The following is a 461373-nucleotide window of genomic DNA, read 5'->3' as shown; positions in this document are numbered from 1 at the left end:
ACGGATCTCATCGATCAAGCCTGATACGTGTACAAAGTGTTCTTCGTTTGAACCATCTTCTTTGATGAATCCGAATCCTTTCGATTCATTGAAGAATTTTACTGTTCCTTTACTCATGATAATAATTAATTGAAAATAATAAAGTGTGAAGGTACGCTTAAATAAATGGATACTACCGAATTCTTTGATTTATTTTTAAAATTCTCCGGTAATCGTCCTTTTTGAGGCGTAAAATGCATGTTAGGACGGTGAATCTACACCAATTCAGCCGTAGTTGGATCAATTATCCCTGAAATCTGACTGATTTTATGTGCAGGAATTCCGGAATGCTCCGAATGCTTACGGATCATTTCGGCATTTGGTGCAATGTAAACACAGTAAACCTTGTTATCGGTCACAAAGCTTTGGACCCACTGAACAGAAGGCCCGAGATGTTGCAGTGTATTACAGGATGTTTGCGAAACGGCGCGCATTTCCTCCGCTGAGAGGCTACCGACATTGGGTATATCACGCTCAATTAAAAACTTTGGCATTGCTGGTATTTTTTTGTTCTTTAAAGAGGCTATCGTACTTATAATATAACCGGTATGACCGGTGTAACGGAAGCAAAGAAAGATAATAAAAATTGTCGAATTTTATTTCACTTTCGTTGCCTCCAGGGACGCAATATTTTTTCGCATAACCTCAAGAAAATCTCCTGAATCCGGCAACGCGGCACACGGACTGATTACAATACTGCGCACGCCTATGGAATTAAGGAATTCGACGTTTTCCGCCAGTGGTGTCCCTTCCCAAATCATAATATCAAATGGACCCTCTTCCTCAGCCAGGTGGGCAAAATCATGTTTCATTTCATCTGTAAGTGATTCATCAGGCTCCCAGTGCACACTCGGACCGCCCAGGTTATAGGCATTCGTAAAATACTGATATACGGGGTGGGAAAATACTACCTTAAGTTCAGTATCTGCAGCAGTTTTAAATTCCTGATGCAGCTGGTTTAGGTCATTGCGCAACGATTCGAAATTTGATTCAATCTCCGCAGCATGTTCAGGGGCAATCCTTATCAGCGCATCCCTGATCGAAGCCGCCTGTGCTGTTGCAAGTTCCATATCCATCCAGGTTGTGAAGGCAGTTTTGCTATGGGCATGTTCACCTTCCTCCCCGTGGCTGTGAACAACAGATTCATCCGTGGTAATAAATTTATCGACAATTGATTCTGATGTATTCACAAGGGTCGATGTGGACAATGACACCGATATTAACCATTGCTCATAGGAGGCGCCATTGATGAAGATCAAATCCGCCGATTGCATTTGATTAACCGTATCGGGAATTATTTCCCAATACGCCGGATCGGAGGTATTGGTAAAAGGAAAGCGCACTTCCACGTTGGAGGGGGCAACCCTGCTTGTGAAATAATACAGCGGATAGTTCGACGTGTAAACAGTGAATGATGCAGGTTCTGCATCTGTGGTTTCCGCATCCTTCTTCGACTCACAGGAAAAAACGCAAAGTGCCGACAGGATTAGTGCGAAGCTGATTTTACCTAAGTTATTCATATCCATTTTTCAATAATCTCATTACTAAAAGTACTCACGAACAGGGTAATTATCCAGGCGGTACCAATACTCAGGGTTAAAACGATGACGATTTCCAGGCCAAGAACCTGTTGTATCCATCGACCCGAGCCGCCCATCTTGCGGATAGTGTTAAGTTCATTTTTCCGAAGTCTGACAGAAAGTATGAACACCAGTGTTGCAATGCATAGTGTTGCGATGCCAATGAAGACCCCGGCTTTGAAGACCAAATCCCGAATTGTGAAAACCGTAGCCACCAGTTCATTCACGACATCTGCAGGTACAATCATTTGAATATTGTCGGTCCGTGACTCATATCGCCCGCGCAACTGAATGCGTTCCCTGTCATTGCGTGGCTCAACAATGATAGCATGTATCGGGTAATTAGCCTCCTGGCCATGGAAATGGAATGATGTCCTGTTTTCTTCTGTGATCTCGGTGTAGGAAAGAACCGCCGGACCGGCGATGATCAGGCTATCGGTTTTCAGGAGCATTTGATTTTCTGAATTTTCGACATTCTCATGCCCGTGTGCCAGTCCTTCAATAACCCAGGTTGTCTTGATGTCGGTAAATACCGCTTCGTCATCGGGTGAATTTACCGGGTTAAGAACCCCTGCGACCTTCATTTTTAACGGAAAACTCCCGGCTACGTCGAAAGCGCCAGCCGGACTTGAAATGACTGCGTCGCCAACACCTGCCTGAAGTGCCTCGGCGGCCTTCGCCCCCAGGATACATTCGCCCAGCATAACGAAGTTCCGGCCTTCACTGAAGGTCATGTTTCGAAACGTCACATATTCTGGAGAAGTACCCACAATCGGTTGTTCACCAGCCCTGAATTTCAGATGCATCGGATAAACCTTGCCATCAACCTCAAACCGTAAACTGTCAAATTCACGGTATTGCATGGGGCGGTATGCCGCCTCCTTGAAATACAGGGCACTTAGTGTCAGCTCCGTCTGACTTCCCAAAGTGCCCACCAAAAGGGGAGTGGATTCAGCACGTCCGGTCAACCGGCCAGCGCCCTCATTTACAAGTTTGTTTAACCCTAGTGGTATGAAAAGTATTAGCCCGATCGATAACACAAGTACAAGGGTTTTGTACTTATGAAACCGGATGTATCGCCACGCTATGTATACTACAGTTTTGATAGGCTGTAATCATTTATGTTTACAATGCGACTGAATTTTGACAGGATCTCATGATCATGAGTGACCATGACCAGGGGTTTCTTATTTTGAATGCTGTAGTTCAGGAGTGTATTCAATACAATGTCCCTGTTTGCAGGGTCGAGATTGCCTGTTGGTTCATCGCAAAGCAATACGTCTGGCTGGGTGACCAGTGCCCGGCAGGCAGCAACACGTTGCCGTTCTCCCTGTGATAATTGACCCGGAAGCCGTTGTTTTTTCGTGCTCAGACCCACACTGTCTGCGAGTTCCCCGGCCAACTTCCGCGAAGTTTCCGATAGCCGAAGTACCGGGTTCACCATGAATGGGAGCAGGATATTGTCAAGTACAGAAAGATATTCAAGTAATTCGAACTCCTGGAAGACCAGTCCGATTCTGACTATCCTGAAGTCCTGTCGGTCCTCCTTGCCATAACGTGTAAGATCGATGTTATCGATTTCTATGGAGCCTTCTGCCGGCTCCAGAATACCGGCAATCAAATGCAGCAGCGTTGTTTTCCCTGTGCCGCTGGAACCGATAACAGCCACCTGCTCGTGATCGTAAACCGTTAAGTCGGGTATCTTCAGTTCAAAATACTGGTCAGGATACCGAAATAATATGTTCTGGCATTTGATCATGACGCCGACGCAGGTACAATCGACCTGTCTTCAGATTTTAATTCAATATTTGAAATCTTCCATTGATTTTCCACCTGGTGCATTTGAATGGTTCCCAGGTATTTATTTCTTCTGAAGTGAATGTGCTGAAGATGTTTTACACGGGCGATGACCACCCACTCCGCATCGTATTCATAGGAATTAATCGATCTCTGATGGATATTTTCTATGCTTAGAACTTCAACATTACGGATCCGGACCTCAGCACCCAGACGAACTCCTGCGTTCAATCGTCGTCTGCTGTCCAGGTATACCTCGTCGATCAGCTCTTCATCCACACTGGCCGACAGTTGTTCGAATAACTGATCTTCATCTGAAATATTAAATGACTCATACGTATTACTGAGGATGCCTTGCAGGATCTGGCGGGCACTACCTGAATCGGTTAACCCGCTATCGCTAATAGGATTTTGCATACGTAAATTTAGAAAAGGAAGGCATACCAGTGCCATAGCAATAAGTATGACTGAGGTAAGCGGTGTACGCTGGGCCATATTCATTTTCTCATGGATCCGTCTTTTGCGCGGCCAGAAATACAGGGCTGCAATGATTAATAAGATACTTACGAAAGGCACCGGTATTTTTCCCATGGCGATCAATTCACGGAGGTCTTCCGAATATGAATCCCGAATAAATAATATGAAAAGTCCGCTTGCTGCTGCCGTCAGCAATATCCCGGATATTCCTGAACCCTGCTTTACGTTGCCGGATGCGGTGAACAGTGTAACAGTCAAGATGAACACAGCGGTACTGTAAAGCCAGTATGCAATCCCGTGGCCGATCGCATAGGACTGGTTTAATTCAGTAAAGTATCCTGTAGCCCAGCCTCCCCCGATACCGATCAGCAATACCATCAATGTCCAGATTAGCGGGCGTATGGTAGTTTTATACAGTACCAGCGTGATAAGTATAAACACGATTCCCATAATGGCGGGAATCACAATGATGGGAAGATTTACAAAAAGTCCCCAAACCAGTCCGGCAATGGATGAACTGCTGAAGAGCAACAGGGTCCGCTCAGCCGATCGATCCGACAGGTTCACCATCAATCCTAATAGAATGGGTAAAATGAGACTGTAAAGTATCATCTTGGGGAGCAATGCAGGTGCAATAAGGAACAGGCTTGATTCGTAGATGAGCCATCCCACAGATCCTATGCCTACAGCATAGACCAGCCAGCGTTCTTTATCAAGAAGAAAGTATCTGAATAAATGCAGGCCTTCCCGAATGAGTAGATATGCAAGAATCAGACCTGCGAAAATTCCAACCCATCTGAAAAGAACCGTTAGCATCATCTCACTTTCTGTGAGCCCAAGGGATGATCCTAAAACGGGCATTGATGCGCCCATGATCATTCCGATGGAAACGATGGCAAACCAGTGTGTGATTACAGATGGCAGAGCCCGGTTGTGCAGGTAGTGTATGGAGCAAAGTGCCGCAAGGATCAATGGAATTAACAAACCCATATAGCCCGGTATAATCAGGAGTTGATCTGTGGCCAGAAAATTTCCAACAGCAATTGCAGTTGATAACAGGAACAAATTCAGCCAGTTGAAGCTCCGGGCCTTCATCATGAAAAGAATCAGCAAGAGAAAATACAATCCGCCTGTTGAAAGAAGTATGTTCAGTCCATCCCTGATCGCGGGGCCTGCAATGTTGAAAAATGACGGTGGTTCAGGCACAAGATAAAAGGCGTTTACCGGGCTCAGGGAGGTCTCATAAACCCTTCCATTTATCATGCTTATTTTTAAAATGATGCTGATCTGGCTTCCCTGGAGCCCTTCAATGCCTATCTTTTTGCCATGAAGGGATTCAGTGCAGCGGATGGTCCATCGTTCCCATTTAATGAAGGCGTCACCGCCAATTTTTCTGTCGGTTATCAGTTGGCATAATTCAGGAAGGATCGCTTCTGCTTTCAGAACCTTACCCTGAACCACGGGCAGTACGTAGTAGACTTCATAAACACCCGGTGAGATTTCCGTTATTTCAAGACGGGCCGGATATACAATGTCTGCCGATGCCGTTTTTGGTATCAGAAATAAAATTATGCTGAATAAGCAGCTGAAAACCAGATGTTTATTCATCATCTTTCATCACTTCTTTGGCAGTTCCTTCATAGACGATGTCATATTGTCTGATCAGTTCAGTGAAAAACTGTTCCCTGGCCGCTTCCTTCTCTTCATATTCAATTTCACGCATTATTTCATTACGCACAAGATCGATAGGAGCGGGTGCTTCCGCTGTTACCTCCTGTACTTTCACCAGATGCAGCCCGTAAGCAGAAGCAATGGGGCCTGTCCATTCGCCGGGATTAATGGTAAACACTTCTTCGGCGAAATTCTCACCAAATATTTTCAACAGATCATTTGCTGCATAATCCTTGTATTCGGAATTGAGCATGGTAGGATCACCAAGCTCGTGGATATCTTGAATTTCCTCCTGACTTATGCGGGTGAGGACTTCATTTACATGACTTTCTAGCGCCGGGTGTTTATCCGGACTGAAATAAAGCTGTGCGAAACTAATTCGAGCCGGAAGCACAAACTGGTCCTTTCGCAAGGCATAATAGGCCTGTATGCTCTCTTCAGTTATTTTATCGCCTGAACCTTGTGTTTCTGCGAGCATATTCATCTGAACAATCAATGCTTGCCGAACCATCGCGTTGTTATAGTCAAGATTCCGGTTGATGGCTTCCTGGTACAGAATTTCATCCTGCACATACCCGTTTAGTGCACCGCGCAGTTCTTCCCGGGTAGGGGGACGTTGCCAGGTTTTTTGCCACATAACCAGCAAGTGAGCGACGTCGTCATCTGCAATTAAAACCTGCTTATCCTTTGATGAAGGAAGTTTGGGTCCAACAGTCACAATGAGAACGATGGCCAGTAGCGCACCAAAAGCAAGGATGTGGAAGATCGGCGAAGAAAAAAGTTGTTTCATGCAGACCTTAAATTACAAAAGTTGATTACCAATGCAATTTAATTCAAGCTCAAACATGAGGTGGTTTACCTGGGATCATACCAGATAGGTGAGGACCATGCCCGTTCCTGTTGTACCAATGGGACATCTTCGGGAAATTCTGTAAGTCCGTACTTTACAATATCATATAATTGCCAGGTGGGGGACGGGATTTCCAGTACCCTGACGTAGTAGAATGCCGGGACAGAAGGGTCAAAATCAGGATCTTCCCATATCGTTTTTAGTTCGGCAGCACCAATTTCATTCGTATAGGTGGCATCTTCAATCCGAACGGTATTACCAACAGGGGGTATGTTTCCGCCGGCATCTGTTTGGCGATCCCCGGACCATGCGACATTGTAGATCTTTTCATAGGATTTTCCATCTTTAACCCAACCTTTGATCACCTGGATCCGGTCAAGATTCGCCCATTCAGGGTCTTTCATGGCATGGATGAGAAATTTAGGGGCAATCTGACTGGCCTGAAGATCACCGCCCATCGGCAAACCATTATCGTACGCATAACGGATATAATTATCCCGATTCATATCACTTTCTGTAAATTGATACCCGGCAAAAACCCGCAGTTTAATCCGCGTACCAGTAGTGCCGTAGGCTTCCTTGCTTGCCAGGCCATCCCAGATCGATTCACGTGTATTGGATTCCGCCCAGACAGCGGTATGACCGCCGGCCAGATAGCCATAGCCGTATCGCGTTGCTCCATTCAATTCCTTTACATTTTCCATCAATCGTTTTGGGGATTTTTCTGAGCTGACGTGCTTACCCCACCAGTTATCATCATCCACGCTGGGAATGCCCGTATGCGTATCGGTAGCTCCAACAAAACCGAATTTATAAGGATTAATACCCAGTTCCTTCTCCAACTGCAAGCCGTCAATCAATGCCTTTCGGGCATATTGATATTTGCGTTGTTCCGGAGTTTCCAAAATATCCAGGGTAAGATTTCCATTATCCCATCCGGCGATACCAAAATTCGCAAATTCGTCCGTAGGTGACAGCATCGGATGGGTTTCACCTGTTCCCTTGATCTGGGTAATTTCATACATTGGCTCCCATTTCTGCCTTTTTTGCGCGTATTCAGCAGTTATAGGATTGCCCGAGGCATCAAGTGTATTGAACATTAAACCTCCGGAAATATTCCCGTTATGTGGAATCGCAAAAACCCGGCCACCGGTCTTTTCCTCGTAGGAAGAAAGAAATTCCCAGAGTTTTTCAGGATCCTCACTTTGCAGGGCGGAGAATGGAAGTATTTGATTCACTTTTTCCTTATCGTCCCTGAAGAAGATATTCCGGTGTAAGTTGTTTCCGGTGGGGACAGATGTCCACTCGTAACCAATGATGGTTGTGAATTTTCCGGGTTGATTGTATCTGTCGATCAGGGATGTAAAGTTCTGCCATGCCGACCTGAGAATTGGAATGGCGGTTTCGGGATTGGTAACAGGTTCCGGAAGTTTATTATTGGCCAGTGCATACGGAATTTCAACTGCCAGCTGTTTCGCTTCCTCCTCGCCGCCCTGAAGCAGGTTGAACCATCTTTTTGCCGTGGAATCAGCCATAAGAATATCATTGCCGGCTGCTATCTCATCGAATACTCCGAACCCCTCTGCATGATCGGTGATTACAAGAAAATCATAGGGTCTTCTGATTTGAAAGTCCTGCCCAGTACTTGTTTTCATCGGTTCCCCCATCGCCATGCGCAATGCTTGTTCAGCAGTAATCCGGGTACCGCCACCAAATGCGTCACCTGATAAAGTGGTATGGTAGTGCGTATCCCCGAAATAAACGTCTTTATCGGGATTGTTCACGACCTCAGGCAAAGGAGAGGTTGCCGTGTTTTGTTCTGTATTGTTTTGTTTGGTTGAAGTTTCGCAGCTTGTGAAGACTATAATGGCCAGCAGACCAGGCAAAAATTTGAAAGTCATGGATTTAAAGTTTAGCTAAATCTAACCGTTCAGATCGGTTATTGAAAATCAGAGTAATCCTGTACCCTTTCTAATTTGCCTGTTTTTATAATTTCAAACAAAAGGATCAGTTATTGATCTTTTTTTCGAGTTTGCCTTTTAACAACAGGTTGTATTCCTCGCAGGTGAGCAGGCCATGTTCGTCACTGTACGGACATTCCCTGTAGTTCTGACCAAAAGATGTTTTGGTAATGATCACGCCACGTCCCTGACATACCGGGCAGATCACCATGCCTGTTGGTCCGCAATCGATATCATAGTCGGCGGCCAGTATGGCTTCGGTCGCTTTGGCTTCTTGCTGCCGCATGAGGCGTACAGCGGCATTTGATTTATTCAGAAGATCGGTGGCTTCTTCGAAATACCTTCCCTGGGTTCCCTTAAGCTGGATATACTTGTTCAGCCAATCTATGCTTTGCTCATATTTTTCCAGATAGAACGAATTCTTTCCGAAATAAAAAGTCATCTCGGTAGGTACCACCTGCGCATTTTTAAGTACATCCTTAAATATCACATTGGCGCCTTCGAAATCCCCGGCATCCATTTTTTCAACGCCGTTTTCAATCAGCCTGTCCAGAGCGGTCTGATACTGGGCCTGGCGCTGGGCAATATCTTCCCGGATTTTTTCCTGTTCCGTTTGGGCGGAAAGAGTGAAGGAGGTCAGCAGAACACCGATAAACAAAATCAACCTATACATAATCTTCTTTATTCAAATCCAGCCATTCCATGGTTGCATTGCAGAAAATATCTTCAACCACACCCTGATCTAAATTCATATCTTCAATAAACTTGCCAATTTCCAGATCCCCCAGGGGAAACGGATAATCAGTACCTAATGTGATGCGTTTTGAACCTTGCAGGTCAAGCACATACTGGAGCATTTTCGGATCATGTGTGATACAATCTACCCAGAATTTGCCCAAATAGCTGCTGGGTGGAACGTTGTTGTCGATTGCCACCAGGTCAGGCCGGCAATTGAATCCATGCTCGACCCTTCCGAGGGTTGATAAAAACGAACCGCCGGCATGCGCAAAGTTAACACGGAGATCCGGCAATCGTTCAAGGGTCCCGGAGAAGATCAGGGAGCAAATAGCCCGTGATGTTTCAGCAGGCATTCCCACAAGCCAGGGCAGCCAGTATTTTGTCATATGCTGCATGCCCATCATTTCCCAGGGATGGACCAGTACGGCCATATTCAGCTGCTCGCAGGCTTCAAAAAACCTGAAGAAGCGCGGTTCACTGAGATTTTCATTATTGATGTTGGACCCGATTTGTACGCCGGGCAATCCCAGTTCCTTGCACCGCTGGAGCTCCTGTATGGCTAAATCCGTGTCCTGCATGGGTACAGTGCCCAGTCCAATGTAATTCCTGGGATAATCGCTGCACAATTGTGCGATATCATCGTTCAGGAACCGGGATAAATCAAGGCAATCATCCGGTTTGGCCCAATAGGAGAACATAACCGGAATGGTGCATACCACCTGTACCTGGGTGTTAAATGCGGCATATTCCTGAATTCTGACTTCAGCATCCCAGCAGTTCTCCTCGATTTCACGAAAGAACTGATTTCCCTTCATCATTTTGGCAAAGCCATCCCTGTGGTGCTGAAGATAGATGAAATCTCCATACCCGAATTTCTCGGTCCAGTTGGGCATCTCTTTCGGGATGATATGGGTGTGCATGTCAATCTTTAGCATGGAATGAAGGGTATTGCCTGAAACAAAAGTATCAAATGCGGAAGAATATTACCTAACCCTGTTTCTTTTTTGGATTCTCCGGGACAGGATCATACCCGTGAGTACCCCAGGGATGACAACGGGCAATCCGCTTCAAGCCCAGCCAGGTACCCTTTACCGGTCCCCATTCGTTGATGGCCTCAATGGTATAGTTCGAACAAGAAGGGGAGTGCCGGCAGTTGGAGCCCAAAAGCGGACTTATCGCATACTGGTATATGCGGATGGGGAAGATTAATATGGACTTTAGTATAGTCAGTAGTCAGTAGTCAGTAGTCAGTGGTCAGTAGTGACGGTTGATAGTTTGAGAGTATGTAGTTGTCGGTTTATTTTCGGTTTTTTTATATAACTCAATTTTGCATTTAAGCGTTCCCAGTCATGTTATGATTTCATAGTAAGTGATACACCAAAAACTATTAACCCGCTACTATTCACTACTATTCACTACACTACTGACTACTGACTACTGACTACTGACTACTGACTACTGACTATGTACTACATAAGTGCTAATCAATAGAGTATTCTGTTCCGTCTTTTCCATCCTTCAGTGTGATGCCGATTCTCTTCAGATCATCCCGGATCTGATCAGCCAGGGCATAATTTTTCTGGCGCTTGGCATCAGTGCGCAGATTGATCAGCACATCCAGGGTTCCGTCAAGCAGGTGACTGTTGCTTTCCTGTTCCGACTTCAGCCCGAGAACATCTGTGATGATACCGGTGTAATGGGTGATGAGCCGTTCGAACGTCGGCTTACTCAATGCGCCCGTTTTTTTGTTTCCCGTCTTCAGGTTATTAATAACGGAAGTCAGATCAAACAAAGAAGCCAGCGCTTTGGCCGTATTAAAGTCATCACTAAGGTTTTTGAAAATCGCATCGATCTGTGCGTTTACCTCGGTATCAAAGGCAGTGTCGACTGCACCCGGTGTATATTCAAGCTGACGGGCCGTTTTAAATCCTTCCATGAGTCTCTTATACCCTCTCTCAGCAGCGCCCAATGCCTCATTGCTGAAATCCAGGGTACTTGAGTAATGGGACTGCAGCATGAAAAAGCGGACGACCATCGGCGGATAGCCACGATCCAGGAGTGGGTGATTACCGGTAAACAATTCATGTGGCAGAAATGAGTTGCCAAGTGACTTGCTCATTTTCTGACCTTCCACCGTAAGCATATTGGTGTGGAGCCAGTATTTGGCCGGGTCATGACCCTTGCATCCAACGGATTGAGCGATTTCGCATTCATGGTGAGGAAATACGAGATCCATTCCGCCTCCGTGAATATCGAAAGTCTCGCCAAGATATTTGGTGCTCATCACTGAACATTCCAGGTGCCATCCCGGGAAGCCATCACCCCAGGGAGACGGCCAGCGCATAATATGAGCAGGGGAGGCATTTTTCCAAATCGCGAAGTCTATCTTGTTACGCTTTTCATCCTGACTGTCCAGCATACGTCCGCTGTCCATGAGTTCCTCGATTTTACGATTGGAGAGTTTGCCGTAATCGTGCGACTCATTGTATTTGGTAACATCGAAATAAACCGAGCCATTTACTTCATAGGCAAGTCCCTTTTCAAGAAGGGTTTTTACCCATTCGATCTGTTCAATGATATGCCCGGTAGCAGTAGGTTCTATGTCGGGGGGGAGCAGGTTGAACTCTTCCAAAACGGAATGAAACCCGTTGGTATATTGCTGCACCACCTGCATGGGCTCGAGCTCTTCAAGGCGGGCTTTCTTCGCGATCTTGTCTTCCCCCTCGTCTGCATCGTTCTCCAGGTGCCCGACATCCGTAATGTTCCGTACGTACCGAACTTTATATCCGAGGTAACGGAAATAGCGGTTGATGACATCAAAACTTAAAAACGTGCGGACGTTCCCCAGGTGTACATCGTTGTATACTGTCGGTCCGCAAACATACATTCCCACATGGCCTTCATGCTGCGGCTCGAATTTTTCTTTGGTTCGGGTTAGGGTGTTGTACAGTTCTATGGGAAATTCCTCGCGTAACGACATGCTTTTTCAATTTCAAAACACGAAGTTAAAATATATCGATGAATAATGAATAGTGAAAGAAGATTCCTCTTCCAACTATTCATTATTCCGATGCCTGATTATTGCCTGCTCAGCTCCATTCCCATGAAGGGATACCACTGTTCTCCGTTAGGGGAGTAGGTGCCGGTTTCCTTCCAGGTGGTATCTGTCAATTCAATTGTATATCGAACGGTTCCACCATTTGGGACATCAAATTGCCAGTAAAACCCCGAATCGGTGAATGTTACATCCGCGGCAGTAAAACGACCATCACTCGTCCACGCATGAATTTGCGTTTTACTGCTGGAAGGATCCTGAAACAGGATTCCTACGGCTTCAAATCCTACTTGCCCTGAATTTTTATCGGTCCCTGTTCCATGGAACATGAGGAGTTTTCCATCCAGCAGTACTGTCACCTCTTCGGTCTGTTTAAATTCCACACGGTCGCCCTGTGGCATTTGCTGGTAGCCTTCACCCACCCAGGTGCTCTCGGTTTTTAAAAGGTCCTCCATAGTTTTCTGTGCATGGATATGATGAAATCCGAAAACAAGAGGAATGATAAAGATTGCTAGATTTTTCATAATAAACTGGTTTATATTATAAACTTAATGGTTAAAAAAAAGACTATGGTTTCAGGTATTTCTCCAGGTCTTTCACGTATTGTCTGAAAGCCTGAATACCTGCTTTGGTAATACGGCATGTGGTAACCGGCTTCTTGCCACGGAAGGATTTATCCACCTGGATGTACCCGGCGGTTGACAGCTTGTCCAGCTGTACACTCAAATTTCCGGCTGTGGCGTTGGTTTGTTCCTTCAGGTACACAAATTCAGCTGATTCCACATTCATGAGAATGGACATTACTGCCAGTCGAAGCTGGGAGTGCAACAGGGGATCCAGATCATTAAACGCGGTCATGATTCCTTTTTGAATTTTAGGAGATAGCCCGGGATGAGATAACCAACTGCGATGGCGAGGGCGGAAACCAACAGGCTGTTTTGCGGCGATACATATAACGCCAGTGCAGCGAAGATCCATAGCGAGCTTCCCCCATAGATAACGGGCTTATAACGGGTGATACAACCGGTAATGAATGTAGCCATACCCGCAAGTATAAGGATTAAAGCAGGAATATAGACGGCGAATTTTCCCGAAAATATGATCACGATGATCGAAAAGGCGAAACCCACCCAGGTCCACATGATCAGGCGGTCGGTAAAATTGACGACCCTTGCACGTGATTCCTGTCTTCTTCCGTACCACATACTGATCAGCCATCCCGGAATACTGATCAGCCAGATAATGTAGGGGTGTGGATAATCAGTATACATTGCAATAAGATAATGGCCGAGGTTACCCAGTACGGCGATCCAGCCCCAAAGAATGAAGTAAAACCCACCGCTGCGCATATTGCCGCGGGTCTGACTGATCATCCGTTGTATGATCGCCAAGCTTTCCTCCGATGATTGAATGGTGTCTGATGTTTTCATTGTATAAAGTAGTTTATATTATAAACCAAAGTAAGATATTAATTTTCAGAATTCCAAATGTGCCCTCAAAAATGTATTTTTGAGGTATACAACGAACACATGTTTACAGGAATAATTGAAGCAACCGGAACAGTAAAAGCCATAGAGACATCAGGCTCCAACCGGCATTTCGATATCGAAAGTCCGATTTCATCTGAACTTAAAGTGGACCAGAGTGTCTCTCATAACGGTGTCTGCCTTACCGTAACGGCGGTAGGGGAGAATAATCACCGTGTAACTGCGGTGGAAGAGACACTTCGAAAGTCATCCCTGGGTCATTTAAAGCCCGGAGCAGCTGTTAACCTCGAGCGATGCATGAAAAGCGACGGACGATTCGACGGCCATATTGTTCAGGGACATGTGGACTCAGTGGGCGAGGTAACTCGGCGGGAGGAGCGTGACGGAAGCTGGCTGTTTACTTTCCGTTTCCCGGCTGAATTCAGCAAGTTCATGGTGGAGAAAGGATCTGTAACCATCAATGGCATTAGCCTTACCTGTTTTAATGTCGGCAGAACGGAATTCACCGTTACCATCATTCCTTATACCTATGAACATACGACAATGAAAAATCTGAATCCCGGAGATCTGGTAAACCTGGAGTTTGATGTCGTAGGCAAGTATGTGCAGCGAATACTTACCCTAAGCGGTCGACTTTAACCATTTGTTGTTTGCCAGCATTGCAAGACGGTAACACAAACTTCCTGCTACGATTCCGATGGCACCCCCTGCAATAACATCAGCTGGATAGTGAACACCCAGATAAATGCGGCTGTAGGCGATGAGCGCCGCCATCACAAAGAGATAGCCTGAGTATCGTACCGAATTTCTTAACAGCAAGTACAGATATGTGGCAACAGCAAACGCGTTGGCAGCATGGGAAGATGCAAAACCGAATTTACCACCCCTGTATCCGTTTACAATATGCACAAGTCCCTCCTCAAAGGATGGATCCCGTGATGGTCTGAAACGCTCAAAGAAAGGTTTCATCAGTCCGGATGTAACCTGATCCGCCAGGGTGATGGCCAGAGCCAATCCTGTAAGCCAGAGGACAGTCCTCCATCCGAAATTTTTGATGAGCAACCACATGAAAAGCAGGTATACCGGCAACCAGGTAAGTGTCTGCGAGATATAATACATCACCGGGTCAAGCCAGGCAGTATGCAGACCATTCAGTATAAAAAATAGATCCTTATCCAGTTCTGCGAGTTGTTCCATTACTCAGACAGCCAGTTGATATCTTTTTTAAGCAACTGGAGCGTCTTATGCTCCCTGCTTCCACTTTCCGGTACAGCATTGTATTCCCAACCGGCAAGTGGAGGAAGACTCATCAGGATCGATTCTGTACGCCCGTTGGTCTCCAGTCCGAATTTTGTTCCCCGATCCCACACCAGGTTGAACTCAACATACCGTCCTCTGCGTAGCCGTTGCCAGTTGACCTCTTTCTCACCGTATTCAATTTCATGGTTCTTCTTCATGAAATGCGCATAGAGTGGTGCAAAGAGATCCCCAAGTGCAATGGTGAAATCGTGGATATGCGTTTTATTGCCATCCAGGCGATCAAAAAATATCCCGCCGATTCCTCGTGTTTCTTCACGATGCTTCAGGTAGAAATAATCATCAGCCCACTTTTTGAATTTTGGATAATAGCCCGAATCATAACGGTCACAAACGTCTTTCAGTGACTGATGGAAGTACCTGGCATCTTCCCGGTTTACATAATGCGGGGTCAGGTCAATTCCACCACCAAACCACCAGTGGCCCGACGTCATTTCAAAATAGCGCACATTCATGTGGATAATCGGTACCATTGGATTTTTGGGATGAAGTACAATGGAAACCCCGGTAGCAAAGAAGTCGGCCTTCGGTAAATCCATAGACCGTAAAATGTTATCCGGTGTTTCCCCGTAAACCTCTGAAAAGTTCACACCTCCTTTTTCAATGATCCTTCCGTTGCGTATCACGCGTGAAATGCCGCCACCACCGCCAGGGCGTTCCCAGGTATCGGTTTCAAAAGAACCCTGACCATCAGCACTTTCCAGTCCGCCAATAATTCTTTTCTGCAGGTCGCGATAGCTTTCGGCAATATTTTCTTTGGTGAGCATCTGGCAAAACTAGTCAAATCCGATCGAATACCCGAGTATAAAGAAGTCGTTAAATTCTAATTCCCAAGGAGGGCAAAAAGCATCAAATTCAGTAACTTCGCAAACGATTGAAACAGAAAAAGACTATGTCGACAACGAAAGCAGCGGTACCGGGAAAAGCATCAACCACCAAAAAAAACAGTTTCCCTGCTGATATACCTGAAGACATATTGCTGAAGGCTTATCAGCTGATGTGCACGGCAAGGCGGATGTCTGATCTTTATGATGAGCATCGCGACATTTGCAGCAAATATGTGCACAGCACATCACGCGGGCATGAAGCGATCCAGCTGGCCATCGGTTTGCAGCTGACAGGCAGGGATTATGCCTCCCTGTACTATCGTGATGAATCAATATTGCTGGGAATCGGTATGCAGCCCTACGAACTCATGCTTCAGCTCCTGGCACGCAAGGATGACCCGTTCTCGGGTGGGCGGACCTATTATGCGCATCCTTCCCTTGACAGGGACGGTTTCCCCAAAATTCCGCATCAGAGCAGTGCTACAGGTATGCAGGGCATCCCGGCCACAGGTATGGCACAGGGCCTCCAGTACCTGGAAGACATGGAACTGATAGAGAAAGAGAAGGGCCTGGTATTCTGTTCCTTTGGGGATGGCTCTATCACCGAGGGAGAAGTAAGTGAAGCCTTCCAGATGGCCGTCCTGAAAAACATGCCCATCCTCTATGTGGTGCAGGACAATGATTGGGGGATTTCTGCTACGGGAAAAGAGATGCGTGCAATGAATGCCTATGAATTTGCAGCAGGGTTTAAGGGTATGAAGCGTTATCAGGTAGACGGCGCTGATTTCATGGCGTCCTACCGTACGATCAAAGAGGCGATGAATTATGTGCGCGACCGAAAGGGTCCGGCAATTGTTCATGCCACCTGTCCTTTGCTGGGGCATCATACTTCCGGGGTTCGTAAGGAATGGTATCGGGGGGATGACGACCTTAAGGCCCATGAAGCCCAGGATCCGATTCCAGTTTATGAGAAAGCATTGCGCCAGATGGGGGTCAGCACAGCCCGTCTCAAGAAATTGCGGGAGGCTGCCGAGAAGGTGGTGGAATCCGATTATCAATATGCTGTAGATGCCCCCGAGCCGGATCCGTCTGAATTTGATACACATATCTTCGCGCCTACCCCTATTGTAGAAGAGAAAGGCAACCGGCACCCTGAGGGTGGGGAGAAGGTGGTGATGGTTGATGCCGCCCTGCATGCAGTCGATGAAATATTAAAAAAGCATCCTGAAGCCTTGTTATATGGCCAGGACGTAGGAGGAACGTTGGGCGGTGTATTCCGTGAGGCGGCCACACTGGCCCAGAAATATGGAGACACACGCGTGTTCAACACACCTATTCAGGAAGCATATATCGTAGGTTCCACGGCGGGAATGTCTGCGGTAGGCACCAAGCCGATCGTCGAGATTCAGTTCGCCGATTACATCTGGCCGGGCATTAACCAATTGGTGGAGGAACTTTCGAAAAGCTGCTATCTGTCGATGGGTAAATTTCCTGTTCAATCCCTCATCCGTGTACCAACCGGTGCCTATGGCGGGGGCGGACCGTACCACAGCGGCAGCGTGGAATCCGCGTTACTGGCCATCCGCGGCATTAAGGTCGTTTATCCGTCGAATGCCGCCGATATGAAGGGATTATTCAAAGCAGCCTTTTACGATCCGAATCCGGTAGTAATGCTGGAGCACAAGGGCCTGTACTGGTCAAAGGTTCCCGGAACGGCGGAAGCAAAAACGATAGAACCTGATTCAGATTACGTTATTCCGCTCGGAAAGGGCAGAATGCATCTTGAAGCAGCTGAAGGTTCACAGAGCCGCGTACTGGTCGTGACGTATGGTATGGGCGTGTACTGGGCCACTGCAGCAGCGAAGAACTTTGAGGGCAGAATATCTGTTTTGGACCTTCGTACGCTCCATCCGGTTGATTGGGATCTGATTGCCGAAAAAGTAAGTACCCATAATCGTGTCCTGGTGCTTACCGAAGAACAGAAAATGAATTCTTTTGCTGAATCACTGGCAGGCCAGATCGGACAGGAATGTTTTGAACATCTGGATGCACCTGTTCGTGTAATGGGTTCAGCAAGCCTGCCTGCCGTGCCGTTGAATGTTCACCTGGAAAGTCAGATGTTACCCAATGCTGAAAAAGTTGCGTCTGAGCTGGAATGGCTGCTTTCGTATTGATCAGAACGGGTATCCAATACCAATATTGAATATGACCGTTTCAGATGCTGAGCGGGTGAAGGGGGCGTCGTAAAAGCCCCTCGATAAAATAAACCTTTTACCGGGCGCACGGGCGGGATCAAATACCTTGATACCTGCATCCAGCCGCAGGACGAGAAAGGAGAAATCAAAACGAAGGCCCACCCCGGAACCCACAGCGATCTGACGGTAGAACCGGTTCAGCTTAAAAACCGCATCGTCCCGTGTATCTTTGAAGTTCCAGATATTTCCGAAGTCAAAGAAGAAGGCATAGTCGATGAATCCGATCAGGTTCTTACGGAATTCTACACTGCCTTCCATCAGAATCGTTCCCGGCTGCTCAAAACTGTAATCCACTTCCGGTGTAATGAGCCCTTCGCTATTGGTGATGGTTGAATCAATTCTTACAAATGACCCCGGGCCGAGTCGTCTTGGCCTCCAGGCCCTGATGCCGTTGCTGCCTCCTGCGAAGAAGTATTTTTCATAGGGGAGGATGTCATTATTCTGACCGTAACTTTTGGCAAAGCCAATATTGAACCGGAAGGCAATGGTCGTATTTTTATTGAGCGGTTTATTATTCCTGTAATCAAAATTCGCCTTGATCCATTGATAAAATTCCAGGTTTTCACGTTCCAGGAAATTCGTATTTACAAAATTCAATGTCGTTCCGCCGCTTTCCACGAATAGCCGGTAGAAAGATGAATTCACATAATTGAGTCCGTAGCTGTTCTTATTCCAGGTAGCACTCAGGATCATCGAAGAAACGAAAGAAGGATTAAACGTATTGATCAGGTTATTTCCTTCCGTACGCAATGAATCCAGCAGTTCCTCAAAGGAATCGGTGAGTGTTGAGCGAATGATACTCGCATCGGTCAGGGTGAACTGGTAGAATGTGTTTTTTTCACTTTGCCAGGTATAAACTGCTGCGAAATTCGTATTCTTTCGAATATATTCAGGACGATCAGTATAACTGTAACCTACGGTTAACCTGGTTTTCGGGTTCACTTTACCCATGCGTTCCTTGACTTCGGCGCTCACGGGCATAATGAATTGCGGGAATGTAAGGCTGGCATTGATCCCTCCTTCAACGCTGGTATATACATCCTGTACCTGGGTTGCCGGAAGCACTCCTTCGTATCCGATCCGCCCCGAGATTTCAAAAATTTCCAGTCCGCCAAAGACATTACGTTTCTTCAGGGACAAATTAACAAATGGCCCGGGAAAGCCCTGTGTCACGTTCATTCCGATCTCGGAAGTAAGCTGATACAGCTTCAACGGACTCGTATAAATATTGGCCACCAGCTTACCGCCAGTGGAATCGTAGTTGATATTGATAAACCGGAATATATCGAGGTTTGCCAATTGGCGTTGTGTCCTGAACGTGTTGGAACGGTTGTAGAGTTCATTTTGGGCGATGAATATCCGTCGGTTCAGGACCTTTGTGTTATATCGGTTCTTGACGAAAATATAATTGATATTCTTGTATTCCTCGGGGGTTGTGGTATTCATTGGAATTACCCCCTGATTTCTATTGGTGATAAAATTTACGGAGTCAACCCGGAACTGCCGGTGACGGTCACGGTTCAGGGGTTTGTTGATCTTTGTGCGAATGGCGACATGCTGCGGTTCCCCATAGGCAGTGTCGACCTCAAATTCAACATACTGGCGGGAAAAGGAGAAATAGCCATTGTTTTTCATCATTTCATCGATGCGCTGACGCTCATCGGTGAGCTTAGACTGGTTATAATTCTCTCCCTTCACCAGCAGGCTTTCTTCATTATTAGCACGCATCAAAGATGTGATTACCGGATCATCGGTCTCCAGCATCAGTGTGTCAATGATATAAGCCGGCCCCTGATTCACCTGGAATTTTACACGTACTTTTCGTCCGCTTACGCGTAAAGCCGTATCTACACGGGCCTGAAAATATCCTTTCGACTGCAGGTATTGCTCAATCCTGTCGGCAGTAGCAGCGGTTTTTGATGTGTCGAAAACGGCGAGCGGTTCACCCCACCGCATGAGCGTATTGCCTTCCTGAATGTTCAGGTCAATCTTGTCGGTTTTCCTTCTCTTTCGGCGTTCGTATTTGTCAACCTTTTTCTTCTTACCCTCAGCCCGGGCTATTTTGCGATTATATTTTTCCTGAATTTCCTCCTTTTTTGCCTCATACTTTGCGATATCATAGCGGTTCAGACCGTAATAATAAAGTCCTACATAGGGTGCAAATGGAATCAGAGGTACCTTTCGGTTGGTCTTTTGGACATAGAGCTGGGAAATGTCTTCGGTATCAATATCCTTGGTGGTTTTGGAAACCTGTTGCTTGACCAATAATTTTTCTCCTTCTTTGAGATGGCGTGTACCCAGACATCCTGTCGTCAGGAGCAGGAGGGTAAAAAATGCTAGATGTCTGAATTTCCTCAAAAGATGACGAATGGTAAAACTCTCAAAGGCCCACACGAAGTTCATTAAATCACTCCAATTAAAAAAATACAGGCAATTGGAGCAAACTTTTCTTGTAGAAGGTGAAAAAAGTGTCCTGGAAGTGATTGATTCCGACTTTGAAATAACCGAGATCATTGCTACTTCAAAATTCAGAAGCCTTCATGGTCATCTCCTGGAGAGCCTTTCTGTACTGGAATCTGAGGATCTTTCAGCGATCGGAACCCTTAAGAGCAATGACGCCGCAATTGCCCTGGTTCGAATGAAACCTGAGCAACCGTTTGCGGTGACCTCCGGCCTTACCTTACTTTCGGATGGCATCAATGATCCGGGAAACTTCGGAACCATCCTCAGGGTGGCCGACTGGTATGGAATTAATCGGATTTGTGCTTCGCCTGATACCTGTGAGCTGTACAATCCGAAGGTGATCAGCTCCTCGAAAGGTTCCTTTACCCGGGTGGAGGTATCTTACGCGGAACTTGATACTGTCATCGCAACCGCTGGCTTGCCTGTATATGCGGCCGATATGTCGGGCCGGAATGTCCATTCTTTCAAATTCCCTGAAGACTGTTTACTGGTGATGGGCAATGAGTCGCACGGTATTTCCGCATCGCTGGAAGCATTGATTACCGAACGACTGACCATTCCTTCCTTTGGGGGTGCTGAATCACTGAATGTAGGTGTTGCCACAGCCATTATGCTGGACAATTACCGAAGACTGCACCACTAGTCGACCAATTCTCTCAGATCCACCGGCACAACCCTGGAAACACCCTGCTCAATCATGGTGATTCCATAGATCACGTCGGTACTGGACATGGTGCGTTTGTTATGGGTTACGATGATGAACTGACTGTCCTTTGAAAACGTCTTGATAATGTTATTGAACTTATCAATATTGGCATCATCAAGAGGGGCATCCACCTCGTCGAAAATACAGAAGGGCGCGGGCTTCAGCAGATAGATCGAAAACAGGAGGGAGGTTGCCGTGAGCGTTTTTTCTCCACCGGATAATTGGTTGATGGTCAGCGGCCTTTTGCCTTTTGGTTTCGCCATGATCTCGATTTTTGATTCAAGCGGATTATCCGGATCGGATAGTTTCAGATCACAGTCATCTTCCTCGGTAAAGAGGCTCCTGAATACTTTGACGAAATTTTCCTTGATCTTTTCATACGCATCCAGAAACGTCTCCTTAGCCACGGCATCAATTTCATCGATGGTGAGAAGGAGGGATTCCTTGGCCTTGATAAGGTCATCCCGTTGTACAGTAATGAAATCATTTCGCTCCTTGATCTCCTGGTATGCCTCCATGGCCATGGGGTTGATGGGCCCCATTCGATCCAGACGGTCCTTAATACGTTGAACAGTGTTGGCGAGGTTTTCTACGGCGGAAGGATCCGGTTGTTCGTCCGGAATATCTTCCATCAGCGAATGCATTTCGATGTTGAACTCAACCGAAAGTCTCTCCTTCACCGCCGAGAGCTCCAGCTTCGTATCGTTGAGTTTGTTTTGTAATTCAATCAGGAGTGTATCAAGCTGTTCCCGGCTTCGCTGAATCTCCCTTTCTTCCTTATCGATCCGGTCGATGAGTCCGCGTGCCGCATAGTAATCCTTTTCTGCTTCATTTACGCCGGTCTCAATCGCTTCCTTTTCTTCGTACATCGCGATCAGCTCATCATCGGTGGCTTCCGACCGGTCGATCAGCTGACGGATTTCTTCCTCCGTTTGCTTAAGTTCTGAAACGTTCTTATCGATGCGTGCGCGTGTCGACTCGAATGTCTCTTCCTTGTATTCCATTTCCTGGATAAGGCTCTTCAGCCGGTTTTCCTGCTGATGGAAATAAATATTTTGTTCATTGAATGCGGCGGATCGCTCATTTAGCCGCTGGTCTTCTTCCGAGAACTCAGCTTCCATCCCGGCAAGTTTTTCTTCAATCTTGACTAACTCCCTGCTGGTTTCATCTGCTTTGGGACGATGATCATCAAGTTCCTCCCGGATCTCTTCAATTTTCGCCTGGATATCTTCTTTTCTCAGATCTGCGGCCGAAAGCATTTGAGCAAACTGCTCTCTTTTGGTATTGATGGAGATATATTCCTCATTGATATGACGAATTTCTTCCTGCATCTCTTCGAGCTCCGACTGGTGGGTATCCCCCCGAAGTTTTTCCAGCTCCTTCTGATTTTGAGACAAGCTTTGCTGAACACTGCTTAGCTTTTTATTCAGGGATTTGATTTCCTTATCAAGCTTCTCAAGGTTTTTCGCTCTTCCGATTCGCTTTCCTTCAAACAGCCCTACTGAGCCACCGGAAATACTGAATCGTCTGCGGGTGACCTTACCGTTCTTTGTGATAAATATGCTGTCATCAGCCGGGATTGAGGTATGATCCCCCTCATATATGTACACGCGGTCCAGAATGTAGGACATCAGCGCCCGGTACTTGTCATCATATTCGATGATTTCGGTGGCAGGAAATGCGCTGTCATAGAGTTGGGTGTCACTCGGTTTGAATCCGTCAAAAGAATCAAGAATAAAAAAGTGTGCCTTCCCTTTTGCCGCATCGCTCAGGATATTGATAGCCTCGTAGGCGTCTGCTTCCTTCTCTACGATGTAGTAATTGAGATATGGTTCCAGGTAATTCTCGATGGTAACCCGGTATTCATCATCACAGGTTAGGATATCCGACAGGAGTGGTGCATTTTTTTTCCATCCGGCCTTTTTCTTGAGAAACTTTATTGCCTCGGGGAATCCTTCCAGGTTTTCAACCAATGATTTGGTGAGGTTATACTCGTTCTGACGGGCATCCAGTGTACGGTTGGTTTGTGCCAGCTCCTCCCGGATCATTTCGATGGTCTTCTGCGTATTCTGGATGCGGCTTTGCAATGCGGATTCCTGGTTCTTTATTTTCTCAAACCGCTGTCGTTTTACCGCCAATTCCTCGGCCAGTGCCTGCGCTTTCTTTTCAAATTCCAGCAGGCTGGCATTTTGCTCACTGGTATTGGAAGCTGTTCGCTCCAATTCCTGCTTTAGCGAACTCAGTTGTAATTCTTTTAGCTCCACGGATTTGCGCAGCTGATATACTTCTTCCTGTGCGTTCTTCTGAACCCGGCGCAATGTTTCCGTCTCTTCCTGCAGCAGGCGTGTTTTCTTTTTCTGTGTTTCGTATTCCGCCTGGAGCTCTTCTTTTTTGACTGTTAGTTCCTGCATCCTGTCTTCGGCCGCCACACGTTCCTGGCGCAGGCTTTCAATGCTGAAGGATGCGCGCTCACTGCTCTTCTTATCCTGCTCTATCTGTTCCTTGAGGTTATCTGACTTGTCATTCAGATACCGCAGGCGTTCATTTTTGATCTTCTTCTCGCTCTCATACTGACGGGTCTTGTGCACATGGTCATTCAGCGCTTTTTGCCGGCTGGCCAGTGTCTTTTCCATGTGAATCAGATCTGTCTTCGCTTTTTCCAGCAGGGCTTCCTTTTCCTTGATCTGCTTGTTGAGGCCGATCTTTTTATCGTTCTCAACTTCGATCTGTTTCTGGAGACCTTTGTACTGCTCAGAAAAACGGCCGATCCGCAGACGTGCCAGTGCCAGGCTGGATGCCTTGTACTCTTCCTTTAACTCATAGTACTTTTCTGTCTGCTTTGCCTGCCTTTCGAGCGATTTCATATTCTTTTCGATCTCGAAAAGCAGGTCTTCAACGCGTTCAAGATCTGCATCGGTATCTTCAAGCTTGCGGAGTGTCTCCTTCTTGCGCTTTTTGAATTTAGAAATGCCCGCTGCCTCCTCGAACAATTCACGGCGGCTGTTGTCCTTATCGTTCAGGAGATCATCCACCATCTTTAATTCTATAATGGCGTAGCTGTTGGAAGCAATACCCGTATCCATGAACAGGCTGGTGATGTCCTTCAGCCGGCAAGTGATGCCATTGAGCAGGTATTCACTGTCTCCGGAGCGATAATATCGTCTGGTGACTGTTAGCTGCGAGTATTCAGTAGGGAGGAGGTTCTTGGTATTATTAAAGGTTAGGCTCACTTCTGCCATTTGCGAAGCCTTTCTTTTCTTGGTTCCGTTAAAGATCACATTCTCCATCTTGTCGGAACGAAGAGTTTTGCTGCTCTGCTCACCCAGCACCCAACGGATGGAATCGACGATATTCGATTTTCCGCACCCGTTAGGTCCTACAATACCTGTAATACCTTTGTCGAAATTGATCGTGACCTTATCACCGAAACTCTTGAATCCCTTGATCTCCAGCTTTGAAAGCTCCATACGCGCGTGAAGTGTTTATTAGAATTTGCCCCACTTTTGGCAAGGAAACAAATTTATTACTTTCTCTTAATAATGCACCGTGGCTGGCGTTAAAATGATCGGTCAGCCGGCAGATTACATCAAGTTTTTTTACTCACCTGATTTAATCTTAAGTGGATAAATCCATTACGGCAGAAATAAACGGAATCCACACCCAGCCGAAAGCCACAATAGCGATGATGAGGGCAATTATTGATGGAACGGACCGGAAACGTGTTCTAATGCTTCTGCGAAGCAATACCAGCATCCAGACGGGAGCCATCATCAACATCATTACAGTTAGCGGGCTGAATACAAAATAAGTGTCGTGCAGTTGTATGTCTGTATCACCGTGAAGGCGGAAACCCAGGTAAACCAGCAGGGTCAGAAATGCCAGAAGCAGCATATTATCACGGAAGCCGTTGTCCTTAATCATTTCTGTTAATTTTACGTCCGAGTATCAGCAGATCGATCACATGAGAAAAAATAACCAGCGGCACCACTGTTGCCGGGAGCAACACGTAGGGAAAGAGTGTAACCGCTTTATTTGGCTGCTCGAAAGCGAATTGCTGAAAGGGAACCTCCGTTGAAAGCACACCATTCACCAGAATGAACAATACCAGTCCCAGGCAAACAACGTTCCAAAGAAACAGCCCAAGATCACTGATTCGGTCGCGGAAATAAAGCAGGGCTACAAACGGCGCAGATATACCTGCAATAATGTCGAAATTCCGGCCAGCAAAAGTCATCAGCTGAGGCACCATTTCATAAGAATACAAATAGAAGAGGACAATCTCTACCGGGAGTCTGACGGAATGTACCCAGGTGCTTCGTACAATATTATGCTGGGATTCGATCCTTCTGAGGCGCTTACCGGTGCTTCCATATATAATCAGAATGAATGGGGGCAACAGGATGGCAAGGAGAGGAGGAGGCATTCTTTTGAGATCACCGTAAAAACCGAGGATCGCCAGAACACATTGCAGTACCGACCATACCAGGATCAAAAGTATCGTAGTTCGAAGGCCGGGATTGGCCCGATAGAAGAGTCCAACCGTTGTCAAACAAATTAAAATAAAAAACAGGTCTAGCCACAGGGGAGTCATACTTCCTGAATTTATCATTTTTAATCCTATATTTGAAAAGGATGGACCGCGAAATAATCATTTACATCATATTTCTGGTGATCGCCCTGCTGGGACGGCTGATGGGTGGTAAAAAAGGACAGAAAAAACCTGCCGCATCCGGCGGACAGCCATCACGACGACCTCAACAGCCTGTGAAATCCTTTGAAGAGCTCCTGCAGGAGTTTACCAGTGGAAGGGAACCATCACCGGAGCCTACCTTTGATGATGAATGGGAGGAAGATGAATTAGTTGACGAGCGCGAAGTAAGGAGGGCCGGCAGGCCCCTTCAGCGTGAAACTGAAAATCCCTTTACTTTCGAGCGTCAGGACAAACTTCGAAGCCTGGATGAAATGGTCAATATCGAAGGAGTAAAAACAAAGTCAACCGTTACCCTTCAGGAAGAGGAAGAAGAGGAGGCTGCCATGGATGAACCAGGCATCAGGGAGATGCTGAAGAACCCGGAAGATGCCCGCAAAGCCATCATCCTTGCCGAAATTCTTCAGCGGAAATATCACTAATAGGGGTTTTTTCTTACATATCTAAATCAGGCCCTTTCGGATTTCCCTTAGAAAATAGTTTGAATAAATTAAATTTAAAACCATATTTACGATATGTTCGGTAGTCTGTAAACTATCGAATCAATATCATTTTTTTAACTATTTTTTGAATAGGCAGATTTTTTATGTCAGTATCCAGCATATTAAAATTATCCATTTTGCTGCTGTTCATAGCGACAGTACCTGCGCTCAGCCAGTCCAAACAGGAAAAGGAAAAATTTTCAAGCAAGTGTTTTGGCGGAAAGATTGAAGCGACCATACGGCACGCATCTCCCGGTCAGAATAACGGGGAAATTGTACTTGATTTACCGCCGGGTGCAGGAAAAGTTCAGATTGTGTGGATTACCGTAGACAAACCCGTAAAGGGAAACAGGGAATTCAAGGGTCTGAAAGCAGGATATTACAGTGTTCATATTACTGATGAAAAAAGATGCCAATCCATCATCGATAATATTCAAATAAAGGAAATTGAATAGTATGAAAGGATATTTTTTACGCTATCCGCAAGTATTGCGATTATTTATAGCCCTATCATTTCTGCTCGCACCGTTGTATTCGGTGCAGGCGCAATGTCCTGTAAATGATATTACGGTAAACCTGACGGATGTTACCTGTAATGGCTTTGATGATGGAACACTTGAAATTGTTCTTAACAATCCGAACGGATACACCGGGCTGTACAATTATATTATAGTCGGAATTCCATTGAGCGGTGATGCAGTGATTCAGAACCAGGTTGCTAATACGCCCAGTATCACATTCACCAATTTGCCGGCGGCCGACTATTCAATTTTTATAACCTTTCCATCTGATCCGAGCTGTACGGGTTTCAGTAATTCCGGCCCTTTTCAAATATTTCAGCCAACCCCGCTTGTAGCAGGACTGGACAACGTAACTCCCGCATGTTCACCCGGAACAGGAGCCATCGACATTTCAGTTTCAGGCGGAAATGGCAATTATTCATACGCGTGGTCTGGCCCTACAAATCCCGGGAATGTTCAGGATCCTGTTAACCTTGATGCTGGGGATTACAGTGTGACAATAACAGATGATAAAGGTTGTACTATTGATATCATCGATATTTTTGTGCCAATTATTACTGCTGCTGATGCCGGTCCGGATCAGGTGGTTTGTGATAATAGTGCTGTCCTGGCAGGTAATGTATACCGGAATCCAGGTGAAATAGGCAGCTGGAGTGTGGTATCAGGAACGGGAACATTTGCAGATCCCAATGATCCGAATTCAGCCGTTAGCGGCTTATCGGAAGGCGATAATATTTTTGAATGGTTCATCACCGACGATGGTGGAATTTGCCCCGGAACAACGGATCAGGTGACCATTACCTGGAATAACCTTCAACTGGTATCTCCCGGAGACATTTTACTGAATTGTAATGCAGTAGCGGATGGTGCCGGAACATTTACGGTAACCGGCGGAAATGGTCCGTTCAATTTTACTGTCGATCAGAATACTGCAGGCGCAACGATTACGCCGAATGCGGCATCACTGGATTTTTCAGCGGCAGGTCCGGGTGTAATAGAAATTAGCGTAACCGATGCGGACGGCTGTGCGCAGTCCCAGCTAATCAATATCACCGAGCCCCCGGCGATTGTTATAGATACTTTTTCCTCAACCGATGCAACCTGTAATGCCGGAAATGACGGTACAATTACCGTTGCAGCTTCAGGGGGGACCGGTGCAATTGTCTATACCCTGCAGCCCGGTGGAATCTCCAATGGCACCGGGGTATTTACTGGTCTTGCCGCAGGGGATTACACGGTAGATGTATCAGATGCCAATGCCTGTGGTCCGTTCGCCACTCCTACGATCACCATCACTGAACCAACAGCCATCACGATTGATAATGTGGCTTCAACGAATGTTACCTGCAACAGCGGAGCAGATGGCTCCATAACTGTGGTGGCTTCCGGGGGTACAGCTCCGTTAAGCTATACATTGCAGCCATTAAATATTACCAATGCTACGGGTATATTTCCAGGTCTTGCCGCTGGCGTATACACAGTAGAAGTGGATGATGCAACGGCCTGCGGACCGGTTACGACAGCTGCAATCAACATTACTGAGCCTGCATTGCCGGTTATTGATAATATTACAGCAACCGACGTTACCTGTGCTACTTCAACGGACGGTACAATCAGCGTTGCCGTTAGCGGTGGAGTAACACCCTATACATTCACATTGAATCCGGGTGCTGTTTCAAACAATACCGGGGTTTTCAATAACCTTGCTCCAGGAACCTATAACATCGATATTACGGAGGCAAATGGTTGTGGTCCGATCAATACTGGTGACATCATAATTTCTGCGCCTCCTGCAATTGTAATTGACAATACCAGCTTTACAGACCCTCTTTGTAACGCCGCTGCTGATGGAAACATTACGGTTGCCGCATCGGGCGGTACGGGTACAATTACCTACACGATACAACCTGCCGGGGTTTCGAATACGACGGGTGTATTCGATAACCTCGTGGCAGGTGATTACACAGTTGAGATAACGGATGATAACGGATGCGGACCTGAGGTAACAGGGACCATAACACTTACTGATCCGGCAGCTATTGTCATTGATAATGTAGTCACAGTGGATGCTACCTGTGGCGGCGGAAATGACGGAAGCATAGCTGTTACAGCTTCAGGTGGTACTGGCGCACTTACCTATACCCTCCAGCCCGGTGCAATTTCGAATGCGACGGGAATATTTGCAGGTCTTGTTTCAGGTACCTACACGGTTGAAATTACGGATGCTAATGCTTGCGGTCCGGTAACAACGGCAGATTTGATCATTGGAGAACCTTCCATTAACCTTCCTGTAACGAATCCTACGATTTGTGATCCTGCACTTTCAGATGTGATAATCACTGTTAGCGGAACTACAGCAGGCCTGACCTATGAATTACAGACCCAGTCAGGAGCTTCTCTTACGCCTCCGGTTACCGCTGTGAGTACAGGTGGAGACCTTGATCTTGTTATCCTTCAGGCAAACGCCCCCGCAGTAACTACCACCTACCGTGTTGTAGCCCAGATAGTAGGGTGTGGTGAGATAATCAACGCAAATGAACCGGTGGTAACGGTTAGTCCACAGCCGGACATTTCACTTGCAGTATCCGATGCTGCATCCTGTAACCCTTCTTCCGATCCGGTTACGATCACCATTTCAGGTTCGGAAAACGGCGTCACGTACGAACTTCAGGATCTGGGAGGAAACCCGCTCACTCCACCGGTAACAGTGGCCGGAAACGGAGGGAATGTAGATCTTATTATTCCTTCTGCACAGGCACCAGCTGTTAATACAACATATCAAATTGCTGCTTTGAATGGAGCAGGGTGTTCGGCAATTCTTACCGATCAGCCCACCGTTAGTGTTTCAGATGCACCAACCGCAATATTCCAGGGTGATATAACAGCTTGTGAAGGTTCACCGGCCGACCTTGGTGTTGACCTAACTGGAGTTGGGCCATGGGATCTCACTTACAGCGATGGTGTAGCTGAGACAACAGTTAATGTTGCTGCATCTCCGTTTATTTTCCAGGTGAATCCAGGGACAACTACTACCTACGATCTTGTCCGCGTTACTGACCTGGGTACAGGATGTACAACCGATCCACTCGGAAGCAGCGCTACTGTAACGGTGCAGCCGATCGTTGGAGACCAGGTGAGTTTTGGCTCTGGAGACTGGATTGGATATGTATATGAAGACGGTCCGACAGGTCCTCCATATCCCGGCCGTGTAGACTTTGATCCCGCGAAATACAAGGGATTCATTAATCAGCCTGAAAATTTTGACTTAAATCTGGGGAATAATCTTACACCCCTTAGCGGACCTGATTTATGCGGGGTGTATGATGATAATTTCAGCATTCGTTTTAAGCTGAGAAAGAATTTTGCGCCAGGAACGTACCAGATCACAGTAGGAGGGGACGATGGTTTCAGACTGTCCCTCGACGGCGGTGCTACTTTTATTATTGATGAATTTATTCTACAAACCTATACTACCCGAACGATCAATATCTGTTTGGATGGATCGACTGATCTTGTGTTAGAATATTTCGAGAATGATGGCGAGGCAAGGGTTTCTTTTAATGCATCTCTGATTTCACCTGCGAATGACGTATCTGTAACTATCGCTGCAGACCAGCTGCCCGCGTGTATTGGTACACCCACTACATTTACTGCAACACCGGTAGATGCAGGAACCAACCCAACTTATCAGTGGCAGGTGAATGGCGTAAGTGTTCCGGGTGCGACTTCACCTAACTTTACGACAACACTGCTGAATGACGGTGATATCGTAAGAGCCATCGTGACGGCAGATCCGACGATTACCTGTGTGATCAACAATCCGGCCACTTCAAACGAGATTACTTATAATTCAACCAATGCATTAACCGCGGATGTTACGATAAGTGCCGATCAGAACCCTGTTTGTATCGGAACAGATGTCACTTTCACGGCGGTAACAACGAATGCAGGGGCACTTCCAACATATCAGTGGCAGGTTAACGGAGTAGATGTGCCAGGTGAAACATCAGAAACCTTCACAACATCGTCTTTGAATGACGGTGATCTGGTGCGTGTTACGATCGGTACAGATCCTGCACTTACCTGTGTGACCAATATTACAGCTCAGTCGAATGAGATAGCCATTAATATTGTGAGTGATCTCACAGCAACAGCAAGCATAATAAGCTCAGCGAACCCCGCATGTATAGGTGAAGATGTTATCTTCCAGTCAACTGTTACGGATGCAGGTGCGAACCCTACGTATCAATGGCAGGTAAATGGTGTTGATGTTGCAGGTGCAATAGCTCCCACGTTTACTTCAAACTCACTCAATGACGGAGATATCGTGCGCCTGGTTGTTTCGGCAGACCCATTAGCTACCTGTGTGAATAACAGTCCCGTAACATCAAATGAGATAACCCAGCAGGTTCAGGCTGGTACACCAATGACTGTCAATGTAACGGCAGATAATACCAGTATCTGTGCCGGCGAAGATGTCACCTTCGATGCTGCGGTTACTGATGGAGGAGCGAATCCTACCTATCAATGGCAATTAAATGGTCTGGATATTTCTGCTGCCACCAGTTCTACATATGTAGCAACCGGCTTGCTGAACGGAGACCAGATTACGGTAGTAGTGACTGCCGATCCTTCTGCAGGTTGCGTTCCCAACAGTCCGTTTACCTCAGCCCCTGTAACCATTCTGGTACAGGATGCGGTTACTCCTGTAGCAGATATTACTGTTGATCAGAACCCTGTGTGTATTGGTGATCTGGCAACATTTACTGTTAACATTTCAGACGCTGGTGCTTCTCCTGCTATTCAATGGCAGGTGAATGGTACTGATGCAGCGGGTGAGACAGGTACAACATTCACTTCCGCCGGTTTGAATGACGGTGATGTGATCAGAGCGGTTGTAACAGCAGATCCTGCGTTAACATGTGCAACTGTTACAACAGTAATCAGTAATGAAATTACCCTTTCTACGGTTTCAGATCTTACTGCTTCGGTATCGATCGATGCTGATCAGGATCCTGTTTGTGTCGGCGATGCTGTAACATTCACTGCTACAGCGCAGAATGCCGGTGCTAATCCAACATTCCAGTGGCAGGTGAATGGTGCTGATGTGGCAGGTGAGACGAATATCACATTCACTTCATCCACACTGGCCGACGGGGATAATGTTACAGTTGTTCTTACAGCAGATCCTGCAGCAACATGTGTGAATAATCCTGTGATTACTTCGTCACCGTATACCATCAATGTTGTTAATTCGCTAAATCCTTCTGTTTCGGTTGTCGCTAACAATACAACCATCTGCTCAGGTAACCCTGTTCAGTTTACCGCTTCGGTAACAGAAGCTGGATTGAACCCGACTTACCAATGGCAGATTAACGGAGCTCCGGTTGCAGGTGCCAATTCAGATGTCTTTACTACGAATACATTGGCGGATGGAGACCAGGTGAATGTTATAGTGAATCCTGATCCTGCAGCATCCTGTGCGCCTGCAGGTCCGGTTTCTTCGAATGTTGTAAATATTTCTGTTCGTCCGCCAACCGACCCGGCTTGTACCGGTGGAGCAGGTTGTGGAGCATTCATAGTACAGGTGACACCTGTAAGGCCTCCGTGTAATCTTCCTGATGAAGGATCCCTGAGTTTCCTCATAACGGGAGGATCTGGAAGCTATACTGTGGTGTTGTCTGGAAGCAACGGATTTAACCAGGGTGAAATTGGAGCATCCGGTATTCCGGTCCTTTTCGAAGATCTTTCGGCAGATGATTACCAGTATACCATTACAGATACCAATGGCAATACCTGTACACTGCCATTCACACTTGAGAATGAGACAATTCTCGAGGCAGCTGTAATTGACGTTGTTGACAGTGAATGTTTTAATGAACCAGACGGACAGGCAACAATAGAGATTCTTAGCGGTGGAAATGCACCATACGAATATTCACTGGATGGAGTCCTCTGGAATCAGGCGCTTACTTCGGTATTTACCGTTACCAATTTATCAGCGGCGGATTCACCAATTGGTATTCTGATCCGTGATGATGCCTCGGATGTTTGTCCGGAAGAGGTATTTGTAACCATCAATAATTTGTACCCGGAAATTGTAACGCCAGTGGCGTCAACACCGGTAACTTCTTGTGACGGCAATGAAGGCACTATTACAGTTACCTTCCCGCCGATGGGTGGTAATTCGCCTAATAACCTTTGGCAGATCTCCGTCGTGCCTGGAAATGGTCCGGCAGGAGACTTTAAGCCATTCACTGCCGAGGAGTTAGTGACTGATCTTACCGCTGGAGCTTATTCGGTGTTCATTCAGGATGAGGGCGGATGTATCAAGCGTATACCTGTCACTGTAGGTTCGCCTAACCAGGTGGATCTTGTGGCCAATGTAATCCAGGCAGATTGTTCAAATGACGGCCGAAGCGGAGGTTTACAGATTCAGGTAAATAATACGATTGATGTACCAGGTCCTTACCGACTAACCATTGAGGCCCTGGATGGAGCACAGGCGGGCCAGGTAATTTACGAGGATCTGACCTACAATGGCGGTTATATTGAATTTGATACGCTGATCTCCGCCGCATATTTGGTGGTTGTGATTCCAACAAATCCAAATTTCTGCCCGGTTGAACTGGAAAGAACGATCAGCGGAGGACCGCAGCCTGTATTCTTTGATTTTGCGCTGACCTGTTCAGGCGGTACGAATTTGAAACAGCTGTTGCTCACCGATATTCAGGGTGATCCGAATACCGCCTATACGTTACGTGTATTTGATAATCTGTCATCGCAGCTGGTAGAGGAAATTACCTTTAATCTGAATATTGGAAACCAATATTTGATCGAGAATTATTTCTTCCTGACAACCAACAAGGAATATAAATTGAGACTTGTTCAAAGTCCGGCAATATGTGCGGGTCAGGAAATCCGCTATGATCATCCCGAGAACCTGCTGATCCCGGCACCATTGATGGCGCAGATCGGAGTAACGACAAAATCGCTTCCCGACAGGGCAACAGGTACCATGCAGATAATCAATTTTATAGGTGGGTATCAGCCGGTTGATAATGACTTCCCTTACCTGATTGCCATAGAGCTTGATTCAGCGGCAGTGCCGGGACAATCGTTCTCTACTGATTTTGATACTGTACGTCTCAATAGCAATCTTGATTTTGAGAAGCTTTATGAGGATATACCTGCCGGGCGTTATCGCGTATTTGTTGCGGATCAGCAGGGCTGTTCCATTGAATTGGTGGCCCGGGTGCCGTTGGATACAGACATCTTTATTCCGAATATTTTTACGCCGAACGGAGATGGTGATAACCAGACATTCTTCATCCGAAATAAGCCGGATAATGATGTGAAGCTGATTATTACGAACCGTTGGGGTAAACGTGTTTTCAGTTCAGACAATTACCAGAATAACTGGGACGGTGGTGATCTGCCGGATGGTGTTTATTTCTACCATATCATGGTAGATGGAGAAGAGTATAAGGGTTGGGTTGAGATTTTACGGAATATAGCCCCTTAAATTTTCGATCCCGGGCTTAAAGGCTCATCAAAAATTCCATCGTATCCACATTATCAGCATAATCCCATAATTCGGGCAGCTGTGCTTTACCAAAAGGCACAGCTCCCGTAATTAAACGGGTCTTTTCAGCCTCTACGATACACTGGATCTTATCACGCTGCTGACCCAGCATTTCTTCGAGTTCCCGGGGTGTTGCATAGGTTTCAAAGAACAGAACCCCAACCGGTGAGACCAGCTGTGAGGTCGACTGCAACAGCAGAAAGCCGTTATCCAGATGCGGTTCGCCGTTTACCAGCAATACAGACTTATTGAAGTCGTAGTTGTTATTGTATTTATGCTGGTGAATTACATTGGCATATTGCTGAATCCCTTCAAAGAAGGGTGTAAAATCAAATTTTTCGGGGACATAAAGCTTTGATACATTTCTGCAACCCAGTCCGAAATATGTAAATATATCCGACCCCAGTCGCTTAAAGTCTTCAGCATCTTCCGATCCTGTGAGAACGGCAACAGACGTTCTGTTTTTCCGGATTATGTTAGGATATTTCCCGAAGTAATATTCAAAGTACCTGGCTGAATTATCACTCCCAGTGGCAATGATCGCGTCCACATCGTTCAGTCTTTCCTGAAGGATAATCCTTTCACCAATTTTCGGACTTACTTCGGATATCTGGCCGATCATGAACTGCATGAGCACATTGTCCTTTGAACTCATTTTAACGACTGCATAATTACCACTCGCAAGAACGCATAACAAGTCGTGAAAGCCGACCAGCGGAATATTGCCAGCCAGGATGAGCCCGATCCTGGATGGTTTGCTTACGGTATCATATCCGGAGAGCCACTGGGTGAGAGAAGGTTCATTCAACATGGAGGTAATGCCTGTAAAAGCAAATTCCACATTCTCCCTGGTAAACCATGGGTTTTCATTGGAGGCCCTCAGGGCAAGGGTATCCATTTCTTCTTCTGATAAATCTTTCAGTTTATGCTGAAGATTCGATATTGCCTGAATGAATTCCTTCTGAAAAATGTTAATTCCCATAGAAAGCGTAACCAATGGATGGTTTATTTTGTTTGAGACCACGAAGATACTTTCTATTTTTGTAACAGTTAAATTTAGATAAGACTTAAGTAGCTGACATATGGCAATAATGATAACAGATGAATGCATCAATTGTGGTGCATGCGAACCGGAATGTCCGAATACCGCCATTTATGAAGGTGGCATGGAATGGACATGGGGTGGTGGAACAGACCTGGACAATGTTGAAATGGAAGACGGAACACTGGTGGCGGCTGATGCGCCTCAGGACCCCGTATCAGATGAATTCTACTACATTGTTCCAAGTAAGTGTACAGAATGCATAGGCTTCCACGAAGAGCCGCAGTGTGCCGCGGTTTGTCCGGTGGATTGCTGTATTCCTGATCCTGATTATGAGGAGACGGAAGAAGAGTTACTGGCAAAAAAGGAGTGGATGCACCTCTAACGCATTTTAGAGCGCTTCACCAGGTACGAATAAAGGACGTCATTGAAATCATTGTGAATATCCATCGGGATAAAATCAATTTTCAACTGTCCGCATTTTAATTTCAATTCTTTATAGAAACGGTCTATCTGTTCACGATAGGCCGTTTTTACATCTGCCGGGTTCAGTTTCATTTTCTCACCCGATTCAAGATCAATAAATTCATAGGGCCGGTCATCAAAGGCAAATTCAAATTCTGTTTTCTTATCGGTGATATGAAATAACAGTACTTCATGCTGGTTGTGCTTGAGATGCTGCAGGCCCTTGAAAATTTCATTTGTATCCTGGCTGTCGAACATGTCACTGAAAAGTATAATCAGGGATCTTCTGGGGTTCATTTCAGCGATTTCATGCAGAATGGTGGCTACAGAAGTTTTTGATTCAACCTTTTCATCATCCGCCAGCTGCTGAAGCTGTATAAACAGCTTATTAAGATGTGTCGAGGTAGAACGAATTTGCGAAGTATATTCTATTTTATCGGAAAATGTAGCCAGACCTACAGCATCGCGCTGTCGCTGGAGCATGAATGCAAGCGCCGCGGCACTCAACAGACTGTACATTAGCTTACCGCGCGTTTCGCTGGGATAATACATGGAGGATGAAACATCAATGACAAGCTGGCATCGCAGGTTCGTTTCTTCTTCATATCGCTTGGTATAAAGCCGTTCGGTCTTGGCATATACTTTCCAGTCGATATGTCGCGTACTTTCTCCGGTATTATACAGCTTATGTTCTGCAAACTCCACGGAAAAGCCGTGATAGGGTGATTTATGCAGGCCGGTAATGAATCCATCGACGAGCTGACGCGCGAGGAAGTCTATATTCCCAAGTTCTTTGATCCTGTCGAGTGGAAGTTTCATGTACGGATGTTACGCGAATGTTATTAAATTGATCTACCCTGAATATTACTGAAATTTATGGATAAATCGCAAAATGCTGTTTGCATCGAATACTTTTATTATACTATATTAGGACTTGATTTGTTCAAAAAATACGATAGTATAAACTAAATAACCTGGATTGTGGAAGAGAACAATACGAATGAAAGAGAAGAAATATTTTCGGAAAGGGTGCGTGCCGGTAAACGGACTTATTTCTTTGATGTTAAGGCGACACGTTCTAATGACTATTATTTAACTATTACCGAAAGCAAGCGCAGATACAAGGATGATGGCTTTACGTATGAGAAGCATAAAATTTTCCTGTACAAGGAAGATTTCAACAAGTTCGTAGAGGCACTGCATAATACTGTAAATCATGTGAAGGATGAACTGTTGCCGGAGGTGGACTTTTCACAGTATGATCGCCTGAGTGATGAGGACGGTGATTATGAGAGCAATAATTCCAATGGCAGCGGGCTCGATAGTGAGCTCAAATGGGATTGATTATACTCATTGTTAACAGAGGTGCCTCGGAGAGATTCGGGGCTTTTTTTTATTAAGAAGATGTGATGAGGAGAAAGCCAATTCTATACCTGGCTGTACTGGTGCTGGCATTGCTTTTCCTGGGCTGGCTCTTTACGGATATATTTATTTATATCCTTATTTCAGTAGTCCTGGCAGCGATATTGCGCCCCCTTACCAACCTAATAACGCGAATTCATGTCTTCAAGCAGCGTATCCCGCGATTTCTGGCGGTGATCATGTCCTTCGCGGCACTTATACTTTTCATTTCAGCATTTGTTGTGCTGTTTATACCCCTGATCTCCGAACAAATCCAGGTGATTGGAAGAATTAATTACGAAGAGCTTTATGAGCGCGCCACGGTTCCCCTGCAGGACCTTGAGGATTTCATGATTGTTAATAACCTCACCGGGGACGAACCTGGTTTTCTGGTGGATGTGCTGAGACAGAAACTTATCAGCTTTATCTCTACGATACGCATCAGCAACATTCTGAATGAGTTACTTTCATTCACGGGTAATTTCTTTGTGGGTGTCCTTGCAGTTTCATTTATCACATTTTTCTTCCTTTATGAGATGGGATATTTGCGTAAACAGCTGATCTCCCTGATCCCCAATAAATATTTTGAAGTGACGATCGCGGCCTTTAACAAGATTGAGAGGTTGCTGTCCAATTACCTCGTCGGACTGCTGATTCAAATGTTTTCTGTTTTTAGCATCGCAGCCATCGGTCTGTCCATCCTCGGGATTAAATATGCACTTACCATCGCGTTGTTTGCGGCCGTGGCAAACCTGATTCCTTATCTGGGTCCGATTTTGGGGGCTACTTTTGGAATCATTGTGGGGGTTTCCACCGGGGCCAATATTGTTACCCAACAGGATTTTCTTTTGCTGGTGATTAAGATCGCCTCGGTCTTTGCAATCGTTCAGCTAATTGATAATATCGTATTGCAGCCGCTCATTTTCTCAAAAAGTGTGAAAGCGCATCCTTTGGAAATTTTTATAATTATATTTGCAGGCGCTTCGCTGGCCGGGATCCCGGGAATGATTGTTGCAATACCCGTTTACACGGTTTTGCGAGTGTCGTTGGGTGAATTATACACCGGCTACCGAAGTTATAAGGTATTTCGAACACAAAGCTTGCAACCATGGCACTCAAATGCGGGATCGTTGGACTTCCGAACGTAGGAAAATCCACACTTTTTAATGCGATTTCTAATAATAAAGCTGAAGCGGCAAATTTTCCGTTTTGTACAATTGAACCGAATGTAGGAGTTATAACGGTTCCGGATGAACGTCTTAATATTCTGAAGGACCTTGTTAGTCCACAGCGGGTAATGCCCACCACCATTGAATTTGTGGATATTGCCGGCCTGGTAAAGGGTGCCAGCAAGGGGGAGGGTCTTGGTAATCAATTCCTTGCCAATATCAGGGAAGTGGATGCGATAGCGCATGTGGTACGTTGTTTCAACGATGATAATATTGTGCATGTTGATGGCAAGGTAGATCCGATTACCGATAAAGAGGTAATAGATACCGAGCTTCAGTTGAAGGATCTGGAATCTGTTGACAAGAAGATTCAGCGTCTCGAAAAGGTTGCAAAGAGTGGTGATGCGGCAGCGAAAAAAGACCTCGCCGTACTCCAAAAATTCAAGGCTCATCTGGAATCCGGGAAAAATGCCCGGTCACTGGTGGTTACCGAAGAGGAGAAAAAGTCCATATATGACATACACCTTCTAACAGTGAAGCCTGTAATTTATGTGGCGAATGTGGAAGAAGGTGCTTTGCCGGAAGGCAATGAGCACAGTGATCGCCTGCGGGAAGCGGTAAAGGATGAGGAAGCAGAGGTGATTGTGATATCAGCATCCATTGAGGCACAAATTGCTGAACTGGAAGATCCTGACGAGCGGAGTTTGTTTTTAGAAGAGTATGGGTTGAAAGAATCCGGACTGAATAAGCTGATCAAGGCGGCATATCATATATTGAACCTTATCACATATTTTACCGCCGGCGAGAAGGAAGTTCGTGCCTGGACCATCAAGAGAGGATGGAAGGCCCCTCAGGCAGCTGGAGTGATCCATACCGATTTTGAAAAGGGCTTCATCCGTGCAGAGGTTATCAAATTGGATGACTACGAAAAATACAGGACTGAAAATGCCTGTAAAGAGGCGGGGAAGATGGCAGTGGAAGGAAAAGATTATATCGTTAAAGACGGGGATATCATGCATTTTCGCTTTAACGTTTAAAATTGAAACATTTTATTACATGAATTTTTACATTTAAGCTTTTAATACTATTTTTAGAAGCTATAATAGCATTTTTTAATCGCTTGGAAGATCCAACGATTTTTGAATAGACCATGAAATTCGTAAGGCATTGAGGCTATACTCTACTATATCCTGTGCCCTGATTTTTTAAAAAAACGAAGACAAATTGAGAGTCAGGATCATTTTTCTACTTAAGAACAGAGGAAGTCATATTCCCTTTCATCATCAATATTTGCTAGCTCAGATGATTAAGGGAGTCCTTATGAAGGGCAGCGACGAGAAGTATATAAACTATTCGTTTTATAATTTTTCGGGGTTGAAGGGACAGACGAAGATCAGCCGTAAGGGGCTGCATTATTATTCATCACGCGTTACGTTGGTGCTTTCTTCACCCAGCAAGGACTTTATCGATTACTTTCTGGCGAACCTTTTCGATTTTCCCAAAGTGGAGCTTGGTGCCCTGGCACTTCAGCCGGAATTTGTTGAATTGGAGGAAGCTGTTGAAATGGGCGAATATGGAAAGTTTATTTGTATTTCCCCGCTTGTTCTCATGAACTCAAGTTTCAACGACAGTACCGCAAAACGCTTTATTCCGCCGGAAACGGATTCGTTTTCCGACCTGCTGTACGAATCCACGATTCAGCGTATGGCCAGTACAGGAGACTTTACCGACGAGCAGATCGCCAGCTTCTATAAATTTCAGCTGATCCCCGATAAAAATTATATCGCCCGGTTAACGGCTCAGCAAAAGAAGTATGCGCGGATTTATCCGGTCTTTGATCAGGATGTGAAATATGAAGTGAGGGGCTATACCTTTCCGTTCACATTATACGCGGCTCCCGAAGTATTGGATTTCGTCTTTAACTGCGGGTTGGGTCAATTCACCCACAAAGGTTTCGGGATGCTGGATGTAGCTAATTCTGATCCCAACAGCCGTGTGCTGAAATACGAATTTAACGCAACCGTTCATTAAGTGTAATGTGGCGATAGCCAACAAGCTGGTCGCCACGCATTTCTAACGGTGTGTAGTACACGAGGATTTCATATTCATTTTCAGTTTCAAAATGATTGCCTTCCAGGTAATTCATCGGGAGTGTGTCATTTTTGATGATATACTGATAATCATACCAGCCTTGTTTTAATATTTGCCTGCCTGTATATATGCCGCGCGACCTGTCGTACTGCATTTTATTCTCAGGGATATAATGATAGTTGTTCATCCTGCCAACCACATAGACGTCTCCCGGCAACGGATCACTTTCCAGGGTAAATACGGTTTCCACATAATCAGATTCTACCACTCCATTGCCTGTATCCATATTTGAGACAATGAAATTGCCATTCAGATCATTGAGCAGCGAATAAACTTCGAATATACGGGGCTTGTCCTTTCCTAAAACAACCTGGGTCGGTCGCTTTGAAAGATCTGTATAAGCAACATTTTGCCCTGGAGATCTCAGGGACCGCATGTCAAAAAAGCGAAATTCATTACCACCGGTGAAGTAATCCTTCTCGGCGAAAAACCGATATTCCAGCATCTTGTCAATTTCTCTAAAAAAAGTAGGCTTGGTGACACGGATAACATTATCCCAGCGCTGATTCTGTCGCAGTACAATCGTTATTTGCTCCATCGGATTTTGGATTGGGAAATCCTGATAGTTGATGGCAAAGTCAAGCTGTTGATTCATCCGGCTCAATGATGTTATATTATTAAGACCGGTGCTCAAAAGGACATTCACCCGGTTCTCAAACACCATGAAACGCTTTGTAAGGATGATATCCTTTGGGTTATTCTCCCGGTAGGCGACAAGGAGATAATTTCCCGGAATTTTTACACGTGGAACCTGAAACCTGTAATGAATGTATGCGAGCTTGGTGTCGATCGAAAATTCATAGGAGTTAACATTGAATTCATTGTAATCAAATAAATAATCAAGCGCCCTGAGTCCGGAAGGTTTCCAGTCGCTGTTGCAATGAATGATCCGCACCATATAGTCTTCCGGCGAGTCAACCAGGTCGTCAAATTCAAGAACCAGGTTCTGTGTGCCCAAAGGGCTTGCAGGAGGCTGTAACATATCCTGGGGCCGGCCCGTAAACGGATATAACATGACAGTTCTTATTTCTGCCTCGTAGGACCAGTCTTCATACCTGAGCGTTTTGTCGTTCTGGAAAAAGGAAACAAGGCCCAATAGAAGGGTAATCGCAGATGCAATGGGATATGTCATAGTCGTTTTGTGGCAAAATTTTTGCCATGTTTCAATAAATACGAATTTATGAAAATATTTTTACCTGGCTTCCAACCAAACTTCCAGGTTCCGGGTCACTAAGAACAGATACATGGAATCTGAAAAAGCGCTAATCAGAGGTTGTCAACAGGGAGACCGCTTATCCCAGCGTGAGCTCTATGATAGATTTGCCGGGCAAATGCTGGCGATCAGTAAGCGCTATTCCAAATCTGAACTGGAGGCAGAGGACATTCTTCAGGAATCATTTATTAAGATATTCAGAAACATCTCAAATTTCAGGGAGGAATCGAGTCTTTATTTCTGGATTAAACGCATCGTCGTTAATACTGCACTGAACAGCCAGCGAAGCAAGTTATACTCTTTCCCTATGTCGGACGTCTATGAACTGCCTTTGCATGTAGGGGAGAAATTCACATTGGCCGATTTCCATTTTGAGGAGTTGCTCCAAATGGTGAGGGAGCTGCCCGATGGTTGTCAGACCATTTTCAACCTGTTCGCCATTGAAGGCTACACGCACAGGGATATCGCCGGGATGCTGGGCATCAGCGAAGGAACCTCAAAGTCGCAGTATGCAAGGGCCAGAAGCCTGTTACAAGAAAAAATATTGAAAGAAAAAGGAGTAACCTATGGAAGCTCAGAATAATAATAATTTTGAAAGAGCCTGGCAACAGGCTATGAAAGGTGCAGAGGTTGAGCCCCGGCCCGAAATTTGGGAAGAGATTGAGGCAAGACTCGATGCAAGTGGCCGGAATGGTAAACGGATGTGGCTCTTGCCAATCGCTATCGCAGCTTCTGTGCTCTTTGCCATGACCACTGCAGGCGTATACTATTCAGCCTTCAGGGATGAGTTGCCATCCTCATCAATAACTGCCAAATTAGGATCACCAGCGGAGAATAGTGTAGAGAAGCAAGCATCCGATATTACCGCAAATTCAATGGAAGGAGGATCAATTGATGCCTCTGAAGCCTATGCCAATTCATATGATTTATTGTCAGGTATTCAACCTGATGCTGCAGGAGATTTACAGGATCAGCCAGAAACAACCGACGTTTTAAAAGACGTGGCACCAGGTGAATGGTTCGTTTTTGAAGCACCGTTGCTGGCAGGTCTGTACCCGTTTAATACTTTATCTATTGATCGGCCTGCTGAGGCTGTATTTCATCGGATTCCGGTACTGCCCGGGCCTAAAGATTTGAAAAGCGATCAACTTTGGGCCGGATTGAATCTGTCGGGCGGGTCGGTTACTTCAACTGCGGGTTCGGTATCATCGCTGCAGGTGGCCGATTTTGAAAATAATTCCGGAAGTATAATGGTGGGTCGTACCGAAACGAATACGACAGGGACATTAATGAACGTCGGACTTGGATTAGGTAAGAGAATCAGCCGCCGATGGGTAATCCAGGGAGGGCTGAATTACAGTCAGCGAACCGCAGGTGGTACTTCCAACCTGGTTTCAGGACCGGAGAACCAGCAATCTGTAGCGCTCGATGTACGACAATATCAGGGAAATGCCCAGCTGAGTGTTACTCAGCCATATGATGTTGAGCATAGGATAGGGTATGTTTCGATACCCGTTCAGGTAGGCTATGTTCTACTCGACAAAAAAGTGGATGTTACCCTCCTGGGAGGAATGTCTAATGATATTCTCATGCAACACCGGGTTTCAGATTCAGAAGGAAACCTTGGATCAACCAACCTTGATGAGGATTCCAATTTTAAGAAATATGCAGTTAGTGCCCTGGTTAGCGCTGAAGTAAGTTATCCTCTCGGAAGGCATTATACGGTGAGTGCCTACCCACAAATTCGCCAGTACCTGTCGGCCGTTCAGAAGGATGTAAACGACAGTCCGCCGGTATCTCTCGAAATGGGATTTCGCCTCAGCTACGTATTTTAGGAGGTTTGTTCCAGCTCATCGATTTTTCCTGCCACGTCTTCCCATTGGTCCTGGAGCGAATTAACCTTTGATTTCAACTTTTCATAGGTTACGGTTGCTTTAGACAACGCATCCGGATCAGCGTAAACTTCAGGCTTTGCCATATGCGTCTCACTCATTTCGATTTCAGACTCAATTTCGGCAATTTCATCTTCAATACCCGACAGCTTTTCCTGCAGTTTTTTCAGTTCCTTCTGATCCTCCGGCTCCCTGTGGCGTTCTTTTTTTACGGGCTCCTTTTTTACGACATTTTCTGCCGGTTCCGTCTGTTCCGACATTTTAATTTCATTGCGCCAGTATAGATATTCCTGATAGGTACCCGGGTATTCCTTAATTTCCTCGTCCTCGATGTACCAGATCTTATTGGCTACCTCAGAAATAAAATGACGGTTGTGACTTACCACGACAAAGGTTCCCTGGTACTGCTGAAGAGCCTGGATCAGGATATTCTCACTAATGAAATCCAGGTGGTTGGTAGGTTCATCCAGCAGTAAAAAATTAGCTTCAGAAATCAGCGTTTTTGCCAGTGCCACACGTGATTTCTCACCTCCGGAGAGCACTTTGATCTTTTTGAAAACATCGTCATCACTGAAAAGGAAACAGCCCAGTATCTGACGCAGTTCCAACTCTGTTTTATCACTCCCGGCCTGTTTCAATTCCTCAAGGATCTCATTATTCACATGAAGCGCTTCGAGCTGGTGCTGGGCATAGAAACCCTCAATAACATTGTAACCTTCCTCACGCTCTCCTTCAATCATTTCCGTACCGGATATGATGCGCAGCAGGGTAGACTTACCTTTTCCGTTCGCTCCGATAAGCGCAATTTTATCTCCACGTTCAATAATCGCCGACGTATTTTTAAGAATAGACAGGTCTCCGTATGCCTTGGATATATTATGCAGCCGCATGACATATCTGCCCGACTTTTGCTTGAACTTGAACTTGAAATTTACCGCCGCAGTATCATCGATCACATCTTCCACACGATCCATTCGTTCCAGTGCCTTCACGCGTGATTGAACCTGACGTGCCTTGGTGGATTTTGCGCGGAATCGCTCAATAAATCGTTCGGTCTGTTTGATCTTCTGCTGCTGATTTTCAAAAGCATTTTTCTGAATTTCAGACCGCAATTCCTTTTCAGACATGTAGAAATCATAATTGCCCTCATAGCTGATCAACTGCTCCTGGGAAACTTCCACAATTCTGCTTACCGTATTGTTGAGAAACTGGCGGTCGTGGGAAACAATGATCACAGCGCCTTCGTAATTGCGGATATAATTCTCAACCCATTCAATAGATGGCAGATCCAGGTGGTTGGTGGGCTCATCGAGCATTAAAAGAGAAGGTTTTTCCAGCAGGAGTTTAGCCAGCATGACACGCATTCTCCAGCCCCCGGAGAATTGCTTCAGCGGACGGTGCAGATCTTCGGTTCTGAAACCGATCCCTTCAAGTATCTCCTCTGCCTTGGCTTGCATTGAATATCCTTCGAGGCGTTCAAACTTTTCCTGAAGCTTTGTGAGCTTGTCAATCAACTCGTCAGAATATTCGGTCTCCAGTTTCTTTAATATCTTTTCTATCCGGCGCTGCGTATCGACTGCTTCTCCAAAAGCGGTCATGGCAACCGTAAGAATACTATCGTCGGTGAGATAGGAGAGAAGATCCTGGTTCAGAAAACCTACGGTACATTCATTACTCTTTGAAATTTCTCCTTCATCCGCCTGATAATCGCCATTGATCAATTTAAGCAGGGTTGATTTTCCCTTCCCGTTCAGACCAATCAGTCCGATCTTGTCCTTGGGCTTAATGTGCAGGGCGGCGTTCTGATACAATGCCCTTCCGCCGATGAAGTAGCTCAGATTATTTATTGCAAGCATGCTGCAAAGGTAGCAATCCATTAGAAATGACCTTACACAGCATGGCAGATCAGTGAAAAAAACTTAGATTCGTACAAATGAAATTTAAAATGAAAAGATATTATATATTCCTTCTCTCAGTCCTTATTGTAGCTTGTAAACCTGAAACCGAAGAAGTGGATGCGCCCGCGCCGCCGTTACCGGAAGAAGCGCTTGCTGCCTTGAATCTTCCTGATGGTTTTGAAATACATACCTACGCCAACGTTGAAAACGCGCGTTCGCTTGCGCTGAGTCCGTCGGGAACAGTTTATGTGGGCAACCGTAGTGGAGACAAAGTATATGCAGTTCAGGATACTGACGGAGATTTTGTAGGTGACATTACTTATGTGATAGACAGCGGGCTTGTACTTCCTAACGGTGTCGCATTCAGGGATGGGGATCTGTATGTAGCAGAGGTGAACAGAATTCTGAAATATTCAGACATTGAAAGTAACCTGGCATCCCCTCCGGATCCGGAAGTGATTTATGATGAATTCCCGACTGAAAAGCATCATGGCTGGAAATACATTGCCTTCGACAACGATGGCAAGCTCTACGTTCCGGTAGGAGCACCCTGTAATATCTGTAATCCGGATGATGAGATCTTTGCATCCATCACACGTATGAATCCTGATGGTACAGGCCTTGAAGTCTTTGCGCATGGCGTTCGAAATTCAGTAGGTTTCGACTGGAACCCTGAAACGGGAGATCTCTGGTTCACCGATAATGGCCGCGATAACCTGGGAGACAGTATTCCCCCTTGTGAAATGAACCGGGTTACAGAAGCAGGCCAGCATTTCGGTTATCCGTTCTGTCATGGCGGATATCTTTCCGATCCTGAATTCGGAGAATTAGGAAATTGCGATGACTTTGTCGCTCCACAGGTTCGTTTTGAGGCACATACCGCACCACTGGGTATGAAATTTTACCGCGGAAATATGTTTCCGGCTGATTTCAAGGGTGATATTATCGTTGCGCAACATGGGTCATGGAACCGCTCCAAGAAGATCGGCTACAGACTGATGCGCGTTTCTGTTGAAAATGGTGAAGCTACAGGCCACAGTGTTTTTATTGACGGATGGCTCAACGACGACACGCAGGAATCCTGGGGCAGACCAGTTGATGTTCTTGAAATGCCGGATGGGTCCCTGCTGGTATCCGATGATCAGGCCGGAAAGATTTACCGGATCACTTACAACGGCTAATCGTTTTTCTGCGGAATATAAAGTCCGTCGAATGAAGAACTCCAGGACTTTCCTTTGTCCAGGGAGGTTTCAATCAGTTGACGGACATTCCCATTTTCCAGCAGAGTGAATGTCATCCTGTTGGTGATCTCCACGCCGCTGGCATTGATCATCTGACCGGTAAATTCAAGTACCCCTTCTGATTTTCCGGTCTCGTAATAGTTGGTTATATCGCCGCCACTGCCAACCCAGTGCTGGTGCCACCGTTTTTCCAGCGGATCATAGAAATTGATGCTTTGCCCGGTATAATCCCGCGGAAAAGTAGTATAGTTTTCGTGGATGGCGCACCCGCCGTTGGCGCGGGTAATCTGGTTTTCCCCAACCTTGGCCCCATTCAGGTGAACATCCCAGGATCCGATCCAGAAATCGAACTGACGAGCTTCAGGTTGACTCAGGCACGGATAGGTATTAAGTTCTACTTTTTCAAGTAACTGTTGCCAGTCCGGGTGAGAATGCAGTGTTGTGAACAAAGGGTCCTGGGTGAGCCGGATATAATTCCTCATGCCGGCAGCAGCTCCTTCATTCAGGGCTTTCATGGCTTCCCGATTATTTTGCTGGTGAAGATAATTTTGAGCTATCTGGAAGGCTGTCGCAGAGACTGGAAAATTATGGGCTGCAGCCTTCTTGTAATACATTTCTGCGTTGCTCCATTGCTGAAGTCCGGAATATGCCCGGCCTAATCTGAACATTGCCATAGAATCCCCCGGGTGGTTTTCCAGATAGGACAAATATAATTTTTCTGCCTTTTCAAATTCATTGTTCCGGAGATATTGGTCGGCTTCAGGAGTTTGATTAAATGCTGCTGTAGTTATCAGGCAAAATATCAGAGTCAGTAATGTTTTCATGGCTGTACACGTTTAGCCACAATTAACATAATTAAGTATTGATCAAAGTCTGAAATTATAAAAATATACTATTTACTGAATGCCACATTCGACCTGCTTCGGAATTGCATGGGAGATTCACCTGTCACCTTCTTGAAATGTTTGTAGAATGACGACTTGTTGTTGAAGCCCGCGGCATATCCGATTTCGGTCGTTGACATATGCGAAGCCTCAAGACTTCGCAATAAACGCCGTGCTTCCTGAACCCGGTATCCGTTGATAAGATCGGCAAAGTTCTTACCGCCGCTGTTAATCAATTCCGAAATCTGGTGTATTGAGAATCCGGTCGCTTCACTCAATGACTGTAATCGTAATTCATTATCCAGGTATAGTTTTTCTTCTTCAATGCGCTCAATAAGGATATTGCGCATTTTAAGCTGAAGGTCATCCCGGATATCTTCCTTCTCCTTTCCGAAGAGAACCAGGTATGCACTTCCGTACATGAATATGGCCCCTGTGAGCGATACAAAATAATCCCGAAGTGGGGTAAGAATATTCGTCCATACCAGGATATAATAGGTGAGGTGTGCCAGGGTAAAACCGAGGAAGAGCCATGAGATCCTTCGGCTAATGTTGGTGCTAGCATTCAAAGTTGCGGCTGTTGCATAGGTAAGCAGGAATACACACTGAATTATGGCCTGAAGCTGAAATGTCCAGGAAGGAAATGACAATAACAGCGTAAGGAGATAAAAGGACATGAATAAAGGAAATATCAATAAATGACGCCAAAGGACGATGGTCCTGATTTGCCGGTACATGAGCGGCGCAATGAGATAGGGAAGTCCCATCATAATTCCCATCCAGCGAGGCATGTTCTGGATGTTGCCAGACCAGAATATGACGTAGTAAAAAAGCAGGAAGGAAAAAAATAATATCGAAAGGGAAAAATATCTGAATTTCGGCTTTTGCTTATAGATCAGTCCGGAGAGTAATAATCCTTGTCCTGCAATAACAAGAAATAAAACTGTCCAGAAGTTCCAGCCGGCATCCATATCTTGGTTTACGGAAAATCCTTCAGGAGGATTTGAATTTTTGTCGGCCAGTTAAGAGTTCAAAGAATAGTTTAAAATCTGAAGCAAGACTGAATAGGGGATATCTGAAGGTAGCGGGCTTATTCTTTTCAAAAAAGAAATGTCCAACCCAGGCAAACCCGTAACCGACGACTGGAATTGCCAGCAGCAACCAGCCGTTACCATAATAGATTGCCATAATCAGTAATACAAATACCAGCAACGTGCCTGTAAAGTGAAGGATGCGCGATGTTGTATGCGTATGTTCTGTAAGGTAATAGGGGTAGAACTCCCGGAAAGAATTGAATCGGTCTTCCATGCAGAATTTAGTGATCAAGAAATTGTATTGGGATGGCTACCATGGTCCGATCCCACATGAGACGCATTTCCGCTTTCTCGTTGTTTTGCTCGAACGCAATTGTAAATGGTTCCCATACGACATTCTCAAGGGCTTGAACCGGAACATTGAATCGAAGCACATCGGAGGCTTCATTATAATTATAACTTCCCCATTGCCCCAGTTCACTGTTCAGAATAATGGTCCATTCCTTTTCACCTGGTATGCTGAATAAAGAATAAGTTCCGGCTTTGAGCCTGTTTCCATTGATTTCAATGTCTTCTGTAACAGTAAGCTCTGTTGCCTCGTTCGCTCCGGTTCTCCAGACTTCTCCGTATGGAACCAGCTCCCCAAATACGGCGCGGTCACGTTTATGAGGCTGACTGTAAGTCACTTTAAGATACGTGTCTTCATATTTTACCGTAACGATGGCGGTAGGGCTGGGGCGGGGCGCTACGGCTTCCTGGCCCAATACCTGTAGGGTTAAAAAAGACAGAATGACAACTAAAGGCACGATTCTCATAGAGCTTTCTATTTTTATTTGTGGCTAAATATACGCAACTTTCCACACAAATATTATACCTGAAAATCCACCTGTATTCATGAATAAACCCGACTTCGATGATATCTATATGGAGCTTGCTGTGAATCTCGCCAAGCGGTCTCATTGCATCAAACGTCATGTTGGGGCTGTCCTCACAAAAGACACGCGTATTATTTCAATCGGGTATAACGGACCTCCCGCAGGCACTCATAACTGTGATGATGAATGGCCGGAAGCCGGATGTCCGCGTGACAGTAAGGGTGGGTGTTCACTGGCGATCCATGCAGAACAAAATGCCCTCCTGTACGCGGTGAAAAATAAGACGGAAGTTCAGGGAGCAACCTTGTATGTGACACTGGCGCCGTGCCTGGCGTGTGCAAGAATCATTTTCACGATGGGTGTGACCAAGGTGGTATACCTGAACTCATATGCCGAGTATAAGGGAATTGGCAGTGATGAGGGCGTTGACTTTCTGGAAAAATTCGGTGTGGAAACGATTCGTTATGCTGGCAACCTGGATAATGTTACCCATATGATCTGATCATATGATGTTTACCTCAGGCTGCAGCTCGATACCAAACCGTTCCCGAACTGATGCCTGAATTTCAAATGCCAGCTTTTCAATGTCGGCCCCTTTCCCTGACCCGTAATTTACAAGTACAAGTGCCTGGTTTTTATGGACGCCAATGCCATCACGAACAAGCCCTTTCCAGCCACATTTCTCAATTAACCAGGCCGCAGGAACTTTGACCTGATGATCATCTGTCTTGTATCCGGGCAATTCATTAAATTCTTCCTTCAGCCGGTTGAACATTTCAGCCGAAATGGTGGGGTTTTTGAAGAAACTGCCTGAGTTTCCGATTTCTGCCGGATCGGGCAGTTTACTTTTCCGGATTTCAATAACAGCGTTACTAACATCCCGTATGGTTGGGTTAGTGATGCCCTTTTGATGCAGTGTGTCGCCGATGGCACCGTAGGATATGTTCAGTGTATGCGGAAACTTGCGTAACCTGAATGCCACATCGCATATGATATATTTCCCCTTTGCTTCTTTTTTGAAAATACTTTCGCGATATCCAAAATCGCATTCCTCCTTGAAAAAAGTGCGAATTTCACCTGTGGTTAGATCCACAGCCCGAAGGTGATCAAATACCTGTTCAATTTCCACCCCATATGCCCCGATATTTTGCATGGGCGCCGCACCAACCGTTCCCGGTATCAGGGATAAGTTCTCGATGCCACCAAGGTTATTATCGATCGCGTACATGACAAATTCGTGCCAGTTCTCGCCGGCACCGGCGCGTACAATTACATCTTCATCGCTTTCATGAAGCACCTCCTTTCCTGAGATATCCATTTTCAGAACAAGTCCTTCAATATCTCTCGTAAGCAGTATATTGCTTCCGCCACCAAGGATGAAAAGCGGATCCGGATGTAATTGTTTTATCACATCCTGTACATCTTCGATGGAATTGCATCGCACAAATTCCTGTGCAACCGATGGTAGCCCGAACGTATTGAAGCCCTGAAGCGGGAAGTTTTTCTGGATTTGCATTCAGCCGGTAAATTAAAAAATGAATGAAGGCTAAATTTCGGATAAAAATGGAATACTTAATAAAAAAGGGCTGCTAAAAAAGCAGCCCTTTGGATCATTACCTTAATTCAGGTTTCTCTTTCGCCCCATATCTGAGGTACTGGCGGCTATCGTAGAACCATATTCCTCCTGTAGTTCACGGGCTTTGTCGGCGCCCCCGGCGAGTTCATTGAGTGCCTTCTGCCATTTAATGCCATCAGGCGATCTGCGCCATTCCAGGTCAGAAATATCGCTTTCCCAGACAACCATCATATCCCATTCCCCGGTCATCATATTGACTGCCATCATGGGTGTGCGGGTTCCGGATTGCACGGAGGCCTTCATGAAATAGTCCCGGACTATTTCCATGGCCCTTCCCATTTTACCCGGATGGAATTTCATGTAGGTGATCTGGATTAATTTTGAGTCCGGAAATTTTTCCGGCTGCATGTCCTGTGAAAACAGGGGAGATAAACAAAAGCACATCAGTGCCGCAAGCATTACTAGTTTTCTCATAGTTGTATTAGGTTGATTATTGGTTTGGTAGCCAGAATATAGTAATTTTTGGACACAAAGCATGATTTTTTATTTATAATTGATTGATATCCAGTAAAAAATGAAACGTTATTTAATATTCTTGTTTAGTCTCGTAAGTCTGTCGGTGAACGGACAGGTTTTTAAATCATCAGAGCCACTGGCGCATACCTTTTCCATAGTCGCGCGTGATTCAGAAACCGGCGAAATGGCGGTTGGAGTTCAAAGTCACTGGTTTTCGGTGGGTACGGCGGTCTCCTGGGCTAAAGCAGGGGTTGGAGCTATTGCTACCCAGTCATTTACCAACATCAGTTTCGGTCCGAGGGGTCTCGAATTACTCGAGGAGGGAAAAACGGCGCAGCAAACGCTCGATATTCTGCTGTCAGATGATGACGGGCGGGACTTCCGTCAGGTGGCGATTGTGGATGCCAACGGAAACGTCGCTGTACATACCGGGGTAAAATGTATATCGGAAGCGGGCATGCGTACCGGGGAGGGCTATTCGGTTCAGGCGAATATGATGCTTACAGACGAAGTATGGGATGCCATGGCTGAAGATTTTGAGAAATCGAAGGGAATGCCGCTGGCTGAGCGCGTTGTTTCGGCGCTGAAGGCTGCCCAGAAGGCGGGAGGTGATATCCGCGGAAAGCAATCTGCGGCATTGCTGGTGGTAAGTGGGGATAAAAACGTAAAGCCATGGGAGGATCCTCAGATTGATCTCCGCGTGGATGATGCTGAGGAACCACTTGTAGAACTCGATCGCCTGTTGCGGGTATACAGGGCCTATGAACATATGTCGGCAGGAGATTTGGCCCTTGAAGTAAACGACATGGACAAAGCACTGAGCGAATACGGGGCCGCCCAGAAAATGTTTCCGGATAACCTGGAAATGAAATACTGGACTGCCGTTGCACTTGCCAACAATGGTGATCTGGAGAAGGCACTGCCAATGTTCAGGGAAGTATTCAAAGGAGACAAAAACTGGAAGGAACTCACCAGGCGCCTGCCGGCATCCGGCCTTTTACAGGTAGGGGAAGATCAACTCAAAGCGATTCTGAAACAATAATTGAAGTAACATTATTGCGTCAGCTGATTCGAATATTTACCGACCAAAAGAGCAATAATTATAGTTAGATAAAGCTGTCCGGTTACTGCGGCAAGCATAGCCAGTGATTTGGCATAGGGCTGGACAGGTAAAACATCACCGTATCCAAGGGTTGTTATTGTTACGAAACTGAAATAAATGAATTCATTATTTCGCACTTCACTTATATTGTTGAAGCTGAAGGAAGTGGGATCAAAACGAAACATCAGTCCGACCATGGCGGCAAACAATACCCCCAGAAGAAGATAGCCATTAATGGCCTCGAAGATCACTGATTCCGTGATGCTTTTAGCGCGGGCGATCCTGTTAATTAACAGTCCGACAATCGCCGAGAAGAAGAAAATATTAACAATCTGCATCGTTACAACGAATTCATTGTAATCAAATAGCTGGGAGAGGATTTGAAGGCCCATGCTTATCCAGACGAGGATAAAGAATTTCTTATTCAGGGTGGAAATGGACATCGCCGAGGTAAAATAAATCAGGATGAACATCAGCGCATTTAGTCCGGTAATTAGTTTCACCGGCATAAACCCGGAAACAAATGCCAGAATGAATATTTCAGCCATTAAAAGTATACTCCAGATCTTCTTGGGTGTTGCCATATATTGGTTCGGGTTCAATGAAGATTTATTTTACAAAAATTTATCAAATTTTCACCTCTCAGATAATCATTCGGAAATCAACCGACGGATTTTATCAATCATAACGGGTTCGTCCCACGCCTGTTCACCTTCCTGCTTCAGAAGAATCTGACCGTCCGGGCTGATAAGGTAGGTGGTCGGCAAATAAAGCAGTTCATATGTTTCTATAGCCGAAGGCATCAGAAAGCTGGAAATCCCAAGTTCGCGGTTATTGATGAAGGATTCGACCTTTTTTCCATCCTCGTTGGAAATAAATATGAGCTTTAATCCCTCACCGGCTAAGTTTTTCTCAAGCTCGAGGAGGGCTGGTATTTCACGGATGCATGGTTTACACCAGGTAGCCCAGAAATTGATCAGATAAAATGTGTTTTCGTCACCCGGCAATTGTGCGGACCAGGCATCCAGGGTTTGTAATTCAAGTTTGTCAAGGAAATCAGATCTCAGCCCGGTATTACAAGCGAATACCATAGCGGCCATTATGATGAATGAACTTGTTCTCATTTATAGGATAAATTTAATTACCATTGCGGTAGCCAGCCAAAGGTAGCACCCCCAGGCTAAATATTTCAGCAATGCTTCTGTTTTACCGCGATCGGCCGCCTGGGCGTGGTTACAAACCCGAATTAAACTGCTAATGAGATATCCCGGTCCAAATGCCCAAAATGCCATCCAAAAGAACCCCAATGACGTGAGTGATGCCTCGGCCCAATTATTTAAAAAGGTTTCACGCATAACGGATTATATGTATTTTTAAACAAATAGAAAAAAGGATGCCTAATAATGTCATAACATGTTACTCTTGCTTCGGGTTAAATAGAAAAACTAGCTAAATGAAATCCTGTTTTACCGTAATTATACTAACTGCATTTTTTTTAAGCCTGCAGGCGCAGGATGAAAAGCGATACAGCTCGGGAAAAATATCTTTTGAACTGCAGCAGGTTGAAGGCCTGAGCGGAGTTCCCTGGGGCGTTGTCTGGCTGGAAGATGGCGCTATGCTGGTTACTGAACGTTCCGGTAAACTGTATCGAATCAAGGGAGGCGACCGAAATGAAGTCGAAGGATTACCTGAAGTCTATGTACGCGGACAGGGCGGTCTGATGGACCTGGAATTGCACCCTGATTATGAGAATAATGGTTGGGTTTACATTACATATTCCGGTGAACAGGACGGCGATGGAGGAAATACAGTGCTGATCCGTGTAAAAATCGATGGAAACCGTATTACAGAACTACAGGAATTATTTCGATCCACGCCCAACAGCACAAGGCGGCAGCATTTTGGGGGGCGGATAGAATTTGATGATAAGGGGTATTTATTTTTATCCCTTGGCGAACGAGGTGATTCAAAGAACGCCCAGGATCTTTCGGTAACTTCCGGAAGTATTGTAAGGTTATTTGATGACGGAAAAATCCCGGAGGACAATCCATTCGTGGGTGAAACATCGGCAAGACCGGAAATCTGGTCATGGGGCCACCGGAATCCGCAGGGTTTAGCCTGGCATAAATCACTTGGAGTTATGCTTGAAACTGAACATGGTCCGATGGGTGGGGATGAACTGAATCTTATAAAAAAAGGAGCTAACTACGGCTGGCCGGAGATTACATATGGGAAAAATTATGACGGCACGATTATAACTGAAGAAACGAAAAGGGAAGGCATGGAGCAACCCCTTACGTACTGGGTACCGTCCATAGCACCAAGCTCATTGATTATCGTGGAGAGTGACCGTTATCCGGAGTGGAAGGGGCATGCATTGGTTGGTTCACTCAAATTTGGTTACCTTGAGCGCGTGGTACTCGATGGGCTCAAGGTTGTTTCGAAGGAAAAGATGCTTGAGGGTATTGGCCGGATCAGGGAGGTGAAAGAAGGGCCGGATGGTTATATTTACATACTTGTAGAGGGAAAAGGAATATTCAGAATTATACCAGAAAAATCATGAGAGTTTTTGCAGTTCTTATCTTGTCGGTAGTCCTTCTTTCGTTCACCTGGCAGGACCAGAAAAAGGTGAAAAGCATGGAGCGGGGAAAGGAAATTTACAACCAGCTGTGTATCGCCTGTCATCAGGCCAACGGAGAAGGAATCCCTGGAGCGTTTCCGCCGCTTGCGAAATCGGATTATCTTCTCGAGGACATCACCAGAGGTATTCATGCGGTTAAATTTGGTCTGCAGGGCGAAATCGTGGTAAATGGTAAAACGTATAATTCGATTATGACCTCACAGCAGCTGACGGACCCCGAAGTGGCCGACGTATTGAATTATGTTCTGAATTCCTGGGGCAACAGCCATGATTATATTTCTCCTGAACAGGTAAAGGCCGTGGATCAGTAATCGGTATGATCAGGAGTCTTCCCATTTTTCTTTTTGTATTATTTTCAGCCGCGCTGTACGGGCAGTCGCGCATTCAGATCCTTGACAATCGTACCAATCTTCCAATTGCAGGAGCGACGATTCAATGTGATAATGGCTTTTCATCAATAGCCGATGAAGAAGGATATATGCAAATTGCCAGTGGTGTATGCGTAATTCGTCATGTCGGTTATGAACCTCTTGAAATTTCTGATATTCAATCAGCTTCATCCAGGCTGTATCTGACTCCACGGCTTGAAGTTTTACCCACAGTTGTGATTCAGGGCTACCAGGAACCTGTGTCGTTAAAGGAAGTGGCCGGCGGGTATTCGTTCCTTCCAGGCAAGGAGATATCAACATTTTCCGCTGTAACTCCCGTTACCGCATTGAACAGCCTGGCAGGAGTACGAATGGAACAACGGTCACCGGCAAGCTACCGCATCAATATTCGTGGCAGTACATTGCGGTCACCGTTTGGCGTGAGGAATGTAAAGGTATACTGGAACAATATTCCTTTGACGGAACCGACAGGGAATACGCCGCTCAACATGCTCGCACTTGAGCAGTTGGGAAATGTGCAGATCATTCGCGGGCCTGCCGGCAGCAGTTACGGAGCCGGAATCGGAGGTGTTATTTTAATGGAAAATGAAGCAGGTTCTGAACCGGGGTTAGCGGCAGAGGCAGCCCTCACTGTTGGAAGCTATCAGATGAGAAGGCTTCAGGCCGGGGTGTCATTCGTAAGTAAAGAACACTCCATTCAGCTGCAAGCCTCTAAACTTACTTCCGAAGGTTATCGTGACCATTCCCGCTCTGAAAGAGGAAATATTGTGCTAAGCGGAACGGTACATATATCAGACCGTCAGAAGTTGGGGTACCACCTGCTTGCGGCAGATCTTTTCTATCAATTGCCGGGAGGGCTAACTGAAGAACAGGCTGAAGAAGATCCTACGATGGCACGAACGGCTGCAGTGTCCCAAAACAGTCTGATTGATCAGCAATATTTGCTGGCAGGGGTGGACCATTCAATTTCCTGGGATAAAGGGTCCAATCAAACACAGGTATTCTTTTCAAGCTCTTCAAAACGAAATCCATTCATTACCAATTATGAGTTTGAGAACCTGGGAGGAGGGGGAATCCGAACCCGTTTTAACCAGGATGCCGGACCAGTGCGATTTACGATCGGTGGAGAATGGCAGTGGGGTACAGCAACCGCGGATAATTTTGGCAATGCACAGGGATTTCCCGATACACTGAGATACGCCGATGAGAACCGACAATTTACAGGTTTTGAATATCTTCAGGTTTCTTATGCCCGGGATAACTGGCACTTTAGCCTGGCCGGGAGTATAAACCATCTTTCGTATAATTTTAACCGCCTCAGAGACGCCGGGCTTGACAGCAGCTATACGCTGGAAAGGCCCTTTGATGTCATTTTTTCTCCGCGTGTGTCAGTAGTTCGAAAGTTGGGGGATTTTTCGATCCATGGGTCGTACGGACAAGGTTTTTCACCTCCCGGACTGGATGAGGTCCGTACCAGTGATGCCAGCATCAATACCGATCTGAAATCCGAGATTGCTCACAATTTTGAAATTGGGTTCCGTGGTAATTTCTTTAATGAACGACTGGCAATAGACCTGAATGCTTTTTACATGCGTCAGCGTAATACGATTGTTAGTCAGATCGATGCAAATGGGACCAGTACCTTTACAAATGCCGGTAAAACCGGGCATGCCGGACTTGAAGTTTTGAGTGGCCTGCGCCTGATTGAAAATAATAGCGCGCTGTTAAACTATCTCTATCTTAAAACTGCTGTCACCTGGTACCGGTTTACTTTCCTGGAATATGTTCGTGTGGCCAATGGTGAAAACACCGATTTCAGCGATAATAGTCTTACCGGAACTCCTGATTTGTCATTGAACGTTTGGCTTACAGCCCGGATATTCAGAAATCTCCAGGCAGATTTGAATTATCAGCATGTTTCCGTAATTCCTTTGAATGATGCCAATACGGTGTTTTCTAAAAAAGTCGACCTTCTCCAGCTAAATCTTCAGTGGACAATGAAATTGAATAACAAGTTGTCACTGGCCATTTTTGGCGGGGTTGACAATCTGCTGAACCGATCCTATTCGCTCGGGAATGATCTTAATGCTTTTGGAAGCCGGTACTTTAACCCTGCGGCAGAACGAAACTACTTTGGTGGGATACGAATATTATTTAATCAACCCGGAAGGGTTCGAAGCGAAAATCAATAAGCCCCCACATTTGATTATCATAGAACTGTGTAGGGTACTCTGTTTGAAATGCTTCTTTCAGTCCAAACCGAACAATTTCCACGTTCCCGATGGTTTGGGGGAAAATCGTTCCAACGGCAGGAGGCTCATAATCATACCAATTAATCGTATTGATGGTGAGCATGTAGGATTTTCCGGCGGTTAGATCAACCGGCTCATCAATAAATACTTCCTGGTAAATGTTTTCAAAATACTGTATTTCCCAGAATTGAATGATTTCTTTCGAAAAGGCATCCCACAGGGTGATCTTATAGGTGGCTGTTTTAGGTAATACGCCGGTGATGGATTGAAACTGACCATCGACCCGGGGTATAAATTCATAGCCCATTTCAAATCTGCCCAATTCGTTTTGTACGGTATCACGGATAGCCAGGGGGCGTGCAACCTCAACAATAGGATATTCACCAGTGAGTTCGGGTAATTCTATTCCGTCATTGCATGATGCAAAAAAACCAGCAGCAACCAGGGCTATCACCCCACAAACCCACTTCAAATTCTTCATTCCTTTCTGCTTCTTCCTAAAAATTTAAATGCATCAACCATCATATAGGTTCCTGTGATGCCGGTAACCCCGCCGGTAATAAGCAATACCTGTCCGAGACTGTCATTTTCCCTTCCCAGCATCAATCCTCCTGCAATGGTCACCGTGTATCCAATTGTCGCAATGAGGATGCCTTTCTGAAATTTTGTCCGGGATTTTTCCAGATTCAGGTTGATATTATCCACTTCTGCCTGTAAGTGTATGATCTCTTGTTTGAGCGAGTCCAGTCGATCCTGGGTTTGAGACATTACTGGCCCAGCCACAAATAATAATATGATCGTTGTAAGCACAAGCTGTATTTTCATATCACCAAATTAAATCATTCCGTGATGTTTGAAAATATTTGAGACACTAATTTATTGTTGATTGAATAACCGAAAGACAATTCACCGGGTGCTACTCAAGCCATGACTTAAAATTGGGCACCCGTGAGCGGCTGACGATCAGGTGATCACCCGTTCCGGTTTTTGTAAAGATTTGAAGACGATTACCGTTGATTTGACGGATCTCGCGAATGGCCTGCAATTGTACAATTGCCGACCGGTTCACTCTGAAAAACATATCGGGATCCAGCAGATCCTCCAGTTGTTCCAGCGTATGATCGATCAGGAATTTTTTACCTTCAAGATCTGTAAGATAGCAAAGCTTGTCATCGGCAAAGAAATGGTCAATTTCCGGGGTTTCCCTGAAATACATACGCTGCCCTGCTTTCACCAGGAAACGTTCTTTGAACTTGCGCTTGGATAGGATAGTTTGAATTAGTTCACGGGAAATAAAAGGGGTCTGACTTTTCTGGACATTAAAAAATTTGTCCAGTGCCTTTTTAAGGTCTTCCGTTGAAATAGGCTTCAACAGATAATCAATGCTATTCAGACGAAACGCGTCAATCGCGTACTCATCGTAAGCTGTTGTGAATATTACCGGGTTATTGAACTGAATTTGATTGAATATCTCGAAGCTTTTACCATCGGCAAGCTGGATATCCAACAGGATCAGGTCGATGGATTCGTGATTTTTCTGAAGAAACCGGACGGCTTCCTTAATGGTATCCAGGGGTCCGTGAATTTCAATAGACGGATCATACGTGTTGACCATTTCCTGCAGGCGTTCTGCAGCCAGTTCCTCATCTTCAACGATTAGAATTTTCATCTTCAACGTCCAAAATAGGTATTTTTACAACGAATTTCCCATCAGATTGAACGATTACCGCATTTTCTCCACATAAAAACTCATAGCGCTGTCGAATATTTCTGAGTCCGGTATTGGTTGACTCCTCAGGGACCGGTTTCAACTGAACGTTATTTTCCACTACATAATATTCTCCATTTCGAAACAATCTGATTTGGAGCGGGTCTGCTTTCGAGACAATATTATGTTTGATTGCGTTTTCAATGAGCATCTGCAGCGTTGCCGGAGCGATATAGTTTTGCCCGACGGTGTTCTCAATCTCATTTTGAATTTGCAGATTTTCACCGAAACGAATTTTTAGAAGAAATATATAGGCATCAAGGAACTCCAGTTCGGATTTGAGTGGAACCACCTTGCTGGTTTGGTTATTGAGCAGGTAGCGATATACCTTGCTTAATTGTTGAATAAACTTTGAAGCAGTGTCAGGATCTTTGTGTACCAGTGTATTGAGTACATTGAAACTATTGAATAGAAAATGTGGATTTACCTGATTACGCAAAGCTTCAAAGCGGGCTTCAGCCGTTTCTTTGAGCAAACCTTCTTTTTCAAGCTGGTTGACACGACTCTGATTCATGAAATAAACAATCGCATTAACACAGTGCAGAAACAGGTTAACCCTGAATGCGAAACCAAGTGATAATTTTAATGTAAGAAAGGCATCTTCTGATAGCTGGTGAGTGATCTGAAGTATTCCGGTGACGGCAAACCCAATCATCAAAACCCAAAAAAGGCTGATCAGATAGAACTTAAGTAATGGATGAACACGGATCGACTGAAGTATTGACAGTCGTTTTTCGATGAGCCGGTTTCCTTCCCATATCAGATATACCATGCCGAGGATTATTCCGAAGAATAACAGCGGACTCGGTCGAAACCCGAATAATTTATCCCCTTCCGTAAACAGTATATTCAGGTAGGAATATACAGCCAGTAGCAGGATAAAAAGATATCTGTATGGATTTGTGAACATAATTGAAATTAAAAATAGGGAAAAGCGCGGATTGACCGCGCTTTTCCCATATTTTCATTTTGATTAAAGTGCAGTGTCGATAGGCAGTAATATGCCATCAATCACATGTATCACACCATTAGTTGACAATACGTCTGTTGATGTAACAGTTGGATCAGCAACATCTGGATCTTTATCAGTAAGTGTCACTGTAGCTCCCACGTTGATCGTGAAATCTCCACCTTGCAGAGTAGAAGGCATTAATCCATCAGAAAGATCTGAAGAGAATACTCTTCCCTGCAATACATGGTATGTAAGTACGGCCGACAATGTACCGTCGCCCAGAAGGGGATCGATGTCTTCCGGACCATCTACACCCAGTGCAGTATACAACGCCTGGAATGCGTCATTGGTAGGAGCAAATACAGTAAAAGGTCCGTTAGGCGATGCTACAGCATCAACTAAACCTGCTTCAGTAAGGGCTGCGGCAAGATCTGAAAAACCAGCTGCTACGGCTACACCTACGATGTCGGCACTTGCAGGTACCAGGGTTCTGTTGATCACATGTACCACACCATTGTCCTGATCGATATCTGTAGCAACCACTTGTGAATTTCCGTTGATGAAAACTCCGTTGGCGTTGTTAGTCAGGTAAAAATCACCGCCAAGTGAAGAAACTGTGGTAGCGAATCCTCCAGCAGTGCTGGGTAGGTCAGCTGCCTTCACTTCTGAACCTAATACGTGATAGGTAAGAATCGGAGTAAGATCATCTGCAGTCAATCCCTCGAGGGAAGTAATGTTGGCAGCAGCGAACGCGTCATTATCGGGCGCGAAAACTGTCAGTTCTGCTTCCGGATCAATCAAAGTTTCAAGTAGTCCGGCAGTTACAACAGCTTCAGTAAGAATTGAGAAGTTTTTGTTGAAATACGCAGGTTCAACAACTGTATTTACAATGCTCAATTCAAGTTCAGGAACCAGAACTGCATCCACGATGTGGATAATACCGTTGCTGGCATCTACATCTGCTGTAGTTACGTTTGCACCGTTTACGGTTACACCACCGCCGGCTACACCGAAGGTAAGGATATCATTTGCCGACAGAGCTGTTGTCGCCGTAAGTCCGTTGGTAATGTCACCTGAAGCAACACGTGCACCTGAAAGAACATGGTTCAAAAGGATTCGACGAACAACTGCGTCAGGAATATCATCTGCGCTTGTTTGTCCAACAACCCCCAACAAGCTTGCAAACGCTGCATTAGTGGGAGCAAATACTGTAAAGTCACCATCGTTGCTTAATAATTGAACGAGGTCTGGGTTTCTTTCAAGAAGGTCAACCAGGATACTTAGATCTGCGTTGCCCTGTGCGATTTCAACGATGCTGTCGTCATTGACATTCATTCCGCCGTCATCATCGTCGCCGCATGCGCTAAGTACAACAATCATTGTACCCATCAGCATCATAGACAAAAGTGATTTAAATTTTTTCATGACTCTGTAATGTTTTAGTTTTTAAAAATTGATTCAGTGCTTTGGATGTTATAACTTCTATTTTGGCAGATGTTCCCGGCTTAAAGGAGTGAGTTGCATATATTCCGGAGTGAATGGGATAAATAGGGGTGTGAACATGTATTTCATGTATATGCACTTTTACCTGTGGAGCAGAATGTTTAGATTGGGATAAAAAAAGAGACTCTATGAAATATTCGAATATACTGTTGTCCGGTCTGATGCTTTTATCTGTTAGCCTTTATGGTCAGACCAAGCCTGAAGAGACTGAAGTCTGGGAGCCGGAACCTCCGGTTGTCAATACCATGGGTGAAATTCCCTCTGATGCGATTGTTTTATTTTCTGAAGAAAAGGGGCTTAGCGCATGGGAATCGACAAAAGGGGGCGAACCTGGATGGATAGTAGAAGGAGATCACTTTACAGTAAAGCCCGGTACAGGTATGATCCGTACCAGGGATAGTTTTGGCAGTATTCAATTGCATATCGAGTGGCGTGCACCGGAAAAAGTGGTTGGGGAAGGCCAGGGCAGGGGAAATAGTGGTGTTTTTCTAATGGGCAGATATGAGGTTCAGGTACTTGATTCCTATAATAACAGAACCTATTCCAACGGACAGGCTGGCAGTGTTTACAAGCAACATATCCCGCTCGCAAACGCAACACGACCACCAGGTGAGTGGCAGGTCTACGATATTGTATTCATCGCACCATCTTTCAATTCCGATGGATCCCTGGATACACCCGCCCGTGTAACGGTGTTTCATAACGGTGTTTTGCTACAGCATGATGTGGAGCTGAAGGGGCCTACAGAGTACATTGGCCAGCCGGTATATAAGCCTCATCCGGATGCATTGCCCCTGGAATTACAGGATCACTCGAATCCTGTAAGTTTCAGAAATATCTGGATCAGAAAACTATAATGAAAAGGGCGTCCTGTCAGGCGCCCTTTAATATTTTATCAATCTCATCCAGTTCATCACTGGTAAATGAAGTGTTCTTCAGTGATTCAAGATTCTGGTCAAGCTGACCAACAGAACTTGCGCCAATCAGTACGGATGTCACAACCGGATCCCTGAGAAGCCATGCAATCGCCATCTGTGACAATTCCTGTCCGCGATTTTTCGCAATCTCATTCAGTGCCCGTATGACCGGGACCATTTTCCCGACTTCATCCTTTTCCAGGTAGGTCATACTTTTACCTGCCCGGGAATCTGCAGGAATTCCGTCGATATATTTGGAAGTGAGCATGCCCTGCGCCAGGGGTGAAAATGCAATAAGCCCGGTGCCGTTTGACCGAAGTGTTTCAAGCAGGCCGTCTTCAACCCATCGATCGAACATGGAATACCTCGCCTGGTGAATCAGGCATGGTGTGCCCAGTTTATTGAGAATATCAAATGCCTTTTGAGCTTCATCAGCCGGATAATTCGAAATGCCGATATATAACGCCTTGCCCTGACGAACAATTTGGTCCAGTGCGCCCATTGTTTCTTCCAGCGGAGTGTCGGGGTCAGGTCTGTGATGGTAGAAAAGGTCGACATAGTCGAGCCCCATACGCTTCAGACTTTGATCCAGGCTTGCAATCAGATATTTGCGCGAACCCAGGTTTCCGTACGGACCAGGCCACATATCAAAACCAGCTTTGCTTGAAATAAACAGCTCGTCGCGATATCCTTTAAAATCATGGCGTAGAATGGTCCCGAAATTCTCTTCCGCCGACCCGAATGGGGGTCCGTAATTATTGGCCAGGTCGAAATGCGTAATACCCCGGTCAAATGCCCGGCGGATGATCATACGTCCTTTGTGCAGGTCATCAATAAATCCGAAGTTATGCCACAGTCCAAGCGAAATATTGGGAAGCAGAATGCCGCTATTTCCACATCGCCTGAATGACTCCTGGTCATACCGGTTGGAAGCAGGCAGATAGGGGGTAATGCCTGATTTGTCGTTTATATGTAACTCCATCTTTTCAATAGTTTGAAAGGTATTGCCTCACTTTTTCACTTACCTGCTTGCCGGTAAAGCCAAATTTCTCGTCGAGGACTCCCGCTGGGGCAGAATATCCGAAGTGATCCAGACCAACTGCTTTGCCTTTTGGTCCGACAAGTGTCAGTAAATTATCCGGCAATCCCGCTGTAAGTCCGAATACAGGCACATTATCAGGAATCACTTCCTTTTGATATGCCTGGGGCTGTGTTCTGAACAGACCTTCAGAAATCGCACTCACGATCTGTACTTTCAACCCATCTGCTTCACGTAAAATTTCTGCGGCATCTACCAGGGTCGAAACCTCAGAACCATTGGCAACCAGAATGATGTCTGGATTTTCATCCCGTGTAACAATATACGCTCCTTTTTTTGCACCCTGTGCGGCCTCATAGCGACTCATGGAGCCATCGACAGGAAGGTCCTTAATATTCTGACGGGAGAAGATCAGGGCGGTAGGGGAGTCTGTATTGGCAAGTGCCATTTCCCATGCCACCGTCGTCTCCACTGCATCCGCTGGACGAAGAGCAAGCAGACTCATTTTATGGGAATGGTTTTTTAACTTTTCAAGCAGCCTGATCTGCGCTTCCTGTTCTACCGGCTGGTGTGTCGGTCCATCTTCCCCGACGCGGAAAGCATCGTGGGTCCAGACGTATTTCACCGGTAACTGCATCAAAGCAGCCAGACGGATGGCAGGTTTCATGAAATCAGAAAATACGAAGAATGTAGCCACCACCGGTATTACACCGCCATGCAATGCCAGTCCGTTCGCGATTGCTGCCATTGTTAACTCGGCAACACCGGCCTGCAGGAAAGCACCCTGGAAATTCCCTTTCGTGAATGAAGTTGTCTTCTTGAGAAAACCGTCGGTCTTATCTGAGTTTGACAAGTCTGCCGACGAGACGATCATATTTCCAACCTTTTCTGCAAACATGGAAAGTACCGTGCTGGATGCGTTCCTTGTGGCAATATTCGGTTTTTGTTCAACCTGGCTGAAATCAAGAACGGGAGCATCACCGCTCAGATACTGGTCAAGCAGACCGGCTTTTTCGGGGTTTGCCGATGCCCAGCCGTTGTATTCCTCATTTTTACGTTTGACATAGGCGCGTTTTTCATCAAGAACGCTGGCATAGTATTCAGCTACATCGTCGAATATTCTGAATGGATCTTCCGGATCACCTCCCAGGTTGGATACAGTTTTCGCAAAGGATGCCCCTGCACCGGTTAATGGCTGTCCGTGCGTATGGTAATTTGCTTCCATACTGCCGCCTTCTTCATCGACTGCGCCTTTACCCATAATGGTCTTTCCGATGATCAGGAATGGTTTTTCTTTTTCATCACCGGCGGCTTTCAGCGCACTTCTGATCTGTGCATGATCATGCCCGTCAATCGTCATTACGCGCCAGCCCCATGCTTCATACTTTGCGGCCGTATCTTCATTTGTTACATCCTCTGTGGCTGATGACAGCTGTAGATCATTTGAATCAAAGAACATAACCAGGTTGGATAACCCCAGGTATCCCGCGATCCGGCCTGCACCCTGGCTGATCTCTTCCTGAATACCACCATCGGATATGTAGGCATATGTCTTGTGCGCCATCCAGTCGCCGAAGCGGGCAACCAGAAAACGTTCTGCAATGGCAGCACCCACAGCCATTGCATGGCCCTGACCCAGTGGTCCTGAAGTATTTTCAATGCCGCGTTCAACATCCACTTCCGGGTGTCCGGGGGTCGGGCTGCCCCATTGCCGGAAGTTTTTCATATCGTCGATGGAATACTTTCCCTGAAATGAAAGAACTGCGTACAACATGGCCGACATATGGCCCGGATCAAGAAAGAAGCGGTCGCGGTAGGGCCACCGCGGATTATCCGGATCAAAGTTCATGAATTCTGAATACAGGATCTGTACAAAATCTGCTCCTCCCATGGGGCCTCCGGGATGACCGGAATTTGCCTTTTCGACCATGGCAGCCGAAAGAATTCGGATGTTATCTGCAGCTCTTAGTTGAATGTCGTTTTGCATGTTTGTTTGCTCTGTCTGGGGATTTAATTATTTCGTTGGTGAAATTACGATTCCTGCTGATGTATCCCAAGGGAGCTGAAATATTTGTAACGATAAATGCGATTACCTGTGGGTTGTATTTGCACTAATTTCGGCTTGTGTGTAACTTGAGCCCATAATCAAATACTATTGTATGTTTACTTCCGAAGATCAGCAACAGATAGACCAACTTGGAATTTCTCATTCAGATATTGAAAAGCAATTGGTGCAGTTCAGGAATGGTTTTCCACCGTTGCCCATTGTAAAGAATGTTTCGGAAGGAGATGGAATTCACAAAATTCAGGAATCCGACCGGGAGGAGTTGATCGGGCTTTATGAAACTGCCTGTGAAAATCTTCAGGTCCAAAAATTCGTACCTGCGTCAGGAGCCGCCTCAAGGATGTTCAAAGCATTGTATGAATTCGTGGCGGATGATAATGCCAGCCTCGGCACCCATAAGGATGTGAAAGCATTTTTCGAAGGTATCAACAAATTTGCGTTCTATTCAGACTTGAGGAAAGTGCTTCAGGAAAATGGCAAAGATCTGGATGCGCTGATTGCAGGCGGTGAATACAAAACAGTTTTAAATTATCTTTTGGATGAGCAGGGCCTTAATTACGGCTTTCTGCCAAAAGGTCTTATAAAATTCCACCAGTACGATTCATATTCAAGAACAGCTGCCGAGGAGCATTTGGTGGAAGCTGCCCAATATGCTGTTTCAAAGGGGCGTCAGGTATACCTTCATTTTACGGTTTCACCCCAACATACAGAATTGTTCAGGGCCCATTTGAACGAAGTTAAAGGGGCATACGAAAATGAATTTAATGTTACCTACCATATTGAATACAGTATTCAGGACCCTGCCACCAATACTATCGCCGTAGGGTTTGATAATGAGCCATTCAGGGATGAGAATGGCAGACTCCTCTTCCGGCCTGCGGGGCATGGGGCGCTGCTATCGAATCTTAATAAACTGGATAGCGATATCGTACTTGTAAAGAATATAGACAATGTGGTGCCCGACAGGCTCAAGGCCGATACCATTACCTATAAGAAACTTTTAGGAGGATTACTCATTCGTTATCAGCGCAAGATTTACAGCTTCATGGAGGCACTGGAGAGTCAGCCCGATCCTGCTGATGATTTTGTGAATGAAGTAGTTAAATTTTTACGTGAAGAAGTCTTTTATCAGGTTGCACCCACGTTTAACAATTTGACCAATAAGGAAAAGCGACAGGTGCTCATCCATATCTTGAACAGGCCTATACGTATTTGCGGGATGGTGGTGAATACGGGAGCTACAGGCGGAGGTCCTTTCTGGGTTCGAAATGAAGACGGAAGTTCATCACTTCAAATTGTGGAGACAGCGCAGATGAACCTGGATGATCCGAAGGTTAAAACACTACTGGAAGACGCGAATTATTTCAATCCGGTAGACGTGGTCTGCGGACTCAGGGATTATAAGGGACAGCCTTTTAATTTAATGAAATACAGGGATGATAATACGGGTATCATCACCGAAAAATCCCAGGGTGGCAAAAGTCTTAAGGCGCTTGAACTGCCCGGCTTATGGAATGGTTCCATGGCCGACTGGTTAACTGTTTTTATGGAAGTACCTGCGGTTACTTTTAATCCCGTTAAGAGCGTGAACGACCTGATGTCTGATGAACATCAGTAAAAGGATCATTTATTTTTAATTTCTCCGTCCCACTCGGAAATGCCTTTTGCCAGGTTATACAAAGGACCTTTAAAGCCCAGTTCCTCCAGGATCCTGCATGCTTTAGCCGAACGTGCACCGCTTCGGCAATAGATCAGGTACGTCTTACTTTTATCCATGGTTTTTGCCTTATCCTCAAATGATTCATTATTGAAGTCAACGAAAATGCTGGCGCCGGGGATATATCCTTCCTGGATCTCCTGTGGTGTTCGAACATCAATGATCACCGCACCGGGTTCTTTCATGATTCTTTTGAATTCATGATTTAAAATATTCTGATACATAGCTTTTTTTGTTTCTATATTACTAGATAAATACCTTTATTTCAAAGCGTTATTATACTTAATCTTACCTGCCTCATTGTGAGGTGTTTTCGTCATAAAATTCTGCCAGTTCTTTTATGAAAATATTCTTTGGATCTTTAAATATTTTACTTCCTATGGTGATTGCCTCATTATGATGCAGGCTGTGCTCACGGGTTAGAATATCCTCTATCAGGTCCTGGTGGGTGTCTTCCAGGTTAAGGTGTGCCAGGGCATTATTTAAAAGATACAGGTCCTGATCATCACCGAGGATGGTCGTAAGTAAGGATATTTCCCTGTTCAGATCCTGAATAAATACCGGGGGTTCGGGGAATAAAAGACACTGATACTGTAAATCCTTACTGCGCTTTCGCCATTCATGGAAATGTTCTGACTCTCCGGTGGTTTTGGTAGCTGAAAAAGCCGCACGTGCAGCACCATAGGTTTTTGAAATACCCTGCAACAAATCCGACGGATCATCTACATAAAATGGTTCATAAGACCTTTGAAATTCCAGTAATCGCGATTCGGTTTTGCTGAGACGCTTAATAGCGGCCCCGGAAAGTATTTCCTTCCTGTTGTTCAGATATTCAACAACGGGCATGAATACAGCCGGGGATAAAAGTGATCCATACTTTTCCCTTACTTTTTGAAGAGCATCCATGGCGGAAGAACTGTCGCGCAGGGCGGAAATCTCTTTCCCGATAGAGGATAGTTGTTGATTGTATTTTTTAGTATTTGGGTGAGAGCCAGCTGCTTTGAGCCATCCTCTTATTTTTTTTAGTGATTTTCGCGTTTCATGAACTACCGGGTGTACAACATTTTCATGACTCGTTTTAAGTAATTGGAGTGAATTGGTAAGTTCGGAAAGTATAAGTTGATCGAAAAAACTGTAGGCCGACTCCATATATTCAGTTTACAAAAAGCCTGACAGTTACCTGCCAGGCTGTTCCCATTGATTGATTTGTTTGCTTCATTCCACCATTACCTTACGGCTGATGTGTTGTACTCCTGTTTTATGAGGCATATAAATAGTAAGTATACCCTTGTCCAGTGAAGCATGAATCCTGTCCTGGTCAATGGCATCGGCAATTTCAAATGATCGCTCACTTAATCTTCCCGGTACTTCCTGATGAATAAGTTCATCCTGTTGAGTTCTTTTTCTTTCAGCTTTTACCTTAATGATATCATTTTTCAACTCAATGGTGATGTCTTCCTTCGAAAATCCCGGCATGGTAAGTTCAATCTTATACTCGTCTTCGGCTTCAATGATATTGGCCATTGGTTTGGTTAACCATCTGTCATCGAAGGCACTCCTCCCCATAAAATGCCCGTAGTCAATAAAATGTCCATAACTATCCCCGATCCGGTGAAACGGGTTATTTCGAATATGCAGCGGTAACATGATAACCTCCTTTTATTTATGAAAATATACAAAGGAACTCAGTCGGATTCGTTGACCTGCATCAAGGATTGCAATGATGCTGGTCATAAGTGTTTACATACTTTACGCTGAACTTAGTGGAAAGAATAAATTATGGAATATTATCACGCCAGGGAATTTGCCGGGTTATCCTATGAGGAGGTATTGGCGCTTGTTCCCGAAGCACTGAAGAAGGAAGGGTTCGGAGTGCTAACTGAAATTGATGTGGCCCGTGTTATGAAGGAAAAGCTTGACAAAGACCTGCGGCCCTACAAAATATTGGGCGCCTGCAATCCCAACTTTGCCTATCAGGCCTTATCGTTGGAGAATAAGATCGGAACGATGTTGCCCTGCAATGTGGTTGTGCAGGAGCTTGAGAATGGTAACACTGAAGTTGCAGTAGTTGATCCGATGGGCTCAATGCAGGCGGTGGAAAATGAAGGCCTTGCAGAAGTGGCGGCAGAAGTTCAGGAGCGGTTAAAGCGCGTATTGGATCACATTTAATTATTTCAGTGAATAATCCCTCAGGATGGTAGAGGTGAGGTACGATGTTTCAGCGCCATCGTTTTTATCTATTTCAATCTGTAAATTATCAAATTGGTATTCGCCAAGACCCTTGCAGAACCACCGGAATTGTTCTATGCGCTCATTCTGATAGTAATAGATGCTTAACGTACGCAAACACCTTCGGTTGCCGAAGCGTGTTTCCATAGAAGGCAGGCCGCCTAAAATATAGTGCTCATAGGGTATTATTCCATCCCGGGAAGAAACCATGAATTGTGCATCCTGTGGTTCATTGATGTATTCGAGGCTGAGGTATTTATATGAACCTGCGGTGTAGATCCATCCATCTTCTGCCGGGTAGAGGTAATCCCGTCCGAGATCTACACTGTCCGGCACCAATTCAAGTTTATCAATGTAGTAACAACAGGTATCCACGCGCCAGTAAACTTCGGTTTCAGCAAAAAGATCCCCTGAAGAATTATAAAAGTATTTGTCAAATTCCCAATAGTTGTCGACCTCCAGCGGAAGGAACTCTGAAAGATCAGTTTCCACGACATCTGCAGAATTGTCATCATCTGAACAAGATAAACAACAGCATATGACAACAAGGAATAGAAAGGTGCCTCTATAGTAACGCATGAATTCCAGGTTCAATACCCGGTAAAAAGTAAAAATGATGCATTCTCTGCAAAAAAATATCTATAAAGTACAATTGTACCAGTTGAATTAGATAAAATTTAAGGTGAAATCCAAATTCATTAAAGCTTATTCATGCCCTTCCATACCAGAAATGCCGGGTACCTGACCGGGCATATCCTCGGTCCATGTACGCACCGGTGCTGATTTTTTGTCCGGAAATACCTGGTCAAGGGTTGTCGCATCATAGAGCCGTCCGTTCATCATTACCTTCTCGATACCCCGTGTATTCCGGATATTTTCCAGCGGATTTTTGGAAAGGATTAAAAGGTCAGCCTGTTTCCCTGGTTCAATGGAACCCACCTCCTGATGCAACCCAATCGATTCAGCGCCCATTATGGTTGCTACTTTGAGTGCTTCATGTGCAGACATTCCGCCGGACTGTATAGACCATAGCTCCCAGTGGTAGCCAAGACCCTGGAGCTGCCCGTGGCTCCCTACTCCCGCACGTCCTCCGGCCTTCACGATCGAATTTACTTCAGCAGCCAGTGGTTTAAATACATGCTCTTCATCCATGAACCATCCGCCAGGTCCGGGACCAGTGCCTGCTCCGCGTCTCCTTGTCTTACTGTCGATTTCAGAATGAGGAGTAAAATAATTCAATTGTTGGTCGTCATGTGGATTTTCACGGGTATAGTAATAGTTTTCCGCCCATGGTCCGCCATAGGCTACCAGAAGTGTTGGGGTGTACGCCGTATTGGAAAAAGCGATTAATTCAATCGCATCATCATACAATGGAAAAATGGGGAAGGAGTGTTCATGTCCGGGGTATCCATCAATGATTTGCGTGAGATTTTGCTTGAAATTCAGGGAGCCTTCTGTGGTTGGCATGATCTCCTGTTCCCGGCAAGCCATGATAATCCATTGACGCTGCTGCCTGTTTCCGGCCACGTACATCTTGATGGTTTTGGTATCATAATAGGACGAATACCTGGAAACAAGTTTTCGGGCGTGATCCAGGTTCTCAATTTGCTCCTGCCAGAACATACCCGGCCCGGTGGAGTAAATCCTCGGCCCAAGCATTTTTCCCGCCTTTACCCTGTCTTCATACGTTAGAATATCTGTAGTGGAAGTCTGAGGATCGCGAACAGTTGTTACACCAAACGCCAGGTTTGCCCAGAATTGCCAGGCTTCCGGTTTGTGTATATCCCAGGCCGGTCTGACGTGAGCATGGGTATCCACAAACCCCGGAATGATCGTTTTTCCTGTTACATTCATTCGTTCAGTGTCCCCTGAAACCTCAAAACTTCCGGAGGGACCGACATTTTTAATGCGGTTATTTTCAACCAGCAGCCACCCATTTTCGATGATCTCATCACCATTCATGGTGATAATCCTCGCGCCTGTTAACAGTAATTTGCCAGCGGGCAAATCCCGTTTCGCCGTTACCCGGATACGGAATTCCTCCGGTGAATATTGAAGGGTGTCCTTGTTTAACTTTTTGTTCTCTTCCTCAAAATTTGTGGCTACCGTTTCACGCATCGATTTCAACTGCATTGCAGAATCGAGGTCATAGATAATGTGCGCATTGCCGATTGACCAGTGCACCTTTGTCATATCCTTTGAGAAAGCCAGAAACTGTCCGCCGATATCGGAGAGCTTTTGAACAGGAAAGGACGCTTTATCCCCCTTGGAAACATTGATGGTTTGCGTTTCGCCTCCCACCATCGGGATAGTGAGCAGATACATATCGTTGTAGACCTGAGCGACGGCTCTTGATTCATCATGGCCAATGATGATGCGGGAGGCCTCGAGTGGGCTTTGGGAGCCGGGTGGGGTTGTGCCAACAACCTTCACATGTTTCTTTTCATCTGAACCATCCCATCGTATGGACAGGAGTGTACCATCATTGTTATTCAGATAAATTCTGTCGGGGTTACGGGAAAAATGTGGAAACTCACGCCGATAGGTGTAATCTATCAGTGTGGCGGTCCCGCCGTCTGCACTGATCCAGATGAGTTCCCGTCCGGTTCCGGGCGCACGCTGGTTGAGGGATTTCTGAAAATTCACAGCCGGTCCGCGAAGTGCAACAATCCGCTTGCCGTCAGGCGACCAGGCCGGAGTTTCGTAGATGGCATTTTCACGGGTCAACTGTACAGGTTGACCAGCCTTTTTACCGCTAATGAGAGTTTTATAAATATGGCCAACCCCATCATTCCAGGTAGTATATGCAATCCAGGTGCCGTCGGGCGACCATACGGGCTGTGCCTGGATAAACTCCTGGTTCGTAAGCCTGCGTGGAATTTTTTCGTTCAGATCCATGACATACAGACGATCCAGGGAAGTGAAAGCCAGTTTCGACCCATCTGGTGATGGAATTGCATCCCTTATTTGCTTTACGATGAATTCACTGCTGTCGGGAATCGGGTATTCAAATTGCAACTCCGGTCCGAGCTCAATGGTTGTATTGATGCTGAAGGGGATTTCTACGGCTTGTCCGCCGGAAACCGGGATTCGCCAGATTTTACCTCCATAGGAGGCAACTAATTCCTTCGAATCAGGGGTGAATGACATTCCCGGTAAGGCATCCCGGGTTCCCCGCGATTCCTGATCATCTCGCTGAACAGGATAGGCGAGCCAACGCTCCACACCGGATTCGAGATCCCGGATGATGAGGCCTGTCTGAGCTTCATAGCGGGTTCCGTATACAAGCCACTTACCGTCCGGTGAAGGTGTGGGACGAATTCCCGACCCTTCCCGGAACGACATCACTTCGTTTTTACCTGTTTGACGATCATATCTTCCGATCTGAAATTGCGGAAAAATGGCATTGTATTGCCAGTCGCCCTCACGTTGGGCATACCAAATAAAGCGGTCTGAATTGCCAAAGGCTGCACCGGTCATTTTTATATTTCCGGGTTCTGACATTAATTCCACGCCTGTTCCGCCATCCACATGATACATCCATAATTTTAGAGTGCCGCTTCTGAATCCTGCTTTGGAGGCAAGGATATATTGGCCGTCGGGTGACCATTCCGGACTTTGATAACGGTTCGTATTACCATTAGTAACCGCCTTATCCTCGCGCGTTTCGAGATCAATGATCCAGATATTTTCGCCGCCGCTTTTATCGGAGGTAAAAACTACCTTCTTGCCGTCGGGGGAAAAGCGTGGCTGACTGTCGAATTGCATTCCTGAGGTGAGTTGCTCAGCAGATCCTCCGGAAAATGGCAACAGATACAGATCCCCAAGGAAGTCGAAAACCACCTGAGTTCCATCGGGGTGAATATCCAGACTTAGCCAGCTTCCCTGGTTTGTGCTTATCGAAAATTCCCGGCCAGGTTCAAGCGGCAGGTCTTCGTTTGATTTCTGGATTGAGTCTGATTTTTCCTGTGAATAGGATATTGATGCACACAGAAAGGTAAGTACGAGTAGTAGTGGTTTCTTCATGGATGTTCAGATGCGTTTCCCTGAAAATAACCAATGACATACGTATTTTTTCGAAAAATGTGATGGACGGAAAAAATAAGGCAGACTTCATAGAGTTTCGAAGTTTTGCCCTGAATGCAGCCCGAATATATTTAAACTCCCTGTGAAACCTAAGTGGTTAAATGCTGCCGGGGTTTTGCCAGCTTTTTATGAATATCATACCCATATTGTTTTTTTCTTTGTCGCCGATTCCCGAAATTTTAGTAAACACAGGAATCGGCTGACCTCGTAAAATCTTGAAATAATTCAACGCCGCAAATTAGGAATTATAATACGATGACAAATTATATAAAAGAAATACACACATCTGAAGGAACACGAAAAATTGCAGACCTGGGTTCGGTCACAGGTATTGACCGGCTTCCGTTCTCTATTCGTATTTTGCTTGAAAATGTAATGCGGAATATCGACGGACTTGGAATTACAGAGGATCATTACACTATTCTGTCAGGTTGGGATTCGCAGGGAACCGACAGTGACATTCCCTATAAACCCGCCCGGGTGTTGATGCAGGACTTTACAGGAGTTCCGGCAATTGTTGATATCGCTTCCATAAGGTCTGAAGTAATCCGAAAAGGTAAAGATGGTTCGAAAATCAATCCACTTATTCCTGTGGATCTGGTTGTGGATCATTCGGTCCAGGTGGATTTTTTCGGAACAGAAGATGCCTATGAAAAGAACGTGGCTAAAGAATATGAGCGTAACCACGAACGCTATTCTTTACTGAAATGGGGGCAGAATTCCTTTGATAATTTTGGTGTGGTACCACCGGGCATGGGTATCTGTCATCAGGTAAACCTGGAATATCTAGCACAGGGGGTGGTGGATCGGGATGGTTGGTTGTTTCCTGATACGCTGGTTGGTACAGACTCACATACGCCCATGGTGAACGGTATTGGTGTACTGGGTTGGGGAGTAGGAGGTATCGAAGCAGAAGCAGCAATGCTGGGTCAACCGATTTATTTTACTTGTCCGCAGGTTATCGGACTTGAATTAACAGGACGTCTGGGTGAAGGCATAACGGCGACCGACATGGTGCTGGCCATTACAGAATTACTTCGAAAATACGGAGTGGTTGGTAAATTCGTCGAGGTTTTTGGGGACGGCCTTGATCACCTGACAGTTCCGGACAGGGCTACAATTTCAAACATGTCTCCGGAATTTGGATGTACGGCCACCTATTTTCCGATTGATGATCAGACTATCGACTACATGCGGCGTACAAACCGGCCGGATGAAGTGATCGAGCGAGTGATCTCCTATACCCGGAAAAACCATCTCTGGAGAACCGGAAATGAAGAAATTGAGTATAGTGACGTGATCTCCATGGATTTGTCAAGCCTTGAGCCAACGGTTTCGGGACCTAAAAGACCTCAGGATAAGATACTGGTTCGAAACCTGAAGGAGAAATTCTACGAGCTTATCAACAAAGAGTACGACCATCGGAAAAAGGCCGCGGAGAGTGCTCCGGAATCCAACTGGCTTGGCGAAGGAGGATCACTTACTGAATTCGTACATGCAGAAAATCAAATCCAAAAAGTACGGTCGGCACGTGTGAAATATAATGGAGAAGAATTTGTTCTGCACGACGGTTCAATTGTCATTGCAGCGATCACCAGTTGTACCAATACCTCAAACCCGAGTGTAATGGTGGGTGCCGGACTGGTGGCGCGGAAAGCCAGGGAAAAGGGACTGAATGTGAAGCCTTGGGTAAAGACCTCCCTGGCGCCCGGTTCTAAGGTCGTTACACGATATCTTGAACGGTCGGGACTGGATAAGGCACTTGAAGAGATGCGGTTCAATACGGTAGGCTACGGATGTACATCCTGTATTGGCAATAGCGGGCCGCTTCCCGAACCCATCGCAAAGGCAGTTACCGAACATGAACTGAATGTTTCTTCTGTACTATCGGGGAACCGGAATTTTGAAGCTCGTGTGCATCCCCAGGTCCGCATGAATTTTCTTGCCTCACCGATGCTGGTGGTGGTTTATGCCATTGCAGGACGTGTTAACATCGATCTGATGACCGAACCCATAGGATATGATATGGACGACGTCCCGGTCTTTATGAAGGATATCTGGCCAACCATGAAGGAGATTCAGGAAGTGATGAAAACTTCAATATCCCGTGAAGATTTCGCGCAAACCTACAGTGTAATCTTTGACGGTGAAGCACAATGGCAGGATCTGCCGGCGCCTTCCGGACTGGACTATCGTTGGAGCGATGATTCAACCTACATCAAGGAAGCCCCATTTTTTAAAAATATTTCAGAATTCCCGTCTAAGTCTTCAGATATTATTGACGCACGGGTACTGCTTAAATTGGCTGATTCCATCACAACAGATCATATTTCACCTGCAGGAGCCTTTTCTCCCAATTCGCCCGCCGGTCAATATTTACTGGAACAGGGCGTAGAATACCGGGATTTCAACTCGTATGGATCCCGCCGTGGAAATCATGAGGTAATGATGCGCGGAACTTTTGCGAATGTCCGCATCAAAAATGAGCTTGGCACCAAAGAGGGAGGATTTACAACATACCTTCCGGGAGATGTGGAAATGAGTGTCTTTGATGCTTCCATGAAGTATCAGTCAGATGGCACAGATTTGATCGTGATTGCCGGTAAGGAATATGGAAGTGGATCTTCCCGTGACTGGGCGGCAAAGGGTACGACATTACTTGGAATTCGGGCGGTAATAGCCGAGAGCTATGAACGTATTCACCGAAGTAACCTGGTAGGTATGGGCGTTTTGCCACTCCAGTTTCTGGAAGGTGAGAGTGCTTCGGTTCTTGGCTTAACAGGAAGGGAAATTTATTCCATACGCGGTATAGAAGAAGGACTGGAGCCGGGGAAAGTACTTAGTGTAGTAGCAACTGGCGACGGGAATGAAAAAACATTTGATATTGTCTGCCGGCTCGACTCCAGAATTGAGATTGAGTATTATAAGAATGGAGGTATTCTCCACTATGTATTAAGGAATTTTCTGGCCGGAAACGTATGATGCAGTTTGAGGAGATATTGCGACTGCCGGAAAAGTCCGAACCATTGAAAAAGTGGCCGGTGGAAATTTGTGCACTTTGGTATGACCGCCAGGGTGAATGGGAAAAAGCGCATGAACTCGTTCAGGATGCGGATTCCGGTAACGGGGCTTGGGTTCATGCCTACCTGCATCGCAAGGAAGGTGACCTATGGAATGCCGACTACTGGTACCACCGGGCCGGACGGCGGCGACCCGACACGTCGATCACGGAGGAGTGGTTCGATATATTGAAAAATATCGCCGGCTGAACGGGCCGGGCTTATTCGTCTAGATGTATATCCGGATCAACCACCGAGAGGCCCTTTGGTGAAAGCATGGGTTTGGGGATATTGGTACGGATACAATCTGCGAGTTGATCGATCAGGATTTGTTTGTTGGTTTTTACACGGGTGATCAGTCCGATTTCCCGTGCAAAGGGTTTATCTGCAATCGGGCGAAGGTTCTCTTCCTGTTCTTCTGACAGGCTCAGCGTGGTAAGTTCCGGCAATATGGTATAGCCTCCCTTTGTGTCAACGATCCGGATTAGTGCATCTATCGAATTGCTTCTGTATACGAATGACTTGTTCTTGCGTATTTCCGACAGGTTGCAGAAATTATTGATCTGATCCCTGAAGCAGTTTCCTTCATTCAGCAACCATAGTTTCTGGTAATCGACACTGGAGAGCCGGATGATTCCATCCTGCGTTTTATCGGACGTGTAAAACATGAACTTCTCATAGAACAATGGGATGGTTGCAATATTGCTTACTTGCAGCGGCGTGGAAATAATCCCGGCATCCAGATCTCCATGCCGTACTCCGTGTACCACCTGATTTGTAATTTGCTCATGGATGTCCAGTGATATGCCGGGATGGTCCAGCTGGAGAGAATCTGCAAACAACGGAACGAGAAAGGGAGCAAGGGTGGGGATGATCCCTATTTTTAGTTTCCCGGAGACCTTTTCAGTGAATCCTGCAGCAAACGCGTGTAATTCTTCCATCTGACCAATAATCTCCCGCGCCCTTAGAAGAAACTGATAACCCTCTGTAGTTGGCTTAATTGGAGAGTGTGAGCGATCAAAAAGTGAAAGTTCGAGGTCCCGTTCCAGTTTGCTGATTTGCAGGCTTAAGGCCGGTTGGGTAATCTCCAGCTTGGAGGCCGCCAGCTTGAAACTCCCGTATCGCTGCAATGCGATAGCATACTGCAATTGAGTGAAGGTCATAATTGAATCTTATTACGGTATAAAATTAATTAAAATTACTTATTGGAGCCTCTAATGGTTTCAGGAATTAGTTAAAAACTATTACTTATTTTCCGTTTGTGTAAGGTTGGTACGAGGGCATTTTATTTTTGTATATTTTAGTTGTTCATTAATGACATTTCAATGAAATTTTTCAACCACATGAAATCATCTGTTTTTGGGTTTTTGGGTATTGTTTTGATTGCGGGATGTGAAACAAAGGCACCAAAGGAAACCCCCTATACCATACGGGAAGACGCCGAGACTGCTGTTCAGCGCGCCCGGGATATTGAGGCAGCTACACCGGTCGAGTTGTACGACGGACTAAACATCAGCCTGTGGGCTTCGGATTCACTTGCACCCGATCCGATAGCGATGTCGATCGACGATGAGGGAAACGTTTATCTGACGAGAACCAACCGACAAAAGAATTCCGAATTTGATATTCGCGGGCATCAGGACTGGATGACAGCATCGATTGCCCTTCAAAGTGTTGCAGACCGCCGGGAATTTTTGCATCAGACATTTGCCCCGGAAAAAAGCAATGAAAATGAGTGGTTGCCAGATTTAAATAATGACGGATCCCATGACTGGAAAGACCTGGCAGTGGAGGAAGAAGAAGTGTGGAAGTTGAGTGATGAAGACGGAGATGGTGTGGCTGAGGTGTCAAAGCGCATTCTGAGTGATTTTCATGATGAAATCACCGATGTTGCTGGTGCACTGCTCGTGCGTGATAAAGATGTTTTTGTTGGAGTTGGTCCCAATATGTGGCGATTGGAAGATACCAATGATGACGAAGTGCTGGATTCAAAAACCCCGATATCCGATGGGTTTGCAGTACATATCGGTTTCGGCGGCCATGGCATGTCAGGTGCTGTGGAAGGTCCGGACGGACGGATATATTACGGTATCGGGGATATTGGTGCTGACATCACCACAGTAGATGGGCGCCATCTTCCGCACCCGAATGAAGGGGTTATCGTGCGATCGGAACCGGATGGAAGCAATTTTGAGGTTTTTGCAAAAGGGTTACGCAATACACATGAATTTGTCTTTGATGCCTACGGAAATATAATCAGTTCAGACAATGATGGGGATCATCCCGGAGAGAGTGAACGACTGGTTCATATTGTAGAGGGCTCAGATGCAGGCTGGCGGTCTAACTGGCAATATGGAAAGTATACCGATCCAAAGAATAATGAATATAAGGTCTGGATGAATGAGCGCCTGTTTCAACCCAGGTGGGAAGGGCAGGCAGCCTACATCATTCCGCCTATTCAGAATTATCATAACGGACCTACGGGGATGATTTTCAACCCGGGAACGGCGCTTGGTAAATCCTGGAAAGATCATTTTTTCCTGGTTGAATTTGTCGGGAATCCCAGCCGGTCGGCCATCTGGGCATTCACGTTAAAGCCCGAAGGTGCCAGCTTTAAGCTGGAGCAGGAAAAGAAGGTCATCTCGGGGATACTGCCTACCGGAATTAAATTCGGGCCTGAAGGTGCGCTGTACGCGGCTGACTGGATTAATGGCTGGAATACAAAAAATTACGGACGGGTATGGAAAATTGACGTGGATGAGTCTGCTAATGATTTAGCCGATGAAAGGGCCGAGACGCTTCGCCTGATGCAGTTGGACTATGAAGATGTTGACGATAATGAATTATCAGATCTCCTGGGTTATGCAGATATGCGCATCAGGCAAAAAGCTCAATTTGAGCTGGTCAGAAGACAGGATTCCAATGCCCTGGAAGAAGCAATTGAGCAAAAAACCGAACAACTGAAGCGGATTCATGGTATTTGGGGCCTTGGTCAGCTGGGCAGGCAGGATGTGAAATATGCCGCGCCTTTGATGGAATACCTGAATGATTCAGACCCTGAAATAATCGCACAAGCGGCCAAGGTATTGGGTGACGTTCGCTACACAGAAGCGGGGCCCGTGCTAACGGGTCTGCTGAAACATGAAAATCCAAGGGTTCGCTTTTACGCGGCTGAAGGGATCGGCCGCATCGGCAACAAAGAAGCCATTCCTGAATTGATTTCCATGCTTCACAGTAATGATGACAAAGATATTTACCTGCGACATGCCGGAGTACTTGCATTAAGCAGGATCGGGGAGGTGGCGCCCGTCGTTGCCCTGAAGGATAGTGACAGCCGTGCGCTTCGCATTGCTGCAGTGCTTGTGCTCAGACGTCTGGCGGATGAGCAGGTGGCATTGTTCCTGGATGACCCGGATGAATATCTTGTAACAGAAGCAGCCCGGGCCATCAATGATGATCTTTCGATTGAGGCGGCACTTCCTGCACTGGCTTCGATTCTTGCAGAAACCCGTTTTACTTCCGAGCCATTATTGAGGCGCAGTATTAACGCTGCGTTACGCGTGGGAGGTGAAAAAGAATTGAATATGCTAATCAGTTTTGCCAGAAGAAGCGATGTTGACCCGGTGATCCGGGCGGAGGCACTTGCCACACTCGGAACCTGGTCGTCACCCTCTGTACTAGATCGTGTAGATGGCCGTTTCAGGGGAGTTATCGAGCGCGATCCGGCGATCATTCAGGCAAAAATTATTCCGGTTGCCGATGAATTTCTTGATGCTGCTGACACGCGGGTTCAGATCGCGGCAATCGATATGCTGCGCGGGTTGAACATTACTGATTTCAATGAACAGCTGGCAATACTGATGAAATCGGGCGCATCACCTGAGGTACGCGCGGCCTCGCTTGAAAGCCTGCATGAACTGAATTATTCGGATATGGAATCACTGATACGCTTAGGCATGAATGATGCCGACAGCAGGGTGCGAACTGCGGCGCTAGGATTGCTAGATGAGATGGATGTTTCTGCAGAAGCACTTCCTTCCATTGTAAGGCCGGTTTTTCAGAAAGGTTCACTGGAAGAACAGCAGCAATTACTGAAGGTGTTAGGTAAAATGCCCTCTGAAAAGAGTTTACCAATTCTGGAAACCATTACAGATCAACTTGTTGCTGGTAAACTTGACCCGAGTTTAACTCTTGATGTGTTCGAAGCAGTTGAGACATCGGAAGATCCTGCATTAATGGCCAAAGTTGAGGGATTGAAATCAACGGATAAGACTTCGGTTGAAGCTTTTCAGGCGGCCTTATATGGCGGAGATGCCGGATTGGGAAGACAGATATTCTTTTATAATGCCACAGCCCAATGTACCCGATGTCATGTAATTCGGGGTGAAGGTTCAGATGTTGGGCCTAAACTCGGTGGAATTGCTTCTAAGCTGACCAGGGAACAGCTGCTTGAGGCACTCATTGAACCCAGCGCACGTCTTGCGCCCGGATTTGGTTCAGTATCGCTCACGCTGAAAGATGGACAGAAGGTTTCCGGTATTCTGATGGAGGAGAATGATACGGAGTTAATACTCAAGACAAATGAGGCTGAACCGCTTCATATTGCCTCTGAAAGAATCAGTGAACGAACTAATCTTCCATCAAGTATGCCTCCAATGGGACTGTTATTATCCCAAAGGGAAATCCGGGATCTCCTGGAATTTCTTAGCCGGCTGGAATAGGAACCAGTCATATTCATGTATAACAAGATCTTATGAGTATATAATTTTAATAAAATTAAATTATCGCATTTTCATATCATCGGGATTTTCAGAACATTGTGATTCTGAGGATGTTTTAACTACAAGAATCAGAGTATGAACTTATTTGAGGCGATTAAGCAAACATCGATAGAAGCTGTTAAACAGGCGGTAACTACCGATCCATCAAGTGTTAATCAGGTGGATGCCAGGGGGTTCAGTCCGTTAATTTTAGCAACATATCTGGGACAACCCGAGATAACTTCCTATCTTATCGATAATGGAGCGGCCGTGAACGCGCAGGATGCATCCGGCAATACCGCATTGATGGGTGTATGTTTCAAGGGGAATGTTGAGCTTGGACAACTGCTGATTGAAAAGGGGGCCGATGTGAATCTTAAGAATGGAAACGGCGCATCGGCATTGTTTTTCGCTGTTAATTTTGGCCAGATAGAAATGGTTAGGTTATTGCTTGATCATAATGCAGATCGGTCTGTCCGGGATGCGAGCGGCATATCGGTTGTGGGACTCGCTGAAAAGCAAGGCAATCAGGAAATAATCAAGTTACTTCAATAAAGAAGATTATTATGTATATGGTTAGTATTCAGGGCACTAATGCCAGCTTGCTGGCAATTCCGCAGAACCGGATTCGTGCGTTTGAATCTGCCGTGAATGCTATCCTGGGTACTGATGCGCTGTTCATTTTCTCGGGATACAGGTCGGATATTATTTATCAGGGATCTGAAGACCATAACCTAAAGATCATTGCCCTCTGGCAGTTGTACGCTAACGTAACGGACGGTTCTTCTTTTCGCAGATCCTTTTTTCAAACCACGACCAAGAAGGACACGCTCGAAGCTTTTTTTGTGCGTCTGATCTATCTGAGTGCGAACAAGCAATGGTTTAATCCCTATGTTGAGAGCCTTCGCAGAACAATTTCAGGAAGGTCAGGACATCGCCTGGCAAAGGCATTAATCAAATGTCAGAAATACATCAAGAACGAAGGCATCCATAAAATTTTCGATCTGGAGGATACAACTCCGAAGTACGCTGACCCGGTACCTCACATTCCTGGCGCTCTTACGAGAAATTACCTGGAAGAATATCCTGTTAATTAGTTCATTCGAATTTAACTGTTCTTATTCATCCCTTCGAACCCGGGTTCAGGGTTATTTTTATCGTATAGCTGATTCATGTCATTGGAACTTCATTCAATGAGGTATAACTTAGGCTTGTCACGGTTAAAGTGTGAAAACCTACCATTAATCCTTTATAAATATGAAATTCATAGCCTCATTATTTCTGTCAACGATGTTTCTGATCACTGTTTGTTATTCACAGATACATCCGTCAAAAGAATCGTTATCCGGTCTGTATCCGGGTAAAACCTATTCACCCTATGCCCAGCGGGGTTATCCCACCCAGGTGTTTTGGGGTGATTCTCACTTGCACACTGCATTATCACCGGATGCCGGTCTATTTGGCAACGTGCTTGGCCTTGAGGAGGCATACCGTTTCAGCAGGGGGGAAGAGGTGATTTCCTCGACCGGACTTCCGGTCCGGTTAGGTAGGCCACTGGATTGGGTAGTTATTGCAGATCATTCCGACATGATGGGTTTTGCGACAGATTTATCGAGGGGTGCTCCAAATATTTTGAGCGACGCAAAAGGTAAGGAGTGGTATGAAGGATTTCAGAAGGGCGGTGAAGAGGCTGCCTCTGCGGCCCTGGATTTGATTACGACGTTTGCACAGGGAAAGATTTCCCAGAAGCTGCTGGCCGATTATTCACCAGGTTCGGCCACTTATTCTTCCGTTTGGGAAGATTGTATTGAAATGGCAGAAAAATACAATGATCCGGGAAAGTTCACGACTCTTATTGGCTTTGAGTGGACTTCTCTGAATAAAGGAAATAATATGCACCGGAATGTTATTCTGAGGGATAATGGCAACCGGGCATCTCAGATCGTCCCGATGGTGACGCAGGCACCCTTTGGAAGTACGGATGTTCTTGAATTGTACAAGTGGCTGGAGAACTATGAAAGCAAAACGGGAGGATCGGCACTTGCTATCGCTCATAACGGAAATTTGTCCAACGGTACAATGTTCCCGTTTGACGCTCAGTTTACAGGAAGGAAACTCGATAAGATGTATGTCGAGAGCAGGCATAAGTGGGAACCACTTTATGAGGTAACTCAGATTAAAGGTGATGGGGAAGCACATCCATTTTTGTCTCCCGAAGATGCCTTTGCGGATTATGAGACATGGGATGCCGGAAACCTTGATTTAAGTGAAGCCAAGACAAATGATATGCTGAAACATGAATATGCCCGTGAGGCATTAAAAATGGGCTTACAACTTGAGTCGAAATTCGGTACCAATCCTTATAAATTTGGCATGGTGGGATCAACCGACTCCCATACATCCTTGTCGGCTATCGAGGAGGATAATTTTTTCGGCAAGGCGGCCAATGCCGAACCTTCAACGAAACGGATGATTCACCCGTTTGCCAAAACGGATAAAGGAGCATATGAAGGGTATGAGCTTACCGCCTCTGGCCGTGCTGCAGTTTGGGCCTCCGAAAATACCCGGGAAGCTATTTGGGATGCGATGGAGCGGAAGGAAGTGTATGCTACCACAGGAACCCGAATGATCGTAAGATTTTTTGGGGGATGGGATTATACAAATGATGATATCAACAGCAGGCAACCGGCGACACGGGGATATGAAAAAGGTGTTCCAATGGGAGGAGACCTCCCTGCATTTTCAGGTTCGAAATCACCAACATTCATGGTCTATGCGTTGAGGGATCCGCTCGGAGCCAACCTGGATCGTATTCAAATCATAAAGGGTTGGATGGATAAAGAAGGCAATACACATGAAAAAGTGTATAATGTTGCCTGGTCCGGAGACCGCAAACTGAATAAGAACGGCGAACTACCTCCTGTTGGTAATACTGTTGATTTAAAATCTGCGAACTGGACTAATACCATAGGTGCTTCAGAATTGGGAACCGTATGGACTGATCCGGATTTCGACCCTGATATGGAAGCATTTTATTATGTGCGGGTTTTGGAAATACCAACCCCCAGATGGGTCGTTTATGATGCATTCCGGTTTGGCATCGACATTCCGGAAGGTGCCAAAACAATCCAGCAGGAAAGGGCTTATACAAGTCCGATTTGGTACAACCCCGAATGAAAGTGCTGAAAAGAAAAAAGGCGAACTGAGATTCGCCTTTTTTTATATATGTAGAATTTTAACGCACCATCATGATCAGTTGGGCGATTTTTCTGTGTCGCAGATCCCTGGTTTGAATTCCACTTGATGCAGCCATCATGCCCATATAATCCGAAGGGTCTACCGGAGATTCAATGTCATTCACCAATTGAGCAAGATCCTCAAACATACTCACAGTTATGTGGGTAGCATAGGTTTCAGATCCGGAAGGAAGGATTACGCGAACGAGTCCCCAATTCATTTTTTCACCTGCATCCACCGCCTGCTGGTGCCAGACTTTGTAGATACTTTCTTCCATTTTCTCATAATTTTCATCCAGTTCTTTCATGAAGTCAAGCGTTGCGTAGATGCCCACTTTCATTTCCGGACCGTTAATGGTAGCTGAGATTTCCTTCATATATAATTGTGTTGCAATGTCTCGGCTTGCCACGGTTTTGTTCATCATGGCATCAAGATCTTTGTCGGAAATATTGTGGGCTTTTTTTGCGTATGCCCGTATCTGACTTTCACTCATTGGTGTCATCATTTTTTCAAGGCTTGAATACAGTGTAACAGTCAGGTATTGTGCTCCCTGATCCGAACCATTCGGGGTTAGGGACCATAAATCCCAGCCGTCAATAGTCCCGTCCGCAACCCGTTGCTGATGAATTTTTGACCAGAATGTCTCTATTTCCATATAATCCCCCCCATTTGTGTCTTCAACCTTCATGAATTCAAAAACGAGATAAGGTAAGTCCTGGGCAAACATGCTGGATGCCATGAAGATGACCAGGCATAAGGTGAATAACTTTTTCATGATTGTTAATAGTTTGATTGGTATTATAAGATAATTAAATCTCTGGATTATCAGAAGATTATTTGTGATTAATAATTTCAACAAATCAATCACACTCACTTCATGAAATGCTGATTGTGAAAATCAAATCCGTTTGCTGTTTGTTCTTAAATAATTCAGGCTATGCTGATGTTATTTAGCTATTGATGTCGGGTGATCCCGGTAATTCTGGCGGATGAAATCAATTACATAATTGCGGTATGGGCTTTCCTCTTCATAAGACATGTTTTTCCACAGCGCAGCATGGGTCAGTGTATTTGCATAGATTACCTGGATGTTGCGAAAATCTGTCTGTTGAATCCTCTCTTCAAAGAGGCGTGTATAGTTCTGCACAGTTATATCGCTTATAAGCAGCATAGGTATTGAGAGGTTATCCAGGTATGTAACAGGCGAGGCACTGATCAGATCTTGTTTGTTTGGTCCGAATACGGCCTGAACATGAAGTTCTGCAAGTTCAGGTCTGTCACTGTTTAACAATGCGTTGTAGTAGTCCACCAGGTCGAAAGCCCCGGAAATTGGGATCACACCCCTGAACAGGTCTGATGGTAATCCTGCGGCCTTTAAATAATCCGGATCCATGGTAATGAGCGCTGCAAGATGTGCGCCGGAAGAAAAGCCGCCGATGAATATATTGCTCTTGTCGATACCGTAGGTTCTTGCATGATCATACAGCCACTTCACGGCAGCTGCGAGGTCCTGCATATGTGCGGGATGCTGTATGCCCGAATTCAGGGAGGGGTCGCGCCATGTGGCCGGACTGAGCCTGTGGCCGATGGAGGCCACGGCAATTCCTTCTTCCGCAATTTTACGGGCCAGGTCCATTTCCACATTTCGGTCGACATAGGACCAGGCGCCGCCTCCGATCCAGATAAGAAGCGGGGCAGGAGATTTCACATTTTGCGGAATTACAAGGTTTAACCGGCGAAGGCTGTCTTCAGCCGGTAGCCCGTTAATGTAGGGGAGGTCGTTAAACTCCCTGCTTTGCGCAAGAAGAAAACAGGGCAGGCTGCAAAAGAATAAGACTAATGTTCGTATGATCATGATGGAAGGGTTTCCTTTTTTTACGTAATAGTTAAACATTTGATGTGATCGGGAAGAATTTATTCAGAAAGAAGGGGCATTACGAATTAATACTGATAAAATTTTCTATTTTCTACTCATGAAAAACAGTGTGTTGGTGATACTTTTTTTGTTCGGAATGATCGCCTGCAGCGATCGGGAAACGGAATCTTCGGTTGAAACGGTTACGGAGGTGGGCCTGGATTGGAAGAAATGGAAGATGAAAAGGGAAGGGAACTATCCTTTTCGGGAAGAAATGTATATGGAGGTCTTATACAGTGATTCGCTTCGAACGCTTTCGAAAACACAGATCCTTGATTTGTTGGGAAAGCCCGACAGGACGAATGGAGAGTATATTTATTATGTTATCGATGAATCAAATCTCGGATTCTGGACCCTCAACAGTAAATCGCTGGTTTTTAAATTTACAACGGCGGATTCTGTTGAGTGGATCAAGCTGCATGAATAGACGGGGCAATGACGAAACTGAAGAAGGATTTTGGTCTGTCCGCATAGGTGACTATTTTACCCCTAAGCAAGGGGGTTTGGGGAGTATGATTAAAAATCCGGAGAGGTTTTGGCTGTAAGAACTAAAAATTATCTCTTTTTATATTTTTAATGAATCTTAAGTCCCACATTTATTTTTACGCACCCATCACTAACATTTAATTTATTAATAATGACAGAGATTCAGGTAATCGCCCATTTGAATATTAAGCCAGGAAAAATTGATGAGTTTAAAACGCTGGCCCATTCCTGTATTGAAATGGTGAAACAAAAGGATAAGGGAACATTACAATACGATTGGTATTTTAATGAAAACAACACCGTATGCATAGTTCATGAGCGTTATATTAATGCAGAAGCGGGCCTCCAGCATATTGCCAATCTGGGAGAACTGGTGGTTGCGTTATTTGAATTGTGTGATATGTCTTTTGATATATTCGGAAGTCCTACCCAGGAACTTAAAAATGCGCTGGAAGGAATGAATATCACATATTATGAATTTGCCGCAGGTATTAATTAAAACGGTGTACCCGGAACCATCCATAATCCTATGAAAAAACATTTTATTCTTCTCCTTCTGATAATTTTCTCAGTTGCTCTTTCCCAGGCCCAGGAGATCGTATTTCCGGCTGTTCAGGGATATGGCGGAGTGAACCCGGTCCCTTTTGAGGCCGAAAAACCGGATCCCGCGGCGCAGTACAAATTTGTGATTGAGCTGGGGCACAGGTATTCCGACAAGACCCAGGTAGCCGATATGCTGGATTACGCTGCCCGGATGTATAATCTCCACATTTACGCAGGAGTACCCAGAGAAAATATTCAACTGGCCATCGTGGTTTATTCCAGTTCTACTGCAATTGCGATGGCTGACGCAACCTACAGTCAACGGTTTGATCAGACAAATCCGAACGCCGCCCTGCTTGAGGAGCTTATAAGAAACGGCATTCAGGTTATCGTCTGCGGTCAGTCCATGATGAAGCAAAACCTGCTTCCCGGCGACATATATCCGGGTATCAAAATGGCCGTATCCAGATTTACGGCCACTACCGATCTGATGGGTAAAGGTTATAAGTTGTTCGTATTGTAACTTTGGGAAGGTTGAAAATTATATAGTCAATGTTATAAGTACGATTGAGTAAAATGGAGAAGTTATTGCATATTTATAAATTGAAGAGCTCCTGGAAGCTGTCGACGGTAATCTGTTTGAGCTTTTGCCCGGCATCAACACAAGTATGGGAGAGTACTTGCCTCGATTTTTTACCTGCTTAATGTAGTACAGTTTATGCAACCATTTTCATTTAACAGCCCCCGTTTTTACAGGTCGCTGTACGAGAGTTACATTCGGGTGATTCTGCGTAGCATGAAGAGGAAGAAAGCGACTACAGCCATGAATGTGTTTGGAATGGCCCTGACTTTTTTAATCTGCATGGCTATTTTTTCTTATGTGTCCCATGAAATGTCTTTCGATAAGTACCATAAAAATGTGGATAGGATTTACCGTGTCACTTATCGGTTTCAAAATGCCAATGGTTATGACATCCAGTGGGCCCGGATGAACCAGACCTGGGTAAATGAATTGCCTAACAGCTTTCCACAGATTGATAAATTAGTTCGTTTTCAGTCTTTCAGAACCAGGGACATTCAGATCGGCAGTAATAATTTCAGAGAAAACTATGCGTATGCCGTGGATAAGGAGGTTTTCGATCTGTTCGATTTTGAGATCGTTAAAGGCAGCCTGGCAGAATCGTTAACACCATATACCGTAGTGCTAACCACCACTTCTGCACAAAAATATTTTGGAAGTGAAGATCCAATTGGTGAGACCATGGAGATTTCCAATGATTTGGGCATCAAAGAAACCTACAAAGTTAGTGCAGTCATAAAGGACCCTCCATCAAATACGCATTTACCCATCACACTACTCACCAGCATTAACAGTGAGAACGAACGGACAGGCTGGGCATATGTTTACATGCTTCTGAAAGATAAAGCCGATATTCAATCCATTCAGGAGAAAATGCCGGATTTCATTGCTGACCATGAAAATTTGGCTGATGAAGATAAATTGACTGTAAATTTTCAACCGCTTACTTCCATTCATCTTCATTCCAACTTGAGCAGGGAGATTGTCGCCAATGGAAATATAAAGTACGTCGTCATCTTCATTTTTGTCGGTTTGTTTTTGCTGATTATTGGAACCGTCAATTTCATAAACCTCAACACCATACAGTCACTTGAACGTATCAAGGAATTCGGACTAAGACAAAGCTTCGGGGCTCCAAAAGGAGAAATGAAAGTTCAGATGGTATTGGAGGCGTTGATTATTGCTCTTTTCAGTGCTGCCATCGCTCTCGTAGTTTTTACAACAGGCCTGAAATATTTTGAGCAATTTGTTGGGCACAGCCTTGTGTTTTCCTATTTGGAAATGGTTTTAGGCCTGATTGCACTGACGGGTCTTATTTCCCTCGTTTCTGCATTAATTACAGGCTTGTCAATGATGCGTATAGATTTTGGGCAGATCGGCAACTGGTTTAAACCATCCGCCAGTTACAAGAGTGTACAAAAGTATATCTTGTTAGGGCTGCAGTTTTCGGCAATGCTTTTATTAATTACCAGCATGGTAATTATACAACGGCAGTTCACGTATATGACACAGAAAAATCTCGGCTATGAAAGTGATCAGATCCTGGTTCTCAGGAATAATAACCGAGAGGTGATGCGTAAATATAAAAGCTTTAAAAATGAATTGAAGAGGATATCCGGGGTGCTCGATCTTACGGCCGTTATGGAGGTGCCTTCTGTGCCGGTAAAAGATCAGGGGCCTGTCACGGTTTTGGGTGATGAGCAAAACACTATCTCTGCCGATATGCAGGTAATGGATCTGAATGCCCCTGAGTTATTAGGAATTGAGTTTATAGCCGGCAGTCAGTTGCCGCAATATTTGCAGCAGTCGACAGATCAGCCGGATTCTGTTTTGTGGGAAAACTTTGCAACCAAGCAACGGGCTTATCTCATTAATGAATCGGCCTGTAAAAAGTTGGGATGGAGTCCTGAGGAGGCTATCGGTCAGCAAATCAACTGGTCCATTGGAGATTTTAGCCTGCAGCATGGACCTGTAACGGGTGTGATTAGAGACTTTCACCAGGAAAGTCTGAATGAGCAAATCAGACCCGTAGTCATCACTTATGAACCGCTCTGGGTTCGCCATATGCTGGTTAAAATAAATTCAGATGATCATTTCGGGTTGTATAGCTCGATTGAAGACTTATGGAAAAATACCTTCCCCGACCAGCCCCTGGAAATCAGCAATCTTGATTACGAGTTGGAGCAACAGTACCTTCAGGAAAAGAAACAGTTAAAACTGATATCATCCTTCACTTTTTTGGCCATACTGATTGCATTTATCGGTCTTTACGGAATGATGGCCTATACCATCAAACTTAGGCTTAAAGAACTGGCGATAAGAAGAGTGCTCGGCTCCAACTGGTTAAATTCGTTACGGTTATTAAGCCGTGAGTATATGATACTTGCGCTGGTATCGATGATCATCGTTTTTCCGTTGGCATATTGGCTTATGAACGGGTGGCTGGCTAACTATGCCTATCATATTTCAATCAATGGTACAGGTTTTTTACTCTCGGGAGGATTGCTATTTATGCTGATATCTTTGACGCTCACGTATCAGATAACAGTCACCACCAATAAGAATCCTTCAACTGTGCTGAGAGGGGAGTGATAGTTGTCTATTGCGATGTTGTAGTATTGTAACTAACTTATCTGTTCAACAAGATTCCTGCAGCAAAGAGAAATATGGAAAACAGACTTCAGAAAATAAGTATCGTCACCGAGGTGGTAGGTGCCGTAGCGATTGTCATCTCACTGATTTTTGTCGGTATTCAGTTTACAGAAAACACCAAGGCGACAAAGTCGGCAACAGCTGCGAGTACGGTCGCTACCATTTCTTCATGGTATACTGAAATGGGGAATAATCAGCAATCAAGCAGTCTGTTCTATAATTTCATGGCAAATCCTGATTCATTAACTTCTGAAGAAAGATTTCAGGTAATCATCAGTTTGCATGGCCTGTTTCTGACATTTCAAAACAGTTTCTATTTAAGTCAGCAAGGAACACTCGATTCACACATAGAAGAATCAATTACAAAGGCTGCCGTAGGCGTAAAGGACCAGCCCGGGTTTAGGCTTTTCTGGAAATTGCGCAGAGAATTGTTCTTCCCTGAATTTCAGAAACATATCGATGACATTGTTAATACAGAGATTGATATATCTGAGGGATTGTACAAGGCGGTCGAAGGTGAAAAATCAACTGATTAAGAATTAATATAAAGTGGAAGGAAATGAAAGATGAAAAGACTGGTCCTGAGCGGCTTAATGCTTTAAGTGATGGCGTAATAGCAATTGCGTTGACACTTCTGGTCCTGGGAATAGATATCCCTGATGATCATGACTTTAATCAGGATGGCTTGTTGGCGTTCTTAATAAAACTGGAACCTGCCTTAATTGCGTATGTCACCAGCTTTCTGATCGTCGCTATTTACTGGATCATCCATCATCGTATTTTCAATGTGGTGAGTTTTGTTAATCGGACAATTATAGTTTTAAATATCATTTTTCTGTTTTCAATTTCCCTGATACCCTTTATTTCCAAATTGAAATCATTGTACCGATATGATTTTTTTGTTGTGGGAATATTTGCAATGGCACATATCATAACGGGTATTACCCTCTTTTTCATATGGAATTATTTAACAGCGAATAACGAATATCTCAAGTTTCCCGTGGACAGGAACATGAAGAGAAACATTGCTTATAAAATTCTGGTAATTCCGATAATTAGCGCAATTGCAATCCCGGTTGCAGCTTTTAACATTCATTTAGGTACCTATATATTTATTTTTATTCCTGTTATTTATGGTATAATTTTTCGGAACAAGAACCAAAGTTAACAGGCACCTGGATTAAGCATCAAAGAGAAGGCTCCGGCAGACAGGCTTCTCGCCCTGGTGAGTATAAATCATTTTCAGACAACCGTATCCTGCTTCGCCCACTGAGGCCAAAGCGAAGGTGGGTATCCTTAAACAAGTTCAGGGTAAACTTCTCGCCCAGGTGGAAATTAATAACGTTCCACTCAAAACTCCTGTATCCTGTTGCTGCATCCTCAAACTAAAAAAGCCACGACTATGTCGCGGCTTTTTTCCCGCCTTCGCTTTGATTCTAAGAAGTGGGCTGCGCCCACCATAGCCCGCCAAAAAGAGCATAAAAATGCCCGCCATAGCAGTATAAAGCTATGGCGGGCGAAGGTGGGCCCACCTGGGCTCGAACCAGGGACCACCTGATTATGAGTCAGGTGCTCTAACCAACTGAGCTATAGGCCCGGAGCAGCTAATGGGTAATAGGGAATAGGGAATAGACCCAAACGCTATTTCCACACTGCCGTGCGGTGATGAGAGCTATGCTCATCTTCACCTTTCACTTGTTAAGTGACTGCAATGTTACATATTTGTATAGTATTTTCAAACAAAACAAAAAGTGGATAATAACAAGCCGACACATATTATTTTCGACCTGGGTGGAGTACTGATCAACCTGGATATGCCCCGGACTTTTAAAGCATTTCAGGAATTGGCGCCACAGTCAGAAGTTAACTGGAAGGAAATGCTGCACCATCCTATACCGCTGCGCTATGAACAGGGCTTTATATCCGACGCTGAATTTCGTGACGGACTGAGGGAGATTCTTAAAGCAAATGTGAGCGATGAACAGATCGACTGGGCCTGGAACCAGATGATTCTTGATTTTCCGGAAGACAGGTTCCCTTTGCTGGAGGAGCTGGCAGAAAAGTATGTAGTTCTCCTTTTGAGTAATACCAATGATATCCACCTGCGCTATGTGCATTCGAAAGTTCAGGAGATGGGTTACGAGGAACTGGATCAGTTCTTTACAAAAGCACATTATTCCCACCGCATGGGACTGCGAAAGCCAGATCAGGCCATTTATCAGGCCGTACTGGCTGAACATGATATCCGGGGTGCCCAGGCATTGTTTATCGATGATAATCCCTTCAATATCCGTGCAGCCGGTGAAATGGGTATCCAGACGCATCATCTCACGGATATCAATACACTTCCCGATTTCATCAGCTCCAGGTTGCTCTAAATCAACGATAAAATCCAGCAGGAAACAAAGCCCGTCAGCCCCAGCACCAATGTAAGCACGCTGAAATACTGGTAACTCTCGCGTACCGACAGGTCTGAAAATTTCGAAACAACCCAGAAGTAGGAATCATTGGCATGGGAGATCGCCATTGCTCCCGACCCGATTGCACTAATCAGCAACGCCGTTTCCCAACCGGATAACCCGCCAGTAAGCGGAAATAAAATTGAGCTGGTAATTACAATTGCCGCAGTACTCGAACCCTGGGCAGTTTTAATGATCAGCGCGCCTGTAAATCCTATCAGCAACAAATGAGCGAATGTTCCGCCGGAGGTGATAAATGTCTCGGACAACGAGGTTGATAATGAACTTTCTTTCAGGACTTGTCCGAAAGCACCCCCCATACCGGTGATCAAAACAATCGGCAGCGCGTCTGCAGTACCTTTCTTCCAAAGCGTAAACTTCCTTTTTTCAACACCGATCTGAAACCATGCGATCATGGTTCCGATGAAAAGGGCAGTGACCGGATGTACTACAATACTCATCCACAGCGGTAATTCACCCTCATGCAGGGCGGAAGCAACGGATCCCAGCGAAATTAAAATCATGGCGGCAAGTACCGGAAGGAGTAATGCGGCATGAGGAACAAGATTTTCAGGATGTCCAATGGTTTGCTGACGATGATTTCTCGATAACCAGGTTGTGCCCATAATCAGTACCAACAGGATCGGGATACTTACCAGCAAGCCGCTTCCGAGAACCAGACCCAGCTCACCGCCCATTCCTAAATTTCCGGCCGCTGCCACAGGTCCCGGTGTAGGCGGGATCAAGGTATGGGCCGTATAGAGTCCGCCTGCCAGTGCCATGGCCGTATAGCGTCGTTTTATCCCGTTCTGATCCGCCATGCCATTCGCAACCCTTGAAAGAATGATAAACCCGGAATCACAGAAGACCGGTATCCCAACCACAAGGCCAAGAACCGAAAGGGAAGTCAGTGGTCTATCCCTTCCAAAAATGCGTAATACATAGGAGATGATCGTGTCCATGGCTCCCGAATGCTCCATCAATGTGCCAAGAACCGCGCCCAGGATAATTACAATACCTACTCCTAAAACCACGTTTCTGAATCCTGAGTACAGGGCATTCATGATGGTTGGGATATCAAAACCCAGTACAAACCCTGTAATAATCGCCGCCAGTCCGAGGGCAATCGCCGGATGCAGCCGGAACACCGATATCGATAAAATAATCCCGGCAACAACACCGGCAAGAAGAAGGAGTATTTCAATAATCGGGCTCATTCGGCAGGGCTAATAGAATTCAAAATAATCAAATCAGCCCATGGAACAATGCTCAGCGCGTTTTATTCCGGACAGATGCGGCGTCTGGCCTCCGCTGCAACGGATAACCCTGTGGCCTTTGTGAGCTCTTTACAGGCCTCATCCAGACGACCAAGATTGTAGAGAGTAATACCTTTATGATAATGCGCAAGAGGATAGTCCTTCTGATACATCAGTGCCACCTCATAGTCGTTCAGGGCATTCCCATATTCCTCAAGCTGATACAATACATTGCCCCGGTTGAGGTAGGCTGAAGCCATATTAGGCCGCAGTTCTATGGCCCTTGAAAAATCGGCAAAGGCTTCCTCGTAAAACCTGAGCCGCATCAGGACTATCCCCCGGTTCAGCCATGTAGTGGGTTCGTCGGGGTCAAGCTCAATAGCTTCATTAAAGTCTTTTAGTGCGGCTTCATTGGCGCCGGTCAGCAGCCGGGCCCTTCCACGGCTTCGGTAAGCATGGGGAGAATTCGGATTGTCAGCGATAGCTTCCGAATAGAATTCAATGGCTTTGCGGGAGTCGCCTTCCTCGTCGATCATCATAGCCAGCGTATTTTTTGCAATCGTATGGCCGGGATCGATGATAAGAACGTTGCGCAATTCCTGTTCCGCTTTTGTGCGCATGCCCATGGCAAGGTAGGTAACAGCACGGTTAGTCAGGTAGTCTGAGTTTTCCGGTTGAACAAACAATGCAGAATCAAAATAGGAGATGGCTTTATCAAGCTGACCGGTTCCGCGGTAGGTGAGGCCAAGGTAATTATCAAGGAAACTCCGGTCATTGGTTTGTGTGGTGAAAATACCCTCGACCCCTTCCTCGTTGGCCTTTTGCCGGTAATAAACCCTGTTGGTGACACCCCCCGGCAGCTTTTTAAGGCGGAGGAATCCATCCCTGGCCTGCTCATAATGCCCCTGCCTGTAGTTTAGCTCACTGTAGGAAAACAGGGCTTCCCGATTTTCGGGGAACCAGTTTAAGTACAGGATATAATCCTGTATAGCGCCCTCATTGTCATTCAGTGCTGCCCTGCAATCCGCGCGGTACAGGTATCCTTCTTCAAGCCTCGGATAAATTCGGATGGCATCATTGAAATATTTCAACGCTTCGCTGTAATCACGCTGCGCCCAGTGGATTAATCCCTCATCAAACTTTTGTTCCGCCAAAAGCAGTTTTTGTGCGGAAACATCTAAAGTGCACAGAAGAAAAAGAACAATAATGAATAAACGCGCCATATGGTGTACAACAAAATCGTGTTTTTGATAGTTGCATCCCCTGAGGGGGGAGATTACCGGAAATTACAAACAAAAACCGGTTTTTGTTGATTAATGAAATGATGGAAACATTGTTTCACGTATTGTTTGCACGTATAATTGAGGTGTTGATATATGAAAGGAATTAAGCGCATCTACATCATTCAGCTGGTATTGTTTCTTACAACCTTCGTTACAGTCACTCTTTCCGGGGAATACTGGATGCGCGGTAAACTCCCGGGATTCACCGAATTTACCTGGAAGGATTTTCAGGAAGGTTTACTTTTTACCCTGCCATTCCTTGGGTTTCTTACAGTTCATGAATTCGGGCACTACTTCACTGCACGTAAGCATAACGTAGATACAACCCTGCCTTACTATATTCCACTGCCCCCATTTTTCCTTGTCGGAACGCTCGGAGCAATTATCCGGATCAGGGAAAAGATTCAGTCGAAAAAGAAATATTTTGATATTGGTATTGCAGGACCGCTGGCCGGATTTGTGATTGCTGTTCTTTCACTCGCATACGGCTTCACACATTTACCTGATCAATCCTATCTGTATGAAATCCATCCGGAATATGCGGAATCAGGCATTCAGGAGGGCGCGGCGATGGCAGACTCCGATTCGGTGATCAATCTGGCTATAGGAAAGAATCTACTGTATCTGGCCATGGAGAAAACTTTGCCAGGAACGGATGACTTCATTCCCCCGGCCAATGAAATTATACATTATCCGTTTCTATTTGCAGGATTCCTCGCCTTGTTCTTTACAGCATTAAATTTACTGCCCATAGGACAGCTCGATGGCGGTCATGTGCTGTACGGACTAATAGGGTGGAAGCCTCATTCGTATGTGGCGAGGATTATTTTCTCGGCATTTCTGTTTTATGCCGGACTTGGATTATTCACTCCGAATGATACGCAGGAAGAGCTCCTCTGGGCGCCGCTGTATGTGGGATTTCTCTATTATGTGTTACGGAGTTTCAAGAAACCTCCGCAGACTACTTTGATGTACGCCCTGATTATGTTTACCGCGCAGTTTCTCATTCCTATGATCTATCCTGAGCTTGTGGGCTACAGCGGTTGGCTGCTGTTTGCATTCATGATCAGTCGCCTGATTGGCATCGAACATCCCCGAGCGACGGATGAAGAACCGCTGAACAGGACTCGTCAGATATTGGGTTGGATTGCCTTGCTCATTTTTGTGATATCCTTCAGCCCTGCACCGTTCATAATTGGCTGAATTATTTTCTGAAGATCTTCAGGGATTGATACTGGCCATTGGAAAGCCTTACCTGCAGAATATACAATCCAGACCGGAAAGTGCTGAGATCCACCAGCACAGGATCACCGAGACCCGGTGTGACATTTCCTGATTTCATCGATTTTCCTGTGATATCCATCACGGTCCATGAGTGCACGTTGCCCCTCAAATAGAAGTTCCCATCAGTGCTGGGATTCGGCCATAGCTGTAATTCTTCCGAGATCAATGGGTCATTACCAACAATTACATCGTCCACCTTTCCAAAGACGGGTCGGAGCATGAGACTTCCCGGTACAAGTGAATTTTCTTCCCACTGGATGTCCAGGTTAAAGAACATTTTTGTGCCCGAGAAGGTGTTTAAATCCAATCCTAAACCCAGTTCACCGTTCGTATTCTGGCGATACCCTACATAATAAGTGCCCTGTACCTTTACAGAACGGTTCAGTTCATACCGAACAAAGTTGTTCAGTCCGCCTTCACGCCGAATGGTTGTTTGTTGACGGTACAAAACATCGCCAGGTACACCTTCATCATCATTCCAGATAATCAGGTCAACCGATTTTCCGGCGGGTTCACTTCCGATAAAGGGGAAGTACATATCAACTGCGGTGATTCTCCCGCTGTCCGGGAGCAATTCAAATTGAACCGCCAGTCTGTCGGCCGCAAAATTAAGCCCTGCTGCTGCCTCCGCTGTACCATCGTCGTACGCATAGAGGTCGGTAAGGAAATAAGTGGACCTGAGCGTATCATTGATCCGGAAATCTATGGGCGCATATTTCGAAGGATCATAATCTCCGGCATCACTGATCGGACGGTTGTCTTCAGCATCGAGGATGATCTCAATGGAAACTCTGGCAGAATCACCGCCATCTATTCCACCAAAGTCAGCCAATGGTTCCCGTATGACAACCTGTTCCGTCTCCCCGATACCGATCGGACTTTCCAGTGGTTCAACAAATTCACTGTCGGAAAACTGAAAAGTATTTCCCAATGTATCTGTCACATCAATTTGATAATTGAAGAAGTATTTATAGGCTTTATTCTGATTGAATACGCCTGTAACAAGGTTTCGGATCCAGAAATAGGGCTCAATATTTTGACTGGCCAAATAGTGATCGTAGGGCACTACGAAATAATTTGACACGAAAGAAGACAACGGTTCATTAATGGCCCGATCGGGATACGACCTATCCGTGGGGTTTCTGTTACGGTTGATGTAAATGTAATCAAGGTTCCAGATATCAAACATTCCTGTCAGGTTTCCAACACTCTGAAACCTGAAACGGAATCCGGAATGAAGGAATTGAGAGGAGCTGATTGGAATAATTTCCTGATGCCAATCACCATCCATAATAGTTTCCCCGGCGACCGGCCATACGGTGATCCAGTTTCCCTGGTTATTGAGGAACTCCAGACGCAGGGAATCGTCACCGTCATTCGGCATGTTCCCTAGTCCGCCCGCCTGATAAAAGAAACTCATGTAAATGTCATCGGCAAATGAATAGCCGCTCAGATTAATTGTAGTAGAGGAGAGGCTGTCAACCAATCCGCTGACAGAACCGCTGCCATAGGGTTGGCCATTGGCATCCAGTCCGTCGAAACTAGCCACATTGAGGCTGGGAGGGGTGAAGGTGAGTCCGTCATTCAACAAGACATTCTCACTGTTTTGCCACTTTAACGGATCCAGTGTGCGTGAGGCAGAGAAATCTTCCCAAAACGGAAGTATCAATGGCTGATTATCTGTTTTAGCCGATATCCCGGATTTGCTTTCTTTGTTTTCGGCCTTTTGATATTGCGCTTGCTGAATCGGAATTAGCTTTATCTGAGCCCGCAATGTCATCATTGGGAGGGTGAGCAGGACGATAAAAGCTATGATTCTTTTCATCAATTATTCAGCATCGCTTGTGGTTCATTTCTAACGGTATCGGCCGGATTTCCCAGCCAAAGGTCAATAGGATCCCCCATTTTGATCTCAGTTCCGGCCTTGGGTGATTGACGGATGATCACGGCCCTTGTCCGTGCGGTGTCAACCTCAAGGGAGACTTGTCCCACCTGAAGGCTGGAGCCCAGAATAATAAATGTGGCATCTTCATAATTCTGTCCGATCAGATCGGGAGTAGGGATGTTGGAACGGGCAAACCCGTTACCCACCACCAGGTCTATCACACTGCCCTTGGGGAGTCTGTCCCCGGCTTTGATGATCTTTCCATCATGGTACATTTCCAGAACCAGGTTGAGGAACGGACTTGGCTTATAGTCAATATTTCCCCTGCGTAATTCATTGCTCTTCAGGACGGCCTCTGCATTTCGCAGTGAGGACTGGTTTACCAGATCCGGCACCGGTACTGAAGGCGGGTTCACACGATTTACAGAAATGAATATTTTTCGTCCTTCCTTAACCTTGGAGCCAGCTTTCGGGTACTGTTTCAAAATGGTCAGAGGAGGGAAATCATCTGAATATGCCGAATCATTGACTTCATAACGAAGGTTCCGTTGTACAACATACTGTTCAACATTATCCATATGAATGCCTTCCAGGTCAGGTACCGTCACGGTCTCGCCGTGGTTGGTTTTATTTGGTAAATAGACAAAGAAGAAAATAAGCAGTGCACCCAGGAGCAGCAAACTCATGATGCCCAGGTTGATCAGTAATGCTTTTATATTATTTGAAAAAATATTCATGATTTGAGAAATAACGCTCTAAATTATGTAATTCTTGCCTTCGTAAAAAATAAACCGTCTGTCACCTTGACTTCACGATCCGTTTCCGTTGTTCGTGCCGTTCCATAGCCAGTTCGATAAGCTGACTGATCAGATCCTGAAATGAAATTCCTCTTTCCTTCCACATCATCGGGAACATACTCGAATTTGTAAATCCGGGAATCGTATTAATTTCATTGATCAGGATGGTTCCGTCCTTTTTCAGGAAAAGGTCTACCCGGGCAAAATCTTCACAATGGAGGGTTTTATATGTTTTAATGGAATGCTGCCGGATCTTTTCAGCGATATCTTCAGGTATGTCTGCCGGAACCACAATTTTCGCAGCTTCCGGATCGAGGTATTTTGCTTCATAGGTATAAAATTCATAATCTGAACTTACCACAACCTCGCCTGGAAGTGAGGCCTTCACGTCCCGGTTCCCCATAACCGCACATTCGAGCTCCCTGCCTTCCACAAACTCTTCGAAAAGCAGCGTATGATCAAATTTAAAGACCTCATCCACTATTGCTTCAAAACCCTTTTTTTCCTTGACCTTAAATACACCAACAGATGAACCCAGGTTGGCGGCCTTGATCATGAATGGTAAACCAAGGTTTTTTTCAATATGATCGAATCGGATTGATGACCGGTCTTCAAAAGAATAGGTAAGGAATTTACTTACCGGAATTCCGGATGCTTCGAGAAGTCTTTTTGTATAAAGCTTGCTCATGCTCATTGCGGAACCAAGAACACCTGTACCAACAAATGTTATCTCGAACGAAGTCAGGAGACCCTGAATGCTTCCGTCCTCACCATCTGTTCCATGCAGAACCGGGAAAACCACATCAATCGGTAGGATTTCATTATTCAGGCGCATAAAACCCTTGCGGGAACCTGACATATTCAGACGCAGCGGTTCCCCGCTCGAAATATCAGCGTTTACTTCCTTCTTCAGATACCATCCGCCTGTACGGGATATGCCGATAAGGGATACTTCAAAACGCGACCGGTCTATAAATTCAAAAATATTTCTGGCTGAGTTGATCGAGATCTCATGTTCAACTGATTTTCCGCCAAAAAGTACGGCTACGTGCAGTTTGCTCATATAAGTAAAAAATAAAATTAACCCTCAAGATAATGCACTTTTCATTAATATATCGCATGAATCAGCCTTTTTGCAAAGGAAAAAGTTTCCCCTTTTACCTGAATAACATAGACCCCCTGTTTTTGCTCTTGCATATCGAATTCATAGGTCTGATTCAGAACCCCGGAAAACTCATATTCACTAACCACGCGACCGCTTAAATCCATCACACGCATGAACACATTTTCTTTTGAAGGCAGATTGAAGGTGAGCTTAAAGCGTCCATTGACTGAAGGGTTGGGAAAAAGAGTCCCGTTTTCAGAAACGACCGGATTGCTCACGAAGAATTCTATGTTATCGACAAATATTGCCCCGGCATTTCCGTTCACTCCCAGAAAGGCGATGTTAAGGTCTTCCTGCCCCAGGTAAGGTGTCAGGTTGATGGTGATTTTCTCCCAATCCTGTGGTAATGCGGGAACTTCCTGTCCGTTGAAATCATTATTGCCGAGCTCCGAACCGGTTCTTGAAAAGAGAACGATGTCATAGCTAATTCCGCAGTCATCAGATAAAAGTACGCTGAAGGAATCGGAGGTGCTATTTACCCGTTTATACGCCAGGTCAAAGGTTATAAAGGCATTATCGGCATCACGTAACGAAAATTTCGGACCGATCAGGTAATCGAAATCCCCGGGATTATTATTATTCTGATTAAAAAGAGCCATGGCAGGGCCGCTTCCGGTAGAGACCAACTCCCATCCTGTAGTTGGTGGCTGGGTTAGTGGAAGCCAGGCAGCAGGATCCTCAGGGTCATAATTGTCAAAACTTTCGCGGACTGGCAATTCAACAGTTTTGTCGCTTACAATGAAACTCCGGCTTAATTCACCGCTTTCACCCAGTCCGACCCCCGAATTATTAATATTACGCACCTGTGCAAAAAGAGAATGGTACCCTCGCGCAAGCTCCGGCATGTCGGTCGTTATCTGTATTTCTTCACCCGAAGCCAGATTGCCGTTGAATACATAAACACCCTGGGGCTGGTTATCGATACGAAGATCAAGCTCAAAGTAATTGATGGTTTCTGTAGTGGTGTTCACCACTCCAAAGGTAAGCGGAACAGTGCGATCAGCGCAATAGGAAGGGCCCGGTGAAAGCAAACGGACTGATGATCCGATGTCCAGACGAACATTATCGATATAGAGGTTATTTCCATATCCGTTAATTCCAACAAATGCAAGTCGCACCTTTGTGCCGAGGTAGGGAGTCAGGTTTACCACATCGGTACGCCAGTCATTTGGTCCGCTGGGCGTGAAAGGTGAAGTCCTTGAACTGGCAGTTCGCAATGTTGATCCCACCTTATAATAGACCGTGTCGCTGGCGAAAATCGGAGAAGCGCAATCGCTGGTGGCGGTGATCATCAGGCCTTCGAAGTTAGCATCTACACTGGGGTATCCGCTATAGGCAACATCGAATATAAGTGAAGCCTGGGAGGCATCGGTAAGATCAATTACCGGTGAAATGAAAAGGTCCAGTTCACCATAATTTTCGTAATCAAAAAGGTTCAGGTAAAGACTCTGGTTCATTGCGTTTCCGTTGTCGGCTTGCTGGAGCTCCCAGGTACTCAGGCCGTCCGGATTTTGTATGATCCAATCATTTGGTAATGTGCTGAAATTCAAATCAATAGAGATTGATGCTTCATCAGATACCTGAATATATTTTGACTTGCTGTCGTTCAAAGGGTTCCCATCAGATCCGCCGTTTACACCTGTGATGGAAAAGGATATTTCACCCTCGCCAGTAAACTCAACGACCGGCATCTCAACGGTTGTTATCTCGCCTGGAGCTAAGGTGACATTCACATTTTTTGTGTCGATTACAGTTCCATTTTTTGCAATATCAACAACAAAAGAATTCACTGTATTCGTGCCATAATTTCGCACTTCGATCATCGGGATAAGGGGACCGGGACATACGAAATCAGACGGACTACCAATGGACCGAACCCCCATATCGTTGGCGACGATAACAGGGGGAACAGCTCCCAGTGAAGACTGAAGGCTCAGTCGGCGCGGACTATTGTCGAGCACAATACGCATCCTGTCTTTTTGGTCCTGAGTGAAAAGGTTGAGGCAGGCATCATTTGAATAATCCATATAATTCTGGAACATATCGGGCAGGTCACCCGGTCCTGTATTGCAGCTATTTGGTCCCGGGAAGGTACATGGTTCGCCGATATTTGAATTTGGGTTGCCCTGACGGGGGGTGTCCTCGCAAAAATCATCGTCGCTGCAATCCCCATCGCCCCAAATGTGTCGAAGCCCCAGGTAGTGGGCGACCTCATGGGTGGTGGTTCGTCCCAGGTTATACTGGTTAATAAGATTGGCCGGCGGGTATTTTTCTTTGGACCCGAAAGCTCTGTAGTCAATAATTACTCCATCCGTGAATGGGTATTCGCTGCCGTTATCGAGCCCGGCAAGGCTGGAAACAGGAAACTGGGCATAACCCAGGTAGTTATCATTCAGATCGGTAACCCAGATATTCAGATAATCTTCTGCCGGCCAGTAACTTAGATTTTTCAGGGCATAGTTGTCGGCGAGCTGCCAGATATTCCGGTCTCCCTGCTTGCGAACAATGCCATTCGTGGGAAGACCTTCGGGGTCCCGGGCGGCGAGTACGAAATTCACTTCGATATCTGCCGCTACCGGTTCAAACACAGACGGGGTATTGACGCGGTCTTCATTCAGGCGTCTGAAATCTTCATTAAGTACCTCAATCTGGGAGAGTATTTGTTCTTCAGCCAAATTGGTCCCATTGCCAATCAGCTCGCCTTCATTGATGATATGAACGACTACCGGGATGGTGATAACCTGTTGAGCTGATTGAGGCTGGTTTTCATTGGCTTCCCTTGATCTTAACTGCCTGAGTTTTTCCCGCATCCACGATTCAAATTGCGCTGGATCCTCGTAGCCGTAGTTTTGATTTTTCTGCAATTCCTGGAAAGACTTGATGGCACACTTTTCCTGGGCGAAAGATGTTGTAGTGCTTATAAATAGCAAAAAGCCTGTTATTAACAGGCTGATTGATAAATTATATGTATTTCGCCGGGATTTTGCCACTGTCAGAGCATATTATCGGGAAGTTTCGCATGCGGGTCTCCCGGTTTGGTGATATTGATGGCTTCCACCGAAATTACTTCAGGTACTGCCTTCTTGATGGCCTCTTCCACACCTGCCTTTAGGGTCATGGTAGACATGGGGCAATTACCGCAGGCGCCCAGCAATTCCAGACGAACGACCATATCATCAGTCAGTTCTAAAATCTGAACATTGCCCCCGTCGGTTTCCAGGTAGGGGCGGATGTTGTCAAGTGCCTGATCAATTCGTTTAACTAACTCGTCTTTTTTCATTTTGCTCAAAGTGGCCATTATTGAACTTCAACTGGTTTGGTTTTATCCTGTGTGGCATTCCTTATAGCAACCTGCTGGGCCAATGACTCGGCAAGGTTTCTGAATGCTTCACTGGAAACTGTATTTTTCAGTGCGATCGGATAACCGGAATCACCGCTTTCACGTACTTCCTGTTCTATCGGCAGCTGACCTAGGAGAGGAACATCGTATTGCTTTGATAAGTTCTCCCCGCCGGATTCGCCAAAAATATAATATTTTTTATCGGGCAACTCAGGCGGAGTAAAGTACGCCATATTTTCAACAATCCCCAGTACAGGAACATTGATCTGAGGCTGCCTGAACATTTGAAGTCCTTTTCTGGCATCCGCAAGCGCCACCTTCTGCGGAGTAGTTACAATGATTGCACCTGTCACAGGAACGGTTTGCACCATGGTCAGGTGGATATCACTGGTTCCGGGAGGCAGATCAATTAAAAGATAGTCGAGGGGGCCCCAAAGCGTATCACTTATGAATTGTTTAAGTGCCGAGCTGGCCATAGGTCCGCGCCACACGACCGCATTGTCGGCAGGCGTGAGGAATCCAATGGAAATGAGCTTAACACCATATTGCTCTAGTGGCATAATCATATTCTTCCCGTTAACGGGCTGAACCCCGGGTTGTTCATGTTCGCAATTGAACATGACTGGCACGCTCGGACCATAGATATCCGCGTCGATAAGCCCTACTGAGGCACCCTGTTGCGCAAGAGAAACTGCCAGATTAGCGGCAACAGTTGATTTTCCTACGCCTCCTTTTCCGGATGCTATAGCGATGATATTTTTAACGTCCGGCAACAAAGGTCCTTTGTCCCGGGTTGTAGTCACATTTGAGGTCATCAGGATCTCCGCCCGGATTTCAGGCGACAAATGCTCATTGATGGCACGTTCACAGTCCTTCCGGATCACTTCTTTCAGGGGGCATGCCGGGGTGGTTAGTACCACAGTGAACTTTACCGCATCACTAAATACCTCGATGTCCTTCACCATATTCAGCGTCACCAGATCCTTTTTTAAATCAGGATCAATTACAGTGGAAAGGGCCTTTTTAACATCTTCAATTCCGTACTTCATATTTCCAGTCTGTCCGTTCTTTGTTGAAGCATCAAAAATACGTCATTTATTCCCTTTACAGCAATGCATGAAGGATTCTTTTACCTTATTTCTTCTTATGGAAGATCAATGTTAGTGAGGCAGGATTATCACCGGCTGTCACCACTTTCTGAGTCATTTTATTTTTTTCAATGGTAATGGTGCCGTCCATCAGTTTATTTCCATTCATGTCCAGGTCGGCATAGATCAGCGAATTTCCTTTGAAACTTCCTTCCGCACGTATAGCACTTTTACCATCGTAAAAGAACATGTGAATTTTGTCTGTGATTTGGTCATATGCCATTAATTCAGATTGCGTAAGCTCAAAACTGCCGGTAGCATTTTTGGAATAGACTATGCAATAAAGACCATTGGTTTCTGTAACCTCGTTGCATGTGATCATTGTCTCGGGTGGTGAAGGCATGTCAACACTCGATGAGAAGTCGGCAGGAGAAAACAGCCATGTTCCGGAAAGCATTTTTAATTTTTCAAGTTGTGAATCCTGGGCGATGACAAAAGAAGAGCTGAAAACAAGCAGGAGTTGAAGGATAATTGGTTTTTTCATGTTGAAAAGGCTTAGATATTCTGAATATACCATATTATTCGAAAAATTAAATCGGATCGAACGACACCATATATTTTAGTAGATTTACAGTATGATTTCAAAGGCCACTATACAGGAAGTGCAGGATCGAATGGATATCGTTGATATCGTTTCTGATTTTGTTACGCTGAAGCGAAAGGGTAGTGGTAAATATTTATGGGCCAACTGTCCGTTCCATGATGAAAAGACACCGTCATTTTCAGTAACACCCGACAGAGGGATTTACAAGTGTTTTGGATGCGGTAAATCAGGTGACTCGATCAATTTCATGATGGAACATGATGGGTTGAGTTATGTGGAGGCAATCCGCTACCTGGCCGGTAAATATGGAATTGAAATTCAGGAGACCACGATGTCTGATAAGGATCAGGAACTTCAGAATGAAAAGGAAAGCCTCTACATTGTTCTTGATTACGCAGCCGATTTTTTTAGAAGAAATCTCAGTGATACTGATGAAGGTCGAAGCATTGCAGGAAGCTATTTCCGTGAGCGGGGCATCAATTCACAATCGATAGAAAAGTTTCAGCTTGGTTACAGTCTTGAGAAGTGGACTGCCTTATTCGAGGATGCCACAGCCAGGGCCTACAAGGAGGAATTGCTTGAAAAGGCAGGCCTTATCGTAAGAAAGTCTGAAGACAAGGTTTATGACCGCTTCAGGGGACGGGTTATTTTTCCTATTCATAACGTTTCAGGCAGGGTGATCGCTTTTGGTGCCAGGACACTGCGAAAAGACGATAAGCCGAAATACCTGAATTCACCCGAGAGTGATGTCTATCACAAGAGCAAGGTTCTTTATGGTATTTTTCAGGCAAAGAACCACATCCGTCAGCAGGATAAGTGCTACCTGGTTGAAGGATATACCGATGTTATCTCGATGCATGAAGCAGATCTGCCCAACGTGGTGGCTTCTTCAGGTACAGCCCTCACCACAGATCAGATCAAACTGATCAGCCGGTTTACCAAGAATATCACCGTTCTCTATGATGGGGATCCGGCGGGGATAAAGGCTTCGCTGCGAGGGATTGACATGATCCTGGAATCGGGAATGAATGTGCGTACGGTGGTCTTTCCGGAAGGCCATGACCCCGACAGTTACTCGCGTGAGTTAGGGACTTCGGGTTTTCAGAAATATCTGGCAGAGCATGAGCAGGATTTCATTTCTTTCAAGGCGGCATTGTATGCCAGTGAGGCGGCTCGTGATCCGATAAAACGGGCAGAATCGATCAAGGAGATTCTTTACAGTATCTCGAAGATACCGGATGGACTGAAGCGGGCGGTGTATGTAAAAGATACTTCCCGGATGCTTGAGATGGAGGAATCAGTGCTTTGGTCTGAACTCAACAAGCTCATGATAAAGGAGCAACGGAGTCAGCGTAAGCCCGATATGCCAGAGCCACCACTGCCCGATTATTCACAGGAACCTGTAACGGAGGAGCAGCCGGCAGCTCATGAAGAACTTATAGCGCTGCACGAACGTGAATTTATACGGTTGCTCATCAAATTTGGATCCCATCCCGACGATGAGGAGCAGCCCATGCATGAAGTAGCCCGACAGGAACTGGAGGATGTTGAATTCATTACCCCCATATATCGCGAAATCTTCACCATGTACACCAAACGGGTTCAGGCGGGTGAAGCCGTGGATGCAGATTATTTTATTCGAAATGGCTCGGAAGAAGTAAAAAAGATCGTGGTGGATCTGATCTCCGATCGTCATGAAGTGAGCAGCCTGTGGTTTGAACGGTTTAAAATTTACGTTCCTTCTGAGGAGGATCTGGTAGGAAGGATGTTTTTTACAAATATGGCCCGCCTGAAACGCAGTATCATTCAGAAGCTGATTGATGAACATAAGGAGAAGTTGAAAAATGCTACTGATCCGGATGAAATTGATGAATTATTGCACATCCAGCAGGAACTTAAAAGAACCGAGAAACAGCTTGCAGACGTGCTGGGGATCGTGATTCCCAAATAAACATTGAAAAGATATGAACGACATCAGGTATTTCATTGTTAACCCTGATGAGTTTTTAAAGCGGTAAAAATGCGGTAAATTCGCCGCAGCTGGAATCTTATGGAGGAAAAAATAAAACTAAATACAATACCTGAGGCTATTGAGGACATACGTAATGGCAAGATCATTATCGTAGTCGATGATGAAGACCGTGAAAATGAGGGTGACTTCATCTGTGCCGCAGAAAGTATTACACCTGAAATTGTAAATTTTATGGCCACTCATGGCCGTGGATTGATTTGCGTTCCGCTGGTAGAAGACCGATGTGTAGAGCTTGAACTGGAATTGATGGTGGGTCGAAATACAGCGGCCTATGAAACCCCATTTACTGTTTCGGTTGATTTGCTGGGGGATGGTTGCACCACAGGTATTTCTGCTCACGACCGTTCTAAAACCATTAAAGCCCTAACCAATCCGGAAACAAGACCGGAAGATCTTGGTAAGCCCGGACATATCTTTCCCTTGAAAGCCAAACGTGGGGGAGTTTTACGCCGCGCAGGGCACACTGAGGCTGCCATTGACTTTGCCAGGTTGGCAGGATTTCAGCCCGCTGGCGTGCTGGTAGAGATTATGAATGAGGATGGTTCGATGGCAAGGCTGCCCGATTTACGTTTAGTGGCTGACCGGTTTGATTTGAAGCTGGTGTCTATTCAGGATCTTATTCAATACCGTATCGAAAAAGAGTCCCTTATCGAAAAGCAGGTTGAGGACGTGGATATGCCTACCGACTGGGGCCATTTTAAGCTAACTTCCTATACACAAACGAATACCGGAGATAATCATATCGCCCTGGTAAAGGGCACATGGGAGAAAGATGAACCAGTACTTGTAAGGGTTCATTCAAGTTGCGTGACCGGTGATATTTTTGGGTCTTGCAGGTGTGATTGCGGCGGTCAGTTGCATGCGGCCATGAAAATGGTTGAAAAAGCTGGTAAAGGTGTAGTTCTTTACATGAACCAGGAAGGTAGGGGTATTGGTCTTGTGAATAAGCTGAAGGCCTATAAACTCCAGGAAGAGGGTCTTGATACAGTTGAGGCTAACCTGAAACTGGGCTTTGATATGGATCAGCGGGACTATGGGGTAGGTGCACAGATTTTGCGCGATCTGGGCGTGAATAAAATCCGCCTTATCTCCAATAACCCTAAAAAGAGAGTTGGCCTTATCGGTTACGGACTTGAAATTATTGATAATGTGCCGGTAGAGATCAAACCAAACAAATTCAATGAGCGTTATCTGACTACGAAGAGAGACAAGATGGGTCATCAGATCTTGCGCGATGCAAAGTAGAATAGTAACGTTGATTTTCTGCGGGTTCCTGGTAACTGCGTTTACGGCGCACGGACAGTCATATTCAACTGACGTATGGCACCGTGGCAACCTTTTCCTGTTTGAGGGGGATACCCTGAGTGGTGAAATAAAGTACAATATGGAAAACCAGTCGGTCCAGTTCACCAGGGATGGATCGACAGTCCAGGCGTTCAGCCCCCGGAAAATCCTGGCCTTTGAAATCTATGACAAGATAATCCAGTCCTACAGGATATTCTATATACTTCCTTATAAAAGTCAGGGAACCTACGAGGCACCTTTTATTTTTGAATTGTCCTATGAAGGTCCGTATGTCTCCCTGCTGCGAACTGAAAAGCTGGAGCTGGTTGTGCGAAGCCTGCCCTACATGTATTCAACCTATACAAATGAGGAGATGGTGTATACTTATTATTTCCTTGACAGGTCTGGTAGGATCAACGAGTTCAATGGTAAAAAGAGCGATTTGAACCGTATTTTCAGAGATCATGCCGCTGAAATCAGAAGATTTGTGAAGGATGAGCGTCTAAAGCTTGATCGTCTGGATCATTTGATTAAGATTTGTTCCCATTATAATTCACTCGTAACTAAATGAAGAAGCCGCTTATACTCGTTTCAAATGATGATGGAATCACATCCAAAGGAATACGGCTGTTGGTAAGTATCATGAGTGAACTTGGCGAAGTGGTGGTTGTGGCTCCCGACGGACCGCAATCCGGGATGGGGCACGCTATCACGATTGGCAATACTCTCCGGCTGGAGGAAAATGATATCTTTCCGGGCGTAGCAGCTTATGAATGTTCCGGGACGCCCGCAGACTGTGTGAAGATAGCCAAGCACTTTGTCCTGAAGGACCGCAAACCGGATCTGGTGGTGAGCGGGATAAATCACGGCAGTAATACATCCATCAGTGTGCTTTACAGCGGAACCATGTCAGCTGCTATTGAAGGTGCCATAGAAGGGATGCCGGCGATTGGATTTTCATTGTGCGATTATGCATCTGATGCTGACTTCAGTCATGTGGCTGATTACGTACGCACCATCACGAAAAAAGTCCTTAAGGACGGTCTGAATGAGGGAGTTGCCCTTAATGTGAATTTTCCACCTAAAAGGAATGAATCCATCAGGGGAATAAAAATTTGCCGGCAGGCCCGAGCACGTTGGCAGGAAGAATTCGATTTAAGGTACGATCCCAACGGCCGCAGATATTTCTGGCTGGCGGGCAATTTCGTCAATCATGATAAGGGTGAGGACAATGATGAATGGGCGATTGCCAATAACTACGTTTCGGTGGTGCCATGTCAGTTCGACCTGACAGCACACCACACGGTAGTATCGCTTAATTCAAACTGGGACGATATTCTTTGATCAGAGCAGCGACAAAAACCCTGTAACCTGCTGATATAAAGCATGTGATTCGGTTACATGCCCCTCTATGGCCTTTTTAAGATAGGGTGGAATTTCCTCGCCAGTGCCCAGGCGCTTGACAACATCATTAATCATGGTGGTTAATTCGTCATCGCCCATTTCTTTGGCTCCCTTCAAAATATCATTTGCCTGTGCCATCACTTCTGTATCAACTGCAACGGTGGTTGTGATTCCTGCAGGACTACCAGCCATTTGATTGGAAGTATTGGATGCGATACAGGCATTATAGGCATCCACAAGTTCTTCCATTTCTTTCCGCTTGTATGTGCCGTCTTCCAGTCCCAAAGTGATCGCATTACATCCGTCCAGGAACTTCGTCATGGTTTTTTTGAATAACATGGTGGGAACTTCGATACCCGTCCCGTCCATCTTATACAGGTAGGTGCCGGCAAAAGCGAAGTTCTTATCGATGCGAAACCTGTAAAGACTCAGGTATCCATCTTTCTCCAGCATCATGATCCGATATTTATCCCCTTGCTTGATGGTTCTGTATTTCTGACCGTCCTTAATGATGCTTTGGAACTCATAGGCTTTCAGACGCTTTTTATCTGATCCGTCATCAAAAATTATTTCCTCATATAATTCCTCAGGGAATAAAATTTCAATAGTCCCTGAAAGTGTATCACCCTGAACGGTAACAAGTTGATCCTGGGCGTATAGCGTATACGACCCAAGCAAAATAAACAGTATTATCAGTCCTCTCATGTTTGCAAAATTACAATTAATCCGATCTTTTCCCATCCCTTTTTAGGCGACCGGCTTTTTTTAGCGCATCATTCAAAATCCATTCGATCTGACCGTTGGTGCTTCTGAATTCATCCGCTGCCCATTTCTCCAATGCATTAAGCAAATTTGGGTCCAAACGTAAGGCAAATGCTTTTTTCTTAGACATAATCTGATTCGTTCTTCATCATTCTCTCCATCGCGTTCTTGATGCCCTCGGGATTTCGTGTCCCCAGGAGGAGGGTCTGTCCACTTTTCAGATGTAGTTTCAGTCCCCTTGTCCCGGAAATAGTAAGGGCTTTACCGTGTTTAAACGAATACCGCACACCCCAACCACCATAGTGACGGATGGGATATTTAACGACTTCATAGCTGTTGATATCTGTGCGCGATATCGATTTTTCCTTGTTGACCAGGGGAGGCATTCTGTAAATGATACGGCCTTCCTCGATGCGCACATCCAGGTACAAGCTATAAAGTAGCCATGTCAGGAAGAATAGGACAACCATGGCAATTCCAGATGATATAATCATTTCCATGGTGTCCCTTTCCTTATTCTCGGTAAGAAAAATGAAGGCCATACCTCCCAGGGTCAGCGCAACGAAGCCTGTCATAATATACATGAATACGGTCTGTCGCATGTACTGAACTTCGTGGTAAATGCGGGACTTCATTTCTAATGATTTAAGGTTCCGGTGTTAACAACAGGGCTCACATCCTTGTCGGCACATAGAACTACCATGAGATTGCTCACCATAGCTGCCTTTCGCTCGTCATCCATATCTATCACATTTCTTTTCGAAAGGTCTTCAAGCGCCATCTCCACCATGCTTACCGCACCTTCCACAATTTTATGGCGGGCCGCTACAATGGCTGTTGCCTGCTGACGTCGCAGCATTGCACCAGCAATTTCAGAGGCGTATGCAAGGTAGCCGATACGTGCTTCGATTACATTAATTCCTGCAATTTCCAGACGGTTACTTAAATTCAGCTCCAGTGCATGGTTTACCTCATCGAGGCCACTTCTGAGAGTGATTTCCGCTTCATCATCTTCAAAATTGTCATAGGGATACAATCCGGCAAGTTTACGTACTGCCGCATCGCTCTGAATTCGAACAAAGTTCTCATAATCATCTACCTCGAAAGCAGCCTTGAATGTATCGCTTACCCTCCATACCAGGATAACTCCAATGAGGATTGGATTACCAACTTTATCATTCACCTTGACACGCTCACTGTCGAAGTTGCGGGCTCTCAGTGAAATGGCCTGCTTTGTGAAGAATGGGTTCACCCAATAGAAACCATTCTTTTTTACTGTGCCCTTGTAATCTCCGAAAAGAACCAGAACACGGGAACTGTTTGGATTCACATAGAAGAATCCGGGTAGCATGATCAGAAAGGCAAGTAAGCTCGCCAGTCCGATTAAATTCCTCATTCCAATAAACAGAAAGAGGGTAACTGCCAGCAGCAGAAAGGTTACAAATAACATGATGTAACCGGACAGGGGATTATTTTCTTTTTCCATTTGTGTGATATTAAATTGATATCATAAATATATTATATTAATGTAATTTACGCAATCTTTTTGAAAAGGTTGCCATCGTGCTGCGCATTCAGCGCCAAAGGCGTCTTTTTCCTGCCGAGGTTCCTTCACAGGGCACAGGTAAGAAGTCTGAACTTCAAATGGAGTGAGAAATAAAAGTCTTATAAAATCATTCCGACCGGAATTACGGATTGCCTTGTCAGTTATGCTTTGAAACTAACCTGATTATCACACTGTCGCGTGCGGATCGCTCAGTCGTTCGCAAATTCCTTTTAGTGACTTTATTTTGCGTACGTGCTCATGGTAGATCAGTTTCCATAAAGCTTCTACAATCAGAGATGAAAATAGCACCACCCCGGCAATGGCAGAAATTTCAATGAAACCCACAGGGGGCATATAAAGTACAGCGTACAGTAACATTAAAAAGCCTGCAAATAAAGGTATGCCATATCTGTAGACATTGCGATAGAGGAGGAGGATGTCCAGATTATTCTTAAGAAGCTGCAGTAACCCTCCGGCTTCGGTGTGTTTCCTGGTGATCAGGGCCAATTTCAGTTGGAAATGAACCCAGAGTAAAATATTGAATCCGATCATCGATGCCAGTATGATCCACTTATATTTAAAAGCAAACATGAAGGATATGCCAATGATTAAAATACTTATAGCGACTGATATGAAGTAATCATATATCAATTTTTTATGTAGGTGAGCAATGGATTTCCTGAGAGAATTGCCCATGAAGGATTCCATTTGGCTAAAGTTATAATGAGTACTGTCCTCAGCCGATTTTTTCCATATTTCCGTGTATTGAATCTCGTCCATGTCCCTAGATCTTTTCAATGATTTCCTTTAGCTTTTTTCGTATTCTGGTGAGTCTTGCTCCTACATTGGAAACGGAAATTCCAACAATCTCAGCGATTTCGTCATAGCTGTAATCCTCCATCTGCAGAATGAGCAATGCCCGTTCTTCCGGCCTGAGCATCTGAATGGCTATTTGAACCAACTCAGCTTCGTCTGAAGATGTCTTATCCATTACAACGGTTTCCGGCAGAGGATCGTAAGACCTCAATTTTTCTTTGCGCTGGTAATTCAAGGCTGTAAACAATGCCACTTTATACATCCAGGTGCTCAGTTTTGATTTATTCTGGAAGCTGTCGATGCTTTGCCAGAGGGTTGTGAGAATCTCCTGAAACAGATCATCCCGTTCAGAAGGGGATGTGTACGCATTACAGATCTTATGGAGAATCCCCTGATTCTCGGTGATCATTTTAATAAATGCATGTTCCTTTGTGTTCAACCTGAATTATTAGTAACCCGACATTAAAAATCCTTACAATAGTTGACGAAAAATGTTTTTTGAAAAAAAAATCTTGAGCTAGTGTAACAAAAAGGCAGCAAAATCAGTCTAATACATAAACAACCAAGGTCATGCTATCTCTTACAAGAAAAATCCGTAATATCTTCGTCGCATTATTCCTGTGTGCCTGGTGTATAAGTGCGGTGCATCTTGGCAAACAGCATCTGAAAGCTTCCAAGGCCAGTAAGACGGAAATAGAAAGTGTAATTCCTTCCTCCACAACAGCCAAATCACTGGAAAATACATCGTTGTTGGTGACAACTTTTGTAGGCGTAATCCATTACTTTTATCAAAAGTAGAGGTTGCCTGTGCGCGTAATCATCCTTCTTTTTTGCATCTTGTGTTTTCATTGCGGAAGTGATTCTGCCTCTGAAATGATTTCTATGAATAATCAAAGTGAGCAAAAAGAAATGCGGCAGTTCCTTGCATTGGGCGATTCTTATACGATTGGTGAATCCGTGGGGGAGGATGACCGCTGGCCTGTTCAACTTGCAGAGGAGATTAATAGTTTAGCTGACTCAGCATTTGCAGCTCCGGTAATCATCGCCAGAACCGGATGGCGAACGGATGAGCTGATCTCTGCAATTGGTGACAGGAAACCTACAGACGATTTTGACCTGGTTAGTCTTCTGATCGGGGTGAATAATCAATATCAGCAGCGTCCGGTTGAGGATTATCGAAAGGAATTCCGTGACCTGGTCGAAATAGCGATTCAAAAAGCCCGGGGTAATCCCGATAGAGTGTTGGTTGTGTCGATCCCTGACTATGGCTATACACCGTTTGGTGCCGCCAACAAGGAGAAGATTTCTGCCGAACTGGATAACTATAACGAGATAAACAGATCCATCGCCCAAGAATATGATGTGATTTATGTTTCCATTACCGATATTTCCCGGAGTACCGATGCGTCACTCGTGGCAGATGATAATCTGCACCCATCGGCAAGGCAATATGAGTTATGGGTGGAGCGGATTCTGGCCAGCGAACGATTTGCCGCAGAATTTCTGAATGATTAAGCGCCTTTGGCTACCCGCAAGGTTCTTGCAAGTAAAAGGGCCAGCAGACTAAAAACGACGGCGATCCATCCTACATTTTCATAACCTACCAGTGCCTTGGCGCCTTCAGTAACTTCCGATGGTCGTTCTGTGATCATCGTACCCGCTATCAGTGTTGCCAATCCGCTACTCATTTGCTGAATGGATGACCGTGCGCTCATGAAGCTTCCGCGGTTCTCAGGCCTTATCACAGAGGTAACCATGGTGGTCGACGGGACCATTCGTCCATTCGCCAGCACAAAAAATAATCCACTCACAACCAACGCCTCCCACAATGGGATTGGCGGCATATGTGTTATAATGATGATTGGTATGAGCACGAGAAATCCGAATATCGTGAATACTTTCAGTCTGCCATTCTTGTCTGCCATTCTGCCTACCCAGGGCGATGAAAATATGGTAAGAGCACCGCCAACCAGGTAGATATAGGTAAGCTCCTGTTCGGTAAAACCTACATTTCCCACCATGTAAGGTGCAATGAACGGGATGATCGTGAAGTGACCAAACATAAGAACTGAAGTGAATAAGAGTCCAAGAAGCGGATTCTTTCGCCCAAAGACATTTTTTATAACTTCCTTAATACCAGCAGGTTTTTGCCCTTCAGCTAAATGAGATTTGAAAGCAGGCACCAGGAACCTGATCATAAAAAGGATGGCCAGGGAAATTCCTGCCAGGAAGAAGAAGGGTGCCTGCCAGCTAAAGAGGCTGGCCAGATACAATCCGAACGGAACACCAAAAACTGAAGCAGCCGAGAACGATGCCATCACAATCCCAATACCTGCTGCCCTGCGTTCAAGCGGAATGGCATCGCTGACAATTGAGAGGATTAGCGCTCCTAAAACACCGCCAAAAGCACCTGCAAGGCAGCGGGACAACAGGAGGATTTGATAATTTGGCGCCAGAGCGCAAGCGATCGTACCGAGTAAAAAGCCGGTATAAATGAAAACGAGACTGCTTTTACGATCGAATCGGTCAATCAGAAATGCAGCAAGGAAACCACTTGCACCCGCTGTGAATGAATAGGAAGATACCAGGAAGCTAAATTGCTGCGGGGTAATATCGAAAAGGCGCATTAGTTGCGGACCTAGCGGCATCATGATCATGAAATCCATAATATGGGTGAACATGGCACTTGCCAGGATCAGCAGGAATAATCGCTCTTTGTTCATTCGGATGTCATCAAATATCGTTTATTGTTCAATCCACTTGCCTTCACATGCCAGCGTGTTTAGCGGCAGCCTTTTGCGGGGTGCGCGTTCGCTTTCTTCCAAATCCTCAGGCAGGACCGATGGATCTCCCCCGTAATAGCCCACTGCTACAGCCGTGGTAATGTGAAAGCCTTCCTGAACATTAAATATTTCCTGGAGTTTCTTCCAGTCCAACCCTGCCATGTGATGTACAGCCAGTCCCATGCTTTGGGCCTGTAAACTCAGATTACCCATGGCTAGTCCGAGGTCGTGCAACGCGTGAAAATTTTCTTTACCCGAGTTAAACTTTTCTTTATATGCGGTCAGAATGATTACAGGGGCATTTTTTACCCACTGTTGATTAAATTCCGCCAGGTGTTTCAGTATTATTTTATAGGCATCTGATTCTCGTTTTGCATAGATGAATCGCCATGGCTGTTCGTTCATTGAGCTGGCAGCCCACCTTGCTGCTTCAAAAAGTGTATAGATGGCCTCGTCGCTTACGGGAGTATCTGCAAAAACGCGTGGACTCCACCGGGATTTAATTAAAGGGTGAATAGGAAAGGTTGTATTTGCTTCTTTTATCATAAGATGGAAAGTTAAATAAACTAACGGAAAACTAACGGAGAAGTCCTGAACGTTGTTCATTAAAATACAGTCATTAATTCGTGGTGAAAGAGGCAACATAATAACGCACGTAAGTAATGGTTGGGAATTCAAATGTTTAGCTAGCAATAAATTGCAATCTTCGAGATACAGAAAATTTCTACCGTTTACCGAAAATTTCTGTTCATTGGTCTTGAAGTTTATGTCAAAATTCAAAATGAACGTACCTTCAATGATTGAATGAGGGGTTTAAATAGTGATTCATAATTGTATGATTAAGAGGGATTTGATATTATTGGTTGAGGATGATGATACGGATGCGTTCATCGCACGTACATTATTGTTGCGGCAGGAGCCCGGGTTAAAGATTGAGAGACTCAACCATGGACTTGAAGCGCAAAAATATCTGGACGAGTTCGATGAGATGCCGTCGCTGATTATTCTTGATCTGAACATGCCTTTCCTGAATGGGCGTGATTTTTTAAAGGAACTCAGAAGTTATCCCGAAGGCAGAGAATGTGAAGTGGTTGTGCTGAGCAGTTCTGAAAATAAAGAGGACCTTCGTCAGTGTAAAGAACTGGGTGTCACCAATTATTTCATTAAGCCTCTTACACTTGATATGGCCAATAAGATTATTTCTCTTTCACGGTCTACTGCAGGTTGATAAACTTTTATCTTTGACGGCCGTCGATATTTACTTATTTTTCTAAAATATTAATCAACCCTTTCACACATGAAAAGATTACTGGTACCCACTGATTTTTCGCCAGCATCCGAAGATGCATTGAAACTTGCTTCCAGCATCGCAGATAAATCAGGCGCAGAAATATATCTGGTCAATTTTACCGAACACCCCTTTGATGAATCCTTTACTACAACAGGGGACATGCGAGCTAAATTTGATGATGAGGAAACACTCTTTACAGTCCAGTTGATACGCAGGAATAATGAGCGTCTTCAGGCACTGGCTACTAAATATACTGAAGGCCGCGTAATCAATATCCAGGTTTACGGACAGGACCTGGTAGACGGAGTTGAAGAATATGTGCATGATAAAAACATTGATCTGATCGTGATGGGAACAACCGGTGAGGAAACTGCACGAGAATTCTTCACAGGAAATCATACCGAGCAAATCATTGAAAAAGCCACCGTTCCCGTGCTTTCGCTTAGAAGCGGACAGGAAAACGTAAACTTTGAAAACGTGGTAGTGGGTATTGAACTGGATTCAGATTCCAAGGATAATTTCCGTGCGGCCACTCAACATCTGAATGCCTTCGCAGCCGCGATGAGCTCCAAACTACATCTGGTCCATATCAGTAAACCTGGTGATAAGAACAGGGATGAGGTAGAAGCCCAGATTCATTCTTTTGCAAAAAAATTCAACATTGAAAATTACACATCCAATCTTCATTATTCCGATGATATTGAAGATGGACTAACACGATTTGCGCGATTGAATGAAGCAGGCATAATCGCTGTTCTGTCACATGCGGAAGGAGGTTTTTTCAGGATATTTTCGTCCAGCGTGTCCGAAGAACTCAGTAAAGAATCTGAAGTGCCTGTCTTAAGCATTAATCTGCACAATGTATAAGGCAGATTAGCCTCAAAAAACATTTTAAAGCCAGTGGAATCACTGGCTTTTTTGTTTCTTTGATGTAATGTTTAACCGGAGTTTATTATTATCAGGGATCATTCTGAGCCTGTTTAGCCTGCTAAGCCTCAGCGCATGCAATACGGTCAAGCCTTATTATGCCAAACAGGAGAAGGAATGGCAGACGCGTCCACTGCCCGAATCTGAGCCCGACCACGTGGTTTATCTTATCGGTGATGCCGGTGATCTTCAGGCAGAAGATCCCATAGGAACAATCCTGACCACACAGCTCGCAACCCATCCTGATGGGGCAAGTTCATTAATATTTTTGGGGGATAATATATATCACTACGGTCTTCCGCTGCCAGACGCGCCCGATAGAAAGGAAAAGGAAGAGATCATCGAAAACCAAATGAAACTGGCTGATGGTTATTCCGGAAACACCTTTTTTATTCCGGGAAATCATGACTGGAATAAGTCAAAGGAGGGAGGTCTCAGTGCGATTCGCAGGGAGGAGAATTATGTAGAAGCCCATTTTGGCGGTCAGAATGTTTTTCGCCCTGACAACGGATGCCCCGGCCCGGTAGAATTGCAATTAACCGATTCCCTGGTTTTAGTTATAATAGATTCAGAATGGTGGCTTCATAAATATGAGACAGGGCTTGGCATTAAGGATGGCTGTTCGGTAGATTCCCGGGAACAGTTTGTTGAGCAGCTTTATGCGGCACTGGAATCTAATTCGGAACGGGAAGTACTCCTGGTTGCACATCATCCGGTAGTTACAAACGGTGTTCACGGAGGTCATTTCGGGTTTTTGGATCACCTTTTTCCTTTGCGTAATGTTCGGAATTACCTGTATGTCCCGCTTCCTGTAATTGGTTCGATTTATCCGGTTGCCCGAATGAGTGGCGTTTCCAGGCAGGATACACCCAATAAGGTTTTTAAATCTTATAAAGCTATCATCGATACAGCTTTCACTAAACATCCCAGGCTGATTTACGCTTCAGGTCACGAGCATAATCTGCAAATGATTGAAAAGGACAACATACGGCAGATCATAAGTGGAGCTGGTTCAAAACTCAATTATGCTGCAAGTGGTCATAAAGCAAACTTTGTGCATCAGAACAGGGGATACAGCCGAATGTTATACTATGCTTCCAGCGAAATTTGGGTAGAATTCGTAGCTGTTGATCCGGAGAATGGAGAAGGAAGGGTGGTGTATCGCAAACAAATTTTTTAGTCTTTTTTCATTGAAAATAAATTCGCTTTTACCGCAAATTCATTTTTTTAATATTTAATGCGGAGATTCGCATTATGAGCAAAATCGTGATTTCATTCCTGATCGCCGCTTTATTATTGATAGCGTTTTTCACGTATCAGGCGTATACTTCTTCAACACAATCCCTGAAGATCCGGTATAATGTGCAAACTACACTCGCTGCGTATGACGATATTACACTTCAGATAAAGGATGCGTATGAGCAGGTATTGATTTTTAATCTTTCTGGCGACCGGAGCCATATCGACCGGTACCTTGGCTCTGAAGAAAATATTTATCGAAAACTCTCGGAAATTGAAGGGATGGTTTCTGAATTGGGACGAAGCGACTTGCCCTCAGATAGCCTTCGAACCCTGATATCGCGCCAGTTTCTGCGGATGGAGAAATTCCGGCTGCGAAACGACGCATCACTTGTTAACGATACGCTTTCATTAAAGCTGCTGAATGAATCCCTGGAAGATCAAAACCGTATTCAGGAAACGATAGATCATGATAAAGACAGTATCGCGGGATTATCGGAAAACCTTGGACAATCAGGGGTTCTAACTCCGGCATTCATCGCATTTCTTGCGCTTTTGGGAATCGGAAGTGTGGTTTATATTAGCCGGCAGGTAGTGAAAATGGAAGGGGAGGTCGCTGGAATCGAGGAAAAATTGCGTAAAAATCAACAGATTCTGAGTGAGGAGATTGAAGATCGGGAGAGGCTTGAATCTTCCAGGAATCTGATCCTGAATATTTCAGATGAGTTTTGGGTGGAAGTTCGTCCGGTTCGTGACCTTGATGAAACTGTTGATTTCCACGTGAACATGATGAATTCGAAGGCTGATGCGATCCTCCGTCCGGATGGGGAAACATCTCTTCAACGGATTCTTTCAAAGACGCTGACTGAGGACACCCGGGACCAGTTTCTGGATGAATTGATTGAAGCTTCAGAATCAGGGGATTTAAGGACAACCCAATTCAGACTCGAGCATGAGAATGTGGCAGGTGAGTACGGTGTGCTGATTCAGCCTCATAAGGATATTCTGTTACTGAAGGGATTATACAAAGGATATGTCTCTGAACTCGAAATGAGAATATCAGAATTAGAGCAGGAAAACAGTTATTGGTTCAATGAGTCCGGAAATTATCTGGCGGTTTTAAATTCCCAGGGAAAAGTTATCCGAATGAATCAGGCCTTCTCTGAATTTGCGGGAGCTGCAGAGTCCGGTCGTGACTACCTCTGGGATATTCCGGTATTTGAGAAATCCGAATCTGACAAGCATGAACTTCGGCAGGCCATCCGTGAATTGTCGGAATCAAACATTATCGTAACCATTAGTAAGATTGTTTCCGGCGGGAAATTGCATGGAATTCTGGATAAAAGGAACCAGATCAATTCAATTTTGGTAATCATACCAGAAACCACTGAAAAAGATTAAATTTTCTCTGAATGAAATCTATCAATCCATATAATCTGAGTGTCATCCGTGAGTATGAACCCATGTCCTGGGCACAGGTGGATGATCTTTTGCATAAAGGTGCCAATGCCTGGGAAACATGGAAGTTCAGCAGTTGGACATTGCGTTCCCATCACATGAAAAAAGCCGCAGCCATTTTACGCGAAAGGAAACATGCCCTGGCAGATTTGATGATGGAGGAGATGGGCAAACGCAGAAAGGACGGTATTGGCGAGATTGAGAAATGTGCCTGGGTTTGTGACTATTATGCTGAGAATGCCGAAAGTTTTCTCAGAAAGGAAGAAATAGAAAGTGATGCATCACAAAGCTTTGTCGCTTTCAGGCCACTTGGGGTCGTGCTGGCAGTTATGCCCTGGAATTTTCCGTTTTGGCAGGTTTTCAGGTTCCTGGCACCAGCCTTAATGGCTGGTAATGCCGCAGTATTGAAACATGCTTCAAATGTTACCGGATGTGCACTGGCCATTCAGGATATTATTTCCAGTGCAGGATTCCCCAGGAACCTGTTCAGCACACTTATCGTTCCTTCCTCGGATGTGGCTGATATTATTGAGCACCCGGTTATCAAGGCGGTGACCCTCACGGGAAGCACGCCAGCAGGGAGGTCCGTAGCAGAATCTGCAGGAAGGGCCATTAAAAAGTCGGTTCTTGAACTTGGAGGGAGTGATCCTTATGTAATCTTGAAAGATGCGCCCCTCGAGGAAACAGTAGAGTCATGTGTTACCAGCCGACTGATTAATGCGGGACAAAGCTGTATTGCAGCGAAACGATTTATTGTTCATGCCGACATATATGATGAGTTTTTGGATCGCATGAAATCTAAGATGTCTGAGGTTTCCATGGGTGACCCTGCCGATGATCATACAGGCATCGGGCCTATGGCGCGTATCGATCTGCGCGATGAGCTGCATAAACAGGTCAAAGATAGTATCAAGGCAGGTGCGGTGTGTATACAGGGAGGAGATATTCCGGATTTGCCTGGAGCCTTTTACCCGCCTACCATTCTTGCTGATGTTATTCCCGGAATGCCGGCATTCGATGAAGAGCTATTCGGACCGGTTGCGGCTGTAATAAGAGCTGAAAGCGAAGAGGAGGCTTTTGATCTTGCCAATCAAACAATATTTGGACTGGGAGCGGCTGTATTTACATCCGATATAAATCATGGTCGTGAAATCGCTGAAAAATACCTGGATGCAGGCTGTTGCTTTGTAAATGATTTTGTGAAATCAGATCCGCGGTTGCCCTTTGGCGGGATAAAGACCTCGGGCTACGGACGGGAATTATCCTCGTTTGGAATTCGCGAATTTGTTAATATCAAGACGGTCTACGTAAAATAAAAAAGGCCCTCCGGGTATTCAGGAAGGCCTTTTTCTCCAAGCTAGGATCTGATTAATTTCTTCACTTCCTTTCGAAGATTATCCAAACTGGATTCCAGTCTTTCAATCCGTTTCGAATCGATTAATCCGGCAGAGGTAAAAGCGGTTGTCACTTTTCCCTTTATGACCCAGATTTCATCGATCTTGTCGTGATGTAAATTAAGATTCTTTACTTTTCGGTTGTCACTTTTCAGAATAAGAACGTGTTTTTCATTGGCATAGAAATGTACCCGCCGGATGATAACCCCGTCTTTATTCACGATTACCGCCAATGTGCCGTTTTCAATGGTTGTATGATCTGAAACAGGTGTACCGATCACATATTCCTTTGGTGATAATGATGGAGCCATAGCATCGTCTGCGACCTCAAACATGCGATAATTACCATCTTCAAAGCCTGGGATCAGAAACATGTCCAGTCCCTTTATAAAATCACCCTGATTGAACTTTTTGGCATATTGTTTTTGCTGACTGGCTTTCACCAGTGGAAGCCCCGGCTTCTTCACCCCGGTCGCTTTTACTACGACTTGTTTTACTTCTTTTTGTTTAGGGTGTTCACTTTCACCATTCATGAAAATGTTTCCCTGCCCGTTTACTACCCAATTGCAGTTTACATTCAGCTCATGGCTGATGTTTCGTAATGTCTCGAGCGAAATTTGCGATTTTCCATTTTCGATTTGCGATAAGGCGCCCTGCGAAATGTGGATTTTCTTTGCAAAATTCACCTGCGACAATTGCAGCATGTTGCGAAGCATAATGATTCGCTCTGGTTTGAATTCGTTGTCAATGTTCATGAAAATAAGGTTACTTTAGTTGAGTTGAATTTTTATATTACTTCATATAGGTTGGTTTTTATTGAGTTAGCAATATACCATTAATTAATAAGTTAAACCAGTTACAAGGTCCAGCAAAGCTACAATTCACTGCCATGATCTGGACTGCTGGTATAGACTTCCGAAACTTGATCAGCGACCCTGTTTAACTGTCCTATACGCTGCTTTAAAATTTCAGCATGCTGCGGTCCAATACGGTTGTAAATTGGTTCCGGGTAGGCCCTGAAAGCGTCTTCAATTACCGATTCAGATAAATTGGTTTGCAGTGAATCAGCGATTCTTATCCATTCTTTTGATGAAATCGATGGCAGTAACACCGAATCTAATTCCTTTCCATTGATCAAATAGCCGGAAATATCATCTATGTCAGCCACAAATGACTGGAATTTAGGGTTTACGCGAATCGCTAATGCATTGATCAGCCCGTCGTGAAACTTGTAAAATGCCATATCCCTGTCCATGGGAAGTGGATGTGCGGTAAATGTCGAATCGACTGACCATTTCCACTGCTTTCCGTGCCGGTCCCAGTCGCCTATTGCAATATCAAATAACCTGCAATAGGCATATTCAGAGACATTAACTTTGATCTTACCTGCTGATAAAAGTTCAAGCATACTGGTGGAAGAGATCACCGTCTGAGGACGACCGGTTAGATCATGGCCTTGCCAGGTTTGATCAGGCTCTATCTCCAGAAGCATTATTCTGTTGGCGAGCAACTTTTTGTATTCTTCCGGAACCATATGGCTGTCTTTGATGAAATACAATTTCGGTTGTGTGGAAAAAATTCCCGCGGATCGTGCCAGCCGATCGACAACAGTGGCAGCAAATGGGTCCAACGCTGAGGCCTGATCCCTGAATAGCGTGCGAATTCCTGTTTTTTGCAACCAAAATGGTAAAGCGTTGGCCTGATCTTTATTTACCGAACGTAACGTATATGATAATCCATTTTCATCTTCCAGAGCAAAACTCGTTGTCTGCTGCCCGCCGCCGAGTTCAGTAATTAACAAACGCGATGAATCATTCATCCATTGAAATACAGGTAGTGTCACCGGGACAGACCAAAGTTCACGATGATGCGTTCCCAGTAACCACGTAATCACTGTTCCACGGTCATAGAAATCAGAAATGCCAGCGGTAGTGTATGTATCGGAGTCCCTTATGATATACCTGCCGGATAAACGGTCGGAACCATCAAAAGCCGCTGTTTCACGGGCGTTGAAAATATTTGGCAAAAGCAGCAGGAATACCCCTGATACAAGTATCATGATGGTTTGAACGCGAATAATACGATGCATCATGCCGAATTCGATTCAATATTACAATCAACTATTTCCAGCTCCCCGGCAGTTCCAGACGATAATGATACACATTCCGGAAAGGACGAAAGAAAACCCATCCCATGCGGTAAAAATCAATAGTCATGGTTACTGAATCATGCTGCCGGATTTCATTCCATGCAGCAGACATTTCAACAGACCAATGAATATCATCCAGTATCACAATGCTTTCCTCATTCACATAATGCAGAATTTTGTTGAAGTAATCAATGGTTGGGGAGAAGCGGTGATTGGCATCGATGTAGGCAAGATCTACATGTCCCATTGTTTTTAGCGCCTGATCAAGCGTGTCATCTATATTTCCACGGATTAGCGAAATATTCTCCCGATTTATTTTTTTAAAATTTTCAAGAGCCAGCCTGATCAGATCAGGATTTGCTTCCATCGTGGTCACCTGTACGTCAGGATTATCAGAAAGATAAAGTGTGGTAAGTCCGAGAGAAGTACCAAGTTCAAGCACATTCCTATATTTTCTTTCTGAAATAAGTCGGTTGATCACACATGCGATCTGTGGTGTTGTACTTCCATCACGGGCAATTTGACGAAGAGACCTGTCGCTCTGATGAGATATAGCACCAAAAGTTGGTAATTTGATATGTTGTTCTGAAGTATAGCCCTGACGAATTTCTTCGATCAGTGGAAAAGATGCAGGACGCTCTTTTCCGCAAATGACACGATCATATAGATCATATATGAATGGTTCATGCAATGAATGACGCCCGGTTGAAAGCAACCAATGGCGCAGAAACATCGTTGCCTGATGGGTGAATGACAATACTAGTTGAGCTTGAAGGGAACAATAAGGCTGAATTCCGGAATCTTCACCTCAAACTGCTTACCGTCAACAATGCGTTCCATAAGGTAAGTACCTGTCATTTTCCCTAAACCTGATTTCAAATTACATCCCGAAACATATTCATGCTTCTGACCGGGTTCGAGCACAGGTTGTTGCCCGACAACACCTTCGCCTTCCACTTCCCGGGTTCGGGCACCGGCATCATAAATGTGCCAATGGCGTCGCAACAGCTGAATTGTGTTTTCACTTTGGTTCTCAATATGTACGCGATAGGTGAAAACAAAATGATACTGACTAGGGCTGGAGTACACTGGTTGATACTCCGTGACCACGCTTACTTTGATCCCCTGTGTGATTTCAGTCACCATATTCAATAATACGATTATTTATAGTATTAACGTCGTTAAAAGATAAGAAGTTATAACTTTAAAAGAGTATTTTTTCTATTGCAAAACATATGGATGTACGAATTGAACCTTCCTGGAAGGAGAAGTTAAATGGGGAGTTTGAGAAACCTTATTTTCTTGATCTGGTGAAATTTGTAAAGGAGGAATACCAGCAATTCACGATTTATCCCCCCGGGCCGAAAATCTTTAACGCTTTTGCACAATGCCCTTATGATCAGGTTCGAATCGTCATACTGGGTCAGGATCCCTATCACGGTGCCGGGCAGGCACACGGCCTCTGTTTTTCGGTTCCTGACGGTATTGCTAAACCACCATCACTTCAGAATATTTTTAAGGAGATTTCGAATGATATAGGAATTCCGGTCTCGGAAAGCGGAAACCTTGAACGTTGGGCGGATCAGGGCGTGTTACTGCTGAATGCGACGCTTACAGTGCGCGCATCCTCGCCGGGCTCCCATCAGAACAAGGGCTGGGAGATTTTCACCGATGCGGTGGTCAGAAAGTTGTCGGAAGATAAGAATGGCCTCGTGTTTCTGTTATGGGGTGCTTATGCACAGCGTAAAGGAGAAATAATCGATACTAACCGACACCTTGTACTCAAAGCCGCTCACCCTTCACCCTTTGCAGCACACAAAGGCTTCTTCGGTTGTCGCCATTTCAGTAAATCAAATGAATTTCTGACCAAAAATGGTCGTAGTCCCGTCTTATGGTAATTTAGTTGAAATGAGGCAGGTAAATTTTATTACATTAGGGGTCTTTATTATGAGAAAGGGTGCCATACTTTTTTTTATGCTGTTCCTGTTCAGCGGATCCTTTGCCCAGGCGCCGGTTCTGAACAGTAATCCCGGATCTGTCCGCTGGGACCAGGTGGTTACACCTTCCTTTCAGGTTATCTTCCCGTCGGGTTACGATCAACAGGCGCTGCGAATTGCTAATACACTCGAACATCTGAAGGGGCAGGAGGCAAAGACCATGTCTGTTACGCCTGTACCCAGAATTCCAATCGTTCTTAATCAGTTTCAATCAATCAGCAATGCATTTGTTACCATGGGCCCATGGCGTTCTGAGTTCAATCTGATGCCATCTCCGCGGCCAGAACTGTTAGGTACCAATACGTGGGACGATCTGATTTCGGCCCACGAATATCGCCACGTTGTTCAGTTTCATCATAGCCGCAGAGGTATAAACAAGATCCTGTATTACATATTCGGACAGCAAACACAGGCTGGAATGGCCTTTGCCGCGGTGCCCCGATGGTTTTGGGAAGGGGATGCCACACTCATTGAAACCCTTTATTCAGGAAGCGGGAGGGGACGCATTCCCGCCTTTGGCCGGGTGTTCCGGGCCAATTTACTTGAAGAAAAAAGATATAATTACAACAAACAGCACCTTCGGAGTTATAAGGATTTTGTGCCGGATCATTACAAGCTTGGTTACTACTTTGTTGCTCATATACGGCGCAGGACAGGAGATCCGCAAATTTGGGAAAAGATTACGGGTGATGCCTTCAGTAAGTCCCTGGTTCCATTTACGTTTTCAAATTCCATGAAGAAGTACACCGGTACTCACCTGGTTCCGAATTATGAAATGATGATGGATGAGTTGTCTGAAATATGGCAGGCAGAAGAGGCGGAAGTCATTTTCGATAACCCCGGTGACGTGAACCGCAGGAAGGAAACAACGTTTACCGACTATTTATATCCCCAGCAGTTGGAGGACGGCCGAATTGTAGCCCTCATGAGCGGCCTGGGTGATTTTTCGCAGTTTGTTACGTTCAATAGTCAGGGGTTCCCTGAAAAGCTCTTTATCCCGGGAGTGATCAACGATGCCGGAATGCTGTCAGCGCGGGGAAGTAAAATTGTATACAATGAATTCCAATTCGATCCGAGGTGGCGAAACCGTACACACAGCGTGTTGAAAATGTATGATATTTCCACGGGACGAATTAAAACTCTTTCAAAAGGCACGAGGTACATAGGTGCAGATCTCGCTCCTGATGAACGGAAGGTGGTGACCTCAGAATCAACCACAGATCAGACGGGCAGGCTGGTTGTCCTTGATGCGCTCACTGGAACCCGGCTGAATACAACATCTAATGCGGCTGGCTCCGTGTATCTCATGCCACGATGGAACGGGGATGAGGTTATCGCGGTCAGGCTGGACGACCAGGGAAAAAAACTCATTGCATATGATTATCTGCGTAATACAGAACAGGTTCTCTGGGATGCAGGGGATGAAAACATCGCCCACCCTGTACCGTATGATTCTGTAATATTTTACAATACACCTCGTACGGGCATCGACAACATTTTTGCATTCGACCGGTCGGCAGGTATCCACTACCAGGTGACCAACAGTCGATATGGCGCCTATAATCCGGAGGTAAGTGAAGATGGTCAGTGGATCATCTACAACGAACATCGTCTCAATGGCATGGATGTGGTGCGCAAAAGGATCCAGCGTGATCTCTGGCAGCAGGTTCCGGATTCTGTGCCGCAACCGGAAATGTATTTCGAACCTTTGCTGGCGCAGGAAGGAGGGGATATACTCGATTCGATTCCGCAGCAGGATTTTGTGGTACAAAAGTACAGCAAGGCGGCCCATATGTTTAATATCCATAGTTGGGGACCGTTGGCTTCCACCGATCTCAATTCCATTGAAGTGGGTGTAGCGAGCAAGGATGTCCTGAGCACCACACAGCTACGAGCCGGTTATATATATGATCTTAGTGAAGAAACTGGTGATATTTACGCAGAAATCAGCTATCAGGGGCTATATCCGATCCTTGATTTTGGTGTGGAACTGGGCAACCGCCGATCCAACCGGGGAGGATTTGACGACGGTCGGGAAGTGGTGTTTGACTGGAAGGAAACCACTATTTATGGTGGAGTTCGATTGCCATTCCTGCTGACCAGATCCAAAATGCTCAGTGAGTTTACAATTTCGGAGAGGGTGGAGTATACGCGCGTTTCTCAATTCACAAATCCAACAGCTCCGCCAAGGGTGGATGATTCGGTGTTTGTGCAGCGACTGGTTCCACTCTTAAGGAGTCCGCGTGACAGCCTTGCATTGTTTTTTGAAGATGAGCTGGCTGATGGGAACCTCATTTCGAACAACCTGTCTGTTACCTATTATGCGCTGTTGAAGCGCAGTGAGCGCGATATCAACAGTCGGTATGGCATTATTTTGAATGGCCGCTGGCTTTCCACGCCATTCGGAGGGGACTTTAGCGCGCATACATATGCGGCAAGGGCAACGGTTTATCTGCCGTCGCCATTGCAGCTGACCGGAATGCCTGCCTTTAAGCATCATTCGCTTTTTTTTACTGGTGCCTGGCAGTCTTCAGACATGGAGTTGACCAAAGATCTGTATGTCTTCAGGAATCAAATACCGCGACCACGGGGATATTCATATCCCTTGTATCCTGAATTCCAATATGCCGGAGTAAATTATACGCTGCCACTATGGTATCCTGATATTTCACTGGGGCCGGTCCTTTTCATCAAACGGTTGAGAGCCAATCTTTTCTATGATTATGGTAAAGGGACAACAAAATTCTTTTTCTATGATTACAAGAATAATGTCGGTTTGGAAACACCGGAGCAGACAGATATTTTCAGGTCTGCAGGCATAGAAGCCTCCCTTGATTTGCATGTGATGCGCTTCCCGCAGGAGTTTGGTGTGGGGGTACGATATTCAAGACTTTTAACAACTGGAGAAAACACTGTTAATATTCTTCTGAATATTGATTTCTGAAACTGACTAAATTAGAAATCATTTATTTTGTCAAAAGTAGATATAACCGCTATTTTTGACGTTCATTTACGTAAAGACAAAAATAATGGCTGAAGTAATTCGAATGCCCAAAATGAGCGACACCATGGAGGAAGGTGTGATTTCCTCCTGGCTGGTAAAGGAAGGCGATAAAGTAAAATCAGGCGATATTCTCGCCGAGGTTGAGACTGATAAGGCCACCATGGAACTCGAGTCATATGAAGACGGGGTATTGTTACATATTGGTGTAAAGGAAAAGGATAGTGTTCCGGTTGATGGCGTGATTGCGATCATCGGTGAAAAGGGTGAAGACATATCAGGTCTTCTGAAAGAAATGAATTCCGAAGGAGGCGAAGCTAAAAGCGATTCTTCTGCACCGAAGGAAGAAAAGAAAGAGGAGGCTCCTGCTGCAGCAGAGATTGATACATCGTCAATCAATGCATCGGTCATCACAATGCCGAAAATGAGTGATACGATGACGGAGGGAACGATTGCTTCCTGGCTGAAGAAGAAGGGTGATGAAGTGAAGTCCGGAGACATACTGGCAGAAGTGGAAACCGACAAAGCGACCATGGAGCTTGAAGCGTATGAAGACGGAACGCTTCTCTACGTTGGGGTTGAAGAAGGGAATGCGGTGCCGGTAGATGATGTAATCGCCATTATCGGGGAAAAAGGGGCCGACTACGAAACACTGCTGAAAGCCCATAAACAAAAGTCAGCCTCCGAAGAAAAAACAGAAAAGGAACCTGCTAAAGAAGAAGCGGTGAGCACTCCTGCAGCCAGCAATGGTGCAGCGAAAGCAACACCCGTTCAGCAACCTGCGGTAGCGCAGTCCGGTGGTGCCAGTAATGGCCGTGTGAAAGCTTCTCCACTGGCTAAAAAGATGGCCGAGGATCTTGGATATAGGCTCGACGAGATTCCTGGCAGCGGGGATAACGGCCGAATTGTGAAGCGTGATGTTGAACAGTTCACACCTGCCCAGGCTCAGCCAGCCGCAACCACGTCCGGCGCTGCAGAAATGGCTATTCCTGCCGTAGTAGGTGAGGAACGGTTTACTGAGGAAGCAGTCTCCCAAATGCGTAAGACAATTGCGAAGAGACTTTCAGAAAGCAAATTTACCGCACCGCATTTCTATCTGACCATGGAGATCAATATGGATAAGGCCGTTGAGGCCCGTAAATCCATGAATGAATATGCTCCGGTGAAGATTAGTTTTAACGACATGGTGATCAAGGCGGTTGCGGCAGCGCTTCGCCAGCATCCGGATGTGAATTCTTCCTGGCTGGGTGATAAAATCAGGTACAACCAGCATATTCATATCGGAGTGGCAGTCGCGGTTGATGAGGGACTCCTGGTTCCGGTGATCCGCTTTGCTGATAATAAATCATTGTCCCATATTTCCGCTGAAGTAAAGCAACTTGCTGAGAAAGCACATAGCAAAAAGCTTCAGCCGAGTGACTGGGAAGGAAATACATTCACCATTTCGAATCTGGGAATGTTTGGCATTGAGGAATTTACGGCCATCATTAATCCGCCTGACGCCTGTATTCTGGCCGTCGGAGGTATCAAGCAAACTGCCGTAGTGAAAGACGGGGCACTCGTACCGGGCAACGTGATGAAGGTGACCCTGTCTTGCGATCACCGCGTGGTGGATGGCGCAAAAGGTGCTGCATTCCTCAAAACCCTGAAGGGTCTGCTTGAAGATCCGGTCAGGATACTGATTTAAGACAATTTTAAATTCGAACCCTGACCGTTACCGGATCAGGGTTTTTTTTACCATAGGAAATAATGACGAGAGTAAGATCAACAACAGTACTGGCGATAGTCCATAACGGTGAGGTGGCGATAGGCGCTGATGGTCAGGCGACCATGGGAAATTATGTGGCCAAGAGCAATGTGCGTAAAATCCGTAAGCTTCAGGAAGGAAAGATTGTTACCGGTTTTGCCGGTTCGACGGCCGATGCCTTTACACTGCTGGAGCGGTTTGACGAAAAGCTCAACAGCTACGGCGGAAATATGAAAAGGGCCGCCATTGAATTGGCAAAGGACTGGAGAACAGATCGTTATCTTCGAAAACTGGAAGCGATGCTTATAACGGCCGACAAGGACGAACTGCTGGTGGTTTCGGGTACAGGTGATGTACTGGAGCCGGATCACCAGATTGCTGCGATCGGGTCGGGTGCGATGTATGCACAGGCAGCCGCACTGGCACTGAAAAAACATGCATCTGGATTAACCGCGGAAGAAATCGTTAAGGAAAGTCTTCATATCGCTGCAGATATCTGTATTTACACGAATCATAATCTGATTATAGAAACGATCAAGTGATGCTTACCATTTACCATAACCCACGATGCCGGAAAAGCCGGGAAACGCTAAAAATTATTGAAGATGCCGGCCAGATGGTGCAGGTGGTTGACTATTTGAAGATGCCTCCATCCAGAGGTGAACTTGAGCATATTGTTGAGAAGCTGGGAATTAAGCCCGCTGAACTGATCCGTAAGGGGGAAGCCATATACAAGGAAAAATACAAAAACCAGTCACTCACCGATGCGGAGTGGCTGGATGTTCTGGCTGAAAACCCCATATTAATGGAGCGTCCTGTAGTAGTTGCCGGAAATAAGGCGGTTATCGGCAGGCCGCCTGAAAATGTAAAGGAGTTATTTTAGGGAATCAAAGCATTCCTGTATTCTTCTGCATGCTTCCCTGATCTCACTGTCGGTAATTGTTAGCGGGGGCGCAATCCTGAAGCTATTGGGGTTGGAAAGAAACCAAAAGCATATAATGCCTTTTTCAATGCCAAGTCTGACGATCTGATATACCTCATCAGGCGTGTTGAATTCAATGGCGAACATAAGTCCCTTTCTTCGTATTTCCTTTACCCGCGGATGTTGTAAAAGCGACTCGAAGAGTTTGCCTTTTTCTTCTGCTTGCGGTAAAACCTGATCCACCACATTGAGAGTTGCTAATGAGGCAGCACAAGAAACGGGATTTCCTCCGAAAGTTGTAATGTGTCCCAGCATGGGGTCGTGCGTCAGCGTTTGCATCATGTCATAGGATGCAATGAATGCGCCCAGTGGGAGTCCGCCACCCAATGCCTTGGCAGTGGTAAGGATGTCTGGAATAATGCCATAATGTTCGAACGCGAATAATTTTCCGGTACGTCCGATGCCTGTCTGAATTTCATCGAATATCAGGATTGCCCCGGTTTCATCACAGCGCTGCCGCAGAGCCTGTAGAAATGTTAAATCTGGAATCCGGACCCCCGCATCACCCTGGATCGTCTCAATGATCACAGCAGCCGTTTTGCGCGTTATTTTATCCAGGTCCTCCACCTTGTTGAAAGTCAAGAACCGGACATCAGGCAGGAGGGGGCGGAAAGCGAATTTCTTGTATTCATTACCGGAAACACTTAGTGACCCATGTGTACTTCCGTGATAGGATCCTCTGAACGCAATTAATTCGGTTCTTCCGGTCACACGCTTTGCCAGTTTGAGGGCCCCTTCATTGGCTTCGGTACCGCTATTTGTAAAATAACAGCAATTCAGGTTTTGGGGAAGGAATGAAATGAGGCGATGAGCGAGCAGGTTGGAGGAAGACTGTACAAATTCACCATAAACCATCACATGAAAGTGTCGGTCAACCTGGTCTTTCACAGCCTTGACAACATCGGGATGACGGTGGCCGATATTGCTTACGGCAATTCCTGAAATCAGATCCATGTATTTCTTCCCGGACGGACTGTACAAATACAACCCTTCTGCTTTTTCAATGTCCAGCAGGAAAGGTGATCCGGTTGTCTGGGCAATATTTTTCAGAAAGACATCGTGACTGAATTCCATGCCTCAAAAGTACAAAGGAAATTGAGACCTGAGGAATACCGATGTTAAAATACTGTGAAATCGATACGAGGTGCCGACGTGTTGCTCGCGAGGGGCTGGTTTCCTGTAATGGATAGCAATGTCTCATCTACACCCATGTTCACCATCAGGCTTTTTACACGTTCCATACGTTCGGCTGAGGCCTCTGCCGAGCCTAAATGTCCGTCGATAATAATGATCCTGCCCTGTCTGCCAAATTCAACAGCCATGAGGAAAGGTCGCATGTTTGTTATTTCAAGCTGACCATTATTGTCTTTAAACAACAGTGGGTCAAGTTTGAGCGGTGCGCCGTCCTTCTTATTAGCAATCATTTCAGTTACCTCACTACGGATGTCTTCCATTTCATCATCAGAAGGCATTTGCATGCTGTTGAAAATGATAACATTGGTTCCGGCAAGACCTGCCTCGGTAGTTGTTGACTTCTGCTGTTTCACCTTCTTTTTAGTAGGTGCAGACACAACGGACGATTCGGTTTCAGCCATTCTAAACGGCTTGGGATCTTTGGATTTCTTAACGCGTGGTCGGCGGGACACAGATCTGTGATATTTTCCCTGACGCTTTTTAATAAGGACTTTACACTGCTTCCCGGGACTTATGTTTTGTGCAGACACAAAAGATCCGGAAACAGAGAAAATCAAACATAATATCGTAAATAACGCTACTCTCATCACTTTCCCTTCCGCCGTATAACGACAGATTCTTACCTTTCATACCCCCTGACAGGGTACAGTAACCTCTTTCTTCGACGACGAACGGCTGGAAACGATGAACGTACAGCCTTTGCCGTTAAAATACAGTGATGTGTAAAGGAGAATTGTCGAAAAGTGCCTGAATCATCGTTTTTAGGCCGTTTTGACGGTTTTTAGATAGATTGAAGGAGAAATAAAGAGGTGAGATTCGGATCATTTAAACGGCTGTAGAGGGAGTTTTTGCCGGTAAATATCTGGGGGTTAGTGCTTTGAGGCAATTGGTCATTGCCGAATTTTGCTGATCAAACATTTTATATCGGATCCAGCTAATCAATCATGCCATACAATTTCAGGTAATCATGAATTTCGTTGCGTACGTCACGTGCATTTCTTCCGTCAAAAGGGGCTGTGGCAATGGCCTTAAAGAAGTCCCCAACCAGCGATGTGTCGATTCCAAGTTCCCGGGCATACAATATTGCAATTTCCAGTTCGATATCTTCCACAACGTCATCCAGATAGATCATATACACGAGATTGTAAAGAGATCTTGCCTTATCTGCGGTATCGGTAAACTCTTTTCTAAGCGCAATACTTTCGTATGCCTTGATATCCTGAACATTCACATTCAGGTGAACACCCCATTTGAGAAGACACGTAATATATTTGGTTTCAACGACTTCCTTGCTCAGGAATAATTTGAGAATTTGTATGTAACTGTCTTTAACTGAACTGATTTCTTCGGGAGTAAGCTGCATGATTCAGAGTTTATGGATGCATGATAGATTGATTTTCCATTTCTTCAAAGTTAAAAACCACAATTTGAACGCCGGAGTGCTTCAGCCTCTTCATTTCCTAATTCAGTGGCTTTCGTCCAATCTGCACAAGCTTTACGAACGTCTTGCTGCCGTAAATGCATTCGGGCACGAAGCATGTAGGGCGCAACCAGGGTTGGCCGAAGAAAGACAGCCCAGTTACAGTCGGTAATGGCTTCTTCAATATTGTTCAGGCGCGAATTCAGATCAGCCCGTTTCATAAAAAGTTCGAAGTAGATATCAGGTGTTTGGTCGACAGGCATGACGAGCTCGAATGCCTCCCCGTAACTGGTTGCCTGGAATTTCTTAAACAGTGCCTTGGCATCGTTGTAATATGCCAGAGCTTCGGTGGGTTCATTGAGGTTATGATCGTATATGCCCGCAATTTCGAGCAACAAGGAGAGGTTATTCCTGTCACGTATAAGAATATAATCAAGGGCATGGACCGCTTTCCGGTATTCACCCATCTTATATTCACACATGGCAATCTGGTACCAGGTATTCAGGTTGAGGGGTTCCTCGAAATCCTTGACAATTACATACGTTTCCACCGACTTGTCATAACTTCCCTCGTTGAAATGATCTGCTGCCTTGCTGCGAAGGAAATTTAGCATTTGGTCCCTGGCCTCGCTGTATCTTTCTTCATTGGGTATACGTACGGCGAGTGTTGAGACCTCCTGAAGAGCTGTTCGGTAATCCCCCCGGGAGAATATTTCCTGTGCTTCATTTAACCTTGAGATGCTTTCTTCACGAATCCTAAGCATTTCGCGATGCGATATATAATCGTTGAGCCAGTAAAAGCCAAGGAAGAAGCCGCTTAGAATGACGAATAAACCCAGTGAAAGAAAGAGGTCCCGGAAATACTTCCTGTCAACCTGATATTCCTTATGCCTGCCGAAATCGGTGCCTCCGTAATCCTTAAACCGTGCATAGCGCGGATAGATCGGTGGTCTTTTACGAACAGGCTCCTGTGCTTTTTCGAACGCGGAATAGGCGATATGGCCGTACTCCAGGATAAAATCATATCGGGAACGTTTCTCAGGGTTCGACAGAACCTGATAGGCTTCATTGATCTGTTTGAATTTTTCCTCTGCGGCAGAATTTCCGTCATTTTTATCGGGATGATGCCGTATTGCAAGCTTTTTATATGCTTTCTTTATTTCATCGTCCGATGCAGTGGAAGAAATCCCAAGCAATTCATAATAATTCTGCATGCATTCCTTTTATGAAGTCTTTGAAGTTTTCCTGACATTAATGTAGTTACGCCGATAAAAGTAAACGGCTGCCGCAATTACAAGCAAAGAAATAAATTGGGAATGTGATAAAATTCCTTCAATCACATAACCGCGGCTTTCATCGCCACGGAATATTTCAACGACCGACCGGCCAATTCCGTATAGGATAAGGTACAATAAAAACACCTGACCCGGAAACATCTTACGCCGTTTTACCATCACCAATGTCAGGCCTATTGCTGCGATCATGAAGGCTGAATAGAGCTGAGTAGGGTGAAGGGGTGTATCCAGGGGACGGGCAAAACAAGCCGGATCGGAAAAAATGACCCCCAGCCATCCATGGGTTTCTTTTCCGTAGCAACATCCCGCCATGAAACAGCCAATACGTCCGAATCCATGCACAATTACAGTTACGATTGCCATGATATCAAGCATAGGTAGTACGGGTAATTTATTTTTACGGAAATACCACAGCATGACAGGAATACAGAAAAGCAGCGAACCATAAAACACAAATCCGCGTCCTGAGAAAAGATCTGCCGGGTTTTCCCTGTAATACGGAGGGTTCTCAAAAAACAGGAATACCTTTCCGCCAATGAAGGCGCTGGCCAGCAAAAGAAGGAAAAGGTTATTAATGGTATCGAAGGGTACGTTAAATTCCTTCCTTGCCTGACGCGCCAGGTAAATAACGGCGAGAATGGCGCCAAGAACAATGAAGAAACCATAGCTGTAAACCGTGAATTCCTTACCGAATACTTCAAAACTAAACAGTATGGGATGCATAGTGTGGCATTTTCCCTGAAGATAGGAAATTTAGCCAAGTTCGGTTGGGGCAAGTCATTTCAAATCGTGTTATTTAGGGCATGATCTCAAGAGGAGTAGGCTTCATGCTGCTGGCGACATTTGTTTTTGCCTTAATGAACGTATTCGTCAAACTATTGCCAGCGATTCCTGCTGTTGAGATAGTGTTTTTTCGCTCACTGATCTCGCTGGTGATCAGTGTGGTTATTCTGCGTTCGCAGGGTGTATCCATTTGGGGTAAAAGCAGGGGTTGGCTTCTCCTGAGGGGAACTGCCGGAGCAATCGCGCTTGTCCTTTATTTTATTACCATACAGCTCATTCCTCTTGCCACTGCAGTTACAATTCAGTTCATCACCCCGATCTTCACCACTATAATTGGCATTTTTATTAACCGTGAACGGGTCGCACCTGTGCAATGGATATTTTTTCTTATTGCCTTTTCAGGGGTGCTGCTGGTACAGGGATTTGATCCGCGCATTACCCCGCAGTTATTACTGATTGGTGTTGTTGCTGCATTTTTTAGCGGATTGGCCTATAATTTTATCCGGAAATTGAAGACTTCCGAACACCCGCTGGTGATTATATTTTATTTTCCCCTGGTCACCATGCCACTTACAGGTGCTTACAGTGCCTTTAAGTGGGTTCAGCCTTCAGGTTGGGAATGGGTTTTCCTGCTTATGGTGGGTGTTCTTACACAAATTGCACAGTATTATATGACCCGTGCCTACCAGGAAGAGGAATTAAATAAGGTGGCAAGCGTGAGCTATATCGGGATATTCTATGCCCTGATTTTCGGGTGGGTGATTTTTGGTGAAAACTTCAATCTTCAAACTTACCTGGGTATGGCCGTTGTTTTACTCGGAGTTGTTCTTAATCTGTGGTACAAGCAATATCGGATGCCAAAAATTAATTAATTTTACAACTGGATCATTTTTATTCAATTTATGGCAGGACATAGTAAATGGGCGAATATAAAACATCGCAAGGGTGCCCAGGATGCGAAAAGAGGTAAAATTTTTACGAAACTGATCAAGGAAATTACCGTTGCTGCAAGGGAAGGTGGCGGGGACCCCGATATGAATCCGCGCCTGCGGCTGGCGATTCAGAATGCCAAGGGGCAAAACATGCCTAAGGATAATATTGACCGGGCGGTCAATAAAGGGTCAGGAAAGGATGCAGTCGACTACCAGGAACTTACCTACGAAGGCTACGGTCCTAATGGCGTCGCAGTATTCGTGGAATGTGCCACCGACAATATAAACCGGACTGTTTCCAATGTGCGTAGTTTGTTCTCGAAATATGGTGGAAGTCTTGGGGTAAATGGATCTGTGGAATATTTGTTTGAGCGTAAGGGCAGTTTTCTCATCAAGGAAAAAGACGGAATGGATCATGATGACATGACCCTGGAACTCATTGATGGCGGTGCCGAAGAAGTGGAATTTGACGAAGGATACATCAGTGTGACCAGCGCGATGGAAGATTTTGGGAGTATGCAGACAAAGCTGGATGAACTTGGGCTTGAAGTTGAGGAGGCGGGTCTTGTGAGGATTCCTACTACCAATGTAAGTCTGGATAATGATGGGTTTGAAAAAGTGATGAAACTGATTGAGGCGTTGGAGGACGATGATGATGTGCAGAAGGTTTATCATAACCTTGATGCCACCGAAGAGCAGCTTGAATCTTTGTAACTGATTTTGAAAAGTTAGAAGGCATGTCCGGGACATGCTTTTTTTATACCTAAAAATGAGTATTTCCCTTCTCAATTGACTGTAGATCATTGATTATCAGCTGAAAAAGTTGTAAATAATAGTAAATGCAACTTGCCATGAAGCTGAAACTATGGTCATGTTTTTTATTGCTTGTCACAGCCATATGCGCAAAGGCTCAATCGCCGCAGGTCTTTATGGAACATTATACTGTGGAGGATGGGTTGCTCAACAACAAAGTGTACCAACTTGCGCAAGATTCCTCAGGTTTTTTGTGGATGGTTACCCAGGAAGGATTGAGCCGTTTTAACGGTACCAGTTTCAGGCATTACCTGAATAACGAGCTTTCAGGCCCCGGATTTCCGGAAACATCCGCCATGCGTATTTACAGGGATCCGCACGGTGGGATTTGGACAGCCACAGCATCTGGTGCCATTTTGTCCTATGACCCCCTGAGGGATTACTTTGAAATACGTAATGACTCAACTACCCGCCTTCCGGCCGTGGCGCTCTCGTTTTATCAGGATTCACTTCAGAATTTCTGGATCGGAACCCTCAACAGCGGATTGTGTTTCTGGAACCGTCAACAAAATACCCTCAGAACATATCGCATGTACAATCACCCGGATAGCTTATCCGATAATCTGATTACCGATATTTCGCCGGGTACAGAGCAGGGCTTTATAACCATCAGTACGACAAAAGGTACTTGCCTGTTGAACATTAAGGAAGAAAAGTTTTACCGCCTCTGGTATAATTCGGAAAACCCAGAAGATAACTATAAGCACAATGTGATCCGTGACTTTCTTGAAACGGAAGACGCATTTTATGCAGGAACATATGGAGGGCTGCATATTACTTCCAAATCAGATTTCTCAGTGCGCCACTATTATTCTACCGGGGAAGCTGGAAAATCATTGAACTATAATTCAGTTTGGGCTCTGGTGGAAGTTGGTAACGGGGACATTTGGATTGCAACCTATGGGGGTGGTATTAATATTTATCATCCTGAAAAGAGAAATTTTTCCTACATAACGCGTGAGAACTCATCCCTGATGGAGGATAATATCACCGGCCTGTTCAGGGACCAGGATGAATCTGTTTGGGTGCTTACCGATAATACCGGGTTATTTAAAATTGATGCCCGTAAAAAGTGGATTCAGCAGTTCACGCATGATCAATTATCTATTGATGGAATCATGTCTGCTGCGTCTCTGTCTGATTCCATTGTTTGGATCGGGGCCAACGGCGGGGGACTGGTAAAATTGAATCTCATCACGAATCAAATAGATCACTTTAAGCATGATGCCTCCAATAAGTCTTCAATTGGCTATAACCATGTGAGCGGTGTGAGTATAGACGGTAAGGGCGACCTCTGGCTCAGTCTGGCTGGGGGAGGTCTTAATCACTTCAATGTTCGGGAGGGGATATTCGATCATTACCTGTTTGAAGCAGGGAGAAACAGTGTCTCTAATAATGCACTTAGTACTGTCCTGGCTACCGACAGTGTTATATGGTATGGGTCATATGGGAGCGGCTACGGGACCTATAATCCTGATACAGGTGTTTTTGGCAATTATAACTTTCCAAAATCCTCATTACAGGAATACGTTGATGTAAACAATATTTACGAGGATTCATCCGGTAATGTATGGATCCTGACAAGTTCGGGAGTTGTCCTCTATGACAAAAAACTACATGAGTTCGTAAGCGTAATCGATAATGCAAAGCCTGAAATGCCGGTCAGTAATTTCAATTTTTACAGTATTGCTGAGTCGCCTTCCGGAAGAATCGTTCTCCTCAATGATGCAAATGATCTCATAGAAGCAACGTACAATGGCATGTCTTCAGTTGATTTCAGGAAGTTCGACCTGCCCCCCGGGATTGTCAAGGATAAGCGGCTGATCGAAATTATGAAAATAACAGATTCGGTCACTTGGTTGGTCAGTCGGCGGGATGTACTTCGGCTCGAATCCGACGGAGGATACAACCAGTTTGACCGTAAAGATGGATTGACAGGTACAGAATTTTATTTACTGCACCGATCAAGGCCTGATATCAGCATGGTCATATCTGATAAGGGGCTTAATATCTTAAATGAAGATGAATTTCAGTCCCCTGTTGATGGGCCTTCCGTGCATTTTGAATCGCTCAGTATTCTGAACCGGCCGGTACGGGTGGGGGTTCGGGATAGCATACATGGTGTTTCGTTGGAGAGGAACCTGGATTATACTGACCAGATCAAACTTAATTACAGGCATAAGGAATTTACCATTGGATATGGCGCGCTGCAGTTTTATTCAAGCGGGTCTTCGGAATATCGCTATCGACTCAAAGGGTTTACCGATGAATGGGTGAGTGGCATTTCTGATTCTAAAGTATCATTTACAAACCTGGATCCCGGAAACTATACGTTTGAGGTTCAGGCTTCTCTCGTGCCAGGAATTTGGGGCCCACCTGCTCAACTTGATATTCTGATCCATCCACCGTTCTGGCAGACCTGGTGGTTCATTTCGCTGGCTATAGTGCTGGTTGCCGGATTGCTTTATTTTCTTCACTATTATCGTTTACAGAAGGCACTCGCCGTGGCAAACCTTCGAAATCAGATTGCCCAGGACCTGCATGATGATATTGGATCATCACTCACCAAGATATCTCTTTATTCGAGTCTTCTTAGTAATAGCGAAGAAGATGACCAATCAAATGGATTTCTGAGAAATATTGGTGAATTAAGCCGTGACGTGATCAGTCAGATGAGCGATATCGTCTGGTCGATCGATCATAAAAATGATACGGCAGGCAACCTCATCATACGTATGAAACAATTTGCCACAGAAACGTTTGAGGCATTCAATATTGATCTCGAATTCACCGTAAAGGGCGTGCAATCCGGTGCATTTATTGATCCGCTTTTCAGACAGAATTTCTATCTGATTTTCAAGGAGTCGGTAAATAATATTTGCAAGCATTCACGGGCAACAAAGGTATTGGTGGAAGTAATGTTTGATCATGGAAAATATTCGTTGCGCGTAACCGATAATGGTAGGGGTATGATGCTGGAAAATGGAACCCGGCAGAACGAATTGAATGTTTCCATTAAGGAACAAAAGGGTAATGGTTTGCAAAATATGCAAAAACGTGCCGATCGGATAGGTATGAGATTCGCCATGGATTCGATGCCGGATCGGGGTACCACCATTGAGGTGGGGTGACCATTTGGCACCACATAATCATGTGGTTTACACGAAACGATGCTTTTGGTATCTTGAAATCACTTTACGGGACAGATATGATCGGAATTGGTATAATTGAGGACGATGCGCAGATCAGGACGGTATTACAAACGTATATAGACCGTCAGTCGGAATTCAATTGCCTGGGTGCGTATGAAAGTGTTGAGAAAGGATTGTCCGGGTTTAGTGAAAACCTCATGCCTGACGTTATGTTGATGGATATAGAGCTGCCGGGTATGTCGGGAATTGAGGGAGTGAAGCTGCTCAAGCAGCGTCATCCCACAATGGAATTCATCATACTTACCATATACCATGATGTCAATAAGATTTTCCCGGCGTTAAGGGCAGGTGCAAGTGGTTATCTGTTGAAGAACACACCGCTCCCCGATATCAAGGAAGGAATTTTACAGGTGCAGTCGGGAGGCTCACCCATGTCGCCCCAGATCGCCCGGCTGGTCATTGAGACCTTTACCGGCAAAAGGGAGAAAGAGGAAAACCATCGGAACGTGCTTACTGATCGTGAACAGGAAATAGTGATTGCGCTGGTGGATGGGTTGAGTTATAAAATGATTGCCGATCGGATGTCTATTTCGATTGAAACGGTACGGTATCATATTCGAAACATTTACAGCAAGCTTCATGTGCACAGCAAAGCTGAGGTGATTGGCAAATCCCTTCGGGGTGAGATATAAAAAAAGGCCTGGTTCACAGGCCTTTTTTTAATAATGCTGATCAGGTATTACAGTCTTGCGATTAAATCTGCAACACGGTTTGAATATCCGGCCTCGTTATCATACCAGGATACTACTTTTACCAAATTTCCATTGGCTGTTGTAACGCCTGAATCGAAGATGGAAGAGTGTGGATCACCAATAATATCTGTTGAAACGATCGGATCTTCCATGTAGCAAAGGATTCCCTTCATTGGTCCATCGGCTGCCGCTTTCATCGCTGCGTTGACTTCCTCGGCAGTTACTTCTTTCTTCAGGATACAAACCAGGTCGGTAAGCGATCCGGTAGGAGTAGGAACGCGTACTGCATTTCCATCCAGTTTCCCTTTCAGTTCCGGAAGTACAAGTCCAACCGCCTTAGCCGCACCGGTAGTAGTAGGAACGATGTTAAGTGCCGCAGCACGTGCACGACGAAGATCTTTATGCGGGGCATCCTGCAGGTTCTGATCTGCCGTATAGGCGTGGATCGTAGTGATAAAACCTTTTTCAATACCGAATGTGTCATTCAACACCTTGGCTACAGGAGCAAGGCAGTTGGTGGTACATGATGCGTTGGACAGGATGTCTTCGTCGCCGGTAAGGGTGTCATCGTTTACGCCGAGTACAACGGTTGTAATGTCTCCTTTGGCAGGGGCAGAGATTACTACTCTTTTGGCTCCGGCTGCAAGGTGTTTTCCGGCACTTTCGCGGTCGGTGAACCGTCCGGTAGACTCAAGTACGACATCTACCTTATTTTCTCCCCAGGGCAGGGCAGCAGGATCGCGTTCTGCGAGGGCAAGGATTTTCTTTCCGTTAACAATGATATGTTCATCGGTTGATTCAACGGTGCCATTAAATCTTCCGTGGATAGAATCGTACTTCAGAAGGTGAGCGAGTGTGGCGTTATCGGTAAGGTCGTTGATGGCAACCACTTCGACATTCTCTTTTTCCAGGAGGATCTTGAATGCCAGTCGGCCAATGCGACCGAAACCATTGATAGCTACTCTAGTCATGGGTATAAGTGTTTAAGTTAGAATTTCTTTCTTTTTTTGAGAGCGGTAAAATTACATTACCTGCAGGCGAAATGCAAAGGAAGCGCCGGAGTAAAAAATGAAGGTATTGTAAATTTTTTTTCGGGGAAGTTTTGCAAATATTTAAGAGCCATCTATATTTGCAACTCCATTTAACAAATGGCCCGTTCGTCTAGGGGTTAGGACGCCAGGTTTTCATCCTGGAAACAGGGGTTCGATTCCCCTACGGGCTACAATGCGAAGGCTACCAGAAGGTAGCCTTTTTGCGTTGTAGCCCTTCGTGGAAGCTTGCGCGACAGGCTGGCCTCTTCGCTAAAAAGCTCTACTGGAGCTTTTCTTATCACCCGGTGCTCCTATTGCATCCGCCGTAGCTTTAGCGAAGGTGGACGGGCTACAAATGCAGAAAGAGAAAGAGAATGAGAAAGAGAATGAGAATGAGAAAGAGAATGAGAAAGAGAATGAGTGATTATTCTACTCAATCTCATTTACCGGTGATTCAGAAGGCATTTCATTAAAATGCTCCATCCAGCTCATAAATCCAGTCATCCTCGATTCGATAACGTTTATTGAAATTTTTGGATCTTACCCCAAGGTAGATCATGGCCGAGCCGGGGATGATCAGTAAAAATCCTGCCGGATTACCGAACGCCCCAATAAGGACTCCTATTCCTGTAACAACCGCCCCGCCATAGATGAGTACTCCGCGGGTAAGTGCCGATTGTAAAATGGGAACACGTTGAATCTCCTGGATATTTACTAATTCTATGGTCTTTCCGTCAATTGATATCTTTCCCCGGTCAGTAACGACAAATCGTCCCGCGAATTCCTGTCCGAATCTATTCTTAACCCGCACTCTTTTTGATTCCTTAATGAAGATCTCCTTGCCCGATTCCCGATTTATGATTCGCAGACCAGGCTCCTGCGCAAAAACGGCTATGGAAAACAGAATGCCAAAGAAAATAAGCGTGATGGTTTTCATGTATCTTAAGGTCTATTTAGCTATTATTCATTTAATAACTGCTTAATAATCAAAATGTTGTAGAGGGATCTGACTTTTTAACTCCACTCACTTCAAACTTTTGATCCATGCGATGTGGATCAGTCATTTCTTATCGGATTTATATTCGTTACCCTTCGTCGAAATTCGCATAAAATACGCGAACCGCAATAGGAAATAGATTTCTACGTTTACCTTTCAATCGCCGGGGTTATGTATAGGCATACCCCTGAGGAATTGTCTAAAGGCTTTATTTATGAACAGAAGTAAATTTTTAACGGCACTGGCTGCCGGTGTTATTCCTCTGTCATTACTACCGGCAGGTTTCATTAACGCCCTTGATAACGACTCAATCGTGGATGCCCGCAGAAATTTCATGCGGATATATAAGGATGAAAAACTGCGGAATGAATTCTTTCTGTTTCTGCAAAATGTATTCAACCTCTATCCCGAAGATGATTTCCACAAACTGATCGGACAGGTGGTAAGCGTGAAAGAGGGTGACCGGGAAGTTTACCTGGAAGTTCAGTCGAAGCTCAAGGAAATCACCCCATTATTTTCAATATTCAAGTATCAGCTGCCTGCTTTATTTCATCAGAAGGATGTGATGGCAGCGCAATCCATGGAGTTGCTCGGGAAGAATAGCAGTTATAATGGCTACCTGGAGATTGGTTCATCGGGCAGATACCTGGATTACCTTGAAGAAAAAGTAAAAATAACCGGGGAACGCTATTATGCCGATGGAAAGAAGCCCGGCTATTCTATTACTGAAATGGTTGATCGGGGTCAAATCCCAATTGGAGCCAGCTATATTCCCTTTACAAATTATGAAACGCAGTATGGATGTGAAATCCCAAGGGGAAGCCTCGACCTCGTGACAGTCTATATCGGCTTTCATCACTGCCCGATTGAATTACGAACATCCTTTATTTCTTCCATTCGCGATACCCTGCGAACAGGTGGTAAACTGGTTTTGAGAGACCACGACTGTGATACAGAGGAACAAAAAACACTTGTGGCCCTGGCCCACGATGTTTTTAATATGGGAACGAAGGAGCCGTGGGAGAATAATGAAAAGGAGATTCGGAATTTTTACTCCCTGGCATTCATTCAAAACTTTGTATCCAACCTGGGTTTCAGGTATGAAGGATGTTCCCTCTACCAGGCGGGTGATCCAACCAAAAATGCGCTGATGCTTTTTACCAAAATTTAGAGACCAACTCATGAGACTGTTGAAAATAATTTTCATTAAGGCGTGGGTTGTACTCGTCTGGATATTTCGGTTCATTGTAAGAACCATTACCTCATTTTTCAGATTCATCAATAAGAAAAAGAGGAGGGCTATTCCGTTTTACCTCGTTTGTGCATACTTCCTCTTTGTCTTCATACTCATCGCCATTTCGGGTGATTCGGAATATCAAAAAGTACTTCCCGATAAACGTGTAAATGACGTTACCGAGCTTAATCCTGTCATGGTGGGTAAGATCGTTCAACCGCATTCGGTTGATGATATCGTAGACGCCATTCGGTCTACCACAGGACCCATATCAATTGGGGGAGGTAGATTCAGCATGGGCGGACAGACTGCGTTTGAAAATAGTCTGCACCTGGATATGCGGCAATTCAATAAAGTGCTGGACCTGGACGTAGAAAAAAAACAGGTTACCCTGCAGGCTGGGATCGTTTGGCGCGACCTTCAGAAGATTATCGACAAGGAAGACCTTTCCGTAAAAATTATGCAAACCTACGCCAACTTTACCGTGGGTGGATCGATATCGGTTAACTGTCACGGACGCTATGTTGGTCATGGTCCGATCATTTCTTCTGTGATTGCATTGAAAATAGTTACGTCCGATGGCGAAGTGGTTAACGCAAGCCGGCAGGAGAATTCCGAACTGTTTCGGGCAGCGATCGGAGGGTACGGCGGTGTCGGGGTTATTGCCGAGGCAACACTCCAGCTGGCAGAAAATGTGAAGGTGGAGCGCAGAACGGAATTGCTCAATGTGGAGGATTATTTGACTTATTTTGATGAAAATGTTAGAAATGACAGCACAGTTATCTTTCAAAACGGTGATCTGTACCCGCCTGATTATGAGGTCATAAATAACGTTTCCTGGCGGACATCAGAAAGGGAACTTACCGATACCACGCGTGTGACCCCTGAAGGGGAAACCTATTGGCTTGAACCCCGGTTGGTGAACGTGGTTTCCTGGGGAGATTTTGGTAAATGGGTTCGGAAAAAAATTATTGACCCCTATGTTTATAAATCTGAATCAGTTGTGTGGAGAAACAAGGAAGCCAGCTATGATGTAGCAGAACTGGAGCCTTCATCCCGGGAAAAGCAAACCTACGTATTACAGGAATATTTCATTCCGGTAAAAAGGATAACTTCCTTTATTCCTAAAATGAGAGACGTTTTTGAGAAATATGATGTGAATGTCATCAATGTCTCACTTCGACATGCCTATCCGGATAAGGAGTCCTTTTTATCATGGGCCGATGAGGAGGTCTTTGCCTTTGTGGTGTATTATAAACAAGGTACGGATGTCAAGTCGCGCGAGAAAGTTAAAGAATGGACGGTAGAAATGACCGATGCCATCCTTAGTGAAAATGGAAAATGGTACCTGCCGTACCAGCCGCACGCAACTCAACAGCAGTTTTATCAGGCTTTCTCATCAGCTCCACGCTATTTTGAAGTGAAACACCAGTTTGATTCTTTGAACAGATTTACCAATAAGCTCCTTGATAAATATGATCCTTCTCAATCCAATTCGATTGAGTTAAAAAAAGGTCAAATCCCGGGATATGTACGTGCCGAGGAGCAGACTATTCTCACTGTGCCGGAGTGGTACCTCGTCTTCAACCCGAAAGAATACGCCGACTGGCTGGAATCCGGGAACAACCCTTCAGATTTTCCGTACTATTCGTCAATTGATGAATATTGGAAACTATATGATCGTTCGATTAAACTGGCCTCGAGTGCATACCCACCTAACGACGAATATATCACCATGTTAAATGTGATCGGCGTTAGCGTTACGATGGAGTATGCTGGTAAAATGATTTATGAGAATACGGTCGGACGAGTTTTTGGTTGGTTCGCCAATGAGGAAATATCAACGCAGGAACGAACAATCATGGAGGCACAGCGAGCCTACAGCAACTTTATTTATCATACAGCCTGGTATGAATTTGAATTTTTGCCCTGGATTGGCAAAGTATGGAGGCAGCGGGATGAATCCTCTGCGAGTTGGTTACGGAAATGGGAGCGGACGCTGTTCTTTACTTTCGAATTTACTTTGAAAGCAGGATATGCTCAATTGATTGAATGGGCTGCCAGGGCCAGTTATGAAGAACCTGTTACAGATATTTATGTAAGCGCTTCCTCAGTAGAGGATATTCAGCCCACCAGTGATCTAAAGATTATTGCGGCAGAGGGAAATGAATATATTCTGGCCATTACCCGTTGGGGAGCATTTACCGAAACTATGCTAACACTCACCAGCAGCAATATGATCATCCGGGACATTGGGGGGAATGATGAGATAGCGGTTTCCGTAATTCTGAATAAGGATCAGGATTTGGAATTCAGCGATGCAGAAATACTGTATACATCGGAACTTGTCACCCAACCGGATCAAAAGCGAATGGTTGTACTAATGAATGTGGATGACTTGCTTCCTTTTATCCGTTCAATGAAACGGTCTTCATCCACAATTGAGCATATCTTCGATTATTGAACAAATTGCTCTCATTTTAACTATGCTGACGCAATTGCATTAGCATTCCACAAAAGATTTCTAAGAACACTTCCTGGTGTGTTAAAAATTTGCATTAATTTCTTTGGTTAATGTTTATATTACCACGGAATTTTTGAATCTGACTAACAACTTTAAACATGAGATTAACTGCAATCTTCCTTATTCTACTCATTTCCTTTGCCGGCTGTAAAGACAAAGTCCTTACCGATGAAGAGCTCCTCGCTTTCGCAGATAAGGTAGAATCCGACCAGTTCAGGTATCATGTAGCCCTGCTGGCTGACGACAGCATGAAGGGCAGACTTCCCGGAACTCCTGAATATGAAAAGGCAATGGGATATGTGGTAGACCAGTTTGAGGCATTCGGACTTGAGCCGGTAGGGGATAACGGAAGTTATTTACAACACCTGACCCTGCGAACGGTACGAGTGAATCCATACCATTCTCATTTGTTGCTTGGAAGTGATACCCTCAAGGCCGGTTCGGATTATTTGTATATGGGAAATGCGAATCAGAAGCAACAGGCCGTTGAGGCCGGCGTTGTATTTGTTGGCTATGGCATTGAAGCCGATACTTTTGGTCATAATGATTATGCAGGAATAGACGTAGCCAATAAAATTGTGCTTGTGCTATTGGGTGCTCCTGAAACACTGCCACCAAGCGAAAGGGCATACTTCAGTAATCTCTCAACAAAGATGCAGACGGCGGATGCCAAAGGTGCCAGTGGAGTTTTACTGATCTATCCGCCAAATGGAAGGGGCAGCTTTGAGGGTGCCAGCCGCCGGTATTCTGAATCGGGAATAACCAATGTGCTGATGCCATCGGGTCTGGCTGATGGAAGGGCAAATTTAGGTGAGAATTTAAAAATTGCCGGTTTCTATAACATGGAATCACTTGACCGATTGATTCCAGGTGCAATGGATTCACTGCTTATCAAGTATGAACAGGGAGAACTCCTCCAGCCTGGTGAAGAACTAATTCTGTCTGGCAGTGTAGTCTCTGACTGGCAGGAATTTGAAAGTGCGAACGTGCTGGGCTTGCTGGAAGGGACAGATTTAAAAGATGAATATATTATCCATACAGCTCATTTAGATCATGTTGGCATTGGCGAGCCTGTAAATGGCGATTCAATTTATAACGGTGCTCACGACAACGCATCGGGCATAAGTGCGATGCTTGAAATTGCCCGACTTTACACCTCCATGGACTCAAAGCCCAGGAGATCTGTAATCTTTGCGGCTGTTACGGCCGAAGAAATGGGATTACTGGGATCAAAATACCTGGCCCGTAATCCGCCGGTTCCAAAAGAACAAGTTATTGCCAATGTAAATACGGATATGCCAACGCTGATCGCCCCTTTGTTGTCGATCGAGCCCTTGGGTGCAGAACACAGCAGCATTATGAAACATGTACAGACCAATGCCCGCTTGTTGAACCTACAGGTGAATGAGGATCACATGCCCGAGGAGGTGAGGTTTGTAAGAAGTGACAACTATAATTTTATCCTTGAAGGAGTTCCGGCGTTGCGCATGAAATACGGACTTAAAACGGAAGACTCCGAAACCGGATTAGATTCCCTGATTAATACATTTACCAGAAATGTCTATCACAAACCTTCGGATGAGGTGGACGGACTTTTTGATTTTGAAGCGGCCAGGACATATGTGAAGCTTCAGTTTATGAACAGTTACAAAATCAGTGTGGATGATGAACGTCCGAAGTGGAATGAAGATTCCTTTTTTAGAAAATTTGAGCGATAAGGAGGAAATCCCCGGGGGCAAAATTCTGCTCTTGATTTAAAGTTGAACGATGGTAGCTGCAATATTGAGTTTCTTCCTTGCATTAACAGATTAAATTGATTTATTAGTAAGAGTATAATTGAAAAGAGAATTACATTTTAAATTATACTTATGAATAAAAATCTTGTTTATGATATCGGAATGTGCGACGGTTCAGATACCCGCAAGTATTTATCCCTGGGCTATGATGTTGTTGCTGTAGAGGCTGATCCCACACTCGTAGAAAAGGCAAAAAGAAAGTTCAGCAATTACATTAAATCGGGCAGACTCAAGATTATAAATGTAGGAATAACCCAGGAACGGGGCACGGATACTTTTTATGTAAACGATGCAATGCCAATCTGGAATTCCTTCGATAAGGAAATAACCGGACGTGACAACATGCCATACCGGGAAATTAAGATTACCTGTGTTCCGTTTGCTGATATCATCGAGGAACACGGCGTTCCGTTTTATCTGAAGATTGATATTGAGGGTAATGATATTTATTGTGTCAGGGATCTGAAGCCTGGGAATTTGCCAAAGTATGTTTCGCTCGAAGCGGATAACAAGGCAGATCTGGAATCCCTTGATGCACTCAGGGATGTTGGATATACCAAGTTTCAATGTATCAATCAGAATACATTCACTCCTGTGAGCGTTCCCTATGAAATGAAATTGAATCCCGGTAAAATGAACTTTAATGACCGGCTTTACTTACAGGTCATGTATAATAAGAATTTCTTTATCAGGGCACTGCGCAAATTTAAAGGAAGGGAAATCTTTAAATTTCTACTGAATCCTTCTTCCAACCTGACATATCAGATCGGTACCTCTGGTCCGTTTGGAGAATTACTCCCCAATGACTGGCTCACCTATGACCAGGTTAAAACGGAGTTCCTGGAATCCTTCAGATCCTTTGATGAAAGACATCCGAATTCCAGTTATGGATTTTGGTGTGACTTTCATGCTACCTATTAGTCGTATAAACCCAATTCTCGTCTAACCCCCTTCACTGTCACCGGGGGTTTCAAATTGGTGCTGGCTTAAAGTTTATCAACTGTATTTTGATGCCATAGTTCATTTTTCAAACTGACAATCCGCATAAAATAAATCCGACAAAGGGATAAAATTTAGGGAACAAAAAAAATCGTGCTGCCATGAATATTAATAACTATTCAAAACCGCAGCTGAATATCCTTATTATCCTAAGAATATTAATCGGCTGGCACTTTCTGTATGAAGGTGTATTAAAAGTATATAATCCTGAATGGACGGCAAAGGGCTTTTTGCTTTCCTCTCAGGGCATTTTTCGTCCGCTTTTCACCTGGATGGCAGGTGACGGGCAAATTGGATTTATTGATTCTGCCAATATCGTGATACTGATGTTTGTGGGCATTGCCCTCATTGCAGGAATTCTGGAAAGACCGGCGGCATTGTCTGGATTCGTATTGCTCATGCTGTATTACCTGGCCCATCCGGCGTTTCCCGGACTGGAGCAGGGTCCTACAGAAGGCAACTACTGGATCGTGAATAAAAACCTGATTGAAGGATTTACCCTTCTTGCCCTGTATTATTTCCCTACAAGTGCTGCATTCGGCTTGAGGAGGATATTTACCGGGGATAAAAAACTCGCTAACACCTAAACCTGTAACGCTATGAAATGGACCAGAAGAGATATGTTAAAGGGCCTCGGAGGCTTACCGGTAGTTGGAACCGTATGGTGGGCAGGAGGAAGATATGCCGTTAAAAAGAACAGGGAACGTGAAGCGATCCTTGAGACCCTGAATATTCAGGCCGCAGCTCCCGCTACGACGGGACCAATGAGTGGTGATCCTGTTCGAATTGGAATCATTGGATTTGGTATACGCGGTCAGCAATTAACCCGGGCACTGGGTTTCGCTACCAAAGAATGGCTCACCAGTATGGAAGAATCAGCCAGGAATAATCCCAGGGATACAAGGCTCGCTGAATTTCTGGATCAGGAAGATTTGAATGTAAAACTCACAGGTATCTGTGATCTGTTTGACGTTCGTGCAGAAATTGCACAGGAATCCTTTGAAGGAATCAGGCGTTACCGGACACATGAGGAAATGATCAATAGCGGTAATGTGGATGCGGTGATCATTGCGACCCCTGACCACTGGCACGCACCCATTTCGATCGCTGCGCTTAACGCCGGGGTTCATGTGTATGTGGAGAAACCAATGACGCATAATATTAAGGAAACCTATGAATTACGCGATGCGGCGCTGAATTCAAGTGCTGTATTTGCAGTTGGGCACCAGCATCGGCAGACTCAAAGCTTCCGTACTGCCCAGGATATTATCGATAAAAAGGTGATTGGTCATGTTTCACTCGTGGAGACCAATACCAACAGGAATGACGACAATGGAGCATGGCAATATGAAATTCATGAGAAGGCGAGTCCGGCCACCATCGACTGGAAACAGTTTCTCGGAAATGCACCGGAAGAGCCCTTTAATAAAGAACATTTCTTCCGATGGAGAAAATGGTGGGCATATGGTTCCGGGTTATCGGGAGACCTGATGACGCACGATTATGATCGCCTCAATTGTGTCCTGAAAATGGGAATCCCCGCATCCGTAATGACATCCGGAGGTATATATACCCATAACGACGGAAGGAACGTGCCTGACGTCATGCAGATCAACATGGAGTTCCCGGATTTTTCAACCGGAAGTAGCCAGGAGCCAGGTAAGGAAAACGGAATGACACTGGTATACAGTGCAACACTGGGCAACCAATTCAACCGACCGACCCTTCTCATGGGACATGATGGAACCATGGAACTCGGTAACCGGCTGACCATCTGGGCAGATCCTCGGTCTACACGTTACCAGCAGGCATTCGAAGAAAAGCGAATGGATCCGAATGTTCCGATTTATCAGTATGACCCTGCGGCAAATGCAGTAGACGGAGTGACTTCAGCCACGTCAAAATACTTTGCAGACAAGGGCTTGTTATGGACCTATGTAGATGGCAAACGCGTGGATTCCACATTCCTCCACCTGCGCGAATGGCTGAGTTGTATTCGTAATGGCGGTAAACCAAGTTGCGGCATTCAGGAAGGGTTCGAGGAAGCAATCACCGCGCACATGGGAGGTTTATCCTATAAATTAGGGCAGCGGATTTACTGGGATAATAACCGCCAGGAAATTTTGCCGGTGGAAGGTTATGACCTCGATGAAGTGCTGTTGTTAAACAAGGAGCAAATCAAACCCCGGGCGGTATACGATCCTGCCTGGTCCTGATCATCGTTCCATATTTTCTAAAGATTTTCCCCCGGATGATGCTGGCTGCTTCTCCGGGGGATGTTTTTTGAAAACGGGGTTACCGTTTAAACTACCGTTCGTCCGTAGTTCCAATGAACTTCGAAATATTTTAAATATTCATTAGATTCATCCGACAGAAACATGAATATGATAAATCCTTTCATAGATGCTCACGTCCATTTGAATTCCCTTTCAGTGGAAAAAATATCGGTCGCCCAGGCTATGGGCGGCAAATTTGTATCGATTAATACCGACGTGCCGGATTTCGTATCCATTGAAGAACAGCAACACATTACCCGTACGCTGGCCTTTGCTTACCCGGAAATGGTGCGCTACATCGCCACCTTTGATTTTAAGGGTTTCCCTTCGCCAGAATGGCTTGACAGAACCATCTATAACATCCAATCCGCTGTCAATGAAGGCGCTGCTGGTATCAAGATTTGGAAGAATCTGGGAATGGATCTGCGTGATGAATCCGGCAATTTTGTGATGATCGATGATGATCGTCTTGATCCGGTGTTTGATTACCTCGAAACCCATCAGATTCTTGTGTTGGGGCATCAGGGTGAACCGCGTAACTGTTGGCTTCCATTAGAGCAAATGACGGTTAATTCCGACCGAAATTATTTTAAGAACCATCCGGAATATCATATGTTCCTGCATCCGGAATTCCCATCATATGAAAAACAGATCGATGCCCGCGATAACCGATTACAGAAAAATCCGAAATTACGCTTTGTAGGACTACACCTGATGAGTCTTGAGTATTCCATTGAAGAAGTAGCCAGGCGCCTGGACCGGTTTCCCAATGCAATGACTGATCTGGCCGAGCGCATCTGTCATCTGCAGCTACAGGCCCGGGAAAACCGGGAGTCAGTAAGGGATTTCATGATCAAATACCAGGATCGTATAATCTATGGAACGGATGTGATTGACGACGGTTCTGACCCCGGTATTGCCGCACGTTTTGGTGATTTATGGAAACGTCATTGGAATTTTTTTGCAAGTTCCGAATGGCAGGATGCTCCTGAATTTGATGGAGATTTTCAGGGGCTTGATCTTCCTGAAAAAGTTCTTTCTAAATTGTTTTATGAAAATGCAGCCCGTGCATACGGGTTTTAACCTTGTATATATGAAATCTACAGATCGAAGGTCATTCCTCAAAAATTCAGGTCTCTTAGGGCTGGGATTGTTTGCTGGCAGTGTGAGCCAGGTAAATGCCCGGACAACTATGTTCCGCACCATAGGTAGAAATGCCGAATTCAACATGAGCGGATATGCGGCACCCCCGCTGGAGACCGTTCGGGTAGGTATAGTCGGACTGGGTATGCGCGGGCCGGGTGCAGTGAACAGACTCAGTTTTATTGAGGGCGTAGAAATCAGGGCTCTTTGCGACCTGATCCCGGAACGTGCGGAAAAAGCGAAAGCCTCCCTGAAGGATACTCCGCATAAGCCTCAATTGTACAGCGGTTCATCTTTTGCATGGAAAGAAATGTGTGAACGTGAAGATCTGGATCTGATATACATTGCTACACCCTGGGAATGGCATACTCCGATGGCTGTATTCGCGATGGAAAGCGGCAAGCATGCCGTTGTTGAAGTTCCTGCCGCAACGACACTTGACGAATGCTGGCAACTGGTGGAAACGTCGGAAAGAACCAGGAAGCACTGCATGATGCTTGAAAACTGCTGCTATGATTTCTTTGAATTAATGACCCTTAATATGGCCCGTCAGGGGTTTTTCGGCGACATTATTCATGGCGAGGGAGCTTACATCCATAATCTTGTTGATCTGAATTTTAACAAGGAAACTGGTTATCAGGGCATGTGGCGGCTTAAACAGAATTTCAGGAATGGTAACCTTTACCCAACTCACGGATTGGGGCCTGTTTGCCAGATCATGAATATTAACCGCGGGGATCAGATGGATCATCTCACTTCAATGAGTACAAATGATTTTACCATGGCTGGTCATGCCAGGGAACTCGCGCAGGAAGATGCCTTCTTTAACGAGTTTGCGGCGCATACCTACCGTGGTAATATGAATACAACACTTGTGCGTACGAAAAATGGAAAAACCATTATGATTCAGCATGATGTTTCTTCACCCAGGCCTTATTCCAGGATTCATTTAATCAGTGGTACCAGGGCTATGGCACGAAAGTGGCCGGAGCCTCATATTTCCAAAGGCCATGGATGGTATAGTACTGAGGAAGTGAAGGAGCTTGAAGAAAAATATACGCCGGGAATCGTGAAAAAAGTGGGCGATCTCGCCAGGAAAGTTGGGGGGCATGGCGGTATGGATTTTATCATGGACTGGCGATTGATCGATTGTTTGAGAAATGGCTTACCGCTCGACCAGGATGTATATGATGCTGCACTGTGGAGTTCGATCAGCCCGTTAAGTGAATGGTCTGTTGCCAACCGGTCGGCATCAGTGGATGTTCCCGATTTTACACGGGGTCATTGGAAAACGAACAAGCCAGTAAGCGTATTGGAGGACTATTCATAGCCGTTCGGCTGAAAAAAGCCTTAATCATATACGTATTTCCAGGAGCCGTCAGACATCCGTTTCCAAACTGTATGGAACGTACCCTGATTGGTGACTGAATTGCCTGCGCTATCGGTTCGGATCAATTCATAAGGCCCGTAGGTATAAGCCATGTCACCTGAGCTGGATACATCGATATAGGATGGGGACCACTTCAGGGTTATCTGATCAAAATTTGGATCGCTGTAATATCGGTCAATCTCATCTTTGCCTTTTATAAGTTCCCCCCGGTTCAATACGGCATCAGGATGGGCATATGCAACGAAAGCGGCTCGCAGACCATCACGCTGGGCCATTTCCGCGAATGCCGTTTCAGCTTCACGGACGGAATTGATCAATTCCTCTGAACCTTCCCCTGTTTGACTGCAGGATGCCAATAAGGCAAGCGATATGGCCGTTATAATCATTAAAACTCTCTTCATATTATTCTGTTAAGTTCAATCGGTGTAATTTTGGTTGGTTAAAGAAGAATTTCAACACCTCATAAGGTTTTTAAACCATTAGTCAATGTGTTACTGGAACACATTAAAAATTCTTTTATCATTGTACCTTCGGGCAATCCGTAATTTAACAAGTAAATACCTCAAGCGATCACCATGTTTAAAGTTAGAAATTTATTTCAGTCTGTCATATTAATGCTATTTGCCGGGTTAATGATTGCAGCTGTTTCCTGCAGCGGTCCGAAAGGGCCTTCAAAAGTCCTGGTATTTTCAAAGACTGCCGGTTTTCGTCACGAATCGATAGCCGCAGGGATCAAGGCAATTGAGAAACTGTCTAAGCAGTACAATTTTGTAATGGATACCACCGAAAGCAGCGATGCTTTTAACGAAGAAAATCTGCAAAATTACAAGGCTGTTATTTTTCTGAATACTACGGGAGATGTGCTGAATAAACAGCAACAGAATGATTTTGAGCGATTTATTCAGGCTGGTGGTGGTTTTGTGGGTGTTCATGCTGCGGCAGACACCGAATATGACTGGCCCTGGTACGGCAGACTGGTGGGAGGGTACTTTAACGGACATCCCAACGGTCCGAATGTGAGAACGGCATCGTTTGATATTGTCGACAATACCCATATCTCAACCGATTCCCTTCCGGCACGTTATGAACGCACTGATGAATTTTACAATTACCGAAATATTCAGGAGGATCTGAATGTACTTATTACGATCGACGAGAGCACCTATGAGGGCGGAACCAATGGAGATTTTCACCCGATGGTCTGGTATCATGACTTTGACGGTGGAAGGGCATTCTACACGGCTATGGGACATACAGATGAATCCTATTCAGAACCTTATTTTCTATATAACCTGGCGGGCGGAATACAGTATGCATTAGGCGGAGAAAAACCGGCCGATCTTGATTATAAAATGGCCAGCACAATTCGGGTGCCGGATGGAAACCGTTTTAGCAAAGTTATACTGGCTGAAAAATTGAATGAGCCCATGGAACTTGCCGTGATGAGTTCAGGAAAGGTCCTTTTCATTGAAAGGCTGGGAAAAGTTCGACTTTTCGACCCTGAGGCTGGAGGTATAAAAGAGGTCGGACAAATCGATGTAAGTCATAAATATATTAACCAGGACGGTAATCAACCTGAGGCTGAGGATGGACTGCTTGGTCTTGCACTTGATCCGGATTACGATAATAATCACTGGATATATCTTTATTATTCACCTGCGGGAAATGAACCTGTGAACGTACTTTCCAGATTTGAATTCAGAAATGATGAATTGAACATGTCTTCAGAAAAGGTGATGCTGAAGGTACCTGTGCAACGAGACCAGTGTTGTCACACAGGAGGCTCCATCGCGTTTGATTCAAAAGGCAACCTATACCTGAGTACGGGCGATAATACCAGTCCGCGTGCAACACCCTATGCGCCGATTGATGACCGTCCGGGGCGTATTCCATGGGATGCGCGTAAGGGATCATCAAACACGAACGATCTGCGGGGTAAAATTCTTCGCATTCACCCGGAAGCTGACGGTAGCTATACCATTCCTGAAGGAAACCTGTTCCCGGTTGGAACAGATAAAACACGTCCGGAAATTTTTGTAATGGGTACACGTAATCCTTTCCGGATATCCGTTGATCAGCGAACCGGTTATGTTTACTGGGGAGATGTAGGACCGGATGCCCGCTCAGATTCCTCCGGTATCGGTCCGATGGCCTATGATGAAATTAATCAGGCCCGAACCCCTGGTTTTTTCGGATGGCCGCTTTTTACCGGAAATGATGCAGCGTATAATGATTATGATTTTGAAACAGGCGTATCCGGACCAAAATTTGATCCGAAGAGGCCTATAAATGATTCAAGAAATAATACGGGATTGACTGAATTGCCGCCAACATCGCCCAATTTCATTTGGTATCCGTATGCAGTATCTGAGGAATTTCCCCTGTTGGGATCCGGGGGCCGCACGGCCATGGCTGGCCCTGTGTATTATTCAGGAGATTTTGAGGGTGCTGCACGCGCGTTTCCCGATTACTACGACGGAAAGCTGTTTATTTATGAGTGGATGAGGGGATGGATTATCGCCGTCACAATGGATGAGGAAGGTAATTATGCCGAAATGGAGCGTTTTATGCCCGACTATAAATTCAGCAACCCTATGGATATGGAGTTCGGCCCTGACGGTGATCTGTATGTGCTTGAATACGGTACCGGTTGGTTTGTGCAAAATGATGATGCCCGTCTTGTTCGAATCGAATACAACGGAGGAAACCGAAAGCCGCTGGTTCAGGTTGCCGCAAGCAAAACAAAAGGTGCAGCTCCTTTAACCGTTGCATTTGATACCAGGGGCACCGAGGATTTTGATCGCGACCCTCTGACCTATGAATGGAAGGTTTTAAATGCAACGGGCACCCAGGTAGCGTCATCTTCAGAAATGAATCCTACCTTTACACTGGATGAACCCGGGGTTTACAATGCCAGACTTTCAGTTACAGATGACAAGGGAGAGCGAGCCATTGCTGAAACGGAATTGATTGCCGGAAATGAACCTCCGTCATTATCGTTTAACATCATCGATCATAATACCAGCTTTTTCTTTGAGGGAATACCGTTCAGTTATGAGGTAGAGGTTTCTGATGCTGAAGATGGTGAATTGGGGAATGGGATCGACGAGGATCAGGTAGCGGTGACTATCGATTATCTGCCTGAAGGATTTGACCGAATTGAAATTGCGCAGGGTCACCTGATGGCCAATGATGCGGTTGCGGCTGCTGGAGGTAAAAAACTAATGGAGGAAAGCGATTGCGCTGCTTGTCACAAGGTTGACAGCAAGTCTATTGGCCCGAACTTTAAAGAGATTGCGGCAAAATACATGGACGATCCCGGTGCGATTGATTACCTGGCCACTAAAATTATTAACGGTGGAAGTGGTGTCTGGGGGGATGTAGCTATGGCAGCACACCCGCAAATGTCCAACGATGATGCTGCAAACATTGTAAAATATATTTTTAGTTTAGGAAGGGAGGCAGAGCCGGTGGTATCATTGCCTGTACGTGGTTCCTATACTACCAGAATTGAAGATGGTCAGTCAAAGGACGGCGTAGTCATTATACGTGCCGCCTACACAGACAGGGGAGCGAATGGGGTTCCGCCCATTACATCTCAGGATATGTTTATTTTGAAAAGCCCCAACATAATTCCCGCAGATGCCGATGAAATGGAAGGTGTAAACGTCTATACAACAAATAATCCCACCCGGAAGCTTGCGATTATTCAGGAATCCGGAGCCTATGCTAAGTTCAGCGCCATAGACCTGACCGGGATTAATGGGGTTCTTTGTGTGGCATCAGTTCCGGTTAATATGTTGAATGCGGCTGGCGGAATCATCGAGATTCACCTTGATAGCCCGGATGGCCCAGTGATTGGTACCTCAGAAATGCTTTCGCCCGTCGAAGGGCCTATCATGAGTGTGGCTCCAAGAACAGCCATGATTTCATTATCGCCAACCTCGGGTAAGCATGACCTTTATTTTGTTTACAAGAATGAGAATGCGCCTGAAGGGCAAAGCCTGATGGTGCATGTGGCAGCAAGCTTTATGCCTGCAGAGGGCAATGCCCTGAGTATGAAAACTAATTAAGGAATATGTGGATTAGTTGGCTTCAAAACAGAAGTCAACTAATCCATTGAACAGCTTGAATAAATCCGGGTCCTTTGGTTCGGGCTTTTCAAGGTCTCCGCGGAAAGTATTGAAGGCATAACTTTCGATTGTCACATCGCCACTGGTTACAGGATAGGAAAAATCCTGTATCGAAAAGAAATATGTTTCCAGTTCTTCAGGTTTTGCTGCAAAATATATTGCTATCAGGTATTCATCCTCTGCAGAAAGAGGAACACCTGTAACTGTATTATAATGCCAGTCGGCATTATTTGCACTTACAGTCGTTTCAGCGAGTACGGTATTATCACTCAGGTCCGACCGGTAGAGCCTAACCTGGTAATTACCATTTTCAGGCACCTGAATTCCAATTTCCTTCAATTCTCCGTCATATGCGATTGTGAAAGTATATCCAAAAACAGTATAGACACCCGTGTGATCTCCAAGGGCTTTAAAATCACCCTGTTCAATGGTGTAGGAACCATCTGTAAGAATATCATGAATGGGATACTGGCAACCTTCGATATCGCTTCCATCATTGCCTCCATCGGTACCGCCAGAATTTCCCCCGTTGTTACCATTATTGGCAACCGGGTCGGGATCTTCAGAATTGTTGCATGAATCTATGGTTAGGAGCAGACCAAAACATAACAGTAAGGCCGGAATTGATTTTATAAGTGAGTTCATCAGTATGGGTTTTATGCAAAATCCAACTAATGGCTTGGTCTGACCATACCGCATTTGGGGTATATTCAGATATTTGTATTATTTTTCATAAGAAAAGAAATCAGTTCAACGGTACTGTGGACATCGGCTTTTTTCAGGATATTTTTACGATGGGTTCGTACAGTTTCATAACTGATATTCAGCGCTTCACTTATTTCCTTGCTGTCTTCCCCCCGGATCAGATGGCGGAGAATTTCTTTTTCCCTCGATGTAAACAAATCTTCTGAGGGTCTGAGCTCCATATGCTTCATGTCCAGATGAAAATGTTCATTTCTTTTTTGGTTAAATAATGTGGCTTGCGGCAGATTGCTGATCTCCAGGTGCGAAATATCCGTGATGATGTTGGCAAAAACGAACGGGACCCTGTTTTCATCAAAAACGAGCGGAATATTCTGATTTTGCGTGGTAATAACTGATCCGTTCTTATGATTTGAACGGTTTTGAAATACTACATATACGCTTTCTTTTTCATCGTCAGGTACTGAGTTTATATACATCATGGCACGTCCAATGATTGACGTGATAAAGGGAAAATCAGGTGGGTAGATGAAGGCCTCCACGAATCGCTCATTATTCTGAAGAATCTCGTGGTGGGAATAACCTATAACCTGTTGACTGTTTCCGGTTACGAGTTCAAGCTTTTTGGTAAAAATATTGGCGATAAAGCAAAACCATGGGCCTACCGACCACAGTCCGCCAACGATGGGGTTCTCAAGAATTTCCGGAATGTAGTTCCTGTCATGCACTACGTAGTCCTGTTTTCCGATGGCCCGGAAGATGTCAAGAAAATTATTATGGTTATTCAATCGATATTTTTAATTATAAAATACTTATTCCGAATTGAATATCAAATACTTATATAAAGAAACAGGCCGTCAAAATCTTTTGACGGCCCGTCTTGTTACCTCGTAAATTCGTGCTTTGCAGTTTCAGGTATTTACTATTTTTGCCTGGTTATTTTTTATTCCGAATTGCCCATTGCAGATTTTCTTTGTTGGCGTATACCAGTTCAAGCCCGTTTTCTTTAACAAATTCATCTACTGCCAGAAGAACACCATGGTGAACATGATTTGGATCTGAATTATAATCATCCCCGGCGATTATACCACCATTTTTCACTTTATGTTTCAATATGTTCAACTCCTGGCGGGTATGCTCATACTGATGACTGGAATCAACGTAGGCCCAATCCAGGTAATCATCAGCAAACGCCTCCAAAACTGGAATATCAAAGTCAACGTGAACGAGAACCTGGCCGGCCTCAATTTCTTTCTTATATGTTTTAAGGATTGTCCGAACCGCGCGAACAGTACTCTTATTTCCATTGGCCCACTCCCAATGTGGCTCCAGGAAATACCAGGGGTCAACAAGATGAAGTTTCTTGGGTTTGGCCACATCCAGCAGAATCTGACTAAAATGTCCATTGAGTACACCTAATTCTGCCCCAACACCATTCTTAGGGAAAATGGAATCGACAAATTCTATACGTCTGTTGTAAATTTCTCTCTTCACATACCTTCTGTAACGGAAATAAACATCGGTCTCCTTTAGTTTTCGGGCGATTATGTTGTTTGAAATAAGGTCTTTCATCAGGTGTTTCTTATGATTCTTATGTGCTTATTTTAACTTCAAATATATTAAGTATATACTGAATAACTATTGGTCAATTAACTATCTGATATGCAATATTGAGAATTTCACGAGTCTGGATTTTTCATTATTGCCAGGTAGGAATACCACTTCTTAATGCCCTTCAAATACATGAGGTAACCCTCTTCGAATCAGTAATTTGTCTTAAAAATTGGAATTCATCCAAAATTCAAATTTAGGATGTGATTTGGGTTTAATTCCACCCTGATGATGTTTTTATAATAAAAGAGCCGCTCCCTGCTGGAAGCGACTCCTTATAAACTCAAAACAACAACCTTAATTACAGTGGTACAATCTTGATGCCAGAAATATTTTATGATAAAAGCAAGTACATATGGCTGAACTCACCAATCATTCTACGGTAATGATTTCGTGGAACAAACATCATTGAAACGTGTTAAAAGAAATAAAAAAATATGGCTCAAATTACACTTGGTGGTTCAGTATGTCATACCAGCGGCGAACTGCCTTCCCACGGAACACACATTAAGAATTATGCATTTTCGCAGAACAATTTGCAACCCTTTCATCTTCAGGATGCCAGGGGCAAACGGGTGATCCTGAATATATTTCCGAGTATTGATACGGCGGTATGCGCAACTTCGGTGCGAACTTTTAACAAGGAGGCAGCGAATCTTGATAACACCCTTGTATTGTGCATTTCGAAGGATCTGCCTTTTGCGCAGGCAAGGTTCTGCGGTGCAGAGGGAATTGAAAATGTTCAGACGCTCTCAGATTTCAAAGACACATCCTTTTCGAAAGATATGGGTGTGCTGATCGAGGACGGACCTTTTGGCGGTCTCGATGCCCGTGCCGTGATTGTTTTGGATGAAGAGATGAAGGTAATTCACACAGAACTGGTAAGCGAAATTGGACATGAGCCTGATTATAAGGCTGCCATGAAGGTTCTGCAGGAATAAAAATTCATCAAATTAACAGGGTAGCAGATTACCCTGGTTCCAAAGCCCGATGAGAAGTATTGCCGTTCATCACCTTCTCATCGGGTTCCTTTTATTTTCTCAAAAAATTCAGCTATTTAAAGTCGGATTACATTTCCAGGCTTATGGACAGAAGAACGGCAATTCGTAATATTGCACTTGCTACAGGGAGTGTCACACTCCTTACAAGATGCGGCTTTGGTGAAGAAAGACTTCCTATCGCATTGAACAACCTTAAAGTTTCCGTCGAACAGGAAGATCTCCTGAAGGAAATTGTTTCAGTCATTATACCTCAAACCGACCTTCCCGGTGCTGAATCTCTCGAAGTACATAATTTTGTCTGGGTCATGGCCGATGATTGTATGGATGTGAAGGATCAGGACCGGTTCATGAATGGAATAGGGGGGGTCAACAAGCTTTTGAAGCATACTCGGGGTCAGTCATTTTCGGAAATTGAACCTGCAGTGCGATCAGAAGTACTCACTGAAATAGTATCCTTTCCGGCAGATTATGCTGTGCCTGAAGACCGGGAGGGGAACCCGGAGTTCAATTTGGCTGATATCCAATATTTCGTCGGACAGACAAAGCGATTTACAATCGAGGGGTTTATGGATTCTGAGTATATAATGACGGAAGTGATGCCTTACAAACTTGTACCAGGACCTGCTTCAGGATGCCTGAAGGTAGATCCAGCTAAACGAATCAATATCAATGGCTAATTTAAATATCAACGCAAAAAAACAGAATACCTTCGACGCCATTGTGATTGGCTCCGGAATGAGTGGAGGATGGGCTGCAAAAGAGCTGACGGAGAAGGGTTTAAAAACGCTTGTCCTCGAACGAGGCAGGGAAGTAAGGCATTTGCGGGATTATCCGACCACAAATACGATGCCCTGGGAATTTCCGCACCGGGGAAGGATTCCCGAGGAAATCCAACGGGAAAATCCTGTTATCAGCCGTTGTTATGCATTCCGTGAAGATGCGGCACATTTTTTTGTTAAGGATAAGGAACATCCATACATTCAGGAGAAACCGTTTGACTGGATTCGGGGTTATCAAACCGGTGGCAAGTCATTGATGTGGGCCCGTCAGACACAACGATGGAGCCAATATGATTTTGAAGGTCCGGACCGGGACGGGTTCGCCGTACCTTGGCCAATAAGCTACGATGACCTGGCACCATGGTATAGCCATGTAGAAAAGTTTGTAGGTATTTCAGGTAATCCGGATAATATAGATGTATTGCCTGATGGTGAGTTTTTGCCTCCGATGGAAATAAACTGTGTGGAGGATCACTTCAGTCAGGTTGTTAAAAAGGAATACGGAGGCAACCGCCACATCATTATAGGAAGGTGCGCCCATATCACAGGAAGCGCCGAGAAATTTGCGGCCCAGGGCAGGACGCTCTGTCAGCATCGCAATATTTGCCAGCGGGGCTGTCCTTTCGGAGGTTATTTCAGCAGCAATTCCAGTACGCTGCCATGGGCAGAAAAAACAGGTAATATGACACTAAGGGCCGATTCTGTAGTGCATTCAATCCTGTATGATGAAAAAGAGAAACGCGCTGTGGGCGTTCGTGTGATTGATGCAAAAACCAAGGAAGAGACTGAGTATTATGCAAAGATCATTTTCCTGAATGCAGGAGCACTTAACACCAACCTGATCCTGTTAAATTCAATTTCAAACCGCTTTCCGGAGGGATTGGGAAATGACAATGGTCTGCTGGGTAAGTATATCGCCTTTCATAATTACCGGGCAGTAATTAGTGCGGAGTATGATGGCTTTCCAGATATGCATACCGTGGGACGCCGCCCGAATGGCATGTACGTTCCTAGGTTCAGAAATGTGAAAACGCAGGAAACAGACTTCTTACGGGGGTATGCAGCTGGATTTGGCGCTGACAGGATGGTACGAACCGATTATGACGGATTTGGAGAAACCTTAAAAAATAATCTTCTCAATCCTTCATATGGCCCCTGGCGTGTCGGGTCTCATATGATGGGTGAAACCATACCTAAGGAGACCAACCGGGTCACGCTCGACAAGGATCAAACTGACGAATGGGGAATGCCTCAGCTGCGGATTGATGTTGACTATGATGAAAATGATGAAAAGATGATAGCCGACTATTTTGAGCAATTCACTGAAATGTTTGAAAAGGCCGGTTTTACCAATATTCGTCCGTATGACAAGAAACAGGCACCCGGGCTTGATATCCACGAGATGGGAGGTGTTCGAATGGGTAAAGACCCGGCTACATCACTTCTTAACAAATGGAATCAATTGCACAACTGCAAGAACGTATATGTAACCGACGGGGCCTGTATGACTTCAACCTCCACGCAGAATCCATCACTTACCTACATGGCATTTGCGGCGAGAGCGGTGGACCATGCTGTTCGTGAGTTCTCCTGATGTTTGTGACATTTTATTACAATCAATATGCAACCCATAGATAAATCTGAACGTCTTTAGGTTAAACGCAATCATACTATGAACAGATTTATCGCAATTACCCTGCTGTTGTCAGCTCCCCTGGTTCTAAATGCCCAGCAATCCTTTGAACGTGAAACAGGTGATTTTAATCGCCTGGTGCTATCGCCACATATAAATCTGGTTTTGGAGACCGGTGATACCCCAGGAGTTCGCATTGAATATGATAATGTTGACAAACACGAGATTAATGTAGAAGTCAATGGCTCAACCTTGCGGATTTACCTCGAACACGCTAAAATGATTGAGAAGACTGAGCAGGTAAATTATCATTACAGCAAAGGCATCTATGACGGAGCAGAGGTGACCGCTTATGTGACATTTACGGAACTTGAAATGCTTGAAATTCGGGGTGATCAATGGGTAAAAGTTCAATCGCCCATCAATGCCAGACAGTTCAAGCTGAAAATCTATGGTGAGAATGATGTTACATTCGATCGTGTAAATGCTGAGTATTTTAAAGTATCTCTGTTTGGAGAAAATGAGCTCACGGTCAAGAATGGAGATGTTGAATACCAGAAATATACACTTTACGGTGATAATTCAGTGGAGGTTTCCGGATTGAAAAGTCAGCATACCAACACTAAAATATATGGTGAAAGCGAGCTGTCTCTGTATGCGAGCCATGAGCTGGAAATAACCTCCTTCGGAGAACCTATCATCACCTATGCCGGGGATCCAATCGTTAATAAAGGAATCATTATCGGCGAGCCAAGGATATTTGGCAGGGATTGAGTATTCGCTATTTAAGAATAAAAAAAGGTCCGCTTAGTTAGCGGACCTTTTTTATGCCTGGTAATTTTTATTTAGTCCAATACATAAACATCCAGATCCTTAAAAATATTGAAGGTCAGGGCGAAGTAAAAGACATGTGCATCGAGGTCTTCATAAGGCCTGAAAGGTGTGCCATCTACAATCGCCTCATAGTCTGTATTCAGAAAACTGTTCAGATAATACTTGAACTTAATATTGGTTCCGTTGACAAACTGGAATCCTACAAACAAGCCATGTGCCAGGGTAGGAGTTCTGTCGCTGAACCATGAATTGAATTTATCTTCTTTCTTCTCGTTTATAAAGGTTTTCTGCTTGAAATTGAAAGGCACTTCAAATTCATATCCGGCGTAGATTCCAACATTCTGACTGAAATCATATTTGAATCCAACAGGAACGCCGATGTTGTAGGTTCTGAATTTTACACGTGTGTTGGTGGAACGATCCTCAGCGATAAATCCGACGTTCCGAATGGCCAGTCCATGAAACAGGCCAAATTCACCCCAGTCATAAACTCGCCAGGACTGGGCGTTAAAGAAGGGTGAAAAACGAATGATATTGTCATAACCTGAACCTACATTGGCAAAAGAAAATATCAGTTCACCACCCGATAGGATGTATTTATCCGGTTTGTCCTGGGCCGTCGAATAAAGGCTCGTGCCTAATATCATTGCCGTAAATAAGATAATTCTCTTCATCTTGATGTGTTTAGTTGGAATGCTAAATTGTAAAAAAATAATCATATACCCCTGATTTTCATCTTCGAATTCACTGATGTGTATCATTGGAATACAACATTGTCTTTTATACATTTTGTAAACAATAAAGCCGTGAAAAAGATACTCTGTCCGACCGATTTTAGCGACATTTCGCTAAACGCCATTGCATACGGGGCTAAATTAGCCCAGGTATCGAATGCCGACCTTGTTCTGTTTCATGAACATTCACTCTGGAGTGCGTCACCGGAAGAAATCATTCTGGGTAAATCATCCCTGACCGAGTCGATAGCCAATGAACTGGAGAGCCAGTGCATACAGATTTCGAAGGCATTTCATATTTCCTGTTATGCGGATGTAATTGCTTCGGGTCGTTCGCTTGTGGGGCTGATCGAGGAGTTTTCAAGTGAGTTTGATATGATTGTCATGGGCATTGATCAGGATTATGATCTGTTCAGCTACGTTTTTGGAAGCAGGGCATTTCAGGTATCTAAACATACTGAATTGCCAATGATTCTGGTTCCGGATGAATTTACATTTGAAAAAATTGATCGTATTGCTTTTGCTTTTGATCCGTCGGAAAAAAGAGAAACGCCGATAGAACAACTGACAATGTGGGCAGAACGATGGAACTCCAAGATCACATTGCTCGAAGGCGTTCAGACAGAGGATCCTGCTCCGATTTCACGTGTTTCCCATCCCGGTATTGGCTCAGAAGCTATTCAGGTACAACATCTGAGTAAAAGTAAAATGATCGATGAAATTGATCAGTTCATGTTGGAGCATAATGCGAACGTTCTTGCATTATTTTCACGCCAGCGGAAATTTTTTGAATCGATGTTCCACAAAAGTGTGATTCGGGAAATGACCCGTAAAGCAACCTATCCGCTTTTTATATTTCACCGCTAAGTTTCCGCGCTGAAATATCTTTTTCCGGAGACTTCAGACTATCAGAATAACCTTTTATTTATTTTTACCGGATGTGGTTGAGAGTTTCGATCGTCTGTTCGCTTTTGTTTGCACGTATAATTACCCTGCCCGCTCAGGTTCTGTATACCGAAAAGACATCAAACCCGGGTTTATTCTCAATTAATGGAGCCCGCGGAGTTGCCGTGGCTGACTTTGATAACGATGGCGATGAAGACTTCTTTGTTACAGGACGGCCATCCCGGTTTTACCGTAATGATGGCAACTGGAATTTTACAGATGTAACCGCCTCCGCTGGAATGGGGGGTACGGAAGCATCAGTAGCGGTCTGGACTGATCTGAACAATGACGGCTGGCTTGATCTTGTTTCCAGTAGCTGGACTTCCTCTGATGTATACATTAATAATACCGATGGAACATTCCGCGAGGGATTTTCTCCTGGAATTGCGCGAAGACAATCTCTATTGGCCGGGGATCTGAATCATGATGGCTGGGTTGATATTTTCTCTGCGAATTTCCGCGATCCGCATGAACTTCTGCTAAATGCCGGTGATGGGCTGCTCATCGATGATGCGAAAGACAGGGGCGTAGCGACGGTTCATACCGGTATGGGAGGCGTGTTGGTCGACCATGATCTTGATGGAGATCTTGATATCTACCTGGTTTATGACACCTATGAGCCAACGGAAATCTTTGAAAATGACGGATCAGGTAATTTCTCGGATGCTTCCGAAAAATGGGGCTTAAAAACGGAAAGCCAGGCCATGGGAATAGATGAGGCGGATATCAATGGCGACGGGAAGCCTGATTATTACATAACAAACCTGTTTGACAACTATCTTTTTGAAAGTAATTCCGGCGATTATAATGAAAGAGCCATGGCATCTGGTTCAAATGATTACGGAATGAGCTGGGGAATTCGCCTATTCGATGCTGACAATGATGCCGATATTGATATTTATGTGCACAATGCGTACGGATTTTCTTCCTACATAAGCCGCTTATTCATTAATCAATCTGATAATACGTTTGAAGATATCGCAGAAGGCACACCTCTTGAAAATAAACTGACCGGCTATGGTATGGCCACTGCCGATTTGAACAATGATGGTCTGCAGGACATCATCCTGGTGAATGGTGAGACCGACAAGGCGGTAAGGATATTTCAAAATGAGACGGTTTCGGCAAACAACTGGCTTCAACTGGATCTGGTTGGTTCAACGGTGAATGCATTTGCGCTTGGGGCCAGAATCTCCGTCTTTTTTGATGGTAAAAGCCAGGTATCACAGGTAAGGGCAGGAACCGGCTGGGCAAGTCAGAATGGATTTCGTCAATATTTCGGACTTGGGCAGGCGGATAAAGTTGATTCGATAATTGTGAATTGGCCCGACGGTACCAATTCCAGACATTATCCGGACCAGGTGAATAAGAGGTATATTTTGTCCCAATCAGAAAGCCTTTTACCATACACCTCCGGAACCTACAATAACCTGATCACGTCCTCGGACCTTGGATCCCTGCCTCTTGTTGCACTTCCGCCGTTGCCCGATGCTTCTAAAAGCATTGCCCGGCAATGGAATGAGGCCTTGCTCTTTGCAATACGCAATGATCTCGCAAGACCTACAGTTCATGCCAGGAATTTATTTCATTTGTCAGTTGCCATGTACGATGCATGGGCCGCTTTCGGGGGGAATACATACCTGTTGGGCAAGGAACGGGGTTCCTATAAAAGTCAGTTCGCAGGTATAGTGATGCCTGAGGATGCTCAGATAAAAGCGATTAGTTATGCTGCGTACAGGCTTCTGGATTACCGGTTTCAAAACTCTCCGGGAAGTGGAGTTTCAAGGGCTTATTTCAGAGCCCTGATGGAGAGGTTGGGGTACGACGTGAACTATACCAGTTCGGCGTATCTTGATGGCGATGCTGCGGGCCTGGGAAATTATATTGGGAGAGAGGTGATCAATTTTGGTAAAACCGATGGCTCGAATGAATCCAATAATTATTCAAATACCTATTACGAGCCTGTAAATGATCCGTTAAACCCTTTCGATCCGGGCAATCCGACTATTTTTAATGCTAACCGGTGGCAACCGCTTCAGCTGGAAAATTTTATTGATCAAAGTGGCAATGCAGATGGTACAACGCCGCCGTTTCTGGGACCTGAATGGGGTAACCTGGTTCCTTTTGCCCTGGATACACTTGCGGCTGTTAAAAGGATCCGGGATGGTCATGAATATCGCATATTCCATGATCCTGGTGCACCGGCATATATCGGGAATGAACCCGGACTTACAGATCCCTATAAATGGACACATACCATGGTGAGTATCTGGGGTTCGCACCTGGATCCGCATGATGGGGTTATGATCGATATATCCCCTGCGTCGTTTGGGAATAACCTGGCGTATCCATCCAGTCCATCCGGTTACAGCAACTTTTATGATTACTTTAATGGCGGGGATGCAGGGACCGGTTATGAAATAAACCCCGTCACTGGAAATCCCTATGATCCACAGATTGTTCCGAGGGGTGATTTTAGCCGGGTTTTGGCAGAATTCTGGGCAGACGGGCCTGATTCTGAAACCCCGCCCGGACATTGGTTTACCTTACTGAATGATGTGACCGACCACCCCGAATTTGAGCCTCGCTGGCTTGGAGAGGGGCATTTTATGAATCCATTGGAATGGGATGTAAAAGCCTACATGGCCATGGGAGGCGCAATGCACGATGCTGCGGTCACGTCCTGGTCTATCAAGGGCTACTACGATTACGTGCGTCCCATCTCAGCCATTCGGTATATGGCGGCAAAAGGTCAGTCTTCTGATCCGGATCTACCGTCCTATGATCCGCATGGATTACCCTTGCTGGAGGGCTTTGTAGAACTCGTATACCCGGGTGATGAGCTTCAGGGAACGAATGGTGAAAATGTACATAAGATTAAACTCTACACGTGGCGGGGACATGAATTCATTGATAACCCTGAGATTGATGAGGCAGGCGTTGGCTGGATACTCGCAGAGAATTGGTTTTCCTATCAGCGCCCCACGTTTGTAACACCTCCTTTTGCCGGGTATATTTCAGGGCATTCAACTTTTTCAAGCGCGGGTGCTGAAGTACTGAGTATTATAACCGGCAGTGAGTATTTTCCAGGTGGTCTGGGGGAATACATCGCCAGAAAGAATGAGTTCCTTGTATTTGAGGAGGGGCCGAGTATGGATATCAAATTACAATGGGCCCGGTATCGGGATGCATCAGATCAAAGCAGTATGTCCAGGATTTGGGGCGGCATTCATCCTCCGGAGGATGATATTCCGGGCCGGCGTATTGGAATAGAAATTGGAAAGCAGGCAGTTGACCTGGCCAATAGTATCTTTAACGGGGAGGTTATTACTTCATTGGAAGAACAGGGCTCGTCGGAAGTAATTATCTTTCCCAATCCTTTGCAGGGAAACAAGAAACTGAGTATCAGGAAACCCTCCGGTTACTCGAAGATGACTTTGCTGGATCTGACGGGCCGGCACATTTTTGAAGAATTTCTGGGCACTGAAAATGAAGTAAAGGTGAATATTCCTGTTATTTCTCCCGGGGTATATCTGATATTGATTTCAGGCAGTTGGGGTTCTGAAACACATCGACTCCTGGTGAGGTGATCAGCCTGGCCTGCCAGAACAGCCTTCATTATTGAAATAGGCGGGGTATATATTGCTTTTATGGCTAAAAGTCATGAACTTTAATAGAACTCAATCTTTTAATTTTTCTAATAAATCTCTCCATTATGGCAAATTATACCTTAAATGTAAATGGTAAGAGTCAGTCTGTCGAGGCTGATCCAACCACTCCGATCCTATGGGTATTGCGCGACAATCTCAGGTTGGTGGGCACAAAATTCGGTTGTGGAATTGCGCAATGCGGAGCATGTACCATTCATTTGGATGGAGCCGCTGTTCGATCTTGCTCACTTCCCATATCTGCTGTGGGAGATAAGAAAATCACGACTATCGAGGGACTGTCTGAAGATGGATCCCATCCATTGCAACAGGCATGGCTCGAACATGACGTGCCGCAATGCGGATACTGCCAGGTCGGACAGATCATGAATGCAGCCGCGCTACTCGAACGAAATCCGACACCCTCCGACACGGAGATTGAGGCGGCAATGGCGGGAAATATCTGCAGATGTGGTACTTACGTCCGAATTAAAGCTGCCATTAAAACCGCTTCCAATTCCTGATTTTTCATACTTCTCACTCAACAAACCTGATCATGATCAAAGAAAAAAATAAACTGGACAGAAGAACCTTTCTGAAAGCGTCGGCGATGGCAGGCGGAGGTATGATGATTACATTCAACTGGTTAACGGCTTGTAAGCCTACCCCGGAACAGGTTGCATCATTGCCAAAGGATTGGTTTGACATTAACGCTTATCTGAAAATAGCTGATAACGGACTTGTAACCATATTCTCTCCGAATCCGGAAATTGGACAGAATGTTAAGACATCCATGCCGATGATTATTGCGGAGGAGCTCGACGTAGACTGGGATGATGTGGTGGTGGAACAGGCTGGGCTGGATGTCTCTAAATTCACCCGGCAGCTCGCAGGAGGAAGTCAGTCAATACGTTTTGGATGGCAAAGTTTGCGGATGGCAGGAGCTACTGCCCGCCGTATGCTTATGGACGCAGCTGCTCAAAAGTGGCAGGTTCCCGTTTCGGAGATCAAGACATCAAAGGGTAAACTCATGCACGGGGAGAAGGAGTTGTCCTATGGTGAAGTTGCGTCGGTGGCAGGAACATTGACGGTTCCCGAGGATGTTAAGCTGAAGGATCCAAAGGATTTCAAAATTATTGGGACTTCGCGTAAAAATGTGGACGCACCAAAGATCGTCACAGGACAGCCATTGTATGGTATTGATACCTACAAGGAGGGTATGCTCATGGCGATGATCATACATCCGCCTGCATTTGGAATGAAGATAAAATCTGTGAATGCTGAAAAAGCAAAGGCTATGCCTGGTATCAGGGATGTATTTACAATTAATGCCCGTCCTGAAGGTGCAGAGTTCCAATGGTCTGACGTAAATGCCTTCCCTGAATTGGTGGTTGTTGCGGGGGATGCTACCTGGCAGGTGATGCAAGCCAAAAAAGCGGTTGAAGTTGAATGGGAGAGGACCTCACCTGCTGAAGATACCTCAGGCCATGAAGAAGGACTGTCGAAATTAGTTTCCAATCCGGCAGACGAACCCCAAAGAAAAGACGGCGATCCGGAGGGTGCCTTTAAACGTGCAGCCAAGGTTATCGAACGTACGTATACTGCTCCGTTCCTTGCTCACAATACCATGGAGCCGATGAATTTCTTCGCGGACGTACGGGATGGTAAAGCTGAATTACTTGGCCCGATACAAACGCCGGAATACCTCAGTAAAACGGTTTCTTCAATTCTCAATATTCCGGAAGATAATATTTCCATTATGATGACCCGTCAGGGAGGTGGCTTTGGCCGCAGACTGTATGGAAACTTCGGTGTTGAAGCGGCAGTAATTTCGCATAAATTACAGGCTCCTGTGAAGTTATTATACACCCGTGAGGATGATATGACACAGGGCACCTATCGTCCTGCTTACAAAATTCTCTACAGGGCTGCTCTTGATGAGAATAATAATCTCATTGGATTTCATGCCCGTGGTGCAGGAGTTCAGGGAGGTCCGCTCTTTCCAAACCGTTATCCGGCTGGTGCTGTTGACAATTATATTTGTGAAAACCTCAACCTGGAATCAAATATTTCAACGGGTGCATGGCGTGCGCCCCAATCAAACTTTGTGGCAGGCGCTGAGCAGTCTTTTCTCGATGAGGTCGCTGAAGCGGCAGGAAAAGACCCGATTGCATTCCGACTGGAACTCTTCGATCGTGCAATCAGCAATCCTGTTGGAGAGAATAATGATTATGACGCCGAACGTTATGCCGGTGTGCTGAAACTTGTTCGGGAGAAGTCGGGATGGGGTAAGGAAACACCCGGGGTGTACAGGGGTGTTGCCGCATATTACTGTCATAATTCCTATGTGGCCCAGGTGCTGGATATTGTGCTTGATAATGGTCAGCCTCGTGTGAAAAAGGTATGGTGTGCAGTTGATTGTGGAATTGTTGTGAATCCCGATGCCGCAAGAAACCAGGTGGAAGGAGGTATCATTGATGGTATCGGTCATGCCATGTACAGCGCCATGACCTTCCAGAACGGTGAACCGAGGTCCAATAACTTTAATAGCTACCGGCTCATCCGTCATAACGAAGCACCGCTTGCGGTTGAAACTTTCTTCGTAGATAATGGAATTGATCCTACCGGCCTTGGTGAACCATCACTGCCTCCAGTTATGGGCGCACTGGCAAATGCCATGGCCAGACTCACAGGTGAGCGATTGTATGATCAGCCGTTTGTAAGTCATACGATGAAAATGGGCTAGCCTAACCTGGATAAACAGATTTAAAAAGAGCTGCAATCGCGGCTCTTTTTTTGTTTAACATCTTTTAACAGGAAAAATTTATAGAGCAGGAACCATTTTTGTATAATTGATAGGTCAAACTCAAAAAACAATGCTCAAACATATCATTAAGATTTCTCTTCGAAACCTTTCCCGAACCAGGTTATATTCATTTATCAATATTCTCGGACTTACCCTGGGAATTGCCTGCGCGATCCTGATCATTTTCTTTGTAAAGGATGAACTCACATTTGATCGGTTTCATAGTAAGAAGGAACGCTTGTTCCGTCTTTTTTATGAAGCCGAAAGAATAGATGGGACCTTGAATAAAAGCCCGATGGTACCTATCATCATGGGTGATGAAATTCTGGCTAATTACCCGGAAGCAGAGGCAAAAACAATTTGGTTTGAATTTAACAGTCAGGTTGAAGAAGGCGGCGATACATTTGAGGAGTCACTTCATATGGTTGACTCATCCTTCCTTTCGATGTTTGATTTTAAAGTGATTTCGGGCACCGCAAAAGGGGCGCTGGATGAGCCTGGTGATCTTGTGATCACAAAATCCATGGCTCTCAAAATTTTTGGAAAAGTGGAGGTGGCCGGAAATTCGTTAGCGATCGTCATCGGTCCGGGTAAAAAAGAGTTTATTGTCTCCGCGGTAGTCGAGGATGCGCCGTCCAACTCCTCATTTCATTTCAATTTCTTACTGAATACCAGTCATGCGAAAGATATTATGCCGGAGGAGATGATGAATTCATGGAATTTTGTAGCCTCGGAGACGTATGTACTGCTTCAATCGGAGGCTGAGATGGAAAGCCTTGCTGCCAAGTTACCCGCCTTGGTGGAACGGGCTATTGGAGATGATCTGGAAGGGCGGACTTTCACCATAGGATTACAGTCCATTGGCGATATGCACCTGGATACCGATATGCCCAGCGGTCTCGCTCCTGTTAGTGACCCCAAGTATACATTGATTTTATCTGCGATATGTTTCCTGATACTGGTGATGGCTTGTATTAATTTCATGAATCTTTCACTCGGAAGATCCTTTGGAAGGGCACGTGAAATCGGAGTGAAGAAAGTAGTGGGTGTGCATCGAAGCCAATTGGTTTCTCAATTTCTGGGAGAGGCTATTATCCTTAGCTTGATTTCTTTGGCGATCGCACTGATTGCCGCTTATTTTGCACTGCCATTCTTTAACCAGCTTTCAGGGAAGGAGCTGTCATTCAATCTGAATATTGATGAAATTTTACTTTTTACAGGGCTTGCCATTTTGGTTGGAATTTTAGCAGGTGCTTATCCGGCTATGGTTGTTTCAGGATTTAAACCTGTTAATATTCTGAAAGGCAATTTAATGGTTGGGCAGGGGCGCCAGAATGTGCGAAAGGGTCTTATAACACTTCAATTGATCCTGTCAGTATTTCTCATCACGACGGTTCTTTTCATGAAGAATCAGCTGAATTATCTGCAGTCAAAAAACCTTGGATTCAATCGTGAGCAAGTTGTTGTTCTACCAATAACCGTTAACGATACACGTGGTTTCATGGATGTGATCAGCAAGGGGTGGGATAAGGCTAAAAGAGGTCAGCGTACATTCAAAGGACTATCCACCGTTGAAAGCGTCGGAATTAGCTGTCAGAATTTCGAGGAAGGCACATGGATGGAAGGCAGCTATGTAGACGCGCAGGAAAGCATGCACAGATTCTTTTTTAATGTTGTGGATCCATCTTTCATCGAGACACTTGAGATGGAAATGGTAGCGGGCAGGAATTTTCGGGAGGAGGATCAGGCTGATGAACGACGATCTGTAATCGTGAACGAGGCTTTTGTGAAGGAGTTCAATCTAACGGACCCTGTGGGTAAGAGAATTCCACATGAAGAATTTCAGGATCATGAAATCATTGGCGTTGTTAAGGATTTTAATTTTGCTTCTCTTCACAATAAGGTAGGGCCGCTGGCCCTGGTGATTAACCCGCAGATTTTGCTTGAGGGGATCCATGGCCTGAGCATTCACTCATCCGTTGCACCAAGATTAATGGTGAGGCTTCGTGCCGGACAGACTGCGGATGGATTAGCCGACATCAGGGAAACGTGGAATGAGCTTTTTCCGGAAGACCCAATAAATCTGACTTTTCTGGATGATACAATCCAGGCCCAGTATGAGCGGGAAGGTAATCTGAATACTATTATAGTTACAGCAACGATTATTTCTGTATTGATCGGCTCACTCGGGCTGTTTGGATTGGCTGTTTTGACAATGAATGCCCGCAGAAAGGAAATAGGTATACGCAAGGTGCTTGGAGCGGGGATCGGAAATATGGTTATCGAACTCAGTAAGTCCTATTTGTTGCTGGTTATTATCGCCACATTACTGTCAATTCCGCTGACCTATTATTTTGTAAGCTCCTGGCTGGACAACTTTGAGTTTAAGATTCCCATTGATGGATTTACCTACCTGGGTGGAGGGCTCATACTGTTTGGCGTGGCCTTCATGATCCTTGTATTTCAATCGGCACGGGTTCTCAGGGATAATCCGATTGAAGCGCTCAGATCAGAATAAAGTTACCTGTAGCGATGGTCGAGCGTGAATTTTTCCGGATGGCGGGGTGATTTATCGGCATAAAAATCCATTATGATCCTCATGTCTTCTTCAATATTGCCTGTTGGCATAAAGCAGAGGCCGATGCCGGCTATTTTATCCCTGTAGTCAAGATAGGACAGGCAGAGAGGTACACCTGCTTTCAATGCTGTATGATAAAATCCTGTTTTCCATTTGGTCACTCTTGAACGTGTTCCTTCTGCGGTGACAAGGACGGCGAGTGGCAGGTTTTCTTCATGGTTAAAAAAATCAGCCATAACCTCTGTCATGCTGGGGCGTTCTTCTCCCGCTTTTCGTGGTGAGCGATCGATCCAGAGGGCACCCATAGAGGAGATCATCGGACCCAACGGAAACCGGTTGAATTCTTTTTTAATTGTGAATCTAACCTTGATTCCAAGCATATCAAGTGCGGCTATTGCATAAATAAAATCCCAGTTGGAGGTATGTGGGGCTGCTAGCATAATGCAATTATGTGCGTCCTTAGGGATGCCCGGGGCCAGCTTCCATCCTTTAATTTTAAACAGGAATCGAAAGAATGCTTTTACCATTGGTTAAGAGGTATTCCGAAAGAAGAATCTATTTATCAGGATTTCAAAATGAATATCATAAAAATTTATAGGCTCGGTATGGTAGCACATCTGGCTTTACAGTTGTATTATAATTGAACCGCAGTCGCTGAGAGACTGACAGGTTGAAGTAAATGGTATTACCATCGGGCGGGGTATTCGTGAAATATTTCACTCCTATTTCGAATGAACTCAGAAAAAGGCCCGGATTGGTAATCCTGAAACCAGTGCCCAGGGCCGGATAAAGTTCTTTATAGGAAGTGGAAACCCTGTCTTCACTTACATAGCCAATATCCAAAGTGAAGAACGGAGCAAACCGGAAGCCATACCAGTACCAGGGGGTGAACCATACGGACTCAAAATTTAAAGCAATTGCCTCATTTCCCTGGGTGTAATAGCCTTTAAGACCACGGATGTAATCCCTGAGACGGGCGGAAACCGGAAGGGAAAGATTGATGCCCCTTATATAGTTAAATCTGGCAAACGACCTGAATGTGGACCGTCGTAATTTAAACAATTGGGTCATGTAGGCGAATTCATTGACCCACATGCCGTCAGAAAATTCTTTGGAGTTGAAGAAAGTCCCCAGTTCACTTCTCAAATATATATATCCAAACTTCAGATAATTGCTCCACTGCCATCGCATGCCTGTATACACCTGGTTTTTGAATTCATCAAAATTCCCTCCCAGGGATGCTCCGATATAGTATCCAACCGGCAGATCTTCTGTGATTCCAATGCTTACCACATTGGTAGTTTTGATGAAATTGGTTTTTCGTATGTCAAATGTTCCAATTAATGTATTCCGATTATAAAAAATTGTATTGCTGTCACTTTCCACCGTGGGTCGATCACTAAAATCTACGTAAACATTCCGCAATGCAATATTGACTGTCTTACGGTCATCACTAAAAGTCTGAAATGCCCGTCCCAAAAATATATCGGCATAATTCAGACTTAAATAATTTTCATAAGTCGAATCTTCGATCGCAAAATTAAAATCCCTCGACAGCGTCGCCAGCTCCAGGGAGCCCGCATATTTTATGACAGGGCTGATGTTGTTCTTTTCTGCTTTTACTGAGTAATATTCACGGATGTAGCTGTTTTCTGCCGTTAATGTCAAATTTGTAAATGTATTCTTGTATGGAGCAGAAACGTATTGAACAACGTAGCCATTTTGTGGCTCGTCATTTTTGTTGCGAATGAATCCTGCCGAGAGTTCATTTCCCGTTCCCAGTATGTTTCGTTGCGAAAGTCCTATTTCAAATTTTGATAAACTCGAAATATCCAGATCCAGTCCCCATGGAAACCGGTCCTGGGTAACGATAATAACATCAACACTACCTTCATTATCGATAGAGGGGAGTACATATATCCGGGCGTCATTGATGTATTCAAATAATCGGAGAATTCGTTCTGAATCGGCCATTCGGAAGGGGTCCAGCAGGTCTCCTTCCGTGAAAAGGACATTGTTTCGCACCAGGCGGGTTCGGGTATCTATATGGGATTCATCGAGCTTGTCAATAAATGAATTCGAGGATTCCCTTAAGGTATCGGTTACACTACCTGTTATGAGCTGCACAGGATAATGACGAATCGAATTAATTCTCATTCCGCGGAAGTCCCTGAAATAGGCCTCCGCGCGCACAGGTTTCGTCTTATCAAGTACATTGTAGGTGGTATCCCTGATGACCAGGTCGTATAATTCACGGGACAGGGCACTTTTCTCCTTGTTATTTCTCAGTTTTTCGTAAAAATTCTGACTTTTAAAGTAGGGGTTAGGCTTGATCCTGTATTTGAAACCTTCTGGAACTATGAAAACCGTATCCCTGTCCGGAATATACACTGAGTCCGGAAGGACCAGGATCTTATTCATGGGTAGTCTGATCGTATCTGCCTGTCCGTAGGAAAAGACAGGAATAAGAGCAAGTGCCCACATCAGTAGGAACAGAATCAGCCTGCACTTCATTTATTCTTATTTCGGATACCGTCCGTATTATTTTACTATCAGTCTGAAAGATGATATTTCACCCCGACTATTACTGACTTGTAAGATATACAATCCCGATGATAAAAATCCCTCAATCGTTAAGGAAGAAACGGGGCTGGGGAACGTTAATTCCCGATGGATTTTGCCTTGTAAATCCATTACTTTTATTTCGGATATGTCGCCGGAGGGGTCAGGCTGAATTCTAACCGGGCTTCCTTCCTTTACCGGATTTGGGAATATTTCAGCGGTTGCGGAAAAAGGTTCGTCCAATGATGTAATGACGGCATTATTGAAAATCTTTTCTGCGGTTTGAAATGCAAGCAAACCTATTTTAATTCCCATTTTCCGCCCTGGAATATCATCCGCAGGTGGATGAATTCCTCCCCATATTCTGGAAAGACTGGTTTGATCGGATGCATCCCTGTAGGTTGCCCATTGAAGAATGACATCTTCACTGGGTCCTTCTTCGAAAACAAGGAATTCATTTTTTCTGGCAATAAATTCACCCATCCCACGAGGGAAATACGGATCCCCTGTAATCATGGTGAGCACTTCGGCTGCAGCCCTTGAATATGTTGAATGGCCTGAAACATAACCCGCAAAAGGCGGGGTAACAAATGTAGGCCGTTGGTAAGGCCACCAGTTTTCAGCCAGAATCCAGTCCACATCTGCGTAATCAACCTCAGGATTTGGAATATAATCTGGCCCCTTCCACGCCATCAACTTGATTTTACCGATATTATTTCCTTGCGGACCAGCCAGCGGATCACCTTCCCGAACAAGTTCGATGTAACCTTCGAGCAATGGAATTCCTGCGGGATGGTAACTGAGGTCACCGGGATCAGTTGATTGGCCTTTATCTGCCATATACCGGATAGCGGAAACCGGACGGATGTAATCATACCAGCCTTTTACACCCCACGCGGCAATGGCACAATCATGCATGGCGCCACCAAGGGTGAAATAGGTTTTTATATCCCATTCCAGGTCATCAAGCAAAGGTCCTTCGCCCTTGAAACGCTTCACCAGTTCTGGCTGATCATTGACATAATTAAGAATCGTGAACCAGTGACCAGGGGGTGTTTCAGAATCCGGTCCATCGGCCCAGAATTCAGCAAGAACACGTGTATAATCTCCACGCTTAACCATCTGAGGCTCATAAGGAGCACCGGTATAAGGATTCACTGCATATCCGGTGCCCGGGTCGCCTCCATTAATCAGGTCGTAATATGCCTGCATTTCTTCCGCGGACGACGGGAGTTGCGTGACATTACCCAGGGACCGCGGAGATATATCCCACATTACCCCATCATTGGGCGTTAAATGAGCCGACCAGATGGCTACAAGCGAAAACCCCCATTGGTATTGTTCGCTGGTTCCTTCACCATCTTCCTGAATGAAAGGCGGAGGCCCGGGATCCATATAGGTCCAATAGGTGTCGCCATCACGCTCATTGAACTTCCTGTCCGAAGTTCCCATGGCAAAGGGTGTTACATTACCCCATTCCGGGCTGAGGAAACTAATTTGTCCTACAGGGATCGGATTTCCGGATTGGTCGATAAAATTATCCAGGAAAAGTGGCTGCCAACGGTTGGGATCAATAATTTGCGGATTTCCGCTGCGTGTTGGGACAAGTGGTGGATTAACAGGTGAGTAGTATTGATTTATGTAGTCAAGCTGTTCATTTGAACCATCCGTCAAGCCGAATGCTATATATTGCGAAGCTATATAATTACCCACCTGTGCCGGGTCGCCCGACCTGTAGTCGGTGCCCGTGACATTCGGATCATAACCCAAATCCATCATGAGTGAGAATGCTTCATTACGGATTTTGATAGACCCGGGTGAGAATTCGAATCTGTGCAGAATTAACCTGTAAACAGCATAACTGATAGCCATTTCCCGATCGTTTTCAATATCTGTGGATACGGGGATTCCCGAATAAACAGAAGTGAAATTACCACGTGTATTCCCAAGAAGCCAGGGCGCCGGCTCGTCGGAATAAACCGTCCAGGCATCATACATAGCGGCAGACACATGGAATAAATTTCTGGCGTGTACGGTTGGGCGTGCGAAGTCATTCCGGATTGCATCCAGCAGAACCTCATTCCATTGACGTGCTATGGAATGTTGTACCTGTGCATTATTCTCAAAGGCGAAGGATACTAAAAATAATATTGTTAGAATTAATGATCTGATCATTGAATTAATTAGTTATCAGGTGCCCCATCCTTAATCCAGCACTCTATTTGGAAAATCTCATCGGGAGTTAAGGGAACATCCGGCGGCATCGATTTATCCAGGATGCTGGCGAGAACTGCCTGTGAATTATCCTGTATGCCCTGCAGCGTTGAGAGATTCGGATTAACCGAACCGTCATGGCAACCGGAAGATGCACAGGATGCACTGGTAATATCATTTATGTCATTGGCGAAGGATATGCCACTCAAAAGATCTACATAAATACCGATGAAGCAATCATTTGCATCGCCTACCCAGATACTGTATGAGCCACTGGCGAGATCATAAAATTCGGGGGAATCCTGGTAGTTGCTGTTTTCTCCAAGTTGGTATTTGTACGGTTCCTTGCCGTTTCTTGCAGTGACGATAATACTTCCATTGGTCTCATTACACCCCGAAGCCGTTGTGAATGCAACAGCACGGATGCCTTCATTGCTTCCAACAAAAGTCTCAACTTCAGCCGTACATCCGTTTTTATCGCGCACGATAATGGTGTAATAATCTGTATTCAGATTTTCAAAGACTCCGGTGGTATTGGATTCTCCAGAATTAATACTGAATGAATATGGTTCAGATCCACCACTTCCAACAACCCGAATTCTTCCGGTTGGTATACCGCAATCGGTGTAATCAACCGCTGTAACCTGGATTTTTAAGCCGGTATCAGCACAGTTCACCTGTACATCGTCACCATCGCCACCACAACGCGTGAATAACAGTAAGGCGACGAATCCAATTGTACAAATACCTTTCATGACCGGGTTACTTTTCTATCACTTACTTCCACGTCTAATTTTCAAAATTACTAAATTCCATGGGCGAATGAAATATGTGCTGGTATTACGATTAGTTTTGGGCAAAAAAAAAGGAACCCTTTCGGGCTCCTCCTTATGAAGAAAGCTATTTTAAATATCTGTTATTCTTTTTCCGGGAATCCGTAAACTGACCCCCACATTGATCAGGTAATCGGCAAAAGCAGCATCACCATTCCTCGGATTTCCCGTTTCATCTTCAATTTCTTTATCGGTAAGGCTTTGCGGACGTTCGCGGCGTACCGCCACTGGTACAGAAAGCATTAAATTCCAGTTTCCGACTGTATAATTAATGCCAGGTTCTACCGACAGGACATTACCGGGTCTTCGGAAACCTTCACTCTTGCCGATTACATCGCTTACAGGAATGCCCTCATATCGAACCCCGGCCTGGAGGCTCATATGTGTTCCTGCCACGAACGATAATCCTGCCTGTACAGAAAACTGATCGGTAACAGACATGATTGCTTCATTTTCAAGCAGCGGACTGAGTGTTTCCCGGAAAGTACGGATACCATTGGTGTTTCTCGGATTGAAAAGGTAAAATCCCGCAGCATAGATGCTAGCCCTGGTATTCAGAACGTAATAGCCCTGACCCTGCAATATTAAACCGAACCCACCGTCACCGGGCTGAATACTTTGATCGACAGGTCGGGTTTCGGGAGAACCGTTCGGACCGACATTATAGAAGATATCCGAAGCATTGTAACTTCCGGTAGGTAATTTAACCCCAAATCCGGCCTGAAGATTAAAACTGCTGTTAATGAACGGATCAATAAGCCAGTAATTTGTATTGATGGTTACATCACCCATACCCCTGGAAAAGGTACTGTAGCGTTCCGATCGGCCATGTTCATATAAAGAAGATCTTGAGTTCAGAACAAGCGGAATGGTTACAGCCACCTGCCAGCGATCTGTGATGCCATAGGAGAGGAAATAATCAAACGAATGTGAATGATTGATCACCTCTGTATTATTCGTTACCCTGTCAGGTTCTTCTTCCGTACCTCTGAAATGCCGGAATGATTTGAAGTATCTGTAATTAAGGCCTGTCTGAAAGTCACCGCGGGTAGACGGATTTGATTGTCCATATGTAGGACTGCAGGTTGAAAAATGTCGTATTGCCACGCACCCCTGAGACCATGATTGGGCAGAGATGAGCACGAGTGAAAGTATAAGAAGGAATAACCTGAGACGCATGGAACGTTATGGATTACGATTATTAGACCAAGTTGAAGAGAATTCTGAAGGCGAAGGGTGAATGATAGGTTAATGTTTCTTAATGAAATGTTAATACCTTGAATAACTCGTGAAATAATTCTTACTTTTCTGTTATGCCGTACAGAATTACACGGGAAAAAAGCTATATCATCATGTTGGTGATCATCCTTTCGTTGGTCGGACTGGGTTTCATCCAGTATTTAATGCTACGCAGCAATCTCACTGTGTCTAAAGAAAAATATGATCAGCGTATAGCGGAAACCCTGGCACTCACGGGTGATGAAATTTACAACAGAACGCCTTTCAGTAATTTATTGTCGGCCATCATACGGCAGGACACGGTTACATTTCCTATTGGGTTGGATTCCCTGAAGTCTGCAGGATCTCAGTTTTACAGAATGTATCTTACTGACAGGCTGACAAGGGCGGGGATCTCCTCAACGTTTGAATTCGCAGTGAAGGATCGAATCAATGGAGATATTTACTTTTCTTCTGAACAATTTGAACAGGGGTTTCAGGAAGAAGGAAATTATAAGATACCTATTGAGGGTATTATCGCCTCAGACTGCCGGTGTGCCCCATATCTGAATATCCGGATCGTTGATTACAACCGGCAATTCTGGAATAACGTTTGGTGGTATGTTATTCCGGCAATAATATTTCTGGTGCTACTCACGGCTGGTTTTGTCTTACTCATTCGTATAGTAAGGGAACAACGATTTTTGAATGAGGTAAAGAACGATTTCATCAATCACCTGACGCACGAAATCAAAACCCCGGTTTTTGCGTCCAGTCTCTCGTTGAAGATACTTGAGCAGAAATCAGGTCCGGATCTGATGCCTTATATCCAAACTGCGCGTACCAAGATAGAATTTGTGAAGATGAATGTCGAAAAAATTCTTGAGTTGGCCTCTCTTGAAAATTCAAACAAGGTGTTGAAGCTGGAAACCATAGAAACAGCAAAGCTCGTCGGGGAATCGGTAAAAAACATTCAGGAGTTAAATCCGGAAAGAGAGTTTATAGTACAAAGTGAATGCGATTGCGAGGTCCTGGCAGATTCATACCATTTGAAGAATGCCGTGATTAATTTGCTTGAGAATGCCATCAAATTTAGTAACGACAGGATTGAAATTGGCTGTGAAGCCGCAGATTCAATGGTCCGGATTTCAATTCGGGATTATGGTGAAGGAATTGATCCTGAATTGCGCGATGATATATTTAAAAAGTTTTTTCGGGCCCGAAATGGAGTTCCGGGATTTGGGATTGGTCTGAGCTACGTAAAACAGGTCGTTTCTATGATGGGAGGGAGCATCAGCATTGAGAGCACGCCAGGCAGAGGAAGTTTATTTACCATTCATATTCCAAAATCCAGATGAATTATCACATTATACTGGTAGAAGATGATAAGGATGTCGGGTATATGTTATCTGAATACCTGAAATTAAAGGATTTTAGTGTGAAATGGGTAAGTCACCCGGATGAGGCGATTGCCTGTATTCGTATGAACCCGGTTCATCTGGCAATTTTGGATGTTACCTTGCCGGTAATGGATGGTTTTGAACTGGCAAAAAGGATACGTGCTGCAAAGCCCGCAATCCCGTTGATTTTTCTGACGGCACGATCGCTGAAGGTGGATGTTTTAAAAGGTTTTAACCAGGGTGCAGATGATTATATTGTAAAGCCGGTCGATGAGGAGGAGCTTGTGGCCAGAATACACGCGGTATTAAAGCGGTATGAAAGGGTTTCAGGAAAAGCGGCAGATCAGATTGAATTCAGGGGTGTATCTCTGAACATAGCACGGCAGGAATTGATGATGGGCAATGAAACCGTAAAGCTCACGGGCCGTGAAGTCCAGCTTCTTGAATTGTTTTTTAAATCCCCCGGAGACCTGGTACTAACCGAAGATATATTACGGTCAATTTGGGGGGAAAATGATTTTTTCAACAGACGCAGTATGGATGTCTTCATTTCCCGTCTTCGAAAAAAACTAAAGCCTGCAAATATCCATATTGAAAACATTCACGGGAAAGGGTTTATCCTGAAGCCTCAGGAGTGATTATTTTCTTGGACATTTCTTGCAGTAGCGCCCCTTTTTCTTGAATTTCTTACAACACTTTTTCATCTCACACTCAGAGGAACACATCAGGTTCTCACGGGAAAAAAAACCTTCAAGGGAAGTATCTTCAGGGAAAAATGTATCGTTCATTTTATTTAGACTAAATCTAAATACAATAATAATTCATATTGCCTGAATCCCGAAATGTTTTTTAAATTATTTCGTTTTATAACCTGCATAGTCTTCCGCTTGCTTTATTTCAGGAAACTTGGCAATATTGGTTTTAATCCAATATAAAAAACTCCCTTGAATATCTCAGATCGAATTGCAGAGGAATACAGGTCCAGGTTTGGCGATTCTTCAATTGTCGTAAGTGCACCAGGACGTATCAATCTGATCGGTGAACACACCGATTACAACAACGGATTTGTATTACCGGCTGCGATACATCAATCCGTTTATATTTGTGCGGGATTTTCTGAAGGAGATGAGTGTACACTCGTTGCGCTCGATCTGGACAAGACATATCAGTTCCGCCTTGGTGAATTCGCTTCTGTGGGCGGATGGCAGGATTATATCCTGGGCGTTCTGCATGAATTTATGCAGAAATTTACCATTGATCGTGGTTTTAGTATGGTGATTTCAGGGGATATTCCGCAGGGGGCTGGATTGTCTTCGTCTGCAGCCCTTGAATGTGCCGGACTGATGGCACTTTCCAATCTTTACCAGGTACAATTAGCACCGCTCACAATGGCCCGGATGGCCCTGAATGCGGAACGTTCCTTCGTTGGGCTTGACTGTGGCATCATGGATCAGTATGCATCCGTTTTCGGGAAAAAGGACCATGTTCTTCTTATCGATTGCATGAATGAAACGCACCGCGAGGTTCCTCTTCAATTACGGGAATACTGCTTGCTTTTGTGTAATTCAAATGTGGCTCATGAGCTGGCTGATTCAGCCTACAATGAACGAAGGAAGCAGTGCAGGAACGGTGTGGACATAGTTCGTAGGGAATTTCCACATGTTACTTCTTTGAGGGAAGTTTCTCTGGAAATGCTTGAACGGACCAAAGGAAATATGGATCCTGTGGTTTACAGGCGGTGCGCGTATGTGATCCGTGAAAATAACCGAGTGCTGCGTGTTGTAGATTACCTGCAGGCCGGAGATCTGCCGGATGTCGGACAGCAAATGTATGAAGCACATGATGATATGAAGGTAAACTATGAAGTCACATGTGATGAAACTGATTTCCTGGTTGAACTGGCTCATTCAAGTGGCAAAGTTTTAGGTGCACGGCAGATGGGAGGTGGTTTTGGCGGATGTACGATCAATATTATTAAGAATGAAGATGTGAATGCCTTTAGCGACCTTGTAATTTCTGAATATGTTAAGAAATTTGGTAAAACGCCCACTTTTATAACCGCAGAGACAACAGATGGCACCCGTGAATTGTAAATTATGAGCCAACTCTTTGAAGAACCCCACCGCAGAAAAAATCCCCTGACTAACGAGTGGGTATTGGTATCACCGCAGCGCATGAAACGCCCGTGGCAAGGACGAACCGAAACAATTGCTGCCCAGGGCCCTGTGGCCTATGACAGCACCTGTTATTTATGTCCCCGAAACACCCGGAACAACGGAGAGATCAATCCCGATTATTCCGGCACCTTTATTTTTGATAATGACTTTCCTGCTCTCCTTAACGGTGGATCGGAGGAGCATTGGTCGGACGGACTTTTAGAAGCCACCGGCAACCCGGGAATATGCCGGGTTATCTGTTTTTCGCCGGACCATAGTAAAACGTTGGCGGATATGTCGGTAAATGAGATCAGGAAGATCGTAACGGCATGGATGACTGAATATAAACAGCTTGCAGCTATTCCTGGCATACGAAATATTCAGATCTTCGAGAATAAAGGTGAAATGCTGGGATGCAGTAATCCACATCCGCACGGTCAAATATGGGCGGAATCTTCGGTGCCCGTTGAAATTGAAAAAAGAATTTTTACCCAGGCGCACTATTATAAGGAGAAGGGGCGCTCCATGCTTTCGGATTATCTTCATACCGAATGGGAGAAGGAAGACCGGATCATAACCAGGAATGAACATTTTACGGCGCTGGTTCCTTTTTGGGCTGTCTGGCCGTACGAGGTAATGATTATTCCCCACAGGCACTTTGCCCGGATCACGGATATGGATGAGGCGGAAGGAGACGCATTTGCCTCAATCCTCCAGGAAACCACTGTGCGCTTTGATAATTTATTCCAGACGTCTTTTCCCTATTCCGCAGGAATGATGAATGCTCCTGTTCGTACTGCAGGCACCGACGGATGGCATTTTCACTTTTCATTTTATCCGCCACTTTTACGTTCCGCAACGGTCAGGAAGTTCATGGTGGGCTATGAAATGTTCGCAAATCCCCAGCGGGATATCACAGCTGAGTATGCCGCACAGGTATTACGGGAGCAATCCACTGTTCATTTTAAAACAAAGTCTGTATAAATAAACAACCACTTGTAAAGCGGCCGGTTTAAATAAGATTAAATATTTATATATTGGGCGAGTTTCATCTTAATATTCACATATGGCATTATCAACGATCGACTGGGTAATTGTAGGAATATTTTTCACAATCGTATTGGGAATCGGATGGGTTGCTTCGCGAAGCGCCGGAAAAAGTACGAGTGAATTCTTTCTGGGAGGCAGGGGCATGCCATGGTGGTTGCTGGGTATTTCGATGGTTGCCTGTACGTTTTCGGCTGATACACCTAACCTTGTGACGGGTATGGTTCGTGAAGATGGTGTAGTTAAGAACTGGGCATGGTGGGCGTTCCTGATCACCGGGATGGTCACGGTATTTATCTATGCCCGTCTCTGGCGGAGATCGAATGTGATGACCGACCTGGAATTCTATGAAATACGCTATGGAGGGAAACTTGCTTCGTTTCTGAGAGGTTTCAGATCCCTTTACCTGGGAATATTATTCAACTGCCTTATTATGGGCTCGGTCACGCTGGCTGCCATTAAGATAGGAGGGGTTATGCTGGGTTTAACGCCTGTAACCGTGGTTGTCGGAGCCTCCATTGTGGTTGTCCTTTATGCGGCCCTGGGAGGAATTAAAGGAGTGATCTGGGCTGATTTCTTTCAGTATGGAATGGCTATGCTGGGTGCGGTGATGGCCGCCGTCGTGGCGATTGAACAGCCGGAGATCGGCAGTCTTGAAGCACTGTTCAATCACCCGAATGTTGCCGGAAAACTCGATATTATGCCTGACTTTTCAGATGCTTCGGTGTATATACCATTATTGATCATTCCAATCGCCGTTCAGTGGTGGGCAGTTTGGTATCCGGGTGCAGAACCAGGCGGAGGTGGCTATATCGCCCAGCGGATGTTGTCGGCTAAGGACGAAAAGAATGCCATCGGAGCCACACTACTATTTAATTTCGCGCATTATGCCTTAAGACCCTGGCCATGGATTATCGTGGCGCTGGCTTCACTGATCATATTTCCTGATCTGGCATCCATTAAGGCTGAATTTCCAAATATCACTGACCAATACCTGGGAAATGACGTAGCCTATCCCGCTATGTTAACAAGACTCGGGCCGGGATGGCTCGGACTGGTGGTGGCTTCTTTAATTGCTGCCTACATGTCAACGATTGGGACTCACCTTAACTGGGGTTCCAGCTATGTGGTGAATGATTTTTATAAAAGATTTGTCAATCCGGAAGCCACTGAAAAGCAAATGGTACGGATGGGAAGGATTTCAACTGTTGTGCTGATGATTATCTCGGCGACATTCTCGCTTACCTTCCTGGAAGATGCGACCCAGGCATTTGATATTCTGCTGCTTTCAGGCGCAGGTACCGGCCTGATCTATATCCTTCGGTGGTTCTGGTGGAGGATAAACGCACTTACAGAAATTGTTGCGATGGTAGTTGCCACACTGATGGCCGTGATCATGGTGCTGGTCGTGGAAGATTCGGCTTTTGAAGGGCAGCTGCTGGATCCGTTTACGATCAAGCTGCTGATCACTGTCGGAGTCGTTACCATCACCTGGCTGCTCACCACGCTCTCTTCTCAACCTGAAAACAAAGAAACCCTTCGGACTTTCTACCGACTTACCCATCCTGGCGGACCGGGCTGGAAGCGTGTAATCGAGGAGGCTAAAGCAGAAGGTATCGAAATCAATCAGGCAGAAGAAGGTAAAGCATGGGAAATGCCCAAGCAGATCCTGTTGGTCTTCCTGGGATGTATCGCCATCTATTCGAGTCTTTTCTGTATTGGAGGCATCATCTACAGTGATTTTTCCAGAGCCGGAATTCTTGGAGTAGTTGCGGCTGTGTCGACGGTCTTCCTCTTTAGAATATTGAGAACGCTGCGACTTTCAAAATAGAGTAGTACAGAAATAGGACCTGCATGCTACAGCATGAAGCTGAACCCGTTCTTGCGGTGGTTTTCATAGATGGTCCTGTCAAAAGAATATAGTTGGGCGGCCCTGTGGGGTACGTCCGACTGTTTTTTTTCTGACTTTACAAGTAGATTCATCCGTTTGATCTTCCGCCTGAAATTGGATTTGTCTAATTGTGTCTGAAGCAGCGCCTCGTAGAGTTTTTGTATATCCAGGAGGGTAAACTCTTCGGGAAGAAGGTTGAAACCGATCGGTTCATGTCGTACTTTCTGCCGGAGATGTTCCTTGGCGGCATTGATGATCTTGCTATGATCATACAGCACACCGGGTAATTGATCTATCGGAAACCAACTCGCTTCCGCAGCGGTAAATCCGGGTATGAGCTCATATTCCTGCGGGTTAACCAATGCGAAATATGCGACGGTGATTACGCGCCTGGCAGGATAGCGGTCTACATCTCCGAAGGCACCCAGCTGTTCGAGGAAAATCTCCCGTATGCCTGTAAGTTCCTTCAATATTCGGTATGCCGCATCATCCAGGCCTTCCGATTCCCAAATCCAGCCTCCCGGAAGCCCCCAGTTACCTTTGCCAATCCCATCGGCATGTTTCACCAGCAACAGCTGTAATTGATCATCCCTGAATCCGAAAATCACACAATCAATGGATACAGTTCCGATAATCGCATGATCAGACATTTTTGAAGATTTCTTTTTAAGATTCACAAATAATACTTAACTTGTAGTCAATATGACCATAAGTTATAGAATTTTCCTAAAGAAAAAAAATGAGTGATCAAAAATACCTTCTTGGCATTGACCTGGGGAGCTCATCAGTAAAGGCATCCCTTGTCGATTTGGCAACAGGGAGTGCAGTCGCCTCCTGTTTCGAGCCTTCTGAAGAGATGCCGATTCATTCACCATCATCGGATTGGGCTGAACAGGACCCTGAGATGTGGTGGCAGAATACGGTTCGGGCTATCAGGAGAGTTACCGCGGGGCATCCGGGCAGTGCAGACCGTATTGAAGGCATTGGTATTTCATATCAGATGCATGGCCTGGTTCTGCTGGATAAAGAGGGCAGGGTTCTTCGTCCGGCCATTATCTGGTGTGACAGCCGGGCAGTAGACGCCGGAGATCAGCTCACAGAACAATTGGAGGAATCCTATTGCTTCGACACTTTGCTCAATGTGCCAGGTAATTTCACTGCATCAAAGCTTAAGTGGGTCATCGAAAATGAACCGGAAATTTTTGATCGTGTACATCGTTTCATGCTTCCGGGAGATTACATTGCGTACCGTCTTACTGGCGAATATTCCACCACATCCACAGGTTTATCGGAGGGCATATTCTGGGACTTTGAATCCTGGCAAATATCAGGACCTGTGCTGGATGTTCTGGGGGTAAAACGCGGGCTTGTGCCGGACCTGGTTCCGGAATTTGGTCTTCAGGGACGCATGGGAGAAAGTGCAGCAAAAGAACTCGGCATGCAGGCCGGTGTTCCCATCGGATATCGTGCAGGTGATCAGCCCAACAACGCGCTTTCATTAAAAGTCTCCGAGGCAGGCCAGGTAGCTGCGACAGCCGGTACTTCCGGGGTTATTTACGCGGTTACAGATATTCCTTCAGGTGACAAGCTTTCAAGGGTAAATACATTTTTACACCCATCCCAGGCAGGCAAAAAATATGGAATCTTATTGTGTGTAAACGGAACCGGGATCGCCTACAACTGGATCAGGCGCATCAGTGCAGATTCTGGCAAACCCTACGACGAACTCAATCAGATGGCGGGAGAAATTAATCCCGGATCCGACGGACTCCAATTCTTTCCATTTGGTAATGGGGCAGAGCGGATGCTATCAAATAGAAAGATGGATGCGGCTCTGCTGGGAATTAATTTTAACCGACATTCAAATGCGCATATTTTCAGGGCAGTTCAGGAGGGTGTTTGTTTCGCAATGTACTACGGTTTTGAGGTCTTGGAGTCACTCGGAAGCAAGCCATCTGTCATTCGAGTTGCAGATGCCAATATGTTCAAGAGCCCGATATTTTGCCAGCTGTTTACCGACCTCACCAATTGTCGTGTGGAGTTGTACGATACTGATGGGGCGCGTGGTGCAGCGTTGGCTGCAGGTGTCGGATTGAAATATTATCCTTCGATGCAGGACATACCTCTAAAACTGAAAAAAACTTATTTACCGAGTGATGCAGGCAGGTCTGAATACCTGAATTTATATCAGGCCTGGAAGAAAATACTTATTGAAAAACTAATAAAAACACTATGAATATTGTAACAGGAGACAAAGAGTACTTCAAAGGTATCGGTAAGATCCAGTTTGAAGGCAAAGATTCAGATAACCCCTTCGCATTTAAGTATTATAATCCATCACAGGTTGTGGCAGGCAAAACGCTCGAGGAGCATTTGCGATTTGCTGTGGCTTACTGGCATACCTTCTGTGGTACGGGAGGGGATCCCTTCGGAGCGCCTACAAAAGACTTTCCCTGGAATGTGGGAAGCGATGCCAATGTGATTGCGCGCCAGAAAATGGATGCTGCTTTCGAATTCATTTCTAAAATTGGCATTCCCTTTTACTGTTTCCATGATTATGACCTGGTGGATGAGGCTTCTACACTGAAGGAGTCAGAAGATCGTCTCGATAAGATCACTGCCTATGCTGCAGAGAAGCAGAAGGAATCCGGTATACGATTGTTGTGGGGAACGGCGAATCTTTTCGGTCATCCGCGATACATGAACGGTGCGGCGAGCAATCCGGATTTTCAGGTTGTTACACACGCCGCCTTCCAGGTACGTAATGCAATAGATGCTACCATCAGGCTGGGTGGCGAGAATTATGTATTCTGGGGTGGACGTGAAGGATATATGAGCCTGCTGAACACAGATATGAAACGGGAAAAGGAGCATATCGCCACTTTCTTTACCAAGGCAAGGGATTACGGACGATCACAGGGATTTAAAGGAACCTTCCTGATTGAGCCAAAACCCATGGAGCCCACCAAGCATCAGTATGATTTTGATGCGGCAACCGTGATCGCATTTTTGCAGGAATTTAATCTGATGGATGACTTCAAACTTAATATTGAAGTGAATCATGCGACCCTGGCCAGCCATACCTTCCAACATGAGTTACAGGTTGCGGCAGATGCAGGGGTACTTGGAAGCATTGATGCAAACCGAGGTGATTATCAGAACGGCTGGGATACCGATCAGTTTCCGGTGAATATATATGAGCTGGTTGAAGCGATGCTGGTTATTTTATCCAGCGGAGGGTTCACCACCGGCGGAATTAATTTTGATGCAAAAACCAGGCGAAATTCCACCGATCTGGAAGATATCTTTCATGCGCATATCGGAGGAATGGATGCATTTGCACGGGCTTTGCTCATTGCAAACCGGATACTGACTGAATCACCCTATCCTTCAATGCTTAAAAATCGGTATGCTTCATTTGATTCCGGTCCGGGAAAGGATTTTGAAAATGGAAACCTCGACCTGAAGCAGCTGGCGAATCTGGCAATGGAAATGGGAGAACCCGCAAAAATCAGCGGTCAGCAGGAGCGCTACGAAAACATTCTGAATCAATATATGTAGGTCAGTTCACCGTACCTCAATTATCAGGTATTTCCATGATGATTGTCACGGCATTTGATACAGGTTTTGGGCAACTTCAACCATACTCAAATGCCCAATTATTATGGAAAAATATGTTTATAAATTCGGAAACGGAACCGCTGACGGTCATTCTGGAATGAAAGACCTGCTGGGCGGCAAGGGAGCAAACCTGGCTGAAATGGCCAGAATTGGAATTCCATTGCCTCCCGGATTTACTATTACCACTGATGTATGCAAGCTCTTCCAGCAAAAAGGGAGGGATGCAATACATGATATGATATTCGATCAGGCCCTTGATGGCCTGCATTTCATCCAGGATGTTATGGGCACTGATTTTGGAAGTAGCGAAAATCCATGTTTGCTATCTGTTAGATCCGGTGCCAAACAATCCATGCCTGGAATGATGGATACGGTTCTTGATATTGGTATGAATGATGAGGCAGTTGAAGGTCTTGCCAAACTCACAGGGAAAGACCACTTCGCATGGGATGCGTACCGACGCCTGATTCAGATGTACGGGGATGTTGTAATGAAGGTGGTAGATGAACACGGTGAAAATCCCTATGAAACCGTTCTTGAGGAACAAAAGCGCAAATACGGAAAGCGTTATGACAAGGATCTCACTGTAGATCAGTTGAAAGAGCTTGTTCAGCTTTACAAGGAGACTACTGAAAAGTATGCCGGCAAACCTTTTCCTCAGAATCCCAAGGATCAGATATGGGGCGCTATAATGGCAGTGTTTGAAAGCTGGAATACACCCCGGGCCATCCATTACCGTGAAATTCATGGTATTTCCAATGAAGGAGGAACCGCGGTGAATGTACAGGCTATGGTGTATGGAAATATGGGTGATGAATCTGCTTCCGGCGTGGCATTTACAAGGAATGCAGCGACGGGAGAAAATGTTTTCAATGGTGAATACCTCATTGATGCCCAGGGTGAAGACGTAGTGGCTGGTATCCGTACCCCGCTTCAGATTACATTGAAAGCCTCAAGGAACTGGGCGAAGTTTGCCCACGTAAGTGAAAAGGAACGCGCCGAAGATTATCCTTCATTGGAAGAATATATGCCTGAAATTTTCCATCAGCTGATGGATATCCGTCAATTGCTGGAAGAGCATTTCAGGGATATGCAGGATGTGGAATTCACCATTCAGGAAGGACGTCTCTGGATGCTTCAGACCAGGACCGGTAAGCGAACCGGCAGTGCCATGCTTAAAATTGCCCGTGACATGCGCGAAGAAGGTCTTATCACCGACGAGGAAGCCTTGTTACGCCTGGATCCTGAAAAACTGAATGAGCTCCTCCACCCGGTATTTGAAGCCGGTGCATTGGATAAGGCTACTGTTATTGCCAATGGTTTGCCTGCATCACCCGGTGCAGCCACAGGAAAGATTGTTTTCTTCCAGGAAGATGTTTTTACCTATGTCGAACGTAAGGAACCCGTGATACTGGTTCGGATCGAGACATCTGCAGATGACCTGAAAGGGATGTACGCAGCGAATGGTATTTTAACAGCACGTGGCGGAATGACAAGCCATGCAGCTGTTGTAGCACGCGGATTGGGTAAATGTTGTATTTCCGGAGCAGGAGCCCTCACGATCGATTACCGAAATAAGACGATGACAGTAGGGGATAAGGTATATAAGGAAGGTGACTATATTTCACTGAATGGTTCTACAGGTAATGTTTATGAAGGTAAAATTGATACCGTTGAACCGGAACTTACAGGCGACTTTGAAGAGTTGATGTCACTTGCCGACAGCCATGCACGTATGAAAGTACGGGCGAATGCTGATACTCCGGATGCCGCTTCAGTTGCACGGCATTTTGGCGCTACTGGAATCGGTCTTTGCAGAACAGAGCATATGTTCTTTGAAGGAGACCGGATTGTAGCGATGCGTGAAATGATACTTGCCAACAATGAAGCGGGACGTGAGAAAGCCCTCAAAAAGCTTCTTCCGATGCAGCGGTTTGATTTTGAGGGTATATTCCGTTCAATGAAAGGGTATCCTGTTACCATTCGTTTATTGGATCCGCCACTCCATGAATTCATTCCATTTGAACTGGAAGAACAGACTGAAGTTGCAAAATCACTGAACGTACCTGTGGAAGAAATCACCCGGAAGGCGGAACAACTTCGTGAAGTGAACCCGATGCTGGGACACCGCGGTTGCCGACTGGGTAATACATTTCCTGAAATAACACGCATGCAGACCCGTGCGATTCTGGAGGCGGCACTGAATATTTCCGCCGAAGGGCTCGAAGTAACTCCGGAGATCATGGTGCCATTGGTAGGTGATTATAAAGAGCTGAAAATGCAGCGGGAAATTATTTTGAATGAAGCCAAAGTTGTTTTTGAAGAAAAACACGCTTCAATCAAATTCTCTATCGGAACAATGATAGAGGTGCCAAGAGCAGCAATTACAGCAGATAAAATCGCGCGTTATGCAGATTTCTTCTCCTTTGGAACGAATGACCTCACTCAGATGACCTTTGGATTCTCCCGTGATGATATGGGAACGTTTGTGCCGGAATATCTGAAGAAGGGATTATTGAAGGAAAGTCCGTTCAATGTGCTTGATAATGAAGGTGTTGGATATTTGGTTAAGACGGCTGTTGACCTGGGTCTGAAGACCAATAAAGAGCTGCATTTGGGTATCTGCGGTGAACACGGAGGTGATCCGTCTTCAATCGAGTTTTGCGACAGGACCGGTTTGGATTATGTGAGTTGTTCTCCATTCCGGGTTCCTATTGCCCGATTAGCCGCAGCACAGGCAAATCTGAAGCATTCTAAAAAAGAACTTCAGGATGCCTGACAAATCAGGGTGAAGTTGGGAAGGGCGCTGAGAGGCGCCCTTTTTTTGTTTCCCCCAGCTGGTGTAAATTCGTGCTTTAAGAAATAACTATGAAGTATTTAATTCTGTCAGTATTCATCCTTTTCAATCATTCAGGCCTTGTCCGTGCCCAACTGACCCGTACGGAAAAAAAGATAGTGCAGGAAGTAAATTCCCTGGCTCCGGAACAGCTGGAACTCCTTAAACGAGTGGTCAACATGAACAGCGGCACGATGAATTTCGATGGCGTGCAGGCGGTTGGCAAGGTGCTAATGGAAGAATTTGAGGCACTTGGATTTGAAACATCCTGGGTTGATGGCCAGGAATTTGGAAGGGCCGGTCATCTTCTTGCAACTCATGAAGGAAAACCGGAAAACCTGAAAGTAATGCTGATAGGTCACCTGGATACAGTTTTTGAGCCGGATCATCCATATCAGTCATATACTATTGACGGAGATTCGGTTATGCGCGGACCGGGTGTGGTGGATATGAAAGGAGGGGATGTAATCATTCTTTATGCCCTGCGGGCGATGCGCGAGGCTGGTGCATTGAAGAATATGAATGTCCGGGTTGTAATGACGGGTGACGAAGAAAAAAGTGGAAGTCCGTTATCGTTGTCGAAGCAGCTCCTGGTTGAGACTGCAGAATGGGCTGATGTCGCTATTGGATTTGAAAACGGGGACAGTAATTTCAAAACGGCAGTTATTTCCAGGAGGGGTTCGATACGATGGAAACTTGAAGTTAATGGAAATGCGGCCCATAGTTCCCAGGTTTTTTCGGAGGAGGTGGGTGCCGGAGCGATCTATGAGGCTTCCCGAATTTTGAAGGCATTTTATGACGAACTTTCCCAGGAGCCCTTATTAACCTTTAATCCTGGTGTAATCCTGGGCGGCACGGCAGTTGAATTTGATAATGGAAAGGACGGTGGTACCGCATACGGTAAATCAAATGTGGTTGCCAGTGAAGTGGTGGTTTCCGGTGATATCCGGGCGGTTTCTCCTGAGCAGCTCGCCATGACCAAAGAAACCATGGAAAGAATCGTTTCATCCCATTTGCCGGGAACGGAGGCTGCGATAACCTTTGAAGAAGGGTATCCGCCATTGCCGCCAACACAGGGAAACAGGGAGTTGCTGGATCTGTACAGTACGGTTTCATCTGATCTTGGTTTGGGGCCGGTTTCGGCTGTAGATCCACTCCGTGCAGGAGCGGCGGATGTTTCATTTACTTCCGGACTTGTGGATGCCGCGATGGATGGGATTGGATTGAGCGGCGGAAATGATCATACCGCCAACGAATATGCCGACCTAAACCGTTTGCCTGATCTAACCAAACGGGCTGCGCTTCTGCTATACCGTTTAAATCAAAAAAAATAAGGCCGGATTACACGGCCTTATCACCTATGCCTTTGCGGGCATGTATTGTTTCAGGATATGCTCAAGTGGGGTTACCTGGACAACCCCTGACTGCCCCCACTTCACTTCTCCCTTCTGAAAGACCATCAATGTGGGTACACCCTGGATTCGGTAGTCCATTGCCAGCTTCCTGTTTTTATCAACATCCACTTTTATAATGACCGCATCTTCCCCGACGCGCGTTTTAAGTTCCTTAAGTATGGGAGCCATCATCTGACACGGTCCGCACCATACGGCCGAAAAATCGACCAGGACAGGTTTTTCAGAGTTGATCAACTCATCAAACGAAGCATTTTTGGTTTCAGCCATTTTAACTTGCCTTTTTTGATAATATATAATTCACATCGGTCCATGAACCGGCATTATAACATTCAATTCCCTGCTGTGAAAGATAATATGCCGCCTGTCCACTCCGGTTGCCGCTTCTGCAGCACAATATTAACGGTTGAGGCATGCTTCTTAGTTCCTCAAGCCGCATGGTTACTTCATTCAAGGGTATATTTATACTGCCCGGTGCGTTTGCGCCATTAAATTCCTGTGGAGTTCTCACGTCAATTACCGGAGCACCATTCAAAATATATTCTTCAATTTTATTCATTTCTATTTCGTTTTTTGAAAACATTTATACAAACTAACGAGGATTTAAGGCACTGGTTTGTAACTCATGTTACACAGTAAGGGCCTGTCTTACCGGAACTTTACATTTAAAATATACTGCTATGAAATCGAAGGTTGTACCCGAAAAAGTCTACGAGGAAATTGCGTCAATGATATCAAGCGAGGAAAGTGTTGTAGGAATTGATGCAAAAAAAACACATATCATAATCATTCATAAACTCCAGGAAATTGAAAAACGACTCGACGCAATCGAAAAAAAGCTATCGTAGTTTACTGATGCCATTGCTGGCCAGCCTGACCCTCGGATTAGCGCCATTTGTGCCTGAACCCCATATTGTGGGCAAAATAAGATGGGTCATGGGCGGGGGAACCGGCATGCAAGCCATGGATTATTTCGATCTTTTACTTCATGGAATGCCCTGGGTTTGGCTGTTTTTAGCCATTGGGATCCGGCTCGGAAAAGTGAAGGGGTAATGAAGTCGGCGTGGTTCACTTCGCCATACCTGAAATGAATTACCTATAGACCGTAATAGAAATAGAAGTACGCGAAGAATAACAGCTGGCAGATGTAAACATGCAAGCTGAAAAGAAAATCACCTTCAATTTTAATGTGCTGGAACACTGTGTGAAGGAAGGCAGCTACTACAAACCATCCAATATAATTACTCAAGGGGGCGATACCTCCTTCAAAAACCCAGAAATCAAATACAGGGGCTGGCACCTCCATGAACAAGTCAAAGAGCACCATTAATCCGGCGCCAATCAGGACCTTTAGCCATTTTGAAACTTTGATCCTGTTGGAAATAACCCCTGTGATCAGTACCAATACTGCCCAGTTAATCCCTATAAAAAACGGGACACCGTCGATTTTCGGGCCGAGATTTTCACCATACTCATAAACGCCGAATAATATTCCATAATGAACCCCGAGCCATTCTGCTATCATTCCTCCGGAAAAAAACATTGTAACGGCGAGAATCTTTTTTCCTGAATCAATAGGGAAGAGCCATGCCAGCAGGCAGAAAATCGCAAAAAGATTTAGAGGCGTTTTTTCAATGAACCAGTTTTGATAACCCAGTGTCACGCCAATCAATGCAGAAATATGAAAAAGATAGACCAGGAAAATACCGATGGTCAGCCTGGGTATTGAAATTAATTCCTGCCGTATTTCGAGTCCCCGGATCATGCGTCTGGTATTAAGTCACTTACAATTTTGGCAGATTGAAGGCACAATGGAATGCCGCCTCCCGGATGAACAGAGCCCCCGCAGAAGTATAAATTTTTCAGTCTTCCTGAAAAGTTCGGATGCCTTAAAAAGGCCGAGAATTTAGAATTGCTTGATGCTCCGTACAGCGATCCCCGATGTGAGCTTGTTCTGCTCTCAATCAGAATCGGATCTAAAATTTCTTCCGTTACCAGGTACTTTTCAATATCCGTTTTTAAAATCCTGTTGATCTTTTGGACAATGCGGTCTCTTGATATCTTTTTGAGTGTTTCCCAATCCTGACCATAATTGGCAGGTGCATTGATCATGACAAACCAATTTTCATTTCCTTCAGGCGCATCATCGGTCTCGTCCTTACTTGTGATATTAATATAAACAGTGGGGTCTTCCGAGAATGTTTTTTCTTTGAACAAGCACCTGAACTCCTCCCGGTAATCTTTACTGAAGAATATATTATGAAGGTCAAGTTCCTTAAATGTTCTGCCGACGCCCCAGTAATAAATCAGGGCAGAGCTGGAGCGTTCCTGCCTGAGAATTTTATCTGAACGTTTCAGATCCTTCAACAAAAGATTGTATGTGGAATAGATGTCCATATTGCAAACCAATAAGTCAGAATAATAACTGCCTTGTTCTGTCTGCACACCATTGGCCACCCCACTTTCATGAAGAATTTTCTTTACAGGTTCATTGAGCCTGAATTGAACTTTTTGATCAATGGCCAGCTGATGCAAGCTTTTGGTAATGGCGTGCATCCCGCCTTTTGGAAGAAAACATCCATAATGCATCTCCAAATGAGGAATCAACGACATAACTCCCGGAGTTTGATACGGTGATGAACCATTGTAGGTGGCGTAGCGATTGAACAGTTGAACCAGCCGGGGGTCGGAAAAATATTTTTTATTGGTCGAGTTTAAAGTTGATGTGATGTCCAGTTTATGACTCTGGATGAGTGACTTTAAGGTGTCGAAGGAGAGGTATGTTGAAGCCTTATGAAGTGATTTTTCGAGAAAAACCGATGTTGTCAGGTCATACTTTTCCTTGGCATTCCTCAGGTAATTCTTTAGCGAAACTTCAGATGTATTAAAAGTTCTTGCTGCTTCGCTGATGAATTTGTTGGTATCAGCATGAACACTGAACGTCGTACCATCTTCCCAGAAATAATTACAGACCACTTCTTTCCTTTTGTAATTAAAAAGGGTTCGGGGATCAATATCATGTAACTCAAACAGTTCGTCAACCAGGTGCGGCATTGTGAAGAGCGAAGGACCGGCGTCCCATCGAAAGCCATCCTTTTCGACTACATGCAGTTTTCCACCGACATATGGATTAGCTTCGAAAACAGTTACATCGTATCCTTTTTTCCTTAATCGCAATGCACTTGCAATTCCCGCTATTCCAGAACCGATGATAATGGCGTTTTTTGACATTTCACATAACCTATATCCTATCAAACATTGACATTGAACTTTTGTTAAACCGGCCGTCGTCTTTCTCAATACCCGGAAAGGATTTTTTGTTTCGAAGCGAATGCTCCTTTATATTGAATTATGAATCGATTCTTGTTGTATTTTCTGCTATGTATTTCGGCCGCGTGTTCCACAAGCCCGTCTGCAAACATCGATTGGACCGTAGCGGGGGGGGATCCCGCACGCACACAGTATAGTGGAGCTATTCAGATCGACACTTCCAATGTAAGCCGCCTGCAGGTAGCGTGGGAATATAAAACGGGCGATGCCAGGGAAGGATCTCAAATACAGTGCAATCCAATTGTACTGGATGGTATTCTGTACGCTACGACACCATCATTGCGTTTGTTTGCGCTGGATGCCTCAAATGGCAAAGAAGTCTGGACGTTCAATCCCAGGGATGTTATTGAAGAATTGCCAGAAGCACTGAATACCAACAGGGGGGTAACCTACTGGACAGACGGAGAAAAGAAACGGCTGTTCTATGCTGTGAGTTCCTATTTACTGTCAGTTGATGCACTCACAGGGTTGCCAGATCGCTCATTTGGCACTGAGGGAAGAATTGATTTGCGCAGTGGGCTTGACCGTGATGCAACATCACTATATGTTACGGCCACTTCTCCCGGGGTTATATATAAGGATCTCTTAATTCTAGGCTCCCGGGTATCTGAGTCGAACCCTGCGGCACCGGGACATATCAGGGCATTTGATGTGCGAACGGGAGAAAGAGTTTGGATTTTTCATACGATTCCCCATCCAGGGGAATATGGTTTTGACACCTGGGACGACAGCACTGCCTATATGCGTGCAGGCGGAGCAAACTCATGGTCGGGCATGAGTCTCGATGAAGGACGGGGAGTGGTTTATGCCTCGACGGGTTCAGCAGCGTTTGACTTTTATGGCGGCGACCGGTTAGGGGACAATTTATTTGCCAATTCTATAATCGCTCTGGATGCAGAAAAAGGCACTTATCGCTGGCATTTTCAGACGATTCACCATGATGTCTGGGATCGCGACCTGCCTGCTCCGCCAGTTCTTGCCACGATACCGGTTGATGGTGTTAACAGGGATGTTGCTATTCAGGCAACAAAGACAGGTTTGATATTTGTTCTCGACAGGGATACCGGAGCGCCCGTATTTCCAGTTGAAGAAATGAAAGTTCCGGTCGATGAACATTTACAGGGGGAGGTACTTTCTGTCACCCAGCCGATCCCACAAAAACCAGAGCCCTTTATGAGGCAACGGATGACTGTTGATGATCTCAACGGCCTTATACCAGATTCCTCATTCAAAGCCCTGAAAGAGCAGTTTATGACGTATAATTCAGGTCACCTGTTTACACCGCCTTCAGAAGAGGGAACTGTTTTTTTTCCGGGTTTGGACGGTGGAGCGGAGTGGGGAGGATCATCTTTTGATGCCGAAAGCAGTATGCTTTTTATTAATGCCAACGAAGTTCCGTGGATTATCACGAATATCAGGAAATCCGGAAATGTTGAAAGTCTTACCAAGGGGCAGGTTATTTACCAGGAGCACTGCCTGTCATGTCATGGTCCTGCGCTGGAAGGGGCTGGGAATTATCCCGGTCTGATTGGATTGAAAAATAAGGCAGATGATCGTACCGTGCGTGAACTGCTGAGAGTAGGCCGCGGCATGATGCCAGCTTTAAGTTTTCTGACTGATGAACAGGTTGATGCAGTAACCGATTATGTGCTGAATTATCGGGAGGGAATTACGGAATTGCCTTCAGATTCTTCCTTTTTCCGGGGATATTCAATCCGGGGCTATGAGAAGCTAACGACTCCAGAAGGGCTTCCTGCCATAAGTCCCCCATGGGGTACGCTCAACGCGATCGATCTGGTCTCTGGAAAAATTCGGTGGAAAGTGCCAATTGGGAAGTACCCGGGGCTTGAAACAGGAGGTATCTTAACCGGAACTGAGAATTACGGAGGACCGGTTGCAACCAAAGGGGGTGTGCTGTTCATTGCGGCTACCCCTGATCAAATGTTTCGGGTTTATCGCAAGAGGGACGGAGCACTATTGTTTGAATCAAAGTTACCTGCAGCGGGTTTTGCCACACCCTCGGTTTATGAAATAAATGGGAAACAGTTTGTGGTAATAGCATGTGGAGGAGGCAAGCTTGGATCTCCATCAGGAGATTACTATGTAGCTTTCGCACTGCCCTAGGACGTTACAGGATTTCTTCGACTTTGTATACAAAATATTTTGTATCACCTAGCCAAAACATCCGAACATACTTTTCTTTATAGTACAATTTAACACGTTTGCCATTTTCGATAGCGCGGTCAATATCTTCACGCACCTGGCTTTGGCCATCACGTACAGTAAATTCCCAGGTTGTGGGTATGACACCATCCCCGGAGCTGGTGAGTCCGCCAATATTCATTTCACCTTCCCAGGTCTTGAAGATGGTTCCTTTCCGGCTCACCTTGATGGGCGTACCCGCACGATATCCATCGCTGTAGTTGGCAAAATAGAGGAAGAGAAATATGAGTAAACCCAGTATTCCAAGAGACACGAAAGTCCATCTGATTATCTTCTTTATTAATTCCATTGGGTGTTCTGAATATTGCCTCCGAAAATACAAAAAATCACGGTATTTATCACTGCAAGTTACCAGACGTACCAAATATTACCGAAATGTCCTCAACAATGGAACGTTTAATCACTACCTTTTGTATCTTAGTCAGTCGGCGGAACGCAGGGTGAGTATTTTTAGCTATGGTCCTCTATTTTCTTCTGCACCTAGTGTGGGCTTAATTTTTTAATAATAGGTAGCCCTGTATTTTATTAAATTTATATGATCGTACGATTCAAAAGATCTGATGAATCTTTTCAGAAAAATCTGCAAAAGGCATTGGACAATCACTTCACATCAACGGGAGTTTCCCGTAAGGGTAATTTTAAGATGTATCTTAAATCATTCCTTTTGCTTACCGCATACATTTTGCCGTTTGTGCTCATACTCACCTTACCAATACCCGTTTTCGTCATGTGGCTGGGATGCGTAATAATGGGTTTTGCCTATGCAGGTCTAGGCATGTCATTGATGCACGATGCCTGCCATGGATCTTTTTCAAAGTACAGGATTGTGAATCAGGTACTTGCGTATTCAATGAATTTCCTCGGGGGTAACCGCTTTAACTGGGTTATTCAGCACAATGTAAAACATCATACATTTACGAATATTCACGGCGCAGATGAAGATCTGGAGAACGGGAATGTAATTAGACTTTCACCGCATGCCAAATGGTATAAATTCCATCGCTTTCAGCACATCTATTCATGGTTCCTCTATACACTTGGTACATTAAGCTGGGTGACGTTCAAGGACTTTAAACAATTGATCAAATTGAATGATGATCCCAGGTATGCGAAAAACCTTAACAGGGAATGGGTCATTCTGATCGTTTCAAAAATTCTCTACTATGCCTACATCATTGGAATACCGGCATTGATCCTGAATATTCCATTCTGGTATCTGATTATCGGATTTGTTACCCTCCATATGGTAGGAGGTTTTGTTTTGAGTGTAACTTTCCAGTTGGCGCACGTGGTTGAAGGTGTTGACCATTCCGAGTCTTCTGAATCTCCCGAGAATTCATGGGCGGAACATCAACTGCGTACCACCTCTAATTTTGCGCGTAAAAATTGGTTTCTTACCTGGTATATGGGAGGCCTGAACTTCCAGGTTGAACATCACCTTTTTCCGCATATCTGTCATATTCACTATCCGGATTTATCGCCGATTGTGGCTGAACAGGCTGGTAAAATGGGAATTCCGTATAATGATCAGCCCGGCTTCAGAAATGCGGTTCGTTCTCATTATTTAACGCTGAAAGAATACGGACGTCGTCCTTCCATGCGTGTCGCCTGAGCTGGTTGATGTCTATCACGTGACCGGCTGACCGTCCTCATAGCTTTCGCCAGACTTTTTGCTGATCTTATAAACAAATCAGCAGGGTCATGGTGATAATTGTATTTGGATTACCAGGAACGGGAAAAGTCAAGTTTGCTCAGCGTCTGGCTCAATACCTACAGTTCGATTTTTTAAACACTGCCGCTATTCGGCGTAAATGGATAGCATCACCTTCGTTCAGTAAAAAAGAAAAGGAGGCAGTCTATTTGAATCTTCTCCAGGAAATGTCTGAACATACCCTTGACAAAAAAAACCTGGTTCTTGAAGGCACCTTTTACCTGAAAAGTATCCGACGGGATTTTCATGACGTGGCAGATATTCTGAATACAGAGGTCTACTGGATTGAAATTGTCTCTGATACGTATAATTCAGGCTGGAACCTGTTCCGGCATGACCCGGCTATTTCAGATAAATTTTCAATTTACCGCACTTTGTTGAGTTCATTTGAACCAATGGATTCAAAACACCTCGTACTGGAATACACCCGCGATAGTCGCCTGAATGATTTGATAAGGCTGACCCTCAAATCTATCCCGGGGCTTATGCAAAATGGAAAATCAAGAATGGCTAATCTCACTATTTAAATTTACGTTGAAATGGACAATACTACGCATCTTAACATGCATCGGGAACATGGAATATGGCAGTCCGATATCAAAATGTGGTCCCACGACCTGAAAATGTGGGAACAGGAAATTGAGTCTCAGGAGCAGGTTTTGCAATTTTTCGAAGAGGCGATTGTACAACATAAAATAGCACTTTTAGATCATGTGAGAGTCCTTGCTGAACACCGGAGTAAGCTGGAAAGACACGAGATTGATATAAGTTTGGTAGGTGAAGGCACAAAACTGGACATCGAACTCGCCCGGGAGCACGAAGATGAATATAAACGACATGAGGAACAGCATAAAGCGCATGAACGCTTAAAAAAGTATCATCATAACCTGATTTCCATCACTAAATCATTAAGAAAGGCACTGGAAAGTCCGGTTTAAACAGGATTTTAATAAGAATACAGTAATAAATGGTTGTTACATGGGTGTTATTTGGTTTAAAAGGCCGGAATTATCCGGCCTTTTTATTTAAATGCCGGAGGAGAAAGGACATGGGGTTTATTTGGTTAAACAATTTAGCAATCAGGAATTTGCGCATAGCTTTGTTTCATTGCCAACTTTAACATAATTCATAATGCCCCGGATGGTAGTTACCTTTTATTCATGAATGGGATATATAGCAGATATAACAAACTATAATGTTATGAAACCACTTTTAACCACATTGATTTTGGTTTTCAGCTTTGTCGCTGGAAACGCTCAAATCAACACTTTTAAGATTCTCGTCCAAAATGGTGAATCGGAGATTCAAATTGGAGAGGTCGTAACTCAATTGAAAAAAGGCATGGTCCTTTCCGGAGATTTCACACTTACCGTAAAAGAAGGCGCCTATCTCGGACTTGTTCATAATAGCGGACATGTGCTGGAAATAAAGGAAAGCGGAAAATATGACGCCAATGATCTGTATGGAAAGATTGAGGTGACTGAGACGAATATGATTGTCACCCGCTATACTGATTTCATTCTAAATCGGGAGATCTCTGAAAAAGCAGCCGGAATAAACTATGAAATCATGCGTGATTTCGAGCCTTTCTCTGACTCAGAGGTGAATCTGTACATCCCCGGAGCCACTGAATTGTATGGGGATAAACTAGCACTGGAATGGGCGAATGAAAGTGAATTTTCGATAATCCGTGTTATGAACATGTTTGAAGAGGTTCTGCTTGAGGAACGTGTGGAAGGACAGCGTACTATGCTGAATCTTGAGAATGAAAACCTCAAAAAAGAAGAAATTTTGCTTGTAAAGGTTTATCAGGATAATGATGTAGAGTCAAAGGCAGTTGCGCTTAAGCGTATTGATCATGAGACCAGGACGCAACATACCCAGAACTTGAATTCTTTAACAAGCAATATTTCAAATAGCGCGCTTCTCGAACTGATCAGTGCTGCTTATTTTGAAGATAATAACTTGTTAGCGGATGCCTTCACCAGTTATGTGAATGCGATGTTACTGGCGCCTAATGTGCCGGATTACCGTTCTGCATACAATGAGTTCCTGATACGTCATAAACTGCTCAAATTAAGGCAGTAGCAGAAGAAAATTGTACACTGATAACCAGCCGGAATAATTCCGGCTGGTATTTTTTGTTTTATGGACCATTCCGTAGTCATACATTTTTTAAAACGGAGCCTGGGAGTTTTTTTGCTTCTCAGTGTAACTCCTTGTTTCGGTCAGGATTGGAAGAAATCCTATACGCTCGCTCATGAAAACTGGGGAGTTTCCTGGGATAACACCATTAAATATCTTGAGGAGGCTGAACAACAGGCAAAAGTCGACCGTGGAATCTTTGATCATGACTATCTTGTCATTCTGAATGATTTAGGAATTGCCTACTATGAGTCGGGTAATTTTAGCAAAGCGCGGACTGTCCTCGAAACATCCGAAGCATTCCGCAGTGAAATCCTTGAACCAACTGATAAGGAAAGGATAATATCACAACTCAATCTCGCTCAACTGTACAGGTATACCGACACGGAAAAGGCGATTATCATCTATGAACGTATTTTAAAAACTGCCGGAGGCTCTTCATCTATAAAAGCGCTTCAGAACCTCTATGACATTTATATTGAGTTGGGCGAACACGATCGGGCACTGACCCTGCTTTCAAATTCAGCTTCGTTAAACAATTCTCAGGAGTTTGACTTTATGATTTTGCTTCTTCAGGCTGACGCCCAAAGAAGAGAAGGGAACTTTCAGGAAACCCTTGACCTTCTGAATTTCGTATCGGTTAGAATGGACAGTATTTCGAATCATTTATTACAGAAATCTGTAGAATCGGCCTACTTCGAACAACTGGGAATGCTCTACATGGAGCGACAGGATTTCACCGAGGCTGAAGCAAGCTTCAAGAAAGTTCTGGAATTAAAGGAATACCTGGGTTTACCAAAGGAAGAGACTGTAAATACCCTGAATAATATCGCCAACCTCTATGAGAAGTTCGGTCTTTATGGTCAGTCATTGTCATATATCGATCTCGCCCTGCAAAACTGTACCCATCATTGTGAACGCCTGCTTCAGAACAAAGCTGCACTGTTTTTAAAAACGGGACAGGTCCTGGAATCGGAGATTATTCTTAATGACCTTTTCAACGACTATTCATTCAAATCACCGAATGAGGAGCTTGTATTTCTTCTGAACTATGCCAATACATTCCGGAATTCTCAGGCTATCGGTTCAAATCCGGCTCTTGACAAAGCTGCTGAGCTGGTGGAAAGAAACGGGGAAGTTTTTTCAGATATGGATCTGGCCAATTTCTATGCGGCAAAAGGGGCCTGGGCGATCTACGAAGGCAACATTGATGAGGCCATCCGATCGCTGGAAATTTCAAAGCAGAAATACGTTACGGTTTATGGCAGTGCTGCACCGCAATTGAGGCAGATTGAAAATAACCTGGGGGTTTGCTATATTCTTTCAGGGAGGTTTGAAGAGGGTTCTGAAAATCTCTTTGCTGCGAGTAATAAGGAAGAACAGCTCATCAGATTCATATTTCCCATGTTGTCACGCTCCGAGCAGACGGTCTTCCTTTCAGAAATGAGGAAAGATTTGGATGTCATTTATTCAGCGATCGCTCCGCTGGCAGGTGAACGAACCGATCTTGCGCATATAATGATCAATAAACAGCTGCTCTATAAGGGCCTCACCCTGGAATCGAAGCGCGGCCTGAAAGAAATCCAAAAATTAGATCAGAATGATAAAACGGCCGGGTTATTAGAAGAATTTCTCGCCATTCGTCAGGAATTGACCAGTTCCTTTACCCGAGGTGGATTCGATGGAGAAATCCAGCAATCAATGATACGTCGTCTTAATGAACTTGAATCTGAGATTGCGAGACATACCGGCCGGCAGCTTTCTGCAACAGCTGATTACAATTCCATACGTTCCGCCCTCGATGATGATGAGGCGGTGGTTGAAATTATCCGATATAAAAATCAGAATTTCAGCCGTTTAAATGGAGAAACAGATAGCATCAATTATGTTGGACTTGTGATAAAACCGTCGTTTGAGGATGGGCCTCAGGTGGTCGAACTGGGATCCGGTGATTATCTGGAAAACCGGCAGCTGAAGTTTTATCTGAATGCCATTAAATATGAGGTCGCAGATACAACTTCCTATACTTATTTCTGGAAGCCATTTGAGTCACTGCTTGAAGGCATAAAGACGGCATACCTTGTTGATGACGGGCTGTATTTTAAGATTAATCCGGAGTCACTTATGAACCCTGAAAACAGTAGTTTTTTGGGCTCAACTATGAGGATTCGCCACTTACATAATGCCGGAGAGATCGTGAAGGTAAAGGCCGGACAAGGGGTATTCAATGGATCGCACCAGGCACTGCTCGTGGGTGATCCCGTTTTAAGTGAATCACAGGGCGATTCGAGATTCGCATCCCTTCCAGGCACACGTGAGGAGATTATACAGATTTCAGGCGCGCTGCAAAAGGAAGGGTGGGGTGTTACCTCTCTCACAGGCACGGAGGCAACGAAAGCCCGACTCTACAGTCAGGAGCCATCTGCATTGATGCATTTCGCGACGCACGGATTCTTTTCGAGAAGGGAAGTTAAACAGCGTCAGGATTTGCCTGACCTGGAATTATTCAGGTCTGGACTGGTTTTAACTGCCACAGATTCCAGGCAGGGAGATCTCCTGACTGCGTTTGAGGTTTCTGATATGGATCTGTCAGCAACAGAGTTGGTGGTATTATCGGCCTGTGAAACCGGTCTGGGAGAGTTGAAAAATGGCGATGGGGTATACGGGTTGCAATACGCATTTTTCGTAGCGGGAGCAGAATCAATGATCATAAGTCTGTGGCAGGTAAGTGATAAGGTCACCAAGGAGTACATGTCAAGTTTTTATGCAAAACTGCTGGCATCTGGAAATAAGAGGATTGCCTATGAATACGCAGTTGATGAAATGAAGAAAAAGTATCAGGCACCAAAATATTGGGCGCCCTTCATATACCTGGGTAATTAATTACAATCGAAAATTTCTGTATTAAGCAGGTTGTTGTCCTTAACAAGGATGGGAATATAGGGTCTGTATCGCTCGCTTTCATCGATACCATTTAATCGGATCAGGGTCTCTTCCTTTAAAGCCCGGGTGAGTTCATCACCATTCATGGCTCTGGTTGTGAAACAGTAATGATAGGTTTCTTCAGGCTTGCTCCCCATACCTGAAATAAGAAATTCCACACGACGATTAAGCTGTCTGCCTTTAGGTGATTCATTGTCGGCAACAGGTTCACGAAACCCCTTCGCCCGGATCATCATGGAAAGAGGGGATACCCCTAACCGGAGAAGGGCATCAAATACAGCCTGTCCGCGTTCTCGTGTAAGCAGCAAATTGTAGGCCTCACTTCCGGTGTTATCTGCATGCGCAACAATTTCCAGTTGAAATCCCGGGTTGTTGTTTAGAAAAACAGCCATCTCCTGTAGTACTCCATAGGATTCATGGCGGATTTCACTTTCAGCCAGATCAAAATAAACCGGAGTGTAGGTATATGACCTGTAATCCGGGATAAATAATGTCTGCACATTCGAGAATTGGATCAGGCCATTGAAGGCAGTATCAATTTCAAGGAGAACGCTTTCATTGCCTGTTAAATGGCTAAAACGGAAATTTCCGGATGAATCGGCAATGGTTAATTGTCGACGTTCGCCACTCAGGTCCGACATATAAATTGTTGGGATGTCATCACAATATTCACAATCCAGTGAGCCCGTTATTTCAAAGTGTCCCTCTTCTTCATGATGGTCGAAGTCAACCTGATAACGTCGGCGGTCCAATGCTGCTAATTCAGCCTTGCGCTCTTTAAGCAATGCATCAACCTGAGCCTGTGACAGATCTTTGAATGTACTGGTGACGCCCGGCTTGCCAAGGGCAATATCATTGATGACCGCCTGCTCTGCAAGAGACAGTTTGCTGAAGTCAACATCACCTGTATTTACGATAGTTGTGATTTCTCCTCCCGGATCAGGTAGAATCACAGATCCACTTAATGCATCGTCACGACTTGCATTATGATTCAATGCAGAAATAAGAGAAGTAAGATATAACCTGGATCGGATTGATGAGCTGTACACATCAAAACCCCCTTCTCCATCTGAACGATTAGATGACCAGAATATATAGGACGATGAGGCATTTGGAAACATATCGTCCCTGCTGGAATTAAAAGGGATTCCCGCATTCACCAATACCGTGTCACCATTGAGTAGTCGACGTGCCATAAATATATCCATTCCGCCGAATCCCTGATGACCATCGGAAGAGAACATCAGAATGTTATTCATTATCGGAAAGGGTGAATTCTCGTTCAGTGAAGTATTAACCTTGTTGCCCAGGTTCATGGCGGGTCCCCAGCCGCTGCCTGATTTAACGGACATCCAGATATCATTGCCGCCCTTACCGCCAGGCCGGTCCGATACGAAGAACAATGTATCCCCTGAAATTGAAATACCCGGCTGTTTACTGTTCCTCCCTGGTAAATTAATATTTTCCGACAATAATTCCGGCTCTGAAAATCTTCCTGATTCCAGATGACTTACGTAAATCTGACAATATGGAGCTTTGTACCCGCAAACGGTAAAGTAGTATGCGCCATCCTCATTACAAAAGCTGCCGCTGCCATCATTAAATTTTGTATTCAGTGCATCGATGAGCTTTGTATCATCAACAATATTGATGGCATTTTCTGACAAAGAGAAATAATAATGATCTGAAAAACCCTCGCCAAATCGCTGATCTCTTGCCTGCCTTTTATGTTCAATCCTTGAACTTGTGATCAGAAGTGCTGAATCGGCTAAGGTCACCGGTGCATAATCATTAAAGGGCGTATTCAGGGGTTCAGCCACTTGGCGGATTTTAAACTTCTCCTTTCCATTATAGGATATGGCCATTTGACTTCCCGCTTTTTCCACCCGGGCCTGTTCAATAAGAGCGGGATAGCGACCGGTTGAATCCCAACGGGCAATAAAGGAATCGAAATATGATATGGATGCGCTGTATTTGCCCGTATATTTCTGCATGAGAGCCAGGTAATATTCGCTAAGCGGGTTGGCATTTTCGTCGAGAAAAAACACCTTCTGATACTGAGCGAGCGCCTTTTCATACTGGAATGTCTGCCGGTAGTTTTCGGCAAGTGAAAATACAGCATCGATGTTGTTCTCATCAAATGTGAGCAATTCGTTCAGGGCATCGATAGCTGCGAAATATTGACCGGAGTTTTCCAATTGCCTGATTTCCTCAAACCGAAGCGCTGTTTGTTGTGCCGCCAGGGTCAGGGGTAATGCAGTTAGCATGCTGATGCATAGAAGTAATCGCGAAAACTTCATATGAGTGGCGTTGAGAAATAAACGGACTGGTGTTTTCGGATAATTCTGTATTGAATGGAAAACTCGTAGCTTCCTGAAGTTCCAAAATACCTTTGGAAAGAGGAAACATTATGATCATAGCTGAAGGCGAGTCGGAAATTCTTGATTTCAGTACCTACATGAACGATGAAAGAATCACTCAGGCGATACCATGCTCCCAGGATTACGGCGGCATTCGAGGCATTGGATGCACTTCCCAGCGAATAGGTCAGGTATCCGCCTGCATTCAGCTGAATGTCTGAAAGCTCATACACCGCCAGAGCACTCGGGGTGAGTTTTGCCTGTGCCGAAATGGGGAAACTAATCCCGCCATGAAAACGAAGGCTGAGTGGCAGATTGTCCTGATCATTGATCAGGGACGTATTCGGTTGATTCAGGTGATAGACTGAAATTCCTGCATAGGACGACCAGGATTTTGTACTATACCGCTGCTGTTGCCGGTAATACCACATCATGCCCGCATTGATTACAGCATAGAACCTTTGGTCCTGCAAATTTCCCGGATCAACCTCAATTGTGGGATCAAACCCGCTGAATGCATTGTACTGCGAACCCCATTGTAAATTTTCAATATTCAATGCATTCCTGTAAACGCCGGCCTGTAATCCAAATGTTAAAATGTTGTTTCCATAGGAGGAGAGGTGATAGTTGAAGGCCCCTGAGAAATTGATTCCGGTATTGGAGAGACTGTTATTTCCTGCCTGATCACTCAGGATTGAAACCCCGATTCCCCCTACATGCTTGCTGCGGCCGCCTGGTTTGATCAATGGGTGCATGTAGGTGATCTGAGCGGTCTGATAGGGGGATTCCAGCTGGTTCCACTGTGCCCTGTAATTCATGCCGATCGTGATATCACTTTCAGATCCCACCAATGCCGGGTTCAGATAGAGCGAGGTGGTATAGTACTGAGAAAATACAGGTGACTGCGCCACTGAGAAATTCAGGGTAAAAAATAAAGGAAACAAAACGATCAGGTATTTCAGCATCAGTTAAGAATTGTTAAAGTCCCTGTTCGTTCTATAACTTCATTGCGGCTGTTCCGCGCCCTTAAGGCATATACATAGGCTCCCTGTGGTAATAAGTCGCCGGTGCGGGCAGATGTTCCGTTCCATCCGTTGAATTGCATTCGGGTGAGGCTTTTGCTTTCGAAAACCTGCATCCCCCGCCGGTCATATACCACGAATGAAAAATCCTCTTCTACAAAGTCGCCGAAAACCTTGATGACCCTGTTATCCTGGTCGGCCGCATTCGGAGAGAGGACGTTGGGAATGTAAAATGCCGTTTCATCGCGTATATTTTCTTCCAGTGTTCCAAGTAGCAGAATATGTTCTGAAACGGGTGCATTAGTAGATATCATTTCGTAGAATGAGCCCGTGAAAAAGTCGAGATCGTCATATAACGTAAAATCACCTGAGTTTCGGTCAAGTCCGATAATAACCGCTGATGATCTGTCCAGCTGATCATCATAAAAAGGCAGGCTTACCTCACTGCCGGCAAATGCATCCCGGTAATTACTTCGCTCCCAGAAAAAGTCCCGGCTAACGCTTGTAACCCCTTGTGGTATGTTACCGGAATAATTAGCCCTGGCCTGCAACACGGTAATGGTATTACCGCCTGTAACATCCAGCAATGATACCGGCAGGTAGGTGCCGGAAATACCCACAGGGAATTCCACCAGGCCACGCCCGCCCCTGTGAAGGGGGCCATTTACAAAACTTCCTGGTGATCCGCCTGAAATCAGGGCATCCGTTTCAGTAAATAACGTGTCGATAGACGAGGTAGTGATTTCCCCATCTGTCAGGAGAAGTTGCCGGCGAACGGGTACTTTGCCGCGAATCAATATACCTGCAGGGTTGCCAACATCCAATATGGAAATGAACTGTCCGTTATGGCGGAATGTCTGCGTTTGAGTGCCATCCAGAACTATGGTGCCCGCCCCTTGATATATGCCGTTGCTGGACCAATTCCGACGCACATGGTAGATTCCCTCATTCTGCAGAAAACCCTCATTTGAAACCGCAGCATCAGCGGTTAATATTCCGTTTTCAGAAATAAATAACACTGAACCGTCCTGTATGGTCTGCGCTGCCGACCGATTGGATTGAATCGTAAAAATGAGTAAAAATAGTGCTGCTCTGAGGTACATAAAAAAATAAATCAATTGCCCGGATTCTCTCCAGTAATCTGAATATTAAATAAATATATTTATTTTTGGTAATAAGACCTTATCATCCGCATGCTTTACGTATGTAATTTTAGATAGTCTATTGCTACAAAAATGTAAGGTCGATTTATCATATTACTGATATTTTTTGGGTGAAATACATTTTTAGAATGCCAACTTAAATGTGGCCATGACATTCAGTACTATTAAAAACTACTTTTTAGCCATTCTCATATTGCTGATCATTCCGTGTGTGATGCCGGAAGTAATGGCGCAGTCTGTCGGTGTCGGAACCACCAATCCCAATTCCAATGCGGCACTGGATGTGGTTGCACCGGGAAACAACCAGGGGGTTTTGCTCCCGAGGCTTACGGGCGGTCAGCGCACGAGCATGAGTTTGGGTTCAACTGAAAGGGGTTTGATTGTGTATGACACTACCGATAACCTTTTCTATTATTGGGATGGCGCACAGTGGATCGCCGGACTAGGGGATTCATCCGGTACATTTCAGAACCTTGCCTTTAATCAGGCAACGGCGCTTCTTTCCATCGAAAACGGTAACAGTGTTGATTTGAGTTCACTGATCAACGACGCGGATTCCGACCCTTCCAATGAATTGATTACAGATGTTCGCCTTAACGGCAACATACTTGAAATAGAAGAAAACGGCCTGATCTATACCCTCGATCTGACGCCCGTAATAAACATTGGCACTGATGACCAGCAGTTAAGCCTGGCTGGAAGTGTGTTAACACTCGAAGACGGTGGGGCTCCGATAGATCTGGCGTCGCTGGGTTATGTCACTACATCGGATGATGCGGATGCCGACCCAACTAATGAAGCGATCACTGATTTTCGCATAACGGCTACCGATATTGAAATCGAGGAAAATGGTGTCCTGGCGGGAAGTATTCCCTTATCAGGATTACCGACGGGCACAGATGATCAGCAGATAAGCCTGGCAGGCAGTGTGTTGACACTCGAAGACGGTGGGGCTCCGATAGATCTGGCGTCGCTGGGTTATGTTACTACATCGGATGATGCGGATGCCGACCCGTCCAATGAGGCGATCACTGATTTTCGCATAACAGCAACTGATATTGAGATCGAGGAAAATGGTGTGCTGGCAGGAAGTATCCCGTTGTCAGGGCTGCCAACCGGAACCGATGATCAGGAGGTAACTGAATTTGTATTAAGCGGCGTAAACAGTTCGATCCTTCAGCTAACCCTTGAGGGGGATGGCACCGGACAGAAAACAGTTGATTTGCACAACATATCATTCCCGGCAGCAAGTGATCTTTCCGGTACTATTGGAACGGCCGTTGTAAAGGACGGGGCGATTAACAGTCAGAAAATTCTGGATGGAAGTATTGAAACTGCAGACATTCAGGACGGTGCGGTTTCCAATGTTAAAATCAGTGATTTGGATCCGTCGAAGCTCAACCAGGCCGGGGCATCCGTTGGAGATCTCCTACGTTGGGATGGTACGCAATGGGCACCTGCCACCACAGCCGTCGTACCCGTAGCAAGCTATTACAGTATTGACCCTTCAGATTTCACAGGCGTTTACAGACAGAATTTTGCCAATTCGGAAAATAATGTGTTGATCTTTGAGAGTGATAATAGTCTTGTCACGATCAAGGATGAGACACTGGGCAGATCCATTTATGCCCCTGTACATTTGCCGCACGGTTCGGTCGTTCAATCCATCACAATGTATTTCATGGATATGCACGGCCCACCCGTTAAATTAGGCCTGTTTGAAAGGTCATTTGGCAGCGGCCAGGTCGATCTTGGCGGCGGTTTAAATGCCAATGAAAATGGGCCTGGAATATTCACTGCCACATTGAACGGACCTTTTGTGATCGACAATCAGAATCATACATATATGATCGGTATCGATTTCAATATAGCAGGAATTACAAATCAGCTAAGTGATGCTGAGCAGGGGATATACGGGATCGTTATCGAATATATTACGCCTTAATTGTTCCAAATTGATCAAATCAAAGGATTTGGTACAAACAAAATTAGCGAAGCTCTGGACATTTGTTCCAATTTTTGTATTATAGGTTGCAATCTACAACCTCTTAATAATGAAATATTTATGTTTGCCGGTAAGCCTGTTCTTCATGATGATACTGGCTTCCTGTTCAGCCGATAATTACCCGCCAATTGTTGATGTTCCTACTTATAATTACCGTTATGGTCAGTTTGTCTGGCATGAACTTGGTACATCCAATGTGGATGCTTCCAGGGAATTTTACGGGCAATTATTCAATTGGGAATTTGAATCAATTCCAACGACCGATGGAAACTATACACTGATCCGGCAGGGAAATAAGTATCTGGGAGGAATGATTGAGACCAAATCTCAACAGAATTTGTGGATAGGAGCGATATCTGTCGAGGATACTGAAAAGGCACTTGATTTTCTTAGCTCTATGGGCGCATCGACCGTCATCGGAACAACCAGAATCACCGGACGTGGAAGCATGGCTTTACTGAAGGATCCACAGGGTGCTGCTGTGAGTATAATTCATTCTTCCGCAGGGGACCCGCCATTGCTGGAAGCAGATGCAAATGAATGGTTATGGATGGAGCTATGGTCTGACCAGCCTGAGTCCTCTGCTGAATTTTACGGTAAGACGTTAGGTTATGATATCACTGAGCAGGTTGCTAATGGAAAACCGTATTGGATCTTCGGTAAGCAGGAACTTAAAATAGCGGGGATAAGTCCGAACCCGATCTCAAATATGACAACACAATGGGTGCCTTATATTAAAGTTACGGATCCGGAGGAAACCGTGAATCGAGCCAAATCACTGGGTGCGACCATTTTGATGGCACCGAATCAGGCAATAAGAAATGGTTCTGTCGCCGTTCTTACCGACCCCAATGGAGCAATTTTCTGTATTCAAAAGTGGCCGTTCAATTAAATTCGATCAAAATGAAAACATTTGTTAAAAAATTATCATTCTGCCTCCTCATGATTGCGGCTATCGGAACACTGGAGAGCTGTTCAAATGCACATTGGGGCACCAGCATGGGAATGAATATGTCTTTCGGTCCTGGTGGACCCAGGGTCACGCCTTCTTTTAATGTGGGGGTGTACAGTGGCGGGCGTTATTGACGGATTAGCTGCGGCACCGCTATTTTTTGGTTAGGCAGTCAGGTATTAGTAATTTTGCGAAAATTAGATAAAGCAAAATTAACTATGAAATACCTATCAAGATCAATCTATGTATTGGGCTTTTTAATTGTCTTTGGTGCATGTTCAACTTCTACAAAGGAAGAGGCGGCAGCTACGGATGATATGACCACAGAATTAGCTGAAGAAATGGAAGTTCCTGCCGCGCCGATGGCGATGGCATCAATGTCACCGGCCAGTGGCAGCAACGTTACTGGTACGATCACTTTCACCCAGACAGGCGACAATACCGTTCAGATGGATATCGAAATCAATCATCTTGTACCAGGCTCACATGCGATACATTTGCATGAAAAGGGTGATTGCAGCGCCGACGATGCCAGTTCAGCCGGAGGTCACTGGAATCCATCCGGTGTGGATCATGGCAACCGTATGGGTGATGGAATGCATCATGCCGGCGACATTATAAACCTTGAAGCCGGAGCAGACAGTACGGCAACAAATTCACTTGAAATTACAGGATGGACGATTGGCGGAGATTCAGCTACCAATATCCTGAATCATGCAGTAATCATTCACGCTGGTGCGGATGATTTTACCTCCCAGCCATCAGGTGCTGCCGGGGGAAGAGTATCCTGCGGAGTGATCCGTGAGCAATAGAGAAGAGCGTAATAATATAAAAACCCGCCATCGAGCGGGTTTTTTTATGGTTTAATGATTAGTAAGTGCACATATTTCATCGATGATGATTTCGGGATCCTTATCTTCCCGGATAAGCTGGAGCATCCTGGCCAGCATATCTGTGATTATCCTGGGATGTATACTCAGTTTTTCAGCCAATTTTCGACATATCAATAGTTCTTCCTGATCAACCCGACCATCGGCAATCATCACCTCAACCAATTCATAGATTTGGAAGATTTTATCCCGATGGGATGCAGGAGCAACAAATTTAATGGTTTCAGCCTCTTCACGTATCTGATGGAGTTCCTCCTGGCTTACGCCTCTGTTTGCGGCAATTGTAGCCAGACGATCCCACTCAGTCTGATCCAGAGTGCCATCTGCTAGTGCTACAGCAATGAGGTTGTTTAAATGACTCATCACCTGTCCGTGCCGATTTGATCTGAATAAATTGAACATTATTACTTCTTTACTGATAAATTCCTATCCTTTCGATGTGGTAACCCACTATTCACTTTAAACGGGATGTTTTCCTTACATTTTATGCAAAATCTCCCGTATACGCGCTTTAAGCGATTCAGAGGCCTCGAATAGCGGTAACCGTACATGAGGTTCACAAATTCCAAGTTCCGATAAAACGAATTTTACTCCCACGGGATTAGATTCTTCATACATAAGAGGGTTCAGGTCCAGCATTTCATATGAAGTTAGTGCTGCTCCCTGTACATTGCCAGCCCGGAATTCAGTCATCATTCTTTGGAATGTATTCGGAATGGCATTTGCCAGAACTGAAATCACTCCTGTACCACCAACACTCATCATGGGAAGCGTTAAAAGATCATCGCCTGAGATAAGAAGAAAGTCTTCCGGTTTATCGCGCGCTATGCGCATCACCTGATCCATATCACCAGCAGCTTCCTTAATACCAATTATGTTCGGGTGATGGGCAAGAATCAGTGTAGATGCTGCTGTTACATTACTGGCAGTCCTTCCGGGAACGTTGTAGAGAATAACTGGGATCGGTGCCTCATTTGCCAGTTGCTCATAATGCGCAACGATTCCCCGTTGTGAAGGCTTATTGTAGTATGGGCTTACAGACAGAAGTGCATCAATTCCACTGAGTTCGGTATTTTTTAATTCTGAAAGGAGTGCAGCCGTGTTGTTTCCTCCCAATCCGTAAACGATGGGTAAGTTTGCCCGGTTGTTTTCCCTGACAAAATTTAATACGGCTGCTTTTTCAGCGGGAGAGAGGGTGGCGGTTTCACCGGTAGTGCCCATTACGACATAATAGTCGACACCATTCGATTGGGTATAATCCATCAGCCTTCCAAGGGCTTCGAAATCAATTTCAAGCGACCTTGTGAAGGGCGTAACCAACGCTACTCCGGTTCCGGATAACCTATTCATCATGAAAGGACTTTTGTATACTTATACATCTCATGAGCAAGACTTTTGTAATTGGGTTGCTGTGGGGCCACCATCAGATCACAGAAAGGCCGGTTGATTTCTTCGAAAAACCCTACGCGGCACTGTGCACGGCTCATCGATAATAAATATCGCATGATTGGGTCTCCCTCGAAATCTACATAAAGAAGGTAATTAAAGGGTTTGTTAACGAAGGTATGCACATCTTCCGAGTTTACATTCCCGAAAAAGCCGATCTCCTTGTCGGTGAAGAAATTATACCGGAATTCGAAGTTCTGAACGTCCTTAGGAAGGAATGACATCACGCTCACTTTTTTACCATCACTCTCAAACTTCTTTGCAAGGTCCTTGATGATGTCATGTTTGGTAAGATCTTCAGCTGTGTAAAGGATGCCAACGTTTTTCGCATCTTCATACAGCACGCTTCCGCGGAAAGCGTTATTGCGTTTTAACTGCGCATTCGTTCTGTACTTTACAAACAAATCTCTGAACATCTTATTGACTGATCATTCCTTCAAAATCAGATTCCGAAATAATTTGAATCCCGAGCTTTTCGGCCTTTTCCTTTTTTGAAGGACCCATATTGTCACCTGCAAGTAAAAAATCCAATTTACCCGAAATAGACGAAAGAACCTTGCCGCCATGAGCAACAATCAATTCTTTAAGTTCATCGCGTTCATGCCTTTCGAATACTCCCGAAATTACAAAAGTTTTTCCTTCCAGTTGATTTCCAAGTTTAATTTCCTCCTTTTCTTCGATAACCATCTGAACACCGGCATTTTTTAATCGATTGATTTCATCAATATGCTGCTCATTTCCAAGGAATTCAATTACGCTATGGGCAATGCGTTCCCCGATTTCCGGAACGGCGATCAGGTCTTCATAGGAAGCGTTCATAAGGGCATCAATTGATTTGAATGCCTGGGCGAGTTTTTCGGCAACCGTTTTTCCCACAAACCGGATTCCCAAACCAAAAAGAACATTCTCAAATGGTACTGATTTTGACTTCTGAATTCCCGTTAACAGGTTGTTTGTGCCCTTTTCCTTAAAACCTTCCAGAGAAATGATATTCTCATAGGTTAGGTCGTACAGATCGGCAGGCGACTTAACAAGATTTTTATCAAATAACATTTCAATCGTTTTTTCTCCAAGGCTGTCGATATCCATGGCTTTGCGCTGGATGAAATGGACTATACGACCTTTTATCTGTGGCGGACAACCGTCCTGGTTCGGACAATAATGAACTGCTTCACCTTCCATTCGTTGCAGTTCTGTGCCACATTCAGGGCAATGGGTAATATAAGTTACGGGTTCGAGGCCTTCCTTTCTTGCCGACAAATCAACCCCGGTTATTTTCGGGATAATCTCGCCGCCTTTTTCAACAAAAACCTGATCTCCTATACGAAGGTCGAGCCGCTCGATTTCATTGGCATTGTGTAAGGAAGCGCGCTTTACAGTTGTGCCTGCCAGGAAGACTGGTTTGAGTTCTGCCACAGGAGTGATTGCGCCTGTTCGGCCAACCTGATATGTTATATCCTTAAGGGTGGTTATGGCATCTTCGGCTTTATACTTGTAAGCGATTGCCCAGCGCGGGCTTTTGGCAGTGAAGCCAAGTTGTTCCTGCTGGTCGAGACGATTTACTTTTACTACGATACCATCTGTTTCCAATGGTAACGAACGACGCTTATCTTCCCATTCTGCGATATAATCAAATACTTCTTCCAGGGTTTTGCACAATCGGTACGTCGGTGAAACGTTGAATCCCAGGCGCTCCAGCAGTTGAATGCCTTCTGCGTGTGTTTCTACGGGTAGGTCATCACCCATAATAGAATAAAGATAGCAGTCGAGTTTACGCTGCGCAACAATCGATGAATCCTGCATTTTTAGCGTACCTGAAGTGGTATTCCGTGCATTGGCATACACTTCTTCACCAATGTCCTCACGCTCCTTATTCAAGGCTATGAATGTCTGACGGGGCATGAATGCTTCACCACGCGCTTCGAAAAAAGGCGGACTGTCCTTGATGTGCTTCACCTTTAACGGAATGGTACGGATGGTCTTCACGTTTGCTGTGATATCATCACCCCGGGTGCCATCGCCCCGTGTTACCCCGCGTGACAAATATCCATTTTCATAGGTCAGGCTTAGTGCTACGCCGTCAAACTTAAGTTCGCAGAAGTATTCATAGGGTTCGTCGCCAAGGCCCTTTTTTACCCGGTTATCAAACTCTTCCAATTCTTCCCGGGAATAGGTATTACCGAGTGAAAGCATGGGATACTTGTGATATACCGTTTTGAAAGACTTGGTTACCGTTCCTCCAACACGCTGGGTGGGAGAGTCGGGTTGCCTTAGCTCAGGATATTCCTCTTCCAGTGCTATGAGTTGTTCAAGCAGTTTGTCAAATTCGAAGTCACTTATTTCGGATCGGTTATTCTGGTAATACTGCTCGTTGTAATAATCGATTTTTTCCGAAAGGGATTCGATCTTCTTTTTCGCCTCTTCGCGATTCATTACCGGGTTGGGTCTTTGTAGATTTTAATTGAATTAACTCCTTCAAATGTATTGTTGTTCCGATCAATATCGGCCATTCTTTCAGTCGGATCAATTTCTATCGACTTAATTTCTGTGATCGGACGGTTAATTTTCAGCGAATAGGTTGGATACGTCCACGGCCACGCTTCTTTGGTGATTCTTGACACTTCCAGGTTTTCCACCGGCTTTTCTCCGCGCATGATACGCAGCGGAATATAAAGTATTTCTGAAGAGCCATCGGTATACTCAATGTAAAGGTCTACGGGCATCATCATAGCTTCGACACGCTCCAGGGTCACGATGGTTTCATCATTCACGCCTGTTACGTCGCTGATACCGTAATCAATTCTGTTGGTTGTGTATGCGAAATTTTCCAGGTACCAGTCCAGCTGCATGCCTGAGGTTTTTTCCATAACCCTGATCAGGTCGATTGATGTGGGATGTTTAAATTTCCAGGTGTTGTAGTACCTGCGCATTCCCTTCATCAGGTTTTCTTCACCAATTACATATCCCAGCTGTGCAAGGAATACCGCGCCTTTCGAATAGGCATTGATGCCATACGACCGGTTCGTGTGATACATATCTGAGTGTGTGGTGAGGGGTTCTTCGTTGCCGCTGTTGGCCATGAAGAAATATCCCTGGTAAGATCCCCGGAAAGGATTGCCGCCCGTTTCACCTGAAAGATGCTGCATTGTAAGGGCTGAAGCGAAGGAAGTGAATCCTTCGTCCATCCACGGGTACAGGCTTTCGTTCGTGGCAAGGACACCCTGAAACCAGCTGTGGATCATCTCATGCACAGAAACACCTACCAGGCTTCCCTGGCTTCGGTTTCCAGTGATGAGCGTTGCCATGGGATATTCCATTCCGCCGTCTCCTCCCTGGATGAAGGAATATTGTTCGTAGGGATACACTCCAAAAGTTTTGTTCATGTATTGCATGGCTTTAACCATGGTCCCGGGCAATGCTTCCCATGCGGCTTGGTTTTCCTCGTTAGCCTGGTAGAAAAAATGGAGCATGGGACCGTCCGGTACCTGGATCCTGGTATGCGTGTAATCCGGGTCTGCGGCCCACATGAAATCATGTACATTGGGGGCAATAAAATGCCATGTAAGAGGTTTTTCTGAGGCAGCCACTTCTTTACCTTCTGATTCATAGCCATGTCCGATTTTATCAGGATTCTGGAGATAACCTGTTCCGCCAATCGTGTACGATGGGTCGATCGTTATCTTCACATCAAAATCACCCCATACACCATGGAATTCACGTCCGATATAAGGATTTGTATGCCATCCGCGGTGATCATATTCACACACTTTTGGGTACCATTGTGACATTGAGTAGGAGATGCCTTCAGCATTGTCACGGCCGGATCGGCGGATCTGGACAGGCACCTGGCCTTCGAAACTCAGTGTGAAGACGCTTTTTCCCCCGGGCAGTATCGGTTCATTCAACGTAACTTCCAGAATCGTGCCTGAAACCTTGAATGCGAGGTCCGTTCCTTTCTGTTTGAGGGAGTTGATATGCTGATAACCAATCTCGTCGGCAGACAGTTGAGATATTCTGCTCCCCACTCTCCGGTCGGGGTCTTCAATAGTGAGTGACCGCATGTCCATCATACTTCCCGGCTGGAATGCATTGAAGTAAAGGTGATAGTATATTTGGGTAAGTGTATCGGGTGAATTATTATAATAGGTCAGTTTTTGATCTCCTGTGAAGCGATGTGTCTCCACATTCATGTTCACATCCATTTCGTATTCCACACGTTGTTGCCAATATCCCACAGGTGTTTCCTGGGCAATGGATATTTGTGCGGTGAGAATTGATAAAATAAGTAAATACAAGCTTTTCATATATTGTTATATCCTGATTTTTAAAAATACATTATTGATCCAGTTCACCCAGTGAATTCTCCAGGTCGTCTTCCGTTTTTCGTAAAAACTCACGGCATTTCTTCAGTATTTCGGCGGCTTTATCCACCTGGCTGGTGAGATCATCTATATCCAGCTCTCCTTTTTCAATCCGTTCCACGATTTGCTCCACTTGTTGCAGTGAATCTTCAAACCTGAAATCTTCTTTCTTCTCACTCATTTTTGTTGTTGTTTATGGTTGTAATCTGACTGTTGATTTTTTTGTTGATCGTATAGGTTGTAATCGTATCGCCTTCCTTTAATTCAACCTGATGAATGGATTTCCCATTCAGCGTTGTTAACGTATATCCCCGCTTCAGGATGTTATCGGGATGCACAAGTTCCAGGGATTTGGATGCGATGCGCAGTCGCTCCATTTTCATGGATAGGAATTTCCTGGCTGCCGCTTTCAATTGACCGCTTCTTTTTTCTAGCAACAGATCCTGTTGGGAAGTAACTTTTCGAACCCCGCTTTTAAGACGGTATTCCAGGTTTTTCAGACGCTGGTTCTCATATTTCAATCGCTGTTGGGCGTGATAGGCGATTGTTTCAAAATGATTGATCATTCTTTCCTCATAGCTCCGCACCCCACCAATGAGGAATTCAGCAACCGCTGTAGGGGTCTTTAGCCGGGTATGCGCAACGAGGTCGAGTATCGTTTCGTCACGCTCATGGCCAATTCCGGTGAGTACAGGCAACGGAAATTGGGCAACATGGTTGGCGAGGTCGTAGGTGTCAAAGCAATCAAGATCTACCTGCGCACCACCGCCCCGGATGATAACGACTACGTCAAAGGAGTTGATACTGTTGTGAATACGGTTCAGTGCATCTATGATCGATGGAGGCGCCTCATCACCCTGCATCACTGCTTTAAAGAGACGGGTACGGAAGGCGTATCCGTACAAATTATTTTTTAGCTGGTCGGAAAAATCGCCAAACCCCGCAGCCGTTGGTGAGCTGATCACTGCGATCCTCAGTGGCGCAACCGGCAAGGCAACTGATTTATTCATGTCCACCACGCCTTCCCGTGTAAGCCTTTCAATGATTTCCTGTCGCTTGCGGGCCCGCTCTCCGAGGGTAAACCGCGGGTCAATCTCCCGGATATTCAGTGACATCCCGTATAACTCATGGTACTCAACACTTACGTTGCAGAGCACGGTCATCCCGTTCTGGAGGGGTTTTCCAGTTATTGATTCAAACCATGCAGAAAGTCCGCGAAAGGTATAGGCCCAGATAGTCGCCCGGATACGGGCCACCAGCCTATCGTCCTCTTTCTCGATCAGGTCAAGGTAGCAATGGCCCTTCTGATTCAGCCGAAGCTCAGCGACTTCAGCCACCACCCAATAAGAAGGCTCGAGATTGTTGTCGAGTGTGCTTCGTATAAGCTGATTGAGTTCAAGTAAACGCAGGTGTTCCATCAGTCGTCCAAAAATATTTAAATATTCCCGGACTCATGATGTCGTATCGTGATTTTATATGGGTGGTTAATTAATATCCCGGAAGGTTTCCAGCAGTCCGGCTGCCTTGCCACGCGGACGAACAATGAGGAGGGGACAATCGAGATTGGTATTCAGTAATCTCTCTGCCATACTTCCCAAAAACAGCGAAGCTGCAGCAGTTCTTCCCTTGGCACCGATGACAATTCCATCTGGCTTGATTTCCGTTGCAAGATCACGGATATCGCTCGAAAGATCCTCATTCACATCCAGGGAATAAACCGGAGTTACCTGGACGTCCTTCATGTCGACCTTACTGATGAGTTTATTGAAATCCTTTTCTGCGTTTTTGCGCATTATCTCTGCAAATTCCTCATAGGTCTTCCCTGTATAATGATAGCCTGCCGGGACGGAGTATACATTCTGGCAGTAGACTTCAATCGGCTGGGTGCGGTGCTGGCTCAATTCCACTACTGTTTCCAGCGCCAGTTTTGAATACTTTGAAAAGTCAACCGGTACGAGGATTTTACGGACACTGGGGGTGGCTCCCTCAGGTATGATGAGCAGATTACAGCTGGCGCGTCTGGCTAAACGCTGAGCCAGAATTCCTGTGCCCTGCATGGTCTTTTTCTGACCAATAATTATTAAGTCGGCATTGCCCCGGATAGCCATGTCCAGGAGGGAGGCAACACTGCCTTCTTTAACATTGTATTCAAATTTGATTTCCCGGTCGATCCGGAAGTATTTGGCAACCTTATCCTTTATCTTCGCGGTGCGTTCTGCAACCAGTCGTTCCGACATATCCGGAAATTCAAGTTTCACGTCTGCCGGTATTTTCTCCCCGCGTACAATGTGCCAGAACTGGACCCGCTGCACAAAGCCGCGTCGCGCGATGAATGCCGAAAATTCGATAAGTGTCTTATCCATCTCCGACATATCCAGCCCTACAATAATATCTTTAATTGGCTCCATTATACTAACATTGGATTTTGATGCAAAAATAGAGCATTTCCCTCAAAATGAAACATTTACTTTGCTAAATACTTATTGTTTCCAGGCCGACAGGTAATCTGCCAGCATTTCGATCTGCTCCTTCGAATGGGTGGGAAAGTTGGCGATTCGGATGTGATCGGATTTATATTTTCCATAGCCGCTTCCAACGATAAAACCCCTGGATGACAGATAGCTGATCAATTCCGGACTCCCTGAATCGACATGTGCAACGGTGGTGGTACGTGAACGCTGTTCCGGATTGGTGACAAATGCCCTCAGGCGTGGGTGGTTTTCGTAGGTATGATAAAGCATCGCCGACTTGTATGCAGTCTCGCGCCGGATTTGATCCAGTCCCTTTTCCAGCATATCGCCGGCAACCCGCCCCAACAGATATATGCCCAGTACATTGGGTGTCTCCGGCGTCTGGTTTTTAACCGCTTTTTCAAGCATTGCTGAGATTGAGTGGTAGCTGCCTGTGATGGTTCCGCTTTCCTGCAGTTGGGCTGATTTTTCTATGCAACGGTCGTTGACTATCCAGACACCCAGTCCGGCAGGAAGTCCGAACGCCTTCTGAACACTGAAGTATGCTGTATCCACGTGGTTATAATTGATTTCCGCATCCGGTACGGAAGAAACGACATCCAGTGCGATCAGTTGATTGGGGAAGGCTTTCCTGATGCTTTCAACATCCTTTTCAGGTTGGCGGGCGCCGGTGCTTGTTTCGTTGTGTGTAATGGCGATAAGCTCGGTGGATTCTGGGATCAGTAATGATGACATTTCAACCACCGAGCCCTCAGCCGCTTCAGCGGAAAGGGCAGTACGCCCTAATTGCTGTGATATTTCATGAAAACGGGCGGAAAACGCGCCGTTAACCAGGTGAAAACTCTCCCGTTCCACGAGGTTCTGTATGATCCGTTCCCAGGCTTCCGTTGCGCTGGCGGTGAACAGGATCTTATAACCAGAAGGCAGATTCAGCAATGCGGAAATATTATCAACCGCTTCCGCATAGATGTTCTGGAATTTGGTGGAACGGTGTGAAATGGAAGGGATGTCTTCTCTTAAAGCTCTTCGCAGGTGTTCCTGAACGGTGAAGTAAAGTTGTGAGGGACCGGGGGTGAAATAAATCTTTGGCATAGGTCAAAATTAGTTAACCAAATTCATATTGAAATAACATAGCTGTAAATAATAGTGATTGTTTGGTAACGACCCCTTTACAGGGGGTTAATTCAATGATACTAGATTTGCAGGGTATGGTTAAGATGAAGGTGCTCCGGCAGGCACTGTTCCGTGCCGGAGTCCTTTTTTAAATCCGCTGAATTTGCCGGTATTTCAATAACAGATCAAGGCTGCTTCCGTCAAAATCAATATTATGATACACCTTCAGCAACCAGGTCCCGGCATCATCCACCGGCACATCCGGGGTGAGGTTATCCCGTAAGAAGTGGAGTGCTTTCATGAGTTGAAAGCCATCAAACCAGGCATAAAAATGCTTGTGATAGGCAGTGAGATCGGATGAATTCCGTCGTATCCGCTGAAAGTTTTCTTCAGCATTCATATATTCAAGTAATTGTTTATTTATTGAATTTAACTTATTAATATTCAGGACTTTGTTATAAATATTATTGAGCATATTCTTAATAATCATAATATTTTCCGGGGCATAGGTCGCGGGATCCCGCTTGCTTGCTATAAGGTCCTGGACTGCTCTGCCAGTACCAAATGGGACCCGATCGGATGACCGGGCTGAGGGGTAAACGGCGGTGGTATTGATTTCACCAAAACCCCGGGGGATGATCTTGTGCAGGAAATAGAAATCTTCACCCGCTTTACGCCTGTTCATTCCACCTGCTTTGGCATATGCCATAGGCCGCACTGCCATTGACGAACCTACCGTATGGTAAGCATAAGGTAATTTCAGCATGCGCTGGGCTTCGATGAAATACCGCAAGTGAAGCTCATAGGCTATGATGGCATCGCGTTGTAATCCGGATTCGGGAATGGCATGTTCAAACCAGATGGAAGCTCCGTGTATTTCAGGATGAAGGAGGAAATGTTTTTCAATCTCACTGACATAATTTGGTGAAACAAGGCAATCAGCATCCAGACCGATGATTACGCCTGTATCCGGATCCAAACGGCGTGCTGCCTCATCCATCAGTATTTTTCTCGCAAGTCCTACGCCGGCGTGTTTATGGGGCAGCTCCCTTAGGAGAAAATGGAGGGCTACGTTGTCCATGTGCTTCTCCTCATACCTGTTACGCAGGTGTTCCAGGTCGCGGTGATGGGCATCCCTGATAGCCTGTGGGCTGTTTTCGCTGTAATTCAGCAGCACCAGGATTTCGCTTGGGCGGTTGAATTCACAATCCAACAATGAATCGATCGTGTGCGCGATGTTCTCTTCCCGGTGAGCAGGGATGGTAAAGATCAGTTCCGGAGGTGTTTCAGGAGGCGGCAATAATGCCGGTCCGGCTGCATACCGTTCAAAATATATTTTCAGATCAGGGTGCAAGCCGTGAGATCTTCCAGGAATCTTTCGTTTGCGTGTAGAGGACCCGGTCATGAAGCCTGCTGGGGCGTCCCTGCCAGAACTCCATCAGAAATGGAGCCACATGATACCCGCCCCACTGGTTTGGAAGGGGAAGCACCTCAGCGTCACTGTATTTTTTCTCGAGAGCTTGTTGACGTTCCTCGAGGATCGACCGGTTTTTGATCGGTGTACTCTGAGGGGAGGTCCATGCACCAATCTGACTCGCTTTTGGCCGGCTTTTGAAATAGGCTTCGCTTACTTCACGGGGCACTTTTGTAGCGGTTCCCTGTATTCTGACCTGTCGTTCTAGTTCCGGCCAGAAAAATGTGAGGGAGACGACGGCATTATTCTCCATATCCCTGCCCTTGGAGCTTTGATAATTTGTATAGAACACGAGCCCATTATTCTCGATTCCTTTCAGAAGAACGACCCTTCCTGAGGGGAACCCATTTTCACTGACTGTAGAAAGTGTCATGGCATTGGGTTCCATGATTTCAGAGGCGAGGGCCTCTTCGAACCATTGGGAAAACTGACGGATCGGATCCTTGTCAACATGGGACTCGTCGAGAATTTTTTTTGAATATTCCTTCCTTAGGTCGGCAATCGAAGATTTCATGGCGTTATTTTTTCTACTCAAATATACCGATAAATTTTCCTTTCAGTGGTGGATTTACTAAGATTGATACCATGAAATTAAGCATTGAACTTGAGAGTGAAAGTTCACCCCAATGGGTGGAAACGGTCATATCCGATTTTGATAATTTCCTTTTGGACCATGCACACTGTGAACGAAAAGCAAGTGCAATGGCCATGAGCCTGGTGGCAAAATATCCCGACAGGCTTGAGATAATCCCGGAACTGATCGACACGGCAGTTGAGGAACTGGAACATTTCAGGTCGGTCTATGAGATCATGGAATCCCGGGGCTTGTCACTTCCCCACGAAATTCCGGGAGATCCCTATGTGAAAGCATTGGTTGACTTTTGCCGGAGCGGGAGGGAAGAGCGATTTCTTGACAGACTGCTGGTGGCTTCGGTGGTGGAATGCAGGGGAGCTGAAAGGTTCCGTTTGATCTATGAAGCGCTTCCGGAGGGTGATCTAAAGAAATTCTACCATGATTTATGGGCTTCCGAAGCGAAGCACGGCCATATTTTTGTAAAAATGGCTCTTAATTATTTTGATGAAAAGGAGGTTTATAGTAGGTTGAAGGAAATAAACCACCAGGAATCGCTGATTCTGGCCGAATTACCACTCAAAGCTGCCTTACACTGATATGGATTATTTCAAGTTCAATAATGAAGTTCCACCGCAAAAAGGATCCCTTTTGATCTCGGAGCCTTTTCTGCCGGATCCTAATTTTGAACGGACGGTCATACTGTTATGCGAACATAATGAAGACGGCTCCTTTGGCTTCGTATTGAATAAACCTTCCCAGGTAAAAGTGAGTGAGATCATGGAAGATCTTGACATGATTGAAACACCGGTGTATGTGGGTGGTCCGGTTCAGCAGAATACATTGCATTTTGTTCACCGGTCGGACAAGATTGAAGGTGGCACGGAGATATCCCCGGGCCTGTTCTGGGGAGGAAATTTTGATCAACTCACCTTTCTGGGGCAGGAAGGATTGATAGATATTAACAATTTTCGATTTTTTGCAGGTTATTCCGGCTGGTCGGAAGGACAGCTCGAAGAAGAGCTAACCGCCAACTCCTGGATCGTCACTCCTCCGGTAAGTCCGGAGCTTATCTTTGACTCCGACGTGAACAGTTTATGGAAAACTGTGTTAAAACAGCTGGGAGGCCGTTTTTATGTATATTCAAATTATCCCACCGACCCAAGACTTAATTGAATGATTTTAGTATTTTTACAGTTATAGAGGTGTAATAAAATGTTATGGCGCAGGATAAGGATTTAGAAGAGAAAGAAGTGCGGGCCGCGTTGGATGGAGCCGATCAGACAAACGGCACACCAAAGTCCACTACAGAGACAGAAGAAAAGCCTCTGGATGAAAAGCCTGTGCCTTCTGAGGACACAAAAGCACCTATAGATAAATCTGACCCTGTTGCAACAACCGATTCTCCGGAAACGGAAGAAGTTGTTGAGGAATCGCCTGTTTCTGAAGATAAAATTGAAGTCACAGGTGATGAGGCCGAACAGTCGGAGGCTGAAACTGCTGAAGTTACCAATGAAGATATTACAGCCAACGAAGCCGAAGAAGATGCATCGAAGAACGAAGGCCAGGGGGCTCACCAAGATGAACCTTCTGCAGGTGTTGTTGCTGAAAAGCCTGAATCTTCCGGGGATAACGAAAAAACAAAAACTGAGCTGGAGTCTGAACATGATCTGAAGGAAAAGGATGATGATGAAGACCATGAGGATGAAGATATTGATTACAGTGTCTACTCGAGGAAGGAACTCGTTGAAGTAATCAAAGAGCTGGCGAAGGCGGATAATGTGATTCAGGCGGAGAAGAAAGCACGCGAGATCAAGCATTTCTTTGATGAGTTCAGGGCGCATGAGCGGCAGGAAGCACTCGACAGGTTTATTGCTGAAGGCGGGGAAGAAGGAGATTTTTCCTATCGGCCGGATGAATTAACACTTCGTTTCGATGCGAATTATCAGCTGATCCGTGACAGAAAACACGACTACACGAAGAACAGGGAGCGTCAGAAAGACGAAAACCTGAAGAAGAAGGAAGATATACTGGAGCGGCTTCGTGAGTTCGTCGACTCTGAAGAAACAAACATTAGTTTCGACACATTTAAGAAATTCCAGGAGGAATGGAAAAACGTCGGACCGGTGCCGGGTTCATATGCTCGTACGATGTGGGCAAATTATAATGCTTTGATCGACCGGTTCTATGATAACCGGAGTATTTATTATGAGCTGAAGGAGCTCGACCGGAGGAAAAACCTTGAGTCTAAGCTTGAGCTTTGTGATAAGGCAGAAGCGCTGTTAGATAGGAATCAGATTTCTGATGCGGTTAAGGAGCTGAATGAACTTCATCACGAATTCAAGCACATTGGCCCCGTCCCGAAGGATGAGCAGGAACCGCTTTGGCATCGTTTCAAGGCCGCTTCTGATGCGGTATATGAACGCAGAAAGGAATTTGTCGATAAGCTGAAGGGTGAGCTTGAGGCGAATCTCGCGGTTAAAGCTGCGCTGGCAGACGAGGTAGAGGCATTTGAGAAATTTGATTCCGACCGGATCAAGGCCTGGAATGAAAAGACCAAAGAAATTCTTGCGATACAAAAGAAATGGGAGAATACAGGCGGATTGCCGCGTGCCCAGGCTAAAGAGGTGAATAAGAAATTCTGGTCGGCATTCAAGACATTTTTCAGCAATAAAAATCATTTCTTCAAGAAACTGGATGCGGAACGTGAGGCCAACCTGGAGAAAAAGCAGGCTATGGTACAACAAGCCCTCGCACTGAAGGATAGTGAGGATTTTCAGGATACAGCAGAGAAGCTTAAGGAATTACAGCGCCAATGGCGTGAGATAGGCCCGGTGCCGGGAAAATTCCGTGAGTCTGTTTATAAGGAATTCAAGGAAGCATGTGATGCATTTTTTGAAAGGAAGCGGGCTTCGCGTGATGACGCCTCCAAGGAATACGTAGAGAACCTGGAAAAGAAGAAGGAGATTTGCAAGAAGATCCAGGAATTGGCAAAGGGCGATGGCGATCACGTCGAGAAGTTCAAGAAGTACCAGGAAGAGTATAATGAAACCGGCTTCGTTCCGAAAAAGGATATTAGTAAGATTCGGGATATGTATACGAAGGCGGTTGATACCTACATCAAGAGCCTGGAGACCCTCGATGAGGATCAGAAGGAAAAGCTTCGTATTGAAAACGAAGTAAGTGACATTCTTCACAGTCCGAACGCCGATCAAAAGCTCTACCGCAAGGAACAGTCCCTGCGTAAGCAGATCAGTTCCATAGAGAACGATATAGCGGTCTGGAAGAATAATCTGGAGTTTTTTGCCGACAGCAAGAAGGCCAATAAGCTGAAGGATGAGTTCCAGTCAAAGATTGATTCCGCCGCTGATGAGCTTCAGCACCTGAAAAAACAGTTGCGTATTATTCGTACGGCCGGGTAAATCCCTTATCATTATCTACACATGGAGCGTACCTTTCCCGAAGGGACTCCTTCGGAGCGGCACGCCTTCTTTTTAACATTGTCATTTTCTACACATGGAGCGTACCGTTGGCACGCCCAATGCCTGATCGTGGGTTCCCATATCCAGGTCGTAGGTTCCTACCTACGACCTAATGATCTGCATTGCAGTGTCGTAGAAGGGATTCTACGACCAGAATTTAGGGTACCGCCGGTCTTTATCCATCGTCATCCCTGCCTTCCGGCAGGCAGGCTGAGCTTGTCCCAAAGGGACCCCTTTGGGGTCTCAGGATCCCCTGATTCATTGCACAAAAAAGATTCCCACCTCTGCTCTACCCAGGGTTATTCACGATTTCAATTAAAAATTTCAGACTTTACTGTCAAAATTGAAAAATATTGCAAAAATTGCCATTTCGCTTTAACCACTATTCGAAAAACCTTAATTGTCCCAATATCCAATCAACCAAAATTCATGAAGAGACTTAATTTACTGGAAGAAACACGGTACGAAAAGCTGCCGGTCACGGTATTTGAAAATAAGGAAATTGCCTCAAGAAAAGTTGCGGAACGCATTGCCGCGATCATCCGCAGGAAGCAGGAAGCCGGGGAGATGGCAGTTCTCGGACTTGCAACGGGAGCAACGCCTATCGGCGTGTATGAAGAGCTGGTCCGCATGCATAAGGAGGAAGGGCTGAGTTTTCAGAATGTGATCACCTTCAACCTGGATGAGTATTATCCGATGAAGCCGAAATCGGTGCAAAGTTATGTCTACTTCATGAAGGAACACCTTTTTGATCATGTAGATATCAAAAAGGAGAATATCAACATCCCGGATGGAACCCTGCCGAAAGACGAGATCCATGACTACTGCCTGCGCTATGAACAGAAGATCACGGATGCGGGGGGACTGGATTTCCAGGTGCTTGGTATTGGTCGGACCGGTCACATAGGGTTTAACGAACCTGGTTCCGCTCCGAATTCAGGAACACGCCTGGTAACATTGGATGATCTCACCCGACGGGATGCATCGCGCGACTTTGGTGGAAAGGAAAATGTGCCCACCAAGGCGATTACCATGGGTATTGGTACGATATTCAAGGCCCGTGAGATTGTTCTAATGGCGTGGAGTGGTAAGAAGGCACCCATCATCAAAAAGGCGGTTGAGGGCAGTATGTCAAGCGATGTACCGGCCACTTTCCTGCAAAATTCGGAGAATGTGGAATTCGTGCTTGACAAGGATGCGGCTTCGGAACTTACCCGTTTCGACACGCCATGGCTGGTGAAGGACTGTCAGTGGGAGCCCGCGCTTGTGAAGAAGGCGGTGATCTGGTTATCAAAGACCGTGAATAAGCCCATCCTGAAGCTTACTGACGAAGATTATAACAATCATGGCATGGCGCAGCTGGCGGTTGATCAGGGACCGGCCTATGATATTAACATCCATATTTTCAATAAGATCCAGCATACAATTACCGGCTGGCCGGGTGGTAAGCCGAATGCCGATGATTCACAGCGGCCGGAGCGGGCAGAGCCTGCCAAGAAGCGTGTCATTATATTCTCACCCCATCCTGACGATGATGTGATCTCCATGGGAGGGACATTTATCCGCCTGGTCGACCAGGGGCATGACGTTCATGTGGCGTACCAGACATCGGGGAATACGGCGATCTGGGATCATGATGTGTTACGGTATGTGGAATTTACCATTGATTTCAAGGAAAGCATTGGAGAGGATACTACCAGGTTACGTGAGACCTATGAGCGGATGCGTGTCTTCCTGGAGACAAAGGAGCCTAATCAGCTGGACCTGAAGGAGATCCTGGATGTGAAAGGATTTATCCGAAAAAGCGAAGCCATCGCGGGCGCCCGATATGCGGGACTGGAGGACGACCATATCCATTTTCAGAATTTGCCGTTCTATGAACGTGGTAAGACGGAGAAAAACCCGGACACGGAAGACGATATTGTGCTCACCATGGAATTACTTCAGAAAGTGAAGCCGCACCAGGTATTTGCCGCGGGCGATTTTGCCGATCCTCATGGTACGCATATCAAGTGTTTCAATATTGTGCATGAGGCATTGGTTCGATTACGGAAAACCGAAAAGTGGACGAAGGATTGCTGGTTATGGCTTTACAGAGGGGCATGGCATGAATTTGAAACGCATGAGATTGAGATGGCCGTTCCGTTGTCGCCCCAGGAAGTGGAGCGTAAGCGCATGGCGATCTTCCAGCATCAGTCACAAAAGGATACGCCTGTATTCCCGGGTGAAGACCAGCGTGAATTCTGGGTACGTGCCGAGGAACGGAATCGTGAAACCGCATTGAATTATCACGACCTGGGTCTGGCGGAATATGAGGCGATGGAAGCGTTTGTGCGCTGGAAGTTCGACTAGAGTGCTCAATTAAAAACTTTTTGCAAAAATTTCGGGTAAGCGCTTGGAATTAATTCAGGCAACTCTATTTTTGCATCTCCATTTACAAATCGGATCTGATCCGGTTGTAAATTGCCTCCTTAGCTCAGCTGGTAGAGCAACTGACTTGTAATCAGTAGGTCGCTGGTTCGATCCCGGCAGGGGGCTCGCAAAAACAGTTTGGGTTTGAGGATACCGGATACGGTAGACTAAAACCCAAATTTTTTTTGCCCCTGTATCCCGTATCCCGTATCCTACTTTGATCTGGATACAGTATTCTCACACTCAAATTGTTTATACCTGTATCCTGTATCCCGTATCCTTCACTTTCCCGGATACGGTATACTTGAACCCAAATTTTTTTGCCCCTGTATCCCGTATGCTACATATAACCGGATACGGTATACTTGAACCCAAATTTTTTTGCCCCTGCTTTGCCCGCCGGAGCCCAAAGGCGTAGGAGGGTATCCTGCTCCTGTATCCTTCTCTTGACCTGGACACAGTAGAATCACACTCAAATTGTTTATACCTGTATCCTGTATCCCGTATCCTGTTCCTACTTTACCTGGATACAGTAGCATCGATTATGGCCATTTAATTCAGCACAATTTGTATCGGGGCTTTACATGTATACACTTTTATTTATACTTTTAATTAAAGTCGGAACTTACCTATGAAACATACCTTTACCCTCCTCATCTTCACTTTATTAATTGGTTTTTCAATCACCTCGGAAGCGCAGCGGAAAAGATCCGTTGAAACTTCCCCAAAACCATATGACAGCGAACTGTTTGACAACCTGAAATTCCGGAATATCGGACCGGCATTTATGTCGGGCCGGATTGCAGATCTGGCGATTGATCCTACGAATGAAAGTGTCTGGTATGTCGCCGTCGGTTCAGGCGGAGTATGGAAAACCGTCAACGCAGGGACTACCTTCAAACCTGTTTTTGATGATCAGCCCGTCTATTCCATCGGTTGTGTAACAATCGATCCGAATAATCCCTATACCATTTGGGTAGGAACAGGTGAGAATGTTGGAGGACGCCATGCCGGATTCGGCGACGGCGTGTACCGAAGTACAGACGGAGGTGCTTCATGGACAAACATGGGCCTGAAAGACTCGGAACATATCTCAAAGATCATAGTACATCCTGATGATTCAGATGTTATCATGGTAGCGTCCCAGGGACCGCTCTGGAGTCCTGGGGGCGACAGGGGTTTCTTCAAATCGACAGATGGAGGCAATACATGGACAAAAACACTCGGCGATGAATTCTATACAGGAGTCACGGATATGGTGATCGACCCTCGTGATCCCAACCGTGTGTATGCGGTAACCTGGGAACATCATCGCACTGTAGCTGCCTGGATGGGAGGGGGAAAGAAGTCAAGACTTTACCTGAGTGAAGACGGGGGTGATACCTGGACGCAGCTGAAAACGGGCCTGCCCGAAGGTAACTGGGGAAAAACCGGATTGGCCATCTCGCCGATCAATCCTGATGTTCTTTACGCTGCGATTGAGCTCGACCGCACCAAAGGAGGCGTGTGGCGGTCAGCCGACAGAGGCGGCAGCTGGACAAAAATGTCTGATGCTGTAGCTGGTGCGACAGGTCCGCATTATTATCAGGAAATCTATGCTTCACCGCATAAATTCGACCGTCTTTACATGATGAATAACACGTTGATGAAATCGGAAGACGGCGGCAAGACGTTTGAAAATATGGATGAAACCGCTAAGCATGGCGATAATCATGCCGTAGCGTTTAAAATTTCTGATCCGAATTATCTGCTGGTGGGCACTGATGGCGGAGTGTATGAAAGCTTCGACCTGGGCGCTTCCTGGAGATACATGGAAAACTTGCCGGTAACGCAGTTCTACAAGGTTGCCGTTGACGATGCGGAGCCTTTTTATAATGTTTACGGGGGAACACAGGACAACAGCACGCAGGGCGGTCCCTCAAGGACCGACAACCATCACGGCATCCGGAATGCCGACTGGAAGGTGGTACTTGACTGGGACGGACATCAGCCCGCAACAGAACCCGGCAATCCCAATATCATGTACGGTCAGCGCCAGCAGGGAACGCTTTCACGAATGGATCTTGCCACCGGGGAAGTGATTGATATCATGCCACAACCTGGTCCCGATGAGGACTTTGAGCGCTATAACTGGGATGCGCCCATACTGGTTTCACCCCATGATCCGGCAACAATCTACCATGGATCACAGCGCCTCTGGAAGTCTTCCAATCGCGGCGACAGCTGGACCTCGCTCTCCGGTGATCTTACCCGTAACCAGGAACGTCTCGCACTCCCGATCATGGGCCGTACGCAAAGCTGGGATTCACCATGGGATGTGGGTGCCATGTCAAATTTCAATACCATCACATCATAGCCGTTTCTCCCGTGAATGAAAAGGTAATCTTCATCGGGACGGACGATGGATTGATCCAGGTTACAGAAAATGAAGGTCAGAGTTGGAAAAAAATTGAAGTAAGTGCGCTGGGTGTCCCTGCACGTTCCTATGTGAATGATATTAAGGCTGATCTTTTCGACGAGAGCACTATGTATGTCGCCCTCGATAATCATAAGGAAGGGGATTTTAAACCATATTTGCTGAAGAGTACGGATAACGGTTCCAGCTGGACGAGGATTGATAACGGGCTGGGGGAGAAGAACCTGGTCTGGAGGATCGTACAGGATCATGTTGATAAAGACCTGATGTTTGCAGCGACCGAATTTGGCGTTTATGTAACCTTCGATGGCGGTGGAAGCTGGACAAAGCTGAAGTCGGGCATACCGACAATATCATTCCGGGATCTTGCGATTCAGCGAAGAGAGAATGACCTGGTCGCGGCTTCGTTCGGAAGAGGTTTTTATATTCTCGATGATTATTCAGCATTGAGAAATATAAGCCGCGAACAGCTCGATGCGGAAGCCGTGTTATTTGAACCCAGGAAGGCCTGGTGGTATATCGAACGCTCGATCATGGATTTTGAGAATGCAAGAGGATCACAGGGCACGCAGCTCTACCTCGCGCCTAATCCCGATTTTGGCGCTGTATTCACCTATTACCTCAAGGATGGGATTGAAAGCCTGAAAAAGGAGCGTCAGACCGGTGAAAAAGATGTTACTGGAAATATTCCATTTCCTGGTTGGGCAGCACTGGAAGATGAGACACGGGAGATTGAACCTTTCATCTATATTGAGATCAGGGATCAGGAAGGTCATCTGATCAACCGCCTCAAGGCAGAGAATAAAAAGGGCTTCAATCGTGTGGCCTGGAATCTTCGGGTGGGAGGGAATGCAGCGCTTACCCTCGAAGGTGACCAGGATGAGATTCAGGGACTACTCTGTGCACCAGGAACCTATACGGCAACCCTGAATAAATACGAAAAAGGTAAGTTCACTCAGCTGGCGGGGCCGGTCAATGTTCTCGTTGAGCCGATGATGAAAGGTACCCTGGAAGGCAGTCCGATGGAAGAGGTTGTTGCGTTCTGGAGAACTTATGAGGAAATGAACCGCGATCTGGGCGCCCTAGGCATATCGCTTCAAAATGAGCAGAAAAAGATTGATAAAATAGGAATGGCTGCCTTGAAGGCTGATGTCGATAATGCTTTACTTGAAGAGATCGAACAAGTAAGGGATCAGTTAAATGAGCTCGACTCCGAGTTCAATGGAAATGCGGCGAAAAATCAGATCGGGGAGCGAAATAAACCCTTGCTGAGTGAACGGGCGTTTGCCTTGTCACGTGGGATCACAACATCAACATACGGTCCTACGGAAACGCATAAGCAGACGATGAAGATCATCACAGATCAGATGAATGCCATGGAAGGTCGGCTGAATTCGATTAAAGCCAGAGTGAGGGAGATAAGTGAAAAGGTTGTCGCTGCCGGCGGCTCACGTGTGGAAGGAATGGATTGATTGATTGATGGGCTTTAATCTATTTGGTATAGCAAAATCCAGAGGCATAACTTCCTGACGCTCATCTGTTCAAATACGTTTCGTGCACTTACTAGTATACTTGAACCCAAATTTTTTTGCCCCTGCTTTGCCCGCCGGAGCCCAAAGGCGTAGGAGGGTATCCTGCTCCCTGTCTGCCTGCCGTATCCGCCTGAGGCGGAGAAGGTAGGTATCCTTCACTTTAACTGGATACAGTAGATGCACACCCTTATTGTTTTACACCTGTTCCTGTATCCTGTTCCTACTTTTACCTGGATACAGTAGCATCGAATTGTTTTTGTTTTTACCTGTCTGTCCTCCGTATCCGCCTGAGGCGGAGAAGAGAGGTATGCTTCTCTTGAAGCACCTTCCTGGTTTAATTGAAGTTTATCCTTAATACCCGATGATTATTGGATTACCGCCGATGGTTCACCAAGTGCGAGCGTAACTGCCGGCCAGTATTTTTATACCATTAACCTGAAAGAGGGATGGCAAATCACTGCATCCCCTACGTATGCCTACAATCACAATGGGTCTGATGGAAATAAGTTTACGTTCCCTATCGGAACCGGAGTTCAGAAAGTCCTCAGGGCTGGTAAAATACCCCTGCGTCTGGGCGTTCAATATTGGTATTATCTTGCAGCCCCGGATGCTTTCGGACCTGCGCATCAACTACGGTTCACCGTAGCGCCTGTGATTCCGTTGCTATGGTGACAGTGCATCAAATAGACTAAAGTATAGATTATTAAAGCCCTTTTGCGTTTAGGCATTTCAGCAACTTTTACAATGAAATATTTTTTATTATTGAGTTTACTTATCTAATATCTCGTCTTAAAGGAAATCCCATGAAATCACAATTCAATTACTCTCTCTGTTTCGTGTTTGGTTTGATATTTTTATTTAGTGGTTGTAATAAAAATTCAGAAGAACGCTCAGAAGACAAAAAATCAGACCAGGCTATCAACCTGGATGAATTTACGTCGATGCAAATGACCGGGATTGAACAAGTTTCAATTGAGGTGGATCTGGAGGGTGCGGTGCAACGCTTATCAAAGGCAGTAACTTTCCCGACAATCTCGAATCAGGACAGAAATGAGTTTGACAGCAAAGCATTTACCGATTACCATAAGTTTTTAGAACAAGCTTACCCACTGGTACACAAGACGCTGAAAAAAGAGGTCCTCGGTGACCCCCGGCCTTATAGCCTGCTATTTACCTGGGAAGGAAAAGACCCAGGTTTACAGCCTGCACTTTTTTATGCACATCAGGATGTCGTGCCTGTGCCGGAAGATTCCAGAGATCAATGGGAAGTCGATCCTTTTGCCGGAACTGTAAAAGATGGGTATATCTGGGGTCGTGGTGTGTTGGATGATAAAAATCAAATCCATGCCATTTTAGAAGCTGCCGAAATGAAAATTAAAGAAGGCTGGCAGCCATCGCGAACCATCTATTTTGTATTTGGCCAGGACGAAGAAGTAGGAGGGCCGGAAGGTGCTAAACATATTGCGGATGTACTCGAGCAACGAGGTATTAAACGCTTTGCGTATGTGATGGACGAATCCGCGCCATTAGCACCTGGTATTTTTCCAGGAATTGAAGGGAATACAGCGCTTATAGGTATTGCTCAAAAGGGCTTCATTAGTCTTGAATTGAAAATGGAAGGGGTTGGCGGACATTCGTCTCAGCCACCGGCAGAAACGAATATTGGAATTTTGGCCAAGGCCATTACCAAACTGGAAGCGGCGCAGTTTCCTTATAAAATTCACCCGGCTGTCCGTTCACAATACCGTTATATGGGTCCGGAATTACCAGAAGAGCAACAGCCATTGTACGCTGCCGTTGCCTTTGGTGAAGATGATGAGATTACTCCGATGGAACAGAAATTTATCGATGTGATGTCGCAAAATCAGGTAACAAGGGCCATGTTGCATACAACCATTGCCGTTTCTATGTTTAATGCAGGAGTTAAGGACAATGTATTGCCTCCTGCAGCTACGGCGGTAGTGAATTTCCGTCCTATGCCGGGCGATACTCCTGAAGTGATTATCCAACACGTAAAAGATGCCATCCAGGACGATCGGATTACGGTAAAGGATATTTCTGCTTCTACGCCTGCGACCAACATTGCTGAGGTTGGGAATCCCTCTTATAATATGCTGGAAAAAACCATTCGCCAAATCTGGGGAAATGACCTCATGGTCTCTCCATTCTTTGTGATTGGTGGATCAGACTCCAAGCATTTTCAGGCACGCCCGTTTGCTCCGGATGTATATACCATTACTGCTTTGCAACTGGAAAACACCAAAGAATTTGAAGGTTTTCATGGGGTAAATGAGCGCATACTGGTTGATGAGTATGGTAAGTCTATTGGTTTCTTTTACCAAATATTTGATAATCTGGAGGAATTGAAATGAGAGAAAATGTATCTACTTTCAAGAAAAAAATTGAAATGACTTTAGCTTACATTTGCACCAATGTTAAAATCCTTTTTGTGGCTTATTGCCTTAACCCTCATGCCGATAACCGGGGTATGGGCACAACAATTCGCAGGAGATAATCAATGGGTAGCTCCCCACGGTGTTGTGACGTTAGTTGGAACCGTAGGTCAGGATTACTCTCAATTTTATCTGGTCGGTGCTATTATTCCGAACTGGGAGTTGAATATACAGTTAACTCATTATTACGATGATCCAAGGACGAATTCCGATTCGTATACATCACCTTCGATTTATCTGAAACATAGAATTACACAAAATGAAGCCGAAACAGCCGGATACGCATTTCTGGCCGGAGTTGGTCTCTTTCCTCAGCACTTGGACCAGGGAGAGGTCACGAGCAGCTTTCGATCCTGGTGGGCTATGGGGGTGGCGACATATGCATTTGCCAATAATACTATATTGTGGGATATTCTCCCGGGCGCCACGGTGAATTTGAATCATAAACAATCAGGGAATACAAAGTGGGGCTTTACCTATAGCTCCAGGCTGGCCATTTATAAAATCATTCCACAGTCGGCCATTGTGAGTGAAATATTCGGAACGGCAGGGGGAGCTTATTCTCCACTGAGTTACCGGGCGGGCATCCGATGGGAACATACGAATTTGATTGTTGCTGGCACCTATAGCAGGGCCTTCAATAAATCATATGGGGCAGGCTTCGAGATTGGTATACTGTTTTTAACCGAACCGCTCTTCGGACCTAATCGAAAAAATAAATGATATTATGAAGGGCATACATTCCCTTTTCAAGAGGAATGAACTTCTTTGACTGATTCCAGGTAAAAGTCTGATAACTTAGCTGCAATTATTCACTCAATGAATTCTGAATCGACGCCGATACGTATACCAACGGAGCATTCCAGTTGATAGCTACCTCATTGGTTGAATAACTGCATTCAATGTCTGCAAAGGCCATTGCAGGATGGTGATCGGGATATTGATCCTTGCCGCAATCCTGCTCCATATTATTTGGGTTCGGACCGCCGGCGAGCATTCCTGGAATGGGTTCGGCGATGTCATCCGAGGCAGACGGGCGGTGATGAACATTCATGGGGTAAACGTTTCCGAATCCGGTGACGAAGCAATATCCTGTAGCGTTTCTTCCAAGAACATAATCGAGTCCGGAAGATGCCGCTGTTAAATATTCTTCATTTCCTGTGAGGTCATAAGCGGCAATTAAAACCATGCCCTGGTTCAGGATATCCGAATTGCTGCCCCACCGGTAGGAGTTTAACGTGATGTGAACAGGAGAGGCATTGTATGCATCCATCTGTTGATCTGCAAGTTTTTGTAATTGGGCAGATGCCAATGCTTTCAGTTCATCACTGGCCTTATCGCTTGTCACCAAAGTGATCAGGCCAAGCGTTTCGACATTCGGCCAGGCAGGGACTCCGAAGTCCCCGTATTCCTCTATTTGGATGCTATCGGCATAGGTTTGATCTCCCGTTGCCAGGTACAGCTCGGTTGCTGCCCAAAAGAATTCATCCTTCACTTGTACGTTCCCGTATTCCCCAGTGTTCACGGCAGGGCCATCCGGACCGCTTTCCTTCGGGTTTTTGAAAATCTCGTTCGGATGCTGTATTGCCCATTCCCAGGCCTTTTCAGCTTGAAGCAATGCCGAATTGCTGAATTCGGGGTCATAATCGGCGTATACCACTGAAGCCTTTGCCATAACGGCTGCAAAATCCAGAGTGGCGGCCGTGCTTTTTGCCGTGACATATCGTTTCGACTGTGCTTCTTCGGGTTTCACAAATCCCTCAAAGTTAGCGGTCGTATTTTTATGGTAAACCCCGCCATCATCAGGGTCCTGCATCGAGCGCATCCATTCCAGGTTCCACCGAACCTCATCGAGAATGTCCGGTACATCATTGCCGCTTTCCGGAATATTCCATGTTAATCCGCTTAACAAAGCTTTATTCCTGAGGAATGCCTGCATCAGTGTCCAGGTCGTAATCCCGGAATTGACAATGTATTTATTGTAATCCCCTGCATCATACCAGCCGTATGGTGTGGATATGACCGATCCGGCAGGCTTCTCGTTACTTGCCGCTGTAGCATGAATATAGGAGAGGGTATCGGGGTGTGCTGCAGGCCGTTGGTATGGTCCGGCAAACTGTTCATCCAGGGAAGTGGAAGCACGGTTAAAATAGTAATATTTGGCTGAGGCCTTAACAAGTTCGGTATAGGCATCCGGTGAAATAACAACATCAACAGGAGCGGCGCTGCCCGATTTAAGAATATAATTCCCGGCTTCCCGGACAGAGGAGAAATCTGCCAGTCTTACACGCTGACCGGAATCTTCCCATTCCTTTTCGTCCGACAGCTTGCCTGAAAGAACCTCTTGTCCGGAGGCTGTTTCAATGGTGAAATCATCGCCGTCAGCATCAATCACCATCGCGGGTTTTGTCGATTCTGGCAGGAATCCAACCTGGTTGATGTGTATGACAGCGGAGGCGGCGGCTTCTGATGGAGGTTGATTTGAACAACTGGTGATGCCCGATAAAAAAGTAAATCCAGCGAATAACAGAATGATCAATTTCTTCATTTGGTTGATTTTGTTTGCTCTACAAGATAGTAGATTGATGGTGATTTTAGAATTGTTCATTTCTTTATAAAATATTATGTATTTTACTCAAAAGGTTCATGCGCTAAATAAACCTATCCAATGACCTTAGTTAAGACAAAAATCGGCAGACGTTCCTTCCTCAAGGGGAGTGCACTGGCAGGAGGGGGCTTGATGATCAGCTTTAGCTGGCTGGCATCCTGTGCCAGGGTGACCGACGAAGCCGCCAAACCTGAAGAATGGTTCGATATCAATGCCTTCCTGAAAATTGGAAGTAACGGGACGGTGACGATTATTTCTCCCAACCCCGAGGGCGGACAAAATGTAAAAACCTCCATGCCCATGATCGTGGCTGAGGAACTGGACGTTGCCTGGGAAGATGTGATCGTCGAACAGGCTCCGCTGAATACCGAATTATATTCAAGGCAGTTTATTGGCGGCAGTCAGGCAATTCGCCGGGGATGGCCAGGCCTGCGAATGGCGGGTGCATCCGCACGGTTCATGCTCAGAAAGGCGGCATCCGAACAATGGAAGGTGCCTGTTGAGGAGGTTACAACCAACGCCGGAATGCTCCATCATGGGAACAGCGGAAAATCGGGAAGCTACGGAGAAATGGCAGCTCTTGCGGCAGAAATCACTGTTCCGGAAGAAGTGGAGCTCAAATCCATGGAGGACTTTAGGATTATCGGTCGCTCACAGAAAAATGTTGACGGCAAAAAAATCGTAACAGGGCAGCCGCTCTTCGGAATGGATTATTACAGGGAAGGCATGCTTTACGCGATGATTGTGCATCCTCCGGCGTTCGGACTGAAAATTGCATCAATCGATGACAGCGCTGTGAAGTCCATGCCGGGCATTCGTGATGTATTTACCATCAAGGTACTTGAAGATGATTTCAGAAGGGAATATTTTGATACGCTTTCTTTTCCGGAAGTTGCAGTAATAGTTGGCAATTCAACATGGGAAGTGATGAATGCAAAGAAGGAACTGAAGATCGAGTGTGAGCCCATTGAATCCCGTGAGGAAAAACGGAGTCGTTTCGGAAGTGAATATGCCCAGTTTGTTCCGTCCGGACTGGAAAGTTCGGAAGAACATTTGCGGCAGATGAAGGAACTTTCAGACAAACCCGCAAACCTCAGAAGAAAAGATGGTGATCCTGAAGCGGCGTTTCGGGGCGCAGCCAACGTCATAGAACGTTCCTATACCGCACCATTCCTCGCGCACAATTGCATGGAGCCTATGAACTTCTTTGCGGATGTAACACCCGAAAGGGCAGAGCTGGCAGGTCCCCTGCAAAAGCCTGAGCTTACCGAACTCACACTTTCGGAAAGGATCGGACTGCCGGTAGAAAAGATCAATATTGAAATGACACGGCTTGGGGGCGGATATGGAAGACGATCCTATGCACACTGGCTTATCGAGGCCGCGATTATTTCTCAAAAAATGAATGCCCCTGTAAAGCTTATCTACACACGTGAAGACGATATGACCTCAGGGATTTACCGACCTGCCTACTATGGAAAATTCAGGGCGGCATTCGATGAAAACAGGAATATGGTTGCCTATCATGTGAACATCGGGGGTATACCCCAAAGTCCGCTTTCACCGGATCGTTTCCCCGCGGGTGCCGTTGAGCACTATTTCGCAGAAGACTGGACCATCGGCAGCAATATAACTGTAGGCTCTTTCCGGGCACCACATTCCAATTTTATGGCCGCGTCTGAACAGTCATTTCTGGATGAAGTTGCCGAAGCGGCAGGGAAGGACCCTATAGATTTCCGACTGGAATTACTCGACTATGCCATCAGGAATCCCGTGGAAGACCAAACCAATGATTATGATCCGGAGCGTTATGCCGGGGTGTTGAAATTAGTAAGGGAAAAATCTGACTGGGATAATTCAAACGTTCCTAAAGGGGTTTCTGCTTACTTTTGCCATAATTCCTATGCGGCCCTTGTTTTTGAGATGACTGAAAAGAATGGAAAACCTGCGGTCGACCGGGTGGTTTGTGCAGTGGATTGCGGTATAGTCGTCAACCCGGATGCCGCTTCAAACCTGGTGGAAGGCGCCATCGTGGATGCGATTGGTAATGCGCTCTACGGATCCCTGGAATTCAAAGAAGGCGTCCCCTCGAAGAAGAATTTTGATACGTACCGGATGATACGTATGTCGGAAGCACCCAGGAAGATCGAGGTTTATTTCGTGGAAAATAATATTGATCCGACAGGGTTGGGTGAACCGGCGTTTCCGCCAGCCTTTGCAGCCCTTGCCAATGCGCTTTACCAGTCAATGGGAAAGAGATTTTATAAGCAGCCCTATGTGATTTGAAAATTCGTTTGACCCTGTTTTTTGGGAGACTGTGATTATAATATCCTTTCCTCAATCATAACTCCCAGATCGTCAATCAAAATCATAAATCTCTCTCCGGCTGAATTACGGTAAATTACCTCATAGAGAATTTCATTGCCCCGGTTCAGGATCACCCGGTTCATGATCTCACCTTTGCTCAGTATCATTTCCCGGATCTTCAGGGGAAGAAATCCCTCACGTAAATTTCGCCGGTATTCAATCAATTCGCCGGCAGGTGAAAACCTGGCAATGTACTCAAGATGTTCGCGGTAAAATACAACCTCGATGTACGCCTTGCTTATAAACCACTCGACATGTTTTGCCCCGGGGAACTTCAACTCAAAAGCATTCAAACAGTTTGAAGGCGGCGTATGCTTTGCCTGGAATATCGATTTCAGCGTATCTGACATAATAGCTTTTTGTTATTGGACGGAATAGCTTGAATTTGTAACACGGGTTATTTTAAATATTTTTTTGAGTATAGATAGAGCAAACGGGTCCGGGCTCTTTTCAATCTCATTTTACAGGCACTTTCGGTGATTCGCAATGCTTCCGACATCAGTTTTAACGGGATATCATCCAGGTATTTCATTTTGATCAGTGCGAGTTCCTCGGGGTGCAGTTCTTCCATAACGGTTTTGAGCCTTTCGTAGTCTATTTCATTCTCAACATCTTCGAGGTTATCCGGTATTTCCGACATTTCATGTTCCTTATTCCATTTCGGGTAATGACTACTTCGTTTATTCCTCAGATAATCGATACAGTGATTATAGGTAATGGAATAAATCCAGGTAGAAAACATAGCGGTGGCTTTGAATGAAACCAGATTCTCGAAAATCTTCACCATAATATCTTCGGCAAGGTCATTGGCAGTTTCACGATCCTTTACCAATGAATAGCATTTCCCTCTTACCTTATCGAAATACCGACTGTAAATTATGTCGTAATATCGATTGTTTTCACGACCTGCCCTGATCAGGTCAATGATATCTTTATCTGATAGTTTATCTTTTCCGGGGTCTTTCATATGGAACAAGGAATACTACTAAAAAATTAGGAATAAATTTCGTGTTACCTTCAACATTCTTGCCGTCACAATGCTATAAAGCAGGTCTGCTTTATGGACATAAGGTGATGAAATCTAATAGATTAATTATGACTGCTGTCATACCAGGTATGATGGTGTTTGCGGGATGTCAGGAAGTTCCGCAGGAACAAATAGAGAATACAATAGCTATTGTGGATAGTTTGGAACTGAAAGGAGCAAATGTCTTTGCACCGGAAAGTTTTCAGAAACTCCGCGATTCGCTGAACAATACCATTGCACAGGTAGAGATGGAAAAGGCAAAGTTTCTGGAAGACTATACTTCAGAGATAAAGCAGCTGGAGGGAGTTGCTTCATTCGCTGAAGAGGTGAACCTGGAGACAGCTGAAAAGAAAGAAGAGGTAAGGAATGAGGTATTAACGACTGTTGAAGAAGTCCGTTCTCTGCTTGAAGAAAATAATCAGATGATCCTCCAGGTTTCCCAGTCTTCAAATGTAATGAACCTGAATAACGATCTTGAAAGTCTGAACCAGGAGCAAATGGAACTTGATTCAACATTGAGTGAGACTGCCGAGTTGCTGAGCCAGGGTGAATTGCAGCTTTCTAAGGAAAGGGCAGTGTTGGCCAGGGACAAAGCAGTAACGCTTAATAATGTTATCAAGGAGAAATATGGTGCAAAAGTAATGATTCAATAAGATCGGTTTGCACTGAGTGTATTGTGAAAAGGCCGTCTGCGCAAGACGGCCTTTTTTTATTCTACTCTCCTGATGCCTGCTATGTAAAGGCCCTTCCCGAAGTTCCGATCAGGCGGCTCTCCTTGGGTTGATGTCGATTTTACTTCCTAAAAAGGCTGCCCATTTGTTTGCCAGGTTTTCATGAAACCGCTCATCATGCTGAGAGTCAATGGCAGCGTTGTAGATTTCAATATCCGTCGATTGATTACGTCCGCTAAACCGCAGGACAATACGCTGAGGGTCGGGAAGGATCATCCGCACAGATTGTACATTCATCAGGTAAATGGTCTCCTGTTTTATCTCGGTTTTATCAATTGACAAATATACGATGGATCGGTGTGCGGCGTCGTAGCCAATAATCCTGTCTCCCCATGCCTCCTTAACAGAAAAGTTGAGTCCGAGGCTTTTACCAGCCCGCTCAAGTTCACGTGTGACATTGAGCTGTCGTTTCCTGCCGAGGTAATAGAGGTAACAGAATGGTCCGAAGATCAAAACAGTAAATGTGATACTAAGGATAATTTCAGGTGTTTTCATTTGATTTAAGATAATTAACTGTGTTTGGCGCAGGTTTGATTAGAAATGATAATAAAAGGCTACCTGCGAATATGGTGAGGATCACTGCCAGCGATACCATAATATCAATCTGTACATAGTGCTCCAGTAAGATTTTTAACCCAATGAAGATCAGGATGAGTCCCAACCCGTATTTAAGAAGGTGAAACATCGACATCACCCCGGCCAGGGCGAAATACAGTGCCCTTAGTCCGAGTATAGCGAAAATGTTGGAGGTGTAAACAATGAATGGGTCTCTGCTGATACCCAGAACCGCAGGCACGGAGTCCAGCGCAAAAACGATATCGGTACTCTCAATAACAACCAGTACAATGAAAAGGGGCGTTATGAACAATTTACCTTGTCTGAGGATCAGGTACCTCGTTCCGCTGTAATTTTTCATTACCGGAAATATTCTGCGGGTAAGCTTCACAGCGAAATTGTTCTTTGGATCGGCCTTGAACTCTTTATTGCGCAGAAACTGAATTCCTGCGTAGATAATGATCAGACCCATTAAATAAAGGATGTATTCAAACCGTTCAATCAGTTCAATCCCAAGAAAAATAAATACGGCCCTCATCACAATGGACCCGATGATGCCCCAGAACAATACTCCGTGCTGTAATTTATCAGGAACGCGGTAATAGGAGAAAATGATCATGAACACGAACAGATTGTCTATGCTCAAGGACTTTTCGATGAGGTAGGCAGTCGTGAATTCAATCGCTTTTACTGTACCCATCTGGTAATAGATGAGAAGGTTGAAAGCCAGTGAAACGATTATCCAGCCTGCCGTTTCAAGGAGTGCGTATTTGAGGGTTACAGTCCTGTTTTTCCGGTACACAACAAACAGGTCGATGATTAACAGAAAAGTGATCAGTCCGAAGAAAAACAGCCACCAATATATACCCGTATCTTTCATATGCTGAAGTATTAGACGGAGGATACATAAAAAGTCACTTAAAGAATTAATGTGACCAGTTAGGGTGCTTTGCGTCAAACTGATATCGCGGCCAGTTTATTTATAGCTGTGATGCAGACTTCATCTATAATCGAATAAATGTCGGAACTCTACAATTTTCTAACGATACCTTTTTTGCTTGCAATGTTTCTTGCGCTGAATATGGGGGCGAGCGGAACTTCTCCGTCGTTTTCAGCGGCCTATGGTGCAAATGTCATTAAAAGATCTATGATTCCAGGCCTATTTGGCATCATGGTGCTGGCAGGTGCGCTTCTGGCTGGGAAAGAAGTAACGCTAACACTAGGGTCAGGATTGATTGATCAGACATTTTTTACGCCTGTTAATACATCGATTGTGCTTTTGGCTATTGGATTATCACTGCTGATCTCCAATCTTTTGGGAGTTCCTCAATCGACCAGTCAGTCGACCGTTCTATCGATTGCTGGTGCGGCTACTGCTGTGGGCGGACTTAACACACACAAACTTTTTTACGAGATCATTCCGGCCTGGTTTATCCTTCCGGTTATTTCATTTCTCCTCATGCTCACACTCACGAAATGGATATTCCCATTGATTAAAAGCAAGGTTTACTCCTACGACTATTCACACATGAAAAGTCATGCAGGCTTTAAATTGATACTGATCCTTGCTTCCTGTTATGTGGCATTTTCCATCGGGGCGAACAACGTAGCCAATGCCGCAGCGCCCATTTCATCGCTAACGATCAACGCACTGGGGAGTGAATCCATACAGAACTTTCTTCCGATCACCATCCTGTCGGTCCTGATCATCGCTCCCTGTTTTGGAATAGGCAGTTCCCTGCTGGGTCACAAGGTAACTGAAAGTCAGGGTAGAAACATGGTGCACGTAACACCGTTTAATGCCACTGTTATTGCCATTATCGTGGCCAGTTTGTTGCTGATCGCTTCCGTATCGAAGGGAATTCCCACTTCACTTGTGCAACTTAACGGAGCGGCATTCATCGCTTTGAGTATTTCCTCAAATGGGTGGAGTCCGACTTTCAGTAACAAAACTGTAAAACGGTTTTTCCTGGTATGGGCCATTGCCCCGGTTTTTGCTTTTATTCTGACCTACATTTTAATCAAAATGGTTTCCTGAAGGGATTTATATAAATTTCACTGCATACACCATTGGCAGGTTTCCGGCGAGCTGATCCCATGAATCGCCAAGATCATTGGAGTAATAAACGTTGCCGGTGGTAGTCCCAAAAGCAAGTTCATCATGGTAATTGGCCAGCGCATGCCGGTAGACAATGTCATAGGCATGGCTCTGTGTAAAGTGTTAATTTCCTTTATTGAGATCCATTCCATCCTTTAATATTTTACTTGAATTTGCGTTTGGTGAAATACTGTTGATGAAGCGCTGTCTGTATAATGGCGGAGTTCGTGGGCAGACTGTTTGATTTTCGTAATCATATGGTTGAAATCTGTAAGATCATACTGTGAGTATTTCGTATATTTACTTGATATAAAATGCATCAATCAATCGTAACAGATACATCATGGCAAAATTTAATCTGAAAGTAAACGGACAGGAAAAACAGGTGGATGTGGATCCTTCAACACCTATGTTGTGGGTATTGCGTGATCACCTGCAGCTAACAGGAACCAAATTCGGATGCGGGATCGCACAGTGCGGTGCGTGCACGGTTCACCTTGACGGCGTTGCTGTTCGTTCCTGCCAGCTTCCTGTTTCTGCGGTGGCAGATAAGCCCATAACTACCATTGAAGGACTTTCGGAAAATGGAGATCATCCGGTACAGAAGGCATGGCTCGAAATCGATGTCCCCCAGTGTGGCTATTGTCAGGCCGGTCAGATCATGAATGCAGTGTCACTGCTAAAACAAAATCCGTCACCCACGGATGATCAGATTGAAGCAGCTATGGCAGGAAATATCTGCCGCTGCGGAACATATGTCCGTATCAAACAAGCTATAAAGAACGCATCAAACGCTTAAAAAAACTCAACATGACGAATTTAAAAACACCCATAGACAGAAGGTCCTTTATGAAAGTTTCCGCCCTGGCAGGTGGTGGTATGATGCTGAGCTTCAGCTGGCTTGCCGGTTGCTCACCTAAGGAGCAGGAGGCGCTCGGACTCCCGGATGAGTGGTATGAATTGAACAGCTACATTAAGATCGGAAATAATGGTCGAATCAACCTGATGTCGCCCAATCCTGAGTTCGGATCCAATGTAAAAACCTCCATGCCGATGATACTTGCCGAGGAGCTGGATGTCGACTGGGAAAACGTGATGGTAGAGCAGGCCGATTTCTTTCCGGAGCGCTTCGATCGTCAGTTTACCGGCGGCAGTATGGGAATTTTACTTGGATGGAAACCGCTTCGCACTGCGGGAGCAACTGCACGCCAGATGCTGGTGAATGCCGCGGCACAAACCTGGAATGTTCCAGCCAATGAGATAACTACTTCAGAAGGGGTGCTTACCCATACAGCCAGTGGTAAAAAGGCAGGCTACGGTGAAGTAGCCTCACTCGCTGCTACACTTGAAGTGCCGGAAGAAGTAGAACTCAAGGAAATAAGTGATTTTAAGATTGTCGGAACTTCACGTAAAAACGTGGAGGCAAAAAATATTGTCACCGGAAAACCCATGTTTTCCATTGACCACTTTGAGGACGGGATGCTTGTGGCTATGGTCGCCCATCCGCCAGCTTTCGGTTTGAAGGTTAAATCTGTGGATGCAGAATCAGTCAAAAACATGCCGGGTATCCGTGATGTGTTTGTATTTGAAACACTTAAGGACGACTACGAACGAAACGGCTTCGATACCACATCGTTTACCGAGTTGGTCGCAATCGTTGGTGAAACAACCTGGCAGGTGATGAATGCCAGGAAACAGCTGAAGGTTGAATGGGAGGGAACGACCGACAAGAAAGTGGTTGTTGCCGGATGGGGAGGTAAGCAGGAAGTTACGATTCCCGGTGGAACCGAAAGCACAGCCGGGCATAAGTCAAGGATGGAGGAGATGGCTCAAAAGCCTGCACAGGTATTACGAAAAGACGGAGATCCGGAAACTGCCTTTAAAAACGCTGCCAAGGTGATTGAGAGAACCTATTATGCACCATACCTCGCCCATAACTGCATGGAGCCGGTGAATTGCTTTGCCAGTGTTAAGGGAGACAAGGCAGAATTGTACGGACCAATTCAGGCACCTGAACTCATTATGCAAACATTGTCGGCCTGTTTGGGTATGCCCAAGGAAAATATTCATCTCAGGCTGTCCCGTATGGGCGGTGGTTTCGGCCAACGGGCCTACGGTCACCACATGGTGGAGGCCGCAATGATCTCACAAAAGATTCAGGCTCCTGTAAAGATGGTCTATTCCCGCGAAGATGATATGTCCTACGGTATTTACAGGCCTACGTATACGGCTACGTACCGGGCCGGGCTTGATGAGAATAATAATCTAATTGCATTCCATGTAAAAGGGGGAGGAATTCCGGAACACCCGGTAGCAGCCAACCGCTTTCCGGCTGGAGCTGTAGATAATTACCTCGCTGAAGGTTGGTTTATTAATTCCAACATCACGATTGGTGCCTTCCGTGCTCCAAGATCGAACTTTATCGGTGGGGCAGAACAGTCATTCCTTGACGAGGTGGCCGAACTTGCTGGTAAGGATCCAATCGAATTCCGACTCGAATTATTTGACCGTGCAAAGAACAATCCTGTAGGAGAAAATAATGATTATGATCCGGATCGGTATGCAGGCGTATTGAAGCTGGTGAGGGATAAGGCAAAATGGAATGAGTCGGATAATTCAAACCGGGGCGTTGCAGCATATTTCTGTCATAATACCTACGTAGCCGAAATCCTTGAGCTGGAGATGAAAAATAATACGCCAGTCATTCCCAAGGTCATCGCTGCCGTGGATTGCGGAATTGTGATCAATCCGGATGCCGCCGCCAATATGGGGGAAGGCGCAATCGTGGATGGTATAGGAAACGCGCTGTTCGGGGAAATGACGTTTGAAGACGGTGTGCCCCAGAAACAAAACTTCAACACATACCGGATGATTCGGCAGACGGAAGCGCCAAAATCCATTGAAGTGCACTTTGTGGAGAATGACAAAGACCCAACGGGCCTTGGCGAACCTTTATTCCCGCCTGTGTTTGCAGCATTGGCAAATGCCATGTACAAGGTGACTGGTAAGCGATTCTACAATCAGCCTTTTGGCAAAGAATTGCAGAGTGCCGGAACAAGGATGTAGCATTAACCTTTTAAATCTGCATTTTACCTGATGTCAGGTCGGAATTGATAATTCCTTGAAATTTGCACATATTCAGCCGTTAGTAGCTGCTGGATATGTGCATTTCTTTTTAATTAATGGATTAATTCAATGCTGACCATACTGGGTGTTCTTACAATCGGTTGAGACATAACCATTGCAAATTGACTTATATGAAATATTGTTTCCTTTTTTTGGTTTTTCCGCTGTTTTGCCATGCACAGGACAAAGCAATCCAGGCGGAAGTTGACAGTATTATTGCCCAGGGTAAATATCCGGGTATAGTGTTCAGTGTTGCTTATCCCAATGGTGAAGCAACGTCTTTTACAGCAGGTTGGGCTGATGTAGAATCGGGAACCCCAATGACACCCGGGAATCGTCTTTTAAGTGGCAGTACGGGGAAGACTTTTGTCGCAGCGGTTCTGATGCAGTTAATCGAAGAGAACAAATTGCAGTTGGAAGATAGGGCCTCCAAATGGCTCGGTGATGAAGAGTGGTACAGTCGTTTGCCGAATAGTGAAGAACTAACCATCATGAATCTACTGAGGCATCAGTCCGGTATGGAGCGCTATGAATTCAAACCGGAATTTTCCGAAGAAGTACTGAAGAACCCGGATCGGGTATGGAAACCGGCTGAATTGATTGCTTATGTCCTGGACGATGCGCCATTATTCAGTGCAGGAGAGGGTTTCGCCTATTCAGATACGAATTACATTCTCCTTGGAATGATCATAGAGGAAATTGAGGGGGAAGAATATTATACTGTTTTGAAGGATCGTTTGCTGAAACCACTGGATCTTACCGGAATTTTACCCACTAATACGCGTAAGATTGAAAAGTTGGCGCAGGGATATATGGATAAGGAATCTCCGCTGGGATTTAATGATCATTTGCTTGAAGATGGGATTTCAAGGTACAACCTCCAGTTTGAGTGGACAGGAGGCGGACTGGCATTTGAGACGCGCGACTATGCGCGGTGGCTGAAATTGCTCTTCGAGGGAAATGCGTTTGACATGGAAAAGATGGGGGAGACTTATTTCCAGGATATTCCCTCTCCGGAGATCGGCGGAAGTTACGGGATGGGCTATCAAAAACTGGTAATTCCTGAAGTAGGTGAAGCATATGGTCATAGCGGATTTTTCCCTGGTTATTATACCATTGGTGTCTATCTTCCGGAATATTCCATTGCGGTAGCCATGCAGGTAAATACGACTGAAATGGCCAAATTGAGAAGTTTCTTTCGTGATTTCGTGAAGCTGACCAGGATCGTCATATCAAATCAATAACAGCATTTTATCAATTTCTTTAAGGGGTGTAACTCCTTTAATTCCTTTTATTCTCATTTCCATTGAGACGAGGAATTTAAAAAGGATTCTATCCTGAAAAAATCATTCCATTAATTCTGAAAGAATAACTATCTTTTCCTGACTTAATGGAATGCATTTAATGAACAAGTTAATTGCCTGTATTATTTTGTTCTTTATTCCTTTCGCACAAAATGCCCAAGAGTTTCCTCCCCATGCCCGGAATTACACATATAAATTTGATCATTTCGATCTTGAATCAGGGCTTTCACAAGCGACAGTGCAATGTATTTTTCAGGATAGCAGGGGCTTTCTCTGGATTGGCACCGAAGATGGGTTAAACCGTTTTGACGGCTATGAATTCAAGGTATTTCGGAACAATCCCTTTGACTCCACTTCTCTTAGTTACAATGATATTTCGTCGATCGAGGAAGATCAGGAAGGCAATTTGTGGATTGGCACATACGGTGGCGGATTGAACCAGTTTGATCCATTTCAAGAGAAGTTTACTGTTTACCGGCAAAATGGTGATGATCAAAACTCAATCAGTAGCAATGTAATTCTTAAGATTTTTAAAGATGAGAATGAAAGGTTATGGATCACCACAGCAAATACAAATGAAGGTCAGGGAATGCTGCATCAGTTTTTGAAGGATGAAAATAGGTTTCAGCAATATTCGATCACTTTTGACGGCATTACAACCAATAACTCCAGGGCACTAGCTCAGGATATGTACGGAAATTTATGGGTGGGAACTGCTGAAGGGATTTTCGTTTTTAACCCGGACCAGGAAAAGTTTATTACTAATATCAGGCATGACCCATTAGAGAAGAACACCATTGGAAATAATAGTGTTATGTCAATCCTGGTCACAGAGAATGGTAAAATTTGGATTGCACGGTCAGGATTTCCCGGCGGTGGTATTTCCCGGATCGATGTGTTGAATAATGAATATGAATTACGCGTAAGGAATTATTACCAGGACCTGAACAAGGTAATCACTGATCAGAGCAGTCTTATCGATAATAACACCAGGGATTTGGTTAAGTCGGCTGATGGTAAAATTTGGATTGCGACCGGATGGGGTATAAGTGTGTATGATCCCGTGAAGGACAATTTCGAAAATATTAAGTACAATTCACTGAATACTTCAAGTATCATGGAAAATGATATTCGAAGTATTTTAAAAGACCGATCAGGAACCATTTGGATAGGATATGCTTCCAAGGGCCTGAGCAAACTTTCCAGCAATAAAGGTTTTTTACATATTGGTAAATCTGATATTGATGGACAGAGTCTCATCACAAACAACGTATTTGCTATTCAACAGGATGATGCTGGTAATATATGGGTAGGTAGTCTGGAAGGCGGACTTAATAAAGTTGTTTTTGATCGTAATAATTTTGCCGGACCGTACTCAATTACTCAATACCGCCAGGGAACCAGCAGGAAGACCATGGCCCATCCTGATATTTTTTCAATATCTGACGGCTCGGATGGCTCATTATGGATAGGAACCCTGGGAGGAGGGTTATACCATTTTGATCCAACCACGGAAGAATTTGACATTTATGGATTTGATCCATCAAATCCTTACAGTCTTCAGAATAATGGAGTAAGAACAACGTTCGTAGCTGCGGACCAGTCACTTTGGACAGGGACAAATGATGGACTTTTTAAGTCAGATGTTGACCAGGGAGGTAATCGAAAGTTTTTAAAACTGATCCCTGCAGCCGACAATCCATCGTCTTACAAACATGCCTCCATCGCGTCGATCACAGAGGATAAAATGGGCCATCTGTGGGTTTCATCTCAGTCAGGAGCTGTTTATTACATGAATGCTGAAAATAAGTTTAGCATGGTTCTGCAGCCGGATCGTCCAATGAAGTTATTTTCATCAAAATTCGATAGCAAGGGACTACTGTGGTTATGCACCAATGTTGGACTGTTTTCTTATCAGATTGAACCGGATGCATCATTGGGAGTTCGTCTTACCCTTTTGAAATTTTATGATTCGAATAATAGCGCGTTGCCAAATTCATCGATTTATAAAATCCTCGAGGACATTCATGGCGATCTCTGGTTATCGCATGTTAAAGGTATATCCCGGTTGAGCCGGGAGGATAATTCGTTTATCAATTATTCTGTGGAAGACGGTCTTCAGAGTAATGAATTCAATTCTAATGCCGGATGTAATCTTGAGAATGGTTATTTGTGTTTTGGCGGGATCAATGGGATTAATATTTTTCATCCAGATAGTCTGAAACATAATCTGACCGTTCCTCCGGTGGTTATCACTCAATTCAATATCCTCAATGAACCACGTGAATTAATGAAGAATGGCTATACTCTTTCATATTTGGAAAATACATTATCCTTTGAGTTTGCTTCACTCGATTTCACGGCGCCACAAAAAAACAGGTATAGCTATCAGATGGTTGGATTTGATAAGGATTGGATTGATTCCGGATCAAGAAGAAATATTTCATATACAAATCTTGATCCCGGCACGTATACTTTTCGGGTCAGAGGCACCAATAATGATGGGGTATGGAATGAACAAGGTGCCTCGATGGAGATAATCATTTTACCACCACCATGGAGAACCTGGTGGGCCTATTCTCTTTATGGATTAGGCATAATTCTGTTATTATTGGCCGTGAGAAGGCAAATTATAAGTCGCGAAAGGTTAAAAGCCAGGATTAAACTAGAGCAGCTGGAAATTTCAAAATACCAGGAACTTGACCTGATGAAGTCCCGTTTTTTTGCCAATATTTCCCACGAATTCCGTACCCCATTAACATTGCTACTTGGTCCAATTGATAAAAGAATCCAGGCGGCTAAGGATCCGGCCGAAAAGTCGGAGCTTCAGCAAATGTACAGAAACGCATCCCGACTCCTGAATTTGGTAAACCAGCTTCTTGATCTTTCCAAAAAGGAAGCTTCGGCTATGAAACTATCATGCGTTTACGGGGAACTGCAAACGGCTGTTTCATTAATCTCAAGTCAGTTTTTTTCAATTGCAGCCTCAAAAGAAATTACTTTCAAAATATCGGAAGATGTCCGGGTCATAATGTATTATGATCAGGATAAGTTGGAGAAGATAGTGGGTAATTTGCTTTCGAACTCATTCAAATATACGCCGGAGGGTGGCCAGATTGCTATTGAAATATTGAAGGCAGCACCTGACGCTCAGTTTCCGGATGGTTGTGCGATTTTAAACGTAAGTGATTCCGGGATTGGAATATCAGAGGAGGAGTTGGGTAAAATATTCGACTTATTTTATCAGGTAGATCTTTCCAGTACAAGGGAATTTGAAGGAAGTGGTGTTGGTCTTTCACTTACAAAGGAACTTGTTGAGCTGCATCATGGTACGATTGAAGTACAAAGTGTACCTGGAAAGGGATCAACCTTTACAGTTCGTCTTCCGCTTGGCAGATCTCATTTAAATGATGATGAAATCAGCGTTCAGATTAGTGAGGACGTGGTTGGATCTCCTGAGAATGCAGGAGATCAAATAAATGATTCCGGGCATCTCCCTGTCGGTAGCCTGCAGCAGGATACCATTCTGATAATTGAAGATAATTTGGATCTCCGGCATTATATCAGATCTGAGCTATCAGATACATATGCCATGCTTGAAGCCAAGGATGGGCAGGAGGGAATTGCTGCAGCCATCAGGGAATTACCTACCCTCATCATTACAGATCTTATGATGCCTTTGAAGGATGGTCTTACAGTTTGCCAGGAGTTAAAAGCAGATGAACGCACCTGCCATATACCAATTATATTACTTACTGCAAAAGTTGATATTGAAACAAAATTAAAGGGATACCAGTTTGGGGCTGATGAATATATTCCTAAGCCATTCAAGGTTAATGAACTCCTGATCCGGATTGAAAATTTGCTATTTAACAGAAAGCTGGTTCGTGAGAAATATACCAGGGAAATTACGATCAATCCAACCTCGGTTATTGTGGAGTCAATGGATGAACGTTTCATTCAGAAAACAATGGAAATCATTGAGGAAAGACTAGCTGAAACTGACTTTGGAGTGGAAGATCTTGCTCGTGACCTGGGAGTAAGTTACACTCAACTATATCGTAAAATGGATGCAACTACAGGATTCAGTCCGAATGAATTAATACGGCATATGCGACTTCTGCGTGCGGCCGATTTGATGCGGCAGCAGGCAGGGAATGTGGGTGACATTGCATTCCTGGTTGGATTTAATAATCTGTCCTACTTTTCGAAAGTCTTTAAGGAGAAATTCGGATTAACGCCCATTGAATATCTTAAAAACCCTCCGCCCGCTGGACATTAACAGTCCCGTAATTCCATGTCTCTTCACAGTATTATAAATGTGTTAGAAATCGCAAGATTAGTGCTAACGATGCCCGCATCATTATGATGATCTTGCATAAAAAACACCATGAAAAATCTTATAATCTCTATTTTGCTTCTATTATCGGTTCTTTTTACATTTTCCTCCTGTAATAAGGATGATGATGAAACCACACCGGATGCCCCCCTTGTAAATACATGGAAAGTAACTTCTGAAGTGTACTCCAGCTGTGATGATCCATCGAACAATAGCAACAGTACGTATAGCTGTTCTGATACAGAATGTTTCACCTTTACTTTTAGAAAAGATAATACCGTTCGACTTGTCTTGATTTTTGCCGGAGCGACTTTTCTTGATATTGAAGGAACCTACACCGTTTCAGGAGATAAAGTGAACATTTGTCAGTTTGACTTATGCCAGGAAATGCGTTATCAAATCACGGGTAATACACTGACCTTAACGGGTAATGACGAAGATGGATGCGATTTTAAGTACACCCTGGTGAAGTAATTAAGGTTATCTTGAAGAAGGGTAATTAATGTGGATCGCTCTTGGATGATATATTGAAAGGTCATTAATCAGGCTATCGATGCTGGATGAATTGCAGTCATAAGTTATTACAATCATATCTTCATGATTGAACTGATTCTGTTCATGTGCTCCATAACAGAAATTAGTTGATTTGAATCGATGTGTTCCCGGAGTATTTTCCTCGGTTTCAAGTAATACATAAGGATCAGACCACGGGCCTGTGAGGTCCGTGGCAGTCCTGTACATGATACGGTTGCTCAGGAAGTTTGGACCGTAAATAAGGATCCATTCTTTTTTCTCTGAGTGATATGTGAGACTTCCTCCGACTTTGTCAGTAAATAAGACAGCCGCATCTGTTTTATTGAAACCTCTTTTCCAGGAAAGATCTTCTGACCAGTATTCCAGTCGTTCTTCGTAGTCATTGATGAACAACCTGCTGAGAAGAATCCGGTCATTATCAGAATAAAAGACATAATAATAACCTTCGTGCATTATACCTTGTACCCATTCTTTGGGCACGAAATCTTCTTCCCATGGCGAGTATTCAATGAGCCAATCAGAGATAGGATCGCCATAGTTTTCTATTTTCGCGATCGTCGTTCCGTAGTGTTTGAAATCGAATAGATCATCTGAGGTAGCTTCTGGTTTAGGGCCAATATCAGATAAAATTACCCATAACGTATTATCGGAAATGAATACATCTGCTGGCCAGTATTTATGGGATGGATCGTTATGTAAAAAAATCGCTTGCGGCTCATCGGGCTTCTTTCTATTCCAATCATACCGGATATTCCATTTATCTTCATTGCAACTTGAAACGGCCATGGTGTTGGCAATCATTACCGCATTTTTGCGTGAATTTTCACCGATGGGGGCTATGAATGTATCAGAAAATAACCATAACGTTCGTTCATCGGGGAGAAGCACAGATATGGCATAATCCCCACCCATCCATCCATCCTTGTATGGGAAATTTGGAATGCATTGCGCAGATAAATGAGATTTGAATAAGACAGATAAACAAATAATTGATGTAGCGAATGTCAAATTTTTCATCAGAACAGGGGTTATTTATTGCGGGATGCATATTTAGTAACGTATGAATCACTTTCCTTAATAAATATTATGGTTGCTGTATCTCTTCCTTTCGAATCTGTATTCCGATGTATGGCATATGACCCAAGGGAATTTCTGCTGAGGAGGTAATCGTTAACTACCGTGATATGGTCTTTTTCAACGCTGAAAGCAAGGGCACCATTTAGTCTGTTATATTCTGTTTTCAGAATTGCCGCATTCTTTTCTGAGTCTAATCCATGGTCAGAAATGTAGTTGAATACAAACATGTCAATCTCAGCCTCCGGTCCGCCGAATGATTTGATAAGATCATTTACATATTGGAGATATTTCCCGGGATTTCTATGTATCTGATCTGGTTTTTTCATATGAAAAAGATGCCCAATGATGTGAGGAAACATTTTATGCTTTTTATCATTTGTATGTGCATATGTATCTCCCAGGCGATGGGCAGCTGTCCCTTTTTGCCTGGCGGATTTAGCTTCCGCTAACATGATCCTGGAAATTACCAGTTCCTCTTCGGGCAAGCCGCCGGTAAGTGCATGAACTTTTTTCTGGGACTTTGGAAGCAGGTAGGTCATCCGGCTTTTAACGATATACCCGTCTTGGTTCATTACATTGTCCGGATATTCTGCGGCATAGGCAATCGCTTCAGCCTCAGGAATGCCCAGCTGTTTACAAACAAGTAAAACTGTCCAGTAATGACCATCGGTTTCGTAAAACATCATTTGCTGATGTGCCAGGGTATTTACTGACGATGTGATTTGGAAAAGAGTAATTAGCGCGAACAAGCTGCAGGAATTCCTCGCAGAGTTTTTCAATGATTTCATAGTCCTCAAATTTTCGATTCTATAGCAGCGGTACTAAATACCACATATCAAAATTCGATGGATTTGACTGATTCTATTAACAGCTATCAACCAATGATTGACGCTTTTATGATACCTGTTTTTGGGAATTTTAACAGATTAACATAATTCTTTCAAATACTCACATATATCTTCCAATACTACCTAATTATTCCATCTTGGATCTGAACCTATTCAAAGATTAATTACAAATCTGTCACTGCCATTCCTTCAGAATTTTACTATCTTATAGTCTGACTCATCCATGTATCTATGCAAATCAAAGAATCACCCGACGTTTATGATGTCATCATTGTAGGATCCGGTGCCGGTGGAGGAATGGCAACGAAAGTACTTTCTGAATCAGGTCTCAAAGTGGCTGTGGTAGAAGCCGGTCCGTATTACGACCCGGCAGCCCCGGAACAGCGAACCCAACTTAAATGGCCCTGGGAATCTCCGAGAAGGGGAGCTTCGAGTGTTCGGCCTTTCGGCGACTTTGACAGCGCCTATGGAGGCTGGGAAATTGAAGGCCAGCCGTATACCAATGCGCCCGGGACACGGTTCGACTGGTTCAGGTCCCAGATGCTGGGCGGACGAACGAATCACTGGGGAAGAATATCATTGCGGTTTGGCCCCAATGATTTCAAACATAAAAGCATCGACGGATTGGGTGAGGACTGGCCGATCGGATATGAGGATGTTAAGCCATATTACGACCGGGTAGACAAACTGATAGGCGTATTCGGTTCCAAAGAGAATATACCCAATGAACCGGATGGGTTTTTTCTACCGCCCCCAAAGCCTCGGCTGCATGAATTGTATTTCATTAAAGGCGCCAAAAAAGCAGGAGTTACGGTCATTCCAAACCGGCTGTCAATTTTAACCAAGCGGATCAATGAAGAACGTGGAGTGTGCTTTTATTGCAGTCAGTGCAACCGGGCCTGTTCCGTATATGCCGATTTTTCCTCTGGAACCTGTCTGATTTTCCCGGCACAAAAAGCAGGGGGTCAGATCGACCTCTATGTGAACAGCATGGTGCGGGAAGTACTTACCGATAATGAGGGAAAAGCAACCGGAGTGTCATACGTGAATAAAGAAGATAGACAGGAGTATGCGTTGAGGGGGAAAGTGGTTGTTCTTGCCGCATCAGCCTGTAGCTCTGCACGTATTCTGCTTAATTCAAAAAGCGCCCAGCATCCTGCAGGTTTAGGAAACAGCAGTGGTGTTGTGGGTAAGTATTTACATGACTCAACAGGTGCCAGCAGGGCAGCGTTTATACCCGACCTGATGAACCGTAAAACTTATAACGAAGATGGTGTAGGCGGTGCCCATATATACTTCCCGTGGTGGCTTGATAATAAAGAGCTCGATTTTCCTCGCGGGTACCACATGGAGGTCTGGGGTGGCATGGGAATGCCGTCCTATGGATTCGGATTTAATCCCAATGACCTTAACCAATATATCGGTGAGAAAGTCGGAGGGTATGGAAATCAGCTTCGGGATGACGTGAAGAAATTCTACGGCTCTGTAGTTGGGCTTTCGGGCCGGGGAGAATGTATCGCGCGGGAGGATAATTACTGTGAGATCGACCCCAATGTGGTCGATGAGTTCGGTATACCGGTTTTGCGTTTTAATTATACCTGGTCTGATCATGAACGCAACCAGGCCCGGCACATGCATGATACATTTGAAGAGGTATTTGACGGAATGGGAGGAGTTGTGCTGGGTTCGAAACCCGGGAAGGATCAGGACTACGGACTGGCTGCGCCGGGCAGGATCATTCATGAAGTTGGAACCACACGGATGGGAGACGACCGCAGGAAATCGGTAGTGAACCGGTATCAGCAGCTTCATGACGCGAAGAATGTATTTATCGTGGATGGCGGTCCGTTCGTGTCACAGGCTGATAAAAACCCTACCTGGACCATTCTGGCGTTATCATGGCGCACTTCAGATTACATTGTTGAACAGATTAAGCAACGGAATATTTAATATCATGGACAGAAGAGAAACCATAAAGTCATTACTTGCCGGTGGAATAGGAGGCGGACTGATCCTCACTTCATGTGAACCGGCAACCAATGTGAGCACGCCACCGTTGCTTCCTGAAGCGCCTGCATATGGGCGAACAGATAAGGAAAAAGCACACGATGCCAAATTAATGGATCAGACTTTTTTCAATGACAGTGAAATTGATACAATCGCAGTACTTTGTGATTTGATTCTTCCGGCATCCGATACGGCCGGCTCCGCCACTGAGGCGGGAGTGCCTGAATTCATTGAATTTATTGTGAAGGATATTACTTACCATCAAACACCCATGCGGGGTGGATTGATGTGGCTTGATAATTATTCAAACCGATTATTCAAAACTAATTTCAGTTCGTCTACAGCAGCCCAACAAAAGCAAATACTGGATCAAATTGCTTACCCCGATGATGCCGCTCCAGAGCTGGCACAGGGAGTAGCTTTCTTTTCCAGGATTCGGAATCTTGTGCTGACGGGATACTATACCACTCGAATGGGCCTGGATGACCTCGGCTATAAGGGCAATACCCCGAATGTCTGGGATGGTGTTCCACAGGAGGTATTGGATCAGCATGGGGTGGCCTATGATCCCGCCTGGCTGGCCAAGTGCGTGGATCAGGACAAACGCGCAGACATTGCCCAGTGGGATGATGAAGGTAATTTGATTAGTTAGAAAGTTCTAATCAAATTTCTGAGAAGTATTGGTTAATAGGATTCACTTAGTCAGTTTCTCTTTAAAGAATGCCACCGTACGTTCCCACGCAAGCCTGGCCGAATCAGCATCAAATCTTCCTGTGGTGTCGTTGTGAAAACCATGGTTCACATCGGGATAAATGTAGGTCGTGAACTCTTTCTTATTTTCTTCAAGGGCTTTTTTGTAATCAGGCCATCCGGCATTCACACGTTCATCCAATCCGGCATAATGGATGAGGAGCGGAGCCTGGATGTTCGGTATCTCATCGGCAGAGGGCTGTCCGCCATAAAAAGGAACGGCTGCACCCAGGTCAGGGATTCGAACCGCCATCATGTTGGAAATCCATCCGCCAAAACAGAAACCAACCACACCGATTTTACCTGTACATCCGGGGTGGTTTTTGAGATATTCAAAAGCTGCGATAAAATCCTCCAGCATCTCATCGCGGTCACGTTCACGCTGCATGGTACGGCCATCATCATCATTGCCCGGATAACCTCCGAGAGGGGACAGGGCATCGGGTGAAACGGAGATAAATCCGGCAAGCGCAGCTCTTCTTCCTACGTCGGCGATGTGCGGGTTTAATCCGCGGTTTTCGTGAACCACCACGATGCCGGGCAATTTCCCGGAGCTGCTGACAGGCCTTGATAATTGTGCTTTTATCTTTCCGCCACCCTTGGGAGAATCGTATTCAATAGTCTCAGTTTTCAGCCGTGGATCGTTGGCAGGCACCTGTATCCTGTCCTGGTAATTCGGCATAACAAAACTCAGCAATGATGGCAGTGTAATTCCGCCAACTGCATAGGCCGACAGCCTTTCCATAAATTGCCGGCGCTCAATACGATTATGTGCATAATCATCATACAAGTCAAAAACTTCCTGTTTTACATCTTCCTTTCGTAATTCTCCCATGGTACTTATTTCGTTTTAATTTTTTCTAAACTCTTTCCAGCATAATCGGATATGTTCTGCCCGAATACCATTGGGGAACATAGATATTCAGATCATTATCAATACAGACGTCGTGCGGGTTCATAAAGGTCACATCATCAGATATAGGCGGAACCAGCATGCCGTTTTCATACCCAGGCTCGCTTCCTCCGGGTAATGAAACTACTTTGTTATTTTTATCAAGGATGGCCAGCATACCGTCGTAGCTGAACCACTCTTTGCTAACGATTACTGCAAAGTAAAGCTCATCGCCCTTAATAACCGGCCTGCAGATCCAGCAACCCGGAAGGCTGATTGTTTCCAGGTGCTCACCCTCCAGGCTGAACCGTTTGAATTCATTTTTCGTCCGCGATGTAATGAGCAATTCATTTCTTCCGAAACGCGTGTCCAATGTTACACCATGGCAACACTGGAATTCCGTATCCCCATCTCCCTGACCGCCAAAATGCCGTATATATTCTCCTTGTGGAGAATATTGAACGATGTAGTTGAGGCCATAGCCATCTGCCACATAAAAGTCTCCATTCTGTGCAACGGCCACTTCTGTTGGCTTCCATTTAGCCGCTTCGGTATACGCCGGGATCATGGTTGGATAATCCAGTTTGAGCAAAACACGGCCGTCAAGGGTGGTTTTGTAAACTTTATTTATCCGTTCATCTGTAATGAAGAGGAATTGCTCACCCCCTTCATCAACGATGGTTAATCCATGCGCTCCAGGAGTTTCAAGTGTCCACGTATCTGTAACCTTACCGCTTCGGTCGTAAATAATAATGTTATTCTTCACATGGTTGGTAAGAAGAATCAATCTTCCTGAACGGTCCTGAACCATTTCGTGGCAATCACGAACCGGAATTTTAGCAGGGTCCTGATCACCCCATGATTTGTGTACACGGTAGGTATGAGCGCCATGTCCAACAACCGGAGCATTTTTGGAATGCCGGATCTTAGCAATTGAAAATGCCGGAGTTGATGATGCCAATGCCAGTGCAGCGGCACTTCCCTTGATGAATTTTCTTCTTGTCGGCATTTTGCTTGTATTATTTATGAAAGAATATCCTTTACCACTTTGCCATGCACATCGGTTAACCGGAATCTCCGTCCCTGGTATTTAAAGGTGAGCCTTTCATGGTCAACACCCAACAGATGCATGAGGGTTGCCTGAAAGTCGTGAATGTGCACTCCGTCGCTTGCAACATTATATCCGAACTCATCCGTAGTTCCATAGCTGATTCCTGGTTTCACTCCCGCACCTGCCATGAAAATAGTAAAGCACTTTGGATGGTGATCCCTTCCAAAACTTGTTGCATTTAGTGTGCCCTGTGAGTAGTTTGTCCGTCCGAATTCTCCTCCCCAGATCACAAGTGTGTCTTCGAGTAGCCCGCGCTGCTTCAGATCCTGAATCAATGCGGCAGTTGGCTGATCGGTTTCCTTGCATTGAATTCTTATATTTTCGGGCAAGGCATAATGCTGATCCCAGCCCTGATGGTAGAGCTGAACAAATTTTACATCCTTTTCAATTAACCGTCTTGCCAGCAGGCAATTGGCGGCGAATGTACCTGGTTTCCTGCTGTCCTCACCGTAAAGATTGTAGATATACTCAGGCTCTCCGGAAACATCCATGATCTCGGGGACTGAGGTTTGCATGCGGTAGGCCATTTCATACTGTGACATGCGCGCCAGAATTTCCGGGTCACCTTCCTTATCGAACTGGATTTGCTGTACATCCCCTAACGCGTCAAGTTGGCGCCGGCGTGCAGTTTCTGTAACCCCCGGAGGATTACTCAGATAAAGTACAGGATTTTTACCCGCACGGAACTGTACCCCCTGGTATTCAGAAGGAAGAAAGCCATTACCCCATAACCGTGAATATAGTGGCTGTCCGAATTTGTTTTTTGTCACCAACACCACGAAGGCAGGCAGATTTTCATTATCACTTCCCAGGCCATAGTTCACCCAGGAGCCAATCGATGGTCGTCCGGGGAACTGGGATCCCGTCTGAATAAAGGTTATAGCAGGATCGTGATTAATTGCTTCGGTATACATCGATTTGATGAAGGTGAGATCATCTGCGATCTGTGCTGTATAAGGCATCAGACTGCTGATCCATGCGCCACTTTCACCATGCTGCTTAAAATCAAAAATGGAGCCTACCAGTGGGAAGGATGACTGACCCGCTGTCATATTCGTGAGACGCTGTCCCTTTCGAATACTTTCAGGGAGTTGTTCGCCATTCATCTTAATAAGCTGGGGCTTGTAATCAAACAAGTCTAACTGCGAAGGTGCACCACTCTGGAATAGGTAAATGACCCGTTTCACACGTGCAGGAAAATGGGGTGGGGCATTATCCTGCCATAGTGAGTTGCCAAATGCGCCGGTACCATTGAGCAGCGAACCCAGCGATAACGCTCCAAGACCCAATGAGGTGCGGGTAAGAAAGTCTCTTCGTGTGTAATTGCTGTGTTGATTATGACACATAGTACTTCATCGTTTCATATAGGATTCATCCATGTTGTAAAGCGTGCTTGAGACCAGTGTGAGTGCTGCTAATTCAGCATTTTGCCATTCGTCGGGAATCTCAAAGTCGCCCACTGCCAACAGTTCTTTTACACTTTGCTGATCTTCACGGAAAGCATTCAGTTCACTTTCATACAGCCGCGTAAGTACCGCTAATTCATCACGGTTCGGTTTTCGACACAAGACGAGACGGAATCCGTTTTCAATTTGCGATTCAACATCTTCAGAATTGGGCATGGTTCTTATCCTGTAGGCTAATGCCTTACTGGCCTCAACATATTGTTGATCATTGAGCAACACCAATGCCTGCAGCGGTGTATTCGTGCGTTCTCTCGATACAGTGCAAACCTCCCTGTTTGTTGCATCGAAAATGATCATGTTGGGTGGCGGAGATGTCCGGCGGATAAACGTATACATGCTTCGGCGGTACTGCTGATCATCATGATCCTGTCTATAGTAAAGGAGGAAGTGTGAAAAATTTCCCAGTTCAATCCATAGACTGTCGGGTTGATATGGTTTAGCACTGGGACCGCCAATTTTCCGATTTAATAATCCACTGGAAGCCAGAGCATTATCACGTATCATTTCAGCCTGAAGTCGATAACTGGGTCCCCTGGCCAGGAATATATTTTCGGGGTCTGCTTCAAATTTATCCCTGGAATCCTGGCTTGATTGCTGATAGGTCGCACTCATTACCATCTTTTTCAGTAATGCCTTCACATCCCAGCCGTTTTCAATAAAATCTACAGCAAGCCAGTCAAGCAACGTTGGATGGGAGGGGAGTGCACCCTGACTGCCGAAATCATTCACGGTTGAAACAATACCCCTTCCGAAGATCATCTGCCAGTAACGATTTACGGCAACACGGGCGGTAAGCGGATTATTTCTGTCGAACAGCCATTTGCTGAGTCCGAGTCTGTTTCTCGTGTAGCTTTCATCAAATGGGAGGACTTTATCGATCGTAGCAGGCTGGACCTTTTCTGTAGGTTTGTCATATTCGCCCCTTGTCAGAATAAAAGTTGGCCTCTTATCCTCCATTTCCTCCATGACCATAAGTTCAGGTATGGTATCCAGGGTGTAGATTTTTTTCTTTCGTAGTTCCTGAAGCTTCCGTTCCTCTTGTGAAATTCTCCTGGTTACACCTGCCACGGAACCATTCCTTGTCGATTCATAAATGGATTTAAACTCCATCGGGTCGACTGCAAAATCGTAGACTGCGAGTTCATCAATAGAGCCTTTCAGAATACCATTGTCACCAGTAAAGCTTCTGTAACTCTTACCGAGAACGACGCCCCGCTTGTCGCGGGTCCTTGAAACGTTGGTTGGAAGGATGTTTTTATAAAGACGATCGTACAGAATATTAGTTTTTACCTGGTCACCGTTAATTCCCATTTTAACTCCGGAAGCTTTTAATGACCCGTCATAGGATACCAAAACCTGAGTCCATTGGCCCAGTTTAATCGTATCTGCGGATCTGACGTGAATCATGTTGTGAGGGAGGGTATTGATGAGCCTGAAACTCAGGTGATTTGTGGAGTCGAGGTAAACATCCCAGCCGCGCCATAGATTATTCTTTTCACCGGCATTCCCAATAATCACTTTGGTCTTCCCTGTTTCCTTGTCTGCGCGTACCCATGCGCTTACCGTAAAAGGTTCAAATGCCTCGAACTGTCCAAAATTATTGATATAGAGGCGGGCGTCCTGGTTATTGAATAAAACAGCTTTTCCATTTACACCGTCGATGAGTTCCACGGGACCTTGCGCATAGACATTGGGATTGCGGTCCATGAATTTTGTAGAATCTGTAGGAGTGATCTTATCAAGTTGCTGCCGAAGAACGGGTTCCTGTCTTTTGGTAGTTTTTGAAACAGAGGATTGTCCCGTTTCCAGGCTAGATATCTCCTCATTCAGGTAGGCAATGATGCTGTCGGTTTGAGAACTGGGCAATGGCAGCATAGGGCCAAAATCGCCATCGTCACCAGTCATGCCCAGCTCGCGCATATTGTTGAAAAAGGCACTTACCTGGTAATATTCCTTCTGTGTGATCGGATCGAATTTGTGGTCGTGGCATCGTGCGCATTCCAGTGTTAGCCCGAGGAATGCTGTACCCAGGGTATTGGTTCGGTTGGCCACATACTCCAGCCTGAATTCTTCATCCACCACACCCCCTTCAGCAGTCATGGGATGATTTCGGTTAAATGCAGTGGCCACGATCTGCTCCCGTTTTGCATCAGGGATGAGATCTCCGGCTAGCTGTTCGGTTACGAAGGTATCATAAGGCATATTCTGATCGAATGCTTCGATCACCCAGTCCCTCCAGGGCCACATGGTGCGGGCCCCGTCTGCATGAAACCCGTGTGAATCTGCATACCTCGCCACATCCAGCCATTCCAAAGTCATCCTTTCCGCGTAGGCTTTTGACGCCAGCAGCCTGTCCACCACCTTTTCATAGGCATTTTCATCTGAATCAGCCAGAAAAGCATCCTGCTCTTCAATGGTTGGCGGCAGCCCTGTCAAGTCGAGGGTTACCCTTCTGAGCAGCCGTTCCTTATCAGCCTGAAGTGCCGGCTCGAGATTCCGCAACTTCAGTTTTTCCTGAATGAACAGATCGATTTCGTTGTTGGCATTCCATCCGGAAATCCGAGCCGGTGGATTGGCTTTTTCCGGTGAAATATAGGCCCAATGCTCCTTCCATTGAGCTCCGCTTTCCACCCATTTAATCAGAATTGCTTTTTCACGGTCAGATAAGAACCTGTTCGACTCCCGAGGGGGCATCATTAACTCCGGATCGGTGTGCAGGATGCGCCCGATGGCTGCGCTCCTGGACAATTTTCCCGGTACAAAGGCTTTCTCCCCATTTTCGAGGGCTTCGAAAAGTCCGTCACGCGTGTCGAGCCGTAACTTTCCCTTGCGCTTATTTTTATCCGGACCATGGCAGTGATAACAACGGTCGGATAGTATGGGCTTTACATCAAGGTTGAAGTCAATTTCTTCGGGAAGAGAAGAAAACGAAGTTTCCACTCCCTCAGGAATATTCGGGCCACAGCTTGTCAGTATTATAAAAAAACTGGCCGGAAGCCAAAGAATTGATCGAAAACCAGGTAACCTCATATGGAAGCAAAAATCATCTCATAATATAATGATTGATCCCCAAATTTCTAAGGGTGGTATCTAATTGGTTGAAGTATATAATGTAAAAGTCCCGTCTATTTCCAGACGGGACCTTTATATTAATTACTGACTGCTCGCCTGCATTATTGCGGCACGATCAAGGTATTGAATTACCCTATCAACTTTTCCTGAACCATTAAAATGATACAAGGTATGAATATTTTGCGTCATACTTTTGCCCGTGGCTTTGTAGGAGGCTGTTGTTAAGAACCAGCCCATTACCCAGTCTCCGGGAGCAACGTTATAATTGTTGGAAGCGTCTACTGTTACGGACAGCCATACGCTATTGGAGAAATTAATATCCTCGATGGCGTTTTCACGACGATCCTTCCAGTATTCCAGAACTGCTGTTTTGCCAACAAGGCTGTCTCCATAGGCAAACTGATATACTACATTATCGGTAAAGTCAGATACAAATCGCTCCATATCACCACTGGACATGGCTGCCAGTCCATCTTTACAGATAGCTACATATTTTTCATCTGCATTTACAGTTACGGGTCCTGCAGGTTCTTCAACAGGTGGGGGTGGTGGGGGTGCCTGCTCTTGCTGACCGCAAGCAAAAAACATTGATGCTGCAAACAGCACTAGGGTTAATTTTCTCATAGTTTTGATTGGTTGATTGTCAATCAAAATACAAAAAATAAACCGAAATAATAGAATTATCTTCTGATCATCAGACAGATAATTCTATTTAATGTGTCTACATCGCAGAATAAACGGTCTTACCACCCTTGATGGTTTGGAGCACTTTTATTTCCTTGAGTTTCATCGGATCAACTTTCAGCGGATTTTGGTCAAGTATCACCATATCAGCTAGTTTTCCTGCTTTTAAGCTTCCCTTCTCATTCTCCTCAAAGAACTGATATGCGCCTCCAATGGTAAATGACTGAAGTGCTTCGTAAGGTGTAAGTCGTTCAGCGGGCCCCATAATTTTACCGCTGCGGCTCACACGGTTTACGGTGGTCCACATGATCATCATAAGGTTCGGGAGTGCCACCGGGGCGTCGGTGTGACTGGTAACGCGTACACCTTTGTTCAATGCAGATTTGATCGGACTGATTTGTTGTGCCTTATCCGGGCCGATGATCTCGTCATACCAGTCGCCCCAGTAGAATGTATGCATGGGGAAAAGTGAGGCGATAAGATCATATTTTTTAAGGCTGTCTATTTGATCCGGCCGGATCAGTTGTCCGTGAACTAATGTATTTCTTCGGTTCTGGTTCCCATATTTGGCTACAGCAGGACCCAATGCCCGGCATAACTGATCAAATGCAGCGTCGCCGTTGCAATGTGTTTTGAGCTGCCAGTTATTTGCAAATGCGAGATCAACGATCTCCATCACTTTCTCGTCTTCAGGTATGGCAGGGTATCCGCTATATCCATCCTTCTGCCCGTCAGGAGGGATCAGGTAGGGGATGGTTCTCCAGGCTGTCCTTCCCTGGGGTGATCCGTCCAGTGTCAGTTTAAGTCCGGCAATGCGATAATGATTTTTATATTCCTTGCTATACCATTCCGTTTCCATGTACCGGGGGAACATGTAATCGATATACGACAAAATATCAATGTTTAGCTTTCCCCGGCTGGCATAATCAGCAATTTGCTCATGATTGCTCATGGCACGACCTTCCACAGCAGTTGTGTAACCATATCGTACCGCCATTTCCTGACCTTTGTCCATGTAATAATCGATCATTTCGGGTTCGGTCGGACTGATTTTATCGATCATGGCAGGAATGGCAGCGAGTTCTTCAAGCACGCCGTTGGGTTCGTTGGACCCTTCCATACGACGAATCACGCCACCTTCGGGGTTCATTGTTTCAGAAGTGATGTTGAGCAGTTCAAGACCTTTGGAATTCACAACTGAGAAGTGTCCTGAGATATGGATGACCATAATTGGTATTTCTGTTGAGACCTGATCCAAATCCTCTTTTGTTGGAAAGCGTTTTTCAGCCAGCACTGCATCGTCGAATCCCATCCCGACGATCCAACCCTTGGTCTTGTCGGTTCCGTTAGCGGCATGCCATTCTTTCAATGTGGTAATAAGGGCGGGAATACTGTCACAGTTTCCGTCGGGACTTGCCAGGAGATTTGCCATTACCGCCTGAGCACCGAAACCGTAGAAATGGGCGTGGCCATCAATAAAACCGGGAACAAGTGTCTTGCCCTTCAGGTCAATCTCTGCATAATTCGTTCCGGCCTTTTCACGTGCTTCTTCCTCAGTACCTACGAATAAAATTTTCCCACTTTGTTCAACCAGGGCTTCTGCATATTCGGGTGAGTCGCCTTCCATAGTGATGATATCACCGTTAAAGTACAAGGAAGACTGACCAGGCTTCGTGTTTTCGATGTTGTCATTATTTTCCGACGTACAGGAGGCGAATAGCGCAAACGTCAAAACGAGGATATACAAGTAGGTGAAATTTTTCATTCTATGAGCGTAAACCGATGAGTGATAAAATTAATAAAAATGTATACAGCTGCCTAACTCCGATTGTATGAACAGGAGTTGATTCATCAGTGCATAAGCCACTGAGCGTCACTGATGAGGCAGACCCCACCGGAAGTTTTAAGCAGCTTCCGAAGCGGTTCGGTTATTTTATTCAGCTCTTCTTCAGAACATGCCACAAGGAAATATGTGTTTTGAAAAGCATTATGCAGTCCTTCGCCATCCTGTTCACCTTTGTCTCCGCGTCCCAGGACATTTTTAATCAGGGTGTATCCGTTGATTTGATTTTGATCCAGGATTCTGATGACCTTGGAAGATTCCAGGGATCCGGTGATAATCTCTACACGTTTCAGTGCTTTCATGTATGTAAATTTAAATATTCCAGAATGTGATAATAAACGGGAATCCCCAGTATGATATTAAATGGGAATGTGATTGCAAGCGACATCGGTACATATAATCCGGGATTAGCTTCAGGAACTGTAATCCGGATTGCTGCCGGAACGGCGATATAGGAGGCACTTGCAAGCAGCACAACCAGCAGAAGGGAATCACCTATATTGATATGGAAAAGCTGACAAAGAGCAATTCCAATAGCCGCGTTAATAACCGGGATGATAAGGCTGAAAAGAATAAGAAAAGATCCGGCCTTACGCAGTGATCGGATTCGTTTACCCGCGAGAAGGCCCATATCCAGGAGAAAGAAGGCCAGCATACCTTTGAAAATATCGCCGGTAAAGGGTTCCAGCGCCTGTTCGGTTCGTTCTCCTCCCAATAGTCCGATAATAAGACTTCCCAGGATCAGTACGACAGAGCCGTTTGTAAGCGCTTCTTTGATAATGCTTCCATAGGACGTTTCTTCATCGTTTTTATCCTTTCGGTAAATATTAATGAGCAAAACGCCCACAATAATCGCAGGGGATTCCATCAGAGCCATGGCTGCAACCATATGTCCGCCATATTCAATATTAAGATCCTTCAAGAAAGAAGTTGCAGTAATAAATGTTACGGCGCTGATCGATCCATAGGTCGCGGCGATGGCGCCGGCGTCATAAATACTTACCCGTTTCTTCAGAATGTAGAATGAATAGAGCGGTACCAGGAGCGACATGAAGACCGCAATCCCCAGGGTGGTCATCACATGGCTCGTTATGCCGCTGTGGGACAACTCTACTCCGCCCTTCACACCAATTGACAGCAGCAGATAGAGGGAAAGAAACTTCGGGATGGGTTGGGGGATTTCAAGGTCTGAACGTATAAATACTGCCAGTAATCCAAGGAAGAAAAAAAGAACTGCAGGGTTCAGCAGATTTTGTATGAGGATATCTGATGACATGAATAATCAGTTTTTTTTATAACATTGCGAAAATATGATTGTTAATCTATCTATAATAAAAGTATTACTATTATTTAATATATATGAACTTCTATAAAAATTGGTTAATCGCATTGGACATGTCTGATACAGATCAGTACATTTTTTCCAACCTGGTTAAACTTGAAAAGGAACTTAAGCCTGAAAGGTTAACATTTTTACATGTAGTTCATCCAGCCGACCTGCCCCGGGAAGTACTGTCTGATATTCCGGACCTCAATGAACCCGAATTACGATTCTATGAAAACAGGATTCAGCAATATATAAATGAATCGGGTATAACCACACCTTATGATATAGAAGTTCGTGAAGGGCATGCACTAACTGTTATTTTACAACTTACCCAGGATCTGGAAAATGACCTGGTCGTTGTTGGTAAAAAAGGAAATGAGGGGTTGGTGGAAAGGAAAATAGCACGAAAGTCGGGCATCAGTATTCTGTTCGTTCCTGAGAAGGAGATGGAATTTCAACATGTACTGGTGCCGGTCGATTTTTCTGAGCACAGTTTGCAGGCCATGCATGTTGCAGAAAGTCTTCATAAACATACCAGTTGCCTGACGGTTTACCGTGATTCATCCAAATACATCAATCAGGTCGCAGAAACTGTCGATGAGGTGGAAGAAATTCTCGTCAAGAGAAACCTGCTTGATCAGAAGCTGGCTACTTACACAGAGCACAAACTAAAGGAATTCGTGGAGCCTTTCCGTGCGATCAATCCTGACTGCTTCATCGAAGGCATCAATAAATCGACGGATATCGGTCAGTCCATCCTGAAATGGGCATCAAATCACCCTGCCGATATGATTATAATCGGGGCACGTGGAAAAACAGCAGCAGCTGCTGCATTACTTGGCAGTGTTTCCGAACGGGTTTATTCAGGCTTAACAGACAGGTACCTGCTGGTAGTAAAGAAGCCAGGTGAAAATGTCGGCCTGATAAAGGCACTTCTCGGAAAATAATTCACTTCAGTATAACCTTATTTCATTTTTTGCGTTAGAGGAATATCATATATGATAGTATTACTATTTTATAATTGAGTAATTATATTATTTTTGGAAGATGGCTACGCTGCAATTATTAATGAATGAGAACTTATTCGTGCGGGACCCGCAGGAAACAGAACTCGGAAGGAAGATCATTGAGGAGAGTATCCGAATGATCGATGAATTGGGTTTCGAAAAGTTTACATTCAAAAAACTGGCTTTAAAGATCGATTCTACCGAAGCATCGGTATACAGGTATTTTGAAAATAAGCATCGTTTACTTGTTTATCTGATCGCCTGGTACTGGAATTGGCTTGAATACCGCATTGATTTCGGTACGCAGAATATTTCTGATCCACGCAAGAAACTGCAGATAGCACTGGCGCTCGTAACAGAGAAAAAAGACAGGGATCCCCTTTTTCCGGAGGTCGACGAGGAGGCGCTGTATCGGATTGTCATTTGGGAATCTGATAAGACCTATCTGACCAAACAGGTGGATGACGACAACCGGGAAGGATTATTCAGGGGCTTCAAGTCATTATGCGCGAAAATTGCTTCCTATATCACAGAAATCAATCCAGCGTATAAATACCCACATTCGCTGATCAGCACCGTGCTTCAAATGGCGCATCAGCAACTTTTCTATGCTGAGCATTTGCCATCATTAACGGATATTAAAAAGAAGAAGGGTAACTTACAGGCTCAGAATGAAGCATTTCTTGGGGAAATGATTTTCAATACCATAACACCTAAAAAATAAAGACCATGCGGATGAACAGCAGCCAGATTATTCAGGTAATCAGGGAGGCTTCAACATATTTGGGGCAGGACTTCGATGGTTTTACCTTAAGGGAAATGGAAGCCTCACCCCGTTACTACGACCGGGAAGACGCTCCTGAGTTCCGGAGAGATCTGATTGAGGCCGCTACCAAACAGCGGATCATTTTTCTTGAAAATCAATTAGCCCCTGAAGAGATCAGGTCGTTTCTGGATGACGTGGAGATTCCGATATTTGCCTTTGAGGAAACAGAGGATGATCTTATTCCTATTATTATTTTTAAGGAAAAGCGTAAGCTCAAAGTGTCAAGAATTCGCATCAGTGATTCGGAAACACTGAGCTGTGATGCTGATTACTTTCCCAACCTGATGCTGGAAGACGGCAAGGTAAGCTTCATGGGTATTTTTGGTTATAAAAGTTTGGTAAGTGATGATCCTGAAAATGGGGAGAACCTTAAAAAACTGAATCCTCTTCAGCGGTTAATGCGTCTGCTTTCGGAGGAAAAGAAAGATATATTTTACATATACATCTACGCAGTACTGATCGGTCTGATCAGCTTAACCTTACCCCTGGGTATTCAGGCAACAGTATCACTGATTTCGGGCGGGGTTGTTTTCAGCTCTGTCTATGTTTTAATCGCATTAGTGATCATCGGGGTATTTGCTGCAGGGGGTCTGCAGGTGATGCAGATCACCCTGGTGGAATTTTTACAGCGCAGGGTATTCACAAAAGCGGCCTTTGAATTTGCCTTCAGGATACCCAGAATTAAGAACGAAGCGCTCTTAAATTATTATGCACCGGAGTTAATGAACCGGTTTTTCGATGTTCTTACCTTACAAAAGGGACTTCCTAAGCTGTTGATCGACCTGTCGGCAGGTGTGATACAAATTTTATTCGGTTTGATCCTCCTGTCGCTCTATCATCCGTTCTTTGTATTTTTCAGTCTGCTGCTGGTGGGTATGCTCGTGCTTATTTTCTACTTTACGGGCCCGAAGGGTTTGAGCTCTTCCATCAAGGAATCGAAGTATAAATATAAAGTTGTGTATTGGCTGGAAGAATTGGCGAGAACAATCAATTCCTTCAAAATATCTGGAAATACACCGCTGCCAATCCGGAAGACTGATTATAACGTAAACAATTATTTGAAGAACAGGAAGGTGCATTTCGGTGTGCTGGTTAATCAATATATTTTTATTCTCCTTTTTAAGGGACTTGTAACGGGTGGCCTGTTGATTATCGGTACTATCCTGGTTGTACAGCGTGAAATTACATTGGGCCAGTTTGTAGCATCAGAAGTGATCATCATTCTAACACTGAATTCTGTTGAGAAGATCATCATGTACATGGATGTGGTTTATGATATGCTTACGGCAGTGGACAAAATTTCGCAGGTAACAGACTTGCCGCTGGAAAAAAGCGGAGGTATTGATATTCCCAAGCACCTGCTGGAGCGGGGTATGGAAGTTAGGGTTAAAAAGCTATCATATAAATTTCCTGGTAGTACGGATTATGTACTCAAGGATGTGGAAACGCATATCCGGAGTGGTGAACGCATTTGTATATCGGGTGGTGCGGGATCTGGAAGAACGGTATTTACAAAAGTGCTTACCGGCCTTCACCAGGGTTATGAAGGAATCATCACCATGGATGGTTATTCTCTGCGCGACCTGGATCTTACGAATTTACGGGATAAAATAGGCAAGAATGTTTCCCAGGAGGATATCTTCGAAGGGACTATCTTTGAGAACGTTTTGCTTTCCAAGCCGAATTCCAAGGCTGAAGATGCGCTCTGGGCACTGGACAAGGTGAATGTTGGAGACACCATCAATGCGATGCCGGAAGGGTTGGATACGCCTATGCTTAGCGGTGGCAAGGGGTTGTCACGCGGTGTTGTAAACAAAATTATTCTGGCCCGATGCCTGGCTAAAAGGCCAAGTCTACTGGTCCTGAATGACTTCTTTAAGGATTTCATCCAGTCGGAACGGCTCTCACTTATTCAGATGCTAACAGCAAAGGAACATAACTGGACACTTATTGTGGTATCAAATGATCCGTTTATTATGGCGGCTTGTGACCGGGTACTTCTTTTTGAAGAAGGAAGGATCACAGGTAACGGAAAGTTCGACGAATTGGTTAAATCAGGTGCACTCAATAAAATAGTGAGGTAGGTTATGAAGGAGTTAAAGAAAGTAATTAGCGACCATCAGCTCTACACACTAAAGACGCTGAAAACACCCAGTGCTGGCCGCAGGCTGGCAAAAATCCTTATGGGACTGGGAGCGGTGTTTTTCGTCATGCTGTTTGTTCCCTGGCAGCAGAACATACGCGGTACTGGCAAGATGACTGCCTTCACGCCCGGCAACCGACCGCAGTCGGTCGAGTCTGCCATTGCGGGCAGAATTTCCAGCTGGCGGGTTCGGGAAGGACAGTTCGTGAATAAAGGAGATACCATTCTTACACTTTCGGAAATTAAATCCGACTACTTTGATCCACAATTGCTTACACGACTTTCTGAACAGGTGGAGGCGAAGGAAAGCAGCATCGACTCTAAACAAAGCAAGGCTGATGCACTTCGCGTTCAGATCACAGCCCTGCGACAGTCACTCGATGTGAAGTATGAACAGGCTGTGAACAAACTTCGCCAGACCGAATTGAAACTTGTTAGTGACAGCGTGGATTATGAGGCGGAAAAAATCAGATTCAACAACTTCCGGAATCAGTATGAACGGAATAAAACGTTATACGAGGCTGGAAACATTGCGCTGACTAAATTCCAGGACATTGAATCGAAATATCAGGAGTCCCGTATGAAGGTAGTTTCCTCGGAGAACAAATTTCTTCAGACAAAGGCTGAATTGATCAATGCCCGTGTAAATCTTTCAGGTGTTCGAGCTGAGTACCAGGACAAGATCTCAAAGGCAGAATCTGATCTGAATGCAACGTTGTCTGAACTTTATGATGCGGAGGTATCCCGGGCCAAGCTGAGGAATGAGTATGCCAACATGGAGATTCGTAATGAGCAGTACCAGATTATTTCACCCCAGAATGGTTATATCGTAAAGGCGATGCGTGCCGGAATCGGTGAAACCATCAAGGAAGGGGAAGCGGTTGTTACTATCGCACCAACCAATCCGGATATGGCAGTGGAAATGTATGTCCGCGCCATGGATGTTCCCTTGATCTCCAAGGGCAGGAAAGTACGGATTGAATTTGACGGCTGGCCTGCGCTGCAGTTTTCGGGATGGCCAAGCGTCTCTGTGGGAACTTTTGGCGGAGTCGTTCAGGTGATCGATTACGTTAATTCAAGCGGTGGAATGTTCCGTATTTTGGTAACCCCGGATCCGGAAGATGAACCGTGGCCTGAGCTGCTCCGAATCGGATCAGGAACGAAGGGATGGGTAATGCTCGACGATGTTCCGGTGTGGTATGAAATATGGCGACAGCTTAACGGTTTCCCGCCAAGTCTATACGAGGATCCGAATAACCAGGGTTTGCTGGGAAAAGAGGATGAGAAAACATCTGATAAGAATGAAGAAACTTCTGAAGAGAAGAAGAAATGAGAGCAATCTGGATCATAATATTTGCTTGCTTCTTTTATGGGGTTAAGGCTCAGTCTGTTTCGATGGACAGTTCGTCGATCCTTAAATTCGATGATTTTTATGCCGTCGTACTCGCATACCATCCCATAGTCCAGCAGGCAAACCTGCTTACCGACCAGGCGATTCAGGAAGTCAGGCTTGCGCGGGGAGCATTTGATCCGAAATTGCAGGGTAGCTGGAATCAAAAAAGATTCAGCGACACGGAATATTATAATTTGCTGGATGTCTCTCTGAAAATTCCAGTCTGGTTCCCGGTGAATCCCGAGGTGGGATTCATGCAAAATCGCGGGGCATATCTGAATCCTGAGAATTTCATTTCTGATGCCACCAATAATCAGCAGTTGTATGCGGGTGTATCGGTGCCCATTGGTCAGGGCCTTTTCATCGATCAGCGCAGAGCTACGGTCAGGCAAGCGTTGATTTTTCAGGATATGGCTGAGGCAGAGCAAATCAAGGAGATCAACAAGGTGCTTTTAACGGCTGCCAAGGATTACTGGGAATGGTATTATGCCTATAACAATTATATACTGATGCAGCAGAATATTGCCATCACTCAGGATATCTTTAATCGAACCAAAATGGGATTTGAATATGGGGAGGTTGCGGCAATAGATACGATACAAGCAAAAATCACCCTGCTGAACCGTATTACAGATTTTCAGCAGGCTAATATCGACCGGATCAAAGCTGCCTTATCCTTGTCGAATCACCTGTGGAGCCCGGAAGGCCTTCCTTTGGAGCTTAAGGATTACATCCGTCCGGAGGCGTTGCCCGTAACAGAATTAGGCGACTCGGTACTCCTGGATCTTGTGACTCTGGCCCGTGCAAACCACCCGGAATTACAAAAGTTGCGGTTGAAGAATGAAGCGTTGATCGTTGAAAGAAGTTTGGCCCGCGAAAATCTGAAGCCCAGAATTGATCTTAAATATCAGTTCCTGGATCAGCCCTTTACCCCGGAGGGTGAAAATAATGGCTGGACTTTCGATAATAATTACAGGGTAGGAATTGATTTTGCTTTTCCTATTTTCCTTCGAAAAGAGCGCGCAAAAATCGGGCAGACCAATCTGAAGATCAGGGATAACAATCTTGAACAGGATTTCGTGGAACGTGAGATCGTTAACGAAATTAATGCGCAGTATACAGCAGTAGTAAATACCGGGGCGATCCTGACGCAGCTTGATCAAATGGTGACTAGTTATCAGCAAATCCTGGCAGCGGAACGGATAAACCTGGAAAATGGTGAAAGTGATCTATTCAAGATCAATATTCAGCTCGAAAAGCTTATCGAAGCACAGACGAAACTCCTGAAGTTGCGCGCAGATTATCAGAAATCTGTGGCGACTCTCTACTGGTCGGCCGGTATACAAAACCTGGGATACTAATTTAAGAAGAGCCGGCGTTCGTTTAATTTTTTGAATCCGATTCAGGATTTCTAATATTGCACAAAATTTGACTATGGCTCTGATTCAACGTCTTTGGAATGAACGTCCGCTGCTGCTGATCATTCTGCTTGCCCTTACCGTACGATTGATTGGTGTATTTTTTTCCGGAGGTTATGGATATCACGATGATCATTTTTTAGTAATTGAACCTGCTCAAAGCTGGCTGGAAGGACGTGATAAAGGCAATATGATTACGGATTCTCCGGAAGAAAATACCAGTGGACGAAGTCTTTTGTATCCTGCCGCAAATTATGTGATTCTCGGAACTGCCGAATTTCTGGGGATGTCTGACCCTTCGCTCAAAATGGTTTTTAACCGCCTGATTCATGCCTTGTATTCCTTATTGATCATTTACTTTGGATACAAGCTGACATGGGAGTTGGGCGATCGGAATAAAGCACGCGTTGTGGGTCTTTTGCTTGCACTTTTTTGGATGTTTCCCCAGATGTCGGTGCGCAATCTGGTTGAAGTCATTCCAATTCCTCTTCTTCTGCTGGTTTCCTATTGGGTGGTTCGCTTTTTGAAAGGTGATCTCCCGCTGCGATATATATTATTATCAGGACTGTTGCTGGGTATTTGCTTTTCGCTGCGTTATCAAACAATTCTTTTTGCCGGGGGGATTGGTCTGGGCTTAATGTGGAGTCGAAAATGGAAGGAATCGATCTATCTGGGAGCTGTATTTGTTGGAGCAATAGTGCTCATTCATGGTGTGGGGGACTACTATTTATGCGGATCGCCGTTCTGCAAGCTGCAGTATTACTTCCTTTTCAATGTAGAACATGCAAATGATTATACTACGGAACCATGGCATTTTTATCTTGGAATATTATTGGGAGTATTCATTCCGCCACTAAGTATTTTGCTGATGTTTGGATTTGCCCGATCCTATAAAGTAAGCACAACAGTATGGCTGGCAGCACTTTTATTCTTTGTTTTCCATTCCGTTTTTCCAAATAAGCAGGAGCGATTCATTTTTACGATCATGCCCCATATTATTATCCTTGGGTATCTCGGGTGGTCAAATTTTGTTGAGCGAAGGAACATGGGCAAAGTCTTATCTTCTTTTGTCAGATTCAGCTGGGTCTTTTTTTGGATTTTAAATATCCCGCTGGTTATTCTTTATTCCGCCTATGATAACAAAAGAGCCCGTGTGGAAGGCATGCGGTTCCTTGGTGAGCAGGAGGATCTGAAAGGTTTTGTTTTAATGGATCCTACCCATAAAAGAATTAAGGATGCGCCGTTGTACTATGGAGGATTTTATGAGGCCTATCCGCACATAGGGTCGACTGTTACACCCGACAGCGTGATGCAAATCATGGAAAGAATGCCAGACAGCCAATATCCAAATTACCTGGTTCTCTGTGTGGGGCGCGACGAAGACCTGTCGGACAATGAGACGTTTGCGCGAAGTTTTTTCCCGGATATTGAGTATGTCACTACCAGGGAGATGGGTTGGATCGATGCGCTTCGAAATCGGATAAACAAGGGTATCGCACTGGATGACTGGGCTATTTATAAAATTAAAGGTGAGCGCATAGCACCCTATGACCCTGATTCGGAGCCGCTACCAAATATTTATAAATAAGCTACATTGTTATAATCGGTAAGGGATTATTTCCAATTAATGACTATTTTCATTTGTCACTAATCAGAACCCTATGCGAACCCTATTTACTCTACTATTTCTTATTTCGATTTTACCTGTTAACGGGCAGGGTACCCAGCTTCTTCGGGAGCCAACCCTTTCTGCCAACAGCATTGTATTTGTTTATGCCGATGATCTTTGGAAAGTTTCCCGAGCAGGTGGAGACGCCGTTCGTTTAACGAGTCACGAAGGATCAGAATCGTTGCCGCACTTTTCTCCCGATGAAAAGTGGATTGCTTTCAGTGCAGAGTATGATGGCAACACAGATGTCTATGTGATTCCATCGGAGGGAGGAACCCCGCTGCGCCTTACCTGGCACCCGGGCGGTGATTTTGTGCAGGGATGGACTCCGGATGGCGAGGTAATGTTCCGTTCCGGCAGAGTAGGGCACCCTACACAGACCAGTACTTTTTTTAAGGTTAACCGGAAGGGTGGAATGCCGGAACCCGTGGGGCTTCCAAGGGCAGCCTTTGGTGAAATGTCGCCGGATGGTAAACATATTGCCTATGTACCCATTACCTTCTGGGATCCTGAATGGCGTAATTACCGGGGCGGACAGGCCATGCCGATCTGGATCGTCGATATGGAAACAATGGACCTTATCCGAACGCCTCAGCCAACGCAAGAGCGTCATCTTGACCCTGTCTGGTATAATGGCTCAGTATATTATCTTTCCGAAAGGGACTATGCCAGTAATATCTGGTCATTCAATCCGGCTACCAAAGCTGAAGCCCAAATCACTTTTCATAAACAATTTGATGTTAAGAGTCTTGATGCCGGTCCGAACGGAATTGTCTATGAACAAGGAGGATACCTTCATCTTTTGGATCCGGCAAATGGAAATACCCAGCAGCTGGTGATTAATGTTCGGGGGGACATGAATTTTTCCCGCCCCCGATGGGAATCCGTTTCAGCGGGCGATTTAAACAATCCGGCAATATCTCCAACCGGAAAGCGCGCAATCTTTGAGGTACGCGGAGAAATATTCACTTTTCCTAAGGAGGAAGGGACCTGGCGAAACCTCACCAATTCACCGGGCGTGGCGGATCGTGCGCCAGTATGGTCACCGAAAGGAGATAAAGTAGCATGGTTCTCGGATAAGTCTGGAGAGTATGCACTCATGGTGGCAGATCAGGATGGAGGCAATGTGAGGGAAATTAAAATGCCTGATCCAACTTTTTATTTCCAGCCCGACTGGTCACCGGACGGAAAATATATTGCCTTTACGGATACAGACTATAATATTTGGATTGTTGACCTGCAAAGCGGGACAATGAAAATCGCTGATACAGATCGCTATGCCCATCCAAACAGGGCCATGAATCCGGTGTGGTCACCCGACAGCAAATGGATCGCCTATTCCCGACAGCTGGAAAGTCATTTCAAGGCTATTTTTGTTTACAATGTCTCAACGGGTGCCCGCCATCAGCTCACCGATGGAATGGCTGATGCAATTACGCCTGTTTGGGATGAGAGCGGGGCCTATCTGTATACACTGGCCAGTACGAACTATGGTCTTCAGTCGGGCTGGCTGGATATGAGCAGCTATGACCCGTCCGTAACACGCAGTTTATACTGCATCGTTTTAGCAAAGGATGGCAAAGCTCCGGCACTTCCGAGAAGTGACGAGGAAACGGTTTCAGAAGAACCCCAAAAGAAACCGGAAGAAAAGTCAAAGAAAAAGACAGATGAACCTGCTCCGGAAGAGAAGGGCGTAAATGTAGTGATCGATGTTGACGGTATTCAGCAACGTATAGTCCCGCTGGAGCTTCCCGACCGAAACTATGCCGGACTTGTTGCAGGCCCGGAGCATGTTGTATTTGTAGCAGAAAGTGTTCCCAATACTCCCGGGTTGACCATTCATCGGTATGATGTGAAAAAACAAAAAGCCGAAGACTACCAGTCGGGCGTACAGAGCGGCGTCGTGTCTGCCGATCGGAAACAAATGCTGATCCGAAAGGGCAACGCATGGAGTATTATCCCGACAACAGGAAAGGCAGATAACGGAACCTTAAAAATGGATGCGCGCATCAGGGTTGATCCGCAGCAGGAATATCATCAGATATTTCGTGAAGGCTGGCGGTATATGCGTGATTTCCTGTATGTGAATAACGTTCATGGGGCACCCTGGGATAAGATTTACGCGTGGTATTCACCATGGATCGATCACGTTCGTCATCGCAGTGACCTGAATTATGTTGTGGATATCATGAGCGGTGAGGTGTCCATCGGGCATTCCTATGTACGCGGTGGGGATATGCCTGATACAGAGTTCGTTCCTGTGGGTTTACTGGGGTGTGACTTTGCAGTGGTGGACGGATATTACCGGATTGCAAAGATTTATGATGGAGAGACATGGAACCCTAATTTAACTGCGCCTTTGGGTGTTCCGGGCATTGGGGTGAAAGAGGGTGATTATCTGCTGGCAGTAAATGGAATTGAACTGCGGGCCCCGATGAACCCGTACAGTCTGTTTGAGCAAACCGCAGGTCGGGCGGTGACCATAACGACAAATTCCAACCCCGCTATGAACGGAGCCAGGGAATCACTGGTGGTTCCTGTTGCCAATGAATCAATGCTTCGTGGTATGGATTGGGTGGAAGGTAACCGTCGCAAGGTTGATGAGCTTTCCGGTGGAAAGCTTGCATATGTGTATGTGCCAAACACCAGTGGTCCCGGATTCACCTATTTCAACCGGTATTATTTTGCGCAGCAGGATAAAAAAGGTGCTGTGATTGATGAGCGCAACAATGGAGGGGGATCCGCGGCAGACTATATGATCGATGTGATGAACCGTAAGCTTTTTGGCTTCTTCAACAGCAAGGCAAATGATAACCGGCCATGGACCACCCCAATGGCGGGTATTTGGGGACCAAAGGTAATGATCATCAATGAGCGCGCCGGTTCCGGGGGGGACCTTTTGCCCTACATGTTTAAAGAGGCTGAAATCGGCCCTTTGGTGGGTACACGCACCTGGGGCGGACTTGTAGGCACATGGGATACTCCACTCTTCATAGATGGCGGCCGCATGGTTGCACCCCGCGGCGGTTTCTACGACGCAGATGGAAAATGGGCTGTGGAAGGTGTTGGGGTAAGTCCGGATATTGAAGTTATTCAGGATCCGAAGCGCATTCTGGAAGGCCACGATCCCCAGTTGGAAAAAGCGGTTGAAGAGGCTCTTCGTCTATTGGAAAATAATGAATTCCAGCTGAAGCCGGAACCTCCGGCTCCGGTAAAATGGCGCCGTCCCGAAGGTATGAAGGAATAAATGAAAGCGGTTGTAATTTCTGAGCCGGGAGGCCCGGATGTTCTCGAACTTCGGGATGCACCTCTGCCAGATCCCGGCCCGGGGGAGGTTAGGATCAGGGTATACGCGGCCGGAGTAAACCGACCGGATGTTATTCAGCGGCAAGGGCGTTATCCGGCTCCCCCAGGTGTTCCGGCAGACATTCCCGGCCTTGAAGTGGCTGGAGTGGTTGATATGGTGGGTAAGGATGCCCCTCGCTGGAAAGTGGGTGACCGTGTCTGCGCATTGCTGGCAGGAGGGGGTTATGCAGAATATGTCACAGTTCCATCGGGTCAGTGCTTGCCCGTTCCAGCCAACTGGGATTTCATACAGGCGGCATCGGTTCCTGAAACGTTTTTCACGGTGTGGGCCAATATATTTCAGCGAGGCCATTTTCAAAAAGGCGAAACTGTGCTCGTCCATGGAGGTTCATCAGGCATTGGTGTGGCAGCCATTCAGATGATCAGCACTATGGGAGGGAAAATAATCATTACCGCAGGTACGGATGAAAAATGTGCTTTTTGCAAGCGGCTTGGAGCAGACAGATCAATTAACTACAGGACCGAGGATTTTGAATCGGTCATTCGTGAGGAATTCGGAGGCGTTGATATAATTCTTGATATGATCGGAGGGGATTATACACCGAAAAACCTGAACTGTTTGCGTGAAGAGGGACGGCTTATCATTATCAATGCGATGAACGGTCGTCAGGCAGAGGTGGATCTGATGCGGGTGATGGTAAAACGGCTTACGATAACGGGTTCGACGCTGAGGGTTCGTTCGCCGGAGTTCAAGCAACGGATTGCTGAAGAGCTGGAATCGAATATCTGGCCGCTGATGGCCGACGGATCCATTAAACCGGTGGTTTTTCGCACATTTTCGTTCGGTAATGCTCTGTCTGCACATAAACTCATGGAGACATCGGAACATATGGGTAAGATCGTTTTAGAAATGAATTAATTCTAAGATTTTGATTTGAATTGTTCTTTCCCGAATTTGAGTTAAACCAAAAACCAACCTAAAATGGAAAATCGTAATACCTCTGTAATGTCCATTCAGGACTGGATCATCACCATCCTGATCACTTCAATCCCGGTTGTAAATATTATTATGCTCTTTGTGTGGGCCTTTGGCAGTGATACGAACGAAAACAAAAAGAACTGGGCAAAAGCGACCCTGATCTGGTTAGCCATCATATTTGTGCTCTACTTGATCATTTTTGTATTTCTGGGTCTTGCCTTATTTACGGGCAGCAGATAACAATTAGTCATAGTTGAAAATCATGGAATACACCGGTTTTATCGGTGTATTTCTGTATGAATCGTTCAGACGAGAAGTGCATTTATTGCTTATTTAAGGACATACAGGTTCAAAATTTAATATCTTTGCAACAGTTACATTGAATGAATGGAGATGGGCAACCTTGAGAACATACGCCAGGAGATAGTAGGTATTGATCATAAATTTCAAACCCCCTTCGGTGAAAAGAAGATCATCTATGCCGACTGGATCGCGGGCGGCAGATTGTACAAGCCCATCGAAGATCTGATGACCCATCATTTCGGTCCGTATGTGGCTAATACCCACTCCGAATCCAGTTTCACAGGCGCTACCATGACCCAGGCCTACCATGAGGCGTTAAATCAGATCAAGCGTCATGTGAATGCATCGCAAGACGATGTTATTCTTGCGACCGGCACAGGTATGACAGGTGCCATTTCCAAATTACAGCGTATACTGGGCCTTCGTCTTCCTGAACAGGTAATTCAATATTGTGATATTCCCGATTCATTACGCCCGGTAATCTTTATTACTCACATGGAGCACCACTCCAACCAGACTTCATGGATTGAATGTATGGCTGATGTGGTGGTGATTCCTCCGGATGAAAACTTACTGGTTGATCCCGCGAAACTGGAAGATGCGTTGAATGAATATCAGGACCGGCCTGTAAAGATCGGATGCTTCACGGCATGCTCCAATGTTACGGGTATTCGTACACCCTATCATCAACTTGCAGGGCTGATGCACGCCCATGGAGGCTGGTGCTTTGTTGATTTTGCAGCATCGGCGCCATATGACGAGATAAATATGCACCCCGAGAATCCTGACGAGCGACTTGATGCCATATTCTTTTCGCCACATAAATTTCTGGGCGGACCGGGAAGTGCCGGAATTCTGATCTTCAATAAAGAACTATATCATAACACTATTCCGGATCAGCCGGGTGGGGGTACCGTGAAATGGACCAACCCATGGGGTGGGAGAAGTTATTTTGATGAAATTGAGATTCGTGAAGACGGTGGAACTCCGGGTTTTCTTCAGGCAATCCGGACGGCGCTTTGTATTAAGCTGAAAGAAGAATTGACCATTGAAGCGATTCACCAAAGGGAGGAGCAATTACTGAAATCTACTTTTCAGCGACTCAGAAAAATTAAAGGACTTCATATTTTGGCTGATCAGCCCGTTGCCCCTGAAGACCGGCTTGGTGTTGTGAGCTTTTATCTTGAAGGAGTTCATTATAATCTTGTTGTGGCGTTGCTCAATGATCATTTCGGTATTCAGGTAAGGGGAGGCTGTTCCTGTGCGGGTACGTATGGCCATTTACTGCTGAATGTCTCCAAAGACGTGTCGGATGCGATTACCTGTAAAATTGACCAGGGTGATCTGAGCGAAAAGCCGGGATGGGTGAGACTATCACTTCATCCTACAATGACCGATGAGGAACTCAATTTTGTTCTGGATGCCATCGAGCAGGTTGCATCAAATGCACCTGAATGGTCACTGGACTATAAGTTTGATGCACATCGCGGTGAATTCTTCCACAAGGATTATCCCGTTCGGTCAGAAAGTTTTGATTTCGACAATCTGTTGAAACAGGCGACAACTATCCATACCGGTAACTAATTAACATTACATATTTAGTGAGTCCAGCGAACTGAAAAGGAGGCTGATGAGTGCGACAACTCCGTACACCAGTAAACCGATCAAAAGGAGTGTGATTGCAAGTATTGTTATGATAATTCCGAATCCGCTGCCGGTATGTTTACCTTCCTGGTAGTGTTCTTTAAGCAGTTTTAAATTTCGAATATTCGCCTTGTACCAGACATCTGGTATGATTCCCACATATGGAATGGATCCAAATATTGCATCAAGTATTACGTTACCGATCATTTTAATTGCCAGTTTTCCGCTCGCACCGTTCTTGTACATTTCAATCACCAGGTATGCGCCCACCAAATAACCAATCAAACTTCCGGCGAAGGGTATTAGCCCGAGGATTGGATCCAGTCCGAACCGTATACCTGTTCCCGGGATTTCAAATTGCGAATCCATTAATTTGGAAACTGCTTCGATACGCTTAAGTGCGGTTTCTCTTTTTTCTGTCATGGTCATGTTAAAAATACCTGAATGTGTCAGATCAATCAATGAATCTTCAGGATATTGTATCTTCGCACTATGAATATTCTGCTGCTGACCTACCAGGGTGGTATTGCCGGATCAACCCTGTCTATAACGTACCTTGCCCGGGGATTGGCGGAAAGGGGACATGCAGTCTATGTTGGATGCCCGGCAGATGCCCTGCTGGCCGGTTACTTTGAAGACTCGCCTGTAACAGTGATTCCGATGGTCTTTAGGGGTAAGCTGGACTTCAGGAATGCCCGCAACCTGAAGAGTATCACGGATACCTATGATATTGATATTGTCAATGCCCAGTCTTCGCTCGACAGATACACCAGCCTGATAGCCAAAAAAATTTTTGGCATGAAATCAAAACTTGTCTTCACGCGGAGACAGGTTTCCAAAAGTATCGGGGGGCCACAAAGCTGGCTGTACCAATGGGGTGCCGACCGGTTTGTGGCCGTAAGCGACGGCATACGTGATTCACTGATTTCTGATGGTATCAAAGCGAAAAATATTTCGGTGGTTTATAACGGAACCCCTGCCTCCAAATACGATACTGTGGATACAAACGCAGCCGAAAATATACGCAGGAGGCTGAATATCAATCCGGACGATTTTGTGATCGGTTGTGTTTCCCGACTTAAGAACCAGTTGCAAATCCTGCAGGCCCTCGCACAAATTGATGATCCTGTAACCATGATCTTTGTAGGCGTTGAGGAAATTCCGGGTTTTGATATTCAAAAATTAAAAGAGAAAGGCCACCGTATATTTTTCGAGGGCAGGCTTCCTGCCAAAGACATATTGCCTTATTATCTCATTTTTGACATCATGATATTGGCATCAACGATGGAGGGTCTCTCGCAATCCCTTTTGGAAAGTATGTTCATGAAAGTTCCTGTGATAGCAACTGCAGCGGCAGGTAATCTTGACCTGGTAAAAGATGGTCGCAACGGTCTGCTCTTCAACGACCGAGATATTGATGCGCTTGTTGAAAAGATTGTGCTGCTACGCGAAAACCCGGAATTACAGGAAAAACTCGCAGAAGGCGGTTATAAAACTGCCCGTCTTGATTTTTCCATAGAAAACACCCTGGATGGTTATGAAAGGCTCTTCTCCAGTTTACTTGATGAATAAAGTGTCTTTCGCTGTTCCTCGATTGCTTCATCATTGATATAGTCATCAAATGACATCAGTTTATCAAGGTATCCGTTCGGGCCGATCTCAATGATCCTGTTGGCAACCGACTGGGTAAAGGTATGATCATGTGATGTGAATATGACCGTACCCGGGAAATCGGCCAGCGCGTTATTAAATGCCTGAATGGATTCCAGGTCCAGGTGGTTTGTAGGCTCATCAAGCATCAGGAAGTTTGCTCCTTTCAGCATCATTCGTGAGATCATGCAACGTACTTTCTCACCTCCGCTGAGTACAGTGGATTTCTTGAAAACCTCTTCCCCGGAAAACAACATTTTACCGAGGAAACCGCGGATATATACATCATCGGCTTCTTCGCCATCCGCATATTGGCGCAACCAGTCCATCAGGTTATGATTTGACTGGAAGTATTTTTCATTGTCATTTGGCAGATACGCTGTTGTAATGGTTTGACCGAAACGGAATGAGCCCGCATCCGGCTTGATTTCTTCAGCAAGAATTTTGTAAAAGGCCGAAGTTGCCTGACTGTCTTTTGAAATAATGGCGATCTTATCACCCTTGTTAACCATAATATCCAGGTTTTTGAAATAGGGCTTTTCTTCCCCAAATTTCGTAAGGCCTTCCACCTGCAGAATTTGGTCACCTGCAGTACGGTTCTGAGTGAAGATGATGGCCGGATATTTTCTTGAAGAGGGTTTAATTTCTTCCACATTGAGCTTATCAAGCAATTTCTTTCTGCTGGTTGCCTGTTTCGACTTTGACGCATTGGCTGAGAAACGAGCGATAAATTCCTGTAGTTCTTTTTTCTTTTCCTCAGCTTTCTTATTGGCAGATGACCGTTGCTGCAGGGCCAGCTGACTTGATTCGTACCAGAAGCTATAGTTACCCGTGAATAAACGAACTTCTTTGAAGTCGATATCTACAATATGGGTACAAACGGTGTCCAGGAAGTGACGGTCGTGAGATACTACGATCACAGTATTTTTAAAATCCAGCAGGAAATTTTCCAGCCAGGTTACGGTGTGGATATCAAGGTCGTTGGTAGGTTCATCCAATATGAGCACATCCGGATTTCCGAACAACGCCTGGGCCAGCAATACACGAACTTTCTGATGTCCGCTTAATTCCTTCATGTCGGTATAATGAAGTGATTCATCGATCCCCAAACCACTCAGTAATGCCGCTGCGTCCGATTCGGCGTTCCAACCGTCAAGCTCTGCAAATTCACCTTCAAGTTCGGAGGCCCTTACACCGTCGGCTTCTGAGAAATCGGGCTTGCTATAAAGTGCATCTTTCTCCTGAATGATCTGCCATAGCCGCTCATGACCCATCATGACCGTATTAATTACCGAAAATTCATCATATGCAAAGTGATTCTGTCGCAGCACTGCCATGCGTTTTCCTGGCTCCAGGCTCACATTACCACGATTTGGATCCTGTTCGCCGGAGAGTATTTTCAAAAAAGTTGATTTCCCCGCGCCATTGGCACCGATAACGCCATAGCAATTTCCCTGGGTGAATTTGATGTTTACTTCATCAAACAGGACGCGTTTTCCAAACTGTAACGATAAGTTGTTTACTGCAATCATAGAATCTCCATTAAAGGCGCAAAGGTACTTCTTTTTGGGGAAGTAGCATTGCCTAGTCTATAATAAACCTGATCGTCTGTGTTGCATGATCGCTTCGTACCCGGATGAGATACATGCCTGCAGGTAATCCGGCAAGCCAATGGGTAAGGTTCAATTCATTTGTTTCAATTCGATCATGCAGGGTTCGAAGGTGTTGCGCCTGGCTGTTCAACAAAGCAATCACCACGTTTCCGGGTTCGGTGCCAGGATAATTCAGAATGTAACGGTTCTTTCCGATCAGAAGGGAAGCATTTTTCCCAGGGGTTATTTCAGGCACACGGTCGGTCAGCAGAATTTCATAGTTACCCTTAAAACTAAGCTGACGAATACGAATATATTGAAGGTTGGAAGCCAAAGAGATTGTCTGAGAATAAAAACCTCCCGATGTGGCCGGAATAAAAGATAGTGAATCAAAGATGATTCCGGATTCCGATGACTCGAGGACAAATCCAAAATTTTCAGGACCAGTGGTTGTTTGCCAGGATATTTCCACCGAAGAATCATTAATGCGCCGCAAATTATAGGAGAGCAAATGTATCGGAAGAATCTGTTGCAGGTTCACTTCACCCATGGTATGATTGCCGGGCACCAGTATCCATTCAAAGCTATCGGCATGATCACCTTTTCCAATACGTTGAATGGATGATAAAGGAGGTGTTTCGCCGCTTTCTTCTGGCAATAGCGGCGAGGAATTAATGCCCGCTGCCGGTCCTTCAGACGCTGTAAAAGCACCCTCATAGGAAATAAATTCACTGGTGAACTCACCAAAGGAAAGTGCAATACCATCAGGTGATCCGTTCTGTATCCCTGAAATGGGAAACACAAAAAGTTGAAATCCAGGGTCATCCTTTTCTCCTGCCCATGCATCATTCAGGTCGAGGGAACGATACATAAGCCCACTGGATCCATTGTAAAGAGACAATCGTACTTTACTAAGATCATATCTTTCAGGATACTGGATTACGATTTCGACAAATTCAAGCGTGTCTGTACTTACATTGTCGTAGTGAAATTCATTGATCCACATGTTGGGGAGTTCAGGAATTCCTTCGGTTCCCCTGACAGCGATTTGCAGCGAGGTAATCCCCGGGGTTTCATGAACCACAAAATCATCATAGCTAAGGCCGTCCGGAGAAGGCGGTTTGAAGCGCACATAAATACGCTGGTAAGGAAGGCAATCGGTCGTTGCAGATAAAATCAGGGGCAGCAGGAACGTATGCGATTCAGCAAAATCCGGAAACAAAGAGATCTCATATCCGAGGGGAGGATAAACCGACACATCGGAAGAAATATTCACTGCGGTAAAGTCATACGACTGAACAGACGAACTCGTGCCAAATGGGACGATTCCAAAGAAAAGCGTGTCACTTCCAAATGAAACCAACGTTGGAGCGAAGGTTAACCATTGATCTTTGTTCAAGGTTCCGGGCGAGGCATTTGACTGGAACTTCCATGTAAAATGCGGTCCGCGGCTTCCCGGACCAGTTCGTTGAATGGAATAGGACAGGGGTGAGGTCCCCGTTTCCGACACCAAAACAGCTTCAAATATAAGTCCGGCTGCCGGCCCCCCTAAACCAGTAAAATCGCCTTCGTAGCTGAGAATATCGAGCACTCCCGAAGGAGTTGAGAGTGCAAACCCATCCGGTCCGTTTTGTATGCCCGGCTTAAACCAGACTGTCGCTTTGAAGCCCGGTGATACCGGGTGCCACGACAACGTATCCAGGAGTGCGCTGTCGTAGGGCAGGCCGTTGACGCCGTTGTACAGGTACAAAGTTAGATTGGCTATTGAATCCCCGGCAATGACTTCTATGAATTCCTGCGCATCAATGCCGGCGTTATCATAATGAAATTCATTGATCCAGGCAGTTTGAGCTGAAATTGAGTGGCTAACGAGCAACAGGAAATTTAGTATTCTCCACATAGGAACAATGTGGGGATTGGGGCGGACAACCTGTTACCGTTAAATGACCGGAAGAAAAAATTCAGGTGAAACCGTGATCTTTTTATAGTAAAATGTGTTATAACTTGTACTATTGACTACTACTACAGACATGCTTAAGAAACTGATTCGCTGGATTCAGTCTGTTGTTGGCAAACGGCCCAAGGAAACACCTGAGGAAACCCCATGGCTCGACCGCTCTAAAACCCTGAACGGCTGGGCAGACCGTAAGTAGCCACCCATCTGTTTTCTCATCAGTACCTTCTCTTTTCCAGGATAACCCCTTGTGCGATTTAAAAATACAGGGGTATTGTGTATATTCCGTTGGTTTGATGAAAAATGAATAATAGGGATCTTTACTTCAATATTATGAGGGACAAAAAACAAATGGGAATTGGGATGGCCATTGGAATTGCGATTGGCAGTGCGATAGGTGTTGCGTTGGATAATATTGGAACATGGATAGGCATAGGAGTGGCATTGGGAGCAGGAATTGGAGCACGACTTAGTCAGAGCAAAAGGGATGATGCATCGTAGACAATAAGATCCGGCATGAATTTGATTACGAGCAAAAACACAGGGTCCCGTCATTTACAAAAACCAATCATGATTTGAAGGAGGTATCATGAAACAAAATGAAGGAATTTTCCGATTTACGTACTTTACTGATAAATACCCGGAGACCTTTGATTTCTACGAGAACAAATTGGGCTTTGCCCTGGAGCATTCATGGGACCGAAGTGATGATGATAAAGGAGCACTTTTTAAGATAGGACAGGGTGTCATCGAAATTCTGCAACGGCCTGAAAATCCTCAAAATAATCATATTGCACTCGACTATCGCGTACCTCAGGGTGTTTTTACCGGAATCCAGGTTTCGAATATTGATGAATTATTCGGCATCTATAAGGAAAAAGAACTTCCATTTATTCAGGAGATCATTGATCAGCCCTGGGGGCACAGAAGTTTTTATATTCAGGAACCCAATGGACTGGTATTGGGCTTTTATCAGGAGCAATTTTAAACAATAAAAAGGTTATGGAATTTAGAAGTGCACGACATACGGATAACTTAGGGCGGATCAAAAATTTTTATACGAATGTTATGGGTCTCACCGTCCTGTTTTCCTTTGAAGATCATAACAGCTATAGTGGTGTATTCCTTGGCAAGGAAGGGCATGACTGGCATCTGGAGTTCACTACCTCCGGGGACAAGGCTGAACATAAATTTGATGCGGAGGATATATTAGTGTTTTATCCCACGCATCAGGAAGAATATGATGAGATAATTCATCAAATTGAGGCGAATAATATTGAAAAGCTGAAAGCCAGGAATCCATACTGGAATGACAATGGAATAATGATTCAGGATCCTGATGGATTTCATGTGATTGTCAGTAATTTAAAAATTAAATAATCAGGCGAATAAACCCTGATTTTCAAACGATACATTTTCAATGAAAAAACTCATTCCCGTTCTTTTTGTATTTCTCACATTTGCCGCATTTTCCCAGGATCAGGAGGGCTTTCAGAATTATGACTGGTTTCAGGCCAAATATGTCAAATTCAAACCGGGGAAAGCAATGGAGGCGCGGAGACTGCTCCAGGAATACCTTTACAGAGCCAATGAAATATCGGGAAGACTCGTACTTACATTTGAGTCTGATATGGGTGAATGGGATCATATCGCCTATTTGCACCTCAAGGATGGCCCGCAGCAATTAAGTGAGCCAAATGCCGATATAGAGACAAAATGGTGGAATGGTGTGGTTAAGCTTGCGGGTTCGGAGCAAAAAGCAAAAGAAATAATAGAGGCGTATACCAACTGTATTCTAACAGAAGAATATAACCTTGTCAGAATGCGGGATATGCAAAGTCAATTTAGCAGAAAGTGATAAAATTCTTCAGAAAGATCCGCCAGCAATTGCTTTCAGATGGCAAATCCGGAAAGTATTTAAAATATGCCCTTGGTGAAATTATCCTGGTTGTCATCGGTATCCTGATTGCCCTCCAAATCAACAACTGGAATGAGCAAAAGAAGATCGAAAGGTCCATAAAAAGTCACCTCGAAATTCTCAGGCAAAATCTGCAGGAGGATCAGACTCAACTGGAAAGCCTTAAGCAGAATATGACTGTAAATATTCAGTGTGCAGATTCCTTAATGCTCCAGATTAAGACCCTGATTCCGGTAAATAATAACGTAAAGAGATATCTGATTACGCTGGTTCAGGAATTTCAGTTCAGTCCGAATACCAATGCCATTGAAACCATTACCCAATCGAATGAGATGCCTTCCCTGGATATTGATTTACGTACAGCCATACTTGATCACTATGCGCTGATCGAAAAAACGAAGGAGCGGGAACATATATCCAATACACAGATCCAAACTAAATACGAGACTTATATTAACAACGAGTATGCAGATATTTTCCAATCTGACAATGACTGGGATTTTGTAAAATCATATTACGCGAATGATCCGCGGCCTGTGTATATGATGGATGCCGATAAGTTTTTAAAAGATAAAACCCTGGAGTCACAACTTGTTTCGCGATATTACCAGTGCGTAGCACTACAGAAATTTTATAGTGATTTAATCGAGTCCTCAAAATCTATCATCGCTTCGATAGATCAGTTGGAATAAAAAAGTGAACAATGAAATTTAGAAACCTCTTTACAGTTACAGTGATTTTCATCTGTTGTTTCACTGTTGGTATGAAGTCCAATCTGTCCAAAAATTTTGATCGGAAAAGGGATCTGCTGTTGGTACAGTTTGATTGCAAGACCGATGTGGATGACCTTCAGTCGGCAGCGGCTCTTGTCACCTTACTTAATCACCCTGATTATTCAGATATTCAATATCATGCAGTTGCCGGTACGTATGGGATTCAGGACGGACTATACGTGCCGCCTAATTCATTATTTCAATTGGCTTTTGGAGATAACTGGACCGATGCGCATGAAAATGTGAATGCGGCTGTTGATGAGGTGATGTCAGTAGTTATTAAAACACTGGATGAGAAGGGAGATATCTGGATCGCGGATGCAGGGCAGTCTGATTTTACGGCAATGCTTGTCCGAAGACTCCATTCTGATTTACCCGGAATTAATACCCGAAAACGGATTCATGTGGTGCAGCACAGTGATTGGAATGAAGAAGTCACTTCACCGGAAAAACTGAAGTTCGTGAAGGAAAACGCCGATTATCATAAAATTCCGGATGGCAACGCTGTGGGTAACGGTACACCCGGATTCCGGTCCCCGGATTACAACAAACTCATGGATATACTATCGGATCCAGGCCTTAGGGGTATCTGGCAGCTGGCCATTGATTTGTCAAACCAATATAACGGAAAAGAGGGTAGATATAATAATGAGGCCATAGCGGCCGGGGGTCTCGATTTTTCTGATTTATCGGAGGTTTGCTGGATTTTAGGGTTACAGGATATCAGGGATACTGAGGCCTTTTTTGAAATGTTTTCGAATTAATTATGACCGAGTTGACTAATCATCGGTTCTGCTTTTGATTATCCCAATTGATGCGTAATGATAAAAACCGCCATTTTCTGTCTTTTCCTGTTCCTGAATGTCCACTACTTAGTCGGGCAAACCTCCAAAAATAACAGGGTTATAATACTCACAGACATTGAGGCAGATCCTGATGATACTCAGTCGCTGGTTCGGCTGTTTTTATACTCCAACCAGATCGATATTAAAGGTATCATTGCTACAACTTCCTGTTGGCAAACTTCAGCGATTCACCCTGAGTCCATCCAAAAAGTAATCGACGCTTACGGCAAGGTTCAGCCAAACCTTTTAAAACACGAGCCGGGGTTTCCGGATGCAAAGGAATTATCTATGTTGATCAAGAGTGGCTTACCGATATATGGTATGAATGGGGTCGGTGAGGGTATGGATTCTGAAGGGTCGGAGTGGATTATTCAAACTCTTGAGGATGACGACGATCGGCCTTTATGGATCTCAACATGGGGCGGAGTGAATACCCTTGCCCAGGCGTTGCATAAGATAAACAAGACCAAAAGTAAAAAAGAGGCCGACAGACTTATTTCCAAACTGCGGGTTTATACCATTTCAGATCAGGATGACAGCGGTATCTGGATACGGGATAATTTCCCTGACTTGTTTTACATCGTGAGTCCGGGAGATGATTATGGTAGTGCGACCTGGACGGGCATCAATAGTTATATTCAGGGTATAGATAATACTACTATCAGCAATAGCTGGTTAGCGATGAATATACAGCAAAATCATGGCCCTCTCGGTGCTGCCTATCCGGATGTCGCCTGGGGAGTAGAGGGTGATACACCGGCGTTCCTTTCCTTGATTCAAAATGGACTTAATGATTCAGAACATCCTGAATGGGGTGGGTGGGGAGGTCGATATGAACTCTATAAACCTGACTTTTCAACAATGAAGGATGGAAGTTCAATAGTCACCATTGCTCCTGAAACAAGGGATATTTGGACAAATGCGGTGGATTTTTATCAACCTTATATTGACAATGAATATGGCAGGTCTTTAAAACAGGACACACTAACATTTCTGGATTTCAAAGCTACACTTTGGCGCTGGAGAGATGATTTTCAACATGATTTTGCCGCCAGGATGGATTGGTGTATCATGTCCGTTGAGCAAGCAAATCACCCGCCGGTCCCGGTCTTATCTCATCCTGCCCGCATATCGGTGGAGTCAGGCGCTGGTTTTATTCTGGATGCTTTTGAATCATATGACCCTGATGGTGATAACCTGAGCTTTTTGTGGTTTAATTATGCTGAGGCCGGCACGTATAAAGAACCGATAAAGGTTAACGGAGCAGAAAATGTGTACAAGGCATATTTCACAGCACCTGAAGTACGTGAGCAGAAAACGGCTCATTTCATTTTGAAAGTAACTGATAAAGGGGAGCCTCAGCTATCAAGGTATCAAAGAGTTATCGTAACTATTAATCCAAAATAGAAATTTCGTAAATGAGCTGTTATTTATCCGGATCAATAACTAATCAATGATAAACTTTTTCAGAAAATTCAGATATCACCTTATGGATAAAAACAAAACCGACACGCCTTCCTACCGGCCAGGCCGGTATATTAAATATGCCATGGGCGAGATCGTCCTTGTAGTAATTGGGATCCTGATCGCCTTGTCTATTAACAACTGGAATACGGAACGAAATAATCTTCAACAGGCTAAACAACACCTGTCCACAATCAATCTCAACCTTCTTGATGATGTTGCTCAGGCGGAAATGCTTTTGGCAGAAACCGATAGTGCCATGAAATTTTCAAGCATATTTTTAGATCAGTTCAAAACGAAAATACCGCCGGATAATAATATTCAGAAGTATTTGATCTATCTCATGTATGAACGCAACATTGAGGTGAATGACAGTGGAATAGGGGCACTGCTGAATTCCAATGGTCTGTCCTATATTGAAGAAAACCTGCAAACCAAAATCCTGGAGTATTACAGGCATATAGAGCAGCTGGAAAGCCGGGAGATAAATGCGAATGCAGAAATAAAAACGATGTTTGAGCCCTATGTGAAGGAAAATTACTACTGGATCTACAATAAAACGAATCCCTGGCCCAGCCAGGCGAATTTTTATGTGGATGATCCGAGACCCGTTGATAATATTGATTTGGCAAGTGTTATCGCTGACAAAAGACTGGAGATTATGGTGAATGGCAGAAGATATCAGGCAATCAGGCTGGCGCAGTTTTATTCAAAGACCATTTTACTGGCCAAAGAAATAATTTCGGTAATTGAAAATGGTCAAAGTTAATTCCCCAAATACCTTCCTGCTTAACATGGATAAACTATTATAGCAGTAAGAAAATATCGTTTGCCTGGCATCATTTGTCTTCTTCTTTGCCCTGTGATATGGAGCATGTGGAAGTGTCCGCTTCGTTAAGGTAACTACGATTTAATTATATTAGAAAGACGATAGAGATAGCATTGACTTGAAGCGGACGGCCTGGGAGGCGACCTTATCTTTAAAAGTATACTGAAGCAATATGAAATGGAGTAATGTCCATTTCATTACCGGGTAGAATGTTTATATTATCACCATTAATCAGTTCATTTTGTCTCGTAACAATACCAAGATATGACAGATCAGCGCAAGCTCACCCTTATTAATTTTGGTATCGTTCTATATTTTGTCCTGATTTACCTGGCCTATTATTTTCAGCTTGATTTTCAGCTGATTTCCGTGCTGGGAGAATTACTTTCGATCCCACTTCTCCTGGCACAGATCGTTTTCCTGGTCATCGGAATACGATTTGCTGTTCGAAAGAAAGCGGATATATTGATGATCGTAAGTCTTTTATTCCTGGGCATTTGTACCATCCTCACATTCAGCGGCTTCTTTTAACATGATTCAATTCTTCCGAAAAATCCGACAACGTTTACTGTCAGAAAGCAGGTTAGGAAAACCTGCCACGCCCTTTGGCAGGTATCTTGTATACGCGATTGGCGAGGTTGTGCTGGTAGTGATTGGGATTCTTATCGCCCTGTCCATCAATAACTGGAATGAAGGCAGGAAAGCGCAACTGATGGCCAGGGATGTGTATGCAAATCTGCTTACATCGTTAGAGCAGGATTCTGCTGAAGTGGAAAACATAATTCGTATTCAGACCCAAAGCCTTGAAGTCCACAGAAAGTTAATTTTAAGTGGATCAAACCAACTGCAAATAAACAGGGACAGCCTGGATCTTTTCGTTACACATATTGCAAGTGCTTCACTGAGTTTTTTTCCAAAGACAGGGGTCTATGATCTTATCGTTTCGAATGATGGCATCGATCTTTTGAAATCAGCGCGAATAAAGGAATTGTTGATAAACCTGTATGATTTTCAATACAAGCGGTATGAAAATGTGGATGCGATCATTGATCATAAATACCACTATCAACTTGGTCCGGTACTTCGTCAGAAGATTGGTTTTATTGGTGAGTACAACCCGGATTTTGTCATTCTGAGTCATGCTGATCCTGATCTCTTCAGGGAACACTATGTTGAGCTCACCAATGAGAGCAAGGATATCTTTGGCATTTTTTCAACTGGCAGAAATTATCTTGTTGAGATCAGTGCCTCCATCAATGAACTGTTGCGGCTGATCCGTATTGAATTGAAAAAATAAGCCTTTGTGATATCATGGAACAGTTGGAAATTAATACGAGCCCGGAGGTAGAGCGAATTTTTGACAGCTATCCTGACCACATCCGAAAAAAGATGGGCATTCTGAGAGAACTGGTATTCCAGGCAGCTCGCGAAACAGAAGGAATTGCAAGGCTTGAAGAAACGCTGAAATGGGGGGAGCCTTCCTATCTTACCAAACATGGTTCTACCATTCGGATGGACTGGAAGCCCAGATCTCCGGATCAGTATGCGATCTACTTTAAATGCACGAGCAGGCTGGTGGAAACTTTTAAAACAGTTTTCGGGAATACCTTCAGATATGAAGGGAGCAGGGCAATCGTTTTTGCTTTGAACGATCAGATTCCGGTGAGGGAATTGAAATCATGCATTAAGGCAGCTTTAACCTACCATAAGGTAAAACATCTCGATACCCTTGGGATGTGATATTCGCAGTTAAGTATCCGGAAAGTACTGGGTGCCGGGATGTCCCACATCACTTCTGTGGTGAACCGGGGTTATATCTGGACGCTGATGTTGGAATTTTAGGCGGTTTGCTCTCCGCTCAGAATAGTTACATGAAGTAATTGGCAACGCGGCCCATAAGGCGAAGTAAATTTATCTCTACTGCCTTCAAGGTAAAGAGGGCCTGTTCGCGGTTGTTACGCACGTTGATGAGTGTAAGCTGTACGACCCGGAAATCAACCCCGTTGATGGCCCCTTCATTCAGCTGGGCCCTTGCGACATCAAGTGCCCTGCCGGCAGAGATGACATTTTCATCGGCTATGGCCAACCTTTGGATCAAAGCCTGATAAATGATCATTTGCTGATAGATTTCCGCGCGAATATTCAGTTCTGCCGCCTCGCGGTTGAGTCCGGCCACATTACGCTGCATTTGCGCATTGCGAATCTCACGATTAATATTCCCGCCGTTATAGAGGTTCATCCGGATGCGGACTCCCACCTGGGGCCCATAGCTCCGGTTGGATTCCACGAATCCAATTTCACTTGTAGACCGGTTATAGGTATAATTTCCGAACAGATTTACCGTGGGGTATCGGTCGGATTGTGCAATGCGGATATCAGATTCTGCAATGAGTTCATTCAAGCGGGAAATTTCCAGATTCTGATTGTTCTCCATAGCAAGTGCTTCCATTTGTTCGCGCGATGGAAGATTCATCTCGAGCGGTATATCGTTGGTGTGCTGTAATGAATCATCAAGGTTCCGGTTTGATATCCGGTTGAGTTCTACTTCCAGCTGACGGATAAGTCCCTTCTGCTGGATGATCAGGCTGCTGTCGCTCCTGTAATCAACGAGGGCCTGGTTGTAATCAAGAGCGGTTCCTGCGCCCACTTGCTTTCTTGCATTTTCCAGTCTGAACCGGTATCGGGATACCTCGAGGGAGGACTCGAGGATATCAAGAACACGGTATTCCTTTACGATCTGATAATAGACGGCCGTCAGGTCTGCCACGGTTTGATCGATGAAAAAGCGAACGTTTGAACGCCCGATAGATTCGAGATATCCAAACCTGTCCTGATTGGCAAACATTCGAAAGCCATCGAACAGTGTCCAGTTGAGGCTTATATCTCCGTTAAGACCGGTATTTCGTGCGCCGGCTCCTTCTCGTGTTGATCCGTCGAAGAAATTCTGAACCGTATTATTTTCACTAATCTGGTATTGGCCACCGGCATCAATCACCGGAAGAAAGCCCGCATTGCCAGGAGTATTGTTGTTGGCGGCAATATCCGATTCAACACGTACGATCCGGATATCGTAATTAGCTTCAAGTGTTTCCTGAATAAAAAATTCAAGCGGTTGTGCGCCGGCTGAAATTGACAGGCAAAACAGGATCAGGAGAAGGAATCTATGCATTTGTCTTTTCCTCTAAATTTCTCGGTGCAGAACTGGCCAGGAACGAGTAAACCGCCGGGATAATATACAATGTGAGTAATAATGAAAAGAGCAGTCCGCCAATGATCGCAATTCCCATAGGTATACGGCTGGTCGATGATTCTCCCAATGCAAGTGCAATGGGCAATACACCCAATACCGTAGAAAGACTGGTCATCAGGATCGGCCTGAAACGCTGCTCCGCGGCCTCAATGGCAGCGTAGTATCGGCTCATGCCGGCATCGCGTTTCTGATTGGCAAATTCAACGATGAGTATACCATTCTTTGTTACAATACCGATAAGTACGATCATACCGATCTGACTGAAAATGTTCAGGGTATGTCCGAAGAAATACAGCGACAACATTGCACCGGCCAGCGCCAGGGGCACGGTGAACATAATGGTTAACGGGTCGCGGAAACTTTCGAACTGACCGGCAAGCGTGAGATATACGAGCGTGAGGGCAAAAACAAATACCAGCACGATATCGGCAGAGCTTTCCTGGAAATCAGATGAACTTCCTGCCAGTTCGGTACTGAACGCTTCACCCAGTACTTCATCTGCCAGGGATTCCATTTCTTCAATTCCATCGGCAATAGAGTATCCAGCAGCTGGCGAGGCTGATACCGTCGCAGATGAATATCGATTATACCTTAAAAGGCTGGGAGGGCGGCTGACTAATTCCATTTGCACCAGGTTATCGAGAGAAATCATGTCGCCCATATTATTCCGGACACTCATATTACGAAGGTCCATAGGCTCATTTCTGTTCATCATCTCCGCCTCGGCAATCACATAGTATTGCTTGCCATCTTTTACAAAATAACCGATCCGCTGTTCTGAGAGGTATGTCTGCAATGTCTGTGAAATATCCGCCACACTGATGCCCATTCCCAGGGCCTTATCACGGTTGATCTCAATCTTATATTCCGGCTTGTTAAACTTAAGGTCCATTGTAACAACCTCAAAGACAGGGCTTTGTCGGGCTCTTTCCAGGAATGTGGGTATTTTATCCCGCAGTTGTTCGAAATCCGGCGCCTGAAGAACAACTTGTACAGGCAGACTTCCTCCGGCACCACGGCTTGCGCTGATCGTGGGCTCCTGAATGACGAATGACTGGGCAAAGTTGTAATTTCTAAGCCGGGCATTAACGTCGGCCACAATTTCCATTTGTGAACGTTCACGATCCTCCGGAGGGGTGAGAGCAACGCGCACAAAAGATGTATTGGCAGAAGTTGAACTTCCGTAGGACGGAGCCGTTAATCCCAACAGATTTTCCCGCTCCGGCAAAGAATCCAGTAATTGCATGAGCTGTATCTGGTAGGCATCCATCGCGTCATATGATGTCCCTTCGGGTGCGGTGGATACAACTCTGAAACGCGCTTTATCTTCCAGTGGCGCAAGTTCCGAAGGAATGAACTGGGCAAGGAAGTAAATTCCACCAGCCAGAACCGCCACAACCGGGAATGCAATCCAGCGGTTTTTCATAAACCTTTTGAGTGTGTAGCCGTAACGCCGGCTTAGCTGTTTTACGAAATTCCCCAGCGCCTGTTGAATTTTGAGCTTCTGCTTGCTTTTCTTAAGCATTTTTGAGCTCATCATCGGGGTAAGCGACAGGGTTATGAAAGTGGAGATTACAATGCATCCCACGACCACCATAGCAAATTCACGGAAAAGCCGCCCCGTAAGTCCGCCCAGGAAAAAAATGGGCAGAAATACACACACCAAGGAAATCGAAGTGGCAATTACTGCGAAGAATACCTCGCGTGAACCTTCCATAGCTGCCTTTACGGGATTCATCCCATCTTCAATCTTAGAGTAAATGTTTTCCATTACCACGATCGCATCATCCACAACCAAACCCGTTGCGAGTACCAGTCCGAGTAACGTCAATATATTGATGGAAAAGCCCACTGCATACAATACAGCCATACTTCCGATCAGTGAAATTGGGATCAGTATAACGGGAATGAGTGTTGTGCGCCAGTTTCGGAGGAAAAAGAAGATCACCAGTACAACCAGTCCGAAAGCAAGAAATATCGTTTCACGAACTTCTTTCAATGCCTTACGAATAGGGGTGGTGGTATCCCAGGATACATCCAGCTGGATGTCCGCAGGCAAATCCTTCTTAATTTGCTCGATACGGCGAAATGCCTCATCAACAATTTCAATATAGTTAGATCCGGGTTGTGTCTGGAGAACCACGCCTAACATCGGGATCACGCCGTTCCCTCGCAGAACCGAACGCAATGAGGCAGGTTCGAGCTTTGCTTCACCCACATCCTTTAGGCGGATTAACGTATAACCCCTGTCGGAGATAACCATATTATTAAAGTCTTCCGGGGTATTCAGCCGGCCAACGGTGCGAACAGAGAGTTCTGTTTCACTTCCTTCGAGTCGGCCACTCGGAAGCTCAATGTTTTGCTGGTTCACCGCATTCCGTACGTCAAGTGGTGTTACGCGCAGGGCACGCATTTTTACCGGATCCAGTTTGATGCGCATTGCATACTCCTTATCCCCCCAGATCCCTACGGAAGAAACACCGTTGATGGTCTCCAATCGTTCTTTGAACAGTTTATCTGCAATACGTGTAAGCTCCAGCAGGTCGCGCCGGTCGCTTTGTATGGATACACCGAAGATATATTGTGAATCGGCATCTGACTTGCTTACGATAGGTGGTTCCGTATCGGGCGGGAGACTGCGAACCGCTTGTGAAACTTTATCGCGCACATCATTGGCAGCATTATTCAGATCGATATCGGTAAGAAACTCAACAGTTATTGTACTCCGTCCGTCAGTGCTCACGGAACTTAAGTTTTTAATTCCTGGAACCTGATTGATGGATTCCTCCAGTGGTTCAGTAATCTGATTTTCAATGATTTCAGCATTCGCACCCACATATGTGGTTGATACCGTAACTACGGGTGGGTCCACGCTGGGATATTCACGAACACCCAGGGAGAAATATCCTACGGTACCCAGCAGGACGATGACAATGGCGAATACCGTCGCCAACACAGGCCTGTTAACACTTAATTCTGATAGGGTCATGGCGCTAATGTATTTGTACCTTTAACCAGCGAAACGGGTAAACCGTCCTTCACCTGCAATAAACCGGTCGTGATGACCGTATCTCCGGGCGAAATGCCCGAAACTATCTGGACCATGTCCGAATTCCGGCCAGCCAGTTCAACTTCCCTCCGAATGGCTGTTCCATTCCTGGCTATATACACTGTTTGTACATTTATTTCCGGCACCACTACCTGTGTAGGCACCAGCAGAGCACTTTCCGATACCTGGGTTGGTAAAATCACAGTTGCAAAAACTCCGGGCCGTAGTGATCCTTTGTCCTGGTTCGAGATACGTGCTCTCGCTCGCAGTGTTCTTGATTCGGGATTAATGATCGGATCAATGGCATATATGGAGGCAGGGAACGTATCGGTATCAGCGATAACACTCAGGTCCATATTCAAACTCACTTCATCCTGGTAACGTTCCGGCAGGTTGAATTCAACCTTGAGTGACTGAACATCGGCGAGTGTGGTAATTTCGTCACCCTGGCCCATGTATGAGCCCACACTGAAATCACGCAATCCCACCTGTCCGCTAAAAGGGGCTGAAACATTAGCAAGTTGAATATTCACCCGCAGTTCTTCCATCTGTGCTTCTATTGAGGCCATTTCTGCGACAATTACATCGACCTCCTGCTGTGTAGCTCCTTCAACTTTCAGCAGAATACGCTTTCTTTCAAGGTCACTTTTTAACCGATTCAGTTCTGCCGCCAGTCCGCTGATTTGCGCTTTCCATGCCCTGTCGTCCAGCTGAATAATCGACTGGCCTTTCTGTACATAGCTGCCTTCCCTGAAATTAATAGCCAGAACTGTTCCGGAAACAGGAGCACGCAGCATAACCGCCTCAGAAGGAATGATTTCCGCCGTGGTTGAAACGGTGCTTTGAAAGTAAGTGGGCCGGGCTATAAAATATTCTACAGCCAATCCGCCCGATGACCCCTGTGATCGGGAAACTGTAGGTTTTTCTTTACTGCAACCGCTGAAGATCAGGGCACAGCACAGACCGAGAAATGGCAAATATTTCATAAAATCCTCATCGCTTTATGTAAAGATGAACAAATTACCAGCGCTTTTGTATGTGATTTTTCTGATATTCCGCCCCTTTTATGTAAACGGTAAAAAGGAGGTGTGGATTTATGCCGGAGGGGTATATTCAAGCTGTTTTACGGGCCATCCGGCAAGTTTGGCTCCCGCCCGATACGTCGATCTCAGAAAGTCAAGCAATATGGCATCTGTATTCTCATACCGAATCAGATCGTCGTACATCAGAACCGCCATAGGTGAGCCTGACGACATATCCCAGGCGGCCTCAGCGGGTGAAACAGGCTCCTTTTCTAAGCCGTCGGGTGAAGGGTAGGTATAACTGTAGAAAGCAGCGCCCCGCACCTGCTCATCTCCCGCCCAGAATCCAGCGCTGATCACTTCATGTGAATAGGCATCCCTGTCAGAAATGCGTGCAGTTTCAGGCATGGCTGGTGCCTCGTTGCCATTAAATCGTGCAACGGCGAGATCCATATGGTGCCAGTAGAGCTGCACAGGAGACACTTTACCCGAAAATTCGCCGGAAAACTTCTCAAATACATAGGCGATATGCCGTAGTACTTCCCAGTAGCGCTGTATATATTTCTTATCGTAGTGATGATGGGTGGTGCAAACATCAAATGGCTCCTTGCATGGATGATCAAACGGTACACCCACAATTGTTGGGTTGATATTTAATGAATGGAGTGAAGCAAACAGCTTATCATGGAAAAACGCCACTGACAATCCATCATGAAGAGCGAATGCCACTGTCCCGTTTGTGCTGGTGGTAATTCTTAGCTGATGATTTACAAGGTCAAAAAGAATCGTAAAATAACCTTCTGAATAGGGGACGGGTCCAGTCGTTAATCCCCGGTCGGTGAACTTGAAGGTCATATGCCACCAGTGATTCTTCCGCACATTCATGTCAAGCATGATCTTACCGACGATCTGAAGATACAAATGAAGGGTTATTTTGCTGTCTTCCCAGGCTTCAAGTGGTAATGGCGGATAGGTAAAATTCATATCAGAATGCGTTCATGTTATAATACTTATCGACATAGCAGTAAGACCAGTGTTCATTAGGTTCCGCGGAAATGATTACTTCGTGACCTGTACTATCAAAATGTTTTCGGGCGTGCTGATTCACTGATGAGTCACAGCACAGGGTTTGCCCGCAAACCTGGCATTTACGCAGGTGTACCCACTCGTCTCCTGATGGAAGGCATTCCTCGCAATAATCCTTATCAGGAGGGATAACCTTCAAATCTTTAAGATGACCACATAATACTGTTTTCAGAGGCATTCTTAAAAGATACGAACATTACGAACGTTCTGCTACTTTTTCGATTGAATATCCCGCCCTTACTACGGCATCGATAATTTCACCAGGCCGGTCCTCATCAGCGACAACAGTTAAAACGGTGTTGGGTGGATTCAGATCTGCCTGCCAGTGGTCGACAAAATCCAGTTCATTCAGAAATGGGGTGACCGTCATGATGCAATGCTGGCAGGTCATATTGGTTTTGAATTTATAGGTATACATTCAGATCTTACTTTTTTTAAGTCTTAAACTATTCAGTACAACAGAAACAGAGCTAAAGGCCATCGCGGCTCCCGCAATCATCGGGTTCAGTAAAATCCCAAAGAAGGGGTACAGTAAACCTGCTGCCACAGGAATGGCAATTATATTATAGAAAAATGCCCAGAAAAGATTCTGGTGGATCGTTTTAATACTGGATTTGGATAAACGTATCGCCGAAACAACATTCCCAATTCCCTGACCTACGATGGTGATGGAAGCACTTTTGATTGCCACATCTGTGCCTGTACCCATCGCTATCCCAATATCAGCTCTGGCGAGCGCGGGTGCATCATTAATGCCGTCACCAACCATGGCCACAATGTTTCCTTCCTTTTGCAGCCCTGCTATATACTGTTCCTTGTCAGCAGGCAGAACCCCTGCACGTACATGGGTGATGCCACTTGCTTCAGCCATGTGCCGCGCAGCCATCTGATTGTCACCGGTGAGGAGATGAACCTCCAGCCCCATCCTGTGTAATTCATCGATATGTTTCCGGGTGTCAGGCCGCAACTGGTCCATTAATGAGATAACCCCCATTACCTCGGTTTCATTCGCCAGGTAAACGATCGTTGCACCTTTTTCGCCGTCGCTGATTACCTCGTTCATCCAGACATCTTTCGTAGATAAACCGACAGAATCCATGAGGGCAGCATTGCCCGTATAGTAGGTATCATTATTAAATGAACACTTTAATCCTTTTCCGGTAACAGATTGAAAATCAGTAATATTAATTTCATTATAATCATTGAAGTGCTCGATGATCGCTTTTGACAGTGGATGTTCGGAATGTGTCTCCATGGTCTTCCACACCGCTGCGCTGGAGGCATGATCTGTGCCGGGTTTAAAAGCCAGATTTTGCACGGAAATTTCACCGGTAGTAATGGTTCCTGTTTTATCAAGGACGACTGTATCAAGTTTGCCCGCAATTTCGAGAACAGAAGCATCACGGATCAGAATTCCATTCATTGCACCCTTGCCGATTCCTACCATAATGGCCGTAGGCGTTGCAAGACCGAGGGCGCACGGACAAGCGATGATCAAAACAGTAATGAGTATGATGATTCCATGCGTAATCCCGGGTTCGGGTCCGAATACCCACCAGGTAATACCTGCCAGTATTGCCAGGACGATAACCACCGGCACAAAAACCGCTGCGATCTTATCGACCATTTTTTGAACGGGGGGCTTGGTTGATTGGGCTTCTTCAACGAGTTTAATGATTCCTGAAAGCATGGTCTCGCCGGCGATCCCGGTGGTGAAAATGCGTAAATGACCGTTTTGATTAATGGTTCCCGCATATACTTCATCACCCTTTTCCTTCGCAACAGGCACAGGTTCTCCCGTGATCATACTTTCATCAACAAAGGAAGAACCCTTCCTCACCTTTCCATCGACGGGTATTCTTTCTCCCGGTTTTATGATAACAAGGTCCCCAACCATGCCTTCTGTTATGGCAATCCGCATTTCTTCACCATTCCGGATTACAGTCATCTCATTTGGCTGAAGACCCATTAAAGCCCGGATAGCTTCTGTGGTTCCTTTCTTAGCCCGTTCCTCCAGGTATCGCCCCAGAAGGATCAGGGTAATAATGATTACTGCAGATTCATAATAGACATGAACGGGCAGACCACGGTCTGCCAGGAAGGAAGGGAAAAAAGTATTGAATGCACTAAACAGGAATGCGATGCCTGTACTCAACGCTACCAGGGTATCCATGTTGGTAGAGCCGTGCCGCAAGCGGTTCAAGGCATTGACAAAGAATTCGCTGCCGCTGTATATCATTACCGGGAGTGACAGCAGTAACAGCAGGAAGTGCGAGCCCTGAAATACGTTTGGAAAAAACATGGAAAGAATAAAAACAGGTACTGAAAATAGCACAGCCACGATGAGTTTTCTTCTCAGGGTGATCATCCTCGACTTTTCCAGTGTTTCCAGCTCCTGCTTTCGCGCATTGTCTTTCCCTGTGATTATATGATATCCAATCTCCCGGGCCTTGTCATCCAGTATTTGCGGGTTTACCTGGTCGGCATCGTATTCGATTCGAAGTGATTTGCCCGCATAGTTGACCGAAACGTTCAGCACACCCTTCACATGACTGAGGTAGGACTCAAGACTTGTGGCACAGGATGCACAGGTCATCCCGTCAATAGCAAATTGTTCTTTCGTAGCCTTCATGATTACTATGTAAAAGTACGAAGAATGGCTGAGGACGGTCTTTCAGAATACTGATAATAGTTTACGAAATTTTGTCTAAATCTCGTCGAGCGAGGACCGGGGCGGATTTTGCAGCGCCTTGAAATCTGACGGCGTCATTCCGGTTTCCTTCTTGAACTGGGAGGAAAGATGCGACACGCTGCTATACTCGAGTTGGTCTGCAATTTCGGTAAGGGTTAGTTCCTCATAGGTAAGTAGTTCCTTCACTTTTTCAACTTTCAGCCGTATGATGTAACGTTCAATGGTGATACCTTCAACTGAGGAGAAGAGACGGCTCAGGTAGCTGTATTCGTGGTTAAATAAATCCGACAGGAATGAGCTGAAATTAATGTGAATGGGAGTATGCGATGAATGGATTTGTTTTAGTAACGCATTCTTGATGGCCGTTACCAACTTGGCATTTTTATCCTCCAGTAACTCAAAACCTTCATTCTTTAATGAAACAGCCAATTTTTCGTATTCGCCTTCCTGAAGCGGCCGATCGATGATCACCTTTCCGAGGTCAATCTGTTTCACCGGGATATCCAGATTCAAAAATGTCGATTTAACCGCTTGAATGCAGCGGGGGCAGACCATATTTTTAATTACCAATTCTGTTCCTTCGATCATAAGGTAAAGGTACGCATTAGAATTTACTCGGCATTCGGCCAGGTTCTGAATTCGCCAAAGATTCTGAATCACAAGGAATGTCCGTTTACTGCCTGGTTTTTGCGCAATGAATCATGTGCCGTATTCAATTTTAGTTGGCCATCAGAGGATCGTTTCAGGATTTTCAGTATCTTTTGAATACTTCAGGTATTGAGGCGATTCCTGATTTTTGTAACCATTGAACTAAAAACAACGAATTGCAAACCCGCAGAAATTACTCCATTACCCAAACGATATTGTGGTCATCAAAATACCTGGTGATCATGTTTATTTATTCCAGCGTCGTTGTTGCCCTCTATGAATTATTGGGTAAAGACTGGCTGAAGATTCCCTGGTTACCGATGTCGGTGATTGGTGTCGCTGTTGCATTCTTCCTGGGATTTAAAAACAACGCTTCATACGACCGACTGTGGGAAGCCCGAAAGATCTGGGGTGCGATCGTAAATACGAGCCGTTCCTGGGCAATTTCAGTGCGTGACCTTATTACCGACACCTTTACAGACGTGGATCAGGAAGAACTGGATCGTATTCATAAGGAGTTGGTGTATCGGCATATTGCATGGCTTACTGCTCTCCGGCATCAGCTTCGTGAAAGGAGACGATGGGAGCACAGGAATAAAGCGAAGGAGGAAGCCTATTTCAAGGGAGTTGTTCCTGAATACAGGATTTCCCTGGAGGATGATCTTGGCAGTCTGATTCCATCAAAGGAAAGGGAATCCATTATCAAAAGTGCCAACGCTGCAACCCAGCTCATTTCAAGACAGAGTGAGCGTCTGAAAGTTCTCAGAAAAGAAGGGCTTATCGACGAGTTCCGCCATATGAAGTTGCAGGACCTGTTAATAGATCTTTATACTCAGCAGGGTAAGAGTGAGCGGATCAAAAATTATCCCTTTCCCCGGCAATATGCCACCTACAATACCATCGCGGTCTGGATTTTTGCGTTTCTGCTTCCACTTGGAATGATCGATACCTTTCACGATGTCAATGTATGGCTGGCCATTCCTTTCAGTTCTTTGATCGGTTGGCTTTACTTTACAATGGAAATGATTGGTGATTACAGTGAGAATCCGTTTGAGGGCAGCTATAATGATATTCCTATAACTGCCCTCAGCCGGACTATTGAAATTGATTTACGGGAGATTCTTGGAGAGGAAGATCTTCCCGAACCGATCAAACCGGTGCATGATTTTCTCTATTAGGGGGTTGTTTCTCCGGTGCCCTTAAGGTAGGTGTCCAGGAATTCCAGTACCTTTTGCGAGGCTTCAATATTATTCTCCTTCTTCAGGAATCCGTGTCCTTCATCATCGAAGATTACATATTCTACCGGAACACCATTCGCCCGCGCCGCTTCAACAATCTCGTCCGATTCCACCTGTAGCACGCGAGGGTCATTTGATCCTTGTAATACGATAAAGGGTTTCGTTATATTTTCTGTATGGAAAAGCGGAGACTTGTTGTAGAGCATAACAGAATCAGCTACCGGGTCACCCATTTCCGTGTAGAGCGCTTCTTTGAAGGAAGTCCACCATGGTGGAATGCTTTTAAGTGTTCTTAGCCAGTTCGTAACACCGAAATAATTTACGCCTACTTCGAATTCCTCAGGAGCAAACGCAAGGGCAGCCATTACCATGTAGCCCCCGTAACTTCCACCAAGAATTCCAATCTTGTCGGCATTAATGTAATCGAGCTGAGCCAGAAACTTCTTCGATTCAACACAGTCCTGAAGGTCATCCTGACCATGTTTACGGTCATCTGCCTTAAAGAATGATTTGCCATAACCGGAACTACCCCGGTTATTCACTGCGAGAACCGCATAACCGTGATTCACCAGGTATTGCAAACTCGCCGAATAATTTAATCGGGTTTGTCCCCCCGGACCTCCATGTATCCAAAGGAGGGCAGGAACCTTATTTTCAGCGCTGGCTGTTTTAGGCTTGTAGAGCAGCGCGGGAATTTCCATTCCATCAAATGATTTGTACCGGATCACCTCCCCGGACACCAGGTTGTCAGGATTGATTTCCTGATTCATGGTATCGGTTAATTTTTTTAATTCCCCGGTTTCGAAATTATACAGGTACAGATTATTGGGTGATTTCGAGTTACTCGCGTAAAAAGTCATGTATTTTTCGCTTTCAGAAATATTTACCGATGTTAAATCACCTTCCGGAAGGTCGGGAAGTTCAACCAGTTTGCCGGTTTTGGTATTCAATATTTCCATTTTGGTACGCGCATCTTCGTTGATCGCCGTTACACGATAGGTGCCGCCATGTGACAGGTATGAATACCAGATATCCCAGTCTGCTTTTTGAATGACCGATGTGCTGCCGTCCTTGAGATTATACGATTTCAGATACATGAATTCGTTATCCTCGTCTGTCAGGTATATCAATTCAGACCCGTCTGAACTGAAGTACTGTGGCTGATATTGAACATCACCTTCATGTTCTGATAATAGCCGGGTTTCACCAGATTCCGTATCCAGGAGATACATGTTGCTGTTGTTTGTGGTAATGGTTTCCACCAGGGCTATATAACGCCCGTCGTCGGAAATGGACGATGGGTCGAGACCTTTAACATTTTCATAGATGATACTCGACTGGGAAACATTGTCTTCGCCAATCTCATCAACATTCACCTGGTACATGTCAAAAAAACGCGGATCCCGCTTATTGGAGACCAGGTAGAATTTCTGACGGTCATGGCTCCAACCACCGAACATCGATTTGGCCGTGCTGTCAGGAGTAAGTGTAAGGGTGGATCCATCCGGTTCGCGGATGAATACCTGTGTAAGCTCATTGCCTCCCTGATCACTTGAATAAATGATCCGGTCATCCTCCGGGAAATAACTCTGTCCGAAAATTGCATTGTCTTCTGAAGAGGTCACCTGGGTAATCTCTCCCGTTTCGATGGAAATTTCGTACGCGTTGAATACACCGGATTTATTGCTGTTGATTAATATTTTTGATTCGTCCGGTGAAAACGAACTTCCGTTGATCGACTCTACATCCATGAATTGCTCGATGGTATACAACGGAATGTCTGCTGCTTTTTCGGAATTCTCCGTTTTGCTGCAGGAGAATAGCAGTCCGAATAACAGAAAGAAATAAATGTGTGATTTCATATGAATGGATTGTTGGTTAAGTAGGTTGATAAGTTAATCAATTTGTATCAGATCATGCACTGTGCCGTATTTGAAAGTTGCCGACCGGGGATTGTTCCATATGATAAATCGCTACAATCGTAAGTTTCATTAGAGTATTTAAAGCGCTATATTATCTGCAAATCAATACTCAACCTAACTATGAAATCTCTATTTACACTTAACTGGTGGGTTTGGCTGCTGCGCGGACTCTTGTTTGTGGTTTTCGGAATCATCGCATTTGTAAGTCCGGTAGTTACCGCTGCAACCCTGGCAATTTGGTTTGCCGCCTTCCTTTTCATTGATGGGGTCTTTGCCCTGATTCACACTTTCCGGCACTGGAAAGATAATGACGACAAGTGGCTGATGTTTGCCGAGGCGGCTATCAGCATTGTACTGGGTATCCTGTTGATTCGAAATCCCAGTATTACCTTATTATATGTATCGCTGATGCTTGCTTTCTGGTTTATTTATTCGGGTGTCGTTAAGATCGGTCTGGCGATCCAGGTTCGAAAGGAAATAAAGGGGGAGGGCTGGCTCATTGCCGGAGGTGCAGTTTCAGTTATTTTGGGAATTGTGTTACTCGCCCGTCCTGATATGGCCATTGCAGGACTCATCGGTCTGTTGGCATTTTTTGCCATTGTCATGGGGATTCTGATGATCGTGATTTCATTCAAGATCAGGAAAGGAAGCAAATGGATTGAAAATAAAGTGGATCATGCGCGTGAAAAGATTGAAGACGCGCGTGAAGCATTTGAACAGAGGGGCCAGGGTTAAGACTTTAATTCAGGTTTGAAAGGGGCTGGCGTCTGCCGGCCCTTTTTTATTTGGCGGGCCAAAGGATCGTATACATTAGAGAAATACTCACATAGTCATTTTTTGGATATTCATAGGTCTCGCCGGGCAGGGCCTGTGGGAAATTATACGTGTAGTTAATGAAGAGATTCCAGTTTTTCTCACTAATTGATATGGCTGTATTCAGCGCGAAGTTCATAATGCCATAGGAATTGTCGGTTGTGATCAGGTTTGACTCATAATCATCGTAAATGTTTTGTATGTCATTGTTTGTGAAGCCTTTTTCCCGTAGAAACTGGTAGGCTCTCAGATCATAACCCTGGTATATAAAATAGCTCAACCGCAAAAATTCACGGTCGCTGAGGGGAGGATAGGAGCCTTCCTGCAATACCTTGTACAGGTCCTGCAGCGGAGTTTCCGACTGGCGATAATAAATTACGTCAGAATTGCCCCACTGAACGGTTGCCCCGGGAATAATGCTGACCCGATCAATAAATCCAACATTTTTCCAGCTGATTCGCCCGTTGAATATACCCACTAACCGGTTGGCTTTCTCCCTGCCATAGAGATAGCGGTAGTCAAGCCCTGCCTCCCAGTTTTTTCGCTGATAAAATACCGATGCACGCGCGGCTTTATCAAACAGGAATTCAATTTCTTTATCGTAGAGCATGAAATCGTGGCCGATACTAAGGGTCCAGTAATTGCTGAAATTATGCCAGTACCCCAGACCAATATTTGTCAGATAGTAGGTCGGGTTATATTCGCTGTTCCAGTATCCTGAAAAATCCGCGAACATTCCTGAAGGGTGAAAGTAGGAGAGACCGGTGTTGAATCCATGCTGATCAATTCCCAGATCCCTGCCGGCCGTAAGTACATTGCTCATATAACCGGCACGCATTCCAAGACTGTGATATTGGATATCCATCAGACGCATGAGGCTGTCAGCCTTTTCCAGTAAGCCAATCGGCAGATCTGCTTCTTCAAAAAGCACATCCAGTTCGTCGTACAGTGAATCCAGGGCAGACCGGTCCTGTGACATAGCCCAGAGGGGTATGAATACAAGAAGAACGCCTGTAAAAAAGGCGTTCCTCAGGGGGAATCGGTTTATTGTATTGTTCAACAATTATTGATTATCAATCTGATCCTTTCGGTTTTGCAGTCTCTGCTGCATTTCACGTCGTTTTTCCAAACGCTCAAGGAGCATCCGTCGGAAGTCATCCTCTGCCTTTCGGAGTGCCAGCAACTGTCGGCTTGTAATGATTTTTGTTAGCCGTTCGGAATAGGTCTTCTCCATTCCGAGTTGCTGTTCCTTCATTTTCATCCCGAGTTCAAGAAGTCGCTGACTTTCTTCCTCTGTCAGGTCCTGCCGGCGAACATTTCCGCGTGCCTGTTGATATTCCTGGCGGAGACCATTCATCTTTTCCTGATATTCCCGATAGATCGGCCAGAATTTTTCGGCCTGATCTGGTGTCAGTTCAAGGCGTTCAGTGATCAGCGCTATTCGGGCGCTTTCAATTTTTTGCCGTGCTGCTTCGTCCTGCGCTACCAATCCGGTAGTGAAAAAAACAGCAAGTATAAGAGTGAATAAATATTTCATTTTCGTGCATTATTAAGTTTATAACTTATTGCTATCTAAGTCATAAAGACTATATTCTTCAAGCAATACATCAATTTCTTCGATCGTTAATTCAAGCGGATTCACCGTTTGCAGACTATCTGCCTCTGAAAGAGTAAATGAGGCAGCGTCCATGATTTCGTCGGCAGTAAGATCACTGAAGGCCAGGTAATCCACAATTGCATCGTCAGGGATGTCGGCCAGGATTTCTTCTGCGGTTGGGGCGGCATCCTGGTTGGTATTCAGGATAAAGAAAATCGCCAAAATTGAAATGGAAGCTGCCACGGCGTATTTAATCCATGTATTTATTTTGATCACCTTAGGGTTCGCTTCCTTCTTCTGCTCTTCCTCCACCCGGGCCATAATCCTGTCCTCGAGACTATTGAAATAGCCTTCAGGAACATTGAATGGCTGTTTTTTGTCAATATCGTTTAAGTCTTTTTTCATATCCTGCTTATTAGATGCTTTTCCCGGTTAATGGTTTAATCCCGCCTTTAAAGAATTTTCAATTTTTTTCACGGCATGATGATAACTGGCCTTCAGACCCCCCACGGAACCACCCATGATATTAGCCATTTCCTCATATGGAACTTCATCATAATATTTCATTATAAATACTGCCTTCTGCTTCTCAGGCAGTAATGCAATGGCCTTCTGCAGCTGAAACTGCACTTCATCTGCATCCAGTGATAATTCTGATTTCAATTTACGTTCGATCATGTTATCCTCTTCGTCAATTGGAATGAGTTGTTGCCGTTTCTTTTTACGAAGAAATTGCAGGGCTTCATTCACCGCGATCCGGTAGATCCATGTAAACAATTGAGATTCGCCATTAAAACTGTCGCGTTTTTGCCAAACCTTGACAAATACCTCCTGTACAAGATCATCCGTATCATCATGGTCAATGACCATTTTACGGATCACGTGGTACACACGTTCCTGGTGTGCACGAACGATCTCTCGAAAATTCTCGGTGGATATCGCGTTATACAAAAGTCTTAATTCTGGCCTAACATAAAAAATGGGTGCCGGTTAACTCCCGGCACCTCAAAAAACGCTCTCTGATAGATACTTATTCTTCGGTAATGGTAAACTCTCTTCCGTTGATTATAACGGTGATTGTATTATCGCAGATATCATCACCATAAAGAATAGTTCGTATACGTTCCTTGCTGAAGTTCTCATTTTTTCGGATCATTTCTATGATTCCGGCAGTCCGAAGGAACCCTCCCTGGGCTCTGCAAGCGAAACGGGCAATTACGGGTTCGGTGATCGTGTGGGTAAAGCGAACGCCGCGTGTTGATGTTCCCTCATATCCACCTGTAATCCGGATCACATTGGTTAAAGGATCCCCGTCACCCTCGCCTTCAATCCATTCTCTGAGTGTGCTGCCGTTTACAGTTACTGAATTTCCGTCAGGATAGGTTACTGTATACCCTACGAGTGCACGTGTTGCAGTAAGAAATCCTTCTTCACTGCGGTTAAAATTCCTTAGTTCAATTGTTCCGGAGATCTGACGATTGTTCACAACATAATTATCGAATGAGATTACCCTGTTGGCCATTTGATCATTGAACTCCCCTCCATAGGAAATAATGATTTTCCCACTGCGTGTCCGTCCGAAAGGTCCGATGCATTCCTCACCAAAATCTATGATGACCTGCTGGTTCTCTGCATCGCGGGTTACCACAGCACATTCAGGCAGGTGGTGATTTGACGTTTTCCCTCCGGAAATACTTGCTTCGGTAACGAGTTCAACCATTTCCAGGTCTTCGTCGGCTAACGTGTTGGTGAAACTTGCTTCTGAAACGATTTCCAGATCTTCTGCGCTGGTATCGGCCTGCACGGCATCTTCGTCGTTGTTACACGCAGTGAAGTAAGTTGCCGTAAGTAAGATGGCTATCAGGCGAAATGTGTGATTAACTGACTTTTTCATAATTTCTTTGTTTGATTTGGGTCTTTGATGCAGCCCGCAAACAAAGGTTTAATGAAAGCCTGAAAAAAATTATATGGTACCCGTCAGAACCCAGAGGTTTGGTTCCAGTTCAGACAGGATCTCAGTGTGAGAGTCGGTTTCCTTTCCAATCCGTATTTCCATCCTCCGGAATGTTTTGGGCCATTTTTCGTCGTCAGAAGCCAGTATATATGCCTGGTCACCTGATCTGCGAATGGCTTGTGCAGGCAATGATGGTTTGATCTCTTCGGAGATTAGTATGTCTGCCTCGATATACATGCCGGGTGTTAATTTTTCCTCATCAGATTCATTATTCAGGTGGGCATGTACCAGTGCAATCCTGTTATCCCCGCTAATATTTTTGCCTACCAGGTAAACGGAAGCATGGTAGGTAGTCGTATCACCCGCAGAGGGAAGCCTCATGCGGATTGGCTGTCCGATACTGATATTAGTAAGGTCCTTTTCAAATACCTGCAGTTCCAGGTGAATGTGATCTGAATTCACAATGCTGACCGCTGGTTGAGCAGGGGGCAGGTATTGGCCGATTACTGCCTGTACTTCGGTGATATGACCGGAAATGGGTGACCGAAGATGAACGACGGGTGTGAATTTTCCGCTGGTTACATCAGAGACGGAGATACCCAGCATGGTTAGTTTCTGCCGGAGAGCTTCCAGCCGGGCACGTGCATTTAAGTATTCTGATTCTGCTTTCAGGAAAGATTTTTTAGAAGTGATATTTTCATCCATGAGCGTCTTTTGTCTTTCATAATCATCTGATAGATAGGTCATTTGATCAAGTGTGCTCAAGTATTCTTGTTGCATTTCCAGGTATTCCGGGTTTTCAAGGGACATCAGAATCTCTCCCTTTTTAATTGTTTGCCCCGGGATTAATTCCAGCCTTTTTACATAACCGCCGTAGAAGGCGCTAACCGACGCACGGCCTTCCGGTGGAACATCGATATAGCCATTAACGCGAACGTAATTCCCAAAATTGAAATTATCAGGCTGTACTATTTTAAGGTTACGTGCGGCAAGTTGTTCTTCATTGAATGAGAGATCCTGAGTTGCCGGAATTATTCCCGCTGGTTCGCTCTTCGCCGGCTCCCCGTTTTGAGGTCCGCAAGATGCCAGGATTAGTATAAATAATAACGTTCCGTATTTCATGGTTTGTTAGTAAGGTATTGTAATTCAACAGCCGTCAGGTTATAATTCAGCAGGCTTTCAAGGTAGGTCATCTCAATGCGAACTGCATTGTCAATGCTTTGAATAAACTGAAAATAATCAATCTCGCCTTCCTGAAAGCTTCTTTCCGAGGCTCTGATTATCTCTCTTGACAGCGTTTGTCCGTTGTTTTCGTAGTAATCCAGTGATTCCTGGATCTGGGCCAGTTTATTTTGAAGTATTTTCTGCTGTGATTCCAGTCCGATCAAATAATTTTCTTTCTGTCGTGAATAAATGTTCTGCTGGATTCTTCCTGCACGGATCTGGCCCTTCTGCGTGCCGTAGAGCAATGGAACTGCGATACCTACTTCAAAGCCCTGATAAACCTTTGACTCCGGCTGATTATTCGTTCCCTGAAAATAGGATAGCTGCAAGTCGGGAAGAAGCTGATTCCGGGCGGTACGGGTTTGCCAGTCGGCCATTTCCTCATATGCATTCCAAATCTCGACTCCGGGATGAATCGAAAATTCAGCGGATTGGGGTGGTACTGTTTTCCTGAAACTGTCATCGGGGATACCGATAAGGCTGTCGGATTGGATACGGGTCTGAAGTTCGAGCCGGGCCGAGGCCAGTTCCTGACGGTTCTTGTTCATCATCAGTTCAACTTCTTTCATCTTCGCTTCTGCCGTAATCCGTTCCAGGTAATTGCTCTCGCCTGTTTCAAATCTTCTGCGGGCAGCTGTTGAGAAATTACGGTAGAGGCTGTCGAGGTAGACAAAACGTTTCTGGAGTTCGGAATAATATCCCAGTTGATGAAAAGCCCTGGAAACCTGTTTCTTCAGTTCGAATTCGCGCAATGTATATTCATGCCGGGTTAAGGAAACGTTTGCCATTAGTGCCTGCTTACTGGCATTATATACCGTTGGGAATGCAAAGGATTGCCGAACACCCCATACGCGTACCGGGAAACCATTCTCGGCGATGTTATTTTCATCGTAATGGTAGAACAGGCCTGTTTTATCCCAGTTGTACCCCTGGCGAACCAGTTCTTCCTGCCGGTCGACTTCAAGAGCACCGGCCCGAAGACTGGCATTATTCTGTATAGCAAGGTCAATGATTTCGGGCAGATCGAGGATGACGCTGTCCTGTTGCGCGGCAAGGGGTGCAGATACGGAAATTATCAATATCAGGATAAAGGTACAAGAGATCTGTTTATTCATGGGTATCCTGAGGTTTATGAAAATAGGAGTAAAGAATTGGAAGAACAACAAGCGTAAGCATGGTTGCGGAGATCAATCCACCGATTACTACAGTCGCTAGCGGACGTTGCACCTCGGCGCCGGCAGACCCTGAAACAGCCATCGGCAGAAATCCAAGTGCAGCAGCCGATGCTGTAAGCAATACAGGCCGTAAGCGCTCCCTGGTTCCCTTGATGATTCGTTTCCGCAGATCACTGTGGCCGTCATCCTTAAGTTTTTTAAAATGCTCAATAAGAACAATACCATTCAAAACTGCTATACCAAACAAAGCAATGAACCCGATACCTGCGCTGATACTAAAGGGCATGCCACGTATCCAGAGCAAAAGAACTCCACCAACAGCAGAAAGGGGTATGGCGCTGTAAACCATTAAGGCATCTCGCAGGGAATTGAAGGCAAGGTATAACAGGATAAAAATCAAGAGCAGGGCAACGGGAACAGCAATCATTAAACGTGCGCGCGCTGAACGCAGGTTCTCAAACTGTCCCCCGTAAGTGACAGAATATCCTACGGGTAATTGAACATTCGCATCTATGATACCGCTCACTTCCTCCACGACAGATTCCAGGTCCCTGTTTCGTACATTTACGCCGACTACAATCCGTCGCCGTGTGTTGTCCCTGGAAATTTTGGCCGGACCTGTCGCATAATCAATGGTGGCAAGCTCGCGTAAAGGTATTTGTCCGCCCGAAGGAAGCGGAACATATAAATTCCGCAGGTTATCAATATCCTTCCGGAAGGTTTGCTGAAAGCGGATCACCAGGTCGAATTGTTTTTCTCCCTCATAAACGCTTCCGGCCGTTAATCCCGCAAAACTTAGGGCAACCATTTGATTCAGGTCAGAAATATTCAATCCATACTGCGCGATCTTTGTTCGGTAATACCGGACGGTCATTTGCGGAAGGCCTACGACCTTTTCCGTTGTGATATCCGAAGCTCCTTCTACATTCTCTATCAGGCTTTCAACTTTTTGGGCCAGTTCATTCAGCACATCCATTTCCTCACCGAATATTTTAATGGCCAGATCGGCCCTAACCCCGGTTATAAGCTCATTGAAACGCATTTCGATGGGTTGGGTGAACTCATAATCGATTCCTGGCAAAGCCGATAAGGCCTCCTTAAATGATTCGGCAAGCCCATCTTTGGTATCGGCCGTTACCCAATTCTCTTTCGGAAGCAGTGTAATGATAACATCACATTCTTCCATTGACATCGGATCGGTGGGAACCTCAGCGGCTCCGATTCGGGTGACAACCTGATCCACTTCGGGGAATTGCCGGAGAATATTTTCAATGTCGGTCATAATCTCCACCGTCCGTTCCAGGGACGTGCCTGTTTTCAGTACGGGCTGGATCACAAAATCCCCTTCATCCAGTGTAGGTACAAATTCACCGCCCATGGTAGAGAAGATGAAGCCGGTAGCAACCAATGCTGCTGAAGCAGCTGCCAGTACCAGTTTCCGGTTTTTAAGTGAAAAAGTAATCACAGGCTCATACTGCCGTTGTATCCAGTGGATAAGTCGCCTTGAAATATTTTTATCTGTTTGTTTGCCGGGTCGGATGAACAACGACGACATGACCGGTACATACGTAAAACAGAGCAACATGGTGCCAATAAGCGCAAAACTGAAGGTAAGGGCCATCGGGCGGAACATTTTGCCCTCAACACCCGAAAGCGAAAGGATGGGAATAAAAACAATTATAATGATCAGCTGACCGAAAATCGCAGAATTCATCAGTCGTGAAGTGGCATTATACGTCACATCATCCATCGCGACGCGACGGTCGGCCTTATTTAAACCAGTAAGCTGATCAGAATTCTGGGCAATTCGAAATGCAATATATTCCACAATAATGACGGCCCCATCGATGATAATTCCGAAGTCAATGGCTCCAAGGCTCATCAGGTTTGCATCCACGCCAAAAATGAACATCATTCCCAGTGCGAATAACAGGCTTAACGGAATAATGGAGGCTACGATCAAACCTGATCTGAGATTACCCAGCAGGAGGACCACTACAAAAATTACAATCAAACAACCGAGTACCAGGTTTTCGATGATCGTATGGGTGGTTTTTTCTATCAGGACACTGCGTTCCAGGAATGGATTGATAAAAATCCCCGGAGGAAGATTATCCTGAATTTCAGCAACCCGCTCCTTAACACGCCCGATAACCGCTTTTGAGTTGGCATCTTTCAGCATCATAACCTGACCAAGAACTTTTTCACCCTCTCCATTGCCGGTAATGGCCCCAAAGCGAATAGCATTGCCATAACCTACCTCTGCGATATCATGGATATATACAGGATTACCAGCGCGCATGGTAACGACGATGTTGTTGATGTCATTCAGAGATTCTATCTGGCCTTCGCCACGGATAAAATAACTTTCTCCGCCCTTTTCAATATACCCGCCACCAGCGACGCTGTTGTTCTTTTGAAGCACACTAAATACTTCCAGCAAGCTGATATTCATCGACCTGAGCCGTTCCGGATTTATGGCCACCTCATATTGCTTCAGGTAACCTCCCCAGGTATTGATCTCAACCACGCCGGGTATTCCGGACAATTGCCGCTTTACGATCCAGTCCTGTATTGTTCGCAGGTCGGTAATGGAATACTGATCCTTGTATTCAGGTTCAACGTCCAGCACGTATTGATAAATTTCTCCCAGACCCGTTGTTACAGGTCCCATTTCAGGCGTTCCGAAACCACTGGGAATTATGGATTCTGCATTCTTAAGCTTTTCTGCGATTAACTGGCGCGGCAGATATGTATCCATATCATCATCGAATACAACTGTAACGACCGACAAACCAAATTTTGAAATAGAACGAATTTCCTTTACACCGGGCAAATTGGCCATTTCAAGTTCGACAGGGTAGGTTACGTATTTTTCAATGTCCTCCGTTGAAAGGCTTCTTGAAGTTGTAATTACCTGAACCTGGTTATTGGTCACATCCGGCACCGCACCAATTGGAATATTGTATATGGCGTAAAGTCCAAATCCCAAAATACCCGATATCATTAAAAATATCAGAAGTTTGTTTTTAAGACTGAAGCGTATTATTGAGTCGAGCATGTGGCGTAATTAGATCATAAAATTATAATATGAGCGTTGTCAATGGCCTTATTAATGCTTAAAGCTTTCTTAATTTTCACTTTCATTAAATATTAGTGTAAAGGAAATTGCATCAGCGCTGTCAAATTTTGGCTCAATTTCGATTTGCAAAACATCACAGACCTTTTTGGTAATCGATAATCCCAGTCCTTGTCCCGGACGGTGTTTTTTCTGGTGGGTAATGTTCCCGCGAAAAAAGGGTTGGAAGATATGTTCGCGATCCTCCATGGCAATTGAATTTCCTGAATTCCTGATACAGATGAAGGGTAGATCGTTCTTCCTTCCAATCACTATACTGATCTCCTCACCGGTTTCGGAATATTTTACGGCATTGGAAATCAGATTGTCCATGGCAATCTGAAGCAATGTGGGATCGGAAGTGACCGTGACCTGATCAGGGTCTGAAATTCTGATGGAGAGATTTGAGTTTTCAATTTCTGTTCTGAAGTGGAGGATACTTTCATCAACAATCTCATTCAATAGCACCGGATGCTTCTTAACCGATGTTGTCATGTTGTCAAACCGGGCCAGCAGGAGGAGCTGTTCCACCATGACGGACATGCGATCAACTTCATTGATCATTTCCGATATTTTTACCTGATATTCTTCGCTCGTCCGTGGTTTTCGGACCAATACTTCCAATGTTCCTTTCATAACAGAGAGAGGTGTTCGCAACTCATGAGAAGCATCCGAAGTAAATTGTTTTTCCCGGATCACAGCGCCTTCAATCCGGTCCAGGAGATCATTGATCGAATTGGTTAATGTATAAATCTCGTCGCGTGACTTTGGCAGTGGAATGCGCTCGTTTAGCTTTTTACGTGTAATCCGGTCTGCGGTACTTGTAATAGTCTGCACAGGCTCAATGCTTTTTCCAGCCAGCATGCGCGTGCTGAAAAACAGAAAAAGGAGAATAAGCGGGTAGGAGGTGAGTAAGATCCTTTTCAGACTGGATAAAACAAGCTGTGCATCTTCCAGTGGGATGGCCGCGATCAGATAGCCGGTTTCATTTCCGTCCTTTTCCAAAGGAATATACACCTGTCGGATGGGTTTGCCCTGAAGACTTGCACTGTGATGCTCATATGCTGGAATTTCCGTTCGAAGTGTTAATGAATCAGTTTTAAGATTGGGTGACTTATCGGTTATTGATTTCGTATCATCCAGTAATTGAATAAATACAGGATTAACCTGTACTTCGCGGTGTTCCCGTTCTTCCCATTCTGCTTTATTGATGAAGACTACCTGGTTATCTACGTACATCACCTCTTTCTCGTGTTTCCGGGCTTCGTATTCCAGGTCATTATCCAGGTGCTCATATACATTAATTCGAACTATCATGTAAACCATCGCGAAGACAAGTGCCATTATTAACGCGGTGGCGAGTAAGAAATTAAATGCAATCCTGTTTCTGTATGACATACCTCCTAATCCTCGATAATATAGCCCAATCCACGGACGGTTTTAATAAAGTCCCCGGAAACATCCAGTCCGAGTTTCTTTCTCAACGAGTTGATGTAGACATCGATCACACCCGTGTCGTATTCAAAATGAATGTCCCAAACGTCTCTGATGATATCCTTGCGCGAACATAATTTGTTTTTATTCTTCAAAAGGTATTCCAGCAGGGCGAATTCCTTCTGCGTGAGACTCACGGGCTTTCCATCATGATCTACTGAATGCTTTACCGTATCCAGGGTAAGGCTACCATGTTTGTATGCTTCCCCAGTTCGCTGGATGGGTCGCAATTGAACGCGTATTCGTTCCAGTAGTTCTTCAAAATGGAACGGCTTCTTGATATAATCATTTGCCCCTGATTTTAGTCCTGCAACGGTATCCTCCAGGGTATCCCGCGCAGTTACAAATATGATCGGGACGTTCTTGTCACGTTTTCGTATTTCTTTGCACAGATCCAGACCGGATAGTTTTGGAAGCATCCAATCGATGAGCATTATGTCATAGTTGGCAGACCGGCTCATTTTCAATCCGTCCTCACCGTCCCCTGCAAGATCCACGCTAAAATCCTCTTCCTCAAGTCCCTCCTTAAGAAATGACGCTATACCCGGTTCATCTTCCACAATGAGAATTCTCATATTCCAAAATACGCATGAAATAACCCGATGTCCAATCAGGACACCTTAATATTCCCTTAAAAGATCAAACCAAATCACTGATTCACATAATAATTTCCCGTTACCAGTTTCCGGGGTTGTTGCTTAAATCGAATGGGTATTGACTGGTCATCGTCGTGCACAGCGAAGTGAAGGTGTGGCATGGTTGAAAACCCGGAATTGCCACTTAATCCTATAGGGTCGCCTTCCTCAACCTTTTCTCCAATTTTCACCAATACGCCATTTTTCACCAAATGCACATAGAAGCCGATGGTTCCGTCATCGTGCATGATGAGGATTCTGTTCGCCTTGTTGATCAGGTTGCGGTCGTTGCCCCCTTCTTCAAACTGGTCCTCGGTCCAGACCACCATCCCGCCCCGTGCAGCGCAGACAGTATCTCCGACAGGCATCGAGAAGTCCAGCGCATACCTGCTGGCTTCTGAGTCATGTGAGAAAGCACCATTAAATCCCTGGATGAGTTTATAACGGCTTCCTTCCTTGAAAGGAAGCGTGTACCTATACCGTTTGATTTTTAACTGTTCTCCACTTCCGATCCGCACGGTGAAATTAAAAGAATCAAGAATGGCCGTAGTATCCGGCTGATTTTTCAGAGGCAACTCAAGCACAGTCTCAGGCACATTTCCGGAAGGTAATAAATATGTCTTAATATTTGTTGAATCTTTGATTATCAGTCTGATATCAACAGGTAATTCATTTTTAGCTTTAAGTATAAATTTCTCCTCTGAAATACTCTTTTCAAAAGTGACCTGCGAGAATGAGATATTACAGAGCGAAACTAATAACAGGAAAAGGATAATGCACTTATCCGACATTGGCAACTTCGGATACGGTTAATTTTCCGGTTGCTATTTTTTGAAAATAGCCTTGCAGGCGAGTCGTATTTGACTGAACCTGGCATTTAAAATATCCACCCCTTGGGCTGAGTTGAACCGCTTTCAGTTCCGTCTTCCCGAGGCGTTCTGCCCAGAATGGGGCGAGAGCAGCATGGGACGACCCGGTGGCATGATCCTCCAGTTGTTGAACATGGGGCACAAGTGTTCTGCTTACAAAATCCGCTACATTACCGGGGGCGGTTACAGCGTACCCAAAGACTTTGATTTGCCGCAGGGCGGCGAAGTCGGGCTCCATATTAAAAACGTCCTCTTCAGTTTCCAGAAGAACGATATCTTTGTTTGGAGTCGGGAAATACCCGACGATTTGTTTGCCAAGTGCTTCCTGAAGTCCGTCAGGGGCGTCAGTTTGTCCGCTCACCAGGATCGAATCGAGTTCCATGACTGCTTGCGATTCAGCAGTGATCTGACCGTATAATTTTTGTTCACCCGCAATCAAACGGACAGTTGTGCTGGTGTCATTTGCGAGATGAGCTATGGCAGCGAGCGTTCCATGCCCACACAATCCGATCTCTGCATCAGGTGCAAACCATCGAACCAGGTAATGAACATCGTCACCTGCAGGAGCAATGAAGGTTGTTGCAGGTTGATTCAGGTCGGCGGCAAGCCGTTGCATATAATCACCTGAAGGCATAATTTCCTGGTAAACCACTGCCGCCGTATTTCCGAGTAATCCCGCTTTGGGCTGATTAAATACCGTGTAAATTGAGAATTCTTCCATACCATTAAATTACTGGTAACTCAATTTCTCACCAAGGGTTTGGAAAAATAAAACGCCCCTTCATTCAAAGGGGCGTTTCCTAAACAAAAACCAATCGGTTTATCAGGTACCTTCATCACTGAAGGTGACAGCTTTGGTATTATCAGTCGGGTTACGGTCTATTAGTTTATTAATCGGGTCTATTCCCGCTTTTACCGGATCCTCATTCACTGTTATAGTAATCGTTTGTTCATTACTCTCAAACTTGTGTTTTTTGAGGTACGTAAGTTGTTCCTTGCCGTCCTTGAAGGTATATACCCCAATGTCGATCCAGTCCCGGATAGGAACCTCGGTTTCCGTACCAAGCGTATCGGCCTCGAGTTTTTTTGCACTCAAATCCAGTGTTACTTCCCATTCCTGATCTCCCTTCTTAACGACGGAAGCCTCATTAACCTTGTTCTCGAAAAGAACTATTTTTTCGAAGAGATCCGTAACAAGAAATTGCAGACTATCGGGAGTAACATCTCTGAGGTAGGGGATGAGGTCCTTGGTTGACGGATAACGGTCCTTGTCTCCATAGGCATGCCATTCTTCCACAAAACGCCGTAATGCCGTATTAACACTGTCTTCGCCAATATAATCCTGTAATGCGAACATGTTTACCGCACCCTTTCCGTAATGGATATAGTTTTGTGATTCCACCTTTGTAAGGGTCATTTCACGCTTTTGTTCGCCAGACCGTCCTGAAAGATACCTGTTCATCTCTTCCTTCAGGAACTCCTTCATATTTTCCATGGAGTATTCATTCTTCATTACCATAAGAGCCGAATACTGTGAGAGAGACTCAGAAAGCATGGCGGCTCCCTGCACATTCGCAGGTACGATCTGATGTCCCCACCACTGGTGAGCGAGTTCATGAGCCGTTACAAAATAGGCGACATCCACATCATCATCATCTTCTATCTCCAGCATAAAACCAATGCCTTCGGAAAAAGGAACAGTATTGGCAAATGACTGCGCAAAACTTGAATACCTGGGAAATTCCATAATTCGCATCTGACGATATTGATACGGCGAGAAATTTTCGGAGAAATAGGCGAACGATTGCTTCATGGCTTTCATCATACGGTCCAGGTTATATTCATGGCCCTTATGATAATATATTTCAAGAGCGATCTCCTTCTCACCACTGTCAAGCGGAATCGTCATTTTATCCCGCATCACTTCGTACCGTGCTGAAACTACATTGTAGAAATTGGCCATGGGTACATCCATTTTGTAGTGGAAGTATCGCCGGTCACCTTCTTCCCATTCTTTTTGCAGGTAACCCGGAGCAATGGCAATCTGGTCCGGGCTTGTGCTTACCACCATTTCGAACATAATGCCATCGGCGTCATCTCCGAAAAAGCTGTTTGCCAGCCCTCTTGGATCATCCCGGTCAAGATTCCTGTCCTTTGGTTTCAGATCATAATCCTTACGGTCGCTGTCGGAGAATAGTTCGAATCCTTCGTTATATCCGAGCGATGGGAATTGAGACGAATTGAAGAAAGTTCCGTTGAATACGACGGTGTTATTCGGACTGCCCTCAACGAATCCTCGTGTGATGAAAGAGGTCTTAAAATGCATTTCCATTTCTTCACCTGGTTCGAGTGCCTGATTCAATGAGTAAATCCGATACCCGAATTTGCTGAAGTTCTCAGATAATACTGCCGGTCTGTCGAAATAGATGGTATCGGTATGAATCTGGAAATCTGTACTCAGCTGAACATGAATGTCCCGAATAGGTTCATTACTTTTATTTTTCAATATATAGCTACCTGTTGCCTCATAATCACGATTATACGGGTAGATATCTACATCCATGGTAACATCGGTGATCTTGGGCTGAATCAGGTATTCATACTGTTTCAGCTCTTTTTCATAATCTGTCTGCAATTCCTCCTGGTCATCTGAGTTTTGATATTTATTCAGCATGTTGGTGTTATAAAATATATAACATCCGGAGAGCAGGAATACGATAACGGAGGTCATAATAAAAATAGATAGTGACCTTGATAGTCTGAGTTTTCCTATTCGGAATCGGATCTTCAGCAGTGCCTCAGACCCCCTGACAGCAAACAAAGTAGCGACTGCAAACAGAAGGGTTGCCAGGCCGAACCAGTAAACATTGAACCAGCTGAATCCGGGTACATAATGACCGAAACCGTTCATATCGGAGTAAGGACCCAGATCGGAACTGCCAAACCTGAATAACCGGTGTTCAACACCCAAATTCGTTAATACGAGGGTCGAAATAAAGAAAACGATCATCATCGCGTAACCGAGGAATTTATTGTTGACCATTACCTGGATGAAGAATGCCAGCATGGTAAACAGAATCAGGAAGAACAGTGTGTCACTAAATAGTGTCGAGAAATATACACCCAGCTCAAAGTTATAATATCCTCGTGCTGCCTGGATAATAATTGCCGTCACGATCAGTGCCAGCAGAAGTGTGACGTAGATCAGGACCATGCCAAAGAATTTTGCCAGCAAATTGGTCATATCCCGCACAGGCATGGCATCATAGATCAGGTTGATCTTTACTTCCCGTTCTTTCCATATGAGTTCACCGCTGTAAACGACCAGGATGATCATCATGAACAGTTGGAAACCGCTGATAAGCTCCAGCATCAGGTACGTTGTGGGGTAGGTATACGTACCAAATGTGCGACCCATGTAAAACGAATTCACAATCAGAATGAACATCCCGAAAAAGACGATGGCCTGAAAGGGAATACTTTTTAATACCTGGTTAAAATAGAACCAGGTCTGACTTGTGAGTTGTTTCAAAGTCGTTTTGAAGCCAAAAAGCTGTGTTGCTGCCGGAATCGGTATGGTGGCTGCCACCGCGTCTTTAACCGCCCTTTGAATTTTTCGGCCTTTTCGTGAGCGTACCACGTTAAAATTGAAAGCAAAGTATCCGCCGATCAGTGCCAGCACTCCAATGGTGGTCCAAAGAATCCGGTTTAACAGGAAATCCCCGGCGATTGGAATGGTAAGACTGTTCTTTTCATCCACTGTCCAGTATTGTGTTTCCACGTTTATGGTGCTGATCCCAAACGGATCAAGTATTGATGCGAGGCTCCGGTTATCTATCTCTTCGAAAAGAATGGCTGTAATCTGATATACAATGAATAAAATAATCCACTGGAGGTATACATACACCATTTTTCGCGAAAGCGCCCCGCTGACAAAAAAGATGGCTCCCGAGAAAAACAGACTCGGAATAACTATCCAGACGAAAGGATGGAGGTAATTCCAGAGACTGAAGGGAAGAAGTTTGTCAACATCTCTCCACCACATGAATTCACCGAGGATGAATCCAAACAGGATACCGCTGAAAACAAAAAGAAGCGTGATGAATGACCCTACAAATCGTCCTGCCAGGTAATCAAATTTTGAAATCGGATTCACGAACATGATGGAGGCCATGTCGTGTTCATAATCACGAAGGACAGCAACCCCCATGATGGCAGACGGGATCATCATGAAAATGGCGGCCAAAATGGCCATCATGGTAGCGATGGTTGTAGGCGCGTTCTCCTTTACCAGTCCGGCTCCACCGCCAATCTGTACCACGTCGGTGGATATTGCCAGGAATGAGAGCAGGAACAGTATGGCAAAATAAATATAGGTTGCCGGCCGCTTGAAGCGGTATTTGAGTTCGAAAGCAAGAATCTTAAGCCACATAGTTCTCCTCGTTTACGGTTGAGTTCTCCGACAGGATGGTTGTGAAGTAAACATCCTCAAGATGTGATTCCACCGCCTCGAAGGAGGGGTCCGGCTGAAGATCGCTCATTACACGTATTTCCGGCTGTCCGGCAAACATTTTTTCAGAAATGACGTGATATTGTGAACGGTAGCCCTCAATCTCACCTTTTTCAATCCGTTTCCGCCAGATCTTTCCTTTAATTGCATCAATAGCTTCCGCGGGGTTTCCTTTTAACAGTACCTGACCCTGGTGTATAATAGCCATATCGGTACATAGTTCACGTACGTCATCTACGATATGGGTTGACAGGATCACTACTGTATTTTCCCCCAATTCAGCCAGGAGATTATGGAAACGGTTTCGTTCCGCCGGATCAAGTCCCGCGGTAGGTTCATCCACGATGATCAGTTTTGGGTCTGCAAGCAACGCCTGTGCGATACCAAATCGTTGCTTCATTCCACCAGAAAAACCTCCCAGGTTCTTTTTTCTGTGTTGATAGAGATTGGTTTTCTTTAATAAAGCTTCCACAAGATCTGCACGTTCTCCCTTGTTTGAGATGCCTTTAAGAATTGCGAGGTGATCCAGTAAAACCTCGGCTGATATCTTAGGGTATACACCAAATTCCTGCGGCAGATATCCGAGTACCTTACGGACTTCATCTTTTTGCCGTAGCACGTCAATATCGCCGAGGGTAATTTCGCCGGAATCCGGTTCCTGGAGAGTGGCAATGGTTCGCATGAGACTTGATTTTCCGGCACCATTGGGGCCGAGTAATCCAAACATACCTTGAGGGATTGTCAGGGTTACATCCTTAAGTGCCTGGATGCCATTAGAATATGTTTTAGAAAGATTTGAAATGGTTAGCTGCATGGGTTCATATTTTCAGTTCTTCCGAACATACACCCAGAAACTTCATTTTCCATCGAAACTTTAGTGAACAGCCAATTTTAACCTGTGAACGGTGAGGTATGCTGACGATTCGTTGTTCCCGAAATAAATATTAACTTCAGGTCAGTGAAATCCTGTATACTATTTAGTGTAATCATAGTATTACTCTCCTTGAGTCGTTCATTAACAGCACAGGATAAAGTATTCTCTGATATTGATACGACGTATATACAAACATTTCCGGACCAGGTAACGGCCAGATTCTATTTTTCAAGGAAATACACGGGTTTCAATATTAGCTATCCATTATTGGTAGATCAAACGTTCAAATATCTTCCAAATACAACGCGTAATCTTGGTATTGGTGCCACCTATAAATGGGCTACGTTAAACCTGGCGTATGGATTCGATTTCATGAACCCCGATCAGGGCAAGGGTAAAACAAGGTATCTCGACCTGCAGGCACATCAATACCTGGGAAAAATGAATATCGATTTGTTCGGTCAGTTTTACCGGGGTTATTACCTGAAAGACTACACGACCGCATCCGGAGAAAAATATCTGAGGGAAGATTTACAGGTTCGTGAATTTGGCGCGGTTTATCAATACATTTTTAATCACCGGAAATTCTCTTTTCGGGCTGCGATGATGAATTCCGAATATCAGAAGCGATCTGCAGGTACCTGGATTCTGGGTGGAGACTTCTTTTTTGGAAAAGTAAAGGCAGACAGCAGTCTTATTCCTGGTTCATTTGAAGTAGAACAGTTAATTGAATATGATGAACTGGATTTTTTTAAAATTGGTCCGAACGGTGGTTACGCCCATCAATTTGTGTTGAAAGAACACTTTTTTTTCCTGATTTCAGCCACAGCGCACCTGGGTATTGGATACTATAAGCTGGGTGCAGAAAATGACGAATTCCGTGAAAGCTATGCTTGTATTGATCTGGGCTTAAAAACCGCTATCGGCTACAATTCCAACAGGTTTACGGTAAGTGCATTTTTCGTAACCCAACGCGTACAGGTTAGTAATAATTACCGAAACCTTCTGAATACAGGTAATCTGAGATTTATTGTAGCCTATCGCTTTCATAAAAATCAATGGTTCAAAAAGAATTCGCCGAACTGATTATCAATTACCAATCAATTCAATGAAAATTCCATCCGGATCCTGGATGAGCACAAAGCGGCGACCGTCGGGCAGCGAAGTGGGCGATTCGCCAAGTAATTCAATGCCAGCTGCTTCAAGTCTGTTCAGCAGTGTGTCGAGGTTGTTCACGAAAAGCGTAATGTATCGCATGCCCAGGTGATCCTGAATGTGATTATTCTTTGCCTGTCGTGCAGGATTTTTAAAACTCATTACTTTCCATTGACTGGCTGATGGATTATCCGAGGTTCCTAAAACCACCACATCGAAAGGCTCACCATTGCTTAGTCCGGAACGTTTGCCGAAATCCTCATCGATCGAGAATTCACCCGTTTTCACCATCCCCAAAACATTCGTATAGAAGTTCACCGATTTTTCAAGGTCACTGACGACCACTCCGACCTGTATGTCGCTCCGAACAAAATCAGGCTTCAGGTCGCGGCCCGGATAGGAGTCATAAATTTGTACCCGCTCCCAAAGGTGGCTGGCTTCCTCGATGAAGGTCAGGTGCACATCTTCCTTCTGGTAGAGATCCTGCAGCTCGGCGCTTTCGAAAGTTGCGACAAGGTTGAAGGTATAGGAATTATCAACCACCTCCCGCGGGGTACCTGCAGGTGGGGCAATGTGATAGGAAGTTATGTATTTACTGCTTTGTATGAATTTTTCAAGTGAAGCCAAAAACTCCTTCTTGTCGGATTCGCTGTCGGGGTTTTTCAGCCAGAAATAAACTGAGTGAACAAATTTTCCCGGAATAGGTGCAGGTTGTGAAAAGGCAGTCATACAGCAAACGCTAAGGATGAGAATGAGGCTGAATTTTAGCATAATGTAGTAGCTTGATCAAGGTTTAATCCCTAAAAATAGAAAAAACATCGACGATATATAACTATTTAATCTTGCCTTCAGAAATAAAGGACAAATGACTTGGGTTATTGGGCAGACATAAATATGTTATGATCCAATTAACATATTCTACGAATTCATAAATTCCACCTGATGATATTTAACCCAGGAAAGTATGTTCTGTTCTTTCTGTTGTTTTCGCTCTCAGTCTCAGGGTCAGGCCAAACGCTGAAGGACGGCAAACTCACCCTTAATGAAGACGGTACTCATTATGTGAAATTCACCTTGCTTGCACAGGTTTGGAACCGCTATCAGAAATTCAATCCGGGGACAACGGTATACGGGGAGCCGCAATCCGATGGATATGATATTGGAATACGGCGTTTCAGGATTCAGTTTTATGGGCAATTAAGCGATCGCGTATTTATTTACAGTCAGATTGGAGAGAATAACTTCAACTTTCTCAGTGACCGAAAGGCTGGTTTTTTTGTCCATGACGCCCTGGGAGAGTATGAGATAGTGGCTGATAAATTTACCATGGGAACAGGGTTGACTGCCTGGTCCGGACTTTCAAGGTTTTCCACCCCATCGATAACTTCCATTATGGGAATTGATGTACCGCTCTTCCTGCAGTCGACGAACGATATCACTGACCAGTTCCTGCGAAAGCTGTCAGTATATGCCAAAGGAAAATTAGGTCGTTTTGATTACAGGCTAACCATTGCCCATCCCATGGCGATTCAGAAATCAGGTTTTTATAATCCGGAGATTTCATCTGTATCAACTTTCTCTGCCAAACCTCCTAAAAAACAGTGGAACGGATACTTTCAATATCAATTCAGGGACTCTGAATCAAACAAAATGCCCTATATGACCGGAACCTATCTGGGCAAGAAGGATGTATTCAATATTGGGGCAGGGTTCATTTTTCAGCCCGATGCCATGTGGCATACCGTATCCCCGATGGATACCGTTACGACCGACTTGCTTAACGTGGCGGTCGACATTTATTATGACAGTCCCATTGGTAATGAAGGAAAGACATTAAGCTTCTATGGCGTCTTTACCCATTACGACTTCGGACCGAATTATACCCGGAACCTTGCCCTCATGAATCCGGCAAACGGGACCAGTGATAACACTCTTTTGAATGGGGGAGGAAATGGATATCCGGTGGGCGGAACTGGTAATATGCTGTATGGGCAGCTGGGGTATAAGCTTAAAGACAATGCATTGTGGAAAACTTCATTTATGCCATATATCGCCACTGAAATAGGGTTTTTCGAACGACTGAACGATACGATGGTCTTTTATGATGCCGGTATTAACTGGTTGCTCGATGCAAATACATCAAAGCTGACCATTGCCTATCAAAACAGGCCCTTGTTTCGCACCAACGGTGATCTGGATGGCAGGAGAGGAGCCGTTCTGTTACAATATCAGGTGTATTTTAATTAGTGAATTTTCCCGATCAGGATTATGATTCAGGAAATCCGGATCAGAGGAATATCCTCTGCCGGTGTCTGCAATTCACCGAAAGGCCACAAGTTCATTCCCTGCTTAGACATCACAGATTCAAACTCCTGCCGGAAGGCGCTGTCTACGGAGATTAGTAATCCTCCTGACGTTTGTGGGTCCGCAAGAATATCCAGCCAGTCGGTATTCTCTGCTAATATTTTATGTCCATAGCTACGCAGGTTGCGCTTAGTTCCGCCAGGAAAACATTTCCCGGCAATGTAGGGCTCCAGAAAACTAAATTTTGGGACCTTTTCGAAATCAATCATGGCACTTACGCCCGAACCTTCACACATCTCGACCAGGTGTCCGAGTAATCCAAATCCGGTAACATCGGTGAGGGCGTTTACATAGGACAATCCGGCCAGCATTTCCCCTGTTTTATTCAGTGTAAGCATGCTGTCACGAACCACTTTCAGGTCTTCATCGCGCACGATCCCCTTTTTTTGTGCAGTTGTAACGATGCCTACTCCAATAGGTTTGGTCAGGTATAGCAAGGAGCCGGGAAGTGCACCATCATTCTTTTTTATTTGCCCTGTTTTTATACGCCCTGTTACGGCCAATCCGAAGATCGGTTCGGGGGCATCAATACTGTGACCTCCGGCAAGGGGTATTCCGGCAGATTCACAAGCTGTCCTGCTCCCTTTTAATACAAGAGCGGCGATATCCGGAGAAAGTTTATCCACCGGCCATCCGAGAATCGCTATCGCCATGAGGGGAGTACCGCCCATCGCATATATATCTGAAATAGCATTTACAGAAGCGATACCACCAAAATCCTCCGGATCATCTACGATGGGCATGAAGAAATCAGTCGTGCTGATGATTGCTTCACCATTACCCAGGTCAAAAACGGCCGCATCGTCCTTCGTACTGTTCCCAACCAGGAGTCCAGGAAACGTTAAGGAGTTTGGATTATGCTGCAGGATTTGTTCAAGAAGGTCAGGGGCAATTTTACAGCCGCATCCCGCACCGTGACTAAATTGGGTTAGTTTTATTTTTTCCATTGTAGGATCGACGCATTTTGTTTATTGGGTATTTCCGAAAGGACGGATGCCGTCTCAGCAATTGAATCGTGCTGTAAGGTGAGAATATCAACTATATGCTGATTTCTTCGATTTTTAACATAGTCATATGACTTATCATAGTACGTAAGCAGAATTTCCGCAACTATAGCCAGTTCCCCTGATTTGAGTGCTTCCATGGCCCTTTTTTCATGTTGGCCGCCAAGTTTCTTTCCGATCTTCTGAATAGCTTCCCCAAGGGTGGCTCGATCAAATTCCCCATATTCATCTACGAGCCGGCGCACCCGCTCTTTTAGTGGAATATCCAGCATTACAACCGGCGCATGGGACATCTGTTTCCATAGGTCCTCAGGCAGGCCTACCTTCCCAATCGACGATGATTCATCCTCCAGCCATATGGGTTGATCATGATCCATGACATACATAGTCATGAATAATTCATTCTGAAATTGTTCAGTGGAAGGTTGCGGCGGGAGTCCGAGACTGCCAAAAGCAGATCCGCGGTGATTAGCAAGGCCCTCGAGGTCCACTACCTGATGCCCCTGTCGCATAAGTTCGAGAAGGATCTCGGTTTTGCCGCTGCCCGTTTTGCCACCGAGGATTATGATCGGAAGGGGTTGCGCGAAGTATTCAAGAAGGGCACGCCTGAATGCTTTATAACCATCTTGCAGAACCATGACTTCAAGGCCTGCGGTTTGAAGGAGCCATGCCATGCTTGCGGATCTCATTCCGCCACGCCAGCAATGAATCATCAGTTTATCACTTTTGAGCGCTTCCGCAGATTCAACAAAATGAACCATCTTTGGGCCAACCAGTTTGAGCCCTAATTTAATAGCGGCTTTTTGTCCTTCCTGTTTATAGCAAATGCCTACGCGCCGTCTTTCCAGATCTGTAAATAAGGGTATATTTATTGCTCCCGGGATATGGGCAAATGTATATTCCGATGGCGATCGCACGTCGATGAGCGGAATCTCTTGGATACTTTCCAGTACGTGTGTTACATCAATCTTCTTCATAGGAGCAGACTTCGCCTGACCAAAGATACAAGTAAATTGTGCAATCCCTGTTGCGATGAATTATCCGGGCTGATCAGAACGAAGTTGTTCCTTTAAGTTTTAGCGATGTGAATTTCGATCGACTTCGCTTACTTTCTTCGAAAGGAGAAAGTGCTATAATCAGATCGATTCGCGTCGAACTCATATCCTTCAAGGTTAAAACCCTTCAGATCTTCCGGATCGGTGAGTTTATTTTCCGCCATATATCGAACCATCAGTCCGCGTGCCTTCTTTGCGTAAACAGCAATGAATTTGTAGTCGCCCTGACTGAAATCCCTGAATTCAATATTGATGAGTCTGCCCTTTACTTTTTCAGCATCGACGGCTTTAAAATATTCCTGGGATGCAAGATTGATCAGCACAGGGTTATCCTGTTCTTTCAGGGCCTTATTCAGTTTACGGGTAATCTTGTTTCCCCAATATTCATAGAGATTTGAATAACCATTAACAGCTACTCTTGTGCCCATTTCAAGACGATAGGGCTGTATAACATCAAACGGACGGAGCAATCCATACAGGCCGGATAATATTCGAAGGTGCTCACCAACATAATTCCAGGCTTCTTCATCAAGTGATTCGATATCCAGTCCCCGATACACCTCACCTTTAAAAGCAAAAACGGCCTGTCGTGCATGTGCCGGGTGGCGCGTAAGGGAAAAGTTATCGAAACGTTCAACATTGAGCGTAGCCAGGTCTTCGCTGATGTCCATCATCGACTGCAGATCTCCTGCCGATTTCTGACGCATCTCTTTAACCAGCTTATTAGCCTCTGTTTTAAAGTCAGGTTTTGTCTGAACGAAATCGGTCTGATTTTCAAAGTCAAGTGTTTTAGCTGGTGAAATAATTGCAATCATAGAATAGGGTAATGAATTAAATTAGTTTTCAAGTTTAACAAGTGTTAGGCAAAATTGATCTAATTTTTGGCATATTTTCCTGCAATGCGTGAGAAAAGCATTTTGTCAAAGATCGCTTACGCATTTTCGCTTTTATAAACCACTATGCGAACTCCCGAATCAATAAAAGATAAGCCAGAATTGAAAGGATCTTTCAGGGCCCTGCGATTTATCCCCAGGTTTTTTATGGAAATCTGGCGAACAAATCGCTTTTTATTCCTGTCAAATCTGCTGTGCCGCCTGCTCAACGCCTTCGTGCCGATCGCACTATTATGGGTTGGGAAATTAATCATAGATGAAATTGTGCTCCAGGTTTCACTGGACGAAACAGATCTTTCTGCTTTATGGATGTATGTGGGTGCCGAATTAGTGCTCGCGCTGCTTTCCGACCTTTTAAGCAGAGCTATTGGTCTTACTGACGGCCTGCTCGGTGACCTGTATGCCAATGCATCATCGATCATTATTATTCGTAAGACCAAGGATATTACGATCAGTCAGCTCGAAGACCCTGATTTTTATGATAAGCTGGAAAGGGCAAGGCAACAGACGACCAGCCGCGTAAACCTGATGTCAGAATCTCTGACCCAGGTCGAAAACATCATTTCTATGATCTCGCTCATCGCCGGACTGATCTACTTTGAACCATGGCTACTTATTTTGCTCGTGTTAAGTATCATTCCATCATTTATCAATGAGATCAAATTCAGTTCCAGGCGTTATTCACTGGCCCGTTCATGGACTGCTGAACGTCGTGAGCTGGATTACCTGCGTTATATAGGAGCGAATGACCAGACGGCCAGGGAAGTTAAATTATTCGGAATTTCTGATTTCATAGCAGGGCGATTCCAAAAGGTTTCCGATGAATACTATCAACTCAATAAAGCACTAGCTATTCGTCAGACTTCATTTGGTGCCGTTTTTAATATGCTGGGTGTTCTTAGCTATTATGGAGCCTATGTTCTGATTATTTTACGGGTGATAGCGGGCGTTCTGACCCTGGGGGATCTCACGTTCCTGTCGGGCTCTTTTAACCGCTTACGGGGAAACCTGCAGGGATTTTTTCTTCGTTTTACACGTATCACCGAGCGGGCATTGTACTTACGGGATTACTTTGATTTTATTGATCTGGTCGTTGAGGATCCTTCCGATCAGTCGCTGCCGGTTCCCAAGGTTATCAGGGAGGGATTTAAGGTGAAGAACTTATCCTTTGCCTATCCCGGTTCAGCTCAGAACGTGCTGACCGATGTTAGTTTTACACTGCGGCCCGGTGAGAAAATGGCATTTGTCGGACAAAACGGGGCAGGTAAGACCACCCTCATCAAATTGTTTCTTCGGTTTTATGAACCAACATCAGGAGAGATCACCTTGGAGGGGGTTAACATCAGCCGCTACAACCGAGATCAATACCAGCAGCTCTTCGGCGTTATTTTTCAGGACTTCTTCAAATATGAATTTACGATGAGGGAAAATATTGCGGTCGGCAATATTGATGAACTTGAAAATATGGAGCGGATTGAGGTCGCGGCCGAAAGGAGTCTGGCAAGTGAGGTTATATCGGAGCTTGAACTTGGTCTGGATCAACAGCTGGGCAGGCGCTTTGCTCAGGGAAAGGAATTGTCTGGCGGACAATGGCAGAAGGTTGCTTTAGCGCGGGCATATATGAAGGACGCGAATGTGCTGATCCTTGACGAACCAACAGCGGCGCTGGACGCTAAAGCCGAGTACGAAGTTTTTCAGCGTTTCATAGGACTTACGCAGGACAAAACCAGTATCATCATTTCTCACAGGTTCAGCACGGTTCGAATGGCAGACAGGATACTGGTTCTTCGCGAGGGCCGGCTCGAAGAACTCGGCACCCACGAAGAACTCATGCAGAATAAAGGGCTTTATGCCGAATTATTCGAGCTTCAGGCGGCAGGATACAGATAGAAGTTATTCTGCCACCAGTTCGGCTGATTTTTCAACAGTTGTTGACAAAGGGATGCCAACATGAAGGATTCCCGATGGCTCTCCATTCACGTCTGTGATCATTGAATAAGATCCCTGGAAAGCAATTATCTTTCCCGTTGATGCAATCTTCTCAAATCGTCCGTGTAGTGGTTCTCCGGGACGCACATTTCGAATCAGTGCCTGGAAGGTATCAAGATCTTTTTCAGACGTGCTGATAAGTGAAGAATATTTCTGACCAAGAAGATCGTCCGGTGCAAAGCTGAGCATCCTGGCAAATGCCGTGTTGGTATTGATGATCTTACCGCTCATATCGAATTCAACGAATCCAAGATTACTTTCATTGAGCGCCTGAAAACGGCTTTCAAATTCCTTGGATTTACGCTGCATTTCTTCCTGTGTTGCGGATAATTCTTCCATGTTCTGTCGCATTTCTTCGTCCTGTGACCTTAACATTTCAGTCTGCTCCTGTGATTTCTCGAAAAGCATTTTTGTCTTGCTGTTTACCTTTGCAGAGGCAATTACTGAGGCAATACTTTCACATACCTTGATCAGGAAATCGATCTGGAACTGTTCAAAATCCTTGAATGTGGCTATTTCAATAACCCCTTCAATGATTTGGTCAGTTTTTATCGGGAGTACTGCCAGAAAGCGGGGAGAGGCTTCACCCAAACCGGAAGTGATATTGAGATAACCCTCGGGAATTTCCTTCAGGAGGGTTGGCTCACGCTCAAGGAAACATTGTCCAACCAATCCTTCTCCAATTTCTATTTTTTTGTTGAGGAACTTCTTGCGATTGTAGGCGTAGCATCCTTTTAGCTCAAGATATTCTCCGTCTTCATTCTCAGTGTGTATGAAAATAGCTCCCTGGTTCGCCTTCAGGTATTTGACCAGGTAACTTATTACCTGATATGAAAGTTCGTCCAGATCATTATCATGTGCACGGATAATTTCACTCAATTCGGCGATGCCCAGGTTTATAAATCGTTCTTCTTTTTCCCGCTCGCTGCTTTCCTTCAGGCTGTTGCGCATTTCCATCAGTGCCGCTCCTAACAAATCGCCTTCACGAAGTTCTATTTCAGTTTCCAGGTTTCCATTAGCAATCTCATTAGCAATTTCAATGTTCTTGGAAGTGATTGCATCGGAAGCGCGAAGCTTTAAGATATTTTCAGCATTTGAGATGGTATGTTGGGCAAGGTTATGCGCATAGATTGCCGCCAGTATAACACCAAAAGCATACAGCCCGGCATGGAACAGGAATGTTTGGAAATCCATGAACTCCAACTGGGTAAAATAGATTTGCTGATAAGCAATATTCTCATTGACTACTCCCAAATATTGTATGTATGCAAAGGCAGAGTGATGAACGACCACAAACAGCAATTGCGGCAGGAATGCCCATTTGTTCTGATATGTGATCATGGCTATGATGGCAATGAATGCAGTAAAATGCATTTCAAACAGCCCATGCATCTGATAAATGAATTGTGCCATGAATATTCCGAAGACAAGGCTGCCAACGTACTGAAGAATATAATTCTCCTTAAAAATTGCCTTCGTTCCGAAATAAAGTATCAAACAGAGTGATCCTACGCCGATACCTACGATCCAGGTGTCATAAAAGAATGACAGCAGGATGCCAAATGCAAAATATCCAAACAGGACTTTCTCAATAATACGGTTCGACTTGCCGTGAACCTCATTAAAAAATTGACGTATTTCCTTTTTCGTAGCCATTTTTAAAAAATTGATAAAAGGTTTGTACTGTTATTTGCTTCAGAGTTGGAGGGTAATTCGCAGCCATATGCGGTTAATGCCACTTCAGGGAAATAGGGAGGTTCTTCCCCATTGAGCATTGCATCCAGGGCAATTTCGGCAAACTTGGTATTGCGTGAAACGCAAAAGCGTGCCCGGTTGTAATTGCCTTTATAATAAATCTTATGGTCCTGTATTAAAACCGCCTGTGGTGTGCTGTAAATACCGAGGGCATCTGCGATGCTTCCATCCGGGTCATCGATTACTTCTATGCCCAGATCATATTTCTTTTTGAATTCTTCGATTTTCAGAGGATCCTGATCTTCGCTTTGCAATACCGCAATAAACTGAATGTCATCTGAATACCTGCGAACCATAGATTGGAATTCAGTGATGTTGAAACGAGAACACGGACAATCATAATTGTAAAAGTGAACGAATACTCCCTTTTTGCCGGGAAGCCGGGGCAGGATCGCTTCTACACTGTCGCCTGTTTCTACCTGTTTAAGGTTTTGCGGGATGGGTGTGGGAAGGGTATACTTATATTCCTGCTCCCAAAAAAGGAATCCAATACCGCCAAGTGCAGTAAGTGTGAGCGCAAGAAAAAGTAAAATTTTTTGCATATAAGTATACCAATTTAAAAGAGGCATAAATATAGGCCACACATACGTCCAATCGATTTAAATCAGACGTTCGAATATACTCATGTAATAAATGCCTCGGATTTGAGCATAAACGGGGTTTTAAGCAACAAAAAAGCCCTGTGTTTGAACAGGGCAAATGTGAAATGGTCAGAACCGGATAACTACTGTTCTTCTGTCTGTTCCAGGCCATTTTCATAATCGGCCATCACAAAGTCAAAATTTTCGGTGGTATTGATTTCTATGATCTTCATGGTGGTGTCACCGTCGCCTGTTTTAGAGACATAGTTCATTTCAAGCACATCACCTTCAGGAAGCTGGTCGAAATATGTGGCATATTTCTTTTTCATTTGCTGAGAGAAAAGGAAGTTATTTTTGGACCAGTAGGAGGAATATCCCTGAATAGGTTCTTCACTGACCCAATAGCGGGCCGTATACTCATCTGTTTCTGTCTGATATTCATTACATGTATAACCCATGATGGTTTTTGTATTACCTGTTTTGGTTATGTTAAAATCTGCAACCTTCATTGAATCCATGGTGCTTTCAATTGAAGAATCCATCATTTTACTCCAGTCAAGCCCATATGCCACACGGGATTTCTCGCCCTTCTTGTTTTCCAGTAGCATGATTGTGGCTTTATGAGTGTTATCAAAAATCATTACAGTTCTTTCCAGGTCCTTATCATCCGTTTCCAATTGCATGGCCCAAACCTCGGCGTTGGTACTCATAAAAGTTCTGAACTGTGTGGGGTCTATTTCTTTTCCCTTTTCATCAGTGCCAGAAATTTCCATATCTGTAAATCCTTCGAAATGATAACTATCTTCGGTTTCAACATTCAGGTCGATGCCCTTTAACATTTCACTGTAATCATATCCTGCACCCTCATACTGGGTTGGCGGTCCGAAAATTTGTTCCAGATAACGGTCTGTCTGTTTCTGAGCGGCCTTCTCTATTTCATGGGCAACACGTCGTTCTACAGCTTCCTGCACGCCATCCTCAGCCGCCTGTTTGAGTTTTTTCAGTAGCTGTGCATCGGCGGATGTTGTTATGAAGAATGCGGCTAACAGAAATAAAATGACGTTCCTGGTTTTCATGGCTTATGCGGTTTTAATCGTTAAAGGAATATACTTAATAGGCGATTAAATCTCTAATATTCAGACTGCTAAAAGAATTAAATCATGAAAATTCACTAGAATTAGGTAGAAATCTTTAATAGTTTTTTTAGGGTAAAGCTTACCGCATGTTTATTGATTTAATTATTAATTCTTCAATGATTGAAGTAACAGCCTGAATATCTGACGGGATGATAAGGGAGGAGATTATCTGTTTAAATTTGTCTACAAGTGTAATTCCGCCAATACTTATGAGCGCGTTTTTTGAGATTGGTATTTCACCAAAAATCTTGATATGGGGAACAGGTTCACAATGAACCGAATTGAATTCTAGATGAATGAATCGTTGAGGTCAGTTTTGCGACTATTTTAGAAAATTGTACACCGCCCTTCATGGAGGTCCTCAGCAGAAACGTTGAAAGCATTGCTTTCACATTGAAACTCCAGCTGGGCGCTTTCGCGCTGAAACAACTGTGCAATCCCGCAAAAGTCGGTGAGTACGGGGTTGGACCATATATAAATACAATTAACATGCTCCACATTCTCCAGACCGGAAAGAGATGTGAGTGTTTTGTTGTTCTCAATGTAGAGACAACTCATCCTTGTCGCATTTTCAAGTGCATAAAGGTCAATAAGAGATTTATTGTTGACAATATCTACATTATGAAATTCACGGATTCCCTGAAGCCCTTCAAGGCCGGTAAGTGATTCATTTTCATAGATGGTAAGGGCGACATGATCATTTGTAATATTTCGAAAAACACTCAGTGATCGAATCTTAGGATTACCATATACAAGGATACTTTCGCTTATGTTCTTTATGTTTTCTAATCCGGATAGCGAAGAGAGTGATTGATTGTTTACGATATGAACGCTGTTGGCGCGTACGATTGACCGGAGGGGAGTCAGGTCGGTGATGGCATTGGGATCTGTTGAAACAAATGCGCCGATCTGCAGCATACCATCCACACCGGTATAACAGGTATTAGCGAATTTGATTATGTCATTCTGAGTTTTCAAAATGACATCTCCCTCATAGGTGGCAGACCGGCAGGCTGTCTCATCGAGCTCGGGTGATGAACAGCCCGAGATTACGCCAAATGCAACCGCACATACCGAAGCCAGCAGTCTGAAACTGATTTTAGATCTCAACAAGTCTTATTTAGTAGTAGTGGTTTGAAGTTCCGCTTCAGGTCTTGAAAAAGGAACATTCAAGGTTCAATATACACAATTTTGATTTGAAATCACCAATATTAATTCTTTACCTGGGTAAATTAATATGATAATTATAGCCATCAGGGTGGCTTAGCGGCTCTTTTAGGCTTCGTACAGCTTCCTCATTACATAGTTATGCAATCCACTGGCCCAGCTTCTTGGCAAGATATATGACATGAAAAAATGAGATATTCTGTTCATTCTTCCAGGCATAATGAAGAGTTGCCCGCCAAATTTCCGAAGTGTGTATTCGGCAACGTCCGATGGTTTGGACGGGATTGGAGCGAGCCAGAAAGGCCGGGGTTTTGTGCCCAGGTAATTAGGTGTACCAATAGCACCGGGACAGCACACCGCGAACGTATATGGTTTGTTTTGGTATTCATAATGGAGTCCTTCGGTGAAATTCCATAGATAGGCTTTTGTGGCCGCGTATGGCACAACCAGCCGGGTTCCCCTGAATCCTGCCAGGCTGGATAGCAGTATTACGCCAGTTTTTTTATCCTGTCTTCCTTCAAGCCACATTTGTATAAGTCGCGTAGGGGTTCCCAGGTTAACGTTGATCGTGGTATCGATATCCTTTTCCGATAAATCCTTAAAAAGCCTTACCGGACCGAATGCGGCATTATAGATCAGCAAACCACAATCATGTTGCTCCATGACATCCCGAAGGAGTGAAGGACTGTCAGACTTTGCCAGATCCGTTATAATGGTCTCAACACGGATATTGAATACCCGGCACAGGTCTTTTTTTAGCGATTCAAGTGCAGATTCATTTTGATCAACGAGAATTAAATTCAATCCCCGTCTCGCCAGGCTTCGTGAAAATGCCGCGCCCAGGCCTTCCGCTGAACCGGCTACCATTGCCCATTGACCGAAGTTTGTGATTTCCACGTTTATTCTCTCAAAGTTCGCTGTTAAAGTATTGCTGCAACTTGTCCCGGTAACTATCCGAAACCGGTATTTCATGGCTACTAATTGTAAGGGTATTGCGTCCAAGGGTATTAACCTCGTCGAGATTGATGATGAAGGATCTGTGCACCCGCATGAATTTATTGTCAGGCAAGCGCTCTTCCAGGGATTTCAGGCTCATCAGTGAGAGCAGGGGTTTTGTCTGGTTTTTGATATGGACCTTCACATAGTCTTTCAGACCCTCGATGTACAGGATATCATCATGAAATACTTTGACATGCTGATATTCCACTTTGAACATGATAAAGTTGCTGGCTGGCTGTGAGGCGGAAGCCCTCGCATTGCGGAGGTTCAGGGCTTTAGTAGCTGCCTTAACAAAATCCTCGTAGCTGAAGGGTTTCAGCAAATAGTCAATCGCGTCTACTTTATAGCCCTGCAAGGCATACTGATCATAAGCTGTTGTGAAGATTAGTAAAGGCCTGCCCGTACCTTCCATACCACTTATAACGCGTCCGAACTCGAGCCCCGACAGATCATTCATCTGAATATCGGAGAAGATCAGATCGATTTTTTCATTTCTCACGATTTCAAGCGCTTCTATGGCATTTTCACATGTGCCAACGAGTTCAAGGAAAGGGGTTTTTAAAATGAATTCCTTAATTAAGGCCAGTGCCAGTGGCTCATCATCCAGTGCAATACACCGTAATTTTGTCATAATTCAATTTGCAGTGAGACTTTGAAGGTATTGTCTTTATCGTCAATCTCAAAATTATAACGGCTGGGATAAAGTAATTCCAGTCTTCTGCGGGTGTTGGCAATTCCAATTCCGTGTTCTTCGTGCTGTTCACCTGACTTTGGGAAAATCGGGTTTTCCACGTATAAGTCAAGAACATTGCCTGTCAATTGAATGGTAATAATCACTTCGCTGGCCACTGTAGAGGAGATACCATGCTTGAAGGCGTTCTCTACAAAGGGAAGGAGTAACATTGGTGCAATTGGCTGATCGTACGTACCTGATGGCTTGGTGAACTTCAGGGTAACCTTTTTTGAAAGGCGCAGTTTCATCAGTTCAATATAATTTTCGATAAAATTGATTTCATCGGAGACAGTGGCATGTTGTGAATCACCGTCATAGATAACATAGCGCATCATGGCGGATAACTTCAGTATCGCCGTACGGGATGCCTCTACATCGATAGATGTAAGCGCGTAGATATTATTAAGCGTATTAAAGAAGAAATGTGGATTGATCTGCGCTTTCAGGTAGGAAAGCTCTGTGCGAACCTGCAGCTGCTCCAGTTCCTTTCGGATCTCCTGTTCATTCTGTTGTTTGCGGACAAGAAAAATAATGACACCCAAACTGAGATCGAAAAGGATCAGGAAGAAGCTTGTAAAATCGAATGGACCTCGCCGGTTTTCCGGATTATAAGGTTTTTCAGGCCTGAATAACTCATGCATTCTTCGGGGTAATTCAATCTGGTCTTCAAAGAAATGTACCAGAAGAAGGATAGCTGTAATAACTCCGATTACAGACAAGCCGTAAATCAGGAATTTGTTCCTGTCCAGAAGTTTTGGAAGTAAGTATTGCGAGTGCAAAATATACCCGACGGTGAGCAGCAATGCCAGAAATAGCTGACGGTACCAAAATTCCACAGGCCAGTTGACATCCACGCTGTTCGGGGTAAGCGTTAGAATCAGTACCCACAGAATACCGACGGATACATATTCAAATCCTTTTTTTCGTTGCAACATAATGTAAGAACGCGATTTAGGGTTGAAAAGCTTCAATCCATCTATTCAAATCGACCAGAGAGCGTTCTTGATCGATGACTACCACACTTCCATAGATGAAGGGATTTCATAGGTGCTAAATGCCAAATGGTCGATACATTGGGCTCAACTGTCGAGTTTAAGGCACTCTCCATCTATCGGTGTAAACAATAAGGCTAATTATGCGTCTATACTGTTGACGAACAAAACAACTGATGAAAAAGATTAACATTAAATTACTTATTACGCTAAGCGCAATTTTTACTATGCTGGCCCTGGATAACGTTCAGGCACAGAATGGACCGCCTCCCGGCGTAACTCAACGTCAGCAGGAAAAAGTAGGATACGGCAAGATTTCCGGAACCATCCTCGATGAAAATCAGGAACCGGTACCATACGCGGCCATATCAATCGTTGATCAAAAGAGTAACCGGATTGTAGACGGAACAGTGGCTGATGACAAGGGGTCCTTTGTTATTCGAGACATTGTTGAAGGTACCTACACACTGAGCGTTACATTCATTGGTTTTCAGACCCTTGAGAAGGGGCCGTTTGAGATTACCGGAAAGGGAGAGTCCTATGATGTCGGTACATTGAACATCACAAGTGTAAGCACTCAACTGGATGAAGTTGTGGTAGAAGGAGAACGTGAGCTAATTGAAGATAAGGTAGACCGTATTGTGTACAACGCGGATCAGGATAAAACGACAATGGGTGGAGATGCAACCGACGTGCTGCGAAGAGTGCCCTTGCTTACAGTTGATCTCGACGGTAATGTTTCCCTGCGGGGAAGCAGCAATATAAAGGTGTTGATCGATGGAAGGCCCTCAACCATCACAGCATCCAGTATCGCTGACGCCTTAAAACAAATACCTGCAGATCAGATTAAGACAGTTGAAGTAATTACCTCGCCATCAGCTCGTTATGATGCTGAAGGAACGGGTGGAATTATAAACATTATTACCAAGAAAAATGACCTTCAGGGAGGATCATTGTCAGTCAATTCCAGCGCAGGGTTAAGAGGATCCAGCTTAGGATTGAATGCCAGTTATCGTACGGGTCGACTCGGTTTGTCCCTGGGTGGCTATGGCAGAGCCGGCTACAATGTGGTAGGTGAATTTGAGAATGAACAAACGACTAAGGATGAATTCGGTTCGATTGTTTCAACGACCAGTCAGTTCGCGGATACCCGTAACAACTATCTTTTTGGGCGTTATAACTTCGGTGCCGACTATGCCTTTAATAAATACAATTGGGTCGGCGCTTCTGTGAACCTGGGAATCAGGAATTTTAGTTCGAACCAGGATGGTCGTCTGACACAAACCAATAATTCAATGGGTCTGCGCTCATCAACAGAAGATGTGGGGATCGATAATCTTGGCAACCAGGTTGATGTTAGTTTGAATTACCTCAGGACCTTTGAAGAAAAAGGTAAAGAAATCAGCCTGCTTACGCTGTATAGCCAGAACAAGCAAACCAATGATTTTGACATTGCTACTCTTCAAAGCAGCGAACCGATAGATAACGCATTTATCCGGAATAATAACGACAGTTACAACAAAGAATTCACGATCCAACTGGATTATGTGGAGCCCATCAATGACAAGATCATCGTTGAAATGGGTGCCAAGAATATTATGCGTGATGTAACAAGTGATTTTCTGTACCTGGTGGGAGATGATGAAAATTCATTAACACCAGTAGAAGGTGTAAATCTGAGCAATAATTTTGATTACGTTCAGAATGTACTTGCTGGATATCTCTCTGGTACCTTTGATTTAGGTAAGGGTTACACGCTGATGGCCGGCGGTCGGTATGAGTATACAACGATTGCTGCGAACTTTTCGGATGAAGCAGATCTTGAGATTCCGGATTACGGAACATTCGTGCCCAGCATAAACTTCTCGAAGAAGCTGACTCCGTTGAAAACAGTTAAATTTGCCTACAATCGAAGAATCCAGCGTCCGTCACTACGCTTTTTGAACCCGAATATCGACGCATCCAACCCACTGAATATTTCACAGGGTAATCCTACACTTGACCCTGAATTCACCGATAATTTTGAAGTGTCTTACAGTACGTTCAAAAAAGGAACTTCGATCAATATTTCAGCATTCTGGAGAAATACAACAGGATCAATCCAGCAGGTACGTGAAACTATCGGACAGGATACGATATTCTCAACGTTCCAGAACATTGGTCAGGAAGATGCCCTGGGTGTGAGTATTTTCGCGAATGGCAAGATTGGTAAATTACAACTCAGCGGAGGTATTGATTCTTATTATGCCATGTTGGATAATAATTTGGAAGACCCACTCTTCAACGCATCTAACGAAGGTTTTGTCGTATCAGGCCGATTGTTTGGTAGTTATGAATTAACTGAGCAGTGGGCACTGCAGTTCTTCGGATTCATTCGTGGCCGTCAGGTACAGCTTCAGGGTTATCAGACAGGGTACTATGTTTACAGTCTCAGTTTGAACCGGATGTTCAAGGAGAAGCGCGGTAGTGTCGGTATTGGAGCTGAAAACTTCCTGAATAACGGAATGAAGATGACCAGTGAAGTGACAACGCCATTTGTAGATCAGTTTAATACCAACATCATGCGGAATATGAACTTCAAAGTGAATTTCAGCTACCGTATCGGTAAGCTCACAACCGGTCAGACACGCAGAAGACAGCGTAAGGTCGAAAATAACGATCTGAAAGATGGTGGTGGAAATCAGGATATGATGAATAACTAGTTTTCAAAATGATTCAAGAATCCAGGGTTGGTTTGGTTTAGGCACTGGGATTCACTGAGAAAGGGGCATTTGCCCCTTTTTTATTTGCCCCCATAAAAGTAATATTAGGTTATGAAAATCACGGTAAAATCCAGCCGATACTATTTTTCTCCTGTGTTACTGATCTTGTCAGTTCTTTTTTCATGTGATTCACAAAAAAAGGAATCTGAGTTGGATGAAGTCTATTTGAATTCACTGAGCAGTTATCGGGAGACACTTGCAGAAAAAAGCCGTATGGAATACCTACAGTTGATTGGTCGTTATCAACTTTTCCCGGATCAACAGAATTATATTGGTACCCGCCCTGACAAGGCCATTATGGTTGAATATGAGGATTTTCCGGAGGAATTGGGCATGGTACACTTCACTCCGGACTCATTGATTTTTGTTTCAGCCGGGTTTTTATTCGAAACTGCCGATGGATCCTCAGACTCTACCGTGCAACTGCCACGTACAGGCTGGTTCAGGTCGGAGGATTATCAATATGGCCGGTTCAGCTGGCATTTTTTAAACCGTGAAGGAAATTTCTTTTTACGGATCCGTGATCATGAACATCCTGAGGCAATGAATTTCAAAGGATATCATTGGTTTGAACCGAATGCAGAATTTATACTGGATGGAGAGTTTATATACTTCGATCAGCCCCTGATCGAGGAAGTTCCGTCGACCCTGGACTTCAAGGAAAATTCAGTCTTTATTGGACAGGTTAAATTTAATTATCGTGATGAGACTTATACACTGGATGTGGGGGAGGAAGGGTTCACCACCTTCGCCGATGAAACTTCGGCAGACCAAACATATGGTGCAGGACGGTATTTATATATTACACTTCCGGAGAAGAATGGTCCTGTACAGGTTGATTTTAACTATGCCTATAATCCCGCATGTATTTTCTCTGAGTTCACAACATGCAAATTTGCCCCTCCACAGAATCGCCTTCCATTCAAAATCCTGGCAGGTGAACTATCAGATCCGATAGACACCGGGATGGCCGGTGTTCATTAGTATTTAGTGTTAATCAAAAATTGCATGTTCAAAAATCAATTGTTTTTTTTACCTTGATCTGTTTAATTCAATAAACTATGAACAAAGATTACTTCAACCGTGTAACCGTTCTCACCATTACCCTTGCCGTGTCAGCTCTTTTCATTGCCATGATCAAGGGGTTTTTTATGACCATATTATTATCGGCCATTTTCAGCGGTCTGCTTTACCCGTTATTTCTACGACTTAAGAAACGGTTTGGCGGTCGGTCTTCAGGGGCGAGTATCGTCACCCTTCTGATTTTTGTTTTTCTCATTTTACTCCCCGTTAGTGGTTTGCTGGTTGTAGTCGTGGATCAGGCGATCAATGCCACTGAAACAATAGGGCCGATCCTCAAGGATAAAATTGGAGATCAAAGTACGTTGCTCGACCGGATCAATGATATTCCGATTGTGGAAAAGTTCTTCCCGGACCACGAAAAATTTGTCGACACAGTAGAGGGTCTCATTGCCGGTATCGGGAAATTCGTGATTAATAACCTTGGACAGATCTCTTCAGGGGCGGTGAGTTTGTTTTTTCATTTTTTCGTGATGCTCTTTTCAATGTACTACTTCTTAATCTATGGAAAGAATTATCTCGCCTGGGTCCTTTATATGCTTCCGCTCAATTCGGAAGAAGAGAATTTATTACTATCAAAGTTTATTACGGTTTCAAGGGCAACGCTCAAGGGAACCTTTGTTATTGGTGCAGTACAGGGAGCTATGGGAGGTGTGGCAATGTGGATTGCCGGAATACCTAATACACTCTTTTGGGGGGTTATTATGGCAGTTTTTTCCATTATTCCCGCGGTAGGACCGGCGATTGTCTGGTTGCCGGCAGGCATTTATCTGTTAATCACAGGAAACATAACCGCAGGAATAGGCTTATTGCTTTTTGGTGCAATCGTGATTGGAAACATCGATAATCTCATACGGCCTAAACTGGTTGGTAAAGAAACTGAATTGCCGGATCTGATGATATTCTTCAGTACACTGGGTGGTCTGGCATTGTTCGGAGCATCGGGTTTGATCATTGGTCCGGTCGTGGCTGCATTGTTTATAACCATGTGGGAGATTTACGGTGCCACCTTCAGTGATTCTTTGGATCCTTCGAGCCTTGTTGTTAAAGGCGAAAAAGTAATAGATCACATGGTTCCTGCCGGTGTTGAACATATGAAGGAGGGAATGCAACATCTGGAGGAGGAGGAAAATAAAGAACAGGGTAATTCAGAAGCCGGGCATCAGGATTAGGTGTTCATTTGATTCCTTTCATGGTACAATAGCAACAATGCGTAGTGGGCCGCCACTGCCACCGTTTATCTTCATAGGTAAAGCAATGATCTGAAAACCAGTTTCAGGCAGCTTGTCCATGTTCGCGACATTTTCAAATCCGGGAATGTTGGCGCTGAAGAGTATGCGATGTGATTCAAAGAGAGATGATTGTCCGTAATCAAGGCTAGGTGTGTCAATGCCTGTTGCCGAGATTTTACGATTTGTTATTAACCATTCAGCTGTTTCGGGATGGATGCCCGGGAAATGCAATTTCGCCACAGCGTCAGGTCCCTTTTCGTCGGTTCCCATATATCGTTTTGCATCCGGCCAGAATTTCCCAAACCCGGTTCGAAATAACAGGATGGTCTGATCTTTAATTGTGCCATGTTCCTTTTCCCACTGTTGTATATCTGCTATACTGATCTGGTAGTCTGGATTCAACACACAGGAGTCAGAAATATCAATTACGATGGCCTTACCTATCAGGTTTTCCAACGGGATCTCATCAACAGATTGTTTTCCTTCTGAAAAATGGACGGGTGCATCGAGATGGGTGCCTCCATGCTCAGCTGAGGAGAAGGAATAGGCTGAATAATAGAACCCCTTATCTGTAAGACCAGCAGATCCGGAGAGATGAAATCCATCGGCTGTAGGCCAAAACAAGGTTGTACTGTCAAAGGGATACGTCAGGTCGATAATGGTACCGTTCAGGAGGCTTCCATTTTTAGATTCTGAGTCAGACTTCTGCTCAGAAAAGCATCCGGTGAGGAGAATTATAAGAAATGTATACAATGCTGGTTTCATTCGGATGAGATTAGTTGATTTTCAATTTACGATGGCTGTCAATAAATTCAAACCTATGAATGATCATTCCACCAGTGGGCACCGGGACTGGTCTCCAGGTTGAACTGTTCGCCGAGGCGCGGGGTCAGGAATTTCAGGTTCTGTTCCATTGCTGCCTGAACAAAACGTTCCGCGGGATCTTTCCAGGTGTGCTGAGCCAGGGAGAAGGCACCCCAGTGAACCGGAACCGCTCGCTTAACACCCGAGTCCAATCCGGCCTGAACAGCTTCTTCAGGAAACATATGTATCTGTCGCCAGTGCTCATTGTATTGTCCGCATTCCATAAAACCAATATCGAAAGGCCCCAGGCGGGAGCCTACTTCTTTAAAATGATCTCCATAGCCACCGTCGCCACTGAAATATATACTGGAACCATTTTCTTTCAGAACCCATCCTCCCCATAGTGATTTTGCCCTATCTGTAAGACCTCTGCCGGAAAAGTGACGGGAAGGAGTAAAAGTGATCTGGATTTCATGAAATATTTCCTGGTCCCACCAATCAAATTCGGTTATATTTTTTCCTTGTACACCCCAGTATTTAAGATGTCTGCCAACGCCAAGGGCCGTATAAAAGTGTTTTACTTTGGGAATCAGCCGATGCATGCTATCCAGGTCAAGGTGATCATAATGGTCATGGGTGAGTAAAACCAGGTCGATTTCAGGAAGAGAATCGATGATCTCCAGTGACCCGGCTGAAAATCGTTTTGTGGCAAATGGCGCAATGGGGGAGGCATTCGAGCCAAACATTGGATCTATCAATATGGTCTTACCACTCACCTGCATCAGCAGTACTGAATGACCATACCAGATGAATTTGGGTGTCTCTGTTGGGGTAAGAAATTCACTGGCTCTGAAAGGCTGGATCGGAAGGGGAGACCCGGGCTCCCTTCCAGCTGTCTCAAAAAATTGCCTGTAAAGTATTTTGGGAAGGGTCTGGATGTTCACATCCATTGTTGTCTTTACCAGGTTCTGGAATTTGTTTTCCGACCAGTTGTCTGACTTCGAATATCGTTCCTTTAATTCCTGTGTTATTTTACCGCCGAATTGCTTCATTTCATTTCCTGTTTGCTGCGATAATTAAACAACAGATTCTGCCAATTGATTAATATCGCGGTTATCAAGAATCTTCTTTGTTGACGGGTGAAACAGCGTTGCGATCATCGCCAGCCCTAATTTCGTTGTGGTTGTAACGTTTTTCGACTTTCTCAATAGCGGGAAAAAAGGTTTAGCGATCTTGTATATTATATTGTAAAGCCTTGTTCGTGAGGTAATATCTTTTTCAGGCAGTATAAATCCGGGACGAAACGCATAGGCATCGTAAAAGCCTTTGGAAAAAATCATATTCTCGGTACGGCCCTTCACTCTTGCCCACATAATGCGGCCGTTCTCCGTACTATCTGTTCCCTGCCCGGACACATAAACAAATACCATCTTTTTATTCAGATCATAAAGTATGTCAACGAATGCTTTTGTGATTGTATAGGTTATTTCCGTGTATTGTTCTTCACTCAAACCAACCGCTGAAATTCCCATACAGTAGAAACAGGCATCATATCCGGCTAGCCGGTCCTGAATCTGTGCGATGTCCTGAAAATTCTCAAGAAGGATTTCTTCAATTTTCGGATGGGAAAGATGTATACTCTTTCGGTTTATGATGAGGACATGTTCAATTTCCGGATTGTCGAGGCATTCCAGCAGTACCCCTTTTCCAACCATTCCGGAAGATCCTGTGATGATCACTTTTTTCATATAGTAAGTTATTGAATAATTTGATCATGCACTTATATCATTTATCTGGCCGCAGGCATTTTCATGCCGGGGAAACCTTTTTTTAAGTATTAATTAACTTCAGTTAAACCCAGTTTATTGAGCAATAATTTATCCGGGATTTGATTAAAATATCCAGATCAGATTCAAAAAACAAGGAGAGCCGTTATTGCAAGGAGTACAAGAAACAGCACGCTAAAGATGATCAGCCGGATTCGAATGATCTCGCGTCGTTTTTCCCGTTGCCAGGTAATGAGCTTTTCGTATTCAGTTTTATTGGTATTTGATTCCCTCAAATCCTCCCGATACGGATCAGGTTGGGCAGCACCTTTCCCTCGCCTGAGAAGGTTCAGGCTTTTATCATTAAGATATTTCCCCAGTCCGGCAAATCCTATTCCATTACTCATGATCGGTATACTTAGTATTATAGTATACGAATATTAATTAAGTAATGTTCTGTGACATGATGTTTGAATCGGGCTGTTTGGCCGGGTTTTGCATTCTTATCAGGATTATTACAGCGGATACCAGGGTAATGATCGCTGTAAGACGTACGGAACTGAAGATTCCGAATTTGTCGGCTACAATACCTGTCAGAATTGCGCCAATGGCATATCCCAGGTCACGCCATAACCTGAAGACACCGATGCTCCTGGCACGCTGCAGTGGATTGGTATAATCTGAAATTGCCGCCATAAACGTTGGGTATACGATGGCGGTTCCTAAACCGAGGGTACAACTTAGTGCCAGGAACTGATTCAGGGTTAAGGCGAATGACATTCCCAGAATTGCAATTCCCTGGATCACCATTCCCCAAATCAACATTGATTTTTTATTGAGATGATCGGCAACTTTTCCTGTGACTAACTGACCCAGCCCCCAAACAATTGGATAGACCGCCACAATTTTCCCAACCTCTTCCAACGTAAAGTCTTTACTTACCAGGAGAATTGGAAAGAGTCCCCAGATCATTCCATCATTCAGGTTATTCACTAACCCTGCCTGAGTGATTGATCCAAGATTGGGGTTAAGCCATGTTGTATCCAGAAAAACGTTCCTAAGAAGAGGTACACTACTGGTTTCGGATTCGATACTCACATGATGAATGGTATCTTTAACCAGTAGGATACTTCCGAATAGCCCAATGAGTACAAATGCGATACCCATATAGAAAGGATAGGGGCGCAGGCCATATTCAGAGGCAATCCATCCTGTAAGAAAAGCTACGACCCCTACAGCGAGATATCCTGCCGATTCATTCAGGCCCATCGCGAAACCCCGGTTCCTGGGACCAACCAGATCAATTTTCATGACAATGGTGCTGGACCATGTGAGTCCCTGGTTTATCCCCAGTAAAATATTTGCTGCGATAATGGCATTCCAGCTGCCTGCATAGATCAGGATCAAGGGTACTGGCAAACCGAATAACCATCCCAGGACAAGAAGTCTTTTTCTTCCAAAACGGTTGGCGAATGCACCTGCATAGTAGTTGGTTATTGCTTTTGATACTCCGAATACAATGATGAAGGAAAGTATGGCTGTTTTGGCCGCAACCGCAAAATCAGCCTCCGCAATTTGAGGTAGGATCGTTCTTTCCAATCCGACCATTCCACCTACAAAAGCATTGATCACAAGAAGTATAGTGAATTGTTGCCAATTCCTCCGAAGACCCAGCGCAACTTTCATTTTAATTGAGAAGTTGGTATGTCGGCAAACTTCCGATAATTTATTGAACTTTCCCGTACATAGTAAACAATAGATTCATTGGGTTATTTGATACGAAAGAAGGTATGACGCTTAATTTCTTTGTGTTTCTAAGCCCCGCCAGTACTGGAAGAATTTTTCTATATTGATCGTGAAGTAATCCTTCCGTTATGAAAGATCAATATGTAGACCTGTCTACCCTCAAATTCCTGCTGTTTGATGTGCATAAGCTGAGTCGCATCCTCGAAATGAATCGTTTCAGGGAATATGACACATCGGCAATCAATGATTACCTCGATTCGGTAAAGGAGTTCTCAGATAAGGAAATGTATCCATACTTTCGCGAAATGGACCGGGACCCTGCATTTTACAGGGATGGTGAAATCATTGTTCATCCCCAGGTAGTCAGGTTTCTGAAACTGTGCGGTGAATCGGGATTCATAGGGGCAACTTTTGAGCAGGATACTGGTGGTTTACAGCTACCGAATATGGTGCTTTCAGCAGCTGCATTTATTAAGGAAACGGCAAATAATCACTTGCCGGGATATGCCGGACTAACTGCAGGAGCTGCAGAACTTATTCAGCACTTTGGCTCTGAGTCACTTAAAAAAATGTACGTCCCGAATATGCTGGCAGGTGAATGGTCCGGTACAATGTGTCTGACTGAACCACAGGCCGGAAGCTCATTATCTGATATTGTGACCTCAGCGGTGCCTGATGGGGAGGCTTATAAAATTCACGGACAGAAAATCTTCATTTCAGGAGGGGACTATCGGGGTGTTAAGAATGTTGTGCATCTTCTGCTCGCACGGATTGAAGGCGCGCCTGCAGGAACAAAGGGTATTTCCTTGTTTGTGGTTCCTAAATTACGACCCGAAAAAGACGGAACACTGCATCCCAACGATGTGAACACGCTGGGTGATTTTCAGAAACTCGGCCAAAAAGGTTATTGTACGACGCATCTGTCATTTGGTGACGGGGATGATTGCCGGGGGTGGCTTGTAGGAAATGCAAATGAAGGGCTTAACTACATGTTCAAAATGATGAATACAGCCCGTATAGCGGTGGGTAGGGGCGCAGCTGCCATAGCAACAGCGGCATATCATTCATCACTTACCTATGCCAGGGAACGTCCACAAGGCCGAAAGCTTTCTTCCTCAGGGGATAAGAACCCGCAGGAGGAACAGACGCTGATTATCAATCACCCTGATGTGAAACGCATGCTGATGTCACAGAGAGTTGTGGCCGAGGGCTCGTTAAGCCTTGTCCTGCTATCAGCCCGGTACCAGGATCTGGCTGAATCTCATTCAGATCCTGAAACCCGAAAGAAGTACAATCATCTCCTTGATATTTTGACCCCACTCACCAAGACATACCCCGCTGAAAAGGGTATTGATTCGGTGAGTGCGGGGTTGCAGGTACTTGGTGGTTATGGCTTTTGTGAAGATTTTGTGCTACAACAGTATTACCGGGATATACGAATATTCTCGATCTATGAAGGTACTACCGGCATACAATCACTGGACCTGCTTGGCAGAAAAATGACCATGGAGAATGGCATGGCGTACAAACTTCTCATGGATGAGATTCGCGAAACTGTCAGTCGGGCCTCCGAAACAGAAGTCCTGAAACCCGCTGCCGATGTTCTCAGATCAACAATTAGTTTAACGGATGAAATTGTGAATTTTCTCATGGAGTTTGCCCAAAAAGGTGACTACGAGCGATTTTTGTCGGACGCTACAATCCTTATGGAATATATGGGGATCATCGTAGTGGGCTGGCAATGGCTTGAAATTGCGTTGACGGCCATAGATCCGGAAAAAGGTGGTAACGAATCAACAGCCTTTACCCGCGCTAAATTACAAGCCATGAAATTCTATTTTCGATATGAAATGCCAAAGGCGATAGGTCTTTCCGTTACATTGATGGATAAGGAAGCGATTACACTCCAGGATGATTCTGAACTATTTTCATAGGACTTTAAGTATAAACCTGCATGACAAAAAATATTAAATCACAGTTTGATCTGGATGGAAGGGTCGCTATTGTTACCGGGGCATCAAAGGGTATTGGAAAGTATATTGCACAGGGCCTGGCGGAGAGCGGTGCACGCGTTATCATCAGCAGCCGAAAACAGGAGGCTGTCGACGCGGTTGCTGAAGAATTTAATGCCATGGGGCTCGAAGCCATCGGTATTGAATGCCATGTAGGAGATGCCAAACAACGGGAGTCCCTCATATCGGCAGCAATGAAGCATTACGGTCGGATTGATATACTGGTAAATAACGCGGCAATTAATCCGTTTTACGGTCCGCTGGAAAGCGCCGATGAAATGGTTTTTGACAAGATAATGGATGTAAATGTGAAGGCGCCCTGGATTCTTTCGAACCTTGTGTTACCGCATATGAAGGCTAATAAAGGGGGCAGCATCATCAATATTTCTTCAGTAGAAGGGATTCATCCCGGGTTTGGTCTTGGGTTGTACAGTGTTACCAAATCAGCCCTCATTATGCTTACAAAAAACCAGGCGAAGGAGTGGGGGCCCTATGGTATCCGGTCAAACGTGGTATGTCCCGGCCTGATAAAGACAAAATTCAGCGAAGGGTTATGGAAAAATGATAAACTCGTTGAGGGATACATGAGTGCGGTGCCCCTACACAGGATTGCTGAACCAGAGGAAATGGCCGGGTTGGTAATGTTGCTGGCTTCCGATGCCGGATCCTACATGACCGGCGGAGTATACGCTGCAGACGGGGGATACCTGATTTCAGGCTGATCTCACTTACCTGAATGAGAATGGATTTGTTGCCGGGATATTTGTTACCGGTATGTTCGGAAAATTTGCTCCCATCCACTCGGCCATAAATGCCGAACCCGGCTCTTCACTATCAGCATGACCGAGCACGATCAGGGATATGGAATCGCCTTTGGAACGTGCATCACGAATGTATTCTGCCGTTTCCCATTCGGATATTTCTCCGCATATCAGCACATCCGGCTTTTCAGCGCTCGTAAGTGAAATTTGCCGTCTTCCCCCTGAAGCCCCCGGCATAAGCAATATCCTGCTGCAGGATTGATCCGGATTTCCTATATAACGGACGGTCTTGATTCCGAGACTCTTTTTTAAATGTTCAATCAGTGATTCCAGCGTCATGGCAGGTATCCTGTAACGGTTTCGGTTGTCCGGGTCAAAGTAATCATTCCACTCCAGCCGATCGACTACTCCCTGCTGAACGCCGTCTGGATATAGAGTATGGACATAATCATGATTACGCCAGACCGACATGGCATACTTTTCCAGAAGTTCCTTTTTGTACAGGTAAACATCATCCTGCTCGAGCCATTCTGTATCATCGAGGTGGTTATAAAAAGTCGGCTCATGAGCAATGATGAAATTGGCATTCAGGCTGTGTGCCTTTTCAATAACATCGATGGTTGCGAACATGGTGGTCACCACACCGGTCACTTCCATATCCCGCCGGCCGGCTTTAAGTGTGTCTACCGTTTGTGAAAAGGGTGCACCTGATACCTCTCCGATAAACCGGTCGATGATATCACCCACCGTTGTTGACCAAATCGGGATCCCTCCGAAAACCCCGGATGGCAGTAGAAGGGAGGAGGCTGATGCGACTCCAAGTGATTTAATGAACATTCTGCGATTCGGGGTTAGTTCTTTCATGATTTGATTATTAAGCGGATTACAAGTTAATGCATATCGGTAAAGATTAAAATCTCACAAGCAACTGGTTTCTTCACTTACACATTTTGCTGAAAAAGAATTCGGTTTCTGTATTCGGACTGAATTGACTATTTTGTATCAGAATAATCCCTGTCCTATGATAATCAGAAATCTCTTTACAATCCTTTTTGCACTTATCGTGTTTGTTTCCTGTTCAACTTCGGAAGAATCACCCGAAGAGCCTCAGCGGCCAAACATATTATTTATCATGTCGGATGATCATGCCTATCAGGCCATCAGCGCGTATAGCAATCACCTCATCGAGACACCAAATATTGACAGGATAGCAAAGGAAGGTATGCTGTTCACGAACGCCAGCGTGACGAATTCGATATGCGCTCCTTCACGTGCAACGATCCTGACAGGAAAACATACTCACATTCATGGGAAGGTCGACAACCGGCGGCCATTTGATTCCACGCAGGTTACATTTCCGCAACTGTTTCAGAAGGCGGGATATCAGACAGCCATGTATGGCAAACTTCATTTCGGTAATAATCCGAAAGGTGTGGATGACTTTATGATTTTGCCCGGGCAGGGTAACTATATCAATCCGAAATTTATCACCCCGGAAGGCGATACTACCATTGAAGGCTATGTTACTGATATAATTACTGATCTGACACTCGGCTGGCTCGAAGAAGGCAGGGATAAGGAAAAGCCTTTCATGATGATGTACCTGCACAAAGCTCCCCACCGACCCTGGTGGCCTCGTCCGGATAAGTTTGCCGAATTCACTAAGAAGCAGTTTCCTGAGCCTCCAACTCTGTTTGATAACTATGAAGGCAGGGGTACGGCTGCACGTGATGCAGAAATGAATATCCTGATGCACCAGCGATATAGTCATGATTCGAAAATAAGACCGGAGACGCTTGAAGCTATGGGAGATGTGGAACCCTATGTGGAGCCGTTGCCCTGGGATGAATTCTACGGTCCGTATAACAGGGCCACTCCGGCGCAGAAGGCGTTGTACGACCCCACCCTTGATTCGATCAATTCCTGGTTTAAGGAGAACTGGGCAGGTCTCAGTATGGAAGATAAAATGCGGTGGAAATATCAGCGGTACATGCAGGATTATCTGGCATGCATATCATCTGTGGATGATAATATCGGCCGGGTGCTGGACTATCTTGAGGAAAGCGGGCTAGCCGAGAATACAATCGTGATATATACGTCAGATCAGGGATTTTACCTGGGTGAGCACGGCTGGTTTGATAAACGATTTATCTATGATGAATCATTCAAAACACCTTTGCTTATACGTTGGCCGGGAGTAGTGACGCCGGGCAGTCGGACCACCGAAATGGTTCAAAATCTTGATTTTGCCCAAACGATGCTTGAGATGGCAGATATTCCGGCGCCTGATGATATGCAGGGAGAAAGCCTGGTTCCGCTTTTAAAGGGTCAGAATGATCTGTGGACACGGGAGGAAGTCTATTATCATTATTATGAATATCCCGCAGTGCACATGGTAAAACGGCATTATGGCATTGTTACTGAAGAGTATAAACTCATTCACTTTTACTATGATGTGGATGAATGGGAGCTGTTTGACAGAAAGAAAGATCCCATGGAAATGCACAACGTCTACAATGATCCGGATTATGCCGAAGTGGTGGCAGATCTAACGATCCGCCTGGGTAAGTTACGCCAGAAATACGGCGATTCAGAAGCGCTCGACAGCATGTATATTAAGCTGCACTTTGAGGAGTAGATCAATTCTTTCAAATGCCTGAATACAGTTGTATATTTTAGTATATTTCCGTCATGAAATATTTTAAGTACCTGTGTTTAGTCATTTTTCTACAAGCCTGTAGCCAGGAACCCAATGATCTTCCTTCAATCCCGGTGAAGCTTATCGATGGCTCCACAATGCAAATGGATGAATTAGAGGGGAAGAGCATGGTTGTCCTGTATCAGCCAGGGTGTGATCATTGTCAGCGGGAAGCAGTTCAGATTCAGAAAAACCTGGAAAGTTTCAATGACTACCAGGTATACTTTGTATCAAGCTCTTCCAATTATGAGAACCAGCAATTTGCCATTGAATACAAATTGAATGGCCTGACCAATTTCCATTTTGGATTTGCGCTGCCCGAGCATATTGTTGCCCACTACGGATCGATACCCACGCCGTCGGTGTATGTATATTCGGGAGACGGGAAGCTTCAGAATGAATTTATTGGTGAGACACCCATAGATAAGATCCTTTCTGTTCTATAGATCGTGAAATGTATCCGGCACAAGAAACTACCGGATACGATTTTCTGATATTCAATGAAATTTGGGATTTTCATCCTTATCCCAGATACCCCAGTATGCACCAACGTCACCTTCTGCACCTACTTTCCAGGATTCATCAAAGGATGAAAAATAGAAGATCTCAATATCGTCTTCTTTGGACCATTGCTGGGTATTGATGAAGTAACTCATGAAATTCTCTTCTGAAGGATCTGCCCCGTTCAGACTGGTTCCCTGGCTCGGCCACCCGGTTTCGGTGATGATCACCTTTTTTCCTTTGCCCGCGTTCACCGCCATGTTGTACATTTCCTTCATGTACAGAAGGGAGTAATCGCTGTGGCATCCTTCCCAGAACGGATAGCAGTTGGCCAAAAGGACGTCACAAGCATCCGTGATTTTAGGCCTGTCGGCAAATTCGTAGTATGCGTCCACATAGCCAACCTGAACATCCGGGAGCGCTTCTTTCACCCGGTGTATAAATTGAAGCAATTCCTCTTCAGTCAGATCACCGCGGTACATTACCTCGTTACCTACGGCAGCGATATCGACATAGCCTTCTCTTGCTACCTTGATTAAATTTTCAATTTCCCGGTTATTGATCTCCGGGTCATCGCCAAGCCAGGCACCCACCAGGGTTTTAATCCCGTATTCCTTTGCTATTTTGGGAATGAGTTCATTTCCGTCGGTACAGGAAAACGACCGTACCCATTTGGTGTAGGGCTTTATGATTTCCATCCTGTGACGAATCTGACTTTCTGAAAGCTGATCTCCAGGTTGTTGCCCTTCCGTGTACGGACTGAAGCACAATCCATGCATTCCCTGTTCAAGGGTTTTTTTATACAATTCAATTAATTCCTGACGGTTCGCAGTTGATAGCTTTACAGCCGAAAGAGATAAGAATCGCTCTGAACGTTTTGACATCGTTAACTGTATTTTAATTTTTCATTTTTGTCCCAAATTCCCCATCGCTGGCCTACGTCACCTTCATGGTGAACTTTCCAGGATTCATCGAATGAGGAGAAGTAGAATACTTCGATGTTTTGTTTTTGTCGCCAGTTATTCACATTGACGAAATATTTCATCGCATTTTCAGGGGATGGTTTGGCGCTTTTGTGATCTTCACCACCTCCCGGCCATCCGGTTTCTGCAATAATAACAGGTTTTCCCTTTGAAACCTTGTTCACAACCTGATACATTTGATCGAGGTAGACAGTGGCCTTGTCAATGTCGCAATCTTCCCAGAAAGGATAACAGTTGGCAAGCAGAACATCACAGGCATCAGCCAGGTCCGGATGTTCGTAGAATTGATAATAGGTATCCACACATCCGACCTGGATATTTGGCAAAGCCTCTTTCACACGCTTAATGTAATGGATTAATTCATCCTTGCTTAATTCACCGCGAAGCAAAACTTCGTTCCCAACTGCAGCGATATCCACCACTCCCGACTTTGCCAGTTCAATTAGTGAATTGATCTCTTTTTCATTTTGTGCCTTATCCTTGCTGATCCAGGCTCCTACCATGGTCTTCAAACCCCTTTCACGGGCGACCTTCGGAATGAATTCATTACCTTCTGTACAGGAGAAGGAACGCACCCATTTGGTATATGGAGTAATCACACCCATACGTCGACGGATTTGGGATTCTGTTAAAATATCGCCGATATCCTGGCCCTCTTCATACGGACTGAAACACAATCCGTGCATACCCCTTCTTAAGGATTCAGCATAGTGCTGTTTGATTTCCAGATGGTTCATCGCAGCAAAATCCATATCCGTCTCAAGGCCATTTTTGATATCGAGCCTTACAAGAGACAGCAGCTTTTCCGCTTGATAATATGTGAGGGGTTTCTCTTCCGGACCTTCTTTACGTTTGTCAAGTTCTGCGCGAATTTCATGAGCTCGATCTTCAGTTACATCATAATTCCACATGACAATCATTGCAACCAATGTACCTAGTATGGGAACGCCAGAATAGAATGCTCTGAGTCCTATAATAGCTCCTTCAGTTTGAGATGCGGCATCCGGATCAAATCCAACAACGGATAGGATTGCACCGCTTAACAGTCCGGCAATGGCAAAGCCGAACTTCACCATCCACCAGTAAATTGCCCCGAATATACCCTCGCGTCGTTTTCCGGAGGTGAGTTCATCGAGATCTATCACATCGGCTGTCATTGACATCATCAGAACAAACAAACTGCCTATGCCGAAGGAGAAAAATGGCAACGCGAAAATGAACATGTATGGTTTGCCAGGTATAAATAGAAACCAAAGCATAATGTATCCGATAATGGAGATACCCTGCGAGATGAGGAAAGCTTTTTTCTTTCCTGTCTTCTTCGACATGCGCGCCACTACAGGTATCACAGCAAAAGTTGTGACCAGCGCGCCGATACTTCCGAAAAGGGTAGGCCAGACTCCTGCTGCTGCTGCATCACCGTTGAAAAGATAATAAACAACTATAAAGAAGGAGAATGCTGCAATCGTATTGAACGCGTTGAAGATGAAGAATGTGGCAATGCACAGTTTTCTGAAAGGCTTTATTTTAAATGATTCGACAAATCCATTTAAAATTTCCTTCAGACCTGTGCCGATATGCTTCAAGGTGAGAGGCGAATAATTTTCATTCAGCGTTGATCTGCTCTTAATAAATATGGCGGGCACCATAGCAAATATCATACAGATCACGCCAACCCAGATCGCAAGCGTTCGTGTGGCCACATCGGCAGATTCAAACCAGTCGGGGTCGTACATTACAACCCAGAACCAGGGTGCAATAACCCATGCCCACTGACCGATCCACTGGGCGACAGCCATTATATCGGTTCGTTCATGGAAATCGGTACTCATTTCATACCCCATGGCCACGTACGGAACACTGAATATGGTTAACCCGAGGTAGAATATGAATGACCAGATCAGGAAGAATGTAAAATTATAGGTTACACCGTTAACCCTGTACAATTGCCACATGATAATAAAGGAAATACCCATGACCAGGGCTCCCAGAAACACGTATTGTCTTCGTCTGCCCCATGTTGATTTAGTGTTATCGGAAATAAATCCCATAATCGGATCACTAAAGGCATCAAATACCCGGGGCAGAAAAAACAGGACGCCCCACATCCATCCCGGGAAACCCAGGTCCTGAACCAGAACAACCATGAAGATGCTCAATGCGGCCGGAAACATTTGGTTGGCAAGCATACCAATACCAAAGGCAACCTTAAGACCAAAGGGTACCTGTGCGACGCTTGTTTGGGTTGATTTAGTCATATTGTCGGGGGTTAAGGTGCTATTATGATGGTTTGAATGGCTTGTTGGTTAATAGAAATTAATGATGATTCTTCACCGATATTCAATGAAAAATTCTTCTTCTCTGTTGTTGGATTGAAAACCACTGCCACAATGGAACCGTCTGGATTCTTCGCTGCTGTTACCATCATCTCCTTATCTTCCGATTCAAATCCAATTCTTTTCGCTCCCGGTCTGATAAACCGGCTGAAATGGCTCATCACATAGTAGAGTGGTGTGAAGTACACTTCATCATTTTCTGTATCTGCAATTACCGGAGCAACGCACCAGTTCTTAAACCAGTTTGGACCGCCCTGGGTGTTCAACACCATATTCCAGTCAACCCATCCGTCCACCCAGTTATTGAGGCAACCAATGATGTCACGAGCATAACGATATGTTGGTACATACTTTGGATGAAGGTGCTTGTCTTCCTCCGGCGCCCAGTCCCAACCCCAGTCGGTGGCTTCCTTCGACCAGTACCAGGCATCATCCTTCCATTTGGGAACTTCAGCATCGATGCAGGCCTCTGTCTGTATCAGGTGTTTATCAGGAGCCTTTTCGTGGGCGTAGCGCAATTCATCCGGGAATACCTCGAAAGTGCTCGCATACCAGTGGATGGCCGTACCGCTGAAATATTTGGAGCTTTGCTCATTGCGGTACATGTCGTCTACCCATTCCCGAAGGTGCTCACGGTTTTGGTCGTAACCCAAAATCTTAATGTCTGCCTTTCCTTCTCTTTCCAGAATCGGACCGAGGTGATTTTGAACGAAGAGTGTCATCTCCCCGGGTGTAAAATGCATACTTTCCCAGTTGTTGCCATTTCCCAGTGGCTCGTTTTCGACAGTAAACGCCCAGATATCAATTCCCTCCGACTTCATAGAGTCTGCATATTTTGCGAAAAACAAAGCCCAGACATCATTGTATTCCGGCAGAAGTCTTCCTCCAACCCAGTTCTTATTGTCTTTCATCCATGGAGGGGCAGTCCAGGGCGAGGCAATGATTTTGAAGCCTTCCGTCGATTTCTTCATCGCATCCCTGATCATCGGAATGATGTCATCCTTATCCTCATCCAACGAAAAATGGGTCAGTTCCATGTCATTTTCCATTGGTGCGTAGGAGTAATTGCCCAGCGAAAAGTCACTGGAGTTCATGTGCGTCCGCGTGAGGGAATATCTGGCGCCGGAATCTCCGAAGTATGCTTCGAGTACAGTGTCCCTGTTTTGAGGACTCAGCTGATTGAGTACGTAAGCCGATGCCTCTGTAAATGATCCGCCGAAACCGGTAATGGTCTGATATTCATCTTCGGGGATCAGTTTGATAACCGATCTATTGCTTTCTTCATCAAAGGAGGTGAGCCGGGTAAGCTTATGGCCATCGGCAGAGGTCTCATATACTTCAATCGCAGGCGCTTTCATATCGGTTTTACATCCTCCCATCATGAGGATAGATAACAGGACGGGAATATATTTTGTGATCAATTTCATTTATTCATTTCAACTTCCGGATGGGAGGGTGGCACCATTACATCGGCAAACAATGCAGTGCTGTCACCATTATAAGTGTTTGAAATTCGGTTTCCGCCCCTTGTCAACTCACCGAAAACTCCCTTATCCACCAAATTCCACAACGGATATTTAGCATGGCCGTCCAGCGTAAACAGGCCGAAATGGTTTTCCGAACCCTTGGGATTTCCGGCATCTTTCCATTGTTCGTCAAAGGCTTCGAAATAGAAACATGAAATCCCTGCACTATTGGTCCATTCACGCATGTGTTTGTAATACAGCCCCTGTTTATATTCATCCGTTGCTTTAGAACCGTGCGGACCGTAATGACCGTTTGAAGTGGTTGCCCAACCTGTCTCGCCGATATGGATTGGTTTATTGACACCCAGACTCCTGACATACGTTGAAACCGAATCATACTGTTTCTGAGCAAACTTCAGTGCGCGCATCATCGCAGCATCAATCTTTTCACGGTCAGAGAGATCCACTTCTTCTTCGGGAACAAACCAGAATTCCGGGTTATAATGAGAGTTGTGATATGGATAGGTATGCATTGAAATATAATCGACCTCTCTGATCAGGTCTTCCAGATCTTTGGTGTGGTAAAGCGGGTCACCGCCACCCCAGGAGGCAAAATCATCAGAACATGTGATCCAGAGGCTTTCAGGTAATTTCCCTTCAGCTTTCAGCTTCTGAAGATGACGAACCCATTTCAGGATAACGCCGGGTTGTACATAATAGCTTTCCGCCCATTTCACCATCGCCTCATTTCCAACAGCCAGTATCTTTACGATGTCGGGGTACTGATTCGCAAGCGCAACAGCACGGGCGATTTCACCCTCATTCTGCTCGCTTTCCACATTATGATCCGGCGCCTGATCTGTCCATGCATTTTTGCAGTCGATCCATGCTCCCAGCATGACGTACATCTCAAAACCGGGATCCTCTTTCTTCAATTCACTGATCGCCTTCAATACATTGGAGGCGTGGGGAAGCTGGACATTGTATGTCCGAAGGATTTTTATTCCCATTGCCGACAAGATCAGCATATCTTCCTTCAATTGTCCCACAGTAGGCTGGATCTCCCTGGATTTCTCCCGGTATCCTCCAAAGGAAATCGCCTGGTAGTCGGGATTTCCCAATATATCTTTTGCAGTCACTTCGTTGGTTTTAGTCTCTTTCACTTGATCGGTTTCGCCTTTTTTTGGATTACACGCAACAATAAAGAACGCTCCTGCGATTATTAAATTTATAATCAGTTTCATAATAGTTCTTTTTTATCGGAGTTACCCATGTTGTTCTCATTTACATCATTTCAACAGAGTAACCTGTCTGGACTTATTTCTACGGTAATACTTGCTATCATTCCGTTTCTTTCAAATATATCTTTGCTCACTTGCTGGTCAAGTGCCAACCCAGAAACCTCACGGGTTGAGCCATCATTTAAATTCAGCCGGATCCCTTCAGTACTTGAAAGTTTATAGATTACAGGCACCTGGCAATATGTAAAACAAAGGCATCCCTTTTCCACCGCATGCTTATTCCAATTCTGATTTATATCGATATATTCAAAATCAGCACTTTGGGAAAGGAACTCTTCTTTCTTTAGAATACGCGGGTTAAAGCGCAATTTCCCATGATCTACCTCGATTCCCAGCTCTCCGATCCGGCAGAGGATATCTTCCTTAACCTGTCCGGTCATTCCAGGCTGTTGAGCACCCTTACCTTTTGGTGTATGCGAATAGGGATCAGTAGGAAATGCTCCATAAAGCTCGGGCGATTTATGGACTCCAATGCCGTCAAGAATCTCATAATAATGTGTAATGAGTCTGTCAATCACATCTTTGTTTTCATTTCCGTGAATGGCGGCAAGGCAACATTCCTGTACCGCGAGCAATAGCTTTGAAACCATATGCCAGTAAATGGAACCAAGGCCTTCGTATCCGTAGAAGGTGCCCGATCTGCCCGTAAATGCTTTGTGATTAAAAACCGCTTCAAATATTTGCAGGACTTTTGCCTTATCTGATTTAGCCAAATCACCGTACTTTCCGTCGCTCAGGCTGTTCAATGATTTTTCCAGATCTGCGGCATTCCTGAAATTGCCATTGAAGTGGAATGTTCCTTGTATGTCCTTTTCAATGATGTGCCTGTTTCCATCCTCTACAAGTTTCTTCAGGAGAGGAGATTCTGCAACGGCCGCTGCAGGAATATTATTCTTTTCCATAAATCCCGGAAGAGTTTTTTCCGGGTACAGAAGGTAACTGTTTTGATCCTCCCGGTATAACTTACTTGACTTCATAGCATCCAGCAAATCAGCTGTTTCTTCCGCGGAAAGGAGGCCGCTGCTTAGCACCGAGACCTGGCCTTCCAGCATTTCACTCAGATATGAGATCGAAACCTCATCCGAACCGTTAACGGACATCAAATTATAAGCATGATATAGTTTGTCGGCCCGCTTGTTTGACTGGAGTGACCTGATCAAATATTGCAGGCTAAGGTCATTAAAGTCTTTCAGCTGCCTAAGATCCAGCTCGGATTTCCTGCCATCGAAGGATTCTGAATATACCTTCTCCCTGAAGCTGCTTGCAGCAGAACCCAGGCCATCCAATACTTTTTTACGGTCTTTATCAGAGACAGATGTAGAAAGAATGCTTCTATGTTCACTCAGAACCTGATGCATTTGTTCCAGGAGCGAATTCACTTCAGCCGAAACATGAACTTTTTCGACATCGGTATTCTCCAGAAGGTTGTTGAAGAATTTTAAAAAGCGAATTAAGTAGTAGAGGGTGACCATTGAAACACCGTTTCCAACGAGGGCGTTATTCGCGTCATTCCACTCCGGTCGCTGCGTATTCATCCAGATTCCGCCATCGGGAATGAAATTAGACATTTTTGCCAGCACGGTGGCAAGTATTTTTTCGATGAAATTAACCTGGTAGATGTCACCATTTTTATCACTTAAAAGTGCACCATCCGCACCAATTTTTGATATTCTGCTCAGGATAGCCTCATCCTTCTTATGATCGAAATCAATGGTGTCTTTTGGGTTGGCTAAGAGTTGAGGATAACTCTTAATCTTATATGGAACATTGGCATAGACAAACAGGTCCTGGTTGAAGTAGCTGCTAAGTTTACCGGGATAGTGGGCCTCTGTAAATTCAAGGAATTTGAGTAGATAAATGATCTGGTGGTCACCCCAGTAGCCGATATACGACCATGGATCATCTTCCTCGATGCGTTCCCAGTCAATGCCATTCTTGGTAATGCGGTAAGGATTGTAACCGTCGAAAGTGGATGCGTTCAGGAAGCGGAAAATCATTCCCTCACTGAACTCAGGGTAGGAGTAGGCCAATGCTTCCCAGTTCTGGAAAATATCGCGCCAGTTGCCCTCATAGTCCAGTATTTTCGACCCGTCATTTTCATCCGTTGTATTGATGGAAAACTGGTTCCACGGACGACTAGGGTCTCCATGGCGCCGACTGAACTTGAGTGGCAGATATTCCAGGCATAGTCGTTTCAGAGTAGTGCTATCTGTCCTTGAAACGAGTTCAGTCAAGGAATCAAGAGAAAATACTTCCGGAAGATTGTCGAGCATGGTTTTACCCTGTTTGGCCACTTCCTTGTTGGCATTCGCCAGGTAACGGTACAAATCATTCTTTTCAATCAGATAATTCTGATCAAAAATGCCACCGCGCATGATATTGAATAGTGTATTCGAATAGTGCCGGGTGTTCCTGAATTTATCTTCTGAGAGTTGTAATGCATCTGCAGCAGCATTTAACTCAAGCAGCCTCCTGGTGCCCTTGTCGATATCGTTTTGAATTTTCTCTGCCAGATCACCTCCCTTTTTTATTTCTTCTGAAAGAGCCACAATAGCTGAAATAGACAGGTTCACGTTGGCCACAATCATCCAGTCTTTTTGTGATCCGCCGTTAAGTGTCATTTCACTGAACACAAAATATGCACCCTTCTCAGCCTTTACATCCTTTTCCTGGTGAATGGGAAGGCCTTTCCGAAATGAATCGAGCTGTAATGAAGAAAGCAGGTATGAAGGATTATCCATTCCTGCTGACCAGGCGATATTGGCTTTCAGCGCTTCACTTGGCTCAGCTTTATCTACAATGATTGAGCTGAGGGCAAAAATACCAATACCGCCCTCCCCGATGAGTTCATTGCGCTTGTAGGCATCAACGAGGTTACTGCTTGAATTTTGCACTGCAGCCCCAACACCGCTGGGCATAATATTCTGGATACCGTCCAAAACCTTTACTTCAACCGGGTCATTTGTGTTATTGGTGAGTTGAACTTTCTTCACAAAACCATAGATATCACTGGAGTTCCATTGATACCGATAGGCAAGACCGAGGTCATGATTGATCTCTTCGAATAGAATTTTGTTGCCATGAACATTCTTGTAGAGATTGCGGGTGGTGGAATAGAGATGTGCAAATCGGATTGAGAATGGCTCCCAGATATGATTTTTTCCGTTTTTAGTGACATTAAATATCGACTTGCTTCCGGTTATTTCTGCGGACTCGATGATCTTATCATCCGTATAATAAGGGAAGAGAGCATAATCTGAATTTTTCCTGCCTGCGCTTATTCCTCCATTGCTTCCAATGAACATCCAGTGATTTGAATCACTTACGATACTCATGAAAAATGGCCGCATCCTGTCTGAATTTGAAATGAAATAATACGTTTCATTTTCAAATTGTGCTTCCTTTAATTCAACGTTCCTGAATGTAGTCTCTGTCATTAATATGGTGTTAGTTTCCTGGTAGTTTTAAAAGGGTCCATTTCTGATTGAACGTGCCTGACGGCTGTGAGCTATCCACCCAGGTTTCAAAAACCAATATTGGCCGTCGACAAAAAAACCGACGGCCAATATATCATAATTTTGGTTTAGTTCTTAACCAGTTTGATATTATCCACCAGAACAACTCCACCGGCACCTACAACAGCTCCGCTTGCGATATTGAAATGTATCATCATTGTAGAACCCGCTGCGTCTACACCCGAAAAATCGAATGTCAGGCTTGTGTAAATAGATTCATTCAGACCCTGTGCATGAATTTCATAGTTGTTTGTCACGCCAACGCCAGGGATGTTGGTTTGGAGGTGAACAACGGCTGCAACAAGGGGAGCCCCAAGTTTCATATCAAACGTCAGCCGGACGTTCGACGCCCCGTCATAGTTCAGGTCCGTTAAATCGAGCTGGAAGATATATGCTTTTCCGGCTGCGTCTGTTGGATTAAGACCCGACAGCCTCATTGCTCCTCCCTGTACACCGCCGTCTGCAACCCACTCTATACTTGCTTCGTCGCTATTGGCATCGGCGAGGCGCATCCAGTTGGTAATGGATGCAGCATCATCGAAAGTCAGGTTAATGATGCTTCCGGATGGCATTGACTCCTCTTTGTAGAAGAAGATATTGTCGATGTAAACCTCTCCTGAATTTACAAGATCGATAACCAGTTGCTGGATATTGCTGCTTGCGGCAAGTCCGTTGCTTTGGAGTACCGAGAACGGAATATCGAACTGTAGCCACTGGCCCTTTTTGATTGCCGGGCTTGATGAAGCGTTTACATTGATCAACGCTTCAGATGTAACGGCTCCAAAATCCACCAGTTTCATCAGGAATGCCGAATTTGCATCCACATCATTAGGGAACCAGAGATCAAACCGGAAGTTGGTCATACCTGCTGCTGCAGCATCAATCTGGTTGGCGCCTCCAAGTTCAATTACCTGGAAGTTACCGCCATCCACTTCAGCGAAAGTATATTTCAATGCGCCGTTTCCGGAAATACTCACCTCTTCAAATGTTGCGTTTCCGTAAAAATTAAAGCCTTCTCTGGCTACGTCAGTATATGCGTCGCTGTAAATTGAGATTACATTAGCCGCAGATTGGGTAGGGGTAGGTGCCGGTGAAGTCGGAGGCACCGGTCCACTACTACCGGCAGGCTTATAGAAATAGATGTTGTCGATATACACTTCGCCTGAATTGATAAGGTCGACAACTACCTGCTGAATATTACTGCTTCCGGCGAGACCGTTGCTTTCCAGTTCAGTAAACGGAAGATCAAACTGGAGCCATGTGCCCTGGGCAATTGCCGGGCTTGATGAAGCATTGATGTTGATCAGTGCTTCAGAAGTTGTGGCGCCGAAGTCAACCAGTTTCATCAGGAATGCCGAATTCTCATCCAGTTCGTTCGGGAACCAAAGGTCAAAGCGGAAGTTTGTCATTCCTGCTCCGGCAGCATCTATTTGATTCGCACCTCCAAGTTCCATTACCTGGAAATTGCCGCCGTCCGTTTCAACGAATGTATACTTCAACGCTCCGTTACCCGAAATACTCACCTCTTCAAATGCCGCGTTTCCGTAAAAATTAAATCCCTCTCTGGCAACATCGGTGTACGCATCGCTGTAAATGGATATCACGTTCTCCGGAGCATCTGTAGGTGTTGGCGCCGGAGAGGTAGGAGGTATGGGGCCTCCGCTGCCTGCTGTTTTGTAGAAGTAGATATTGTCTATGTAAACTTCACCCGAAGTAAGCAGATCCACCACGATTTGCTGAATGTTGCTGCTTTCTGTAAGGCCATTCGATTCTAACTCACTGAAAGGGATGTCAAACGATAACCATGATCCCTGGGCGATTGCCGGGGATGATGAAGGATTCACGTTAATGAGACCTTCTGAAGTTGATGTGCCGAAGTTTACCAGTTTCATGAGCATTGCCGATGTTTCGTCAACCTCATTGGGAAACCAAATATCGAAACGGAAGTTGGTCATTCCTGCGGCTGCCGCATCAATCTGATTAGCACCACCCAGCTCAATAACCTGGAAGTTTCCTCCGTCGCCTTCCACGAAGGTGTATTTCAATGCTTTATTACCAGCAATATCAACTTCTTCAAAGGCTGCAGCACCGTAGAAATTAAATCCTTCAACCGGAACATCTGTATAAGCGTCACTGTAAACCGAGATCACATCCGATTCGGGCTGTGAAGGGGTAGGAGCTGGAGATGTAGGCAATACAGGTCCGCCGGAAGAAGCTGATTCCTGGATGATGTCGTCTATGTAGAATGTTCCCGCGGTAGTGCCCGGGCCGTCTACGAAGATGGTGAGGCGGTTATATTCTGCAATGGATGTGAAGTCAAATGAGATTTTTTCCCAACCGGATCCTCCGTGATTTGCAGTGGTTTCGATGGCTGCTGCTGTTCCTTCCTCAAGTTTCATAAGGACAGATATAGGAGCTTCCGACCAGAAATTCATGGATATTCTCTTGTCGGTGGTGAGATCGATAGATCTTCCAAGATCGAAAAACAACCCTTCAAATTCTTCGCCGTTGTTCGTTATGGCCCCTACATTGGTTTCCTTATCGTTTGATCCCGACTGGTCAGGATTGCTCACTACCTCAAAGGAAGTTCCACCGAAAACAGTTGGATCATAGTTGACACCACTGTTATCGAAGGTGATGGGCAGGGCAGCTGTTTCAGGAACCGCGATGGTAAAGGTGTCCTCAAAGGTATCGGATGCACCTGCAAAATTTATTGCTGTAAGCGTTACCGTGTAGGTTCCGTTTGAAAATGTACGTATCGGATTGATTTCTGTGGATGTTTCATCATTTCCAAAATCCCAGAGGTATTGGTCAGCATTTTCTGAAGTATTGAAAAATGTGACAGTTCCGGATTCCTGGTTGATCTTTTGCGTAAAACCTGCAATTACCTTGGGAAGATTGTCTTCGTCATCTTCCGAGCAACCGAAGAAATTAGTCGCCAGGATCAGGAAGGCAAGTAAGGTGATGTTTTTTAGTAGAGATTTCATGGTCATTTCGTATAGTTCCTAATTCTTATTGATATATCCGCACGTAATCAACCAGCATGGTTTGCGGGAAAACAGTTTCACTATTGGGCGGTCCAACGAATGATCCGCCAACGGCAAGATTTATAAGTATGTAAAAAGGCTTGTTAAATACCCATTCACCGGGTACATCGTCGGGTGTGATCTGATTGTACAGAACATCATCCACATAGAAATTCACAAATTTCGGCCCCCATTCGATTCCGAAAATATGGAACCCTGTATCAAAACGGTCGTTCTGAAGGTCATAGCTTTTCGTGATGGCATTACCGGCAGAATAACCCGGTCCGTGAACACTCCCTAACACAATAGTTGGAGCCTGGCCACGGTATTCCATGATGTCGATTTCGCCGGCTCCGGGCCACGGATTGGTGTCTATGTCTGCACCCAGCATCCAGAAGGCCGGCCACATGCCCTGACCGTAAGGCAGTCGCATACGCGCTTCAAACCGGCCATAGGTCTGCTCGAATTTGCCCTTGGTAATCAACCGCGCTGATGTGTATCCTGAGCCTTCAAAAGACTCTTTTTGTGCGGTGATCAGCAACATGCCGTTCTGAACTTCAACGTTTTCAGTTCGATCAGTGTAATACTGTAATTCATTATTACCCCAGCCATTGTTACCTGTGCCAATTTCATAGCTCCACAGGGACGGGTCGGGCGCGCCATCAACATCGAATTCATCCTGGAGGACGAGGTTTTTATAGGTAACGACGGTTTGCGTATCGTCGGAATTACATCCGGTTAATACTGAAATGATCAGTATCAGTCCGATTGATAAATACCGAAGAGATCTTAATCTGTCAGGTGTATTTTTACTCATCATCATAATTATTTATAGAAATACATGTTGTCGACCAGAATTTCCGTGATGTTGCCCGGAAGGGCAGGGTTTGTTCCGTCGGTGATAAAGAATATCTGGGCCAGATTATTTCGGCTTGAAAGACCAAAATCTGCCAGTGGGATATCAAAACTCAGCCAGGTTCTGGTCGATAATTCGTCAGCAGAAATTGTTACTCTTCCACTCGAGTCATCACCACCACCAAATTCTCCATCAGGGCCAAAATCTCCCAGCTCAATTGTAATGAAGTCCCCGCTTGCGATCGGGTTTTCTACCTGAATATCAACGTGCAGGTGTGTCATGCCTGATGCATTTACGGTCGGGTTCTTGAATTCAGTTGCAACAAAGTTCAGTTGCGTGTAACGGATAATGTTATCTCCACCGATATTCAGGTCTGCTCCGCCAAGGGTGGTCTGAAATGGTGCGAAGAAACCATTATAGAAGTCGACAGGTACATTGGTATAGGCATCGCTGAATATGGAAATAACATTTGCAGGGTCGCGTGTTGGGGTAGGTGCAGATACAAAATTTCCGAGTGATTCAATGGTAAGAGATCCTGCCGCCCGTACATTTCCCAACATTGCCGTGATGACGGCCTCACCTGCCCCTAAAATGGATACCTGTCCAATCTCATTAATCCTGGCCACATCCGGATTTGTTGATGTGAAGGTATAATAGGAGGGAGCAGGAGAAATAGTTTGATTCAGACCGTTGCCGAGATTGAAGGTTTGTGTCAGGCCAGGCATTGAGAAATTCACACCTATGAAGGCCTGAATGGACTCGTCGTTTCCATTCAGAATGGCAGGGCGGGATTGTGCGACTGTTCCAAGTTTTTCAAATTTCAGCTCATCAATCCAGAACGAATATCCCTGGCCATCTTCAGGTCCTTCGGCATACCAGAACATACCCTTCTGCAATGTCAGTTTAGATGGATCAGGAATGGGAATTGTATATTTCTTCCAGCCTGTACTTATTTGCAGATTGTTGATGGTTACCTGAAACTTGTTTTCTCCGAAATCATTTCCAAAGCCGATTTCATTGATCGTGGCGGCTTTACTGCCCCTTGCCCAGAAGGTGAGTGCGTCATAGCCCGTAAGGTTTCGGCCGCCGTAATCAGGGAAAATAGCCCCTGCAAATGACCCTGTAGGATCACCGACGTTGGGTACATCAAATCGCATGGAAGCGGAACCCTGATAGACTGTCTCATTGTCAACGGTGAAAGCATCGGGTTTGGAACCGTCAAAAGGAAGGTATTCCAGGCCTCCGCTGAATCCATCTATAAATACTTCAGGCCGATCCGGAAATTTAGCGAAATCCACATCATCTGATGGGTTTCGTTCGCAGCCCGAAAAAATCGCAGCGACGAATAAGACGGGGATACAAATGCCTGGTTTTAGAATTTTTAACTTCTTCATTGTCTGTCTACTTATTTCCCAATATTTATATTAACATATGTCCTGATTTCCCATTCATTTCCATTAGGAAATCCCACAGGGCTTACTATAGGAGCATTTGCAAATTCATTTGCAGTGGCATTCGGCAGGTAGCGGGGAGAATACTCATTTAATGAACGCCATGTAAATCGTAAGCCAAGCGTTGTGCTCGGTAATATGAACCAATCCTGCTTGGCGATTGAAGTTGATATATCAGCCATCACCTGAAGTGGGAAAGTGAGGTTGAAATCCCTGTGATAATCGAAAGGACCCCAATCGTTAAATTTCAGGTGTGATGTGAGTTTCATTGTTTTGTAAATCACCCGCACTTCACCTCCGTACCGCTCGACGGTTCGGGTATCAGGTCCGTTTGCCTGTCCGTTACCGCCATAGAGGTTGGCGATAATTCCTAATTCGGGATTGATTTTTGAAACAATTCTCGCATTCACTTCCCATAAGTCCAGTGCCGGGGGCGCTCCGTCGGCAGCAACAGGCACACGGCCGGTTCCGGGAAAAATAACGGCCGCATCCTGGGAGGTCGGCAAGTGTCGATAAACTACTCCTATACTCGCGGCAAATCTGGAATCTTCTGCCCTGTCATTGTCCCATTCGTACATCCATGTACCTGGTGTTGGGTCGAATGTCAGAAGTAATTCACCAGCAACTGTTTCCCTGTTGTTTCTAACCACAAACGGGTCATCCAGAATATTTCTAAGTCGTCCGGGATTTTGAACATCGCCTGGCATTGGGTCAACAAGAGGCTTTTGCCAGAGGAAATTTGGTGCGATTTGCCAGTTACCCACACTGTAGGTAAATCCGGTAAGGAAATTGTTTTGGTTTCCACTGCCGCTGTCCTTGAGTCTCCATCCTGTGAACGTTTGAGTATAGTCACCGCCACCGTTGGCTACCAATCCCATTGAAGCGGCCTGTGCATACCAGTTAATTTTACCAGCTGAATAGGACAGTTTAATTTTTCCGCCCCAGGTATCTGATGATTGAATTTTATCTACAAAGATTTCATAATCACCGTCACTTCCTCGCGTGAATTGGAATTCGCGTCCAACCAACGGCTGACCTCCCCAAATTCCTCCGGCTTGCACTTTCAATTTACCTAAAGAAGTTTCTACCGCCAGGGATGCCCGTCGTGTTCTCGGTTGCGGAACAGCAATGGAACTAACAGCTACCCCAGGCTCTTCAAGGTCCTCATGAAACATCCCTGAAAAGTTGAAATTCCCGACTTCCCGTGTGTATTTGAGCAAAACCGCAGGATTGGCTCCCCACCACAGTTCGCGGCCGTAGGCGACTTTCAAGCCTTCCAACATTTTCTTGCCTTCTATTTCCAGTCCCTGCGGAGCCAGTCCATTGTAGATGTCTATATTCGGACCGTAATTCGCTTCCGGATAGAGTCCGAAGAAATCACCTTCATATCCCCAGTGGTAATGCCCTGTACGGTAGAACCCGGTCAGGTTAAAATATTTGTTATTCCAACTGTATTCAGCCTGGTAAACCTGAAGTCGCCCGAGTGCGTCGAGTACAGCATTACCGGTAGGGGTGGTGACTGCCAGCGGCCTTCCCCGGTTTTCGTAGAAGATCTCATTAATGGGGTTTTGGGCCACATTACCGAGGATGTTAAAAGTAACATTTGCATGCACGTTGGCAGCCGGATTGGCTTCAACACCAACGAAAAAGGATTCCATATGATCGAACCCTAATTGGTTTGGAATGGTAGGGTTGTTCGGATCGGGTTGGTCAGGCGTTGTAATGAGTTTACCGCCGGTATTGTAGGTGCTGAATTCGGCACGAAGTTCACTTATACCAACGAGACTACCCCTTTCTCCAATCATAGCGGCTTTATCACCCCGGGCCCTGAGAACGGCATCCATTAACTGGATGCTGGAAAAATGATCTTCCAGCGTGCCCAATGTCACACCCTGTGCGAACGGATCAAAGGTATGTGCATCTTTCAAGGCGTAATATGCAGCTCTGGGATATAATTCATATAATCCCCGCGGACTCGTTTGCCCTTTTGCACATATACCAAACCACTCCTCATTCATATTATTCTCACCTTCAACCAAGTCAATTGTGTAGCCGCCGCCGACCCATGATGCATTATTATCATGAACATCGAGGTTCTTGGTTTGACCGAATTTCCACCAGCCATCACTAAATTGAAATGTGAAGCCGCCTATTGAATTGCCTACCTTACCTAATCCATAGGCATTTTCATAAATCTCTTTCCAGTTACCCAGCATATAATACGCCTGCGATTCCTGATCTTCCTGATTTTCTTTGGCATTGAAAGCGTCAGCGCCAAATTCAGTAAACATAATTGGTTTGTTCAATTGATCTTTCACCACCTGAAAGGCATCTCCAAATGAGATTCCACGGTACATGTTGGTGCCGTAAATGTCGATATCAGGGCATTCTTCCTTTATAATTTCAATGAAAAGCACATCCCCGTTACACATCGCGATGGGATGGGAAGTATCCATTCCTTTCATGGCCAGGGTTGCCTCATTAAACAACTTGTACATTGCTCTGGCACGTTCAGTGGATTTCCGGTCCTCTATAGGAATATCTTCGGTTTCCGCACCTCCCCAGAAAAGGCCATAGTTATTTTCATTGCCCAGTAGATACATCAAAAGGCCGGGTGTGTCCTTATAGTCATTTACCATTTGGGTTACTTCCGCCAGCAGTAATTCCCTGACACGTGGATCTGAATACTCTGTATTGGCCATCCATACACCATCTATCGTTAATCCATAGCGTCCAAAGGAGTGGTTGAGCATCGTATAAATGCCATAGTTTTCATAGATATACTGAATCCACCTGGCTGGAACACCTGTATATTGGCGGATTGTATTAACTCCCATGTTTTTGAGCATCGACATTTCCCGGTCCAATGCCGCTTTAATAATGTCATCCGGCTGATTCCATAGACTGTAGGAGAAGTTGGTTCCCACAGGGAAATAATCCCAGTTCATACCGTTGATCATGAAATCCTTGTCATTGACGACTAACTTCATGCCATTGCTATTTTCCAGGATGGTCACCCGATCAGCCTGTGCTTGCACGAATGTGGATGCCAACAGAAGAAGTAATGCTGAATAGATATTTTTCATATTCGGAAGGCGGTTTATTTTAAATTGATTCTATTCATTGCATTGAGACAAAACCTGTACGCCGTTAAATGCATATGTATAGAATTGATCGTAATTTGTTCTAAATTAACATCTCTTCCTAAAAAGAGACTACATCAATTTCCCACAAATACTACTACAAAACTATCACCAATAGCCCTTTATAAGGCTTATTTGCATATATTTACTATACAACATGTTATACATGAATGTGGTTATGAAATTTCTCAAGCAATTTTGTTGCGTAGCGATAATCCTTATTGGGGCCTTGAACATGCACGCCCAGGTAGGTAAGTACCCGATCAAGAACTTTACGCCTGAGGACTATCTTGCGGGTATCCAGAATATAGATTTCGCACAAAACCGGGACATGAATTTATTTGTGGCCAATAACCTTGGTGTGTTATCATTTAATGGAAGTGAATGGAAAACATATGCGCTGAACACTGGAAAAAAGCAACGGTCACTGGCATTTGATGAACATACCGGCAGGTTATATGTAGGGTCACAGGGTGATTTTGGCTATTTTGAAGGGAAGTGGAACTATGTTTCCCTTGTTGATGAGATACCGGAAGATGAGCGTGATTTTGATGAAGTCTGGAACGTATTTATCTTCAATTCTGATGTTTATTTCTGCACGTTTCAGGCAATTTTTGTTTTTGACGGCCAGTCTATTAAAACGATCCGTCATGAGCCTGGATTGAACAAGTCATTTTTTACAGGAAATAAAATCTTCACCCAGTCAGCCACCGGGAAACTGTTTGAAGTTAATGACCTTCAGCTGACGGAATCGTTTCCTCAAAAACGTCGTAATGATATAGTTGCCGGTATTATACCGAAGGACGAAGGGATTCTGGTGTTTTATAATTCAGGAGCCATAGAGTTCTCTGGTCCATTAGGTGTAGAGGAAGTTTTTCCGGAATTACAACAATCACTCGAAGGGAAATATGTAAATCATGTAACAGAATTATCAGATACACGGCTGGTCATTACAACACAACAGGAAGGAATTTATTTCTACGATCTGCAGTCAGGCGCCATTGAAAATATTTCGATTGAGGACGGCCTTCAGACTAATGCCTGTCTGAAAACTTTCCAGGATCATACGGGTAACCTATGGGTGGGTATGCAAAATGGTATTGCATTGATCGATATTAATTCAGCCTCAAGGCTGATTAATGAGGATATTAACCTGCAAGGCAGTGGCTACGAAGCATTTGAAACCGATGAGGGAACCTATTATACCACTTCAAACGGAATCTATTTCCTGGCAAATAATGCCGCCAGCAGTGTATTTCTTTCAGGTACGGAGGGGCCTGCCTACGGCATGCAGATTATCAATAATAAACTGTATGCAGGTCATCATACCGGATTATTTATTTTGGAAAATGGGCGTGCCAGACGGCGTGCCAGTACCGATGGATTGTGGCTTGTCCGTCAATTACGATCCAATCCGGGTTATGCTGTTGGAGGAACCTATTCCGGATTATTTCTATTCAGGTTCAATGAAAACGATGAGCTTGAAGGTGTTGGGAGGATAGGCGGGTTTAACGAATCAAGTCGATTTTTCGAGGAAGACCGAAAAGGGCGTATCTGGGTGGGGCAATTTTACAAGGGACTTTATCAACTGCAATTATCTGATGACCTTAAAACAGCCACGGTAAACAAAATTTCTGACTTGACAGGCTTACCTATAGACCGGCACTTGATTCTCAGCCGTATTGATGACGAGATTTATCTGGGAACTGAAAAGGGAATATACCGGCTTGATCAGACGACTGATGACATCGTAGAAGCTGATAATTTTAGTGAGGTGATTGGAAAGAACTGGGTCTATTTTCTGGCACAGGATAATCAGAAACATGTTCATGTATATACTGAAAATCTTGTTGGATTTTTTAAGCAGGTAAGTAAGAATAATTATGCCTACATTCCGTCATCTCTATTCCTTTTACGCAACTCTTTCAACAATGATCTGCTGAATGTGTCCAGGAATATTTCCAATGGCGTCGTGATGAATGCTAATGAAGGGTTTATTTATTATTACCCTCAATTTGAGACTCGTCTTGATCTGGAAAGAAAACCAATAGTCAAACAAATCTACAATGTGGGGGAAGATTCAATTTTGTTTGAACGACTGCCATTCAGGAATTATGAACCGGGATCTGATCCGATTTCCATTAGTCAGGGGACTAAGATTATTCAGTTCAAAGTAGAATCCTTCAACTTCAAAGGTGTGAATAATGCTCAATTCCGTTATTTTTTGAAGGGTTTTGATGATCACTATAGTGAATGGAGCAATACTGTTTTCAAAGAATACAATAACATAGGAGTAGGTGATTACGAGTTTTATGTGCAGACCCTCAATAATGTAGGTGAGCTTGTTACAAGTGACCCGATTTTTTTACGTGTTAGTCCGCCTTTTTACAAGAGTATACTTGCAAGGTTCATCTATTTGATATTAGCACTTGTCGGATTATATGTGTTTTATCGTCTTCAGCGGAAGTATTATAAATCCAAGGAGATAAAGCTGGAAGAGGATAAGAAAACTGCCCTGGCACAAAAGCAGTTTGAATTGAAGGAATTAAAGGAGGAACAGGTAAAGAGCGAGCTTCGACATGTGAACAACCTCCTGGCAGCCTCAACCATGAACCTGGTCGTAAAGAACGAATTCATGGAGAATATAAAAGAAGAGATCAAGTCGATCAAGGTGAAAGGTGATGTTGCAGAAACGCGCAAATCTCTTGACCGTTTAGTACGTGAAATTGATTCTACGCTGAAAGTTCAGGAAGACTGGAAGCAGTTTGAGCACCATTTTGATCGGGTCCATGGAGATTTTCTCACCAGGTTAACCACAGAATTCACAGACCTTACGCCGGGGGAGCAGAAACTTTGCGCCTTTTTACGACTAAATATGGATACCAAGGAGATTGCCAACCTGATGGGGGTCTCCCTCAGAGGCGTTGAAGTAGCCCGATACCGGCTTCGTAAGAAACTCGGACTCGATACCCATCAAAACCTTTCGAAGTTTGTGCTGGAATACTGACCAGAATTAATGATTTAATTCCTGGCCTGGCCACTGTATTAAATATCTTCCAGATTCCGCTTTCGCTTATCCCTGAGCTGTTTGTAGAACGTAGGGGTGAGTCCGGTAATCTTTTTGAATTGATTTGACAGATGGCCTACACTGCTGTAGTGGAGCATATTTGCAATCTCGGATAGGGTCAGTTCGTCATAAATCAACAGTTCTTTTACCCTTTCAATTTTATGTATGATAATATATTGCTGAATGGTAACGCCCTTTACTTCCGAAAAAATATTGGACAGATAGGTGTAGTCATAGTCTAATTTTTCAGCGATATAGTCGGAATAATTTACTTTCGGAAGTTCATCAGAATGATGGATCATTTCGATGATTACATTTTTGATTCGCTCAATCAGAATACTTTTCTTGTCATCCAGCAATTCAAGCCCCGACTTAAGAAGATTTGCTTTCAGAAGGGCCCGTTGTTCGGCCGTGATTTCCTCCAGTAATTCAACCACACCTAAATCTACGATCACATAATGAAGGCCGAGTTTTTTCAATTCCTCTTTTACCATCATTTTGCATCGCAAACTCACCATATACTTAACATACAACCTCATACTTCCTCTTTGCAGTCATGAATACCCAATTTAGCGTTTATTTCGCCAAAACGTGTGATAGATGTAACAATGAATTGGTGCTATGTAAGGCTTTATGTAGTTGTTAATCGCACCTTTGAGTTGTTGTAAAAATACTTTTACAATTAAAAATAAGATCATGGAACATTCTAAAGATCAAAAACCCGCTGCAGCCTTCAAAATGACAGGTGATTGGAAAGAACAATCTAAACAGTTGAAAGCAAAGTACTCACAATTAACAGATGAGGATTTGAAGTATGAAGCAGGTAAAGAAAATGACCTTTTTAAACGAGTGGAAAAACGACTCAATAAAAATCATGATGAGGTTGTAAACATCATCAGAAAAGTGCAGCCTGCACAGGCTTTATAAAAAGTCCGGTCAGCCAACACGAAGGGGGGGCAATCCCCCTTTTTATTTATTGATATTCAGGCCCATAATCAATGTCGAAACATAAACCAGGAAATCATGTCAAAGGAAAGAGAAGGCAAGGCGAAATCTGATAAGACGGCCCCTGCCAAAAACTTAAAGGAGAAGCGCGCTGCCAAGGAAGCGAAGCGTAAGAAGAAGCGAAGTGAAGATTAGATGATCAATTCCTCAATCGGGGAATTTATGATTGGTGGTCTTTAGGATAGTTATTGTACGAAGCAGAATAACATTATGAGCAAACGATTTTTCCAAAACAACTACATTGCCGGGGATGTGGTGTATGCCAAAACTGATCCCGGGAGAAAACTTGTTATCAGGCGGTATATTGACCAGGTATATTACTGTAACGTGGAAGATAACCGCGAAGGAAGGGAACTTGTCTATTTTGAGCGGGAACTGGTGGAAGACAGGAAATTAGCCGCAGAAAATAAAAAAGCCAGAATGGCAACAAAGTAATGGAAATTTTAAGAAGTTGGCGGGAACAAAAGGTCATGCTGAAGCGGAGGTTTTCCGTTTTATCAGATGAGGATTTTGAGTTTAAAGAAGGTCACCGTGACTGCATGCTGGAAAGGCTTTCGGTAAAGCTGGAGAAGACGCGGGCTGAACTTCAGTTAATTTTTGCAGAGCTGCAGACATATTAAAGAATCAGAACATAATTTAGGCTCCAGCGATCAGTCTTAAATACGTCGAGGAAAATGCCGGTTAGCATTTTTATTTTTTTGATATAAATTACGGTAAGCAAAGCAGGAGAGAATAACGGTAACAAATGCAACCAGTGCCATTTAGTGACCCCCATCTTTGACCATCAAATGCCCGGTTAGTGCCAGTAGTGTATTAAAGAAAAATTCTGCATACGCCGATTCGGTGAGCGGTCTCGATTTTTTCAGCCAGATCGCCAGCAGTCCTAGTCCCTTTGCCAGTGCCAGCGGGTACATGATATATGTAGGGAAACCCATACATGTATAAAACCAAAGGTGCATTCAGCTCCTCAATACATAGTTACTGGTTATATCGCTGACAGATGGAGTTCCGGCAAGCTGCATATCCCGAATCAATTCCGTCTTCAGAATTTCAAGGGCCAGTTCAACGCCCTGTTGTCCAAGTGCACCCAGTCCCCAGCAAAAAGGACGGCCGATACATACAGCCGATGCACCGAGGGCCAGTGCTTTAAAAATATCTGTTCCTCTCCGTATACCTCCGTCAATTAAAACGGGGAATGCTCCGTTCACTTCCTCTGCGACTTCCGGCAGACAATCGATGGTTGCCCGGTTGCTTTCCAGTTGTCTGCCCCCATGATTTGATACCACAATACCGTCGACGTTGTGTTGTACAGCCAGGCGGGCATCCTCCCTGGTAACAATCCCTTTGAGCACTATTTTCATATCACAGTTTTCCCGAAGCCAGCCGATCATTTCCCAGGTCATTCCGGGATCATTTATCCCCATACCTTCAGGTAAAATATCCCTGAAATTGCCCATTTCAATTTCTCCCGATTCGATCATTTTTGCGAGATTTGTTCCGTGGTTTTCCCTGTTTCCAAGAACAGGCGTATCAACCGTTAGGAAGCATACCTTGCAGCCAGCAGCCATAGCCCGGTCCAGCAACTTTTTAGTAATGGCACGATCTGAAGTTGGATAAAGCTGAAACCATAAATCCGCGCCTGATTCTTTTGCTATTTCGTTTACCGAGAAATTGGATACGGAAGAGACAATCATTTGATGATTTCTGTTTACAGCTGCTTTTGCGCTGGCAATTTCTCCATCGGGATGAAATACTTTCTGAAATCCTACCGGACAAAGGATGATGGGATTATCCAGTTCCTTGCCAAAAAGCTCGATTTTGGTGGAAATATTGCGGACATCGACTAATCTCCTGGGACGGATTTGGATGTTTCCGTATGCCTCGTGATTTGCCCGTACCGTCTTCAGGTCGTCGGCACCGCCATTCAGGTAGGACAAAGCATCTTCTCCCATAGCTTCGCCGGAAAGCTTTTCAAGGTCAAATATATTCTTCAGAAGGGCCAGATCTGCCTCCTGTATTTCCTCGAGTAACACGGGTCTGTCCTTGATATCACATCCGACATACGGTAATGCCAGCGCGAGAGAAGATAAACCCATCCACCGGATGAACTGTCTACGTTGGCTAATAATTGATTTGTTCGGATTATTCATTATCTGTTTTCAGGGGTTCGGGTTTCGTATTCATTTCTTTTTCAATCAGTGAAATAATTTCTACAATTCGTTTTCGCAGGGCGTAGGACTGTAAATTGGCAATCTCATTCAATAATTTGCCCCGGGCAACCAGATTTTCAAAAACGGGTATATCAAGAATTGCAAAAAGATTGTCGGCATGTTGAGATGGTGTGGCTTTGATACCCAGACTATCATTCCTGTCCAGTAAAAAGGCCGAAATAGAATTATTATTCCACCTGTAAATATCGATATTCCGGACATTGAAATTTAAAATGACAAACTGCATAAAATGATCATCCCTGAAACGAAGCCAGTTTTGTTCTTCTTCAGTGAGCTGTATGATTTCACTGGTCCATAGGGACAGTCTTTCTTTTAATTCCTGGTTTTGGAGAAGCTGTAATTTTCCCGAACCGATCAGATCATTGATGATCGGATCAAATGTAGGAGCAATGCCGAGTGTGGATACATGCGAGTATATGCTGTCGGTTGATCTTAATTCCGGGTGATCAATATAATCATACAGGCGTAACGAGGAATGTATGATGGATTTTCTGATACCAATTTTTTCGTCCAGCTGATCCAGGTTACTCATAAACTCCTGATGAAGTTGATTCAGTATTATTTGCTCCTGCTGACGATCCTTTCTTTGCTGATTCCACGAATTGATCTGAAGGGCGATGAGGATTCCGATCACAACCAAAACGATCTCACCTGAGGCATACAAAATATAGCGGGTAAATGAATTTTGCGTGAGAAGTTTGCGTCTGATTTTACGAAAGAGTGTGATCATAAAGATAGTAGGAAGGTGCTGATGATTCGCTTATTCAGGCTGTTGTTGGAAATGAATATTTAATTTGGAATGAATACAGTTGATAAGATACTATGTTCATGGAATAAATAGTTATTTGGGAGATTATTATTTTCTGAAATAGTATCGCGACAAATGAGCCGGAGTCATTTGATAAATCTGATTATCCTAAATTTTTCATCCAGTTGACGGGATTGTTCCTAATGTACCTTGAAATATTTCGGTAAGCCATTTCGTCCCGGATTATACGGTCATAATACCTGGATTGCCACATGAAATCCGGGTGAATTTTCCTGGCATTTTTTGTCACCCCGATTTTGTAACCCCGGATGATTGATGCCAGGTTTTTGGATTGTGGGCCGAAAATATTATTGGATTGTAATAATGGTTTTTTCGGCATGGCGACTAGAGGCGCAAGATCTTGCGCCTCCGCAGGATTGCCAATGTCCACAGGCCTGTCAATAATTATTATCCCATGCACATGATCCGGCATGATGACATGATTGCCCAATTTGACAAAAGGAAAATGATCCGGTATCGATAGCCAGCATTGGTCTGCCAATTTTCCGATTTCAGATAATTTCATCTTGCCATCCCGGACATTTCCAAACCAGTGAAACCTGTTTTTTGTGCATATGGTTACAAAATATGCCCCATTCCAGCCATAGTCCCAGTTTGATAAGCGGATTGTATCGATACGATATTTTCCTCTGAATAGACGAACCATAAACCTTAAGATTAAGCTTTGTGACGGTCACCGAATGTCCATATTCATTGTAAAATGTCTTTTTTTCTATTACTTAGTCTAATCAACAATAGTTTCCATTGTACTTAACCTTCAACCAATGATTACACACAATAAGATTAACTGGCCTTTCATTTTTAAATTCAGCTGGAAGAATATATTGTTCAGCCTGAGTGTAACTGTACTGGCCACCGTTCTTCATTTTAATTATGGTGTTAATTCATGGCAGATTCCAATGGCGATTATTGCTACGCTGGGTACGGCGCTGGCGATAATTCTGGGGTTCCGCAATGGTTCGGCATACGATCGCTGGTGGGAAGCACGGAAGATCTGGGGCGGAATGGTAAATGACAGTCGGTCCTATGCCCGACAGGTATTGTCAATGATTAATCTGGACAATGCCAATGATCCTGAAACCATTAAGTTGAAAGAGATTCAACGAGATATCGTCAATACTCACATAGGTTTCATCAATGCGCTCAAACTGCAGTTAAGAGGCATTGCTGATCAAGACATGTGGAATGATAAAGTTTACAGTACTCTGAATGAGCATACGCTGGCACAGGTCAGGGACAAATCGAATAAGGCAACGCAGCTGCTCATCCAGCAGGGAAAAAAACTGGAAGACTGTCAGCGTGCCGGACTCATCGATGACTTCCGTCATATGCAACTTGATAACACCCTTACGCGGTTTTCAGATTACCAGGGTAAATCGGAACGTATAAAAGGGACGCCTTTTCCGAAGGCTTACGAACTATTTAACAGTATCCTGCTTGACTTATTTATCCTGTTTCTTCCCTTTGCACTGTTGCCCATTTTCGATCAAATGAATGGTTGGTGGCTGGTCTTTCCTATTACGGTAATGATTTCATGGGCGTTTTACTCGATACACCGGTTGGGAATTCTAATTGCCAATCCGTTTGAAAACTTCAGATGGGACGTACCCCTGGATGCTATTTGCAATACAATCGAAATAGATATGCTTGAAGCTGTAGAATCCGATGTAATTCCGGAAAAACTGAAACCTGTTGATGGGGTGTTGATGTGAGGAAATTAATGATCTGTGCTGGCAGTCAGAAATTTGTTTACATCCAGCCAGTGGATGAATGCTTCAAACCAGCGATTACTGGTGCGATCCGGATTGCCGAGACCAAAACCGTGGCCGCCATTCTGATATAAATGGAACTCAACAGGTATGCCTGCCTTATACCAGGAATCAATCACTCCAAACTGACCTCGGAAAAGAAAATCATCCGTGGCGATCACGTTGAACATCGGCGGGGCGTCTTCAGGCACATCAACAGGTCCCATTCCACCATAGATAGGACCAATAAAAGCCAGCTTCATGGTCTTTGAATACAAGGTAGAATGCATGGTGAGGCCTGCACCGGCCGAGAAACCAATCATCCCGATTCTGTCGGTATCCACACCCCATTCTTCAGCACGGTCGACGATGATGGCATAGGCAGCTTCGGCATCTTCAAGCTGGTTGGAAAGATCCACTTGTGGCGGTCGGGAGGGAGGCGTATCGGATGAGTTATCTGAAGGTGCTGGTCTCGGACGGTTCATCCAGTCGGAAAAGTCCTCGAGTTTCTCCGCGGTAGGAAAGAGGCGGTATTTCAGGACAAAGGCAGCAATTCCCTGCTTTGCCAGCGCCTCTGCTACTTCCCATCCTTCGTTGCCCATGGATAGCCATCGGAAACCTCCGCCGGGAGCTACAATCACGGCTGCGCCTGTTGCTTTTTCCGGGTCTGGAAGGAAAGGAGTGAGGGTGGCAATTGAAATATTCCGAGCCATCGGATCTCCCCACTGCCGGAACCAGGTTTCGGGAGAAGTCTGGTCCTCCACGCCGCCAGTATTTAAAAGAATTGCATTTGGTTCATCAGGAGCTTCCAGGGGATAAATGGTTCCGTCCTGGGCGTTGATGGTCGAAGTGATACAGATTAAATACACTGCTATGGATAGCCAGTGAATTCGGGATTGAAAACCTTTCATTTGTATGCAGGTTTATGATTTATATGATGAGAAAGAATCAATTTAGTATAAATTCCATAAAATGACTTCAATCAAATGGAAGGGAATTAATTCTGAAAACCAAACAATGAATCAACAAACAAGCAGTTACAGCCTGAATACGGCAGACTTATGTGATTTAGAAAATTAGTTTATATTAGTAAAGGGCATATTCTTTGCTGTAGAACTATCAGGTTGTTATATCGTTAAGGCCATTGCCGGAAGACCGGTTTGAGCCTTTTGAACAGGAATTAAATGTTATGCATATATGAAATGGAATAATAAGTTCTTCCGGAAATTAAAATTACTTGCTGCGCTGATGCTGGTGTTTTTGTTGGTTCTGGCGACCAATATGATGGATAATCATCATTTTGAGGTTGTTAAGAAAACGCTTAAAACAGTTTATGAAGACCGGCTGGTAGCAAAAAATTATATTTTCCGAATGTCGGCACAACTCAAGCATAAGGAGCTGGCCATTATGACTGGGGATGAGGAACATATTCCTGAGGTTTTAACTACGGCCAATGATTCTTTACAGATTCTTATGGATCTGTATTCCGGCACAAAGCTCACTTCCAGGGAGGCCGGACTACTGCGAGATGTCCGTGATAAATTAGCCACGCTGGAAAAGGTTGAAAACCAGTGGGAAGCTATGGATGACAGTCTTCGGAATGATGTGACAAAACAGTACCAGGAAATTGAGAGCCTCCTTGCCAAACTATCAGAAATCCAGTTAACGGAAGGGAAGCGGCAGATTGAGTATTCAAACCGGGCAATTGCCAACAGTGATCTCATTTCGAAAATTGAGATCGGGGTATTGATTGCCATCGGCCTGATTGTGCAGATTCTGATTATCTATAAAGTGAACGGTTGAAAACCTACCTGCATTAACTATGTATTGATAAAAGTGGCTCTTTCTTTTAAATTATTTTATTGTCATTCTTCAGTGAAACTTTGACCAGTTAAATCCTTAATAGTGGGGTAGATCTTTGCCGGTTTATCACTATTTTCAAGAAACTCCCTGAACTCCCGGGCAAAAGCCACCCTCCTGTGTTTCCACCATTCCTGGGTTCCCTTATGATGAAAATAGCCGATCATCGTATTGCGATGACTTGACCAGAGCCGTTTGTCCAATACAGAAAGCTCGTGTTGATAATACATGTTTTCCCAATGCCTGAAGAGTTGTATGAACATGAAGTTGGAAGTTCTTTTTTCATTTTCTTCCAGTTCATCCCAGCCATTGCATGCCCTTTCCATCAATTCACCCAACTCGCTGTTTTCGATCATTTGTCTCAAATACTCCATGTTGGTCCTGTTTAATGAATCAGAGTAATTGGCTTTAACAGCAGTAGTATTTTTCTTTATCTGGTAGGCAAGAAAAAATACGGATAAGATGACTCCCAAACTTGCGACGGAATTTATGATAAGTTCGTAATCCATGTAAATCAATGTTTTAGGCTCATTACAACCTATATTGATAGCAAACAGCCGGTTATATTTAATTCTTAATCAATATAATATATTTGATTTAAGGAATTTGCCTTTGCTATTATGATTCACCTACAGGACCAGGCGGTTAAATCAACTTGTTTTTGTTCCCCGCGGTTGACGTTTCGCACAGTGAGAATAAGAGCTGCGGTCATACATCTTTAGTGTCAGACTCCATATCAGCCGAAAAAAGCTCGGTCCGAATGCTTATATTCGATTAATGAAAATTTTATGTACGCTCACTTTAATCCTTTTTTCAATCGTGGCAACATCACAGGAAAATCCAATGACCATTCATCGAACTTCTGATTTTGAAATAACCGGCCATGGTTCAGCCGGAGAATGGGGAAAAGCAGACTGGTTTGAGATACCTCAGCGAACCGGTAACGGAGAAAAGATGCGTACTCAGGCTAAGGTGCTTTATTCGGATCAAGGAATGTATTTCCTGGTTGAATGCGAGGACCGCAAACTCACATCATCACTCACTGAAGACAATACTGATCTGTACAATGAAGATGTTGTAGAGGTATTTCTCTGGACAGATGAAGAACATCCCTTATATTTTGAATATGAGATATCCCCGCTGAATTATGAGCTTGTTCTTATTATTCCAAATTTTGACGGCGACTTTCTGGGGTGGATTCCCTGGCATTATGAAGGAGGACGTCGGATCAAACATCAGACAAGCGTAAAAGGAGGGGAGAAGAAAAGTATGGCTTCGGTGGAATCGTGGACGGCAGAGTTCTTCATTCCTTATGAATTACTTAAGCCACTGAGAAACGTGCCTCCCTCCAGCGGTATGGAATGGCGAATGAATATTTACAGGATGGATTATGATTCCGGCATGCGCGACCGTTGGGAATGGAAACCCATCGTAAAGAATTTTCATGAATACAAGTTATTCGGAAGAGTCAGGTTTGAATAGAGGGTTTCTTTCAGCCGTTTAAGCGTGACGCCGCAGTCGTTTTGGTCACCTCTCCGTACAATCACCACATAAAAACAACCTCCTGCAAAGCAACTATGGGGATCACACTTTTCCTCCAGGTATGACAATCGTCATTGCCTTTCAATTCATGCTTTTGTAAATTTTTTCAAGGCAGTTATACGGATAATGCTGAATAAAAAATTCGTAAAAAATATGCGTACATATGAAAACCATTACTACCCTCTTTCTTATCTTCTTCATGGGGATTTATGGTGTTCAAAGCCAGTCCATATGCAGTGAAGATATTAAAATTCAGAACCAGGAAGACCTGGACAATTTTAATTGTGCTATTGTTGACGGGAACTTAACCCTGATCATAACGGAGGAGTTGAATTTAGAACCCCTCTCAATTCTTACCGAAGTCCATAAAACCCTGTATATCGAGTTTTCTCCTGAAATATCCCCTGACCTGAGCGGATTAAGAAACCTCAAACAAGCCCGGGAGTTAAAGATTTCCTCCCGCGGCGGATCCAGCGGTGATACCCGAATTGAGATTGGTTCATTACAGAAGCTGGACAGCCTTTTAAGCCTCTCTGTAAACGAGGTGACACTGGTTAATTCATTTCCTGCCCTGAAGTATTTGCGCCATCTGTCCATGTATGCTTCTTATTTTCAGGATATCACATGGCTGAATAATATTGACACCATTCAGACGCTGGTTCTTAACAGTACGATCGCCGCTGATCACAATGAAGCGTTTCTCTCGAGGATTCCGGAAGGAGGGGAGTTAACGCTGAACTACTCCGCATTTTCTAAACTGGATGGACTGAAAGGAATTCATCATCTAAAAAGGCTGGATTTGACCGGGGCATATGGTCTCAGCCTGGACGGTCTGTCTGAGCTGGATTCGGCAGATTATTTCATTGTTTCGAATGTGCGGACATCAGAAGGGTGTTGTGGCCTTTCGCATTACCTTCGGGGAGATCCCCAACCTCTTGAGTTTGTTTTTTCCAACAATTCCTGTAGCCTGGAAGATATTCTGTCAGGGTGTTATACATGTTCGGGTGATATTGTACTGAAGAGCCAGGAATACATCGATAATTTCACTTGTAAAACGGTTGAAGGTAATCTCACTTTGAGGACGATGGGAGAAGAGGTAGATACCTCGCCGCTGCTGGTCCTGGATTCCATAAAAGGGGACCTCATAATTGATGTTGATCAGGCGGATCATTCCGGGTTTTCTAACCTTGCCTTCATTGGGAACAGACTCTACATTAATAATGGAATTAATCCGGATATAAAAATTTTTGACTTTTCGTCGCTTGCCAGCCTGAATCATGTGAGGCAAATCTGTCTTGATAGTATATTTCAGAAAGGTAAGCTTGTGGAATTAACCCATAAGGTTGAGTCAGTACATTTAAATGGAATCTGGGGTGATAAAACCACCGACTGGATGCCATTAGTACCCTCAGTTGATACAATTGCCATTTACAACACCCCTTATTTTGGTAATGATTATATTTTGAAATATTTAAGTGATGATGGACATTTCTTTGCTTATAATGTCGGGGATCAATTTGCTTATTTTAACTCATTTGATGGATTTAAAGGCAGAACTAAAATTGGGGGGATTCATTTGCAAACAGCGTTTGTAAACACATTTAGAGGACTTGAATCGCTGATGGAGATTGATGAACTTGAATTAATTGCAGTGGAGTCTGAAGATTACTCGGCGTTATGTAATCTGCTGTCCAAAGGTGAGATAACCGGAAATTTGATCTTTGAATCAAATGCCATTGAATTGAATGATCTGATGCATTTGTGCGATTTTCCATGTGAAGGGGATTACTATGTCTACACCCAGGATGATGTGGATAAATTTGCGTGTAAGACGTTAGGTGGCAGCCTGTATTTAAGAAGTAATGAAGCTATTGAAACAACACCTTTCCTTCAACTCGATTCCATTATAGGAAGTCTTGTTTTCTATGGTTATAGAAGCTATGATCAGATGGAATTCCCCGGATTTCAAAATTTGAAATTCATAGGGGAATCATTAAATATTACAGGCACCTTTATTGATCTGGGCTCATTTTCAAATCTCTCCTCGTTAGGCAGAATTGACTTCAAATGGGCTAAGACCAAAGGTCAAATAGTATCGTTGATGGATACTATTGATTATGTTTTCATCGAAGATAATCTATCTATTGATAAGGATGAGTTGCATTTGAGCAATTCAAACTGGCTGCCGAACGTTCCTTGCATTGATACACTTCGTCTATATTGGGTATTTGATTCTACACTGTATACGGGAATTATTCCAAAATTGGGAGAAAATAGTTTTCTGCATGTGGAATACAATGGCCCGAAAGACATCCTTGTGGGTTTGAAAGGAAAATCGAAGGTGGGAGGATTGCGTCTTAATAATTTATATCTGGAATCTTTTGACGACCTGGAGGATCTGGAATCTGTAGGCTCATTGGATATCCAGGGAGTAAATGTTATCCGAGACTGTTGCGGATTGTACAACCTGTTGAAAAATGGATCAATCACAGGTGAATTTGTGTTTAAAAATAATTCCTGTACCATTGAAGAAATCCTGGCCGGCTGTGCCCCGGAAGAAGTTAGCTCGATGAGCATATATCCCAATCCGTCCAATTCGGGTAAAGTGACTGTTGACTGGAAACAGGATCCATCTCATAAGACCCATATCCAGGTGTTGGATAATTCAGGGAAGATGGTTTATGAGTCTTGGCTTGATCCGGGTAACGGCCTCGGCAATGTACAACTTGATATTTCCCAATACCCCAGCGGGGTTTACCTGGTCAGGATCATTACCGGGGATAAAGTGGAACTGAAGAGGTTGGTGAAGCCGTGAAATAATAACCACTTGACGGTATAGTTGTCAACGTCTGACGGAGATCTTTGACATTTGCGTATGGCAATGAGCCAATTCAATTTCCTGCCTTACCCCCTGAAGCAGAAGGCAGTGCAATGGACTGTGAAAGTTAGGTGGATTTAATATATTTAGGCAAGTTTGAAGAGGGTCATCTTCATTATCACCATCCGCATTCTATGATAACATTCTTTAGAAAAATAAGGCGAACGCTTCTTTCAAAAGGTAGAATAGGGTACCTGAAATATGCATTCGGTGAAATTGTACTGGTAGTTATTGGTATTTTGATTGCCTTGGCAATCAATGACTGGAATGAACACAGAAAGGGAATTGATAGAAAGAATGCACTTCTAACATCGATCCAACGCGAATTCACTCAGAATCTGCAACAACTGGATACCGTTCTGAGATATGATGACCTGGTCGTCAGGAGTTCATATGAGTTTCTGAAAATTAGTCATACCGACTCAATTTTAAATGATGCTGATTACATAAGGAATTTACTGCAAAATACCAGCTGGACGTGGACTTTTGACCCGCAAAATGGGGCGCTGCAGTCCGGAATTTCGTCTGGCGAAATCAACCTCATCATTAACGAAGACCTGACGAACATGCTTTTTAGCTGGAAAGACCTGGTGGCGGATGCCCGCGAGGATGAGTTAAGATCGTTAGATACGAGGTTGGCTGCAAAGCCGGTGATTGAGAAATACGTTAGAAATGTTGATTACAGAAGCACAGACCGAACGGAGATGGGGAAAAGCAAATTTTCTTCGGACTACAGAGGGTTAGTTCAGGACCCTTTGTTCGAAGATTATATTTCAGATCGTTATTCCAGAATGACGGATGCCGTTAACGAATTGAAGAGCGTCAGGGAATTGAATTTGAAAATAATTCAATTAGCGGAAGAGGAGCTGAGTGAAAGTAAATGATGAGCACGCTGTGAATTTCTTTGGGAATGCATAATGTTCAATTTTCTTTTCCATCAATAAAAAATGGAGACGCAAGATTTTGCGTCTCCAAAACGTGGTTGATCCGGTTTCCCGGGAAGGTTAGGGAATTGGTAATTTACTCTTCAAAAATAAAAGCAATGCCATCCGCATAGGCTGTTGGATATGAATTGATGAAAGTCATATCAGGATATTCTGCCCACTCAAATTCCAGCCAGGGATAGGCTTTATCGCTTAGTGTATTTATGAATCTCATATTTAAGTCATAGTTACTTTCTCCATCAAAGGAAAAGTGTAGCTTTTTATCGGACTTTTCCGGCGGGAAATTACCCTTGTCCATTATTTCGTTGAAATATGCAAGGCCTGGCACTGTAGTTGCAATATAATGTTGGAAAAGTGTGGTCTCTTGTTTTTCCATAAAAAGCGTCGCTAGTACCAAGCTGGCAGCACTTCCCCGTCCTATTAATGTCCTGGAATCATTGTCTGTGTAGTTTGTTTCAACGTAAGAAACAATGTCCTTGTAAATGTCATAGAACTCTTGAAAGTCATTAACCACATTCATGTTCGGGTCCAAATCTGCCACTGTAATTACGAGGACATTCAGACCACCTATCCGTTGGCATCCTTCAATTACCTTTTCAAATTCATCAGTAGCCACAGGATAGTGTTGTTCTTCATCATCTACTAGGTAAATAGAGGGGAGGTCCTTGTTTGTTTCGTATTCAGCAGGGATCCATATTTTTGCTTCCCAACGCTTACCATTGGACGTAATAAGAAAAGTTTCCACCCTATCAAAAATTATGGGGCCACAAGGCGGAGTGTCACAAATCTGTGGTGGTTCTGTCTCGACTTCATCATCGGAACACGCCAGAAAAAATCCAATGAAGGCATAAGCAAACATCTGCAATATCAATTTCGTTTTCATAATGACTACCTGTTTAATTTCACTTTGATTTTTTTTGAGAAGACAAATCAGAAAATATCCGGAACAACCGGATAACTTAAATTAACAGATACTTAAGAGACTCATTTTCACTATTTAATCAATCGATGTTGCTATTTGGTCATAGCCTTAAATAGCCTGAACATTTACATCAGGTGTTGAGACTGTTAACATGGAGCGTTTGATTATTTGCGCACTTCAGTGGGCGGAAAGCCAAATTCCTCCTTAAAAATTCGGCTAAACCAGGACAGGTTTCTGAAGCCTACTTCATATGCGATTTCGGTGATGGTCAGATCGGTTGATCTCAGCAGATTTCTTGCTTCCTGTAAACGTACGTACCGGATAAACACGGCGGTTGATTTCCCACTTAAGGCTTTTAATTTTCGATATAGCTGGGATTCGCTCAGGAACAATTCGGACGCAAGTCTGGACGCACCGAAAGTATCATCCGATAAGTTATTATGAATATAAGCGACGGCCTTTTGAATGAATCTGGTTTCCGGGTCTATTCTTCGGCCCTGGTTTTGTTGTCTGAAACCGGAATATTCAAATTTACTGATCAGTTTTTTTCGAAGTAATATCAATTGCTCTATACGCGTTAACAATTCTTCTTTGAGGAAGGGTTTCGCCAGGTAGGCATCTGCACCAAGCGAAAGCCCATTCAGACGATCTTCCGTTGTTGCCTTCGCAGTAAGCATGATAATTGGGATATGGTCGGTAAGTTCATCCTCTTTAAGCGTTTTGCACACCTCATAACCGTCCTTGCCAGGCATCATAATATCCGATATCACGATATCCGGGAGGTGTGTAGATGCCAATTCCAGGCCAGTATCTCCATTTGCAGCATATAACGTTTCATATGTACCAGACAGACATTGAATGATATAACCGGCCACATCCTTGTGGTCTTCAATAATCAGAATTAACGGACGTTCGGGATTTGAAGTGGAAATAGTATTTTCTTCCTCCAGTTCATTTTGAAAACCTGGGAAGTCCTTCAAATTCAGGTTGAGGTTTTCCTGGCTTTTAATTGGCGCATTACGGGTAATGGGTATCAATACAGTAAATACACTGCCCCTGCCTGGAGTGCTTGTCACTGAAATTTCACCGCCGAGTTTGTTTATTAACTCTTTTGTAAGCGCGAGTCCAATGCCTGTGCCCTCTGTTTTTTTTACGGTTGCTGAATCACCTTGATAAAAACGGTCGAAGATATGAGGCAGATCTTCCCTGGATATACCCACTCCGGAATCGCGTACCGATATTTTAAGAAATCCGTCATTATTACGTTGAAAATGCAGTTCAATAGTCCCATGAGGTGGCGTGAATTTTATGGCATTTGAGAGGAGATTCGAAAGTATGGCCGAAAATCTCTCGGTATCCACATCCATCAGGAGTTCATCTATTTCAGAAAACACATTGAGCTGAATATTCTTTTTGTTGGCATAGGTGGAAAAACTGTCACCCAAATATTTAATTAGAAGAACAACATCGATTTGCACATAATCAGGATGTACATGTCCGCTTTCCAGTTTGCTCAGTTCCAGCATTTCATTTACGAGCATCAGTAAACTTTGACTATTTCTCCGGATCAATTCCAGTGTATTAGTAACGCCGTGTGTGGCTTTATTATTAAGTTCCTTCTCCAGGGTGTCTGTCATGCCCAGAATGACGGTTAGTGGAGTCCGGAATTCATGTGAAATGTTTGTATACAGATTATTTTTTAATTCATTGATTTGTTTCTGACGTTTACCTTCTTCGATAGCTAATTTTCTGGAAAGCAGAAATCTGTAAATGTTATAGGCGAGAAAACAGAGAATAGTTGCGTACAAGAGATATGCCCACCATCTGGACCACCACGCTTTTTTAATCACAAACTGAAGTGATGCACCTTTTTCGCTCCATACGTCATTATCGTTGGATCCAATCACGCGGAAGGTGTACGTACCCGGATCGATATTGGTATACTGAGCTACTCGCCTGGTACCGGCATCAATCCAGTCAAGATCAAAGGGTTCCAGCTTATATCTGTATTGATTCTTTGAAGGATCGCTAAAATGTAATCCAAGGTATTCGAATGTCACATCATTCTGTGAATGGGCCAGTATGATCTTCTCTGAATTGGAAGCATTTCCTATGTCAAGATCATAAGGTTTCCCAGATATCCTGAGGCCGCTAACCAATACACTCGGGGCAATCTGATTACCACTTGTCTTATCGGGAACTATTGAAAACAATACACTGCTTCCTCCAAAATAGAGTTCGCCATCACTGGCCTTATGATTAGCCTTGTCGAATCGATGACTGGGCAATCCCTTAAAAGTGAACTTGGCTGATTCAGGATCAAACCTGGATAATCCCCGGTAGGTTGAAAACCAGAATGTACCCGGTGGACCTTCCAGTATTCCAACTACTGTATTGCTGGGCAAACCATCATCCTCAGTATATTGACGAAAAATACGTTTGTCCTTGTCAAAGTGAAGTACCCCCTGGTTTTCAGTGCCCACCCAGTATCTGCCGGAAGAATCTTCATAGAAGCTTTTGACTTTGTAACCTTCCAGAAAAGGTTCGAACCTTTCATTCATGCTATTTCGCCGAAACAAGGTTCCGGCCCCTGACACATCTCCAACCCAAAGTGTCCCGTGCGAATCCTTTTCTATCATATAGATCTCAGGCCGAGACTGCCTGCCCGTCATGGGTAAATTATACCGATTGAAAATCGAATTCTTTTTATCAAAACCGAAAAGACCGTTTTTACCCATCCCGAGCCATAAATAGCCATCCTGATCTTCACAAATTCTGTAAATTGATTCACTTGTTACTTCCGATTTTTTATCCTGTTGGAACGGATGGAGCATCAATTTGCCTGTTTCAGGATCAAAACTAGCCAACCCTCCCTTATCTATCTTTGAAACTGATGTTGCAGTTTCCTCAGGGTGCTCCTCACTCAGGCCTAACCATAACATCCCATTGGAGTCCTCGAGAATATCATTGATAATGCTTTCTTTAAACTTGCTTCGTTGTAATTCATCAGAATATATTTTCTTTATTTCATCTGTTTTGATATCCAATTGCTGAAGACCATGTTTACTGGTTCCAATCAACAGATTTCCCGGCTTGGATCTGTACTCCTGGATGCATATAACATGCATATTATTGGACGTGGTATACCTTGTGATTTTTGATTTGAATGGGTCCATTTTATGAAGCCCCCCCTGAGCCAGTGTTCCCAGCCAGTATTGACCAGATTTATCTTCAAAAAAAGACCAGAGTTTATCATTTGAAACCCCGTTGGGATCTTCGGGATCGTGGACATAATAACTCACTTCATTGGTGTCAGGATTAAAATAATTTATTCCTCCTCCACAGGTACCGATCCAAAAACCACCAGCCTGGTCTTGATATAGCACGGAAATAAATGGAGGAAGTTCCCACGCTTTTTGCCCGGGAGATGGATATAACCGGCTTGAATGGGAAGGATCGTTTACCATTCTGGCAAATTCTTTTCTGCCTGGATCGTAACGATGCAATCCGTTCTGATAGGTACCAACCCATATGTTGCCATCCCGGTCCTCCATAAGAGCGCTCACCCTGTTATCCATCAAACTGTTTGGATTATCCGGCTCATGCATAAACCTCGATGAAATTCCGGATACAGGATCAAAACGAATAAGACCGCCACCATTTTCTATGGCTCCATAACCAGTTCCAATCCAAATATTGTTTTTGCTGTCTGCCAACACCACCCTGATAATTTCACCAGTTAGTGAATTCGGATCTTCTGAATCATCCAGAAACCGTGTAAAGCGATCGCGGTCACGATCATATCGAAACAGTCCGCCCTCCTGCATTCCAATCCAGAGGTTATGAGACGTATCTTCAGACATTGATGTAATAAATCCCGAAGGCGCCGGATTACCTGGTCTGGAATGATATTGGATAAAGCAATCGCAACTATGTTTATAACGACTTAATCCACGGCCTGTTCCGACCCATAAATCTCCGTAGAAGTCTACAAGAAGGGATTCGGTAGTATTATGAATTAAAGAGGTTGAATCTCCGGGAATATTGCGGTACAATTCAAATTCATAACCATTATATTTAAGGAGTCCATCCCCGGTTGTCATCCATAAGTACCCTAGATCATCTTGTACAATAGAAATAATGCTGAAATCATATGCAACATTATTGATTTCAATAGTAAATCTTTTAAAAGCATGCGCAGGTTGTTGTGAGTAGACATAAGAGGGCACGGAGACAAGAATCCAATACATAAAAAATGCATGGACGAATTTTACCGATAAATGTATCTTTTGTACCCGCATAATTGTCGCTTAATCAGGTTGGGATTACCAAGCAACCAAAATTGATACCTAGATAAGGTACAAATACTCAGAGTATTATTAGCAAAAGGATGCAAAAATTTGATTTTTAAAAAGAGCGTTCTATAACTAAAACCCATTATTAGTAGTCATTGCAAAAGAACGTCATTTCTGAATTCACTATTCTTTCCAAAGCATCAGAATTACTTAATGTTTGGAGTAATCAAATTTAGCCTAAAATGGAATCAGCCGCGATCACTTAGAAGGCCAACTGCTATTTGATGTTAAATGATGAGGTCTTAAGAACTACAGTTTGACCTGGATAATTGCTAAGGGCATCATCTTCCGCGGTGATGAAAAAGCTCGTGGGCTGGTAAGGTGTAACGGTCTTTAATGAACTGGAAAGCATTTTGGAGAATCCTTTTGTGGAAGTTTCTAACTGGCCAAGGTTTTGAACGCCGCTTTGAGTGGTTTCCATCCAAACGACATACACGGCCATCGGAGGTGATAACCTGTCAGGTTCGGCCAGTCGTTTCACATTTAAATCAATGTTGTAATTGTTGTTGTCGCCTTTCTTTACACTGACTGAGCCTTCCGCAGAGGGTACTACTGAAGAGCTTTGAAAAGCAAACTCCTGGGAGCATCCTGTAAATAAGAACACTGTTGTAATGAAAAAGAAATTATATACAAGTGTTAAATTCGTCCTGGTTTTCATGTTATTCTTTATTCGTTGTGACCTGGTAAGGTCGCCATTTCCAACATGTAAAGCCTTACACATATCCCTGTATGTTTTGTGGATTTCACAGGTGTATTCAATGAAAAAATTTGACAATGTATCACTTCCCAATTCAGTAACTAAAGTTTCGACGAAGCATCGAACTTGTCTTTAATGATGGTTGTAATTTTGATATATTATTTGGGAGAATTTATCAAAGAGCGATGTTGTTGCCGGATGATTAAAAGGTAAATATTGCGTATAGATACTTCCGGCAATCCCTGATTTTTTATCAATGAACCAATAGGTGTTAAAAATTCCGCCCCACAGTAAAGTGCCTTCTTTCCGGCCATATGCAGTCGTTTCTGTATCGATTAAGCCTGCTAAACCCCAATTTGAAGTAGGTTTAATTAACCCCTTGAAATTGCAACAAAGGCCCTGCTGGAAATAATTCTGTTCAATGTCCATAGAAATACCTTCCAGCTGTTCGGTAAATAGTTGATTAACGGTCTCTTCTTGTAGTATTCGTTCTTGTTCAAAGATTCCATTATTCAACAAACAGTATAACAACTTTGTATAGTCTTCAGGAGATGAAAACATACCGCCACCACCGCTGTAAAATTGAGTCTCATTTTCAGGAATTCTATCCGGGTACTCAGACAGCTCTTTAGTTCCATCGTCTCCCATATGACCATATGATACAATTTCATTCTTTAGAGAATCAGGGACATTGTACCAGGTTCGGTTCATACCCAATGGTCCTGTTATGTTTTCGCGAAAATATTCTTCCAAAGTACGCCCTGATATTTTTTCGACCACCTTGCCCACCCAATCGGTACTGGTTCCGTATAGAAACTGGCTCCCGGCTTCAAATCTTCTCGGTAAGTCCTCATAATTCCAGTCAGTGGCATCATGCTCTGCCAATAATGAGTCCGTAAAGAAATAGCCAAACCCTGAGGTATGGGTTAATAGACTTCTGAGTGTAATAGGCCTTTTTCCATGAATATATTCCTTTTCGGTTGTCAAAATTGGTATGGATGCCATTTCAGGTAAAAGACCGGTCAGGTCCTCATCTAATTCAAGAGAATCCTTTTCTACTAATTGAAGCGCGGCAATACTCGTAATCAGTTTTGTCATAGATGCAATTCTGAAAATGTTATTGGCTCTGATCGGGGACTCTTCATTCCATATTGCATTCCCAAACGTGTAGGTAATGCTTTCTCCTTCATTATTTACAGCAATGGCAACAAAGCCAGGCAGTTCACTCGCCTTTACTAAGGAATCCATTTGACTGACCACTAATTCCTCTGATGGAAATCGGTTTGCCTCATGCGGATTAGACTGACATGCGGATACTAAAAAAAGTATCCACAGGCAGCGGATTATATTATTGACATTCATATGAAATTAGAAAGGATTTAAACACCTGTAAAGTTGATTATTGATCAGCTCAGTACTGAATAAGCTTAATTAATGCAATACACAAATTGATAATATCCATCTGAATTTCAAAATTGCAGATCAACCTTAGAGCAAGCCTGATTCATATGCGCAAATCATTCGACATGGTCATTTAGCCTGTAGTGTCAGGTAGATTCGTTTCAATCAGTTGTAATTAAACTTCAATTTTGTTGAAAACATTGGCTGTTATCTGGCTGCTTCAATGCACTTCATTCAGACAAACTTTCGTATCTGGAAATTTTTGGGTTTTCCACAACGTATTTAATTACTATTGAATCGCCCGTTTCTGTCTTCGATGAAGAAAGGTTTTTTTCATCATATGTGCCCGTATAAGTATTATTTTCAGCTTCGAACAGATACGTGTATTTATTAGTGAAAATACCATGTCCTCTATGAATTCGCTGTGTTTTTATAACGATTGCTTTGCTTTTCGAAGTTTTCTAATAGTAAGCAGGAGTTGATCCTTGAAGAATAGATATCCAACTGATGCAATAGAAATCGAGGAAAAACAGATTATTAAAATCAATTTTTTAATGCCATATGATGTTTTCGAAATTTTATTGTAACCAGATTTCGTAGGCATAGACCTTTTTGAATTTTAAACTAATCGTTTTGTCTGATATTTAAATGAGCATCTTGCTGTTGTTGTCCTAAACGAAACACCCCCAACCCCCCTAAAAGGGGGACGTATTGTGTGTCACTTTCCGATACATAATTTACAGAACCCAGGATTTTCAAAATAGTCTACTCATCATCTTCTTCGTTATAGTATCCTTCAGCAGGAATAAGGCTTACTAAAAAACAACTGCCGAAAAACACCCATAAATCAATAATGGCGAATAGCAACCCGTACGGTATATTTGTCTGAATCCTAATAAACATTTTCTAAGTTGTGATCTTTCATTTCTAAATAGTCATCAATACAGAAACTAAAGTACGTTTTGCTTAGTAAAACCTTGCAACGCAACATAAAGGACTCATTTTTTACGAAATTTTTCAAAAAATTGCTTAATCCTGCTAAAGGGTGAGAGAGTCTGGTACCAGAGAAAATATCCGAGTATTCCGAAAAAAATCATATAAACTCCTCCGTATGCGGTGTAATCTTTCGTATACCAATTCCGACCTTGAACATACAATTGGTTGACTTCAAACAATATTCCTAAGGCAACCAGAAAAGTTGAGAAAATGAAGCAGAAATATGTAAAAGATTTGTCCATTATATAGACTTATTTCCCAATACAGAAACTAAAGTAGTTATTCCCAAACAAATGGTCAATGTGTGACTCGTTTTGTGAGTTTAATTATGGTATCGAATATCGAGCGAACATAAATGTTTTCGAAGGGATGCTAAAGATTGCTGAACAATTAAAAAATGGCTTTAATTTTCAACGAAGGATGTTTTTTGTCAAATTCTTGGCTAGCACCTGTCCCGCTGGACTTGCTCAATCACGCTGGAAGAGTTACTTTTGTGGGACATTTATAATAACAAATAAAAAATAATTGACGGGAAGATAGTATGAAATTTTTAGGTGGGTTTATTACTGGAGTAATCGTGACATTTTTAGGATTATTCCTATTATTCAAGTCATCTCAATCTGATGTAAACACTCTTAGTCCTGAAGATTCTATACCAGGACTTTTAATGTTTCCTGAAAAAGGAGAATGCTTAACTAAATCGGAACTCAAAATTTTTCAAACCATAAAGCCTAATATGGCTTTGGCAGAATTTGGTGAATTTCCAAACACGACACTTGTTTTACTGGTGAACTATAATGGAAAATCCTATTATGATAGTGAAAAAATTCAAGTTCCTCCGGAGATGTGTGCAAGGCAAATAGGCACATATCAATATGAAACCAAAATGGAAATACATAAAACTGTTCCAGTTGTTTCAATTGAATGAATTAGTTAAATATTGATAATGAGCTACAGAAAGGATCGTGACTCGGCGCTGTATGAGCCTGTAGTGAGGCTTTAGCATCAACTACAGGGGAGTTTCGGCGAGTCACTAGATTTTTTGCTTACTTTTTGATCAATGCAAAAAGTGAGGCCCAGCGGCGAGCGTCTCTATTTCCCAATACAAAACTTTGAAAAAATATTCGCCAGCAGATCATCGGTCGTAATCTCGCCGGTGATCTCACCTAGGTAGTGCAGCGACTGACGAATGTCCATCGCCAGGAAGTCGCCGGTGATGTTATTGTCCAGTCCGTTCAATACGTCCTGCAGCGCCTGCTTCGTTTTGAACAGGTTATCATAGTGCCGTACATTGGTCACAATCGTGTCGCCTGTTTTGAAATCCTCCAGGTGCACAACCTCCAGGATCCGGTCCTTCAGACCTTCCAGGTTTTCCTTTGTTCCCGCCGAGATCACGATGCTGCCCGGTATTTTTTCCAATGCAGTCCGCATTTCAGGTTTCGCAGAATCACCCTTATTTCCGATCAGTAAAAAGGGGATGCCCAGGTTCTCCAGCTTATTCAATGCACGGTGTAATTCAACTACTGTATCATCTTCTAAGTCAATGAGATATAGAATGAGTGAGGCTTTTTTCATCTGCTCTTCAGTACGCGCCACACCGATCTTCTCAATCGTATCCTCGGTATCACGCAATCCGGCTGTATCAATAAACCGGAATACCACACCGCCGATATTCAGCTCATCCTCAATGAAATCGCGCGTTGTTCCCGGAATGTTGGAGACAATCGCTTTCTCCTCGTTCAGCAGGGCATTTAACAATGTTGATTTTCCCGCATTCGGCTTACCGGCAATCACGGTGGGGATACCATTCTTGATCACATTGCCCAGTGCAAAACTGTCGATCAGCGGATTGATGGCCGACAGCAGCTGGTTGATCAGTTTCTTCAGGTCATCGCGATCGGCAAACTCCACATCTTCCTCACCGAAGTCAAGCTCCAGTTCGATCATCGATGCAAAATGGATCAGCTCCTCGCGCAGTGCTTTGATTTGATCCGAGAACCCGCCGCGCATCTGGTTCATCGCCGCCCGGTGGGATGCCTCGCTGTCGGCATTGATCAGGTCCGCCACTGCTTCCGCCTGGGCAAGGTCGAACTGTCCGTTCAGAAAAGCCCGCTGGGTGAATTCACCCGCCTTTGCCAGCCGGGCGCCCTGCTTCAGCAAGAGCTGAATGATTTGGCGAACGATATAGGGAGAGCCGTGGCATGATATTTCTACTACATTTTCCCGTGTGAAGGAACGGGGCGCAATAAAAAGCGATACCAGCACCTCATCAACGATCTTGCTCCCATCACGCAGCGTTCCGAAATGGATAGTGTGGGACTCCTGTTTGGTAAGATCCTTTCCATGAAAAACGTGGTTTGTCAGCTCAATGGCTTCCGGCCCTGATAATCGTATCACTGCAATGGCACCTATACCCGGTGAAGTCGATAATGCCACAATGGTATCCTGATTCATCCGGCAAAGTTAGCTTGAAACAGGTCAATCCACAATTATTGCGTTTGATATGCATAAACCGATAAAAATGATTCAAATGGAAGCACGAGCAATTTTAAATTCTGGATTTTATCGTACATTACTTTCCATGAAAAAATGCGTACTTATTTCACTCGCGATTTTAACGTGTATGGCGTGTGACCCGATCATTTATGCCCCCAGTTCTCAGCACGTTCCTGTTCTTAAAGGTAAAGGTGACATGGAAATCGAAGCTTCCTATGCCGACACCGGGTTTACCCAGGGCGCGGCGGTTGCAGCTGCAGGAGGCGTGGGTGAGCAGGATGGAATAGGTGCCTCATTGAATATTCTGCGGGGTATCGAAAACGATACGGAACAGAGAAGTGCATTAAACTTTTTCGAGGCTTACTATATCCGTCATGGTTTGGTTGGTGAAAACCCCAAATTCGTATGGGCCATTGCCCCGGGGATAGGTTATGCTGGAACAAGGGCGGAGGATGATCAATTAATCGAATTCAAAGCGTCTTTCATCAGACCCTTCGTGCAACCAAGCATTGGGTTTGCCAGTAGAAATTTCGAGGCAATCCTGTCGGCCCGTCTTGGCTATGTTGGTTATCTGAGTGCTAAATCAGAACCCCTGAGCCAGGATTTTATGGAGCTTTTCAAAGAAAATGGGAATCAGGTTATTTTTGAACCTGCACTTACATTGCGCGCAGGCGGAGAGTTTGTGAAGGTACATACACAACTGGTTCTTTCAACGTTCAATTTTGATTATGAGGATGTTTCACAGCTGTTCTTCTATGATAATGCATCTTTTTCACTCGGTTTGCAGTTTTACATTGCTAAGTCCAGGGAATGATTGCCCATCTCTTGAGTTTAAAATCATCAAAACTTCGAAGGATAATTTGATTTTTTATCTGCCCTGCTCATATTGTAGCCCGGAAATAAATCAAATCAAAATAACGAACTAGAACCATGAATAGAAAATTACGAATGGGTATGGTTGGCGGAGGGTCCGATGCCTTTATCGGAGCCATTCACCGGCTAGCGGCCTTTATGGATAACCAGATAGAATTGGTTTGCGGATGTTTTAGTGTGCACCCTGAAGTATCACAGGCATCAGGGAAGCTTTATTATCTTCCTGCTGATCGTGTTTATGACACATACCAGGAGATGTTTGAAAAGGAAGCTAAACTGCCTGAAGGTGACCGCATGGATTTTGTCACCATCGTAACACCCAACTTTGCCCATTACGATCCTGCGGTCATGGCACTGGATCATGGTTTTCATGTGGTTATTGACAAGCCCATCACGCTTACGCTGGAACAAGCTGTAAGTTTGAAGGAGAAACTGGATGAGACTGGTCTGCTGCTGGCACTCACACACGTCTATGCCGGTTATCCAGCCGTGAAAGAAGCAAAGGAGCGTTTCCGCAGAGGAGATTTTGGTGAAATCAGAAAGGTGATTGTTGAATATCCGCAGGGATGGCTTTCGGCCAAACTGGAGGATACCGGCAACAAGCAGGCATCCTGGCGTACCGATCCCAAGAGATCAGGAAAAGCTGGGTGCATGGGGGATATCGGAACACATGCGCATCACCTGGCTGAATACATTACCGGATTAAAAACTACCCAGATCAGTGCAGATCTCACTGCCTTCATACCAGGACGTCAGCTCGATGACGACGGTACGGCCATGCTGCGTTTCAACAATGGAGCCAAGGGCGTACTCATTGCGTCCCAGATCGCAGCCGGAGAAGAAAATGCCGTGAAGATTCGCGTGTATGGAGAAAAGGGCGGAATTGAATGGGCACAGCAGGAACCCAATACACTTTGGGTGAAGTGGACCGATAAGCCTACCGAAATGGTGCGCACTGGCCTTGGCTATATGAGTGACATTGCAAAACACAATACACGCACGCCAGGCGGACATCCGGAAGGATACCTCGAGGCGTTTGCCAATATTTATCGCAACTTCTCACTTACCCTTCGTGCACGCATGAATGGTGAAGAACCCCAGCCCGAATGGCTCGATTTTCCGGATGTGGAAGATGGTATCCGCGGTATGCAATTCATCGACAAGGTAGTGGAAGCCGGGTATGATGACAGTAAGAAGTGGGTGGACTTTTAGTAGTACGTAGTCAGCGCCGTTGGCGTCCGCCTTTTGCGGATAGTCAGTAGTCAGTAGTCAGTAGTCAGTAGTCAGTAGTCAGTAGTCAGTAGTGGCACTATTACGTTTATTACTGCCTCCCGGTTTACTTTCCGGGGCTATGGCGCAGGTAGGAACTCCGTGGAATCGCGGAGTCGGGCCGGGTGCGTGCCGGGAGGCAGGGATCTCCTCATGGAGGTAGGCCGTCCTGTGCCAAAGGCATCCCTTCGGGGTAGGGACGGCATATGGATAACGTCCCCCCTTGAGGGGGGATTAAGGGGGGTGTTCCTGTATCCTGTATCCTGTATCCTGTATCCTGTATCCTGTATCCTGTATCCTGTATCCTGTATCCTGTATCCCGTATCCCGTATCCTGTATCCCGTATCCCGTATCCTGTATCCTGTATCCCGTATCCTGTATCCTGTATCCCGTATCCTGTATCCTGTATCCTGTATCCTGTATCCCCTAAACGCTCGCCTCTGCACCCAACTGCATATTCCTTTTTCGCTGATATAAATGATAAACAAAGGCCATGGCAAAGAATAATCCGGCGACAGATGCCATGCCACCGGCAATGCTGCCGTCGAAGGCAGCGCCCAGGTAATAACCGCCTATGGAAATGAGTATGGCGATGACCACCGTGATCATCATCATGCGGTCCAGGCGATCGGTGAGCAGGTAGGCCGTGGCAGGAGGGGCGATCAGGAATGCTACTACCAGGATAGCACCAACTGTCTCGAATGATGCGACCGTAGTGAGCGAAACAGCCCCCATCAGCAGGTAATGCCATAGGCCGGTTGAAATTCCGATTGCGGCCGCGTACGCAGGATCGAATGTCGTGATATATAATTCCTTGTACCCGATCGTGATGAAGGCAATGACCAGTACGAGTATACCTCCGCTGATGTACATCGCACGAGGTCCCATGATCAAACCGTCGGGAAGGATCCACAAATCAATCGGGACGTAGGCAATTTCTCCGTACAGCACACATTCCTGATCGAGGTCGACCTTGCCCGCGAGTGCGGAAATCAGGATCACACCGATGGCGAACATGACCGTGAAGGTCACCCCGATGGATGCATCCGTCTGTAGTTTCCCCTTTTTATGGAAGAATTCGATTAGAAATGTGGTGAGTATTCCAATTGAACCGGCGCCGATGAGCATGGGGAGTGATTCGCGGGAACCCGTTATCAGAAACGCGATCACAATGCCGGGCAGGACGGCATGGGAAATGGCATCGCCAATCATGGCCATTTTTCGCAGGATAAGAAAACATCCCAACAGGCCGCACGAAATGGCCACGAGAGATCCGGTGAATATGATTTGTAGTGCCTGCATATCAATAGGGGATTTCTGATTGGTGAGGATCTACCTTTGGATAATCAAGCAATTTCTCAAGTCTCGCTTCAAGCTCCGGCGTAAGAATATGCTCGATGGTATCTGCATCATCATGCACATGATCGGGGGCAATCCGCAGGTATTGAGTTAGGTACAATTCCCAGAGACGATGCAGTTTTACAGTTCTCTTTCCTTTATTCATCCCATCTGTGGTGAATGCATAACCAGATGGTGATCGTACAATAAATCCGTCCCTGGAAAGTCGTTTGAGTCCGCTAAGCAGCTCTTCCTTTTCAAAAGACCGCAGGGCAAGCAGGTCCTCCAGTGAGCGGGACTCTTCGAAATTGCCGTCGCGTTCACCCAGGTTATAGAATGTCTTCAGAATATTCTCGTCTGTCATTGAGTGCCGGATCCTGCGGCTGACAAGCAGTCGGTGAAGTATTCCTTTACCAGGTGCGAAGAAGAACGAGAAAAATGCTATGGCCGAAACGACCACAACAATCCAGGGGCCCGTTGGCATGGATGGAGCAGTATAGCTGATAAAGGCACCAGCGAAGCCGCTTACTGCTCCGAAAATGGCAGCCAGGATGACCATTACATGGACATTCTCAGTCCAGAATCGTGCAGCTGCCGCGGGTGTGATCAGCATGGCAGCCATGAGAACGACTCCTACGGCCTGAATTCCAATCACAACTGCCAGAACGGTGAGTGTGGTGAGCACCAATTCAATCGCACGGATGGGAATCCCGATTGTCGCTGCAAAATCTGCATCAAAGGCTAAAATGGTGAGCTCCTTGAAAAGAAAGAAAACAGTTATAAGGAGCAGGAATGCAGTAATGGAAAAGACGATCAGATCCTGACCAATCAGGGAGGCCGCCTGTCCGAACAGGAACGCATCCAGTCCCGATTGCGCCGCATTACCGCTTTTCTGGATAATGGTTAAAAGAAAAATTCCGATACCAAAGAAAACAGAGAGAGTAAGGCCGATTGCGGTATCTTCTTTTATTTTACTGTTGGCACGGACGTAATCAATGATCACAAGCGACAGCCACCCGGTCGCAAAGGCCCCGGGAATGAGTATCAGGGGATTTTTTTCACCCCAAACCAAAAACGAGAGACAAACTCCGGGCAGTACCGAATGGGCGACAGCATCACCTACAAGTGCTTTTTTCTTGAGAAAGGTGAAGGTGCCTACCACCGCCGATGTTGCCGTAAGCAATATGGCGCCGATGACGACATACCGTACGTTCGGGTCGGAAAAGGTGAAGAATGACAAAATATCCTTATCCATGGCTACGGGTTTTCTCTGTGTGGAAAACGTTTCTTTTGCATCAGGTCACCTACATCTGAGAGCAGGGTAAGTTTACCGCCATAGGTTTCCTGGAGAAGTTCCTGTGTGAACGTATCTTTTGTCGGACCATACGCGGTGAGCCGCATATTCAAAAGTATCACCCAGTCGAAGTAAGTCGTTACCGACTGCAGATCATGATGAACCACGATAATGGTCTTGCCTTGCTGCGTCATTTCACGAAGAAGGGTAATGATCGTTTTTTCCGTGGCAGCATCCACTCCAGCGAACGGTTCATCCATCAGGTAGATATCGGCCTGCTGTGCCAGGGCCCTGGCGAGAAATACACGCTGCTGCTGTCCGCCGGATAACTGGGAGATCTGCCTTCCTGCGTAAGCCTCCATTCCAACCTGCCTGAGTGCGTCCATGGCTGCCATCATATCGGCCTTTCGGGGCCGTTTGAATAACCCTAGTTTTCCGTAGCGCCCCATCAGCACCACATCTTTCACCGATGCGGGGAAGTCCCAATCCACCGATTCGCGCTGTGGAACATAGCTTACCCGTTGCCGGATCTCTTCCAGCGGCTGATCAAACAGGCGGATAAACCCGCTCGTATTGGGGAGAAGGCCCATTACTGCTTTGATAAGGGTCGATTTGCCCGCTCCGTTGGGACCTACAATACCAACCAGTTTACCCTCGGGGATTTTCAGATCGATATCCCAAAGGACCGGTTTGCGGTCGTATGCCACGGTAAGATCATGTACTTCGAGCGCTATATTTTTGTTTTTCATAGGAGTGAATCAACAATTGTGTTAACATTCGACTGCACCATTCCCACATATGTGCCTTCTGGAGTTCCCTCGGCACCCATTGCGTCGGAAAACAGGTTGCCGCCGATTCTGACATCAAAACCGCGTTCACGACAACCGGCTACTACAGCATCGATACTGCGCTTCGGAACGGAGGTTTCGACAAAAACTGCCTTTACACGGTTTTCTACAATATAATTTACCAGGTCTGATACATCTTTTAAACCGAATTCCGAAAGGGTAGATAATCCCTGCAGTCCGCGTACAGTGAAACCATAGGCGTCACCAAAATACCCGAAGGCATCGTGGGCGGTAACAAGGATCCGGGAAGAGGGGGGGAGTTCTTCAATGCGCATTCGTACCCATTGATCCAGTTGAGTGAGCTCATTGAAATAAGCATCAGCATTTTGCTTGAAGTACATTGACTTATCTGGTTGAATATCAGATAGTATAATTTCAATAGAGCGTATCGCATCCCGCCAAAGCAGTACGTTAAACCAGAGATGCGGATCATAGGTGCCTGCAAAACCTGCAGCTTCGCGCAGCCGTTCTTCATCCAGGCTTTCGCCAATGGCAATGACCCGTTTCTGGCGCGACAACTTTTCGAGGACTTCACCCATTTTACCTTCAAGATGAACCCCGTTATAAAAGATGATGTCTGCCTCAATTAACTTTTTCAGATCCCCCTGGGTGGCTTTGTAGAGGTGCGGGTCAACTCCCGGTCCCATCAGTGATTCCACACGAACGGAGTCGCCGCCTATGTTGGTTACCGCATCGGCAATCATGCCGGTGGTGGTAACGATGTACAGCTGACCGTCACTGATAACCTGGTCCTGCACCCGTCCGCATCCTGCGAATACAACGATTAGCAGTAGATATGACAGGAATGATTTCATATTCGCACCCTTTGAACCCACAGGTTTCCGGCTACCTGTTGTGAAATGAATATTGTATTGGTGTCGTTCACCCGAATCTCCAGGGAATTGTCGTAGGCCACCTGATCCACAATACGTATGAATGAACCGATAGAGATGCCTGTTTTATCGAGATATTGCAGAAAGGCACTTGATGTATCCCTTACAGCGGTAACCTTACCTGCCTCGCCCGGCCTGAGCTCCAGCAACTGGACCTGCTGTACGTCGGCTATTTCACCGTCTTCGGTGGGAATGGGGTCCCCATGGGGGTCAAATCTCGGGCTCCCCAAATATTCATCCAGGCGTTTTATGAGGAGCTGGGACTGGATGTGTTCCAGTTGTTCAGCCACTTCATGCACCTCGTCCCAGTTGAAACGCAGCTTCTCCACCAGGAAAGTTTCCCAAAGCCGGTGCTTACGGATGATACGTAGCGCCAGCGTGGTTCCCGATTCGGTGATCATTACCCCATAGTACTTTTTATAGCTGATCAGTTTTTTAGAGGCAAGACGCTTTAACATGTCTGTTACAGACGCGGCCCTTGTGTTCATGGCTTCGGCGATGGCATTGGTCGATACCGGTTTGCCCGTCTCAGAGTAAAGATGGTAGATCGACTTCAGGTAGTTTTCCTCGGCGAGGCTTAATTCGATTAACGACATATTCAAATATAGATATTTAGACGAATCTAAAAAATATTTAAGATGTATAAAAATTGATGAATTATACCATTTGTATCCCAATTTAAGCTTAACTCAAGTAAAGTTAAAGTCATTAATAGCTGTATTTCAGCTGTTTAGTAAATTATCTACAAGCGCCCTGAAATCCAGGGCTTCATGCTCCCAATGAACTTCGGCCCCGGGTTTATCCATATAGAATCGGGAATCTGCCAGTTCTTTAATCAGCTGTTCAGGATCCGATTTATAGACGACAGACGCCCGATAGGTATCGCAGAATGACTTCCATATGCTACTGTACTTAATAAAAACAATGGGGATTTCGTGCGCCAGGTATTCATAAAGCTTAGAGGGCATTTTATCGTAAACCCAGGATTCGTAACTGATGACGGCAGCATCAGCTTTCACGAGTGTTCTCAGGATCTGATCGTAGGGTAATGGTGCTTCGCTGATATTTGCTTCGATCCAAGGATATTTTGTGATCCTGTTCCTTAGCTTATTGAGAAACGAGGTGTCAAAACTATTTCCGCAAATCAGCAATCGAGCCGAGGGATCGATCTTCCTGACTTGTTCAACCATTTCAATACATTCTGATATACCGGTATGGTTTGCAAGTGTACCAGTAAAAACAAATGTGAGTGGATTACGGGCAGTTCCTGGAAAAGTTGCGGATTCAGGCATAATGGCCTTGTTTTCCAGTATTGTCGCCTTGTTCCGTGTGAAAGCCAGTTGATCTGCATAACATCGCTCGGCAAGAATGTAATGATCGATGAATTTAACAGAACCTGTTTCCTTGCGACGGGTTAACCTGGCCAGGGGCCGACTGAAGAAATGTTTCCGGTGAAGGATATTTTGATAATAATTCTCGCGGACATCATAAATGATCCTGAGATCTTTATTTTTCAGTCTTTTGGCCATACCCAGTAATTCATGGGTGTTGATGATCAGCAGATCTGGCTCAAGACGCCTAATTAATTTCTCGATTTTAGTGGTTATCAATAACCGTTTAAGGCTTTTTCTTGGGAAGGGCTCAAGGGGGATGAAGTTGATTTCCGGGTCAATTATAGGCGCTTTGCCCGGGAACCCTATTATATTTACGTCATATTTGCCGGAAGGCACAAGCGATTTTGCCAGCTTAAGATATGTGCGCGGGTCATCGACCGGTTTCAGCACCGAAGCAAAAACAATTCGCTTACGTTTCATATTACAGTATAAAGATAAACCTACGTTGTTAATGGACAATAAAAAAGAAATCATTGAGAAGGCATGGGCAGACCGTGCATTACTAAAAGAAAAGGATGTACAGGAGCTTATCAGGTCGGTAATTGAGGACCTGGATAAGGGTGATTTGCGTGTAGCAACCCCAGGAGCTGAGGAATGGACCGTGAATGAATGGATAAAGAAAGCCGTAATCCTTTATTTTCCAATCCAGCAAATGCAGACGGTAGAGGTTGGTCCGTTTGAATTTCACGATAAAATACCCCTCAAACGAAATTATCAGCAGCTTGGCGTACGAGTTGTCCCGCATGCGGTAGCCCGGTATGGGGCTTATATTAGTCCGGGAGTCGTCCTCATGCCATCCTATGTAAACATTGGCGCCTATGTCGATGAGGGTACAATGGTGGATACCTGGGCCACAGTAGGAAGCTGCGCGCAAATCGGAAAGCATGTACATCTCAGTGGTGGCGTTGGTATAGGTGGGGTACTGGAACCAGTTCAGGCGGCGCCTGTAATCGTGGAAGACAACGCATTCATCGGATCGCGTTGCATTATCGTCGAAGGGGTTAGAATTGGGAAAGAGGCCGTCCTGGGTGCAAATGTGACGCTTACGGGCAGTTCTAAGATCATCGATGTAACCGGGAGTGAGCCCGTTACGTATCAGGGGTATGTGCCACCCCGTTCTGTTGTAATCCCAGGAAGTTATACGAAGAAGTTTCCCGCGGGAGATTACCAGGTGCCATGTGCCTTGATCATTGGACAACGGAAGGAGAGTACCGACAAGAAAACCTCTTTGAATGAGGCATTGAGAGAAAATAATGTAGCGGTTTAGCCGTTTGGCATATTAGTTGTTCATCTTACCACAGATGAAAAGTTTTATAATTCAGATATCGGCCACATTGTGTGCGGTAATTTTGTTTACCGCCGCATCTCCCCGCGTTTATCAACCGGTGGATCATGACAGTTTTGGTCCGGGTGAAGAGCTTCAATATCGTGTTTCCTTTGGAATAATCGGTATTGGTGATGCCAGGATGGTCATCGACAGGGAGGTTCGTAGTGTCAATGACCGGCCCGTGTACAAGGTGGATGTCTATGGTAAAACGACTGGAATGGTTGACTGGGTAGCACGTGTGGATGATCATTGGGGTTCCTATGTGGATACCAGCGCATTGGTTCCCCACATCAGCTACCGGAATATCCAGGAAGGAAATTATCGGAAAAATGAGATCACCCGGTTTTATCATGACCGGGGTGTTATTGAAACCCGTACACTGGATCAGAAAACAGGAAAATATAAAGAACCTAAAGTCTTTCATAATCAGCGCCGGGAGATCAGGGATATGCTGGCTGGCTACCTCTACCTGAGGACCGTGGATTTCTCAGGTATGAAAAAGGGTGATTCGTTTGAAATCAGCGGATTCCTGGAGGATACCTTCTATGATATGAAAATGGTATATGGCGGAGTTGAAAGGATTAAGACCAAAGCGGGGAAATTCAGGGCCATTAAACTGGTACCTGTTATGCCTGAAGGTGGTGTGTTCGACGGTGAGAAATCTGTGACATTATGGATTTCAGCTGATGAAAACAAAGTTCCGCTAAAGATTGAAGCAAAAATGTTCGTGGGTAATACAACCCTTGAATTAAGCGGATTCAACAATTTGAGACATCCGGTTTCAGGATTGTAATTTTCCTGATGTAAGAATTTAACCATATCTACCTAACTGCTTTCATTTCAATTTTGTATAATAGCACATGCTTTTAATTGTATTGGCCATATTAAGTCTTCCGTTGCCGGGTAAGGAAACCATTACGTTTCCGTCATCAGACGGTGTGACCATTACAGCAGACCTGTATGCTCCACATTCCAAAGATGCCCCGATGATCATCCTGTTTCATCAGGCAGGCTGGAGCAGGGGTGAGTATAATGAAATTGCTCCAAAGCTGAATGAAATGGGGTATAACTGCCTGGCAGTGGATTTAAGGGCCGGGGGTAGCATCAATGGCGTGATCAATCAGACCCATGAATCCGCTAAAGGTCTTTATAAAGAAACGCGGTATATCGACGGACTTCAGGATATTGAAACCTCGATTCAGTATGCCAGAAAAAATCTGAGTACCGGGAAATTGATCATCTGGGGCAGCTCGTTCAGCGCAGCCCTCGTTTTAAAGGTAACGGGTGATCATCCGGAATGGGTTGATGCTGCGGTTGCGTTTTCACCGGGAGAATATTTTACATCGCAGGGGCAATCACGCGATTATATTTCCAGTAGCGCTGCAAACATTACTAAACCCGTTTTCATCACTTCTGCCCATAATGAAAAGAGCAATTGGTGGGGAATTTATGTGGCAATATCGGATATGGACAAAAGCTATTTCTGGCCCAATACGACAGGAAATCACGGTTCGCGTGCACTTTGGTCGAAGTTTCCGGATTCGGCGGATTACTGGGAAAAGGTGAAATCTTTTCTGGAATCGGTAAAATAATCAGTTTTTGATCTATAAATTTGCAGGAAGTGGCCTTTTCCTGCCACTTTTTTTGTTATCGAGCGTAGTATACTTATGAGACAATTTGTTTTTATTTTTTTAACCTGGGCCTTATGCCTTACGGGATGTTCCAATGATCAGTCAGAAATAGGAGACCGTATGTTTCGTAAAGGCAATTATGAACAGGCCATTGCTGCATATACAGAATACCTTCGATTGAATCCGAGTGATATTAAAACTATATATAACCGGGGCAGGGCATACCAGGAACTGGGTAAGAATGAAAAAGCACTGGAGGATTTTCAGCGGGTGATTAAGGAAGACCCGCTCAATGTGAATGCGCTGCTGAGTGTATCCAATGATTATTTTAACCGCCTGCGCGACTACGAGAACGCCATTTTCTATGCGGATAAGGTCCTGAAAGCTAATCCGAATGCCATTGCATTTACTGTGAAAGGCAAATCTTATCAAAAAATGGGTAAGCTCACCGAGGCAATGGCAGCCTACAATGACGCATTGAGCACCAACGATTCCTATGCTGACGCATACCTTTCCAGGGGAAGCTTGTTCATTTACCTCAACCAGTACAACAAAGCGTGTTCAGATTTTCAAAGAGCCAAGGCGCTTGATCAGGAAGTCTCCCAATACATCGAGAAATATTGCAAATAATCCGCCTAATGCGGTGAGGATTATAATTTAGGACATTTGGATGTTGATATATTTAAGGTTAATGGCTAACTTCCAGTCTCTTAACCTTCATCAACCATTTATGGTAAACATTCTAAACCCTAAATTATGCTCGATGATTTAATCAAAAGCCTGGATGGCGATGTAGGTAAACAACTCACAAATCTGGGTATCCCATCAGACAAGACTTCAGATGTTCTGTCGATGGCGACTTCCGCACTCACAGATCAATTCCAGCAAAATGCCAAAAGCGGTGACATGTCTGGCATGTTAAATCTGTTTAATGGCAACCAGGCCATTGGAAGCAGTTCACTGGTCGATGGTATGGTTGGAAATTTTGCAAGCCAGATAGCCTCAAAGCTTGGCATCTCGCCTGAAATTGCCAAAAGTGCTGCTGCCATGCTCATTCCCATGTTATTGTCGAAACTTGACTCAAGTACCCCGTCGTCGGGGCTAACTGAAGATCATCTATCGCAAATTCTGGGGGGCGAACAGAGTATGGGAGGTATAACGGACGCCCTGAAGGGATTATTTAACTGAGAAACTAAATCAAACAATTATAATAATTACATACTATGGCTAAAATTTCGGATATCGAAGGAATAGGCCCTGCATTGGAGAAGAAGCTCGCAAAGGCAGGCATTAAATCAGTAAATGGACTTTTGAAGACATGCTGTGACAAAAAGGGACGTAAGGCAGTGGCTGAAACTACTGGCATTGATGAGTCTAAACTCCTCAAGTTTGCCAACATGGCCGACTTATATCGTGTGAAAGGGGTAGGAAGCGAATACTCAGAATTATTGGAAGCAGCAGGTGTGGATACCGTAAAGGAATTGAGAACACGCAAGCCTGAGAATCTGCACGCTAAAATGGTTGAAGTGAACGCTAAGAAGAAACTGGTGCGTCAGCTTCCTTCATTGTCCAAGGTTCAGGCGTTCGTTGAACATGCGAAAACGCTTGACCCTGTAATCACTCACTAATTAATTTTAGTACAAAAGGCTGAAGCACCTCTCACCAAAGGGAGGTGCTTCTTCTTTTTCTGCGTGGTTTCACTCCAAGCGCCCCCATCAGTCCCCTTGAGATTTCCCGCATGAGGGTGTTGCCCAATTGACGAACCATTGTATTCTTCGACAACTGTTCCACCAGTGATTCATCATTGGAAGATTCTGACTTTTTGGTAGTTTTTTTCGTCTCGGGTTCCGGAGCAGCTGCAGCCTCGATTTTCTCATTTAACAATTCATAGGCACTTCTGCGATCGATCTCCTCATTGTACTCATCAAGTATCTCCGATTTTGAAATAATCTTTTTTAGCTCATCATCTGTAAGTATACCCATGCGTGATCTTGGGGCCGACATCAATACTGCCGCCAACGGGGTGGGTATACCTTTTTCATTCAGCACGGTAACAAGTGCTTCACCAATACCCAATGTGGTAAGCAGTTCATCGATGTCATAATACTCGGAAGGAGGAAAATTTTCTGCCACAAGTTTGATCTTCTTACGATCGCGTGCGGTGAACGCCCGTAAGGCATGCTGTACGCGGAAGCCAAGCTGACTCAATATGTTTTCAGGTATGTCATCCGGCACCTGGGTACAGAAATAGATACCCACACCTTTGGAACGAATGAGTTTAATGATCGAGTCGAGCTGATCCAACAGTGCGTCTGAAGCCTCCTTGAAAAGAAGGTGAGCCTCATCAATGAACATGATCAGCCTGGGTTCATCTGAATCACCCTGTTCAGGGAACGTCGAGTAAATCTCAGCCAGCAGGCAGAGCATGAAGGTTGAAAACAGCTTTGGACGATCCTGAATATCCACAAGACGTAATACACTGATCATTCCTCTTCCGTCCTTGTCGGTGCGTAGCAGATCGGCCGGATCGAACGACCGTTCACCAAAGAAACGTTCTGCTCCCTGCTGTTCTAGCTCGATGATCTTCCGGGTGATCGTTCCAACCGAAGCCGTAGATATTCTTCCGTATTCTTTTTCAACGCTTTCCTTTCCTTCATCGGTCACATATTGAAGAATCTTTTTCAAATCCTTCAGATCCAGCAGGGGCAATTTATTGTCATCACAATATTTGAATACAAGGGCCATAATACCCGACTGTGTATCATTGAGTTCAAGCATCTTGCTGAGCAACACGGGCCCGAATTCAGAAACAGTTGCACGGAGCCGCACACCGGCTTCATCCGACAGTGTGAGGGGCTCTATCGGGAATCCCTGCTGCACATATTCTATACCGATATGCGCCATTCGCTCGTCAATCTTGGGGTGAGGGGAGCCCGGTGCAGCAAGCCCGCTAAGGTCTCCCTTAATGTCCATGAGTAAGACAGGTACGCCCTGTTCAGAGAGCGCTTCGGCCATTACCTGCAGACTTTTGGTCTTTCCGGTACCGGTAGCGCCAGCAATCAGGCCATGGCGGTTCATGGTTTTAAGAGGGGCCTTTATTAAAGCCTTATCAAGGGGAGCACCATCGATCATCGCGGTTCCCAGGACAATTTCTCTTCCTTTATTGGTATGCGCCTTTTCGATGATGGAGCGAAAGTCTTCCTTACTCATATGTTAATGTTATTTTTTGAACTGCGATGCGACGATTAATTCCTTTGTTTTATGGCTCCAGTCATAAAATCCGCTGCCACTTTTAACGCCTTTATGTCCGGCAGTAACCATATTCACCAATAATGGACATGGCGCATATTTAGGATTGCCAAGCCCGTCGTGGAGCACATGGAGGATTGATAGACAAACATCAAGGCCGATGAAATCTGCCAGCTGCAACGGGCCCATCGGGTGTGCCATACCAAGTTTCATGACCGTATCGATCTCTTCCACGCCAGCCACACCTTCAAACAGACTGTATATTGCCTCGTTGATCATTGGCATCAGAATACGATTTGCAACAAATCCGGGATAGTCATTCACTTCAACCGGAACCTTGCCCAGTTTTTCAGAAAGGTCCATTATCGTATTTGTGGTGGCATCCGTGGTATTGTAGCCACGTATAACCTCAACTAACTTCATCACTGGAACAGGGTTCATGAAATGCATTCCGATCACCTTATCCGGACGATTGGTTACAGCAGCAATTTTCGTAATGGAAATCGAGCTGGTATTGGTGGCAAGAATCGTATGGTCAGAACAAAATTTATCCAGATCACGGAATATATTTAATTTGAGTTCAACATTTTCGGTAGCAGCCTCAACCACCAGATCCGCTTTTGCAACACCTTTTTCCAACGCTGTTTCAGTTGAAATTCGTAACAGTGTTTCCTGTTTCTGGCTTTCATTGATCAGTTCCTTATTTACCTGTCGATCAAGGTTCCTGGAAATGGTTGCAAGTCCGCGTTCCAGAGATTCAGCGGATATGTCGATAAGCGTTACCTGAAAACCATTTTGAGCAAAGACATGTGCAATTCCATTTCCCATGGTTCCGGATCCAATTACCGCAATATTTTTCATCATGTGTAGTGTTTTTGATTGGATTCAAATATAGGAAGAAATGAACAGGACGGAATAATCAATTCAACAGTTCATATTTTGCTCCCTCAATATAAATTTAATTTATATATTGGAGACGGTAAATTTTAATCTAACTAACTATGTTCAAAGAATTTAAAGAGTTTATTTCTCGCGGAAACGTTCTGGAGTTGGCAGTAGGTTTGATCATGGCAACCTATTTCGGAGCTATCGTAAAATCATTTGTCGATGATATCATTATGCCTCCTGTAGGAAAGATGATTGCAGGCGTCGATTTTTCTGAGCTGAAACTGAAAATTGGTGAAAATGTACTGGCAGATGGCACGGTGGAAGCTGTTAGCATCAATTATGGTAATTTCATAAATACCATCATTACATTCATTATCGTTTCCTTTGCGGTTTTCATGGTAGTAAAATCGTACAATCGTTTCCTGAAAAAGCAGGAAGAAGCGGCTCCGGCTGCGCCTCCGGCACCCAGCAATGAGGAAAAATTACTGACTGAAATAAGGGATTTACTGAAAAAACAATAACATCAAAGAGCGGTTCAGCCGCTCTTTTTTTTTAACCTTGCAGTATGATTGAAATCGGGAAACATCAGTTGCTTACAGTAAACCGGGAAGTTGACTTTGGTCTTTACCTTGGGGACGGAAATGAGGAAATACTGTTGCCGACCAAATATGTTCCTGATGGACTCAGCATTGGTGATAAACTTCGTGTTTTTGTTTACAAGGATTCCGAAGACCGTCCGATAGCCACTACACTTCAGCCTGCAGGGGAAGTTGGAAGTATTGTTTCCCTGAAGGTAAAGGATAGTAATCCGCATGGCGCCTTTATGGATTGGGGACTGGAGAAGGACCTGTTTGTTCCTAAGCGGGAACAGCATGTTCCATTTCAAGTGGGCAAGTTTTATGTGGTTCGCATCCTGCTTGACCATAAGACTAACCGGCTTATCGGCACCAGCAAGATACGGGCATTCCTGAAAAAAGATGCTGATGGACTTGAAGAAGGGCAAAAGGTAAATCTCTTAATCTATTCTGTTACCGATCTGGGTTTTCAGGCGGTAATTAACGGGACCTATTCCGGTTTGTTATATCGAAGTGAGTGTCCTGTCGAATTTGCCATCGGAACAGAAACGGACGGGTATATCCGCGCAATACGGGAAGATGGAAAAATTGATCTGCGCCTGAGCCTGGGAGGACGTGAGGGTGCTGATGAGCACAGGGAAATGTTGCTGGATGCTTTGCATAAGAATGACGGATATCTTAATCTGACCGATAAATCCAGTCCGGAAGTCATCCAGCAAACACTGGGTATGAGTAAAAAGGCATTTAAAAAAGCCCTGGGTAATTTGTACAGGGACCGGCTGGTACTGCTTGAAAGTGAAGGCGTCCGGCTGGCTGCTAGCGACGATAAAGCATAACTTCTGTGGCCCTGTTGGTGGCTGAAAAGCGAATTTGAAGGTCCATTCCGGAGGTGCTGTCACCTTCTCCACAGTCTGGCCCGGGATCCAGCAAATAGATATAGAATTTCTGATTACGCTTGTACAATTCATTTTTATCCGGTTTTCCCAGCCAGAGCAAAATGGTTTCTTCCGACTGCCCCTTCAGCGCATCGATGAAATCAGGATGCTCCTGCATGAAAAGCGAGCGGTAGCCCATGCATCCGTTACGGTCAGATTTCCATTCATCTTTATCAAGATAACCGGGAGCAGGAGTCGAACTGCAGGCCGAAAGGCCCGCGATGATCAGGATGAAAAGGACATTTTTCATGAAAGACTTACGGATGAAGATTTAAGAGCTCTGTTCAAATAGAAAAACCAACCGGCGGAGACTATGGCATATAGCATGGCAGCCGGCAACAGGTAAAACGGAAAATCTAATGCATAGTGCATAACTGTAACAATGCCTGCCGACAGTGATAAACGAATGAACTCGAATGGCGTAACCCACGAACGGTTTTCCAGCATGCCTCCACAGGATACCACCAGCATGATAATAAGACTTACAATCATTAAATTCTCGTACCAGGCACTTGATTCCATTGTGAAGAGAAATACCGCCGTAATGAGCAACGCGATCACATACTGGGTCATTACATAGGGGATCACACCCCGCTGAAAACGCGGATTATATTTGATGTAGGAAGTGCGATCTACTTCGGGGATTGGCTGCATTCCACCCATTTCTGCAGGAAGCCATCCTGGTTTGTAAAATATATACCGGACTTTATCGCTGGAAGAGGGGATGGCCTTCATTGTTTGCCACATTTGATGGTAATGGGCCAGGTTGACCCACAAAGGGTTCCATGAATTGGTTGGTTTTGTAATTCCATAAACCGGTCTTTCTTCCTCTTCCTGGAAGGTTCCGAACAAACGATCCCAAACAATAAAAACACCCGCATGATTGCGGTCTATATATTTCGGGTCACGACCATGATGTACGCGGTGATGGGAGGGAGTATTGAAAACATATTCCAGCCAGCCCAGTTTTCCGATGGTCTCGGTATGGATCCAGAATTGGTAAACCGTAACGAGCGCAGATACAAATACGAAGGTGGTGGGATTGAAACCTATCAGCGCTAACGGGAGATAGAAACTGAATGTCCATAGGATTTGGAAAGACCCCTGTCGAAGTGCCACTGAAAAATTATAATCCTCACTCTGATGATGTACTACGTGACCGCCCCAGAATAAATTGATCTCATGCGACATTCGGTGCGCCCAGTAATAACAGAAATCCACTGCTATAAATAGTAAAATGAAGGTAAGGGCATTTTCCGGAATGGTGAAAAATCGATATTCGTAGACGAATGCGAAAGCGGCAACGCCCAATACCTTGAAGAAGATATTGGTGAGTTGCTGGGTGACGCCGCAGCTGATATTTGTTATGGCATCGTTGAGCCGGTAAAGCTTGCGTTTTGAGAACCGTTCGATCAGTAATTCAATACCGATCAGCAGGAAATAAATGGGGATGGATAATATAATCGGATTGAAATCCATAGGTGGTTTAAAAACTCAAAATAATTGAAATTAGTTTAAGAATAAAAATATAACTTCGCACAGCTAGGATGTTACGACTTATAAAATTTATTTGGTTGGTTACCCTGTTGGTGGCACTGGGCTCATTGCTCTACACGTATGCGGCGGTGGGTGAAATGCTTACATTCGGGTCCTATACATTTTCAAGGGAATGGTATTTTTACCTGGCTCTGCTAATCCTCGTGATTTTTAATTTTACTTTTTATACCCTATCAAGAAATATGGGCTACCGGGATGAAAAGCTGCGGTCTACGCTCATCAGCTGGCAGCTTAGTTTCGCAGGGGTACTGAATCTCTTCTTTATAACCAGTGTTTTTTTTCTGATGCTGGTCAATAGCGGAGAGGCTTTTGATTACAATAATTTCGGCTACCTGGTATATGTATGCCTCGGGCTCATCGGGCTCTGGATCCTAATGCTGCCATTTGTATTCTCCCGAAAAATACTTAGCTAAGTAGTTTATTGTCCTGATTATAAATACTTAATATACAGGTAATTATATCAGATTAATTCATTTTTTTGTTTAGAAGAACAGCCTGATTAAATCAAAATCATTGCTTGAATAAATGGTGTTTTTCGTGTTTATTCGCTTACAAGCCATGTGTTGAAAAGGAAATTTATGTCTGAAGAAAATCAAGTTCAATATACCGAAGATAGTATCCGGTCACTCGACTGGAAAGAGCACATCAGAATGCGTCCGGGAATGTATATCGGAAAGCTCGGAGACGGATCAGCGCAGGACGACGGAATTTATGTGCTGGTGAAGGAAGTGATCGACAATTGTATTGATGAACATATGATGGGATATGGCAAAACCATCGATGTGAAAATCACCGATCACAGGGTTGAGGTGCGCGACTACGGTCGGGGAATTCCCCTGGGTAAAGTTGTTGACTGCGTGTCGAAGATCAATACCGGGGGTAAATATGATTCCGGGGCATTTCAGAAATCAGTCGGATTGAACGGGGTGGGAACCAAGGCCGTGAACGCGCTGTCGAACTATTTCAAGGTTCAATCTTACAGGGAGGGACAAACGAAGGTTGCTGAATTTAAGCAGGGAGAAATTATTACGGATCACAAAATCGGTTCGTCAAGCGGGAGGAATGGTACCCTGGTCGCATTTGAGCCTGATGGAACCATTTTTAAAAACTTTCATTTTATTCCGGAATACCTGAATGACCTGATCTGGAATTATGTATTTCTGAATGCGGGTCTGACTATAAATTTTAACGGACAAAAATTTCACAGTGAGAATGGGTTGCGTGATCTGCTGGAGCGGAAAACCGATGTCGAAAATATCCGTTATCCCATCATTCATCTCAAGGGCAACGATATAGAACTTGCACTTACCCACAGCAATCAGTACGGCGAAGAATATTACTCCTTTGTGAACGGACAGTACACGACGCAAGGAGGAACGCACCTGGCCGCGCTGCGTGAGGCGCTTGTGAGGACTGTACGTGACTTTTACAAAAAAGACTTTGACGCGACCGACATCCGGGCCAGCGTGGTAGCTGCGATCGCTGTACGTGTTCAGGAACCTGTATTTGAATCTCAGACAAAGACCAAACTGGGTTCACAAAATGTGGCGCCCGACGGACCCACTATGCGAACTTTTGTCAATGATTTTCTGAAGACAGAGCTCGACAATTATTTACACCGGAATCCTCCGGTCGCCGATGCCCTGCTGAAGCGTATTTTGCAATCGGAACGGGAACGCAAGGAGATTGCCGGAATTAAGAAACTGGCCAACGATCGTGCTAAAAAAGCAAATCTTCACAACAAGAAATTACGCGATTGCCGGGTACATTTCAGTGATAAGAGCAAGGAACGTGCAGAGGAGACGATGATCTTCATTACCGAGGGAGACTCGGCCAGCGGGTCTATTACCAAATCAAGGGATGTGGAAACCCAGGCGGTATTCAGTTTGCGTGGTAAGCCCCTGAACTGTTTTAACCTGACGAAAAAAGTAGTGTATGAAAATGAAGAATTCAATCTTCTTCAGCATGCACTGAATATCGAAGACGGTATCGAAGGTCTGCGATACAGAAAAATCATTATCGCCACAGACGCGGATGTCGACGGGATGCACATTCGCCTGTTACTGCTGACATTCTTTCTTCAGTTCTTTCCCGATTTGGTCCGGCATAACCATGTTTACATTCTTGATACGCCTTTATTTCGCGTACGTAACAAGAAGGAAACGATCTACTGCTATTCGGAAGAGGAGAAACGTGCAGCCATCGCCAAGCTTGGGAACAAACCTGAAATTACCCGATTCAAGGGGTTAGGGGAGATCTCACCTGATGAGTTTGGAAAGTTTATCGGTGATGAGATGCGACTGGAACCCATCATCATTAAGAAGGACACAACCATAAAGCAATTGCTGTCATTCTATATGGGTAAAAATACACCGGAACGTCAGGATTTTATTGTGGATAACCTGAGGATTGAAAAAGACCTCGTCGAAGAAACAGCTGCTTAAATTGTAATAAAATTGCAAAATATAAATAATTGTAATTATATTGCAATATGAATTATTTAATAATGATGGCGGATATCATTGGCAGTTCCCGCGAGGAAGGGGCAGCGTTGATGAATGCATTTTCCGGAATTGTAGAAGCGGCTAATAAAAAGTTTGAGTCAGGGATCCTGTCTCCACTGACGATTACGCTGGGTGATGAGTTTCAGGGGATTATTTCAGATGTGCAAACGGCCACAGAAATTATATTTTTTATTGATGAACAGTGCCTGATTGCAGATCCGGTCTTTCGTTTGCGTTATGTATTGCATTACGGCGAGATACAAACCCCTGTTAATACAATCGAATCATACGGAATGCTGGGCCCTGGCCTCACCAGGACACGGGAATTGCTTGGGGAGATCAAAAATGGTGATCTTGAGATAGTTGTATCCGGCCTGTCGGCACCGAACAGTAAACGTCTCGAGTTGGCATTTAGGTTATACCGGGCATTTTATAATGACTGGCATGAAAAGGATTTGTCGGTAGCCTCTGATTTTATTAAGCACCAGGATTACAAGATCCTTTCCTCGATGTATGGCAAAGATCCGTCGACCATGTGGCGGAAAGAAAAAACACTAAAAATGAAAGACTTTTACGCCTCTAGGGAATTGATAACTTTAATGGCAAGCGATGCATAGGGCCTGGATTCATGTCGGATTGATTATTGTCGTTTGTGAATTGCTGGCGGCACTGGTATTTTATTTGCTGGCCCGCTGGAATGCCAAACCCCCTGAAGTGCGTCGATCTTCACGGCTTACCTGGAGAGGTTTATTTAAAGGCTGGGTGGAGCGTGCGTTCCTGGTTTATGCCCTGATAAGTGGCTACCCCCAGGCACTCACATTTTTCGCAGCCCTGAAAATTGCAACCCGCATTAAGGATGACGACCGTATTACCAACGATTTTTATCTCATAGGCAATATTTTATCTGTCTGCCTGGCAATTTTATACTCACAAGTTTTAAGCAAATATTTAGTATAGCATGGATAATCACGAAGAGAACGGAAAACCTGAAAAATATAGTGGTGAGGATCAGATTCATGATGTTATACCTGTATCCGGTATGTACGAGGACTGGTTTCTCGAATATGCGTCCTATGTGATCCTTGAAAGGGCAGTACCTGCGATTGAAGACGGCTTTAAGCCTGTTCAGCGCCGAATTATGCATGCCCTGAAGGAAATGGATGATGGTCGTTTCAATAAGGTCGCCAATGTGATCGGACAAACAATGCAATATCACCCGCATGGTGATGCTTCCATTGGTGATGCCATGGTGAACATGGGTCAGAAGGAACTGCTGATTGAAACCCAGGGTAACTGGGGAGATATTCGTACAGGCGACAGTGCAGCGGCCCCGCGTTACATCGAGGCACGTTTGTCAAAATTTGCTCTTGATGTGGTTTTTAATGCTCAGACCACCAATTGGCAGGTATCTTACGACGGAAGGAAAAGGGAGCCGGTAACCTTTCCGGTTAAATTCCCCCTGCTGCTTGCACAGGGTGTTGAAGGGATTGCAGTTGGGCTTTCCACAAAAATACTTCCGCACAATTTCTGTGAACTGATCAAAGCCTCGATCGATATTCTGAAAGGAAAGAAACCCAAAATTTATCCGGATTTCCCGACAGGGGGCATGGCCGACTTTTCTGATTACAACCAGGGTATGCGGGGTGGTCGCATTAAGGTTCGTGCACGGATTGAGGAATATGATAAGAAGACCCTGGTCATCCGTGACATTCCGTTCAGTACAACGACTACCAACCTCATTGAATCGATCATAAAAGCCAATGATAAGGGTAAGATCAAGATTAAGAAGGTGGTCGACAATACCGCACGGGATGTGGAAATTCTTGTTTCGCTTGCTCCGGGTCAGTCACCCGATATTACCATAGATGCGTTATATGCATTTACCGATTGCGAATTATCCATATCGCCAAATTCATGCGTGATCATTGACGACAAACCTCATTTCATGCCGGTCGGTGAGATTTTACAGCGCAATACGGATCAGACGGTTGACTTACTGACAAGGGAACTTGAAATTCGCCGGCACGAGCTTATGGAGAAGATACTTTTCTCTTCGCTCGAGAAAATATTCATTGAAAACAGAATTTACCGGGATATCGAGGAGTGTGAGACATGGGAGGCGGTTATTTCCACGATCGACAAAGGTTTGGATCCATTTAAGCCTCAGTTCTACCGTGAAATCACGGAGGATGATATTGTACGCCTGACAGAGATCAAAATCAAGCGTATATCCAGGTTCGATTCCTTTAAAGCCGATGAATTATTGAAAAGGCTTCAGGATGAACTGGCAGAAACGGAATACAACCTGGCCAACATCACTGAATATGCCATCAATTACTATCAGGGACTCCTGGAGAAGTATGGAAAGGGACGTGAGCGCAAAACTGAAATTCGTTCTTTCGACGCGATTAATACAACCGTGGTAGCCGCCAACAATCAGAAGCTTTACGTGAACAGGGCTGATGGATTCGTTGGTTACGGACTGCGTAAGGATGAGTTTGTTTGTGACTGTTCAGACCTGGATGATATCATTGTCATCCGTAAAGATGGTAAATGTATGGTCTCCCGGATTGCAGAAAAGGTCTTTATGGGCAAGGATATTCTGCATGTAGGTGTTTGGAAAAAGGGTGATGACCGGATGACCTATAATATGATCTACCTGGACGGAAAAACCGGCAGGTCCATGGTAAAAAGGTTCCAGATCACTGCCATTACCCGGGATAAGGAATATGACCTCACAAAAGGCCATAAGAATTCACGCGTCCTTTACCTGAGCGCCAATCCGAATGGAGAGGCAGAAATTGTGACAGTGAAACTCACATCAGGATCCAAAGCCCGAATCAAAATCTTTGATTATGATTTCTCAGAACTTGAAATAAAAGGGCGTGGCGCAGGAGGAAATATATTAACGAAATATCCGGTGAGGCGTATTGACCTGAAAGCCGAGGGCGTTTCCACGTTGAGTGGCCTCGATATCTGGTACGACGATTCGGTAGGCAGGCTCAATAAAGATGAACGTGGACGTCATATTGGAAACTTTAATGGTGATGACAGTATTCTTGTCATTTATAAGGATGGTTCTTACGAGCTCACCTCATATGAACTCACCAATCGATATGAGCCTGAAAAAATTATCCTAATTGAGCGATTTGATTCCGAAAAGGTTATTTCTGCGGTCTATTATGACGGCGAAAGCAAAACTTATTATGTGAAGCGTTTTCAGATCGAAACATCCACTCTTAACAAGCGGTTTGGATTTATCAGCGAAGCCGGGGGCTCCAAATTATTGCTGGCATCCACGGCAGAATCTGTTGAGGTTGAAGTTTCTGTTCAGAAACCAAAGTCGAAATCGCATGATAAGGAAATCGTGAAGCTCGAGGATATCATCGATGTTAAGGGATGGAAAGCGATCGGGAATAAACTTTCCTCCGAAAAAGTAAAAAAAGTAGAGTTACTTTCAGAAAGCGGAACAGATACAGCTAAGAAAAAAAAGGATAAGGCCCCTTCAAAGGCTGAAAGTGAACCAAAGGAGGACAAACCTGATAATAATGAATCGGGTTCTGAAATAAAGGAGATTGAGAATAAGGAGCCGAAGAAATCGGGTGGAAGTGGAAAAGGTAAGGAAGAAGGAGGTTACAATATCGGTGAAACCATAGAATTTGATTTTTAATGAACAGGGAAGACCGTCTGCTACTGGAATATTTCAGCGGTTTTGTAAGTGAATCACGGAAAGAGCTGATGGACCAGGTACTTTCAGACCGGACAAGACAGGTCACAGTTGTTCTGGAAGATATTTACCAGTCACAAAATGCCAGTGCAGTCGTGCGCACATGTGATTGCTTCGGGATACAGGATCTTTACATTATTGAAAACCGGCATGAATATAACCTCAATCCACGTGTTGTTCACGGCGCTTCCAAATGGATTAATATGTACCGGTTCAATACTTCCGAGAATAATACATCGGAATGTCTGACTTTATTGAAGCAGAAAGGTTATACAATTGTCGGCACTACCCCTGATAAAACCGCCATGTCTATTTATGATCTGGATCCGGAGGTAAAACCAGCGATTTTATTCGGAACCGAGGCACTTGGATTATCTGAAACAGCCATTGATTTATGTGATCAGATGGTTACCTACCCAATGTACGGATTTACAGAAAGTCTGAATATTTCAGTGAGCGTTTCGTTATGTTTGAGTGCGGTGATACCCGCATTGCGAAATTCCTCGGATTCGTGGCAATTAACTGATGCCGAAAAGGATGAGCTTCGATTATCCTGGTACCGGCAGTCGGTAAATCGTTATGACATACTGGAAAGAGAATTTCTCAAAAAGTTGAAATAAGTTATTAGGTTTACGGTGTATGGTTAGGCGGATAATTAAAGTTGCAGGAATTCTCACGGGTATCGTAATTGTATTTATGAGCGTTACGAATATCTGGGTCTATAATTCAACCCGTCAACAGGTTTTTGAGCAATCCGCCGATGTTCCATTTGCAGCTGTTGGAATTGTATTGGGTACAAGTCCGAAAACAATGCAGGGAGGTCCTAATCCGTATTTTGAAGAAAGGATATCAGCAGCAGCCGACCTGTATGAGATGGGAAAAATTAAGCACATTCTTGTGAGCGGTGATAATGCCACGGTATATTACAATGAGCCCGAAAAGATGAAACAGGCATTGCTGAAGCGCGGTGTGCCGGAAACTGCCATCACACTGGATTATGCAGGTTTTCGAACACTCGATTCGATGTTCAGGTGCCAGAAGGTCTTTGGGCAGAATGAAGTAACTGTGATAACGCAGCCATTTCATACCTACAGAGCCCTTTTTATTGCTAATTACCTTGACATGAAGGCGAATGCCTATGCAACCAAAAAGGTCCACTCAGCCAGCTTTAAAATGGCTGTGCGGGAATACCTGGCCCGGTCACTGGCTGTTTGGGAGCTTTATGTTGTCAATAAGGAGCCGAAATTTCTCGGCAAAAAGGAAACCCTTAACCTCTGATTTGAGTTCAATACACCGGTAATACATTTCAACTTGCGGTTCTATATATCCATATTGTTTCTGATTCTTTCAATTCCTGTTCTCGGACAGGAGCGGATCATCTTTGGCAAAGTCACCGATGCCAATACAGGTGATCCGATACCGTTTGTGAATGTTTTTCTCAAAGGCACTAATACAGGGGTAACTACCGACTTCAATGGCAAGTACGAATTGGTTATCAGGGAATCGGCAGACTCGCTTACTGCTTCCTACATCGGGTATGTGACACGGACAAAGCCTCTGACGAATGCTCCGCGGCAGGAGTTGAATTTTCAATTAGCGGAGGATGTGATCAGCCTGGATGAGGTAGTATTTATAGCCGGTGAGAACCCAGCATTCCCGATTCTTCGAAAGATTGTTGAAAATAAGCGTCGGAATGACAAGAGCACCCTGGATGCGTACGAATACGAGACTTATACAAAGATCGAGGTAGATGTCGACAATATTTCCGAGTCATTTCGCGAAAAGAAATTCATGAAAAAGATCACAAGCGTGATGGATAGTGTTGATCAGCTGGCAGGGGAAGACGGTAAGCCGATTCTTCCGTTATTTATTTCAGAGACCTTGTCGCAATATTTTTTCCGGCGGGATCCCCGTATGCAGCATGAAAAGATCATCAAAACCAAGATCACCGGTGTTGGTGTTGAAGACGGCAGCCTGGTGTCGCAATTTATTGGCTCTTCGTTTCAGCAATATAATTTTTACGAGAACTGGCTCAATATTGTAAGCAAGGAGTTTGTTTCTCCGATTTCGGTAGGATGGAAGACCTACTATGATTATGAGCTTAATGATAGCCTTTATGTAGATGATGACTTCTGTTATCGCCTGGATTTTTACCCCAAGAGTGAGCAGGACCTTGCTTTCTCAGGAACGATGTGGATTACGAAGGAGGATTATGCGCTAAAGCGGATTGATGCCACAGTTAGCCGTACGGCTAATCTGAATTACATCGAGAAGATCAAGATCCAGCAGGAGCTTCAGAAGACGTCTGGAGGTGCATGGCTGCCCTCGCAGACACGTGTTTTACTTGACATTGGTGAGATAACCGAAAATATGGCTGGAGTGCTGGCAAAATTTTATACTTCCAACCGGGAAATGGTAGTAAATCAGCCCAGGGAACCAAAGTTCTATGCCAGGCCTATTGAATTGAATGAAGATTACCGTCTGGATGCCAAGAGTGAGGATTATTGGGATCAGCATCGGCATGAACCGCTGTCAGAAACTGAAAAGAACGTATATCAGATGATCGATACGCTCAAAAGTATCCCTGTAGTTAAAACTTATACAGACATACTTAAAGTAGCGATCAACGGATACCGGAAGATTGGCAAGATTGACCTTGGACCTTATCTGGCCTTGTATGCCAACAACAATGTGGAAGGAAGCCGTTTTCACCTGGGTATGCGTACCAACATCGATTTCAGTAACAAATGGATTTTGGGTGGATATCTGGCCTATGGTATCAAGGATGAGGAGTTCAAGTACCGGATGTTTGTGGAGCGAATCCTGGACCGTGATCACTGGACAACCCTCCGCCTGGCACACGGACATGAAATTGACCAGGTGGGGCTTTCAGCAGAGGACCTGATAGGAAATAACATTTTCCTTGCGGCAACGCGTTTTGGAAGGCTTAATCGTCCTTACTACCAGGATTATTTCAGAATGACCTTTGAGCGTGAAGTACTGAAGGGATTTACCCCCAGTGTTTCTTTTACCCATAAATTCTACAAACCGGAATTTGATTTTGCCTACTACACGAGTGAATCCCGGCAACTTGATGAAATCGCAACTAATTTTACCACGAGCGAATTACGCGTGCAGCTGAGATTTGCCAAGGATGAACTGTACGTGCAGAACGACAATGAGCGTTTGAGCCTGGGAACCCTGAAGTGGCCTATCTTTACAGTTCAGTATACACGTGGGTTTGAGGGTCTGCTTGGGGGAGATTTTAATTATAACAAACTGAGTATTAACATTACCGATAAGTATAAAGTGGGCTTTTTAGGGACAACATCTCTGTCCCTTACTGCAGAAAAAATATTTGAGGTTATTCCGTACCCGCTCCTTAAAAACCACGTAGGTAACGAATCAATTTTTTATACTACTGCAGCATATAACCTGATGAACTGGTCGGAATTCACAAGTGACCAGTATGTGACGTTGCGATTGAACCATTACTTTGAAGGTTTCATTCTCAATCGAATCCCATTAATGAAAAAGCTGAAGTGGCGATTGCTGGCGACCGGTAATGTCTTGTTTGGATCTTTAAGGGAGGAAAACCTGAATAATCTGCCACAATTAACCGAGGAAGGAAACCTTACGGCACCCATTGGATTTCTCGACCCGAATCGACCGTATGTCGAGATCGGGTATGGTATCGAGAATATATTTAAGGTGATTCGTGTAGATTTTATCCACAGATTGACATACCGCGAAGTAGAGGACGCCAATAAATTTGGAGTAAAGATCAGTTTTCAATTCATCCTGTAATTGCCTGGTTGGCTAAATCGCAGAGAGTGATTTCAAATAATCATATAGAGCGGTAACCTCATTGCTGGATAAATCCTTATTAAAGATCATCAGCGTTTCAATTCTTCCCTTGAAATCCGGGTCTTCATCACACCAATTTGATCGCCCGATGAAATTGCTGGTCCTGGGAATATTAATCACAGGATGTCCGTTGGATTTACGATTGATTCGAACCCCATCAACATAAATAGCCATTACTCCATTTTCGGATATGGTACCAGCAATAAACATGGGCTGTCCATTTTCGATAACGTCTGCTGCGACAACACGGCCACGTGTTCTGTTTAATAATGAATCTGAATTGATCCAGCTCGTAAAGGCAAGACTGTTACTTTCCTGAAGTCTTGAAAGGGTAACATTAAAACCTTCCTGTTCTCCCGGACCATTTCCAAAGTCAATGATGCGCTCGAAGTATCGATTTTCTGAAAACTCAACGATTGCAACAACGGAAAAACCATCGTTCCATATTGGCCCGATACTATCGATTGTCATATAGCTGCTGGGGCTTTCTTCACATCCCGGAAGATCGGAAGCCTGGTTGAATTGATATCCTGTTGTACCCAACCCATTGGTGAACGGGGTTACATTACCTACGATATTGAAGATTCCGTCCTTATCGAAATCGATCACAGACTTCATGAGCAGTTCCTCAACATTCACAGGCTCCTCATCAGCGCCGCAGTTCATCAGGCCCAAGGAAAAAAACATCAACAATAAGCCGTTCAAGAAAATTTTACTAAAGGTTCTCACCATTTTAATCGGTATAATTGTAAGGTGTAACACGAATTTACACTTATTAATAGTATAATTCTTCCGGTAGTAACCGGTAAATGTGGTTATTTATAATATGAGACAAATAACTCGAATAATTGTTTACACGGCTTTATCGGGCATTTTATGGGGTTGTTTTAGTCGATCTAATGATCAAATGTCTGATATTCAGGTAGATTGGCAGTCAAGTGATTTCCTTTTGGAGCAAAGTGGAAATTCACGTGATCTTCTGTTAAAACAGGCGGAAATATTGATTCAAAAAAAAGAATATGATCAGGCCTGGACACGTCTCAATCGCGAAGTATTCAAATTTGTCAGTAATCCGCAACATTCATTCCTGAAGGGAAAAACTGCCTTCTACCTCGGTTCCTATGCGGATGCGCAGCGATACCTGGAAGATGCCCGTGAATTGGGCTTTACCGAGGATGAATTATTTTATTTATCTGCAGCAGCATCTTTGAAACTGGGCGATAATAAAGCCGCCATTGAGTCTGTTAATACACTGCTGGCACTACAGCAAAAACCCGAATTCCATACGTTAAAGGGGCAGGTACTACTCGAAGCGGGCGATACTGTGCGTGCAGAACGTGAGTTTCAGGTATCCATAGGTCAGGATTCATCTATACGCGAAAATTATCTGGGGCTCGGTACGTTGTACTTGAGTCAGAATAAGCCTGAAAAGGCAGGGCAATTGACGGATCTTTGGCTTTCAAGGGAGCCCCTGGACCGGGATTTTCTTATGATAAAAGCACAAATGCTGGAGAAAAGCGGAAGCTACAGGGAAGCCGGTGATCTTTACCGGCTGCTGAATAATCCTTCAGACCCTGAATTTCTGAGACTTCGGGCTGAAAATTTTTACAAACAAGGCAAGTATGACAGCGCAGCCATCCTTTCTAACCAGGCCCTGATGCTGCAGGATGAACCCCTGGCACGGTTGATTCTGGCCCGGTCCTTTGAAGCTCAGCGATTGTATTCCGAGGCGGAAAACGAGTACAAAATAATCCTGGAACGTGATTCTACCGTTTCTGAAGCCTCTGAAGCGATCACCCGGCTGGAGCGTAGAAGCGAGTATTTAAGATATTTACGGGAACAGGAAGAAAAGGCCAGTCAAATGACACCTCCAGAGCCCGACAGGATCGATCTGAATGATTCCATCAGGTAACCTAAATTTTCCCATCATATCTTTTTTTATGCATCTTTGCGGAACAAAGCAAGAATAACACGAACCTATGATCAATATCACATTGCCGGATGGAACGGTAAAGCAATACGAACAGGGCGTTACAGGACTGGATATTGCCTATGGTATCAGCGAAGGCCTCGCCAGAAATGTACTGGCGGCACGAGTTAACGGTGAAGTATGGGATGCCTTCAGGCCGATTAAGGAAGATGCCACCGTGGAATTGTTAACCTGGAATAATGATGAAGGACGAACGACCTTCTGGCACTCTTCGGCGCATTTACTTGCAGAAGCACTGGAAGCCCTCTATCCGGGGGTTAAATTCGGTATTGGTCCGCCTATCGACAACGGCTTCTACTATGATGTAGACCTTGGCGATCAGGAATTCGGTGAAGATGACCTGGTACGTGTAGAGCAGAAAATGGTGGAGCTGGCCCGTGAGAAAAACGAATACAAACGGGAGGAAGTTTCCAAAAGCGATGCGCTGAAATATTTCACTGAAAAAGGAGACGAATATAAGCTTGAGCTCATAGATGAGTTGGCCGACGGTACCATCACATTTTATCAGCAAGGAAATTTTACCGACTTATGCCGCGGGCCGCATATTCCGAATACAGGATTTATTAAAGCGGTTAAGCTCACCAATGTGGCAGGTGCTTACTGGCGGGGTGATGAGAAGAGGAAGCAACTCACCCGAATTTATGGCATTACTTTTCCAAAGCAGAAGGAACTCACCGAATACCTTGAGCGGCTCGAGGAAGCTAAAAAGCGGGATCACCGTAAACTGGGAAAGGAACTTGAACTGTTTACTTTTTCCGAAAAAGTTGGGATGGGTTTGCCGTTGTGGTTGCCGAAAGGAACCATTCTCAGGGATCGTCTGGAAAATTTTATGCGACGTGCGCAGATCAAATCAGGTTACGATCCGGTAGTTACGCCCCATATCGGGAGTAAACAGCTTTATATAACATCCGGTCATTACGAAAAATATGGGCAGGATTCGTTTCAGCCTATTCATACGCCCCACGAAGGTGAGGAATTCCTGCTGAAACCCATGAATTGTCCGCATCATTGTGAGATCTATGCCTCCAAACCACGGTCATACCGTGATTTGCCGGTTCGCCTGGCAGAATTTGGAACCGTTTACCGGTATGAACAGAGCGGGGAATTACACGGATTAACCCGGGTACGGGGATTCACGCAGGATGATGCACATATCTTTTGCAGGCCAGACCAGGTAAAGGAAGAGTTCATTAAAGTGATCGACCTGGTTCTTTATGTTTTTAAAGCACTCGGATTTGAGGATTATACAGCGCAGGTTTCATTGCGGGACCCTGACAATAGGGAAAAGTACATCGGTGCCGACGAGCTGTGGGAGAAAGCAGAGCGAGAAATACAGGAGGCAGCTGATGAGCGCGGACTTACAACCGTTGTGGAGTTGGGAGAAGCAGCTTTTTATGGCCCGAAGCTCGATTTTATGGTTAAAGATGCACTCGGCCGAAGCTGGCAGCTGGGGACCATCCAGGTTGATTACACACTTCCTGAACGATTTGAACTGGAATATACCGGGGCAGATAACCGGAAACACAGGCCCGTGATGATACACCGTGCACCATTCGGATCCATGGAACGCTTTATTGCAGTGCTCATTGAACATTGTGCGGGTAACTTCCCGCTATGGCTGGCCCCGGATCAGATCGCCGTTTTACCGATCTCAGAAAAATATCAGGCCTATGCTGAAAAGGTATTCCAGGAGCTGAGTGAGGCTGATATTCGCGGATTCCTTGATAACCGTGATGAGAAAATCGGCCGGAAAATCCGTGATGCGGAAGTAAGTAAAGTTCCTTTTATGCTGATTCTGGGTGAAAAAGAGCAGGAAACTGGTACGGTTTCCATACGAAGACATGGTCAGGGAGATGTAGGAGGTATGGCACTTGATGAATTTATTTCTTACTTTCAGGGGGAAAGGGATGAAACCCTGGTGAAATTATAAATGAAATATGCGGAGTCGTTGAATAATACAAATTATATCACGATATTTGCAACTTATTTTTGTCGAACAAAACAAGGGAGGTAACAATTAGCAAACAACGTAATACAAGGAGAGGCTACCGTGGAAGAGTAGAGGAGCCTTATCGGGTTAACGAACGAATCACTGCGCCCAAAGTAAGGGTCGTGGGAGATAACGTGGCAGTGGATGTATATCCGATCAACCGGGCGCTTCAGATGGCTAAAGAGCAGAATCTGGACCTGGTAGAGATATCGCCGAAGGCGGATCCACCTGTTTGCAAAATAATTGATTACTCGAAGTTTAAGTACGAGCAGAAGAAAAAGCAGAAGGAGATCAAAGCGAATGCGCAGAAGACGGTTATCAAGGAGATACGTTTTGGTCCGAATACTGAAGAGCATGATTTCAATTTCAAGTTGAAGCATGCCCAAAATTTTCTGGCGGATGGTGCCAAGGTAAAGGCTTACGTTCATTTTGTGGGACGTAGTATTGTTTTCAAGGAAAGGGGAGAGATTCTCTTGTTGAAATTTGCCCAGGCACTGGAGGAGTATGGAAAGGTAGAACAATTGCCAAAGCTTGAAGGGAAGCGGATGACGATGTTTCTATCCCCCAAACCGATCAAGAAGCCGGGAAAGAAATAAAGAGAATATACAGATCATAAACAGATAGGAAAATGCCTAAAGTAAAAACAAAATCAGGAGCAAAGAAACGCTTTAAGCTCACTGGTACGGGTAAGATCAAACGCAAGCATGCGTACAAGAGTCATATCCTGACCAAGAAAGAGACAAAGCAAAAACGCAATCTGACGCATATGACATTGGTTCACAAGGCCGATGAGTCAAACGTCAGGGATATGTTGAGAATCTGATTCTCAATGTTATCAACAGGTTTTAGTGTTTAACCAGGTAACAGGTTTTTAAGCGCGTAACAGCCGCCTTTTACCAAAAAATTTTAATAAAATGCCTAGATCAGTAAATCATGTTGCGTCAAAAGCACGCAGAAAAAAAATCCTAAAAGCCGCGAAAGGCTATTTTGGAAGAAGAAAAAATGTTTGGACCGTTGCAAAGAATGCCGTAGAAAAGGGATGGCAATATTCTTATCGTGACAGAAAAGCGAAGAAAAGAGATTTCAGAAAACTTTGGATTCAGCGGATCAATGCAGGTGCCCGTCAGCACGGCATGTCATATTCGCAGTTAATGGGTAATCTTAAAAAGTCAAATATCGATCTGAACCGCAAAGTTCTGGCCGACCTGGCAATGAATCACCCTGAAGCTTTTGAAGCAATTGTAAACAAAGTAAAATAAGGAATCAGATCTGTATATTATGAAAGCCCGGTTACGCCGGGCTTTTTTTATGGAGTTCGGTGAGGATTTCCTCTCTGAAAACTTCAGCGGGTTTTGTATCAATTTTAGCCTTTTCAAATTCGTGAATAACAACGAGGCCAGTTGCACGGGTAATCAACATAGCCGAGGCGTTCGTTAAGTCGGAAGTTTTAATACTTTGTTCCTGAACAGGCACTGACCAGTGATCTTCGTTCTTAAGAATGAAGGAGCGCATTGTACCTGCCACACCTCCTGCCGAAAGCGGCGGTGTGATCCAGGTTCCATCAAACAGGACGAAAAGATTGTGAGAAATACATTCGGCAACTTCGTCCTTCTGATTACAAAGGATGAGTTCATCGAGTGCACGGTCCTGGCATTCAATACTGGCCATGATATAGGGGAGGGCATTCATGTTTTTGGTAAAGGACCAGGGATATGGGCATATCCTGATTTCTTTGGAAATTCCAAGTGAATACAAACCATTTCCCTCAGTGAAGGGGCGAATTGTTAGCAGTGAATCGGTGGTGGTGGCATCTGCTCCATATCCGGGTTTGTCGGAGGCATGTCTCCAGAACATGAGCTTGGCCGTCACCTGTGTCTCCTCCGGAAAGTTAAGCTGACTTAATGTTTCAATATTGGCTTCAAGATAACGTAGTTCATTTGGGGAGATATCCAGTCGTAAAACCTGGGCTGCACGCTGCAGCCTCATTTTGTGAAATTCAAGGAGCGGAGCTTTACCGTTGCGGAACCAAATCGTTTCAAAAATGCCGTCACCATATTGAAATGCGCGGTTTTCCGGCATAATCGGAAGTGGTGTATCTATCAGGTTATTGTTAAATAATGCCTTCATCTATTGTAGTGTTTGTCCTGTTCAGTACCCTTTATTTGAGACTCAAATGGGAATTTAACCATTTATAATTTTCATCACACACTATACAGCAGATATGCTTAATATTGGAATATAAATCATCCTGAATGAGCGAAAAAAGTGGAATTTTTGATATGATCGGACCGGTGATGATCGGCCCGTCAAGTTCACATACCGCAGGCGTGGTACGAATGGCCAGGGTGGCAATCCGTGTTTTAGGAGAAAGGCCTGATGAAGCCACTATCACGTTCTACAATTCCTTCGCACGTACGTATGAGGGACATGGCAGCGATAAAGCGGCAATTGCCGGATTGCTTGATTTTAAAACGGATGATGAACGCATCAGGAATTCTTTTGATCATGCTGAAAAGGCAGGTTTAAAATATACGTTTAAATCGGTTGGTAACGCTTCTACCGTTCACCCGAATACGGTGAAATTCGTTCTTCAGAAAGGTGATCATAAAATTGAGATCATCGGTGAAAGTAAGGGTGGCGGTGTGATTAATATTGCGGAACTGGATGGATTTAAAGCTGATTTCTCGGCGAGCCTGCACACATTGATCATCAAGGCACATGATGTAAAAGGGAGTATTGCACATATTTCCAGCGTCCTTTCCCATGACCATTGCAATGTTGCGACTATGTCGGTTTCACGGAAAGCTAAGAATGATCTGGCATGCCTGGTGATTGAGATGGATTCGGGGTTAAAGCCTGTGTCGCTGGAATATATCAAAGGACTTGATTGGGTAACGGAAGTAATTTATATCCCTGATATAGATGTATAATAACAATTGAAATGAAACTCAAAATATTAGCAAGCTGTTTGGTTTTTTTCTCACTTGGTGCAATGGCACAGGAGGAAAGACCCCAGGTGTGGACGCTGGAAGAATGTATTAACTATGCTCTTGAAAATAACCTGGACATCCAGCGGTCTGAATTGAATCTTCAGACATCTGAAATTGGTTATCAACAGGCTAAGATGCAGCGCTTCCCTGATCTTACCGGCCGGGCATCCGCAGGAAGAAACTGGGGTCGTTCTATTGACCCGGTAACAAACCTTTTCGTGAGCCAGGCGATTAATTCTGTGAATCTGAGCGCTTCCAGTTCTGTCGTACTTTTCAATGGTATGACGATCAACAACACGGTGAAACAAAACCTGTTTCAGTATGAGGCCTCACGGAAAGAAGTGGACGTGACAAGAAATAATGTGATGCTGAATATAGTAGGGTTTTATACGAATGTTCTGTTTACCAGGGAGTTGGCCGAAAATGCCAGGAAACAGCTGAATTCTATACAGCAACAGGTGGAGCGAACAAGGATCCAGGTTGAAGCCGGAGCATTACCACAGGCCAACCTCCTGGACCTTCAGGCACAGCTCGCTACGAATGAATTTAACCTGGTGACAGCCGAGAACAATTATCAGCAGGCCAAAGTACAGTTAATGCTCGCCATGCAGCTGCCCCCGCAGGCATCAGTTGAGATTGAGGTTCCGGAAATGGATGTAGAGACAGACTTGATCCTGGAATTGAGCGCATATGAAATATACGAGATCGCACTTGCCAACATGCCCGAAATACAAGCGGCAGAATTGAATGTGGAAGGCAGTGAATATGCTGTGAAATCTGCTAAGGGGGCCTTTTACCCATCACTTCTCCTGTCAGGAAATATTTTCACCAACTATTCCGACCGGATTAATACAAGAACGCTGCCGGATGGGACGTCAACTCCAACGACCGTGGTGATTGGTCAGGTACAGGGCACCGGTGATCCGGTAATTTCGACCATAGATGTACCCAATGTTTCTGAAGAGGCATTTGGTTTCCCTGAACAGATGAATGAAAACCTGAGTCAGTCGGTTTCGCTGGGTATGAATATTCCAATCTTCAACCGCTTTTCAGCAAAATATGACTATCAGCGTGCAATGATCAATCAGGATCGTGCCATTATCGATAAAAAGAATCGTGAATACGTACTGTGGCAACAGATTCAGCAATCGTATAATGATGTGGAAGCTGCCTCCAAATCATATAATTCAAGCCTTTCACAGGTACGTGCAAGAGAAGAATCTTTCAGGGTAATCGAAAAAAGGTATAATAGCGGAGCTGCTAATTTTGTGGATTACCAGGTGGCTGAAAATGATTTCTATAATGCGCAATCTGATTTGTTAAGAGCGAAGTACGACCTAATATTTAAACAAAAAATACTTGATTTCTACCAAGGCAAACCTTTAGAATTTTAAAAAATGGCAAAGAAAAAATCATCAAACCGCTGGTTATATTATGTTATCGGAGCCCTTGTACTTATCGTGGTTTTACTATTTGTTGGAAGATCACAGGGCTGGATAGGCAAAGCAAAGGAAATCGAGGTTGAAATGGCAAAAGCCACCCGGCAGTCGATTGTTGAAAAAGTAAGTGCATCGGGAATGGTGCAGCCGGTTGTGGAAGTAAAACTCAGTCCGGAAGTTTCCGGCGAGCTGATCGAATTGAATGTCGAGGAAGGAGACTCTGTGGTTGAGAATTTTGTGCTTGCGAAAATCAGGCCTGACAACTTCATTGCTGCCCGTGATCAGGCACAGGCAGCCCTGAATCAGCAAAAGGCAAATTTAATGTCCTCACAAGCATCGCTCTCGCGTGCTCAGGCCACCTATCAGCGGGCAAAGCAGGATTATGACCGTCAAAAGAAGTTGTACGATGAAAAAGTGATCTCTGAATCAGATTGGGAATTGGCCCAGCAGAATATCATCGTTGCCGAAAATGATCTTAAATCGGCTCGGCAAAACGTTCAGGCAGCATCTTTCATTGTAAAAAGCAGCCAGGCATCCCTTGAACAGGCCACCGAAAACTTGCGGAGGACTGCGGTTACCGCCCCTATGAGTGGAATTGTTTCAAAGCTGAATGTGGAACAGGGTGAAACCGTTCTGGGTACCCAGCAATTCCAGGGAACCGAGATCATGCGGATCGCAGACCTGAATAAAATGGAAGTTCGTGTAGACGTGAATGAGAATGATATTATTCGGGTGGCAATTGGTGATACGGCTGTAATTGATGTGGATTCCTATTCTTACCTGGACAAGGAGTTTACGGGGATTGTAACTGCCATTGCCAATACAGCGAACGATAAAGCCTCGGCAGATGCCGTAACAGAATTTGAAGTACGCATTCGCATACTGAACTCCTCATATCAGGATCTGGCTTCTGAGGGGAATAAATTTCCTTTCAGACCTGGAATGACAGCCAGTGTGGATATTATCACGCAGCGAAAGAACAATATACTTACAGTTCCCTTGTCATCTGTAACCACACGAAATCCTAATTCTATTCGGTCACGATCCGGAAAAGAGTCTGAAGAGGAACCGGAAAATGAGGCCCGGCAGCAGACTTCCAAGAGTGAAGATCAGGAGGTTGTATTTGTTAATGAGGGCGGTGTTGCAAGAAAGCGGGTGGTCAAAACAGGGATCAGTGACTTTGATAATATCGAAATCATCGAAGGCGTAAGTGAAGGAGAGGAGATTGTGACTGGTCCGTTCCTGGTAGTGTCAAAACGCCTTGAGGATGGCGACAATGTTACAGCCCGCAAGTCAAGGGGCAATTCACCGGTTAGAGAAAATACCGAATCAGATTAGCGTATTTGATTTTCAAAAAGAAACCCGGCTAACTATTGGTCGGGTTTTTTTATGGGAATGCAGTACCTTCGTAATCTATGGCGGACACTTCCGGATTTTTCAAAAGAATTCTGTTCATACCGGCATCAGGACCGAAAGGTTCGGGTGAATATATCCGTTCACTCAATATTGCGAATCACATCAATAGTCGATTTCCCTCGGCCCATATTCAGTTTTTGCTGAGCAGGCAATCTCCTGCTTCTGAAACATGTCCATATTCTGCGGTCATGCTGCCAGATACGCCTACATTCTGTACAACAGAGGTAAAGCAGGCAATAGCCGATTATAAGCCTGACCTGGTCATCTTTGACGCAACGGGGCGTTCATCCCAACTTCGGTTGGCTAAGAAATCAGGTGCGCGTACGGTGTTCATTGCCCAGAATTCCGCAATCCTGAACAGGGCTCTGGGGCTTCTCCGTCTTGGTTTTACCGATGAAATATGGATTGTTCAGCCGGAATATGTCCTTCCGCTCAGCGGTTGGAATGCCCTGAAAGCAAGGCTTTTTCATCAGACCGTTGTCCATACGGGACCCGTTTTTCCGGTTATAAACCCAGAAAAGAAAAGAGAGATTCTTGATAACTTCACGGTGTTGAAGGAAAAATATATTCTTTGCAACCCCGGGGGTGGCGGTCATGAGATTTCCGGTGTGCCGGCGGTAAAGTTATTTGAGGATGCTGCGAAGAGAATCCACCGACAAAGCGGCCTTCCGGTGGTTTTTGTATATGGACAAAATTATACCGGAGAATTGCTCGATCAGGAAGGAATTACTGGTATCTCTAAACTTTCACCTGAGGCTTTCCATGTTGCCATCTCGCAGTCCACTGCATTTTTAAGCGGAGGGGGTGGGGCCGTTTTTCAGGCTATGGCTGAGGATATACCTTGTGTGGCTGTGGCATTATCGGCTGATCAGGAGGAAAGAATTCGCAAGGCAATGCGTAAAAAAAATATCCTCACCTGCAAAGCAGATCCGGAGAATATGGCTGATACGGTCCTCAAGGCATTAGGTTTTCCACCGGCTGGCATTATGGATAATGATGAAATTCTTGTTTCTTTAGACATTATTTTGGACAGACTTATTCAATTAACTACTTCTTTTGATCATGCATAAGAAATATGATTCGGAATTTTATGGTGACAGGGATGCCAGAACCCGTTATTCGGCAGAAAGGTTAATCGGAAGGGTATTGGAGCTGACAGATCCAAATAGTGTTGTAGACCTGGGTTGCGGCGTGGGTACCTGGCTGAAGGTTTTCAAAGAGAAGGGAATAGCTGAAGTAATGGGATTAGAAGGATCCTGGGTTAATGTGGATAATGTTGTGATCGGTAAAGATGAATTCATGCATGCCGAATTAAAGCAACCGCTTTCATTACAGCGAAAGTTTGATTTGGCGATTTCATTGGAAGTAGCCGAGCACCTGGAGGAAGAATATGCCGAACAATTTGTGATCAATCTCACGTCTCTTGCGCCCCTTATTTTGTTTTCAGCAGCGATCCCATTTCAGGGAGGCGTAAAACATTTCAATGAGCAGTGGCCATCATACTGGCAGTCGATATTCAAAAAACATGGTTATATTCTCCTGGATACCATTCGGCCCCATGTTTGGAATGATCCCAGGGTGGAGAGTTGGTATGCACAGAATTCATTCATGTATGTGAAGGAATCAGAGCTGGATAATTATCCGAAACTCGTTCCATACAAAGATTTGAATCAAAATATGGTAGACGCCGTATTGCCGGAAGTTTTCGAGCGAAAGATGCGGAACTATACGCTTACCAAGTGGTTCAAGAATAAACTGGGACTGCTTCGCTGAATTTAATGAAATTGCTGTAGTTCATACCAGACCCTGTTGATGGGCAATCCTACCACATTGAAGTATGAACCTTCAATTCTGTCAATTCCTATGAGCCCGATCCATTCCTGAATTCCATAGGCCCCTGCTTTGTCGTAGGGCATGTAGTTTCTCACATAGTAGTCGATTTCCTCCTCGGTAATGTTTCTGAATTTAACCCGCGTGGTTTCTGAAAAGGAAACTTGCAGTGTACGTGAAAGCAAACAAACGCCAGTTATGACCTCATGCCATTTCCCTGAAAGAGACTTCAACAGCTCAGTAGCTTCTGGCGTGCTATTGGGCTTCCCAAGGATCTGATCATTGAGTTTAACAATGGTATCTGCTGTAATAAGAATTTCATCACCTTCCAGGATTTCTTTATTGAATTCAGCCTTTTGCTCTGCAAGGTAGCGTGGAACCTCTTCCGGAGGCATATCCTGTGGGAAAGTTTCTTCCATCAGGTTTTGCACTACAGTGAACCCCAGTCCGGCCTGACGCAGCAGTTCATGTCGCCTGGGTGAGTTAGAGGCAAGCAATATGGTTTTGCTGAAATTCTTCATTTTCTATTGAACTAAAAAGATAGCCACAAATCGCTTTAGGATAGAAGTAAGTGGATTTTTGAGGCATGATATAACCGGAATAACATACATTCTTTACTTCCTGCATAGAAATTCCATTGGTAATGATGGCAAGTTGCTTATCACCGTGCTGAACCTGGTTCAGGCATTCACTGAAACTTCGTTCAAAGGAAACATTTTCTGAACTACGCTGATCTTTTCCCCGAATACCCAGGAGTTTCTCCAAAATGAAGTAGTGCATTACGGTTAGATCCAGCTTTTTTACAACTTCCGGGAATTTCCAGGGAATTTCCCCAATTCGCTCTGGCTTCAGCCGCACTTTCCACGCATTTTCCTGAAACATGAGCGCGAACGCCCATGGTTTTCCGGCAATAATTTCAACAGCAGAATGCGGGTCATCAATTGGTTTAATGATAAAGTCATTGGCAGCCTGCTCCAAAATTTTCGTTTCATTGAGGCTGGTTAAACCCTGGATCAATCGGTGTGTTGGTAAAATCCTGAGGTCATCGGCTTCTGTATTGGTGAAGTACATGAGGTGGAAATTATAACCCTCATTTCCTGAATGGCCGGGATTGGTTTCAATCATTTCATGTTTGTAGATCAGAGACCCTTCATACCGGTGATGACCGTCGGCAAGTATTACAGGCTTTTCTTTCATCAGGCTGATAAATTCCTGGATGGCCTGTCTGTCGTGAATTACACTCAGAACGTCACGAACCCCCTGATAATCTTCCACATCGTAAATGGGATTTTTCATGCTTTCATCCATATACTTTTCCAGGGTAAACGATGGATCAGTATAAAGGCCATGGGTTGGGCTTACATTCAACTGGGTGGATCGAAGAACATCAACCCTGTCATTTACAGCTTTAGGGATGGTATTCTCATGTCTCAGGAGAACGTTATCTTTCCAGTCATATGCCCTGATGTTACATATAAACCCTTTTCTGCAGAACGTACGGCGGTTACCCGGCAGGGAGAAGTACTGATAATAAACATAAATCGACGGCAATTCATCTCTTTTCAGGGTTCCATCGAGCTTCCATTGTTTTAAACGTTCAGCAGCATTACTGGCTGCATTATCGCCCCTGGGAACAGAAAGGTGAATACTATTAAGCGGATTCAGGTATAATTTTTCGCGCTGCCGGTCTGATACAACGTCAAAAAGGGGAGAAGTGAACTCTTCTATACGGGAAGAAAACTCCGGATTATATCTCCACGCCCTGAGCGGTTGAATTTCTGCCATAACTAATTACCCGGGAAGCGGGCTCTTTTTTTCCAATTGCCCGATGTTGATGTTACCTTGGATTCTGCTGCAGATGATTTTGCGCCATTGCCATAGATTTTTGCTGTTAATGCAGCTGCAATTTCTTCCATCTCCGCATCGGGTACCCCGTCGAGTACATCCGGTGTAAAATATCGTTCCACAAATTTTGTGTCGAATTTACCGGATCGGAAAGCCTCATGTTCCATTACGAATCTGCCAAAGGATAATGTTGTTTGTACCCCACTAATGAGGTATTCATCTATTGCACGGATCATCCTGTTGATGGCCTCTTCGCGGCTGTCTGCATGAACCGCTAATTTGGCGATCATCGGGTCATAATGGATAGGAATGGTCATGCCCTGTTCAAACCCGTCATCAACACGTATTCCGGGGCCCTGTGGGCGAACATAGGTATTGAGCGTGCCGGTATCCGGTAAAAAGTTATTAGCCGGATCCTCTGCATAAACCCGAAGTTCAATAGCATGGCCGTGAATTTTGAGATCATCCTGCGCAAAGGGTAACGGATTACCTTCGGCAATTCTGATCTGTTCTTTTACAAGATCCAGTCCGGTGATCAGCTCGGTTACCGGGTGTTCAACCTGAAGGCGGGTATTCATCTCAAGAAAGTAGAAATCCAGTTTTTCATCAACGATGAATTCCACCGTACCTGCACCACGGTATTTACAGGCCTTGGCCACTCCAATAGCGGCATCGCCCATTCGCTTTCTCAGTTCAGGCGTGAGGACTGAAGACGGTGCTTCTTCAACAACTTTCTGGTGCCTCCGCTGTACAGAGCATTCCCGTTCGAAAACGTGAATGATATTTCCATGGGAATCTCCCAGGATCTGAAATTCAATATGACGCGGGGATGTGATGAATTTTTCGATAAATACGCGACCATCACCAAAAGCCGATTTCGCCTCACTCACCGCACGATTCATCTGAGATTCAAACTCCTCTTCGTTTTCTACTACACGCATTCCTTTTCCTCCACCACCTGCGCTGGCTTTGATCAGTACGGGGTACCCGATCTGACCGGATATCTTTCGCGCTTCATCAATATCGCCGATCGCACCATCCGTACCAGGAATAAGCGGCACGTTATAATCGGCGACGGCGGCTTTTGATGCAAGTTTATCGCCCATAACCCTGATAGCATCGGGGGTGGGTCCAATGAAAATGATACCAGCTTTTTCTACTTTTTCGGCAAATACGGCATTTTCAGAAAGGAATCCATACCCTGGGTGTATTGCATCTACCTGGAGGGATTTACAAACATCGATAATACGATCCATTTGCAGGTAGGATGCAGAACTGGCTGCTTCACCAACCCAGACGGCTTCATCCGCATTACGAACATGCAGGGCGTTCCGGTCTGCCGAAGAATAAATGGCGACGGTCTTAATTCCCATTTCTTTGGCCGACCGGATTATCCGAAGAGCGATCTCTCCGCGGTTGGCAACCAGAATTTTCTTAATCTTTATCATAATAATCGTGGGTGTCCTTACAATGCTACTTAATAAATTATTATTTTCGAAACAGAGCCTTATTAAACAGGGTCAGGTTTGCCAAGATGCACAATAGTGTTAACTTTGTGTGTTTTTTGATGAACAGGAAAAACGAACTAAATACATAAGACGTGGATCTATTTGATAAATTAAGAGTGGAGCGAGGGGAACTAGGTCAGCATTCCCACCTACCCAAAGACTATTTTATGTTTCCAAAGCTTGAAGGGGAGATTGCGCCCCGGATGAAGTTTAACGGAAAGGAAGTGCTAACCTGGAGCCTGAATAACTATCTCGGCCTGGCCAATCATCCTGAAGTAAGAAAAGCGGATGCAGATGCCGCGGCCCAGTGGGGTCTGGCGTACCCTATGGGGGCGCGTATGATGTCGGGTAATTCCGTTCATCACATTGAACTGGAAAAACAACTAGCATCTTTCATCAATAAAGAGGCGGTTCAACTGCTGAATTTCGGTTACCAGGGCGTTTTATCTATTATCGATGCGGTGGTGGACAGGAAGGACGTCATTGTTTATGACGCGGAGTCACATGCATGTATCATAGATGGTGTTCGTTTGCACATGGGAAAACGTTTCGTTTATCCGCATAACAACATCGAGAACCTTGAAAAACAATTGCAGCGTGCACAGAAAATCACTGATGAGACCGGTGGTGGAATCCTTGTGATTACAGAGGGAGTTTTTGGTATGTCTGGAAACCAGGGTAACCTGAGAGATGTCGTAGCCCTCAAAAAGAAATATCCATTCCGTCTGCTTGTTGATGATGCACATGGTTTCGGAACGATGGGTAAAACTGGTGCGGGTACCGGAGAAGAGCAGGGTGTTCAGGATGGCATCGACCTTTATTTCTCAACGTTCGCGAAATCAATGGCCAGTATTGGCGCATTTGTAGGTGGAGACGCCGGTGTAATTGATTATTTACGATATACGGTGCGATCTCAAATATTTGCGAAGTCTCTTCCAATGCCCCTGGTTATCGGTGCATTAAAACGCCTGGAGCTGTTGCGTACACAACCTGAACTTAAAGACAATCTTTGGAAGGTCGTGAATGCACTGCAGAGCGGACTTAAGGCACATGGATTTGATATTGGAACAACACAGTCTCCGGTAACGCCTGTTTTATTCAAGGGTGGACTTGGAGAAGGTGCTAATATGGCCATGGACCTTCGTGAAAATTATAACATCTTCTGTTCGATGGTGATCTATCCTGTGGTACCACGCGATGTGATCATGCTTCGGCTTATTCCAACGGCTGTTCACAGCCTGGATGATGTGAAAGAAACCATTGATGCATTCGCAGCAGTCAAACATAAGCTGGATAATGGATTCTATCAGAGGGAAGAACTGGTTGCAGTGACCAAATAAAATAAAAAAAGTGTGTTTTTAGTTGATTTAATCACATTTTGAGTATATTGCCAACGCTAAATAAATCAACAGAAACTTTTTAAATAAACTATTTTAAACCAATCAAGCATGAAAAGATTTAACGAAATCAAAGACCTTGTAATGTCGTTGGAGGCTGACTTCGAGAAGTTCTATGAAAAAGGAAATAATGCTGCAGGTACCCGCGTAAGAAAGGGTATGCAAGAATTAAAGAATCTTGCTCAAGATATCAGAGTAGAAGTTCAAGATAAGAAAAATCAGGGATAACAAATTCTCAAAAGAGAAAGGGAGTGTGAAAGCACTCCCTTTTTTTTTGTTCAAATGTAAATATTCAGATACCTATTAATCAGGGGTTTATGAATTAATAAAGTACCCTGAATTTAATAGTATGCTCAATCTTCCGTAAAGCCTTTATTACATCCCTGTCATAGGCCTTATCGATGTCGGTAATTACATATCCGATCTTCTCATTTGTTTTCAGGTATTGCCCGACAATGTTGATGTCATGATCAGCCAGCACCTTATTGATCCTGGCAAGAATACCCGGCATGTTCTGGTGAATATGAATCAGGCGATGTGCATTCTTCAGTGTTGGCAACTGAAGGTTCGGGAAGTTTACACTGTTTGATGTACTACCGGTATTGATGTATTCCATGATTTTTCCAGGCACAAAGGATGCAATATTTTCCTGTGCTTCCATCGTGCTTCCTCCGATATGGGGAGAAAGTATTGTATTGGGTAAACCCCGCAAGCGTGACGAAAATTCCTCATCGTTACTTTTAGGTTCCTCAGGAAATACGTCTACTGCTGCTCCGCCAACTTTTCCGGATTCAATATTTAAGGCAAGTGCTTCAATATCCACTACATGCCCGCGGCTCAGGTTCAGGAAAATGACCCCATCCCGCATGTGAGCAAATTCTTCCGGACCAATCAGGTCTTTGTTTTCCTTTCTTCCGTCAACATGAAGGCTGATGATCTCTGCTTTTTGGAGTAACTCTTCGAGGGAATCACATTTCTGAGCATTACCCAGTGCCAGTTTTTCCTCGACATCGTGGTAAATAACTTTCAGGCCCATGGATTCGGCCAGGACGGATAATTGTGCACCGATATTACCATAACCGATGATTCCCAGCACCTTACCGCGAATCTCAAAGCTCCCTTTAGCTGATTTATCCCAGAGACCCTGATGCATCGAGGATGATTTATCTGCAAGCTTGCGCATCAGAAAAATCATTTCTGCAATGGCCATCTCCACCACCGAACGTGTGTTGGAAAAGGGTGCATTAAATACGGCAACTCCTTTGTCAAGACATGCATTCAGGTCAATCTGATTCGTGCCAATGCAGAACGCCCCAATTGATATCAGGCGGTTTGCATGCTCAAGTACCTTGGCAGTCACATTGGTTTTACTCCGGATACCCAAAACCGAGACATCCCTGATTTTTTCGCAAAGTTCGTCTTCATCCAGTCCTGCAGGATATACAGAAACGTTGTAACCTTCTTCCTGCATGAGCTTGATGGCCTGCGGGTGAATGTTCTCCAGTAATAATACGTTGATTCTGTTTTTGGGGTAGGAAATGGCAGTATTCAGCTTGTTCATATAAAGGAATTCATCGAGACTTGGGGCGACGTGATCGGCTTTTTCAGTCACAGATTCACGTTCCACATTCTCGGTAAATGCATAAAATTTATTGGCCAGACCGGCTGCCTTGATCTCATAATCCGTGTAGCCGTCTCCAATTACATAAACATCTCCTTTCAGATTTAAGTGCCTCAGTTGCTCAACCTTTCCGTTATTGGAGGCAAGTACATTGTCCTTGTCATAACCGGTAATCTTCCCGGTGTCATCAAAGGTGAAACTATTAGCAAAAACATTTTCCGGCTTAATGTGAAATTCCTCTACGATCGGTACAATGAAATCACGGAAACCGTTTGATATGATATATACCCGATCAGAATATTTCTCAAAAAATTCACGGTTTCGGCGGAATGAGGACGATACCTTTTCTTTCAGGGATGAAATAAGCTCCGGCAAATGATCCCGATGGGCATCCAGCAGCTCAAGTCTCCGTTCGATGGAATCCTTGAGGGAAAGCGTACCCTCCATGCCCCTGTCTGTAATTTCCTGTATTTCTTCCACACGTTCCTTTTTTCGCGCATGGTTTTTCAGTGCAATCTCTGCGAGCAGATCCATGGCTTCGACCTGGGTGAATGTGGAATCAAAATCTATGATAAAATATTTCTTCACGGAATGAGGTATTTCTATTTAACGACGAAATAAGCAGATTCAGGGGCCATTTAAAAGGGATTGAAAGAATTAATTACAGATACACCAAGGTCAGTTCGTTTCAATCGATTGCATATAAGTAAACCGTTCCTGTAATTTCACGTTGAATAGTTGCAGGATAAGATAATTCGTTGAAAAATTGCATTTGATATGATACTTAAGAAAACAATGATCCGATCTATTTTTCTGCTTGTCTCGATTGTATCAATGCACTTCTTTCCGCTTTACGGACAGCGGCAACAACCAGCGAGTGCGTCTGAAATCCTTCTGAAATTAGAGCGTCTGAATTTTTTGGGTACAGTTCTATATGTGGCTGCTCATCCCGATGACGAAAACACAAGACTTATTGCCTACCTGGCTAACGAAAGAAAGGCCCATACAGCTTACCTTTCAATGACGCGGGGTGATGGCGGACAAAACCTGATTGGCCCTGAGATCCGGGAGGGACTGGGCATTATACGCACACAGGAATTACTGGCAGCGCGTCGGATTGACGGCGGGAAACAATTCTTTACCCGGGCTAACGATTTCGGATATTCCAAGACCGCTGAAGAAACACTTCAGGTATGGGATCAGGATCAGGTACTGTCTGATGTGGTGCGCACTTTTCGAAAATTCAGACCCGACGTGATTATCACCCGGTTTCCGCCGGATGAGCGCGCCGGGCATGGACATCATACTACTTCGGCAATCATGGCTGAACGCGCCTTCGATATATCGGGCGATAAAAATTATTATCCTGAGCAACTGCAAGACCTCACTGTTTGGTCGCCCAAGCGTCTTTTTACCAACACAGGCCGTTGGTGGAATCCAAATATGGATGGGAGTGAGCCGGGCGTTCTTACCATCGATGTGGGTACATATAATCCGTTGCTTGGTACGACTTATACCGAAATGGCTGCACTCAGCAGAAGTCAGCATAAAAGCCAGGGATTTGGAGCGACAGGCAGCAGGGGCTCAAGCGAAGAATTTCTGGAATATGTAAAAGGAGTTGAAGCGAAATCGGATATTTTCGAGGGAATTGATACCAGCTGGTCCCGCGTAAGCGGTGGAGATAAGATTGGCAAATCGATCAACGAGCTTATCTCCAATTTCGATCCCAGAAAGCCTTATGCCAGCGTTCGGGATA

Annotated in this window: 390 protein-coding genes and 3 tRNA genes (2 of these 393 running past the window's edge); 191 read left to right on the top strand and 202 right to left on the bottom strand. The window is 44.9% G+C overall.

The window, feature by feature from the left end; all coding sequences use genetic code 11:
* From LDX50_RS08840 to LDX50_RS08770, 15 genes are all read right to left on the bottom strand, one after another.
* Positions 1-117, bottom strand: partial view of a cold-shock protein gene (locus LDX50_RS08840; RefSeq protein WP_225698080.1) — the 5' portion only. It extends 75 nt beyond the left edge of the window; the window shows 117 of its 192 coding nt (coding positions 1-117); the start codon lies at positions 115-117; its stop codon lies beyond the left edge, outside the window.
* A gap of 137 nt (positions 118-254) precedes the next feature.
* Entirely contained in the window at positions 255-533 is a 279-nt protein-coding gene (locus LDX50_RS08835; protein ID WP_225698079.1) for a DUF4242 domain-containing protein, read from the bottom strand.
* 102 nt (positions 534-635) lie between these two features.
* Positions 636-1559: a metal ABC transporter substrate-binding protein gene (locus LDX50_RS08830; protein ID WP_225698078.1), complete on the bottom strand. Its 924-nt coding sequence runs from the start codon at positions 1557-1559 to the stop codon at positions 636-638.
* Positions 1556-2659, bottom strand: a complete 1104-nt coding sequence (locus tag LDX50_RS08825; RefSeq protein WP_225698077.1) for an ABC transporter permease — start codon at positions 2657-2659, stop codon at positions 1556-1558. Before LDX50_RS08825 ends, LDX50_RS08830 begins: the two co-directional genes overlap by 4 nt.
* Before the next feature lie 53 nt (positions 2660-2712).
* Positions 2713-3378: an ABC transporter ATP-binding protein gene (locus tag LDX50_RS08820; protein WP_225698076.1), complete on the bottom strand. Its 666-nt coding sequence runs from the start codon at positions 3376-3378 to the stop codon at positions 2713-2715.
* Positions 3375-5504, bottom strand: coding sequence for a hypothetical protein (locus LDX50_RS08815; RefSeq protein ID WP_225698075.1), 2130 nt, complete (start codon positions 5502-5504; stop codon positions 3375-3377). The genes LDX50_RS08820 and LDX50_RS08815 overlap by 4 nt, the downstream gene beginning before the upstream one ends.
* Positions 5494-6354: a peptidyl-prolyl cis-trans isomerase gene (locus tag LDX50_RS08810; protein ID WP_225698074.1), complete on the bottom strand. Its 861-nt coding sequence runs from the start codon at positions 6352-6354 to the stop codon at positions 5494-5496. The genes LDX50_RS08815 and LDX50_RS08810 overlap by 11 nt, the downstream gene beginning before the upstream one ends.
* 65 nt (positions 6355-6419) lie before the next feature.
* Entirely contained in the window at positions 6420-8315 is a 1896-nt protein-coding gene (locus LDX50_RS08805; protein WP_225698073.1) for a DUF3604 domain-containing protein, read from the bottom strand.
* 106 nt (positions 8316-8421) lie between these two features.
* Positions 8422-9048, bottom strand: coding sequence for a DnaJ-like cysteine-rich domain-containing protein (locus tag LDX50_RS08800; RefSeq protein WP_225698072.1), 627 nt, complete (start codon positions 9046-9048; stop codon positions 8422-8424).
* A complete protein-coding gene (locus LDX50_RS08795; protein WP_225698071.1) occupies positions 9041-10048 on the bottom strand; it encodes an amidohydrolase family protein in 1008 nt (335 codons plus the stop codon). The genes LDX50_RS08800 and LDX50_RS08795 overlap by 8 nt, the downstream gene beginning before the upstream one ends.
* 52 nt (positions 10049-10100) lie before the next feature.
* Positions 10101-10319 carry a membrane protein insertion efficiency factor YidD gene (gene yidD, locus LDX50_RS08790; protein ID WP_420828564.1) on the bottom strand — a complete coding sequence of 73 codons (219 nt, stop codon included), beginning with the start codon at positions 10317-10319 and terminating at the stop codon, positions 10101-10103.
* Between the two features lie 274 nt (positions 10320-10593).
* Entirely contained in the window at positions 10594-12093 is a 1500-nt protein-coding gene (gene cysS / locus LDX50_RS08785) for a cysteine--tRNA ligase (protein ID WP_225698070.1), read from the bottom strand.
* A 98-nt stretch (positions 12094-12191) separates the two neighbouring features.
* Positions 12192-12692, bottom strand: a complete 501-nt coding sequence (locus tag LDX50_RS08780) for a hypothetical protein (RefSeq protein WP_225698069.1) — start codon at positions 12690-12692, stop codon at positions 12192-12194.
* A 43-nt stretch (positions 12693-12735) separates the two neighbouring features.
* The gene (locus tag LDX50_RS08775; protein WP_225698068.1) at positions 12736-13026 is read right to left on the bottom strand and encodes a winged helix-turn-helix domain-containing protein; all 291 of its coding nucleotides are present in this window, start codon (positions 13024-13026) and stop codon (positions 12736-12738) included.
* On the bottom strand, positions 13023-13598 hold the full coding sequence (locus LDX50_RS08770) for a hypothetical protein (RefSeq protein WP_225698067.1): 576 nt from the start codon (positions 13596-13598) through the stop codon (positions 13023-13025). Before LDX50_RS08770 ends, LDX50_RS08775 begins: the two co-directional genes overlap by 4 nt.
* A gap of 99 nt (positions 13599-13697) precedes the next feature.
* On the opposite strand from LDX50_RS08770, the gene LDX50_RS08765 reads away from it, so the two are divergent.
* The gene (locus LDX50_RS08765) at positions 13698-14294 is read left to right on the top strand and encodes a riboflavin synthase (RefSeq protein WP_225698066.1); all 597 of its coding nucleotides are present in this window, start codon (positions 13698-13700) and stop codon (positions 14292-14294) included.
* On the opposite strand, the gene LDX50_RS08760 is transcribed toward LDX50_RS08765, so the two are convergent.
* Together LDX50_RS08760 and hemF are read right to left on the bottom strand one after the other, a co-directional pair.
* Complete coding sequence (locus LDX50_RS08760; protein WP_225698065.1) at positions 14277-14852, bottom strand: phosphatase PAP2 family protein; 576 nt, start codon at positions 14850-14852, stop codon at positions 14277-14279. The genes LDX50_RS08765 and LDX50_RS08760 overlap by 18 nt on opposite strands.
* Entirely contained in the window at positions 14852-15739 is an 888-nt protein-coding gene (gene hemF / locus LDX50_RS08755) for an oxygen-dependent coproporphyrinogen oxidase (protein WP_225698064.1), read from the bottom strand. The genes LDX50_RS08760 and hemF overlap by 1 nt, the downstream gene beginning before the upstream one ends.
* A 125-nt stretch (positions 15740-15864) precedes the next feature.
* Here hemF and LDX50_RS08750 point away from each other — a divergent pair, with 125 nt between their 5' ends.
* On the top strand, positions 15865-17973 hold the full coding sequence (locus LDX50_RS08750; RefSeq protein WP_225698063.1) for an alpha-ketoacid dehydrogenase subunit alpha/beta: 2109 nt from the start codon (positions 15865-15867) through the stop codon (positions 17971-17973).
* On the opposite strand, the gene tamL is transcribed toward LDX50_RS08750, so the two are convergent.
* Entirely contained in the window at positions 17974-20412 is a 2439-nt protein-coding gene (gene tamL / locus LDX50_RS08745) for a translocation and assembly module lipoprotein TamL (RefSeq protein ID WP_225698062.1), read from the bottom strand.
* Between the two features lie 10 nt (positions 20413-20422).
* On the opposite strand from tamL, the gene LDX50_RS08740 reads away from it, so the two are divergent.
* The gene (locus LDX50_RS08740; RefSeq protein ID WP_225698061.1) at positions 20423-21160 is read left to right on the top strand and encodes a TrmH family RNA methyltransferase; all 738 of its coding nucleotides are present in this window, start codon (positions 20423-20425) and stop codon (positions 21158-21160) included.
* Here LDX50_RS08740 and smc read toward each other — a convergent pair.
* From smc to LDX50_RS08725, 3 genes are all read right to left on the bottom strand, one after another.
* Positions 21157-24690: a chromosome segregation protein SMC gene (gene smc, locus LDX50_RS08735; protein WP_225698060.1), complete on the bottom strand. Its 3534-nt coding sequence runs from the start codon at positions 24688-24690 to the stop codon at positions 21157-21159. The genes LDX50_RS08740 and smc overlap by 4 nt on opposite strands.
* A 148-nt stretch (positions 24691-24838) precedes the next feature.
* Positions 24839-25144, bottom strand: a complete 306-nt coding sequence (locus tag LDX50_RS08730; RefSeq protein WP_225698059.1) for a hypothetical protein — start codon at positions 25142-25144, stop codon at positions 24839-24841.
* A complete protein-coding gene (locus LDX50_RS08725; protein ID WP_225698058.1) occupies positions 25137-25772 on the bottom strand; it encodes a hypothetical protein in 636 nt (211 codons plus the stop codon). Before LDX50_RS08725 ends, LDX50_RS08730 begins: the two co-directional genes overlap by 8 nt.
* An 83-nt stretch (positions 25773-25855) precedes the next feature.
* On the opposite strand from LDX50_RS08725, the gene LDX50_RS08720 reads away from it, so the two are divergent.
* The 3 genes from LDX50_RS08720 to LDX50_RS08710 all read left to right on the top strand — a co-directional run bounded on the left by LDX50_RS08720 (position 25856) and on the right by LDX50_RS08710 (position 34459).
* On the top strand, positions 25856-26353 hold the full coding sequence (locus tag LDX50_RS08720; RefSeq protein WP_225698057.1) for a hypothetical protein: 498 nt from the start codon (positions 25856-25858) through the stop codon (positions 26351-26353).
* Between the two features lie 197 nt (positions 26354-26550).
* Entirely contained in the window at positions 26551-26868 is a 318-nt protein-coding gene (locus LDX50_RS08715; protein WP_225698056.1) for a hypothetical protein, read from the top strand.
* A gap of 1 nt (position 26869) precedes the next feature.
* The gene (locus LDX50_RS08710) at positions 26870-34459 is read left to right on the top strand and encodes a T9SS type B sorting domain-containing protein (protein WP_225698055.1); all 7590 of its coding nucleotides are present in this window, start codon (positions 26870-26872) and stop codon (positions 34457-34459) included.
* Between the two features lie 16 nt (positions 34460-34475).
* On the opposite strand, the gene LDX50_RS08705 is transcribed toward LDX50_RS08710, so the two are convergent.
* Positions 34476-35501, bottom strand: coding sequence for an acyl-CoA reductase (locus LDX50_RS08705; protein WP_225698054.1), 1026 nt, complete (start codon positions 35499-35501; stop codon positions 34476-34478).
* Between the two features lie 100 nt (positions 35502-35601).
* Here LDX50_RS08705 and LDX50_RS08700 point away from each other — a divergent pair, with 100 nt between their 5' ends.
* A complete protein-coding gene (locus LDX50_RS08700) occupies positions 35602-35946 on the top strand; it encodes a 4Fe-4S binding protein (protein ID WP_225698053.1) in 345 nt (114 codons plus the stop codon).
* Here LDX50_RS08700 and LDX50_RS08695 read toward each other — a convergent pair.
* Positions 35943-36845, bottom strand: a complete 903-nt coding sequence (locus tag LDX50_RS08695; RefSeq protein WP_225698052.1) for a DUF58 domain-containing protein — start codon at positions 36843-36845, stop codon at positions 35943-35945. The two genes, LDX50_RS08700 and LDX50_RS08695, sit on opposite strands and share 4 nt — an antisense overlap.
* 162 nt (positions 36846-37007) lie before the next feature.
* On the opposite strand from LDX50_RS08695, the gene LDX50_RS08690 reads away from it, so the two are divergent.
* The 4 genes from LDX50_RS08690 (at position 37008) to cas6 (ending at position 40627) form a co-directional block, all read left to right on the top strand.
* Positions 37008-37370: a DUF3276 family protein gene (locus tag LDX50_RS08690; RefSeq protein WP_225698051.1), complete on the top strand. Its 363-nt coding sequence runs from the start codon at positions 37008-37010 to the stop codon at positions 37368-37370.
* Between the two features lie 65 nt (positions 37371-37435).
* Positions 37436-38575 (top strand): AI-2E family transporter, encoded by a 1140-nt coding sequence (locus LDX50_RS08685; protein ID WP_225698050.1) that lies wholly within the window; start codon positions 37436-37438, stop codon positions 38573-38575.
* A complete protein-coding gene (ychF, locus tag LDX50_RS08680) occupies positions 38536-39633 on the top strand; it encodes a redox-regulated ATPase YchF (RefSeq protein ID WP_225698049.1) in 1098 nt (365 codons plus the stop codon). Before LDX50_RS08685 ends, ychF begins: the two co-directional genes overlap by 40 nt.
* Positions 39634-39820: 187 nt before the next feature.
* Positions 39821-40627, top strand: coding sequence for a CRISPR-associated endoribonuclease Cas6 (cas6, locus tag LDX50_RS08675; RefSeq protein ID WP_225698048.1), 807 nt, complete (start codon positions 39821-39823; stop codon positions 40625-40627).
* On the opposite strand, the gene LDX50_RS08670 is transcribed toward cas6, so the two are convergent.
* Positions 40608-41879, bottom strand: a complete 1272-nt coding sequence (locus LDX50_RS08670) for a type IX secretion system plug protein (RefSeq protein WP_225698047.1) — start codon at positions 41877-41879, stop codon at positions 40608-40610. The two genes, cas6 and LDX50_RS08670, sit on opposite strands and share 20 nt — an antisense overlap.
* A 112-nt stretch (positions 41880-41991) precedes the next feature.
* On the opposite strand from LDX50_RS08670, the gene LDX50_RS08665 reads away from it, so the two are divergent.
* Both LDX50_RS08665 and LDX50_RS08660 read left to right on the top strand, forming a co-directional pair.
* Complete coding sequence (locus LDX50_RS08665; RefSeq protein ID WP_225698046.1) at positions 41992-42543, top strand: RNA polymerase sigma factor; 552 nt, start codon at positions 41992-41994, stop codon at positions 42541-42543.
* Positions 42527-43795: an outer membrane beta-barrel protein gene (locus LDX50_RS08660; RefSeq protein ID WP_225698045.1), complete on the top strand. Its 1269-nt coding sequence runs from the start codon at positions 42527-42529 to the stop codon at positions 43793-43795. Before LDX50_RS08665 ends, LDX50_RS08660 begins: the two co-directional genes overlap by 17 nt.
* Here LDX50_RS08660 and abc-f read toward each other — a convergent pair.
* A complete protein-coding gene (gene abc-f, locus LDX50_RS08655; RefSeq protein ID WP_225698044.1) occupies positions 43792-45708 on the bottom strand; it encodes a ribosomal protection-like ABC-F family protein in 1917 nt (638 codons plus the stop codon). The genes LDX50_RS08660 and abc-f overlap by 4 nt on opposite strands.
* Before the next feature lie 89 nt (positions 45709-45797).
* On the opposite strand from abc-f, the gene LDX50_RS08650 reads away from it, so the two are divergent.
* Positions 45798-46931, top strand: a complete 1134-nt coding sequence (locus tag LDX50_RS08650) for a PQQ-dependent sugar dehydrogenase (protein WP_225698043.1) — start codon at positions 45798-45800, stop codon at positions 46929-46931.
* Here the strand turns inward: LDX50_RS08650 and LDX50_RS08645 are convergent.
* The 4 genes from LDX50_RS08645 to LDX50_RS08630 all read right to left on the bottom strand — a co-directional run bounded on the left by LDX50_RS08645 (position 46928) and on the right by LDX50_RS08630 (position 49724).
* Positions 46928-47815 (bottom strand): tetratricopeptide repeat protein, encoded by an 888-nt coding sequence (locus tag LDX50_RS08645; RefSeq protein WP_225698042.1) that lies wholly within the window; start codon positions 47813-47815, stop codon positions 46928-46930. The genes LDX50_RS08650 and LDX50_RS08645 overlap by 4 nt on opposite strands.
* A gap of 68 nt (positions 47816-47883) precedes the next feature.
* Entirely contained in the window at positions 47884-48846 is a 963-nt protein-coding gene (locus LDX50_RS08640) for an AraC family transcriptional regulator (RefSeq protein ID WP_225698041.1), read from the bottom strand.
* 22 nt (positions 48847-48868) lie between these two features.
* Positions 48869-49183: an Mpo1-like protein gene (locus LDX50_RS08635; protein ID WP_225698040.1), complete on the bottom strand. Its 315-nt coding sequence runs from the start codon at positions 49181-49183 to the stop codon at positions 48869-48871.
* 7 nt (positions 49184-49190) lie between these two features.
* A complete protein-coding gene (locus tag LDX50_RS08630; protein ID WP_225698039.1) occupies positions 49191-49724 on the bottom strand; it encodes a DUF2911 domain-containing protein in 534 nt (177 codons plus the stop codon).
* 79 nt (positions 49725-49803) lie between these two features.
* Here LDX50_RS08630 and LDX50_RS08625 point away from each other — a divergent pair, with 79 nt between their 5' ends.
* A complete protein-coding gene (locus LDX50_RS08625) occupies positions 49804-50286 on the top strand; it encodes a deoxycytidylate deaminase (protein ID WP_225698038.1) in 483 nt (160 codons plus the stop codon).
* Here LDX50_RS08625 and murB read toward each other — a convergent pair whose 3' ends face one another.
* Positions 50287-51300 carry a UDP-N-acetylmuramate dehydrogenase gene (gene murB, locus LDX50_RS08620; protein WP_225698037.1) on the bottom strand — a complete coding sequence of 338 codons (1014 nt, stop codon included), beginning with the start codon at positions 51298-51300 and terminating at the stop codon, positions 50287-50289. It abuts the gene before it with no gap.
* A 102-nt stretch (positions 51301-51402) separates the two neighbouring features.
* On the bottom strand, positions 51403-51834 hold the full coding sequence (locus tag LDX50_RS08615; RefSeq protein WP_225698036.1) for a hypothetical protein: 432 nt from the start codon (positions 51832-51834) through the stop codon (positions 51403-51405).
* A 100-nt stretch (positions 51835-51934) separates the two neighbouring features.
* Between LDX50_RS08615 and LDX50_RS08610 the strand changes: the two genes are divergently transcribed.
* Positions 51935-52918, top strand: a complete 984-nt coding sequence (locus tag LDX50_RS08610) for a DUF1028 domain-containing protein (protein WP_225698035.1) — start codon at positions 51935-51937, stop codon at positions 52916-52918.
* Between the two features lie 11 nt (positions 52919-52929).
* Here the strand turns inward: LDX50_RS08610 and LDX50_RS08605 are convergent, their stop codons facing one another.
* Both LDX50_RS08605 and LDX50_RS08600 read right to left on the bottom strand, forming a co-directional pair.
* Positions 52930-53562, bottom strand: a complete 633-nt coding sequence (locus LDX50_RS08605; RefSeq protein ID WP_225698034.1) for a potassium channel family protein — start codon at positions 53560-53562, stop codon at positions 52930-52932.
* A 66-nt stretch (positions 53563-53628) separates the two neighbouring features.
* Positions 53629-54102: a TlpA family protein disulfide reductase gene (locus tag LDX50_RS08600; protein WP_225698033.1), complete on the bottom strand. Its 474-nt coding sequence runs from the start codon at positions 54100-54102 to the stop codon at positions 53629-53631.
* 329 nt (positions 54103-54431) lie between these two features.
* On the opposite strand from LDX50_RS08600, the gene LDX50_RS08595 reads away from it, so the two are divergent.
* Genes LDX50_RS08595 through LDX50_RS08585 form a run of 3 tightly spaced genes read left to right on the top strand, consistent with a single transcriptional unit; the run spans position 54432 to position 58200 of the window.
* Positions 54432-55541, top strand: coding sequence for a PQQ-dependent sugar dehydrogenase (locus LDX50_RS08595; RefSeq protein WP_225698032.1), 1110 nt, complete (start codon positions 54432-54434; stop codon positions 55539-55541).
* Entirely contained in the window at positions 55538-55930 is a 393-nt protein-coding gene (locus LDX50_RS08590; protein WP_225698031.1) for a c-type cytochrome, read from the top strand. The genes LDX50_RS08595 and LDX50_RS08590 overlap by 4 nt, the downstream gene beginning before the upstream one ends.
* 5 nt (positions 55931-55935) lie before the next feature.
* On the top strand, positions 55936-58200 hold the full coding sequence (locus tag LDX50_RS08585) for a TonB-dependent receptor (protein WP_225698030.1): 2265 nt from the start codon (positions 55936-55938) through the stop codon (positions 58198-58200).
* On the opposite strand, the gene LDX50_RS08580 is transcribed toward LDX50_RS08585, so the two are convergent.
* The 5 genes from LDX50_RS08580 to LDX50_RS08560 all read right to left on the bottom strand — a co-directional run bounded on the left by LDX50_RS08580 (position 58163) and on the right by LDX50_RS08560 (position 62405).
* On the bottom strand, positions 58163-58741 hold the full coding sequence (locus LDX50_RS08580; protein WP_225698029.1) for a DUF4082 domain-containing protein: 579 nt from the start codon (positions 58739-58741) through the stop codon (positions 58163-58165). The two genes, LDX50_RS08585 and LDX50_RS08580, sit on opposite strands and share 38 nt — an antisense overlap.
* The gene (locus tag LDX50_RS08575) at positions 58738-59085 is read right to left on the bottom strand and encodes a hypothetical protein (RefSeq protein ID WP_225698028.1); all 348 of its coding nucleotides are present in this window, start codon (positions 59083-59085) and stop codon (positions 58738-58740) included. Before LDX50_RS08575 ends, LDX50_RS08580 begins: the two co-directional genes overlap by 4 nt.
* 91 nt (positions 59086-59176) lie before the next feature.
* Positions 59177-59929: a LytR/AlgR family response regulator transcription factor gene (locus tag LDX50_RS08570; RefSeq protein WP_225698027.1), complete on the bottom strand. Its 753-nt coding sequence runs from the start codon at positions 59927-59929 to the stop codon at positions 59177-59179.
* On the bottom strand, positions 59910-60938 hold the full coding sequence (locus LDX50_RS08565; protein WP_225698026.1) for a sensor histidine kinase: 1029 nt from the start codon (positions 60936-60938) through the stop codon (positions 59910-59912). Before LDX50_RS08565 ends, LDX50_RS08570 begins: the two co-directional genes overlap by 20 nt.
* Positions 60939-61001: 63 nt before the next feature.
* Positions 61002-62405: a fasciclin domain-containing protein gene (locus LDX50_RS08560; RefSeq protein ID WP_225698025.1), complete on the bottom strand. Its 1404-nt coding sequence runs from the start codon at positions 62403-62405 to the stop codon at positions 61002-61004.
* A 206-nt stretch (positions 62406-62611) separates the two neighbouring features.
* On the opposite strand from LDX50_RS08560, the gene LDX50_RS08555 reads away from it, so the two are divergent.
* Positions 62612-63340, top strand: coding sequence for a 3-keto-disaccharide hydrolase (locus LDX50_RS08555; RefSeq protein WP_225698024.1), 729 nt, complete (start codon positions 62612-62614; stop codon positions 63338-63340).
* Between the two features lie 16 nt (positions 63341-63356).
* Here the strand turns inward: LDX50_RS08555 and LDX50_RS08550 are convergent, their stop codons facing one another.
* Both LDX50_RS08550 and LDX50_RS08545 read right to left on the bottom strand, forming a co-directional pair.
* The gene (locus tag LDX50_RS08550) at positions 63357-64382 is read right to left on the bottom strand and encodes an aldo/keto reductase (protein WP_225698023.1); all 1026 of its coding nucleotides are present in this window, start codon (positions 64380-64382) and stop codon (positions 63357-63359) included.
* 4 nt (positions 64383-64386) lie between these two features.
* The gene (locus LDX50_RS08545; protein WP_225698022.1) at positions 64387-66426 is read right to left on the bottom strand and encodes a transketolase family protein; all 2040 of its coding nucleotides are present in this window, start codon (positions 66424-66426) and stop codon (positions 64387-64389) included.
* 172 nt (positions 66427-66598) lie between these two features.
* On the opposite strand from LDX50_RS08545, the gene LDX50_RS08540 reads away from it, so the two are divergent.
* On the top strand, positions 66599-68122 hold the full coding sequence (locus tag LDX50_RS08540) for a DUF4301 family protein (RefSeq protein ID WP_225698021.1): 1524 nt from the start codon (positions 66599-66601) through the stop codon (positions 68120-68122).
* A 5-nt stretch (positions 68123-68127) separates the two neighbouring features.
* On the opposite strand, the gene LDX50_RS08535 is transcribed toward LDX50_RS08540, so the two are convergent.
* From LDX50_RS08535 to LDX50_RS08525, 3 genes are all read right to left on the bottom strand, one after another.
* On the bottom strand, positions 68128-68445 hold the full coding sequence (locus LDX50_RS08535; protein WP_225698020.1) for a rhodanese-like domain-containing protein: 318 nt from the start codon (positions 68443-68445) through the stop codon (positions 68128-68130).
* 73 nt (positions 68446-68518) lie between these two features.
* Positions 68519-69370, bottom strand: a complete 852-nt coding sequence (locus tag LDX50_RS08530) for a CHAD domain-containing protein (protein WP_225698019.1) — start codon at positions 69368-69370, stop codon at positions 68519-68521.
* A 66-nt stretch (positions 69371-69436) separates the two neighbouring features.
* Entirely contained in the window at positions 69437-69868 is a 432-nt protein-coding gene (locus tag LDX50_RS08525; protein ID WP_225698018.1) for an Hsp20/alpha crystallin family protein, read from the bottom strand.
* Positions 69869-70000: 132 nt separating this feature from the next.
* Between LDX50_RS08525 and LDX50_RS08520 the strand changes: the two genes are divergently transcribed.
* Positions 70001-70390 (top strand): DUF302 domain-containing protein, encoded by a 390-nt coding sequence (locus LDX50_RS08520; RefSeq protein WP_225698017.1) that lies wholly within the window; start codon positions 70001-70003, stop codon positions 70388-70390.
* Here the strand turns inward: LDX50_RS08520 and LDX50_RS08515 are convergent, their stop codons facing one another.
* Together LDX50_RS08515 and LDX50_RS08510 are read right to left on the bottom strand one after the other, a co-directional pair.
* Positions 70391-71029, bottom strand: coding sequence for a hypothetical protein (locus tag LDX50_RS08515; protein ID WP_225698016.1), 639 nt, complete (start codon positions 71027-71029; stop codon positions 70391-70393).
* Between the two features lie 126 nt (positions 71030-71155).
* Positions 71156-74476, bottom strand: coding sequence for an amidohydrolase family protein (locus LDX50_RS08510; RefSeq protein ID WP_225698015.1), 3321 nt, complete (start codon positions 74474-74476; stop codon positions 71156-71158).
* Between the two features lie 315 nt (positions 74477-74791).
* On the opposite strand from LDX50_RS08510, the gene acnA reads away from it, so the two are divergent.
* Positions 74792-77518, top strand: a complete 2727-nt coding sequence (gene acnA, locus LDX50_RS08505) for an aconitate hydratase AcnA (protein WP_225698014.1) — start codon at positions 74792-74794, stop codon at positions 77516-77518.
* Positions 77515-77805: a hypothetical protein gene (locus LDX50_RS08500; protein WP_338030001.1), complete on the top strand. Its 291-nt coding sequence runs from the start codon at positions 77515-77517 to the stop codon at positions 77803-77805. The genes acnA and LDX50_RS08500 overlap by 4 nt, the downstream gene beginning before the upstream one ends.
* Before the next feature lie 11 nt (positions 77806-77816).
* Here the strand turns inward: LDX50_RS08500 and LDX50_RS08495 are convergent, their stop codons facing one another.
* Positions 77817-78758: a hydrogen peroxide-inducible genes activator gene (locus LDX50_RS08495; protein WP_225698013.1), complete on the bottom strand. Its 942-nt coding sequence runs from the start codon at positions 78756-78758 to the stop codon at positions 77817-77819.
* A 180-nt stretch (positions 78759-78938) separates the two neighbouring features.
* Here LDX50_RS08495 and LDX50_RS08490 point away from each other — a divergent pair, with 180 nt between their 5' ends.
* From LDX50_RS08490 to LDX50_RS08475, 4 genes are all read left to right on the top strand, one after another.
* A complete protein-coding gene (locus LDX50_RS08490) occupies positions 78939-82316 on the top strand; it encodes a HEAT repeat domain-containing protein (protein WP_225698012.1) in 3378 nt (1125 codons plus the stop codon).
* A gap of 135 nt (positions 82317-82451) precedes the next feature.
* Entirely contained in the window at positions 82452-82910 is a 459-nt protein-coding gene (locus LDX50_RS08485) for an ankyrin repeat domain-containing protein (RefSeq protein ID WP_225698011.1), read from the top strand.
* Positions 82911-82927: 17 nt separating this feature from the next.
* Positions 82928-83452 carry a hypothetical protein gene (locus tag LDX50_RS08480; RefSeq protein ID WP_225698010.1) on the top strand — a complete coding sequence of 175 codons (525 nt, stop codon included), beginning with the start codon at positions 82928-82930 and terminating at the stop codon, positions 83450-83452.
* Between the two features lie 160 nt (positions 83453-83612).
* Positions 83613-85532: a DUF3604 domain-containing protein gene (locus LDX50_RS08475; protein WP_225698009.1), complete on the top strand. Its 1920-nt coding sequence runs from the start codon at positions 83613-83615 to the stop codon at positions 85530-85532.
* A gap of 58 nt (positions 85533-85590) precedes the next feature.
* On the opposite strand, the gene LDX50_RS08470 is transcribed toward LDX50_RS08475, so the two are convergent.
* Positions 85591-86367, bottom strand: coding sequence for a hypothetical protein (locus LDX50_RS08470; RefSeq protein WP_225698008.1), 777 nt, complete (start codon positions 86365-86367; stop codon positions 85591-85593).
* A 171-nt stretch (positions 86368-86538) separates the two neighbouring features.
* The gene (locus LDX50_RS08465) at positions 86539-87447 is read right to left on the bottom strand and encodes an alpha/beta hydrolase (protein WP_225698007.1); all 909 of its coding nucleotides are present in this window, start codon (positions 87445-87447) and stop codon (positions 86539-86541) included.
* Between the two features lie 118 nt (positions 87448-87565).
* Between LDX50_RS08465 and LDX50_RS08460 the strand changes: the two genes are divergently transcribed.
* The 6 genes from LDX50_RS08460 (at position 87566) to LDX50_RS08435 (ending at position 92936) form a co-directional block, all read left to right on the top strand.
* On the top strand, positions 87566-87934 hold the full coding sequence (locus LDX50_RS08460) for a hypothetical protein (protein ID WP_225698006.1): 369 nt from the start codon (positions 87566-87568) through the stop codon (positions 87932-87934).
* 210 nt (positions 87935-88144) lie between these two features.
* Entirely contained in the window at positions 88145-88492 is a 348-nt protein-coding gene (locus LDX50_RS08455; RefSeq protein WP_225698005.1) for a putative quinol monooxygenase, read from the top strand.
* A 30-nt stretch (positions 88493-88522) separates the two neighbouring features.
* Positions 88523-89059, top strand: coding sequence for a DsrE family protein (locus LDX50_RS08450; protein ID WP_225698004.1), 537 nt, complete (start codon positions 88523-88525; stop codon positions 89057-89059).
* A 273-nt stretch (positions 89060-89332) separates the two neighbouring features.
* A complete protein-coding gene (locus LDX50_RS08445) occupies positions 89333-91708 on the top strand; it encodes an ABC transporter permease (protein WP_225698003.1) in 2376 nt (791 codons plus the stop codon).
* Between the two features lie 74 nt (positions 91709-91782).
* On the top strand, positions 91783-92304 hold the full coding sequence (locus LDX50_RS08440; protein WP_225698002.1) for a hypothetical protein: 522 nt from the start codon (positions 91783-91785) through the stop codon (positions 92302-92304).
* A 23-nt stretch (positions 92305-92327) separates the two neighbouring features.
* Positions 92328-92936 carry a TMEM175 family protein gene (locus tag LDX50_RS08435; RefSeq protein WP_225698001.1) on the top strand — a complete coding sequence of 203 codons (609 nt, stop codon included), beginning with the start codon at positions 92328-92330 and terminating at the stop codon, positions 92934-92936.
* A 355-nt stretch (positions 92937-93291) separates the two neighbouring features.
* Here LDX50_RS08435 and LDX50_RS08430 read toward each other — a convergent pair.
* Positions 93292-93365, bottom strand: a tRNA-Ile gene (locus LDX50_RS08430).
* A 154-nt stretch (positions 93366-93519) separates the two neighbouring features.
* Here LDX50_RS08430 and LDX50_RS08425 point away from each other — a divergent pair.
* Positions 93520-94146, top strand: coding sequence for an HAD family hydrolase (locus tag LDX50_RS08425; RefSeq protein ID WP_225698000.1), 627 nt, complete (start codon positions 93520-93522; stop codon positions 94144-94146).
* Here LDX50_RS08425 and LDX50_RS08420 read toward each other — a convergent pair.
* Entirely contained in the window at positions 94143-95444 is a 1302-nt protein-coding gene (locus tag LDX50_RS08420) for a GntP family permease (RefSeq protein WP_225697999.1), read from the bottom strand. The two genes, LDX50_RS08425 and LDX50_RS08420, sit on opposite strands and share 4 nt — an antisense overlap.
* 62 nt (positions 95445-95506) lie before the next feature.
* The gene (locus LDX50_RS08415; protein WP_225697998.1) at positions 95507-96637 is read right to left on the bottom strand and encodes a tetratricopeptide repeat protein; all 1131 of its coding nucleotides are present in this window, start codon (positions 96635-96637) and stop codon (positions 95507-95509) included.
* Positions 96638-96859: 222 nt separating this feature from the next.
* Between LDX50_RS08415 and LDX50_RS08410 the strand changes: the two genes are divergently transcribed.
* The gene (locus tag LDX50_RS08410) at positions 96860-97969 is read left to right on the top strand and encodes a site-2 protease family protein (RefSeq protein ID WP_225697997.1); all 1110 of its coding nucleotides are present in this window, start codon (positions 96860-96862) and stop codon (positions 97967-97969) included.
* 1 nt (position 97970) lies between these two features.
* On the opposite strand, the gene LDX50_RS08405 is transcribed toward LDX50_RS08410, so the two are convergent.
* The 7 genes from LDX50_RS08405 to LDX50_RS08375 form a co-directional block, all read right to left on the bottom strand.
* Positions 97971-99875: a T9SS type A sorting domain-containing protein gene (locus LDX50_RS08405; RefSeq protein ID WP_225697996.1), complete on the bottom strand. Its 1905-nt coding sequence runs from the start codon at positions 99873-99875 to the stop codon at positions 97971-97973.
* Positions 99875-100672, bottom strand: coding sequence for a PASTA domain-containing protein (locus LDX50_RS08400; RefSeq protein ID WP_225697995.1), 798 nt, complete (start codon positions 100670-100672; stop codon positions 99875-99877). Before LDX50_RS08400 ends, LDX50_RS08405 begins: the two co-directional genes overlap by 1 nt.
* 61 nt (positions 100673-100733) lie before the next feature.
* Positions 100734-101795 (bottom strand): D-alanine--D-alanine ligase family protein, encoded by a 1062-nt coding sequence (locus LDX50_RS08395; protein ID WP_225697994.1) that lies wholly within the window; start codon positions 101793-101795, stop codon positions 100734-100736.
* Between the two features lie 44 nt (positions 101796-101839).
* On the bottom strand, positions 101840-104827 hold the full coding sequence (locus LDX50_RS08390) for a T9SS-dependent choice-of-anchor J family protein (RefSeq protein ID WP_225697993.1): 2988 nt from the start codon (positions 104825-104827) through the stop codon (positions 101840-101842).
* A 62-nt stretch (positions 104828-104889) separates the two neighbouring features.
* The gene (locus LDX50_RS08385) at positions 104890-105177 is read right to left on the bottom strand and encodes a NifU family protein (RefSeq protein WP_225697992.1); all 288 of its coding nucleotides are present in this window, start codon (positions 105175-105177) and stop codon (positions 104890-104892) included.
* Positions 105178-105194: 17 nt separating this feature from the next.
* Positions 105195-106286, bottom strand: coding sequence for an Mrp/NBP35 family ATP-binding protein (locus tag LDX50_RS08380; protein WP_225697991.1), 1092 nt, complete (start codon positions 106284-106286; stop codon positions 105195-105197).
* Positions 106287-106371: 85 nt separating this feature from the next.
* The gene (locus tag LDX50_RS08375) at positions 106372-106869 is read right to left on the bottom strand and encodes a hypothetical protein (protein ID WP_225697990.1); all 498 of its coding nucleotides are present in this window, start codon (positions 106867-106869) and stop codon (positions 106372-106374) included.
* A 91-nt stretch (positions 106870-106960) separates the two neighbouring features.
* On the opposite strand from LDX50_RS08375, the gene dnaG reads away from it, so the two are divergent.
* From dnaG to surE, 4 genes are all read left to right on the top strand, one after another.
* Positions 106961-108880: a DNA primase gene (dnaG, locus tag LDX50_RS08370; RefSeq protein WP_225697989.1), complete on the top strand. Its 1920-nt coding sequence runs from the start codon at positions 106961-106963 to the stop codon at positions 108878-108880.
* A gap of 99 nt (positions 108881-108979) precedes the next feature.
* The gene (locus tag LDX50_RS08365) at positions 108980-110206 is read left to right on the top strand and encodes a bifunctional 3,4-dihydroxy-2-butanone-4-phosphate synthase/GTP cyclohydrolase II (protein ID WP_225697988.1); all 1227 of its coding nucleotides are present in this window, start codon (positions 108980-108982) and stop codon (positions 110204-110206) included.
* Positions 110196-110816, top strand: a complete 621-nt coding sequence (locus tag LDX50_RS08360; RefSeq protein WP_225697987.1) for a hypothetical protein — start codon at positions 110196-110198, stop codon at positions 110814-110816. The genes LDX50_RS08365 and LDX50_RS08360 overlap by 11 nt, the downstream gene beginning before the upstream one ends.
* Positions 110813-111589, top strand: a complete 777-nt coding sequence (surE, locus tag LDX50_RS08355; RefSeq protein WP_225697986.1) for a 5'/3'-nucleotidase SurE — start codon at positions 110813-110815, stop codon at positions 111587-111589. The genes LDX50_RS08360 and surE overlap by 4 nt, the downstream gene beginning before the upstream one ends.
* Here the strand turns inward: surE and LDX50_RS08350 are convergent, their stop codons facing one another.
* The 6 genes from LDX50_RS08350 to LDX50_RS08325 form a co-directional block, all read right to left on the bottom strand.
* The gene (locus LDX50_RS08350) at positions 111590-112354 is read right to left on the bottom strand and encodes a hypothetical protein (protein WP_225697985.1); all 765 of its coding nucleotides are present in this window, start codon (positions 112352-112354) and stop codon (positions 111590-111592) included. It lies immediately after the preceding gene.
* Between the two features lie 16 nt (positions 112355-112370).
* On the bottom strand, positions 112371-112541 hold the full coding sequence (locus LDX50_RS08345; protein ID WP_225697984.1) for a type II toxin-antitoxin system antitoxin: 171 nt from the start codon (positions 112539-112541) through the stop codon (positions 112371-112373).
* Entirely contained in the window at positions 112534-113046 is a 513-nt protein-coding gene (locus LDX50_RS08340) for a hypothetical protein (protein ID WP_225697983.1), read from the bottom strand. Before LDX50_RS08340 ends, LDX50_RS08345 begins: the two co-directional genes overlap by 8 nt.
* A 2-nt stretch (positions 113047-113048) precedes the next feature.
* The gene (locus LDX50_RS08335) at positions 113049-113897 is read right to left on the bottom strand and encodes an SPFH domain-containing protein (protein WP_225697982.1); all 849 of its coding nucleotides are present in this window, start codon (positions 113895-113897) and stop codon (positions 113049-113051) included.
* 246 nt (positions 113898-114143) lie between these two features.
* Positions 114144-114548 carry a hypothetical protein gene (locus LDX50_RS08330; RefSeq protein WP_225697981.1) on the bottom strand — a complete coding sequence of 135 codons (405 nt, stop codon included), beginning with the start codon at positions 114546-114548 and terminating at the stop codon, positions 114144-114146.
* 193 nt (positions 114549-114741) lie between these two features.
* Entirely contained in the window at positions 114742-115212 is a 471-nt protein-coding gene (locus LDX50_RS08325; protein ID WP_255647358.1) for an RNA polymerase sigma factor, read from the bottom strand.
* Between the two features lie 131 nt (positions 115213-115343).
* Between LDX50_RS08325 and LDX50_RS08320 the strand changes: the two genes are divergently transcribed.
* Positions 115344-115571, top strand: a complete 228-nt coding sequence (locus tag LDX50_RS08320) for a hypothetical protein (protein WP_225697979.1) — start codon at positions 115344-115346, stop codon at positions 115569-115571.
* An 84-nt stretch (positions 115572-115655) separates the two neighbouring features.
* Positions 115656-116288 (top strand): SGNH/GDSL hydrolase family protein, encoded by a 633-nt coding sequence (locus LDX50_RS08315; protein WP_225697978.1) that lies wholly within the window; start codon positions 115656-115658, stop codon positions 116286-116288.
* On the opposite strand, the gene LDX50_RS08310 is transcribed toward LDX50_RS08315, so the two are convergent.
* Together LDX50_RS08310 and LDX50_RS08305 are read right to left on the bottom strand one after the other, a co-directional pair.
* Positions 116285-117496, bottom strand: coding sequence for an MFS transporter (locus LDX50_RS08310; protein ID WP_225697977.1), 1212 nt, complete (start codon positions 117494-117496; stop codon positions 116285-116287). The two genes, LDX50_RS08315 and LDX50_RS08310, sit on opposite strands and share 4 nt — an antisense overlap.
* 21 nt (positions 117497-117517) lie before the next feature.
* Entirely contained in the window at positions 117518-118102 is a 585-nt protein-coding gene (locus LDX50_RS08305; RefSeq protein ID WP_225697976.1) for a nitroreductase family protein, read from the bottom strand.
* 289 nt (positions 118103-118391) lie between these two features.
* Between LDX50_RS08305 and LDX50_RS08300 the strand changes: the two genes are divergently transcribed.
* From LDX50_RS08300 to LDX50_RS08280, 5 genes are all read left to right on the top strand, one after another.
* A complete protein-coding gene (locus tag LDX50_RS08300) occupies positions 118392-118784 on the top strand; it encodes a response regulator (protein ID WP_225697975.1) in 393 nt (130 codons plus the stop codon).
* Between the two features lie 69 nt (positions 118785-118853).
* Positions 118854-119714, top strand: coding sequence for a universal stress protein (locus tag LDX50_RS08295; protein ID WP_225697974.1), 861 nt, complete (start codon positions 118854-118856; stop codon positions 119712-119714).
* Positions 119715-119781: 67 nt separating this feature from the next.
* A complete protein-coding gene (locus tag LDX50_RS08290; RefSeq protein ID WP_225697973.1) occupies positions 119782-120954 on the top strand; it encodes a metallophosphoesterase family protein in 1173 nt (390 codons plus the stop codon).
* Positions 120955-121028: 74 nt separating this feature from the next.
* Positions 121029-122414 (top strand): hypothetical protein, encoded by a 1386-nt coding sequence (locus tag LDX50_RS08285; RefSeq protein ID WP_225697972.1) that lies wholly within the window; start codon positions 121029-121031, stop codon positions 122412-122414.
* Positions 122415-122425: 11 nt separating this feature from the next.
* Positions 122426-123787: an NAD-dependent succinate-semialdehyde dehydrogenase gene (locus LDX50_RS08280; protein WP_225697971.1), complete on the top strand. Its 1362-nt coding sequence runs from the start codon at positions 122426-122428 to the stop codon at positions 123785-123787.
* 41 nt (positions 123788-123828) lie between these two features.
* Here LDX50_RS08280 and LDX50_RS08275 read toward each other — a convergent pair whose 3' ends face one another.
* The 4 genes from LDX50_RS08275 to apaG all read right to left on the bottom strand — a co-directional run bounded on the left by LDX50_RS08275 (position 123829) and on the right by apaG (position 127160).
* Positions 123829-124620, bottom strand: coding sequence for an XRE family transcriptional regulator (locus LDX50_RS08275; protein WP_225697970.1), 792 nt, complete (start codon positions 124618-124620; stop codon positions 123829-123831).
* A 119-nt stretch (positions 124621-124739) separates the two neighbouring features.
* A complete protein-coding gene (locus LDX50_RS08270; protein ID WP_225697969.1) occupies positions 124740-125957 on the bottom strand; it encodes a hypothetical protein in 1218 nt (405 codons plus the stop codon).
* A 28-nt stretch (positions 125958-125985) separates the two neighbouring features.
* Positions 125986-126747, bottom strand: a complete 762-nt coding sequence (locus tag LDX50_RS08265) for an O-methyltransferase (RefSeq protein WP_225697968.1) — start codon at positions 126745-126747, stop codon at positions 125986-125988.
* A gap of 26 nt (positions 126748-126773) precedes the next feature.
* Entirely contained in the window at positions 126774-127160 is a 387-nt protein-coding gene (gene apaG, locus LDX50_RS08260; RefSeq protein WP_225697967.1) for a Co2+/Mg2+ efflux protein ApaG, read from the bottom strand.
* Positions 127161-127249: 89 nt separating this feature from the next.
* On the opposite strand from apaG, the gene ung reads away from it, so the two are divergent.
* The 5 genes from ung to arsC all read left to right on the top strand — a co-directional run bounded on the left by ung (position 127250) and on the right by arsC (position 133642).
* Positions 127250-127912, top strand: coding sequence for a uracil-DNA glycosylase (gene ung, locus LDX50_RS08255; RefSeq protein ID WP_225697966.1), 663 nt, complete (start codon positions 127250-127252; stop codon positions 127910-127912).
* Positions 127913-127961: 49 nt separating this feature from the next.
* Positions 127962-130955: a TolB-like translocation protein gene (locus tag LDX50_RS08250; RefSeq protein WP_225697965.1), complete on the top strand. Its 2994-nt coding sequence runs from the start codon at positions 127962-127964 to the stop codon at positions 130953-130955.
* An 85-nt stretch (positions 130956-131040) separates the two neighbouring features.
* Positions 131041-132699, top strand: a complete 1659-nt coding sequence (locus LDX50_RS08245) for a pyruvate dehydrogenase complex dihydrolipoamide acetyltransferase (RefSeq protein ID WP_225697964.1) — start codon at positions 131041-131043, stop codon at positions 132697-132699.
* 62 nt (positions 132700-132761) lie between these two features.
* Positions 132762-133301: an ATP-dependent protease subunit HslV gene (gene hslV / locus LDX50_RS08240; protein WP_225697963.1), complete on the top strand. Its 540-nt coding sequence runs from the start codon at positions 132762-132764 to the stop codon at positions 133299-133301.
* Positions 133301-133642: an arsenate reductase (glutaredoxin) gene (gene arsC / locus LDX50_RS08235; protein ID WP_225697962.1), complete on the top strand. Its 342-nt coding sequence runs from the start codon at positions 133301-133303 to the stop codon at positions 133640-133642. Before hslV ends, arsC begins: the two co-directional genes overlap by 1 nt.
* Here arsC and LDX50_RS08230 read toward each other — a convergent pair.
* From LDX50_RS08230 to lgt, 5 genes are all read right to left on the bottom strand, one after another.
* Positions 133634-134815 (bottom strand): aspartate aminotransferase family protein, encoded by a 1182-nt coding sequence (locus tag LDX50_RS08230; RefSeq protein WP_225697961.1) that lies wholly within the window; start codon positions 134813-134815, stop codon positions 133634-133636. The genes arsC and LDX50_RS08230 overlap by 9 nt on opposite strands.
* A gap of 44 nt (positions 134816-134859) precedes the next feature.
* Positions 134860-135336, bottom strand: a complete 477-nt coding sequence (locus LDX50_RS08225; RefSeq protein ID WP_225697960.1) for a hypothetical protein — start codon at positions 135334-135336, stop codon at positions 134860-134862.
* A 533-nt stretch (positions 135337-135869) separates the two neighbouring features.
* On the bottom strand, positions 135870-136298 hold the full coding sequence (locus LDX50_RS08220) for a hypothetical protein (RefSeq protein WP_225697959.1): 429 nt from the start codon (positions 136296-136298) through the stop codon (positions 135870-135872).
* A 50-nt stretch (positions 136299-136348) separates the two neighbouring features.
* On the bottom strand, positions 136349-137569 hold the full coding sequence (locus LDX50_RS30925) for a DnaJ domain-containing protein (protein WP_275951756.1): 1221 nt from the start codon (positions 137567-137569) through the stop codon (positions 136349-136351).
* 9 nt (positions 137570-137578) lie between these two features.
* Complete coding sequence (lgt, locus tag LDX50_RS08210; RefSeq protein ID WP_225697958.1) at positions 137579-138373, bottom strand: prolipoprotein diacylglyceryl transferase; 795 nt, start codon at positions 138371-138373, stop codon at positions 137579-137581.
* An 80-nt stretch (positions 138374-138453) separates the two neighbouring features.
* On the opposite strand from lgt, the gene LDX50_RS08205 reads away from it, so the two are divergent.
* The 4 genes from LDX50_RS08205 (at position 138454) to LDX50_RS08190 (ending at position 144022) form a co-directional block, all read left to right on the top strand.
* Positions 138454-139305, top strand: coding sequence for a DMT family transporter (locus tag LDX50_RS08205; RefSeq protein ID WP_225697957.1), 852 nt, complete (start codon positions 138454-138456; stop codon positions 139303-139305).
* Positions 139306-139335: 30 nt separating this feature from the next.
* Positions 139336-140079, top strand: coding sequence for a YebC/PmpR family DNA-binding transcriptional regulator (locus LDX50_RS08200; RefSeq protein ID WP_225697956.1), 744 nt, complete (start codon positions 139336-139338; stop codon positions 140077-140079).
* A gap of 137 nt (positions 140080-140216) precedes the next feature.
* A complete protein-coding gene (locus LDX50_RS08195) occupies positions 140217-143309 on the top strand; it encodes a sensor histidine kinase (protein WP_225697955.1) in 3093 nt (1030 codons plus the stop codon).
* A 20-nt stretch (positions 143310-143329) separates the two neighbouring features.
* The gene (locus tag LDX50_RS08190) at positions 143330-144022 is read left to right on the top strand and encodes a response regulator (RefSeq protein ID WP_225697954.1); all 693 of its coding nucleotides are present in this window, start codon (positions 143330-143332) and stop codon (positions 144020-144022) included.
* A 47-nt stretch (positions 144023-144069) separates the two neighbouring features.
* On the opposite strand, the gene gap is transcribed toward LDX50_RS08190, so the two are convergent.
* Positions 144070-145053, bottom strand: coding sequence for a type I glyceraldehyde-3-phosphate dehydrogenase (gap, locus tag LDX50_RS08185; RefSeq protein ID WP_255647357.1), 984 nt, complete (start codon positions 145051-145053; stop codon positions 144070-144072).
* Positions 145054-145232: 179 nt separating this feature from the next.
* Between gap and LDX50_RS08180 the strand changes: the two genes are divergently transcribed.
* Positions 145233-145304: transfer RNA gene (locus LDX50_RS08180), tRNA-Glu, on the top strand.
* Positions 145305-145582: 278 nt separating this feature from the next.
* Here the strand turns inward: LDX50_RS08180 and LDX50_RS08175 are convergent.
* On the bottom strand, positions 145583-146050 hold the full coding sequence (locus LDX50_RS08175; RefSeq protein ID WP_225697953.1) for a hypothetical protein: 468 nt from the start codon (positions 146048-146050) through the stop codon (positions 145583-145585).
* 274 nt (positions 146051-146324) lie between these two features.
* Between LDX50_RS08175 and LDX50_RS08170 the strand changes: the two genes are divergently transcribed.
* The 8 genes from LDX50_RS08170 to LDX50_RS08135 all read left to right on the top strand — a co-directional run bounded on the left by LDX50_RS08170 (position 146325) and on the right by LDX50_RS08135 (position 157412).
* A complete protein-coding gene (locus LDX50_RS08170) occupies positions 146325-147281 on the top strand; it encodes a hypothetical protein (RefSeq protein ID WP_225697952.1) in 957 nt (318 codons plus the stop codon).
* Between the two features lie 10 nt (positions 147282-147291).
* Positions 147292-149808: an FAD-binding oxidoreductase gene (locus LDX50_RS08165; RefSeq protein ID WP_225697951.1), complete on the top strand. Its 2517-nt coding sequence runs from the start codon at positions 147292-147294 to the stop codon at positions 149806-149808.
* Between the two features lie 158 nt (positions 149809-149966).
* A complete protein-coding gene (locus LDX50_RS08160; protein ID WP_225697950.1) occupies positions 149967-151586 on the top strand; it encodes a M28 family peptidase in 1620 nt (539 codons plus the stop codon).
* Positions 151587-151736: 150 nt separating this feature from the next.
* Entirely contained in the window at positions 151737-152585 is an 849-nt protein-coding gene (locus tag LDX50_RS08155) for an FkbM family methyltransferase (protein WP_225697949.1), read from the top strand.
* Positions 152586-152764: 179 nt separating this feature from the next.
* The gene (locus LDX50_RS08150) at positions 152765-153250 is read left to right on the top strand and encodes a DoxX family membrane protein (RefSeq protein WP_225697948.1); all 486 of its coding nucleotides are present in this window, start codon (positions 152765-152767) and stop codon (positions 153248-153250) included.
* A 12-nt stretch (positions 153251-153262) separates the two neighbouring features.
* Complete coding sequence (locus LDX50_RS08145; RefSeq protein ID WP_225697947.1) at positions 153263-154879, top strand: Gfo/Idh/MocA family protein; 1617 nt, start codon at positions 153263-153265, stop codon at positions 154877-154879.
* 216 nt (positions 154880-155095) lie between these two features.
* Positions 155096-156022 carry an amidohydrolase family protein gene (locus LDX50_RS08140; RefSeq protein ID WP_225697946.1) on the top strand — a complete coding sequence of 309 codons (927 nt, stop codon included), beginning with the start codon at positions 155096-155098 and terminating at the stop codon, positions 156020-156022.
* A gap of 10 nt (positions 156023-156032) precedes the next feature.
* Entirely contained in the window at positions 156033-157412 is a 1380-nt protein-coding gene (locus tag LDX50_RS08135) for a Gfo/Idh/MocA family protein (protein ID WP_225697945.1), read from the top strand.
* Positions 157413-157432: 20 nt separating this feature from the next.
* Here the strand turns inward: LDX50_RS08135 and LDX50_RS08130 are convergent, their stop codons facing one another.
* Complete coding sequence (locus LDX50_RS08130; RefSeq protein WP_225697944.1) at positions 157433-157873, bottom strand: YybH family protein; 441 nt, start codon at positions 157871-157873, stop codon at positions 157433-157435.
* A gap of 231 nt (positions 157874-158104) precedes the next feature.
* On the opposite strand from LDX50_RS08130, the gene LDX50_RS08125 reads away from it, so the two are divergent.
* Positions 158105-161545, top strand: coding sequence for a ThuA domain-containing protein (locus LDX50_RS08125; RefSeq protein WP_225697943.1), 3441 nt, complete (start codon positions 158105-158107; stop codon positions 161543-161545).
* 12 nt (positions 161546-161557) lie between these two features.
* On the opposite strand, the gene LDX50_RS08120 is transcribed toward LDX50_RS08125, so the two are convergent.
* The 3 genes from LDX50_RS08120 to LDX50_RS08110 all read right to left on the bottom strand — a co-directional run bounded on the left by LDX50_RS08120 (position 161558) and on the right by LDX50_RS08110 (position 163879).
* The gene (locus LDX50_RS08120; RefSeq protein ID WP_225697942.1) at positions 161558-162250 is read right to left on the bottom strand and encodes a hypothetical protein; all 693 of its coding nucleotides are present in this window, start codon (positions 162248-162250) and stop codon (positions 161558-161560) included.
* A 65-nt stretch (positions 162251-162315) separates the two neighbouring features.
* The gene (locus LDX50_RS08115; RefSeq protein WP_225697941.1) at positions 162316-163095 is read right to left on the bottom strand and encodes a response regulator transcription factor; all 780 of its coding nucleotides are present in this window, start codon (positions 163093-163095) and stop codon (positions 162316-162318) included.
* Positions 163096-163243: 148 nt separating this feature from the next.
* On the bottom strand, positions 163244-163879 hold the full coding sequence (locus LDX50_RS08110; RefSeq protein ID WP_225697940.1) for a class I SAM-dependent methyltransferase: 636 nt from the start codon (positions 163877-163879) through the stop codon (positions 163244-163246).
* 476 nt (positions 163880-164355) lie between these two features.
* Between LDX50_RS08110 and tpx the strand changes: the two genes are divergently transcribed.
* The 4 genes from tpx to LDX50_RS08090 all read left to right on the top strand — a co-directional run bounded on the left by tpx (position 164356) and on the right by LDX50_RS08090 (position 168105).
* Complete coding sequence (gene tpx / locus LDX50_RS08105) at positions 164356-164859, top strand: thiol peroxidase (protein ID WP_225697939.1); 504 nt, start codon at positions 164356-164358, stop codon at positions 164857-164859.
* A gap of 143 nt (positions 164860-165002) precedes the next feature.
* Positions 165003-165596, top strand: coding sequence for a gluconate 2-dehydrogenase subunit 3 family protein (locus LDX50_RS08100; protein ID WP_225697938.1), 594 nt, complete (start codon positions 165003-165005; stop codon positions 165594-165596).
* Positions 165589-167292 (top strand): GMC oxidoreductase, encoded by a 1704-nt coding sequence (locus LDX50_RS08095; RefSeq protein WP_225697937.1) that lies wholly within the window; start codon positions 165589-165591, stop codon positions 167290-167292. Before LDX50_RS08100 ends, LDX50_RS08095 begins: the two co-directional genes overlap by 8 nt.
* Positions 167293-167370: 78 nt before the next feature.
* Complete coding sequence (locus tag LDX50_RS08090) at positions 167371-168105, top strand: head GIN domain-containing protein (RefSeq protein WP_225697936.1); 735 nt, start codon at positions 167371-167373, stop codon at positions 168103-168105.
* Between the two features lie 71 nt (positions 168106-168176).
* On the opposite strand, the gene LDX50_RS08085 is transcribed toward LDX50_RS08090, so the two are convergent.
* Positions 168177-168839 (bottom strand): hypothetical protein, encoded by a 663-nt coding sequence (locus LDX50_RS08085; protein WP_225697935.1) that lies wholly within the window; start codon positions 168837-168839, stop codon positions 168177-168179.
* A gap of 132 nt (positions 168840-168971) precedes the next feature.
* On the opposite strand from LDX50_RS08085, the gene LDX50_RS08080 reads away from it, so the two are divergent.
* The 5 genes from LDX50_RS08080 (at position 168972) to LDX50_RS08060 (ending at position 178815) form a co-directional block, all read left to right on the top strand.
* Positions 168972-169766: a universal stress protein gene (locus LDX50_RS08080; RefSeq protein ID WP_225697934.1), complete on the top strand. Its 795-nt coding sequence runs from the start codon at positions 168972-168974 to the stop codon at positions 169764-169766.
* Between the two features lie 71 nt (positions 169767-169837).
* Positions 169838-173434, top strand: coding sequence for an FG-GAP-like repeat-containing protein (locus LDX50_RS08075; protein WP_225697933.1), 3597 nt, complete (start codon positions 169838-169840; stop codon positions 173432-173434).
* A gap of 125 nt (positions 173435-173559) precedes the next feature.
* Entirely contained in the window at positions 173560-174015 is a 456-nt protein-coding gene (locus LDX50_RS08070) for a (2Fe-2S)-binding protein (protein WP_225697932.1), read from the top strand.
* A 32-nt stretch (positions 174016-174047) separates the two neighbouring features.
* Positions 174048-176237 (top strand): xanthine dehydrogenase family protein molybdopterin-binding subunit, encoded by a 2190-nt coding sequence (locus LDX50_RS08065; RefSeq protein WP_225697931.1) that lies wholly within the window; start codon positions 174048-174050, stop codon positions 176235-176237.
* Positions 176238-176367: 130 nt separating this feature from the next.
* Positions 176368-178815: an ABC transporter permease gene (locus LDX50_RS08060; protein ID WP_225697930.1), complete on the top strand. Its 2448-nt coding sequence runs from the start codon at positions 176368-176370 to the stop codon at positions 178813-178815.
* A 2-nt stretch (positions 178816-178817) separates the two neighbouring features.
* Here LDX50_RS08060 and LDX50_RS08055 read toward each other — a convergent pair whose 3' ends face one another.
* From LDX50_RS08055 to LDX50_RS08035, 5 genes are all read right to left on the bottom strand, one after another.
* Positions 178818-179402 carry a 1-acyl-sn-glycerol-3-phosphate acyltransferase gene (locus LDX50_RS08055; RefSeq protein ID WP_225697929.1) on the bottom strand — a complete coding sequence of 195 codons (585 nt, stop codon included), beginning with the start codon at positions 179400-179402 and terminating at the stop codon, positions 178818-178820.
* Between the two features lie 55 nt (positions 179403-179457).
* A complete protein-coding gene (locus LDX50_RS08050) occupies positions 179458-181389 on the bottom strand; it encodes a BamA/TamA family outer membrane protein (RefSeq protein ID WP_225697928.1) in 1932 nt (643 codons plus the stop codon).
* Positions 181390-181416: 27 nt separating this feature from the next.
* Positions 181417-183612, bottom strand: coding sequence for a DUF6851 domain-containing protein (locus LDX50_RS08045; RefSeq protein WP_225697927.1), 2196 nt, complete (start codon positions 183610-183612; stop codon positions 181417-181419).
* 8 nt (positions 183613-183620) lie between these two features.
* Positions 183621-184406 carry a hypothetical protein gene (locus tag LDX50_RS08040; protein WP_225697926.1) on the bottom strand — a complete coding sequence of 262 codons (786 nt, stop codon included), beginning with the start codon at positions 184404-184406 and terminating at the stop codon, positions 183621-183623.
* 150 nt (positions 184407-184556) lie between these two features.
* The gene (locus LDX50_RS08035; protein WP_225697925.1) at positions 184557-185663 is read right to left on the bottom strand and encodes a transporter family protein; all 1107 of its coding nucleotides are present in this window, start codon (positions 185661-185663) and stop codon (positions 184557-184559) included.
* 134 nt (positions 185664-185797) lie between these two features.
* Between LDX50_RS08035 and LDX50_RS08030 the strand changes: the two genes are divergently transcribed.
* The 5 genes from LDX50_RS08030 (at position 185798) to LDX50_RS08010 (ending at position 192136) form a co-directional block, all read left to right on the top strand.
* A complete protein-coding gene (locus LDX50_RS08030) occupies positions 185798-187060 on the top strand; it encodes a sensor histidine kinase (protein ID WP_225697924.1) in 1263 nt (420 codons plus the stop codon).
* Positions 187057-187740 carry a response regulator transcription factor gene (locus LDX50_RS08025; RefSeq protein ID WP_225697923.1) on the top strand — a complete coding sequence of 228 codons (684 nt, stop codon included), beginning with the start codon at positions 187057-187059 and terminating at the stop codon, positions 187738-187740. Before LDX50_RS08030 ends, LDX50_RS08025 begins: the two co-directional genes overlap by 4 nt.
* 306 nt (positions 187741-188046) lie before the next feature.
* On the top strand, positions 188047-189195 hold the full coding sequence (gene galK, locus LDX50_RS08020) for a galactokinase (RefSeq protein WP_225697922.1): 1149 nt from the start codon (positions 188047-188049) through the stop codon (positions 189193-189195).
* 3 nt (positions 189196-189198) lie between these two features.
* On the top strand, positions 189199-190242 hold the full coding sequence (locus tag LDX50_RS08015) for a UDP-glucose--hexose-1-phosphate uridylyltransferase (RefSeq protein WP_225697921.1): 1044 nt from the start codon (positions 189199-189201) through the stop codon (positions 190240-190242).
* Between the two features lie 82 nt (positions 190243-190324).
* A complete protein-coding gene (locus tag LDX50_RS08010; RefSeq protein ID WP_225697920.1) occupies positions 190325-192136 on the top strand; it encodes a sodium:solute symporter family protein in 1812 nt (603 codons plus the stop codon).
* Between the two features lie 26 nt (positions 192137-192162).
* Here LDX50_RS08010 and LDX50_RS08005 read toward each other — a convergent pair whose 3' ends face one another.
* Positions 192163-192846, bottom strand: a complete 684-nt coding sequence (locus LDX50_RS08005) for an NUDIX hydrolase (RefSeq protein ID WP_225697919.1) — start codon at positions 192844-192846, stop codon at positions 192163-192165.
* Positions 192847-192935: 89 nt separating this feature from the next.
* On the opposite strand from LDX50_RS08005, the gene LDX50_RS08000 reads away from it, so the two are divergent.
* From LDX50_RS08000 to LDX50_RS07985, 4 genes are all read left to right on the top strand, one after another.
* On the top strand, positions 192936-194432 hold the full coding sequence (locus LDX50_RS08000) for a xylulokinase (protein ID WP_225697918.1): 1497 nt from the start codon (positions 192936-192938) through the stop codon (positions 194430-194432).
* Positions 194429-195757 (top strand): xylose isomerase, encoded by a 1329-nt coding sequence (gene xylA, locus LDX50_RS07995; RefSeq protein ID WP_225697917.1) that lies wholly within the window; start codon positions 194429-194431, stop codon positions 195755-195757. Before LDX50_RS08000 ends, xylA begins: the two co-directional genes overlap by 4 nt.
* Positions 195758-195860: 103 nt before the next feature.
* On the top strand, positions 195861-198596 hold the full coding sequence (gene ppdK, locus LDX50_RS07990) for a pyruvate, phosphate dikinase (RefSeq protein ID WP_225697916.1): 2736 nt from the start codon (positions 195861-195863) through the stop codon (positions 198594-198596).
* Positions 198597-198685: 89 nt separating this feature from the next.
* A complete protein-coding gene (locus LDX50_RS07985) occupies positions 198686-199987 on the top strand; it encodes a M20 family metallopeptidase (protein WP_225697915.1) in 1302 nt (433 codons plus the stop codon).
* Positions 199988-200011: 24 nt separating this feature from the next.
* On the opposite strand, the gene trxA is transcribed toward LDX50_RS07985, so the two are convergent.
* Together trxA and LDX50_RS07975 are read right to left on the bottom strand one after the other, a co-directional pair.
* Positions 200012-200335 (bottom strand): thioredoxin, encoded by a 324-nt coding sequence (trxA, locus tag LDX50_RS07980; RefSeq protein WP_225697914.1) that lies wholly within the window; start codon positions 200333-200335, stop codon positions 200012-200014.
* A 1-nt stretch (position 200336) separates the two neighbouring features.
* Positions 200337-200624, bottom strand: a complete 288-nt coding sequence (locus LDX50_RS07975) for a rhodanese-like domain-containing protein (protein ID WP_225697913.1) — start codon at positions 200622-200624, stop codon at positions 200337-200339.
* Between the two features lie 121 nt (positions 200625-200745).
* Between LDX50_RS07975 and LDX50_RS07970 the strand changes: the two genes are divergently transcribed.
* Both LDX50_RS07970 and LDX50_RS07965 read left to right on the top strand, forming a co-directional pair.
* A complete protein-coding gene (locus LDX50_RS07970; RefSeq protein ID WP_225697912.1) occupies positions 200746-200913 on the top strand; it encodes a hypothetical protein in 168 nt (55 codons plus the stop codon).
* Positions 200873-201118: a hypothetical protein gene (locus tag LDX50_RS07965; RefSeq protein ID WP_420828561.1), complete on the top strand. Its 246-nt coding sequence runs from the start codon at positions 200873-200875 to the stop codon at positions 201116-201118. Before LDX50_RS07970 ends, LDX50_RS07965 begins: the two co-directional genes overlap by 41 nt.
* 43 nt (positions 201119-201161) lie before the next feature.
* On the opposite strand, the gene LDX50_RS07960 is transcribed toward LDX50_RS07965, so the two are convergent.
* Complete coding sequence (locus LDX50_RS07960) at positions 201162-201830, bottom strand: carotenoid biosynthesis protein (protein ID WP_225697911.1); 669 nt, start codon at positions 201828-201830, stop codon at positions 201162-201164.
* Positions 201827-203296, bottom strand: coding sequence for a 1-hydroxycarotenoid 3,4-desaturase CrtD (crtD, locus tag LDX50_RS07955; protein WP_225697910.1), 1470 nt, complete (start codon positions 203294-203296; stop codon positions 201827-201829). Before crtD ends, LDX50_RS07960 begins: the two co-directional genes overlap by 4 nt.
* Before the next feature lie 120 nt (positions 203297-203416).
* Here crtD and LDX50_RS07950 point away from each other — a divergent pair, with 120 nt between their 5' ends.
* The gene (locus LDX50_RS07950; RefSeq protein ID WP_225697909.1) at positions 203417-205519 is read left to right on the top strand and encodes a c-type cytochrome; all 2103 of its coding nucleotides are present in this window, start codon (positions 203417-203419) and stop codon (positions 205517-205519) included.
* 4 nt (positions 205520-205523) lie between these two features.
* Here the strand turns inward: LDX50_RS07950 and LDX50_RS07945 are convergent, their stop codons facing one another.
* Positions 205524-205907, bottom strand: a complete 384-nt coding sequence (locus LDX50_RS07945; RefSeq protein ID WP_225697908.1) for a hypothetical protein — start codon at positions 205905-205907, stop codon at positions 205524-205526.
* A gap of 246 nt (positions 205908-206153) precedes the next feature.
* Here LDX50_RS07945 and LDX50_RS07940 point away from each other — a divergent pair, with 246 nt between their 5' ends.
* The 5 genes from LDX50_RS07940 to LDX50_RS07920 all read left to right on the top strand — a co-directional run bounded on the left by LDX50_RS07940 (position 206154) and on the right by LDX50_RS07920 (position 212357).
* Positions 206154-207230, top strand: coding sequence for a fatty acid desaturase family protein (locus LDX50_RS07940; protein ID WP_225697907.1), 1077 nt, complete (start codon positions 206154-206156; stop codon positions 207228-207230).
* Positions 207231-207319: 89 nt separating this feature from the next.
* Positions 207320-207856, top strand: a complete 537-nt coding sequence (locus LDX50_RS07935; RefSeq protein WP_225697906.1) for a P-loop nucleotide/nucleoside kinase family protein — start codon at positions 207320-207322, stop codon at positions 207854-207856.
* Positions 207857-207868: 12 nt separating this feature from the next.
* The gene (locus tag LDX50_RS07930; protein ID WP_225697905.1) at positions 207869-208267 is read left to right on the top strand and encodes a hypothetical protein; all 399 of its coding nucleotides are present in this window, start codon (positions 207869-207871) and stop codon (positions 208265-208267) included.
* Positions 208268-208529: 262 nt separating this feature from the next.
* Entirely contained in the window at positions 208530-209417 is an 888-nt protein-coding gene (locus LDX50_RS07925; protein ID WP_225697904.1) for a hypothetical protein, read from the top strand.
* A 60-nt stretch (positions 209418-209477) separates the two neighbouring features.
* Positions 209478-212357: a CHAT domain-containing protein gene (locus tag LDX50_RS07920; RefSeq protein ID WP_225697903.1), complete on the top strand. Its 2880-nt coding sequence runs from the start codon at positions 209478-209480 to the stop codon at positions 212355-212357.
* Here the strand turns inward: LDX50_RS07920 and LDX50_RS07915 are convergent.
* Genes LDX50_RS07915 through LDX50_RS07905 form a run of 3 tightly spaced genes read right to left on the bottom strand, consistent with a single transcriptional unit; the run spans position 212354 to position 216902 of the window.
* The gene (locus LDX50_RS07915) at positions 212354-214717 is read right to left on the bottom strand and encodes an OmpA family protein (RefSeq protein WP_225697902.1); all 2364 of its coding nucleotides are present in this window, start codon (positions 214715-214717) and stop codon (positions 212354-212356) included. The genes LDX50_RS07920 and LDX50_RS07915 overlap by 4 nt on opposite strands.
* Positions 214714-215742: a PorP/SprF family type IX secretion system membrane protein gene (locus LDX50_RS07910; RefSeq protein ID WP_225697901.1), complete on the bottom strand. Its 1029-nt coding sequence runs from the start codon at positions 215740-215742 to the stop codon at positions 214714-214716. The genes LDX50_RS07915 and LDX50_RS07910 overlap by 4 nt, the downstream gene beginning before the upstream one ends.
* A complete protein-coding gene (locus LDX50_RS07905; protein WP_225697900.1) occupies positions 215742-216902 on the bottom strand; it encodes a T9SS type B sorting domain-containing protein in 1161 nt (386 codons plus the stop codon). The genes LDX50_RS07910 and LDX50_RS07905 overlap by 1 nt, the downstream gene beginning before the upstream one ends.
* Before the next feature lie 208 nt (positions 216903-217110).
* On the opposite strand from LDX50_RS07905, the gene LDX50_RS07900 reads away from it, so the two are divergent.
* From LDX50_RS07900 to LDX50_RS07885, 4 genes are all read left to right on the top strand, one after another.
* Positions 217111-218907 (top strand): hypothetical protein, encoded by a 1797-nt coding sequence (locus LDX50_RS07900; protein ID WP_225697899.1) that lies wholly within the window; start codon positions 217111-217113, stop codon positions 218905-218907.
* 109 nt (positions 218908-219016) lie between these two features.
* A complete protein-coding gene (locus LDX50_RS07895; RefSeq protein WP_225697898.1) occupies positions 219017-219859 on the top strand; it encodes a VOC family protein in 843 nt (280 codons plus the stop codon).
* Positions 219860-219870: 11 nt separating this feature from the next.
* Entirely contained in the window at positions 219871-220053 is a 183-nt protein-coding gene (locus LDX50_RS07890; RefSeq protein ID WP_225697897.1) for a hypothetical protein, read from the top strand.
* Positions 220054-220137: 84 nt separating this feature from the next.
* Positions 220138-220731 (top strand): superoxide dismutase family protein, encoded by a 594-nt coding sequence (locus tag LDX50_RS07885; RefSeq protein ID WP_225697896.1) that lies wholly within the window; start codon positions 220138-220140, stop codon positions 220729-220731.
* Positions 220732-220782: 51 nt separating this feature from the next.
* Here LDX50_RS07885 and LDX50_RS07880 read toward each other — a convergent pair whose 3' ends face one another.
* The 11 genes from LDX50_RS07880 to pdxH all read right to left on the bottom strand — a co-directional run bounded on the left by LDX50_RS07880 (position 220783) and on the right by pdxH (position 232188).
* Entirely contained in the window at positions 220783-221172 is a 390-nt protein-coding gene (locus LDX50_RS07880; RefSeq protein WP_225697895.1) for a tellurite resistance TerB family protein, read from the bottom strand.
* A gap of 114 nt (positions 221173-221286) precedes the next feature.
* On the bottom strand, positions 221287-222162 hold the full coding sequence (gene dapA / locus LDX50_RS07875; protein ID WP_338030000.1) for a 4-hydroxy-tetrahydrodipicolinate synthase: 876 nt from the start codon (positions 222160-222162) through the stop codon (positions 221287-221289).
* A complete protein-coding gene (locus tag LDX50_RS07870) occupies positions 222159-222671 on the bottom strand; it encodes a DUF6913 domain-containing protein (protein ID WP_225697894.1) in 513 nt (170 codons plus the stop codon). Before LDX50_RS07870 ends, dapA begins: the two co-directional genes overlap by 4 nt.
* A 1-nt stretch (position 222672) precedes the next feature.
* Positions 222673-224688 carry an NAD-dependent DNA ligase LigA gene (gene ligA / locus LDX50_RS07865; RefSeq protein ID WP_225697893.1) on the bottom strand — a complete coding sequence of 672 codons (2016 nt, stop codon included), beginning with the start codon at positions 224686-224688 and terminating at the stop codon, positions 222673-222675.
* Positions 224688-226559 (bottom strand): M1 family metallopeptidase, encoded by a 1872-nt coding sequence (locus LDX50_RS07860; protein ID WP_225697892.1) that lies wholly within the window; start codon positions 226557-226559, stop codon positions 224688-224690. The genes ligA and LDX50_RS07860 overlap by 1 nt, the downstream gene beginning before the upstream one ends.
* 31 nt (positions 226560-226590) lie before the next feature.
* Positions 226591-226797 carry an exodeoxyribonuclease VII small subunit gene (xseB, locus tag LDX50_RS07855; protein WP_225697891.1) on the bottom strand — a complete coding sequence of 69 codons (207 nt, stop codon included), beginning with the start codon at positions 226795-226797 and terminating at the stop codon, positions 226591-226593.
* Entirely contained in the window at positions 226790-228034 is a 1245-nt protein-coding gene (xseA, locus tag LDX50_RS07850) for an exodeoxyribonuclease VII large subunit (protein WP_225697890.1), read from the bottom strand. The genes xseB and xseA overlap by 8 nt, the downstream gene beginning before the upstream one ends.
* Before the next feature lie 66 nt (positions 228035-228100).
* Entirely contained in the window at positions 228101-229024 is a 924-nt protein-coding gene (locus tag LDX50_RS07845; RefSeq protein ID WP_225697889.1) for a universal stress protein, read from the bottom strand.
* Between the two features lie 72 nt (positions 229025-229096).
* Positions 229097-230179, bottom strand: a complete 1083-nt coding sequence (locus tag LDX50_RS07840; RefSeq protein ID WP_225697888.1) for an aminotransferase class V-fold PLP-dependent enzyme — start codon at positions 230177-230179, stop codon at positions 229097-229099.
* A gap of 169 nt (positions 230180-230348) precedes the next feature.
* Positions 230349-231605 (bottom strand): glycosyltransferase family protein, encoded by a 1257-nt coding sequence (locus LDX50_RS07835; RefSeq protein ID WP_225697887.1) that lies wholly within the window; start codon positions 231603-231605, stop codon positions 230349-230351.
* Positions 231544-232188, bottom strand: a complete 645-nt coding sequence (gene pdxH / locus LDX50_RS07830) for a pyridoxamine 5'-phosphate oxidase (RefSeq protein ID WP_225697886.1) — start codon at positions 232186-232188, stop codon at positions 231544-231546. The genes LDX50_RS07835 and pdxH overlap by 62 nt, the downstream gene beginning before the upstream one ends.
* A gap of 71 nt (positions 232189-232259) precedes the next feature.
* On the opposite strand from pdxH, the gene LDX50_RS07825 reads away from it, so the two are divergent.
* From LDX50_RS07825 to LDX50_RS07785, 9 genes are all read left to right on the top strand, one after another.
* Positions 232260-232844 carry a MiaE family protein gene (locus LDX50_RS07825; RefSeq protein WP_225697885.1) on the top strand — a complete coding sequence of 195 codons (585 nt, stop codon included), beginning with the start codon at positions 232260-232262 and terminating at the stop codon, positions 232842-232844.
* Position 232845: 1 nt separating this feature from the next.
* Positions 232846-233421, top strand: coding sequence for a YqgE/AlgH family protein (locus LDX50_RS07820; RefSeq protein WP_225697884.1), 576 nt, complete (start codon positions 232846-232848; stop codon positions 233419-233421).
* Between the two features lie 44 nt (positions 233422-233465).
* On the top strand, positions 233466-235667 hold the full coding sequence (locus LDX50_RS07815) for a DUF349 domain-containing protein (protein WP_225697883.1): 2202 nt from the start codon (positions 233466-233468) through the stop codon (positions 235665-235667).
* Positions 235668-236156: 489 nt separating this feature from the next.
* Positions 236157-238079, top strand: a complete 1923-nt coding sequence (gene nagB / locus LDX50_RS07810; RefSeq protein ID WP_225697882.1) for a glucosamine-6-phosphate deaminase — start codon at positions 236157-236159, stop codon at positions 238077-238079.
* A gap of 113 nt (positions 238080-238192) precedes the next feature.
* A tRNA-Thr gene (locus LDX50_RS07805) sits at positions 238193-238265 on the top strand.
* A 505-nt stretch (positions 238266-238770) separates the two neighbouring features.
* Complete coding sequence (locus tag LDX50_RS07800) at positions 238771-240495, top strand: WD40/YVTN/BNR-like repeat-containing protein (protein WP_225697881.1); 1725 nt, start codon at positions 238771-238773, stop codon at positions 240493-240495.
* Between the two features lie 11 nt (positions 240496-240506).
* Positions 240507-242027 carry a WD40/YVTN/BNR-like repeat-containing protein gene (locus LDX50_RS07795; RefSeq protein WP_225697880.1) on the top strand — a complete coding sequence of 507 codons (1521 nt, stop codon included), beginning with the start codon at positions 240507-240509 and terminating at the stop codon, positions 242025-242027.
* 863 nt (positions 242028-242890) lie between these two features.
* A complete protein-coding gene (locus LDX50_RS07790; protein WP_225697879.1) occupies positions 242891-244459 on the top strand; it encodes a M20 family peptidase in 1569 nt (522 codons plus the stop codon).
* A 60-nt stretch (positions 244460-244519) separates the two neighbouring features.
* Positions 244520-245263, top strand: a complete 744-nt coding sequence (locus LDX50_RS07785) for a hypothetical protein (protein ID WP_225697878.1) — start codon at positions 244520-244522, stop codon at positions 245261-245263.
* Positions 245264-245348: 85 nt separating this feature from the next.
* Here LDX50_RS07785 and LDX50_RS07780 read toward each other — a convergent pair whose 3' ends face one another.
* Positions 245349-247088, bottom strand: coding sequence for a glycoside hydrolase family 9 protein (locus tag LDX50_RS07780; RefSeq protein WP_225697877.1), 1740 nt, complete (start codon positions 247086-247088; stop codon positions 245349-245351).
* Positions 247089-247208: 120 nt separating this feature from the next.
* Here LDX50_RS07780 and LDX50_RS07775 point away from each other — a divergent pair, with 120 nt between their 5' ends.
* Positions 247209-249434: a xanthine dehydrogenase family protein molybdopterin-binding subunit gene (locus LDX50_RS07775; RefSeq protein WP_225697876.1), complete on the top strand. Its 2226-nt coding sequence runs from the start codon at positions 247209-247211 to the stop codon at positions 249432-249434.
* A 35-nt stretch (positions 249435-249469) separates the two neighbouring features.
* On the opposite strand, the gene LDX50_RS07770 is transcribed toward LDX50_RS07775, so the two are convergent.
* Positions 249470-249865: a hypothetical protein gene (locus LDX50_RS07770; protein WP_225697875.1), complete on the bottom strand. Its 396-nt coding sequence runs from the start codon at positions 249863-249865 to the stop codon at positions 249470-249472.
* 47 nt (positions 249866-249912) lie between these two features.
* Positions 249913-250482 carry an RNA polymerase sigma factor gene (locus LDX50_RS07765; RefSeq protein WP_225697874.1) on the bottom strand — a complete coding sequence of 190 codons (570 nt, stop codon included), beginning with the start codon at positions 250480-250482 and terminating at the stop codon, positions 249913-249915.
* Positions 250483-250610: 128 nt separating this feature from the next.
* Here LDX50_RS07765 and LDX50_RS07760 point away from each other — a divergent pair, with 128 nt between their 5' ends.
* Positions 250611-251195: a hypothetical protein gene (locus tag LDX50_RS07760; protein WP_225697873.1), complete on the top strand. Its 585-nt coding sequence runs from the start codon at positions 250611-250613 to the stop codon at positions 251193-251195.
* 108 nt (positions 251196-251303) lie between these two features.
* Here LDX50_RS07760 and LDX50_RS07755 read toward each other — a convergent pair whose 3' ends face one another.
* Together LDX50_RS07755 and LDX50_RS07750 are read right to left on the bottom strand one after the other, a co-directional pair.
* Positions 251304-251768 carry a hypothetical protein gene (locus LDX50_RS07755; protein ID WP_225697872.1) on the bottom strand — a complete coding sequence of 155 codons (465 nt, stop codon included), beginning with the start codon at positions 251766-251768 and terminating at the stop codon, positions 251304-251306.
* Entirely contained in the window at positions 251755-252708 is a 954-nt protein-coding gene (locus LDX50_RS07750) for a TerC/Alx family metal homeostasis membrane protein (RefSeq protein WP_225697871.1), read from the bottom strand. Before LDX50_RS07750 ends, LDX50_RS07755 begins: the two co-directional genes overlap by 14 nt.
* Positions 252709-252846: 138 nt before the next feature.
* On the opposite strand from LDX50_RS07750, the gene LDX50_RS07745 reads away from it, so the two are divergent.
* The 6 genes from LDX50_RS07745 (at position 252847) to LDX50_RS07720 (ending at position 263169) form a co-directional block, all read left to right on the top strand.
* Positions 252847-253866, top strand: a complete 1020-nt coding sequence (locus tag LDX50_RS07745; protein ID WP_225697870.1) for an inorganic phosphate transporter — start codon at positions 252847-252849, stop codon at positions 253864-253866.
* 403 nt (positions 253867-254269) lie between these two features.
* Positions 254270-254725, top strand: coding sequence for a (2Fe-2S)-binding protein (locus LDX50_RS07740; protein WP_225697869.1), 456 nt, complete (start codon positions 254270-254272; stop codon positions 254723-254725).
* 11 nt (positions 254726-254736) lie between these two features.
* Complete coding sequence (locus LDX50_RS07735) at positions 254737-256992, top strand: xanthine dehydrogenase family protein molybdopterin-binding subunit (RefSeq protein WP_225697868.1); 2256 nt, start codon at positions 254737-254739, stop codon at positions 256990-256992.
* Positions 256993-257183: 191 nt separating this feature from the next.
* Positions 257184-258296, top strand: a complete 1113-nt coding sequence (locus LDX50_RS07730) for a serine hydrolase domain-containing protein (protein ID WP_225697867.1) — start codon at positions 257184-257186, stop codon at positions 258294-258296.
* A gap of 160 nt (positions 258297-258456) precedes the next feature.
* Positions 258457-262638, top strand: coding sequence for a hybrid sensor histidine kinase/response regulator transcription factor (locus LDX50_RS07725; protein WP_225697866.1), 4182 nt, complete (start codon positions 258457-258459; stop codon positions 262636-262638).
* Between the two features lie 108 nt (positions 262639-262746).
* Complete coding sequence (locus tag LDX50_RS07720) at positions 262747-263169, top strand: lipocalin family protein (protein WP_225697865.1); 423 nt, start codon at positions 262747-262749, stop codon at positions 263167-263169.
* Positions 263170-263175: 6 nt separating this feature from the next.
* Here LDX50_RS07720 and LDX50_RS07715 read toward each other — a convergent pair whose 3' ends face one another.
* Together LDX50_RS07715 and LDX50_RS07710 are read right to left on the bottom strand one after the other, a co-directional pair.
* Positions 263176-264246, bottom strand: a complete 1071-nt coding sequence (locus LDX50_RS07715) for a DUF4185 domain-containing protein (protein ID WP_225697864.1) — start codon at positions 264244-264246, stop codon at positions 263176-263178.
* A gap of 11 nt (positions 264247-264257) precedes the next feature.
* Positions 264258-265094, bottom strand: a complete 837-nt coding sequence (locus LDX50_RS07710) for a hypothetical protein (protein WP_225697863.1) — start codon at positions 265092-265094, stop codon at positions 264258-264260.
* 291 nt (positions 265095-265385) lie between these two features.
* Between LDX50_RS07710 and LDX50_RS07705 the strand changes: the two genes are divergently transcribed.
* Together LDX50_RS07705 and LDX50_RS07700 are read left to right on the top strand one after the other, a co-directional pair.
* Positions 265386-267104 (top strand): GMC family oxidoreductase, encoded by a 1719-nt coding sequence (locus tag LDX50_RS07705; protein ID WP_225697862.1) that lies wholly within the window; start codon positions 265386-265388, stop codon positions 267102-267104.
* A gap of 4 nt (positions 267105-267108) precedes the next feature.
* On the top strand, positions 267109-267813 hold the full coding sequence (locus LDX50_RS07700; RefSeq protein ID WP_225697861.1) for a gluconate 2-dehydrogenase subunit 3 family protein: 705 nt from the start codon (positions 267109-267111) through the stop codon (positions 267811-267813).
* 42 nt (positions 267814-267855) lie between these two features.
* Here LDX50_RS07700 and LDX50_RS07695 read toward each other — a convergent pair whose 3' ends face one another.
* From LDX50_RS07695 to LDX50_RS07660, 8 genes are all read right to left on the bottom strand, one after another.
* Positions 267856-268746, bottom strand: a complete 891-nt coding sequence (locus LDX50_RS07695; protein ID WP_225697860.1) for a dienelactone hydrolase family protein — start codon at positions 268744-268746, stop codon at positions 267856-267858.
* Positions 268747-268771: 25 nt separating this feature from the next.
* Positions 268772-269812: an NHL repeat-containing protein gene (locus tag LDX50_RS07690; protein ID WP_225697859.1), complete on the bottom strand. Its 1041-nt coding sequence runs from the start codon at positions 269810-269812 to the stop codon at positions 268772-268774.
* 14 nt (positions 269813-269826) lie between these two features.
* Positions 269827-271260, bottom strand: coding sequence for a DUF1501 domain-containing protein (locus LDX50_RS07685; protein ID WP_225697858.1), 1434 nt, complete (start codon positions 271258-271260; stop codon positions 269827-269829).
* A 6-nt stretch (positions 271261-271266) separates the two neighbouring features.
* Complete coding sequence (locus LDX50_RS07680) at positions 271267-274320, bottom strand: DUF1553 domain-containing protein (protein ID WP_225697857.1); 3054 nt, start codon at positions 274318-274320, stop codon at positions 271267-271269.
* Positions 274321-274533: 213 nt separating this feature from the next.
* Positions 274534-275076: a nuclear transport factor 2 family protein gene (locus tag LDX50_RS07675; protein WP_225697856.1), complete on the bottom strand. Its 543-nt coding sequence runs from the start codon at positions 275074-275076 to the stop codon at positions 274534-274536.
* A 97-nt stretch (positions 275077-275173) separates the two neighbouring features.
* Entirely contained in the window at positions 275174-276901 is a 1728-nt protein-coding gene (locus tag LDX50_RS07670) for an amidohydrolase (RefSeq protein ID WP_225697855.1), read from the bottom strand.
* A gap of 86 nt (positions 276902-276987) precedes the next feature.
* Complete coding sequence (locus tag LDX50_RS07665; protein ID WP_225697854.1) at positions 276988-277281, bottom strand: P-II family nitrogen regulator; 294 nt, start codon at positions 277279-277281, stop codon at positions 276988-276990.
* Positions 277278-278255: a sodium-dependent bicarbonate transport family permease gene (locus tag LDX50_RS07660; protein ID WP_225697853.1), complete on the bottom strand. Its 978-nt coding sequence runs from the start codon at positions 278253-278255 to the stop codon at positions 277278-277280. The genes LDX50_RS07665 and LDX50_RS07660 overlap by 4 nt, the downstream gene beginning before the upstream one ends.
* A gap of 83 nt (positions 278256-278338) precedes the next feature.
* Between LDX50_RS07660 and LDX50_RS07655 the strand changes: the two genes are divergently transcribed.
* From LDX50_RS07655 to LDX50_RS07610, 10 genes are all read left to right on the top strand, one after another.
* A complete protein-coding gene (locus LDX50_RS07655; RefSeq protein ID WP_225697852.1) occupies positions 278339-279253 on the top strand; it encodes a universal stress protein in 915 nt (304 codons plus the stop codon).
* A 100-nt stretch (positions 279254-279353) separates the two neighbouring features.
* Positions 279354-280037: a TetR/AcrR family transcriptional regulator gene (locus LDX50_RS07650; RefSeq protein ID WP_225697851.1), complete on the top strand. Its 684-nt coding sequence runs from the start codon at positions 279354-279356 to the stop codon at positions 280035-280037.
* Between the two features lie 5 nt (positions 280038-280042).
* A complete protein-coding gene (locus tag LDX50_RS07645; RefSeq protein WP_225697850.1) occupies positions 280043-282223 on the top strand; it encodes a peptidase domain-containing ABC transporter in 2181 nt (726 codons plus the stop codon).
* Positions 282224-282226: 3 nt separating this feature from the next.
* Positions 282227-283615 (top strand): HlyD family secretion protein, encoded by a 1389-nt coding sequence (locus LDX50_RS07640; RefSeq protein ID WP_225697849.1) that lies wholly within the window; start codon positions 282227-282229, stop codon positions 283613-283615.
* Positions 283612-285036 (top strand): TolC family protein, encoded by a 1425-nt coding sequence (locus LDX50_RS07635; protein WP_225697848.1) that lies wholly within the window; start codon positions 283612-283614, stop codon positions 285034-285036. The genes LDX50_RS07640 and LDX50_RS07635 overlap by 4 nt, the downstream gene beginning before the upstream one ends.
* Before the next feature lie 73 nt (positions 285037-285109).
* On the top strand, positions 285110-286681 hold the full coding sequence (locus LDX50_RS07630; protein ID WP_225697847.1) for a glycosyltransferase family 39 protein: 1572 nt from the start codon (positions 285110-285112) through the stop codon (positions 286679-286681).
* A gap of 73 nt (positions 286682-286754) precedes the next feature.
* Positions 286755-290009, top strand: coding sequence for a S41 family peptidase (locus tag LDX50_RS07625; protein WP_225697846.1), 3255 nt, complete (start codon positions 286755-286757; stop codon positions 290007-290009).
* On the top strand, positions 290010-290987 hold the full coding sequence (locus tag LDX50_RS07620) for an NAD(P)H-quinone oxidoreductase (protein WP_225697845.1): 978 nt from the start codon (positions 290010-290012) through the stop codon (positions 290985-290987).
* 63 nt (positions 290988-291050) lie between these two features.
* Positions 291051-291287 (top strand): hypothetical protein, encoded by a 237-nt coding sequence (locus LDX50_RS07615; RefSeq protein ID WP_225697844.1) that lies wholly within the window; start codon positions 291051-291053, stop codon positions 291285-291287.
* Between the two features lie 147 nt (positions 291288-291434).
* Entirely contained in the window at positions 291435-292934 is a 1500-nt protein-coding gene (locus LDX50_RS07610; protein WP_225697843.1) for an aminotransferase class V-fold PLP-dependent enzyme, read from the top strand.
* A 6-nt stretch (positions 292935-292940) separates the two neighbouring features.
* Here LDX50_RS07610 and LDX50_RS07605 read toward each other — a convergent pair whose 3' ends face one another.
* Positions 292941-293417 (bottom strand): DUF4112 domain-containing protein, encoded by a 477-nt coding sequence (locus tag LDX50_RS07605; RefSeq protein ID WP_225697842.1) that lies wholly within the window; start codon positions 293415-293417, stop codon positions 292941-292943.
* Between the two features lie 69 nt (positions 293418-293486).
* Between LDX50_RS07605 and LDX50_RS07600 the strand changes: the two genes are divergently transcribed.
* Positions 293487-294566 carry a glycosyltransferase family 4 protein gene (locus LDX50_RS07600; protein ID WP_225697841.1) on the top strand — a complete coding sequence of 360 codons (1080 nt, stop codon included), beginning with the start codon at positions 293487-293489 and terminating at the stop codon, positions 294564-294566.
* On the opposite strand, the gene LDX50_RS07595 is transcribed toward LDX50_RS07600, so the two are convergent.
* Positions 294530-296176, bottom strand: coding sequence for an ABC-F family ATP-binding cassette domain-containing protein (locus LDX50_RS07595; protein WP_225697840.1), 1647 nt, complete (start codon positions 296174-296176; stop codon positions 294530-294532). The two genes, LDX50_RS07600 and LDX50_RS07595, sit on opposite strands and share 37 nt — an antisense overlap.
* 52 nt (positions 296177-296228) lie before the next feature.
* Positions 296229-298136 (bottom strand): T9SS type A sorting domain-containing protein, encoded by a 1908-nt coding sequence (locus LDX50_RS07590; protein ID WP_225697839.1) that lies wholly within the window; start codon positions 298134-298136, stop codon positions 296229-296231.
* Between the two features lie 130 nt (positions 298137-298266).
* Here LDX50_RS07590 and LDX50_RS30745 point away from each other — a divergent pair, with 130 nt between their 5' ends.
* From LDX50_RS30745 to LDX50_RS07535, 12 genes are all read left to right on the top strand, one after another.
* Positions 298267-298389: a hypothetical protein gene (locus LDX50_RS30745; protein WP_255647353.1), complete on the top strand. Its 123-nt coding sequence runs from the start codon at positions 298267-298269 to the stop codon at positions 298387-298389.
* Between the two features lie 134 nt (positions 298390-298523).
* Entirely contained in the window at positions 298524-298691 is a 168-nt protein-coding gene (locus tag LDX50_RS07585; protein ID WP_225697838.1) for a glycine zipper domain-containing protein, read from the top strand.
* Positions 298692-298779: 88 nt separating this feature from the next.
* Positions 298780-299178: a VOC family protein gene (locus tag LDX50_RS07580; RefSeq protein WP_225697837.1), complete on the top strand. Its 399-nt coding sequence runs from the start codon at positions 298780-298782 to the stop codon at positions 299176-299178.
* 14 nt (positions 299179-299192) lie between these two features.
* Positions 299193-299570 carry a VOC family protein gene (locus tag LDX50_RS07575; protein WP_225697836.1) on the top strand — a complete coding sequence of 126 codons (378 nt, stop codon included), beginning with the start codon at positions 299193-299195 and terminating at the stop codon, positions 299568-299570.
* Between the two features lie 40 nt (positions 299571-299610).
* Positions 299611-300048: a hypothetical protein gene (locus LDX50_RS07570; protein ID WP_225697835.1), complete on the top strand. Its 438-nt coding sequence runs from the start codon at positions 299611-299613 to the stop codon at positions 300046-300048.
* Entirely contained in the window at positions 300045-300800 is a 756-nt protein-coding gene (locus LDX50_RS07565; protein ID WP_225697834.1) for a DUF6090 family protein, read from the top strand. The genes LDX50_RS07570 and LDX50_RS07565 overlap by 4 nt, the downstream gene beginning before the upstream one ends.
* Positions 300801-300811: 11 nt before the next feature.
* A complete protein-coding gene (locus LDX50_RS07560; protein WP_225697833.1) occupies positions 300812-301645 on the top strand; it encodes a hypothetical protein in 834 nt (277 codons plus the stop codon).
* 57 nt (positions 301646-301702) lie between these two features.
* Positions 301703-303133, top strand: a complete 1431-nt coding sequence (locus LDX50_RS07555) for a DUF1593 domain-containing protein (RefSeq protein ID WP_225697832.1) — start codon at positions 301703-301705, stop codon at positions 303131-303133.
* An 82-nt stretch (positions 303134-303215) separates the two neighbouring features.
* Positions 303216-303959: a DUF6090 family protein gene (locus tag LDX50_RS07550; RefSeq protein WP_225697831.1), complete on the top strand. Its 744-nt coding sequence runs from the start codon at positions 303216-303218 to the stop codon at positions 303957-303959.
* Positions 303960-304283: 324 nt separating this feature from the next.
* Positions 304284-304550 (top strand): hypothetical protein, encoded by a 267-nt coding sequence (locus tag LDX50_RS07545; RefSeq protein ID WP_225697830.1) that lies wholly within the window; start codon positions 304284-304286, stop codon positions 304548-304550.
* Between the two features lies 1 nt (position 304551).
* Positions 304552-305316 (top strand): DUF6090 family protein, encoded by a 765-nt coding sequence (locus LDX50_RS07540; RefSeq protein WP_225697829.1) that lies wholly within the window; start codon positions 304552-304554, stop codon positions 305314-305316.
* Positions 305317-305330: 14 nt separating this feature from the next.
* Positions 305331-305759 carry a DUF1801 domain-containing protein gene (locus LDX50_RS07535; protein ID WP_225697828.1) on the top strand — a complete coding sequence of 143 codons (429 nt, stop codon included), beginning with the start codon at positions 305331-305333 and terminating at the stop codon, positions 305757-305759.
* 127 nt (positions 305760-305886) lie between these two features.
* Here LDX50_RS07535 and LDX50_RS07530 read toward each other — a convergent pair whose 3' ends face one another.
* From LDX50_RS07530 to LDX50_RS07495, 8 genes are all read right to left on the bottom strand, one after another.
* Entirely contained in the window at positions 305887-307188 is a 1302-nt protein-coding gene (locus tag LDX50_RS07530; protein ID WP_225697827.1) for a TolC family protein, read from the bottom strand.
* Entirely contained in the window at positions 307181-310258 is a 3078-nt protein-coding gene (locus LDX50_RS07525; RefSeq protein ID WP_225697826.1) for an efflux RND transporter permease subunit, read from the bottom strand. Before LDX50_RS07525 ends, LDX50_RS07530 begins: the two co-directional genes overlap by 8 nt.
* A complete protein-coding gene (locus LDX50_RS07520; RefSeq protein WP_225697825.1) occupies positions 310255-311304 on the bottom strand; it encodes an efflux RND transporter periplasmic adaptor subunit in 1050 nt (349 codons plus the stop codon). The genes LDX50_RS07525 and LDX50_RS07520 overlap by 4 nt, the downstream gene beginning before the upstream one ends.
* 108 nt (positions 311305-311412) lie before the next feature.
* Positions 311413-312324: a DUF5996 family protein gene (locus LDX50_RS07515; protein ID WP_225697824.1), complete on the bottom strand. Its 912-nt coding sequence runs from the start codon at positions 312322-312324 to the stop codon at positions 311413-311415.
* 1 nt (position 312325) lies between these two features.
* Positions 312326-312604, bottom strand: a complete 279-nt coding sequence (locus LDX50_RS07510) for a UBP-type zinc finger domain-containing protein (RefSeq protein WP_225697823.1) — start codon at positions 312602-312604, stop codon at positions 312326-312328.
* 18 nt (positions 312605-312622) lie between these two features.
* Positions 312623-312844 (bottom strand): heavy-metal-associated domain-containing protein, encoded by a 222-nt coding sequence (locus LDX50_RS07505; protein WP_225697822.1) that lies wholly within the window; start codon positions 312842-312844, stop codon positions 312623-312625.
* On the bottom strand, positions 312845-315058 hold the full coding sequence (locus LDX50_RS07500) for a heavy metal translocating P-type ATPase (protein WP_225697821.1): 2214 nt from the start codon (positions 315056-315058) through the stop codon (positions 312845-312847).
* 75 nt (positions 315059-315133) lie between these two features.
* The gene (locus tag LDX50_RS07495; protein WP_225697820.1) at positions 315134-315706 is read right to left on the bottom strand and encodes a helix-turn-helix domain-containing protein; all 573 of its coding nucleotides are present in this window, start codon (positions 315704-315706) and stop codon (positions 315134-315136) included.
* A gap of 236 nt (positions 315707-315942) precedes the next feature.
* On the opposite strand from LDX50_RS07495, the gene LDX50_RS07490 reads away from it, so the two are divergent.
* Positions 315943-316944, top strand: coding sequence for a bestrophin family protein (locus tag LDX50_RS07490; protein WP_225697819.1), 1002 nt, complete (start codon positions 315943-315945; stop codon positions 316942-316944).
* On the opposite strand, the gene LDX50_RS07485 is transcribed toward LDX50_RS07490, so the two are convergent.
* The gene (locus tag LDX50_RS07485) at positions 316941-318866 is read right to left on the bottom strand and encodes a S9 family peptidase (protein WP_225697818.1); all 1926 of its coding nucleotides are present in this window, start codon (positions 318864-318866) and stop codon (positions 316941-316943) included. The genes LDX50_RS07490 and LDX50_RS07485 overlap by 4 nt on opposite strands.
* A 180-nt stretch (positions 318867-319046) precedes the next feature.
* Here LDX50_RS07485 and LDX50_RS07480 point away from each other — a divergent pair, with 180 nt between their 5' ends.
* Positions 319047-319661: an HdeD family acid-resistance protein gene (locus LDX50_RS07480; RefSeq protein ID WP_225697817.1), complete on the top strand. Its 615-nt coding sequence runs from the start codon at positions 319047-319049 to the stop codon at positions 319659-319661.
* 46 nt (positions 319662-319707) lie between these two features.
* Here LDX50_RS07480 and LDX50_RS07475 read toward each other — a convergent pair whose 3' ends face one another.
* The 14 genes from LDX50_RS07475 to LDX50_RS07410 all read right to left on the bottom strand — a co-directional run bounded on the left by LDX50_RS07475 (position 319708) and on the right by LDX50_RS07410 (position 337129).
* Positions 319708-320799 (bottom strand): hypothetical protein, encoded by a 1092-nt coding sequence (locus LDX50_RS07475; RefSeq protein WP_225697816.1) that lies wholly within the window; start codon positions 320797-320799, stop codon positions 319708-319710.
* 3 nt (positions 320800-320802) lie between these two features.
* Positions 320803-321276, bottom strand: coding sequence for a Spy/CpxP family protein refolding chaperone (locus tag LDX50_RS07470; RefSeq protein ID WP_225697815.1), 474 nt, complete (start codon positions 321274-321276; stop codon positions 320803-320805).
* An 18-nt stretch (positions 321277-321294) separates the two neighbouring features.
* Positions 321295-321741 carry a hypothetical protein gene (locus tag LDX50_RS07465; protein WP_225697814.1) on the bottom strand — a complete coding sequence of 149 codons (447 nt, stop codon included), beginning with the start codon at positions 321739-321741 and terminating at the stop codon, positions 321295-321297.
* Between the two features lie 27 nt (positions 321742-321768).
* The gene (locus LDX50_RS07460; RefSeq protein ID WP_225697813.1) at positions 321769-322287 is read right to left on the bottom strand and encodes an RNA polymerase sigma factor; all 519 of its coding nucleotides are present in this window, start codon (positions 322285-322287) and stop codon (positions 321769-321771) included.
* Positions 322288-322366: 79 nt separating this feature from the next.
* Complete coding sequence (locus tag LDX50_RS07455) at positions 322367-323230, bottom strand: hypothetical protein (RefSeq protein ID WP_225697812.1); 864 nt, start codon at positions 323228-323230, stop codon at positions 322367-322369.
* 69 nt (positions 323231-323299) lie between these two features.
* Positions 323300-324412 carry an efflux RND transporter periplasmic adaptor subunit gene (locus LDX50_RS07450; protein ID WP_225697811.1) on the bottom strand — a complete coding sequence of 371 codons (1113 nt, stop codon included), beginning with the start codon at positions 324410-324412 and terminating at the stop codon, positions 323300-323302.
* Positions 324409-325629: a TolC family protein gene (locus LDX50_RS07445; protein ID WP_225697810.1), complete on the bottom strand. Its 1221-nt coding sequence runs from the start codon at positions 325627-325629 to the stop codon at positions 324409-324411. The genes LDX50_RS07450 and LDX50_RS07445 overlap by 4 nt, the downstream gene beginning before the upstream one ends.
* Positions 325622-328750, bottom strand: a complete 3129-nt coding sequence (locus LDX50_RS07440; RefSeq protein ID WP_225697809.1) for an efflux RND transporter permease subunit — start codon at positions 328748-328750, stop codon at positions 325622-325624. The genes LDX50_RS07445 and LDX50_RS07440 overlap by 8 nt, the downstream gene beginning before the upstream one ends.
* 69 nt (positions 328751-328819) lie before the next feature.
* A complete protein-coding gene (locus tag LDX50_RS07435; RefSeq protein WP_225697808.1) occupies positions 328820-330205 on the bottom strand; it encodes a sensor histidine kinase in 1386 nt (461 codons plus the stop codon).
* Between the two features lie 5 nt (positions 330206-330210).
* On the bottom strand, positions 330211-330876 hold the full coding sequence (locus LDX50_RS07430; protein ID WP_225697807.1) for a response regulator transcription factor: 666 nt from the start codon (positions 330874-330876) through the stop codon (positions 330211-330213).
* Positions 330877-330950: 74 nt separating this feature from the next.
* Entirely contained in the window at positions 330951-331727 is a 777-nt protein-coding gene (locus LDX50_RS07425; protein ID WP_225697806.1) for a M23 family metallopeptidase, read from the bottom strand.
* Complete coding sequence (locus tag LDX50_RS07420; RefSeq protein WP_225697805.1) at positions 331717-332526, bottom strand: PhzF family phenazine biosynthesis protein; 810 nt, start codon at positions 332524-332526, stop codon at positions 331717-331719. Before LDX50_RS07420 ends, LDX50_RS07425 begins: the two co-directional genes overlap by 11 nt.
* A 102-nt stretch (positions 332527-332628) precedes the next feature.
* A complete protein-coding gene (locus LDX50_RS07415) occupies positions 332629-336237 on the bottom strand; it encodes an ABC transporter permease/M1 family aminopeptidase (RefSeq protein ID WP_225697804.1) in 3609 nt (1202 codons plus the stop codon).
* Entirely contained in the window at positions 336227-337129 is a 903-nt protein-coding gene (locus tag LDX50_RS07410) for an ABC transporter ATP-binding protein (RefSeq protein WP_225697803.1), read from the bottom strand. The genes LDX50_RS07415 and LDX50_RS07410 overlap by 11 nt, the downstream gene beginning before the upstream one ends.
* A 189-nt stretch (positions 337130-337318) precedes the next feature.
* On the opposite strand from LDX50_RS07410, the gene LDX50_RS07405 reads away from it, so the two are divergent.
* Complete coding sequence (locus LDX50_RS07405) at positions 337319-338275, top strand: DUF4421 domain-containing protein (protein WP_225697802.1); 957 nt, start codon at positions 337319-337321, stop codon at positions 338273-338275.
* A gap of 3 nt (positions 338276-338278) precedes the next feature.
* Here LDX50_RS07405 and LDX50_RS07400 read toward each other — a convergent pair whose 3' ends face one another.
* Positions 338279-339115: a VOC family protein gene (locus LDX50_RS07400; RefSeq protein WP_225697801.1), complete on the bottom strand. Its 837-nt coding sequence runs from the start codon at positions 339113-339115 to the stop codon at positions 338279-338281.
* Positions 339116-339286: 171 nt separating this feature from the next.
* Here LDX50_RS07400 and LDX50_RS07395 point away from each other — a divergent pair, with 171 nt between their 5' ends.
* Complete coding sequence (locus LDX50_RS07395; RefSeq protein WP_225697800.1) at positions 339287-340591, top strand: hypothetical protein; 1305 nt, start codon at positions 339287-339289, stop codon at positions 340589-340591.
* Between the two features lie 26 nt (positions 340592-340617).
* On the opposite strand, the gene selD is transcribed toward LDX50_RS07395, so the two are convergent.
* The 3 genes from selD to yaaA form a co-directional block, all read right to left on the bottom strand.
* Complete coding sequence (gene selD / locus LDX50_RS07390; protein ID WP_225697799.1) at positions 340618-341655, bottom strand: selenide, water dikinase SelD; 1038 nt, start codon at positions 341653-341655, stop codon at positions 340618-340620.
* A complete protein-coding gene (mnmH, locus tag LDX50_RS07385; RefSeq protein WP_225697798.1) occupies positions 341643-342689 on the bottom strand; it encodes a tRNA 2-selenouridine(34) synthase MnmH in 1047 nt (348 codons plus the stop codon). Before mnmH ends, selD begins: the two co-directional genes overlap by 13 nt.
* A 128-nt stretch (positions 342690-342817) precedes the next feature.
* Entirely contained in the window at positions 342818-343582 is a 765-nt protein-coding gene (gene yaaA / locus LDX50_RS07380) for a peroxide stress protein YaaA (protein ID WP_225697797.1), read from the bottom strand.
* A gap of 144 nt (positions 343583-343726) precedes the next feature.
* Between yaaA and LDX50_RS07375 the strand changes: the two genes are divergently transcribed.
* Positions 343727-345550, top strand: coding sequence for an ABC transporter ATP-binding protein (locus LDX50_RS07375; protein ID WP_225697796.1), 1824 nt, complete (start codon positions 343727-343729; stop codon positions 345548-345550).
* A gap of 3 nt (positions 345551-345553) precedes the next feature.
* Here the strand turns inward: LDX50_RS07375 and LDX50_RS07370 are convergent, their stop codons facing one another.
* The 7 genes from LDX50_RS07370 to LDX50_RS07340 form a co-directional block, all read right to left on the bottom strand.
* Positions 345554-347305, bottom strand: coding sequence for a PAS domain S-box protein (locus tag LDX50_RS07370; RefSeq protein ID WP_225697795.1), 1752 nt, complete (start codon positions 347303-347305; stop codon positions 345554-345556).
* 2 nt (positions 347306-347307) lie between these two features.
* On the bottom strand, positions 347308-347946 hold the full coding sequence (locus LDX50_RS07365) for a TlpA family protein disulfide reductase (protein ID WP_225697794.1): 639 nt from the start codon (positions 347944-347946) through the stop codon (positions 347308-347310).
* Positions 347947-348128: 182 nt separating this feature from the next.
* Positions 348129-349061, bottom strand: coding sequence for a DUF4412 domain-containing protein (locus LDX50_RS07360; RefSeq protein WP_225697793.1), 933 nt, complete (start codon positions 349059-349061; stop codon positions 348129-348131).
* 387 nt (positions 349062-349448) lie between these two features.
* Positions 349449-350231: a hypothetical protein gene (locus LDX50_RS07355; RefSeq protein WP_225697792.1), complete on the bottom strand. Its 783-nt coding sequence runs from the start codon at positions 350229-350231 to the stop codon at positions 349449-349451.
* 165 nt (positions 350232-350396) lie between these two features.
* Positions 350397-351185: an SDR family NAD(P)-dependent oxidoreductase gene (locus LDX50_RS07350; protein ID WP_225697791.1), complete on the bottom strand. Its 789-nt coding sequence runs from the start codon at positions 351183-351185 to the stop codon at positions 350397-350399.
* Between the two features lie 10 nt (positions 351186-351195).
* Complete coding sequence (locus LDX50_RS07345) at positions 351196-351918, bottom strand: LytR/AlgR family response regulator transcription factor (protein WP_225697790.1); 723 nt, start codon at positions 351916-351918, stop codon at positions 351196-351198.
* Positions 351915-352955, bottom strand: a complete 1041-nt coding sequence (locus tag LDX50_RS07340) for a sensor histidine kinase (RefSeq protein WP_225697789.1) — start codon at positions 352953-352955, stop codon at positions 351915-351917. The genes LDX50_RS07345 and LDX50_RS07340 overlap by 4 nt, the downstream gene beginning before the upstream one ends.
* Positions 352956-353188: 233 nt before the next feature.
* Here LDX50_RS07340 and LDX50_RS07335 point away from each other — a divergent pair, with 233 nt between their 5' ends.
* The 3 genes from LDX50_RS07335 (at position 353189) to LDX50_RS07325 (ending at position 358026) form a co-directional block, all read left to right on the top strand.
* Positions 353189-355714, top strand: coding sequence for a TonB-dependent receptor (locus tag LDX50_RS07335; protein WP_225697788.1), 2526 nt, complete (start codon positions 353189-353191; stop codon positions 355712-355714).
* 111 nt (positions 355715-355825) lie between these two features.
* Positions 355826-356758: a DUF1684 domain-containing protein gene (locus LDX50_RS07330; RefSeq protein WP_225697787.1), complete on the top strand. Its 933-nt coding sequence runs from the start codon at positions 355826-355828 to the stop codon at positions 356756-356758.
* A gap of 77 nt (positions 356759-356835) precedes the next feature.
* Positions 356836-358026: an AI-2E family transporter gene (locus LDX50_RS07325; RefSeq protein WP_225697786.1), complete on the top strand. Its 1191-nt coding sequence runs from the start codon at positions 356836-356838 to the stop codon at positions 358024-358026.
* Between the two features lie 18 nt (positions 358027-358044).
* Here LDX50_RS07325 and LDX50_RS07320 read toward each other — a convergent pair whose 3' ends face one another.
* The 5 genes from LDX50_RS07320 to LDX50_RS07300 form a co-directional block, all read right to left on the bottom strand.
* Positions 358045-358851 (bottom strand): cyclase family protein, encoded by an 807-nt coding sequence (locus tag LDX50_RS07320; protein ID WP_225697785.1) that lies wholly within the window; start codon positions 358849-358851, stop codon positions 358045-358047.
* Between the two features lie 53 nt (positions 358852-358904).
* On the bottom strand, positions 358905-359942 hold the full coding sequence (locus LDX50_RS07315; protein ID WP_225697784.1) for an MBL fold metallo-hydrolase: 1038 nt from the start codon (positions 359940-359942) through the stop codon (positions 358905-358907).
* Between the two features lie 24 nt (positions 359943-359966).
* Positions 359967-360638, bottom strand: a complete 672-nt coding sequence (locus LDX50_RS07310; protein WP_225697783.1) for an NAD-dependent epimerase/dehydratase family protein — start codon at positions 360636-360638, stop codon at positions 359967-359969.
* Between the two features lie 164 nt (positions 360639-360802).
* Entirely contained in the window at positions 360803-361063 is a 261-nt protein-coding gene (locus LDX50_RS07305; protein WP_225697782.1) for a hypothetical protein, read from the bottom strand.
* A gap of 37 nt (positions 361064-361100) precedes the next feature.
* The gene (locus LDX50_RS07300; protein WP_225697781.1) at positions 361101-362342 is read right to left on the bottom strand and encodes an MFS transporter; all 1242 of its coding nucleotides are present in this window, start codon (positions 362340-362342) and stop codon (positions 361101-361103) included.
* A gap of 188 nt (positions 362343-362530) precedes the next feature.
* Here LDX50_RS07300 and LDX50_RS07295 point away from each other — a divergent pair, with 188 nt between their 5' ends.
* Together LDX50_RS07295 and LDX50_RS07290 are read left to right on the top strand one after the other, a co-directional pair.
* A complete protein-coding gene (locus LDX50_RS07295; protein WP_225697780.1) occupies positions 362531-364336 on the top strand; it encodes an acyl-CoA dehydrogenase family protein in 1806 nt (601 codons plus the stop codon).
* Between the two features lie 20 nt (positions 364337-364356).
* Positions 364357-365136, top strand: coding sequence for a glucose 1-dehydrogenase (locus LDX50_RS07290; protein WP_225697779.1), 780 nt, complete (start codon positions 364357-364359; stop codon positions 365134-365136).
* A gap of 6 nt (positions 365137-365142) precedes the next feature.
* Here the strand turns inward: LDX50_RS07290 and LDX50_RS07285 are convergent, their stop codons facing one another.
* The gene (locus tag LDX50_RS07285; protein ID WP_225697778.1) at positions 365143-366039 is read right to left on the bottom strand and encodes a Nif3-like dinuclear metal center hexameric protein; all 897 of its coding nucleotides are present in this window, start codon (positions 366037-366039) and stop codon (positions 365143-365145) included.
* Positions 366040-366196: 157 nt separating this feature from the next.
* Here LDX50_RS07285 and LDX50_RS07280 point away from each other — a divergent pair, with 157 nt between their 5' ends.
* Complete coding sequence (locus LDX50_RS07280; protein WP_225697777.1) at positions 366197-367813, top strand: sulfatase family protein; 1617 nt, start codon at positions 366197-366199, stop codon at positions 367811-367813.
* 53 nt (positions 367814-367866) lie between these two features.
* Positions 367867-368319: a peroxiredoxin family protein gene (locus LDX50_RS07275; RefSeq protein WP_225697776.1), complete on the top strand. Its 453-nt coding sequence runs from the start codon at positions 367867-367869 to the stop codon at positions 368317-368319.
* 51 nt (positions 368320-368370) lie between these two features.
* On the opposite strand, the gene LDX50_RS07270 is transcribed toward LDX50_RS07275, so the two are convergent.
* The 9 genes from LDX50_RS07270 to LDX50_RS07230 all read right to left on the bottom strand — a co-directional run bounded on the left by LDX50_RS07270 (position 368371) and on the right by LDX50_RS07230 (position 386394).
* Entirely contained in the window at positions 368371-369258 is an 888-nt protein-coding gene (locus LDX50_RS07270; protein ID WP_225697775.1) for a glycoside hydrolase family 17 protein, read from the bottom strand.
* A gap of 2 nt (positions 369259-369260) precedes the next feature.
* Positions 369261-371615, bottom strand: coding sequence for an MFS transporter (locus tag LDX50_RS07265; protein ID WP_225697774.1), 2355 nt, complete (start codon positions 371613-371615; stop codon positions 369261-369263).
* Between the two features lie 11 nt (positions 371616-371626).
* On the bottom strand, positions 371627-373120 hold the full coding sequence (locus LDX50_RS07260; RefSeq protein WP_225697773.1) for a glycoside hydrolase family 30 protein: 1494 nt from the start codon (positions 373118-373120) through the stop codon (positions 371627-371629).
* On the bottom strand, positions 373117-374403 hold the full coding sequence (locus LDX50_RS07255) for a glycosyl hydrolase family 17 protein (RefSeq protein ID WP_225697772.1): 1287 nt from the start codon (positions 374401-374403) through the stop codon (positions 373117-373119). Before LDX50_RS07255 ends, LDX50_RS07260 begins: the two co-directional genes overlap by 4 nt.
* A 50-nt stretch (positions 374404-374453) precedes the next feature.
* Positions 374454-377897, bottom strand: coding sequence for a hypothetical protein (locus LDX50_RS07250; RefSeq protein ID WP_225697771.1), 3444 nt, complete (start codon positions 377895-377897; stop codon positions 374454-374456).
* Positions 377898-378043: 146 nt separating this feature from the next.
* Positions 378044-380962, bottom strand: a complete 2919-nt coding sequence (locus LDX50_RS07245; protein WP_225697770.1) for a PKD domain-containing protein — start codon at positions 380960-380962, stop codon at positions 378044-378046.
* Positions 380963-380987: 25 nt separating this feature from the next.
* On the bottom strand, positions 380988-381824 hold the full coding sequence (locus tag LDX50_RS07240) for a glycoside hydrolase family 16 protein (RefSeq protein ID WP_225697769.1): 837 nt from the start codon (positions 381822-381824) through the stop codon (positions 380988-380990).
* Between the two features lie 2 nt (positions 381825-381826).
* Positions 381827-383251: a hypothetical protein gene (locus LDX50_RS07235; protein ID WP_225697768.1), complete on the bottom strand. Its 1425-nt coding sequence runs from the start codon at positions 383249-383251 to the stop codon at positions 381827-381829.
* A gap of 11 nt (positions 383252-383262) precedes the next feature.
* The gene (locus LDX50_RS07230) at positions 383263-386394 is read right to left on the bottom strand and encodes a glycoside hydrolase family 2 TIM barrel-domain containing protein (protein WP_225697767.1); all 3132 of its coding nucleotides are present in this window, start codon (positions 386392-386394) and stop codon (positions 383263-383265) included.
* A gap of 292 nt (positions 386395-386686) precedes the next feature.
* Between LDX50_RS07230 and LDX50_RS07225 the strand changes: the two genes are divergently transcribed.
* Positions 386687-389458 carry a hypothetical protein gene (locus LDX50_RS07225; RefSeq protein WP_225697766.1) on the top strand — a complete coding sequence of 924 codons (2772 nt, stop codon included), beginning with the start codon at positions 386687-386689 and terminating at the stop codon, positions 389456-389458.
* A 38-nt stretch (positions 389459-389496) separates the two neighbouring features.
* On the opposite strand, the gene LDX50_RS07220 is transcribed toward LDX50_RS07225, so the two are convergent.
* Positions 389497-390057 (bottom strand): helix-turn-helix domain-containing protein, encoded by a 561-nt coding sequence (locus LDX50_RS07220; protein WP_225697765.1) that lies wholly within the window; start codon positions 390055-390057, stop codon positions 389497-389499.
* 157 nt (positions 390058-390214) lie between these two features.
* On the opposite strand from LDX50_RS07220, the gene LDX50_RS07215 reads away from it, so the two are divergent.
* The 3 genes from LDX50_RS07215 to LDX50_RS07205 all read left to right on the top strand — a co-directional run bounded on the left by LDX50_RS07215 (position 390215) and on the right by LDX50_RS07205 (position 391143).
* A complete protein-coding gene (locus LDX50_RS07215) occupies positions 390215-390445 on the top strand; it encodes a hypothetical protein (protein WP_225697764.1) in 231 nt (76 codons plus the stop codon).
* A gap of 288 nt (positions 390446-390733) precedes the next feature.
* On the top strand, positions 390734-390958 hold the full coding sequence (locus tag LDX50_RS07210; RefSeq protein ID WP_225697763.1) for a hypothetical protein: 225 nt from the start codon (positions 390734-390736) through the stop codon (positions 390956-390958).
* Complete coding sequence (locus LDX50_RS07205) at positions 390958-391143, top strand: hypothetical protein (RefSeq protein WP_225697762.1); 186 nt, start codon at positions 390958-390960, stop codon at positions 391141-391143. The genes LDX50_RS07210 and LDX50_RS07205 overlap by 1 nt, the downstream gene beginning before the upstream one ends.
* 141 nt (positions 391144-391284) lie before the next feature.
* On the opposite strand, the gene LDX50_RS07200 is transcribed toward LDX50_RS07205, so the two are convergent.
* The 4 genes from LDX50_RS07200 to LDX50_RS07185 form a co-directional block, all read right to left on the bottom strand.
* Positions 391285-391482 carry a hypothetical protein gene (locus LDX50_RS07200; RefSeq protein ID WP_225697761.1) on the bottom strand — a complete coding sequence of 66 codons (198 nt, stop codon included), beginning with the start codon at positions 391480-391482 and terminating at the stop codon, positions 391285-391287.
* Positions 391483-392619, bottom strand: coding sequence for an alpha-hydroxy acid oxidase (locus LDX50_RS07195; protein WP_225697760.1), 1137 nt, complete (start codon positions 392617-392619; stop codon positions 391483-391485).
* Between the two features lie 46 nt (positions 392620-392665).
* Positions 392666-393484 carry a DUF6090 family protein gene (locus LDX50_RS07190; RefSeq protein ID WP_225697759.1) on the bottom strand — a complete coding sequence of 273 codons (819 nt, stop codon included), beginning with the start codon at positions 393482-393484 and terminating at the stop codon, positions 392666-392668.
* Between the two features lie 181 nt (positions 393485-393665).
* Entirely contained in the window at positions 393666-394229 is a 564-nt protein-coding gene (locus tag LDX50_RS07185) for a transposase (RefSeq protein WP_225697758.1), read from the bottom strand.
* 118 nt (positions 394230-394347) lie between these two features.
* On the opposite strand from LDX50_RS07185, the gene LDX50_RS07180 reads away from it, so the two are divergent.
* Positions 394348-395295: a bestrophin family protein gene (locus tag LDX50_RS07180; protein ID WP_225697757.1), complete on the top strand. Its 948-nt coding sequence runs from the start codon at positions 394348-394350 to the stop codon at positions 395293-395295.
* Positions 395296-395300: 5 nt separating this feature from the next.
* Here the strand turns inward: LDX50_RS07180 and LDX50_RS07175 are convergent, their stop codons facing one another.
* Positions 395301-396242 (bottom strand): alpha/beta hydrolase, encoded by a 942-nt coding sequence (locus LDX50_RS07175; protein WP_225697756.1) that lies wholly within the window; start codon positions 396240-396242, stop codon positions 395301-395303.
* A 286-nt stretch (positions 396243-396528) separates the two neighbouring features.
* Here LDX50_RS07175 and LDX50_RS07170 point away from each other — a divergent pair, with 286 nt between their 5' ends.
* Positions 396529-397134, top strand: a complete 606-nt coding sequence (locus tag LDX50_RS07170; protein WP_225697755.1) for an MCP four helix bundle domain-containing protein — start codon at positions 396529-396531, stop codon at positions 397132-397134.
* Between the two features lie 62 nt (positions 397135-397196).
* Here the strand turns inward: LDX50_RS07170 and LDX50_RS07165 are convergent, their stop codons facing one another.
* On the bottom strand, positions 397197-397700 hold the full coding sequence (locus tag LDX50_RS07165) for a hypothetical protein (RefSeq protein ID WP_225697754.1): 504 nt from the start codon (positions 397698-397700) through the stop codon (positions 397197-397199).
* A gap of 268 nt (positions 397701-397968) precedes the next feature.
* On the opposite strand from LDX50_RS07165, the gene LDX50_RS07160 reads away from it, so the two are divergent.
* The 3 genes from LDX50_RS07160 to LDX50_RS07150 all read left to right on the top strand — a co-directional run bounded on the left by LDX50_RS07160 (position 397969) and on the right by LDX50_RS07150 (position 402495).
* Positions 397969-398673, top strand: a complete 705-nt coding sequence (locus tag LDX50_RS07160) for a carbohydrate-binding family 9-like protein (protein ID WP_225697753.1) — start codon at positions 397969-397971, stop codon at positions 398671-398673.
* A gap of 223 nt (positions 398674-398896) precedes the next feature.
* Positions 398897-401548, top strand: a complete 2652-nt coding sequence (locus LDX50_RS07155) for a T9SS type A sorting domain-containing protein (RefSeq protein WP_225697752.1) — start codon at positions 398897-398899, stop codon at positions 401546-401548.
* A gap of 197 nt (positions 401549-401745) precedes the next feature.
* Positions 401746-402495, top strand: a complete 750-nt coding sequence (locus LDX50_RS07150) for a DUF6090 family protein (RefSeq protein ID WP_225697751.1) — start codon at positions 401746-401748, stop codon at positions 402493-402495.
* 136 nt (positions 402496-402631) lie between these two features.
* On the opposite strand, the gene LDX50_RS07145 is transcribed toward LDX50_RS07150, so the two are convergent.
* The 4 genes from LDX50_RS07145 to LDX50_RS07130 all read right to left on the bottom strand — a co-directional run bounded on the left by LDX50_RS07145 (position 402632) and on the right by LDX50_RS07130 (position 409891).
* Entirely contained in the window at positions 402632-403438 is an 807-nt protein-coding gene (locus LDX50_RS07145) for a hypothetical protein (protein ID WP_225697750.1), read from the bottom strand.
* 203 nt (positions 403439-403641) lie between these two features.
* Complete coding sequence (locus LDX50_RS07140; protein ID WP_225697749.1) at positions 403642-407580, bottom strand: hybrid sensor histidine kinase/response regulator transcription factor; 3939 nt, start codon at positions 407578-407580, stop codon at positions 403642-403644.
* Positions 407581-408049: 469 nt separating this feature from the next.
* The gene (locus LDX50_RS07135; RefSeq protein ID WP_225697748.1) at positions 408050-408553 is read right to left on the bottom strand and encodes a hypothetical protein; all 504 of its coding nucleotides are present in this window, start codon (positions 408551-408553) and stop codon (positions 408050-408052) included.
* Positions 408554-408661: 108 nt separating this feature from the next.
* On the bottom strand, positions 408662-409891 hold the full coding sequence (locus LDX50_RS07130) for a serine hydrolase domain-containing protein (RefSeq protein ID WP_225697747.1): 1230 nt from the start codon (positions 409889-409891) through the stop codon (positions 408662-408664).
* 1576 nt (positions 409892-411467) lie between these two features.
* Here LDX50_RS07130 and LDX50_RS07125 point away from each other — a divergent pair.
* Entirely contained in the window at positions 411468-411854 is a 387-nt protein-coding gene (locus LDX50_RS07125; protein WP_225697746.1) for a hypothetical protein, read from the top strand.
* Between the two features lie 164 nt (positions 411855-412018).
* On the opposite strand, the gene mnmE is transcribed toward LDX50_RS07125, so the two are convergent.
* Positions 412019-413380, bottom strand: a complete 1362-nt coding sequence (mnmE, locus tag LDX50_RS07120; RefSeq protein WP_225697745.1) for a tRNA uridine-5-carboxymethylaminomethyl(34) synthesis GTPase MnmE — start codon at positions 413378-413380, stop codon at positions 412019-412021.
* 127 nt (positions 413381-413507) lie between these two features.
* Here mnmE and LDX50_RS07115 point away from each other — a divergent pair, with 127 nt between their 5' ends.
* Together LDX50_RS07115 and LDX50_RS07110 are read left to right on the top strand one after the other, a co-directional pair.
* A complete protein-coding gene (locus LDX50_RS07115) occupies positions 413508-414236 on the top strand; it encodes a hypothetical protein (RefSeq protein ID WP_225697744.1) in 729 nt (242 codons plus the stop codon).
* A 116-nt stretch (positions 414237-414352) separates the two neighbouring features.
* On the top strand, positions 414353-415507 hold the full coding sequence (locus tag LDX50_RS07110; RefSeq protein WP_225697743.1) for a Gfo/Idh/MocA family protein: 1155 nt from the start codon (positions 414353-414355) through the stop codon (positions 415505-415507).
* A gap of 483 nt (positions 415508-415990) precedes the next feature.
* Here LDX50_RS07110 and LDX50_RS07105 read toward each other — a convergent pair whose 3' ends face one another.
* The 6 genes from LDX50_RS07105 to LDX50_RS07080 form a co-directional block, all read right to left on the bottom strand.
* On the bottom strand, positions 415991-416866 hold the full coding sequence (locus LDX50_RS07105) for a metal ABC transporter permease (RefSeq protein WP_225697742.1): 876 nt from the start codon (positions 416864-416866) through the stop codon (positions 415991-415993).
* Position 416867: 1 nt separating this feature from the next.
* Entirely contained in the window at positions 416868-418157 is a 1290-nt protein-coding gene (locus tag LDX50_RS07100; RefSeq protein WP_225697741.1) for a metal ABC transporter permease, read from the bottom strand.
* A 2-nt stretch (positions 418158-418159) separates the two neighbouring features.
* Complete coding sequence (locus LDX50_RS07095) at positions 418160-418945, bottom strand: metal ABC transporter ATP-binding protein (RefSeq protein WP_225697740.1); 786 nt, start codon at positions 418943-418945, stop codon at positions 418160-418162.
* Positions 418942-419859, bottom strand: coding sequence for a metal ABC transporter solute-binding protein, Zn/Mn family (locus LDX50_RS07090; RefSeq protein WP_225697739.1), 918 nt, complete (start codon positions 419857-419859; stop codon positions 418942-418944). The genes LDX50_RS07095 and LDX50_RS07090 overlap by 4 nt, the downstream gene beginning before the upstream one ends.
* Complete coding sequence (locus LDX50_RS07085; protein WP_225697738.1) at positions 419856-420533, bottom strand: metal-dependent transcriptional regulator; 678 nt, start codon at positions 420531-420533, stop codon at positions 419856-419858. Before LDX50_RS07085 ends, LDX50_RS07090 begins: the two co-directional genes overlap by 4 nt.
* A 126-nt stretch (positions 420534-420659) precedes the next feature.
* On the bottom strand, positions 420660-421751 hold the full coding sequence (locus LDX50_RS07080) for a glycosyltransferase (RefSeq protein WP_225697737.1): 1092 nt from the start codon (positions 421749-421751) through the stop codon (positions 420660-420662).
* 31 nt (positions 421752-421782) lie between these two features.
* Between LDX50_RS07080 and LDX50_RS07075 the strand changes: the two genes are divergently transcribed.
* From LDX50_RS07075 to LDX50_RS07050, 6 genes are all read left to right on the top strand, one after another.
* The gene (locus tag LDX50_RS07075) at positions 421783-422598 is read left to right on the top strand and encodes a 2,3,4,5-tetrahydropyridine-2,6-dicarboxylate N-succinyltransferase (protein WP_225697736.1); all 816 of its coding nucleotides are present in this window, start codon (positions 421783-421785) and stop codon (positions 422596-422598) included.
* A gap of 34 nt (positions 422599-422632) precedes the next feature.
* Positions 422633-423451, top strand: coding sequence for a DUF3108 domain-containing protein (locus LDX50_RS07070; protein WP_225697735.1), 819 nt, complete (start codon positions 422633-422635; stop codon positions 423449-423451).
* A gap of 67 nt (positions 423452-423518) precedes the next feature.
* Positions 423519-424250, top strand: a complete 732-nt coding sequence (locus LDX50_RS07065) for an alpha/beta hydrolase (protein WP_225697734.1) — start codon at positions 423519-423521, stop codon at positions 424248-424250.
* 159 nt (positions 424251-424409) lie between these two features.
* Positions 424410-424919: a tetratricopeptide repeat protein gene (locus tag LDX50_RS07060; RefSeq protein WP_255647352.1), complete on the top strand. Its 510-nt coding sequence runs from the start codon at positions 424410-424412 to the stop codon at positions 424917-424919.
* A gap of 126 nt (positions 424920-425045) precedes the next feature.
* Complete coding sequence (locus LDX50_RS07055; RefSeq protein WP_225697732.1) at positions 425046-425477, top strand: DUF937 domain-containing protein; 432 nt, start codon at positions 425046-425048, stop codon at positions 425475-425477.
* 35 nt (positions 425478-425512) lie between these two features.
* A complete protein-coding gene (locus LDX50_RS07050; RefSeq protein WP_225697731.1) occupies positions 425513-425917 on the top strand; it encodes a DUF4332 domain-containing protein in 405 nt (134 codons plus the stop codon).
* 31 nt (positions 425918-425948) lie between these two features.
* On the opposite strand, the gene LDX50_RS07045 is transcribed toward LDX50_RS07050, so the two are convergent.
* Positions 425949-427499, bottom strand: coding sequence for a helicase HerA-like domain-containing protein (locus LDX50_RS07045; protein WP_225697730.1), 1551 nt, complete (start codon positions 427497-427499; stop codon positions 425949-425951).
* A gap of 9 nt (positions 427500-427508) precedes the next feature.
* On the bottom strand, positions 427509-428399 hold the full coding sequence (locus LDX50_RS07040) for a 3-hydroxybutyryl-CoA dehydrogenase (RefSeq protein ID WP_225698745.1): 891 nt from the start codon (positions 428397-428399) through the stop codon (positions 427509-427511).
* A 140-nt stretch (positions 428400-428539) separates the two neighbouring features.
* Between LDX50_RS07040 and mscL the strand changes: the two genes are divergently transcribed.
* Positions 428540-428947: a large-conductance mechanosensitive channel protein MscL gene (gene mscL, locus LDX50_RS07035; protein ID WP_225697729.1), complete on the top strand. Its 408-nt coding sequence runs from the start codon at positions 428540-428542 to the stop codon at positions 428945-428947.
* A gap of 44 nt (positions 428948-428991) precedes the next feature.
* Entirely contained in the window at positions 428992-429837 is an 846-nt protein-coding gene (locus LDX50_RS07030; protein WP_225697728.1) for a CvfB family protein, read from the top strand.
* Here the strand turns inward: LDX50_RS07030 and LDX50_RS07025 are convergent.
* Positions 429818-430186 carry a hypothetical protein gene (locus LDX50_RS07025; RefSeq protein WP_225697727.1) on the bottom strand — a complete coding sequence of 123 codons (369 nt, stop codon included), beginning with the start codon at positions 430184-430186 and terminating at the stop codon, positions 429818-429820. The two genes, LDX50_RS07030 and LDX50_RS07025, sit on opposite strands and share 20 nt — an antisense overlap.
* Entirely contained in the window at positions 430183-431415 is a 1233-nt protein-coding gene (locus tag LDX50_RS07020; RefSeq protein WP_225697726.1) for a sterol desaturase family protein, read from the bottom strand. Before LDX50_RS07020 ends, LDX50_RS07025 begins: the two co-directional genes overlap by 4 nt.
* A gap of 68 nt (positions 431416-431483) precedes the next feature.
* On the opposite strand from LDX50_RS07020, the gene LDX50_RS07015 reads away from it, so the two are divergent.
* From LDX50_RS07015 to LDX50_RS06980, 8 genes are all read left to right on the top strand, one after another.
* A complete protein-coding gene (locus tag LDX50_RS07015) occupies positions 431484-431906 on the top strand; it encodes a hypothetical protein (RefSeq protein ID WP_225697725.1) in 423 nt (140 codons plus the stop codon).
* 165 nt (positions 431907-432071) lie between these two features.
* Positions 432072-433937, top strand: a complete 1866-nt coding sequence (locus LDX50_RS07010; protein WP_225697724.1) for a DNA topoisomerase IV subunit B — start codon at positions 432072-432074, stop codon at positions 433935-433937.
* A 47-nt stretch (positions 433938-433984) separates the two neighbouring features.
* Positions 433985-434614 carry a SatD family protein gene (locus LDX50_RS07005; RefSeq protein WP_225697723.1) on the top strand — a complete coding sequence of 210 codons (630 nt, stop codon included), beginning with the start codon at positions 433985-433987 and terminating at the stop codon, positions 434612-434614.
* On the top strand, positions 434607-434954 hold the full coding sequence (locus tag LDX50_RS07000) for a hypothetical protein (protein WP_225697722.1): 348 nt from the start codon (positions 434607-434609) through the stop codon (positions 434952-434954). The genes LDX50_RS07005 and LDX50_RS07000 overlap by 8 nt, the downstream gene beginning before the upstream one ends.
* Position 434955: 1 nt before the next feature.
* Positions 434956-437667 (top strand): DNA gyrase/topoisomerase IV subunit A, encoded by a 2712-nt coding sequence (locus LDX50_RS06995; protein WP_225697721.1) that lies wholly within the window; start codon positions 434956-434958, stop codon positions 437665-437667.
* Positions 437667-438344 carry a TrmH family RNA methyltransferase gene (locus LDX50_RS06990; protein ID WP_225697720.1) on the top strand — a complete coding sequence of 226 codons (678 nt, stop codon included), beginning with the start codon at positions 437667-437669 and terminating at the stop codon, positions 438342-438344. Before LDX50_RS06995 ends, LDX50_RS06990 begins: the two co-directional genes overlap by 1 nt.
* A gap of 76 nt (positions 438345-438420) precedes the next feature.
* Positions 438421-439002, top strand: coding sequence for a SanA/YdcF family protein (locus LDX50_RS06985; RefSeq protein WP_225697719.1), 582 nt, complete (start codon positions 438421-438423; stop codon positions 439000-439002).
* Between the two features lie 33 nt (positions 439003-439035).
* The gene (locus tag LDX50_RS06980) at positions 439036-441531 is read left to right on the top strand and encodes a DUF5686 and carboxypeptidase-like regulatory domain-containing protein (RefSeq protein ID WP_225697718.1); all 2496 of its coding nucleotides are present in this window, start codon (positions 439036-439038) and stop codon (positions 441529-441531) included.
* Positions 441532-441543: 12 nt separating this feature from the next.
* On the opposite strand, the gene LDX50_RS06975 is transcribed toward LDX50_RS06980, so the two are convergent.
* Complete coding sequence (locus tag LDX50_RS06975; RefSeq protein WP_225697717.1) at positions 441544-442257, bottom strand: LamG domain-containing protein; 714 nt, start codon at positions 442255-442257, stop codon at positions 441544-441546.
* A 241-nt stretch (positions 442258-442498) separates the two neighbouring features.
* Here LDX50_RS06975 and LDX50_RS06970 point away from each other — a divergent pair, with 241 nt between their 5' ends.
* The 5 genes from LDX50_RS06970 to rplT all read left to right on the top strand — a co-directional run bounded on the left by LDX50_RS06970 (position 442499) and on the right by rplT (position 446830).
* On the top strand, positions 442499-443503 hold the full coding sequence (locus tag LDX50_RS06970; RefSeq protein WP_225697716.1) for a tetratricopeptide repeat protein: 1005 nt from the start codon (positions 442499-442501) through the stop codon (positions 443501-443503).
* A gap of 67 nt (positions 443504-443570) precedes the next feature.
* Positions 443571-445511: a threonine--tRNA ligase gene (thrS, locus tag LDX50_RS06965; RefSeq protein ID WP_225697715.1), complete on the top strand. Its 1941-nt coding sequence runs from the start codon at positions 443571-443573 to the stop codon at positions 445509-445511.
* A 59-nt stretch (positions 445512-445570) separates the two neighbouring features.
* The gene (gene infC, locus LDX50_RS06960; RefSeq protein WP_225697714.1) at positions 445571-446167 is read left to right on the top strand and encodes a translation initiation factor IF-3; all 597 of its coding nucleotides are present in this window, start codon (positions 445571-445573) and stop codon (positions 446165-446167) included.
* Between the two features lie 32 nt (positions 446168-446199).
* Complete coding sequence (gene rpmI, locus LDX50_RS06955) at positions 446200-446394, top strand: 50S ribosomal protein L35 (protein ID WP_225697713.1); 195 nt, start codon at positions 446200-446202, stop codon at positions 446392-446394.
* 91 nt (positions 446395-446485) lie between these two features.
* Complete coding sequence (gene rplT / locus LDX50_RS06950) at positions 446486-446830, top strand: 50S ribosomal protein L20 (protein WP_225697712.1); 345 nt, start codon at positions 446486-446488, stop codon at positions 446828-446830.
* Between the two features lie 31 nt (positions 446831-446861).
* Here rplT and LDX50_RS06945 read toward each other — a convergent pair whose 3' ends face one another.
* Entirely contained in the window at positions 446862-447698 is an 837-nt protein-coding gene (locus LDX50_RS06945) for an aminotransferase class IV (RefSeq protein ID WP_225697711.1), read from the bottom strand.
* Between the two features lie 125 nt (positions 447699-447823).
* On the opposite strand from LDX50_RS06945, the gene sdaAB reads away from it, so the two are divergent.
* The 5 genes from sdaAB (at position 447824) to LDX50_RS06920 (ending at position 453189) form a co-directional block, all read left to right on the top strand.
* Entirely contained in the window at positions 447824-448501 is a 678-nt protein-coding gene (gene sdaAB / locus LDX50_RS06940; RefSeq protein WP_225697710.1) for an L-serine ammonia-lyase, iron-sulfur-dependent subunit beta, read from the top strand.
* An 11-nt stretch (positions 448502-448512) separates the two neighbouring features.
* Positions 448513-449955 (top strand): TolC family protein, encoded by a 1443-nt coding sequence (locus LDX50_RS06935; RefSeq protein WP_225697709.1) that lies wholly within the window; start codon positions 448513-448515, stop codon positions 449953-449955.
* Positions 449956-449958: 3 nt separating this feature from the next.
* Positions 449959-451338, top strand: a complete 1380-nt coding sequence (locus LDX50_RS06930; protein ID WP_225697708.1) for an efflux RND transporter periplasmic adaptor subunit — start codon at positions 449959-449961, stop codon at positions 451336-451338.
* Between the two features lie 77 nt (positions 451339-451415).
* Positions 451416-452486: a glycosyltransferase family 9 protein gene (locus tag LDX50_RS06925; RefSeq protein ID WP_225697707.1), complete on the top strand. Its 1071-nt coding sequence runs from the start codon at positions 451416-451418 to the stop codon at positions 452484-452486.
* Positions 452479-453189, top strand: coding sequence for a methyltransferase domain-containing protein (locus LDX50_RS06920; protein ID WP_225697706.1), 711 nt, complete (start codon positions 452479-452481; stop codon positions 453187-453189). The genes LDX50_RS06925 and LDX50_RS06920 overlap by 8 nt, the downstream gene beginning before the upstream one ends.
* A 2-nt stretch (positions 453190-453191) precedes the next feature.
* On the opposite strand, the gene LDX50_RS06915 is transcribed toward LDX50_RS06920, so the two are convergent.
* The 3 genes from LDX50_RS06915 to accC are packed head-to-tail and all read right to left on the bottom strand — an operon-like array spanning position 453192 to position 456539.
* Positions 453192-453767, bottom strand: a complete 576-nt coding sequence (locus LDX50_RS06915; RefSeq protein WP_225697705.1) for a Maf family nucleotide pyrophosphatase — start codon at positions 453765-453767, stop codon at positions 453192-453194.
* Positions 453730-455031 carry a DUF1015 domain-containing protein gene (locus LDX50_RS06910; protein WP_225697704.1) on the bottom strand — a complete coding sequence of 434 codons (1302 nt, stop codon included), beginning with the start codon at positions 455029-455031 and terminating at the stop codon, positions 453730-453732. The genes LDX50_RS06915 and LDX50_RS06910 overlap by 38 nt, the downstream gene beginning before the upstream one ends.
* A gap of 2 nt (positions 455032-455033) precedes the next feature.
* Positions 455034-456539, bottom strand: a complete 1506-nt coding sequence (gene accC, locus LDX50_RS06905; protein WP_225697703.1) for an acetyl-CoA carboxylase biotin carboxylase subunit — start codon at positions 456537-456539, stop codon at positions 455034-455036.
* Positions 456540-456691: 152 nt separating this feature from the next.
* Between accC and LDX50_RS06900 the strand changes: the two genes are divergently transcribed.
* The gene (locus tag LDX50_RS06900) at positions 456692-457939 is read left to right on the top strand and encodes an aminotransferase class I/II-fold pyridoxal phosphate-dependent enzyme (protein WP_225697702.1); all 1248 of its coding nucleotides are present in this window, start codon (positions 456692-456694) and stop codon (positions 457937-457939) included.
* Between the two features lie 108 nt (positions 457940-458047).
* Positions 458048-458224, top strand: a complete 177-nt coding sequence (locus tag LDX50_RS06895) for a histone H1 (protein WP_225697701.1) — start codon at positions 458048-458050, stop codon at positions 458222-458224.
* Positions 458225-458318: 94 nt separating this feature from the next.
* Here LDX50_RS06895 and serA read toward each other — a convergent pair whose 3' ends face one another.
* The gene (serA, locus tag LDX50_RS06890; protein ID WP_225697700.1) at positions 458319-460205 is read right to left on the bottom strand and encodes a phosphoglycerate dehydrogenase; all 1887 of its coding nucleotides are present in this window, start codon (positions 460203-460205) and stop codon (positions 458319-458321) included.
* Positions 460206-460394: 189 nt separating this feature from the next.
* Here serA and LDX50_RS06885 point away from each other — a divergent pair, with 189 nt between their 5' ends.
* Positions 460395-461373: the beginning of a PIG-L family deacetylase gene (locus tag LDX50_RS06885; RefSeq protein WP_225697699.1), read on the top strand. The gene runs 1547 nt beyond the window's last position; the window shows 979 of its 2526 coding nt (coding positions 1-979); the start codon lies at positions 460395-460397; the stop codon falls past the right edge of the window.

This window comes from Fulvivirga sedimenti, from assembly GCF_020328055.1.
Note: the sequence above shows the minus strand (reverse complement) of the source record. Positions and strands in the feature narration are given on the sequence as shown.

Bases quoted from the DNA above. Each gene is read 5' to 3' on its own strand.
- LDX50_RS07445 (WP_225697810.1), bottom strand. From the start codon at position 325,629: ATGAATAAACAGATCTCTTGTACCTTTATCCTGATATTGATAATTTCC.
- LDX50_RS06945 (WP_225697711.1), bottom strand. From the start codon at position 447,698: ATGAAGGCATTATTTAACAATAACCTGATAGATACACCACTTCCGATT.
- trxA (WP_225697914.1), bottom strand. From the start codon at position 200,335: ATGGCTGAAACCAAAAATGCTTCGTTTGATGAGTTGATCAACTCTGAA.
- LDX50_RS07570 (WP_225697835.1), top strand. From the start codon at position 299,611: ATGAAAAAACTCATTCCCGTTCTTTTTGTATTTCTCACATTTGCCGCA.
- smc (WP_225698060.1), bottom strand. From the start codon at position 24,690: ATGGAGCTTTCAAAGCTGGAGATCAAGGGATTCAAGAGTTTCGGTGAT.
- LDX50_RS07930 (WP_225697905.1), top strand. From the start codon at position 207,869: ATGGACAATACTACGCATCTTAACATGCATCGGGAACATGGAATATGG.
- LDX50_RS08820 (WP_225698076.1), bottom strand. From the start codon at position 3,378: ATGATCAAATGCCAGAACATATTATTTCGGTATCCTGACCAGTATTTT.
- LDX50_RS08200 (WP_225697956.1), top strand. From the start codon at position 139,336: ATGGCAGGACATAGTAAATGGGCGAATATAAAACATCGCAAGGGTGCC.
- LDX50_RS07075 (WP_225697736.1), top strand. From the start codon at position 421,783: ATGGACAATAAAAAAGAAATCATTGAGAAGGCATGGGCAGACCGTGCA.
- LDX50_RS08490 (WP_225698012.1), top strand. From the start codon at position 78,939: ATGAAATCATCTGTTTTTGGGTTTTTGGGTATTGTTTTGATTGCGGGA.
- ligA (WP_225697893.1), bottom strand. From the start codon at position 224,688: ATGAATCGCGAAGAGGCGAAAAAGAAGATCGAATCCCTTTCGGAAAAA.
- LDX50_RS08585 (WP_225698030.1), top strand. From the start codon at position 55,936: ATGATCAGGAGTCTTCCCATTTTTCTTTTTGTATTATTTTCAGCCGCG.
- LDX50_RS08160 (WP_225697950.1), top strand. From the start codon at position 149,967: ATGAGATTAACTGCAATCTTCCTTATTCTACTCATTTCCTTTGCCGGC.
- LDX50_RS08170 (WP_225697952.1), top strand. From the start codon at position 146,325: ATGAACAGAAGTAAATTTTTAACGGCACTGGCTGCCGGTGTTATTCCT.
- LDX50_RS08135 (WP_225697945.1), top strand. From the start codon at position 156,033: ATGAAATCTACAGATCGAAGGTCATTCCTCAAAAATTCAGGTCTCTTA.
- LDX50_RS07960 (WP_225697911.1), bottom strand. From the start codon at position 201,830: ATGATCCGGGGACTCGAAATACGGCAGGAATTAATTTCAATACCCAGG.
- LDX50_RS07750 (WP_225697871.1), bottom strand. From the start codon at position 252,708: ATGAAAGATACGGGTATATATTGGTGGCTGTTTTTCTTCGGACTGATC.
- LDX50_RS08560 (WP_225698025.1), bottom strand. From the start codon at position 62,405: ATGAAAAAATTTAAATCACTTTTGTCTATGATGCTGATGGGTACAATG.
- LDX50_RS07655 (WP_225697852.1), top strand. From the start codon at position 278,339: ATGAACTTCTATAAAAATTGGTTAATCGCATTGGACATGTCTGATACA.
- LDX50_RS07900 (WP_225697899.1), top strand. From the start codon at position 217,111: ATGACATTCAGTACTATTAAAAACTACTTTTTAGCCATTCTCATATTG.
- LDX50_RS08270 (WP_225697969.1), bottom strand. From the start codon at position 125,957: ATGATGCATCGTATTATTCGCGTTCAAACCATCATGATACTTGTATCA.
- LDX50_RS07470 (WP_225697815.1), bottom strand. From the start codon at position 321,276: ATGAAATATTTATTCACTCTTATACTTGCTGTTTTTTTCACTACCGGA.
- LDX50_RS07230 (WP_225697767.1), bottom strand. From the start codon at position 386,394: ATGAAAAATATCTATTCAGCATTACTTCTTCTGTTGGCATCCACATTC.
- ppdK (WP_225697916.1), top strand. From the start codon at position 195,861: ATGGAAAAATATGTTTATAAATTCGGAAACGGAACCGCTGACGGTCAT.
- surE (WP_225697986.1), top strand. From the start codon at position 110,813: ATGAAGAAGCCGCTTATACTCGTTTCAAATGATGATGGAATCACATCC.
- LDX50_RS07615 (WP_225697844.1), top strand. From the start codon at position 291,051: ATGGAAAATCGTAATACCTCTGTAATGTCCATTCAGGACTGGATCATC.
- LDX50_RS08110 (WP_225697940.1), bottom strand. From the start codon at position 163,879: ATGAAAGACCTTATTTCAAACAACATAATCGCCCGAAAACTAAAGGAG.
- LDX50_RS07845 (WP_225697889.1), bottom strand. From the start codon at position 229,024: ATGGAGCCAATTAAAGATATTATTGTAGGGCTGGATATGTCGGAGATG.
- LDX50_RS07530 (WP_225697827.1), bottom strand. From the start codon at position 307,188: ATGCATAGATTCCTTCTCCTGATCCTGTTTTGCCTGTCAATTTCAGCC.
- LDX50_RS07770 (WP_225697875.1), bottom strand. From the start codon at position 249,865: ATGTCAGATACGCTGAAATCGATATTCCAGGCAAAGCATACGCCGCCT.
- LDX50_RS08350 (WP_225697985.1), bottom strand. From the start codon at position 112,354: ATGAGAGGACTGATAATACTGTTTATTTTGCTTGGGTCGTATACGCTA.
- LDX50_RS08810 (WP_225698074.1), bottom strand. From the start codon at position 6,354: ATGAAACAACTTTTTTCTTCGCCGATCTTCCACATCCTTGCTTTTGGT.
- LDX50_RS08495 (WP_225698013.1), bottom strand. From the start codon at position 78,758: ATGACCTTCACTCAATTGCAGTATGCTATCGCATTGCAGCGATACGGG.
- LDX50_RS08065 (WP_225697931.1), top strand. From the start codon at position 174,048: ATGATCAAAGAAAAAAATAAACTGGACAGAAGAACCTTTCTGAAAGCG.
- LDX50_RS07740 (WP_225697869.1), top strand. From the start codon at position 254,270: ATGGCAAAATTTAATCTGAAAGTAAACGGACAGGAAAAACAGGTGGAT.
- LDX50_RS06990 (WP_225697720.1), top strand. From the start codon at position 437,667: ATGAACAGGGAAGACCGTCTGCTACTGGAATATTTCAGCGGTTTTGTA.
- LDX50_RS07765 (WP_225697874.1), bottom strand. From the start codon at position 250,482: ATGAAAGACCCCGGAAAAGATAAACTATCAGATAAAGATATCATTGAC.
- gap (WP_255647357.1), bottom strand. From the start codon at position 145,053: ATGACTAGAGTAGCTATCAATGGTTTCGGTCGCATTGGCCGACTGGCA.
- hemF (WP_225698064.1), bottom strand. From the start codon at position 15,739: ATGCTCACCAAAGAAAATATTGCCGAAAGCTATCGCGACCTGCAGAAA.
- LDX50_RS07130 (WP_225697747.1), bottom strand. From the start codon at position 409,891: ATGAATGTCAATAATATAATCCGCTGCCTGTGGATACTTTTTTTAGTA.
- LDX50_RS08375 (WP_225697990.1), bottom strand. From the start codon at position 106,869: ATGAAAAAACCAATTATCCTTCAACTCCTGCTTGTTTTCAGCTCTTCT.
- LDX50_RS08385 (WP_225697992.1), bottom strand. From the start codon at position 105,177: ATGAAAAAAGACGAGTTAGTTAAACGAATTGATCAGGCACTTGACAAC.
- LDX50_RS07820 (WP_225697884.1), top strand. From the start codon at position 232,846: ATGGATTATTTCAAGTTCAATAATGAAGTTCCACCGCAAAAAGGATCC.
- LDX50_RS08250 (WP_225697965.1), top strand. From the start codon at position 127,962: ATGAGAAAGGGTGCCATACTTTTTTTTATGCTGTTCCTGTTCAGCGGA.
- LDX50_RS07000 (WP_225697722.1), top strand. From the start codon at position 434,607: ATGCATAGGGCCTGGATTCATGTCGGATTGATTATTGTCGTTTGTGAA.
- LDX50_RS08300 (WP_225697975.1), top strand. From the start codon at position 118,392: ATGATTAAGAGGGATTTGATATTATTGGTTGAGGATGATGATACGGAT.
- LDX50_RS06995 (WP_225697721.1), top strand. From the start codon at position 434,956: ATGGATAATCACGAAGAGAACGGAAAACCTGAAAAATATAGTGGTGAG.
- LDX50_RS07305 (WP_225697782.1), bottom strand. From the start codon at position 361,063: ATGAGTAATGGAATAGGATTTGCCGGACTGGGGAAATATCTTAATGAT.
- LDX50_RS08360 (WP_225697987.1), top strand. From the start codon at position 110,196: ATGCAAAGTAGAATAGTAACGTTGATTTTCTGCGGGTTCCTGGTAACT.
- LDX50_RS08440 (WP_225698002.1), top strand. From the start codon at position 91,783: ATGGAAAACAGACTTCAGAAAATAAGTATCGTCACCGAGGTGGTAGGT.
- LDX50_RS07105 (WP_225697742.1), bottom strand. From the start codon at position 416,866: ATGCAGGCACTACAAATCATATTCACCGGATCTCTCGTGGCCATTTCG.
- LDX50_RS08405 (WP_225697996.1), bottom strand. From the start codon at position 99,875: ATGAAAAGAATCATAGCTTTTATCGTCCTGCTCACCCTCCCAATGATG.
- LDX50_RS06920 (WP_225697706.1), top strand. From the start codon at position 452,479: ATGCATAAGAAATATGATTCGGAATTTTATGGTGACAGGGATGCCAGA.
- LDX50_RS07910 (WP_225697901.1), bottom strand. From the start codon at position 215,742: ATGCTGAAATACCTGATCGTTTTGTTTCCTTTATTTTTTACCCTGAAT.
- LDX50_RS07640 (WP_225697849.1), top strand. From the start codon at position 282,227: ATGAAGGAGTTAAAGAAAGTAATTAGCGACCATCAGCTCTACACACTA.
- dnaG (WP_225697989.1), top strand. From the start codon at position 106,961: ATGATTTCAAAGGCCACTATACAGGAAGTGCAGGATCGAATGGATATC.
- LDX50_RS07970 (WP_225697912.1), top strand. From the start codon at position 200,746: ATGAAATCGAAGGTTGTACCCGAAAAAGTCTACGAGGAAATTGCGTCA.
- arsC (WP_225697962.1), top strand. From the start codon at position 133,301: ATGCTTACCATTTACCATAACCCACGATGCCGGAAAAGCCGGGAAACG.
- LDX50_RS07140 (WP_225697749.1), bottom strand. From the start codon at position 407,580: ATGACAACCGGGGATGGACTCCTTAAATATAATGGTTATGAATTTGAA.
- LDX50_RS08460 (WP_225698006.1), top strand. From the start codon at position 87,566: ATGAAAAACAGTGTGTTGGTGATACTTTTTTTGTTCGGAATGATCGCC.
- LDX50_RS07870 (WP_225697894.1), bottom strand. From the start codon at position 222,671: ATGTTCAGAGATTTGTTTGTAAAGTACAGAACGAATGCGCAGTTAAAA.
- LDX50_RS06970 (WP_225697716.1), top strand. From the start codon at position 442,499: ATGTCTGATATTCAGGTAGATTGGCAGTCAAGTGATTTCCTTTTGGAG.
- LDX50_RS08410 (WP_225697997.1), top strand. From the start codon at position 96,860: ATGAAAGGAATTAAGCGCATCTACATCATTCAGCTGGTATTGTTTCTT.
- LDX50_RS07060 (WP_255647352.1), top strand. From the start codon at position 424,410: ATGTTTCGTAAAGGCAATTATGAACAGGCCATTGCTGCATATACAGAA.
- LDX50_RS08635 (WP_225698040.1), bottom strand. From the start codon at position 49,183: ATGGAAGACCGATTCAATTCTTTCCGGGAGTTCTACCCCTATTACCTT.
- LDX50_RS07290 (WP_225697779.1), top strand. From the start codon at position 364,357: ATGACAAAAAATATTAAATCACAGTTTGATCTGGATGGAAGGGTCGCT.
- LDX50_RS08445 (WP_225698003.1), top strand. From the start codon at position 89,333: ATGAAGAGGAAGAAAGCGACTACAGCCATGAATGTGTTTGGAATGGCC.
- LDX50_RS08245 (WP_225697964.1), top strand. From the start codon at position 131,041: ATGGCTGAAGTAATTCGAATGCCCAAAATGAGCGACACCATGGAGGAA.
- murB (WP_225698037.1), bottom strand. From the start codon at position 51,300: ATGCAAATCCAGAAAAACTTCCCGCTTCAGGGCTTCAATACGTTCGGG.
- LDX50_RS07220 (WP_225697765.1), bottom strand. From the start codon at position 390,057: ATGAGGTTGTATGTTAAGTATATGGTGAGTTTGCGATGCAAAATGATG.
- LDX50_RS07395 (WP_225697800.1), top strand. From the start codon at position 339,287: ATGATATTTAACCCAGGAAAGTATGTTCTGTTCTTTCTGTTGTTTTCG.
- LDX50_RS07205 (WP_225697762.1), top strand. From the start codon at position 390,958: ATGGAAATTTTAAGAAGTTGGCGGGAACAAAAGGTCATGCTGAAGCGG.
- LDX50_RS07700 (WP_225697861.1), top strand. From the start codon at position 267,109: ATGGACAGAAGAGAAACCATAAAGTCATTACTTGCCGGTGGAATAGGA.
- LDX50_RS08340 (WP_225697983.1), bottom strand. From the start codon at position 113,046: ATGAAGTCCCGCATTTACCACGAAGTTCAGTACATGCGACAGACCGTA.
- LDX50_RS08400 (WP_225697995.1), bottom strand. From the start codon at position 100,672: ATGAATATTTTTTCAAATAATATAAAAGCATTACTGATCAACCTGGGC.
- LDX50_RS08330 (WP_225697981.1), bottom strand. From the start codon at position 114,548: ATGTTTGCTTTTAAATATAAGTGGATCATACTGGCATCGATGATCGGA.
- LDX50_RS07025 (WP_225697727.1), bottom strand. From the start codon at position 430,186: ATGAAAAATGTCCTTTTCATCCTGATCATCGCGGGCCTTTCGGCCTGC.
- LDX50_RS07560 (WP_225697833.1), top strand. From the start codon at position 300,812: ATGAAATTTAGAAACCTCTTTACAGTTACAGTGATTTTCATCTGTTGT.
- LDX50_RS08055 (WP_225697929.1), bottom strand. From the start codon at position 179,402: ATGGTAAAAGCATTCTTTCGATTCCTGTTTAAAATTAAAGGATGGAAG.
- LDX50_RS08230 (WP_225697961.1), bottom strand. From the start codon at position 134,815: ATGGAATTCAGTCACGATGTCTTTCTGAAAAATATTGCCCAGACAACC.
- LDX50_RS07005 (WP_225697723.1), top strand. From the start codon at position 433,985: ATGAATTATTTAATAATGATGGCGGATATCATTGGCAGTTCCCGCGAG.
- LDX50_RS07245 (WP_225697770.1), bottom strand. From the start codon at position 380,962: ATGAAATCTCTACTAAAAAACATCACCTTACTTGCCTTCCTGATCCTG.
- LDX50_RS08650 (WP_225698043.1), top strand. From the start codon at position 45,798: ATGAAAAGATATTATATATTCCTTCTCTCAGTCCTTATTGTAGCTTGT.
- acnA (WP_225698014.1), top strand. From the start codon at position 74,792: ATGACAAATTATATAAAAGAAATACACACATCTGAAGGAACACGAAAA.
- LDX50_RS07115 (WP_225697744.1), top strand. From the start codon at position 413,508: ATGAAAAAATGCGTACTTATTTCACTCGCGATTTTAACGTGTATGGCG.
- LDX50_RS08535 (WP_225698020.1), bottom strand. From the start codon at position 68,445: ATGTATCAGAATATTTTAAATCATGAATTCAAAAGAATCATGAAAGAA.
- tpx (WP_225697939.1), top strand. From the start codon at position 164,356: ATGGCTCAAATTACACTTGGTGGTTCAGTATGTCATACCAGCGGCGAA.
- LDX50_RS08395 (WP_225697994.1), bottom strand. From the start codon at position 101,795: ATGAGCAAACTGCACGTAGCCGTACTTTTTGGCGGAAAATCAGTTGAA.
- dapA (WP_338030000.1), bottom strand. From the start codon at position 222,162: ATGATGAATAGGTTATCCGGAACCGGAGTAGCGTTGGTTACGCCCTTC.
- LDX50_RS07320 (WP_225697785.1), bottom strand. From the start codon at position 358,851: ATGAAACCAGCATTGTATACATTTCTTATAATTCTCCTCACCGGATGC.
- LDX50_RS08760 (WP_225698065.1), bottom strand. From the start codon at position 14,852: ATGGAACAACTCGCAGAACTGGATAAGGATCTATTTTTTATACTGAAT.
- LDX50_RS07145 (WP_225697750.1), bottom strand. From the start codon at position 403,438: ATGAAAACGAAATTGATATTGCAGATGTTTGCTTATGCCTTCATTGGA.
- LDX50_RS07010 (WP_225697724.1), top strand. From the start codon at position 432,072: ATGTCTGAAGAAAATCAAGTTCAATATACCGAAGATAGTATCCGGTCA.
- LDX50_RS07730 (WP_225697867.1), top strand. From the start codon at position 257,184: ATGAAATATTGTTTCCTTTTTTTGGTTTTTCCGCTGTTTTGCCATGCA.
- LDX50_RS07935 (WP_225697906.1), top strand. From the start codon at position 207,320: ATGGTGATAATTGTATTTGGATTACCAGGAACGGGAAAAGTCAAGTTT.
- LDX50_RS08750 (WP_225698063.1), top strand. From the start codon at position 15,865: ATGTCGACAACGAAAGCAGCGGTACCGGGAAAAGCATCAACCACCAAA.
- LDX50_RS08695 (WP_225698052.1), bottom strand. From the start codon at position 36,845: ATGAAACTTCCACTCGACAGGATCAAAGAACTTGGGAATATAGACTTC.
- LDX50_RS08665 (WP_225698046.1), top strand. From the start codon at position 41,992: ATGGAATCTGAAAAAGCGCTAATCAGAGGTTGTCAACAGGGAGACCGC.
- LDX50_RS08040 (WP_225697926.1), bottom strand. From the start codon at position 184,406: ATGAAAGGTATTTGTACAATTGGATTCGTCGCCTTACTGTTATTCACG.
- LDX50_RS08815 (WP_225698075.1), bottom strand. From the start codon at position 5,504: ATGATGAATAAACATCTGGTTTTCAGCTGCTTATTCAGCATAATTTTA.
- LDX50_RS07225 (WP_225697766.1), top strand. From the start codon at position 386,687: ATGCACGCCCAGGTAGGTAAGTACCCGATCAAGAACTTTACGCCTGAG.
- LDX50_RS08025 (WP_225697923.1), top strand. From the start codon at position 187,057: ATGAATTATCACATTATACTGGTAGAAGATGATAAGGATGTCGGGTAT.
- LDX50_RS08480 (WP_225698010.1), top strand. From the start codon at position 82,928: ATGGTTAGTATTCAGGGCACTAATGCCAGCTTGCTGGCAATTCCGCAG.
- LDX50_RS07550 (WP_225697831.1), top strand. From the start codon at position 303,216: ATGGATAAAAACAAAACCGACACGCCTTCCTACCGGCCAGGCCGGTAT.
- LDX50_RS07725 (WP_225697866.1), top strand. From the start codon at position 258,457: ATGAACAAGTTAATTGCCTGTATTATTTTGTTCTTTATTCCTTTCGCA.
- LDX50_RS07720 (WP_225697865.1), top strand. From the start codon at position 262,747: ATGAAAAATCTTATAATCTCTATTTTGCTTCTATTATCGGTTCTTTTT.
- LDX50_RS07210 (WP_225697763.1), top strand. From the start codon at position 390,734: ATGAGCAAACGATTTTTCCAAAACAACTACATTGCCGGGGATGTGGTG.
- LDX50_RS08275 (WP_225697970.1), bottom strand. From the start codon at position 124,620: ATGAACATTGACAACGAATTCAAACCAGAGCGAATCATTATGCTTCGC.
- LDX50_RS07710 (WP_225697863.1), bottom strand. From the start codon at position 265,094: ATGAAATCATTGAAAAACTCTGCGAGGAATTCCTGCAGCTTGTTCGCG.
- LDX50_RS08570 (WP_225698027.1), bottom strand. From the start codon at position 59,929: ATGAAAATTCTAATCGTTGAAGATGAGGAACTGGCTGCAGAACGCCTG.
- LDX50_RS06915 (WP_225697705.1), bottom strand. From the start codon at position 453,767: ATGAAGAATTTCAGCAAAACCATATTGCTTGCCTCTAACTCACCCAGG.
- apaG (WP_225697967.1), bottom strand. From the start codon at position 127,160: ATGGTGACTGAAATCACACAGGGGATCAAAGTAAGCGTGGTCACGGAG.
- hslV (WP_225697963.1), top strand. From the start codon at position 132,762: ATGACGAGAGTAAGATCAACAACAGTACTGGCGATAGTCCATAACGGT.
- LDX50_RS08095 (WP_225697937.1), top strand. From the start codon at position 165,589: ATGGCTAATTTAAATATCAACGCAAAAAAACAGAATACCTTCGACGCC.
- LDX50_RS07275 (WP_225697776.1), top strand. From the start codon at position 367,867: ATGAAATATTTTAAGTACCTGTGTTTAGTCATTTTTCTACAAGCCTGT.
- LDX50_RS07360 (WP_225697793.1), bottom strand. From the start codon at position 349,061: ATGAAAACCAGGAACGTCATTTTATTTCTGTTAGCCGCATTCTTCATA.
- LDX50_RS08225 (WP_225697960.1), bottom strand. From the start codon at position 135,336: ATGGCTGAAACCGAATCGTCCGTTGTGTCTGCACCTACTAAAAAGAAG.
- LDX50_RS07165 (WP_225697754.1), bottom strand. From the start codon at position 397,700: ATGGATTACGAACTTATCATAAATTCCGTCGCAAGTTTGGGAGTCATC.
- LDX50_RS06930 (WP_225697708.1), top strand. From the start codon at position 449,959: ATGGCAAAGAAAAAATCATCAAACCGCTGGTTATATTATGTTATCGGA.
- LDX50_RS07480 (WP_225697817.1), top strand. From the start codon at position 319,047: ATGAAATCTCTATTTACACTTAACTGGTGGGTTTGGCTGCTGCGCGGA.
- LDX50_RS06925 (WP_225697707.1), top strand. From the start codon at position 451,416: ATGGCGGACACTTCCGGATTTTTCAAAAGAATTCTGTTCATACCGGCA.
- LDX50_RS07555 (WP_225697832.1), top strand. From the start codon at position 301,703: ATGATAAAAACCGCCATTTTCTGTCTTTTCCTGTTCCTGAATGTCCAC.
- selD (WP_225697799.1), bottom strand. From the start codon at position 341,655: ATGGAAAAAATAAAACTAACCCAATTTAGTCACGGTGCGGGATGCGGC.
- LDX50_RS07545 (WP_225697830.1), top strand. From the start codon at position 304,284: ATGACAGATCAGCGCAAGCTCACCCTTATTAATTTTGGTATCGTTCTA.
- sdaAB (WP_225697710.1), top strand. From the start codon at position 447,824: ATGAGCGAAAAAAGTGGAATTTTTGATATGATCGGACCGGTGATGATC.
- LDX50_RS07455 (WP_225697812.1), bottom strand. From the start codon at position 323,230: ATGAAAAAGTCAGTTAATCACACATTTCGCCTGATAGCCATCTTACTT.
- LDX50_RS07235 (WP_225697768.1), bottom strand. From the start codon at position 383,251: ATGAAGAAGTTAAAAATTCTAAAACCAGGCATTTGTATCCCCGTCTTA.
- LDX50_RS07585 (WP_225697838.1), top strand. From the start codon at position 298,524: ATGAGGGACAAAAAACAAATGGGAATTGGGATGGCCATTGGAATTGCG.
- LDX50_RS08580 (WP_225698029.1), bottom strand. From the start codon at position 58,741: ATGAAGAATTTGAAGTGGGTTTGTGGGGTGATAGCCCTGGTTGCTGCT.
- LDX50_RS07650 (WP_225697851.1), top strand. From the start codon at position 279,354: ATGGCTACGCTGCAATTATTAATGAATGAGAACTTATTCGTGCGGGAC.
- LDX50_RS08765 (WP_225698066.1), top strand. From the start codon at position 13,698: ATGTTTACAGGAATAATTGAAGCAACCGGAACAGTAAAAGCCATAGAG.
- LDX50_RS08015 (WP_225697921.1), top strand. From the start codon at position 189,199: ATGAGCCAACTCTTTGAAGAACCCCACCGCAGAAAAAATCCCCTGACT.
- LDX50_RS07520 (WP_225697825.1), bottom strand. From the start codon at position 311,304: ATGAAATATTTGCCATTTCTCGGTCTGTGCTGTGCCCTGATCTTCAGC.
- LDX50_RS07690 (WP_225697859.1), bottom strand. From the start codon at position 269,812: ATGCCGACAAGAAGAAAATTCATCAAGGGAAGTGCCGCTGCACTGGCA.
- LDX50_RS08310 (WP_225697977.1), bottom strand. From the start codon at position 117,496: ATGAACAAAGAGCGATTATTCCTGCTGATCCTGGCAAGTGCCATGTTC.
- LDX50_RS08130 (WP_225697944.1), bottom strand. From the start codon at position 157,873: ATGAAGAGAGTTTTAATGATTATAACGGCCATATCGCTTGCCTTATTG.
- LDX50_RS07070 (WP_225697735.1), top strand. From the start codon at position 422,633: ATGAAAAGTTTTATAATTCAGATATCGGCCACATTGTGTGCGGTAATT.
- LDX50_RS07195 (WP_225697760.1), bottom strand. From the start codon at position 392,619: ATGGGTTTATCTTCTCTCGCGCTGGCATTACCGTATGTCGGATGTGAT.
- LDX50_RS08380 (WP_225697991.1), bottom strand. From the start codon at position 106,286: ATGAAGTACGGAATTGAAGATGTTAAAAAGGCCCTTTCCACTGTAATT.
- LDX50_RS08335 (WP_225697982.1), bottom strand. From the start codon at position 113,897: ATGGAAAAAGAAAATAATCCCCTGTCCGGTTACATCATGTTATTTGTA.
- LDX50_RS07270 (WP_225697775.1), bottom strand. From the start codon at position 369,258: ATGTCAAAACGTTCAGAGCGATTCTTATCTCTTTCGGCTGTAAAGCTA.
- LDX50_RS08830 (WP_225698078.1), bottom strand. From the start codon at position 1,559: ATGAATAACTTAGGTAAAATCAGCTTCGCACTAATCCTGTCGGCACTT.
- LDX50_RS07625 (WP_225697846.1), top strand. From the start codon at position 286,755: ATGCGAACCCTATTTACTCTACTATTTCTTATTTCGATTTTACCTGTT.
- LDX50_RS07495 (WP_225697820.1), bottom strand. From the start codon at position 315,706: ATGATCGAAGGAACAGAATTGGTAATTAAAAATATGGTCTGCCCCCGC.
- LDX50_RS07410 (WP_225697803.1), bottom strand. From the start codon at position 337,129: ATGCAGCTAACCATTTCAAATCTTTCTAAAACATATTCTAATGGCATC.
- LDX50_RS07095 (WP_225697740.1), bottom strand. From the start codon at position 418,945: ATGAAAAACAAAAATATAGCGCTCGAAGTACATGATCTTACCGTGGCA.
- LDX50_RS07135 (WP_225697748.1), bottom strand. From the start codon at position 408,553: ATGTGTAAGGCTTTACATGTTGGAAATGGCGACCTTACCAGGTCACAA.
- LDX50_RS07885 (WP_225697896.1), top strand. From the start codon at position 220,138: ATGAAATACCTATCAAGATCAATCTATGTATTGGGCTTTTTAATTGTC.
- LDX50_RS07155 (WP_225697752.1), top strand. From the start codon at position 398,897: ATGAAAACCATTACTACCCTCTTTCTTATCTTCTTCATGGGGATTTAT.
- LDX50_RS07515 (WP_225697824.1), bottom strand. From the start codon at position 312,324: ATGAATTTTACCTATCCGCCATTACCACTTGAAGCCTGGGAAGACAGC.
- LDX50_RS07670 (WP_225697855.1), bottom strand. From the start codon at position 276,901: ATGAAAAATTTCACCTACTTGTATATCCTCGTTTTGACGTTTGCGCTA.
- LDX50_RS08485 (WP_225698011.1), top strand. From the start codon at position 82,452: ATGAACTTATTTGAGGCGATTAAGCAAACATCGATAGAAGCTGTTAAA.
- LDX50_RS07335 (WP_225697788.1), top strand. From the start codon at position 353,189: ATGAAAAAGATTAACATTAAATTACTTATTACGCTAAGCGCAATTTTT.
- LDX50_RS08475 (WP_225698009.1), top strand. From the start codon at position 83,613: ATGAAATTCATAGCCTCATTATTTCTGTCAACGATGTTTCTGATCACT.
- mscL (WP_225697729.1), top strand. From the start codon at position 428,540: ATGTTCAAAGAATTTAAAGAGTTTATTTCTCGCGGAAACGTTCTGGAG.
- LDX50_RS07055 (WP_225697732.1), top strand. From the start codon at position 425,046: ATGCTCGATGATTTAATCAAAAGCCTGGATGGCGATGTAGGTAAACAA.
- LDX50_RS07100 (WP_225697741.1), bottom strand. From the start codon at position 418,157: ATGGATAAGGATATTTTGTCATTCTTCACCTTTTCCGACCCGAACGTA.
- LDX50_RS07030 (WP_225697728.1), top strand. From the start codon at position 428,992: ATGATTGAAATCGGGAAACATCAGTTGCTTACAGTAAACCGGGAAGTT.
- LDX50_RS08005 (WP_225697919.1), bottom strand. From the start codon at position 192,846: ATGTCTGATCATGCGATTATCGGAACTGTATCCATTGATTGTGTGATT.
- LDX50_RS08295 (WP_225697974.1), top strand. From the start codon at position 118,854: ATGAAAAGATTACTGGTACCCACTGATTTTTCGCCAGCATCCGAAGAT.
- LDX50_RS08000 (WP_225697918.1), top strand. From the start codon at position 192,936: ATGAGTGATCAAAAATACCTTCTTGGCATTGACCTGGGGAGCTCATCA.
- LDX50_RS06895 (WP_225697701.1), top strand. From the start codon at position 458,048: ATGAAAAGATTTAACGAAATCAAAGACCTTGTAATGTCGTTGGAGGCT.
- LDX50_RS08420 (WP_225697999.1), bottom strand. From the start codon at position 95,444: ATGAGCCCGATTATTGAAATACTCCTTCTTCTTGCCGGTGTTGTTGCC.
- mnmE (WP_225697745.1), bottom strand. From the start codon at position 413,380: ATGAATCAGGATACCATTGTGGCATTATCGACTTCACCGGGTATAGGT.
- LDX50_RS08285 (WP_225697972.1), top strand. From the start codon at position 121,029: ATGAGCAAAATCGTGATTTCATTCCTGATCGCCGCTTTATTATTGATA.
- LDX50_RS07295 (WP_225697780.1), top strand. From the start codon at position 362,531: ATGAAAGATCAATATGTAGACCTGTCTACCCTCAAATTCCTGCTGTTT.
- LDX50_RS07860 (WP_225697892.1), bottom strand. From the start codon at position 226,559: ATGAAAAGCTTGTATTTACTTATTTTATCAATTCTCACCGCACAAATA.
- LDX50_RS08775 (WP_225698068.1), bottom strand. From the start codon at position 13,026: ATGACCGCGTTTAATGATCTGGATCCCCTGTTGCACTCCCAGCTTCGA.
- LDX50_RS07505 (WP_225697822.1), bottom strand. From the start codon at position 312,844: ATGTATACCTATAAATTCAAAACCAATATGACCTGCCAGCATTGCATC.
- LDX50_RS07950 (WP_225697909.1), top strand. From the start codon at position 203,417: ATGAATCGATTCTTGTTGTATTTTCTGCTATGTATTTCGGCCGCGTGT.
- LDX50_RS07365 (WP_225697794.1), bottom strand. From the start codon at position 347,946: ATGCAAAAAATTTTACTTTTTCTTGCGCTCACACTTACTGCACTTGGC.
- LDX50_RS07540 (WP_225697829.1), top strand. From the start codon at position 304,552: ATGATTCAATTCTTCCGAAAAATCCGACAACGTTTACTGTCAGAAAGC.
- LDX50_RS07925 (WP_225697904.1), top strand. From the start codon at position 208,530: ATGAAACCACTTTTAACCACATTGATTTTGGTTTTCAGCTTTGTCGCT.
- LDX50_RS07605 (WP_225697842.1), bottom strand. From the start codon at position 293,417: ATGACAGAAAAAAGAGAAACCGCACTTAAGCGTATCGAAGCAGTTTCC.
- LDX50_RS07945 (WP_225697908.1), bottom strand. From the start codon at position 205,907: ATGGAATTAATAAAGAAGATAATCAGATGGACTTTCGTGTCTCTTGGA.
- LDX50_RS06985 (WP_225697719.1), top strand. From the start codon at position 438,421: ATGAGCGTTACGAATATCTGGGTCTATAATTCAACCCGTCAACAGGTT.
- LDX50_RS08630 (WP_225698039.1), bottom strand. From the start codon at position 49,724: ATGAGAATCGTGCCTTTAGTTGTCATTCTGTCTTTTTTAACCCTACAG.
- LDX50_RS07465 (WP_225697814.1), bottom strand. From the start codon at position 321,741: ATGAAAAAAGACTTAAACGATATTGACAAAAAACAGCCATTCAATGTT.
- LDX50_RS08470 (WP_225698008.1), bottom strand. From the start codon at position 86,367: ATGAAAAAGTTATTCACCTTATGCCTGGTCATCTTCATGGCATCCAGC.
- LDX50_RS07915 (WP_225697902.1), bottom strand. From the start codon at position 214,717: ATGAAGTTTTCGCGATTACTTCTATGCATCAGCATGCTAACTGCATTA.
- LDX50_RS07500 (WP_225697821.1), bottom strand. From the start codon at position 315,058: ATGAAGGCTACGAAAGAACAATTTGCTATTGACGGGATGACCTGTGCA.
- LDX50_RS07695 (WP_225697860.1), bottom strand. From the start codon at position 268,746: ATGGGAGAATTACGAAAGGAAGATGTAAAACAGGAAGTTTTTGACTTG.
- LDX50_RS07050 (WP_225697731.1), top strand. From the start codon at position 425,513: ATGGCTAAAATTTCGGATATCGAAGGAATAGGCCCTGCATTGGAGAAG.
- LDX50_RS07415 (WP_225697804.1), bottom strand. From the start codon at position 336,237: ATGTGGCTTAAGATTCTTGCTTTCGAACTCAAATACCGCTTCAAGCGG.
- LDX50_RS07175 (WP_225697756.1), bottom strand. From the start codon at position 396,242: ATGAAAGGTTTTCAATCCCGAATTCACTGGCTATCCATAGCAGTGTAT.
- LDX50_RS07240 (WP_225697769.1), bottom strand. From the start codon at position 381,824: ATGATGATGAGTAAAAATACACCTGACAGATTAAGATCTCTTCGGTAT.
- LDX50_RS07020 (WP_225697726.1), bottom strand. From the start codon at position 431,415: ATGGATTTCAATCCGATTATATTATCCATCCCCATTTATTTCCTGCTG.
- LDX50_RS07435 (WP_225697808.1), bottom strand. From the start codon at position 330,205: ATGTCATACAGAAACAGGATTGCATTTAATTTCTTACTCGCCACCGCG.
- LDX50_RS08220 (WP_225697959.1), bottom strand. From the start codon at position 136,298: ATGCAGCTTACTCCCGAAGAAATCAGTTCAGTTAAAGACAGTTACATA.
- LDX50_RS08660 (WP_225698045.1), top strand. From the start codon at position 42,527: ATGGAAGCTCAGAATAATAATAATTTTGAAAGAGCCTGGCAACAGGCT.
- LDX50_RS08740 (WP_225698061.1), top strand. From the start codon at position 20,423: ATGGTAAAACTCTCAAAGGCCCACACGAAGTTCATTAAATCACTCCAA.
- LDX50_RS08640 (WP_225698041.1), bottom strand. From the start codon at position 48,846: ATGGATGCCGGCTGGAACTTCTGGACAGTTTTATTTCTTGTTATTGCA.
- LDX50_RS07330 (WP_225697787.1), top strand. From the start codon at position 355,826: ATGAAAATCACGGTAAAATCCAGCCGATACTATTTTTCTCCTGTGTTA.
- LDX50_RS08155 (WP_225697949.1), top strand. From the start codon at position 151,737: ATGAATAAAAATCTTGTTTATGATATCGGAATGTGCGACGGTTCAGAT.
- LDX50_RS08060 (WP_225697930.1), top strand. From the start codon at position 176,368: ATGCTCAAACATATCATTAAGATTTCTCTTCGAAACCTTTCCCGAACC.
- LDX50_RS08075 (WP_225697933.1), top strand. From the start codon at position 169,838: ATGTGGTTGAGAGTTTCGATCGTCTGTTCGCTTTTGTTTGCACGTATA.
- nagB (WP_225697882.1), top strand. From the start codon at position 236,157: ATGAAGAGACTTAATTTACTGGAAGAAACACGGTACGAAAAGCTGCCG.
- LDX50_RS07895 (WP_225697898.1), top strand. From the start codon at position 219,017: ATGAAATATTTATGTTTGCCGGTAAGCCTGTTCTTCATGATGATACTG.
- LDX50_RS08450 (WP_225698004.1), top strand. From the start codon at position 88,523: ATGAAAAAACATTTTATTCTTCTCCTTCTGATAATTTTCTCAGTTGCT.
- rplT (WP_225697712.1), top strand. From the start codon at position 446,486: ATGCCTAGATCAGTAAATCATGTTGCGTCAAAAGCACGCAGAAAAAAA.
- LDX50_RS07760 (WP_225697873.1), top strand. From the start codon at position 250,611: ATGACTGCTGTCATACCAGGTATGATGGTGTTTGCGGGATGTCAGGAA.
- yaaA (WP_225697797.1), bottom strand. From the start codon at position 343,582: ATGATTGCAATTATTTCACCAGCTAAAACACTTGACTTTGAAAATCAG.
- LDX50_RS07190 (WP_225697759.1), bottom strand. From the start codon at position 393,484: ATGATCACACTCTTTCGTAAAATCAGACGCAAACTTCTCACGCAAAAT.
- LDX50_RS07780 (WP_225697877.1), bottom strand. From the start codon at position 247,088: ATGAAGAAATTGATCATTCTGTTATTCGCTGGATTTACTTTTTTATCG.
- LDX50_RS08090 (WP_225697936.1), top strand. From the start codon at position 167,371: ATGAACAGATTTATCGCAATTACCCTGCTGTTGTCAGCTCCCCTGGTT.
- LDX50_RS08175 (WP_225697953.1), bottom strand. From the start codon at position 146,050: ATGAAAACCATCACGCTTATTTTCTTTGGCATTCTGTTTTCCATAGCC.
- LDX50_RS07635 (WP_225697848.1), top strand. From the start codon at position 283,612: ATGAGAGCAATCTGGATCATAATATTTGCTTGCTTCTTTTATGGGGTT.
- LDX50_RS07215 (WP_225697764.1), top strand. From the start codon at position 390,215: ATGGAACATTCTAAAGATCAAAAACCCGCTGCAGCCTTCAAAATGACA.
- LDX50_RS07835 (WP_225697887.1), bottom strand. From the start codon at position 231,605: ATGACCGGGTCCTCTACACGCAAACGAAAGATTCCTGGAAGATCTCAC.
- LDX50_RS07715 (WP_225697864.1), bottom strand. From the start codon at position 264,246: ATGAAAAATTTGACATTCGCTACATCAATTATTTGTTTATCTGTCTTA.
- mnmH (WP_225697798.1), bottom strand. From the start codon at position 342,689: ATGAAGAAGATTGATGTAACACACGTACTGGAAAGTATCCAAGAGATT.
- LDX50_RS08520 (WP_225698017.1), top strand. From the start codon at position 70,001: ATGGAATATTATCACGCCAGGGAATTTGCCGGGTTATCCTATGAGGAG.
- LDX50_RS07250 (WP_225697771.1), bottom strand. From the start codon at position 377,897: ATGACAGAGACTACATTCAGGAACGTTGAATTAAAGGAAGCACAATTT.
- LDX50_RS07840 (WP_225697888.1), bottom strand. From the start codon at position 230,179: ATGCCAAAGATTTATTTCACCCCCGGTCCCTCACAACTTTACTTCACC.
- xseB (WP_225697891.1), bottom strand. From the start codon at position 226,797: ATGAGTGAGAAGAAAGAAGATTTCAGGTTTGAAGATTCACTGCAACAA.
- LDX50_RS08545 (WP_225698022.1), bottom strand. From the start codon at position 66,426: ATGCAAAACGACATTCAACTAAGAGCTGCAGATAACATCCGAATTCTT.
- accC (WP_225697703.1), bottom strand. From the start codon at position 456,539: ATGATAAAGATTAAGAAAATTCTGGTTGCCAACCGCGGAGAGATCGCT.
- LDX50_RS08435 (WP_225698001.1), top strand. From the start codon at position 92,328: ATGAAAGATGAAAAGACTGGTCCTGAGCGGCTTAATGCTTTAAGTGAT.
- LDX50_RS07345 (WP_225697790.1), bottom strand. From the start codon at position 351,918: ATGACAAAATTACGGTGTATTGCACTGGATGATGAGCCACTGGCACTG.
- LDX50_RS07785 (WP_225697878.1), top strand. From the start codon at position 244,520: ATGTTAAAATCCTTTTTGTGGCTTATTGCCTTAACCCTCATGCCGATA.
- LDX50_RS07400 (WP_225697801.1), bottom strand. From the start codon at position 339,115: ATGCTAAAATTCAGCCTCATTCTCATCCTTAGCGTTTGCTGTATGACT.
- LDX50_RS08710 (WP_225698055.1), top strand. From the start codon at position 26,870: ATGAAAGGATATTTTTTACGCTATCCGCAAGTATTGCGATTATTTATA.
- LDX50_RS07300 (WP_225697781.1), bottom strand. From the start codon at position 362,342: ATGAAAGTTGCGCTGGGTCTTCGGAGGAATTGGCAACAATTCACTATA.
- LDX50_RS07685 (WP_225697858.1), bottom strand. From the start codon at position 271,260: ATGTGTCATAATCAACACAGCAATTACACACGAAGAGACTTTCTTACC.
- LDX50_RS07180 (WP_225697757.1), top strand. From the start codon at position 394,348: ATGATTACACACAATAAGATTAACTGGCCTTTCATTTTTAAATTCAGC.
- xseA (WP_225697890.1), bottom strand. From the start codon at position 228,034: ATGGAACACCTGCGTTTACTTGAACTCAATCAGCTTATACGAAGCACA.
- LDX50_RS07040 (WP_225698745.1), bottom strand. From the start codon at position 428,399: ATGAAAAATATTGCGGTAATTGGATCCGGAACCATGGGAAATGGAATT.
- LDX50_RS08010 (WP_225697920.1), top strand. From the start codon at position 190,325: ATGGCATTATCAACGATCGACTGGGTAATTGTAGGAATATTTTTCACA.
- LDX50_RS08805 (WP_225698073.1), bottom strand. From the start codon at position 8,315: ATGACTTTCAAATTTTTGCCTGGTCTGCTGGCCATTATAGTCTTCACA.
- LDX50_RS07255 (WP_225697772.1), bottom strand. From the start codon at position 374,403: ATGAAACTGATTATAAATTTAATAATCGCAGGAGCGTTCTTTATTGTT.
- LDX50_RS08800 (WP_225698072.1), bottom strand. From the start codon at position 9,048: ATGTATAGGTTGATTTTGTTTATCGGTGTTCTGCTGACCTCCTTCACT.
- LDX50_RS07880 (WP_225697895.1), bottom strand. From the start codon at position 221,172: ATGAGTCATTTAAACAACCTCATTGCTGTAGCACTAGCAGATGGCACT.
- LDX50_RS07280 (WP_225697777.1), top strand. From the start codon at position 366,197: ATGATAATCAGAAATCTCTTTACAATCCTTTTTGCACTTATCGTGTTT.
- LDX50_RS07675 (WP_225697856.1), bottom strand. From the start codon at position 275,076: ATGAGAAAATTAACCCTAGTGCTGTTTGCAGCATCAATGTTTTTTGCT.
- LDX50_RS08770 (WP_225698067.1), bottom strand. From the start codon at position 13,598: ATGAAAACATCAGACACCATTCAATCATCGGAGGAAAGCTTGGCGATC.
- LDX50_RS07665 (WP_225697854.1), bottom strand. From the start codon at position 277,281: ATGAAAGCACTGAAACGTGTAGAGATTATCACCGGATCCCTGGAATCT.
- LDX50_RS07160 (WP_225697753.1), top strand. From the start codon at position 397,969: ATGAAAATTTTATGTACGCTCACTTTAATCCTTTTTTCAATCGTGGCA.
- LDX50_RS07170 (WP_225697755.1), top strand. From the start codon at position 396,529: ATGAAATGGAATAATAAGTTCTTCCGGAAATTAAAATTACTTGCTGCG.
- LDX50_RS07265 (WP_225697774.1), bottom strand. From the start codon at position 371,615: ATGACTAAATCAACCCAAACAAGCGTCGCACAGGTACCCTTTGGTCTT.
- LDX50_RS07890 (WP_225697897.1), top strand. From the start codon at position 219,871: ATGAAAACATTTGTTAAAAAATTATCATTCTGCCTCCTCATGATTGCG.
- LDX50_RS08530 (WP_225698019.1), bottom strand. From the start codon at position 69,370: ATGGAGTCGGCCTACAGTTTTTTCGATCAACTTATACTTTCCGAACTT.
- LDX50_RS08145 (WP_225697947.1), top strand. From the start codon at position 153,263: ATGAAATGGACCAGAAGAGATATGTTAAAGGGCCTCGGAGGCTTACCG.
- LDX50_RS08125 (WP_225697943.1), top strand. From the start codon at position 158,105: ATGATTGCAGCTGTTTCCTGCAGCGGTCCGAAAGGGCCTTCAAAAGTC.
- LDX50_RS08555 (WP_225698024.1), top strand. From the start codon at position 62,612: ATGAAATATTCGAATATACTGTTGTCCGGTCTGATGCTTTTATCTGTT.
- thrS (WP_225697715.1), top strand. From the start codon at position 443,571: ATGATCAATATCACATTGCCGGATGGAACGGTAAAGCAATACGAACAG.
- LDX50_RS07185 (WP_225697758.1), bottom strand. From the start codon at position 394,229: ATGGTTCGTCTATTCAGAGGAAAATATCGTATCGATACAATCCGCTTA.
- LDX50_RS08605 (WP_225698034.1), bottom strand. From the start codon at position 53,562: ATGGCAACACCCAAGAAGATCTGGAGTATACTTTTAATGGCTGAAATA.
- LDX50_RS07310 (WP_225697783.1), bottom strand. From the start codon at position 360,638: ATGAAAAAAGTGATCATCACAGGATCTTCCGGAATGGTTGGAAAAGGG.
- LDX50_RS07620 (WP_225697845.1), top strand. From the start codon at position 290,010: ATGAAAGCGGTTGTAATTTCTGAGCCGGGAGGCCCGGATGTTCTCGAA.
- LDX50_RS06935 (WP_225697709.1), top strand. From the start codon at position 448,513: ATGAAACTCAAAATATTAGCAAGCTGTTTGGTTTTTTTCTCACTTGGT.
- LDX50_RS08320 (WP_225697979.1), top strand. From the start codon at position 115,344: ATGCTATCTCTTACAAGAAAAATCCGTAATATCTTCGTCGCATTATTC.
- LDX50_RS07090 (WP_225697739.1), bottom strand. From the start codon at position 419,859: ATGAAATCATTCCTGTCATATCTACTGCTAATCGTTGTATTCGCAGGA.
- LDX50_RS08100 (WP_225697938.1), top strand. From the start codon at position 165,003: ATGGACAGAAGAACGGCAATTCGTAATATTGCACTTGCTACAGGGAGT.
- LDX50_RS08190 (WP_225697954.1), top strand. From the start codon at position 143,330: ATGTGGTTTACACGAAACGATGCTTTTGGTATCTTGAAATCACTTTAC.
- LDX50_RS07375 (WP_225697796.1), top strand. From the start codon at position 343,727: ATGCGAACTCCCGAATCAATAAAAGATAAGCCAGAATTGAAAGGATCT.
- LDX50_RS08045 (WP_225697927.1), bottom strand. From the start codon at position 183,612: ATGATCAGATCATTAATTCTAACAATATTATTTTTAGTATCCTTCGCC.
- LDX50_RS08685 (WP_225698050.1), top strand. From the start codon at position 37,436: ATGAGGAGAAAGCCAATTCTATACCTGGCTGTACTGGTGCTGGCATTG.
- LDX50_RS07590 (WP_225697839.1), bottom strand. From the start codon at position 298,136: ATGTGGAGAATACTAAATTTCCTGTTGCTCGTTAGCCACTCAATTTCA.
- LDX50_RS07015 (WP_225697725.1), top strand. From the start codon at position 431,484: ATGTTACGACTTATAAAATTTATTTGGTTGGTTACCCTGTTGGTGGCA.
- LDX50_RS07080 (WP_225697737.1), bottom strand. From the start codon at position 421,751: ATGAAACGTAAGCGAATTGTTTTTGCTTCGGTGCTGAAACCGGTCGAT.
- LDX50_RS08195 (WP_225697955.1), top strand. From the start codon at position 140,217: ATGAAGCTGAAACTATGGTCATGTTTTTTATTGCTTGTCACAGCCATA.
- LDX50_RS08780 (WP_225698069.1), bottom strand. From the start codon at position 12,692: ATGAAAAATCTAGCAATCTTTATCATTCCTCTTGTTTTCGGATTTCAT.
- LDX50_RS07815 (WP_225697883.1), top strand. From the start codon at position 233,466: ATGGCGCAGGATAAGGATTTAGAAGAGAAAGAAGTGCGGGCCGCGTTG.
- LDX50_RS07920 (WP_225697903.1), top strand. From the start codon at position 209,478: ATGGACCATTCCGTAGTCATACATTTTTTAAAACGGAGCCTGGGAGTT.
- LDX50_RS07580 (WP_225697837.1), top strand. From the start codon at position 298,780: ATGAAACAAAATGAAGGAATTTTCCGATTTACGTACTTTACTGATAAA.
- LDX50_RS07800 (WP_225697881.1), top strand. From the start codon at position 238,771: ATGAAACATACCTTTACCCTCCTCATCTTCACTTTATTAATTGGTTTT.
- LDX50_RS08550 (WP_225698023.1), bottom strand. From the start codon at position 64,382: ATGGAGTTACATATAAACGACAAATCAGGCATTACCCCCTATCTGCCT.
- ung (WP_225697966.1), top strand. From the start codon at position 127,250: ATGGATGTACGAATTGAACCTTCCTGGAAGGAGAAGTTAAATGGGGAG.
- LDX50_RS07735 (WP_225697868.1), top strand. From the start codon at position 254,737: ATGACGAATTTAAAAACACCCATAGACAGAAGGTCCTTTATGAAAGTT.
- LDX50_RS07260 (WP_225697773.1), bottom strand. From the start codon at position 373,120: ATGAAATTGATCACAAAATATATTCCCGTCCTGTTATCTATCCTCATG.
- LDX50_RS07630 (WP_225697847.1), top strand. From the start codon at position 285,110: ATGGCTCTGATTCAACGTCTTTGGAATGAACGTCCGCTGCTGCTGATC.
- LDX50_RS07775 (WP_225697876.1), top strand. From the start codon at position 247,209: ATGACCTTAGTTAAGACAAAAATCGGCAGACGTTCCTTCCTCAAGGGG.
- LDX50_RS07600 (WP_225697841.1), top strand. From the start codon at position 293,487: ATGAATATTCTGCTGCTGACCTACCAGGGTGGTATTGCCGGATCAACC.
- LDX50_RS07285 (WP_225697778.1), bottom strand. From the start codon at position 366,039: ATGAAAGAACTAACCCCGAATCGCAGAATGTTCATTAAATCACTTGGA.
- LDX50_RS08465 (WP_225698007.1), bottom strand. From the start codon at position 87,447: ATGATCATACGAACATTAGTCTTATTCTTTTGCAGCCTGCCCTGTTTT.
- LDX50_RS08315 (WP_225697978.1), top strand. From the start codon at position 115,656: ATGAATAATCAAAGTGAGCAAAAAGAAATGCGGCAGTTCCTTGCATTG.
- LDX50_RS08290 (WP_225697973.1), top strand. From the start codon at position 119,782: ATGTTTAACCGGAGTTTATTATTATCAGGGATCATTCTGAGCCTGTTT.
- LDX50_RS07790 (WP_225697879.1), top strand. From the start codon at position 242,891: ATGAAATCACAATTCAATTACTCTCTCTGTTTCGTGTTTGGTTTGATA.
- LDX50_RS07575 (WP_225697836.1), top strand. From the start codon at position 299,193: ATGGAATTTAGAAGTGCACGACATACGGATAACTTAGGGCGGATCAAA.
- LDX50_RS07610 (WP_225697843.1), top strand. From the start codon at position 291,435: ATGGAGATGGGCAACCTTGAGAACATACGCCAGGAGATAGTAGGTATT.
- rpmI (WP_225697713.1), top strand. From the start codon at position 446,200: ATGCCTAAAGTAAAAACAAAATCAGGAGCAAAGAAACGCTTTAAGCTC.
- LDX50_RS07440 (WP_225697809.1), bottom strand. From the start codon at position 328,750: ATGCTCGACTCAATAATACGCTTCAGTCTTAAAAACAAACTTCTGATA.
- LDX50_RS08575 (WP_225698028.1), bottom strand. From the start codon at position 59,085: ATGAAAATACAGCTTGTGCTTACAACGATCATATTATTATTTGTGGCT.
- ychF (WP_225698049.1), top strand. From the start codon at position 38,536: ATGGCACTCAAATGCGGGATCGTTGGACTTCCGAACGTAGGAAAATCC.
- LDX50_RS08610 (WP_225698035.1), top strand. From the start codon at position 51,935: ATGAAACGTTATTTAATATTCTTGTTTAGTCTCGTAAGTCTGTCGGTG.
- LDX50_RS08030 (WP_225697924.1), top strand. From the start codon at position 185,798: ATGCCGTACAGAATTACACGGGAAAAAAGCTATATCATCATGTTGGTG.
- LDX50_RS08595 (WP_225698032.1), top strand. From the start codon at position 54,432: ATGAAATCCTGTTTTACCGTAATTATACTAACTGCATTTTTTTTAAGC.
- LDX50_RS08645 (WP_225698042.1), bottom strand. From the start codon at position 47,815: ATGAAAACATTACTGACTCTGATATTTTGCCTGATAACTACAGCAGCA.
- LDX50_RS07425 (WP_225697806.1), bottom strand. From the start codon at position 331,727: ATGTCGGATAAGTGCATTATCCTTTTCCTGTTATTAGTTTCGCTCTGT.
- LDX50_RS08625 (WP_225698038.1), top strand. From the start codon at position 49,804: ATGAATAAACCCGACTTCGATGATATCTATATGGAGCTTGCTGTGAAT.
- LDX50_RS07450 (WP_225697811.1), bottom strand. From the start codon at position 324,412: ATGAAATACGGAACGTTATTATTTATACTAATCCTGGCATCTTGCGGA.
- LDX50_RS08070 (WP_225697932.1), top strand. From the start codon at position 173,560: ATGGCAAATTATACCTTAAATGTAAATGGTAAGAGTCAGTCTGTCGAG.
- LDX50_RS07905 (WP_225697900.1), bottom strand. From the start codon at position 216,902: ATGTACCTCAGAGCAGCACTATTTTTACTCATTTTTACGATTCAATCC.
- LDX50_RS07150 (WP_225697751.1), top strand. From the start codon at position 401,746: ATGATAACATTCTTTAGAAAAATAAGGCGAACGCTTCTTTCAAAAGGT.
- LDX50_RS08050 (WP_225697928.1), bottom strand. From the start codon at position 181,389: ATGAAGTGCAGGCTGATTCTGTTCCTACTGATGTGGGCACTTGCTCTT.
- LDX50_RS07200 (WP_225697761.1), bottom strand. From the start codon at position 391,482: ATGCACCTTTGGTTTTATACATGTATGGGTTTCCCTACATATATCATG.
- LDX50_RS07065 (WP_225697734.1), top strand. From the start codon at position 423,519: ATGCTTTTAATTGTATTGGCCATATTAAGTCTTCCGTTGCCGGGTAAG.
- xylA (WP_225697917.1), top strand. From the start codon at position 194,429: ATGAATATTGTAACAGGAGACAAAGAGTACTTCAAAGGTATCGGTAAG.
- LDX50_RS08345 (WP_225697984.1), bottom strand. From the start codon at position 112,541: ATGTCTAAGAAAAAAGCATTTGCCTTACGTTTGGACCCAAATTTGCTT.
- LDX50_RS07430 (WP_225697807.1), bottom strand. From the start codon at position 330,876: ATGAGAATTCTCATTGTGGAAGATGAACCGGGTATAGCGTCATTTCTT.
- LDX50_RS08730 (WP_225698059.1), bottom strand. From the start codon at position 25,144: ATGATTAAGGACAACGGCTTCCGTGATAATATGCTGCTTCTGGCATTT.
- LDX50_RS08515 (WP_225698016.1), bottom strand. From the start codon at position 71,029: ATGCGTTACTATAGAGGCACCTTTCTATTCCTTGTTGTCATATGCTGT.
- LDX50_RS07940 (WP_225697907.1), top strand. From the start codon at position 206,154: ATGATCGTACGATTCAAAAGATCTGATGAATCTTTTCAGAAAAATCTG.
- lgt (WP_225697958.1), bottom strand. From the start codon at position 138,373: ATGCATCCCATACTGTTTAGTTTTGAAGTATTCGGTAAGGAATTCACG.
- LDX50_RS06910 (WP_225697704.1), bottom strand. From the start codon at position 455,031: ATGGCAGAAATTCAACCGCTCAGGGCGTGGAGATATAATCCGGAGTTT.
- LDX50_RS08720 (WP_225698057.1), top strand. From the start codon at position 25,856: ATGGACCGCGAAATAATCATTTACATCATATTTCTGGTGATCGCCCTG.
- LDX50_RS08305 (WP_225697976.1), bottom strand. From the start codon at position 118,102: ATGATAAAAGAAGCAAATACAACCTTTCCTATTCACCCTTTAATTAAA.
- LDX50_RS08590 (WP_225698031.1), top strand. From the start codon at position 55,538: ATGAGAGTTTTTGCAGTTCTTATCTTGTCGGTAGTCCTTCTTTCGTTC.
- LDX50_RS07755 (WP_225697872.1), bottom strand. From the start codon at position 251,768: ATGAAAACACCTGAAATTATCCTTAGTATCACATTTACTGTTTTGATC.
- LDX50_RS08280 (WP_225697971.1), top strand. From the start codon at position 122,426: ATGAAATCTATCAATCCATATAATCTGAGTGTCATCCGTGAGTATGAA.
- LDX50_RS07525 (WP_225697826.1), bottom strand. From the start codon at position 310,258: ATGACCCTATCAGAATTAAGTGTTAACAGGCCTGTGTTGGCGACGGTA.
- LDX50_RS08120 (WP_225697942.1), bottom strand. From the start codon at position 162,250: ATGAACTCACTTATAAAATCAATTCCGGCCTTACTGTTATGTTTTGGT.
- LDX50_RS07705 (WP_225697862.1), top strand. From the start codon at position 265,386: ATGCAAATCAAAGAATCACCCGACGTTTATGATGTCATCATTGTAGGA.
- LDX50_RS07535 (WP_225697828.1), top strand. From the start codon at position 305,331: ATGGAACAGTTGGAAATTAATACGAGCCCGGAGGTAGAGCGAATTTTT.
- LDX50_RS06975 (WP_225697717.1), bottom strand. From the start codon at position 442,257: ATGAACTGCGGCGCTGATGAGGAGCCTGTGAATGTTGAGGAACTGCTC.
- LDX50_RS08265 (WP_225697968.1), bottom strand. From the start codon at position 126,747: ATGTTTCTGCGCCATTGGTTGCTTTCAACCGGGCGTCATTCATTGCAT.
- LDX50_RS08455 (WP_225698005.1), top strand. From the start codon at position 88,145: ATGACAGAGATTCAGGTAATCGCCCATTTGAATATTAAGCCAGGAAAA.
- LDX50_RS08670 (WP_225698047.1), bottom strand. From the start codon at position 41,879: ATGACATATCCCATTGCATCTGCGATTACCCTTCTATTGGGCCTTGTT.
- LDX50_RS08540 (WP_225698021.1), top strand. From the start codon at position 66,599: ATGTTTACTTCCGAAGATCAGCAACAGATAGACCAACTTGGAATTTCT.
- LDX50_RS07340 (WP_225697789.1), bottom strand. From the start codon at position 352,955: ATGTTGCAACGAAAAAAAGGATTTGAATATGTATCCGTCGGTATTCTG.
- LDX50_RS08705 (WP_225698054.1), bottom strand. From the start codon at position 35,501: ATGGGAATTAACATTTTTCAGAAGGAATTCATTCAGGCAATATCGAAT.
- abc-f (WP_225698044.1), bottom strand. From the start codon at position 45,708: ATGCTTGCAATAAATAATCTGAGCTACTTCATCGGCGGAAGGGCATTG.
- LDX50_RS07110 (WP_225697743.1), top strand. From the start codon at position 414,353: ATGAATAGAAAATTACGAATGGGTATGGTTGGCGGAGGGTCCGATGCC.
- LDX50_RS07485 (WP_225697818.1), bottom strand. From the start codon at position 318,866: ATGAAATCACACATTTATTTCTTTCTGTTATTCGGACTGCTATTCTCC.
- LDX50_RS07510 (WP_225697823.1), bottom strand. From the start codon at position 312,604: ATGCCTCTGAAAACAGTATTATGTGGTCATCTTAAAGATTTGAAGGTT.
- LDX50_RS07595 (WP_225697840.1), bottom strand. From the start codon at position 296,176: ATGATTGCAGTAAACAACTTATCGTTACAGTTTGGAAAACGCGTCCTG.
- LDX50_RS07660 (WP_225697853.1), bottom strand. From the start codon at position 278,255: ATGTCATCAGATATCCTCATACAAAATCTGCTGAACCCTGCAGTTCTT.
- LDX50_RS07085 (WP_225697738.1), bottom strand. From the start codon at position 420,533: ATGTCGTTAATCGAATTAAGCCTCGCCGAGGAAAACTACCTGAAGTCG.
- LDX50_RS07370 (WP_225697795.1), bottom strand. From the start codon at position 347,305: ATGGCTACGAAAAAGGAAATACGTCAATTTTTTAATGAGGTTCACGGC.
- LDX50_RS08565 (WP_225698026.1), bottom strand. From the start codon at position 60,938: ATGTTCACAAATCCATACAGATATCTTTTTATCCTGCTACTGGCTGTA.
- LDX50_RS07315 (WP_225697784.1), bottom strand. From the start codon at position 359,942: ATGAAGCAATTCGGCGGTAAAATAACACAGGAATTAAAGGAACGATAT.
- LDX50_RS08510 (WP_225698015.1), bottom strand. From the start codon at position 74,476: ATGAAGAAACCACTACTACTCGTACTTACCTTTCTGTGTGCATCAATA.
- LDX50_RS08835 (WP_225698079.1), bottom strand. From the start codon at position 533: ATGCCAAAGTTTTTAATTGAGCGTGATATACCCAATGTCGGTAGCCTC.
- LDX50_RS08365 (WP_225697988.1), top strand. From the start codon at position 108,980: ATGGAGGAAAAAATAAAACTAAATACAATACCTGAGGCTATTGAGGAC.
- LDX50_RS07645 (WP_225697850.1), top strand. From the start codon at position 280,043: ATGCGGATGAACAGCAGCCAGATTATTCAGGTAATCAGGGAGGCTTCA.
- LDX50_RS30745 (WP_255647353.1), top strand. From the start codon at position 298,267: ATGCTTAAGAAACTGATTCGCTGGATTCAGTCTGTTGTTGGCAAACGG.
- LDX50_RS07325 (WP_225697786.1), top strand. From the start codon at position 356,836: ATGAACAAAGATTACTTCAACCGTGTAACCGTTCTCACCATTACCCTT.
- LDX50_RS07745 (WP_225697870.1), top strand. From the start codon at position 252,847: ATGTCGGAACTCTACAATTTTCTAACGATACCTTTTTTGCTTGCAATG.
- LDX50_RS08500 (WP_338030001.1), top strand. From the start codon at position 77,515: ATGATGCAGTTTGAGGAGATATTGCGACTGCCGGAAAAGTCCGAACCA.
- LDX50_RS08035 (WP_225697925.1), bottom strand. From the start codon at position 185,663: ATGCGTCTCAGGTTATTCCTTCTTATACTTTCACTCGTGCTCATCTCT.
- LDX50_RS08150 (WP_225697948.1), top strand. From the start codon at position 152,765: ATGAATATTAATAACTATTCAAAACCGCAGCTGAATATCCTTATTATC.
- LDX50_RS07985 (WP_225697915.1), top strand. From the start codon at position 198,686: ATGAAGTATTTAATTCTGTCAGTATTCATCCTTTTCAATCATTCAGGC.
- LDX50_RS08600 (WP_225698033.1), bottom strand. From the start codon at position 54,102: ATGAGAACAAGTTCATTCATCATAATGGCCGCTATGGTATTCGCTTGT.
- LDX50_RS07420 (WP_225697805.1), bottom strand. From the start codon at position 332,526: ATGGAAGAATTCTCAATTTACACGGTATTTAATCAGCCCAAAGCGGGA.
- LDX50_RS07825 (WP_225697885.1), top strand. From the start codon at position 232,260: ATGAAATTAAGCATTGAACTTGAGAGTGAAAGTTCACCCCAATGGGTG.
- LDX50_RS08615 (WP_225698036.1), bottom strand. From the start codon at position 51,834: ATGAGAAAACTAGTAATGCTTGCGGCACTGATGTGCTTTTGTTTATCT.
- cysS (WP_225698070.1), bottom strand. From the start codon at position 12,093: ATGTCGTTACGCGAGGAATTTCCCATAGAACTGTACAACACCCTAACC.
- LDX50_RS07975 (WP_225697913.1), bottom strand. From the start codon at position 200,624: ATGAATAAAATTGAAGAATATATTTTGAATGGTGCTCCGGTAATTGAC.
- LDX50_RS08525 (WP_225698018.1), bottom strand. From the start codon at position 69,868: ATGTTACCGCTGCATATTCGAAATAACCCGTTTCACCGGATCGGGGAT.
- crtD (WP_225697910.1), bottom strand. From the start codon at position 203,296: ATGTCAAAAAACGCCATTATCATCGGTTCTGGAATAGCGGGAATTGCA.
- LDX50_RS07125 (WP_225697746.1), top strand. From the start codon at position 411,468: ATGAAATTTTTAGGTGGGTTTATTACTGGAGTAATCGTGACATTTTTA.
- pdxH (WP_225697886.1), bottom strand. From the start codon at position 232,188: ATGAAATCTTCGATTGCCGACCTAAGGAAGGAATATTCAAAAAAAATT.
- LDX50_RS08700 (WP_225698053.1), top strand. From the start codon at position 35,602: ATGGCAATAATGATAACAGATGAATGCATCAATTGTGGTGCATGCGAA.
- LDX50_RS30925 (WP_275951756.1), bottom strand. From the start codon at position 137,569: ATGCAGAATTATTATGAATTGCTTGGGATTTCTTCCACTGCATCGGAC.
- LDX50_RS07045 (WP_225697730.1), bottom strand. From the start codon at position 427,499: ATGAGTAAGGAAGACTTTCGCTCCATCATCGAAAAGGCGCATACCAAT.
- LDX50_RS08795 (WP_225698071.1), bottom strand. From the start codon at position 10,048: ATGCTAAAGATTGACATGCACACCCATATCATCCCGAAAGAGATGCCC.
- LDX50_RS08085 (WP_225697935.1), bottom strand. From the start codon at position 168,839: ATGAAGAGAATTATCTTATTTACGGCAATGATATTAGGCACGAGCCTT.
- LDX50_RS08165 (WP_225697951.1), top strand. From the start codon at position 147,292: ATGAGACTGTTGAAAATAATTTTCATTAAGGCGTGGGTTGTACTCGTC.
- LDX50_RS08205 (WP_225697957.1), top strand. From the start codon at position 138,454: ATGATCTCAAGAGGAGTAGGCTTCATGCTGCTGGCGACATTTGTTTTT.